The following is a 461,373-nucleotide window of genomic DNA, read 5'->3' as shown; positions in this document are numbered from 1 at the left end:
TCCAAGCCGATTACGCTGGTCGTCCCTTATGCTGCCGGCGGCGGCACGGATATTACGGCACGTGCACTGGTCGAAGCTGCTCAGCCGTATCTCAGCCAGCCCGTGACGGTCATGAACCGTACCGGTGGCGGCGGCTCGATCGGCCTGATGGAAGGCGCCAATGCACGGGCAGACGGCTATACGGTCACCTATCTGGTCGCCGAGCTGACGACCCTGCCGCATATGGGTCTGCTGCCGATCACGTATGAGCAGTTCAAGCCGATTATCCAGACCAATTACGATCCGTCTGCCATCACCGTGCGGGCGGATGCACCGTGGAAGACCGCCGAAGAGTTTCTCGGCTACGCCCGTACCCATCCCGGTGAAGTGAAAATGGGCAATGCCGGTACAGGCAGCATCTGGCATCTCGCTGCGGCTTCGCTGGAGCAGGCCACCCATGTCACTTTCACCCATATTCCGTATGAAGGAGCAGGCCCCGCCGTATCCGCGTTGATGAGCGGATTTGTCGATGCTGTGCCGGTCAGTCCGGCTGAAGTAAAAACCTATGTCGATCAGGGCAAGCTGCGCGTTCTCGCCATCAATGGCAGCGAACGTTCACAGGCGCTGCCGGATGTGCCTACCCTGCAGGAAGCAACCGGTTATACGATGAATTTCAGCGGTACATGGCGGGGACTCGCCGTACCGGAAGATACACCCGATGAGATTGTCCAAATACTTGCCGATGCCTTCACCCGGGGCGCCGAGCAGCAGGAATTCAGACAGACGATGGCCGAACACGGACTCGGACTGCGTATCCGTGACAGCGAAGGCTTCCGCCAGCAGCTGCAGCAGAGTCATGATCTGTATGCTGAACTGATTCCCGAACTCGGGCTTAGCCGAAAATGAAAACGCTTCAGTGACAGGTCGGTAATCAGGAGAGGATTGGATTCTTATGAACATCAAGAAAACGATTGATAAAATACCGGGCGGCATGATGCTGGTGCCGCTGTTCATCGGTGCGCTGGTACACACCTTTACCCCTGGAGCAGGAGAGTATTTCGGTTCCTTCACCAAAGGACTGATGACCGGCACCGTGCCGATTCTCGCGGTATGGTTCTTCTGTATGGGCGCTTCAATTGACATACGCGCTACCGGTACCGTCCTTCGCAAGTCCGGTACCCTCGTACTTACCAAAATTGCCGTCGCCTGGGTCGTAGCGATGATCGCAGCCCAATTCCTGCCTGCCGGCGGCGTACAGACCGGATTCTTTGCGGGACTATCCGTGCTCGCGCTGATCGCGGCGATGGATATGACCAATGGCGGTCTGTATGCCTCGATTATGCAGCAGTACGGCACCAAGGAAGAAGCCGGTGCATTCGTGCTGATGTCGCTGGAATCCGGTCCGCTCGTCACGATGCTGATTCTTGGCAGTACCGGTCTGGCGGTATTCGAGCCGCATGCTTTTATCGGTGCAGTGCTTCCGTTCCTGGTAGGGTTCCTGCTCGGTAACCTGGATCATGATCTGCGCAGCTACTTTGGCAAAGCGACCCAGACGCTGATTCCCTTTTTCGGCTTTGCCCTTGGCTGTACGATTGACCTGAGTGTCATCGTTCAGACTGGTATGCTCGGCATCCTGCTCGGCGTTGCAGTAATCATCGTTACCGGTATTCCGCTCATCCTTGCCGACCGGTTTATCGGTGGCGGCAACGGTACCGCCGGTCTCGCTGCTTCCAGTACGGCAGGTGCAGCCGTCGCCAACCCGGTCATCGTCGCCAGCATGAAGCCCGAGTTCCTGCCGGCAGCACAGTCGGCTACCGCACTCGTCGCCGCTTCCGTAATCGTCACATCCATCCTCGTGCCAATCCTAACCGCCTATTGGGCCAAACATATGAACAAGAAACGGCAGGACATACAGCCGTCACCCAACCCGGAGACGGATGGCGAGATGAAGCTGCGGAGTGCGAAGGGGAACCTGTAAAATATTCTTATAACAACGTATTAATAGCGTTAAGATTTGAGGATCATCGATCCGCTGGTTACTTCTATCTGCCAATCGGTCCGATATGGACCCGGATCGCCGTCTTCTTTCTGTTATCCAGAGAGCCTGCCTATCCAGCAGGCTCTTTTTGATGCATTGCCTCTGCTATCACCCTATTATTATCGTCATTCATGTTTTGCGTAAACTTCTGTAAACAACCTTAATTTGATACTTTCACATCCACATATTCATATAGACAGTTATTCTCCCAAACAGGATAATAATCCCTGAAAATAGAAATGGAGGGAATACATATGAAAAAAACATTTGGCAAAATTATCGTCACCGCTGCACTGACAGCCTCCGCTTTCTCGGCAGTTATGCCAGCACCATCAGCTCATGCAGCTGTGATCAATCATGATGCCGTCATCGGCTTCAGCGAAGTAACTCCGGTAAACGATTCCCAAAAAGCGGCCAAAACTTTTCAGCCCTATCTGAAAGTATATAATGGCAGCGTGCCTTTCCCGGCTGTTGACGCCCAGGGCAATACCGGCGGCGGACTGGAGCCAACCGGATCTCCCAACGGACAGAGCAGCAAAAGCCCCGGACAGGTGTATGTACGATCGGCCTGGTATAACGGCTCCTGGGCAGTGATGTACTCCTGGTACTTCCCCAAGGATGAATCGTCGCCTGGTCTCGGACATCGGCATGACTGGGAATGCATCGTCGTCTGGCTGGATAATCCGGCTGTCGCCACTCCCAAAATCCAGTCCATCGCCTATTCCCAGCATGGTGATTTCAAGCAGGCCGCACCGAGCAGCAGCAATACCAGCGGCACCCATCCGCTGATCGGCTACCGGAGCGTCTGGCCGCTGAACCATGCGCTGTACAGCGTCAGCGATGTGGGCGGCACACAGCCTCTGATCAGCTGGGAAGATATGACCCAGGCGGCACGTAATGCATTGAATACGACCGACTTTGGCAAAGCGAACGTTCCTTTCAAAGATGCCAACTTTACCAGCAACCTGCAGAAGGCATGGTATAAATAATTTCCTATCTCCCCGCAATACAAAAAGAGTCTTTGCATATCGCAAAGACTCTTTTCTTCGTGGTTGGTATCCAACTTTTGCAGTTCTTCTTGTCACAGTGTGCTCTGACCCGTTATGAATCAAGGCTGTACCGGAATGGTAAAGTTCAACTCCGGCAGATAGACTTTTTTCCCGGTTTTGCTGTTGCCGTAGTATGGCTTGAACTTCACCGTGCTGGCTCCCTGGGAGATTTCGCCACTCAGCAGGGACACACGGTAATGAATCGTCTTGCCGTCTGCGCCCAGTTCGCCGCCGCCGATACTTTTCCATGTCTTGCCTTTGCTGTCGACTGCTTCAAAGCCCAGCCATTGATCATTGCTGCCCTTTGGCTGGTAGGCGGATGTCCATTCGGTACCGATCAGCATTGGAGAGTAATTGACCTGCTCCAGAGTAAGATTGTGCTGCTTGGTTGATTTGGTCTTGCCGTACTCCTTGACCGTTCCCTGACCCAGCTGCTCGGCAGTGATGGTATAGTCAAATGCCTGCGGCTTCTCCATGCTGCCCGTAATCAGGCGGATCTTCAATTCTTCGCCCGCAGGCAGAGAAGCTAGCTGGATCGCACCGGTCTCAAATACGCCTGTTTTCAGTGAAGGAGTGCCCATAGTCATTACGTCATTCAGCAGATTGCTGCCCTGATACGTCACGCTGTACAGTGCAGCCTGTTCCAGCGTCTTCAGTGAATCTCCTTTGTATTCGATATGCAGATGACCATCCACGAGAACGACACGGGTGAGGGTCAATGTCTGCTTGCCGTGGGTGACGCTCTGGTTGATTACCGGCGCTGCGGCGAGTGTATGAGCCTTGTCACTCTGGCTGGAGGAGGATTGTACCTTGGCCACGACAGGATGCTGTACGGGTGCTGCCTGTGCCTGCATGATATAACCGGAACTGAGCGTCACGCCTCCTACCATGGCTGCAGCTGCCAATCCCCATGCGCTGCGTTTCAGAATGTCTTTCATTGTATTTTTGTTGGATGTATTCATTAGTATTGCCTCCTGTATCGTTGTTTTTGTGATGTTACAACCGTTAGAGCAATCTCCCTCGGCAAAGGTTACCGGATACAGAATAAACTTTTCCTATCATCTCCATTTATTCTCTATATCGTCTGCATATGCATAAAAAAAAGCCGACCCATCGGGGTCGGCCTGGCAGCTTACTGGGTAGCCGGAATCGTGAAATTCAGCTCCGTCAAATATTTGTTCTGTCCGGTTGTCGCATCTTGATAATACGGCTTGATCGTAATGGTACGGGCAGAAGGTGTAATCTCTCCATCCATAAAGGCTACCTGATAATGGAGCCGATTATCGGCAGCATCCAGTTCGCCGCCGCCGATACTTTTCCATACATGTCCCTGATCATCTTCCGCTTCAAAACTAATCCACGGATCATTGATGCCAGCCGAAGACAATTCCACACTGACCATCAGCGGCGTATAAAGCACTTTATCCAGCTTCAGGGAGTGTCCGGTTTTGGATGCAGAGCGGGTATCCCCTACATTCAGCACTTTGCCCCGGCCGATCTGCTCGGCAGGAATCCGGAAATCAAATACAGGATTATTGGAAGTATGGTCAGCATCGGCTGCAGTATTACTTCCAGGCGATCCGGTAGTAAGGCGGATCTCCACAGCGGTCTGAGCAGGAAGAGAATCCGGCAGATCCACTGCTTTGGCTTCAAACACACCGGTCTGTTTGACCGGGTTGCCAAACGTCATGACACTGTTGACGTGCCCCCTGCCTTCGTACCGGATCGAATCCAGCGATACCTTTTCCAGTACTTCCAGGCTGTTCGCCCGGTATTCAATCTGCATATCTCCATCGATGAGCGAAGCTCTCGTAATGGTGATCGTCTCATCGCCATGGGTCACACTCTGATTAATTTCCGGTGCGACCGCTGCCGGATTGGGCGCCGGGACATTCTCGGCCGGACTCTTCGGTGCAGATTCAGGCTGTATCCAGCTGCCCAGTACCGGCACATTGCCGAGTGACCAGCCGGAGCTGCCACCGAGTCCGGCGGCAAAGATCATCACTGCTGCTGCGGTTCCGATACCTGCATACCACCAGCGGCGGGCAGCAGTACGCCTGCGTGAATGCTGTCGGTTATGACGTTTGCCTTTGCCATGTGTACCTGCTGCCGAATATTCTGTGCTTGGCTCCAGCTCAGCCGACGTATGGCTCATGATCTCCACAGCAGCAGGTTGATCCACATTCTCTTCTGCAGACTGCTCCGGCTGTGCAGCTGGCATCTCCATCCCCTGTATGCGGGCATAGGTCTGTTCCAGACGGGCACGGGATTGCTCGTTCAGCGGACGGTCCTGCTTTTGCTTTTCCTTATTCAGCATACGATCCAGCTCATCTGGTCTCATAATGTTGTCCCCTTCCCGGCTCATCGCTGAGCCAGTCCATTAATGTCTTGCGTGCCCGGTGCAGCCGGGTCTTCACGGCTTCCACCGACAATTCCAGTACGTCCGCAATCTGCTGTACCGGCATATCCTGAAAATAATGCATGGCGATCACCAGCCGCTGTGGTTCCGGCAGCTGGTGCACCGCCTGCTGTACGTCGATTCGCTCGTATTCATCAGTCTTCGCAGGCAGGCTGCTCCATTCATCCGTGACGACGACACGGGCGCCTTTGCGGGCGATATTATGACATTCATTGATCAGAATCCGGAAGATCCATGTCTCGAAATAATCCGGTTCACGCAAAGTGTGTATATTGCGAAATGCCTTGAGCATCGTCTCCTGTACCGCATCATCGCATTCATCGTCACTTCTCAGCATAGAGCGGGCCATCCGGTACAGCGGCCTCTCCATCTCACGCATCAGCTGGATAAACGCATCCTTCTCCCCGTTACGGGCAGCGAGTACGTCTTCCTTACGGGCATATTTCATATGGGCTATCCTCTCTCGATCCGCCGCGAACCGGTATCACCTGGGATAGTCGGTTGTGGCAGGATTTTCTGTACGGTAGTCTGCTCGAATGGCAGCTTGAATACCGGTTAGACTGCCCACCCCGGCGAAAGGTTACCGGGAGCAGGTAAATAATTAAGCTAAAAATGGGTTACTTCTATAATAAGAACTGCAGCTGCTCCTGCACTACATGTCATTCTTTCAGGAGGTTATATGGATTATGTTGAAATGACTCTGCTCGTTGTCTTTATTGTTGGTATTCTCATCATGGCATTCCAACGCATACGGCCAATATATTATTTCGTGTTCTTTCTGGCAATTTCAGCAGGTTTATTCATTTATCGTCTGTTCACTTATGATAATGTCTGGTCTGCTTTTTCGGATTCATTTGGCATGGTTTCCCTTATATTAGGAATAGCTGGTATTGCCTTCTGGGTACAGCATCGCCGGACAACTCGCCATAAAGGTTAATACAAAAAGGATGCTCCTGCACAGGTGCACCCTTTTGTGTATTTATATTCATATTATTACATAATCTCATATTCATTCCACTGCCATTTTAGGATAAAAAATATCAGACCATCTCTGCTTGTACCCCTACCTATCTGCCTCGTCCTCTACCTGGTCTCCATCATCTCTCTTGTAAACCGCAGCCACTCCCTCGCTGCAAACGACAAATAACGCTCACGATGCCAGATCACGCCCAGATGCCAGGGAATCACCGGCTGGACATTCGAGATAATGTGTATATTCCGTGGATTGATCTGATTGCAGATCGTCTCCGGCAGCAGCGCAACACCCAGTCCGGCGCCGACCATTTCGCTGATCAGATCCCACTGGGAACTCTCATAGATGATACGCGGCTGGAATCCCACCCGGATACACGCCTCAATAATCCGCCCGTGCAGCGTAAAGTCCTCACGGAAAATAACAAAGAAATCCTCGGCTAGCTCACTCATCTGTACTTCGGTCGCTCCAGCCAGACGGTGGTTGTTCGGCACAATCAGATTCAGCTTCTCCTCGGTAAACGAGAAATATTCCAGTATATTCTCTGTCACCGGCAGCACGGTCACCCCGATATCGAGCGATCCGTTCACCACATCACTCTCTACCTTTTTGCCGCCATCTTCGAACAGCTGGATCGTCACATTGGGATACATCTGGTGAAACCGGCCGATAATCTGCGGGAAAAAGCGCGACCCGATCATCGGCGGCAGTCCGATGCGCAGATGACCGCTTTTGAGATTGCGCAGATCATCCAGCTGGGAAGACAGGCTGTGAAAGGACTTGACGATATTCTGCGCCTGCTGCTCAATGACCTTGCCTGCATCGGTCAGTTCAACCGAACGCCCGACCCGGTTAAACAGCGGTGCCCCCAGCTCTTCCTCCAGAGAACGAATCGTCTTGCTGATCGTCGGCTGGGTGATGAATAAGGCCTCCGCCGCCCGGGTGAAGCTTCCAAGCCGGGCCACTTCAATAAAATACTGCAAATGACGAATATCCATGCACACACGCCTCCTATAGCCAAATGGAATACATTTCATGCCATATATGAATTTTACCTATGAAAGAAAGAGATGTAAACTTTCATATATAAGAAAAAGTTGCAAATGAAAGAAGGATCTCTTCTATGAAAAATATAGGGAAAGGCATTTTGCAGGTCGCTGTTCTGATGGCTTTCTCCGAACTGCTCAACTGGTTTGCGGACTGGCTGCATCTGCCGGTTCCCGGCAGTATTATCGGCATTGCACTGCTGTTCATCCTGCTGCAATCCGGAGTGATCAAGGTGGAATGGATTGACCTCGGAGCCAGCTGGCTGCTCGCCGAGCTGCTGCTGTTCTTTATCCCGTCTGCAGTCGGTGTGATGAATTACATCCCGATGCTGGAGCAGGACGGTGTCCGGATTATCGCTATTGTTATCTGCAGTACCATTCTCGTTATGGTCAGCTCGGGACTGCTGGCCGCCATTATGTCCAGACGAAAGGAGCGTCACGCCAAATGAATTCCATCCTGTTTTTGCTTGCTACACTGATCGTCTATATGGGAGCCAAAAAGCTGTACCGGCGTTTTCCGCGGGTCTATCTGTCCCCGCTGCTGACGACTCCGCTCGTACTGGTCATTGTTTTGCTGAGTATGCATGTACCATATACCCACTACAACGAAGGCGGACAATGGCTGTCCCGTCTGCTGCAGCCGGCGACGATCGCTTTTGCCGTACCGCTGTACAAAAATCTCAAAACCCTGCGCAAGCATGCGGTCGAGATTGTAGCGAGCGTACTGTTCGGTTCGATCGTTGCGGTCAGCTCGTCTGCACTGCTGGCCCATTTGATGCACCTGAATCATGACCTGATGGGCAGCATTATTCCGCGCTCCATCACTACGCCAATTGCGATGAACGTATCTCAGGCGATTGGCGGCGTACCGACCATTACCGCCATCTTCGTAATCATTACCGGATTGATCGGCAGTATAATCGGACCTTACATTGTCAAATGGCTGCGGATTGACGGTGAGATTGCGCGCGGTATTCTGTTCGGTACCGCCGCACATGGAACCGGTACTTCCAAAGCGTTTGAGCTAAGTTCACTCACCGGTACCATTTCCAGCATTTCGATGATATTATCTGCGTTATTCACACTGGCTGCCACACCGATTCTTGCATTGATTATGCTGCCCTGAGCAAGGGCGGCTTTTTTTGTATACAACATACAGAATGTATTGCCCAATCGGTTGATTCCTAAGATTTATTCTTCTTATTATACGTAATTATGTATATTTATTCTAAAACATAAAATATAAGCTTCTAAGGTACAACTGCTATTTATGACCAAAATTAACAAATCGCGTTTGAAATTATTAGGAGATATTGCCGAAAACATCGTAAATCCCTCATTTTCCCTCTTTCTTTATGCGCATATATTTGGACTTTTTCGGTTATATTTATACATAGTCATTTGCCAAAGATGAATTCGGTGCTAATATTGTTGTATATTTATATAAAGGATCTTACAGACTGATTCTATCACATCCAAACTGAACAAGCGGAGGACCTTTATTATGAAGAAAACCGGCATGGTACGTCAATTAGATAGCCTGGGACGAATTGTGATTCCCAAAGAAATTCGGGATACGATGGAGATTGGCATTAGCGATCCGATGGAATTTTTTATTACGGAAAAAGAAATCATTTTCCGCAAGCACAAAGGCATCCAGTGCATTTTCTGCGGCAGCTTCGATGATCTTGTGTATTACAAGGACCAATTCATCTGCGGCGGCTGTGCAGGCCAAATGGGTGACGAGTCTATGCATACACCGCTGGACGAGATGACCGAGCCGCCTGCTTCCCAGCGTAATCTCCATTCATCTCTGCGCAAATCGCGCAACAAACGGGGGGAAATGATGAACAAGGTGGAAGCCGCCATGCAGGAAAACCCTGGCGCCACCCAGAATGAACTGGCCCGTATTCTCGGTATCTCCCAGAGCCGGGTCTGCCAGATTCAAAAAGAACTGCGTGCCGGCCATCATCAAGAACACTGATGATCCGGCTCATGTCGGCAGCTCCACTTCGTCAATAAACGGATTGAAAAGCGTCAATCCTCTTTTATTTGTATAAAAGAGGGTTGACGCTTTTGCATGAATATGAGAATCGGATTCGGCATTACCGGTCCTCTCGCCGTTATTATGGACAGATACAGCATACTGCCGCAGTGCTGATCTTACTGCTTGACCCAGTATTCGCTGCCGTCTTCCTTGCGGTCCATGTATCCGTATTCGATCAGATAGCGGCGCAAGGTGACATAGTCGGAGTAAGCCTGCTCCAGCAGCTCGTTTACTTGCTTTTCCGTATAGGTACGGCCGGGTTCGAACCTTTTCATCAGATGGCGCAGAATGACAATTTTCCGTTTTTCCCGGCGCGGGAAATCGATGAGCGGTCCATCCGGTCCTTCCGGAAAATACTGCTGAAGCAGCGAGTCATTCTCCTGCTCGGTAATCGCATACCGTTCATCCAGCATCGTCGCTGTCCGGTGAATCGGTATAAAAGGCGACGGGTCCTGCTGCTGCTGTTCCATCAGCTCCATGATCGCCAGGAAGATTCTCGCCTGCTTGGCTTTCTCCCGCAGCGCGAAACGATGATTGCGGATCGTCGACTTGCTGCTGCCTGCCTCTGCGACAATCTCCGTATCACTCTGACCTTCGTAAAAAGCCTCCACCAGACTGCTCTGCAGCTCGGTCAGACCGGTCCATTTCTTGTCCAGTGTCAGCAAATAGTGGAACATGGACCCATGCTGGCGACGGATATGCATCTGCATATACCGCTCCGCTTCGTAAAAGCAGCCGTCCTCGGCATAGATCTGCCCTTTCTCAAATACTTGACCGTCGATCAGGCACACAAAGCCGCCAAACGGCCCGGCCTGCACATCTTCCACATACCCTCTTTTCAATTCGTCCAACGAAGCTTCCCAGAAGCGCTCCGATAATTCCTTGTCCTTTTTCACTTTGTTCATCTGTTTGTTCCTTTCTGCTGCCCTCTATTACCTATCCATGATATCCAACAAATGGAGAATTCATCTATTCATTTCTTAGACATTATATAAATACACATGATTATATTCAATCCCCATCCATGCCGGTCTCTGCCGATGGGAGATTCGGACGCCTCCTCAGGCTGCTCTCTTAGGCTGCTCTCTTCTCCTCATCCGGTTGTGTAGTGCGAAGAACGAACGGCAGCAGCACGAGTGCTCCTATAACAATCAGACCGCCGCTGAACAAATATACCGAAAAAAGAGAGAACGATTCCTTGAAATAGCCAGAGATCAGCATCCCTGTGACCATCATACCCATAAAGACCGGCATCATCGTACCGGTTACGCGCCCGATAAAAGCAGTCTCTGTATTCCGTATCATCAGCGTCTGAATGCCACCCTGGATGCATGGATAAAAGAAACCGCTGATCGCCAGCAGCGCAAATGTCAGAATCATTTGCCGGGAAGCTCCAATCCCTGCTGTACAGACTGCACTCACCAGCAGGCCGACGATCAGCATCAGGTGCGGCTGCATCTTCCGGGCCAGGCCGGTAATAATAATGCCGCCCGCCAGCATGGCTGCTCCATTGACCATCAGAAACCATTGCAAAAAGGATTTGTCCAATCCAAGCTGCTCAATAACCAGAAAAATCTGCAGCGGCTGCGTGAGTCCCGAAGCCAGACCAACCGCTGCAAAAGTCAGACTCAGCGTACGGAGCGAACGACTGGAGCGGATATAATGCAGTCCGTCTCTCAGTTCATGCCTGAATCCCTGCCTGTCTGACTGCTCTACCTGCTGCTGATCTCGCGGAAGCCCCAGCAGAATACAGGAGGAGCCAAGAAACAGCAGCGCGGTTACAATCAGCGTTACATCAATTCCAAACCGGATAAAAATAAATGTACCGACAGCCGGTCCCAGAATGGTAAATATGGCAATCAGCGACTGGGACAGCGACATCACCGCCTGCAGCTGTGCTTCGGGCACATGCCGCTTGTACAGCTTCATCGCGGAAGGCTGGGATAACTGGGACAGGCTCGCAGAGATGAATGATCCGACGAGCAGCATGACCCATCCGCCTTGGAGTACGAGCAGCCATACAGCGACTACGGATAAGGCAGATAGCAGATCGCTCCATACCATGGTACGTCTCGGCTGCCAGCGATCCGCCAGCGTCCCGCCAATCAGGGCAAACAGAAAAATCGGTGCAAATTCAGCGACCGAAATCAAAGAGACATCTATCGGATTGTTGCCGGTCGTCTCTGTGACATACAGCAGTACTCCATAATTGCGAATCCAGATCCCCAGCTGCAGCAGCAGCCGGGACAAAATAATGGTGCGGACATAGCGATTGGCTAACATATCAATACCCCATCTCTTCAAGAAGCCGGGCGAGAATCCGCAAACGCTCCCCGATGAGATATCCGTTTTCTTCCAGAGCACGCTGGAAATCCTGTATGTCCCCGTCAATCCCGCTGTTATCCGTACAGATCCCTACCGACAGTGCCGCTCCCTGCAAAGGAATACGGTCGAACACCGGATGCTCCGGGTCATACAACTGCTCCTGTCTGTACGCTTCCTGAAAATAATCAAGCGACCGGCAGATCAGAATGGATGCATCCAGAATCCGGTGAATCGGCCACTCCGATAAAAGCCCCTCCTTCTGAGCTGTGGCATCACGCCATAGCTGCGCCACAATATCCGCCCTGCCGTCCATGCGTCCTGTCTGCAGACCAAGCGACAGCTGCTCTACCTCCTGCTGACCAGCCTGCTGTCCATCCACCTGGTCATAATTAGCCGACAAGATGACCGGTCTGTGCCTTGAATCCTTCATCTCATTGATATCCTTCATATTGTTCTCCTCCCTAACGCTGCATACGACAATACATCCAAACACAATTGTCATTCGTCTATTTATTGTATAGATTAATTTATAATAATCTACATTTATATTAGACATTATATTCAATGATCTACCAATTTACAAGACAAAACAAAAAAATACCCAACCACAGCGTTTACGTCTGTGATCGGGTATTGGGAGGTGTGAAAATTTATAAAGAAACGATAGGAAGATTCGCAAAGCTTAGTCCTTCCGGATATAAAGGTCTACATTATGCTTGCAAATGTTTTGGACAGCGTCCAGCTTCATGCTGCCAATCAGGAAGTATGCACCGAGCGGTTCGATACGCCTTTGGATGCGCCGGAAGGTCTGGACAGTGAATATAGTGCACAGCAGAATGACAATACGACAATCGCCGCGCCTACCCAGGCATTCATGGTAACCGAACCGGTATTTTTGATTACGATACCGCCAAAGGCTGAACCGATCGCAATCCCGATCTGCAGTGCCGAGAAATTAAAGCTCTGCTGGATATCCGCCGTCTCCGGCGCATGCTGGATCAGATAGCTCTGCTGTGCAGGCGACAGCGCCCAGCTGAGGGCGCCCCAGATGAACAGAACAACCGGGAATACCCAGATCAGCTTGGCCGACATCGGCAGGACGAACATCGCCAGGGCGAAGACGCCAATTACGATCAGTATACTCTTGGTACTGCCCAGACGGTCGGACATTACGCCGCCGATCATACCGCCGCTAACCGCAGCCAGACCGAAGACAAAGTAGACCACGCTGATCCAGTACGCATTCAGATGCATCGTTGTCTGCAGGAACGGCGTCAGATACGCATACATCGTATAGTGACCAGCCAGCATCAGCAGGGTCACCAGATGGGCACTGATGACTTTGCTGTTTTTGAGAGAAGCGAACTGTGCCTTGAGCGGCATGATCTCCTCGACCGGGATATGATCCAGGAACATGTAGATCACGACCATCGCTACCAGCGTCAGCAGGGCGATCACGAGGAACAAAATGCGCCAGCCGAGCGCTTCTTCGACCAGTACGCCGATCGGTACGCCCAGCACGATCGAGGAGCTGATCCCCATCGAAATAATACCGATGACTCGTGCGCGGAACTCCGGTGCGACGATTTTCACGGCAATCGTCAGCGACAGGGTCACGATCAGCGAACCGCTGGCTGCGGTCAGCATCCGTGAGAAGAACAATACTTCATAGTTGGGACTCCAGCAGGCGATCAGACTGCCTACGGTAAAGATCAGCATCGACCAGAGATACAGCGATTTGCGCTCCACTTTGGAAGTGAATGCGAGCAGAGTCGGTCCGGCAATCGCGTACACCAGCGCATAGATCGTAATTAGCTGGCCCGCTGTGCCGATCGACACGTTCAGGTCACTCGCAATCTCCGGCAGCACACCGCCGATGATCAGTTCAATCAGGCCGACCGTAAAGGTGGCAATTGTGAGGATAAATACTTTGAAATTCAAGCCGTCTCTCTCCTTTGTGTAATAGTAGGTTGGCTGTCCGGCAGGTGAGCGCCAGCGCAGCGGCAACGAACGAGAACACTGGAACAGTGCGAGCCACAACAAAAAAATCCTGATTACAACAGGACACGCGGGCTGCGCATCATCTTGTAATCAGGATTGTTCGGTTCCTGGTAGAGACCCTCAAACCATATTATTGAGGTTATACAATGATGTATCATCATTTATTCCAGTCGTCATTCAGTTGGTGGTACATGATGCACGTGGGCATCAACGTTATATACATTAACAGATTGAAAATGGTATTTCAACAGGGTTTTCGGTATTATTGAAAATAATACATGGTGAGGGCGTTATCGTGCTGCGAGTTATGGATTGAAGTGATGGTATTGCTGGGCATCATCCACTCCGGCAAGGAATAAGGACACGTCCTCCGGTGGAGCCCGGAAATCTACGAACGGGGAGAAAAACTAGATTCCCGGGCTCCAATGTCGTCCTTTGCCCTTATTTCCTTGCCTGCGTTCCGTACATATTGCGTCATATTTTTTATTCGTAAGCTATACATATTATGCAAACAGAATGTGGTAAATTTTTTCTTCATTTTGATTTATGAAAATATTCATTTAGCATATGGATAACGACACATTTCCAATGGAAACAAGCATTTTGATTCATTCATCCAGCAAGTTCTGTTTTGGAGTGCATATATTGAATATACATCTTATTGCCGATACAGCGTATTTTATCCTGCTGCTTCTCTTTATCGTTCGTCCAGGACCGAAAATTCCCGTTTGAGTCAAGCTTGTGACCTGTGGAATACTCTTTCTTTTGTTCCGGTATGGTTCGACAACCATGAAAAAGAGCTTTAAATCCTTATACCTATAGACTCCTAGTATTTTCATCATGAAAATGCTCAATTCGTCTTGACGATGACTGGCTTACGTTATATGCTACGTTATGAAACCGCAACCAATATATAAACGACCGTACATCGGCGTGTTACCAGTAATGGGCATGAGCCAAGCAACGGACGATATCAGGATACGTCTATCGTATGCCCGTGTCTCCTTGTCTTGGCTCTTTTTTGCGTTATTGTGAACGACCGAGGTCCATTGTAGCGGTTACATGCAAAAAAGTCGGGCCGCAGTGCCCTTTCTGTCTTTTCGGATGACACCTGCCGTGTTATTCTGCAAGCAAGAGGTGATTATCGGAATGAACAGAGACCATCGGATTTTACATGTGGAGCGCGTAGTCGGCAACAATATCGTCATGGCCTGCGATCAAGTGACCGGCACCGAATATGTGCTGCTCGGCAAAGGGCTCGGCTTCGCCGCCAAAAATGTGCAGGAGTTGAGTACGGCAGACGAACGGATTGAAAAGCGGTTTAGGCTGGAAGACCGGGAGCAGATGATGAACCATCCGACCTTTTTTGAAGATATGGATGCGCCGGTGATGGAAGTCTCCGATCGGATTATCCAGCTGATCGGACAGACGTTTCCCGAGCGATTGAATGACAAGATCTATCTCGCGCTGCCCAGTCATATCCAGTTTACGGTCTACCGGGTGCGGCATCGGATCGAGATCGTCAATCCGTTTTTGCAGGAGACCCAGATCTGCTTTCCCCAGGAGTATGAAGTGGCGCTGCATGCGCTGAATATGATTCGGGAGACATTCGGGCTGGAGATCCCCGAGGATGAAGCCGGGTTTCTGACGTATCATATTCATTCGGCCATTACCCACGTCCCTGTCGGACAGCTGGTGAAAATGTCTTCCCTGCTCGGCAAGCTGCAGCAGATGATTGAGGACGAGCGGCAAATGACGTTCAAACAGGGCAGCATGAGTCAGGTTCGCCTGATGATTCATCTGCGGTTTGCCCTGGAACGGATCGTACAGGGATCGATGGTCGACAATCCGCTGATCCAGCATATTCGCGACCAGTACGCCGATGAGTACCAACTGGCTTCACGGATGAAGCTGGTCATGGAACAGGAGCTGCAGCTGTCGGTACCCGAAGATGAGGTCTGTTTTTTGACCATGCATCTGTACCGGCTGTTCCGCACCCACAGGCCGGACAGCTGAACCCGCTGCCTGATTCATTCCTGCCGATAATCGCATGTACCCGGACAGCAGACCGCCTCTGGCACAGCTGTCCGGCTCGTACAGGCTGCACACTTTTCGATCTTTCTCATGAAAATAATTTTCATGATTTGGATAAACAGCTGAAATAAATGCTGCATAGAGTACAATACGAAAACGGATAATTTATTTACCAAATGAATGATCCAAAGGGGGATTACCATGCTACAATTTTTGCAAAAAATCGGACGCTCACTGATGCTTCCGGTAGCCACACTGCCTGCAGCCGCCATTCTGCGCGGATTCGGCCTGATCAACTATGAGACGGATATTCCGCTCGGCTCTGCGGTAGGCGGCTTTATGAACCATTATATCGGTCCGCTGCTTACAGCCGGCGCCGGTGCCATTTTCGATAATCTGGCATTGATCTTCGCCGTAGGTATCGCAATCGGGATGGCCCGTGACGCGGTTGCCGCTCTGTCTGCTGTACTCGGTTATATGATCCTGACAGCGATCCTCAAGGAAATCCCGGGGATTATGGGTTACATACCGGATGATGTAAAACTGAATATGGGTGTACTCGGCGGTATTCTCGTCGGTCTGTGGGCAGCCTACATGTATAACCGTTTCCACAATATCAAGATGCCGGACTGGCTGGGATTCTTCTCCGGCAAGCGTTTTGTTCCAATGATCACGGCGGCCACAACGATTATTCTGGCGTCCCTGATCGGGATGATCTGGAGTCCGATCCAGGATGCCATCTCCGCATTTGGCATGTGGGTCGTTAGTCTGGGCGGATTCGGTGCCTTCGTATTCGGTACCGCCAACCGTCTGCTCGTTCCAATTGGTCTGCACCATGTACTGAACTCGATCGCTTGGTTCCAGATTGGGGATTATACCAATGCAGCCGGCGAAGTTGTTCACGGTGACTTGACCCGTTTCTTTGCCGGGGATAAATCGGCAGGCATGTTCATGTCCGGCTTCTTCCCAATTATGATGTTCGCGCTGCCCGGTGCGGCGTTTGCCATTATTCATACGGCACGTCCGGATAAACGCAAAGCGGTCGCTTCGATCTTTATCAGTGCGGCGGTCGCTTCCTTCCTGACTGGTATTACCGAACCATTGGAATTTGCCTTTATGTTTACAGCACCGCTGCTGTACGTCGTTCATGCGCTGCTGACCGGTCTGTCGGGACTGATCATGTATATGCTGAATGTGAAGCTGGGCTTTGGCTTCTCCGCCGGTCTGATCGACTATCTGATCAACATGAAGCTGGCGACCAATCCGCTGCTTATGATCCCTGTCGGGCTGGTATTTGCTCTCGTGTATTATGTACTGTTCCGCTTCCTGATCGTGAAGATGAACCTCAAGACACCGGGACGCGAAGACGATGACAGCATCAATAGTTCATCGAACGTACCGGATAAAAACAGCCCTGCTCCAACTGCTGCAGCCATTACAGCTGACAATGGTGACAGCAAAGCGGCTCTCGTGCTCAGCCAGCTCGGCGGATCGTCCAATATCGACAGTATCGATGCCTGCATCACCCGCCTGCGTCTCGTCGTCAAAGACGATCGTCAGGTCAATGATGGCGAACTGCGCAAGCTCGGTGCTGCCGGAGTCATGCGGCTGGGCAGTGGAGCGGTACAGGTCATTTTCGGTACCCAATCCGAAGCGCTCAAGGATGATATCAAGGATATTATGGATCACAAAGCGTAAATAACAGTTCTTCCGGAACTGTGGTATTAGTGAACCGATCGGTTATCCTGCAAGCAGATCAAAGCGTACAGTTGTCCTTCATGGCAGCTGTACGTTTTTTATTTTGCGTAATATTTATCTATGCTCTGGTACCGGAGCTCTCTGCATCTTCTGCATGTTTCGCATATAATTATGGTAGAACGACTCATTTCTTCCCGGAGTTGGGTAAATACATATCGTATCTTATACGGAACGGAGGCTGTACATGCATCACTTTAATGAAGTATTTATTGAAATTCTGATTCTGCTCGCAGTGTCCCTGGCCGTTATTGCTGTCGCCCGCAAGCTGCGCCAGCCGGAATCCATTGCGCTCGTACTGGTCGGGCTGCTGCTCGGTACGGTAAATATTCCGGTACTGGAAGCGGCCGAGACGTATATTACCCAGTCTAATGTATTCCAGGCGATCATCATCTCGTTGTTCCTTCCTGTACTGCTCGGAGATGCTACGCTGAAGATGCCTTTTTCGCATTTGCGTGCACAATCACGACCGGTTATCGCTCTCGCACTCGGCGGGACCCTGCTGTCCTTCCTGTTCGTTATGCTCGGTTCCTATTATCTGATCGGCCTGCCGCTGGTAATCGCGGTTACCTTTGCTGCCCTGATGAGCGCGACCGATCCAATCAGCGTAATTTCCATTTTCAAATCGCTGGGTGTGTCGGAGAAAATGGTAACCACGATGGAAGGCGAATCGCTGCTGAATGACGGTATTGCTGTTGTGCTGTTCCAGATTTCCACCGTTTATCTGCTGACGTATATCAGTATGGGCTGGCTGGGATTTGGCAGTGGAATCCTGCTGTTCCTGCAGTTTGCTGTAGGTGGTCTAGCTGTAGGAGGTATTCTCGGCTTCCTGTTCTCACGGTTGATCAGATATTATGACGACTATCCGCTCGAGATCGCTTTCTCGATGCTGCTGTTCTTCAGCTGTTACTTTATCGGAGAGCATCTGCAGGTATCCGGCGTGATCGCTGTCGTTACCGGTGGACTCGTATTCGGTAACTATGGTAAAAAGATTGGCATGTCCGCGGTTACCAGTCAAAATATCAATACATTCTGGGATGTTATCACCTTGATCGCCAACTCGCTGATCTTCCTGATGATCGGGCTGGAGATCCGCAATATCAGTTTTGCCGATAAATGGGGCATTATTGTACTCGCTATCGCAATTGTGCTGGTCGCACGTACTCTGGCGCTATTCATCAGTCTGTTCCGGTCCAAAGATTTCTCCACTCCAGCCAAATGGGTGCTGAACTGGGGCGGTCTGAAAGGCAGTCTCTCCATCGCACTGGCACTCAGCCTGCCGCTGGAATTTGAAGGCCGGGAGACCATACTGGTGCTGACATTCAGCGTTGTCCTATTTTCCCTGATCATCCAGGGGCTGACGATCAAGCCGCTGATTATGAAGCTGGGACTGATTCCCGCTCCTTCGCCTGCTTCAGATTCTGCCGGACAGCAGAACGGACAGCATTGATCTGGTACAGATAACAGACATTGTCGGCAAAATGGAGTTTACAGAAACAAACAGCCTCGGTACTCCCAATGGAGCGCCGAGGCTGTTTGTTATCTGATCAGTATGATCTGGTGGTATATCAGTATTCCGATTTCCATTCCGGTGAGTGCGGGCTGGTCCTGCTTATTAGAACTCATTATGATATAGCCCCAACTGCATAGAATGACACTTGCAATCTCTATCGTCAAGGCTTGCATAACTTTCCAGCTCCATCATATCAGATAACGGTTAATAAGCTGTAGAGCTATTATGCAAAGGAGCGATAATTATGCCAGAAAAATTCGACTACGATATCGACTATTCCACACTCAATCTGCGTGAACATCCCAAATTGTACCGCGTCGGCAAAGGGGAACAAGGTGTGCTGATGGTCGAACCTTACAAAGGCGAGATTCTCCCTCACTGGCGCTTCAAGACGCCGGAAATTGCTGCGGAATCCTCGGAGAAAATCTATGCCATGTTTCTGGAATACAAGGAAAAGGGCGACTTTGTCGGCATGGATATGGCGCGCAAATTTTTGCAGATGGGCTATACCCGCGCCCGCCGATACACCAACCACAAAGGCGGCCGCAAGTATGATGAGAATGGTGAGGTTCTTCCTTATACGAGCGACCCGGTCAAAGCGGAATCGGCCCGTATTTTCAAGTTAAAATGGGATGAAGCCAAGCAGGACCCCGATTACATCCGCATGAAAAAGGAGCATCAGCAGAAGTATGGCTAAGCTCCACACCGTTTTTATTGCTTGTCCAGATGGAATCGCTTATATCACTAATTGATCATTACTTACGATAAAGCTGCTATAGATTACTGCTTTGTCCATAAAAGAATTATGATTCCAAATGCTTGGTTCCTGTTCCACTACGGCCGAACTGCTGCACATAACAAAAAGCCGGCACGACTGGTACTATGATTCCAGCCTTGCCGGTCCTGTTATTATATAGTCATTATGATGCGGCACACCATCAGGAGGACGCTTTTTCTTCATAAATAACGACCGTTTCGCTCACAGGCTCCCACTTCACCGTAGCGCCCAGCGCTTCACTGACCACGCGTACCGGTACCTGAATGGTACCCTTTTTCATCACGGGGGCGGCCTGCAGACTTACCTTTTTCCCGTTAACTTTGGCAGCCTTTTGGTTTACATATAGTGTAATTGTTTTTCCGTCCTTTACTACGGTAACGGACTTGTCCTTGGCATTCCATGTTACATCGGCAGACAGTGCTTCGGAGACGACGCGGAAAGGAACCAGTGTGGTACCGCTCTGTACAACCGGAGCAGCACCGGTCACCTGCTCGCCGTTAACGAACAGATTCAGTTCATCCGATTTGTCTGCTGTCCGGTTTGTCAGCTCATCCAGACGCTGGTAGCTGTCCAGATCGGCTGGATCAGCCTGGATCACCTGTTCCTGCAGACCGGCTGCCTCTTCTACATTGCCGTCTGCTTCCAGCAGGTCAGCAGCTTTGGCCAATGCTTCCTTGGGCTCGCGGATCTGTTCCAGCTCGCTCTGCATCTCCGGGGTAAGCTGTGCCTCATAGCGGGTCAGCAGCAGATTCGCCAGCACCTGACCGGCCGGTTTATCCTTTACATTATTCATGGCGTTCAGCAGTCCTTTGTAGCCCTGCTTTCCTTTGGAACTGTCATATACATCATCGGTTACACCTGCGGCTTTTGCGGATGTGTTATCTTTATCATGACCGTTGGCATGACCATTTCCGTTATTCGTTTTTTCCTTTTTCTCTTTTTCCTGCTTGTCTTTGTCCGGCTTATCTTGCTCTACAGCTTCGGCATTGTCCGCAGCGGGTTGGTCCGCTGCTGGAGATGATATTACCGTCGGTTCAGTCGTAGGAACTGCAGGTACCTCTGTTACAGCTGGTGCTGTAGTCTCTGCCTGTGTACCGGTTACGCTGCTGTTGCTGTCCTTCTGCTTTTCGCTGGACTTGTTCTGTTTGCTCTCCGATTTGGAGCTGGACTTGCTGCCCTGGTCGGACTTCGCCAGTACCGGGCCTGCCGTCATGCCGGTGAGCAGCAGACAGGTGAGCAGCAGGATGGATATTTTTTTCATGCCTGTATCCCCTTTTGTTTATAATCAGGCTTGGTGTATAACTTAGATGCCTATAACATATAACGGCAGCACACATCCATTTATTAAGGTGGTGAGACATTTGATGAAAATTAATGAACTGGCCCGCAAGCTGGGGGTCTCTGCGCGGACGATCCGCTTTTATGAGCAAAATGGGCTGTTGGAACCTGCACGGGAGGAAGACAATCGGTATCGCGTATTTCATGAAGAGGATATCTGGCGGCTGCAGACGATTATTGCTCTGCGGGAAGCCGGTATGCCGGTCAAGGAAATACGGGCTGTACTGGAACCGGAAGGCATGCCCGACAGCGCACGGCTGCGCTATTATCTGGAGCTGCAGCATTCGATTCTGACGACCCAGTGGCTGGAGATGAAGCGCATGACCGAGACGACCGCCCAGATGATTGAACTGCTGCGCAGCCGTCAGGAGCTGCCGATCAGGGAAATCTACCAGCTGGCCGAGCATTCCCGGAATCTGCGGGAGATTCGTCAGAACTGGCAGGATCACTGGAACTTTGACCAGCGGGCACAGGATCATGATGATTACGTCAGGCAGAGTACCGCGGAATACCCTGATTATGAAAAAGCCCTGGACAGCACAGTGCGTGCCGTCCAGGCGATTGAGGGGGAATATGGACTGGATCTTGGTACGGGTACCGGCAATCTGGCCGGTCGGCTGCTGCTCCAGGGCGTCCGGATGTCCGGTGTGGATCAGTCCCAGGAGATGCTCAAGCAGTGCCGGGCCAAATTCCCGGATATGGATCTGCGTGCCGGAAATCTGCTCGCTATTCCGTACCCGGATCAGAGCTTTAACTTTGTCGTCTCCAGCTTTGCCTTTCGGCATCTGAATGCAGAGCAGCAGCTGCTGGCTCTGCTGGAGATCCGGCGTGTACTCAAGCCGCATGGACGGATCTGCATCACCGACCGCAGCAGCGTCATTTCCGAGGAAGGCGTATCCCATGCGGATCTGCTGCTGCATTGGCTGAATGAGCACGGCTGTATTGCCAGCCACCTGAATCCTCAGGCCGACTGGTTTACCCTGCTCGCCGTCTCAATCCGCTGAGACAGCACTTTCTTTACTTGTTCATGCCGGTTTGGACCGCTTTCCAGAAGGATGCATCTTCCATACCAAGCGCCCAGACCGAAGCGCCGCCCAGCTGATACGCAGGAACCAGATGTGCTTTTTCTTCTATACTTCTGGCATTTTCATACCAGACGACATGCTTGCTGCCCTGGCTGTCCGTATAGTTAAAGTATGGTGAAGAAGTGGCTGCATCCCATTTCACCGTTGCGCCGGTCTTCTGCAGCAGAGCTGCGATATTTTTGCCGGCGATCTGGTGGTGATCTTCTTCACGATTCGTTGTCAGGTTCCAGTCATACCCATAATCCGGCAGACCGATCAGCACTTTGGAGGCAGCGACCTGGGAGACGGAGAATTTCAGTGAATCCTCGATCCAGCCTTTGCTTGCTACAGAGCCCGGTTCGGACCATGGACCATGTTCGTCGTAGGTCATCACCTGGAGGAAATCCACATACCCGCCAAGAGCCGCATAATTGTACGCACCGGACCAACCGTTAGACGGATCATCCTCGGTCTTGGCCGGAACGGATATGATCACCTTATAGCCCGCCGGACGCAGTGCATCCGAGACGGATTTGACGAAGCTGGTCAGCGCATTGCGATCACTGGCCATTACACTTTCAAAATCAATATTCACGCCGGTATATCCGTTCTTTTTGACGGTATTAACGATATTTTGCACGGCTTTTTGACGTACGGATGAGTTCGTCAGAATGACATGTGCCAGATCGGGATCAAAATCACTTGTACCAAAATTCGAAAAACAGGCATAGGTCGCCAGCGCATGCGATTTGGCGTACGACAGTGCCTGCGTTGGCACATCCCCGACTACCCCGCCTGCGGTAGTCATGTTGAATGAATCCGTTGATACACCGGTCAGATAGTCATGATAAGTCGTGAGTGCCTGATAGGAAGCATCATCCGGCGTATAATACCCGAGTACGCTGGCTGCCTCTGCTCGTGCCTGGTCCCCTGCAAATCCAACCGTTCCTGTCAGCAGCAGCGCCAATGCCCCGGCTGCTGCCCATTTTCCAAATGCCATGTGTATTCCTCCATTCTGCGAATGATGAAGCGGATAAAAAGAAAACCGCCCTTTCGGCGATCCTGTGATAAGGATACCTTAAAAAGGCGGTATTGTAAAAATATAGATATCTTATATGAATAATTGGAATATGATTGTTCAGCAGGATCAGACTGGTGCAGCCATCGGCACATTGTCCGGCGTTTCCGGCTCTTCGTGCTGTACGAGTGCATGTTTCTCCCAGGCTCTGCTCTTCCAGCGGAAGTACATAATGACGGCACGCACCCATTCATCGGCGGCAATCGCCAGCCAGATACCGGCCAGTCCGAGGTTCATTTTGAACACGAACAGATAACCGAGCGGCAGGCTCATGCATACCATGGAGATCAGTCCCATATACACCGGGAACTTGGCATCGCCCGAAGCACGCAGCGAGTTGATAATGACAATATTGCAGGTTCGTCCGGTCTCCAGCAGGAAGCTGAGCAGAATGACCTGTGAGGCCATTCGGATAATCTCCGGATTGTCGGTGAACATGCCGATCAGCGGTTCGCGCAGCAGAATAATGAGCACGTCCATGACCAGTGTTGCACCCATCGCCCATTTTACACTGTTCCATACGCGGTGGTAGGCTTCTTCCTTGCGGTTCGCACCGACCAGACGACCGACGATGATCGCTGTACCCATACCGATCGCAATACTGAACAGATAGATAAAGGTCGAGATATTATTGGCATACTGGCGGGAAGCCATCGCTTCACTGCCCAGATACGTTACATAGAAGACGAAGACCAGCTGGCACATCTGGTAGGTAACCTGCTCTACTGCAGAAGGCACGCCGATTTTCAGAATTTTGAGAATGTATTCCTTGGACATGCGGAAGTAGTCAGCGATCTGAATACGTACTTCCATCACTCGGTACATCAGCCAGAAGAAGATGACTACGCAGACCAGGCGGCTGATAATCGTGGAGACAGCTGCGCCCTGTACGCCCATTTGTGGCAGACCCCAGTGACCGAAGATCAGCAGGTAGTTCAGCCCCACGTGCAATACGTTCATGAAAACAGAGACAAACATCGTTTCTTTGGTAAATCCGTACGTACGGATAACCGCCGCCAGTGTGTTGATGAGAGCCTGCAGGAAGATGGCTCCGCCGACGATGGCGATATAACTCTCGGCCAGCGCCAGAATCTCACCCTGCAAATGCATGGCTTCCATCAGATGTCCACCGAAGAACAGGAAGGTGGTACTCAGGAGCAGGCCAACCGACAGGTTCAGCGTAATCGCCAGTGCCGTGATCCGGCTCGCCTCCAGTACTTTGCGTGATCCAAGGTACTGGGCTACGACGATAGCGGCCCCGTTGCCGATTACCTCCAGGATCAGTATAGCGATTGAAATAACCTGATTGGACGTGCCGACAGCTGCTACCGCATTATCGGATACGTCGCTCAACATTAATGTGTCGACGATTCCCATTAACATAAACAGGAATACTTCGAGGAAAATCGGCCAGGTCAGACGGAACAGGTTGAATTGTTTGTCGGCTGCCGGGCTGTTATCGTGTGTAGGGTTCATAGCGCTCATGATGTCACCTTCCTTTGTGTTCATAGTGGGTGTAATTATGGCAGTTCGTGACTGCAAAATCTTCACGTTTTTACATGAAGATAAAAGACAATGTACGACGGGTATCTGTAAAACTCTACGTATCTTAGCATATCCATTTTCCGATTGCACTACTAAAATTGAAATTTTCTGAAAAATTTACATAGTTTTTGTTTCGTTCTTATCAAATACGGGTATGTAAGGGTTTTAACGCAAAATTTATGATACTTTTTACATGGAGTTTATACATACTTTCATAAGCAAGCAATATAGCAAAAAAGCGCAACCTGTATTTTCCTGACGGAAAACGGTGCGCTTTTTTTGGAATTGTAGGCTGTCTGCTTATTAATGTTCTGCCAGTGTAATTACAACTGCATTGTATCCGGGCTTTAGTGACATGGGATTTCCCTGGATCGATACACCAAACTTGTCATCCAGTGTGCCTGCAATACTCAATGCGGTCTCCTCGACCTGATTGTTGAACAAATCCAGCTTATGCGGAGCATAATAGGTCAGATAGGCATTGCCTACCTCTTTCAGGCTGGCCTGGGTCGTGTAGGTGAGGAACAGCTGCTTTTTGTTGCCTGCCAGCTGCTCACTGACTTTGCCTTTGACTGCGTCTGACGGAAATGGGAAGTCTGCCGGCAGGTACTTGCTCGTAATGATGCCTGTCGTCATACCAATCGATGGAACTGCCGCTTTCTCTTCCACAACGGGACCGATCGGACCATTCGTTACATTGCTTGCGGCAATCTCGGCTGCATTCTTGGCAGCTGCAATATACTGGGAAGCTGCAGATGGTTTACTGCTTGGAGCTGGTGCTGCCGCTGAGCTGGATGTATCTGCTGCGGTACCGGAAGCGGCTGCTGCGCTTTTGTCCGTGCTGCCTGATTTGGTTGTGGTCTGAGTGGTGCCGCTGTCGGATACTTTGCTGCTGCTTTTGGTTGAAGCCGCTTCGCTGCCTGGCTTGATCAGTATTTTATTATTAACCGGATCAAACAGAATGCTCGTATTCAGCGTCTCTCCAATGGAGCGGACCGGCAGATAGGTGGTACCCTGGTACGTAATCGGTGCCAGCTTGTCGCCGTTGGAATTGACCGGCGTATAGGCCTTACCATCCATCTCGATACTGATCCCGTGGTTTTTGAAAGCAGAGATTTTCTCCATGTTCGCACCTGCATATACACCTGCCGAGCCGGTGAGCAGCATACCTGCAACGGCGGCGACTACAACCCATTTCTTTTTACTCATCGTCATCATTCTCCTGTCTGTTCTTAGGTTCGTCGGCATCTATGGGAGGCGAATCCACTCTGATCCTGGACTCGCTATTCTGGTCAAACCCTTGCATCCCTGCGCGTAATGGCTCAGGTGCTTTGTTATATTATCGGTTAAAAGAAGGCGGACAATTATATTCTATAAATGGATAATATTACTTTTGTTATTCTTTTTTCGACCATTGGGATGGATGTGATGTGAATGCTGGGTTAGATGCAAAAAAACGCCTGCTGGGGGTGGCAGGCGGTCATTATGTAGTTGGATTTGGATAGGGACGTAAGGATAGCAGTGATAGCTCTTGCTGCAGCCACTCCAGAAAGGAATAAGGGCCTGTCCTCCGGTTAAGCCTGGAGATCTTTTATTAATGGGTGGGAATGAAGATCTCCAGGCTTAAAGGTCGTCCAGATCCCTTATTTCCTTTCTTCCGTTCTGTGCGTAAAGTTTGGTTTACTGCTTCTCTCGTTAAAATCTAAGATCTAGCCACGGGTATGCTGCCAGTGTTTCGTCAGGCTTTTTTGAGTAAAATGGAGTGGATGATCTGCAGGGTGATGCAGCCCATATATAATAGCAGCATCAGTACCTGATTGGCTGTCAGGGGTAGGAATGCCAACAGGGTCAGCGTATACATGACTGCGATGTAGCCAAGCATGAAGTAAAAGGTCAAATAAATGGCTCTATGCCGGATGGCATCGAGGCGCTCATCGCCACGAATAAAAAATTGCTCATTGATAAAGGCCCAGATAAGTAAAATGAGTGCTAGCCCGATATTGGGGATATAGCTCAGCCAATCAATAGGTCTGCCGAGCTCCCGATTAACATGAATACTATCGATCATTACGTAAATCTGAAACAAAGCCACCAATATAAACAGAATTCTTATGACCAAGGGATGCTTCCGCTGCTGTGACACTTGCGTTTTGCTCATAAAGGTTCCTCCTCCAAAAAGAAAATATGCTCTACTGTCGTCCGGAATACCCGGGCCATATGCAGGGCAAGCGGCAGGGACGGATTGTATTTGCCGCGCTCGATCGCATTGATAGTCTGACGGGATACACCCAGCATGTTTCCCAGCTGTTCCTGCGAGTAACCGTTCAGTTCGCGCAGCAGTTTGACTTCATTTCTCAGATGATGCTCACTTCTCATGCTTACCCCTCCACACTTCCATTTTTATGGAAAACAGATCCGATGTCAAGTTTACTTTACACAGATCAACTGCTTAATGCTCTCTATATGAGTACTTTTCGGTATATCCAGCGATTATTATGTACAAAAAAAGCAGCTGATCCACTCGGGAACAACTGCTTTCTTCTATTAATAAGTGTAATAATCATATAGGCAATTATTATATCGATGCCATCTTTGGGTCAGATGTTCGTCTATCCGGCAGTTCTCTCCTGCTGTTACCTACGTATTTGTTCCTGCCAATGCAGCTGTTCGCACCTCAATCTTCCGGATCGGAGCGATAGCGCTCGGTCTGTTCACGGATATGACGATCATAGCTGTTCTGGTGCAGCCAGACATTATTGTTGATGCTTGCTACTTGTCCAAGACCGAACAATACGGCAACAATCAGGAAAATCATTCCGTACGCGTACATAAAGTAACCGAGATAAAAACAGGCTATAATCCCCAGCAGCAGGGCCAGAGACAGGATGATCAGCAGACGGATCATGACTTTTTTCATAGGTTTCTCCTTTATAATTAACTATGATTCGATAGGGAATCTCAGGACATGACAGCAGTTGACTTACTTATGACTTAATTTTAACAAATTTTCGTAAAATATAGCATGACTTTTTGCAAAGCAGGAGTATAATGAAATACGCTTGCCCGTATGTCCATATGGGCACAGCCCCGACAAAGTACTGCTTGAGATATGCTGAATAGGTGTATATAAAATTTAACATTTATCCTATTGCTGTATCTACGTATCCATCCGCTGTATATACTCTATGGCAGTCCACTCGGCAGGCAATGATTTGTGGTAACCAACTAAAATCCATTTAATTGATGAAACGAGGGTGTAAGATGTTTGGCAAGGTAAAGCGTGTATTAATCGGAAGACCGATGAAGTCAGCAGAATTGGAAGCCGAAAAGCTGGGTAAGCTTAAAGCGCTCGCGATCCTGTCTTCCGATGCGCTATCATCGGTGGCTTACGGTACAGAGCAGATTTTGCTCGTACTGATGGTCGCCGGATTTGCAGCATTATGGTATTCCGTCCCGATCTCCATTGCAGTATTGGGACTGCTCGTTATTCTGGTAATTTCGTATCGCCAGACGATTTTTGCCTATCCGACAGGCGGTGGAGCGTATATTGTCGCCAAGGATAATCTGGGGCAGGCGCCCAGTCTGATCGCCGGCGGCTCGCTGCTGGTCGACTATGTACTGACGGTAGCAGTTAGCTCGTCGGCGGGAACGGATGCGATTACGTCCGCATTTCCGATCCTGCATGATCACCGGGTAATGATTGCCCTGATCATGATCGTCTTCCTGACGCTGATGAATCTGCGCGGGGTGACCGAATCGGCCTCTGTGCTGGCGATTCCGATCTATCTGTTTGTTATTTCGATTTTCTTCCTGATCATCAGCGGGGTGATCAAGTACATGACCGGAGGCATCGAAGCGGCAGCGCCGGAGTTCGGTACAACGGTCTCCAATGTGAGTCTGTTCCTGCTGCTCAAGGCATTCAGCTCGGGCTGTTCGGCACTGACCGGGGTTGAGGCGGTATCCAATGCCATCCCGAACTTCCGCCAGCCGGCAGAACGCAATGCGGCAGCAACCCTGCTCATGATGGGTCTGATCCTCGGCAGTATGTTTATCGGAATTACCCTGCTCGCGTACTGGTACGGTATTCGTCCATCCGGTACCGAGACGGTCATCTCGCAGATTGCCCGGATGACCTTTGGCAGCGGGATCATTTATTTCATCATACAGGGTGTGACCGCACTGATCCTGTTCCTGGCCGCCAATACAGCCTACTCGGCTTTCCCGCTGCTGGCCTTTATGCTCGCCAAGGATAAATACATGCCGCATATGTTCATGGTACGCGGCGATCGTCTGGGCTTCTCCAACGGTATTATTTTCCTCAGTCTGGCTTCGGCTCTGCTCGTTATCGTGTTCCATGGAGAGACCGACAGTCTGATTCCGCTCTATGCGGTCGGTGTATTTATCCCGTTCACGCTGTCCCAGCTCGGTATGATGGTTCGCTGGATCAAGCACAAACCTGCCAACTGGGTACTGAAGTTTGTCATTAATACGATCGGTATGCTGACGACGCTGTCGATCACACTGATCTTTATTTTCACCAAGTTCGCCCAGGTGTGGATTATCTTCATCTTCCTGCCAATTGTGGTGTACGTGTTCTACAAAATCTACATTCACTACCAGAACACGGCCGAACAGCTCCGAATTGATATTACTACGGACAAGCCGCAGATCAAAGGCAATACGATCATCATTCCGGTCGCCGGCATTACCCGTGTCGTGATGAATACGATCAGTTATGCCAAGACGCTGTCGCCAAATGTGGTCGCTGTCTATGTCGGCTTTGACGATGAAGCGATTCGCAAAATGGAAGACAAATGGGAACAGTGGGACCCGGGTGTACGCCTGATCGTGCTCAAGTCCCGTTACCGCAGTATTCTGGGACCGCTGCGCCGGTTCATTGATACGGTGGAATGGAAGACTTCCGCTACCGATCATATTACGGTCCTGATTCCGCAGTTTGTCACCAAGCACTGGTGGGAGAGCATTCTGCATAACCAGACGAGTCTGCTGATGCGTGCTTATCTGATTAATTACAAGGATGTTGTCGTTGCCACTGTGCCTTATCATCTCAAAAGCTGATCCTTGATCGGCCGCAGTACGTTTCCATCTGGAGCCCCTCGATAATAGAGGGGCTTTTTTGCTGTGCTGAGGCGCTCATGATAGCGTTTAAATTCCTGTTTTACATTTCCAGTATTTTGTTGGATAATGCAATTGTACTGGGTATTATATCCATAAGAATCAACCTATCGCCTGGAGGGATATTAATGAATATGAAAAAGAGCACAGCGGTCATTGCTGCCGCCATGCTGGCTTCGACTCTGGCTTCATCCGCTCATGCTGCATCCGATCTGACGGTACCGGCAGCCGAACCTTCCACTATAGCGACTCCTTCTGTACCGACAGTTCCATCTGTACCCAAGACACCATCGACATCACAGAACAGTTCGTCCGGTGGTACAAGCTCGGGGACGCAGGGCAGTTCTACCAATCTGGCGACTTCGCTGGTGAACACGGCAGGATTCAGCTCCGCCAAGCAGTTCACGGGATACTTTGCCAATCTGAAGCGTGCTGTCGCCAACGGCAACCGCGAATCTGTCGCCAAACGGATCTCCTATCCGCTGGTCGTGAATGCGGCGAATGGAACGAAGCGATCCATCTTGAACCAGAAGCAGTTTCTGAATGAGTATACTTCCATTATGACGTACAATGTCCGCCGGGCACTATCTAATCAGAATGTAAACAACGTCATGGTAAGTTCCCGCGGGGTCATGATCGGCAACGGCCAGATCTGGATCGGCGCGATTGATAACAAACCGGGCATCTACGCGATCAATCTGTAATCATATCGCACTCAAAGCGTAGTCCTGTTGAATACAACGCTCTGGCATACCGCTGCATATGCAGCGCAAAGGCGGCCTATCGCCCTCGGAAGAGGAGAATAGGCCGCCTTTTTGTCATGCTGTGATGGTATGGAATCTATATGAATCATTCGGATAGACTGCCGTAGAACCGGGATTATTTCTGGACAGCAGGCTTCATGCTGCGTGAGCGGCCGGTTGTACGGATACGCCGGGATTGCCACAGCCCCTGCAGAGCTTCCAGATTGGTCAAAATGACGCCGATCAGTACCACCGCTGCCCCTCCAGCCATGATCCAGCTCAGTGGTTCGCTGTACAGCAGCCAGCCCAGCAGCAGGGCCAGCACCGGTGAGATATAGAGCCATGTTGAAGGAAACACCGGATTCGTGCGGGAAATTAGCCAGTAGAACAGCGTATGTCCAGCCATCGAGCCGATAACGATCAGATACGCCAGTGAACCGAGCGCTTCCGGAGACAGCACTGCGTCCAGGTGTACCTGTCCTCGCTCAGTGATCAGCGACAGCACGAGCAGCATCCATCCGCCATGGATCAGCTGTGCAGCATTCTGGGAGACCGGCGAGATATCATGCAGTGCTGTTGATACCTGCTTGGAATAGACGGCTCCGCCCGCATAACCGATCTGTCCGACCACGACGACGATACAGGCCATGATCCATAATCCGTGATAATCCCCTGCTCCCGACAGTCCGGGCAGCATGAGCAATCCCACGCCAGCCAGACCGATCGCAGCTCCGGCAAAAGCCAGCACAGGCACCTTTACCTTTAACACCAGTGCGCGGATCAGCAGCACCATCGCCGGACCGGTTGCGGAGAGCAGTGCACTCACTCCGGAGGTTACATATTGTTCCGCCCAGTACAGGCAGGCAAACATTACAAAAGTCATACTGGCACCCGTGATCAGCGTCTCCCGCCGCCACAGCACCGAGAAACTCGCCTTGCCGCGTGCACGCATAATGAGCATCAGCAGCAGACCTGCCAGCACGAAGCGCATCCCTCCACTCCAGAATGGCGGCAGCCCCGCATCTACACCTATCTTGATGGCCAGAAAGGTTGTGCCGAAAATAACACACATCATGGCATAGCCAAGCATAATCATCTGTCACTCCTCCTCTTTGTTCTGTTATTGTAAAAGAAACACAACAGAACAGATGGACATGGACAGAACAGATTTACACAAGCAGTCGTTCGCAAAAGGTATGATAAGTCCAGCAAGAAGTTCACGACCCATGATTCACCAATAGGAAAGGAGCCCGGCGAACCATGTCCCATTCCCCTTTGAAGCCCAATATTTCACTATCCGATCTGCACCCTTATGAGCCGATCGATAATTCCATAAATTTCCATAAAGAAAAGAACTCATTTCAGCAGATCAGCGATTATATGGAAGCACGCATTCGGCGCGGAGACTGGCAGGCTCACGAGAAGCTCCCTTCCGTACGCCAGCTGTCCCAGGAGAGCGGCATGCATAGACTGACGGTACTCAAAGCCTATCAGCAGCTCAAAGAGTCCGGCATCCTCTATTCACGTCACAAATCCGGCTATTATGTGAGCCCACCCGCAGCCGGCACACTGACCCATGACAGCGAACTGGAGCCATCCCTCTTTCAGGGAAATATGGGCGAGCTTCGTCATCTGCCGGCACGCTATCAGTTCTCTCATGCGCTCATCGATCCGAACCTGCTGCCCAATCATTATTTTGCCGAATATATGAAAAAGGTATTCGATCTGTATCCCAAGCTGCTCGGCACCTATGCCCATATCCAGGGAGATATGGAGCTGCGGGAGATGCTGGCCCGTTACTTTGGGCGGACGGCTTCCTTTCATATCGATCCCGAGGAACTGCTGATCACAAGCGGTGCCCAGCAGGGCATCTATATCGTCGCCGAGACCTGGATACGACCGGGCGATCATGTGCTGATCGAGTCTCCCACCTATGCCACCGCACTGGATGTATTCCGGCAAAAAGGGGCCCGGCTGCTGCCGGTTGGCATCCACAGTGGAGGCTATGATATGCAGGATATCGAGCAGAAAATGCAGCAGTACCGGCCGCGGATTTTCTATCTGAATCCGACTTTTCACAATCCGACCGGGCTCTGCATTCCGGCTGAGCAGCGTAAGCAGCTGGTCGATCTGGCCGTGGAGTATCAGTGCCTGCTGATCGAGGACGATACATGCAGCGATATTTATTTTGACCGCAAACCGCCTGCTCCGATCTTCGCTTATGATACGGAAGGATATACCATCCATATTCGCAGCTTCAGCAAATACATCTCGCCCGGTCTGCGCATCGCCTGTATCGCGGCTCGCAAACCGTGGATGTCCCGACTGCTGACAGCCAAGTCGCTGGCCGACGGCGGTACTCCGCTGCTGAACCAGAAGCTGTTCCTGCACTACTTTATGTCCGATCGGCTGCATCGTCATCTGGATAAGCTGCGCATCGCTCTGCGGATTCGCATGGAGATTATGCAGGAAGAGCTGGACCGGGCAGGCTGGCAATATGAGCAGCCGCAGGGCGGGCTCAGTCTGTGGGTGAGAGTGCCGGAGCATCTGTCTGTCCCGCATCTGCTGCGGGAATGTCTGGCCCGCCAAATCAGCTTTGTACCGGGCTCGCTGTTCGATGCGGCAGAGCAGTCCGGCCAGTATATCCGGCTCAGCTTTTCCTTTGCCAGCGAGACACAGATCCGCGATGGGATGCGCGAACTGCTGAGTATTTCCCGGGACATAAATGTGCAGCGAAGCTCCATAAAACGATGAATAAGTTTGTGTTATGGAATACCCATAGCCAGCTGGCCGTTCTCAATTGAAGCTTATTTATCGTCCTGCCGGTCTATCATTGGTGCTGATCAAGATGCATTTTCAGCACTAAATAGCATTAGCAGACAGCACAAAAAACCTGATATTTTGCATTTTTTGAAAAATCAGGCTTCATGTGCTCTCCAGGCGGTCTTCCGTGGACCGCCTTTTGCTGTGCAATTGTGCAGTTATATATGGTAATGAAGATAAATTATTGGAACTATTTATACATTACAATAGGGCATTATAACAGGTTTTATTGGGCTTTGGGTGCTTCACGATAAGGGTCATCCAGCTGCAGAGTTAGCGGCTGGAGACGCAGCATTCCTTTGTCATAACGATAGACAGCGTCGAGCTCACCAATGAACTCGCTCGTACCTGCCTGCAGCGAGTAGGCGGCATGGATCTGATTATCCTCTACCGTATACTGCTGAACATCTCCGCCATGAATATAATTCTGCTCATTCGCTGCCGGCGGCTGGGTAAATCGTTCCAGCGGAATGGTGGTCACCCGATCATTCACATGCAGCTGAATCGAAGAAGCCTCCAGCTCGGTCGTAAACTGGCGCTGTACCGAATTGCTGAGCGGCTCGACCGGTATCGATTCGCCGTTCTGGCGGAATACCTGAATCGCATTCAGATACGCACCGGTGCCATAGCCATACGTCAGGTTAACGATAATCTCCTGCTGTCCGTCTCCATCCAGATCCGCCTCACTGATCAGCGGCGCGTAGGAAGGGTTGCTTACCTGCGTTCCTGGCAGAGTACACTGGAACATTGGCGTATGCAGGGACAGGTTATGATAATTGCCGTCTTTGCCAAGAGCACCTTCAATCGTAATGCCGAGCTGGTCATCGGTCATGATGGTCTCCAGCAGTCCTTCCGGTTCTCCGGGATCGACAGGTGCCACTTCCTGGCCTTCCGCATGGATAGTACTTACGAGTACTGGCGAACTGGTGGCGGCGGTCTGACAGGAATGCAGACGGGCTGCAGATACTGTCTCAATACAAATGGCGCTCAAAATGACAGTCAGAAATACCCATTTTTTAATATTCTTTTTTATATTCAAAGGAGTGCCTCCCGGTATAATATGCTTTAGGTTGATATTCAGATGATACATGTCAGTGTTACAGGCTCCGCTTCGGAAAAATCAGATACAGCGGAGCCGGTATCTGACTGGATTATTCGTGTTCTCTCTTTATGCTACGCGTTGAAGCACAGAATTACCAGCGAAAATTGAATTTTTCCGAACATCATATTCAAATCATTGGAAATAGCAAGAAGCAGTACATAAATATTACCTGTACAAGAGGACAAATAAACATCATTAAGCCTCCTAAACGAAAAATAGATGCTGTTCATAGCACAGTAAAAATCAGCTGTCATTTATCTGTCATGGAACAGAGCAGGATATACGCTCTATAGAAAACAACCAGCTGTTAATATGTAATGATAACCATATAAACAACAAAAAGCCTGTTCGATCTGCATTCTCTTCCTTTGCAGACCAGACAGGCTTGGGGATGATACGGATGCTTCACTTCCAAATTAGCGGCGGCTGCGCATCATACGAACCATCAGCACAACGAGCAAAACCAGAAAGACCAGTGCCACCAAGATAATGGAACCGGTGATGAACAGGCTGGACCAAACAATATGCATTTCTTTCCCTCTTTTCCAAACTGCTGTTATGTAAAAAAACCATCTTCATTTATTTACCATGCTAACTTTTTATGAAACAATTGGTCTGCTGCTCGCTCTTCCGCTCTATGGAAAAATTTACTTTTACGGGATGGTCATTTACGATATGATAATTGCTAAAAAGCAGTACATAAGGGGGAAGCGATTATGGTAGATCAGGCGATTACAGAGAATGTAATCCGTGCACGTACCAAGCTGCGCAGAGACACGTTGGTATCGGTACTGGATGAATTTGATGCGAATATTATGAATCTGAGTCCACACAAACGGGCCGAGAAATACAGCAAGATGAGCCAGACGGCCTTTTCCTTTTTCCGGGGAAGTGCGTATCTGTTCTATTTTGATGCGACAAGGCATTATTTCCCGTATCATACACCGGCAGAGCGGCCGACATGGATTCAGGGGGACCTGCATTTTGAGAACTTTGGCGCGTTCCGTAATGAATCCGGTGATATCGTCTACGATGTGAATGACTTTGATGAAGGGTACGTCGGCTCGTATCTGTACGATATCCTGCGCATGTCCGTCAGTATCGCCCTCGTCTGCCGTCAGCTCGGTTATGATACCCAGCAGCAGTTGAACATGCTGGAACATTATATTTTGTCTTACTACAAGCAGATCCGCTGCTATGCCGAAGGCAAGGAGAATCCCGCCAAGTTCATCATGGATGAAGGCAATGCCAAAGGCCCGGTCCGCAAACTGCTGCGCAAGCTGGAGAAGCGCCGTCAGGGACATTTCCTCGAAAAGGTAACGGCCGTGATGCAGAGCGACCGTGTCTTTCTGGAAAATAGTGAGCTGGTCATTCCTTCTGCCCGCGAGCAGGAGCTGCTCGAACAATCATGGGAATCGTATCAGCAGACACTGCTCTGCTGTGAAGACGATGTGAATCACTACAAGATCAAGGATATCGCCATCAAGCACGGCTCCGGTACCGCCTCGATCGGACTGGATCGCTATTATGTGCTGATCGAAGGCGGCGCGACCCAGGAAGGCGAAGATGATCTGATCCTGGAGGTCAAGGAAGTCCGTGCGCCGGTACCGGCGTATTTCCTGCCGTATACGGAATCGTTCTGGAACACTTTTGGTCACCAGGGCAAGCGTGTCACTACGACCCAGCAGGCGATGCACCACAAGGCCGATCCGTATCTCGGCTACCTGACCCTGGATGAGCGGGACTTCTACGTGCGTGAGCGTTCTCCGTACAAAAAGCGGCTGAAGCTGGAAAATATCCAGAGTACCGACGATATGCAAAAAATCCTGTCCACGATGGCCAAACTGACCGCCAAAATGCACTCCCGTGCCGATCAGGACGTCAGCGAAGGCATTCTTCCCTACCACAGCGAACGTGAAATCAACAAAGCGATGGGCAGCAAACCGGAACCATTTGTCCATCATATCTCCCGCTGGGCGTATGCGTATACGGACCAGGTGGAGCGGGATTACCAGCTGTTCTGCGAGTGGGCAGCTTCCTTTTCTATCCAGGCAGACGATCCGGCCGCCAATGAAGTCGAAGCAGACCGTTAAGCGCCAGCTGCTCTGATCGACCCATTCGGATGATATAATATGCGCTTGTACCCTCATTTTGTACATCCATTCCGTACATCATCAGTACGCAGCATACCAACCATTACAGATAACTTTTGTTCCATAATAAAGAGACCGTACTTCCTGTTGGAAATACGGTCTCTTCTCTATTTCACTTCATTATTTACTTCATTCTTCCGGTTATCTCATTCACCCGTCTTTATTTTACCGAGCCGCGTGTTACCCCGCTAATGATCCACTTCTGTGCAAACAGATAAATGATGATCATCGGCAGCATCGCCAGCAGATACGAGGCGAAGGCCAGATTATAATCCGTATTGAACTGTCCCTGGAAAATATACTGCACCAGCGGCAGCGTGTACATATCCTGGTCACTGATAATAATGAGCGGCAGCAGAAAGTCGTTGTACGTGGACAGGCAGACGAGAATACCGACTGTCGCATTGATCGGAGCCATCAGCGGGAAAATGATCCGCCAGAATGTCCCCCAAGTAGTCGCTCCATCCACGGTTGCTGCTTCTTCCAGCGCTACCGGAATCGAGCGAATATAGCCGACATACACAAATACGTTAAACGCCAGCGCATATACCGTATGCAGAATCGTCAGACCGACCAGATTGGTCATATGCAGCGATGCGGTCAGCTTGACGATCGGCAGCATGATGATCGGGAACGGAATGAACATCGCGCTGACAAAGTAGAAATACAGTCCTTTGAAAAACTTGCTGCGCTCCATATTGCGTCCGATTGCATAGGCGACCATCGAGTTGGTCAGCAGCGTCAGCACGACCGTCGCTGTCGTTACCAGTGCACTGTTGCGGAATGCCTGGAAAAAGTTCGTGACCTCAATCGCATTGGCAAAGTTATCAAACCGCCACTGTTTCGGCAGGCCGAACAGCGACTGGGCCATCTGCTGCGGGTCTTTGAGTGCAATCGTGAGTGCCATGTAAAGCGGGAACAGAATGATCAGCGTCCCGATGGCAACCAGTATATTAATCGGCCAGTTGATGCGTGCATTTTCCTTCATTACATGTCCATCTCCCTTCTTTGCAGGAAGCGAATCTGCAGAATCGAGATCACGGCGATAACGATAAAGTAGATAACCGAGTTCGCCGACTGATACGCGAACTCTCCACCTTCAAATCCGCCGGTATAGATCAGGAAAGAGATCGACTGGGTCGCCCGTCCGGGTCCGCCATTCGTCAGAGCGACGATCTGGTCGAACACCATCAGTGCATTTTTCATCGCCAGTACCATATTGATCGTGAAGAACGGAGCGATCAGCGGGAACGTAATGCTCCAGAATTCACGCCATTTACCGGCCCCATCCAGACTGGATGCTTCGTACATATCCTTGGAGATCGTCTGCAGACCGGCCAGATACAGAATCGTATTCAGCGCGATACTCTGCCAGACCGCTACGATCACGACGCCGATCCAGGCCAGATTTTCATTACCGAGTATGTTCGTGGACAATGCGTTGATGCCTAGAGACTGTCCCCATACGGTAAATACGTTGGAGAACAGATAGTTGAATATGTAACCCACGATCAGTACGCTCAGAATATTCGGCAGGAAATAAATACCTCGGAAAAAGTTCCGGAATTTGATGCTCGCATTCAGCCCCAGTGCGATCAGGAGGCTGAATACGTTAACGAGAATGGTGACCACAACCGCGAACTTGATCGTAAACCAGTACGCATCACCGACCACATTATCCGTGAACAGGTTGATATAGTTGCGCAAGCCGATAAAATCATACGTTTTACCGAATCCGTTGTAGTTCGTAAATGAATAATAGACCCCCTGAATCGCCGGCAGCGTCAGGAATAGAAAGAATAGCAATACGGCCGGAATCGTCATCCAGTAATAGGTGGACATCCGTTTGGACATGTGTCTTCCTCTCCCTTCTTGGCTTCCCATCATTACATTGCATCATATGGCAGCAGATCAGCTCGCCCTGCGCGCAGCTACCTTGTCCCATTCCTTGTCCAGCGTACCGAGGAATGCATCGATATCCTTGTTCTGCAGGAACGCCTGCACATTCGGGTTCAGCTGTACGGCACTCGGGATATAGTGATCGACAAAGTCGACAATTTTACCCTGTTCAAAATACGGCAGCAGTCCGGTTACGCTCTCATCCTTTTGCTGTACACCGTCTACCGCAGAGAACAGATTCTGTTCATTAATATATTGCTGGCTGTTCTCCGGCTGCAGCAGGAACGCGATAAACTGCTTGGCTTCTTCGGGATGCTCGGTCTGATTGGAGATAGCGAGCAATGTATCCACACCGGCGGTCAGCTTATTCTGTGCTTCATCGTTGCTGGCAGGCAGCGGGAAAAATCCCAGATCGATATCCGGATTGACTTTGCGGATCTCGGAGATCGCCCAGCTTCCCTGGATATACATGGCCGCTTCCCCGTTACCAAAAGCACGGTTACCATCGGCATAACTTTTACCAAAATTGTCGCTGTGTCCGTAATTGAGCAGCTCCAGCTGCTTTTTGGCCACTTCCTGATAGGCCGATAGGAAAGTCGTCTTGTTCTCGCGGCGTTCCTTGTAGAAATCAATACCGACCAGGGTACCGCCCATATCGTTGAACGGCAGGTTGGTCTGCCAGTCATCCTTGTAGGTAAAATAAAACGGAATGACATCGGCTTCCTTGGCTTTTTTGGCTGTCGCGATCAGTTCATCCCATGTCTTGGGTACGGACAGGCCGAGCTTCTGGAAGATTTCCTTGTTGTAGATGACGCCGCTGGCATTAAGGGCAAACGGAACACCTGTCACTTCCTGCATGCCGGTCACATCGGTCAGCATCTGTACATATTTGGGATCAATATTCTGGAGTAGAGGGTCGTTGGTGAGGTTAAGGAAAATTTCGCTTTGGGCCAGAAGAGAGTATGTATCGGTCGCGCCCAGTCCGATAATGTCGGGAATATCATCTTTGACGACACGTGTCTTAAGTACGGTCTCGGCATCCGGCGGATTCACCTGGGAGACATGGATATTCGGATGCTCTTCGTTAAACTTGGCTACCAGCTTGTCAAAAGTACCTTTGGCTTCGGGCTTGTTCTGGAAAAACTCCAGTTCCACTACGCCGCTGGCATTGTTGCCGCCGCCACTGCAGGCTGCAAGGGTCAGAATGATCAATAAGCCTGCAAGACATGCACTTCCCCATTTTCTCATGCTAACATCCCCTTCAAGATAGATACCTACTGTCTGATCGCCATCGTCCGCAGGACCGGAACACACAGCTTATCAGTGCTTTGCATAATATACAGTTCTGTCGGATAATAGAATAGCTCTATCATAAAGCGCTTACAATATGCTTAAAGTTGGAAAAACCAATTTGCTTATTGCAAGAGCTGACAGTTTTGCATATTTCAAGCAAAGCCATTTATCATAATTAAGGATACCCTTTCCATCCAAAAAGTAAACGTTTTCTTTTATAGACTCTAAACAAAGTATAATAATAACGAAGTGAGTTGCTAACTAATACTCATTGGTGAAACCTATCAAAAAGGCATTTTCTGGAATTCAGAAGAATAGAATGCGATTATACAGATATGTCCTTATAAAATATTCACAAATATATTAACTATGTAACAGGCAACCTATTTTCCTTTTCCCTGGTGGGCGATTTATCCTTTCCAATTCATTATGTATACTGTGATATACTCAGGGAAACATATTATGCATTTTTTTACATTTTATTATGTATCTACAAACGCAAAGGAGGATAATCATGCAACCGATCCATCAACTCGTATACGCAGGTATCGGAGCAGGCGTGCTGGTCTATCTGATCGGACTGCTGCTCACGAGAATTGCTCCACAGCCGCGCTTTTTCCGCTTTTGTCCGGGACTGCTCGCGCTGGTTGCCAGCATGATTCTGTTATGGATGATCGTTCCTGCCGGCAATGATGAGAGCTGGACAGGTATGCTTGCCTTTTGCCTGGCGCTGATCAGCACATCGCTGATCGGACTGGTGGTGCTGCTGTTCCAGCTGTTCTATCGTCTATCCAAAGGTTATGCCCGCCCGTAAGCAGTGGCATGAATGATCAGCGTGGTACGGCATAAGCCGACTAGGCAGTATGGATAATCTGAAATGAATGGAGGTGTCACTATTGATACAGCTTGTCTATATGGGAGCAGGTCTGGCATTGGTGCTGTTGATTATCAGCATTATACTGATTCGCCGTCGGCCCTCTTCTGCAGGTGCCCGTTATATCCCCGGCCTGATTGGCGTGCTGATCGGCGCTTTGCTGATGCTGTTCAGCCTGTTCCAATACGGCTGGGATGCACTTGGCTACCTGGTTCTGTCACTCATTATTATTATTTCTTCATTGATTGTATTGTTTATTATGCTGGTGATCGGCAGACGGATCGCCGGTCAGCGCCGTCATTAACGTGCAGCAGATGGTAAATGTACGATTGTACATTATTCCACCCCTTTTGGTCAGGATATGCCATATTATTATATCTTTTTTCAAATGCTCTATATGCTGGAGCATACATATTAATAAGATAACAACAAAAAAAGAGCCCCTGAGAGGGCTCTTTTCTATTACCAATCTATTCGTCTACCCAGTTCATTGCTGCCATTCCCCCGTCTGCCTTAATCATTACATCGCAGACTGCGGAAAAGATTCATCGTTGTAAAAAGTAATCCGGTTTTTGCCGGCACGCTTGGACTGGTACAGCGCCTGATCGGCCATGCGCACAATCTCGATCGGATTGTCGCTGTCGATCGTGTAGATCGCACCGCCGATACTGCAGCCGATATTAATTTTCTGGTATTCCAGCACAAAGGGCTTGTTCAGCAGGCTGATGATCTGCTCTCCATACGCCCGGGCTTCATCGTATGGATGTTCCGAGGAGGCGTGCAGTACCACGAGGAATTCATCTCCACCCAGACGAACAGTAATATCATTTTCACGAGAAAGGCTGCTGAGACGCTGGGCGACTTTTTGCAGAAGTACATCTCCAGCCTGGTGACCCAGACTATCGTTAACTTTTTTGAATCCGTCCAGATCGATATACAGGAAGCAGAGCTGCTGTTCCTCGTTGCCCTCATGCACCGCCAACGTATGCTCCAGATACGTCTCCAGCGCATTACGGTTCGGTAGTCCGGTCAGATGATCATAATGAGCGATCGCCTGCATATTATCCAGCTCGACATCCTTTTGCACAAGCGAACTCACCATCGTCCGCAGCGAGCGGGACAGGATCTCGATCTCATGGAAGCTGCGGCGGACCGGAATGTCCACCATCTCCCGTTTGCTCAGACGATCTGCCCGTCCGGTCAGTTCACGAATCGGCAGCGAAATTTTGTTCGCCAGGAACCAGCCAATCAGAGCAAATACAGCGGCAGCTATCACGCCTGCAATAATTGTAAATGTATTGATATCCGCGACGGCTGCCAGCGCTGTTGATTCCGGCTGACGCACCAGCACAGTCCAGCCAAGTCCCGGATAATCCATATAACCATCGCCATACGCATAGCCGGTCAGATAGTTATTGCCATCCGGCCACTGCTCCAGCTGCCAGCCGGATTTTCCGGACTGGGCTTTTTGCACACTGCTGAGCGACAGCTTCTGGCCGACCAGACCATCGGGTCCTAGCAGTACCACCTGATCTTTCTGGCTGACGATCAGCACCTCAATATCCTTGTCCGATTGGCGGAAAGATTCCATGACCGACTGCTTGACTTCACGCGCCCAATCCCAGCTCATATGAGCAGCGAGAACGCCGATCTTCTGGCCTTGATTATTCATAACCGGAAGACTGATATCCACGAACTGCAGCGGTTCACCGCTCGGATTGGGCAGCAGCTTGGCCAGCAGTACTGCATCATGTACGTCTCCGATAAATTTCTTCTTGATCCCTTCCTTGTAGACCGGACGCTCGGACAGATCCGCACCGAGCAGAATATTATCCGTGGAAGCGAGTACCTTGCCGTGAATATCGGTATAACCGATCCAGGAAAAGGATGGAAAGCTCGATTGCAGTTGATCCAGCATCTCATGCACTTCGTTCGTGTTGTTCGAATCGCGGAGTACCGGAAGTCTGGCCAGTAAGTCCATTTCCCCTGATCGCGACCACATGAAGTTGTCCAGCTTGTCTGCCGTATTATGCGCAGTACTGAATAAAGAATCCCCTATTTCTTCTTTTATACTGTTGACGGCATAACGGTTCATCACCCAACCGAGCGTACCAGACAGCACTAACGATAATACGATAAATACGACAACCAGTATGGTCCTCAGTTTGAAACTCATTGACGGCTCCCCCAGACAATTCGACTTGATGTTTAAGTTATCGGTTATATGATCACTCAGCTAAACGTATCCAAAGTCCTATTTTATCGAATTATGAATTAATTTGTCGAATTTTAGGATATTTTCTTGTATTAACTAATTAATATTACGTCAATTAGTTACTTACGGATCACATTTAATTGCTACTCAGACACTTTTATAGAGGAAATCTGCATCCGATAATCATTTCACCCCAAAACAGGTCGAATCGTCCAGCCAAACACGGTCAAATCACTCTCAAGCATGGAAATAAAAATACTATCCTACGGGCTCAACGAATCGCTGTCAGCACGTCGATCAGCATCTGCTTGAATGTATCGCGGTCGATCGATTCGCAAACACGCACATTCGGCTGCTGCCCGAGACGTCCGTTGATATCCACCACACTGTATCCGCGTGTCCATTCGCCCTTCGTCTCCACATCGACAAAGTACTCATGCGCTTCCGTCATGACCGCTTCATTCGCAGCCACCGCCATCAGCAGCGTATCCGGGTGGGTCGTGCCATTCAGCCGGTGCACTTCTTTGTTGAACTTCATGACGACCTTGTTCACATCGGCAAAAAATTGCGTACCCGCTGTGCCAAGCGCCTGAATCTCCGCATGATCGTTATCATCCATCAGGGAATAGCGCGTACACATCTCCCAGCCAACCATCGTCGTCGGAATGCCGGAGCGCAGCACGATATGAGCCGCTTCCGGGTCTACATAGAAGTTGTATTCCGCAGCAGGCGTAATATTGCCAAGCGCATTATTCGTACCGCCCATTACATACAGATGCGGAATCTTTGGTACGATGGTCGGGTCCTTTTGGATCGCCATCGCGATATTGGTCAGCGGCGCGATCGCCAGCAGATGAATCTCGCCCGGATAACGATGCACCGTCTCAATCAGAAAATCCACCGCATGGCCGTCTGCCGGACGCTGCAGTGCTTTGGGGAAATTAGCCCCGCCCATACCGTCGCTGCCGTGCACATCCTCGACCGTCCGGTGGGACTCCGCATTCCATGTCATCATCAGCGGACGCTCGCAGCCTTTGTAGACAGGGATGCTGCCGTTTGCTCCACCTTTGCCGGCTACCTGAATCGTATAAAGCGCATTCTCCACCTGCTGGTCAAACTGTACATTGCCACCGGTCATCATAATGCCCTGCACATCAAAATGATGCAAGGCTGTCAAAATGGCGATCGTATCGTCGCCTGCCGTATCCGTATCAATAATCGCTTTGCGTAGAGTTGTCATCAAATCGTCTCCTGTCATTGAACATTTGGAATTTGGAATATAGCATATGGATTGCTTGATCAGGCATATTGCTGGTTATGGACTACCCAGCCAGACACGGACAGCATCGCGGGCTGAGCCGCATCCCCATTTCGTGCTGCTTGCTAAAAGGGCAATGCTCTCCCTGTCCGCAGAGCAACCGCCCAGTCGGGACGCTGTCTCTGCTCGGCCTGCCGGGCAGCGGATTCCCAGTCATAGGGAACGAGGTGATGGGTGATTTTCCATTGTCCCTGATCCTTTTCCAGCGTAGCATACCGGGCATACGGAGTATGGGATTCCATCACATGGGGATACGGCAGATCATCTTCGTAAGCAGGCAGTCCGACACTGCCGGGATTCAGAATGAGGCGCCCGTCCTGCAGATAGCGGGTACGCGGCACATGGGTGTGGGCGCACACAATCATGTGCTGCTCGATGCCCTGCACCATCTCCATCAGCTGTTCGTCCGAACGCATATGTACACCTGCATCCGTAATCTGTTCCAGCAAAGGCACATCGTCTGCCTGCGGTGTACCATGACAGGCATAGATCTCTTCACCTATCACCATATGTTCCGGCAGACTCATCAGCCACTCCATATGAGCAGGCTGCAGATCCTCCAGCACGTCGTCAAAGGTGGAATGCGGCGATGGCTGCCGGGGTTCCAGCATGACCCGGTCCTGATTGCCGCGAATGGACACAATGCCGCGCTCAATCAGACGCTGCGCTGTCTGTGCAGGTTCCATCGGGCCATATACACTGTCTCCCAGATTATAGATGTGCCGAATCCCTTGTCTATCGATATCACGCAGTACCGCATCCAGTGCCAGAATATTGCTGTGTACATCGGCAATGACGGCAATTCGCTGCTGCTCTGTCATCCTTTTCCCCCTTGTGATCATGGATACATGCTTATTTCAGCCACTCCGAGTAAAAATTGCGATATCCTTCTTTCATGATGCTGCCCGAGAACGTCTCAAAGGCATAATCCCGGTTGTCCTGGGAATAGCGGCGCGGCGACGCCACCGCCATATTGACCAGTTCGAACCAGTTGCGCTCATTCCCGGCAAAGGAATGCGCCGAGCTGATATGGTCATAGCACGGATGCTCGGGCTTCACGACAATTTTGCCCATTGCCAGCGCTTCGGTCAGCGGCATCGCAAACGTATCGAACCGCGAGCTGCTCCAGTACACTTTGGCTGAATTCATCAACTGGAATACCTCATCCTGGGACAGAGCAAACTGCAGCTTGACGTTGGCGGGAATATCATATTTCTTCATGCTCTCCCGGTAGCGCTCGCCCCCGAATACCATGAACACTTCCTTATCCGGGTTACGGCGTGCATATTCAATCGGCAGGTCCGGGCGGCGATTCTCTTCATCCCGTCCGATCCACAGCACCCGGTTGTCCACCACTGCATCCGGGTTAAAGTGCTTCCGGGCCAGCTCCTCACTGAATCCAATCGGGATCACATCCACATCGGTAATGCCGAACTGGGCAGCCATCTGTCTTTTGAGAAACGGCGTCTGTACGACCGCTTTGTCCACCATCGTGTAGAATGGCTTCATCATCTCGTAGCCGGTCAGCGCCGGATCGGGGAAGCTGTGCGGGAACAGCACACTGTTCGGCAGGAACATTTTGAGGAAAGTAAAGCCGGATACCGTGTAGATCACATGGTCGATGTTGTGGCTGTGAATCTGGTCGAGCACGATATCGTAATTGATCAGGTCGCCTTTCTCGTGTTCATAGCCAGGCAGCCAGTCATATCCGCTGACATGGCGCTCCGGGGATATAAAGACGATCTCCACCCCCAGCTCCGCGCTGAGCGCCTTGAGCCGCTCTGCAAATACGCGGGGTCCCTGATTCTCGGTGAATTGAATTTTACGCATGATGAGTCCGATTTTGGTCATGGCTATTGCTCCTTTTTCCTATGGAAACGAGCCGGCTTATCGCTGCTCCGGCTGTCTATAATGGTCAGGGAGATGATTGGGTCACCCTGGATAAACGAAAATAAATCTTTATCCATTGTAGACCTTTTTGCAGAGATTGTCCTGACATGAACCGACAGAAAGAGACAATCTGGATGCATAGATACAGTCCCGTCTACATGCGCACAGACTGCCTGATGCCTGCTTCGACCCTATTCCATCGGGATCAGCTTGCGCTGGAATACCGTTTCTGACTGTGCCCGGTAACCGGCCGATTCGTATGTGCGCCAGGCCGGTTCATTGTAAGAACCGGTAAGAATGGTAACTGTCTTCACCCCAGCAGCACGAAGCTCCTCCTCCACTCGTCTGACCAGTCGACCCGCCACTCCCTGCTGGCGTGCGGCTTCACGTACATACAGCTCGGTGATCTCCGCATTCGGCCGCTCGTAGCAGAAAGAATGAAATACCTGCGCACAGGCAAAACCGACCGCCTCATTCTGATCCAGCGCCACTAGAATGATCTCCCTGCGGTTCTCCAGGTAATGGCGCAGCGGCTCCTCTTCCATAGTGACGCCATTAAATTCCAGATTCATCTCGGCCAGTGCCTTCGCATGATCCGCTGCAGCATGTACAATCTGCCAATCATTTATCATCTTATCGCCCTCCGGGTATTGCAGGATGTATGTATTTTAGACTTATCATAATATAGTGCTGGATCGCTATCCAGTGCAGCTGGTCTATGCGAAGGATGATCGCCTTTACTGCGGTCTGCCGGAATATACAGACTGATCTCCACTGACACAAAAGAACGCCAAAATGCACACTAAAAAGGAGCGGATGTACTTATGCACCATCCGCTCCTTTTTATATAACCGATATTGTTCCGTCATCAGGTCATTAAGCCACCAGATCAGAGCTGACGACCGGACAGTCCTTCATCCAGCAGTTTGTAATACAGGTTCGTCGCATCCAGCGAGCCTGTCTCCGAGCGGGCGAAAAAGGGAATCTGTCCACCCTGAATATAACCGAGCGATTGATACAGCAGATTGGACGGATCGCCATCACGTGTATCCAGTACGAGCAGCGAGCGATTCGCAAGGCGCGCTTCATGCTCCGCTTCCAGCATCAGCTGACGGGCGATGCCATGGCGGCGGTAATCCGGGTGCACCATCAGCTTGGCAATCTCGGCGCGGTGGCTTCCGTTGGGCTTGGTACACAGATGCACCTGCACCGTTCCGGCTATCCGTTCACCGGAGCGGGCTGCCCGCAGAATCACCTCCGGGCTGTTCACGCTCTGCCAGTAGGCTCTGGCTTCTTCCCTGCCAAGCGGCGGCAGGAATCCGATGGATGCGCCAGCATCCACCACAGCTACCAGCAAGTCCGCAAAATGATCCAGTTCTCCCTCCAGTGTATCCAGCTTTTCCATATTTACCTGATCCAGCATAACGATCTCCTCCTGCACTATGGCTGCAATTCTTTTAAGATCAGTATAGCTGTACCCCATTTCACGAAAAAGGGTAAATCGGACAGCGTATGTTTCCACTTTTCGCTCTCTTTTCGCGGCTCTTCCCTGTCCTTCTTCTGTCTTTCTTCCGATGTCATTCATGATCCCGTCTATTCGGCAAATACTGTACGATACATCCCGCTTATTAATTGCCGCAAAACCACAGCTGCTGGAAGTTCGTCCAGCCCCGTTCATTGATCCTGACGCCGCGCAGGGAAGGGTGATGCAGCAGGATGGCCGAGCGCTCCACCAGCGGGACAATACTGCAGTCACCCAGCAGGATCGTCTCGATCTGCTGCAGCCATGCTGCCATCTGCCGGATCTCCTGCTCTCTGGATGATTCGCTGATCGTACCGGCATCTGTACGGGAAGTGCGGGAACATAGCCACTTCCTGCTGATCACGTCGATCCGCTCTACGGCATTGTCCGAAAGTCGGCTGCGGAGCAGGCTCTGGACGGAATGTACATATTCCAGCTGACGCAGCATGCCGCCGCTCAGCACCGCTTCGAACAGGATCAGATCGGCCTGCTCCCGGATATGCGGCTGACTCAGCTCGGCCCACGGCACAATATGTACTTCGATCCGAATCCCCAGTTTCCCGTACGACGCCTGCAGCCAGCAGGCATCCCGTTCATGCCGCTGAAAGGTATACAAATGCAGCAGCTCACCCTCATAACCAGAATATCGAAGAGACTGAAGCGCCTGCTGAGGATCATACAGACCATCTGCATCCATGTTCGCTTCTCCCTGCCTATCCTCGTATGTATGCAGATTATGCTGTCTGCTCGTTAGATGCAGACCCGAGGCGGCAGCAACCCGTGTATCGCCCAGTTCATGGATCATGCGGGTGCGATCAATTCCATGCACCAGTGCCTGCCGCAGCCAGCGGTCCTGCAGTATGCCCGGCTTGCGCCTGTTTACGGACAGCAGGGATACACCGGTAACATTTTGCTGGCGCAGCAGGTCTGAAGGTGGCTGAATACTTACTTCTCCGGTGATGACCGTCAGTGTTCCCGGGGCCGGACCCATCGCGTATTCCGCTTCCTGCTCCGGGACGATCATAATCTCGATCCGGTCGATCAAGGCGCTCCGGCCATAATAGCCGGAGAATCGTTCCAGCACGCATCTCCCCGGCTGGCGGCTGGTGATCCGGTAAGCCCCCGAACCGACAGGAAGCTCTGCTACCGGATGGCCGCCTGTCGGCACAATCGAGGCGCCGGTATGGCTCATATAGAGATCAAAATACATATTTGGACGATGCAGCACTATCTGCACGGCATAACGGTTCACCACGCGCACTTCATCGACCTGTTCCACCAGCCAGCTGTGTGCATGGGCATCGGTACGCAGGCGCTCCAGACTGACAGCTACATCCTCCGCCGTCAGTTCCTGTCCGCTGTGAAAGCTTGTATTTTTGAGCAGGTAAAAGGTCCATACGGTCCCTTCCCCGCTGCATTCCCAGTGATGCGCCAGCCCTGCGGTTACACGTTCTGCAGCGGTATCGTAGCCGGTCAATCGGCTGTACAGCTGCTCTATCATTTCCGTATCAAAGGCAAATACCGCATCCGCCGGGTCCAGACAGACAATCGGCCGGTAAATGGGCAGGCGCAGCGTCTCCACCATCTGCTCCGAATCGCTGCGTTCTGCCGAATATCCAAAATACGACGTCAGCCACGGCAAAAAGGCTTCCCGTACAGCAGCGACTGACTCATATTCATGCACCCAGTCAAAGGCAGCCTGCACATCACCTGCGGTCACCCGCGCCCTGGCTTCCTCCAGCATCACATCGGCTGCAGGACGGAGGAAACTCAGCACAGACCGGTTGCCCCGGCCTCGGCCCGGCTGGAAAGCAATCCATCCTGCCTCGGTCATTCGCGACAGGATCAGCCGGGCATTGCGCGGTGTACAGAACAGCGCTCCGGCCAATTGCTCCATCGTAACGCTGAACATCTGCTCGTCCCCGTGCGCTGTAAATGACCGACGCAGCCTCATATAATCCTCTGCCATACGCACTGCATCCTCCCCCTCTCCTGTTGATCAATACCGTGGATACCGTTACCTCGTAACTGCTATTCGTACCACGCCTCCATGCACTGCAGTACATGTTCCATCGTCTCCCGGCGCTGGGCCAGCAGCTGCGGATGCGGCCAGATTGCCTGGGGTTGATGCAGATCCCGCTCGATCAGCATCAACATCCACAGCGAGTACACAATGGCGTACAGGTAATAGTCCCGGATGAAGCTGGAACGATCCCATTCCATTGCAGCTGTATGTTCCTGCCCTGGATGCTGCCATCTATTCGACCAGTATCGGTGCAGCAGTTGCTCCCGCAGTGTGCGGTTCATTCTTCGCGGGAACAATGGATGCGACAGATCGAGCAGATGATACAGCTCCCAGTAAGGCGAAGCGCTGTGCGCATGTTCCCAGTCCAGAATAATCAGCCGGCCGGCCGGATTAAGACCATAATTGCCTGCATGCAGATCGCCATGAGCAAGCACTGTCGATTCGGAAATAGTGAAATGACGTATTTGTTCCTGCAATAGGTTCAGCTGATGTTCATCCGGTGTACGATGCTCTGCCATCCCGTTATCCCTGTTGGTACATCGTACATTGCATTCGCTCTGAACCGAGATGAGCAGTTGCACCACCTGTGCCCACTCCCGCAGCACTTCATCTCGGACGACAGACAGCGGCGGCTTTTGTCCCTGATCGGGCAGTTCCCGGATCTTCCCTGTCGGGATGCTATGCCACTGTGCCATCAGGTCCACGACGTCCAGCAGTACCTGATCCGTATGGCGATGATTCAGCTCACCAATATCCTCCAGGATGAGCCAGCAGCTGGGCTGCGAGACTGTACTGACCAGCTGCAGTCCGGATAGCTGCTCTCCTTCTTTTGGCCCGGCGTCCACTGCTGCACCTGCCGAATATGCAATCAGCTGCGGGTACACTTCCGGCAGCAAAGGCATGATCCGCTCATAGACGCCGACTTCCCGCATCACATCATCTGCTGTGGCGAACGGCTTGTAGATGTAGTGCTGCCCGTCTTCCTTCAGCCTGAAGCGCTGTACCGACAATCCATGCAGACCGGTATACAGCACCTCGATATCACTCGTCCACTGCCTGTGCAGCTGCCCCTGCCGGGTAAAAATCAATTCCCATTTCATGATATATCACCTGACTTCCACTTAATCCCCGTTTGTTATAGATCCCACTATATCATGCGTGATCAGCAGCGGCGAGCCATCCTACCGGAGAGCGGCGACGACAGGGTGATAGAATAAATGCACAAAAAAGCAGCCCGCGTCCATGATAAGAGGAAGCGCGGGCTGCTTTTGGTTATAGGAGATATAGAGTAGTATCCTTCAGTGCAGGTACAGTTATCATTGATCAAAAAGCTTACTTGGATTGCAGAGGTCTGCCAGCACGGATATCATCAGTCATACCCGGATATGGAGCGACCGAGATCAGCTTTTCGTTATCTGCGCCTGCATTCTCGATAAACGTAATATCGGCAAATTCCGGTACGACGTATTTTGGATACGTTTCGTATTTGAGGCGGGACTCTTCCATTAGAGCGATATGATCATTCTGGTAGCAGACGGTAATCTCCGGATGTTCATGCACCCATTTCGGGAAGAAAATAATACCATGCATTCTTTTCTCATCTGGCATAAAATTAAGGGATACGTCTGTGCCGGTAGGCTCGGTCCAGGATACTTTGTAGACACCTTCAGTCAGTTTCACCAGATCCACTTCCTGATCGCGCACCCAGCGTCCTGCGACCATACCGGAGTGAATACGATAATCGATCGTATGGTCATTCTTGATATAAATCTCGTATTCCCAGCCGTTCTCATACGTATAAATCATGTGACTGCCAACAAATTGGTCCATGTTCAAAGCACCTTCCTCAAGTTAGTATATACTGTCCAGACGCCAGCTGACCTCTCCATGAACGTGCAGGTTCGGATATTCAGCGGCCAATATGCAGTTGTTCAAAACATGTAATTGTTTACATGTTTATATTAACATTATAGATAGACACAGTCAAACCGATCAAGGGGGATTATTGCCTTATGCGAGTATTAAAATATGCCATTCTCGGCCTGCTGAATCGTCACGAATGCAGCGGCTATGATATTACCAGCCAGTTCAAGGAAGAGATCGGACAGTTCTGGAGCGCCAAGCACAGCCAGATCTATCCCGAGCTCAAAAAGCTGGTCGATGAAGGACTCGTCCAGTTCCGTACCATCATCCAGGGCGAAAAGCTGGAGAAAAAAATGTACACCATCACGGCAGAAGGACAACGCGAATTGCTGGAATGGGTGAGCGCCTCCTCCCCGCTGCCAGAGACGGAAAAAGATACGTTTATGCTAAAAATGTACTTTATCGGCAATCTGCCCAAGGAAGATGCCCGTGCACTGTTCGCCGATCAGCTGCGGCTGCGACGGGAGAAATTGACAGATCTGCAGCAGCGGTATGAGGGGTTGAAGCCGACATTCGGGGCAGAAGGCGCGGAAATGACATTTGCCAATCCCCAGCTGGGGCATTATCTGGTACTGACCAAAGCGCTGGTTCGTGAGCAGAGCTATGTGGACTGGCTGGAGCAGCATCTGAACCTATTCGGGTAAAGAGATATCTGTTTTTCCAAAGTGCTGTTAACACCAAAAGGCATCCTGATATTGGGATGCCTTTTTTTGCATATACCCGATATTGGCGGAAGCTGATATCGCTCATTCCACAAAGGGCAAGCACAAAGAAACCCGTCTTCCTATGGAAAAGACGGGTTGTACAATTAGAATATCCGGCAGCAGCTGGCCTGTCCGGTATAGATTGAATGTAGGCGATTGCCCGATAACACAGTACCTGATACGTGATATGCCGGTTAGCGCTTGATCGCTTTGGTCCAGAATCCGCCGTGAAATTCGCGCGGTTCGACCATAATGACAAATGCTTTTGGATCGACCGCCAGAATACTTTTGTACAGATTATCCTGGTTTTTGCGTTTGGCCAGAATCTCCATCATGATTCGGTCGCCATCGCGGCCCTGTCCGATCCATGAAGTGACGCCGTACCCTTTGTCCCGCAGCACTTCGGCCAGACGGTAATTCGGTGCATCGCTGATCACCTTGACGGTAATATAACCGAGTGCAATCTTCTCCTCGATCCATGAACCGAGCAGAATCCCCATACCGTAACCGATCGCGTACACGATCAGGCTGACGACCTGGTCCAGGTAGCTGAGCACCATGTTGAGTCCCATGACATAAATAACGACCTCAATCGTCCCGATGCTGGCGGCTACATATTTTTGCCCTTTCAGCGTCAGAATCGTTCGCAGTGTATACGCCGTAACATACACAATCTGAATCAGAAAAATAAACAGCAAAATTTTAAGCATAATGAGGTAAAACACCTTTCCGGGAGGATCCCTTCGACTTCGAACTCTTTACTGCCAACCTGAACGTCGTAGCAACATGATGCAGCCCAAAATCGTCTCTTTTTCCGCTGCATATCCGGTGTATGACCTCCGCCGGTGCTCACGCTTATTGGTAAAATGAGAACATAAGTTTCCTTAATTGGAAAATATACCACAAAGGAGTTGAGCTTCATGTCTGTCATTTTACCACTGAGCGAACAGTACCGGCAGCGGCTGCGGCAAGCGTCCTGGCGGATGCAGTACCGCGCCAAAACCAGATTATATCATGAAAAATCCCCTCTGAACGAGCAAATCGGCTCTTTTTCGGTACAATCTGATGACATCAACACGATTCTGCTGCAAGAATGGATCCATACTCTTCCTTCCGAACAGGGCCGCATCATCATCACCGGACTGTATCTGGAAGGACAAAGTGAGCAGGAACTGGCAGCCCGGCTGCAAATCAGCCAGCAGGCGGTGAACCGATGGAAACGCAAAAGCCTGCAGTACCTCTCCCGGACGAGCAATTTATAACCCTGCTGGAAAAGGCCCGCAGCCCGCATGGACAGCAGTATATGCTGGAACTGCTGTCCTACTACGAACCGGAGATGCAGCAGCTCAGCCGCTATATGCCAATGGATCGTGAAGATGCGATGCAGGCGCTGCGGCTGGAACTGATCGAGCTGCTGAAAGAAACCCCTTAATACTGCAAACCGGACAGCGATAATTTGGAGTTTTGGCTGCAAGCCAACCTCCTGCGCAAAGGGGATAGAGTATAATGGATATATTTACAAATTCCAGAATACGCGGAGGCTTAAAACACATATGCGACTGAACAAATCGGGTTTCTTCTCGTTGACCCTTCTGCTGGCAATATGGATCGTGCTGGTGATACTGTTCGGACTGTTCACCCACTTTTCGCTGGCGGGATTATGTCTATTGGCTCAAACAGCATGTATCCTGCTGCATAATGAGATCCAAATCAGATATCCGGAGAAATGGACCACTCGCTTGCTGCTCGACTGCCTGGCCCTCGGTATTACCGGGGTCGGCCTGTTCAATGCGTGGTATCTGGAGGATATAGGTGCATGGTTCAAAATATATGTTTTTCTGTCTTCTCTTGTCGTTGCTTATGTGTGTATCAAAATGCTGCGGGAGACGATTCGGCAGCATTCTGCTCGATAATGGCATATATCCGCAGCAGCATATCCGTCGTTTTGTCCTTTTCCGTGGGATGCTCGGGCAGATGCAGGTCCCATATCGCATAACCTTCTTCAGTATTCATATAACCGGACACAGGGGCACCGTGTTTTCCAACAACATCATTCAGCTCAAAATTATTGTCTGTAAATAGGGGAACCATCAACTTCTCCGCACCAAAAAAGAAAACCGGCGTCCTGGTATGGATAAAGAAATACCTGTATTTTTTCTGGGCAGCATCTGCCAAATGATCCGCTGTCACGATAATGCCGTCAAACGTCTGGCTATCCTGGACCGACAGACGACCCAGATCACTCTGGTGTAGGTCACGTTATTGATGGGTTCCGGCGTATCTTGTCCGATAACGGCGATCGAAAGGTGACGGGACGGCGTTCTGTATTTCTCTCCATCGGGATCATATTCAGTGATCCTTGTACTGCTGCACCCGACCAGAAATACTAACATCAGCAGAATCCAATACTTCATCGCATTCCCTCCTTAGTAAGTGATACCGAATCATCCTCTGGAGATATGAGCTATATGAGCCGCAATGTATAACAGGGATTACAGACTAGGCCATGATTACAGGCCGAATAGTGAAAAGAGGACATTCACCGAATGCCCTCTTTTCCTGATCCTCATACAATAACCTGCTGCTTATTCATTTCGCTGCCATGCCGGAACTTCTCCGTACCATCCGATCCATAGACTGTTTTTACTTTTGCGGCTGCAATACTTCCTTTTCCACTTCTTCCGGCCAGTGCAGCTGCACACCGCCATCGGTCAGCATCTCCTGGTAGCGGCTCACATGTTCACTGGATTCATATACTTCGCGCGGCGTCAGATCATGCTGGATTGCGTAGGCGGCCAGATAACCGGCAGCTTCCCCGATATTCCATTCCACCGGATGCAGACGGTAGCAGCCGCCGGCGATCTGGGTCATGCTGATATTTTTGCAGGCGGGCAGCAGGTTTTTCATCCGTACCGGAATCAGCGAACCAAGCGGAATCTCGAACGGATAGTTCGGAATATAAAAGGTCCGATGCGTCTTGACGGTCGGATGCAGATCGAGCGAGTAGCTGCCGATACCGACGCTGTCCTCATAGCGCTTGATCCCCTGCTCTCCGCGCAGTTCCTTGCTGACATCGTGTTCGGTAATGGTGTACATGCCCTTGATACGGCGCGATTCACGGATATATGGCGCTTTGGCTAGTCCATCCGCTGTACCGAGAATATCGCCTCTCAGCCGGATGCCCGGATAGCCTTTGCCGCCATCCAGACGGGGCGCCTCGGTCTGCAGCCAGTACACGAGCGACAGGGTGAGCTGACGGGCACTTTCCAGATTCGGAATGCGCTCCTGCAGCGGTACTCCGGTGATCGGTCCGGCATAATAATCGTTCATCGCCCAGTTAAGCAGAGATACCTCGGCGCTCAGCTTCTCGGTCCAGATCGACGGATCGACGATGCGGCGGTAATCCCACAGCGACGTCACGCCCTGTTCATTGGGCAGCAGGGTGAATTCCTTGAGCTTGGTCGTATCGTTCGCATCGGTCGCATACCAGCTCAGGATCGGGTACTCGGAAAAAGATGGCGTATACTGCCGCCAGAACTCGTACTCCTCCGGCTTGTCAATCGTAAAGTCGCCGCCTTCGATATAATCGACAGCCGCTACATGAGTAATCGACTGCATATCCAGCGGATCGGCTTCTTCCAGTGCATGCGGTTCGTCGGTCTGGGATCTGGCTTCGGCGCCGCTCACGTACTCGGTACCGGACAACGGCAGCAGATCTCCTTCGTCGGTGCCATCGAGATAGTATGTACCGATCAGTGTCGTGTACTTGGGACGATAATGTCCGAGCCGGTTCACGGTCACCGAGCGGATCATATCATGCTCCACATTGACCTCGACCGGTACGGTCTGGTACAGCACTTCGATACGCTGCGTATTGATATATACGGCGAGCATATCTTCGAGCACCTGCAGCGCTACCTTTGGTTCATGAGCCAGCCGACTTACCCAGCCGTTGCCGGGATTGAGGATCGGATTGGTCAACGCTTCTTCGGTCAGCGGATAGTTGTTGCGATAATATTCCCGCACCCGCTCCCGGAACTCGATAAAGGTACCCGGGGCACCGATGCCCTGCTCAATCCAACGATGCTCATCAGGGGGAACCGCCTGGGAAGTGAGCTGTCCGCCGAGCCAATCTGTCGGTTCGGTCAGAATAACATGCAGTCCCTGCTTGGCGGCTGCGAGTGCGGCAAGTGTTCCTCCGAGGCTTCCTCCGATGACGATGACGTCGGCTTGCAGTGTATGTTGGTTCATGGCTGAAATCTCCTTTGGGTGCGAATTTGGCACGACGATGATGTAGGTAGGTGCATTTACGGCTTCGTTGATGCAGCCATCTGGCAATGGAATGCAGCGGATAATAACATCAACAGCCACAAGCTGCTGGTATACGCTGGTTCATTATGCAGGCTCCGCTACGGATAGGGATTATGCCGGCGGCCTCCGGTTAAGAATGGATATTTTGAAATACCGCCTGCAGCGGTAAATATCCATTCTTAAATGTCGGCCTCTGGCATAATTCCCTTTCCTTCGCTTGGATGCGTGCAGGTCATTGGGTACTTGGTGTTACTTTCAACTTCTGCTTCTGCTTTAGCTTTTGGGATTCCATTTGGATTTTGGATTTCCTTTGGGATGGAATAAGGATAGGCATCGCTTGTTTGCTTTTTCTCGCGCCCATCCCTCATCATCTCACTTCCATCTTTGTATCATTTATACCAGTTAAAGGATGGTCGATTCAAGTTTACTGCTTTTCGGAGCTGATGCGGCATCTCAATCGGCGTGTACGGTCAGACCGACTTCGAACATTCGGTTCCATGGCATGTAGCAGTCCATGATGCGGATCGAGTGTCCTTCCTGCTGCAGATGATCGTGGATAAATTGTTCCAGTCCCTGGCGGACCATCCGGGATACCTGGCCGCGCGGACCGTCGAGCAGGAATTTGTCCAGACCGAGTTCCTGGATCGGGCCGCTGCTGAGTGCTTTGCGGACGACAGAGTCGTAGCCGAAGTCCTCCACATACCGCAGGGCCAGGAAATTCAGATGATCCGGGGTCATGCCATAGTGTACATGGATCATCGACTGGGCGATCACGGTGCCAAGCGTGTTGGAGCTCGTATTCCAGCCAGCATATCCGGCGAGACGGTACAGGATCCCCCGCTGACGGAGCAGGCTGAGCAGCTCCAGATCTCCGCCATTGGCGTAGGCGATATCTGCGATCGCTACAACAGGCCGGCGATTCCGTGCCGGGGAAGTAGCGGAATCGTTATGCCGCGAAGCAGCAGGGGGATACTCTGGAGCCTGTTTGTCCGAAGAGATCTTGTCCAGCAGATAACCGGCATATTCGACCAACTCGACAAGCGTACGCTCGGTATCATAATTGGCGGATGGCTTGCCCTGGTTGACGGCTTCGCCCATTTTCTCGCCCGGTGTATTCAGCAGCAGCACCAGATCAGCTTCGGACTCGGAAGAGACGATCATGCCGCCAGCCGCAATAATCTGGTACTTGAGCGTCTCGTATAGACGACGGTCTTCATAAGCCGGGATAATATGCGGTCCTTCGACCGAGCCGAAGCGTACATACACCGACGGTACTGCCGACTGCAGATGGTTCACCATCCGGGCGAGCAGCGTACAGCCAACCTCATCTGCACCCGGGTACATGTAGACGCGCAGCCCCAGGTTTTTCTCACGGATCGCTTCGCGGACCAGCCGCTGGTCTCTCGCTGTATATCCATATGGAGCCGAGTCATCCTGCGGAAAAATAAGAAAATCGATAATCCCCTCTTCGACATACCGGAGAGCGAGTCGGTTCGCTTCGCGATTCACCGCGCGCCGTCCCAGATAATCGTCCAGCACTTCCTGCGGAAGACGGGCATTGATATCGCTTAATTCCTCTTGTTCGGCAGGGTCCAGACTCTGTTCCTCATCCAGATGTTCCAGATAACCTTTACGGAAAATCTCCCTGCCCCAATCGGCGTAATAGTCCGGTTCCTCATCCGAGGAAGAATACTGTGGACAGCGCATGATCAGCTGAAAGGCATACAGCGTCAATCCCGGATTCTGCTCCTTGAGTTGACGCAGCTGGTCCATCCGCCGGGCAATCTCGGCCTGATCCAGTTCATGCAGGCGGGAAGGCACAATGCCTCCATATAGCAGCGTATCCAGCGACAGGACCGCTCCCTGGGCACGCAGGCATTCCAGTTCTGTCCATGTCCAAAGACGCGCCGTATCGGCAGGCTGCTTTTTGTGACCCATCCATTCGAGCGGCGGACGGACGACTTTGCAATCGGTGCTTTTGCCCAGTTCATATGGAAAGTTATAATTGCAGGGCCGTTCGTCCAGCGGCATAATTACGATTTTGCCATCTTTTCCATGCGAAGAATTCATGATGATCAATGCTCCTTTGAACTATGTATTGATCCGTAAACCGCAGCGGTTCATACCGCCACAGCATACAGATCGGTTAATGATTTCATCCAGACTTACCTTTGCCGGGTCCTATCAGACTTTGCAAGATGTATTGACTTGTTCCTTACTGTATATACGTATTCCCGGATACTGTAGCAGCACCATACGTATCATCGATTACACTGTTTCCATTAACATCATTGTTCGGTCCGTATACCAATTTAATGTCGCCGATTTCAAAATTAAGAAGAAAAAATCCATCTATCACTTCTTCTGTTGTAATCATTAATCCTTCATATTTGCCGGGTGTAACAGCAATCGGATCTTCAAGCAAAAGATCTTTGTTCATTACTGTGTAGCCGAACTGCTGAGTCACATTTATAGGTTGCAGCTTGTCGCTGCCGATACGAATCCATTGTTTCCCCTGCAGTCCATAAATCGTAAATTTCTGTTCGTTATAACCATAAGATTCGTGAAGATAACTCGTTATTTGTACCGCTGTAAGATCCACAGCTTTTGGAAATAATAATCCCATGGAATGTCCGGAGTGCATCTGATAAGCGGAACTCATATTGCCATCAGTTGCGTATCCGATATCCCAATCATACTTCCCTGTACCACTCAGAATCGTCCCGGCGGGAACAGGCTGACCAATCGCAGGTGCGGATACAGCTGCGACTGCCGTATCCGACGGGTTGGTCATGCTTCCATTTACATGGGCGCTTACTGTCACATTATACTTTTGCCCGTTCAAAAGCTCTGACAGGACATAACCGGCAGAAGCGTCAACCGGAACCTGGATGGAACCTTTGTCCGGGAAGAAAAGTGACTCGTAATCAATCACATAGTAGTCGGCATTCTCCAACGGATTCCAGCGGACTGATATTTGTCCATCGCCGCCTACAGCCTGTATTCCCTGAACTCCTTGATTCGTAGAACGCCATAGAATTTCATACAGCTCATTACCATCTGCCGATTCTGCCAAAATCGAAATCCGATCATACCAGCCCGGTTTAACCTGAAGCGGCTCAAGAACAGTGGGACCGGGCTTTTTTGCAAGCTCATAGGATTGTTGTCCGATCATAGACTTCTTGCCATCTTTCCAGCCATGCACCGTATAGTTTACTGATGTACTTCTCGGTACCGCTGCCAGCATCTGCAGTGAAGTAATGTACAGAGGAGCCGAGAAATCCAGAAGGTATGTCAGCTTTTTTTGTTTGTAATAAGTGGACGATCCCCAGGTATTATTAATATTGCCGTCGCCTATACTGGAAGCAAAACTTCTACCTCCCCCATCATAATCCAAACTGAAGCGGGTTCCTTGAGGAAAAGTCAGGGCATCGGTGATCAGTACGGACCGGTCTGCCGAATAGTTGCCGATCTGTCCATTCACTACAGGTGCAACCAGTACGTGCATAACCTGCTCTTTGGACACATTGGGAATAATCCAGCGGTTGCCGGGCTGTAGATCTCCAGGCATTAATTCCACTGTATTCGTATAGTTACGCAATTCCGGGCCATAGCGGACAATATACTTTTCTGCACCCGGTACCGGATCCCACCGAAGTGCAGCATTATTCGCATTTACAGGCTCAGCAGTCAGATCGGTAATATAAGGACGATCGGAAAACATATGGATTGTAGAGATCTCGATCGTTCTATAAGGCGGATCTTCTACATTCATCGCAGAATAGACGAGCCGAATGGCATCATAGCTGCCTGGTGTGACTGCACGATAATGACCTTTCTCGCTGCGCTGCGGCTGCATGGCGTCGATATTTTTCTATTTGCCGCCATCCTGTCCTTCCACCCGGTAATCCACATTGTCATTGGCCGCTTTGCTGAAATATTGGGTAGTCACGGCCTGAAGATGTGTTTTTTGTGGAAAGCGCAGCGTAATAATGGCGTTCTGTTCATTGGTGACCCAGCCGCCACCGGTTGCGAGGCGGGTCCATGCTTCACCGCTCAGTTCCCCCTGCGGCTCGGTGGTGATACGTGTACCGGTCAGAATCGGCATTTCGACCAGACTGGCTGCGGCTGCAGTTGTATCCGCTGCCGCCTGGGCATTGGCTACTGGTGCCATGCTGCACAGCAGCAGCACAATCATCATCATGGATAAATAATACGATAACCCCTTGTTTCTGTTCATGTTCAGCCTCCTGAGTTTCAAATAGAGTACAATATTGATGTGGCAGGGCATATACTGCATTCCGCTAATTGTGAAGATGATGGTACTGCGATACATCACCATGCGGATTCACGATAAATGAACATGAGCCTACTGAATATACGTATCTCCGATAACGGTATCCTGTGCCCCGTACGTATCACCTGTAACACTTGTTGGAGCCTGGCTGTCGCCATAGATCAATTTGATATCATTCAGATCAATACTGCCCCAGAATCCATCCTGATCGACCTCACCGACTACCAGAATCCCTTCATATTTGCCGGGTTTGACTGCGATCGGGTCCTGCAGCAGATCATACGGATCACTTTTGAATCGGTACATCGGAGTCAATTTCCCCTGACCGATTTTGGTCCAGCGCTTGCCCTGCAGTCCGTAGATAATGTAGTTATGCATGGATGGAGACATCGAAAAACTGGAGATCTGCACACCTTTCAGGCTCACCGGGGACGGGAATGAAAGACCAAATGTCCCTCCGGACCATAATGAATAACCGGTGGTCATGTAACTGTCGATGACCTTATACGGATCGTAGGCCGGTATGGGCTCTGCGCTGCCGCTCGCAATCGTTCCGGCAGGAACTGCTCTACTGATATTGGGTGCAGTCGCACTGCCAATAACCTTTCCTGTCGGATTGACCATCTGGCCGTTTACGCTGGCATTCACCCGGAACGTATACTCCTGTCCATTGACGAGTCCGGTGACCGGATATCCCTTGTACGCTTCCGCGCTCACCTGCATCGTTCCGTTAACCGGATAGATGACCGATTCATAGGTGACTGTATAATAGTCCGCATTTGGTACCGGATTCCAGTGGAGCGTCACCTTGCGGTCTCCTCGCTCGGTCCACAATCCTTCTACAGTAGACATACTGGAATCCCATAGAATCTCGTACGTCTCTACCGCCGTATTGGTCGAATTCACATGAATGGAGATACGGTCATACCAGCCTGGTGTAATGGGGATCGGGTCCAGTACATACGGACCAATCCGCGCAGCCAGCTCATACGATTTGTGCCCGATCTCGGTCGCTACCCCATCTTTCCATCCATAGGCGGTATACGTAAGGGTGGTATCCGCCGGCACGGCAGGCAGCACCTGCAGGGAGGTCATATAGGTGGTAGACGGCATCTGGATATAATAGTTGAGATCTTGTACATATCCGTAAGCCATCGAGCCCCATGTGCTGTTCATATTGCCGTCACCCATTTTGTTGTACAGCCAGCTGTTGTCCCATTCGTTAATGCCGAAGCCCGTTCCGCCCGGGAAAAAGCGTGACCTTGGGATAATAATGGACATATCGACCGACCGATTGCCTTCACGACCGTTTACGATCGGTACAACGATCGCATGGTAGACCCTGTCCTTTTCCAGGCCCGGAATAATAAAATAATTGCCCGGCTGCCGGTCGGACGGCTTGAGCTCGATCTGGTCGGTATACTGCCCGAACTCCGGTCCGTATTTAACGATATACTTCTCGGCACCCGGCACTTCATCCCACTGCAGGGCAGCCTGCGTATTCTGTCCTGGCAGCACATTGGCGCCGGTTACCCGCGGCAGCTCCGACATCAGATAGATGGTCGTCACATCGACAACCTTATTCGGATCTTTATTGAAAAAGTTGATCCGGATGCTCTTGTACCATCCCGGCGTCATCGCCCGCATATAGTAGGCATAGCCCCAGGGATCTTCCCAGGCAGACTGCATTTCATCGATATCACGCCACTCTCCGTCTACCAGCCCTTCCAGCCTGAAATCCGTCGTGTTGTTCTTACTGTTCAGCAGCGCCTTGAATCCATTCAGATAAATGGGATAAGGAAACTCCAGTGTCATCGTGGCCTTGTTGGTATACACATCCCAACCGCCGCCTGCTGTGATCCGTTCCCAGTCATCACCGTGCAATTCGCCTGTCGGTGTAATGATCCGGGTAACTGCCGGAATCGGCATCACGTCCATTTTGCCAAAGTCCTGCTGCCGCTCCGCTGCGTGGATGGCTCCGGCAGGAATCAGACTGCCCAGCATCGCCCAGATCATCAACATGGATATAGAGCGCCATAACCCCTTGTTACGCTTCATTTGATAGCCTCCTGGCTCATATGGTATAGGTTTGTTATTGCTTGCCTTACACAGATGCAAAAAAACGGTACATCTTGCGATACGCGCTACAACCCTGTTCTGCCATTTTTCTTTTTTTGGCTAGAGTACCTACCGGAGATATGTTTGCCGTGATGCTGCCTGGAGTGCCGGACAGACTCTGTATGAATTCCCCCCTTTCCTGATTTCAGTGTGGTTCGTCCCTGCCCGGCCGCTTGCAGGAGGACGGATAGAGAGCTTTTGAGGCAGTTGGTTGAAGGTGTAGTCATATGTAAATGGCAGCACAGAAAAGGATAAGCGAAGCGCTTATCCTTTAACTGCACCGGCCAGACCTTCCATGTAATACCGCTGGGTGAACAGGAATACCAGAATAATCGGAATGACCGAAATGATGGTACCTGCTGCAATCCAGCCAAAATTATACGAAAACTGACCATTCAAATATGTGAGCGCCGAAGCGAGCGGGTATTTCTCCGGATCATCGAGGACGACGATCGGCCAGAGGAAATTGTTCCAAAAAGCCATCACTTCCAGCAGCATAATAACGGCGATGCCCGGTTTGACCAGCGGCAGGACGAGCTGCCACCAGATCCGCAGCTCGGATGCGCCGTCCATTTTACCGGAATCCCGGATCTCGGCCGGAATGCCCTGGAACGTTTGGCGCATCAGGAAAATATTAAATACCGACACGGCAGCCGGCAGGACAACACCCAGATAGGAATTGCCCAGATTCAGCCACTGGATCGTCAGATAATGCACGATCATTGCTGTCGAAGACGGGATGATCATCGTCGTAATCAGCAGCGCGAACACCATATCCCGGCCTTTGAAACGGAACAGGGCCAGCGGATAGGCGGTCATGCAGGACAGAACAATATTGAATACGACCCCGAGCACCGTAATAATGAGCGTGTTCATAATATATTTGGGGAAGTTCATGTAGTTCCACACCTGCACATAATTGCCAAAATCGATAAACGTCGGCCAGATCGCCGGCGGGTTGGAGAATACGTTCCGGCCCGGCATGAGCGAGACGCTCAGCAACCATAGGAACGGCCCTGTCATGAGCAGAGCGAGCAGCAGCAGCAGGATATAGGTAACGGTGTAGCGCACGGTCTTTTTGAGACGGCGGGCGATTACCCCGGATGACATGGCATTACTTCTGGAATGTTCCATCGCTTTGTTCATCAGTAGCTCACACCGCCTCTCCGGTTCAGACGGAACACGAATATGCTGAGCGCGCCTACAATGACGCTTACAATCAGCCCCAGAGCAGAAGCATAACCAAAGTTAAACTGCTCCAGACCTTTCTGGTAAATATACAGACTCGACGTCAGCGTGGCATTGCCCGGCCCGCCCTGGGTCAGTACAAACATCTCGTCAAAGACGCGAATCGCCCCCATGAGCGAGATCAGTGTACAGAACAGGATATGCGGACGGAGCAGCGGCACGGTGATCCGCATGATTACCTGCCAGCGGCTGGCCCCATCGATCATCGCCGCTTCATACAGCTCGGACGGAATGCCCTGCAGCCCGGCCAGGTACAATACCATATAATAGCCAAGGCCTTTCCACATCGTAATGAACATCAGCGCATACAGCGCGGTACTGCTGCTGGACAGCCAGCCGACCTGCTCCTGGATAATGCCCAGCTGGATCAGAATATAATTGACGACCCCATTGTTGCTGAACAGCCAGCTCCACATGAGCGCAACCGCGACCATGGAGGTGACAACAGGGATATAATAGGCTGCCCGGAACGCCTTGATCAGCGGCAGCCGGGTATTGACCAGAATCGCCATCAGAATCGAGAACACCTGAATAAAAGGGACAATCAGTACATAGACCAGCGAGTTCCACAGCGAGGTCAGGAAGCTTTTGTCCTGAACCGCTGTTACATAATTTTCGAATCCTACATAGTGAGTCTCGCCAATTACGGAGTAATCGGTCAGGGACAATGGAATTCCGTAGATGATCGGCCATAATACAAACACAGCGACAATCAGCAGTCCGGGAGCCATGAAGGCCCACGCGGCAAACGTCTCGGTTCTCATCCATCTCATATGCTCGTCCACCGCCTTTGGAGGGTCAGTATCTTGCCTTCACCGCAGGATGCTATCCTGCACATGCGACCGGGATTTAACGAAAATGACTTCACCTATATATGTTTCTGTTATATGTTTCTGCCTATGTTCCTGTCGTTATTTTATTGTTTGAGTACCTGATTGACTTCCTGCTCTGCCGCATCCAGTCCCTGCTGCGGATCTTTGCCGTTGAGGAAAATCTCCTGCAGCTGCAGCGCAATGGCGGAGTTCACGTCGCCGGCATTCGGTACGCCGACCATGTAATCCACCGCTTTGTCCAGGCTTTCGGCCGAGGCCACTTTGGCTTCGGATTCCAGCTTGTTGTCATTCTGGGTGAAGAACGGGTCCTTGATCGATTCCTTGGTGCTTGGCAGCGTATTGGCCGCTTTGGCAAAGGAAGTCTGGTTCGTCGCATTGGTCAGGAACTTGGCGAATTCCGCCGCCTGCTCCGGTGCTGCTGATTTGCCCGGCACGACCAGGTTCATCGTATTGGACAGGCGTACATCCGCTTTGCCTGTCGGCAGCGGTACAGCTACCGTATTCTCATATACATCCGGCGCGGCTGTTTTGATAAAGTTAATAAAGGTAGGCCCGGCAATCTCAAAAGCCGTTTGTTCACTGGAATAATATTGGATCTGCTTGTCAAAGTTGGCATCTTCGCCAACCAGTACACCTTCCTGGATCAGCTGCTGCATACGCTGGATCATCGACAGGCCTTCCGGTGTATTGAACGCGGCTGCCGTTTTGTCTTCATTCAGGATCGAGATGCCTTCAACCGGGAACAACCGGGCGGCAAAAGTCAGCGCATAGCCGTTCGCTCCTGTTTTTGCTTTGACCTGGCGGGCCCATTCGTTCAGCTCGTCCCGTGTCTTGGGCGGATTCTTGGGGTCCAGACCGGCCTGTTTGACCAGGCGGGTATTCATGTACAGCACTTCAGTACCGGTATACCATGGCAGGGCATACGGCTTGCCATCCAATACAGTGGAATTGAAGATGCCTTCAAAATAAGAACTTTTCTCTTCATCGCTCAAATAAGGGGTCAGATCGGCAAGCGCTCCCTTGGATGCCATCTGATTGGCAAATTCGGTGTTCAAATTTACCACATCCGGTACGTTACCGCTGGCAATTCCGGTTAATAACTTATTAGATATGGCATCGTATGGATAATCGCTCCATTCGATCGTGACGCCGGGGTGACTTTTTTGATATTCTGAAATCAGGGTATTAAAGTATTCATTAAATGTGGGCTGAAGCGCAATTGTCCAGAATTTAATGGTTACCTTTCCTTTTTCCTCTTCCTTACTCCCGGTATCCGATCCGCACGAACTGAGCACAGAAGCGACCAACACAACGAGCAGACACAGTATCGTAAAGCTTTTGATCTTCTTGTTCACTGTCTTCATTCCTTTCATATGTTATCCAGCTTCCTTGGCTCCACCGTCTCCATACTCTCGATATGTAACACATAACGGCAAAAAATAATTCTATACTTTTTTTCTACCCTTGACACGCATTATAGCAAATTAGGCAGTAACAAAAAAGGGATGTACAGGAATTAAAAGGTAATATAATAAGGAGTATCTCTATCCACCATGTCCAATACTCAGCAAAGAAGGTGAATCGCATGCAACCTGCATGGATTATCGTAATGGGGATTGTCATTGTTATTCTGGCAGTGATCAGCTGGATCGTTCACTCCTCCAAAAAGAGAGCCAACCCGACAGCCGGAGAGAAGCTGTCACCACCTTTCACGGCCAATGCGCCTGAATCCCATAACGGCAGTCAGCCGCCGGCCAAATCGCATAATGTTGTTGATCTGGCAGCCTTTCGCGAGCGTCGGCCCGGTACGCGCAGCAAGTCCGACACTGCCGCCAAGCCGGCAGAGACGTCCGGGCGTCCGGCTGTCGTACGCCCGCTGCCGCTGTCCCGAACCGGCCATCCGCCATCCAAGCTGCGTATGCAGAAGTGCTCCTACTGCAAAAAAGAGGTCAATCATCTCACCTTTTACGCCAATGATGACGGCAGTCTGGTCGGAGTATGCAAAGATTGTGAACCAATTGCCAAACGGCGCGACCTTTTACCGTTATAATAGAAGGAATCAACCATGACACTGATACGATCCGAATTTATTGGAAATAGGTGAAATCTATGCAGCAATCTCATCCGGAATATTTGCCGGAGACTACCATCGCACCAACTATAGAAGCCGATCCGCCCGCTGAAGGAACAGACGGTCCCGGCTCCAAAATCTGTTCCCGCTGCGGAGAGCTTCATCCGCTGTCCCATTATGCCCGGCGAACCGGCCGCAAATCCGGAAGAAGCCAGCGGCGCGGCACCTGCCGAAACTGCCGCAAACAGCTCAAAAACCAGACCAATCCGACAGAGGCAGCAGATACAGCCAACACCGTTCATGTACAGCCGGTGTCTGCCCATGCCTCTCATACGATTCCTGCTGCCATCCAGCCTTCACCGGCTCCGGAGCTGACGACAAGAACGACGCAAATTACAGCAGTGCGGCCGAATCGCCAGCTGCCCTCGATTGACCAGAAAGACATTCGCGGACAGGGACTGGATCTGTCGATACTGCGCCCGACTCGCAAAGGGATCGTCTATATGCGCGGACGTACCGACAAAGGCCGACGCTGGCATCAGGAGAGCGATCTGGAGACGGCGATTGTACTCGTCCGGGAATATGCGGCCGTCGTCGTGAACAGGCATACGATCCGCCGCCTGTACAGCAATCGTTCTTTCCGACGTTATATTCTGGAGCGTGACCAGTATACATGCTATTTCTGCGGCGGCTATGGCGATACGATCGATCATCTGCTGCCACGGGCACGCGGTGGACATACGACGCCGCTGAACTGTGTATGTGCATGCAATCTGTGCAACCAGGCCAAGGCCGATCATGATCTGTCCCATTTCATCCAGCCGGAGAATGCAGAGCTCTAAACGTCACCTTTTCTGGCAGCCGAACCTGGCTTAGCTACCAACAAGAAAGCAGCCCGACTCCGTACCGCCGATACGAAGCTGGGCTGCTTTTTGCTGTTTCTGTACAGTTATTCCCATGAGTTTATTCCCACGGATTGATCGGATGCAGAAAGTCTACCGAATCGGTAGAACCAGTGACCGTATCGACCCCAATTAATGGTTGTCATCCGGAGGATTTTTGAAAAGCCTCATCGGCTCTGTACGCGGACGCTCTGCCGGCGAATCCGGTTCTCCCATCTGCGCCTGCGCCGGGTCTGTTATTCCGGTCAGCTCCTGCACTTCCTGCAGGAACACATCCAGTCGCGCTGCAGCCAGGTTCATCGCTTCCTCCAGCTCCGGCAGATGGAATGGAGCATTCATCAATCGGCGGTGAACCTGCTCCAGCATATGAAAGCTCTCATTCTGGGATTGCTGGGCAGCCATTCCATCCTCATGAAAGGCAGTCAGCAGCTGTACCCCTTCGCGGTGGCGGGCGCTCATCATTTCCCAGCGCTCCATCAGCTGCTTTTTGTATAGATCCAGTTCATCCCTGTAACCGAGAATGGCACTGCGCTGCTGCTGCATCTGCTCCAGCACCGTTCTTACCTCGGTGCTGAGCGCATTCGCCTGACGATACTGCTGGTAATTCTCATCCAGCGCAGCGGCGATTTGCGGCAGCAGCCGTTCAACCTGCAAATGCAGTTCCTGCTGCTTCGCATACCGATCACGCTGTTGCTGCACATGCACTCTGGCATACTGCTCCCGCAGCAGCTGTACTTCCTTTTCATACCGATCGGGCAGCAGCTGCAGTTCATCCAGCTGCTGCGGAGCCAGAGCCAATAGCTCGCTGGATTGTTCCCGGAAGCGGATCAGATCGTCGACCAGACCGCGCGCCTCCCGGATGTCCTCTTCGATCCTCCGAATACTGTCTGTGATAGCCTCTGCGTCTCCCTGAACCGGCAGTTCCTGCAGACGCATCGCTTCCTCGCGGGCATGACCAAGCAGGGCAAAAGGATTGTCGTTATTCACCATCAGCCGCTCCTGCTCTACAATCAGGCGGAGCTCCCGATCGGTCCGTTCGATCGCATCCAGCAGATGCCGGCTCTGCTGCTCGGGAAGCTGACCGGACAATGTGGGTATGGATGCAATAGCATTGGATACAGCGGATTCTGCCTGGCTGCGGGACAGATTGGAGATTCCACCGGCATGCTCATGCTGATGCAGCAGTTCCTCGATCTGGCCGATCTGTGCATTCAGCTGCTGCTCCAGCCCGGACAGCTCCCTCGCCGGCTTTGCTGTGGAGAACAGTGAGATCTGCCGGGAATCAATATGCCCTCGCAGCGTGTGCAGCTGGCTGGACTGGCGCTGTATTTGCTGTACCCACGCATTTACCCTGGCGGGTGTTGATCCATCAATGGAACCATTCTCCGGCAAATTGGACGAATCAGCGACTGCTATGCTGTTCAGCCGTTCATTCCATTCATCCACCTGCGCAGAGAGTCTGGCCTGACGGCGATGCAGCTTCTCGGAAGCAACAGCACGGACAATGAGCAGGGTCAGCAGAGCTGCCGCAAGACCACTTCCCAGTACATAGAATGTCACCTGACGCAGGGAATGACTGATCCGGTCAGACAGAGCGGGCTGCTCATAACCGGGAGCCGGTAAATTGTTGTTGTCGTTGGAGAGATCGCCCAGTCCGTTGATGTAATCATTAACTGCGAGCACCCCGCCCGCCAGATCGCCCTTTTTGGCATAGGGGACAAACTGGCTGTCGGTTATACCTTCGATACTGCCTGCATTGCTGCGTCCAATCCGCTCCCTCAGCTCCTCGTTATCGAATACCAGATGCACATAATTGGGATCGGTTGTAATGAACAGCAGCAGCTGGTTGCCCGAGAAACCGAACTGTTCATACATCTGGTTGGCCAGCTTCATTCCTTCGGATTGATTCATGCCTGTACCGGTGATTACGTACAGATCATATGTATGATGATCCAGTCTTGCATTCATCCGGCTAATATCCTTTTCGGAAAACAAGCCGGCATTATCCATAATATGGCCCTGCTGTTCCGCAGCCTGTACGCTGCCTGCATGAAGATACAGGTTTACAGCAAGCAGCAGAACCAGAGTGACCAGTATATACCGGTTCCTTTGTAGCTTGTTGTTATTCATGATCGTTCCTTTCTTCTCAGAAGCGTCCCACAGGGAAGACTTTCACGGGAAGAACCGGCTTCCGAATTGTCTGTATACGTTATTATGATACAATTATCGGTATTAATGAAGAAAATCGTTTGTGAGGAGGACTGTATTTCCAATGTCGATGGAGACTACTGCTATTTTACCAGAATTATTATTCCTGAATGTCGGACTGCCGGTCAATGTGGAATGGGACGGCAAAACCGTCTTTACCGGATTCATCAAAAAGCCTGTGCCTCATTCGGTCGGTATCTCGGCAGATGGATTGGAGCAGGACGGACAGGGCGATCTCAAAAATCACGGTGGCCCGGACAAAGCAGCCTGCGTCTACTCGGCCGATCACTATCCATGGTGGAGCGAGCAGATGAATCGCCCGTTCGAAGCGGGTGCGTTCGGGGAGAACTTTACCGTCAGCGGACTGCGGGAAGATCAGGTTCGGATCGGCGATGTGTACCGGATTGGGACAGCGGTCGTGCAGGTCAGCCAGCCGCGTCAGCCATGCTTCAAGCTGTCTGCCCATCTGGAGCGCAAGGAGATGATTCTGCGGGTGCGGGATACCGGGTTTTCCGGCTTTTACTTCCGCGTTCTGGAACCGGGTCAGGTCACAGCGGGTGACCGGTTTGCCTTTGTACGCCATGAAGGCAATGGCTCGACGATTGCCGACTGCAACCAGGTGCTGTACCATGAGCGCGGAGATACGCCGCTGCTGCGCCAGCTGCTGGATGAACCGGCGCTTGCTTCATCGCTGCACAAGCACCTCAGCAAGCGGATCGGTTAAATGGGCTGTTCACATGCAGGTGTGACTGCTGAACTGCTGGCTGTCTGCCCTCGAATGCTGCTGATCATCACCTGTACAGTCTGCCGGCGGTGAACGAGCACCGAACGCAGACAGCATCTGCCCGGATGGAAGGAGAGCAATCATGATTATTCACAAAGGCGAGACCCTTTTCCGCCAGGGAGAGAGCGGACCGCTGTACCGGATCAAAAGCGGGCTGTTCAAGATCGTACGGCTGCATGAGGACGGGAGCATGTTTTTATTTAATATTATTGTACCCGGGGAGATGATTCCGCATCATTCCCTGATCAGCCCGATGAACTATCATGGCACGGCGATTGCGCTCGTGACCGGAGAAGTCGAGATTATTCATGCGGCAGATTGGTATGATCAGCTGAGCCGCGATCCGGCCCGCTATCATGAGGTGGCTGCCCAGCTGCAGGACAAGCTGCGGATGATGCAGCAGCGCATCGACCAGCTCACCCGGGTTACTCCCGCCGACAAACTGGAGCAGCTGCAGCACTGGTTCTCCACCTATCTCAAGGACATTCCAATCACCGAGATTCTCACCCAGGACGAGATCGGTCAGCTGATCGGACTCCGCCGCGAGACGGTGAACCGCCTGCTGCGCGCCCAGGCCAAACAGCAGGATTCTTCCTTTTCGTAGGATAGAGAAATGTAATCGTATATAACCAGACAGAGCCGGAACCCGCATCACATAGGGTTCCGGCTCTTTGCCTATCATTCAGTTTCTTCTATGTCTATTACGCCAGCCTGCTTACTTCCCGCTCGCCACCAGACTCGCCGCCGGGCCAAAGAATTCATAATGCCGCTGTTCCACCGGCACCTCCAGCTGATCCAGCGCCGTATTCACCGCCTGCATGAACGGCAGTGGACCGCAGAAGTAGTAGTCGGCGTTCAGATCGGGCACCATGTCCTTCAGCCAATCCGGCTGCAGATAGCCTTCGTAATGAAAAGCCGAACTCTGCCGGTCGAGATCGGTCGGTGTGCTGTAACAATAATACACCGATAATCCCGGGCACTCGCTGGCGATCTCTTCCACCTGGCGGCGCATCGCGTGCATATCACTGTTGGCTGCCGCATGGATAAAGGTAATGCCTGCCCCTGGCTGCTCGGCTGCCAGTGAACGCAGCATGCTCATCATCGGCGTCAGCCCCACTCCCCCGCTGATCAGTACCACCGGACGACCCTGCTGGCGCTGCAGCTGGAAATCGCCTGCCGGAGCGGACAGATACAGCACATCCCCCTCCTGCACCTGCTCATGCAGATAGACCGACACCTGTCCGGCCGGATGGGCATCGTCGCCGTCCTCGCGCTTGACGCTGATCCGGTAATATGGCTGTCCCGGCGCATCCGACAGGCTGTACTGGCGAATCTGCTCATACTGCTGTCCCGGTACGTGCACCTTGACGCTGATATACTGCCCCGGTTCGAATGAAGCCAACTCCCCGCCATCCTGCGGCACCAGATAAAAGGAAGTAATAACAGCACTCTCCCGCTCTTTGCGCTGCACGGTAAAGGCGCGGAAATCCTTCCAGCCGCCCGGCTGCTGCTCCGCTTCCCGGTACATCTCCTGCTCCACTCCGATAAAGGCATCTGCAATCACCCCGTATGCACGGGACCAGGCTTCCAGAATCTCCGGTGTTGCCGCTTCACCCAGCACCTCCTGAATCGCCTGCAGCAGATATTTGCCGACAATCGGATACTGGTCCGGGCGAATCCCCAGACTGCGGTGCTTGTGGGCAATCTGCTTGACCACGGGCAGAATCTCTTCCAGCCGGTCGATGTGCAGGGCGGCCATATAGACCGCATTGGCCAGCGCCGTCTGCTGACGCCCCTGCTTCTGATTGGCATGGTTAAAAATGTTCAACAGCTCCGGATGAGCTTCGAACATCATCTGGTAGAATCGTTTGGTAATATGTACCCCTTCGGTCTCCAATACAGGTACAGTCGATTTGATCACTTCAATGGTATGAGCATCCAGCATCTTGATCTCTCCCTTTGTTTCCGGTGATTACGCTGATCCCGGCCATCTGTCTACAGCAGATGCTGCCGGTTTGCAGCTGCCCGGATAATAGTTGCAAATTAATATTAATTTTAGATATCTCAAATTCTATTCCCATTTTTCAGGGAAATGAGTGATTGAGATCACAGTAAACGTTAACGTTTGTTCACAATTTCGAATCATCCCGCATCCCGGAATGCACAAAAAAGCCGTCCCCAAGGTGGACGACTGATCGCTGCACACTCCAAATTCGGCATCTTGCACAACATCTGTGCATAGCTGCGAATCTATTGCGATAACTTCAATGCAGACTCGAACGGGCGGCCATTCTACCGTTTCGCTTAGATACTCCTATCGAAGCGGCTGCCGATTCCCATATCTGCCAGGCTGCGCCGTGCTTGTTCCTGCTGCTTCTCCTGGGCTTTCTGGTTCTCTTCCTGCGTCTTCTTCAGTGCGTCGAGTGAGGCCTGCTGGGCAGACCGTGCAGAATCGGTCGACGATGTGGAAGAGGAACTGCCGCCGGATGAACTGGAGCTTTGGCTGATCTGGCGTTCGAGCTGCTGGATTTGCTGCTGAATCTGCTTGATCTGCTGTTCGCTGTCTGTGCTGTCTTTGTCTGTACTGGATTGCAATTTGGTGAGCTGTGCTTCCAGCGCTGTTTTCTGTTTTTCCAGCGCGGATGTATTACTGGTGGATTGGGTTGACGTATAGGCCACTAAAGAAGTGGATGAGATTTGCATGGATAAACACCTCTGGTCCGTAGATTACCCCTCTCCTTGTACCAGTATTCCCTTTTCATTTATCGGAAGAATATGTTGATTTGTGTATATGGTCTACAGAAAATGACCATACGGTCCAGAGCAATGTCCAGACGGTATGGTCACTTTTAATTTAAGCCGGTCTCTGCAAATGGATTACGGATACTGTAGAGATGTATTTTGTGCACCTGCATAGCTTAATGCATATTGTTTGGCAGCAGCAGGACTCAGTACAGAATACGCGTAGTTGCTGGATGGCTTCCAGGTAGTCACCGGCAGATTGGAGTTAATAGCCGGCGAAGAACCCGTATCCTTGAATTGTCCACTCCGTTTGGTACTCGGATCGACATTGATGATTGCGCTGTTGCCATCTCCATTAAATGCATTGCCTTCGGAATAGATTTTGGCGTTGGTTGCTACAGTAAAGCCCAGTTTATAGTTCTGAATCAGATTGTTTTTGACATGGAAGTAACCATAGCGCATCAGGCCGGGTGCGCGTGTATAGACATTATTAAAATAGTTATTGGTCAACGTCAGATGCGGCAGGCCGGTATATTGTTTTACACTTGCATCGTCATCATTGGGCCATCCCAGAATCAGACCATAACGATGATCCGTGAATTTGCTGTTGGAAATGGTAATATAATCTGCTCCACTGCCTACGTACATCAATTTATCAAGGTCATGACCGTTGGGATCGTATCCATGGCCTTCAAGTGTAACATGATCGACCCAGTAATTCTGCCCATTGTTAATGTAAAGTGGAATATCGTTATTCTCATTAATGTTTGCGGTATGGGCGATGACCAGATTCTTGATGATCACATTGTTGGAACTGCCGGTCGTTGTCAAATATACATTGGTCAGCTTGTTATTATTATAAGCGCCAACAATCGTTTTATTGGCTCCCAGATTAACAATGGCTTTGCTGGAAGAACTGATATTTCTGCCTACAACAACCGTCTTTCTCTGGGTGTCCCCTACCTGCCGTTTCAGCTCGTCCAGTGTATTTACCGTAACAACAGCGCCACCGTTACCACCTGTAACGGATGACTTGGATTGTCCGTATTCATTTTTGGCAGCACCTGCAAATCCGGTCAGGCCTTGCATAGGGTCCGGATAATTGCTTGCAGCCTGGGTCGCAGGTGCGCTGAATGCGCTTCCCAAACCGATACAAAGAGCGGCAGCAAGAATCCACCGGGGAGTATGTAGAGATTTAACGCTTGATTTTTGTACCATCGAATTTCCTCCTTAGGTATGATGCATAACAGATTAATTTTTTGTAGTAGTAAATTTATGCATCCATTGAATTTTAAAGGAAATACTACATATTGTGAATGTCAGAATACCGAATATTCTCTGCCCGATTGTATAGTTAAAAATCAAGGCGCAAATTTGAGTACCAAAGGATTTAAATTTGTTTATTATTAACATTGATATAAATATTACGAAGTGAAGGATGAAAAAAAGACACTCTGTATGTATCAGAGTGTCTTTTCCTGTGTGTCTGCCAATTATTATTCTGTGCAGAATATTGAAATAAACAGATCATTGTAATGATTAATCGGCCTCATTCACCGATCAGAACTTGAACTGGCCTACCAGCGCACCGAGACGTTCGGCGCTTTCGCTCGTTTTGATTGCTTCGACGGATACTTCATTGGCTTTGTCGAGTACAGCCTGCGTAGCGTCGGCAATCTCTTCGGTGCCGTCGGCGGATTCGTTGTTGGAAATGGAAATCTCGTTAATCGCCTGTGCCAGATTCTGCACGGATGCGCTCAGTTCTTCGCTGGTTGCGCTGAATTCGCTAACCATGCGGTCGATATAACCGGCATCCTGGAGATAGGATTCACTTGTTTCCCGCATCATCTGATAATCCGCCCCAATGTCGGTGGCCAAGAATTCCATCAGACGTGCAGTATATTTCTGCAGGTTGTTGACCGAATTGACGACCTGCTCGGTAATGCCCTGAATCTGGCCAACCGTATCCTTCGAAGCATCCGCCAGATTACGAATCTCATTGGCTACGACGGAGAATCCTCTGCCTGCTTCGCCTGCCCGTGCCGCTTCGATCGATGCATTGAGCGCCAGCAGATTGGTCTGCTTGGTAATCTGCAAAATGGAATCACTGAGCGACTTGATCATCTCGACGGATTGAGACTGGGCCAGCGCTTCGTCCAGACCGGCTTTGACATCGTTGTAGACGACTGTGGTCGCTGCGATGGATTCATCCAGCTTGCTCTTCAGCGAGCCGGCACGTTCATTGATCACGCCTGCCTGTTCCGCACCTTCCTGGGCGCCGACAGCGATCGACTCGATCGCTTTTTCAAACTCGGTTGTCGAGGCGCTGATCTCCTGTGACGAAGCTGCGGTCTCTTCCATCCCGGCAGACATGTTCTGTGTCGTGGCCGATACATCCTGCAGCTTCTGGTTCATATCCATAAAGCCTATACGCGCCTGCTCGCTCGCCTGACGCAGCTGGTCAATCTCGGCAGTGACGGCATTGATCATACGGTGGGTGGACTGCTGCATCGCATCCATGGAGCGGATCAGCACGCCGGTCTCGCCGGAACCCTGCTTGTATTTATCCGGCAGGGTATGGGAATAGTCGCCCCGGGACATGCGTTCCAGCTGCTGGGAAGCCAGCTGCACCGGACGGACGATCGTGCGTACGACCAGGAACAGTACGATGGCTGCCAGGATCAGACTGATCACGGTGATCATAATCATGGTCGTAATCATGGAATGCACACGATCCATATAGATGCTCACCGGCTGCATGGAGACGATGTTAACATTCAGGTTTTTATCCTTTACAAATGAAGCCATATACCGTTCACCGTTGATGGTGATAAATCCGGTACCCCGGTCCTGCGACTGGATCTGCTGGTACAGCGTACCGGCATCCAGCTTGCTCAGGTCTGTTTTCATAATCTGGTCCTTGTTCGAAGAAGCGATGATCAGACCGGCCTGGTTGGTGACCACCGTATTGAGCTGATGATCTCCATCCTGCTGTACTACATCCTGCAGCAGTGTATTCACATTCAGCGGTGCGCCGAAAATAGTAAGCGCGTTGGTGTCAGCTGCTGCATTTGCCTCCTCTGCATCATCGCCGCCAAGCACATTGCCGACAACGATCACCATGCTGCCCGATACCGGCGACAGCATAATATCACTCATGAAAGGACCCGGCTGCTGCTGTACTTTGGGATACCATGGGTCGGTCTCGGCAGTCAGTACATGACCAACCGAAGCGCCGTTGATGCCATCCATATAGATTTTGCCATTATGGGAGAAGAAAATATTCTCATACAAACCATTCGATTCTTTCAGCTTCTCGGTAATGTTATCCTGGATACGCTCGAACTGCTCCGGGCTTCCTTGGCCAGTCGTATCCAGGCTGTTGAAGAAATCCATATTGTACGGATCTTCCACGATCGCATCAGCGACCGCCACTTGGGACTTAACCGCCATATTCAGTTCTTTTGATTTTTCTTGGGCGATCGCAGCGATAGACTGGGCATTTGCCTGTTCATAAGAGCGGGTCACCGTGTAACCCACCACTACCATTGATAGCACCATCGGGACAATAATACACAGCGCGGCAATGCCCAGAATGCGGGCGGACAAGCTTTCCATACCTTTTTTGATAGCGTTCATACAGTCAAGTAACTCCTTATTCAGTAATAGTATTTGAAAAGATTACGACATCCTGGATAACAGTCATCTCTATCTTTATGGGATTTACGTTAGATCAATACTCACAAATAAATGAACATCCACATCCTTTTATGCAACTTATGAACCAGTAACTTATACCTATCTAAGTAAGTATATCCTATTTTTCGACATTTGAATCATCTAAATCTTAATTTTAAATAATATTTTTTCAAATTAAATTGCCAGCGAAGTAGCCGAACGTTTTCATGTTATTTTTTGCGTAAAATCGAAACCGGCGAACAATCCGGCGCGTATGTAGAAGATAAGAAAACGGAAGGAGGTTACTCCGATGGGTCTTATCAAAAGTATTCTTAATCAGGTACTCAAGTCCAAATCAAGTTCAGGCCACCGCCGTCACCGTTCGTATAGCAGCAGCGACAGGTCGTACAGTCGCAGAGGACACTCACATAATCAATATGGTCATGGACACTACAGGCGCAAGCGCGGCAGCAGCTCCTACAGCAGCAGCTGATATAGAACAGCCTGCCATGGACATAACGTATACAATAAAGCAGCACAAACAGCCCTTTCACATCCGTGAAGGGGCTGTTTGTTGTAGATGGAATAGGCGGTTCAGGCTTACTGTCTGCTCACAGCTCGGCCAGAATTGCCTCGAGCTCGGTGATGATCTCAGCTGCATCGGTGTAGGGCGGATCGATCAATAGCAGTCTGCGCAGCATCCGCCGGGTCCGGGGATGGATCTGCAGTTCCTGTTCCCAGCTGCGTTCCTGCTGGCCGTCCAGATCGTCATACGTGCTGTAGAGCAGATACAGCAGCAGATGACCGATCCCGTAAAAGTCGCTGCTCACATCAAGGCTGCGGCGGATCTTCTTCTCCTGCTCGTCGCCGCTGACCAGCTCATCCAGCTCATGGACAAGCTCAGGCGGCTCCTCCTCCCGCCAGGTCAGCCCAAAGTCGATCAGATGCGCCGTGCCGTCATACCATAGCACATTGGACAGGCTGATATCCCGGTGGATCAGTCCCTGATGATGCATCGTCTGCACAATATCCAGCAGCTGGTGCATCAGCTGCAGCGATTCCTGCTCGGTAAACGTACGCTCTTCTTCAAACAGCAGCTGCCCGATGTTCATTCCCTGCATATATTCCATCGCCAGACACCGCTGGCCTTTGTAAATAAATGAATCCAGCAGCGTCGGCACCTGCTTGTGCCGGAGCCGGCTCATCGCCTGCAATTCCCGGTCATAGATCAGCTCTGCTCGCTGGCGGCCGCCGCGCAGGGGGTGAACCCTTTTCAATACACAGAGCTCGCCGGTGACCCGATCATCACACCGGTAGGCGACGCCGTAGCTGCCTGTTCCCAGACGCTCAATTATCCGGTAGCGCTCCCGAATGACCTGTCCGGGTCTAAAGTTCCGCTCCTGCAGCCAGCGCTGGATATGCCCGTTCATTCGCTGTAATGCTCTCAATCCCTAAACCAGCCTTTCGCCATACATGATCAGAATGCTAATTAGTATACTGCCCCGGAGCGGCACAGGTTTCAACCGAATGGCATACAGGTGCTTTCAGCGAATAAACAGGCTGATTACCTGCGCTTGCCTTGGTCTTCCTCAATCGCAGGCAGATCGTCCTTTTTCTTGACTTTGTCGCGGAACTTGCGGTAGAGACGGCTGATGCTGTCCGGAGTAACATCAATGCCGCGCTCATACGCATATTTCACCGAATAGCCCAGTGCGAGCGTCACTGAACCGGCGACGCCTGCACCGACGACCGAACCTGCACCCGGGAAAATTTTGCTGATCTGAGCGAACAGGCTTTTGCCCATATTGCCGACAATCGAAGCGATGACGATCTCCTTGGCGGTCTCCCGGCTGAGCGGGCGCTCGTACAGTGCTGCCAGGCGGGTCAGCAGACCGATCTGGATCGCGGTCAGCGGAATGATGTCCGCTCCCGGGATCGGCGCTGCTCCGATCGCTCCGGCAGAAGTGGCTGCGCCGATAATCCATTTGTTCGCGGTAGAGGACTTTTCCTTGATCGTACGGGCGAACAAAATGTCCTTACTTTTTTTTTTGAGCATGTCGAGGATGCTTCCTCGCAGCTTGTCGATATTCTGTCCGGTGCGCGACGAGATCGGAATGACCTCGTATCGGTCCCCGGTCTCCTGACGGATGCGGCGTACGAGCCGGTCGATCTCATCAGCGGCATCAATCTTGTTCAGTACGATCAGGATATTGGTATTTATCTTCTCCAGCGCTTCCAGTGACTTGTTCTCCGCTTCGGAGAACACGGTACCGGCCGCATTGAGGAAAAACAGCACCACATCGGTCTGGCGGTAATAGTCACGGGTGACGCTGGAATTATTGACATTAACATCATTCAGTCCCGGTGTGTCGATCAGTACGATCTTCTCCCGGTAAGGATATGGCCGGATCTCGGTCGTCTCCCCCGGCTCGGCACCAACACCGGCCACCTCGTCTCCGATAATCTGGTTAATGGTGGACGATTTGCCGGCATTAACGTCACCGACCAGTGCAATCATTACCTCTTCTTCCATCTGACGGTTGATCTCATCCATTTCCTGGTCAAACGCCTGATCGGCGGCTTTGCGGATCGTTGCTTTGAGCTGCTGGTCTTTGCTGTTCATTTCAGTCCTCCTTATTTGAATTGATAGATCAGTACACTGCGGTCATGATCAAACTGCCAGTCCAGATACAGCGCTTCGACTTCAAGGCCGAGAATCTCGGGAATACGGCTGTGGTACAGAAATTCATTGCGTTCCAGTACACGCTTTGTTTTGCGCAGCATCTCCTTGGCCCCCTGCCGCAGCAATTCCTGCTCCAGCGGAATCAGCAGACCGTCACGGACGATCACCAGCAGGCGTTCATCCATCCAGAAGCTGTATATGCGGTCCGGAACCCGCTCGACACCATTTGTAATCTCACTGGTCCGTTCATTCACTTCATACTGATGGGGGAAACTCTCCGCCGTCTCTGCAAAAGCATCCCCTTCCAGCAGACCCACGATCATCCCGGAGAAATCCCGTTCTTCCCAGTCGTAATACATATCCTTGATCCGGATACCAAACTGCTCCTTCATATCCCGAGTAAAGTTTTGCAGCGTGTATTCCATCATCAGCTCCCGCAGGGTGCGAAAAACATCGGGATCTTCCTTTTGCCGCACGATATTTTCCATACGGGTCCCGATAAAATTCTTTAAATGAAGAATAATACAGCGTTCGTCCAGCCAAATGCCGACTTCCGGGCACTTGCTCTCATAATATTCATTAATTCGCTTGGTCATATATACAGCAACAGGATGATCTGTAGACATCCTTTTCATAAAAAAGGCTCCCCCTCTATCTATTCGTATGCTTTACCGGACGAATCAGGCTTTCTATTCCCAGCCTGCCAGCACCAGCTTGCCAATCGTGCTGCCGGACCCGGACGAGTCACACTGCCAGCATAATACACTTGATCGCCGGGTTTGAATCCCTGGACCTGCTCGCCGACCGCTTCGAACATGCCGGCGACATCCCAGCCGTGAATCACAGGCTCCGGTTCTATCCTGTCTTTGGGGGCACGGAGCTTGGTATCGACCGGGTTCACAGAGATCGCCTGTACATGGACGAGCAGATCATGTCCGCTCGCCTGTGGCCGGGGAAGCCGCAAATCCTGCAGACTGTCCGGCTGTTCAATTGGAAGATAGCGTGTGAGTCCTACTGCTTTCATTTCTGCCATTAAGGGTTCCTCCTCTGCATCGGTTTATCCGGGTAAGGACGTATCCGCTACTCTGTCTATTACTTTTAACTTTTAATATAGTACCCCTTTTCGGCAGCATTGATGTGCCGGGGTGAAGGTCATCCCTAATTTATTCGCATTTTCTGTCCTGTTCCGCATATTTATCTGGTATTTATCTGACAGTATGGCATTGAGCCTGTTATTTATCTGCCGTTCTACTGTTGATGAGATTCCCTGTCCGCCCGCATAGCGCCATGCTACAATGCGCTTGTATGAAAGCGATTGCATATTTGAAGATTATAAATTCTTCATATAACAAACGATAACAAATGCATGCTGAACGAATAGCAAGTGAGCAGCAAATGAGCAGCGACCAAGCCATGGACGAGCTGCGGCTGAACGGCTGGTTTCCAGCCGAAAGATGGATACCAGGGAGAGGATGACAGGTGATGAGACTATCTGTATTTACCGTATGTACACCCGATCTGACGCCGGAACAGCTTATTGCTGCTGCGGCAGACGCCGGAATTGAAGGAATCGAGTGGCGCTATGCCGGTATCCCGGCCGATGCTGTCCAGGAAGCACCTTCCTACTGGCGGCACAACCGCTGCTCCATTGATCCGAAGACTTCTGCAGAGCAGCTGCAGACGATCCGCTCGGCTGCCAAGCAGCGGGGACTGCGCTCGATTGCACTTGTTCCCTATCTGAAATGCGGTGATCTGGACAGTGCCCATCAGGCATTTGATACGGCGCAGCAGCTGGGCGCGTCGATGATGCGTGTCGGTATTCCGCGTTATGACAGGCAGCGGCATTATGAAGATCTGGAGACCGAAGCGATCCGTTATCTGTCCAGCATCCAGGAGCTGGCCAGCCAGTATGGCATCAAGGCACTGGTCGAGACCCATCACGAGACGATTGCGCCCAGCGCTTCCATGGCGATGCGGCTGGTCGGGCATCTCAATCCGGCTCATGTCGGCGTACTGTATGATCCCGGCAATATGGTGCATGAAGGATATGAGAATTATCGCATGGGTATTCAGCTGCTCGGTTCGTACCTCGCGCATGTGCATGTCAAAAATGCCGGCTGGCTGCGCAGTGAAGAACGCTGGCAGTGCCAGTGGCTCCCCCTGCTGGAAGGCAGCGTACCATGGGAGCAGATTATCGCCGATCTGGCAGCTGCAGGATATGACGGTTATCTGGGCATTGAAGACTTTAGCGGACAGTTCGGTTCGGCCGGGATGCTGAACCATTTTGCCGGAGTATTCCGTGAGCAGCTCCAGCAGCATGGAGAGGAGGCACAATCGTTATGACCTCATCCATACGTGTGGCCGTGATCGGCATTGGCAATATGGGCAGTACCCATGCACGCACCCTGCTGTCCGGCACGATTCCCGGAGCGGAGCTGACAGCCGTATCCGATGTACGGGCATCCATGAAAGCTTGGAGCCGGGAAAATCTGCCGGAGTCTGTCACGTTCTGGGATGATCCGGAGCAGCTCATGCAGTCAGGCACGATCGACGCTGTGCTGCTGGCTACACCGCACAAGGATCATCCCGGCCAGGCGATCACCGCTCTGCGCCATGGTCTGCATGTGCTGGTGGAGAAGCCTGCCGGGGTGAGCACCCGTGAAGTGCAGCAGATGAATGATGCTGCGGCTGCCGCGCCCGGCAGCGTATTTGCGATTATGTACAACCAGCGGACCAATCCGGTCTATCGCAAGCTGCGTGATCTGATTGCTGCCGGAGAACTGGGAGAGATCCGCCGGCTGAACTGGATCATCACCAACTGGTATCGGGCGCAGAGCTACTATGATTCCAGCGGCTGGCGGGCGACCTGGAGCGGTGAAGGCGGAGGTGTGCTGATCAACCAGTGTCCGCATCAGCTCGATCTGCTGCAGTGGACGACCGGGATGATGCCGTCGCGCATCCGTGCCTTTTGCCGGTTCGGTCGTTACCGGAATATCGAGGTGGAAGATGATGTGACCGCATATGCCGAATACGATAATGGGGCCAGTGCCGTATTCATTACGACTACCGGCGAATATCCGGGGACCAACCGTTTTGAAGTGACCGGGGACCGCGGGAAGATCGTGATCGAGCAGGACAAGCTGACCTTCTGGCGGCTGCGGGAACCCGAACCGGTGTTCAATGAGCGCTATGAAGGCGCGTTTGGACATCCGGAATGCTGGCAATGCGATATTCCGATCGAAGAGACCGAGACCGGGCATCCCGGCATTATCCGCAACTGGATCGAGGCGATTCTTCACGGCACACCGCTGATCGTGCCCGGTGAAGAAGGCATCCGCGGACTGACACTGTCCAATGCGATGCTGCTCTCCACCTGGGAAGATGACTGGGTCACTCTGCCGATAGATGAAAAACAATTTGAAGATCATTTGGCCCGGCGGCGTGAGGAATCGACCTTTTCCGGGTATATTACGGATAAAGAATCAATGCCAGCGGATATGAGCAAAACGTACAAATAACAACTAAATACCAACCTGCATAGCAGTGTGAAAGGAAGATCAGAATGAGCAAGGATGGAATGTTTTATGCGCCGACAACGGAGTATCAACGTGAACCGGTCTGTGGACCGGGTGAATTCCCGATTGCAGTCGCGGCAATGGATCACGGGCATATTTACGGGATGTGTGCCGGTCTGGTCGAAGCCGGAGCGACCGTCAAATGGATCTATGACCGCAATCCGAAGCGACTGGCTTCCTTTCACAAACATTATCCAGAGGCGCAGATCGCCTCGTCCATAGCGGAGATTCTGCAGGATGAGACAGTGAGGCTGGTCGCCGCCGCAGCAATCACTTCCGAACGCGGGCCGCTCGGCGTGCGGGTGATGCAGGCGGGCAAGGATTACTTTACCGATAAAGCGCCCTTCACAACGATGGAACAGCTGATCGAAGCACGGATCGAGACCGCCCGCACCGGACGCAAGTACATGGTCTATTACAGTGAACGGCTGCATGTGGAGAGTGCCATCTATGCCCAGCAGCTGATCAGCCAGGGAGCGATCGGAAGAGTCGTTCAGTTAATGGGCACCGGGCCGCATCAGCTGGTCGCGAACAAGCGGCCGGACTGGTTTTTCCGCCGGGAGCAGTATGGTGGCATTCTCTGTGATATCGGCAGTCACCAGATCGAGCAGTTTCTGACCTTTACCGGCTCTGCCGATGCGATGATCAATCACAGCCGGGTCGCCAATTTCAATCATCCGCAGTATCCGGAGCTGGAGGACTTTGGTGAGATCTCCCTCACCGGGGACAGCGGGGCTTCCGGTTATATGCGGGTCGACTGGTTCACACCGGACGGACTCGGCACCTGGGGAGACGGACGGACCGTGCTGCTCGGAACAGACGGTTATATCGAACTGCGCAAATACATCGATATCGCCCGCGATCCCATGCGGGATCATGTGTATCTGGTCAATCACGAGGGAGAGTATCATTTTAATGTATCTGGCAAAGTGGGCTTCCCGTTCTTCGGTCAGCTGATCCGCGATGTACTGGATCGGACCGAGACCGCGATGACACAGGATCATGCCTTCAAGGCTGCCGAGCTGTGTCTGCTTGCCCAGCAGCGTGCCTGGGATCAGCCGGATGGTCTGCTCGGATTTGGCACACCGCAGGGAATCACAGGCAGATTGCATTATAACCGATAGTATCCGGCGCCGGATGGTCTGCAGAGGCAGGTCAGCCGGCGCTTTGTTTATTGGCATCACAGGCCCGGCATCGGCAGTCAGGCTGCAATCAACGTAATTTCCGTTTCCCCTGCCTGCTACCTCCTCTATTATGTATCTTCGGACTCTTTATAATTTCTTTCCGGTAAAAAAGCAATTCTGCTGATTCCCTTTTCAAAGTAGTGATACAATGGGATCAATGATGTAAGCGCTACCGAAAAGGAGAAGATTGCCCATGCCGGAGACGATGCAGATGGATCATGCGATTACTTATGGATACCGCTCTGCCGAACCTTTTCACCCGCCGGCGGTCGACGGGTTTCATTCTCATCTGCAGTATGAGATCTATTACTTTCATGAAGGCATCTGTACCTATATTATTGGCGAACACAGTTACCATCTGCGTCCGGGAGATGTGCTGCTGATGCATGGACGGACACTGCATCGGCCGCATCCGCAGCCGGATCATCCGTATGTGCGTTCGACGCTTCATTTCGATCCGACCCTGCTGCATGAATATATCCGGCAGGAGCATGTCAGCGGACTGCTGCTGCCTTTTGAGCAGTCCGGCAACCGGCGCATTTCTCTGACCCGGGAAGAACAGCCGGAATTCGAGCAGATGCTGGCCCAGCTGGCCGCGCTGCCGCTGGCAGAGCAGGGCAAGGTATCCTTTCGCTTTATCCTTAAGCTGTGTGAGCTGCTCTCCATGCTCGCCAGCCGCTGCCGGGAAGAGCAGACCGACAGCAGCCGGGCCGGCAAAGAGCTGTATGTGCAGCATATTCTCGATTATATCGAGACCGGCTATATGCATGAGATTACCCTGGAGCAGATCGCGGATCATCTTCATTTATCCCGTGCCTATATTGCGGCTCTGTTCAAGGAATGGACCGGCATGACCATTTTTAAATACCTGTATCATCGCCGAATCAGCCAGGCTCGGCTGCTGCTCCATTATCAGCGCGAACTGTCGATCACCGAGATCAGCCGGTTGTCCGGCTTCAAGCAGCCGGCTCACTTCAGCCGGATGTTCAAGCAGATGGTCGGCTGTTCGCCGGAGAGTTATCGCTCCCGGCCGGATTACGATTCGTGGTAATCTGTGCTGCATGAACCTCCCGCTTCCGCCTCCAATCTCTCGCCGCTGCAGAGAAACCATTCTCTGTACGCCTGCCTGTACTTCATCTAAAAACGCATTTTGGAACTTCATTACGCTGAAGGTGCTTTGGCAGGCCGGCGAAATGGGTATGTGATATAGAGAGAATACTGTATTACCATTCCCATCACTACTGAGGAGGCCAATTTATGAAAGCCATCGTCATTGAACAATATGGAGATAAAGATCAGCTCAAACAAATGGAAGTTCCCGATCCCGTTCCCGGTGAACATCAGGTTGTCGTCAAACTCAAAGCGACCTCCATCAATCCGATCGACTGGAAGCTGCGCGCCGGATATCTGAAAGGCATGATGGACTGGGAGTTCCCGATTATTCTTGGCTGGGATGCCGCCGGTATCATTACCGAAGTCGGCTCGGCCGTCACCGAGTGGAAAATCGGCGACAAAGTATTCGCCCGTCCGGAAACGACACGATTCGGCACATATGCCGAATACACACTTGTCGATGATCATCTGCTCGCTCCACTGCCGCCGGCTATCAGCTATCAGGAAGCAGCTTCGGTACCGCTGGCCGGTCTGACCGCATGGCAGGCACTGTTCGATCACGGACAGCTCAAAGCCGGGGAAAAAGTGTTGATTCACGCCGGTGCAGGCGGCGTCGGCAGCCTGGCGATCCAGCTCGCCAAAAATGCACAGGCTCATGTCATTACAACCGCGAGCGCGCAAAATGCCGAATTCCTCAAATCGCTCGGTGCGGATGAAGTGATCGATTACAAATCGACCAACTTTGCCGAAGTACTGTCCGATATCGATCTGGTATTCGATACTATGGGTGAACAGATTCAAAAGGACAGCTTCAAAGTGCTCAAGCGCGATACCGGTCGCCTGATCTCCATTGTGGGTCAGCCGGATGAGGACATCGCCCGTGAGATGAACGTTACCGCCAAGTCGATCTGGCTGCAGCCGGATGGCAAGCAGCTGCAGGAGTTCGGCCAACTGATGGAACAGCGCAAAGTCAATGCGATCGTCGGCACCGAGATTCCCTTCTCCGAAGAAGGACTGCGCAAGGCGCATGAGCTCAGCGAGACGCACCACGCCAAAGGCAAAATCGTCATTACATTCGAAGATTAATATTGCTGCCGTTCACCATCCTGCTGGCGATTGGGTCGTTATCCTGTTATCCGGCGGTTCATGACAGAGCCACTGCCAATATATGCTGCTAATATAATGAACGGTAACATCATCCCCATCCCGCAAGGAGGTGCAGCCTGTGTGGCTCATTAATCCATCGACTGCGTTCCCTGATCCGCTGTTCCGTATCATCTGGCTGCTGGAGCTGATCGTGCTGCTGGTGCTTGTATTGGCTGCATTCCGGTGGTCACGCCGTGCCTGGGTCGGCAGTATCGTCCTGTTCGTCATCGGTCTGGCTGCCACCCTGCCCGGCTGGATTCACCAGCTGATCTACCCGGACCCGATCGGCGCCATGATCGATATTCCGCTGCTGCTGATGTTTCCGCTGATGGCGGTCAGCCTGGTCTGGGCAATCATCGCGTGGATCATGCGCCTGACCTCTGGTCGCCGCAAGGCCGGCTCCATATCCTAATGGAAAGCAGCTGCGGTCTGTACGAATACAGCGGGCTGAAGGGAAATATAAATTGATCTGTATCCAAAACAAAACAGCCGCTTCGCATGACCGGTAAGAACATAACCGGTGATACGGAGCGGCTGTTTGTTGTGCTGCTTTATATTGCGCTTGCTGTACTGCTATATATCGTGCTTGATACGCTGTGATTCACTGTATTTTTTTCGGCTGCTTTTATAAAAAAGACAGTCCGTTACATACAGTGCATCCCAGGCTTATTGTCCAATAATCTGACGAATTCCTTCCGTGATCGGTGTCAGCGGACGACCGAGCAGCTTTTCAAAATCACTGTGGTCGATCTCCAGATGGCCTTCGCGGATACCCTGCTGAATGCCCACCAGCATCGGCAGGATAAATTCAGGCAGACCGGCGGCTTTCATAATCTCTGCATACGTCTGATCATCCACATGCTGTACGGTAACTTCCTTGCCGAGAACCGTACCGACAGCAGCAGCCAGTTCATCCTGGGTGAGCAGCGGCCCGGACAGTTCATACGTCGTATTCTCATGTCCGGCTGGCAGTATCGCTGCAGCTGCTGCTGCGTAATCGTCCTGGGTCGCCCAGCCGACTTTGCCGGAACCGGCGGAAGTGACCCATGGCGCCCCTGCCTGAACCGCCTGGATGGTGGACAGTTCATTTTCCAAATACCAGTTGTTGCGCAGGAAGGAATACGGGATACCAGCAGCCAGAATTGCCTGTTCTGTTTCTTTGTGGACAGGGGCCAGCATCAGCTTGCTCTCCTGGGCATTGGTTACGCTCGTGTAGGCGATAAAGCCGACATTGGCGCGCGCTGCCGCAGCGACTGCGTCTTTGTGCTGACGGATGCGTGTCTCGTTATCGCCGTCGGCAGAGATGATCAGCAGACGATCCACTCCGGCAAAAGCCTGATCCAGCGTATCCGGCTGGTCGAAATCACCGTGACGCACATCGACGCCCAATACGCGCAGATGCTCGGCTTTGGCCGGATTGCGCACGCTGACAGCCAGCTCGCTGGCAGGTACGGTCTGCAGCAGTTTCTCAACGATTTTGGAGCCCAATTTACCGGTTGCACCTGTTACTAAAATAGTCATTTGTATTCCTCCTGATATGTTGTAATAGTTTTTGTTATAACATATATAGTTACAACAAATGTATAAAATAAAAGCTCTGTGAAGAGCCTTTATTGTTCCCTGGTTTATATCTCGGCAAGCTGCTTGTTCAGCTGGTCCAGTGTGGTTCGTGCCAGTCTCTGTTCCATTGCATTCTGCGCATCACGCAGCTCCTGCTGCAATACCTGCTCGATATTGCGGCCAACCTGACAGGCAATATTCGAATTATCATGAATGCCGAACAGCTGGTTCTCATCAGCGGCATGTACTGCACGGTAAATATCCAGCAGCGTGATCTGTCCGGGCTCCTTGAGCAGATAGGCACCACCTACACCTGCACGAACCTCGATCAAGCCTGCCTTTTTGAGCATACCCATAATGCGGCGGATTACCACCGGATTGGTATTTACACTCGCTGCGATAAAGTCACCGGTACATTCCAGCGGACACATATCGATCAGCGACAGGGTGTGCACCGCCATGGAAAAGCGTGTACTGATCTGTTTCATTTGTATCACCACCGTTGTAACCAGTATAGTTACTACCCGGCAGACTGTCAACATGTAAAAAGGCAGTACCGTGTTCCAAAAAGAATGTCTGCCTCTTCTATACGGAAGCGGCGTCCGCCTGCAGCTGCTCGGCGGTCGTGCGGACGATTAGCTGCAGCGCACGGGACATGAGGCTGATCGGCAGTGACGGCAACGACGGCTTGTGCAGCGCCATCTCGGTCGATGCCGGGAAATGAACGAATCCGGCCAGCACTTCCGGCCGCTGCTGCTGCAAGTAGTCGAGAATGCCATACATCGTATTGTTGCAAATAAACGTACCGGCGGTGTTGGAGATCTCGGCCGGAATGCCATTTTCCACGAGTCGGTCGGTAATCCGGCGAATCGGCAGGGTTGCAAACATTCCATCCGGACCGCCTTCATGAATCGGCACGTCGATCGGTCTGGCATTGCGATTGTCCGCATAGCCGGCACTTGGCTCTACACTTTTGATATTGACAGCGATCCGCTCCACGCTGACGGCAGTCCGTCCGGCAGCAAGTCCGCAGGCGATGACTGCATCCGGTCGGAATTCCTCCACCGCCTGGATCAGCAGCTCTACACATTCGTCATAATGCACCGGCAGCAGCAGCGTGCGCAATTCCAGCGTCAGATCGGACCATTTGTGATCCGCGATCACTTCCAGCAGATATTCGGTCGGGTTGATTGTATGTCCACCAAACGGTTCAAATCCGGATATCAATATTCTCATCAGTGCATCCTCCTTGGTCATAGGTACGGGTACATCACTAATTCGCAGCGGAGCATCTGTATTCCTCTTTTTACCAGTAAACTTCTGCTAACATACAGATCCGGATTTCTGCCAAATATTGTTGATCTTCTATTTGACTTTGAAGGAGATTGCGTTATAATTATAATATGTTTGATAAAATATAATTTTGCAAAATAAAAGATGCGGGGAGATGGAATAATGTCTGTTTACGATTATTCTGCTGCAACGATTGATAAGGAAGAGAAATCTCTATCCGATTACCAGGGCAAGGCGCTGCTGATCGTCAATACAGCGAGCGGTTGCGGTCTGACTCCTCAATACGAAGGATTGCAAAAGTTATACGATACGTACAAAGATTCCGGATTGGAAGTGCTGGGCTTCCCGTGCAACCAGTTTATGGGCCAGGAGCCGGGCACCGAAGAAGAGATCAAGGATTTCTGCCAGGTGAACTACAGCGTTAGCTTCCCCTTGTTCGCCAAGGTCGATGTAAAGGGCGAGAACGCACATCCGCTGTACCGTTATCTGGTCGATGCTGCACCTGAGCCGTCCCGTACCGGTGATATCGAGTGGAACTTTGCCAAATTCCTGGTGGATGCCAAAGGGAATGTAGTCAAACAGTACCCATCCCGTCTGGACCCGGCCGAGATTGAAGCCGATATTCAAAAAGTACTTGCTGGAGAAGCCGTTTCCTGACTTCTCTCTCCCATTTCTGGGTAAATATACTTGGTTCCACGTCACTGTCACATAGTCAGGCAACTTATACTTATATTCCATTTCAGGAGGATGATGAATTATGGCATTAACATTTACAGACATGGTCACACAGGCAAGAAACAACGTTCCGGGTGTTACTTCCCAGGAAGCACGCGAGAAAATCAACAGCAACCCCAACACACTCGTTATCGACGTACAGGATGCGGCTGATGCCGGTGCCTGCGGTCTGATCCCAAGCGGCGTGAACATCTCACTGGGCATGCTGCCGATCCGTGCGGATCTGGGTGTACCTGCCGAGCTGCGCGACGAGCGTCTGAGCGATCGCAGCCGTCCGGTACTGGTAACCTGCGGTGCAGGCGGCCAGGCAGCTCTGGGCGCATACGCACTGAAGATGATGGGCTTCACCGATGTGGCTTACATCGATGGCGGTACAGCAGCATGGAAACAAGCCGGCTTTGAAGTAGAAGAAGCGTAAACCCCTTACGCTCTGCATAAAGGCATCCCCTTTTACCCCTTATATAACCATAACGAATCCCCCTGCAGAACACGACTGCAGGGGGATTTTTTGATAGATATCTTTTTGAGAGCAGCCTTTTTGATATATACAATCCATTTCCCTCTGTGCCTGGGGCAAAATGCACATTATTAAGGAGTACGGCGACACTACCGATGTGCTCGAAGATACGTATCTCAATACGAAGATCTGAACCCCCAAAACCAATGGATGCGTGAATACGTGATATTGACGTTTTAATTGCATTTTCTCCCCGTTAGCAGAATCTCATATCAAAATACTGCTATATGTTTAGCCATGATAACTAAATGGGTAATGTTTCTCACAGCCGTACGCCATCTACGACAGATCTGCGCTATGAGAGTAATCCGCTCTCTATCTCTTGCCTGGTCGGCAGATCGTCCGCTTGAATAGAGGAAAAAAGGGGATGTATACATGAATCGCAATGTAACAATGATGCAATTTTTTGAGTGGCATGTCGAAGCGGATGGTTCACATTGGAAGAGGCTGCAGGATATCGCTCCCGAGCTGAAGCAGGCCGGAATCGGCACACTCTGGATTCCTCCTGTTACCAAAGGACACACGCCGCAGGATACCGGTTACGGCGTTTACGATTTGTATGATCTCGGCGAATTTGATCAAAAAGGCGCTGTCGGCACAAAGTACGGTACCAAAAAGGAACTGCTTGACGCGATTGCCGTCTGTCATCGGCTTGGCATGAACGTGTATATCGACCTGGTAATGAACCACAAAGCAGGTGCGGATGAGACGGAAGTCTTTCAAGTGGTCGAGGTCGATCCTAACAATCGGACAGAGGTCATCTCTGAACCTTTTGAGATTGAAGGCTGGACCAAGTTCACTTTTCCCGGACGCGGTGATACGTACTCTGCAATGAAGTGGGATTACCGACATTTTAACGGAACCGACTATGATAACCGTGAGGGACGGACAGGCATCTTCCGTATCGCTGACGGGGACAAGCAGTGGAATGAAAATGTCGATAACGAGTTCGGCAACTATGATTACCTCATGTTCGCCAATATCGATTACAACATGCCGGAAGTGCGCGACGAGATGATCAACTGGGGCAAATGGATGATCGACACAACCCGCTGTGACGGCTTCCGCCTGGATGCCATCAAGCATATTAACTATGAGTTCATCCGCAACTTTGTCGGTGAGATGATCAGCAAGCGCGGACAGGACTTCTACATCGTCGGTGAGTTCTGGAATCCGGAGCTGGCGGCCTGCCAGGAGTTCCTCGATACGGTCGATTACCAGATTGACCTGTTCGACGTCTCCCTGCACTACAAGCTGCATGCAGCTTCCATATCCGGCAACTCATTCGATCTGTCGACCATCTTCAACGATACGCTCGTACAGACGCATCCGACGCATGCGGTCACCTTTGTCGACAACCACGATTCCCAGCCCAATGAAGCGCTGGAATCCTGGATCGAAGACTGGTTCAAGCCGCTCGCCTACTCGCTGATTTTGCTGCGCCAGGAAGGCTATCCATGTGTATTCTATGGCGATTACTTTGGGATCGGCGGCGAGAATCCGATTCCGGGCAAAAAGGAAATGCTGGACTGCCTGCTGTATGCCCGTTACCACAAATCCTATGGCGAGCAGGATGATTACTTTGACCATCCGAACACCATCGGCTGGGTGCGCCGAGGCAGCAGCGAGATCGAGCGTTCCGGCTGTGCGGTCGTTATGACCAATGGCGAAGAAGGCGAAAAACGGATGTTCGTCGGTGAAGAACGTGCCGGCGAGATCTGGATCGACCTGACCCGCAACCGTCAGCACCATGTACAGATCGAGGAAGACGGCTGGGCCAACTTCCCGGTCAATGGCGGCAGCGTATCCGTCTGGACACTGCCGGAGACCGATCTGACCGAGGATGAAGTGGAGAGCTATTATGCGTCGCAGCCATGCCTCGCGATTCCGGAAAGCGGCGTACTGGAAGAAGGCTCCGACCTGCTGAACATCGAGCCCTCCGAGCATGATCCTGCTTCCAACGCGGAAGAATCTGCTGCGGACACGTCCGATACACAAGAGGACGAGCCAGGAGAAGATGATCCGGCCGAGGCGAACCCGAGTCCGTCCTGATCACCCCTGAATTCGTAAATCTGTATTATCAAAAGCGTTCCCCTTATACAGCCAAACAGCCGGAAGTCTTCCCTCCTATCAGGACAAGACTTCCGGCTGTTTGGCGTAATAGAACCGCAAGATTTCTGCATGGCAATTATGGTATGTTGGTAAGGAAGAGATACGATGCCTACATACGATTATGGAAAATGGGGTGACCTTGTTGGAAACGTTCAAAGAGCTTTATAACGATACCTTTTTGCAGGAGTTCTCGGCAAGAATGCAGCGGTATGCAACGGATTTCCGGGAGCAGGAATTTTACGATCATGTCCATGCCGCCGGATGGGAACAGCTGGCGTTCAAGCAGCGCATCCGGCGGATCAGCGAAGCGCTGACCGCGGCGCTGTCTCTTCCCTATGAGCAGGTTATTCCGATTCTGCTGGAGGTGGCGCCCGAGTGCACGGGAGTCCAGTATTTATTTCTCCCGGACTATGTGGAGCTGAACGGGCTGGATCATCATGAGCTGTCCATGCATGCACTGGAGCAGCTCACCTGCTACTCCAGTGCAGAGTTCGCGGTGCGTCCTTTTATCCTGCAGGACCCCGAGCGGATGCTGGAGCAGATGAATCGGTGGGCGGATCATGAGAATGAGCATATTCGCCGGCTCGCCAGTGAAGGATTCCGTCCGCGGCTGCCGTGGTCGTTTCAGCTCAAGATGTTCATCATCGACCCGGAGCCAACACTGCGAATACTGGACAAGCTAAAACAGGACCCTTCCCTGTATGTACGCAAAAGCGTCGCCAATCATCTGAATGATATCGCCAAGGATCATCCGGACCGGATAGCCGCTATTGCACGGGAATGGTACGGCAAGCATCCCCATACCGACTGGATTGTTCGCCACGGCTGCCGCACCCTGCTCAAGCAGGATCATCCCGAGGTAATGGACCTGTTCGGTTACCTGCCGAATGAACAGGTTCGGGTGAGTGATCTGGTGGTGAGCACGCCGGAGGTGGAGATTGGCGGAGAGATCGAGCTTACCTTTACCCTGTTCAATGAGACCTCATCTGCCCAGAATCTGCGGATCGATTATGAGGTCGACCTGATGAAAGCCAACGGACGCCACGCCGCCAAGCGTTTTCGCTGGGTATCCCGCGAGTTCGCTCCCGGAGAGCACCCTATGCGCAAAAAACATTCGTTCAAGCTGATCACGACGCGTGTGTATTACCCTGGCGTTCATCATATCCGGCTGTATGTCAATGGCGCGAACCAGGGCGATGTTTCTTTTGTACTGACGGCACCGGGCGGTTAATGACAGGAACTGGTGGATGAGATCCGAAAGTGTTACACTCTTATCGGTCCGGCGTAGGATCATGCAGCTGAAAAGGACAGGCATCCGCATATCGAGGATACGGCTTGTACTCTATATGGCACCTGCTGTCAGGCTTTTGAATACGAGGAGGTACGGGATATGAAAGCACAGGTGGAATTGGTCAAAGCGGATGCAGCAGATGCTGCTGCCATTAGGGACTTGATGATTACAGTGGAAGAAGAGGAACGACGCAGATGGTATACCGATGGAGCAGGTCCTTACATTCCCGGCTTTGACTCTGTCGAAATGCAAAAATACCATCTATGGAATAACACCTATTTCAAAATCATGGTTCAACATAGGCTCGTGGGTGTGCTTCTTATTTCTTATACCGGCAGAGAGCATGCTCGCATAGACCGACTGTATATTGACCCTTCTCAGCAGAATATGGGCATCGGGTCCGCTGCCATTTCCAGTATGGAGGCCCTGTATCCCCAGGTCCGGTTATGGACGCTGGATACAGATCAGAATAGTCCACGCAATCATCACTTTTATGAAAAGATGGGCTATCAGCTGGCAGGACAGAACGATAAGGAGCGGTATTATTTCAAAAATATACCGGGAGAAGAGGAAGAGGCTGCCCACTATACACGCAGCAGGAATCTCGATAATCACAATTTCCGCGATTGCAACTTACATAATACCGATTTCCACGATGTAAACCTGCGGGAGGCCAAATTTACAAACCTGAATATGAGTCATACCTTATTTCAGAACAGCAATTCCAGCTATAACCGATTCACCAATGTTAATTTAAGCCATTCCGTGTTCGGAGACTCCAATATGAGCCAGGCTGAAATCTGCCATGTCAATCTCGCGGGCGCCTATATTCATGACACCAGTCTGGGGACGGACCATCCCTTATTACCAGTGGTTATGGAAAGATGTGATCTTGCCAACAGTACAATATCAGATTCCAATCTGCACAATTTAGCGATCGTTAACAGCAATATCGAGGGAATGACCATCGATGGTATCTCTGTTAGCGAACTGCTGGCAGCATACCAAAAACAGCAGGCATCCGCTACATCCCGACTCGAATAGGTTCCCTCATACCAAAAAGCAGGCACCCTCTCCTACAGGTGCCTGCTTTTTAAATCTATATTCATATGCGGTTATTCGTTATTTCAGTACTTTGATCCGTTCTTCCAGCGGCTTGAATTCCTTGTCTCCTGCCGGAGCGGTCGGTTTGCCGAACGGCATCTGTGCGATCAGTTTCCAGTTCTCCGGAATGTCCCACTCGGCTTTGATTTTCTCGTCGATCAGCGGGTTGTAATGCTGCAGCGATGCGCCGTAGCCTTCCGCTTCCAGCAGGGTCCAGACCAGATACTGGTGCATCCCGGAGGACTGCTGTGACCAGATCGGGAAGTTATCCTGATATGCTTTGAACTGTTCCTGCATCCCGCGGATCACAGACTCATCCTCGAAGAACAGGATCGTACCGTAACCGGCTTTGAAGCTGTCCATTTTTTGCTGGGTCGGTGCAAAGTTCTCGGCAGGTACGATTTCCTTGAGAATATTCGTGGTGAACTCCCACAGCTGGTCATGCTTCTCGCCCAGCAGGATCATCACCCGGGCGCTCTGGGAGTTAAACGCAGAAGGCGTGTGCAGCACAACCTGCTCCACAATCTCCTGAATCCGCTCGTCAGAGGTAACCGCCTCTTTGCTGATTCCATAAATACTTCTGCGGTTCTTCATTGCGCTAAGTATATCAGTCATGAAAATCATCCTCCTTCATATGTGGGTGGATATCATTCCCACTTCATACTTAACCAGTCCGGTAGAAGAAATATCAGCGGCTTACCAAATTAAAGAATTATTGCACAAACAGACATATACCGGTAGATGGCATATGTCTGCTGCTTGTAAGAACGAATCTGCAATCCTAGCTGCTTCGCATGGCTCTGATCATCATGATGACTTTGACCGCTTCGGCCCGTGTCGTCTGACCGGCAGGATCGAAGGTATTGGCCGATTTGCCGTTAATGATTCCGGTCTGCTGCATGGCCGCTACTGCCCCACGTGCCCATGCAGGAATCTTTTTGTCATCCGTAAAGGTAGTCTTCGGCTGGGACATAACATCACTATGCAGCGCTGCGGCTGCCATCACAGCCATTTCGGCGCGGGTTATCCGATCATTCGGACGGAAGGAACCATCCGCATTGCCTTGAACCCAGCCCTGTCGTACCGCCTCGGCAATCGCCGGACGGGCCCAGCTGCCGATGGTCTCTTTATCGGTAAAGGCAAGCGGCGTCTCGCTTCCCGGCAATCCCATGGCCTGAAGCAGCATGACCGCAAATTCGGCGCGGGTCACCGCCTGCCCCGGTTTGAAGGACCCATCGGCATAACCTCTGACAATACCGGCATCTACCGCCTGACGAATGCTCTTTTCGGCCCAGTGTCCGCCAATATCGCTGAGTGTCACCGGTGCAGCATCCGCTGCTGTATCGCTACCTGTAGTCGGCTGTGGTGTGACAGTACTAGTATTCGTATCCGCTGCGAGCACAGCGAATTTGGTGAAATGGTCCACTTGCGCCGTAATCTGATTGCCACTCATCCGACTGCCTTCGACCAGCGTCCAGACGCCTGTACTTTCGTTCAGATAATAGATGCCGGGGGTCTGGCTGCCAGTTAATCCCGATGGATCAAATGTCAGAGTGAGTGTCACCGGAACGTTAAAATTTCGGGAGACATTCTTGAGCAGCTCATACACCGGGCTGACCGGCTTGATTCCACTCGTCCATAATCCCTGTGTATCGCTGTCGGCAAGACGATTGATCGATATCTTCAGTTCTTCCGCTGCCGCATGGGCAGGAATCTGCAGCCGGATACCGGAGCCAATGCTGACTTCCCCCGCACGTCCGATCGGAAGGGTCAGCTGTCCGTTCGTGGAGCTTGCTGTGATCGGTGAACCGGCTGGACGATCATCATCGTCATCGTCTGTTACCGGATTGAGCTGCCATCCGGCATACAGCGTCAGATTGCCGGTGAGTGGTGTCACGCCAAAGCGAAAGCGCTCCGACAGCGCGCCATCGGTATACCAGCCATCGAACCGGTAGCCATTTTTCACCGGCTGTGCAGGTTCTGCGAGCGTACCGCCATATTCCACAAATACATCCTGTACATCCGTGCCACCATAGGTGTTAAATGTTACGGTATAAGCTTCGGTCACCCATTTGGCATACAGCATCAGATCGCCGGTGATCGGTGTAAGATTGAAATCAAATGGCTGAGTACGCGCACTATCCGTATACCAGCCGGCGAACAGATAACCGGTGCGGGATGGCGCAGTTGGCTGCATTGCCTTTTCGCCAGAGATAACAGCCATATCCGCTACTGCCGAACCGCCATACGTATCAAAGCGAACGGTATGACTGTTCACGGTCCAGCGAGCATAGACGGTCAGATTGCCGGTTACTGCCGTATGGTTAAATTCAAATGGTACGGTGAAGGAGGTATCGACATACCAACCGCCAAAGGTATAGCCTGTTTTGGTCGGTGCCGGAGGCTGAACAGCATAGGCTCCATAGTTCACTGTCTGCTCGGCTGCCGGCGACCCGCCCTGGCTGTCAAAAGTAACCGTTCGCGGCAAATACATGCTAAAAGCCACCGTGCTGACATTGCCTGCCGGATCGGTAACAACAAGCAGATGCGAACCTTCCGCATTCACCGCGCTGCCGCTGACAAATGGATGGCCATCCAACACCGCTGTACCTTCATTAAAGGTAATCACCGGTCCGGTCGTATACATCTGTCCATACGTGACGCCCGTCACTACAGGCGGCGTGCGATCAATCGTAAATCGGACACTGGTTGTACCGATATTGTTGGTAACGTTCAGCGTATACGTGCCTTCTGCCGTAATTGCCGTGCCACTTGTATACGGCTGGCCGTTCAATACCGCTGTGCCGCTTGTAAATGAAGGCGTAACTGCCGTATTGTAAATCCCATCATTCTGCACTCCGCTGACAACCGGCGGAGCAGTCTCATTGACAGTGATCGTCACCGTGGCAAGCGAGCTGCCGTAGCTATTGGAGGCTCCGTACGTAAAGCTGTCTGTCCCTACATAATCGGTATGGGGCACATAGCGAAAAGCTCCGCTATTGGACAGCATTACAGTTCCATGCGTGGTGGAATTCACCAAAAACGCACCGGCAGCATTGGAATCATTGCCCAGCACGCCGCTTTCGCTAACGGTAAGCACCTGATTTTTGGACGTGGAATAATTGTCATTTTGCGCAGCTGGCGAGATTCCTTCAAAAGAAGGATAGATCCCTCCAAGAGATACATAATAGATTAATTCCGCCTGGCTGCCATTCGGATTGGGCAGCCCAAAGTTATTCGTGCCATCGCCTCCAAAGTGGTTCCCCAGCAGACTGTATAATGCCTGATTGTCTGCAATGGAAAGCAGCGATCCATTGGCTTGAACAAGAGAATCCACAGTTACGGGAACAGCAAAAGGAAGAAGTCCTCCCAAATATTCCATCCCGGTCACATGATTGTAGTAAGTAGGATCGGTGGAGATCAGATAATGCACATTATCCTGAGGATCGGGCAGATTGGGCAGCTGAAAAGTATTCTTTCCGTCTCCGCCAAACGTAAGGCCGATCCTGGCGTACAGCTCGGGGTAACTGGATATGCTCAGCAGCTGTCCTTTCGCAGGAATCCATCCCGTCGGTGCAAAGTTATACGGGAACAGTCTCACTTCACTCAGCAGGGCATTGCCGATTCCGTGCATTCCTTCATCACGACTCGGAAAAGCTCCCTGCATCGCTATGTAATAACCCATTCCTGCGGGTGCCTTGGCGCGCAGATCAGGCAGTGCAAACGTCGTCTGCCCATTGCCGCCAAAATTGGTACCGATCAATGCAAACAATGCTGTATTGGTCTGAATAGAAAGGTTCTGCCCAGCGGCATAGGTCCACCCTTCCGGAGCAGATGGATAAGGAAACAGCCGAATCTCTCCCAGATATGGTTCTGCTCCCCCTGCAGACGCCTGCTGGATCAGTGTAGACGGGTTAAGCAATCCTCCTGAACAGAACAGAAGCATCATTACTATGCATACTTTGCTCAGCAACCCAAGCTTTTGTTTAATCATTTATTCATCCCCTGTTTCTCTAATATAATCCATCATTTCATAAATACCGGTGCGCCGCTTCGTCTGATGCCGGACAGGTAAGACTATTATGATGATCTAAGTGTAAACGATGCTTTACCGAAAGAAAATCTATTTTAATTTTAATATGAAAATGGATCGAATCCCTTGCTGTCAGGGGCTTGGCGCATATATAGCCCTGTATCTGTTTAGGCGCTGTAAGCATTCGTTTAATAAGCTGTATTGAATGAAGATCCGCGCGCCGGATCAACCTGCTCCAGCAGCAAAGGAGGCGAACCGCCATGATTGAAGTCGGATTAACTGGGTTCGGGGATCATCCCGAACTATATGGAAAAATAAAAGCGCCCGAGCGGCTGCCTGCCTATAGCCAGCATTTCCCGATTGTGGAGATCGATAGTTCCTTTTATGCGGTACAACCGGTCAAAAATGTGACCAAATGGGTCGAACAGACACCGGAGCATTTTGGCTTTATTTTCAAGGCGTATCAGGGCATGACCGGGCATCTGCGCGGCAAAAAGAACTACTTTGATACCAAGGAAGAGATGTTCGAGGCGTTCCATGTATCGCTCAAACCGGCGATTGATGCGGGCAAGCTGAGGATGGCACTGTTCCAGTATCCGCCATGGTTTGACTGCAACCGGGACAATGTGGAGACACTGCGCGAGACGCGTGAACTGATGAAAGACGTCCCATGTGCGCTGGAGTTCCGCAACCAGACATGGTACATGCCGGAGTTCCGTGAGCGTACGCTGGAATTCATGCGTAAGGAAGGCTGGATTCATACGATTGTGGATGAGCCGCAGGCCGGAATGGGCTCAATCCCGATCATTACGGCTGCCACATCCCGGCAGGCGACCTATGTGCGCATGCACGGCCGCAATGTGGATGGCTGGCACAAGAGCAGCCACCCGGACTGGCGCAAGCTGCGGTACTTGTACAACTACAATACCGAGGAACTGACCGAGTGGCGTGACCGCCTGCTGCAGCTGCAGGAACAGACGGATCATATCTACATCGTGTTCAACAACAACTCGGCAGGCGATGCCACACCTAATGCCCAGGAGCTGATCCGGATGCTGGCGGAAAAGGAAGCCTTGTCGGAGAAGCATAATATCAGCAGCAGCAGCTGAGCGAGGAATCTGCGTCACTGTCTGGCAGACAGTGGATAAAGGGTTCATTCGTTGCAAGTATAATTGGATTACAGATTATCCAGGCACATCAAACAGCCGATCCTTTGGGAGATCGGCTGTTTTTGCTGTATTCTGTACTGCTGCAAGGATTATTCGCTTATACATACACAATATTATTCATTTATGTATAATTATTCATCCTTGCATGAATATTCATTTATTCTCGCGGGCTTATGCATCCGCATAACTTGACCGAATGCCTGGGGATAGGCTGTGGATAATTTTATCCAGAATAGCTTAAATAAGTATATACTTCAATTGATCAACAATTACTTTATTACGTGTTATTTGTTTATTACTGCTATTTGTTCTTTTATGCGTCTATGGGCAGTTCCCGGTTGCGGCGGATGCTGTAGCCCACCGGTCCACCAGGCACACCTTTTATTTCAAGCACGCCGTTGTAGACCAGTTCCCGAAGACGATATTCCCAAAAGGCATCACCTGTAAACTGTTCATTATAGGCCATCGCCTCAGCAATCAGCCGGGCAGCAATAAGGAAATCGTTATTGCCGGAAGTCGGCGGCCGAAGTTTATCCAGCTTGTCCAGCAAATAGGCATCATGGTAATCCACCGGAACTTCCTGCACCTGGTGGTTGTTCCATATGCGCAAGACACCGTTCTGCTGCGTAAGTGTCTGCCATTCAGCAGATAGCTGCCCACGCTGCCCGGCATCGAGATAATGTGTATCGTTCCCGGTCATTTGCAGTACCTGCTGCAGCTTGGCGGAAGGAATCTCGCCGGAATGATGATAATGCTGGGCGGCATCCTCACTGTTGTACAGCTGCTCGCAGATAGCACATGGATTATATACCGCTATTTGTTGAGGCAGGCTGCGCAGCAGATAAAGGGCATGCCGCAGCCCCATTTGCTCACAGGCATTATCATCGGCCCAGATGATAATACGGGCCTGCTCCGGAATCCGGGCTATATCGTCCAGCAGCTCGGTGTACTGCTCCTCGGCCGGCTCCCTTTCATTCGCGCAGCCGGCGATATGGTTCCTGAACCATTCACTTCGCGCAGCCCTTCCCGCTGCCGAATCCAGATGCTGCACCGGTCCAATCGCATAATTCTCGGTCAGTACAATCAGCTTGTGGGAGCCCGATGGGTCTTCTTTGGCCAGCGCGACCTTCATACTGCCGGCTATGGAAGTGCCGCAAACGATATGGACATGAGTGCAGTGATCATCCGGTCTCCATGTTTCCTGCCTGTTCAAATGGAATCGCCTCCTGATGCGCTGTACAGCGCGTATTTATTTCCATTGTAACAGGCTGCATCCCATCAGGACAAAATGCGCTTCTGACCGCTCAGTTCCTGGATCGGCTTGATATTCTGTGTAAATTCCAGCGTGCCCATATACGTGCCTTCCGCATCACGAACAGCAAAGTAGCGGATATAGACAAACTTGTCCTTGAGCGGAATCCAGAAATCCTCGGCATCCTTGCGGCCTGCCTTGAAGTCAGCCAGCAGCTCATTCACCACATGTACACTTTGCGGCGGATGGCAGTTCTGCACGGTCCGTCCGATCACGGCTTTGGTGCGGGCGAAGATCCGCTCCTTACCATGGGAAAAGTAGCGTACCACATCATTCTCATCGATAAAGGTCAGATCGACCGGCAGATGATTGAGCATCGTCTCCAGCTGATGAATGGACAGTATCCCGGTGCCCATACGAACCAGACCATCCTGCAGCGGCGATAGATTCCCCTCTGCTCCACCCGGCTGGGCACCTGCTTCCGTAGAGGCTCCGTCTGCATTCTGCTGTAATGTCGGCTCGGGTGCACGCTCTGGAATCCACTCCTGCTCGGGAGGGACGAGACAGTAACCGATCTCGGCACTTTCCCGGGCGATCTGCAGCCATTCATCTTCGGTCAGCGTCTCCAGCGCCATCGGCAGCAGAATATGCTCTTCCTTGAAGATCATATCGGTCACTTCCTGCAGCACCCGCTCCATCAGACCGAGCAGATCCTCGGCAGAGACCGGCTCCATCTGATCCACCGCCGCATAGCCGGTCAGCAGTCCCTTGATCTCTTTGAGCCCCAGCCGGATGCCGTCATCTACGCCCCACATTACCTGAGTCGGTCCGTGAATCCCGTACTTCTCCAGAAACGGAAACAGCAGATTTTCCTTGCGGCTGTAGTGCTTGTCCACGTCATACAGCAGGTTCATATCCTCCAGCAGCTGGATGCGGTGGGACTCACTTTGCTCCCGGCGGAAGCGATCCATATGCAGGGACAGGGTAAACTGTACCAGCCGTTCAATCGCCCGGTTCTCCATTTTAAAAGTATGCACCGGGTGTCCCGGCTGCTCTTCCGGTGCACCCGCTGCCGGGCGGTGAATATCGTCGATAGAGCCTTTGAACATCTCGGCGTGTACACTGCACAGCCGCTGGACTTCGCTGACCGGAATGCCTTCCTCTTCCATCAGCGCCTGCTCCAACCGGGAGATCTCGGCGACAGAGATATGGCCGACTGCCTCGCGGAAACGTTCTTTGACATCATTTACACTTTGACCGTCATGCAGTTCCTTGATCAGCTGCTTGAGTATATCCTGACGCTGCGCATTTACGGTATGGGAATCAGGCTGTTCACCTGTATAGGGTCCTCTTGCTTCACGGTTGTTAATCAGCTCGCTCATTGTTCATTTCCTCCCTGGTGGTCATGAGTACGGTATATCCATGCTGTGCAAATGCCTGGCGGATCTGTTCGGGATGGATCCGTCTCAGAGCGGCACCTTTTTCCAGTGTCATAAAGCGTCCGGCGGTCTGCAGCATGCCGGGACGTGTAATATCGGTAAAGCCAATTTCCTGCATAATCGTAATAATATGCGGGTCTCTGGCGGCCAGTTCAGCAACGGGAAGATTCATGGCAATCACTTTGCTCATTATGCTGTCCCTTTCGTTAGAACATATGCGTTTTGAAGCGTAATATGCTTATAACTGTACGATAGCATGCCGGGAAAACCGACTTAGTGATTGTAATCACTACCTGCAGCAGCAGACATTTTATAATGAAACTATAGCCGCCTGTATGAGGTGTGCTGCCTGCCTATGCTGTAATCATAATGAGGTTAATGAAGGGATAGATGAATTATGGAACATACATCATTAAGCCAATTTCAACCGTACGAGAATGAGCGCTTCACCAAGCGCATTATATTCAAGCAGCCGGAAAGCACCGTGTTTACACTGAACTTTGAACCCGGCCAGCAGCTGCCTGCCCACCGCCACCCCGGAGCCGATGTGTATATTCTGGTGAGCGAAGGAACAGGGATGATCGATTGTGATGGAACCGAGACTCCGGTAGCCGCAGGGGATGTAGTGCATGTACAGGGCAAGGAACTGATGTCGTATCGCAGCGGGGATCATGATCGGTCGAGCCTGTATGTTACGCTGGTGAATATTCCTGATCCGGGGTATGCACAGGATCTGGGGTAATCGGTAGTTCATCCATATATAGGCAAACAAACGGCTTGAACCAAAGCTTTCCATTCATTTGGAAAAGGCTGGGGTCCAAGCCGTTTGCTATGTAGAAGTACAGTAATCTAGCTAGTGTTTACATATAATGCAGGCTGCATATTTTAAATTGAAATCACTTCTTTTCATTCACTTATTCAAATACAAACCTATCCATCCAGCTGCTCTGCACCTTGCGTCGGACACTGTAATATCGCATCCCCGCAGGTATTCCCTGCACTTCCAATACGCCGCTGTAAATCATTTCCCGGAGACGATATTCATAATACGCATCCCCGATAAAACGATCTGAGCATCCATACACCTCACCAATCACACGTGCTGCCCGGCAAAATTCGTATTGCCCATCTTCAGAATGATTGCTCACTGTATCCAGCCGCTGGAGGATGTCCTGATCGAAATAGTCAGGCGCCACCTGCCGGATCTGTCCCTCGTCCAGAATACGCAGTACGCTCTGCTGGCTGGAAAGTTCTCTCCACTCTGCTGCCAGCTGCTGCTTATATTGACTGCTGAGTACGGCAGATTCATTCCTATGCTGCAGTGCATATTCCATTTGTTGTAATCCCAGTTCACCCGAATAACGGTATTCACATTGGGCTCCCGGATGATCCAGAGCATACTTTTCCTCAGCGAGCGCGCACGGATTGCATAGAACTATCGGATTGGGCAATTTCTGTAATAAGGAGACGGCATGGCGAAGGCCTATCTCCTCCACCTCATTGTCGTCTGCCCAGATAATTATTTGGGACTGCGGTGGAATACTGCCGATCTGATCCAGCAGCCTGCTGTATTCCTGCTCCAGATCGGATTGCTCGCTGTAATAATCCCGGTGCTCTGCGATATTGTTTTCCAACCAGGTACTACGTAACGCTCTGCCTTCTTCCGTATCCAGATCAAGCGGACCTATCGCATAGTTCTCAGGCAGAACGATTATTTTCTGCCATTCCGATACACCGGTCGATTCCAGTACCATTTGCATAATGCCTCCCTGGGAATCGCCGAAGACCATATGAATATGCGTGCAAGCCGGATGGATCTGCCGGAGCTGACGCCTTTCAGTACGATGCAGCAGATTTTCATAGAGGTTCACATAACCGTTAAGCAGATCTGCTGCAGGTACCTCTCCATCAGCCGTTTGCAGGCGGTTCGTCTGGGCGAGAAACTGGTGCAGATAATAATCCCGCTCCGAAGCACTTAATTGTGCCACCATCCCTTTAATCCGCAGTATATCTTCTACCTCCATCTTTTCTACTTCCTTTCCACAAAAATAAGCTGTTCTCCGCTAAGCATACCCTAGCGGAGAACAGCCTGTAAAACAATCCCATCTCACATCGTTCTAACAACTATCCAGCTTATTACATCAGGTCAATTGCCTGCTGCGGTACAAAGGCTTTTTCCCCATTGAAGATCACATTGCCTTCCAGGCGTACCGTCTCGCCGTTCAGTTGGGCTGTGTTTTTGTAGACAGGCAGACGCAGTGTGTCTGTGCCTTTGGTAACGACGATGACCGGATTCTTCTCGTCGCTCTTATCCCATGTCACGGTAGCGCCGCGAGCTTCAAATCCTTCTTCTGCAGGAACGAACAGACGGTTCGTCACCGCTGCCAGATCCAGTCCCATCGCGGATTCCATATAGCGGGCGATATCCGTATTTTCCACCAGACCAGTCAACTGCTTGCCGCCTGGTGCATAGGAGTACAATACGACGTCACCGCCGGTATGTCCGCCGCTCGTCCAGCCGATATGGGCGCGCTTGCTGATCATCGGGCCGACGACAGCGTTCATGCCGCCTGCTTTGGCTGCACGGATCGCTGCCGTTTCTTCAGCTGTCAGGTCGGTAATGCCAAAGAATTCGCTCATCACCTGCTCGATATTGCTGCGGTCGCTGTTCAGCTTTTTCTCCAGGCCTTCACCGGTTACTTTGGCCTTTTTGAGCGGATCGATAAAGGTGGACAAAGGCAGTTCATCGTACGTGCTCGTCGTCTCACGGTCACCGATGGTCAGACCGCCGTTACCATGGTCTGTCGTCGCGATGACGAGTGTATTCTGGTCTTCCTTGGCAAATTTTAGCGCTTCCGCTACTGCAGCGTCAAATGCATTCACATCGCTGATAATACCCATTGGATCGTTGGCATGTGCTGCCCAGTCCACTTTGCTGCCTTCGACCATCAGGAAGAATCCGTCTTCGTCCTTGGACAGTACTTCAATCGCTTTGGACGTCATTTCGGCGAGGCTTGGCTGTTCGACCGGGTTGCGGTCCATATCGTAATCCATCGCTTTGTCTGCGAACATGCCCCATACTTTTCCGGAGTGGGAAGCTTGCAGTTCGGCGGTGTTGGTCACCACGTCATACCCCTGGGAATGGATCACATTCAGCAGGTTTTCACCGTCTTTGCGGCCTGCAGGGGTAAAGTACTGCGCGCCGCCGCCGAGTACCACGTCGATGCCTGCATATACCTGCTGCTCGCTCAGTGCATCATAGTTGCTGCGGTCCGGATAGTGGGCGCTAAAGTCGGCCGGTGTCGCGTGCATAATTTCGGAAGTGGCGATAATGCCTGTCGATTTTTTGGCCAGTTTGGCCGCTTCCAGCACATTCGCGATCGGTTTCTTGGCATCACCCGGTGCCAGTGCAGGCAGACCCGGCATGGTGTTCTGGTCCGGCAGTACGCCGACATAGCCGGTATGGGATTTGTATCCTGTTGCAAAGGCAGTGCCGGCCGGTGCGGAATCCGCAATCGCTGCATCTGCCGAATATGTACGTACCAGTCCGCTCGCCATCTCGTCCAGTGCCAGCGCTTCGCCGCCATTATACCAGCGTGCCAGCGTGGTACCGTCCATGCTCATGCCATCGGGGATCAGCATGATCACATTTTTGGCTTTGATCTCCGGCTGCTCCTTGGCTGCCGCTTCTCCTGTGCCTGCCGGCAGTGCGCCCAGCAGCATTGCCGCTGTCAGTACGCCTGCACTTACAGGGGACACCATCTTGCGCAGACCGTTTTCCCGGATCTTGTTTAACATTAATGATCATCTCCTCATGATTCGCGGTCATTATCCAATGCCGTCGTATGTATTCAACGAGTTGATTGTAACAATCAATAATCAGCACAATGTACGCGGTAAACCCTGCGAAATGTAAAAAAAGAAGCGAATTGTTAACCAGAAGTTAACAAAATCGCCTCTTTATAGCATATATTTCATATGAATTACGTTTATTTTTACAAAGACTGAACAATTCCCTTGTACGTCTCAATCGCGGCGGCCCGTGAACGCTTCAGATCCACGATGGCATCCGGACGGGGCTGATGAATCTCCTTGATCGACAGATCTTTTAGCTTCGGCAGCCAGTAACGGAGATAATCGCCTTCCGGATCGTATTTGGCCGACTGGGTGACCGGATTCACGACCCGGAAGTACGGTGCCGAATTGGCGCCCAGTGAAGCACACCACATCCAGTTGCCCCGGTTGATAATATTGTCGTAATCCAGCAGCTTGCGGCGGAAATACTGCTCCCCGAGCGTAAACGGACACTGCAGATTTTTGGTCAGGAACATCGCCGACAGAATACGCAGACGGTTATGCATCCGCCCCGTCTCGTTCAGCTGACGCATCGAAGCATCGATCACCGGAATGCCGGTCTGCCCTGTATACCAGGCTTCAAAATAACGATCATCCAGCGCAGACAGATCATACCGGTGCTCATACCGGAAATAATCCTCATCATAAATCGCCTGATACAGATAAAAGTCCCGAAAAGCGATCTGGCGAATCCATTCTTCGCTCCCCTGCTGCCGTGACGCCCGGTCGTACAGCTCCCGTACCGAGACAGCCCCCAGCACGACATGCGGGTTCAGTCCGCTCGAAGGATCGATCGCATAATAATCCCTCTCTTCACCGTAGTCCGCGATCAGCTCTGCCAGAAAATGCGCAAGCAGCGGCTCCGGTTCACCGGCAGGTTCATACCCCTCCAGCTGAAAAGGCGGCCGAAAACGCTCCGGCCAATCCATTCTCTGATCGGACAGCTTCAATTCCCCCAGACTGGTGGAAGAGACCGGGTTCGGGTGCTGACTGAGAAAATCCAGCCATTTCCGGTGAAAAGGGGCAAATATTTTATAATATCCGTCTTTTCCCGTAAATTCGGCAAAATGTTCCACGTGAATCATCATATGATCCACCAGCAGGGTAAAAGCTACTCCCCGCTGCGTGGCTGCCTGACGCAGCTTGCGGTCACGCTCTCTCGCATATGGCGTAAAGTCGCGGTGGACCACCACTTCGTCGATCTGCTGCTGCTCCAGTACATAATCCAGCACCTGCTCCGGCTCACCATAGGCGATATGCAGTGTCTGACCATGCTGTTCATACAGATTCACGAGGCGGCGGACATGCTGCAGGAAATTCAGCCCGCTGTGTTCCTTCTCCCTGCCCCCGCGCAGCAGAAATGGGTCCAGAATCAGCAGATGCATGCTCTCGGCCTGTGCCTCATGCAGGTAATCGAAACCGGCGAGATCATGGATACGCAGGTCTTTACGATGAATAAATAATTTCAAAATAACATTCCTCCCGGATATTAACCATCAAATGATGCAGTCTATATCGATGGATCTGCCTGTCTATGGATATCGGGCATCCCTGCTCACCCGTATTATTTCTTCTCTGCTGCCAGTCTCTCCAGCACGGCTGAAAGCGGCATCTCGGCCATCGAATCCAGCCTCAGATCATAATGTTCAAACGGCAGCAGCGAAGTGACTGGATTGGGTACAATCACACAATGCAGTCCGGCTGCCTTGGCAGCGCGCAGGCCGTTCAATGAATCTTCAAAAGCGAGCGCCTCCTCCGGCTTCACTCCGAGCTCGTCCGTCGCACGCAAATACAGCTCCGGATCGGGCTTCACCGCGGATACATCATCACTTGTCTTGATGACTTCGAAATATTCACGCAATTCCAGTCTTCCGAGAAAATGCTCAATCCAATCACGATTCGAGCTGGTGGCAAGTCCAATCCTCAGGCCCATCTCCCGGGCAGTATGCAGATAGTCGGCTACCCCTTCACGCGCCTGAATCAGCTCCATCTTCTGCTGGTGCAGCTTGTATACTTCCCGGTCGATGATACTGCCGATTCCCGGTTGACCGATCGTCTCTTCCACATAATCGAGGAACTCGGTGCCATGTGTACCGATACTTGGAGCGAACCGATCCAGCGTCAGCTCCATCTCATACCCGCTCAGCACTTCACGATAGCACTCGAACCATACACTTTCCGTATCCAGAATCAATCCGTCAAAATCAAAGATGACTGCTTTAATTGCCATTTACCTTCCTCCTGCTCTGCTAGGATGCTGGCTTTTATTGTGGCGACAAGCCCGACGAATGTCAACTCACTGTGCTGCTTGTTTAAAGCAGGAGACTGAAGGGTAATAAATGACATAGCCGGTTGCTTTCAAACGATGTTACCGGAATGGATGCACAATCGAATTATACAATCAGAACAGGAGATGTTAACTATGGATAATCATAAAGATAACGGTCTGGGCGATAAGGTCAAAGGTGCAGTTTCCAAAGTAAAAGGCGAAGCCAAAGATCAATACGGTAACGCTACAGATAATGCCTCCCTGCAAGCTGAAGGCAAACTGGATAAAGCCAAAGGCGAAATCCAGCAGCGTGTCGGCGAAGCCAAAGACCATCACTAATTTTTTCTGACTCGTATATACTGCAAATCAAAGAGGAGAACGCCGACACAATCGGCGTTCTCCTCTTTTTGAATATTGTGCCATACAAACCATATGCACGAAGCGGTTCGTTCCCTAGTATGCAGACAGACAAAAGAGATACTCCATTTACAAGAGTATCTCTTTTGGTCATGCAGTTTTGGATCGTTCCATCCACAGAGTCGGATCAGTTAATCCACTGTACCACTTGTTCTGCGGTTCTTCTTGCTTTTGGACGAAGCTCTTTGTCTGTACGGTAGCCAAAGGCAGCCATGACACTTACGCCAAACTCGCCATTTTCCAGCAGGCCTTCGTCATTCAGGATTTTCTCTACCGATTCCATATGGAATCCTTCGATTGGGCAGGAGTCGATACCGATCTCTGCAGCTGCGGTCATCATGTTGCCGAGTGCGATATACGTCTGCTTGGACGCCCAGTCGAACAGCGCGCGTTCGCTTTCCAGCAGTTTCAGATCATTTTCCTGGAACTCTCTGTAGCGACCCAGTACCTGGTTGAATACTTCTTCCGGCATCTGTTTCACTTCGATCATCTGCTCACGCAGGTAAGCGGAGTCGTAACGTACATTTTTGCGGGCCAGAATAACGACAAAGTGGCTCGCTGTAGGCAGCTGCCCCTGTGCACCCCATGTCACTTCACGCAGTTTGTTGCGCAGGTCCATATTCTGAATCACGAGGAATTTCCAAGGCTCGGAACCGACAGAGCTTGGTGACAGGCGGCCTGTCTCCAGAATGAATTCAAAATCGTCCTCGGAAATTTTTTGTTCCGGATCAAATGCTTTGGTCGCATGTCTGGCTTCGTAAGCGGCCAGGATTTCCTGTTTTCGTTGTTCTTTATTCATCTATTTCATCCTCCGAATTAACACTATTAATAATATACTTACTTTTAATAACAATGATTAGTATAGACGCTTATGCGGCTCCAGTCAACTGCTGTTTATCATTTTCATTACTACTCTATAGAGACAACCTTGTGAGTAGCATGGTCTTTCATATCAATCGGTTCATCTATTCTCCATCTTCCTAAGTGAACTTTTGTATGTGGAAATTTACAAAATGACAATCTTTAGTTCCCAAAAAGGTAGAGCATAATGCCCTTTTGTACGATGCTGCAGAATTCCTCAAACTATACAATAATTTTATATCATACAGTGGGAGAGGAAAATTAATATGAAAAAAAACAGGATTAAGACGTTTGCGATGAGTATGACAGCTATGGCCATTCTCATATCTGGTGTGGGATGTGAAGCAAAAACGAACACACCCTCGAGCACTACGAAGGAAGTAGCAACCACCAACTCGACTGAATCTGTGGTAAATGTCTCTGATTCCTACGATAACACGGAAGAATTAGCGGCTCGTTTCCCGATCGTCAATCCTACCCCGATCGAAACTGAAATGGAAAAAAACATCCAGAATAGACTGCTTAACGGATTTGAAAATTGGAACAAAGGATATGATACTTGGGAAGCATGGGGCGACATTCTTTACACCCCAGATTCTCTTTATAATGTTCATGGTGTTAAACTCACTTTGAAGGAATATCAGTCTTCCATGAACGCATTGCTGAAAGCCAGTGATATACAGATGGGGAAATTTAATAATATGATTATTTCGGGCGACTGGGCCGCCATTCGATATGACATCTCAACGACCGACAGACAGAAGCAAAAGTCATCGGATGGAAGTGTAATGGAATTTGTCCACTTCAAAGACTATGGAGATAAGCTGGGCACTCGAGTTGTGGAAGGCTGGGCTGGAACGAAGGGCGAAGATTTTGAGGCTTTGACAAGTTTCCAGAATGACGATGAGAAAGCAGCACAGCAGGCTTCGTTAGATGCCACTGTCAATGCAAAGATCCCTGATACAACGGATCTTGAAGTCAAATATCCCGTTACCAATCCTACGCCAATTCAGACCGATATGGGCAAGAAGATTAAGAACGTTATATTGAACGATTTCGAAAAATGGAACCAGGGTTTCGATTCCTGGGAGAAATGGGCAGATACCTATTATGACAGCAACCTGCAGTATCATACGAATAACGACACATTGAGCCTCTCCGAATACAAAGCTTCTATGAAGGACGTTGCCGATTCGACCGATACAAAGCGTATTCATTTTGATAATATGCTGATCAGCGGAGATTGGGCGGCCATTCATTACAGAATTACCAATGAAGACAAAACGACAGGAGAAAAAACTGCCGGTGATGTTATGCAGTTCCTGCACTTCGCGCAGGATGGCGATAACTTAAAAGTGATTGAAAGTTGGACAAAATAAGTCAAGTGTGTGAAATTCCCGAATAACGATTTGCTTGGTGAGTACAGAAACATATCAGGGGAAGTATCCGGCGCCGGATACTTCCCCTGATTTTGTTCCGTGTAACCAAGGTCCTTCTGTTCTCCCAGCTGGAAAGTGGATTGGCATCTGTACACAGAACGTCATTGGATAGAATGTTTCTTCAACAAACTGAAGCATTTTCGCCGTATGGTCACGTGTTATGACAAATTAGCAAAGTTGTTCTTACCTTTTATTTATGCAGCCTCCATTTTCAAACTCACTCAGTAATTAGCTTTCAGACACATCCTGGCTGATAGAAGTTCATTTTGGATTATATTTTTTTGAAATTATTGTTAAAAAAGTTTGGGTGTATGCGCAGACGGGTAAAGACAAAGGAACTCTCTTTGAGGAGGTACTGCAATGGGATTTATGGAAAATTGGAAAGCACTTCAGAAGTACTCTGCCCAATCGGCAGAACGTTTCCTGACGATCTATCTGAACACTGAGCCAACTGCCAACACCCAGCCGGAATGGAAGATACGCCTCAAGAACGGTTTCAAAAAGCTCGCCGAGTATACGCAAGCCGGAGAAGATCCGAGATATCTGGACATGCTGCTGGAGCTTCAGGCCAAAGTCGAGGAAAAGGTGGAAAACAGCCGAACCGAGATGAAAAAGGGCCTGATCATCGTAGCCGATTCGTCCGGAGGATTATTCTTCTGCGAAAAGATACAGACCGGTGTGCCCAATGCCTTTTACTTTGAGTCCGAGCCGCATCTGGAAGAACTGCAAGCCCTGATGTCACGCTGTCCGGCTGCCGGAATTCTGCAGCTTAGCAACGATACGGTTACCGTACTCGACAGCCTGTTATGCGAGATTCACAAGGAATATTACTATGAATGGGATATGGTCAATGATGATTGGCGGGAACGTGCCAGTCAGAATATCAGCGACCTCAAATCCACTGTGAACAAGCAGCGCGAAAATTACACGGAACAATGGGATGTTATCCGTCCCCGCTGGATCAAGCGTTTGACACCGATTATCGAGAAATTGGCCCGTGAGCATCAGTGGGATGAGATTATTCTCAGCGGTGAAAAGCAGATCGCTTCGCAGGTCAAGGAAGCACTGAACAGCCGGATCTCCGTTCACGTTGTGCCGAAGAATCTGAGCAATATGAAGCCGCAGGAAGTACTGCAGGAAGCATACGCAGTGCTGCAATCCTGATGTCACTGTCCTTGTCATTTCCATAAGAATACAACAGCCCTCCACAGAGTCGCAGTCGATTTTGTGGGAGGGCTTTTTTGGTGTTTTCTATGTGTTATTCCCCTCCGCATACTCAAAAACAGAACGTTTGTTCCTATAAAAGGATTGTGATATGCTAAGGTTATTGGTGTATCATAAAAGTATATTTTCATGAAGGAGGACGGCCATGCTGATTTACGTAACGGTCAAAAGTTTGGGACGCCGCAAAAATTGGCTCACCCGGCAGCCGCTGGAGCTTGCTGCGACTCCTGCTACGCTGCGGGAATTGATTACCTTTATCGTACAGGAAAATGTACGGCAGTTCAGGGAGAAGCAGACCGATGCTTCGTTTATCCCTTATCTGACAAGCCATGATATCGAGCAGCAGGCACAGGTCGGCAAAGTCGGCTTTCAGGAGATTCATGATGATCGTCTGCCGGAAGAACAGCAGGCTGTAGATACGGCACTGCTCGCTTTTGAAGATGGATTATATAAAGTATTTCTGCGGGAGCAGGAAGTCACCGGTCTGGACGAGAACGTACAGTTGGCTCCAGGAGATGAAGCGGCCTTTATTCGCCTGACCATGCTGGCAGGCAGCATGTGGTAAGACCAAGTATGGAGAGGAGAATGAATAATGAGCACCATGGATGAACTGTATCAGCAGTCGATCAGCCGGATCGAGGAACGTGCAGCAGCGATGACCGGGCCGTGGAAAGAAATCGCGGACAGCTGTGTCAAACTGTATCAGAGCAGATATGTTCACAACCAGCAGGAGGAGATTGCCCGGCTGATGCAGCGCCTGGAGCTGCTGGCACAAGACAGCGGAGAAGCACTGTACGAACCGCTGGTCAGGGTGATAGCGGCACTGACCGATGAACAGACGGCAGCAGTTTTCCGCTATATTACCGCCCATGCGACCAAGTATCCATACAGCAGTGGCTATTACCGCCGCCCCTATCGCACCCAGGATCTCACATTACATAAGGAACAAATTTTGAGCAAAATGATCTCCCTGCTGTCCTTGCATGGTTTTGGATTTGATCTGATGACCCTGCTGGCTGATCGCAGCTACCCACTGATCTCAGACTACCGGGTAAATCAGGAAGCCATTCCCGATCTGATCGCCTATGAGCTGGACCGGGATAACGAACAGGTGCGGCAGGCACTGCACGAGATCATTTACGGAGATAATCAGACTGCACTGCTGTCCTATCCGGTCATTCAGGGTATGCTCATGTCCCACCGCTCCGACGCTCACCGGATGATCAACGAGCTGCTCGTGGCTGCCAGACTGCAGGAAGGACTGCGTCAGTCGATCGCCGAGATGCTGGATCAGGGTACGCTGGAAGCTTCCATGATGCTGATCGATACGATTTTGCAGCATGATCTGATCCGTTACAGCGCTATCGTCAGGGCGCTGGGTACGTGGACAGGACTGCCGCTCGAGGCAGCGAATACACGTGTAGCCGGACAGCTGATCCGCCAGGCGTACGAAGCGCTGGCAGACCATTCCCTTCGCCGGGAATGGCTTGGCGACGAAAATGCCAACAAAATCTACATCAGCCTGTGGGCGACCGCTGTACATGAAGAACAGGAGCTGTATGACCATATCCAGTACCTGATGGATACCGGAGTGCGCTATCAGCAAATCGTCGCCCTGTATGTGCTCAGCAACAGCCAGAACAAGGAACTGCGTCTGCGCATTGCCCGTCCCCATCTGCAGGAGCATGATGGAGAGCTGCTGTACTGGGTGCTGAACAACTACAGCTATCAATGCGAATATACGTGGGATTTCATCAGCGGCATGAGCGACTCGCAGCGTGTGATGCGGGTTCCCCGTACTCCTCTGCTGGAAGCCAAATCTGACCGGGTGCAGGATTTCGAACGGATCAGGGAGATTTACCTGGGACTGAACGAGCGCGAGATCAGCTTCTCCTCGAGCGTGCTGGATGGCGTTACGATCCAGTACTCTTCCGACCTGCTCCTCCATAAGCTGATCTATCTCGCCGCTTATGATATGGATGCACAGATGATCGGGGAGATTCTGCAGCTCAGGGATCGGATGAGTCCGGATATGCGCGGCACCCTGCTTGATTATGTAGTCAGCAGGGATGGCCATGATCCCGAGCAGCGCCAGTTTGTATTCGCAGCCCTGACCGATAAAAGCATGTCCAACCGGGATAAGGCGCTGCAGCTGACCAAAACATTCGTATGGAACGAATCCGAGCTGGGACTGATCGAGGATCTGCTCAAGCTGAAGACCGGATCACTGCGTCAGAGTGCCATCCAGCTGCTGCTGGTTCAGCCGGGAGAACTGCTGGAACCGGTCATTGCACGGCTGCTGGGCAGCAAAAGTGAGCTGCAGCGGCTCGCTGCGCTGGAGACGATCACCGAGCTGCAGGGCAAACCGGAGCGTCAGCAGCAGTATGACCGGCTGGCTGCAATGACTGAGTCGCTCACCAGCCCGACTCCCAAGGAGAAGACACTGCTGGCGAAGCTTAACCAGACGGCCGAATACACGGCAGCTAACGGCTACGGCCTGTGCCATCCGAATCTGGTCGAAGACTGGCTGAACATCCCGCCGGACACACGCCATTTCGATATGAATACACAGGTGTTCACACTGAAGCAGGACAAGATCATGTCGTTTCTGCAGGGATTGAATGATCTGATTCATGAACACCGTGACCATGAATACGAGGTCGAATATTACAGCAACTACAAGGATACACTGCTGCTTGGCAACAAACTGCAGCCGCTGTTTTACCGGAACCGGATCGTGGAAGACGATGATCTGTCCAAAGAACTGGAACGCTATCCACTGACCGGGGTATGGCAGGAATATCTGGATCAGAGCGGTCTGGATAATCTGGGGTTGCTGCAGCTGCTGCTCTATACACAGACGGATCGCCTGGATCAGAACTTGAACCAGCTGTACCGATACTTCTCCGATGCCATGGAATATAACGAGCTGAAGAACCATATCCTGCTGGAAGGCTGGCGGGGCGAATTCATCCGTTCCTTTTATCCGGTAGAGCAGATGATCGAGATCCGTGACTGGTATGATCGTCTGCCTTACAACGAGCAGATCGATTCGCTGCTCGTTGCCTACCTGGAAGATAGCGATAAGCAGGACGTATTCGATATCGCCCATCTGGCTCTGAACCGACTGATGCAGGACTTCCCGGCCGAGCATCTGGAACCGGATGGCGGTGTGCTCATGCTGCTGGCAGATCCGTGGGTCAATCTGCTGCGCAGCCGTTCATATAATGAAGATTCTGCCCGGCGGCGCTTCCATACGCTCTACAACTTGCGGCCGCTGGATATTCATCATATCTCCTATACCCATCTGGGAGTCGATGATTACGCCAGAATGTACGAGATGGGCATCATCCAGACCAATGAACTGTACAAGCAAATGCTGGTGGGTGAACGTGCGCAGGACTTTATCCGGCTCATGACCAGTCCGTCCACCCAGTATAATTTGCTGGAACAATTCCCGAGCATCCGCCCGCTTGCTGAACAGGCTGTTGCCCGCATTATGGATATCGAATTGCAGCGCGGGGAACTGCCAACCGAAGTCACACGGTTGGCGATGGCGATCCAGCGGATCGATGGTATGGAGTATTTCCTCTCCATCCTGTCCCATCTGCAAAAGGAAACTTTTGTGCGGGGCTATATTTACAGCTATAACAATACCACCAAGAAAGAAACATTCAGCCAGCTGCTGAAAAACAGCTATCCGCTGAAAGAAGAAAACGAGCAGACACTCGCCGAACTGCTGAAGACCTACCCGGTTAACGAGAAGCGCCTGCTGGAAGCGGCCATGTATGCGCCGCAGTGGATCGAGATTATCGCTGCCCATCTGAACTGGCAGGGACTGCGCAGTGCAGCCTGGTATTTCCACGCTCATATCAACGAGACCTTCTCGGCCGAAAAGGAAACGATCGTCGCTCACTATTCGCCGATCACACCGCAGGAGTTCAATGATGGTGCCTTTGACCTGAACTGGTTCCAGCAGGCTTATCAGGAACTCGGTGCAGAGCGGTTCAAGCTGCTGTATGACGCAGCCAAATATATCTCGGCCGGCTCCAATCACCGGCGCAGCCAGCTGTTTGCGGATGCGGCGCGGGGGCAGCTGGATCTGGAGCAGACCCGGCAGAGTGTAGCGGCCAAGCGCAACAAAGACCAGCTGCTGGCCTACACGCTGATTCCGCTGGCACAGAAGCAGCGGGAGCAGGATATCCGCGGACGCTACGAATTCGTACAGCAGTTCCTCAAGGAAAGCAAAAGCTTCGGCGCCCAGCGCCGGGCAAGTGAAGCGGCCGCCTCTGCCATCGCTCTGGACAATCTGGCACGCAACGCCGGTTATGCCGATGTCACACGCCTGACCTGGGATATGGAAGCACGCAAAGTCGATGAGCTGCTCGCTTATTTCAATCCGCATGAAATAGAAGACGGACTGTATGCCCGGCTGGAGATTGATCCGGAAGGCAAGACCAGCATGACAGCAGTCAAAGGCGGCAAGCCGCTCAAATCCGTCCCGTCCCGGCTGAACAAACACGAATACATCATCCGGCTCAAGGAGCTGAAGACCGAACTGACCGACCAGTACCGGCGTGCGCGCAGTGAACTGGAACGCTCCATGGTGAATCAGACGGTCTTCACTACCGAAGAAGTCAGACGACTCCAGCAGAATCCGGTGCTGGCGCCGCTCTTCCGCTCTCTCGTCTTCCGCAGCGGACAGACACTGGGCTATATTAACAGCGAAGCCTCCTGCCTGCTTACGCCGCAGGCAGCCGGGGAGAACCCTGTCGGTACAGCTATGGATGGGGAGAGCAGCGAGTCTGCACCTACGCTTTCCGGCTCCGGCACTTCCCCGGCAGCAGTGGCAGGTTATACCGAACACAGACTACAGCCGGGAGATGAAGTCATTATCGCCCATCCGCTTCATCTATACCAAAGCGGACACTGGCATCTGTTCCAGCGTGACCTGATACAGCACCAGTTCCATGCCAAGCAGATTGACCGTCCGGATCAGCGCAATCGGGAACCTTTCAAACAGGTATTCCGCGAGCTGTATCTGCTCAATGACGATGAAAAAGCCAGCGGTACGGTATCCCGGCGTTATGCCGGTCATCAGGTGCAACCGAACAAAACGGTCGCCCTGCTGCGCGGACGCGGCTGGACCGTCAGCTATGAGGACGGACTGCAGAAGGTGGACTATCGTAACAATCTGATCGCCAGCATCTATGCCATGGCTGACTGGTTCTCTCCGGCCGATACGGAAGCTCCGACACTGGAGACCGTACAGTTCCATGACCGGACGACGTACAAGCCGGTTCCGCTGGAGCAGGTTCCAGCCGTCCTGTTCTCCGAGGTGATGCGGGATATCGATCTGGCGGTCAGTGTCGCCCATGTCGGCGGCGTTGATCCGGAAGCCAGCCTGTCCACCATCGAGATGCGCCGGGCGATTGTGGAAGAATCGCTGCGTCTGATGAAGATTAGCAATGTGCAGATCAAGAATAATCACGCGCTTATTCAGGGCAGTCTTGGTCATTACAGCATTCATCTGGGCAGCGCGATCGTGTACAAGCAGGCTGCCGGTGCGCTGAATATTATCCCGGTACATTCCCAGCATCGCGGCCGGATCTTCCTGCCTTTTATGGATGAAGACCCGCGTACCGCCGAGATCCTGTCCAAGATCGTCATGCTGGCCCAGGATACCAAGATCAAGGACCCGCTGATCCTGAAGCAGCTTCAAAGCTAAAGCGATCCTGCTTTTCTTTATAACCAATCAGGGTAGTCATACGATTTTGTATATAATAACAAAGCACCATCATCTGCCCTTACATTCAAAGAGCAGACGATGGTGCTTTATTTGGTAGAGCTATTACATATCCATCTTGCTTTATTTCGTTTCCTATCCTTACATATCCATCTCGTTCCACACCATAACCGCCGCTCCGGTCGATACAGCGGTCTCCTGCAGAATCCCGCGCGAGAATTCCGGCTGATAGCTGTCCGAGTAATAGATGTTCTGCTCTGCCACCGCGATTGCCGTATGGTAAAACAGATCGCTCGCACTGATCATCACACCGCCGAGAATAATGCGCTCGGGATGAAGTGTATTGATCAGATTGGCGAGCCCGATACCCATATAGGCCGCCGACTGGGTGAAAATCTCCCGTACATACTCATTGCCTTCCTCCAGCGCCTGAGCGATGGTGGCAAAGTTAATCGCCTCCGGCTTGATCGCCAGATTGCCTCCGCTCCACTGCGCCCGGCTCATCTTGCTGCGTGCGCGGACCTGCTGCTCTACCGCCTGCACCGAAGCAAAAGCCTCCAGCGCCCCATAATTACCTGTACCATGCAGCCGGGGGCCATCGGTCTGGATGATCATCTGTCCGATCGAGCCTTCCATATCGATCGCTCCGTGAACGATACGACCGTTGGAGATCATCGCAGAGCGCAGACCGGTGCCCACATGCACGTACAGCATATGGCGGATATCTTCTCCGCGCACCATCCAGTGTTCACCGGTGAGTGCGGTATTGGCTCCATTTTCCAGAATAACGGGCAGACCGGTCGCTTCGGCCAGCCAGCTGCGCAGCGGCACATTGTACCAGCCCGGCGCTGCAAAATAAAGCGGATTCAGTATCAATCCCTGCTCCCGGCTGAGCGGTCCGACCGCGCCGACACCCAGACCCAGCACCATCTCATGGGGAATACGATGATGGGCAAGCAGCTCACGGACCTGTCTGCCCACATGCTCCACGAGGCGCTGCGGAGTCATCTGCTCATCCATATTCCAGCGTACCAGTTCCAGCGGCTTCATCTCCATATCGTACAGACCAAGCACCGAATAGATTCGCGAAATATCCAGCCCCAGTATATACCGGAAGCCTGCATTTACCTGATACAGAATCGGCCGCCGACCGCCTGTGGATTGTCCGAAGCCGGACTCCATAATCCAGCCTTCCCGGGTCATCTCATCCAGCAGACGGGTCAGGCTGCTGCTCGTCAGCTGAAAATGCTCCATGATCTCTGCTTTGGAAATAGGGCGCCGGGAGGCGATAAGATCATATACCGCTTTTTTGACAGAAGGTATCCCTTTGATGTGCTTTACCATATCGATTCACCATTCCCTATAATTCTGATCGGAATTGTTTTTCAATCATTATATATGGTTTTTTGTGGGAATGCTATGTATTTGTGAGAATTTTACAGTTGAACTATTTTTCCAGATGTCTCAGGGGTCCACTGTTCGCAGGCCTGCTGATTTCTCCATCGGTGGGCCATACATCTGTCTGGATAACCGGTCTGTGCGCATAGTAGATATAGGTCGCATACGGCTCGTCCCGGAAAATGACTTTGACGTAAAAGTCCGGCATCTTCATCCCCCATACTCCCTGCACGGAGGCGATATCCTGCTCGCGATAATGCTTCTGCTGGATCAGATACTCCTTGACCCGGTCGGCGTAGATGAGTTTGTTTGCCTGTACATAAGTAACAGGTACAAGAATCACGAGCAGCACCAGCATGAGCGCGATGATATTTTGCAGCTTCCGTTTATTCATGATTCCTCCTTTGGATTAAATGGTGTGACATAGCTTCGGATAGCAGGAGATGTGCAGCAGGAACCTCCTTCTCCCTACCATCATTTGGTAATTATAGAGGGTGATGATTCCGTTCAGCAAGTATTGCCTTGAAGGCAGCTGTATACATCAAAAAGCCCTGTTTCCCGAGGCGGAATATCCTCAATCGGGAGACAGGGCGGTCTATATTAATGCTTATTTGGCTTCGGTCACTACGCTGATGCGTTCGTTCACATGGGCTGCTTTTTCCGCTTCGTCCACGATAGCGATCGCATAGTCGGCATAGCTGGAATAGCTGTTGCCTTCGCTGTTGGCGATCATTTTCTCGCCACCCAGTGTATAAGAACCGGTACGTGGCCCCTCGACATCAAAGAAAGCGCCCGGGCTCACATATGTCCAGCGAATGCCGGAAGACTGCTTGAGCGCTTCCAGATTGCGGCCCATATTGGTCGCGGTAGGCTTGTATGCATCCGGGAAATCCGGTGTATGGTACAGCTGTGTCATCAATTCGTCATCCACATACAGACTGCCTGCGCCGCCGACAACGATCAGGCGGGTATCCGGAGCGCCGCTCAGAATATCGATCAGATGACGACCCAGGGTGACATGCAGCTCTTCCTGTCCCTGCGGTGCAGCAAAGCCATTAACGACTACATCATACCCTTTGATATCTTCTGTAGTCAGTTCGGTAGCATCCTTTTCTACGACATTCAGCTTGTCGTTCTGTACTTTGCCGGCGCTGCGCACCAATGCGGTTACTTCATGTCCTCTGCGCAGTGCTTCCTCTGCGATCAGTGATCCTGCTTTGCCTGTAGCTCCGATAACTGCAATTTTCATTGTGGTTTCCTCCTGGAAATGGATTATTTATCATGCAACAGCAGATGAGTCTGTTCATGCTCTACATGTAACAATTATAGTTACATGTAGATGGATTGTCAATCCGATTCTTTTCATAACCTGTTGTCATCGGAAAAAGACAACTTCATATCTCGCAGCAATGAGACCCTGCACCGATCTTCTGACTGTTCCGGCAGAAACGATATGATACAATCAAGCAGGATAAGCGCTGGTCTTTAGTGGTTATTAACCTATATAGAGCATGACTCAAGCGTGCCGCCTTCAATAGCAATTGCACTGGCAAAATGGGCAGCTGTTATGCTTTGTTGTACATGATTGATGACCACAATGGAGCTGGCGGCTGCAGATGATGCCATGCTCCAGACATACTATTTTGATACAGGTAAAGGAGTGTACTCACATGAACAATCTGGCATGGATCGGTACAGGACATATGGGACTGCCGATGGCCCTCAATTTGGTAAAGGCAGGTCACACCGTTCACGTATATAACCGGACTGCGGACAAAGCAGCTCCGCTGCAGGCAGAAGGCGCAGTACTGCATCCCTCTCCGGGAGCCGCTGCTGCGGAAGCGGATGCGGTATTCATCATGCTGACCAAGGGCGATGCAGTTACCGAAGTGCTCAGCGGCGATGAAGGGATTCTGGCGAACATCCGCCCCGGAACGGCTGTTATCAACATGAGCACGATCAGTCCGGTCGAAGCGCGTGAGCTGGCTGAACAGACCCGGCAGGCAGGAGGCATCTATGTCGATGCCCCGGTATCCGGTTCAGTCGCACCTGCACAGCAGGGACAGCTCGTGATTCTCGCAGGCGGCCCAACCGAGGCAGTGCAGCAGAGCCAGCCTTATTTTGATATTCTGGGCAAGCATACGATTCATTTTGGGGATGTCGGTGCAGGCAGCTCCGCCAAGCTGGCGATTAACCTGATGCTGGGTGTATCCATGCAGGGGATTGCCGAAGCGCTGGTGGTCGGTGAACAGGCTGGATTGCAGCGGGAACAGATTCTGGAGATGATCGGCCAGTCGGCTGTAGCGACACCGATGCTGAATGCCAAAAAGGACATGCTGCTGAATGAGCAGTTCCCGGCAGCCTTTATGATCAGCCTGCTGTCCAAAGACCTCGGTCTGCTGATGGACGAAGCCCGCCGTGACGGCATCGATCTGCCACTGGCTGCTGCGGCGGACAAGACTTTTAGTGAAGCGAATCATCATGGCAAAGCCGATATGGACATGGCAGCAATCTGGCTGGAACTGCAGGAACGGAATCGCAAGTAAGCAGAGCCATCGATATTCATGGGCTGAGATGAACTCATGAAAATGGCAGCATCGTCATCGACCGATCTAACCGGAATACACCAAAAAAACGGCACTCTATTATAGAGATGCCGTTTTTCATCCGTCTTGTCTGGTATCCTGCGGCTGTTATGCGCCGGATGGATTTTTCTGAATGCCTTCACGGATGTAATCGATAATCGTCTCCGCGGTTCGCAGCTGACCATCGCCGTTGCGGATAATCAGATCACACTGCGAGAGCGCTGCCATTTCCTCGTCAAAGGAAGCCATCCGCAGCTCCTGCTCTTCGATACTCACCTTGCGTTCAAACAGTCGGCGTGCCAGCTGCTCGCGGCTGGCCGAGACACCGATCAGCAGCGCCCGTTCACCGAGCAGCTCCTTGACCAAACGGGCTCCCCGGGCGTCCATTACACTGGATCGTACCTGGCTATGATGGCCGTCTTCCTCCAGTGAACGGATCGACGTGCCGTACAGATTGCCCCGGTATTCGCTGATCTCCAGCATCAGTCCCTGCCGGTGCATCAGCTCCATCTGCTCTCTTGTGGCAAAATGATACTCTCGTCCATCCTGCTCGCCCGGTCTGGGCGAACGCGATGTCCAGGTCACGACGCGCGGCAGACCAAGACGCGCCTGCAGGGTACTTTTGCCCGATGCGCTCGGTCCCTGGAATATAACGATGCTAAATGACATATGCGTTCCTCCTGATCTATCGAACACAGCAAGCAGCTGAAGCGCTGTATCCTGTCTATTCCTTTTGATCATTTCTGTACAATATGCTGTATTATACAAATGAGCCATCAGTTGTACAAGCGGGCTGGCTATTTTCGCTTCTGTCCGCTCCGCTTAAGACGTACCTGTATGGATTCGTATTTTATTTTATTATTTCGGAAAGGTGCTCCTTCCTATGAATTCAGTGACTCCCGCGCCCCCTGCGGTGCAATTTCAAAATGTCAACAAAAGCTTCCCCGGACCCGATCAATCCGCACCTGTACCGGTACTGCGACAGATCAGCGGCACGATTCCGGCAGGCAGCATCACCACCCTGATCGGTCCTTCCGGTTCCGGCAAAAGCACCCTGCTCTCGCTCTGCAATCTGCTGCTGACGCCGGATGAAGGCAGCATTCGCATTCAGGGCCAAGACATACATAGCTGGCCGATCACCCGGCTGCGGCGGACGGTCGGCATGGTCTTCCAGGATTCCCTGATGCTGCCGGGCACCGTACAGGACAATCTGCTGACCGCCAGCCGGCTGCATGGAACAGACAGCGGCGATCCCGCCCGCTGGCTGGAACAGGCCGAACTGCCATCCAGTCTGCTTTCCCGGCCGGCCCAGGAACTGTCGGGCGGTCAGCGGCAGCGTCTCGCTCTGCTGCGTACACTGGTCGGCCAGCCGGATATTCTGCTGCTGGACGAGATTACTTCGGCGCTCGATCCATCTTCGGTCAAAGTGATCGAACGGTTGCTGCTGCAGCTGAACGAAGTCCGGGGAACGACGCTGATCTGGGTAACGCACCAGATGGAGCAGGCCCGCCAGGTCAGTCAGTATACGTGGTTTTTACAGGATGGACGGCTGGTCGAGTCCGGTCCGGCGGCAGCCTTTTTCGCACAGCCGCAGACGACGGAAGCGCAGCGCTTTTTGCAGGGGGAATCCTCATGAGCATACTCGCATTAAGCCTGTCGCTCTGCTTTGTACTGCTGGCTGTGGTGCTGTCCCGCTCGTTCAAGCTCGGACTGGAAAAGGATGTGCTCATCGCCATGATCCGGGCGGCAGTGCAGCTGCTGATCATCGGCTATGTGCTGAATGCCATCTTTGGCCTGGAGAATCTGTGGGTCGTCGGATTGTTCGTCATACTCATGATCACCGTCGCCGCACTGAATGTATCCAAAAAAGGCAAAAATATTCCGCATATTACCCTCAAAATCTTCGCCACGCTGGTCGTCGTGGAGATTATTACACAGGCGATTATGCTGGGACTGGGGATCATTCCGGCCCATGCCCGCTATATTATCCCGATCAGCGGCATGATTATCGGCAATTCCATGGTGCTCAGCAGCCTGCTCGTTACCCGGCTCAAATCCGAAGTGCAGCTGCGCCAGCGTGAGATTATCGTGATTCTGTCGATGGGCGGCACGCCAAGGCAGGCGATCCTGCCCGTACTCAAAAGCGCCGTCCGCTCCAGTATGATCCCGACGATCGATGGCCAGAAGACAATCGGACTCGTCCAGCTGCCCGGTATGATGACCGGCCAGATCATCGCCGGTGCGGACCCGATTACCGCGGTAAGATTTCAGCTGCTGATTGTCTTCACCTTGATGACTTCGGCGATTATTACGAGTATTCTGCTCGGTCTGCTGATCGCGCCGAGCCTGTTTAACAAGCAGCAGCAGCTTCTGTTGAAGCCGCTGGAGTAGGATTATTTGCAGGTTCACTCCTAACTACAGCTGTGCAGCATCATATGAAAAAGGCCCGGAGTGATTGCATAAATATCACCCCGAGCCTTTTCTGTTTATTAATTATTCAATTCCAATGATCCGTTTACTTCTTTGGTTTTGGGCGTCCGGTTCACGAGCAGAATGCTCACGACGATCAGCACCAGACCGATCACCAGATTCACGGTCACAGATTCACCCATGAACAGTACGCTCAGGATGATCGATACGAGTGGAATCAGGAACGTGTACGAACCAACCGTACTCGCTTCGCCCGACCCAACGAGCCGGAAAAAGCAGAGCCAGCTGAGTGCAATTGCGAAAATCGAGATAAACAGCAGCACCCCGATAAATGTCGCATTCCATGTAATATCCGCCCAGCTCTCTGTCCCGCTGCCGACTGCAGTCATGACGACGCCACCGATTAGCAGCTGGATCGTGACGAGCCAGATCGGATCGACGCGTTCACCGACTTTTTTGACATAGACGGTACCAACACCCCAGCTCACTGCTGAAGCCAGTGCCAGTACGATCCCCAGCACCGAGATACTGCCGGTAAATCCGCCTGCACTGATCGTGGCTACGCCTGCGCAGCCGAGCACGAGGCCGATCGCTTTGAGCGGATTCATGGACTCACCGAGCCACAGCCAGGACATGATACCGACCAGTACCGGCTGCAGGAATACAATCGCCGAGAACAATCCGGCTGGCATGTAGGCGATACCGATCGTCTGACAGCCATAGAACAGAATAATATTGAGCACTGCCGAGATCACATAGATCGGCCATGTCTGCCGCCAGCGCAGTTCACGCAGCTTGGGCAAAGCGACAACCAGCAGCAGCACCCCGGCGATCAGCGTCCGAATACCCGAAAATAAAATAGGCGGAGCGTACTGCAGGCCGTATTTGGACAGCGGCCAGTTCACACCCCACATCAAAATAAGAAACGTCAAAAAGAGGGCAGTTTGCCCTTTGGACAGTGCTTTCAAAATAATCTTTTCTCCTTTAAGCGTCTGCTTCATTTCTTCCCAAATGAAGCGCTTTAATGATGTAAGTAATGAGTATACATCCGTTTTAACAATTGTTCAAGAAGCATTGCACCTATGTTCATTTAATGAAATGGATTTTGTGAATTCTGTAAGGGTCTATATCAGACGGAATCACACTATTTTTATCAACTATCTGTATTTTGCTGTCCGCCGTATCTGGTTGATTTCAAAGTCAGGTCGTCAATTGTTTGGATTTTCTAATGTCTTGCACTCTACACAAAAAGCACCGATAGGGAAATCGGCGCTTCATCATCTTATTCTTCGCTTATGGTTTCCCTGTCTTTAAGGTTACAGATAACGTTTCCGTATTCACGCTGTTCTACTGACTTCAAGCGCCGCCAGGCTCCGAAGCGTGAATATCATGTTATCTAAAGGAATCCGACCTCGCGAGACACTTATAAAGTCATCATTAGTTCCAAATTGGAAAAGCTAGATTCCGAGTAAATCGAATCACCATAAATTCCATTCACTTCACTAAATCCGGATTTAATCCAATATCTTAACGCTGGCCAGTTCTTCGTAGAGACATTAATTCGAATTTCTTTATATCCTAATTCAGCAACGACTGAAGAGAATTCCTTTATGATCTCTTGTCCAAATCCTTGCTTTTGGATGTCTCCATGGATATATAGAAATTCAAGATACAGGGAGTGTTCTACTGGATATCCATGATATAGACTGATTAGACCAATGGGTTGCTGATTTTCCGTTATTCTTATCGTTTGTATTCTATAGTTCTCCAGTAAACCTTCTGGCGGAAGATTTCCATTGATTAAACATTTTCTGATATGATCCGGATCATAATCACGACCATCCCATGCATTCATATATGTACTTGTTTGGTATATCTCCTGAATGATTGGAACTTCCTGCTTGGTTAAATCAGAAATGCTAAGTCTATTTGTATTCCAACTCTTTGGGATTTGATTCAATATAATCACTCCATTTTTTTGCTATTCAGATTCTTTCAGATAACGTTGTTGTATTAACGACCTGACACATGTCGGGTGTCTGACGAATGTCGGATCAAAAGACGAACCCACTCTTCATGCGAAGAGCGGTGGGTTCTTTTGTAGGTTTTTACGCTGGTTTACCGGTATAAACAATCAATTCAATTCTCGTCCCACCGTAATCACGTAGTCAACATCTTTTGTAATGTTACCTCTTATTTTCTTGCTCACCGTATCTCCCTTTCTTACTGCCTTCAGTGGTGGCTCAGGAGATCGCGAATAGGGATCCATACCAAACTGTCCGTTACTGTAATGAAACAGAGGATTAATATCCGCTTTACCCGCCGGAATCGTATGACCCGAAACATTCAGAGCCGTTATTGTCATATACTTGCCTTTGATCGAATACGACTGAATGACCAGCGCATTTTCATTTTTCACGCTCGTGACATCCATTCCCATGAAGTCTTCAAAAGGCTCTCCTTTGACCACCCGATCATCCGAAAGGATGAGCTGCTGTGAGGCTTGGTCCCAGCGCCACTTCACATCAGTTGCATCGAGAAAGAAGCGGAGCGGAAGAAACATGGCTTGATTCTTTAAAACGGGAGTTGTGTCCATCTGTACGGTCTTCCCGTCGATTTGAGCGATTTTGGAGTTGACCATGAATTGGAAGGTATGACCCATCCACTCGACATCTGCCGTTTTGGACGATAGGTTATACTTCACCTTACCGCCCAGCAGGTCTTCGATCGACCGAAGCGGAACCTGCACCCTATGCGCTTGGTCGGCAAAAGGCGGAGCAGGCTGCGTGTAAAGGATCGAATACTTTCCGACTTTCAAATGAACCGGTACAACATTGGCAGCCTCGGCAGTGGACGTTACAGTACTGAAGGCGCTAAGTACCATAGCCCCTAGGAGACCGACAATCATCGATTTGATTTTCATAAGCATCCTAACCTTTCGATATTTTATTATTTATATTTTCAGTGATTTAATTAGAACAACATTGTATTGACTTTATTCTTTTGTGCTTTTTAGAGATTGTCGTATAACGTTCATCGCATTTACGAACTCCCGTAGGGAGTTGTCGCAGCAACCACTTCCTCGAACCCACGTCTGCGACCGAGGGCGTCATCCTGATGCTTGAATACGTTGTTATGTGATGTTCTTTCCTTCCTCGAGCAGATTATAAGCAATCTATGTTTGTTCAATTATTTCAGTAATATCTCTATAATCTAAATAGACAGGTTGCCGACCAATATCAATCCATACTGAGTGTATTATTTCACCTATCTTTTTTAGTTCAATGAATTCACCAGTTATTGAAGACCCATTGTCCAGAATAAATTTGTAAATCTTGCCTACAGTTAAATCAGACAATTTAGCTGAAATAATTTCTTCATCACTTATTAAATAATCTTCATTATGATCATACACATAAATAAAGAAAAAAACCTTTCCGCTGTCTGCATCTTTCCAAAATATATCCATAACTTTTGAACGAAGTAAATGAAAAGAGGTCTCTTCAGGATCTTTGAATTCAAAATAATAGTTATTACCAACTAATAATAACTGCTCTCTTCCTTTTATCCGTATGGCAAACTTATGATCCATGCTTTTTCCGCCTTTAAGGTTTTTGCGAGAATTTCACATAACGTTCCTGTATTCACGACCCGACGCATGTCGGGTGTCTGGCGTATGCCAGACCAAGGACGTATGTCCGCAGCGTGAATATTATGTTATGCGATGCCCTTGTCTTCCTCGAATCTTCTATTCTAAAAATAGAGTTGCTTTCTCGATCTCGCCTTGTTCATCTAAGTGTTTTAAAGTTTGTTCAATATCTCTATCATTCATTGTTCTTACAATGATTAAGTGCTGAATATTAAACCCGGGTGGATCTAAATGAGGTTGTTTAAAATGTTCGACCAATCTTTCCGGTGTTGTGATTAGACACCATCTTTTCATTCCGTTATTAAAGGTTATCGTTACTTCAATTAAATCAAAGTCTTCTAATCGATCATCAAACTTCCAGCTAGTTAAAAGAGGAACTTCAACTTCTCCCTCAGCAAAATAATATTTATCTATCCATATTCTCTTATTATGGTTTCCAAAGATTCTATATCGATCGGCTTCTTCAGCCACTGCTTGATAAACTGTCCCTTTAGTAAGGGCGTGTCCATACACGCCTATACTTGTGCACGTTACAAGTTTACTATCCACTTCTTCACATCCATTATTAAGCTTTAATTAGGGTTTGCTTTTACAAGGGTTTCACTTAACGTTCCCGTATTCACGACCCGACGCATGTCGGGTGTCCAGCGTATGCCGGGCCAAGGGCGTATGCCCGCAGCGTGAATATTATGTTATACGTAATACCGGTCTTCTTTGAATATTCAAAAAGATATAGAATAAGACACCGAGCTTCATTCTCGATGCCTTATTATCCATTCCTCAATATCTTGTTCATCTAATTTTCCTTCTGCTGTTCCCAATCCTAATTGAACGAGTTCATCTTGACTATATCGAATAGAATACCCATTTAATCGAAGCAAAAGTAGCATAACCGCTACTCCAACACGTTTATTTCCATCCACGAATCCATGGTTTTTGATTAAGGAGAAAGTCACGACAGAAACTTTCCTTGTTAGCCCTAGATACAATTCTTTACCATCAAAGGTCTGTTCAGCTTTACCCAATGCGCTTTCTAACAATCCTTGATCTCTGACTCCATTCGCCCCACCCGTTACCTTCATGATCTTTTGATGATAGATCAGCAATTGGTCAATCGTAATCGATTTCATTTGGCGAGTTCTTTAAGAGCTTCTAAATTCTCATTAATAATGTCGTCCATCATAGATTCTGTTTGAGACGCATTTTTGATCTTTAAAAACTCTACAAAATCAATAACTTCCATTTGTTTTTCTTGGGGTAAAGACAAAAAATCGTTAATCAATTTTTGCTCCAGGCTCATGATAAATCGCCTCCTATTCTTACTTCATAGTATAACGCAAAACGTTAAATCAATTAACTCTTTGTCTGGTCTAGTTTTTAAATATGTTTTTCCGGTATTACGTATAACGTTCCTGTATTCACGACCCAGCGTATGCTGGGTGTCCGGCGAATGCCGGACCCAGGACGTATGTCCGCAGCGTGAATGTTATGTTATATGCTGCCTGTGACCTTCCAAATTCTCTTAATCTTATTCGATTATTTCCTTCTTCAATTCTATGCTTTCTTTCTGTCTTTCACCAATGATTTTTTAGTTCTTCCTCAATCTTTTTCAAATTCCCTTTGGTTTAAAATGCTTTGCAAACTTCCTTTTTTCCTTTGTCTGATCGGAAGCGACTCCGTGCTTTCGATTTGGATTCTTTTCTCATACCTTAATCGTTCTTATCTCTATAAATCGCTTTGCTTTTTAAATGGTTTTAACCCTAAACAAAAAACGCCGATAAGGAACTCGGCGCTTCTTCATGTTATTCTTTCCCTAATGGGTTCCCAGTCTTTCAGGTTGCATATAACGTAATATTTACGAACTTCATACAACTTAAACTTTTCAAGGTATTTACGAACTTCTTTTTTATTGTAATTATATGCCAAGTCACGCTCAAAGTTCCATCCTTATGTAATTCCTAATCACATGCCTTTTCGAACATAGCAAAGCTATACGGCAGTACCCATCACACTCAGAATTTTTACGAATATGGAATATATTTCTCCATCCTTCCTACTCTTCTATAAACGCTTCATTCCCCATTTACAAGCATGATATAATAAATCTGGCGCGGTATTGTGCCCATACTCACTACTTTATAATTAAGCGCACCAATCGATGCGCAGGAGGTATACATTTAATGGAAATTACAAGTTATCAGGTGGAGTGGATTCGCGATCCATTTCAGATTCTAACCGGCAAGCGTTATGAGTTTATGCTGGATCTGAATATCGATGAAGAAGACGATCTGTACACACCTAACGGTGTCTATATCCGTGCGGTGTATAGCGTAGACGGTGAACAGGGCAAGCTGGTAACCTACGACCTGCTCGAAAAAGGAACCGATCGTCTGCTGGAGTTCGATCTTGAGGATGAGGAAGAGCAGGAACTCGCCGAATTCTGCAGCCAGCACTGGAATGAAGCTGAAGAATAATCCATGGAGCAGGAGTGATTATTCATGAGAATTCTGCTATTGGGAGCAACCGGCCGGACAGGGCGTCTGATTTTGCAGCATGCACTGCGAAATGGACATGAAGTGCATACACTTGTACGCTCGCCGGAGAAGCTGCAGGAACAATTGCTTCAGACGATACAGGAACCGGATTTTGCTAGGCGGTACCATCTGCCAGCAGGGGAAGACACTGCCCGGTGGGAGGAACAGCTGCATATCTGCACGGGGAGTGTATTGGAGCCAAATGATCTGCTTACTGCACTTCACGGAGTGGATGCCGTTATCAGCGCGATCGGCACCGATGGGTCGGATACTCTCTCTGCGAGCACTCGGATACTGATTCCGCTGCTGGAGCAGCAGGGCATCCAGCGGCTGATTACCATAGGCACTGCCGGTATTTTGCAGAGCCGGACCCAGCCGGAGCTGTTCCGCTATCAGTCCTTCGAGTCCAAGCGGCGCAGTACCCGTGCTGCCGAGGAGCATCGCAGTGTGTATGAACAGCTGCTGCAATCCTCACTGGACTGGACGATAATCTGTCCTACCTATTTGCCAGATGGAGACTATACCGGGCAATACCGTGTAGAAAAGGATATTCTGCCGGAAGATGGATCGCGCATCTCGACGGGAGATACGGCGCATTTTGCCTATCGGCAGTTGCAGGATCGGCAGTATCTTCGTTCACGCGTAGGCATTGCTGATTAATTAAGTAGCGATGTAGTAATCAGGAAAACAAAAAACAGGGCTATGGCAAAGAATTCTCTTTTGCCACAGCCCTGTTTTTGTATATAGCAGCTACCTTGTTGTTACTTCACGATCTGAAAAGTTTTACCGATCCCGGCAACCTGATTGGACATCTGATTGTACTGTTTTGTCTGTTCGGAATCGGAAGGATCATACTGCACGTCGGTAGGTTTGAAAAGTAGATACACCTGATCCTTGTATTCTCCCAGCTTCTGAACAGGAACCTGCTCCTCCACTTCCTTTTGCTGGTCCTTCCATTGCTTGGCTGGCCAGATCGACACGGTAAAGACTACACCGCCCCATTCTTTCGCCTGCTTATCCACAAAGTCCACAGCCAAAGTCCGGTTTCTTTTAACCGGAACTGCTTCATATTGACCAGACCAGCTATCCGGCAGGTTTACCGAAAAATGATAGTCTGAATTTGTATATTTAACTGTCTTGCCTGTTCCTGTACCTGTGTTATCTTCTTTTTGGCTGGAAGTGTACGCTTGCTCTGCTGCCGGACTGGCTTCAAGCTTCGTTATTTTCTGATGCATACGCTGGATCATGGTAACAGCTTCAGCACGTGTAACTGGATCATTCCGGTGGAAGCCTTTTACAGTAGCTGACGTTTTCCCTGTCACCAGATTCTGGTCGAGCAGATAACGGATCGAATCTGTTTCGCTGTAATTTTTCCCGACTGCATTTGTCATATAAATAGCCGCTTGCCCTCTTGTGAGTACCTCTTTGCCACTTGCTGATGATGGAACCCCTTTCCATCCCAATTTGCTGGCATAATCGAGATAGGGAGCTGCCCAGCCGCCTGATTCTTTTGTCGTATCCAGGTCGGATGGCTGATAAGCACGCAGCAGCATCGTCAAGTATTCCTGCTTGTTAACCTTCCCGGCAGGATGAAAAGTCTGATCCGGATAGCCCTGAATGATCTGTTCCTGCACGCCCCACTGAATTGCCGTGTATCCCCAGTACTGACTTGGAACATCCTTGAATGCAGTTATTTTCGCTTCAGCCAGGCTGCTGCAAAGCGACCAGCTCAAACCAGCTGTCAAAGCAATACAAAGTCCTTTTTTTATGTAACTATTCATACTTTCACTCCTCAAATAAAATTGAAAAAATGACGGCTAAGCTGTGAACTTAACCGTCATTATATAACTATTTGTATAATTTTTACAGGTGTACCGTATTCGTTCTATACTAGGCGTATTCATTATCTTTCCATCCTGCAAAGAGGACTTTAACCGGTGAGCAGCTGTAGCATTGCTGCCTTTCTCTTTCTCTTTCTTCTATTTCCTTTTTAGTGATCCGCCACATTCCGCTGCAACCGATATTCGGTCGGAGTCAGCGTAAACTTCTTGCGGAACACCTGGGTAAAGTGTCTTACACTGCCGTACCCGATCTGCTCGGCGATATCGACCAGCCGCAGGTTCGGGTTGAGCAGCAGCTGCTTGGCCTGCTCCATGCGCAGGGAGATGACATACTCCTTGTACCCCTGGCCTGTCTTCTGCTTGAACAGCTGGCTGAAATAGATCGGATTGAGGAAGACGACAGCTGCGACCTTTTCCAGTGACAGTTCTTCATTAAAATGGGTCTTGATATACTGAAGCGCCACATGGATCGCCGTCTCGCTGCCGCGCGGCTCGCTCTGCTCCTGTACACCGGCATCCGGGCGTTGGCGCAGCTGACGCACTTCCTCGGCAATCCGTTCAAAGTCCCGATGCGGACCGGAGTGGACGCTGCGGAAAGGCTGAGTTTTCAGGCATTTATGCAGATGGGAGCGAATCTGTTCCTGCAGTGCTCCGATCTCCACGCCGCTGTTCGGACGGATCAGACCGAGCAGGCTATTTCGGTCAAAGCTGGTCACGAATCCGCGGCCGTACCGGTCGATCAGCTCGGTCAGTACATTTTCGATAATAAAATGTTCCAGCGGACCATGCTGCTGCTCGTTCTCCAATTCGACCAGCAGCAGATAATATTCCGGGTATTCCTCCACCAGCGGCTCCAGGCTGAGCTTACCTACACTGAGCCCGGCTGCCAGGCGCTGGAAGGCCGCTTCCCGTAAATATTTCAGTCCTTCCCGCAGCGTCTCTTCCCCGCGGGAATGAATCTGTTCCTGGCGGATCTCCTGGGTAAGCGATTCCATAAGTTCATTCAGCTTGGTCTTGCCAATCGGCTTGAGCAGGTAATCCCGTGCACCGAGATGGACCGCCTGCTGGGCATAGCTGAACTCCGAGTGGGCCGAGATGACGACCCATTTGGCCTGAGGCTGCTTGTGCCGAGAGATGCGCATCAGCTCCAGCCCGTTGATGCCGGGCATCAGGATATCGGTCAGCACAATGTCCATCCGGTGCTCGCTCATCAGCTGTACGGCTTCTTCAGCAGATGCCGCCAGATGCACATGATATTCAGGATAGGCCGTCATGATCGTACGCTTGATGCCTTCCCGGATAAAATTCTCATCGTCTGTGATCAGAATATGCATATCAGGTTCCCCTTTCAAATTCATTCCGCCCTGTCTGTCCATGATCGAAATCGCTGTCCGGATGATTCGGATGTTGCAGCTGTCCCGGGACCGGCTTGGCTCCGGCAGGCTGAACGGGCAGCGGCAGCCGCAGAGTAACGATTGTTCCTTCATCCTGTGTGCTCTCGATCCCAATTCCATATTCTTCGCCAAACATGTACTTCAGCCGCTGGTGCAGATTCTGCATGCCAATGCCCTGGCGAACACCGGATGCCTCTCCTTCACCTGCCGGTTCGACCGTATACGCATCCAGTGAACGACGCAGCCGCTCCAGCGTCTCGGCTGGCATCCCGGCTCCGTTATCCTGCACATGGATATTGAGATAATGCTCATCCGGTACGGCACGGACGGTGAGCAGTCCGGACTTTTGCGCTTCCAGTCCATGCTTGACCGCATTCTCGATCACCGGCTGCAGCAGCATTTTGGGTACCGGCAGATTCATCCACTGTTCATCGATGGCAATCTCAACGGTCAGCCGGTCTTCCAGCCGCATCTGGATAATATTGAGGTAATGGCGGATCTGCTCCACCTCTTCACGCAGCGTGACTTCGGCATTGCCTTCCCAGTGGCTGCTGTAGCGGAACATATGCGACAGGGACAGCACCACTTCACCGAGCCGATCATTGCCTTTCTCATCCAGCATCCAGTAGATCATATCCAGTGTATTGTACAGAAAGTGCGGATTGACCTGCGACTGAAGCGCATGCAGTTCGGCGTTCTTTTCACTGACCGAGGAGATTTTGACACGCTCGATCAGTTCCTCCACCCGCTTGACCATATGGTTAAAGGAGGCGACAACAACATTGATCTCCTGATACGAAGTCACCCGGACCATCCCGTGAAAATTGCCGTTCTCCACCTGCTTCATCTGGCGGACCAGCCGCTGAAGCGGCAGTGAAATCGTACGGGAGACGAGCAGCGCCACCAATGCGGAGACGAGAATCAGAATCGTAACCATGATGAACAGATAGCGCTTGGTCTGGGTCAGCTCCACATTCAGATCCCGGGAAGGTGTCGAGCTGACGACGGTCCAATCGGTTGTTCCCAGCTTGGAGGCAGCGATCAGGCGGTCGCCCAGCTGATCCACGATGACTTCTCCCGGATCGCTCGGCGTCTTCATATGCTCCGGCAGCAGGGTAGTCACAGGACTCGCTTCCAGTGAGGTCGGTACGGTCTTGCCTTCACCGGTAATAATATCCACATCACTGTTTGGTCCCAGCTTGAGATTGTTCATCGCCGCCAGCACCGTATCTGCTTTGGCCTCGAACAGGACGATGCCGATCTGGTGCTGTTCATTCAGATCGAAGATCGGCCGGCCAAAAGCAAAAACGGCATCATCTTCGGTCTTATCGATCAACGAATGCGGAAACACACCGAGCCAGACCATTTTGCCGGAAGAACTGTTGATCCGCCGGTACCAGTCCGAGCTGTCGTAGCGGGGGTCCACGACCGTCGTATAGTTGCCGTAATTATAGATTTTGCCGTTCTCTCCGATAATGTGAATCCCGACCAGATCATCACGGGAAAAGTAAATCGCTCCCATCATCGTCGTAATGGCGTGCTGATTGATATATTCGATCTGCGGCGGGAGTTTCTTTTTCTCTCCTACCAGCCGAACGATATCGGCGTTGGTGCTGATCGACTTGGACAGGCTGTCATAGCTGGCAAGCAGCAGATCGAGCAGCCCTGCGGTCTGGGAGACGTTTTTCTGGGCGATCTCCCCCAGCTTTTCATGAAACTGTGTAGTGGTGCGGTTGTAGAACAGCGCGCTAACGATCAGCAGAATGGCCGTCATACAGAACAGAAACAGAATAAACAGCCGATGATGGATGGAACGGAACCTGCGCGGCAAGGCAGCTCCTCCTTTCTGCATGTTCTTCAAAAAAAGCCAAAGGGCGACAGCGGCAGAAGGCTTTTTGCACCTCCTGCCCAGCTGCCGCCAGGCTCCTATATCTTGGATAATACCAGCTAAGGGATCTTTTTACAAAACAAACCGAAGTGGAACGCAACGCCCGTCAGCCAGCATCATGCAGCTGCCCGATTCGGCATCAAGGTATCTGATACAGGGCATCTCCATACTGTGATCGGATCGTCTTCGGTACACCGGCGTACCTGGGCGTCTAACCTTTGACTGCACCGGCAACCATGCCTTTGGTAATACGCTCGGACAGCAGGAAGTAAATGATGATTACCGGCAGGGCGCCCATGATCAGGAACGCGCCGATGTTGCCGTAATTGACCGAATACTGACTGACAAACGTATACACCCCGAACGGCAGTGTTTTGAGATTCTCGGACGAGATAAATGTCGCTGCCACGATGTACTCATTCCAGATGTTGATAAAGGTCAGGATACATACCGTCATGACCGGCGGCATGGAGATCGGCAGGATAATACTGCGGAAGATCCGGTACACGCTCGCTCCATCCATAAAGGCGGACTCTTCAATATCCGTCGGAATCGAGCGCATGAATCCGCTCAGGATAAATACGGCAATCGGCAGAGCAAACGCCGTATACGGAATAATGATCGACCAGCGGGTATCCAGCAGGTCCAGGTTTTTGAAAATGATCATCAGCGGCAGCAGCGTCGCCTGCATCGGAATCATCATTCCGAGCAGGAACAGCAGCAGCACATACGGTCCGTATTTCCACTTGAACCGGGAGATCGCATAGGCGGTCATCGCGCTGAGAATAATGACAGCCACCAGCGTCACGCCGGTGACGAGCACGCTGTTGCCCAGATACTTGAGATAGCTGCCGGAGGTGTACGCCTCCGAATAGTTATGCCACTGCGGTATAGTCGGTAGGGAGAAAAAGCTGCCGCTCAGAATCTCTTCGTTCGTCTTCAGGGAATACATGAGCAGCCAGAACAGCGGGTACAGCTGGGTAACAACCAGGATCGCGAAGAGAAGATACACGAATCCTTTTTTTGCTTTTAGCATCTCGCTCTCCTCCTTTAGGTTACCTTGCGTTCGACTTTGTTGAAGATAAAGTTAATCACAACCGTGACGATCAGACAGAACACCACGAGGAACGTAGCCACCGCACTGCCGTATCCGTATTTCTGGGACAGGAAGGACATATTGTACATATGGGTCGCGATCGTATCGGTCGCATGTGCCGGTCCGCCGCCGGTCATAACCATAACCAGCTCGAACGCCTGCAGGGACCCGATAAATGCCAGTACAATCGATATTTTGAAGATCGGTACGATCATCGGGAACGTAATATATCGGTCTGCCTTAAAACCATCTGCGCCATCGATCTTGGCCGCTTCGTAGATTTCATCCGGAATATTCTGCACGCCGGTGAACTGGATCAGCAGATGGTAGCCAAAATACTGCCACAGCGAGACAAAGTACAGTGCATACATCGCGGTCGCCGGTTCGGTCAGCCAGCTATGCGTCCAGTTCTCCAGTCCGAGCTGGATAAGGATACCATTCAGCATACCGCCCATCGAAGTCGGATTGTAGATCGTTTTCCACAGCTGTCCGAGAATAACGTTGGACAGGATAACCGGGACAAAATAAATCGTAACGAGCCGGCTGCCCTTGCGAACATAGCGGTTCAGCAAGATGGCGAACAGCAGACAGAACGGAATCTCAATCATGGAGAACACCGAATACATCAGCGTCCGCTTGACCGACGGCCAGAAGTTGTTATCTTCAAACAACAGCGTATGGAAATTGGCCAGCCCAACGAACTTGGCATCCCCGATTCCATTCCAGTCCAGTGTAGCCGTATAAAAGGAAACCAGAATCGGCACAAATACGGTGCCTATGTACAGGAGCAGACAAGGAAGTACAAAAATGGCGATCGTGCGGGCAGGTACTTTTAATACATTCATGGTTTCTCCCTCCTCTCCAGTGGTGGAGCCTCTTTTTGTATGGTGCAGCATTGTTGCAAAGTTACTGGGCAGATTGTGCATCAACCGCTCCGGCAAGAGATTCTGCCACGACCTCCGGTTAAGAATAGAGATCCTGAATGACCGCCTCGCGGTCGATCTCTATTCTTAAAGGTCGGTATTTGGCAGAATTCTCTTGCCTTCGCTAAGTGCCTAAAAGTCCATACATGAATAAAGAGGCGCTGGTGGGCGCCCCCCTGTTAGAACTTGCGCCTGTATGGTTGTCGAGTTGTTAGCTGGCAGAATTCCTTGCCGGAGCGCTGCTGCATTCCAGCGACCATTCGCTTAAGGATTCGCTTCGAATGCTGCCTGGTGCTCTGCCGCTACCTGCTTCGGATCAACCTGCTGTACGAACAGGTTCTGGATGCTGCTCAGATGGACCTGGGATACGGCCGGGTTCATCGTGTTATCGAAGGACAGGTCGCCGCCTTTGATGTTTTTAAACATATCGAGTACTTCAATCGCGAGTGGAGAGTACCCAGCTGCCGAGAAGTCGCCTTCCACTTTCTGGCCCAGACCGACTGCATTTTTCAGTTCAAAGGATACTTTTGGATAATTGGTTGCAAAGTACTTGAGGAAATCTTTGGTTTCCGCCAGATGTTCGCTGTTGGCGGATACGGCAAACGCGCTGCCTGGTGCCAGCATGAACTCATCCGGGTTGCCTTTGCCATTGACGGTCGGGAACTTGAATACGCCAACGTCCTTGCCTACTGTAGAAGAGTCGTTCGCGCCGGTCTCCCATGTACCGATAAAGAACATCGCTGCCTGGCCGGTACGGAACATGTTACCGCCTGCTGTAGCGTCGATGGATGTTGCACCTTCAGGGAAAGCGCCAGCTTGTACGAGCTGCTGGAACGCATCTACCGCTTCGACAAATGCCGGATCGTTAAATGTTTTCTTGCCGTCTGCCACGTCCTGCAGGAAGCCAGGTCCACCGTTGGTGCGGAGCAGGATATTCATGAACAGGAACGAACCGGTCCAGGAATCCTTTTCGCCGATCGCGATTGGCGTAATGCCTGCGGCTTTAAGCTTTTTCACATCTGCCAGCAGTTCTTCGAAAGTGGCTGGTGGAGCGTCGATGCCCGCTTTGGCGAACAGGGCTTTGTTGTAATAGCCGACTTCGATGTTATTGCCGTCCGGCAGTGCATAGACTTTATTGTCTTTGCTGTAGTAATCGAGCAGGCCTTCCTGGTATGTATCACGGAGGCCATCTTGATCCAGAATGTCATCCAGTGGTGCGAGCAAGCCTGCATCCACATAAGGCTTCATCTGTGCGGAAGGATTCACGATCGTAATATCCGGGATTTCGCGGGAAGCTGCCTGCGTTTTCAGCTTCAATTTTTGCTGGTCGGTATTCAGGGTATCGAGGGCGATCTCTACGTTTGGATGTTCTTTCTGGTAGGAATCGACGATCTGGCGGATCATTTTGTATGTCGGTGTCGTCGGGTCCGGATAGATGTTCTGGAAAGTGATCGTGACCTTGTCGCCGCTGCTGCCACCGCTTGCACCTTCACTGCCTGTACCCGAGTCACTGTTGCCGCACGCCGTCAGGCCCAGCGCCAGCGCGCCGGTCAGCAATAACGAAAGGACTTTGCCTGTTTTTCTCATATTGTGTATTATCCCCCTTGGTTGAATGATCAATATTATTATTAACATTACATCCACATTATGCTGTAAACGCTTACTTACAGCAATACAGAAATTCAAGGTTTGAGGTTCGTGTTTTCAAGGTGTTGTAAAAATAAGGAACTTGATGAAAAAAAGCCTGATCATAATGCACATGAAGATCATGGCATGGCGATCAGGCCCGATAGCTGATTGGCAATGAGTTTGTTATTTTCATTCTCGATGTTAGTTGCTGTTGGTCTGTCATTTTTTTGATGCTTCCGGTGGTCAGCCTCATCCTTCGTAAAAGAGCATTCCGTCATAAAGAATGAGCTACTGGCGTATGCCGACAGCGCGTACATATACTTTGCGTGTGGAAGAATCTTTGGTAAAGGCACGAACAGTGTATTCATTATCGCTACTAATGAGCAGTGGTCTGCTGACTTTCTCGTATACGAATTGACCTGCACCAAGAGTCTTTGTATTAACGATGGTATGTTCATTGATAGTGATCCGGTAATATACCGGTCTGGAAGAATAATTTTTGATCAGAATCTTCGTCGGTTTGAAGGCTGCACTGAACACAGCGTAGCCTTGTCCGTTATCCCAGGACAGTATATGACCTTGAAATACAGCTACATTGGATATAGAGGCTGCTTCAGATCCGCTGCTTGCACCCGCAGATGCATTTGTTAAATATGTATTATCTAATCCGAGAAAAACAGCAAATACAGCTAGTATAATTCTTTTATACATATGGTTATTCTCCTATTCGAATGATTGAATAGTATCTGCTGTACCGATGTTGTGCCTGTTAATCCATTAAGTTTGTGTGCAGGTATTATTTCATTCAACAAAACAGCTTCATGATGGTTCTTGTAATTATTTAGATGTTGTAATATTTACAGTTAGATTGCCTTTGTCAAAACTCACTTTAGCGTCCATAGCTTCACTGATAAATCGCAGATTCACAAGTGATGTATTTCTAGCCATATACGGTGTCTGAGTCAATTTGATTTTTTTATTATTTACATAAGCATCAAAGCTATCCAGTGTTAATTTGATAGTTGTATCTTCTTTTACAGCGGTAATCGTTTTGGTCTTCTGATCCCATTTTACTTGAGCTCCATAAGCTTCAAAAAGCTGACGAAACGGAACCATCGTATTACCGTTTTGAATAATAGCGTTTGGATCAAAATCCAGTTCAGAACCATTAAGCACTACTTTTACCTTTGAATCATCAAATACATCTGCACTTGTAATGGATGACACCGAGAAAAAAAGAGTTACAGCAAGCATTAGCATAAAGAATTTTTTCATCCTTTTACATCCTTTCAATGTAATATAAGTTATTTTTAACCATATTATATTGACGCATTGATATTATAAAAGTTGCGCACACCTTCTGGCAGGTGGCCTCACCAATACGATTACACACTTTCCAGCAGCACTTCTCCTGTGGCTGTCACTTCAATCCTCTTGTCCTCATCGACGATAACGATTACCGGATGTACTTCCGCATGCTTGTCCGAAGAAAACCATATTCTCCCTGGTCGACCCAGCAGCAGAAATGAATCCCCCTCACCCATAAAATTGAGCCCTTCGCCCAATTCTTCGTCATGGCGAGAGTGAATGCCGAATTGGATCAGCCGCTCACCCGTCTCTATCAATAACGGAGTCGTCACATTGATCTCGCTAATATTCAGTATCTGTGCTGTACCAAACGGCTCTTCCACCACTGGAGATGCCGACTGTCTGGAGATCAACTCCACAATATTGCCGGAAGGATCAGTAAAGTAATAGGAATAGGCATCGAAATTTTCAAAAAAGACTTCATCCGACCCTTCTTCCATATGCAGAGTTACCCGTTCCTGGAGCCATTCTCTTGCTTCACGGAATCGGTTGGCAGGAATGTTAAAGGCAACATGGTAGAACGGGTGGCTGTCATCCGTTGTCTGCACGAACTGCAGAACGCTGCTGCCAATCTGCAGGCTGAACCGCTCCTTTTGCTTGTCCAGAGCGGGCAAGCCGAGAATCAGTCTGTAGTTAAAAAAAGAGCAGCCCTGACAACAGGCTGCTCTTGGATCATGTGCGTCTATTTGTTCATCTTGAACTGCAGGAACAGCTCGTTATAATGCACGAGCATCTTCTTGCCCAGGTTGTCGTACACTTCCAGGCGATCAGTAAGATCCGCGGGCGGGTAGAATCGCTCGTCACCGGAAATATCTTCAGGCAGCAGCTTCAGTGCCGCATCGTTCGGCGTGGAATAGCCCACATACTCGGCATTCTGCGCCGCCACCTCAGGGTCCATCATAAAGTTGATGAATTTATGGGCGCCATCGATATTGGCTGCCGTCTTGGGAATGACCATGTTATCGAACCACAGGTTCGTGCCTTCCTCCGGAACGACAAAGTCCAGATCTTCATTCTCGCTCATAATCTCCGACGCATCGCCGGAGAAGACGAGTCCGGCTGCCGCTTCATTGTTGGCGAGCAGCATTTTGATCTCGTCACCTACGATTGCTTTGACATTCGGCGTTAGCAGCTTGAGCTTGGCCAGCGCTTCCTGCAGATGGGCTTCCTTGGTGTCATTCAGCGAGTAATGCAGGCTGTTCAGCGACATACCCATGACCTCGCGTGCCCCATCGGTCAGCAGCACATTATTGCGCAGCGATGGGTCCCACAGGTCGTCCCAGCTGTGGAACTTGAGGTTGGTCAGCTTGGGATTGTAGACCACGCCGACCGTTCCCCAAAAGTAGGGCGCCGAATATTTGTTATCCGGGTCAAATGACAGGTTCAGGAACGACGGATCAATATTTTGGAGATTGGGCAGCTTGCTGTGATCGATTGGCAGCAGCAGATTGTCCTCGCGCATCTTGGAGATGGCGTAATCGGACGGAATCGCTACGTCGAATGTCGTGCCGCCCTGCTCGATCTTGGTCAGCATGGCTTCGTTGGAATCAAATGTCTGATAGATGACCGTGATGCCGGTTTCCTTTTGGAACTGGTCCAGCAGATCGGGATCGATATAGTCACCCCAGTTATAGATGGTCAGCGTGTTACTGCCCGAGTAGCCCTGGCTGACATTCAGCCGTGCAGCCAGATACATGAGCAGCAGAGCAGCGACGATGATTACGATAAACATACGGCTAATCGTCTTCATTTATCTCGGCACCCCCATTTCGGCAGCCATCTCGGTCCGGCGCGTCCGGGTCTGAGCCCGGCGGTTGATCATGTAATAACCGACTACAAGCGCAGTGGTGAACAGGAAGATCAGCGTGGACAGCGCATTGATTGACAGCGCCACACCCTGTCTTGCCCGGGAATAAATCTCTACCGACAGCGTAGAGTATCCGTTACCGGTTACGAAGAACGTCACCGCGAAATCATCCAAAGAATACGTAAATGCCATAAAGAATCCGGCAAAAATCCCCTGTTTGATAAATGGCAGAATGACCCGTGTCAGCACATCTCGGCGGCTGGCGCCCAGATCGCGGGCCGCATCGACCAGCGTCGGGCTCATCTCCTGCAGCCGCGGCAGAATCATCAGCACGGTAATCGGAATACTGAACGCGATATGCGAGATCAGCACCGAAGCAAAGCCCAGCTTGATGCCCACAATCGTGAATAGAATCAGGAACGATGCACCAATAATAACATCCGGGCTGACGATCAGTACGTTATTGAGCGACAGCACAGCATCCTTGAGCCGGCGGCGCTGAATCCGGTCAATCGCCAGCGCACCGATAATGCCGATAATCGTCGCAATCGCCGAAGACAGCAGCGCGATCACCAGCGTATTGATCAGGATAATCATCAGGCGGGTATCCTGGAATACCTCGCCATACCACTGCCAGGTGAATCCTTCGAATTCGTGCATATTGCCTGCACTGTTGAACGAGTAATACATCAGATACAGAATCGGTGCGTACAGGACAGCGAAGACGAGCACCAGATACAGATTACCCCATTTATTCTTATTTACCATGACGCACCTCCTGACCGAAGCCGCCGGTCAGCAGCATCAGTACCGCCATGGCGATAATCAGCACAACAGCGACTGTTGAGCCCATGCCCCAGTCCTGAGTGACCAGGAAATGCTGCTCAATCGCCGTACCGAGTGTAATCACCTTGTTGCCGGCAATCAGACGGGTAATCATGAACAGCGACAGAGACGGAATAAAGACAGCCATACAGCCGGATTTGACCCCGGACAGTGTCAGCGGGAAAATAACCCGCCGGAACGTGGTCCAGCCGGATGCCCCCAGATCACGGGCGGCGGAGATGAGCGTTGGATTCATTTCCTCGAGCGCATTATAGATCGGCAAAATCATGAACGGCACGAAAATATACACCGATACAAATACAAAGCTGAACGCATTGAACAGCAACTGCTGCTCACCGATCCCGATCGCGCCCAATAGCGCATTGACCGGACCATACGTACCGAAGATTCCGATAAATGCATACGTTTTGAGCAGCAGGTTGATCCATGTCGGCAGGATAATCAGCAGAATCCACAGCTGCCGGTGCTTGGTCCGGGTCAGCAGATACGCTGCCGGATAAGCGATCAGCAGCGAGAACAGCGTCACCAGAAAGGCATACCAGAATGAGCTGAGCGTCATCTGCATATACACAGGGGTGAAGAACGTCCGGTAATTCTGCAGCGTCAGATTGCCATCCACATCAAAAAAGGAATAATAAGCGACCAGCACGACCGGTGCCACGACAAACAGGACGATCCATACGTAATAAGGCAGCATATAGACCGCGCGAGTATTAGCCTGCATGGACACCGCCTTCTCCGTATCCTTCCAGACGGCGGTCGAAATCTTCTTCACTTTCCCCGAATCGCATAACATGGATCGCTTCCGGTTCGAAATCGAGACCGATCTGGCTGCCCGGCTCGGCCTTGCGGGTCGAGTGTACAAGCCATTCGTGACCGGAATCGTCATAGCAGCTGATCTCATAGTGAACCCCGCGGAACAATTGGCTGTCCACGCGCACTTTGAGCTTGCCGCGATCTTCGGTCGTCAGCTCCAGATCCTCGGGACGAATCACCACTTCGATCGGTTCGTTCGGACGCAGTCCGGCATCGACGCACTGGAACTGCTTGCCGTTGAACTCCACCAGATAATCCTCGATCATTCGGCCCGGTACGATATTGGATTCCCCGATGAAGTCCGCCACGAACCGGTTAATCGGCTCGTCATAGATATCGTTCGGCGTACCGCTCTGTTCGATCTTGCCTTTGTTCATAACGAAGATCTCGTCCGACATCGCCAGCGCTTCCTCCTGGTCATGTGTAACGAAGATAAAGGTAATGCCCAGACGCTGCTGAATCTCGCGCAGCTCGTACTGCATCTCTGTACGCAGCTTCAGATCGAGCGCAGACAGCGGCTCATCCAGCAGCAGCACTTCCGGTTCGTTGACCAGTGCACGCGCAATCGCCACCCGCTGGCGCTGACCGCCGGACATTTCCGAGATCGCCCGCTGGCCATAGCCTTCCAGATTGACGAACTTGAGCGCTTCGAGCACTTTGGTCTGGATCTGGTCTTTTTTCATCTTTTTGACACGCAGGCCAAAGGCCACATTCTCGAACACATTCAGGTGCGGGAACAGCGCATAATCCTGGAAGACCGTGTTCACCTGACGCTTGTTGGCCGGCACCTTGTTGATGACTTTGCCGTTAAAATAAATCGATCCTCCGCTCGGCTCCGTAAAGCCTGCAATCATGCGCAGGATGGTCGTTTTGCCGCAGCCGGATGGACCGAGCAGCGTGTAGAATTTACCCCGTTCGATCTCAAAATCTATATGCTCCAGTACCAGCGTTCCATCCTCATAACGCTTGGTCACCCCATCAAACCGGATAATGGTATTTTCGCTCATAACAGCCTCCTTGTTTGCATCCGCCTGTATCGCCCGGCGGTGCTCCGTTTCGTTTACCTTCAGCCCGTACGATCCGGATAGAGATCATTCTGCAGCTGACGTTTCCATTTATATGACTAAATAACATTTTATGTGATGAAACTGCATCATTTTATTATTTAACCACTTCAATCTTACGCAAAAGGCACCATTGCTATTATAACGACTGAATTGCAATAGAAATAGTGCATTTTATAAAGAATATAAAAAAGTTTGTACATGCCCCCTGCTTCGGCTGCCGGATGCGTCTATTCCCTGTTTGATCGCTTCGGCATATCCATCGTAGAAATGCACATACAGTGCGTAGCATAGCGCATTTACGAAAGCGCTATCATCATCCACTATAGACTTGACTTACCTGCTACATACCATTCTGAGGGAGGAACTGTATGAAAAAGAAATGGACCAACATGTTACTGTCTGCCGTACTGCTCGTCGGAGGTACCCTGAGCGCCGCCGGACCGGTGCGTGCCGATGCAGCCAGCGACGCTTCCAACAAGGCGCTGATCTGGCTGGAGACCCAGCAGGATGCCACAGCCGGATTGGCTTTTGACGGGCTGGTGGACAGCTTTGAGGACTTCTGGGGACCGAACAATCCCAAGCAGATCGTCTATACGTATGATCAGGCTGTCGCCGCGATCGCCTTTATCGTCAAAGGGGAACGCGGACGCGCCGAGAAAGTGCTGAACAAGATGCGCGATATCCAGGACCCGCAGGGCTTCTGGCTGAATTCTTACTGGTACAATAACGGCGCTGGTGAAGAGATTCGCAAACATGTCGGTCCGGTCGTCTGGATGGCGATGGCAGCGATGGCGTACGAGAAGCAGTATAATGACACCCGCTACCGTCCGATGGCGCTCAAGGCGCTGGACTGGTCGCTGCAGTATCAGCAGGCCAATGGCGGCGTAGCCGGTGGCTGGAGCGGTTGGACCAACTCCAATGAGCCATGGAGCTCCACTGAACACAACATCGACATTTACCGTGTACTGCAATATTATGCATCAGTTGACTCCTCCAAAGCCGCTTCCTACAACGCGGCTGCCGCCAAAGTCAAAAGCTTCCTCGACAACTATGTATGGGATGAAGCCCACAAGCGCTTCACCGGCGGCTGGAAAAATGATACCGGTCTGATCGATCCGAAGATTCCGCTCGATGTGAATCCATGGGGTGTGCTGGCACTGGGTACAGGCGGCACGCATAACTACGGCGCCAGTCTGGCCTACGTGGAAAATGCCAACGGATCACCGGGCACGATGGACAATCCGCGCTACAAGCAGACGCTGACGTATAACGATGCAGGCAATACGCTGACCGGTTATGACTTTGACTGGACCGATCAGGTGATGCCGGCTCATGACGATAATGGCAACCAGATCGGCAGCACCGGAGCGGATGTATGGTTTGAAGGAAGTGCCTTTATGTCCCTGGCCTACTATCTGCAAGGCAACACCGCCAAAGCTGACGCCATCAATAATGAAATTATCAAAAAGCAGGGAACTTCAGGCGCATCGCTCGGCGGTATCCCTTACTCGCTCAAAGGCACCAGCAACAGCTACTGGGTGATGGCCCAGCAGAACTGCGTCTCCAGCACCGGCTGGCTGATCATGTCCCTGCACCGGTTCAATCCGTTCACCGGACAGTATCTCACCGGCGGCACCACACCTCCGCCTACGACAGAGCCTCCGGTGACGCCACCAACGACCGGTACCGGCAGTGAACACACCACAGCCGACTATACAGCCCGTCTCAGCAGCGTATCCGGTACGGAAGTGCGCATTACATTCAAACCGGTAACGACTGCCAAGTACGTGGATCTGCACTACAAGATCAACAGCGGCGACCAGCAAAATCTGCGCATGACCGACAGTTCCGGCACCTGGAGCAAAAATATTACCGGACTGCGCTCGGGCAGCAAGATCGAATACTGGTTCACTTATGAAAAGTCCGGCCCGCAGTATGATTCACCGCATTACAGCTATACGGTGAAATAAGCCACCGGGCAACAAACCCATCATGCATCCATGCATTTATGCATTCGCCTGTTTGGATGTTGGATGCTTTACAGCGAGTATTCCTTTGGTAGCATTGGCAAAAGACCTCCCTTGTGGAGGTCTTTTTGTGTAGGTACGGATGAAATGGTGACCATTCCGGACCTCCTGACAGCGATTGTTATGGATGGGAGGGTGATGCCGCCACACAGACCACCGGAAGATCTGTCTGTCCTCCCCCGGCAGACTTTGATATACTTTGTAAAATGATTCTTGCACAGCGAACAGGCGGATATACCCGGATACGGTATCCGCTATCTTTTACATATTTCTCCATCCAGAAAGGAAGACACACATGGAACATCTGGTTAATTCATCGGTCAAGGATATTCAGATCAGCGGCATTCGCAAAATCGCCAACGCAGCGGCACAGTACCCGGAAGCGCTGGCCCTCACGCTCGGACAACCGGACTTCCCGACACCATCGCATATTATGGAGGCGGCAGCACGCGCGATGCAGGAAGGGCGCACTGTCTATACCCCCAATGCAGGTATTCCGGCGCTGCGTCAGGCAGCTGCGGACTTTGTGCGCATCAAATACGGCCAGCAGTACGACGGCCCTACCGAAGTGATTATTACCGTGGGCGCCAGTGAAGCGCTGGACGTAACCCTGCGAACGATTATTACGCCCGGTGATGAAGTGATCCTGCCGGATCCTATCTATCCCGGATACGAGCCGCTGATCCGGCTGGCGGGCGGTGTACCGGTCTATGTCGATACCCGCAGCACCGGCTTCAAGCTGACAGCCGAACTGGTGGAGCCGCATCTGTCGCCGCGCACCAAAGCGATAGTAATCGGCTACCCTTCCAACCCGACCGGCCGCGTCATGAACCGCAGCGAGCTGGAGGATATGGCTGCTCTGCTGAGAGAGCGGGACATCTTTGTCATTTCGGACGAGATCTACAGTGAGCTGATCTACGACACGCCGCATGAATCGATCGCCCTGCTGCCGGGCATGCGGGACAAGACGATCATTATTAACGGCGTCTCCAAATCCCACTCCATGACCGGCTGGCGGATCGGCTATACGCTCGCACCGGCCTGGCTGACGGCCCATATGCTCAAGGTCCACCAGTACAATGTGTCCTGTGCCAGCTCCATCAGCCAGTATGCGGCGCTGGAAGCACTGACTCATGGTATTGATGATGCTCTGCCGATGCGTGACGCCTACCGGGAGCGCCGGGATTATGTATATGATCGGCTGATGCACATGGGATTAACACTGGAAAAGCCGGAAGGCGCCTTTTACCTGTTCCCTTCCATCGCCCATCTCGGTCTGCCTTCTATGGAATTCGCGCTGCGTCTGCTCGATGAGGACGGCGTCGCTGTCGTGCCCGGGGATGCCTTTTCCCGATATGGTGAAGGGTATATCCGGCTGTCCTATGCCTATGCACGTCCGGTGCTGGAACAGGCGCTGGATCGACTGGAACAGTTTGTCCAGCGCCTGAGTTAGGCATTCGAGTAATTGTATACCTATACTATTTAAAGCATATTTATGGATGTGAACGGCATTTTGGTGCTGGTCATAGATCCGTAAATATGATTTTTTCGCATATATACTAAGTTTCTTGCTTATTTTTATATTTTAAGCAAATTTCCTAGCATTTCCATCTTTAATCATCGTCGTTTTCTGTCGATAACATATTCATTCAGATAATTAACGGGGGGATCCAATGAATATGATGAAATCTTTATTGCTCAACCAATCTCTAGGCCGCAAGCTGATGTTTTCCTTCTGTGCTGTACTCGTAACAGCACTGGTAGCCTCCAGTCTTGTTTCTTATTTCACTGCCCAGCGCTCGCTCAGCTCGGAACTCATTGACAGCACCACGATCAATGCAGGCACACTGAGTGCAGTCGTTGATAACGATATGCAGCAAAATGTCGATACAGTCAACTATTTCGCCGGCCAGGTTACGCAGAGCGACTATACCAGCGCCAATAGTGCCACGCTGCTGGAACGCTTGGATACGTTTGACAAGGCCACCAGCAAAGTCGAAGGTATCTATGTAGGTACTACTACAGGCGCATTTTTCACTTCCTCGGACTCACCAACCGCTGCCGACTATGATCCAAGACAGCGCCCATGGTACCAGCAAGCTGAAGCCAGTCCCGGCAAGACAATTATTACCAGCCCTTATATTTCTTCCACCACACAGGAGATGACCGTGACTGTCGCCCGGCAGACGGAAGACAAGAGCGGCGTGGTTGGTCTGGATATCAGCATTGCCGCACTGCTTAATATCACATCCACAATCAAGATCGGTGAACAGGGCTACGCATTTATCCTTGCACCGGATGGTACGTATATTTCCCATCCAACAATTAAGATAGGCGAGACCGATACTATTGCCAAGCGAATCATTGGAGAAAACAAACCACAAGGCCATTTCAGTTACGTATTCAACAATATCGACAAGCAGTTGAGCTATACGACCAGCCCGCTGACCGGCTGGAAGCTCGTCGGCAACTTCTCCCAAAGCGAGATTGATGCAAAAGTAAAGCCTATGCTTCACCAGACACTGCTCGTGATGGTTATCGCCCTCGTCGTTGGCAGCACCGTGATCTGGCTGATCACACGCTCCATCAGCAAGCGGATGAACAAACTTGTGCATGTCGCCAATGCAATCAGCGGCGGAGACTTGACCCAGTCGGTTGAAGACAAGAGCAAGGATGAGCTGGGTCGCCTGTCCGAAGCCTTTAACCATATGAACCAGTCACTCGGCTCCCTCGTCGGCTCCATTCAGGATACGGTGAGCGATGTAGTCTCCTCTTCCGAGCAGCTGAATGCCAGCTCCGAGCAGACCAGCCAGGCGACCGAACAAATCACGTCCGCGATCGAACTGTTCTCCTCCGGTGCGGAAAAGCAAAGCCAGAACATGAGCAGCAGTGCCGCCCAGCTGAACGATGTCGCCCGCTGGCTGCAGGAAGTACAGCAGAATTCCCAGTCCCTGCTTGGCCTGTCGCGCACATCCAATACAATGGCAGAGGAAGGCGACCAGCTGATCCGTAAAACCGTTGGTCAGATGGAGCATATTGATCATTCGGTGAATCAGGCCAATGAAGTCGTTAACGGGCTGTCCCAAAAGTCCAACGAAATCTCGAATATCCTGAAAACGATCAATACGATCGCCGAACAGACCAACCTGCTCTCGCTCAATGCCGCGATTGAAGCTGCACGCGCCGGCGAAGCCGGTAAAGGATTCAGCGTCGTCGCCGGTGAAGTCAAAAAGCTGGCGGAGCAATCCCGTCTGTCCGCCCAGCATATCGAAGGACTGCTGCAGGATATCATTCGCGAGATTCACGAATCCCTGTCCACCTTCAAGCAGATTCACCATTCCGTAACCGACGGCCTGACCTCGGTTCAGCAATCTGCGGAGCAGTTCCAGCAGCTCAAATCCAATTCCCACCAGATCTCGTCGAGCCTGCAGGAAATGAATGCACGGGTCGAGGAAGTCAATTCCAACGCTGGTCAGGTCGCCCGTTCTGTCGAAGAAGTAACCGGCATCTCCACCCGCAACACCGAGAGCATGCACGATATCGCTTCTTCTGCCGAAGAGCAGCTGGCTTCCATGCAGGAAATCACCTCTTCCGCCCAGTCGCTCGCTGCCCGCGCAGATGATCTGCAAAAGGAAATCGAGCATTTCAAAATCAAGTAATCGTATAACCGCATAACTATATTCAATCCTTATGTACAGTAAAAAGTCTCCTTTGATACAGGAGGCTTTTTGCTGTTTGCCTGTCAACAACGTTTTCCTATTCCTAATAGAAGACCATCCACCCTCCTTTTGTGACAGTTTATATGACAATAAAGGAATATCGAATCTCCATGCTGGTCTCCATCATATTTCCTCACTGGACAAGCTTTCCATTTTCCCTGATACAAACCGAACGAACCGGTTTATATACAGAGAGAAAGCTTGTTAAATACTGGTTGCAAAGGAGATGTCATCATGGCCAAACAATTAGCGACTCATGAAATGCTCGAAGTACACGAGCTGCTCACTTTTAAAACATCCTGTGTCACCAAAGCGGTAGCGATGCGTGAACTTGTGAAGGATGAAAAATTGAGACAGATCATGGACGAAGATGTACAGGACTCCACCAAAGCAATTGAAGACCTCAAGTCCATCCTGGAAAAACAAAAATAAGGAGGAATTCATTATGGCTTCCAACAGTATGACCAAAGAAATGCTCATGAATGCAACTGCACCACTCGATGATCTGGCGATTGCCACCGATCTGCTGATGTCTGCCAAAGCCGGTGTCCGCAACTATGCGGTAGCCCTGACCGAGACAGCCAGCCCGGGTGTACGCCGTACCCTCAAAGCCCAAATGCAAAAAGCGATCGATCTGCATGAGAAAATCGCCAACTATATGATCGAAAATGAAATGTACCATGCGTACAATATCGAAGAGCAGGTTGAACATGATCTGCAAAAAGCCGATATGGCACTGGAACTTATAAAAAGCAAATCCTAAATCATCTACTGGTAAATGATCGTCCGGAAGCTTGACTGCCTCTGCATTATGCTCTGTATCCAATATGCAGGTATATGCTCAGGCTGCTGCCTTCCATACCAAAAGCCGCACCATCTCCTGTACGGGTACTCCCGGGGAGATGATGCGGCTTTTGACTGTATTTTTCATTTATTCATAAAAGGAGAGCCGGATCACAGTTACTTGGACAGCTCCAGGAAGCCTTCACCGAACACATCACGCACATCATGAATGGTAATAAACGCATTCGGATCTTCCGTGCGTACAATTTTCTTGAGCACGGATACCTCCTGCTTGCTGATCACAATATACAGGATTTCCTTCGGATTCTTGGTGTAATAACCATGACCGGATAATACCGTTACGCCTCGATCCATCACCGTAATGACCTTCTCCGCGATCGCTTCCTGATGGGAAGAAATGATCATGACCGCCTTTTTCGGATTCAGACCCTCGATAATAAAGTCCATCACCTTGGTACCGATATACAGCGCGATAATCGTCAGCATCAGCCGCTCTGCTCCGATAATGAACAGCGAAGAGAACGCCACAATCAGATCGAAGAACAGCAGACCGTAGCTGATATTCCAGTCCAGGTATTTATGTGTAATCCGTGCCAGAATGGCCGTACCTGCCGTCGTACCGCCTGCACGGATAATCAGCCCGATGCCGACACCGACCATCACCCCGGCAAAGACCGCATTGACCACGATCTCATCCGACTCGATACGCCAGCCTTCCGTCAGATGCAGGAATAGCGAATTCAGCGCTACAGCGATAATAGTATAAATCGTACTTGTCTTATCCAGAAACTTGTAACCGATCAGGATCAGGAAAGCGTTAATGATCAGATTGACCAGTCCGGGAGACCATTCAAACAGATAATACAGAATAATCGTTACCCCGGTCACGCCGCCTTCACCCAGATTGTTCGGGATGATAAACAGATTGACCGCCAGTGCAAACAGAAAGGCACCTATCGTGATCAGTACCATATCATAAATACGTTTTTTTATGCTCATGCTTCCATGCTCCTTTAATCATCCGTATCTGTTGGATTAGTGCTGGAACTTGCTCATGCGGAATCCAACCCAAAAAGGATTATGCCGCATAATCCGGGTATCTAACCATTCTTACCCGACAAATGAGTATTGTAAGCCACCGGAGATCAGCAAGTCAAAGCTTTTTTGCGATACTTTGCCTATTCATTTCTGTACCTGATTAACGTTAAAAAGCAGGTTGTTACATGAAAATACATACGGTTTCATGAATATAAGCGACCGAGCCAGCTCGCCTCCTCCCTATGGTCTGTTAGTCTTTCCATTTACCCTCCTGATATCAACCGGGTATCCACCTTCAAAATAATTTTAGACTATTTAGTCCGAATATTATTGACTAAATAGTCTGGAATAGATATAGTGGTCTTATAAGCCTTTGTCCGAGCTGCCCTGCAGCCCCGGCAGAGACCCATTCTATTCCATTTTGGACAGAAAGCGAGGAATTGATTATGACTACCCCATTTATTGCTTCCCCTTCCCAGATGAACCTGCTGAATGAACGTGCGGAACAGGCGCTGACCCTGATGAACAGCTTTGGCTCTCTCCTGCTGGATAACGATATCGAGAGCTGGCTGGACCTGTTTGACGAGCAGATCCGTTTTGAATTCCCTTATGCGGATGAAGGCTACACTCGTCTGCTGGAAGGCAAGCAGGCACTCGCCGCATATATGGCCAGCTTTGACGGCATGATCCGGATGAGCCACTTCAGCACACCGGTCATTCATCAGACGCTGGACCCGGATCTATTCATCGCCCGGTTCGAAGGCACAGGCATCATGCAGGCGACAGGCAAGAGCTATGTACAGGATTATATCTCGCTGGTCGAAGTGAAAAACGGCAAAATCTCGCGTTATCTGGACTACTGGAACCCGCTCGCTGTAGCACGGGCCGCTACGCCGGATGCCGGTCAAGGGGAGGGATGATTATGCAGAGCAACCGTATATTACTGACTGCAGGCAGCGGCAAAACATCTACCCGCATAGCGGAAATGCTGACAGCTCAAGGCTACCATGTACGCAAAGCGATGCGTTCACCGCGTTCCGGTCATCCGGCTGTGCCCGAAGTCCGGTTTGACTGGTATCAGCCGGAGACATTCGCCGCTGCAAGTGCAGGAATGGATACCATCTATCTGGTCGCTCCCGTGATGGATATGCAGCCCGAGAAAGTTATGGTTCCATTTATCCAGCAGGCACTGGCCGGCGGAACGAGACGTCTGGTACTGCTATCGAGCGCTTCGATCGAGGCGGACGGACCGGTATTCGGAACCGTACAGCAGTTTATTATGGAAAATGCGCCGGAATGGACGATTTTGCGGCCATCTTATTTTATGCAGAACTTCACCGAGGCGGCACACGGACATGCCATTCGAACAGGCGCCGGAATTACGACAGCCACCGGCGACGGCAGACTCGGCTTTGTCGATGCGGAGGATATCGCCCGGGTAGCTGTACATGCACTGACCGATAAGCAGCCGCATAATACCGATCATATCATCACCGGACCGGAGTCTCTTAGCTATGGTGAAGCTGCTGCAATTATCAGCCGTCTGTCGGGACTGGATGTACAACATCACCATGTGAGCGAGGAGCATCTGCAGGATCTGCTGCTGACTGCCGGTATGCAGCCGGATTATGCACGCTTCTTTGCCGGACTGGATACACGTATCCGCACGGAAGGGATCGAAGATCAGGTGACCGACACCGTTCTGCGAGTGACTGGACAACCTCCCCGTTCACTGGAAGACTTCATCCGTAACAATCTGCACTGGTATGCGCCTGTTCCCCAGTAAGATAGCATTAGACAGAAAAGAAACAGAGGGCAAATAACCGAATGAAAAAATACTTTGAGTATAAAAATCGTTCAAACCAAAAAGGTCTCCAAAGCTGCTACGCTTTGGAGACCTTTGTTATATTGCTCATCAGGCACGATGACTTCGTAACACCGACAAAGCAATCTTTGTTATGCTGCGTAGCTGCTGCTCATTCGCTCCCGCCTTGGCCGAGAAAATAAGACCCATTCGCTCATGAGCGAGATAGCGCGCCAGCTCCTGCAGATCAAATGCCGTAGACAATTCACCTTCATCTGCCGAACGCTGCAGCAGTTGATACAACCCCTGTTCGATCTGCTCCGTGTTGCTCTGCAAATACTGCCGCAGCTCTTCATCCTGGGGTGCCTGCTCGACCGCACTGCTAATAATGAAGCACTGCTGTGCCAATTCCGGATCGACCAGCGCCCGGATCATCACATCAAAAACATGCTCCAGCTGCTCGATCGCACTGCCAGGCTGGTTCAGCAGCTCTGCCATATCCTCAGTCTTGCCATCCATATAGTGCTTGACCGCCATGATGAACAGATCGCGCTTGGTGCCATACGTATCATACAGACTCTGCCGGGCAATCCCCAGCTCCTGCAGCAGATCCGGCAAAGTAGTGCCTTCATAGCCGGTACGTCCAAAAGTTTTCATGGCCCGCTGAAGCACCGCCGTTTTGTCAAAAGCTTTGGTTCTCGCCATATCTGTGTCCTCCTTCCGCTCGCTCTGTTTTTCCATCGATCATTTTAGCGGCTAGTCTTACTCTGCCGCTGCCGATTTCCAGCTAAAATAGTCCGTAACCGTCCGTACCGCCACGTCAATCGCATCCTCGCTCGGCTCCAGCTTGCTGTGGTGCAGTCCATACGGCGTATCCACGCCGAGCCAGAACATGAAGCCCGGAATCTGCTCCAGAAAATACCCGAAGTCCTCGCCGGTCATCGCTTCGGTGCACTCCACGAGCTGCACATCCGATCGTCCGGAAAGCCACTGCATAAATTCGCCCGTCAGTCCGGCTTCATTATATACCTGCATATAATTGGAGCCCCAGTCGATCTCCGCCCGGCATTCGAATCCCGCTTCGATCCCGCGCACCAGTGCCTGAATACGCGATTTGACCAGTACCATGGTCTCGGCAGACAGAGTGCGGATCGTGCCTTCCAGCCGGGCACGTTCGGCGATGATATTTTGCTTGGTTCCGCCCTCGACCTTGCCGATCGTCACTACCGCCGAATCCAGCGGATTCACATTGCGGGCGACGATGCTCTGCAGCTGCCCGACCAGCTGACAGCCGGCGACCACCATATCATTGGCCCGGTGCGGATAGGCCGCATGTCCGCCCATACCGATCAGGTCGATGAACAGCTCGGACGTATTGGCGAACAGAATGCCCGGTCTCGTCGCAATCGTACCTACCGGATACTCCGGCGCCACATGCAGTCCAACGATCTGCTCTGGCATCCAGTCAGCCAGCTCTGCACTTTCCAGCATCGGCTTGGCCCCGCCCGGTCCTTCCTCGGCCGGTTGGAAGATCATGACCAGATCATCCTGCATCCGCTGCCCGGTGAAATGTGTCAGGATGCCCAGCCCAATCGTCATATGCAGATCATGTCCGCAGGCATGCATATAGCCGGGATGCTCGCTCTGGAAATCATAGTTCGTCTCCTCGGCGATCGGCAGCCCGTCCATATCGGCACGGTAACCAAACCGGCGCCTTGGCGATGTACCGTGCACATAGACCAGTATGCCGGTTTTCCAGGTGCGTACCTCGATATGCTCCTGCGGCAGTGTCGCTATGTAATCCAGCAGGTAGCGCTGGGTTTTGAATTCCTGAAAGCCCGCTTCCGGCATCCGGTGCAGGTCGCGGCGGATCGTAATCAGTGATTGAGTGGTCATTCGATGCGGCTCCTTTGTAAATAGGGTCATAATCCATATTGATATGACAGATCCGGCCGCTGCCGGAACCATTGCCATGTTAAAAGTCTACCTCTTTTGCACACTGTCTTCCAGCGATTGCAGCACTGTACGGCAACTTTTCGTTTTGTAGTTTCTATATATATATTTTCTATATAATATGCAAAGAAGGCTGTCACAGATTACCATGACAGCCTTCTTAGTATATATCGGTTCACTGCTGTAAGGCTGCGACCGCTGGCACATCTGTGCCGCTCTGTCATCCATCATGTGACGGCATGAGCCAGTTTATGATGCCGTACCAACAGCGAGAGTATCCGGATTACAGAGTACGCAGATCCTGCAGAATCTCTGTTTTGGATTTCGTTTTGTCGTCGACCTGTTTGATCACGCGTGCAGGCGTTCCTGCAACTACGGAGAATGCAGGCACATCCTGGGTTACGACCGCGCCAGCTGCGACAACTGCGCCTTCACCGATGCGTACGCCTTCCAGTACGACTACATTTGCACCGATCAGTACATCGTCTTCCACAACAACCGGCTGTGCACTTGGCGGCTCGATCACGCCGGCCAGGACGGAACCTGCACCAATGTGACACATTTTACCGACCTGAACGCGTCCGCCGAGGACAGCGCCCATATCGATCATCGTACCTTCACCGATTACGACGCCGATGTTGATAACCGCGCCCATCATGATAACTGCATTGTCGCCAATGGATACCATTTCACGGATAAATGCGCCCGGCTCAATGCGTGCGTTGATGTTCTTCATGTCCAGCAGCGGGATCGCGGAGTTACGACGGTCGCTCTCGATGACGTGGTCTTCGATCTGTGCACTGTTCTCGCTCAGTACACCCTGGATATCGGCCCAGTCTCCGAAAATAACACCGGTGTTACCGGTAATGAATGTCTGTACGCCTTCCGGGAAAGTCAGTCCTTCCAGTTGACCTTTGAGGTAGACTTTGACAGGAGTTTTCTTTTTGCTTGTTTTGATCAGGTTAATAATTTCGTGCGTGTTCATCTCGGTAGACATGTGCAGATGACAGCTCCTTTTTCTCAAATAATCGTGCTCCCGTATGTAGATCCATGACGGTGCCTGTATTCATATCCGATGGCCTCAGCCTTATGTGAATATGTGGGTCTAAAGCAGTTCCTTGCCGGAACTACATCATTTATAGCATACATCAAGGATCGCCCGCAATTGATCCATGATATTTACACCAAATGTTTATACAGATAGTACATAATCTTGTTTCATTTATATAACAAAAGTCCGGAAACGGCGAACTCCCAGCTGATCCGCTTGAGCTGCAGTGTACCAAAATGCATAGGTTTAATATGGGATTGGGACATATAGTAGTGAAAAATGAATAAGGAGAATAGACATGAAGCTGCCAACCATCAAACCCGGATTTTTCAGATTGCTGCTGCTTTTGCTCACTCTCGTACTTATCACCATTCTGATACCTTACCTGCACTGGCAGCAGCGTTGGAAAGAAGACCTGACCACACTGCGGGAGCAGTATGTCCATAAAGATATCCACCTAAATCATCATCCCGATCAAGCAGATCTATTCGATCGGCGAATCGATGCGCTGATGAAGCGACTGCCTTACTATTATCCCGATAATGATCGGGTAAAAGTCAGTCTTCTGCAGACGCTGACAGAGGTAGGCCATCTGCATAACTCAATGGGTTTCAGTCAGACAACCATACTGCCCTTCCGTCTATACTGGCAAAATGAAAAACTGTATGTTACAGCCGCTTCTGCTCCCTATCGGCAGGTCATGTACAGGGAGTTAATTGAGATCAATGGTCGCCCGTTGGCTCCCTTAATCAGACAGCTGCGGACGGTTATCCCCCATGATCAGGAGCAGGATTTACGAGCGCTTATTCCTTTGTACATACTAATACCGGATATTCTGCACGGCTTGCAGTGGATCGACGATGGGTCTGCAATTTCGCTCACCTTTTCCGGTGTGAACGGCTCCAGGATTCCCCTTACCGTTCGCCCCATACCGGTATCCGCTGCTGCCCGTAATCTGGAGCCGGCTGCACAATCAACCTCTGTCTTACCGGAGAAAAAATCTCCCAATTACAGCCTTGCTTCATTTGCCGGGAAACATGCCCTTTATCTGGATTACAACACCTGCACAGAAGACCTGAATTATCCTGTAAATCAGCTGATGCTTGACATGCAGGACAGTATTCACAATCTGGATGTCAATAGACTGATAATCGATCTAAGAGGCAATTCCGGCGGAGATGAAAGCCTGTTTAATCCTTTGTTCGCCACCCTGCAGAGCATTCCGCAGCTCCATCATCGGGTAATCGTTCTGGTCGATCGCCAGACTGCCTCATCCGCTCTGCTGCACGCCGTCACACTGCATGACGAACTTCATGCTGTCACAATGGGAGAACCGGCTATGGGCAGCCCTAATTCACCTGGAGATATATTGCCTTTTACCCTGCCCAACAGCCAGATCACCGTGTATTACTGCACACAGGAGTTCCGGCGTGCCGCCTATTCCGTATTGAAGCCCGATATTCCGGTACAGTATACGATTGAGGATATGCAGCAGGGGAACGATCCTGTACTCAACGCTGCTCTGCACTATACCTTCCTTTCCAGGAGTTGAATAATTAAGCAGATTTCAGCATAAAAGAAGCCGAAGCCAGCAGATGTAACTGCCAGCTCCGGCTTGCTGTTGTTCTTCCTGCAATATGAGTGAAGATGCTGCCTTATTGCTGCCTATCACTCATTTGGACACACCATATACATCTCCGGTTACACGACTGGCCAGGTCACCGTACACGCTGTCCGTCACCGAAGTCCTCGGATCACCGCTGAGGGATACTTCATTAATACTGACGTACGTGCCTGTCGTATGCACTTCAATCTCGATATATTTGTAATAACCCGGTTTGATGGCGATCGGCTCCAATACCACGATACCGTCTCCGCCTGGTGCATGGACGGTTGCTTTGTAATAACCGATGTCTTCCCATCCATGCTCCCAGCCACTCCATCCTCTGATAATATACTCGTCCTCACGGACATCGGATCGATCGCGGGCTACCGGGGAGAACTGGGTGATCAGCTGCATCGTATCCACAAAAAAGTCACTTCGGTTAAGAGAAATCTCGAGAGTACCATCGTCATTTGGCGGATAGTTGGGGTTGGTGTAATACCAAGATGAGTAGATGTCACTATCCAGTGCAGCACCCGGGGTGAGATTCAGATCCTTGTAATACGGACCTGTATAGGCGCCCACGCCATCCGGTATGGTCCTGGGAATGAGGCGGGACTTGGGTACGGTCGTCAGCTCCGGGGAGTAATAGATGGTGCCATTGATGTTTACCGCTATTTTAAAATAATAGGGCTGGTCATTGGTCAGATTGTAGATTCTCGTACCAAGATGACCTCGCCAGGAGGCGACGACCTTATTCGTGTAGGACCCAGGCTTGGTGCCGTAATATATAAGCGTCTCTCCATACCCGAGGTGCTCCCATGTCAGCAGCGCCGCTCCGCTCAACTGGGAGACGGTCGCATTCTCGAATGTCTTGAACGTTCCTGTCGTCAGATACAGCTCGTTGATCGATACCCAGGAAGCGCTGGAATCGATGGAAATGAGTACTCCACTGTAGTTGCCTTCTGTTACCGGAATTCTGTCCAGCATCGTGACCGTTCCATCTTCCCGGTGTTCGATCGTGCGTGATGCGCGGCCAATCTCTTTCCAGCGGTCTCCCTCGAGACCGTAGATCAGGTACTTTTCCGTGCTGGTAGGTGAGGCGGCAGCCGCGATCTCAATCCCATTCATCTTCACACTCTGATTGAATACGACGCTGATGACCCCGCTGTTTCTGCCTGCATTCCAGGCTGTTTTCAGATCCCCGTCTGCCACCCGCTCCGGTATGTTGCTCCGGTGCGAAGTATGGGCGGTAATCAGACTCCCACTCGGTACATCGATCCGGTTAAACTCCTGCTCCTCTGCCTGCACCGGTAAAGCCGGTACACACCATGCCATCACACAAACCATGCACAAAGCAGCACACATCACACGCCAGTTCATGAATACCCTCCTTTATAGTTGAAGATTCAACTCATTATACTGCCGTGTCAGCCGAATTTAATACATTTATTTGTAAATTTTCCATAACTATTTAAGGTGAGGATATATCCATCTGGATGATGAACGCATGACAGGAGCCTTTATAAAACGAGTAAGAAATCAGTGAGATGGATGATAGTTGCAGACGCCAAAAAGAACTCCGAATCTCATGAAGAGAAACGGAGTCTCTATCAATTCATTTCAATAGCCGTGCCCTGTTCCACATCCACCAGGAAATGTATCGGTTTCAAAGGATCTTCTCTGGATGGCATGATCTGGTCTGTTGTGCTTACTATGTATTGATTGCTCTGGTCTGTCGACTTCATCGTAATCCAGCCTATTTCTTCTCCTGCGGTATATGCAACCGAATAGGCGGAGCCCATCCCGATCGGCACCTTAATCGTCTGTTCTTCACCGGTTGCCCTATTTTTGAGATAAATCCGTTCAGAGGAATTGCGCTGTGTACCATTCACAATCTCCAGATGATATTCATACTTTCCATCAGCGGTTATCCTTGTCTCATCTGCACTGACCTTCTCTGTTAGCCACCCTACTGTACTTGTACTGATATATCCAACAAAAGAAAACAGCAATATCCCGACTGATATCATTACCGGAACTATCGTACGGAGCCGGTCTACAAACACTATTATTTTGAGCAAATCATACAGAGCTATAATAATCAGTCCTGTCAGAGGAATCCCGACTCCTACCAGTATGATGGTCTCCACCAGATCCACTGCCCCTTGAAAAGCAGCTGTTGCTCCCAGCACCATCCACAATAGCGCAACAATGCCTGCAGCAATGACCATACCATACAACATCTTCAACACCTTCTGCATAAGCGCCTCCCTTCATAAGTGATATCTATATCATATGTTTTGCTACTGCCAGTATCAAGCCTATCTAACTATTAGCCATTTGATACTGATATTCTTGATACTGTGCCTGAACAACCACCATACCACAACCTGTTAAAAACCCTTTAACAGCAGGGTTTTCCAGCATTTTAATGAGTATTATTTTTCTTTTTATATCATCTTTTTTGATACTTCATGACAGTATTAATACTTTTGATACTATGTGTTAATACTACTTGATACAGTATTAATACTATGTTAATATATCAAAAAGAATGATTTTTAACATCCGACTTCTCCCTGGGGGCTTCGCTATGTATCAGAAAAATTCTAACGCTGAGAGTATACGTAATCACGTGCTTCAATATTTGCAAAAAGAAGGCAAAACCGGGTTCGCAGTGATCCGCAAATATCTGGAACAGCTGCCGAAGAATTATAGTGAAGGATCGATCATTGGTGCACTGCGCACAATTGCAGACCGTGAACCTCGTATCGTAAAGATCAAGGAAGGCACAGCCGCTTACTACGATCTGGCTGAGAATCAGCTGCACAATCAGGCGCCAACACCCTCTTCCTCCAGCCGGGAAATAAACATACCGATTCCACGTGTAGAGCAGGAACCCCATATAATGCTGATCAAGGATATTGAACAGCTGATTATCGATCTGAATATGAAGACCCAGGAACTGAACATCCTGATGATGGAAGGCAAAGTCAAAGACCGGGATGCCTACTATATGGGCCTGGCGATCAAGGCCAATGAACTGCAGACACTGGTGCTCCAGAACAAGATCACCAAGGCATAACAAGACGAGACCTGGAAATCTTCCATATGAACAATACAGCCTGATGATCCCGGCCAGCCTTTTGATGTTCGGAGCGTCCTTATCTTTTTGGCAGCATCATGCTTCGCCTTCCCTTCTCCCCTTTCGCTTCTATGTATTCTTTTGCCGACTCTGCCTTGGCAGATCGTTAATCATAAAAAAAGAGCTGTGCATTCCACGATGATGTGGAGTGCACAGCTCTTTGACTATTCACTTTATGATTTGCAGGTGTTATTTTACTTCCAGCGTCCAGCCAAATGGATCTTCGACTGCGCCTTTCTGGATGCCGGTCAGTGTCTCGTACAGCTTGGCCGACAGTTCGCCGGTTTTACCTTCGTTGATGATCAGTTTCTCGCCCTGCCAATTCAGTTCACCGATCGGAGAGATAACCGCTGCGGTACCTGTACCGAACGCTTCTTCCAATTTGCCGGAACGGGAAGCTTCTTCCAGCTCGTCGATGGACAGCAGGCGCTCTTCAACCGGAATATTCCAGTGCTTGAGCAGCTGGATGATCGAATCGCGGGTAATGCCGTGCAGGATGCTGCCGTTCAGCGCCGGAGTTACCACGGTGCCGTCGATTTTGAAGAAGACGTTCATGCTGCCGACTTCCTCGATATATTTGCGGTGTACACCGTCCAGCCACATGACCTGGGAATAACCCAGCTCGGTTGCGCCTTCCTGTGCTTTGAGACCCGCTGCGTAGTTGCCGGCTGTTTTGGCCATGCCGACGCCGCCGGGAACCGCACGTACGTACTTGGATTCCACATAGATTTTGACCGGGTTGATGCCTTCGGCGTAATAGGCGGCAACCGGGGACAGGATGATCATAAATTTGTACTGATGGGATGGCGCTACACCAAGTGCCGCTTCTGTAGCAATGACAAACGGACGGATATACAGGGAAGTGCCTTCGCCTTCCGGAATCCAGTCCTTGTCGATCAGAACCAGCTGACGCAGTGCTTCGAGAGCGATTTCCGGATCGATCTCGGGAATGCTCAGACGCTCATTGGACAGGTTCAGACGCTCGATATTTTTGGTCGGGCGGAACATGAGGACGCGTCCGTCTTCGGTCAGGTACGCTTTCAGACCTTCAAAGATCGTCTGGCCGTAGTGGAATACTTTGGCTGCCGGGTCCATGCTGATATTTTGATAAGGAACGATGCGCGGATCGTGCCATCCTTGTCCATGATCATAATCCAGAATGAACATATGATCTGTAAATTTACTACCGAATACCAGACCTTCTGTTGCAGGTTTGGCTTTCGGGCTTGTTGTCTTTTCGATTTTGATATCGATCGTCATGGTCATGTCTCCTTAACAGGCGTTACTTGGGATTGGTTTCATTAAATCATATCACTTTTTACAGAGCAGCGAAAATAGCTAAATCCAATAACTTGATAGCTGCCTGGTTTTTCCGTATAGTTTCTATCCGCCTCGCAGCTATTTTATGCATCATGGTCGTCGGTATTCAGACCATCCCTTATGCAAAAATAGTGTATATTCATACAATTTCTTATGGCAAAATAGCAAACGAACGCACCGGGAATCCGGAAGCTTTTTCAGCTTTGGGTACGATGTTAAAAATTACTGCACCTTTGGGTGGAACTAGATCCAGATTTTTCAGCAGTTCTACCTGATATGTATCCTGATCGAGCACATAATACTCTCCGAGCAGCGCACCATTGTGGGTATAATCGGTAGCGGCATCGGTATCAAATGTCTCGTGACCGACTGCCTTAATCTGGCGCTGCTCAAATAACAGCTGCAATGCTTCCATCGACCAGCCGGGCGCATGGTTGTTGCCCTGCTCATCCTTGTTTTCAAATCGCTCCTGGCTCGGCCAGCGCTTGCTCCAATCGGTACGCAGTGCCACAAAGCTGCCGGGTTCAATCCGTCCATGCTCATGTTCAAACGATTCAATATCTGCAGCAGTCAGCCTGTAATCCGCATCCGCCGCCGCTTCGGCCGATTTGTCGATAACGACCAGCGGCAGGACCAGCTCCTTGAGATCCAGCTCCTCCAGGTAACGGGCATCCCGGACAAAATGAATCGGTGCATCCAAATGCGTCCCGTATTGTCCGGCAAAGCTGAACTGCTGGGCGAAAAATCCATCATTGTGATCGAACATCGTTCGGAACTCTGCCGCTGGAAAGGCAGCGAAGTGCGGTGAATCCGGGCCAAAGGTATGAGTCAAATCCACCCATGTTTTGCTTTTGATCAGTTGGAATGCTTGCAGTAATTCGTTGGACATTACCGTCACCTCTTTCCTGATTTCGGGATGCTGTCATTGACACCGTCATGCCTATCGATCTGCCGAAGAAGCAGATTGGAATCCACTTCTGCTGCTGCCTATCGCTCAGGCAGCAGCAGACTTTGTCCAAGTATATCGCCGATATTTTACAAACGTCAATCTGCTGCATGTTGATGATGCCAGGCTGTATTCGCTGTCCTCTCCATATCACACGGGCATTTCCACATCTCGCCGGCCAAACGTTGTCAGCGATATGTCCGGCTTATTGCGCATTATTTCAGGGCGGTACACCGGATCTGCAGATGTTCCCTTTACACAGGTATGGTATACTCGTCTCAATTTGAATACACCACCTGCCATTTGGTGAAGGAGGAATGTTTATGAATATCCCGGAACATAATTCGAGGAACAATATTGAGCGGTTTAACGGCTTTCAGGAATTGTATGACCAGCATCGTCCCCAGACTCCCCAGATGGTCGTGGATCTTCTGACCAATTATTTGCAAAGGCGACCCGGGCTGGTCGTCGATGTGGGATGCGGCACCGGCTTGTCCACGATGATCTGGCAGGGACGGGCAGCACGTGTGCTCGGTGTCGAGCCGAATGAGGATATGATCACCGTCGCCCGGCGCAAGCTAACCCAGCAGACAGATACGGACCGTATTACTTTTGAACAGGGGTATTCCAACCAGCTGCCTGTCGACAATGGCGCAGCCGATATTATTACCTGTTCGCAGTCCTTTCACTGGATGGAGCCGGTTAGTACCCTCCAGGAAGCAGCGCGTGCGCTCAGCACAGGAGGGGTCTTTGCCGCCTATGACTGTGACTGGCCGCCGACGATTAACTGGCAGTTGGAACGGGAATATGAGCATCTGATCCGTTTGTCTGACCGGCTGATCGAGCAGCATGGCGATCCGGACACCGCAGCGAGCAAGCGGGACAAGAATTCCCATCTGCAAGCGCTGCAGGACAGCGGCCATTTCCGCTTCACCCGTGAGATTGTATTCCATCATACAGAGCCGTGCAGTTCGGAGCGCTATACCGGTCTGCTGCTCAGCCAGGGCGGCATTCAGGCTGCACTTCGGCTCGGTTCGGCGGCGCAGCATCTGGAATCGGAGATCGGTATTTTTCAGGCGATGACGGATGACTTTTTCCGCGGGGGCGTAATTAACGTATTGTTCAGCTACCGAATGCGGCTGGGGATCAAATAAATCGATCTGAACCGGTGACAACACGCACAGCCGGGAAGCGGCTGCCAGCTGTGCAGGAGCACTGGCAACCGGACTACGTATTATCCTGATATGCGCCAGAAAAGCCTGTAGGCAGATTCGTTCTGCTTACAGGCTCTTGGTCGTTCCATTTTCTTTTTCATCATAGTGCCAACTCGTAGTATCAGCTTATATTTTCCGTGTTCTTGCCAACATATTTCCCACTATTTTGCCCGATTTATTCTTTCCATCATGCTGCAGCTTTCTGATCCGCACAGCTGGAAGGTGCCATTCTACCAAAGATAGCCGATCAGGCACGGACCAGATTGATATGATCCAGATCGGTGCTGCTGTTGAAAATGAACTCCAGCTTGTAGTCACCACGGATATAAGTCATCTTGGTCTGCTTGCCTGCTCCACTGCCAATCGTGGTCGTCGAAGATGGCGCATACCACTGCTGTCGCAGCAGCTTCATCGTTATTCCGCCGATATTGGTCTGGCGCTCCACATTGGTGCCAAAGTAGCGCAGCTCGGTCAGCACGTTATTTTGATAATGAAAAGCATATCCCGGATGCCCCATATTGGCGGTGTACTGATCATATCCGCTGGCACTCTTGCGCGGCACTTCGGCAGCACCGAAGCGGTCGATCACTTCATCTCTCGTCGTCTTGCCTACTGTAAATGAACTTACATCTCCGGGGAACTGCCCCCGAAGTGCAGGCTTGTAAAAGCTGTTCAGGTTCTTCAGCACGAGCTTCTGCGCATAGCTGCTCTCTGCGGCTTCGGCGTGAGGCACCGGTGTGAGCACACCATAGCCGGCTCCTGCTGTGCCCAGCACGGTCGCTCCGGCAATCGCCGCAGCGAGCATTCCTTTTCGTATGGATGGTTGACGTAGCATATTGCATTCCTCCTTGATCCTGCCTAATAAGACGAGCCCTGATTAGTAAAAGTTACCCTGTCTGCGCCAAAACGTAACAAAGTTATATTCCTTTTTTGACATATCCGAAACTGCTGCTGACCCATGAGGAAACTGTATATATAGGCAGCTGCAAGGCTCTCTTTTTTCTTTCATTCAACCGGATAGCGATCTGCAACCAGGAACGGTTAGCACTGCCTCAAACAGGGTATTGAGAAGCAATATGCTTTTCGTGCGGAGCGCAGTCCAGCAGGTCTGCCTGCGCCCTAGCCCAAGCGACTTTGAGAAACCGAGGTGTCCTTATGAATTCTTCCGACAATCGTCCGGGCTCGACTGCAGAGCCGTCCTTTACCACACATCGTCCGAGAATCGTACTGACCGGCGCGACCGGTTATATCGGTCATAATATGCTGAATCAGCTGGTGCGTGATTACGATGTAATCGCCCTGTCCCGCCACAATCGGGAAGAACATAACAGTGAGCATGTGGAGTGGCGAGCCTGTGATCTGTTCTCCATGTCTGCGGCAGACGAATGTCTGGAAGGTGCGGATTATGCGATCTATCTCGTGCACTCGATGATGCCGACGGCCAAGCTGACTCAGGCCAAATTCGAAGATATGGATATTATCCTCGCCGATCATTTTGCCAGGGCTGCCCGTAAAAATGGAATCAAGCAGATCATCTACCTGAGCGGAATCATCCCGGAACATGTGCCGCGCGAGCAGCTGTCCCGCCATCTGCGCAGCCGCCTCGAAGTGGAGCAGGTGCTCGGTTCCTACGGTGTGCCGGTGACCACAATTCGTGCCGGACTAATCGTGGGTCCGCAGGGTTCATCCTTTCCGATTCTGGCCCGTCTCGTGCGTAGACTGCCGGTCATGACGCTGCCGGAGTGGACACGGACGATGACACATCCAATCGCCCTGTCGGATGTGCTGAATGCCATTCAGCAGAGTATCGGCAGCCCGCAGCTGTACAGCCGGGCGATCGATGTCGGCGGACCGGATGTTATGACGTATAAGCAAATGATGGAAAAGACCGCGGAAGTCATGCACAAGCGACGGACATTTATCGATATACCGCTGCTGACAATCGGGCTGTCCCGGCTGTGGGTAACGCTCGTTACCCAAATGCCCCGGGAAATGGTCTATCCGCTGGTCGAGAGTCTGGCCCACCCGATGGTCGCCCATGCGGATCATCATGTGCCAGGCATCAGCGATGGCAAAGTCACGTTCGAAGATGCGGCCCGGATCGCCCTGGAACAGGAATCCCAGCAGCAGCACAAACAGAAACAGCGTCAGCACAGCAAGCCCAAAAAGTCCTCTGCCACGGCAGCAGCAGCCGTATCGGATGTACGCTCTATCCAGCGCGTGCTGATGCCCAAGGGCAAAAACGCCCGCTGGGCCGGCAGTTATTATATGGACTGGCTCGGACGCTTCCTGCCAGGCATCGTGCGAACGGAGCAGGATCAGCCGGGGCGCTACCGCCTGTACGTCCGCTTCCTGCGCAAGCCGATTCTGGAGCTGACCTTTTGCCCGAAACGCAGCGATGCTGAGAGAGCTGTCTACTATATTACTGGCGGGGCATTCGCCCGGACCAAGGAAGCGCATGAGGGACGTCTGGAGTTCCAGCAGATTTCCGGCACCCGGGAATGCGTGATCGCGATCCATGACTATCTGCCGTCCCTGCCCTGGATTCTGTACAAATTTACGCAGGCCCAGGTGCATCTCTTGGTCATGCATGCGTTTCGCAGACATCTGCTGCGCCTGATTGCTGCCGACGGGCAGGATCATCCATCGTCTGCGTCCCAGCCTTCCCATTCGCAGTAACGATATATCCATCCTTACAGGATAGCACCCGCCGGTGTTATCCTTTTTGGCATGGTCTTCCGTTAAGACGGTATTGCACCACAGCTGGCTGTTTTTGCGGTCCCCATACGGAGCAGACAGCGAACTTATCCGTTATCTCCTACCAACTTATGCTAAAATGACAAAATAAGATGCATATACCGCCACCCACCGAGAGGAGTCTGAATAGCCTTGAAGAACGAACTGATTGAACGCCTGACCTCCTATGTACAAATCGATACCCAGTCCAATGAAGAGAGCGATACCTGTCCTTCCACACCCGGCCAGTGGGATCTGCTGCGCCAGCTGGTGCAGGAACTGAATGCCATCGGCATGGAGGATGTGACGCTTGACGATAACGGTTATGTGATGGCAACCCTGCCGTCCAACACCGACAAGGATGTTCCTGTCATCGGCTTCATGGCTCACGTCGATACAGCGACTGACTTTACCGGCAAAAATGTAAAACCGCAGCTGGTCGAATACCACGGCGGCGATATCCTGCTGAACCAACAGTTCGGCATCGTACTGTCCCCACGGGATTTCCCAGAGCTGGAGACCTATCATGGTCATACCCTGATGACGACAGACGGCACCACCCTGCTCGGCGCGGACAACAAAGCCGGCATCGCCGAGATCATGACGGCCATGCACCATCTGATCCGCAATCCGGAGATCAAGCACGGCAAGATCCGCGTCGCCTTTACCCCGGATGAGGAAATCGGGCGCGGTCCGCACAAGTTCGATGTGGCTGCCTATGGCGCACAGTATGCCTACACTGTAGACGGCGGTCCGCTCGGTGAACTGGAATATGAGACATTCAACGCAGCGGCAGCCAAAGTGATCTGCAAAGGCACCAATGTGCATCCCGGCACGGCCAAAGGCAAAATGATCAATGCCGCCAAGATCGCCATGGAGCTGCACCGCCGCCTGCCGGTGGAGGAAGCGCCCGAATTTACGGAAGGCTACGAAGGATTCTATCATCTGACCTCCATCCATGGTGATGTGGAGCAGACACAGCTCTCCTACATTATCCGTGACTTTGACCGCGAAGCGTTTGAACACAAGAAAAATACGCTGACCAGCATTGTGCACGAGTTCCGTCAGACCTACGGCGAAGACAGCATCCTGCTCGAAATCAACGATCAGTACTACAATATGCGCGAGAAGATCGAACCGGTGATGCATATCGTCGATACAGCCGAACAGGCGATGAAAAATCTCGGCATTACGCCGCTGATCAAGCCGGTACGCGGCGGTACGGATGGAGCCCAGCTGTCCTACATGGGACTGCCTACACCGAATATCTTTACCGGAGGCGAGAACTACCACGGCAGATACGAATACGTCTCTGTCGATAATATGGTCAAATCCACTGAAGTGATCGTCGAGATCAGTCGTCTGTTCGAAGAGCAGGCTTAATCGGCTTCGATTCATCTGACCGTTTACATCACCTGCAATCTCTGCTACGATGCAATATAATATTATTCCCATCCAGAAAGTAGGTTATAATCCATGACTTCTTCTCCATCTTCCCTGCTGCGTACGACTGCACCTTTTCGTGCAGATCACGTAGGCAGCCTGCTTCGTACTGACAAAATCAAACAAGCTCGTCTTCAGCAGTCTTCCGGCGCAATCACCGCCGAACAGCTGCGCCAGATCGAAGACGAAGAGATTCGCCGTATCGTCGCCAAGCAGGAGGAAATCGGCCTGCAGTCGATCAGTGACGGTGAATTCCGCCGGGCATGGTGGCATTTTGACTTCCTGGAAAATCTGGATGGCGTCGAAGCCTTTGAGGCAGAGCAGGGTATCCAGTTCCACGGCGTAACGACCAAGGCACGCGGGATCAAAGTCGTCGACAAAATCGACTTTACCGGTCATCCGCACCTGGACGATTACCGCTTCCTGCACAGTGTAGTCAGCCCGGATCGTACCGCCAAAATGACAATCCCAAGCCCAAATATGCTGCAGTTCCGCGGCAAAATCGAATCCGATCTGTACGCAGACAGCGATGTGCTGCTGAATGATCTTGGTCTCGCTTACCAGAAAGCGCTGCGCGCCTTTTACGATGCGGGCTGCCGTTATCTGCAGCTGGATGATACGTCCTGGGCAGCCTTCTTCTCTGACGAAGCCAAAGCCAAGCTGCGTGCGGAGGGCAAAGACCCGGATCGTATGCTCGCCGATTCCGTCAAGCTGGTGAATCTGGCTGTTGCGAACCGTCCGGACGATATGGTTATTACAATGCATATTTGCCGTGGTAACTTCCGCTCCACCTGGACCGCTTCCGGCGGTTATGATGGTGCGGCGGATGCGATTATGGATCAGCTGAACCTGAATGGACTGTTCATGGAATTTGACGATGAGCGTTCCGGTTCGCTCGATGTACTGCGCCATGTGAAGCGTCGTGATCTGCAGATCGTACTCGGTCTAATCACTTCCAAGCATGGGGAGCTGGAGAGTACGGATGATATCAAGCGCCGGATCGATGAAGCGGCCAAGTATGTCAATCTGGATCAGCTCTGCCTGAGTCCGCAGTGCGGATTCGCTTCCACCGAGGAAGGCAATCTGCTGACCGAAGAGCAACAATGGGAGAAGCTGCGCCATGTCATCCAGATCGCCGAGGATGTATGGAAGTAAGACAGCTCCGGCTGGCAGCCCATCCCGCATCATGAACCCGACAGGAGAGATTACGATGGAATGCCGTCCTGGCTGTGCAGCATGCTGTATCGCCATATCCATATCATCCCCTATTCCCGGTATGCCGGAAGGCAAGCCTGCCGGTGTCCCCTGTATCCATCTGACCTCCGAACGCCGCTGCGGTCTGTTCGGCCGGCCGGAACGCCCGGATGTATGCGGTGGATTGGCAGCTTCACTGGAAATGTGCGGCACGTCGGACGAACATGCTTTTGCCTATCTGGAAGAGTTGGAGCGACTGACTGCACCGGATGTACATCAGTAATAGGCAGCTGTGGATGGTGGAATATATTGCTTCACCAGCTATACTTTATACCGGAATCCTGTAATTACAGGAGCGGCTGACTGCGGTCGGCCGCTCTTTTTGTATTCGAATTGCAGCATCACGAAATATTTTGACTTCCTTTATTAAGGGATATAGCCTATCATCTATGAAAATGAGACAATTACAGCGCATTATGACTGTATGGCTCATTTATCTTTTCATATTATGGATAGATTATACTATTATCCATAATATTACTAATTGTAAGTTGCTAAATATTATTCCGTCCCCCGCCGATAAATAGGTAATGTACTGCAATTGACCGAAAAGGAAGGGATAAAATGAGTGTAGTTGATGCTCTGATTAGCGTAATTCCATACTTCACCAAAGGTCTGCGTGAAAAAGCCGCCGTCTCCGTATATGATCACGAGAAGATCCTGTTCTACGAACAGCTGGGAGATTTCAACCTGGGTTATTCGACAGGCAGTGCGCTTGACCCCAGCTTTCATAATTTTAATGGTGTAAAAGATAAAAAGAACCCATCTATCTCCTTCTTCCCGGCCGAGGTATTCGGCTATCCGCTGGAAGGCATTTCCGTACCGATCATCGAAAACAACAAACTGGTAGCGATGTTCAACGTATTTTATGAGCAGACGACCGCTTTGAATCTGGATAAAATTGTGGATGAGAGCCGCTCTATCTCCAACAGCCTCGTCGATATGGTTCAGCATGTGGCTGCCCATGCCGAAGAGCTGCAGGCGACCAGCGAGCAAATTCTGCAAAACAGCAAAACAACCGTGCAAAAGTCGTCCAAAATCAATGAAGTGGCAACGCTGATCAAGGAAATCTCCGAACAGACCAACCTGCTCGGTCTGAATGCAGCGATTGAAGCTGCCCGTGTCGGCGAACTGGGTGCAGGCTTTGGCGTTGTGGCGACCGAAGTGCGCAAGCTGTCCGTCAATGCCAAGCAGGCGACCGGCGATATCGAGACGGCACTGCGCGATGTACAGGAGTCGATCCGCAACATGGAGCGGGAGATCGAACAGATCACCTCTTCCTCCAAGGAACAGGCGACGCTGGTCAGTTCCTTTACCGATGTGATTGAACGTCTGCAGAATACCAGTGCGACCATGCAATCACTGGCTGACAATCTGTACCATTACAGCACACCGAAAACCAAGTAAGTCGCTGTCTCTCTGATTGTATATTTGTTCTGCGAAACGACAAAAAAGACGCTCTGTCCATCAGAGCGTCTTTTTGCTGTGTCACCAGTGTTGTCGGTGTGATCTATTTCGGTACAGGAACGTTGTATCACCCTATCCTGCTGCCGATTTTTTCATTTATTTGCCTGTCTATTTGTGTGACATATGTACTGTCTCTATGCGATCCGGCTGCAGCATATGCACAGCCACCTGGTTGCGGCCGGCACGCTTAGCCTGGTACAGAGCCTGATCGCTCAGCACATACAGGGTATTCATCTGAATATCGGCGGTTGCCGGCACGGTCACTACGCCAAGACTGATCGTATACGCGATCGGCAGGACGTCCGGTGGATGATCCGCTATGGCCCGGCGCAGCGCTTCAGCGCATGCTGCTGCCTGCTGTTCATCCGTATCCGGCAGCAGTACAGCAAATTCATCGCCGCCATATCTGCCGAACAAATAATCTTCTGTCGTCAGCTCGGACAGACATTGTCGGATCCGGTCTGTCATATCTGTCAGCACACGGTCGCCGGTAAAATGACCGTATGTATCATTGATCGTCTTATAGGCATCAATATCAAACAGGATAAACGATACCTGCTTGCCCTGCCGCGCCAGCTTGTGGATGGTGTTGCGGCTCTCCACAATAAACGTCCTACGATTGAGCACATCGGTCATCTCATCATAGCTGGCCATCCGCAGCAGATCCATATCGGCCTGCTCTTTGGATAACAAGACAAAGCCGACATTTCCCAGAATCATAATCAGATAGAGCGCAATAAAGGATACGGTCTGGGACAATCCGACCGAGAACAGTCCGGCCTGTGACCCCAGCTGCAGCGTGGCCAGTGCCCGGTATAGCATACTGATCAGGACGACGCCATACAGATAACCGACCAACCTTTTTAGTGAAGAGGCGTGCGGATCACGGGTCAGCCGATAGACCGGGTACACCAGGAACAGTGCGGTTCCAATGGATGCGTAGATAATACGGGTCCCCTCGGAGACGTTCATCATATAAATGGCTGCAAATCCTGCAATACAGACGATCGTATACAGCAGATGCCATATGCGGACCCTGCGTGAATACGACTGCTGCAAAATCAGCAGCGCCGCTGTCTCCAGCGCAGCACCGGTGAACAACAGGGTATTCGCCAGTACAATCGAGAAGATCCCCGGCAGTATCCCGCGGAAGATCAGCATCGCCCAGGCAACTGCCTGAAACCATTTTGCCAGAATAAAAGTATTCACCGCACGATCCTTCACCGAGGAGCGCCGGTATGCACTAATGAGAATTACCGTAAAAATATGACCAAGCACCAGGGACATGAATACGGTCTTCATATCCAGATTGATATTCACGCTACCATCACAACCTCACTGTTGTCTGACAACTACAAACGTCCTGCGTCCGATAATTGCTGTTTGACTCAGTATACCATTTTCAGATGGTATGGTTGCTACGGAATACATCTTTCTTTGTAAAATTTTAGGCCTCTGCCATACGGTTCTGGAATTCGGCTATAGCGCTGTACTGCTGCTCCAGACTGCGGAAGATGGAGATATAGATTGGCAGCAGCTGGTGATAAACAGAGGTCGCTTCCGGCTGCGGCTGATGACTGTGGGTAGAACCGATCATCCCGGACACGATATCCAGCGAATCGATCCGGCCGGTGCCATACAGTCCAAGCACTACCGCACCCAGACAGGAGCTCTCGATACTCTCCGGCACTATCACTTCCTGGTCAAAAATATCCGCCATCATCTGGCGCCACAACGAAGAACGGGCGAATCCGCCGGTCGCATGAATACGGGCCGGACGTCCGATCTGCTCTTCCATTGCCAGCATGACGGTATACAGGTTGAAAATCACCCCTTCCAGCACCGAGCGGATCATATGCTCTTTGCGGTGCTTCATCGTCAGCCCGATAAAGGAACCCCGTGCATCGGGATTCCACAGCGGCGCCCGTTCTCCGGTCAGATACGGATGGAACAGCAGTCCGTCCGAGCCAGGTCGCACCTGCTCGGCGATCCGTGTCAGCACGTCATACGAGTCGATGCCCAGACGCTTGGCCGTCTCCACTTCCGAAGCGGCGAACTCATCCCGCACCCAGCGGAACAGCATCCCGCCATTATTAACCGGTCCGCCGATGACCCATTTGTCCTCGGTCAGTGCATAGCAGAAGATGCGTCCCTTCGGATCGGTCACCGGCTCATCCACCACGGTGCGGATCGCACCGCTCGTCCCGATCGTCACCGCGACGACACCCGGCTCAATCGCGCCTACACCCAGATTGGACAGCACCCCATCACTGGCACCCACGATAAATGGCGTCGACAGCGCCAGCTTCATCTCTGCAGCGGCTTCGGCATTCAATCCTTCGATCAGATGTGTGGTCGGTACCAGCGTCGACAGGCGATCCGGCGTAATACCTGCCAGACGAAGTGCTTCCGCATCCCAGTCCAGCTGCTTGAGGTTGAGCATACCGGTACAGGAAGCGATCGAATGATCGACAATATACTGACCGAACAGACGGGCAAATACATACTCCTTAATCGAGATAAATTTGGCAGTCTGGCTGAAAATCTCCGGATGCTCTTCACGCAGCCAGATCAGCTTGGTGATCGGGGACATTGGGTGAATCGGCGTACCGGTGCGCAGATACAGCTCATGTCCGTTCCATTCTTCCTTGAGCTTGCGGGCATACGGCGCACTGCGGTTATCCGCCCAGGTAATGCAGCGGGTCAGCGGCACTCCGTGCGAATCAACAGCGATCACACTGTGCATGGCCGAACTGAACGAGACAAACAGAATGTCATCTGCCTTCGTACCGCTCTGCTCCATTACGCCCGCAATCGTGTGCAGCACGGCGCGGTAAATTTCTTCCGGGTCCTGTTCGGCGGTGGCGGTGGTCGGGGTATGCAGCGGGTAGCCGATATTGGCCGAAGTGACGACGGTACCGTCCTGCTCGAACAGGACGGACTTGGTGCTGGTCGTTCCGATATCTACGCCGATCATTCGTTTCATGGTGGAGTCTGTCATTGGTATCAACCTGCTTTCATTGTAATGTGGTTCAGATGGGGCGAATACGCAGTAAAGCAGAACGGGTAAGGTGTATCTTCCCGCTCTGCTTTCCGGTTGGTGTGCTGCATGTGATTTCGATAGGATAATCCAGGTTTGTATTAGACGAATACGCTCAGGATCATAATGAAGATCAAGCCGACGACGGACAGGATGGTCTCCATGGCTGTCCAGGATTTCAGGGTTTGACCGACGGTCATGCCGAAGAATTCCTTGATCATCCAGAAGCCTGCATCGTTGACGTGGGACAGGATCAGTGAACCTGCACCGGTGGCGAGTACGACCAGCTCAATATTGACGCCGGTGCTGACGGCCAGTACCGGAGCAACAATACCTGCTGCGGTTGTCATCGCGACGGTAGCCGAACCGGTAGCGATACGGATCAGTGCCGCTACGAGCCATGCGAACAGGATGACGTTGATATGGGTCTGGCTGGCGATATCGGCGATCGCGCCGCCGACGCCGCTGTCGATCAGTACCTGCTTGAAGGCACCGCCGCCGCCGATGATCAGGATGATGCTGGCGGTAGGAGCCAGACATTCACTGGTGAAGCGGGATACATCTTCTTTGCTGAATCCGCGGGCGAATCCCAGTGAGAAGAAAGCAAACACAGCCGAGATCAGCAGTGCTATCACTTCATGTCCGATAAATGCCGCGACATGGGTAAATCCGTTAACGCCCTGCGGGTCCACGATGTCGGCAATCGATCCGATCAGCATCAGGATCACCGGCAACAAAATGGTGAACAGGGTAATACCGAAGCCCGGCAGCTGGCGGTCTTCCTTGGAAGCGAACTGATCTGCCAGTTCCTGCGGCGGATGTACAATGATGCGGTTACCGATAAATTTACCGAAGATCGGGCCGGCGATAATCGCTGTCGGCAGTCCGACGATCAGGGAATATAGAATGGTGCGGCCCAGATTGGCATTGTACGCTTCGATCGCAATCATCGGTGCCGGATGCGGAGGCACCAGTCCGTGTACCGTCGACAAACCAGCCAGAATCGGAATCCCGATCTTGAGCAGGGACATGCCGGTCTTGCGGGCGACCAGGAAAATAATCGGGATCAGCAGGATGACACCGACCTCAAAAAATACCGGAATGCCGACGATAAAGCCGACGATCATCATCGCCCAGTGGACGCGTTTGACACCAAAACGGTCGATCAGTGTAGTGGCAATTCGCTCGGCACCGCCGGATTCGGCCATCATTTTACCGAGCATTGTACCCAGACCGATAACGATCGCTATCGTTCCGAGCGTTCCGCCCAGACCGCCGGTGACGGACTTGATCAGATCCTGCGGATCCATGCCTGCCAGCAGTCCAAGCATCAGTGCAGACAGCAGCAGTGTGACAAATGGGTTCCATTTAAACTTCGCAATCAATACGATCAGAAATACGATCGCAATCAGTGTCCAGATAAGCAGTGTTGCATTATGACTGAGTCCAAATAATTGATCCAACGCGAAAACCTCCCTGTTTTCCTGCCTGAAGCCGGATGACTTCGGCTCTGTTTATGATGCCATGAAAAATTTTCAATCCTCTTTATGAAAATTTGAAATATTTTACGTAAAATTATAGAGCGCTTTCAATGCGAATGAATAATCCATATAAAATCTACATAAAATTCAATTGTATACTTGTCGACAAGTTGAACGTAAATATTCTGTTTTATCGCAGACATGGATTAGCCGACTCACGATTTGGCAGTTCATCCTCTGGTGTATCTGCTGCCGTTTCTTGATCTCCCCTTGTCCACTCCGTCCAGCCTGCCAATCAGGGCAGGCTGCGTTTGAGCGTCTGGGCGGAATCCGCAAAGTAGTTATTGACTACTTTATGAATAACTTCGGGGTCATGGGAACGCAGGCCATCGAGAATCATATAATGCTTGTCTGCGACCCAGTTCATTCGTTCCTCACCGGTCTGGAATCCCTTCTCGGTCGTGATCAGGATAACCGTCATCACAATCTGGCGAATGCTGTTCCACAGGTGGATCATCCGCTTGTGCTGTGCCTGCAGAACCAGCGTCTCATGAAACGTAAAATCCTGATACGCAAAGTCCACATAATCCCCATGCTTCACAGCGAGTTTCATTTTATCAATGATCCGGTCTAACTGTATTACCAGCGCTGCATTATCCTGCTCTGCCAGCCGCTGCTGGGCAAAGCTCTCGATCAGATAACGCACATCATACAGTTCTTTGACGTCTTCCAGATTGAGTCCCAGCACAACCGCACCCATTCGCTCCAGCCGGATCAGTCCTTCACCCGACAGCGTCTTGAGAGCATCTCGTACCGGCGAGCGGCTCGTACCGAAGTCGGCAGCGACCCGGTTCTCGGAGATGATCTCCCCCGGCTTGATCTGTTCATTTATAATTTGCAGCCTGAGCTGGCAGGCGATCGCTTCCCCGCGGGAAGCTCCCTGCATCCAGGCAGATGGATATTGCATGATCCAACGTCTCCTCTTATGCATAATAGGCACTGGCCGAACCGGTAAGCTGCGATATGTAGATGTTCCATCCGGCTCTGACGGCTGCTGCCGTTTCTTATTAATTCTAGCATAGATTCATGCGTGGGATGCATCCTCTTGCGTATTCCCAATTCCGGGTACAGGCCTCACTTCCTTACCTCGATTGATAACAGGACAAAAACGGCAAGCTGCCATTTTCAAATATCAGTATACTTGTATACAACTTTAAATATAATCTTACTACTCCCGATTTGCATTTGTAAAGAATAAATTGTAAGCGTTTCATAATCGGAAGTATTGCGGACTTTAATCTATACCCTTTTTTCTACCTTATAAACCCGGCTGCCGGTACGATAGATATAAATACGTGTCCGGTGCACATCCTGGCACGTAATCACTTGCTCCGGTTCCCAGTCCGGCAGGGCAAAATAAACGCTGATAATATACGTGCCCGGACGGGTCCGTTCGCGGAGGATAGGATTCAGCCGGGTCATCGCACCGGGAAATAAATAACAGACGATCAGATCCCCCTGCTCGTAGGCATACTCATACATATCACCTCGGATCAGACGGATGGGAGCACGCCCCGGCAGCAGGGCAAGCAGCCGTGAGACCACTAGCGGTACGAGCGAATTCTCAATACCCACTACACGGCAGGGCTGACAATAACGTGCCAGATGCAGCGCCATTGTTCCCCAGCCGGAACCGGCTTCGATGATCAATGGACCTTGAACCGGCACCTTATCCTCTGCAACAGTTGTCGATGAGGAAGTTCGCTGCTGTATGCCAATATGTACTGGATCATATACCGGGGCAGCCAATGGACTGGCTGTAGATCTGCTTTCTTTTCCGGCAGCGGCATACCGGCCGATAGCCTGCTGAACAGCCGCCAGCCGTTTCACTTCCTGCTCTACCTGACGGCGCAGAATGAGTGACGACGGTAGCGGCGAGATGCCGTTACGCCAGCTGTAATAGACGATCGACAGTAACACAAATAGAGCCATGATGAGCAGCAGTATTGATATTGCAGCAGAGAGCATATCCATATCTCCTTCATTACCGTGCAGGGTGCAGGTCATTATGTATTTTTCGTATGGTATCCCATCCATTGTACTCCACATCTTCCCGACAAATAAAATCCGCCTCCCGGTAAGGAAGGCGGACAACTACTGCATCCAAATACGATATAGCCGGATAGTCGGCTATACGCTGTTCCAATCATCTTGCAGACGTTACCTTATGAAGCGATCCAGCCGCTGCTTGCACAGCAACGGGATCATCGCTTTGCTCTTATCCTTTGACCGATCCGCCCAGCAGTCCGCGTACAAAGTACTTTTGCAGAGCGAAGAATACAGCCAGCGGTGTCAGCATGGAGACAAATGCAGCTGCGGTCAGCAGATGCCAGTCACTGCCACGCGATCCGACCAGGTTGGCGATACTCATCGACAGTACCTGTACTTCCGGCTGGGAACCGAGGAAGATAAGCGATACCAGATAGTCGTTCCATACCCACAGGAACTGGAAGATACAGATCGAGGCAAGCGCCGGTACAGACAATGGCAGAATCAACTTAGAGAAGATCGTAAAGTTGCTCGCGCCGTCCATAAAGGCCGATTCGAACAAATCCTTGGGCAGCTGGCTGATCGAATTATACATAAAGTACGTAATCAGCGGCAGACCGAAGGCGGTATGCGCCATCCATATCCCAAAGTACGTCCCGTTCAGTCCGAGTGCCGTATAGTCACGCAGGATCGGGATCAGTGCAACCTGCAGCGGAACGACGAGCAGTGCAATAACGACGATAAAGAATGCTTTGCGTCCCTTGAACTTCAGCCAGGCAAATGCATAGGCGGCAAAGGAAGCGATAAAGATCGGTATAACGGTCGACGGTACCACGACAGCAATGGTATTCCAGAAGGAACGTCCCATCCCGCTGCCCTGCTCCGTCTGCACCGTACCGTCCGGCTGGGTGATTTTGTACTCTTTACCACCGAGCACGGTCTCATAGTTCTGCAGGGTAAAGTTGGTCGAGGAACCCCATTTCTTTTCCTGCACGTCTACCGTACGAGAGCGTCGATTTTCCCAGATCAGGCGCTGATCGCCCACTTCTACCCCTGCTTTGAGCTGATCATCCTGAAACGTCTGTCCGTTCACCTGAATCGGCTTGCGCAGATCGGTCTCACGGTCCAGCTTGATCTGGCTGACGCTCTCCCACTGACGATGCGGAATCACGGTCCACCAGCCGGTCTGCAAAATATCTGCGGCCGGACGTACGGAGGAGATGAGCAGCCCCAATGTCGGGATGAACCAGACAACGCAGATAATGCCCAGAATCAGATTGACCAGCCAGTGACCTTTGCGGCGTGGAGCTTTGGCTTTTTTGCGCATTAGAGGTTGCCTCCCTTCTGAAGCTGACGAACGTTCAGGATGATGACCGGAATAACGGCGATCAGCAGCACGATCGCGAGCGTGGAACCGTAACCGGCATTCTGGTACATGAACAGCTGACGATAGAACTCGGTCGCAACAACCTCGGTACCGTACTGTCCACCGGTCATGATCATGACCACATCAAATATTTTCAGTGTAAATACAATAATGGTTGTTGTTACCGCGAGCACAGTGCCCGAGATCACCGGCAGCATGATTTTGAAGAAGATGCGGATCTCGCCCGCGCCGTCCATCCGTGCCGCTTCCAGCATATCTTCGGGAATCCCCTTGATCGCTGCCGAGAAAATAACCATCGCAAACCCGGTCTGCATCCAGACGAGAATGACGATCAGGAACAGGTTATTCCACGGCTGCACCATACTGAGCCAGCCCTGCGGCTGGAAGCCAAACTGGATAATAATCGCATTCAGCAGACCGATCTGCTCGTCGCCCGGTTGGTAGTAGTAGATAAACTTCCAGATAACCCCGGCAGCGACAAAGGAAATCGCCATCGGCATAAATACAATCGCTTTGGCCAGCCGCTCAAAACTGCTGCGATCCGCCAGTACAGCAACCAGCAGTCCCAGAATAACGCAGGCCAGCGTACCGATGACGACCCACATCAGATTGTTGCGAAGCGCGGTCAGCAGCAGTCTGTCGGTAAAGACTGCCCCAAAGTTAGCCAGTCCGACAAACTTGGTGGAATCCGCGTTAAAAAAGCTTAGATACAATGTACGCAGCGTCGGCAGGAACAGCAGCCAACCGAGCAATAGCACGGCAGGTCCGACGAATACATACGGGGTGACCCTTTCTTTCCATTTATCCGGATACTGCTCAACAACCCAGTTCAGACTAAAGTAAATGGAGTAGATGCCGAAGATCCCCCAGATGACGGCCAGCAGTGCATTAAACATCGGAGGAAGACCGGAGTCACGGAAGAATAGGAATATTAGCGTATGCACTCCCAAATTCAGTAAAGGAACGAGGATGGATAACAGAATCAGGCGCGGTGTGAAGCGCTGTTTGCCCCTTACATTGATTTCATTGCCTGCGTCCATTTGCTTTCCCCCTTTGGCATTTGCAAAAATGCTCCCTTAATCACACCAAACGGACCGATCAATGCCGGTCCGTCTGACGTGTTGATCTCATGTTGTATAAAGGCCGGTTTATTTCTTCCAGCCGGATTGGATTTCCTGCATGGCCTCATCCAGATTGGCTGTACCGCTCACATAGTCGGTCATGCCTTTCCAGAACGTACCTGCGCCGACAGAACCTGGCATCAGGTCAGAGCCATCAAAGCGGATGGTGTCTGCAGTCTGTACAAATTCGGACATCCGGCGTTCCTGGTCATTCGCGAACCAGTCGTCCGGTGTACCGTTCATCGGAGGCGTTACGCCACCGGATTTGACCCAGCTTTGCAGTGATTCGGCAGTTGTAAAGAATTCCATAACCGCACGCACTTCCGGACGGTCGTTGAACATGGCATAGATGTCACCGGAGATCAAAGCCGGTGTACCGTATTTCTCATCAATGGATGGGAACGGGAACCAGTCATACTGGTCAGCAGGCAGTCCTTCAGGGAAGAACGATACGATAAATCCGGCCTGGCGATGCAGCCATGCTTTTGGAGGATCGGTGAACAGAGGTTTTACCGCATCCCCGAAGTTCGTTGTTACGATGGAACTGCGTCCGCCGTATACATAATCTTCGTTAAACCAGATATCGGACATTTTGGTTACTGCATTTTTAACGATAGGGTCGGTGAAAGGCAGTTCGCCGCTTACCCATTTATCGTAGTTTTCCGGAGTAGTGGTACGCAGCATAATATCTTCCAGCCAGTCAGTAGCCGGCCAGCCGGTTGCTGCGCCGCTCTCAATCCCTACGCTCCAGGCAGGATCGCCATCAGCAGCGATCTGGTCGGTCAGTTTCATCATTTCGTCCCATGTTTTTGGAACAGTGTAGCCTGCTTCTTCAAAAGCCGCTTTGTTGTACCAGACCAGACTCTTCACACTGCTGCGTGCCCACACGCCTGCAGTGATGTCCTTGTTGTCCGGACCGGCCATTTTCGCCATATCCAGCCAGCTTTGCTGGTACTGCTGCTTCATATAGTCATCCGGCATAAAGGAAGCTACGTCAATAACCTTGCCGGACTTCACGAAGCCTTCCAGCAGACCCGGCTGCGGGAAATCGGCGATATCCGGTGCATTGCCGCCGTTGACGCGTACATTGATTGTAGCTTCAAATTCTTTGGAGCCTTCATAAGCGATATCGATGCCTGTGGCTTCTTCAAATGCCTTGATACTGGCATTGAACTTCTGCTCATCCGCGTCTACGAAAGGGCCGTACATCGTTACCTTTTTACCTTTATATTCACCGTTTAGCGCCTTTTCCAGTTCAGAGCCTGCCGGTACTTTGGCAGTCTTGATCAGGTCAGCGCCTGAAGTCGTCGTTGCGGCCGGATTTCCTGTTCCCTCGGTGCCAGTCTGCGAACTGTTTGTTGTGCCGGTGTTCCCGGAACATGCACTCATTACTACGGAGAACAACAATACCATCATCAAAGTCATAGAACCGTTTTTCTTCCACTTGCGTTTCATAGACTCAACCCTCTCATTTGGTATACTGGTTTTGCAAAATAACGGCTACAAATAGATAAATTTTACTTTTATACCATTCTCTTATTTTTGGCACAAAAAGTAAACAAGATTTTGTTAGCGGTTTCAATTTATTTATCAAATTCTCGCCGCTATCTCTGTCTGTTCTTCCCCTTCTTTGAAAGTAAGTTAATTATCTATTTGAAAGCGTTTACAGATGGCTGCAAGAACATTTTATTCCATCGCTTCCTGATTAGCAATCCTTTTTTTGTACATTTCCCACAAAATTTTTATCCATATCTTTTCTTAATAGAAATATTGAATATTAATATTTCCAAAGATTATTTTGATTAGGGCATTCGTTTGCACAATAACAAGGATTTTTGTCAATATATTATGATACTGGCTTATATCGAATACAGGATTTTAACAGGGAATGTGAGTTTTCTAAATAATGAGCCTGTATTTCTCAAAATGAGATAGTTCAAATTAAAAAACATTGCTAAGTGCCTATATGGTACAGCTAGCGTATGCTGTTATATTAGGTTGGTGGCAACAGATTTACCAATAAAAAGGAGGTTTATAATGAAAAAGTTTATTTCAACCTGTCTGGCACTTTCTCTGGTACTGCCGGGGGTGACAGGGAATGCTGCTTTTGCAGCAGAAACTAGCTCGGGAGAAGCATCTGTAGCGGTGGATGTATCTTCCAGCGAATTGCCTGTTTCTTCATCCAACGATGTACAATCCAGTGTATACGAATTGCCGGTGATCAGCCCGCTGCCAAGCTCCCCAACTGTATCCGATATTGTGTACAAGCCAGATCAGCTATACTTTCCACGCGTGCTTGATATGACCTACCGCAATGGAGAGGTATACTTTTTACAAGTTGCAAATGGAATATCTAAGATATCCCTTACGACAGGTCAGACTACAACTATTTTGAAAAGCAATTATTACTCTATTCAGAGTATTGCTGTAGATTCACAGGATAACCTGTATTACATTCCGCTTGGGAGTTCTTACATAAAGAAAGTCAATCTTCACTCCCTTCAACTTCCACTTACTTTCGAGCAGCTATTGGATGCAAGCACTGACTATGCCAAGTATGCCTCTGCCTCAAGTGATGTGGAGATTACAGGTATGGCTTTTGACTCCAAAGACCAGCTTTACGTTGCGATTTCCGGTGACAACTCTGAAAATCTCTCGGGCGTAATGAAATGGAACAGCGATTCACAAAGCCTTGAGCCTGTTCTCTCCAATACAAGCAGCAAGATCAAGAAAATTGCTTTTGACTCCCAGGATAATCTGTACATAGATACCTACGGATACTCCACAACTGATGGAACAACCATCCGATCAGGTATCCAGAAAATCGAAGCCAGCTCGCTGCATTCTTTGCCCGTCAATGATAAGATGCTAACGCCTTACAAGACTTATCCTGATCTGAAGTATCTTATTAGTGGAATGATATTTTTACCGGATGGAACCTCCTACTCTACAGATGGTACAAAAATTCGCCGTATCTTTATGGATGGGCGTCCTCTGATCACTCTGAATGGCGAATCTTCCATCACTCTTATCAATGGAGAAACCTATCAGGAAGCCTCAGCTTATGCTGAAGACGAAAAGTATCATGATCTCAAAACACAGATCACCTACTCTCTGAATGGAAAACCCGTAGAAGCCATTGATACTCATATTGTTGGAACATACAGTGTGCACTATAACGTAACTACACCAGATCAGCGCTCTGCTTATGAAGTTACACGTACTGTTGTTGTAAAAGAAAAACCTAAAGACCTGACAGAAGTCGACTTCACTAATCCTGTCAGTATGGATTATGCCAATAACGCCGTCTATATTGCCAATCCATCGACTATAGATAATCCAGATGGCGGTATCTACAAAGTATCTTTGAAAGACTACAGCCGCAAGCTTGTCGTCAAGTTGTCCGATGTACAAGGCGTCGCTGTTAGCAATTCAGGTGATCTTTACTTCTCAGCTGCCAGGGATCATGGCTGCTTCTTCAAATTGGAAAGCCGCTATCTGAATGAGAATCAGCCTTTGACAAGTTCAGCATTATGGGCAGCTGCCGAGGAAATAAAGCCTTTCTCTGCAGAAGAGAGTGAAAAAGAACGTATTGAAATCATAGGTCTGGACTTTGACAGCCAGGGTCGTTTGTACATTTCGGCAATACAACCACTCAACGGTCGTTATGAACATGCAATCATTATCCGCTCAATGGATGACACACTTTCTTCGTTCCAGCAATTTGGCGAAGGAGATGACATTATCCGCAAAAATCTGAGTGACATTGCAGATATTGAAATTAGCCCTGGCGGTAATCTGTATGCCAATTTTACAGGCTTTGATTATCATGGCACATACAAAATCCCTGCCAGTGTACTGCAAGAAAATCAGCCCGTGTTGACTTCCAACATATTGGATAAAGGTGTAGGCGATTCCACCCGCCAGTATCATGGAATAACCTTCCTCCCGAACGGAGAAGGTTACGTTACCAATCCGGATTATTCTAAGGGAAATATTTATAAACTTCCATTTTACGATGAAGCTCCTACTAGCCCAGGAGTAGCAGATCCTTATCGGCTGGAGACTCTGAATATTCCTACACCTTACGGCATGGCATATTATAAAGATCACGCCTACATCGCCCAGGGGAATAATGGATTGTCCAAAGTTTCCCTGTCTACCCGTACGGTTACACAGCTGGTATACGGCTCTAATACGCTGAATCTGCAGGCTGTGACTGTCGATTCCAAGGGCGGCTTATACTACACCGTACCGAATGCCAAAAATCCGGAATATACGTATATCAAAAAAATCGATGCCGCTTCTCTGAATCAACCATTGACTGTCGACCAGCTGCTGGCGAAAAGTATTAACTATGCGTATATCCCTGAAAGCAAAATTAGCGGACTGGCTATGGATATAAACAATCAGTTGTATATCTCTCTGGATAAAGGATGGGATATGGACCCTGGCTTGCTGCGTTGGAACAACGCCTCCAAAACATTGATTCCTGTTTCGGAAGAAGCTTCCATGATTACAGCGATCGCTTTTGATAACCAAGGTAATCTTTATTTTAAAACTCCAAGCCCGCAGTCGTATTATACTTATGCTGCCGGTATCGTCAAAATCAGTGCTGCTGATCTAAAGGGAACACTGCCTGTTGCAGACGAAAAGCTCATTTCGTATAAACAAGATGTGATTCGAAATGAACCTTATAATGGATTATTGTTCCTTCCTAATGGAACATCCTATTTTAGTAATGGGCAAAGTCTGAAACGTGTATACCCTGAAGCTCGTCCAATCCTTACTTTAGAAGGTTACTCGGACACTGTTGTACAGGGTGATATTTATACCGATCCAGGAATTCGGGTTATTGAAGATCAGCAATATTCCAAGTTTGATGTTAAAACAACGTATTCCTTTAACGGTGAATTCGTCCCTAAACTCGATACTACCAAGGTAGGCGTCTACACGATTCATTACGTAGCCGTGAATCCAGCCGGTATCGCTTCTCTGGAAAAAACGCGTGAAGTAACTGTCAAACCGACTCCCGGCCAACTGACAGACTGGTATATTACCGGCATTAACAGTATGGATGCCGATAGCCAGAATCTGTACCTTTCCAATTATGCTTACAAAGACAATCCTAATCATGGCCTATACAAGATCTCTTTGCAGACCATGCAAAAAACGAGATTGGCAGCGATCGAGGATACAGCCGCTGTAGCTGTGAATGCATCGGGCGATTTGTTTTTCACACGTAATAATATGGATAACATGATTTTCAAAATTGAAGCCAAATATCTTCAAAGTGGCAAAACTCTTACAGCGGATCAACTGATGAAACTCAGCCGTACGTACATGCCTTTCACAGCCAAAGAAACCGGTACGGCTCCGCATAAAATCAACGGCCTTGAGTTTGATAAACAGGGCAGATTGTATGCCGCTGTAAATGTGTACGGCAAAACAGGCGTCACTTCCAAAATCGTTCGTTTATCAGGTAACGATTGGAACAAGTCCACGTTGATCACCGAACTGCCTGTCAGCTCTGATGATCTGGATTTCTCTCCTGCCGGTGATCTGTATATTTCTACACTGGAACTGTACACCACCTGGAGACGTGACACTTACAAAATCAGTTCACAGCAGCTGAATACGCTGCCGATCCAGACAAATAACCTAACAAAAATCCCTTATACAGGGGGAGATGATGGTATTGTATTTTTGACGGACGGTACAGCATATGTAAGTAGAACAGATGATTTCGAAAAGCGCAAACAGACGATTTTGAAGTTTAATTATTAGAATTTATTCATCTTCATATATGTCAATTCCGATCATAAGCAGCACTCCTCTGTATGGTATATGCAGAGGAGTATTTGCTGTCTGCATATACATTTGACAATAGTTTAATATCACTATAGAACGTTCATCTGTGCTAACAATAAATAACAAACAACCTTCTGTATACATATGCAGAAGGTTGTTTGCTATTTAAGAGGATACGACAGGTATAGGGCTGGCAGCAATATCCGACGCAGGGAACAGCTGTTGATCGAACCACGATAAAACGGAGCTTTACCCGCTACCGCCTAATCCAGTATGATTTCAATCTCCGATCCGGTTAGCTCTTCCCACAGCTGAGGGTTCCGGTTCAGATACTTCTCAAACCAGGCCACCATGTATTTCTGGGAAGCGACATAGGCTCTTGGCTTGGAACGGATGGCATGCTGTTCATTTGCAAAAATCATCATCTCTGCCGTCTTGTCCTGCATGCGCAGCGCAGTGAACAGCTGCTCGGATTCGCCGACCGGTACATTACGATCCTGCTCTCCATGCAGCATCAGAACCGGTGCCTGAATATGCTGACTGTAGAATAAAGGCGACTGCTGCACATACAGCTCGGGATGAGACCAGGGATAACTGCCGGACAGTGCAGACAGACCATACAAATACCCCACCTGGCTGCTGCCCCAGTAGCTCGTAATATTGCTGATGCCGCCTATGGTGCATACCGCACTGAACGACGACGTCCGGGCTGCCAGCAGATAACTCAGAAAACCGCCATAACTGCCTCCGTAAATGCCTACAGCCCGCCGATTCAGTACCGGATACCGTTCCAGCACCTCTTCCAGCATCTCGCTGATTTCTCCAACTGCCTCCCGTCCCCAGTCGTTGACATGCCGATCCGCGGAGGATGCTCCATAACCTGCTGCGCCCAGCGGATTCAGCACCAGTACCGCCATGCCGTGGGTTACCAGACACTGGTGCAGCGGATCGAATCCCTGCAGCAGTGGAGAAGCCCCACCGTACAGATAGACGACCAGCGGGATGGACGATTGCTCTGCGGCAGCGGACTGCTCCGGCCAGGCGATCCACATCCTCGCTTTCTCTATACCACCTTCATTCTCCCTTTCGGAGGATTGCCGGGCAATCGGCTGATAGCCCACCCAGCGATAGGCGAGCGATCCTTCCGCCAGCAGGGAGGAATCGGCCTGGAGAGCAAGCGTATTCCACTTTCCCTCCGTATCTGCACCCGGTTGGATCGGATTCTGTGCATACCATGCAGGCCGGTAGGGGTGTCCATATTCGGATTGTACTGCCAGCACTTCGCCGGCAGCAGTAAAGCTGTGCAGCCGGGACGATCCGGTATCCAGCCGAATTCCATATTGAAGCTGACCTTCAGCGATACCGTGGCAATCGGCTATTCCGGTAAGCGAGCCTGCTGTAATCACATAGCGCAGATGATCTTCGCCTACCCATACCAATTCCTGATTCAGCCGGGCTATGCCGACCGGAGTGCCGGATTGCGCCGGAGACGGATGATCCAGCTGCTGAATAGAGCCATCGGTTAACTGCAGAATATGAGTACGCAGGTCATAAATATTGATGCCGTATCCGTATGCTGTCTCTGAGCTGGCGGCAGCTGAAGCGGCAGTGGATGCAGCTGCCTGTACAGCCGCGTCCGCTGGTGAAGCGGCATAATTCCGGTCTGTTCTTTTCGGCTGTTCCAGTTTCTCTTTCTCTTCCCCCTGCCAGCGGGAACCGATATAGGCCAGCATCTGACCGGAAGGAGACAGCTGCATACCGGTAATGATCGCATTTGGCAGCCGCTGTACCTTGTCCGTACCCGATAACAGGTTCAGCCGATGGAGCAGCAGTGCCGGATGAATCGAGCTGCCGCGCTGTTCCTCCACATAATACAAATATTCACCATGCACATGCAGATGCTGGATATCGTACATTTTGGGAGATATACGCTGGAGCAGCACTTCTCCACCTGGCATAGGCTGATTCAGCAGCAATCTTCCGATCACCTTTTGCGGTCGCCACCAGGACAGTCGCTGCGGCAGTTCCCGGATGTGCAGCACCCGGTACTCTTCCGGACCATCATAATCATCACATACAAAAAATAGCTCATCCCGCTGTGGATGCCAGGCTAATTGTCCGGCATGATGGAGCCCGGAGAGCAGAATGCGCTCCCGACCGTTCGCCAGTTCCAGACAAATAATCATATCCCAGTATCCTTCGCTGGCAACAGCGACAAAGGCCAGACGCCGACTATCCGCAGAGAAACGCAGAGTATGCGGTTCCCGGACAGACAGGCTCCGATCAAGCTTCAGTCCAGCGGATGTCACCCGGTATATCCCGATTGGATAATTGTACTGATCCTGCTCCAGATCGGTATGACGGGTAATGCTCGCTGCCCATTTTCCATCCGGAGAAACGGTAGCTTCTATGTATTCACTCAGCGTATCCATGTCATGCAGGCTGAATCGTAGATTGGCTGCATCAGGATCAAGCGGTAGCGGGCCTTCCTCATCCTGCAGCAGGAAAGGCAATCCACCTTCGCCTGGGTCGTGATCTGCATCCTCCAGCTGGAAGGATAATTTCCCTTCACCTGGATTATGGTCTATGGATTCCTGCTCTTCCTCCGGCTTCGGGCTGTACAGCAGCAGAGAAAGCTCATGCGAACCCGGACACAGGGTTAAGGGTTGGGTACTTCCTTCCATATACTGACTATTCCAGTACAGCCGTGCAGTCTCCGGCAGCTCATTATCGTCCGGCCCGATTATTTGAATATGTATGGCTGCCGGTACAAACACCCTCGTTCTCCACAGACAGATCGTGCCATACTGTGCCTGTCTTCCCTGCCTGCTTTCCAACGATGAATGCGAAGTACCGGTCGGTGACAGCATCACTGCATACCGATCCATCATCTCTTCCAATTGCTCCTCATCATAATGAAAAGGCAGCGCCATCTCCGCTTCCAGAATCCAGCCGCTCCAGCAGGCGCGGGCATCCATCAGAGATTCTCCTGCTTCATTTCCGTAAATACGGTTGCCGCTTCCTCCCGCTCAAAGCACAAATTCACGGTCCGCACCTCTGCACGCGTACGATGCACTACCCCGGCAGGCACTTTGAATACTTCTCCCGGTCCGATTGCCAGCGTAATGCCATCCGGCAGATCCATGAGCAGTTCCCCTTCCAGCACCATGAAAATCTCATCCGAATCGGGATGATAATGCCACTGATATTCCCCTGTAAAGACAGCGATCCGTACACAATGGTCATTCGCCTGCTCCAGTACAAAATTGCTGTATTCGCCCTGTACCTGATCGGCTATCGCCGACAGGCTCAGCTTTTTCCATTCCGTCATGCATACACCCCATTTTCTTCAATGTACATACTTACCGTATACCTACCTGCCGTTTACGTCTGCTTAACCGGATCGGCTGTGACGGCCTGCTCCCTTTTCTCCGCCTGCGACTTGAGCAGCACATAGATCAGCAGCAATACCGCCGAGACCCCCGCGGATACTGCGCAAAGAGTAAGAAACAGGGATAGCACCCCAACCGATGCCGAAGATAATAAAGTCGCGAATAATATAGCATTTAACGCTACTCCTGAGAAGGTCGCGTACATAAATAGCCCGGTAATGCGTCCTGTCTGGCTGACCGGATTATTTTTCAGCAAATAGGAATGGACCCCGACGCCGAACAACTGGCCAAACAATAACATGAGCGAGGATGCCACAATGGACACCACAAACTGATTCAACAGCCCCATCAAGAACAGCGATAGCGCGATACACAATGAAGCCACACCCACGATATGCAGCAGCTGGAACTTCTTGCGCAGCTGTGCAATCAGCAGTGCACCCAGCAGCCCTCCCAGCCCGTTGGCAAGATACACATAACTCAGACCGATCTCGCCCACCCCGTATACATTGCGTGCAATGACGTTCGGATAGAGATTGATCACGCCAGCACCCAGATTCAAAAAGAAAATGGACAGCACAGCCAGATTGATCAGCTTGCCGGCTGGAGCTGCTTCCGGCTGAGCGGAGGCAGCTGTCTGAGGCGCCTGCTTGCCTCCGGTATTTTTCTGCAATAATGCGTAGAATATCAGGATAGATGCGATGAAGGTCAGCAGGTCGATCATTACGATTTTCTGAAAATCCAGATAAATCAGCAGCAGTGGGCCGCACATCGTACCGATCAGCGTACACAGCCAGTCCAGATTCGAGATGACTGCCAGCGCCGGTGTAATATGCTCCTCATCGATCTGCTTGCGGATATAGACCGACTGGGCAGAAGAGAATACCGGTGTAAACAGGCTGAGGATCATGACCACGACCAGACTCATTACTACCACACCCGTATTGGCAAAGTCATGAATAAACAGCAGCGGCAGCAGCAATACCGCCCGCGAGATATCGATCCAGATCAGCGTGCGGCGACTGTCAAACCGGTCGGTCCAGGGAGACAGCAGCTTCCCGCCGAGCAGCACCGGTACATAGACGAGTACAATTGTCCAGCCCAGCACCGAGTTGGAACCATTCTGCTGATCGTACAGCGCATAGACAAAGCCCGCGCGAAACGCCCAGTTACCAAACTGACTGAGCGCATAGGCCAGATATACCGGCCATAATCGAACCAGAACCATATTCATTACGACCTACCTCCTCAAAAACATTCATATGAAATACCGGTATCGACACAGGTGAGGACATTACGACAACCGGAATCTCCAGGTCATAATGTCCTCAGACCAGCCGGCAAAAGTACTCAGGAGACAGTCGTCGTCTCCCGGATCAATTGATCCACATAATCATCAGACTGCTTGTGCTGACGGGCATATTCAAATTCCGCCAGTGCCTGCTCGGTATCCTGGAGCGCCCGATAGACAATTCCGCGGTTGATCCGGTAATCCGGATCGGCATCCAGTTCAATCGCCTGGTTGATCAGCGCCAGACTCTGCTCATACTGTTCCTGCTCGAATGCCAGCACTGCTGCATTGCTGTAAGCTTCCGACAGACGCGGATTGCGGCGAATCGATTCTTCAAAGCACTGCTTCGCTTCGTCATGACGCTGCTGCTCCTGCAGGATCAACCCTTTATTGTTGTAAAACAGAGCTTCGCCTGCCTGATAATAGATCGCCTGGTTGATCCATTCCTCCGCCTCATCATATTGCTCCTGCTGGTAGCACAGCGTACTGAGCTGGCTGTAGGCATGAGCGGTATCCGGCTTCAGTTCAATCACGCGCAGATAATCCTGATAGGCCTGTTCGGACTGTCCCAGCTTCTCATACACGCCTGCCCGGTTCATATGGGCTTCATAGTATGGCGGACAAAGGTCAATCGCCCGTTGATAATAGTCCAGCGCCTGCTCCAGACGGCCATGATTTTGCAGCAGATTGGCCATATCGTTGTAATACTCTCCGTAATAGGGGTCAAGGCGGATCGCATGGTCATACATCTCGTACGCCTTATCAAAGTCTTTGAGAATTTCGTAGATCTGGCCGGTATTGTAGACGAGGATAGACTGATGCAGCGCATATTTGTCTTCCCCGTAAATGTCTTTCATTTTGTGAATGCCTGCCGTGCACAGCTCGATCGCTTCATCGAACCGGCCCTGCTTGGCCCGGATATACGCCAGCGCATTCTCGGCAAATACTTTGACATACACATGCTTGGGATGATCCTTGAACATGGAATCGATCTTCTCCAGATTCATCATGGCAAAATGCTCGGCCTTGTCCAGCTGGACCGGTACCTGATACCGTCCATAGGTCATGCTCTGGGAATAGAGAATCATCGGGATCAGCTTGCTCTCCGGAAAGTTCTCATAAAAGAACTCCAGATAGGGGATCGACATTTTGGCGATGCCGAGCGAATACAGAATGAATGACATCCGGACAAACACAGCATTGTGCAGCTCATCCCCATCCGGCAGCATGCGCAGATCCGAACTGATGAAATAGCGGGAGAACAGGTCAAACCAGGTGTTATACACCCCGATCTCCTGCAGCTTGATCGCCACCGGAGCCAGCAAGGTCAACTGTTCCACTTCGAAGCTCAGCGAGACATAATGAACAGGATGCATAATCCGCTCTTCCATCGGCTGCTGTTCCATCTCGCGTATACGCTGACGGTGCAGCTGGTCTTTCAGTTCAACCGAGCTGATCGCATAGTTGCGGACAGCCGCCGGATGATCGTCGATACCATCCTGCTGGATATACTGCTTTAGCAATGCATAACGGAAAGCCTGCCCTTTGCGGCTCAGATAAAAATCAGTGTATGTATCCAGGGTCAGGTAATTGAACACGGGCAGGGAATCATTCATGCATTCGGTCAGCAGCAGCAGACCTGCCGTATTACCGGAAGCGATATGCAGCATCTCATCCAGCACACGCGCCGGAACGGCAGGAATATCATGGGCAGCGAGAATCTCTTTCGCCTCGGTATGATCCAGCGGCTCAATGTGTACCTGCTCACAGTGACGCTGCAGTTCGTAATTCATATCTCCATCGAATAAGAGGACAATCCGGATCGTCTCCTGCCATTCCTGACGGTAGCTCATAATGCGGAGCAGCATCTGAATCGTCGGTGAGAGCTGATCCGCATTATCAATGACCAGCACGAATTGCTCCCGGGTATGCTCGCAATAATCAATGAAAAATTCATAGATCCCATGCAGCAGCTTTTCCTGAAATTCATGATGATAAAAACGTGTCCGCTCTTCCTGCAGAGCCAGGTTGGTCAGATCTGCAGGCACCTGATAGGACGCCGACGGAATAAATGGAAACAGGCGCTTGATCGACTGTTCGTGCCGGGCAATAATCTCGGGATACTCGGCCTCACAGGCAGCCATCATATACATAAAGAGCGGGTAAAAGCCGGCAAAATAGCCGTTAGCCAGCTGACTGCCATTTGTGTAAAATGCCTGATGCGGCAAATGCTGTGCTTCGGCAAATGTCCGGAAAGTATCCAGCTTCCCGCTGCCACCGGCACCGGTGATCGCCAGAAAGGAAACCTCTGATTCCGATGCCATACGCTGCCACGCCTGCTCAATCAGCGGAATATAGCGGCTGCGATACCGCGTTGGGGAAGTAACAGTGGAACTTGTCATCTCTCATCTCTCCTTGGATTAGGATAAAAGCCAGTAAAAGAAAGAATGGGTCCAAGTACAGACTTGGACCCATTCCCTTACTCATTATGAAGCTGTGTACGGAGTTGTTGTACGCAATGTACCTTTCTTTTTGGAAGACTTTTTAATCATGATAAATTCCTCCTTTCTCCGTATGATTGTAATTAATTTACTTTTATTCAAAATATATTAATTACTGCAATCAATATAATTTAAATAATTTGAATTTACAATGATATTTTCGGGCATTTGAGTAACCTAATTTGACATATAAGTATTTAGAAATCTATATTAGCTCTTTCATGTAAATTAAACTCACATAATAAAAACAATAAAAGCTTAATTAATAAGGTTTTTTCGACGCTAACCTGAAGTGCGAATTTCATGTCATATCAGTCATCATTTCTTAATCCTTATACAGGGTTTGAGCATTTTGAAGTGGTTATAGTTGTCGCTGACAAGTTTCAATCTATGCCGGTTTGGTCCAATATGTACGTAATGTCTTATTATTCCGATGATTTCACTTTACTATTATTTCTGTTAGACTATACAGCACATTATGCAAAAGGAGATGAATGAATATGACCAACCATACACGTCTGGGCAAAAGCGACCTGCAGGTGAATCCGATCGGGCTGGGTGCCAACGCTGTCGGCGGGCACAATTTGTATCCGAATCTGGATGAGGAAGCAGGCAAGGATGTCGTCCGTACTGCTATTGCCAATGGGATAAACTTTATCGATACCGCATTCATCTATGGGCCGAAGCGCTCGGAAGAGCTGATCGGCGAAGTACTCAAGGAAACCGGCAAACGAAATGAGGTTGTGATCGCGACCAAAGGAGCACATAAGTTTACCGAACAGGGTGAAGTCGTCTTCGACAACTCCCCGGCATTTCTGCGTGCAAGCGTGGAAGGTAGCCTGAAGCGGCTGCAGACCGATTATATCGACCTGTACTATATTCATTTCCCGGATGAGCATACGCCCAAAGATGAAGCAGTCGGCGAGCTGAAAAAGCTCAAGGACGAAGGCAAAATCCGTGCAATCGGCGTATCCAACTTCTCGCTCGAACAGCTGCAGACAGCGAACAAGGACGGCTATGTCGATGTGCTGCAATCCGAATATAATCTGTTCAAACGCGGCGCCGAACAGGATCTGCTGCCGTACACTGCCCAGAACCAGATCAGCTTTATTCCTTATTTCCCGCTGGCTTCCGGTCTGCTGGCTGGTAAATATGATGCAAATACCAGCTTCGATGACCTGCGTGCACGCGATCCGCTGTTCACGGGCGAGGCATTTACCCATAACCTTCAGAAAGTGGAAATGCTGCGTCCGATCGCCCAGGCCAAAGGTGTGGAAATCGCCCATCTGGTGCTGGCATGGTATCTGACACGTGATTCCATCGATGCGATTATTCCGGGCGCCAAACGTGCCGATCAGGTGCTCGATAATCTCAAAACACTGGAGATCCAGCTGACGCCGCAGGAGATCGAGCAAATCAGCCATATTTTCGTTTAAACGAATACAAGAGGCGATTTTCGTCCGGCGATCTTTTGTACTTTAATTTATGCTCCATCGTTCAGTTCATGGTCTATCACAGGATAAATCATATAGAGCATACAGCAAAACACGCAGGCTTCCGGGATCATCCGGGAGAACCTGCGTGTTTTTGTTATTCCATGTATTCACGTGTTATCTATACTGCCCTATCAGGCGGGATAGCCTCCGCCAGGTGGCGGCCATTTGCCTGCCAATCTGCGCAGCACTACGATCTCACCGAGATGGTACGTATTATGGGAGGCGATATTACGCAGCAGTCCGGCTGCCGTCTCCCCGGGGAAATGCTTGAGTGCAGCGGACAGATCGACCGTTCTTGCCAATTCACAGGCTGTATCGATTCCATGCAGGAAGTCGTCCAGCAGCTGCTGCCAGGTAATTTCATCTATCGCCTGAGACTCCTGCGGCCAGCTCTCGCTCATGTCCTGTGGACGCTCCGGCTGTTCGCCGCGCAGATGAGCCAGCATATACTCCTGCCAGTAATTCATATGACTGACCAACTGATAGATACTGTAAGGCACGCCCTGCACGGTCCGCCCGGACAATTCCAGATCAATATCCGACAAAGCCTTGGCAATAGGCAAATGCCCGCGCTCGCCAATCAGCGACTGGACCAGCGATCTGGCAAAATACTGCTGTTCTGACATCATCGTTCCACTCCCTCCCGTTTCTAGTGTAAAGTATACCAGATCGGGAACCGCTTTCGCATCGGACGGTCTATTCGTCGCCGAGATTCAGCAGTCCAACAGAATAAAGGAAGATCAGAATGATCAGAATCGGGGCAATATAACGGATCAGGAACATCCATACCCGGTACCACCAGCCAGTCAGTCCCACTTCGTCCCCTACCCGTTTCCATGCATAACCGGTAAAGAGCGTGACGATCAGACCGCCCACCGGCATCAGAATATAGGAGGTAACAAAGTCAAACAGATCGAAAATGCTCTTATCGGTCACCGTAATGAAGCTCAGCACGCCACCTACGGAGAGTGCTGCCGGTACACCAATAACGAAGGAAGCGATCGATACGATAACCGCCGCTTTTTTACGGCTCCATTTCCACTCGCCCATCGCGTAGGCGACCGGTACTTCCAGAATGGATACACAGGAAGTCAGTGCTGCAATCGCCAGCAGCAGGAAGAACAGACCGCCGAACAGGAACCCGAGCGGCATCTGGGCAAACGCAGCCGGCAGCGCCATAAATGCCAGACCTACACCCGCTTCCGGCTTCATACCGTAGGAGAAAATCGTCGGGAAAATGATCATGCCGGCAATAAAGGCATAGATCAGGTCACCGGCACCAATCGCCAGTGTCGCCTTACCGAGCGATTGATTCTTTTGTACATAAGAACCATAAGTCAACATACATCCCATTCCCAGTGACAGGGAGAAAAAGGCGTGTCCCAAGGCGGTCAATGCAGAAGCAGCCGTCAGCTTGGAGAAATCCGGTGCCAGGAAGAATTCCACACCTGCAGCCGCACCAGGCAGGGTCAGTGCACGAACCATCAGCACCAGCAGGATAATCAGAAAGCCGGGAATCAGTATCTTGTTGAACTTCTCGATACCGCCGGAGATTCCTTTGGCAATGATAATTCCGGTTATAAGCATAACGATCGCCTGCCAGAACAGCGGCATATAGCCTCCGGCAAAGCTGGTAAATGTCGCCGCATAATCAGTACCCGGCTGATACAGTCCGCCACTAAATGAGTTAACTGTATAATGCAGTGTCCATCCGGCGACTACGCCATAGTACGACATGATCAGAAAAGCCGTAATAACCGAGATGACGCCGACCCATTTCCACTGCTTCTTCCCTGTAATGTTGAAAAGCGATGAAGCAGCATTACCCCGTCCACCGCGGCCAATAGCCATCTCCGCTAGCAGAATTGGCAGACCAACTACGATCAGACAGATGATAAACAGCAGGAAAAAGGCTGCTCCACCATACTTACCGGTAATATACGGGAATTTCCACATATTCCCGAGACCGACCGAGCTGCCGATCGCCGCCAGGATAAAGCCCGACTTGGTGAAGCCGTCCATTGGGGGTGCCGAAGAGGCCGGACCCGGATTTGAAGACTTTTTATTCATACACACACTCCTGTTCATGGATGCAGCGGTCAGCTGCCGGGCACTGTCACTATAGACATAGGACCCGGGCATCAGCCGGCAAAATTAATTATGCTTATGTTACACAAAATGCACCCGCCTGTCCATGAAAAAGAAATAGAGCATGAAAAATGTCATAATTTGCGATTATCAAAGCGAAACGACAATAATTGTTCATCGTCCGGATTCTGAATCAGCTGGCTGCTATATTCATTGCCGGTATAGTCCGTCAGCACCTGCTGCCAAAAGCGGCGAGCATGTCCATTTCGCTCTGTCGGGTTGGTATGCAGCCCCCAGGAACCCTGGAACTGCGCGAATATCTGCCGGGCAGCCTGCTGGGCCAGCCCCTGTCCACGAAATGGACGCATAATGAAAAATTCATGCATAAAATAGTCAATAGTTTCATAGGAAGGAATATAAGGAGGGGTTGCCACCAGGGCAAAGCCGGCCGGAACCTCCCCGGCGCGGATCAGATACGGAAAAAGAATACCCGGATGCTGCCACCAGATCCGGAATACTTCACTCTGCTGGGCAAGGGTATGGTAGCTGTCTTCTTCTTCGAAAATGCCATGCCGGTTCGGCTGGCGATCCCAGATCTCCGACAGATCATACAGATAGAGCGGATACAGATTCAATATCGTATGGGACTCTTCCGCCGAACAGAGGGAAATATGCAGCGGCTGGACCGCGGACGGGATATTGTCGGGCTGGTTCATAATGCTCCACCTCAATCAGCATTTCATCTATTTTTGGAGAAAGCCTGCGGCAAACTGAAGCGCAGCCATTGACTCTTTGACAAATGCACGGTTCTCCGGCTCCCATTCATTCTGATCATCCATAAAGGAATCCTCGATAAATTCCTCCAGTGCAGCAGCGACCTTTTTGCGCTCTGCCGGGGCTGTTGGTCCCTTGCCGCGCAGCGCCTGAATCGCTGTGCGCATCTGACGGCAGGATGTCTGGATAAATGGATAGTCATCCTTGTCCCAGGCTTTGGCATTATCCATATCGTAAAAAGAAATCCAGCGTTCGATCATTGACGCCGCTTGTTTGGCATCCAGTTGAGGCATGTGATTGTACTCCTTCTATAGTTAAAATTCGCATCCGCTTCAGATCGCGGACCTGCTTTTACATTATACTTGCTTCTGTCGATATTACCATGCCGATCCGTTATGCAGCATAATGAATTGCTCCCTTAAGGGGTTGCGGGACGAGCAGCAATATGCAGCTGGTTGGACAGATAGACGACCGTTCCCTGCGGCTTGCGGCAGGCAATCCGGTACATGCCTTGGGCAACAATATCCGCGGAGATCGCCTTGTATTTGTTCATTGGACCGATAAACAGCGGGGATAGTACCCGCGCCAGTATTGCACCGGTACGCTCACCCAGCCGGAATTCCTTGCGCTTGCCCAGCAGCAGGGACGGGCGGACGATGGACAACGACTCATATCCGATCTGTGCCAGCTGCTGCTCCTTCTTCATGGGCAATACGGGCCAGTTCCAGTGGATAGATCACATCGACCCGGTACATGTTCTCCTGCGTCCTGGCTTTGCGGATGGTCGTACCCAGACAGCAGTATATATCATCTGCCTGCAGGTCATGACGCTGCTCTTCCAGCTTTTCATAATCAATAATGACCTGACGGAGTTTTGCATGCTGCTGCCATTGTTCCACCGGTCGGCGTACCAGCACAATGACTTCCCGGTACTCGGGAGCCTGGAGCAGCAGCTCGGTTAATGCCCGACCCACCAATCCGGTCGCGCCTGCAATCAATGCCGTTTTTTGTTCCACTTCAATCACTCCGCCTCTATGGGATAGGCCAGCTTCTAATGCAGCGGCTTAGCAACCTATTACCCATTTGGGGACCTGCAAAAGCGGCTTTTCCAGCGCACCAACTATTTCTTTATAGGTATAATTGTATAAATAGACGCTCACAGTAAAAAAGCGGCACTGCCGCCATTGGTATGGATAATATAATTTGCCCCCAGACCTTTGTAAATCATGCGCGAATTGCTGCCTTCAGTGATCACATAGATCGGCTCACTTGTCCAGGAACGGCAGATCTGAATATACCGGCAGCAGAGCGGCAGGCTGCGTTCGAACAGATAGACTTTGCCGATATTCAGTTCGGGAGTCATCCACAATTCCTGACGCTGCGTATCCAATAGCAGCACATAATCGATGCCCATCGCTTCAAACCGCACTTTCTCCGCATAGCTGTTCACAATAACGGCAAAAGGGACTTTTTTTACTTTTAACAACTGGACAAACTGTTCTCCAGCCCGGGTCGCCGGCGATACGAGTATATATTCTGCCGGCAAATGATGTTCCTGTTCCAATTCCATCTCTCTTTTCCTCCAGTAGTATGAAGGCAACAAAAAAAGAAGCTGCGGAAGAGGTGGTCTTCGTCAGCTTCTCAGACATCCGCGCAGAATGGTCCCTGGCGGATGGCATGACAATTGTCGCCTCTCTTAATTTCAGCTTACGAGGTTAGCTGCCGGATTCGGAAGTAAGAGTCTCCCTACAGACAGGCAGGATTCCATAACATCCTGCACATCCGATTCACCCCTGAAAAGACACCTGTACGGCTCTCTTCGATGGTTCCCCCGCTCTCTGCATACGGCCATGCCGCATCGCAAAAACTCAGCTGGTATAGGTGCGCTGCGATCAGCGCTGTCTTATGAACTTGAGACGAATCATACTCCCGCTATGGAACGTTGTAAAGAGCATTCAAACAGCATGGCAAGCTCTTATCATGATTTATTGGCAGACAATGGATATAATGCGCCGTTTTACTCTCGTATACTCCTATTTTCTTTGCTTTATTTACGAGAAATGAAAACGTGAGCATACGCCTGATTTTGGTAGATTGAGATAAGATTAGCCATGATGAATGCGATTACATGAAGCTTCCATGACAAATATGAGCTTCCACGATGCCAGATGTCATTTTACCTTCAGCCAGATCCCCCTCTATGATAGCTGACAATGAACCAATCACCCCAAGGAGCGTGTCTTGCATGCGAAATGTATCATCTGTCTCTGTACGACCTGTTGTTCCACCTGCTGTCTCTGTCACCTGTGTCGGATCGCTGGAAATCTATCTGTATGATCATCAGCGGCTGGCGCTGCCGGACAGCTGCCGGATGCTGCACTGCGGACTGCTGCGCATCTCGATGACAGACGGATCGGGCTGGGCGGAATATGAATTCTCCGATGGTCAGCGGCGGCTGGATCTGGTGCGCTGGGCTTCCGTATTTCGGCGGCTCAAAGGAATGTCTGTACTGCAGACGCTGGCATTCATCGAGGATCACCGGCAGGCTTGGGGCGATACCCGGGCACAGCTGGCAGCCGAAGCGCTGCACAATTATATCGATCGCCAGACAGCCGCTCCGGAGCTGCCTGTTCAGCCACACCTGCTGACTGAACGGCAATTTCTCGGCGATTATGCAGAAGCCTATTATTCTTTCTGAACGAAGCTGGTTAAGAGTCCTTATAGATATAATCCACACATAGTGAGCAAAGGAGACTAGGGCAATGAACGAAGAGAAAATTATGGTTGGGGTCTATTACGGCCCTAATGGTGAGCGGCTGATCAGGCGGGGAATCCGGCTGGCCCATCTGCTTCAATCTCCGCTGTATGTCATTACGGTGCTGAACGAACCGATTAGCGAACTGGATATGCAGCAGGAGAACTATCTGAACTCATGGAAAAAAATGACCGAGGAGGCAGGCGGTACGTTTATCATCAAGGTCGATGAGAACGATGAGCCTGCCGCTGTAATCGCAGACGTAGCACGCCAGCAGCAGATTACCCAGCTCATTATTGGCCAGTCGGCGCAATCCCGCTGGCAGGAAATTACCCGCGGCTCCATCGTCAACGATCTGCTGGAGGAGCTGGGAGCGGTCGATATCCATATTGTGGCCGTGCAGCGGATGAAGGCTCGGCTGGAGGAGACACATGAAGATGGTGTCGAGGTCGATGTGATTCGTACGCCTTCCGGGTACCAGATCCGCTACGAGACCGATCAACCGATCGTGACCCAGGGAGTCTTTTTCAAGGATCAGCATACCGACTTCGATAACGGGCTGCTGAAGCTGCGAATGAATGACGAGTATAGATACCTGAAAGTATTCAAAGGCCGGGTAATCGATCTGCTCGAAGAAGAGATTCAGCATACAGGCTCGTAGCGGAATCGTTACGAATAAAGAAAGGGCACTGCCAGCGAAGCGCAGCGTCCTTTTTGGCTTGCCCGGGTGGCTGTCCCCGTATTGAACTCCTGTATAAAAAGGCGTATGATCAGAACTGCTGCTCTGGCAGCATTTATGAGCGATCCGCGCAGCCGGAGCAGCCGGATGCGGATGTGACTGCCGCAATATCGCTCGATTCACATACAGAAGGGAAGAACAACATGAACACCCTGACACCACTCAAACGGGCGGGTCTGATCGCTGCACTGGTATTCCTGTGGGGCATCTCCTGGTCCATTTATAAATTGGCGCTTGATTATACCCCGCCCCTGCTGTTCGCTGGCCTGCGTACACTGGGCGGCGGCGTGCTGCTGATGCTGATCCTATTGCCGCGAAGACGACTAATCCGCTGGAAGGACAACTGGAAAGCCTACACCATTTCCGCGATCCTGAACGTGGTTCTCTTTTATGGACTGCAGACGCTCGGTCTGCTCTACATGCCATCCGGCCTGTTCTCCGTACTCGTCTATTTGCAGCCGGTACTGGTCGGGCTGTTTGCCTGGATGTGGCTGGGCGAATCCATGTCACCGCTGAAGATTATCGGGCTGGTGCTTGGCTTTGCCGGAGTCATCTCTGTCAGTGCGGGCGGATTCTCCGGCCATGTCGCCGTGATCGGCGTCGTGCTGGCTCTTGTCACTGCACTCAGCTGGGCGCTCGGTACCGTCTATATCAAAAAGGCCAACCAGAAAGTCGACGCCCTGTGGATGGTGGCCTTTCAATGTACACTCGGTGGGCTGGTGCTGACCGCTTCCGGCTCGGTGACCGAGAGCTGGGCAGATATTACATGGAATGCGCCTTATCTGATCGGGCTGATTTTTGGCATTATTTTCGGAATTGCCCTGTCGTGGATCATTTACTTTACACTTGTCGGTGCCGGAGATGCGAGCAAAATCGCCTCCTATACATTCCTCGTGCCGCTGCTGTCCGTATTCATCGGTACCCTGCTGCTGCATGAGCCATTCACCTGGTTCCTGCTGCTCGGTCTGGTACTGATCGGGGTCAGCATCTATCTGGTCAACCGCAAGCCGAGAATAGTGAATATACGATCCTGAGGAGAACACCAATACAGCATAAGGAGGCTGCCTATGAGAGCACGTCGATATTATGTACTGGCATGTATCCTTATCCTGGTAGGTGCAGGGATATGGATTTTCAACATGAATCCGGACAAAACGTCACTGGACGCGGTTATTTGGCAGAAGTTTAATACGGGTCAGGTACGTTCCATTAACATCGTGAATGATCAGGGCAAAGGAAAACAGGTAAACCTTACTGATCCGGATGACATCCAGATGTTCATACAAAAGACGTCCGGCATGGAGATCCGCAAAACATCCGATGCCAACTTGCCGTTTGACGATTCATATACGATTATTGTGAAGGACGATCAGGCAAGAAGATTCGGAATGATTCTGTATAATAATCGGTATATCGATATTTATGATTATGATCAGCATGGCAAAAAGAATGCTTCCCAGCTGTACAGCATCTCAAATGATTGGGATGCGAACTTTATTCGAGATCTACTGAAATAAATGATCTTATCTACGAAGTCTATAAGTTTAAAAACCCGTACTATACAACCAACAAAAGAAGCCGTGATGCGAAGTCACGGCTTCTTTGCTGTCTATTTTCCTTCTTGCTGTCTATTTTCGTTGAACGTTAATAAGGCTGCATATGCCGGTACGGCTGCCAGCCATGCATCTCATCGCCGTGGTATTCGATCTGTTCCTGCAGATACCGGTACGGACGAAGCGGCAGACGCGGACTCTCCAGCAGCATCACTTCCCCGAGATCGCCATGATCCCACAGTGTGAATACATCGCCTGCCTGCAGGCCGGATTCCGGCAGCGCATGTGCGGGTATCCGTACCTGTCCATACGTATTCCATGAATCAGGGATGCAGCTGACGATACGAATCTCCAGCCCCTCCCTGTCCATGTCTGTAGTCCAGTCGGTCTGCTGCGGGCAGCCTTCCTGCGGATCATTGAGATGCTTCAGCCATTCTCCCACCGGCAGATGAGCCGGGTCACTGTTCCAACGAATCATTGCCTGTAACGTAAACATGCGTTCATTCCCCTTTCCTGTACTGGTTATGATGTCATCGAATGATTCAGTTATTGCTGACTGTCCTGGCGCAGTGCCCGGATGGCCAGATAGTCGCTCAGATTGATCGACTGCCAGTCGGTATTTTCATCAAACAGATATGCCCAGCGCTCATGCAGCGCACCTGCAAGGCCATACACTTCATGCTCACGGCTGAACTTGAGCAGAGCTGGCACAGCCTCGGTGGACAATCCAGTCAGATAATCCATATCCAGCTCGCCGGACTGCTCGTAACGTTCCATATTGCGAACCGCAATCTGGCGGTCCATTCCTGCATAGTTCACCAGCACATAAGCGGCCAGCGCCAGAATAATATAACAGCGTGCCAGCGGCAGACGACGGAAATGAATCCGCAGCCCTGCCACGATCAGCAGCACACCGAGGAACAGCATAAATGCATGAACGAGAAAGCGCACGGTCGTATATCCATACGCCTGCTCATATAATAAAAGACGGGTAAATGCCGAATATAACATCACACCGGAGCATAACACGAGCACATACAGCAGCCCGTTATTCAGGCACTGCAGCCCTTTGCCTGCCGGTCCTGCATAGAGCAGTCCGCACAGCATGATCACAAAGTTGAGTGCTGTTACCATGACCAGCTCCATAAATCCGCTGCGGGCATACTCTGCATAGGTACTGCCATCCGGCAGATTGCCCTGCGGCGCTCCGAACAGATAGGAGAACTGCAGGAAAACGAACAATACATAGACGATATTGATCAGCACGAGCACCGTGCCGAGAATAACCGGATCGATCCGTACCGGATGATGCGGCTGCACCTGCGCCGGAACCTGCTGGGCTGGGTGCGGACGGGGCTGTATGTCCACTGCAGCCGGGGATGCGGGAAATGCCGCTGTCTGACCTGGTATCTGAACGGGTGTAGTAGCCTGTCCGTTCTCGCTATTGGGCAGCTGCGGCTGGGTATTCAACGCTTCCCCAGTTACAGCATTGGGACCCGGCGGACGATTCGCTGCTGCCTGCGCATTGGATGGAGGCTGTACGCCGGGCGCCGCCCCTGTTCCCGGCGGTGGTGTCTGCCAGACCGGTGGTGCATAGACGAGCGGTTTGACGAATCCCCACAGATAACCGAACAGGATAAATCCCATGATGATCACCCAGACGAGCCGGAACGTGCCTTCTCCCGGCGACAGGTTCAGAATCCAGCGCGGCATCGTGCCAAGCAGCTCATTAAACATGCGATCCGCCGATGTTAGCAGCGCAATAATGATGAACAGCAGCGGCAGAGCAGCCAGTACACCGAGCATGATTTTACGAAATGTCGCCCGCTGCCCTTCCTGCATGCGCTGGGAAGCCTTGTGCTTGAGCATCGCAAATGGGGTGATAAAATGACGAAATGTCTGCGGAAACAGATGATCCAGTGCATCGATGATCAGCTCCGGACGATTCCAGTCCAGCCGTCTGCGGCTCAGCATATACGCCAGATGCAGTGAAATCAGACAGGGAATAAACAGCGCATTCAGTGCACGGAAAAATTCATTTGCAAACAATCCGTACGTGCAGGACAGCAGTATAATCGCGACCATCACCAGCCTGCTGAACCATGACCCCTGCCGGAGCCGGTCGCCCGCATAAGTATACATATAGAGGTAAAACAAAATCACGAATACCGGATATGAAATACCAAAACTGTGCCCGTAAAATAAATATTGATGAACGACCGCCAGAATAAAGGCGCTGATCAGGGCAATCCATCCCCGCTGGGGTACTACAATTAACTTATCGTACAAAGCTCTCTCCTCCGGTCAAAATTTAATTTTCATAATAAGCTGTTGGTATAGGTTAAATACGATGTGCAGCAGACTTCAGGCGGATGGCCGATCGGTACAGCCTGCTGCCGGGTAGGTTCAATGTGGTTATTTTTATTGTAGATGATAAAATAAGAAAATAAATAGAAGAAATAAACTGGAAAATTTCCTATTTTAAATTCACTGGATTTTGAAGGGACTATTATGCGGAGAAGACTGACTTTCCGTATGACCAAGGCATTGATAACCATGTCCTTTTCAGCATAAATATACATTTGCAATTGATGGATACTGATAGATACCAATGCCATTACAGGAGGTTATGTAATGAAGTTACACCGACAATTTCTGCTGCTGCATTCCCAGTATGGCAGTCAGACCGAGCTGGATGTGACGCTGGATGAGCTTGCTGCCGTACTGGAATGTACACACCGCAACGCGCTTAACATTATCAACCGCATGAGTGAACAGGGCTGGATTACCTGGCAGTCCCAGCGCGGACGGGGGCGCCGTTCCCTGCTGACCTTTACCGCTTCGCCCGAGCAGATCGCCATGGAGTCGATGATGCATACGATCCAGCGCAGGGATATCCGGGACAGTATTGAGCAGATCCGGCTGCATGCACGCTCGCCGGTACTGGATGAACAGCTGCAGGACTGGCTGCTCAGCTATTTCGGTCCTCATTCGGAAATACAGCGTGACCGGCAGATTGACCAGCTGCGGCTGCCGATTCGCCAGCGTATTCATACAGTGGACCCGCTGTATATGAATCTGCTGGCCGAATCCTTTGTCTCCAGTCATATTTTCGATGGACTCGTTCGCAAATCCGGCGATAGCGGCAAGATCGTACCGCATCTGGCTCATGCCTGGGAGACGGATGCACAGCGGACCGGCTGGACCTTTTACCTGCGCAAGGATGTGCTGTTCCACCATGGGCAGATCCTGACCGCCGAAGATGTGGTCTATACATTTGAGCGGCTGATCCGTACGTCGCGGCGGGCCTTGTACCGGTTTGTGTTCAAACAGATCCAGTCCGTCCGTGCGCTGAATTCGACGACCGTGCATATTCAGCTTCAGGAACCGAGCGAGCTGTTTTTGCCCTTTCTGTGCACCAGCCGGGCGGCGATTGTGCCGAGAGGACTGAACCGGCGCAGTGAGCAGGAATTCGGGCTCAAGCCGAGCGGTACCGGTCCTTTTCGAATGGTCGAACAGAGTGAGGAACGCTGCGTGCTGGAAGTGTTCAAACCGTATTTTCAGGGACGGCCCCATCTGGACCGGGTCGAGATTATCCATATTCCCTGGTCGGTCAGCGGCGAAAGGGCAGAGCCTGCCGATCCGGTCTCTCCTTTTCACCTGATTCCCAATCCGTCGGTGCCGGATGACCATTCCTGGAGTCAGCTGCCGTCGCCGGTATCGGTGCGCAAGTTCATTACGTTCAATACGCAAAAGGAAGGACCGCTGCGTGATCCCGCTGTTCGTGCTCATATCTGTACCTGCCTGCAGGGAGAGCAGGAATCCTCTCCTGCATCCGGCATAGAGCAGACAGGGACATCGCTGCAAATTTTAACGATTCCGCAGTACCGCCGGGATGCTCGCCAGATCGCACAGACGCTGCGGCAGCATGGATATGCCTGTGAAGTGCTGTCCACACCGATTGAGCAGTTCCAGGGTCCTGTGCGAATGGAGTCTGATCTGATCGTCTTTTCTCTGACTCGTGATCAGGATGAGCAGCTGCGGCTGTATGATCTGTATCTGACCCTGTCCCAGCACGTCGATACCCATACCCGTATCGATATCGAGCACGCATTGGACGAGATTCGACGGCAGGCCGATCCCCAGCTGCGGGATGCCCTTTTCCAGCGGATCGGAGACCGGCTGGCTGCAGAGCACCAGCTGTATGTACTGTATGAAAAGCCGGTTCAGACCGCCTATCTGCCAACGGTGCGTGGCATTACCTTTAACAGTCAGGGCTGGGTCGATCTGAGGCATATCTGGTTCCCTGCCCGGCTGCCCGAACATGAATCCAGCGCCGGGCAATGATCAAAAAATTCCAAAAAAAATCAACTTCGAAATTGCTGACTGACTGAAATGCCACAAGCCCAATGCTGACAAGGCTTGTGGCATTTTAGAGTTCTTTTTCTCAAGCAGGACAGCAATTTAGCACTTTGGAAATATTGCTTTTTGGGGTGTTTATTCTATTTTTGGCCGGGTAATACAATATCGTGGCGCTGATCATACAGCGTACTACCAACTAGAAAATTCAGAGGAGTGAATAGAAAATGGCAAACAACAACAGCAATAACAACAACGGCAAAATGAGCAGAGAAGAAGCAGGTCGTCTGGGTGGGGAAGCCACTTCTAAAAATCACGACAAAGAATTTTATCAAGAGATTGGTCAAAAAGGCGGCGAATCCACCGCAGATTCTCATGGTAAAGAATTCTACCAGGAAATCGGTCAAAAAGGCGGACAAGCCACTTCCGATTCCCATGACAAAGAATTCTATCAGGAAATTGGCAGCGAAGGCGGCAAAGCACGCAGCGACTCCGACGGTATGAGCCGCGAAGAAGCAGGCCGCAAGGGCGGACAAGCACGCTCCAAAAACAACGACTAAGCACAATTGAATTTCCCGCGGAGTATGCGGGTCAAAAGCTGCTAACAGCGAATATGAACGCCTAAAAAGGCAAAAAAAGAGCAGTCCGATTAGGGACTGCTCTTTTTTCCATGCCCAGAAAAAACAAAATTATAAAATATGCCGATCAACAGTCTGGCAAATGGCACCGTAACCGGAAGCAATACAAAAGCGTAAATCGTGCCCCATGTGAGCGTACCCTCAACATTAATGGTCTCACTCTCGCCCCGCGCAATGTACTCACCAAAGATCGCGCCGATCGTTCCGCTGTACAAAGTCACTGCAAAGGCAACAATCAGACTAAGCAGCCACAGCTTTTTATTGGAGACTTCATTTCTGTTGTAAAAATAGCCTCCCAGCAGCATAAATACCACCGCAAACGGGATGATAACAGAGAAATATAGCCAGCTTTCTCCCCATAATGAGGTGATACCACCTGCTGTAATTTGACCGACCAGCATAAACAAAAAAGCGATAATCACAGCCAGCAGCATGCCAAAAATCAAACCTTTAAGCACAAAGGTACTTTTCATTATATGACCGGCATCGTAATCTCATCCACATAATTGGTTGCCATCATACGGGCGACTTCAGCCGGGCTGTTCGCCTGTCCAAGCACCCACATCATTTTGGTCGTCAGCGCTTCGGTCGTCATGTCATAGCACGGGATAACGCCTTTCTCCAGTGCACGCTGTCCGACCTCATAGATCGTCAAATCGCCGCCTTCGTACAGACACTGGGTGGTCACGACGATGCTGATCCCATCCTGTACCAGCTCTTCGATCTTGTCGATCAGATTAATCTCTTTGAAAGGAACCCCGCCAAGACCGAATCCTTCAACGATGATGCCCTTGTAGCCCAGATTACGAACGGCATCGAAAATATCCGGGCGCATCCCCGGAATCAGCTTGAGCAGGAACACATCGGGCGAATACTGATCATTATACACATGTCCTTCTGGATAGACAGACGGCGCAATCTCGTTGTAGACAATGTGATCCTCATCCAGATAACCGATGTACGGATGATTGATGCTCTCGAACGCATCATAGCTTTTGGTTTTCACTTTGGATGCCCGGGCACCGTTGATGATTTTGCCGTTGAATACAACGAATACGCCAGCCAGCTCGCTGGAGGCTGTCCGGAAAGCGTCCTTGATATTTTTGCGGGAATCGCTGTATTCCGCCAGTACCGATACCTGGGAACCGGTAATCACGACCGGCTTGTCGAGCGCTCCCAGCATAAAGCTGAGCGCAGAGGCCGTGTAGGCCATCGTATCCGTACCATGGGCGATAACGATGCCATCGTATTTTGGCAGCTGCTCATGCACCGTGCGTGCGATGGTCACCCATTCTTCCGGCTGGATATTCGTACTGTCCACGCTCATCAGCGTCATTGCTTCGATATTGCAGATCTCTCTGACCTCGGGTACCGCTGAGATGATATCCGCTGCCGATTGTGTCGGGGTCAGCCCCTGTCCTTCTGCTGAAGAGGAGATCGTGCCTCCGGTATTGATAAACAAAATATGCTGCATGAATCCTTTTCCCTCCGCCCGTTAATTCCTGTAATTGGACACCTCTGCTGCTGCCGGCTCCGGGACTCGCTGTCTCCGGCACATCTCCATGCTGCATGGTTCGGCGGGTATCCCTGATAAGTACTAAATTTAACACTTTTCCATAGTCGTGTACATGAACGTTAATATATTGATTATAAAGGAAATAGCCGGACCGTACTATGTAGGATTATGGAGTGGCAACAGAATCCCTGCGCATGCGAAAAGCCCTGTATCCTATGCAGAATACTGCAGGACACAGGGCTTTTCGCGAAGCCTTTCGCAGGAGGGTATGCTGGTGCAGTTTTCTCTCCGCTTTTACTTTACAGTCCTATTCAGAAACTCATCCAGCCGGCGCTTCTGGTGCAGGTGATGACGATAATGCATCTCGATCAGCATCATCCACTCGGCTGCATTGAGATCGCCAAACCTTGGGTGTCGCTCTGTATAGCGGGCCGGAACCGCTGCTGCCTGCGGTGCCAGCTCGCGGGCGCGAATGCGTACCTGTTCCAGACCTTTCAGCAGCTGTTCTCGGTTCTCCGGCTGTGCTGGCTCCGGAACGCCCGGCACCTTGACCCGCACGGGAGGGAAACTTCCATTTTCAAAAATACTCTCTCCCATCTCTGTCTTTCCCTCTGCAGCTGACTGTGCGGACGGATTCTCAGGTTGGGCATTGTGCTGCTGCAGATCATGCTCATACTGCATGATGCATTTATCGATATTCCCCATCTGCATGTACAGTGCAGCAGCGATCAGGTGCTGGTACATCTGTCCGAGCGACCACTCTTGTGCGCTCGGCTGCCGGGTGAGCTGTTCCAGTGTATAGCGGTGCAGCTCCTGCCCGTATTGATCCAGCTGCTGCTCCAGACGCTGCAGGGTTATTTGCATATGTGCGGCTTTGTCGGTAGAGGTATCGGTATCTCTGCTTTCGCTCCTGTTCATGCCTGTCTGGGGGAAGGTAGTCACCGTGCTGCTTGTGTTCATACTTGTCTTGGTGTTCATGTCTGCGCCTGCCTTGGTACTCATATCCATGCTCGCGTGTCTGTCCATTTTATTGTTCATCATTGTGCCTCCAGGTAAGTTGATAGTAGTCCCGCTTGCGGCGGCTGCTCATGCAGATATCCGCAGCGGAATCAATAACTGTACCCAGTATAACCAACCGCTGCTGACAGCATAGTGTCAGTAGCTTTCCAGCATATTTTGCAATTCCTCACGTATTCGTATTCGCAGCTCGTCCGGCTCCAGCACTACAGCTCCCCGTCCCCAGCCCAGAATGGTATGAATAATCTCTTCCAATCGACGCACCCGCAGTACCGCGATAATACGGCCGCTCTCTTCTTCCAGACGCTCCAGATAAAAGCTGCCATCCTCCCGCAGCCGCGCTGCAATCTGCTCACTGATCTTTACTTTTACCAGTGTATTCCGGTCATCTTCCGGTCGGTAGCCGCTGAGCTGGAAATGCTCCGGCCATGTAAATTCCTCATCGGTCACCGTCAATTCCGATATGCGCGACAGACGGAAGTGCCGGATCTGCTGCCTCCTCATGCAGTAGGCGACCAGCATCCAGCGGCTGCCCGTCAGCACAACTCCATACGGGCAGACTGCTCGCACACCGGCATCCTTATCCGGTGTATCCGACGGCTTGCTGTAACGAAATGTGATCCGGTGCCTCGTCGCAACCGCTTCGCAGATCTGCTGCAAATGAGTCGTTTCATCCATTTTCTCCACGTTGCGGCCTGCAATGAGCAGGAGTGAGTCGCGTACCGCTGCCGACTGAATATGAATGGACTCCGGTAGAATGGACTGGATTTTACGGCGAGCCGATGCAGCGTCATATTGATATTTGGGACTCAGATATTTCCCCACAAAGTCGGTTCCGAGCCACATCGCCACCGCTTCGTCCGCTGTCAGACTGACCGGCGGCAGAAAATATCCTTCCATCAGCGAATACCCCTGACCCGGCGAACCCAGCAGCGGCACTCCCGATTCACTGAGTGCCTGCATATCCCTGTAGATCGTACGCACACTCGTCTCAAATATATCCGCCAGATCCTGTGCACGCAGACTGCGGTGACGCTGCAGCTCCAGCACAATCGCCATCAGCCGTTCGGTTTTGTTCATTCCATCTCCCCGTTTCCATACGATTCGTTCTCTTCAATATAACAAAAAAGACCCTGCAGCATACACAGGGTCTTGCATCAGAGTATTTAGGCCAATCGGTCAGGCATCCGAAGCCTTTTTCATTCACGCGCTCCACCAGTATGAAGCGCTGGTGTGACATCAGAGAATACATAAGATTGCCCGGATAACCAGACCGATCCGCCAGAGCCGCTTATTACAGACCCGTGGAAGCTTTAGCGCTGGCGCCAGCGTCTACGCCCAATCCGGCAACCGGCTCTTCATTGTCTTCTTCCGCATCGACGGTACGCTTGTCCGAGAGAATCAGGTTCAGCATCACAGCTGCGACCGAGCCGGTCACGATGCCGTTTTGCAGCAGCGGCTGCAGGAAGTTCGGCATCTTGGCGAAAATGTCCGGCAGAACGGCCGAGCCTACGCCGATCGCAATACTGCAGGCGACGATCATCAGGTTGCGGTCATTGCGCAGATTGATTTCACCCAGGATAGACATACCCGAAGCCGCCACCGAACCGAACATGACGACCATCGCGCCGCCCAGTACCGCACTCGGAATGACTGTAGTCAGTGCCGCCAGCTTGGGCAGCAGACCGAGCACGACCATAATCCCGCCAGCGGCAAAGATAACATTGCGCGTCTTGACCTTGGTCAGCGAGATCAGACCGACATTTTGCGAGAAAGCGGTATACGGGAATGCGTTGAACACGCCGCCCAGCACGATCGCCAGACCTTCCGAACGCAGTCCGTTGACGATCTGCTTTTGTTCTACTTTTTGCTCGGTAGCTTTGCCGACCGCGATGTAGACACCGGTCGATTCCACCATGCTGACGATGTTCACGATAATCATCGTCGCAATCGCAATCCAGCTGAACTGCGGTGTGCCAAAGTAAAATGGCTGCGCCACCCGGAACCAGGATGCATCCGCTACCGAGGCAAAATTCACCATTCCCATCGCATAGGCCAGCACCGTACCAGCGACCAGACCAACCAGTACGGAGATCGAGCGCAGGAATCCTGTCGCCAGACGGCTTACGATCAGGATCACCAGCAGGGTAACACCCGCCAGCAGCAGATTATGCGGTGCACCAAAGTCCGGACTGCCCTGTCCACCGGCGACATTGTTCATCGCTACCGGAATGAGCGACAGACCGATAATGGTCACGACCGAACCGGTTACGATTTTCGGGAAGAAACGCAGCAGCTTGCCGTATAACGGGGCTGCCAGCACGACGAATACCCCGGAAATGATAATCGCCCCATAGGCGGTCGGCAGATTGGTCGTCGAAGCAATTGCGATAATCGGCCCGACTGCTGTAAACGTACAACCCAGTACAACCGGCAGCCCGCTGCCGAAATAGCGTGTGCCCAGTACCTGCAGCAGCGTAGCCAGACCGCAGGTGAACATATCCGCTGCGATCAGATAGGCCATCTGTTCCGGCGACAGATTCAGCGCGTTTCCGATAATGAGCGGTACGGCAATCGCACCGGCATACATCGCCATCACATGCTGGAGTCCCAGCGTAAATACTTTACGTTTACTCAGCATCAGATCCCCGCCCCGATTCTGTTAGGTTCTGCAGTCGTCTGTTTGGACGGCTGGTTGGCTTCCTTTACACGATCCGCAGCATGAGCGGTCTGTGCAGATACTTCTGTTTTTCCGGACAGCGGCTGTTCAGGAATGAATTCTACCTGTCCCGGCGACATGGATAGGATGCGTGCCAGCGATTGTACCGGAATCCGGCGCTGTTCCAGCAGTCCGCGTCCTTCCTGGAACGTCTTCTCGATCACGCAGCCTACACCGACCAGCGTCGCACCGGACTCTGCCACAATATCCGCCAGTCCGACCAGCGCCGCTCCTGTAGCGAGAAAATCATCCACGATCAGCACCCGGTCTTCCGGCTTGAGGTAATCTTTGACGATGCTCACCTGGTATGTCTCGCCGCGGGTAAAGGAATGCACCGATGCCGCATATACCTGATCTCCCTGGGTCACGGCCTTTTTCTTTTTGGCGTAGACAAAAGGCACATTCAGCGCAATCCCTGTCGCCATTGCGAACTGGATGCCGCTCGCTTCAATCGTCAGCACCTTGGTAATGTGTTCATGGGCGAATAAGCGGGCCAACTCCCGGCCGATCTCCACCGCCAGCATTGTATCCACCTGATGATTCAGAAAAGCATCCACCTTGAGCACTTTGTCCGACAGAATCTGTCCTTCCGCCCGTATCCGTTCCTCCAGCAATTTCATGTTGTTTCTCCCCTTTGATTATCTGTTTGTCTGAATGTCTGTTAAGCCTATTGGCTCCAATCTTCATGTATAAAACAAAAAAGGCAGGCCACCCGAGTTGGTACACTCAAGTGAAGCCTGCCTGTATGCATGTTCATATACAGAATGCGCAAAAAGCCGCATCCTGATCCCTTTTACCGTTCAGCAAAAAAGGATCAGCACGTTCTTCACTCATAGTCGGACAATTACAGTGGTTGTCCGGTAGAAACTCCTGGGCCTTATTCCCAATATTATATGAGTGGTCGCGGTGAAGAAGTGTATCTGCAGCAAACCCTCCATAACAGAGTGATTGCGCCGCCTTCTGCACTGCCTGTATCAAATTATATATGTATACTACACGCATTCATGTTATGTTTCAAGGATATTTTTCATGCTTTCAGTAAGTTTCATAAGTCATTGTTTCCATAAAAGGTAATCGTCTTGTTTGGCTGGAAAAGCCTGTATATTCTCACTATGCAGCCGTCCTGTACAATACTTATTTACGTAATTTATAGCCAACTATTTAAAAAGCCACGTTTCATTTCGAATGCAGGTTGTGTATACTGTAGATAAAGAAAGCCTGCAGTGTTGGTCCACTGCAGGCCGGATCGACAAGATCGGCGGAATCATACGGCGATCGCTTGAAATACAATTTTTCCCGAGACCGCCAGGAGGGTCCTAACCTTTATCCCGGCGGTTTTTGTTGTCTTTTTCCCGCTTCCAGATATCATGCAGCTTGTCGGCTCCTACTATCAAGCCGATACATTTTGCCGAGATATCGAGGATTTGAAGCAGCAGATCAACCAGTGATATGGCATCACCCCCTTCCGGGTTGCGATGCCATGATACGTTCCGCCGGTACTTATCTTTCCGCTGATGATTATAGCACACAAATAACTTTTATAAGTAATTTTATCCGATTATCCAAGAATCCCGCGAATCTCAGCCAGGGATTCCACTCCCTGCTGCTCCATCCATAGCTGCAATCCATCCACCAGCTCGGTCCCTGCGCGCAGATTAACAAAGTTATACGTACCTACCTGCACCGCCTCTGCGCCGGCCATAATGAACTCAATCATATCCTCCACACTGCTGATTCCGCCCATGCCGATGACCGGGATGGACACTGCTGAGGCGACCTGATGCACCATCCGCAGGGCGATCGGCTTGATCGCCGGGCCGGACAAGCCTGCATACAGGTTGCCAAAAGCACTGCGCCGCCGGTAAATATCAATCTTCATCGCTGAAAATGTATTGACCAGCGATACTGCATCCGCGCCCTCCTGCTCACACATCAGGGCCATCTCCACTATATCCTGTGCACCCGGTGACAGTTTGACCAGCAGGGGCAGCTCCGTTACGCTCCGGACCTGCCGCACGATGCTGCGCGCCGTCTCCGTATGAATGCCGAACTGAATGCCGCCTTCGCGGACATTCGGACAGGAGATATTCAGCTCCAGCATATCGATTCCGCGGCTGCCCTGCTGTCGCAGTCGATGTGTATGCTCGGTCAACAGACGTGCGCCTTCGATATATTCCTCGGCATTGGAACCGCCCAGATTGGCGATCACTGCCGTACCCAGTGTAGTCATATAGCCCAGTTCATGATCCAGAAATCCCTGCACTCCCGGATTCTCCAGACCGACGCTGTTCATCATGCCGGAAGCGGTCTCCTGCACACGGCAGCCAGGATTGCCCGGACGGGGATGCAGAGTCAGTCCCTTGCAGGATATCCCGCCGAGAATGCCAGTATCCACATAGGATGCATATTCGCGGCCAAATCCATACGTGCCGGACGCCATAATGACCGGATTGCGCAGTTCCACGCCGCCGATATTACACTGTAGTGAGGTCATCCCAGTTCACCTCCTCTGCTGCGAATACCGGCCCTTCCACACAGGTTCTGCGATTGCCACCATTCGTCTGCACCGTACAGGTCAGACAGGCTCCAATGCCGCAGGCCATATGCTTTTCGGTGGAAATATACAGCCGGATATCTCCCCGGCTGCCGCCAGTCTGCTCCATGGAATGCCTATTCGCCGCTGCTGTACATTCCGCCAGCGCTCTCAGCATTCCGGCCGGTCCGCAGGCCAGAATGGTATCGTACCGAGATGGATCGAGCAGCTCCAGCACGCTCTGCTGCCTGCTGTTCATCACCTGCACCTGCTCTGCTGAATCCACAGCCTGACGGAAAGCGTTCACCGCGAACATTTCCCCGGAGAAGCCCAGGTAGATATCTGCCTCCGTATAATGCCTGGCCGTCAGCAGCAGCGGCGCGCAGCCCATCCCGCCGCCGACCAGAGCGACCCGGCCACACTCCTTCAGCAAAGGGAATCCATTGCCAAAAGGCCCTTCCAGCAGCACCTGCTGCCCTGCCGCCAGACGAGACAGAATTGCCGTCCCCCGTCCATGCACCCTGTACAAAAAGGCGATGTAGTCATCGCCTCTGTCATGGATACTGAGCGGGCGTGACAGCAGAGGATAGCTGTCTCCCCGGTATCCGTCATCTCCGCGCAGCATATAAAATTGTCCCATCCCACCTGCATGCTGCCCGGCCACTCTCATTACAAAAACATCCGCAGCCACCTGTTCATTGGAAATAATATAAGCCATACATCCGCCTCCTTTGTGCCGCTATATATCATACCAGCGGCTCGCGGATACGGTTGTAACTCTTCTCACAATATCAGACCGATTCAGACAATCATCAATACGAGCACGGCCATCAGCGCCAGAATCAATCCGGCTGCAATAATCCGCAGATGAATGCGGCGATGCATCACGATAATGGCGATATACTCACGGATAAAGGCATTGGGCAAATAATACAGCGCTGTACGCGAACCGATACCATCGCCCTGAATACCTGCCTTGCGCGCGTAGATACCGGCGCGGAACAGGTGAAAATTATTCGTAACAAAAATGCAGGAGTACGGCTTGCCTGCCATCAGATCATCCATCTTCTGCTTGGATAGACGCATATTTTGCAGCGTATTAGCCGATTCATTTTCAATAATGATATGCTCGGCCGGAATACCCTTTTCCAGTAGATATTGACCCATCGCTTCGCCCTCGGCAGTCTGTTCATCGCTGCCCTGTCCACCGGAAACGACGATCCGCGGCGGCTCTCCATCCTGATAGCGGAGATAGATGGCGATTCCCTGATCCAGACGGCTCGCCAGCAGCGGCGGCACTTTGTTGCGGATCAATCCGCTGCCCAGCACGATGATAAAGTCCGGCCGGTAACGCGGTCGATGAAAATTATACAGCAGGGAAGACACCAGATAGCAGATAAATAGAAATCCAAAATAAGCGAGACAAAGCTGCACCACGATAACCAGCGGAGCCAGTACGCTGTTGTACGGAGCCAGCAGCACGAGCAGCGGCAGCACCAGAATACCGACTCCGGTCAGCATGGACAGCAGATTGGGCAGCTTCCACCCTTCCCTGTGCAGCAAAATCCGGCCATTGTAGACCAGTGCCACACCTATGCCAAGTACGACAACCGGTGCCAGCAGCAGCATAATCAGCACGAGCAGAACAGCAATATACGGTATATTGCCCTGCAGATGGTTCATTACATAGACGATCAGACCAAACAGCAGCAGAATAATGCCGACGGTCAAAAATACACCGTTCTGCAGACGCCTGCGGTCTTTTGTGTAGCTGATCACAAACATGGCTATACATAATCCAGCCACACCCAGTATGTACATCAATTTCTCTCCTCTTTTCCAGTTATGAACATGATACCATGACTCCACTCTATTTTTACCCTTATTTTAAACTTACAAAAGTGTAAGAAAAGCGTAAGGAAAGATTAAGACAATTCGATATTATCCGAATATTTGCTGTGTTAGGATAAAAGTATTATCCATCCAAGGAGGAATCAATGATGGGAAAATGGCTGTTCAAAACGATAATGGCTGTCCTGTTTACCGGTGTCATTGTATATATCGGCCTGCATCATAAATGGCCCGAGCTGGATCAGATCGTACTGCTGGCCAAGCAATATTCGCATCAGCTTATCGATACCCTGCCGGTCTCCGGCGGAGTTTCCTAATTCCAATAATCCGGCTGCAAGCATGAGCCGGATACTTTGCAGTGAACATAGTATAATAACGATAACATCCCACCGAATCTGCGGATACGTGTGGGATCATGCCGTTTATTCCAAGGAGTTCATAACTATGCAGAAAATCATGATCGTTGAAGATGATCCCAAAATTGCCGGTCTGTTGCAAAATCATATTACCCGGTACGGTTACGACGTGATCCTGACCCGGGATTTCAGCAAAGTACTGGAAGAGTTCCGCGAGGTGCAGCCGGATCTGGTGCTGCTGGATGTGAACCTGCCCAGCTTTGACGGTTACTATTGGTGCCGCCAGATTCGCAATCATTCCATCTGTCCGGTACTGTTCATCTCGGCACGCTCCGGGGAAATGGACCAGATTATGGCACTGGAAAATGGTGCTGACGACTATATCACCAAGCCGTTTGACTATGGCATCATGATGGCCAAAATCCGCAGCCAGCTGCGTCGTGCGTATGGCGAATATGCCGTACGGACGGAAGAGAGCGTGATCGAAGCAGCCGGTCTTCGGCTCTATCCCGAGCGGCTGGAACTAATGTATAACGGCCGCAGTATCCCCCTTACCCGCAAGGAGTGCGACATTATCGGCAGTCTGATGGAGCGTCATCCGCGCGTAGCGAGCCGGGAAGCACTGCTGGAGAAGCTGTGGGATGACCAGAACTTTGTCGATGAGAATACGCTGAATGTCAATATCACTCGTGTACGCAAGAAATTTCAGGAGCTGGGACTGGAGGATGCGGTGGAGACGGTACGCGGCATCGGCTATCGCCTGCACGCTTCCTGGGCAGAGGAGGATGGACGTTGAAATTGTTTTTGCGGGAACATGCGCTGCTGATTGTGCTGCATGTGGTTCAGTTTTTTGCGGTGCTGGGCATCTACTGGCTGGACGGATATCACCGCCTGGCTCCGGCACTGTATTCTGTTTTTCTCGGGCTGTTCCTGCTGGGCAGCTACCTGACCTATCACTATATCACCCGGCGCCGCTATTTTGGATTGCTCAGTCATCCGCCTGCGACTATGGAGGAATCGGTACAGCGGCTGGATCAGACACCGGTCGGGGAAGCGCTGGAAGAACTGCTGCGTCTGCAGTACCGCTCCTATCATGAGCAGTTGGCTGCCATACAGCGTGAGCAAAAGCAGCACCTGACCTTTATGGATCAATGGGTGCATCAGATGAAGACTCCTTTGTCCGTTATCGAGCTTACCGTGCAGCAGGTGGATGAACCGGAATATGCCAGCATCCGTGAAGAGACCGAGCGCATGCGTTCCGGTCTGAATACCATTCTCTATATGGCCCGGCTGCGTACCTTCCAGCAGGATTTCCATCCCAAATCCGTCTCGCTGTCACAGATCATGCATGAGGTTATTCATGAGCACAAGCGATCTTTTATCCGCAATAATGTCTATCCCGACGTACAGGATCAAGATGGCGTACTGATGGTAGAATCGGACGAGAAATGGCTGTTCTTCATGCTGTCCCAGCTGGTGATGAACGCGGTCAAATATTCCTCCGGCACCGGAAGAAAGATCCATATTCATTCCTTTATCCGTAACCGTCAGGCAGTACTGGAAGTGCGGGATCATGGCATCGGTATCCCGGCTTCGGATCTCAAGCGGGTGTTCGATCCTTTCTTTACCGGCGAGAACGGCCGTCACTTCCGTGAATCGACCGGGATGGGACTGTATCTGACGAGAGAGGCTGCCGAGCATCTGGACCATACGCTGGAGCTGGAATCCGCTCTGGGCGAGGGAACGACTGTCCGTATTATTTTCCAGTCCTGGCAGCAGTCCTGATCCCTTCTACTGTTCACCCGGTTTCTTTTCAGGCTTTACAGGTTGGTATGACTCTATATCCTGGTCGCTCCCTGCGCCACCTTACATACATGTAAGCCGGATGAAAGGAAAATCGATAGCAGGCTCCCCGGCCCCGGACTATACTGGGCACATGAGAACAACCATGAAGCCCATGGACCAAGGAGGATCAGACATGCTTAACGTTAACCAGATCAGCAAAACCTACGCTGGCAAGATTGCCTACAAAGCGCTGACCGATATCCAGTTTACGATTGAAGACGGGGAATTTGTCGGCATTATGGGACCATCCGGCAGCGGCAAGACCACGCTGCTCAATCTGATTGCTACCATTGATGAACCGACCAGCGGACAGATTCTGATCAATGGAGAGAATATCAACCGGATGAAGAAAAATGAACTGGCCCGCTTTCGGCGTCGGGAGCTGGGATTCATTTTCCAGGACTTCAACCTGCTGCATACGCTGACTGTACAGGAGAACATCGTGCTGCCGCTGACACTCGACGGCAGCAAAGTCAGTGAAATGAAGCAAAAAGCTGCTGCTATCGCCGACAAACTCGGCATTACTTCCATCATGAACAAGCGCACCTACGAGATCTCCGGCGGACAGGCCCAGCGGACAGCCATTGCCCGGGCGATGATCCATTCCCCCAAAATGCTGCTCGCCGATGAGCCGACCGGGAATCTGGATTCCAAATCAGCCCGCGATGTGATGGAGATGCTCGAAAATATCAACCGGGAACAGCAGACAACCATGATGCTGGTCACCCATGATCCGGTCGCTGCCAGCTACTGCAGCCGGGTTATCTTTATCCGTGATGGTCATCTGTACAGCGAGATTCATCGCGGAGACAACCGACAGGCCTTTTTCCAGAAAATTATTGATACCCTGTCGCTGTTGGGAGGGCATACGAATGACATTTCGTCAATTCGCCTATAATAATGTCGTCCGAAACAAGCGTCTGTATGCCGCCTATTTTCTGAGCAGCATGTTTACGGTCATGGTGTTTTTTACCTTTGCGATTTTCGCTTATCATCCACTGCTCGCTGACGGGCAGATCAACCATAATGTGCAGGGCGGAATGTCTACCGCCAAATGGATGATCTATGCATTTTCCTTTTTCTTTGTGCTGTATTCGATGAGTTCTTTTCTGAAGACACGCAAAAAGGAATTCGGCCTGCTGATGATGCAGGGCATGTCTCCCGGGCAGCTGCGCCAGATGGTATTTCTGGAAAATATCATTATCGGCTTTGCCGCGACACTGGGCGGGATTGTGCTTGGACTTGTATTTGCCAAGGCGATCCTGCTGGCCGGTGAACATATTCTGGTCATTGAGGGCGGATTGAACTTTTATTTCCCGGCGCGGGCGATAGGGATCACCTGCTTCTCCTTTTTCATCCTGTTTCTGCTGATTTCGCTATTCATCTCTTCCGTACTGCGAAGCGGCAAACTGATCGACTTAATCAAAGGCAGCCAGAAAGCCCGCAGCGAACCGAGAGCTTCCATGCTGCTGTCGCTGCTCGTGCTGGTGCTGATCGGCACCGGGTATACGCTATCCCTGCTGGCGCGTGGAGGAGATGCTTTTATCCTGCTGCTGCCTGTCAGCATCATTGTCACTATTGGGAGCTATCTGCTGTTCACCCAGCTCAGCGTCTATATCATCCGCCGGCTCAAAAGCAGGGAGTCCTTTTTCTGGAAACGGACCAATATGCTGCTGCTGTCCGATCTGTCCTACCGGATGAAGGATAATGCGCGTACTTTCTTTCTCGTCTGTATCGTCTCTACGGTATCCTTCTGCGCCATAGGCTCTCTGTATGGGCTGCAAAGTGTCGTGTCGAAGAATGTAGCGCTCAGCAATCCGTATGTGATCAGCTATCTGGCCAAAGGTAGTGGAGCGGATGCACAGCGTCATGCAGAGGTGATTGATCAGACGTTCCGCAAGCATGGCATTCAGGCGACCCGGATCGATGAGGTATTGACGGAATATAATATGAAGGATGATGCGTTCACCCAGATGATTGTCAGCGAGTCCATGTTCAACCGGTTGGCAGCCCGGGTTGACCAGCCGCCGATTCAGCTGGCGGCGGGAGAGACGGTTGCCGTCACGCCATTTCAATTGCAGCTGGATCGGCTGGATGTGCCTTCCACTACCGCCAGCGGTGTTCATGTACGACCGGACCGGCTGATCCAAACAGGTGTGCTGGCTGTCGAAGGCATACCGTTTGTCGTCCCGGATGAGATGTATGCGCGTCTCGGCAAGCCAGCTGCGCAGCGTTCTCTTCATGTGTGGACAGGCGACCAGGAGCAGCAGGGCGTCCTTGCGGCAGGCAAGGAAATATACACCGAGCTGGACCCATCTACCGAATCGCACCGGATTGCGGTTCCTGCCTATGATGTCAATCAGGAACTGGGCTCCTATGGAATGATTCTGTTTATCGGGCTGTTTATCGGCATTGTCTTTTTCGTCTCGGCCGGCAGCTTCCTGTATTTCCGGCTGTACAGCGATCTGGACGAAGACAAACAGAAATTCAGATCCATTGCCAAGCTGGGACTGACCATTCCCGAGCTGAATCGAGTGCTCAATCGACAGATTGTACTGCTGTTCTTTGCCCCGATCATCGTCGCCATGCTGCACGGCGCAGTAGCGCTGACGACGCTTGCGAATATGTTCCAGACTTCCCTGCTCAGGGAATCGTTGATCGTACTGGGTATCTTTTTCCTGATCCAGCTTGTCTACTTCCTGATCGTGCGTTTCTTCTATATCAAGCAGGTACGGGCAGCGATTCGCTGATCTGTACAACACAGTCCTGCTGGTTGATTCATCAGACGGCCGGATTCTATGCATCATACAGTTCTTTGCATAATAAAAAGCCCGCAGGATTCAATCCCATGATGGTATTGAATCCTGCGGGCTTTTCGAATAGTAAAAGTTATGCCGATTGCAGGAACAGCCGAAGCTGCTCGGGTCAGCATGGCTTGTATGCTGCCGTCCTATTTTATAAATGACAGCCGGGACGATCCAAACTCTTTATTCCGGCTGGAACTTCACATGAATCTGTACAATCTCGGAACGTGTACCGATCCGCAGCGGACTGCCCCAGAAGCCAAATCCGGAGGAGACGATTGAGTGCAGCTGGCCTTTTTGCAGATAACCCCAGTCATTTTCAAAAAGGCGCTTGGTAATCAGATGGAACGGTGCCATCTGACCGCGGTGAGTATGACCGGATACCATCAGGTCAACACCGAGCTTCTGCTCGGCATCCAGCTCATAAGGCTGGTGATCCATCACGATAATCGGCCGGGAATGATCGACCGACTCCAGCAGCTTGCTCAGCTCCGCACGCGGACGGTCGCTGTAATCCTGACGACCGACCAGTGTAATGCCGTTATCCAGCACGACCGATTCGTCGTACAGTACGTGCAGATTGCTTTTGTTCAGGGAATCAATCAGATCAATTCCCTGCTCAAACCGGTCATGGTTACCGAGTGAGGAATAGACTGGCGCTTTGAGCCCTTTGAGAATCTCGGGGATGTCTGTCTTGACGTAATACGGCAGGTTATCGTCGATCACATCACCGGGCATCAGAATCAGATCCGGCTGCAGGGCATTCACCCGTTCCACCAGGCGGCGGGCATGGGACTCATTGGACAATACGCCAAAGTGCATGTCCGAGGCCATAACGATGTTCATTTCCTTTTTGCCTTCGACAGGCTTGTTGATCGTAATATCGTAGCTGCGTACGACCGGGCTGTAGGCGTTGTACATGCCGAATGACACTACCACCGCAAAAGCCGCGACCGTGATCCAGCCGGCCCATACGATAACCGAATGCTGGGACAGCGACGAGAAGCGGGTCAGACCGACCACAATGTTCATCACCGGCATCCACAGCACCGAGAAATACAGCAGGGCAATCCAGCCTGCACCAATCATTTTAAAAATAACGAGTTCCCGCTGCCAGAATCCAAGGAACAGCGCATACGCCAGTATTAACAATACGACAATCCAAATATAACGCGGATAGGCATGATGCGGAGACAGCTCCGCCAGCCACACCCATCCGTTCCATCCGATATAGAACATAATCAGATGGTACAGTACCAAAATTGCAATTCCCATCCACACAGTGACAATCTCCTATCCGGTTATCTTATTCCTATGCCGCATATATCTTTGATTACGATAGAAAATTCTTAATTTTGAAGTATCGGCAGGTCATACAATAGTATATAAGATTGCACGCCCAGGAACAAATGAAAAGTACAAATTCAGCATAAAGAACTTTACTTATACATTGCATATATATTTCCTATTTATCGATTAGGTGGGACGTGTTTCTATTCTATTTTTTAAATACATTTAAAAGTCATTACATATCTTAAAAACATTTATTTTTTTCTCTTTTATACGTTAAAATATACTCATATACGCTATTATACATACTATAATCCGCAGATGATAAGGAGGCACTACCATTGACCAAGTTACTAGACCCCAAAAACGACTGCCGAAGATTCCGGTGGACTGATCAACTGGCTGTTATTTCTGAAATACACAGATTCAGCAAATTGGGAGGTATTGTCCATGAATGAGCCCAAACTCAAAAAGGCAATGAACACGCTGGAATTCCTGAGTCATGATGAAAAAGCACGTATGGAGTACGAGTCCCGTCAGAAAGCTTTACGTGATGAAGCTTCCTGGAGAGAACGTTTGCTTGAAATGGGTTTAGAACAAGGAATAGAACAAGGCAAGAAGCAAGGTGAAAAGCAAGCTATACAGAAAACTGCGCAGAATCTGCTGCAGCTGGGACTGGACATAGAGACAATTATGCAGGCTACCGGCCTCACCGAGCAGGAAATTCATGCCCTTCAGCAGCCTTGATGCATACGATCAAACAATAAACAGCCCGCCTTTTACGGTTAACTGTAAAAGGCGGGCTGTCTTCTGTATTTATCACCCGATCTGCCAGTGATCCCGAACAGCGGGACAGCACATACGGTGCTTATCCTGCGCTCTTGATCTCCAGCAGCTCGTAATGGAAGGTTCCCATCGGAGCTTCAAAGGTAATCTTGTCTCCTGCCTGATGACCCATCAGCGCTTTGCCGAGCGGGCTCTCGTAGGACAGTTTGTTATTGGCCAGATCCGCTTCTGCCGGACCTACCAGCTGATACTCGATAATTTCATCAAATTCGATATCCTTCAGTACGGCGATCGAGCCGAGACTGACTTTGGATACATCGAGATTGGATGCGCTGATTACACGCGAATTGCGCAGCATGCGCTCCAGGGTCAGGATGCGTGTCTCCATAAACGCCTGATCTTCCTTGGCGGAATGGTATTCACTATTTTCCTTCAGGTCGCCGTAGCTGATTGCTGTCTTCAGGCGGGCAGCCAGTTCCTGGCGCCGTGGGCCCTTCAATTCCTTGAGTTCTTCTTCCAGCTTGGCCAGACCGTCAGGGGTCAGGATTACTTCTTCATTCTCGTTTGCCATCTACTCTCAACTCCTTACATTCTATTATACCTTATCTGCGGCGATTTTCCTTGCATTGTTATAAATCGTCTGCCAGATGCACGTTCCTCTCTATCTTTTTACCTTCATTTGCCCAGTCATTAACGCAATTCTGCTGCTTTCTGCTAACTTTTGTTATTGATGAACCCGCACAGGTATTGTATTCTAATGGTTCGAGTGTGTATCACGGTGTGCAAGTAATTTCGACAGACATGATTCAATATCTGGGAGATCCCTTGGCAGCTGACGGCACTCGGTCAACTGCCTGTATGTATATTAAGTCATCAAGGAGGTTCATTGTGTCCGATATCACCAAAGAAAAGATTGTAGAAAGTGTGCCGCAGCGCGGATTCTTCGGCCATCCCCGCGGACTGTTCACACTATTCTTCACTGAATTCTGGGAACGTTTCTCGTATTATGGCATGAGAGCAATTCTGATCTATTACATGTACTATGAAGTCAGCCGCGGCGGACTCGGTATGGATCAGAATACGGCTACAGCTATCATGTCCATCTATGGCTCGCTGGTGTACATGTCCGGTATTATTGGCGGATGGCTCGCCGACCGGGTATTTGGCACGTCACGGGCTGTATTTTATGGCGGTATATTCATTATGCTCGGTCATATCGTCCTGGCGATTCCGGGCGGAGCCGGATTGCTGTTCGTCTCGATGGCACTGATCGTACTCGGTACGGGTCTGCTCAAGCCAAATGCGTCCACTCTCGTCGGTGAGCTGTACAGTGCCAATGATGCACGTCGCGACGGCGGCTTCAGCATTTACTACATGGGTGTGAACCTCGGGGCATTTATCGCACCGCTGACTGTAGGTACGATCGGTACGGAGTATAACTTCCATATGGGCTTCGGTCTGGCGGCTGTCGGCATGTTCTTCGGTCTGCTCGTATTCGTATTTACACGCAAAGGCAGCCTCGGTCTGGCCGGCACGAATGTAGCCAACCCGCTGACCGGCGGAGAGAAGAAAAAAGCACTGACACGCATCGGAATCGGTCTGGTTGTCATTGCCGTTGTGGGTATTGTGGCTGTCTTAATGGGCTGGCTGACACTGAAGTCCTTTGTACTTGTAGTCGCCTGTCTGGGTATACTGATCCCGATTTGCTACTTTACTGTCATGTATCGCAGTGAAAAGACGACAGATGTGGAGCGTTCCCGTCTGCTCGCCTATATCCCGCTGTTCATCGCTTCGGTTATGTTCTGGTCCATTCAGGAGCAGGGGTCGACCATTCTCGCCCGTTTCGCGGATCAGCGTACACAGCTGAACTTCATGGGGATCGATGTCTCGCCAGCCTGGTTCCAATCCCTGAATCCGCTGTTCATTATCATTCTGGCACCGGTATTCGCATGGCTCTGGACCAAAATGGGAGATCGCCAGCCGATCATCCCGCACAAGTTCTCGATCGGTATCCTGTTCGCCGGTCTGTCCTTCCTGGTTATTCTGCTGCCGGCATACTTTGGTGGCGATAACGCACTGGTGAGCCCGCTGTGGCTGGTACTCAGCTACTTCCTCGTCGTGATCGGGGAGCTGTGCCTGTCACCGGTTGGATTGTCTGCGACCACCAAGCTCGCACCGGCAGCATTCTCGGCGCAGACGATGAGCCTGTGGTTCCTGTCCAATGCGGCTGCCCAGGCGATCAATGCACTGCTGACCAACTTCTACAGCGAAGAGACCGAGATGGTCTACTTTGGTGTTATCGGTGGCGTGTCCATTGTCCTGAGTGTGATCCTGTTCCTCTTTGCACCGAAGATTCAGAGCTATATGAAAGGGATTCGTTAATCCCCTGCTCCGGAAAAAGTAATTATGTATGTCTACAGGTTCATGCGGCTTCATAAGCGTGCTTCTGATCCTGTACATTAATAAAAGGCTGCTTTCCCCTGTAATATTCAGGGAAAAGCAGCCTTTTTGTATGAATACGATGCTGCAGCGGAATTAACCGGTCACTGCTTCGCTTTTGGATGATTCGGCTTTGCGGGATTGGGAGTCTTTGCGGATCTGCTTGCTGCGCAGCTGGCCGCAGGCGGCATCGATATCGGTACCATGTTCCATACGGATCGTGCAGTTGATGCCATTTTTCTTGAGAATATCGTAAAAGGCCAGGATATCCTCCTGCTTGCTGCGCTGGTACTGGCTGTGCTCGTCAACCGGGTTGTACGGGATCAGATTGACACTGGTTACCTGCTTTTTGTCTGCCAATAGATCGGCCAGTTCCTGGGCCTGTTCCTTCTGATCATTGACGCCCTGCAGCAGGATGTATTCCATCATAATCCGGCGGTTGCTCTTCTTCAGATAGTAATCCACTGCATCCATCAGCTGCTCCAGCGGATAGGCGCGGTTGATTTTCATAATGCGTGTACGCAGTTCGTTATTCGGCGCATGCAGGGACAGTGCCAGATTCACGAGCAGATCGCTGTCTGCGAATTCACGGATCTTGTCCGGCAGACCACTGGTGGAGACAGTAATGCGCTTCGGTGCGATGACGAGACCTTTTTGGTCTTTGACGATATTGATAAAGTCGACCATGTTCTCAAAGTTATCGAACGGCTCGCCGATTCCCATCACGACGATATGAGTCACCAGCTGATCCTGGCCGGCAGCATCCAGATGGAACTGTACCTTCATGATCTGCTCGACAATCTCGCCGGCAGTCAGATCGCGGCTTTTCTTGATCAGGCCGCTGGCGCAGAAGCTGCAGCCGATATTGCAGCCGACCTGTGTGGTGACACAGACGGATTGGCCGTACTTTTGCTTCATCAGTACAGTCTCGATCAGGTTGCCGTCCTGCAGACGCAGTAGGAACTTCACAGTGCCATCTGCCGACTCCTGCTTGACGAACTCTTCCAGTGTCTGAATGGCAAAATGCTCTTCCAGCAGTGCACGGCACTCCGGACGTACATCGGTCATTTCCTCAAATGTCGTAACCCGCTGACGATACAGATAGTTCCATACCTGTACAGCTCGCGAGCGCTTGTGTCCGTGTTCTTCCAGCCATGTACCCAGCTGTTCTAATGTAAATCCATATATGGATGGTTTATTCATTGGTTACCCTCTTTTCCTATACCCTGTTCTGTCATCCTGTGCCTATGGAGAACCGATGGTATATACCTGTATATCCGGTCAAATTGTCTATCCGACTGCGTTATATGCCAGTGTGATTCTATCTTCAGCTCGTCTTCTGTTGAAGCTGAAGATAGAATCACACATCCTGTACACCATAAAATGCAGTACAGGCCCAGCCAACCGTCAGCCAGACCCATACTGCTCATGCCTCCTATTGTCCCAAAATTCACACGTGAAAACAATAGAAAATACACAGTTATTACAGCAAATTTGATAAATCCGCTTTTCCTTTTACCAAAATTCACTCTTTCGCTTTACCAGAGAAAAGTGTATAGTAGGATACTGTCATGATATTTATATGACCGCAAACGTCAGCGATAGCTGCGGATCAGCCTCGATGCATGAAGCAGATCCCCGTTGAGACTGACGCTAAATCATCAAATCCTAATGATGCAGCCTGCTGTATGTCCGGCTAACGGCCATCCGGCAAGCTCTCGATACGTTCTGGTCATGGAAGGAGTCTTCAATGTGAGCAACAATAAAGTAGGCTTTTGGATTCTGACCGCCCTCGTCGTGGGCAATATGGTCGGGTCCGGAATATTTATGCTTCCCCGCTCGCTGGCGGAAGTATCCAGCCCGGCAGGTTCGGTGCTTGCGTGGAGCATTACCGGATTCGGAGTGCTGATGCTGGCACTCGTATTCGGTAATCTGGCACTGCGCAAGCCAGAACTGAACGGCGGTCCGCAAATCTATGCCAAAGAGCTGTTCCCCAATAATCCGGTACTGTCCGTACTGTCCGGATTCATGTCCTCCTGGGGCTACTGGGTCGGAAATGTGGCCGGATTCGTCGCGGTCATCACGACATTCTCCAGCTATCTGTCCACCTTTATCCCGGCGATGAAGAGTGACGCGGTCTGGTTCAGCATCGGTGCGCTCGATATCAAGACAGGCAACGCGCTGAACTTTATCGTCTGCTCGCTGCTGCTGTGGGCGACCCATGCGCTGGCGCTGCGCGGTATCGAAGGTGCCGGCAAAATGAACCTGATTGCTACGGCGACCAAGGTGATCGGCTTTACGCTGTTTATTATTATCGCCCTGTTCGCTTTTCAGGAAGCGAATATCGGACCTTTTGCTGCACCACATGTAAATGAAGAAGGTCAGACGATGGGCCTGCTGTCACAGGTGAACAGCGCGGCTGTCGTGACGCTATGGGCATTTATCGGGGTCGAGTCGGCAATGGTCTTCGCTGCCCGTGCCCGCCGCAAGCAGGATGTGAAGCGAGCGACGATCGTCGGTCTGCTGATGGCGCTGGTGCTGTACGTCGGTATCAGTATCCTGACGATGGGATTGCTGCCGGGTGAGCAGCTGATCCACTCGCAGAATCCGCTCGTCGATGCAATGACTGCCGTACTCGGTCCGGTCGGCGGCTATCTGCTCGCTGCACTGGGACTGATCAGCCTGATCGGTTCCACCATCGGCTGGGTGCTGCTGAGCGCCGAGGTGCCGTATGAAGCGGCCAAGCAGGGCGTGTTCCTGCGTCCTTTCCGCCAGGAGAACAGCAAAGGCATGCCTAAGCTGTCTCTCTGGGTATCCAATGCCCTCGGACAGCTGCTGATTTTCTCCACCATCTCCGGCTCGATCTCGCAGGCGTTTGACTTTATTATCGCGATTGCGACGCTGGCGTACCTGGTGCCTTATCTGATCTCTGCGCTGTATCAGCTGCGTCTGGTCATTACCGGCGATGGCTATCGTCCGGGTGAGCGCCGTCACTGGGATGGATTGATCGCTGTACTGGCGACCATTTACTCGGTGTGGGTGATCTATGCGGGTACCGCGGACTGGAGAACGTTCTGGTTCGGCGTGCTGATGATTGCGAGCGGGATTATTTTCTATCCGCTGCTGCTGCGTCAGCTGCGCAGCAAAGCGTAGGCCGTAGATGCCACTATATATGATAGCGATCTATGGATAGACCACTTACGACTCTATACGAAAAGATAGCCACAGCCGCTCTGCATCTATTTCGATCATGGATAGGACTATGGCTTGGGTTGTCATCTCAAATATTGGAATAATGACAGACCTTCTGTCCAGCAGCGAATTATCGCTCGTTGGGCAGAAGGTTTTTTTGATATGTGCTCGTCTTGAAACTGTCTCCGGATACGTTTAATCTCTAACAAAACAAGGCTGTATCAAAAGGAGGCCGTCGCTCTGAATCAGGATCAATCCAATCTCCAATGGCCCATAAAGTCGGAAGTCAAAGATTGTTCGCTCCAGCAGATTAATTTCACCCGAACCCATCTGAACCATCCCATTTTCACGAATGTTGTATTCGAGAATTGTCTGTTCGATCGTACGATCTTGGACGATGCCCGTTTTTACGGATGTGATTTTATGAATTGTACCTTTAGAAAAGTAAAGTTTGAAGCCTCGACGATAGGCGCTCATGGCGGTGCCTACCGAAACTGTATATTCGAGCAATGCAGATTCGGGCGGGCTTCTTTTTACAATCCCGAGTTCATTGACTGCCTGTTTGAGCAGTGCTGCTGGAATGGAGCCGATCTGAACGCCAGCTTTTTCGAGAACTGCCGGTTTACGGGGAAGCTGGATGATGTGAGATTTCGCGGACGGTACGAGAGCGATCTATACCCGAATGCCAGACCGAATCCGATGAGAAATGTCGATTTCTCCGAAGCACAGCTGGGCAAATACGTCGATTTTACCGATTGTGATCTATCCTCGGCGATTCCACCAACAGGACGAACATTTGCAGAAATCCGGCAGGCTGCGATAAAAGGAGAAGAATAATTATTTATGTATACCAACGAACTGAATTATCTGCTGAAAAAAGCCTACACAGCATGCAGTGATCCTATCGCCGTACCTGAGTCCGGAGAAAAATTGGCTGCCTTCCAGCAGCGCCACAAAATGATTTTTCCTGAAGAGCATCGCCAACTGCCTGTACAGCGTGTGTTGGGGATAGTCGGACTTTGAGCGAACATACAATCATAGCTATTCCCTGTCTATCCGATGTAGGAATACATACTCAAAAAGCCAGTCTCTTTATACAGGAAAGAGAGCTGGCTTTTTGGTGTTTTGATCCGTAGCGCGTGGTTATTGGTTCTTCACTGCACCCGTCTGTGCAGCATAATTGCGATGGATCATGCCTGTGGCCGGATGTAGTCTCTGCTTGCTGTAATAAGGCTGCAGCTCCGGATCGCACATTAAATCGATCATATAAATACCTTCCAGTTCGACCATCATCCGGCGGATCAGCTCGCTGCCGATCCCCTGGTTCCGGTATTCAGGCAGTACCTCCAGCAGCGGGATATACGCAGATAATACGCCGTCACTGATCGCAGTAATAAAGCCCGCTACCCGTTCCGCCGGTACATCTAGCGCCAGTACTATCCGGTAGCTGCTTTCCAGCAGCCTCAGATGTGTGTCCTCGTCCGGATGGTTCGGCCAATCGACGAAAAACCCTTTTAGCATATAGGCCTGAATCTCTTTGCTATCTGTTATATACTTCAACATTATCTCTCCTTATCATGTACTGTGCACAAGAAGAGTCCAACTCAATAGTAAAGCAGCATCCATTTCACCTCATATGTACTATAGATAGTAGTGGAACTACCCTACTACAATTATTCTCGACAAAAGATCAAATTCCTTTTTTTGGAATAATTTCTTTGACTATGAAATGTTTTATGATCCGGGCGGTGAGTGAAGTACAGCGACCGGCCGTGCCCAACCTGCAGAAGCCTTCTCGATTTTCACCGGGAAGGAAATCACCTGAAATCCATGCGCAGGCAGCAGCTCCAGATTGGCCAGCTTCTCGATCTGGCAGTACGGAATCGTGCTGCCTGCATAGTGTCCTTCCCAGATCATCGAAGGGTCCTGCTCCTCCGCATAACGAAGGGCTGTATGGCTGAATGGGGCATCCCAGCTCCATGCATCCGTGCCGACGAGCCGTACGCCACGCTCGGTCAGATACAGCGTAGCTTCACGCCCCATACCGCAGCCTTTCGCCAGAAAATCGGCTTCACCGTATCGCTCACCGGCAGAGGTGTTCACCAGCACAATATCACCTGGCTGCAGCCGATGACCGATCCGGTTCAGCTCCTCTTCAACCTCCTGTGCAGTGACGATATGACCGTCCGGCAGATGGCGAAAATCCAGCTTCACCCCCGGTCCGTAAAACCAGTCCAGTGGAATCTCATCAATCGTCGGCATCGGCTGACCGTCATCCGTGGTGGAACGGTAATGATACGGGGCATCCACATGCGTACCGACATGGGTCGTCACCCGCAGCTGCTCGATCGCCCAGCCTTCCTGCCCCGGCAGATCCTCTACATTCAGCCCGGGAAAGCTAGCCACCAGCTGCTGTGCTCCCTGCTGATGGTTGATGTAATCGATCTCCGGCAGGCCACCCGGCGGATCGGATGCAATACCTGTTTTGAGCGTGACGGACAGATCGATCAGTTGACGCTGGTTCATGATTCATTCCTCCACTTTCGTTATCTCGATTCATATATAAACTGATTGTAGCGTCTTTGGAGAGTAGGAACAACTTTGGCGGTCGATCGATAAGCTATGAGAACCGGAGGGGATTTGCTTTCAAAAGCGAGCATAATTTGTTTTGACGGAGTTCATTTATCCGAGCAAGATTGGTGGAAACCTGTATGTAAGACAGTCTTCAAAAGACGGCCCTTTGAGCTGATCCGCATTTATGAGATGCGCGTTTATCGTCAGCCTCTTTTATTCCTATCCATTTTAAAAAGAAACTACTTCCTCAATCAACCTGTCTGCACATAATAAAACCTGCCACTACAAAGCGGCAGGCCAGAGCTTCCATATTCATTTACATCTTTCCAGTACAACCTTCCAGCCTCAAATTCCTTCATCACCAAGGCAGCAGCCAGGCAATACATCCGGCTGCAAGCAGCAGCGACGCGGCATAGATCCAGTCTTTTCCCGTCATCACCGGTGTCAGATAATACGTCCGGTCCCGCGTTCCCGTGAATCCTCTCGCCTCCATCGCCACCGCGATACGTTCGGACTTGCGGATACCCTGCGTGAACAGCGGCAGGGCGTAGCGGGCAAAGGCTTTCCAGCTGTTTTTCTGTTTGTAGCCGCGAATCTTGTGGGCGGACTTCATCTGCTGCAGCTCGCTCTGAAACAGCGGGATAAAGCGGAATCCGGCCAGCATGCCGTACGCCCACTTGGGCGACAAGCGCAGCTGGTGGATCAGGCTCATCATAAGCGCCGTCAGATCGGTCGTCGAAGTGAACAGCAGCCCGTACGTGACAAAGCCCAGCATCCGCAGCCCGATCGTCAGTCCGTTGTTCATGCTCTCCTCGGTAATACGGAACCAGGCCCACTGCCAGAGAACATGTTCGCCTTTGCCGAATGCCGCCAGCATCCAGAAGATCAGCACGAAGAAGAGCGTGTACGGCAGCAGACGGCGGAGCAGATAGGATAACCGCCAGCCGCCCAGCGTAATGCCGATCACAACAGCGAGCAGCCAGAGGCACAGCGTGATTACCGGATCGGAGATGCCCATCAGCAGGAACATGACGAGCAGATGAGCGATCAGCTTGCACGATGGATTGAGCGTGGACAGCCAGGAGCCGTTACTTTTCATATGATACCGCGCTCCTCTCGTTGATGGTTCAGCCGGTAATGCAGCGGCGCGATAATGGCGCTGTCCTGCAGCAGCTTCTGATCGGTGAAGAGGCGATACGGTGTGCCATCGTAAGCAACCTCGCCCTGTCGGAACAGGATCAACCGGTCGGCATGCTCATCGACCAGATCCATATCATGCGTTACCATGATAATCGTCGTGCCCTGCTGCTGACGCTGCTTGAGCCGGCGGATCAGCTCTGCCGCTGTCCGGGCATCCTGGCCAAATGTCGGCTCATCGAGCAGCAATAGCTCCTGGTCGAACAGCAGCATCGTGGCGACGCTGAGCCGACGCTTTTGCCCGAGACTGAGAGTAAAGGGATGCTGATCCTGGTAATCCTCCAGTCCGAACTCCTGCAGCAGCTGTACCGTCTTCTCCCGCAGCAGCTCTTCCGGCCATCCCCGCTGTCTGCCGCCAAAGGCAATCTCGTCATACACCGTATCGGTCACAAACTGCAGCTCCGGATTCTGAAAAACAAAACCGGCCTGCGCATACAGGTCACGATCCGGCCATTTGCGCAGCTCCTTGCCCTGCAGCATAATCCGTCCGGACAGCAGCGGCTCCAATCGCAGCAAGCTTTTGAGAAATGTGCTTTTGCCGCTGCCATTCTGCCCGGTGATGGCGATCCACTCCCCGGCAGGCAGCGACAGATTGATCTGCTGCATGACCGGACGCTTGCGGTAACCGATGCTGAGCTGGTCGGTCTGTATGATCACAGCGGCGTTCGCAGCGGATACATTGGCGGATAAGGTATGGATTGACGATGCTGCTGAGGACGAAAGTGAAGCCTGACGGTCCCGCTCCATCCGCTCACCTAGCTCACGGCGCAGCACGTCTGCCAGCGGATGCGATGGATCATTCACCACCTCCTGCCAGCTGTACGGAAACAGCCGTGGCAGCCAGATACCTGCCTCTTCCATCTGCTGCCGGTAATGGGTCACGATATGTGCCGGCTCCCCATCTGCGATAATCTGCCCATGGCGATCCAACAGAATAACCCGGTCCATCCACTCGATACACCCGTCCAGTACATGCTCGACGAATACCATCGTCTGACCCGTTTTCCCCGCAACCTCGCGGAGCAGCCGAAATACATCCCGGCGGCTGACCGGGTCCAGCTGGGCAGTTGGTTCGTCGAAGAACAATACGTCCGGCTCCAGCGCCAGCAGACAGGCGAGTGCGAGCCGCTGCTTCATGCCGCCGGACAACGTGTCGATCGGCGTATGTGGCTCCAGCTGCAGGCCGACCATCTGCATCACCTGCCGGATGATGCCATCCATCTCGCCGCGCGGCACACGCCGATTCTCCAGGCTAAAGGCGATCTCTTCGTCCACATGCAGCATGCAGAACTGGGTGTCCGGGTCCTGGAACATCACGCCGCAGGCTTCCTGCCGGTAAATCTCTCCTTCTACTTCGGCTTCGACATGATCGGGGATAATGCCGGACAGTGCCGACAGCAGCGTTGATTTGCCGCTGCCGCTCGGTCCGAGGATCAGTACCTTTTCCCCGCGGGTGATGGACAGGGTGATCCGATCCAGCACCTGCACCGTCTCTTCCTGATGATCAAAGCCGACCGACAGTTCCTTACATCCGAGTTGCCACTGCATGCGGTTTCCCCTGTTTGCGGCGTGACTTCATAATTTCATACGGATTCAGCACACCGGTACGGGCCAGTGCTTCGACGATCACTTTGGCCAGCAGTCCGCCCAATACGATACCGCTGATCACATGAATACCCAGCGTCAGGAAGAACATCTGGGTCGTATAATAGCCGAGTCCGTTCGCTACCAGATTGTAGGCTATGCTGCCCACCGCAGCCAGTGCACCGGAGAGCATCAATGTGAATACGTTGTACCGCTTGTAACCAAAGATGGCAAAAGCAATCTCCGCGCCCAATCCCTGAAATACCCCGATCAGCAGCGCAGACAGTCCAAAATGGCTACCGGTCAGCATCTCTACTGCCGCCGCCGCGACTTCGGCGATCAGCGCGGCGCCCGGCTTGCGAATAATATAGGCGACGATTGGACTGGCAATAATCCAGATGCCAAACATAAATCCCGCTCCGACCGGTCCGACCAGCGCCGAGATCGGAATCCACAGCGTTGACCAGCCCAGATAGAGCACCCCGCAGGCTACCGCGAGAATAACGGTCAGTACGACCTCTTTCATTTTCCAGTTCATACGGAGGTCACCTCCAGCTGCACCGGCCAATCTTCCAGCGTATAGGCCATCTCCCAGAACATATATTCAAACTGGCAGCTGAGAATAAAATGCTGCTTCATCCGTTCACGATGCGCCGGCGTGGATGCCGCAGCGATCTCATCAAGACGCGTACAGAACCGGCTCGTAATCGTATCGGTACGATTGCCGTAGAAATCGATCCAGTCATAGAACGGATGGGACACATCCGGCTTCACGTCTTCCAGCAGCCGCTTGCCGATCTCCCAGTATGTCCATGGACATGGCAGCAGTACGGCGAGAATATCGCCCAGATCGCCTTCCTGTGCAGCGGTCAACATATGACGGATATAGTTATGGGCGGACGGCGCTACCGGATAACCCTGCAGCTGCTCATACGGTACACCGGCGACATGGCAGAAGTTGTTGTGCGGATGGACTTCACTGTTCAGTACAAAGGAGATCTGCTGATTGAACATGTCCATATCTTCGCGGCTAGTACATTTGGAGATCGCGGTACCATAGATCCGCATAAACGAGTTCAGGTATTCAAAATCCTGCTTTACATAATGGACCAGCTGTTCCGGCTTGAGGTCTCCCCTCGCAATACCCTGCACGAACGGATGGTGATAAATCGCCTCAAATACCGGATCGGCCGCCTGTCTGATTTCTGCTGAAAAACTCATACTGTCATCTCTCCCTTTGCTGAATTGTTCGGAAAGAACCTCCCCTGGGAAAATGGATGCTCACCGGCGGCCCGCTTCAGAAGCAGCGCCGGATTACGTTCGCTGATGCTGCATATCCACGCAAAAAAGCCGCTCCATATGGAGCGGCAGAATAATGGCATAGTTAGCCCTGCTCGGTCTCCACTTTCCTACGCTAGTACGAACTAGATCAGGTTCCAAGGGTCCGAGGCAATCTCGTCTCAGCCAGTGAATGGCTCCCCTAGTGGTCTTTCACAATATAAGATTGCTGTCGCAGCATTCCTGTACAGGCTGTACAAAATACATGTGACAGAAGTCTCTTTGATTGCCTCTTACTCTACACAGCATCCGGCCGGCTGTCAAGATCATCGATGGCGATCACAGACCGGATGCCTGCGGCGGTATGCCACCTTGCTCTGCACTTTGCCAGCCAGCCAGTTTCATGCATGACTTTATGAAAGAACTATGGAAATTGGTGCAACAACGAGTAAACGCCGGTTTGATCGGGTATGTGTATTACATTGGAATGCAGGAAATAACAGGAAATCCATGACTCGTCGCCCAATCTGTGCCCGTATCGGCAAGGGGCATGACGAGAATATGTGCAAACGATATCCCAACGACCGTATATTCAGACATCAGCTTTATCCTGGGAGGGAACATAAATGCCACGAAATATACCGCACGACCAGCTAAATGTAGTCATTACCGGAGCTTCCAGCGGCACAGGACTTGGACTTGCACAGCGGCTCGCCGCCGAAGGCGCAAGCGTCGTTATCGCCGCCCGCCGTACTCATTTGCTCAAGCAAATGGAGCAGCAGTACGCGCCCAAAATGATCGCTGTCACCGCCGATGTGAGCCGTGAAGAAGGCATTGCCGCCGTGTATGAAGCAGCGATGTCCCGGCTTGGCCGGATCGATGTATGGGTGAACAACGCAGGCGCGATTGCGATCGGCCCTTTTACCGAATCGCCGTTATCGTCACTCGTACAGATGACCCGGATCAATCTGCTTGGCAATATGTATGGCAGCCATTATGCGCTGCGTCAGTTCAAGCAGCAGGGCTACGGGACGCTGATCAATGTCTCTTCCTTTGCCGGCAAGGTCGCCTTTCCGTATCTGGCTGCCTACAGTGGCAGCAAAGCGGCAGTCTCCGGCCTCAGCTATGCGCTGAATCAGGAGATGCAGCTCGAAGGACACCAGGATATTCATGTCTGCGCCGTCCATCCATGGGTGATGAATACGCCGTGGACCGGTCATGCTGCCAACTACAGTGGTCACGAGATCAATATGAAGCCGCTCGATGATCCGGATGATATTATCGATGCCATGTACCGGCTGATCGACCATCCGCAGGAAAGCGTAGAGGTTGGTTTCAAAGTCAAAGGTACTGCCCTGTCCAGCAATCTGCTGCCGCGAATGACCGAGAAGATCAGCGGCCAGTTTGTCCAGAATATGATCTACGAAGCACCACCCGCCGAGTTCACCGCAGGCAGTCTGTATGATCCGGTATTTGAAGGCACCGGGGTTCACGGAGACGGGCATGGTCATCCACGGCCCGATGATGGGAAATAATCCACTGTCTTCTAAACATGGACAGCATGAGGATTCCACTTGTCGATATGCAGCCGATCCGATTGGCCCCGGGAACACACGGGTATTGATGTACAAATCCATTTATCCAGAACAGGAGGAATGAATATGGTTCAGAAAATTCCGCATGACCAATTAACTGTCGTCATCACCGGTGCATCCAGTGGCATCGGCAAAGGGGTAGCCCAGCAGCTCGCTGCTGAAGGCGCCAATGTGGTGCTCGCTGCCCGCCGTACCGAATTGATTGAGCAGATGGCTGCCGAGATCGGTCCCAATGCGCTAGCCGTAACGACCGATGTCGGCCGGGAAGAAGATATTGCCCGCCTGTTTGACGCGGCCATGTCGTCCTTTGGCAAAATCGATGTATGGATCAACAATGCCGGTGTCGGCGCGATCGGTCCGTATACCGAGATTCCGACAGCCGACCTGACCCGTCTGGTCGAGACCAATGTGCTGGGTACGATGTATGGTAGTCATTATGCGCTGCGCCAGTTCAAGCAGCAGGGACATGGCACACTGATCAACCTCGGTTCGATCGTCAGCAAGGTTCCTTTCCCGTATTACACCGCTTATGGAGCGACCAAGTTTGCTATAGCCGGATTGAGCGCTGCACTGTATCAGGAGATGCAGCTGGAGGATCAGCAGGATATTCACGTCTGTACCGTGCATCCGTGGGCGACCGATACGCCATGGTTTGAGCATACCGGCAACTATACCGGTCACCGGGCCGAGATGAAGCCGATGGACGATCCGCAAAATGTGATCGATGCCATCATTGATCTGATCGACAATCCGCAGGAAAATGTGGAGGTCGGCGCCAAGAGTAAGGGAACGACCATTTCCAGCAATCTGATGCCTGGTCTGACCGAGAGCCTCAATGCCAAATATCTGCAAAAAGTCATCCAGAGTGCACCACCCGCCGGTTCCACTTCCGGCAGTCTGCATCAGCCGATGCTGAGCGGGCAGGGCGTGGACGGCGGCATCCGTGAACGCATGAAGCACGAACCGAACCAGCTACCCGACTAGAGTTATGGATGATGACAGATGATCAGTTCGTTTCCTATACAGCTGAGTCAAAATAGTATAAAAGAAGCGCGGTTTCTGTATTGGCTGCCGCTTCTGTCATACAGGGCGATCCCCTAACTGTCCATCGCTTTGCAGCTGTCCTTTTCCACTACGGGAAAGGGCAGCTGTTTTGCGGTCTGCGGTCTGCGGTCTGCGGTTTGTCGCAGTATTGCACCGATAGAATTGCATTACAACATCGTCATCTTCTGATAAATCCATCGCTAAGTGCATGACAAAGTTTACTTATACCTATAGAATAATATGGTGGAAATAACATTAAACAGTAGATACATAATAGTGATCGATCGATATTTTCCTCTTCCGCATTCATTCGGGCAAAATCATCTGACAGCAGCAGCCTGGTATCGGCGGCTGTTTGCTATATCGGGCAGCGAGCCAAATAGTGATCCAAATCCGTTTTATTTTACGAATCACCTTTCGTAGCCTGCTTCCGTGGTTTATTAATATAGTGAACAGTTGTTCCGTTTATTCGTGTTTTAGTTCAATTTTGAATTATTTCCCTCTGCTGGATCTGCGAATAACCGGGGAATTCACTATATCTCACGAAATGGGCTGGTGCTATGTCTGGTAAAATTGTGCTCGCTGGCGGCACAGGATTTATTGGCCAGTATTTTGAAGCCGAATTTCGGAAAATGGGTTATGACGTCATTATTATTTCCAGACAGCCGGGTCATGTATCCTGGGATCAACAGTCTGAAATTGTAGATGCGCTGGAAAATGCAGCAATGGTCATCAATCTGGCCGGCAAATCGGTAAACTGCCGCTACACCGAGCGTAACAAGCGGGAGATCCTGAATTCCAGGCTGGAGACGACGCGGATTCTTGGGAACGCTATCCTTTCCTGCCAATCGCCGCCGACCATCTGGTTTAACTCCAGCACGGCTACGATCTACAGGCATTCTGAGGATCGTCCGATGACCGAGTCGACAGGCGAGATTGGTACCGGTTTCTCGGTCGAAGTCGCCAAAGCGTGGGAGCAGGCTTTTTTTGAATTTGAGCTGCCACAGACCCGGCAGATTGCCCTGCGGATCTCGATTGTGCTCGGTCGGGGCGGAGGAGTCATGGTTCCGTATCAGAATCTGGTTCGTTATGGTCTTGGCGGCAGGCAAGGCTCCGGACATCAGCGGTTCAGCTGGATTCATGTGGATGATCTGTTTCATATCGTGCTGTTTCTGCAGGAACGTGCCCATCTGAATGGCGTATTCAACTGCTCTGCACCGTCGCCTGTCACCAATGCTGAATTGATGGCTACCCTGCGGCAGGTAATGAGACGCAGAATCGGTCTGCCGTCACCACGCTGGATGCTGGAGCTGGGCGCACGGATAATCCGCACAGAGACCGAACTCATACTCAAAAGCCGCTGGGTCGTACCCAACCGGCTCGTCAAAGAAGGCTATATGTTCCGTTATGGCAGGCTGGAGAAAACGCTGCGTGATGTTCTTCAATGAGATAAATAAGCGCCAAATCTCCTCGTTAGCCGCAGTTATGTTTGTTGACTCACCTATACGACTATGCTATATTCCACATTAACTTTATGGCCCTGAACTTGTCGGATCCATTCTACTGGCCGTTTGGCAAGCAGGATCAAATTTAACTACTAACGGGAGATCTACAATGAACCAATCTTACTTGGATGCCAACAATATGGGGAAAACGACACGTTTCCTGAACGGTCTGAGCGACCCGATGAGACTGCAGATTCTGTCTATTCTCGGTAAGAAAGGCAGAATGAATGTCGGTGAGATTTCCTCCAATTTCAAAATCAGCCGGCCAGCCATTTCGCATCATCTCCGCATTCTGAAAGATGCCGGAATCGTACAATTCGAGAAGATTGGTCAAGAAGTGTACTATTGGATGGATCAGGATTATATCGTGTATCATCTACGCAATCTGGCTAATGAAATGAGCTCTTTTTCCAAGTGACCCGGGAATCGGTGATCATTTCCGAATCTCTGCTGACAATAATCGTTAATCTGCAAAAGAACCTGCATCAAGACGCGGGTTTTTTTGTATGTGTAATTCCCTCTCCTCTATGGCCCGGTCAATCAATTGCTTGATTCTGGTTAATAACATATTAAACAACCAAGGTAGGTGAATGATCGTGCTACATACTAACCAGGAAACATCGCAGGAAACATCGGAAAAACCCACTATTATTATTGGATCAGGATTGGCCGGTTTGAGCTGTGCATTTGAGCTGGCGGATAAAGGCAAAAAGGTAATCGTACTGGAGGCCGCTCCTTATATTGGCGGACGTACAGCCAACTGGAATGAACATGGAATGGGTGTTGAATCCGGCTTTCACAAATTCATTGGCTACTATGTCGCGCTGCCGGAGCTGCTGAAGCGTGCGGGAATCGTGCTGGATGAGATTGTGCACTGGGAGACAACGACCAATATCCGTCACCCTGAGGCGGAAGGAACATTTGGACTCGATCTGCTCAAGGCTCCGCTCAAAACGCTGGCCGGCGCCCTGGGCAATAATGATCTGCTTTCTCCACTGGACAAAGCTTCGCTCGGTCCCTTCTTTGCCGCAGGTTTCAAGGACTATCTGGCTCACCCGGAAGAGCTCGACCAGATGCCGATCAAGGAATATGCCAAAAAGCACGGCGTAACCGACAAAGCGTTGGAGCGTCTGATTGAGCCGCTGTCCTCCGGCATATTCTTCCTGCCGGTGGAAGAATACTCCTCCTATGCGTTCTTCGGGCTGTTCGCGCCGGCGATTCCAAGACCGCATCTGATCCGGATCGGTGCCTTCAAGGGCGGTATGACCCAGGTGATGACCGAGCCGCTCAGCAGAGCGATTGAAGAGCGCGGCGGACAGGTCATGACCGGCAAGCCTGTCGCTCATCTGCTCGTGGAAGAAGGCTCTGTTACCGGTGTCCAGCTGGAAGACGGCACACAGATGCATGCCGAGCAGGTCGTTGTCGCTGCCAATGTGCGCCGCTCCCAGATGTTGGTCGGCGAGCATTTTGCAGACCAGGAATGGTGCAAGAATTTTCTCGCGCTGGAGATTATGCCTTATGTCACTGCCCAGTTCGAGGCGACCGAGAAGCTCGCCGGAGCCGATCATACGACATTCGGGCCAGGCACGCAGCTCGGTTCGTTCAGTGAGCAGTCGCGTACGACGTTCCAGCGGCCAACAGGCCGCGCCTCCATCATCCTCGTAGACCCGGACAAGCTGATCGATCTGCCGGATGAGGAAGTGTGGGAGCTGACCCGCAACTCCCTGCATGCGGTCGATCTGGATAACGTCGATACGATGACCCAGTACCGTATCATCCGGGGCAAGGAGAATTTCTACCGGTTATCCGCTGGCAATGAGCAGCATCGTCCGCAGCAGGTCACCCCTGTACCCGGACTGTTCCTCGCAGGCGATTATACCAAGCAGCCGCTGCTGGCTACCATGGAAGGAGCCGTTATCTCCGGTCAGCGGGCTGCGCGCGGTGTGCTGCAGGGGCATATCTAAGCAGCTTCGAATGAATGGATCGAATAAAAATAAAATAAGCCCCGCAGATCTTCCTCCTAAGAGGAGGCTGCGGGGCTGTTTGTGCGGCATGCCGGGAATAATTTATGTTCTTCTTCCAGCCGGACAGCAGCGGTGAAGCACTTCCTGCTGATTTGCGGATAGGCTGTCTGGCACTGCAATTGTCACAACGATTATTCTGCCGAAGAAGTCTGCAACGCCTCTGCGGTATTCAGCCGATGGACACGTACCCGGTTGATCCGCTGTCTGCCGACTTCCTCCACCTTGTAGCGGAACTGCTCGTATTCGAATTCCGGCTTCTCGCTGCGCGTCGGTATCCGTCCGAGTGTACCGATCACGAATCCGCTCAGTGTATCGTAATCCTCCAGCGGCAATTCGGCAGGAACAACCCGGCGCACTTCATCCAGCCGCGCCGATCCGGGGAAAATATAGGTGCTCTCATCGATCTGCTCATAATCGGTCTCATCCAGATCATATTCGTCATAGATGTTACCAATAACCTCCTCAATCAGATCCTCGATCGTCACGATACCGGCTGTACCGCCGTACTCATCCACCACGATCGCCATATGCACCCGGTTCTGCTGCAGCTCCTCCAGCAGAGTATCCCCTCGCTGATGCTCGGATACAAAATAGGCCGGCCGCATAAATGCCCGTATATCCCACGGCTCCGATCCGTCACGAATCAGGTGACCGATCATATCCTTGACGTGCAGCATGCCGATTACATTATCGATATGGCCTTCATACACCGGGTAACGGGTATACTTTTCCACAGTAGCCAGAGCAATGGCATCCTCCCGGCTGATATTGACAGGTATCGCCGCCAGATCGGTCCGTGGGGTCATGACGTCAGCTGCATCCTTGTTATCCAGTTCAAATACATTATTGATAATAATGCGCTCATTCGGCTGAATCGTGCCGCGTTCCAGTCCGGTGTCAATCATCATCCGGATCTCTTCCTCGGATGCTTCTTCATCCTCTGCATTCGGATCGACGCCGAACAGACGCACCGTCACATTGGTCGAGAATGTCAGCAGTTTGACAAACGGCGCCACCACTTTGGACAGAATATGCAGTGGACTGGCCGCCAGCATGGCGATCGACTCCGCCTTTTTCATCGCCAGCCGCTTGGGTACCAGTTCACCGAATACCAGGGTAAAGTAGGACAGCACCAGCGTAATCACAATGACCGAGCCGGTAGACAGTATATTGCGCGGAACCGGAACGCCCTGGGCGACCAGATAATCCACCAGTACCGTCGCAAATGTATCCGCAGCAAAAGCACTCGCCAAAAATCCGGCCAGCGTAATCCCGATCTGGATTGTCGCCAGAAATCCGCTCGGCTCCGAAGTTAACCTATGAATAATGGCTGCCTTTTTGTTGCCATTCTCCGCCATGATCCGGATCCGGTTATCATTGACCGTAATCAGCGCAATCTCGGATGCCGCAAAAAAAGCATTGATCAGAATCAGTACAATTAGCACCATAATCTCAAAGCCCAAAAAATGTGCACCTCCTGTGAAATGAGAAAGGCCAGCCATTGTATCCGGTCATGCCGTATCCGAGTGCGGACCTTTACTGGTATAGTAACCGATTTCAGCAATCCAGAAGCTCTGAATCTTTCACAGTAGTGACAACTTGGCGAAAAGTAGTACATACAGGAATCATGAACAGCATACAAAAGACAGGCTTTCCCTGGAAAGGAAGCCTGCCTTGTTATGACAAATACAGATCATGCACTGCTTTTTCAGCGATTCAGAGGCTGTCAAAATACCGCGCACTCTCCACCATTGGCGTACAGTCGATATGCCCGCCGTTCAGATTGATTTCAAAAATATAGTCTTTGCCATTCACGATCCGTTTGACCATTCGCCAGTCGATCAATCCCTGACCGAGCGGCAGCGAATCATGATATTCGCCCATGCTGTCGACCAGATGGTAATACTGCGCATACGGTGCCGTCCGCTCCAGCACTTCACGCAGACGATCATTGTCGCCATGGAAGCTGATAAAGGTATGGCTGACATCCACATTAACCGGCAGCTCCAGCGGGACGATCACTTCATCGATCAAATACGGATTGGCGTAACAGAACAGCCCGTCCGTCGAATCTTCCCACAGCAGCACATCTCGTCCATAAGTCAGTATCTTCTCGATCTCTGCCTTCATGAGCAGGGTGCGCTCCAGCGAAATCTCGCTGTGCTCGCTGCGGATATAATTGGCGTGAATGACACACTTGGCGCCTTCCTCGTGGCAGATCTTCACCAATAGTTCCGTCGATTCCTGATAATACCGGTAACGATCCGGATCCGGGCTCAGAATATCCAGGAACTGGCCGTTATACCGGGTCGGATGATGCAGATAGACCCGGATACCGCGCTCCCGCAGTTCACGAATCCGCGCACGTATATGGTCGCTCTGCTGCAGATCCTCCGTACTGAGGAAAAATTCGATAATCTCCGGATTATACTGCAGACGATCGTCCAGACTCTCCCGGTCCAGACTGCTTTTCAGACGTATATTATTCATAACTGCCACTCCTCTGTATCTTTCTCTGATCAATCGAAATCAGCAGGCCTCTACTAATCATATAATACACATTCGACGATTCCCAATCTCTGCCGCCAGCCAGATACCAAATCATCATTTAACCCGCTTACCTATTCAGTTACTTAGCTTTAATTCCGTTATATAGAATAAGGACTTTTTGACTATATAGAAGTAGTATGCAAGTCATGCATCGCTTTGGGTTGGAAAGCCGAACGTAATGATTAAGGGGTTATGAAAATGAGAAGACAGAGCAAGCCGCTTGCTGCCTTTCTGCTTATAATTGTATATATGGTACTGTATTATGCCTGGATTCTAGTCTGGCGCGACAATACTACGATGCTGAACTGGGGCGGCGATGTTTTGACCATACTGGCTGGACTGATTGCCATGGTTTGGCTGCTGAGCGCTTATCGGCATGGTGAAAAAGTCTGTCGTCCGTTATGGCTGCTGATGGCCCTCGGCTGTCTGAGCAGCGTGATCGCGAACAGCATCTGGTTTTATCATGAGTCGATTCTGCAGATGGAATTTCCTTTTCCCAGTATTGCCGATGTTTTTTATGTACTTCAGCCATTACTCTATTTATCGGCATTCTTTTATCAAATTTCACGCAAATTAAAAACCTATGGCACCGTCCGCTTCGTATTTGATATCGCTATTGTCATGACGGTAGCGATCAGCCTGAGCTGGCAGTATGTGCTGCAGCCGATTGTGAATACACCGGGCATTCCTCATCTGACCATGGGGATTGCGCTGGCCTATCCGATTGGCGATCTGATCCTGCTGCTGGCAGCACTGGGCATTTATTTTGGATTTCGCACGATTTGGCCGGAGCACCTGCTGGCCCTTTTGTTTGCCGGACTGCTTACCCAGATTATCGGCGACTGCCTGTTCTCGGTTGCCATCTACGAGCAGGATATAGACTGGATGACCTGGTCCAATCCCTGCTTTGGCCTCAGTCTGATGCTGATTGGACTGACCGGCATTGTCTATAACAAATCTTTGCAAAAATCACAGACCGAACCGGAGATCAACCTGCCGGTCGAAGTATTGAAAAAGCCGGACTGGATACGCATTTTGCTGCCGTATATTACGGTCATCACACTGTTTCTCATTATGGTCACCGATAAGAGCAGCAGTAATATCATTACGCTTGGTTCCGGGATCTCCATTCTGCTCGTCATTATCCGGCAGCTGCTCATCATTCTGGAGAACCGCAGGTTGATTCGTAATCTGTCCGAGAAAACGGCAGCACTGGAAAACAGTGAAGAACGCTACCGCTCGCTGTTCCGGTATCATCCGGATGCAGTCTGCTCGCTGGATCTGTACGGCAATATTCTGAGTATCAATGAGTCGGCTTCCCGTATGCTTGGTTACCAGGAAAGTGAACTGGAACAGCTGACCAATACCACGTTTCTCCCCGAACAGTACCGGGAGATGGCACTTGCTCATTTCAAGCGATCCTGGGAAGGGCAGCCGCAGAGTTATGAGCTTTGTCTGCAGGACAGGGCAGGCCGGCTGATTCAGGTGCAGATGACCAATATTCCGATTATGGTCCAGGATCATACGGTTGGCGCGTTTGCCATTGCCAAGGACATTACGGAGAAAAAGAACAACGCAGAGCGCATCCACTATCTCGCGTATCATGATCCACTGACAGGCGTCTACAACCGGGCTGCCTATGATGAGAAACTCAAACGGATGGCAGCGCAGTCCCCGGTTGCCCGATTTGCCGTATTCTTCATCGATCTGGATCGCTTCAAGCATATCAATGATACACTCGGCCACGATGTCGGCGATCAGCTGCTGCTCTCTGTGGCCGGACGACTGACTGCCCATGTACCGGAAGGCAGCATTGTCGCACGCAGAGGCGGGGATGAATTTACCCTGATCCTGCCGATGATGGAAGAGAGCCCGCCAATTACCGATACAGCGCAGTGCATGCTTGGCTCCCTGCAGCAGCCGCATTATATCGGTCCGCACAAAATCGTATGCTCACCAAGTATCGGCATCGCCATCTATCCCGATCACTCCTCCGATATCGGTACATTGATCCAAAAAGCTGACCGGGCCATGTATCAAGTCAAAGCGAGCGGAAAAGCCCATTACCAGATCTATGATGATAACGATGAGAAAATCGCGCGCAAGCTGCTGCTCGAGCAGAGTATCGGTACCGCGCTGGATAACAATGAACTGCTGCTGCATTATCAGTCCCAGGTCGATGCCTCTACAGGTAAAGTCATTGGTGTCGAAGCCCTGCTGCGCTGGCATCATCCGCAGCTCGGCTGGATTGCGCCGCTGGAATTTATTCCTGTCGCCGAAGATACCGGCAGCATCCTCTCCATCGGACGCTGGGTACTGCTGGAAGCGTGCAGGCAGGCCAAAATCTGGTCCGATCAGGGACACGCTATCAAAATGGGGGTCAATCTGTCGCCGCGCCAATTCCAGCAGGGCAATCTGGCAGACACGGTAGCCGAGGTGCTGCAGGAGACTGGCCTCGCCCCTCAATATCTGGATCTGGAGATTACCGAATCGATTGCGATGAGCCATATTCACAATGTGATCCCGCAGCTGCATGCCCTGAAAAATCTCGGTGTCTCTATCTCCATCGATGATTTTGGAACAGGGTATTCCTCCCTCTCCTATCTGGCCAGCTTCCCGATCGACAAGCTCAAGATCGCCCGTGAATTCATCAGCAAGATCAATGAACGGGACAGCCACTCCATTATCGCTTCCATCATCAATCTGGCTTACGGACTGAATCTCAATATCATCGCCGAAGGTGTCGAAGACAGACAGCAGGCCGAGATTCTTCAGGGAATCGACTGTTATGAAATGCAGGGCTTTCTGTTCAGCAAGCCGGTCATCGCTGCGGAAATCGAGAAAACATTTCTCCATAACCATCTGCCGCAGGATTCCGATTGAATCGCCAACAAACAGCACCATTCGTTCACAGCCAAAAAGGCTGGCCTTCTCTGTACAGCAGAGCAGGCCAGCCTTTTATTTTTTATGCAAAATGCTTCATGCAGTCAGCAGTACTATTCCTTATCTGCTCTCACAGATTGGCGTCATTTACGCTGAATGTATCGCCGCCCTGAATCGTTCCGGACTCAAAGCCTTTGTAGAACCAGCGCTTGCGCTGCTCGGAAGTACCGTGGGTAAAGCTATCCGGCACCACATAACCCTGGGCACGCTGCTGGATCGTATCATCGCCGACGGCACTGGCTGCGGTCAGCGCTTCGTCCAGATCGCCCTGCTCCAGCAGATTCTTGCCCTGCTCATAGTGAGCCCATACACCGGCATAATAATCGGCCTGCAGCTCAATGCGAACCTGATATTTGGTATTGAACTCCTTTTCGCTGAGGCGCTGGCGGTACGGTTCCACCTTGTCCATCGTCCCCAGCAGGGTCTGTACGTGATGCCCCACTTCATGAGCGACGACATAAGCCATGGCAAAATCGCCCGGCGCCTGGAACTGCTGCTTCAGCTCATCATAGAAGCTCAGGTCGATGTACAGCTTCTGATCGCCCGGACAGTAAAAGGGGCCGACGGCCGAACTCGCCGTTCCGCAGGCGGACTGCACGCTCCCGCTGTAGATGACCAGCTCCGGATTTTTGTAGGTCATTCCCTGTTGGCGGAACACATCGCCCCAGACATCCTCCGTATCCGCCAGTACAACCGATACAAAGTCCACCAGTTCTTCTTCCTCGGCAGTACCTTGATAATTGCCAACGGTCTGCGTGCCGCTGGATGTCATATTGTTGATCAGACTGGAAGGATTACCGCCCAGCAGCATCACGATAATAATAACGATAATACCGCCGATACCGCCGCCCACGATCGTCTTGCCACCTCTGCCACGGCGATCCTCCACATTAGTGCTTGCTCTTCTGCCCTGCCATTTCATAATACAACCCCCTGCTGTCTCATTCTCCGTCCTGTTTTACACATTTCCCTGCAGGGATCAGCCTGTTCCTATATGGTAATAAGCCATGTGTACGTATGACGCTAATATCTTGTACCCATAATCGGGAAAATCGCCTACATTTACGAATCATCCGGGGTAAATGGATGCTTTTCTACTCTATACAGTCTGCTTTGCGGGTTCTTTGGTCGATGAATTTCCCTTATGGCGGAAATACACAAAATTTAATTTTTTTATATTCAAAAATCAGTTTAAATTCTGCGCAAAAGCCTTAATGAATATTACAGTATTTCATTCACTGCACAATCACCCCACTCATCGAACCCATGATCATACCACTTGCCGCAGTACTCACTGATCCATTTACTGCTCCACTTATCGAACTATTCTTTGCCATATTCCAGACTTCCCATATCCTCAAATTTCATATAAAGACAAGAAGGTGCATAGATGCCGACGCCAGAAAAATGATGCGCAGAGTATACCTTTTTCATATCCTCAAAAGTGTTTGTCAGCAAGACTGAATACGCTATCAAAAAAGGTACTGGCGGGGCAAATGGTAATGATGTATAATGAGTCTCAAATCCAGCTTGATGGCCAGGGCTTTTTTTTCGCCGCTTTAGGCAAACGTTTGCACAATAGTCACCAGCTGTACCCAACTCCCCAAGAAATGAGTGATTTCTCATGAAACGATTGTTTGATGTCCACCCGTGGAAAATTGTTGAACACCAACTGCATGAAGAAGACTTCCGCCTCGCGGAAAGCATGATGAGCCTGGGCAACGGCCATATGGGCATGCGCGGTAATTTCGAAGAGAGCTACAGCGGTGATATGCACCGTGGCTCCTATATTGCTGGCGTCTGGTTCCCGGACAAGACCCGTGTCGGCTGGTGGAAGAACGGCTATCCACACTATTTTGGCAAAGTAATCAATTCCATTAACTATATCGGTATCCGCCTGCTGCTGGACGGCGAGGAAGTCGACCTCAGCCAGTCCCGAATCAAGGACTACTACCGTGAACTTGATATGCGCCAGGGCGTGCTGTCCCGTCAATTTACGGTACTTCACGGTGAAAAGGAAACCCGTATCGAGACGTCCCGCTTTCTCTCTGTCGCAGAACATGAGCTGGCGGTCATCAAATACGAAGTGACTCCTGTCAACTACACCGGCGAAGTGACCCTGATCCCTTATCTGGACGGCGATATCCGCAATGAAGATTCCAACTATGACGAAGACTTCTGGGTTGAGATCGATCAGGCTGCTGCCGAGCTGAGCGGTCATCTGGTGATGCAGACCAAGGATAACTCCTTTGGCACGCCAACGTTCCAGGTCGCTGCTTCGATGCGCCTTGAAGTGACCGGCGGTACACCGGCAGTATCATTCTCCTCCAGAGAAGAGTATGTGGAGAATACACTGACATTTAACGCAGAACAGGGACAATCGGTTACCCTGTACAAATATGTCGCTCTCACAACCGACCGTGATTATCCGCGCGGTACACTGCCGGAGCAGGGACAGACCGTACTGGACCGCGCTGCCGAACAGGGATATGAAGCACTGCTCGCCGCTCATGCCCAAGGCTGGATCAAGCGCTGGGAGATGGCCGATGTAACGATCGAAGGCGACGATGAAGCCCAGCAGGGGATTCGTTTCAACCTTTTCCAGCTGTTCTCGACTTACTATGGCGAGGATGCACGCCTGAATATCGGACCGAAAGGATTCACTGGCGAGAAATACGGCGGCGCTACTTACTGGGATACGGAAGCGTATGCACTGCCTCTCTATCTGTCCACCGCCAAGCCGGAGGTTGCCCGCAATCTGTGCATTTACCGTCACAACCAGCTGGACGGCGCGTATCATAATGCCCAGCAGCAGGGTCTGCAGGGCGCGCTGTATCCGATGGTTACCTTTACCGGGGTGGAATGCCATAACGAATGGGAGATTACCTTCGAAGAGATTCACCGTAACAGCGCCATTGCCTATGCGGTATACAACTACGTGAACTATACCGGCGACCGCGATTATCTGCACCAGTACGGCCTGGATGTGCTGACAGGCATCTCCCGCTTCTGGGCAGACCGCGTGCACTACAGCAAGCGTCAGGGGCAGTATATGATCCATGGCGTCACCGGCCCAAATGAATACGAGAACAACGTCAACAATAACTGGTACACCAACCGCATCTCGGCATGGACGCTGGAATATACGATTCAGGTGGTGCGTGAACTGCAGACTGCCGGTCATACCGAAGCCATCTCCAAGCTGGATATTACCGATGAAGAACTGGCCAAATGGCAGCACATCATCGATCATATGTATCTGCCGTATGATGAAGAACTCGGTATCTTCGTGCAGCACGATACGTTCCTGGACAAAGACCTGATGAGCGCCGACGATCTCGATCCGGCCGACCGTCCGATCAACCAGAAATGGTCATGGGACAAAATCCTGCGCAGCTGCTTTATCAAGCAGGCGGATGTACTGCAGGGACTGTATTTCCTGAACGATCAATATACAGCGGAAGAGAAACGCCGCAACTTCGAATTCTACGAGCCAATGACCGTTCATGAGTCCTCGCTCTCCCCTTGTATCCACAGCATCCTCGCTGCGGAACTGGGTATGGAAGAGAAAGCGTACGAGATGTACAACCGTACAGCCCGTCTGGATCTGGACAACTATAACAACGATACCGAAGACGGCCTGCACATTACGAGCATGACCGGATCATGGCTCGGGATTGTACAGGGATTTGCCGGTATGCGTACAGCCAACGAGACGCTCAGCTTTGCTCCATTTATCCCGCAGGCGTGGGATCGTTACAGCTTCAACATCGTGTACCGCGATCACTTCATCAAAGTGGAAGTATCCCGTGAGCTGGTGCAGTTGAGCCAGGAAGGCCCGGAACTGTCGCTGCAGCTGTATGGTGAGACCGTGACCCTGCCGGCAGACGGCAAGCACACCGTGCCTGTCCTCAAAACCGGCACAGCCCCAGAAATGCTCGTAGGAGGAGAAGCCTGATGCGTCCGGAACTGCAAGCCGTTATCTTCGACCTCGACGGTGTCGTAACAGACACCGCCGAATATCATTACCTCGCCTGGAAAGCTCTCGGCGAAAGTATCGGTGTTCCTTTTACCCGTGAGTTCAACGAGGAACTAAAAGGCGTATCCCGCATGGATTCACTGAACAAGATCCTCGCGCTGGGCGGCAAGGAACACAGCTACTCAGACGAGGAAAAGCTGGCACTCGCCACGCAAAAGAACGACCATTACGTTGAGCTGATCAAGCAGGTGACGCCGGATGACGTACTGCCCGGCATCCGTGAGCTGATCGCGGATATTCATGCAAGAGGACTCAAGATCGGACTCGCATCGGTCAGCAAAAATGCATTCTCTGTCATGGATTCCCTGCAGCTGCGCGATTCGTTCGATACTATCGTCGACGCTGCCAAGATCCGCAATTCCAAGCCAGACCCGGAGATCTTCCTCAAAGCTGCCGAGCAGCTCGGAGTTGATCCGGCTGCCTGTATCGGGATTGAGGATGCAGCGGCAGGTGTAACGTCGATTAAGGGCGCGGGTATGTTCGCGGTTGGTGTTGGTGATAGTACGACGCTGGCTGAAGCCGATATTGTGTATGCGAGTACAGCTGAGCTGTCGCTGGATCAGCTGCTGGTGCAGTATCAGGGTGCGTCTGTAGAGCAAGCATAGATGCAGATATGAACTTAAATCATTCTTCTATGTAATAACATTTCATAATAAAAACCTCCATCGTTAAAGTATTAACAATGGAGGTTTTTATTATAGGTATTGATTAATAATTTATGAGGTAGAACATACATAACGTATATTTTAGGATTCAGACTTTACTCTTATGACAAACGGCCCTAATATAATGTCGAAAATCCAGCCTATTTGTAAATAAACAAATCTTTTTAACCGGGACTAATGAATGAAAATGGGTAAATTTCTAAATTTTATTGCATCCATTTATTGGATTATGTTAGTTTGATGACAGTACCGGTACTAAAAAAGAATAGCTACAAGTAATCTACCTTGTCTTTTAGGTTCGTAGTTTTCAAAATAAAAATCAGTAAGAAAAGGAGACTTATAATGCTCATTGAAAAAAGAAAATACATCAAGCAATTTATACTTTTTCTTTCTTTATGCACATTTATGGCGACAAGCTTTTCAGGTTCCGCTATTGCAGCAACAGAAGTTAATGATAATGAACGTGCAAAATTTCATAGTACCTCTCAGGAATCCATTGAAGATGTATTACAGGATATTAGCAATATCCCTGATGAAATATTGAATACTAACGACGCAGATACGATTAACAACTACTTAATAAATTCAGGCAGTCCGATCCGTGTAACTAATTCTGAACAGACCCCAGTTTTGCCTGACAATTCAGGCTCCATTAGCACAAATGGTGCTTGGGATTGTGGACTCTCTATTGCAGGCGTTTTGGTAACAACAGCAGTACCTGTAACTAAAATTGTAAAGATTGCAAAATTGGTAAAAGCTCTTGGTGGATCTGCAGAAGCTGCAAAGATTATATGGGGGGCTTCATTCACTAGTGAAAAATGGGCAGCCTTAGGCGGAGTAGCTAAAGATCTGGTAGCAGAATTAGCAGGTATTACTGCTGTCAAAAAAGCATGTGGATTATAAATAAACACACCAATCTATCTTTAAGTAAGGAGGAAGAGAAATGGACAATACGACAATTGTAAGTTTATTTTTATTGATTGCTCTTGTCTTCTCGGTTATGACAAACTTCCTTAACTCCAGGAAGATGAGTACTATGGAAAAAAATCTTTATGAAGCTTATAAGGATAATTCAGAGCTAAAGACATATATCCAGCAAGATTTAAAACAGGAATCAAAAATTGATTCCATCAAAAAGGTGCGCGGCAGATATGGTCTTTCGATTGAACATGCTCAAAAGATTGTAGATATGTATAAATAATTGCTGTATCTATTATCAAGCAATGGCCCTTCTCTAATTTTATGAGGAGGGTCATTTAGCTTTATTCGATTAACAGATGCACCTTGGGAAAGATAGACCTAAGATCTCATAGCCCGTTATCTGAACCTGGACAGTCCTTACTGGTCGGATACATCATTTCTGTTACACACTTTGCCTAAATATATAAAAAGCCAGCCATTATACATCACGGCTGGCTTTTTATATATTTTACTCATTTGGTATATTTCTCTACAACCATTTCACTCAAAAATATTATAAAATCTCGATCCATCCGCAAATGTCACCGCAAAGCTCACTACAGCGACCAGGATCACCAGCGTCAGTGCCACATAATCCCCTGTTTGAAAAGGACGGCTCTTGTACCAGGTCCGTTTGTTTTTGCGTCCGAATCCGCGCAGTTCCATCGCGGTGCTAATCTTCTCGATCCGCTCTACACTTGTCAGGATAAGCGGCATCAGGATGGAGATTACATTTTTCAGCCGTTTGCCAATTTTCTCTTTGCGCGAGATGTCGATGCCGCGTGCCTGGGCGGAGAAGGCAATATTCTGAAAATCCTGCTGCACATCCGGGATATACCGCAGTGCAATCGCGACCGAGTAGGCGATCTTGTAGCTGACGCCGATCCGGTTCAGCGACGAAGCGAATTCGCTCGGGTCCGTCACCAGCAGGAACAGCAGCGCAATCGGGATCACGACCGCATACTTGAGCGCCACATTGAACTGGTAAAACAGCTGCTCCCAGGTCAGCGTATACCGCCCGGCAATATGCACAATATCATGCTGCGATCCATACAGTTCCACTCCGTACAGCGGAGAGAACAGGAAGATCGCCACCTGGTTGAGCAGAAAGAAGACCAATATCAGATACAGGACAAACGAATACTGCTGAAACGGCACCCGGGCCATCCCGAAAATGACCAGACCGAGTACCAGCATGACCAGCAGACAGCGGGTATCGTAAATAATCATCGCCGTCAGTGCCCATACCATAAAGAAGACCAGCTTGGTCACACCGGTCAGCCGATGAACCGGCGTGTTGAGATTGGTGTAGGATAACATAGGTGTACTCATGACTGCCGCATCCCCCTGTCATACGCGATAAACCGGCTGACCAGCTCGGACGGTTCGCCCACCCCGGAGCGCACCGCCAGCTCATGCAGCGAAGTCGTCTTGAGATGCGCTGCCGCTACGATCGCTTCATCACTCAGTACGCGTGCAGGCACATCATCCGCAATCTTTTTCCCTTCGGACAGCACAATCGTACGCTGACCGTATTCCATCATCAGGTACATATCATGGGTAATCATGATGATCGTGATCCCCTGTGCATTCAGCTCCATCAGGAACTCCATCATTTCATTGTAGTGGCGGTAGTCCTGTCCGGCGGTCGGTTCATCGAGAATCAGAATCTCCGGACGCAGCACGAGGATCGACGCGATGGTGACGCGCTTTTTCTGACCATAGCTGAGTGCGGACACCGGCCAGCTGCGAAACGGATACAGTCCGCATACCTGCAGCACATCATGCACCCGCTGCTGGATCTCTTCTTCCGGTACGCCGCGTGTTCGCAGTCCCAGTGCCACTTCGTCATAGATCAGCGGCTTGGACAGCATATGATTCGGATTCTGCATCACAAAGCCGATTTGGTCCGCCCGTTCCTTGATCGTATCCCCGGCCAGATCACGCCCGCCGAGCAGAATCTGCCCGGAGGTCGGACGGTAGAATCCGCAGATCAGCTTGGAAATGGTCGACTTGCCGGCACCGTTGCGTCCGGCGATACAGACCATCTCGCCGCGGCGGACTGTGAGAGACACATCGTGCAGTACCGGATTGCTTTTGCTGTAGCCAAAGGATACATGCTGCAGCTCCAATATTGGCTCTGCTGCAGATACAGCCGTATCGCCCTGCTGCCCATGGTACCAGTCATTCAGTACAGGAATGCAATCATCCAGCCGGATCGTGTCGATGTGCTGGGGCTGCATATCCGGTGTAATGATGCAGCCGGCATAGCGGAGCGCATTCAGATACAACGGCTCCCGGATACCCGTCTCGCGCAGCATTCCGGAGCAGAGCAGCTCGGCAGGCGTCATATCCGCTGCGATCTGCCCGTCATTTACGACGATGATCCGGTCCACATGACGATGCAGCATATCTTCCAGTCGGTGCTCAATAATGACCACCGTGCGGCCGGTCTCCCGGTGAATCCGGTCGATCAGATCGACGGTCATGCGGCCGGTGTACGGGTCCAGACTCGCCAGCGGCTCGTCGAACAGCAGCACATCCGCTTCGCTCACCAGTACGCCGGCGAGCGTCGTTTTCTGCTTTTGCCCTCCGGAGAGAGATTGCGGCGAAGCTTCCAGAAATGTGGCGAATTTCACCGTCTCCGCCGCTCCGGTCACGCGCCGGATCATCTCGGCCTGTGGTACCCGGTCATTCTCCAGCTTGAAGGCGATATCCTCGGCGACCGTCAGCCCGACGAACTGCCCGTCCGGGTCCTGCAGCACCGTACCGACCCGGTCCGACAACTCAGCGATACTGAGCTCGCGCGACTCCTGTCCCCCGATCTGCAGCGATCCGCTCATCTCCCCCTGGTAAAAGAACGGAATCAACCCGTTCATGCAGTGGGACAATGTACTCTTACCCGAACCGGATGGGCCCACGATGAGCACTTTCTCCCCTGCATAGATGGTCAGGTTAATATGATGAAGTGTAGGCTCGGATTGCGCCCTGTATTGAAAGCTGAAGTCCTGAAACTGTATTACAGGTTTTCTCATGCTTGCCCTTCCTTCCTGTCCCTGTTCAATAGAAAAAGCCGGTGAGACTCACCGGCCTGAACTTGTGTAATTCGTATATGCGATTAGGCTTCGCGTGAAAGACTGCCGCGCTTGGTGCGGGTCTTGGAATAAGCGATTGCCAGCAGTGTGCCAAGAATGGCTACTGTAATAATATTGGAGATTGCAGCTACAATTCCCTGAGTAAATACCTTATTCGCTGGCTCTGAATAAATCAGAATGTCCAATACAGGAGCAACTACGATCCATGCGATAATATTGGCTAAGATCTGGGCGATATTAAAACGCAGAATTCCACCTTTACCGAATTCTCCATCATGAATGGCAATACGTCTTGTCATCAGACCAATCAGGAGACCTACAACAGCGGATGCGATAACCCAGCTGAACCAGGGCTGTCCGTAGAAAATAGCATCCTTGAGCGTATGTCCGATCAGTCCGATTAACAGACCCGCTACTGGTCCGTATAACAACGCAAACAAAGCCAGCAGCGCATAAGTCGTCTCAATATTTGTATTGGGTATGCCTGTTGGAATAGAGCCAAAACGTCCCAAAATAATAAACAACGCAGAACCGATCCCGATGGCCACGATCGTTTTTACGGATAGTCCGTTTGTTTTTGCCATCTTCTAACCCCACTTTCAATTGTAAAATAACATAATGACTGAATAATATGTACGTTCTGTACGATTATACAATCGAATGTTAGGAAATACTATAGTTTTGTAAGGGAAATCAGGCTGATTTAGCTATTTTTTCGTTATTTTCACTTTGGTATTTAGCTGAAGGAAGTTTGTAATTACATTAATTGGAGGATCATCCGTTATCCAGAAATTGATTCGTTCCACTGCTTTTCCTAACGTCTTCTTTTATGGAAAAAGGGTGAGCGTCAAATCTGTTCCCTGTTCATTAAGTGCTGCTTCAAGACTACCTCCGTCATCACTGGTAATGACGAGACTGTTAGTAGGTCCTTCCTTCAAAAGCTGATTTGCCGAATACTGTTGATTATAAAAGACCGCTTCATTGTCTGTTATATCCATAACCCATTCACTGTAAGAAGGTAAATGGGAATGCAGATCCTGCTTTTTCCATTCTCCGGAATCCAGCTGCCATAAAGCCGCAAATGCAGGCTCCGGCGAATACAATGATACGTAGCCACCCAGAAGAAGAGAGGTTGTTGTACCAGCATTTTGCACAATCCCTTCTCTGAGCCGCTCTGCTCCGCCATCGATCAGCAGCTGTGCATGCAGCTGTTGATGGTTGTCACTCCACTGCACATATACATATTCGGTTTCCAGCTCTCCGTTTATTTCCGCAGGCGCATGATAGCTTATCAGTCGTATATTCTGTACATTGCTGTCTGTCGTTGAAGGAATGGTCAGGGTAAGATGGGCTGCCAGTAGAGGATCCAGCTTGTCCTCGCTCCGAATCGTACCATCAGCATTTTGCAGCCAATCCAGAAACAAAGACAAGAATTCTTCCAGTGCCGCAGCTCTGGTGTCCTGATCATTCTGGGAGTCATCAATTATCTTCAGCTTTTGCTTCAGATCGGATACCGTTGTAACTTCTACAGCCGGTCTGGCTGTAGACATGGTCTGTCCTGACCGTGTGACTTCGCTCTTATCGGTATGTATATTCGGGTTTGCCGGCTGTGTACACTGCTGCCACACACTCGCCTGGGTTCGCCACTGTACCGGAATATCGCATAGCTGGATTTCATACTCTGCATGATCGCCAAGTGCGTGAATAACAGGAATACTGAGACCAAGCTTGTCTTCGTGAATATATAAGGAGAGAGCGGCTTCTTGCTGCTCCCGGGCATTGGCGGAATCGGAATCAGTGAGCATATGTGTCAGCTCCTCTCGATCTACGATTTCCTTCAGCGCTGGCTGTTCTGCCTGAAGTGCCTTGATATTTTGGGCCAGCAGCCAGTCTGTCAGTGAATCGTCTGCATGCAGTATGTCCGATGGGCCCATCGTTGCTGCTTTATTCATATCCACATTGGCTGTATAAAATAAGTTGTTCGGGTAGGCATCCTGATTTCTGGTCAGGATACCCTGATATTGTATGCTGAGAAAACCCGTTTTCGCCCGGCTGCTGAATGTGTAATCCACATCCATATGGACGGTGCGGATATCATCGCTAGTGTATTGAAGAATAGAAAGGGCTTGTTCCTTGAGCAGAGTATTCAGCTGCTGCTCTTTGTTTGTATCTGCCATCTGCTGGATTTGGGGATAGTGAATCGTAATATCCCCCTGATGATACGTGTGACGGGACATTTGATATGCCTCGGCTTGTGCATGGACAGCTGTTTTTGTATGTTCGATATTGTTGGGCTGTTTATTTTCGGTTTCGCTGGCTATAGAGCTGCAGCCGGTAATACAGCTTATGATTAATAGAGAGATTGTTAATTTTCGATACATGAATTGACCTGACCATTTCTGCATATGCATTATTTAGTGTACTTTTATATGCTGTTGACCGGCATATTGGATGATTTCATTCAGATTATGATTATATCCACGACGGTTCATTTCCTGATCCAGCCATGGAACAAAGGTAAACGTCCCGTCCTGTCTTTGAAAATAAACACTGGCAATCGGCAAAATATCCGTACTCGCATTCTTGTCTTTATAACTTGCAAGAATAATAATATCCTGACTGCCATCTCCATTGATATCGCCAAAGCTCACTGCCCGGATGCGGTCCAGCCTCCCGAATAGATTCCCATAGAAATCCTCCAGTCTGTACTTTACACGCTTTTCCTGTTTATCTGTAATAAAGAAGGCTGCCTGTTCTTTGCCTTCTACCGTATATTGGGCAGACACAAATCTGGAATCCTGCCAGCCAGACATCGACAGATCAAAAGACTGATTGGCAACAAGCGTATAATCATTCCTGTCGCTCCACGGCTCTCCTGCCCTCCGAATATCCCGCTCCTCCGGATCAACCAGAGAGTCACCTATATAATCAATAAAAATATTGCTTACCTTTTCCCGCTGTTCATCCAGGCCAACGCTCATATATAGCTGTCTCCATGAATAGACTTGGCGAGCATTATTATAGTTGGTGGGTTTTCCGTACAACTCGTACAATCGATCCACCGAATCACCCAATTTAAGTCCTCGTTTTGTCCGAATATCCGGAGACTCTATACTAACGGCTGCAAGCTGCTCTTTTTCTGTATTCATATTTGTTCTTACGATCAGACGGATCCTGGGCTGTTGATAATCAGGATACGACAGATTCCATCTTCGATAGTCGTCCTCGCTGCTTATATAGCCGTTATTGTTATCCTCATAGCCTTCTCCATACCCCAAATGCGCAATAATCGTTTGAATATTGGTTTCTTTATGAATGGCTTCCTGCTTGTATGTAATATCGAAATCGTTTTGCTGTAGTTTGGGCAGATTTTTTACCTGCTCAGTTGGTATCTTTTGTATTTTTAATGGTGCTACTTCTTTGATTTCAGATAGAGCACACGATGTTAAGAATATGGATACGATAAAAGAAAGTAAAATCAAACCTCTTTTTTGTCTGGACAATATATATCCTCTTTTCTCGGTCAAGTAATTACTATATACAATGGTTTCTGGCTGCTTTCTTTCATAAGTATGTATTGCTGAAAATGCTTATTACAATCCTGTTTATACCTATTACTTCCTTTTATATTATAAATTGCATTACTGATATGTCATTAGTCACTTCGATCTTCTATTAAAATTTCTACAAAATGAACCTTATTCTTATCCCGTTTGTTATACATATAAATTCACCAAATCAAGGAGGACCTACAGTGACGAACAAGGAGCTGTTTGAGACCTATAACAGGGACGTATATCGTACCTGCTACTATCTGGTTCATCATGCTTCCGATGCGGAAGATCTGTGTCAGGATGTATTTATTACTATTTTCCGCAGCGACTGGCAGCAGATTCAGCAGCTGCGTGCCTGGATCATCCAGGTGGCTGTGAATCGGTGTCTAAATCATCTTCGGCGCAAGCAAAGCCTGCGAAACAAGCTGCTGTCTTATCCCCATTTCTGGGCTCGTCTGGCTCCGGATACACCAGATATGCTGGCTGTCCGTCGGGAGTCTTCCGCCGAATGGGCTGTTCATTTTAGCCGATTACCCATCAAAATCAGAACCGTGATTTCTCTGCGTTATGTGCATGATCTGAGTCTGAATGAAATTGCCGGCATTCTGGAGATTCCAGTTGGTACAGTCAAGTCCAGACAGCATAAAGGCCTGCGACTGCTACGGCATATACTACAGCAGCAAGAACAGCAGGGCAGCATGAAAGGAGGACACTATGAAACCTATTGAAGACGTACTGAAGCAGCAAGTTGCAAAAGAAGAACTGACCTATCCTGATTTTGATCATATGTGGACCCGTATGGAAGCGAACCAACCGCCTGCCGCAGGCTCCCGACCTGTACAGGATATATCCCTTCCTTCTTTGCCAAAAGAAAAAGCACCTTGGGAAAAGGCGTTATTCATCGCTTCCCTTAGTCTTCTTGTTGCAGCTGTTCCTGTATATGCAGCCATACAGATAGATTGGAGCCGCGTACTTCATTACCGCAGCGGCATACAGTCTGCATTGACACAACAGCTGGGACAGCCTGTAGAGCAATCGGTTACGCAGAGTGGCGTAACTATGACGATCCATACCGCTATTGTAGATGACAACCGTACGGTCTTTTTATACAGTCTTGATCCCGGCAGAAAAACAGCACAGCATTTTGGTTTTTTACAAATGAAGTTAACAGATGCCCAGGGCAAGGATATTCCGGGGCTTACTATGCAGCAGCAGTGGGATGAGGCCAGCCAACGTTTTACCGGTTATCTGGAAACCGGATGGACACCGCCTTCCAACACGTTATCTGTGCATCTTTCGCTGGAGAATCTACAGTTTCTTCAATCCGACAAGCAGACGCTCGATCTGGATTCGCAGACGGAGCAGCTCCAGCGCTTTGATATTCAGCAGAATGGCCTTGATCAAATGGAAGTGCAGATTATTCCGCAGGGACAAGAACAGACGCTTGTTCGTTCCGCTCTTTCTTTTACAAATGAAGAAGCCAGAGCATGGAGTTATCCGCAACTTCACCTCTACACAGCCGAAGGCACACCGGTGCAGCCTTCCCACAGCGGAACCTATGGAGTACCCGATGAGCAGGGACGTTATACGGCTCAGGATTATTATCTGCCTGACGATCTGGAACAAACGGGGCTGTTATACCAGCTTGAATATACCAAGGAAGTACAGCGTTTTGCAGACCACTGGGATTTTGATATCGCATTGGATAAAAGGCAGATGGGGAGCAGTACGATCCAGCAGCCGCTATCTATCCCATTGGGATCAGACAATACCGATATTCAGCTGACTCATATAGTTATCTCTCCTACGCAGATTCGTATTCGGCTCAGCGAATCCAATCCGGATTCTGTACTTCCTTTTACCAAATACGATTTGCTGGCAGATGGTAAAGCTCTGCCTGGATACGCAGAGATATCACCGGATACCCATAGGCATGCTTCCGGAACATTCACTTTAATTTTTGAACGTCCGCAGGGAATCAACATTAACAATGATACAGCGCTGATCCTGAGAGCCCAGCACCAGATTATTGCCCATCATGGCGATCATCTATCAGTGAACCTGCCCGATATTACGGAACAGCGGAAATCCCTGCAGACTAGAATCAACGGCTTTGCAGTTAACTGGACCTATTATCGGCAGGATGGACACTTATATATTCAGACAGAGAGTAATGATGTTCATTTTGGTGGAATCAGTCAGACTTCCATCTTCCATAATGGTGAGCAAATGTTCGGCCAGCCGCTAACGGTTAACGCCCTGGGGGATGGTAACAACAAGAACATCGAAGTATACAGACATTTTACCGGTTCCAGTGCGAAAGTTAATATTCTCTTTTATACGGAAGAGAATCCAGAACAGATAACAGAAGCAGCTATTCCCTTGGCAGCCTCTGCTTTCAGACAACCGTAATTTATTTGCCCGGAAATCACAGTATTGTGAATTTTATAGTTCTCAGCTTATTTCTTTGTCAGCTTCTTGATCCATACTCTGCGGGTTTATATGCAGATACGGATCAAGAAGCTTTTTATTTTCATCCATTTTCAAACCTAATTTTCCATTTACATCCATTAGGCATTTATCAAATGATCTTCTTCCTTATATTTCCTCTCAAATCCCATGATATGTCGATATTTACCGTAATTTTTTTCCCAAAATTCTCATTTATGTATTTCTTTTATGTTTCAAATCCTTTAATATTAACTACCTAAGCTATTTACCTTTAGACCTATATTTATTACTAATTTTTCTAGGTACAAAATTCTATATATTGGGTAATATAGACTAAAATATTGCAAATTAGAGGGATTATAATGCACAAATGGCCGCGGTATAAACCTATTTTGACCTTTTTATTTATTGTGAGCTTCACACTTATTTACTACTTTTGGATTACTTACTGGAACGAGAATGAATCGATCCAGACCTGGGGCGGTAATATTTTATCTACCAGTGGAAGTCTACTCGCTGCATTCTGGCTGACTTCTGCTTGGAAAAAAAGAAACAACGATCAGCGTCTCTTCTGGCTGCTGGCGGCACTGGGCTGCTACAGCTACTTTGTCGCGGAAGTGATCTGGCTGTTTTATGAGAATATTCTGGGAGTTGAAGTCCCTTTTCCCGGCCCCTCTGATATCTTTTACATTCTGCAAGTGACCTTCTATATGTCTGCCTTTATCTATAAGTTAACCCGTGAGAAAAGAGGCTATCCGGTCATCCGGCTGCTGCTGGATATTTCCATCGTTATGACCGTCATCTCGACGTTCAGCTGGGAATTCCTGATTGGGCCGATTATCTCGACTATGGGATCTGATCCATTATCTCCTTCCATTATGCTGTCCATTGGTTATGCGCTGGGTGATCTGGCGCTATTGTTCGGTGCGATGAGCATCTATTTTGATATCCGGTACACCATGTCCAACATTGTTATCCTTACCCTGTTTACGGGTCTGCTCTCCCAGGTCATTGGAGATTCCATCTTCCTGTACATGATCGTTGATGAGACATACTCTTCGGGCAGCTGGTCGGACCCTCTGTTCATTCTTGGGCTCCTGCTGGTCGGATTCGCCGGCTTCCTCCACAAAAATGAAATACGTACACCCCGGCTTCGAACCACCAAGTGTATGCTGCAGCAGCTGTCTACACCCGATGTGTTCCGCCTGATGCTGCCTTATATCGGTCTGGCCGGATTGTTCGCCTTTATGGTGTTCTTTCCGCAGGGAAGCTCGGCGATAACGATCGGAGCCAGTATTGCGATTCTGCTCGTGGTTGCACGGCAGCTGATGATTATTCTGGAGAATCAGCGGCTCGTACGCAGCCTGTACGAGAAAACCCAGCAGCTGGAGATCAGCGAGCAGCGGTACCGTTCGATTTTTGAATATCATCCGGATGCCGTGTTCTCGTTCGGTCTGGATGGTACGATCGACAGTGTCAATGTGTCCGGTGCCCAGCTGCTTGGCGCCAGCGTCGAGGAACTGATCGGTGAGAACTGCTGTGATCTGGTGACCGAGAATTACGCCGAAGCGGTCGAGCAGCATCTGCTCTTGGTCGCCCAGGGAATTCCGCAGCAGTACGATCTGTCAATTCGCAATCTCAAAGGGGAATACTACCATATCCGTATGACCAATATTCCGATTGTCGTGATGGATGAACTGGTGGGTATCTACGGATTGGCCAAGGATATTACCGAGAACAAGATGAACGAGGAGAAAATCAAATACCTCGCCTACCATGATCCACTAACCGGGCTGTCCAACCGTTTGGCCTTTGAAGAGACGCTGAGTCAGTCCGTAGTGGACGCCCAGATGAATAACCATATGTTTGCCGTGATGTTCATTGATCTGGATCGGTTCAAAAATATTAACGATACGCTCGGTCATGATATCGGTGACCAGCTGCTGCGTTCGGTCGCCGAGCGTCTGCAGCACTGCGTCAGACAGCAGGATGTGATTGCACGTCAGGGTGGTGATGAATTCACCTTGATCATCCGCAAGATTACGAGCAGTGAAGAAGCGGCCAGCGTAGCGAACCGCATTCTGGAGAGTCTGAGCCAGCCGCATTATATCAAAGGGCACGAGATCATCGCAACACCAAGCATCGGGATTGCCCTTTATCCGCATGACGATTTGACACCGGTCACCCTGATGAAAAAGGCAGATATCGCCATGTATCAGGTCAAAGCCAATGGCAAAAGTCACTACCGGTTCTACCGGGATACGGATCGCATGTATTCCAAGCAGCTGCTGATGGAAAAGGAACTCAGCCAGGCGCTGTATCACAATGAGCTGTTCCTGCATTACCAGCCGCAGATTGATGCAAGACAGGGCAAAGTCATCGGTGTCGAAGCGCTGGTACGCTGGGAGCATCCGGAGATTGGACTCATTATGCCGGGGGATTTCATTCCGATTGCGGAGAAGACCGGGCTGATTGTGCCGATCGGGGAATGGGTGCTGCGGGAAGCCTGCAAGCAGGCCAAAAAGTGGCAGGATGAAGGCCGTTATATCACCATCGGGGTCAATCTGTCGCCGGAGCAGTTCCGCCAGGACAATATCGTCGAGCGAATCGCCCATATTCTCGCCGAGACTCAGGCCGATCCGCGCTATCTGGAGCTGGAGCTGACCGAATCGACCGCGATGACGAATATTCATAATGTGATCCAAAAGCTGCATGAACTGCGGCAGCTGGGGCTCTCGCTATCCATTGATGATTTTGGTACCGGCTATTCTTCCCTTTCCTATCTGGAGAATCTGCCGATTAACAAACTCAAGATCGCCCGTGAATTCACCAGCAAAATCGGCAGCAGCCAGGCCAATCAGATGATTATCAGCACCATCGTCAATCTGGCCCGCAATCTGAATATGGATGTGATCGCCGAAGGGGTAGAGAGCGAGCATCAGGTGGATATGCTCAAGGAGATTCACTGTAATGAAATGCAGGGCTATCTGTTCAGCAAGCCGGTCTCTTCCGAGGATCTGGAGCAGCTGCTGCTCTCCTATCCATCCTCCTCTTCCTCTGCCAGCAATCGCCGTTCGAACCGGATTTCCTCTCCCCGTTCACCCGAAGGAGACCGTTAAATCGGCAGGTGTGCAATCAATACGCGTTGACAGCTGTTGCAACGGGTAAATGTAGGTGAATCCCAATCTTTCGAATAGATGAGGTGATCCTGATGCATAACTCCCATTCTTCCTCCGATGCCGCCGGGCCATACCGCTCTACCGGCGAAGATCCGAGGGATCTGGATGTACAGGCTGTTGATGAAATCGAGAAATTGACCGGACGCCATCCCGGTTACCGGCGTGCCCATGCCAAAGGAACGTGTTACCATGCTGCTTTCCAGCCGAGCGGCGAAGCGGCTGCCTGGACGACTGCACCCCATTTGCAGGGGCCACAGGTCGAAGCACTGGTCCGTTTTTCCGAGAGTTCGACCGATCCGGCACTGGCCGATCTGCTGTCTCCGGCCAAAGGCATGGCTGTACAGTTTCGCCTGCCGGAAGGCAAGGTGAGCAATCTGGTTGCCGTAACCGTACCTGTTTTCTTTGCCCGTACACCGGAATCCTTTATGGATATGTTAAAAGCCGTCAACAAAGCCCGTGCCGGCAATCTGGGGATCAAGGAGATTATCCACCAGATCACCGGACATTTCGGTGAAGCCCGCGAGAGCCTGCTGTCTGTGCAGCGGCTGCGCCCACCGACCAGCTATGTGACCAATCTGTATTATTGTATCCACGCCTATCTGCTCGTCAACGAAGCAGGACAACGACAGCCCGTCAAATTTGAATGGCTGCCGGAGGCTGGTGTACATATGCTGTCCATCAAGGATACGACCTCCCAGCCGCCGGATTATCTGGAACGTGAACTAAATGAGCGTCTGCAGCAGCAGACAGCCGCCTTCCGGCTGAACATTATTATTGGCGAGGAAGGCGATCCCACAGACGACCCGACGACCGCCTGGCCCAAAAAGCGCCAGCGGATCGATGCCGGACGATTGGTGCTGACCGCTCCTGTTGCGGAACCGGAAGGCCTTGTTATGGACCCTACCGTCCTGCCGCCGCAGGGCATGGAGCTGTCCGATGATCCGATCCTGAATTTCCGGCGGGCTGCCTACGCAGAGTCATGGAAACGGCGGAGTGGTGAAGCCGCTTCCGGCGTGGACACGGAATAAAGCAGGATATACTGTTCTCCCTATCATCCAAAACCATCCAAAAAAGCTGCTGACTGTATGTCAGCAGCTTTTCTTGATTTATCGTGAATCCTTCGTATTCTTCGTCTATTAACAGCTAAGCCTTGTCGCCTGCCTACACGGTTATATCGCCGCTGCCTTTACTTCCTCAGGCACCGTAATCGCTGTGATTCGGTCATAATCGGAATATACCGCAGTAATCTTCATATCGGTGATCCGGCTCTTTGTCTCATCATCGGACAGCGGGCTGGCCAGCCGGATCGTCGCTTCGCTGGCGGTCGGCAGCTTGCTCTCGGCATCCAGCGTATAGCTAATTGTCATCTCTTCCACCGTAGACAGCTTTATGCTGCGCTGCATGCCCGGTGTGTACGAACTCGCTTGATTCAGCAGCATCTGGGTCAGCTGCCGCCTGGCGGTCTCGTCTTTTACCGAGCCGGTCAGTATGTAGCTGCTGCCCTGCCCGGTTACGGTCATGTCATTCACCGCCGCCTGGATCTGTTGGAGCTGTGCAGCAATATTGGTGAATTCCCTGAGATTGGCCTGAGTCTCGTACAGCTCCTTGTCGTCCCGGTACCATTGCTCACTTCGTGCAGAATAAATGGCCTCGCTGGTAATATACTTTTGGAGCTGATTGGAATCATTCATGGCTCCTGCCAGCTCCAGTTCAATCTTCTGATAGGCAGCCGGAGGCTCCATGGTAATCTGGCTGGTAATCGTATAGCGGGAATCCGGCGAATCGATAGTCTCCCCGCTGTGCGTCTCCTGCTGCTCGGTCTGCAGCGCATAACTCTTTACGCCGCTTCCGGCTTTGGCAGCCTGATCCAGCAGTTCTTTTGCCGCAGGCAGATCGGCCTGCGACTGCTGAGCCTGAGCCGAAGCTCCGCCAGCCGCCACTTCCGCATTGTTGTTGCTTCCACAAGCCGTCAGACCCGCAGACAAAGTCAGTACAAGCAGTACCGCTGCACCTTTCTTCATTCCGTTATTCCTCCTGTCCTGGTAAGACCATTCTCGGACACTCTGTAAAAGAGCACCCGCGTCCATTTTAGCGGACATTCCAGGCAATGAGGGGATTTTGGCGAAGAATTAACACCGTTTTTACATTATTTACAAATTCCGCTATTGCACACGCAGCAGAGGCTTGCCCTGTCACGTACAGACAGGAAGATGTACAGACCTGATTATCGCTCGGCTACAATGGTAAATGTTTTGGGGATGCCTTTATCAAATACATCGGAAGACAGGTTCGGCAGTTCTTCCAGCACCTTGATCACCAGACCGGTTGCAGCTACCGCTGTGACGATCTCGCCGAGTGTCCAGTTGCGCAGGTATACTTTTTGCTGCTGTTCGTCGGCAGGAGCGGATTCGGCGAACTTGGAATAGGAGACTTCCTTCTCCACCAGCGAGGTATCAAAATAATCGCCGTCGACCTTGTGCTTGCGGATCTTGGCGGTCGTGCCGCGTGAAGAGATCAGCTTGGTGGAGATCGGGTGGAAATCCTGCAGGATCAGTCTTCCGCCCGGCTGGAGAAGTCGGCGCACTACCTCAAACAGCGGATGCAGGTCGGTAAAATAGTGCAAAATCCCGAACTCCATAAAGACGATATCGTACGATCCATCCAGCTCTTCCTCCGGCATCTGCAGCACATCGGAGACGATGTACTTAAGCTCTATACCGGCAGCCTCTGCCAGCTCCAGCGCATACTGGCGATTCTCCTCGGAGAAGTCGGCAACGGTGAGCGAAGCGCCGAGCAGCGCCAGCGCGACCGCCTTGTTGCCATTGGAGCCCATCAGGTTAATGATTTTGCGTCCCTGCACATCGCCCATATGATCCAGTGCGATGCCGAGGCGCTTGCGAGGGTCAGACTTTATTTTCTCGGCCGCTTGGGCCGGTGTTCCAAACCGGTTCAGCCAGGACTCGTAAGCGCCGCTGTTCCAGGCATTTTTGTTTTGTTCTGAAGATTGCATGATTGTGCCTCCATGCGTGATCACACGCCGTATTCATCAAAATTGATCTTTCTATTCTACCATCAACTTCTGCGGAAGAGACAGATTTTGCTCAGGCAGGTTTATTTATCTTCTTTTTACGTTCTGTTCACACCGCTGGGTCATCACCAGATCGCCGGAAAATAGACAGGCTAACTTCTTTGCAAGCTTTTGGCAGTTAGGTTAAAGTTAAAAGCATACCTGAATATGCCCATTCTGCATCAGGCAGCATTCATAGGGTGTTATTCATTGCTTTATGATCCAGAACCTATTGATTGCAAACGTTCTGTTCATCTCTTATGTGACTGTCAACGATCCAGACCTGCGCCCCCGGGTACAGGTCCTGTTTATATTCGGGATGCCAATATCCCATTACAAAGGACGTGAGTATATGCCGGATGAAATGGCCCGTCCACTATCGGGCAGCAACCCCTGCTTTTGCGGCAGCGGCCGCAAGCTCCAGCACTGTCACAAAAGCGCCGCACCGGACAGCCGGGCCGCTCATGTACACCGATTGTATCAGGAGGTGGACCGGGCGATCGAGGATTACCACGCCCATCATGATGCCCATCCTCCCTGTGCGGCTGGCTGCAGCAGCTGCTGTTCGGATTACTTTCCCGTCTCCCAGGTGGAGTTTGAACTGCTGCTCACTTATATGGAGCGCCACTGGAGCAAAGCGGAGATTCAGGCGGTATTCGAGCAGTCGCTGATCAATCTGGACATTTTCCAGTCCGAGAATCCCCAGATGTATGCATCACTGACGAGCCGAACGAACCAGGAGCAGGAACTGGAACAGATTCGCCGGTATGCCGGACGCAACGGATTCGCCTGTCCGCTGCTGGACCCGGAAAAGGGCATCTGCCGTGTCTATCCGCTGCGCCCGTTTATTTGCCGCACTCACGGCAGCTCCCATACCTTTTACGGATCATGGCGGGAACGACTGCTGCCGGAAAAAGTATGCGAGCATATCCCCAGCAGCCGCGCACACCGCAAAGTCACGCCCAATATTGTCGACTACTGGCCGCAGTATGAGCAGCTCGCCGACGTACGGGTCGGAGCCAAGCAGACGCGGATGCGTCAGTATCCGATCTTTTACTGGTTCGTGCTGTATGCCAGGCACGGCGGCGGCATGACGGCCGAGATCGGCAACCGCGATCATTTTGACCTGCCGCTGGCAGAGCATAACGCCAGAATGGCAAGACACGAGGCGCGTTAGGCGGATACGGTCAGCATTATGTCTGTTTTATTGTACTGTACGCTGCACTTCCACCCGGATTATCGGTGGGATAGATAAGGATAGATACTAACGACCAAGACTACCACTGCGAAAGGTTCTGAGACGATGAGAAAGCCCAAAGAGAGCATATATAAACGATACCAGCCTGCTATGGCACCTGCCGAGCAGGAGAATAGCACGGGTTACTGGTTTATTTTCCGTGGTAATGAGCTGCTCGTGCACGAAAACGGGGAGCAGCCGACAATGCCTGTTACTGCCGGACCAGAGCCGTATGGATTGCAGCCTGTGCGCTCCCTTTATCTGGGCCATATCGAGCAGGCTTCCTGTTATACCGCCGAGCTGGACGCGGATACCGAAGCTCCGGCAGGCATGACCTTTCTGCCGCTGTTCGCGCTGTATGACCGGATCGACGAGGATCTGTTCCATCTTGCCGGACGCGGATTGCAGATGCTCGCATGGGACGCTACCTACCAGTTCTGCGGACGCTGCGGCAGCCCGCTCGGTCATGCCGATCATGAACGCAGCAAAGTATGCCCAAGCTGCGGACTGTCCCATTATCCGCGTCTGGCGCCGGCTGTGATTACCCTGATTCTCAAGGATAACCAGCTGCTGCTGGCCCGGGCCGGTCATTTCAAAAACAATATGTACGGCCTGATCGCCGGCTTCGTCGAACCGGGTGAGACGCTGGAAGACTGCGTCCAGCGGGAGACGATGGAAGAGATCGGTATCCGGATTAATAATATCCGCTACTTTGACAGCCAGCCGTGGCCGTTTCCCCATTCGCTGATGGTCGGATTTATCGCTGATTATGAGAGTGGCGAGATCCAGGTCGATGGCGAGGAAATTGTACATGCGGACTGGTTCGGAGTGGACAATCTGCCGAATATCCCGCCGCGTATCAGCATCGCGCGCAAGATGATTGACTGGTATGTCGAGGAGCACAGCTGATCCCTGGTTATGCTGCTTTTTCTGCACATATCCCGGCAGGTAGGCGCTGCGGCATCCCACAGATTTGCACTGTAACAAAGTAAAAAGCATTCTTTCCCTTTACTGTCTGTAGAGAGGAAGAATGCTTTTTGGGTTGGCTTGCTATTTTAGATAGAAATATTGGATAGGGACCTACTGCGATTATTACGGATGTGCGTAAAATTGGCATATCTCTGTTCGAAAAGATACTTCCAGGCTCAAATCATCATTCCGGTCAATGTATCGCCGGCTCCATACCACTTTGGAGATACTTTATATTATAGTTACTTTAGATCAACATGGTGTTATTAATACACTGCTCCATCCGGGAATGCGTACTTGTTCAGTCCCTTGATCGACAGCAGACGGAAGCCTTCCCGGCTGAAATCCTGACCGCCCCGGAAGCTCTCGTACTGCGGCTTGAGCGTGTAAAAGTCCATATAATTGCTCATATACGGGAATGTCCGTACGACATCCGAATTCGGTTTGGAGGAGCTGTAATGCACCGGTGAGACGCCATATCCATCCAGGGAGAACACGCCTGCAGCCGCTTCGTTCATTTTGAAAAACTGGTTCAGCACGCCGTCGGTGCTCGCCTGATAATCAATTGTGCTCACACTGAGCATACGCACACCCAGCACTCTGCGGTACATCATGCTCTTCTCCATTTTATCCTCAAAATAATCCCGGTAGGCGCTGAAGATACGACTGCCGTTCAGATTCGCCGGCAGCAGGAAGCTCTCCATCAGATACAGGTCGCTCGCGTTCATTTTGCTTTTCAGCCCGTCCGGGTTGAACTGCGCCTGCTTGGCACTGCTCATCACATCTTCCGGATGCCATGCATTGACAAAGGCGGCCATGCTGCCATCATGCACAGCCGTCACCGCTTCATTCAGCCGCTCACGGGATACGCCGTAATCATAACCGGCATCATCGAGGAAAATACCATACACACCAGCAGCTTTCCACAGCGTAATCCGCTGCTTGATCGTATCCATGCTCAGATTATCCGTCGAATCCGTCACCCCCAGATCGACATAGCCGAAGATCTGGATTTTCGGGTTGATTTGCTTGATCCGGGCAATAATCTGCAGTGTGCTCTCATGCTGCGCATGCTCCGGCAGTTCCAGTTTGTCCCCCAGTACAAGACAGTCGTATTTTGCAAAAATTTGTGCCGCTTCCTCAGGAGTCGATGCATTATTGACCGACTCCGGAATTCCATAATAGATTAACAGTTTGTAGCCCGAGTTATTATTTGCCAGCGCGGAAGCGCTCGTCGTCATAGACATCATCGCCATGAGGGCGAACAGACACAGTGCTATTCGGCCATACCTTTTCATCATTGCAGTCTCCTCTTCTATCCTACCGGTATTTGCTGCCTGAAGCCGCACCAGAGATTAGTTTAAAAAATAACATATTTCTCGCAAAAGTAAACGATTTTCTTTCACTTACATATCGCTTCAAACTCATCGTCAAACACGGTTTTAACACCTGTATTTCGGCGAATTATACCACTGATTTACTATTTTAAATATTTACATACTAAAATCGTGAGTAATATTACTGAAATGTAAGAAAATAGTTGTCAAATTTACTTAATTACCTTTAAAATAGTTAAATCCAGTTATACGTTACATGGACGGATTGGACAAATTATTTTAGGAGGAACATACGTGAATGTGCTGGTCACAGGAGGCTACGGTTTTATAGGTTCGTTCGTAGCCGAGCGGTTTCACAAGGAAGGTCATCAGGTCTATATTATCGACAATCTGACCTCCGGACGTAAAGAGAACGTGAACGTCCCCCACAAGTTTTATGAATTAAGTGTAGAAGATGAACGGTGCGAAGAGATTTTCCAGAGCATCAAACCGGATATCGTGATTCATCTGGCCGCCCAGGTCGATGTATCGGTCTCCATGCGTGAGCCTCGTCAGGACGCCCAGACCAACATCCTCGGTCTCGTCAACATGCTGGAATGCGCCAACAAGTACGGCGTATCCAAATTCCTGTTTGCTTCTTCAGCAGCTGTGTACGGCCCCAATGAACAGGTTCCCCTCAATGAACGAATGAAGACTGAACCGGTATCCCCTTATGGAATCAACAAACTGCTCGGTGAAGTATACTGCGGCAAGTGGAATGATATCTACAAACTGCCTACCCTTGCTTTCCGCTTTGCCAATGTGTATGGCCCGCGCCAGGGTACGATCGGTGAAGGTGGCGTTGTCTCCATCTATATGCAGCGCATGATGGAAGGACGCAGTCTGGATATTTTCGGTGACGGTGAGCAGACCCGTGATTTCATCTATGTGGAAGACATCGTGGACGGTATCTACCGCGGCGCGATCAGCGACGCAACCGGCATCTACAATCTGTCCACCAATACGGAGACAAGTCTGAATGAACTGATCGGCATTCTGGAACAGCTGGAACCGATCCAGGACGTCAACTATAAGGAATCACGTGCAGGTGATATTTACCGCTCGTCTCTCGACAACACCATGGTCAAAAAAGATCTCGACTGGCTGCCCCTGTATTCGGTACAGGAAGGCATGGAGAAAACCTACGCCTGGTTCCGTGAGCATCACAGCCGCAAACCTGCAATCAATGCACGAATAGGCGGCAAATCCGGTTACACCAACTGGTTCCCGATGATCCGGCCGTATGCGGAGAACCTGCTCGCTTTTGCCATTCTATTCATGATCTCCCAGTATGGCAGCAAATGGTCCATCTCCGCCGATATCGACTTCAAGCTGGTGTATATTATCCTGCTCGGTATCGTGTACGGTGCACGGCAGTCGATTCTGTCGTCTGTGCTCGCCTCCGGACTGTTCTTTTACGAAGCCCTTTCCAATGGACGTGATTGGCAGACTTTGTTGTATGACCCGGAAGCCCTGTTTATTTTCGCGATTTATCTGTTCTTCGGCATGGTGGTTGGCTTTGTATCCGACAAGCACAAGCGTGAATCGGTATCCATTCACAATGAACTCGCCGCCGAGAAAGAACGCTATGTGTTCCTCAGCCATATTTACAAGGATACACGCAAGATCAAGGAAGAACTGCAGCGCCAGCTGATCGGCAGCAAAGACAGCATCGGCCGGATCTATACCATCACCCGCAAGCTGGAAAGCTTCGAATCGGAAGAAGTCATCACTGCCTCGATAGATGTGCTGGAGAATCTGCTGGATACCCGCCATATCTCGATCTACTCCGTGAATGAAACGAACCACATGCGTCTGCTCGTTCAATCCAAAAATGCCGGCTTCAGCCTGCCCAAGACGATTCGTCTGGATGAACATCCCTATTTCCGTGAAGCGATTGAAAGCAAGACCATGTTCGTCAACAAGACGATGGCTGCCGAAGTGCCGATGTATATCGTGCCCGTTATCCACAATCAGCAGGTGATTGCGCTCGTCTCCCTGCATGAGCCTTCCTTTGAGAATCTGAATATGAATTACGAGAATATGCTCAAAGTCAGCGTGGACATGATCTCCTCTTCCCTCGCACGTGCGTTCCAGTACGAAGGAGCCACACGCCAGCACCGGTATATCGATGATCTGCCTGTACTGAATGAATCGGCGTTCCGCCAGATTCTGCGTGCCCGCGAAGAAGCGTACCGGATGCATGGCAGTGATTATACACTGCTGGCCCTGGCCGAACAAGGACGCAGTCTGTCCGATCTCGCTCATCTGGTCAATGGCGTCAAGCGGGATTCCGATCATCTCGGCATGATCGCGGGCCATCCTGTACTGCTGCTGTCCAATGCCAATCATGCGGAAGCACAGCTCGTGATCAATCGTCTGGATTATCATGGTGTGGAGGCCAGCGTGCTGCAGGAGGAGATCGCCTATGCTTAGTCTCCTGCTGCTGTATTACGTACTGGCAGCGGTATACAGCGTGCTGCGCTGGAAATACCGTGCCCGCTGCGGAGAAGATACAGCCGGAGCGATTACGCTGGTCGTGCTGCTGCCTCTGTTCGGTCTCTTCATCTCCCTGCTCCGGGACGGACTGCGCTCCGGCTATCTGCGCCTGTCCCGTTCCACCGGCCATCTGACCGATGAGACGCCGGATGAGCAGCCTATACGTGTATTCCGTAGTCTGGATGTGCGCAAGGAAAGCAATCTGGTGCCGCTCGAGGAAGCGCTGCTCGTGAACGACCATACGAGCCGCCGCCGACTGATGCTGGACTTTCTCAAAGACGATCCCGGCGCGATGATGCCGCTGCTCGAACAGGCCGTCAGCAATGAAGATACCGAGACCTCCCACTATGCGGTGACCGCTGTCGTGGAGATCAAGCGTAAGCTGACCCTGTCGATCCAGCATTATTCCGTTCGTCATGAACAGGGTGATCGTTCGGTAGAGATGCTGCGCGAATATGCGGAAGTGATCCGCCAGTATATGCACAGCGGATTCATGGACCGTGCCACACGTCATACCTACCTGTCCACCTATGCCCGCCTGCTCGGTGAGCTGATCGAGGCAGGCGGCGGGGACGAGCAGACATTTAACGCCAAAATCAACAGCGAGATGCAGCTGGATCGACCCGATACGGCGCTTCAGTATGAACAGAAGTTCCGCGAGGCACATCCGAACAGTGAACAGCCGTATCTGGCAGCACTGCAGCTGTATTATACCCTGCAGATGAAGGAAGCCTTTTTCCGGACGCTGCATTCCCTCAAGCAATCCAATATCAAAGTATCCAATACGGGCCTGAATGTCATTCGGTACTGGTCGGAAAAAGGTGCGTAACCCATGAAATTTTCATTTAAATTAACTACCCAGGTCTATGCCATGCTGGCGTTTATGCTGGTCATGGCGTTGATCATTCAGGCTTCACGTTCCGATGCCATTCTTCATATGAAAGGCAATCAGAACAATATCCAGGATATGTCCGGCATCAAACAGACGAATGCCCTGACACCGGAACAGACCGCAGCCCTGCAGGGAGAGCGGCAATTGCTGCTGCTCTTTAACCCCAAGGACAGCGCCAGTGTCAAAATCAAAAACAATGCACAGCATATGCTGAACTATATGAAAATCCGCTACGATGCGATCGATGCCAGCACCATGCCAGCGGATATCAGCGCCTATGATGGTGTCATCCTGACACTGTCCAGCCTGTCCCAGCTGCCTGACACCGGCTGGATCGAAGGTTATGTGCAAAATGGCGGCAGCCTGCTGTTCACCTCCATGCCGCAGATCGATCAGGCCCTGTACCAGAATTACCGCAAAATGGGCATTATCGAGCTGGGCGGCTATCTGACCTCTACCGGTCTCGAGCTGAAAAGCAATGTGCTGCTGAACGACCAGGATGCCAAGTATTCGCCGGAGCTGATCCAGAACGGCTCGATTCGTGTGCGTCTGGGCAGTGACAGCATCGTGCATGCCATCAGCGACGAGAAAGTGCCGCTGCTGTGGGAGACCCCTTATGGCAAAGGCAAATTCGTCGTATTCAACGGCTCGATGTTCCAGGAGAAGACGAGCCGGGGCGTACTGTCCGGCGCCATCAGCCTGATGCTGTCGGATACGATCTACCCGGTGCTGAATATCGAACTGATGTACATCGACGACTTCCCGGCGCCGATTCCGGCGGGGACCAACGACAAGGTATACGAGGAATATCACCGCAATACCGCACGCTTTTACAAAGATATCTGGTGGCCGGACATGCTGAAAATTGCTGCCGAGCATAACCTCAAATACACCGGCGTCGTGATCCAGACGTACAACAACCAGGTCAAGCCGCCATTTGGCGCGCCAACCGATGCCGACGGTCTCAACCTGACGCTGTTCGGACGCGAGCTGATCAAACAGGGCGGCGAGATTGGCGTGCACGGCTACAATCACCAATCGCTGACGACGAATGAACGGATTGCCGGCAGCTTTGGCTATACCGCCTGGCCGGACCGCAAAAGCATGTCGGAATCGGTCAGCAGTGTACTCAAATTTATCCATCAGTCTTTTGTAAACTATAAAGTCATGACCTATGTGCCACCATCCAATGCGCTTGATCAGGACGGACGGGCAGCGCTCAAAAGCAGCTGGCCGGATCTGAAAAGCATCTCTTCCGTCTACAGTGAAGACCCGGAGAACCGCTCCTATGTGCAGGAATTCGAGATTGCCGATGATGGCATCGCCGAGCTGCCGCGAATCTCGTCAGGCTTTATGAAAGACGAGTTCAACGACTGGGCGACCGCCAACGCGGTAACATCGCTCGGTGTCTTCTCCCACTTCGTGCATCCGGATGATATTCTCGATCCGGATCGCAGCCAGTCCTACAACTGGGAGCAGCTGCGCGATATGTTCGAGAAGTATATCAGCAAATCGGTGCAGCAGTACAGCTGGCTGCGTCCGATGACCGCTTCCCAGGCAGCGGTGGAGCTGCAGAAATATCAGATCAGCGAGCCGCACTTTGTGCACAAGGATAGCGAGATCGACGGCTATATCAATCATTTCCCGGAAGGTTCACTCTTCTACGTATTGCGTACAGACCGGCCGATCACGGCCCAGGAGAACTGCAAAGTGACCCGGATTGACAGCGGGTCGTATCTGGTGGAAGTGACCCGGGATCAATTCAAGATTGGTTTGGGGGACAAGACACAATGAGAATCTGTATTGTAGCGGAAGGATCGTATCCGTATGTGACCGGCGGGGTATCGAGCTGGATTCATTCCCTGGCCCGCAATATGCCGGAGCATGAGTTTGTAATCTATGCGATCGCCGCGGAGCGCAAGCAAAAAGGGCAGTTCAAATACACACTGCCCTCCAATATTGTCGAAGTACAGGAGATTTTCCTGGATGAATATATGCAGCTGGAAGGCGAATGGGGGCATCACCTGCGCCTCACGCCCGATCAGCGTCAATCGATCAAGGCACTGATTTCCGGCGAAGGGGATCTGGACTGGAGCCGCATCTTCAGCGTGCTGTGCGATCCCAAGCTGAGCAATGCCGCCAACTTCCTCATGAGCCGCGATTTCTTTGATATTATGAGCCAGCTGTGTGAGGAAAAGTACGAACAGCTTCCTTTTACCGAGATGTTCTGGACGGTACGCTCGATGGTACTGCCGCTGCTGCTGACGGTGCAAAAGCCGCTGCCGCAGGCAGATCTGTATCATGCGGTATCAACCGGTTATGCAGGCGTACTCGCCAGCCTCGCCAAGTATCTGTACGGCAAGCCGGTGCTGCTGACCGAGCACGGCATCTACTCGCGCGAACGGGAAGAAGAGATTATCAAAGCCGACTGGGTCGACGGGTATTTCAAGGATATCTGGATTCGCTATTTCTATACCCTCTCCACCTGTGCTTACCAGTATGCGGACGAAGTCATTACCCTGTTCAACCGCAACCGGGAAATCCAGATCGAACTGGGCTGCGAGCCGGACAAAATCCGCATTATCCCGAACGGCGTGACGGCGTCGGATTACGAGAATCTGTCGGCCAAAGCTCCCGGCGAGCCGATCTATATCGGCGGTGTCGTACGGGTCGTGCCGATCAAGGATATCAAGACGATGATCCAGAGCTTCAACATTATCAAACGTCAGGTTCCTGAAGCCAAGTTCTTCATTATGGGACCGTATGAGGAAGATCCGGAATACTACGAGGAATGCCGCCTGATGGTGGAGCTGCTGCAGGTCGAGGATGTAATCTTCACCGGCAGCATCAATGTCAAGGAATACATCGGACAGATGGATATCCTGCTGCTGACCAGTATCAGTGAAGGGCAGCCGCTTGCGGTACTGGAAGGCCTGGCAGCCGGCAAGCCGATGGTCACTACCGATGTCGGTAGCTGCAAGGAACTGATCTACGGCAACAATGATGAGTTCGGACCGGCTGGCAGCGTCGTGCCGGTCATGAGCTATGAACGGATCGGCGAAGAAGTCATCCAGCTGTGCCGGAGCGCAGAACTGCGCCAGCGGATGGGCGAGAACGGCCGGAATCGTGTGCGTTCGCTGTACACGAACCATAACTTTATTACCGGTTATCAGAATTTGTATCAAACATGTGGAGGGCTTAACGGATGGCCGGTATCGGTTTCGAACTAAAAAAATTATTTGATAAGAGCGGACTGGTCAACAAGGCCAAAGCCTACACCTATTCATCCCTGATTACGATTGGCCCGATGCTGCTCTGTATCGTGATGGTTGGCGTATTCAATCGGATGCTGCGCGGAGCGGGTACGGATTACCTGAATGTGGAGCTGTTTCAGAGCTGCGTTATTTATGCGTTTATCTTCTCCTATATTGTGAGCAGTCTGATGACGATGTATCTGACACGGGTCAGCTCGGACTTTCTCAATGAAGGCTATCATAATGCCCTGCTGCCGTCGCTGTATGGCAGCATCCAGATCAGTCTGGTGTTCGGCGGCATCCCGGCTCTGGTCTTCCTGGTGTTCGCAGAGCTGCCGCTGTCGATCAAAGTAGGACTGTTCCTGCTGTACATGCTGCTGATCGTGATCTGGAATCAGGTCGTCTATGTATCGGCGATGAAAAACTACAAGCGCATCGTACTGGCCTTTTCCAGCGGTGCGGCGGTATCGATCATTGTACTGGCTGTCATTCTCTATCTGACACCGCTGCGGACCGCTTCATCGGCGCTGTTCGCTTTTGATGGTGGATTTCTGGTGACCTGCATCATGCTGATGATCCAGATCGAACGTTATTTCAAACCCGGCAAGACGGTATCCAACTTTTCCTTTCTCGCCTTTTTGCGCCGCTATCCTTCGCTGCTCGCGATTGGACTACTGAACTCGGTCGGGCTGTTCGCCCATCAGTTTGTACAGTGGGCCGGTCCGGCGGGCGTACAGGTGAGCGGAGCGTTCCTGATGGCGCCGCAGTACGATGTGGCGGTATTTTGCGCGTTTCTGTCGGCGGTACCGACACTGATCGTATTCGTCGTATCGCTGGAGACCAGCTTTTATCCCAAGTTTCGCAGCTATTATGACTTTATTCTGTCCAAAGGCTCGATTCTGGACATTAACCGCGCCCGCAACGAGATGTATCAGGTGCTGGGACAGCAGTTTACGCTGATTATGGGCATTCAGATGATTTTCTCGATCATCTCGATCGCGATCGGTATTCGCTTCCTGCCCCTGATCGGCTTCACTTCAACCCAGGTGGATCTGTTCAACATTCTCGTCATCGGCTATTTTGCCTACATTATCTATAATGTGCTGGCGCTTGTACTGCTTTATTTTGATGATCGTAAAGGGGTGCTGTGGCTGGCGGTTGCTTTTCTGGCTATGAACACGCTCTTTACCGTGGTGTCCATCTGGATGAATGATCAGGGATTCTCGTTCTTTGCGGCTTCCTTTGTCACGCTGATCGCTGCACTCGGACGCATTGTGTATGTGCTTAACCATATTAATTATTATACGTTCAGTGCGCAGCCGCTGGTGGCGCGCAAGACGGATAACCGCTTCGGCCCGCTGCTGAAGCGCTGATGTCCGTTCCACCAACCTCGTCCCCAAGTGAAAGAAATACCATGATGCCGGACAGCGTCAGATCTGCTGAAGATCCTGTGCGGTCCGGCCCTGCAATGAAAAGATCGGAGGCAGTTATGAATATGTACCAGAAGGCCGCAGCCATGCTGGCCGTAATACTGGGTGTGCTGATTATGGCCGGATGTGAGGATCGGAAGGATACCTCCATCGCTGTCGCCAGCAGTCCGGCAGCCGGAGCCGTGGCAAACTACCATCCCCGGCTGGAAGATAACCGCAGCGTCTACAAGACCGACAGTCAGGACAGCGTCATCCATATGTACCTGACGATTACCAAGGACAATCTGACCGCTGTTCATCCGGAAAGCTGGAAGCAGCTCAACGAGATCAAGCTGCCGGATGACAATACGCCCGACAAAAGCGTCAATGCCATCCTGCAGCAGGGCGATGCCGCAGGACCGGTAGCCGGCAAGTTTGGTTATGACACCAAACAGCCGAATGCCATGGTCAAGCTGCGCGGTAAATCGACCCTCAGCTCCAACCAGAAGTCCTACAAGATCAGCCTGTACAAAGATGCCGGTCAGTGGCGCAGCCAGACGACGATCAACCTCGTCAAAAGCGCCTATGACTTTACCCGCATGCGCAATATGCTCAGCTACAATATGATGCAGCGTATACCGGATATGGTCAGCCTGCGTACCCAGTACGTACAGCTGCATGTGCGTGATCTGACCGTCGGCAGTGATGCCGGGTATCAAGATTATGGACTGTATACGCAGGTGGAGCAGCCGAACCGGACGTTCCTGCGTTCCCATGGACTCGACCCGAACGGTCAGCTGTACAAGGCGTCCAACTTTGAATTTTACCGTTATGAAAATGAACTCAAGCTGGAGAGCGATCCTGCCTTTGACCGGACCGCATTCGAATCAGTATTGGAGATCAAAGGCAATCACGATCATGCCAAGCTGCTCCAAATGCTGGACGATGTGAATGATTCGACCAAGGATTTTGATGAAGTGTTCAATACACATTTTGACCGGGATAACTTCCTGACCTGGATGGCTGTCAATATTCTGACCGACAACATCGATACCCAGACCCAGAACTTTATGCTCTATTCCCCCCTGAACTCCAATACCTGGTACTTCCTGCCGTGGGATTATGATGGCGCCTGGGGATTCTACGATGATGACGAGTCCCGCCGTGCACCATGGAAAGCCGGCATCGCCAACTACTGGGGCAGCGAGCTGCAGAACCGCTTTTTCAAAAATCCGGCCAATGTGACAGCCCTGCAGACCAAAATTCAGGAGCTTCAGAGCATCATCAACCGCGAAGAGACGCAAAAGCTGGTCGACAAGTACCGCCCGATTACGGAAAAATACGTCTACCAGCTGCCGGACCTGGGCAACCTGCCCGAGCCGATCGAAGAATACAGCGGCGAGGTCAACCATCTGATGGATATTCCGGAAGAGTCGGTAGCCCGCTTTGATAAAATGCTGCAGTATCCGATGCCGTTCTTCATGGGCGATGTACAGCAGCAGGGCAGCAATCTGTCCTTCCGCTGGGATAATTCCTATGATATGCAGGCTGACGATATTACGTACCACTTTACCCTGGCCCGCACGCCGGATATGACGAATCCGCTGCGTGATGAATCCGGGCTGACGGTCAATGAATTGAAGCTGGATGGACTGACTCAGGGGCGTTATTACTGGCGTGTACTCGCGGAAGACAGCCAGGGGCATTCGATGACTGCCTTTGATACCTACGAAGATCTGAATAACCAGAACCATTATGGAGTACGTGAATTCTATGTTAAATAAGCACTTCTCCCGTCTGCGCCCCTTCCGTGAGGATGACGCGGACCGCCGCCGAACCGGTCGCTGCCGGTCAGTATTCCTGCTGCTGGCTGCTATACTGCCCGTAACGCTGTCCGGCTGCAGTGTCCCGCAGGGTCTGCTGCCATGGGATGTGAATCCGGCAACCAGCGTACAGCAGGAGGCCTATGCCAGCGATACGCTCAGCGATAACAAGTCGCTGTATCAGGAGGAGACCTCTTCCGGCATTACCGACATTTACATTACGATCATGCATCAGAATCTGGACCGCAATCATCCGCTCAGCTGGGACCAGCTCAGCGAGGTATCTGATGCCGAGGATGAGAATAACCGCTCCATGGATGCCATTTTCCAGGAAGGCAATGCGGAAGGTCCAGTGCACGGCATGTTCGGCTACTCGGACTATCAGGCCAACAGCTCCATCTCCCTGCGGGGCAATGATTCCCTGCGCTCTGCGCAAAAGTCATACAAGATCAAGCTGAACGGTCAGGCGGGCGCATGGCGGGATCAGTCGACTGTGAATCTGGTCAAGTCGGTCAATGATCTGACCCGGTTTCGCAATCGGCTCAGCTTTGACTATATGACCCGGCTGCCGGATATGGTCAGCATGCAGACTTCCTTTGTCCGGCTGCATATCAAAGATCTGACCCGGGAAGATGCACAGAGTGATGAATTTGCCGATTACGGATTATATACGCAGATCGAACAGCCCAACAAGAAGTTCCTGCGGGCTCATGGACTCGACTCCAGCGGCGGATTGTACAAAGCGAACAATTTCAAATTCGACCGCAATGCCGATGCACTCAAGCTGGAGGACGATCCCACATTCGACAAGCACCGATTCCAGGATATCCTGCAGGTCAAAGGCAGCAAGGATCACCAGAAACTGCTGCAGATGCTGGATGATGTGAATGCCAGTACTACAGCGCAGTTTGACGATGTATTTGATCGCTACTTTGACCGGGATAATGTCCTCAGCTGGCTGGCCGTGAACATCCTGATGGATAACTATTCGACCTCGTCGGAGAACTATCTGTTGTACTCCCCGACCGAATCCCGCAAATGGTTTTTCATTCCATGGGATTACGACAGTGCCTGGGGCAAAGGACAGCTGCACAGCGCCGTGCTCAGTCAGCGTGCACCGTGGCAGCATGGCATCGCCAATTACTGGGATAACCAGCTGATCCGCCGTTATTTCCAAAATCCGGAGCATGTCCGGCTGCTGACAGCGAAAATCGAGGAATTCCGCAAAATCATCACCCCGGCACAGACCGCGCAGATGATCACGGACTACCGCCGGATCGCCGATGCCGCTGTACTGCAGTCCAGTGATCCCGGCTATCTGCCCGGCAGCATCAGCGACCGTGAACAGGAGCTGAAGCAGCTACCGACATGGAGCGAACAGAGCTATACGCGGTACCTAGAGAGCCTGCAGCGTCCGATGCCGTTCCGGCTGCTGGAGCCGCAGACCGTGCAGGATCAGCTGAAGTTCAGCTGGGAGCCTTCGTACGATCTGCAGGGCGAACCGCTGAATTACCATATCGTCGTCTCGCGGACGCCGGATATGACCGCTCCGCTGCTGGACGAGCAGGTCGGAGCTAACACAACTGCCGCCATGAAAGCTCTGTCCTCCGGTCAGTATTACTGGACCGTGACCGCACAAGATCCGAGCGGCCACCATATGACCGCCTATGATGAATACACCGATATCGACGGCCTGACCCATTTTGGCGTCAAAGCCCTGTATATTCCCTGAACACCAGTGAACAGAAAAGAGGTCAACCATGAAGTTCGCCAATAAACGGCTGCGGCATGAACTGAAATACTATATTGCTCCCAACGAATACGAGAGCCTGCGGCGGCGCGTCGCTACCGTGATGCGGCTGGATCGCAACTCGATTGGTAACGAAGGCTATCATATCCGCAGTCTGTACTTTGACAATATGAATGAGACAGCCTTGTTCGATAAAAATAACGGGACTTTCCAGCGCAAAAAATACCGCATCCGCATCTACAATCGCAGTGATGCCGTGATCAAGCTGGAGCGCAAAAGCAAGTTCAACGAATTCACCGCCAAGGAATCCGCGCCGCTCACCCGGGCGCAGTTCGACTCGCTGATGGCCGGGGAATCGCAGTTCCTGCTGGAATCCGGCGATCTGCTGATGCGTGAATTCTACTACGATATGCTGCACGGACAGCTCAAGCCATCCGTCGTCGTCGATTATATCCGGGAAGCGTATATTTACCCGGTCAGCGATGTACGGATCACGTTCGACAAGCAGCTGCAGGCGGGCGTGCAGTCTTTTGACATCTTCGATCCGAATCTGGTGACACTGGAGTCGATCGAGGGTCCGCGCCAGATTCTTGAGGTGAAATACAATCAGTTTCTGCCGGACTTTATCAAGCATCTGATCCAGCTGTCTTCACATAACCGCTCGACCATTTCCAAATATGTACTATGTAAAGAAAAACAAAAAGTGTTTACGGGCTGACCGCCTGGAAGGGGACAAATAGCAACATGAACGAAACGACCAATTTTAGTGATGTGATCAAAAAGAGCTTCCTGCAGCTGGATTCATTCAACCAGGTCTCTTTTATCGAAATGTTCTGGAGTCTGCTGATCGCTTTTGCGATCGGGATGCTCATCTACTGGGTATACCGCAAATGCTACCGTGGCGTCGTATACAGCCATAATTACAATGTATCTTTTGTACTGATGACCATTATTACCTCGCTGATCATTATGACGATTAGCAGCAATATCGTGCTGTCCCTGGGGATGGTCGGCGCGCTGAGTATCGTCCGTTTCCGGACCGCGGTCAAGGACCCGATGGATATCATGTTTATGTTCTGGGCGATTTCCGCCGGTATCGCGACCGGTGCGACGCTGTATGCTTTTGCCATCGTCGGTTCGATTGTCATTACGCTCGTCATCTTCTTCATGTCCCGCCGCCAGAACGGCGAGGCACCGTATCTGCTCGTGATTCACTACGACGAATCCGCAGCCGAGCCGGTCAAGATCGCCCTGCGCAAGCTGAAGTATGTACTCAAATCTAAAACGGTTCGCAAAAACATTACCGAGATGACCGTCGAGATTCGCCTGGCCGATCCGGATAATACGCAGTTTATTAATGAACTGTCCAATGTGAGTGGTGTGTCGGATGTGGTGCTGGTGAGTTATAACGGTGATTACGCGCAGTAAAGTACTAGAATATTGGGCGATACTCCTGTCAAACAAATAATTAAAATGTTTTTATTCAAACTCCGGCCTTTCCCAGATTACTTTTGGGAAAGGCCATTTATTTTATTTAAAGAATTTAGGAAGTAAATTACCTAGTCTTTATAGCTTAGCATATTCATCAATTCAAAATGGCTTTGCCAATGTCAATCATCCTCAAAAGGATAGGAGATTTTCCCCAGCAACATGCTCTCCTACCAGTAATCAACGATCGAGAAGTGAATATATAAGTATCGTACACCTACAACTAATTACGACAGGACGGTGGATATTGGCAAGCGGATGGTGAGGGGGTCGGCGAAAGTTGTGCGCATGATCGAACAATTCTGCTGAAAGAGTATTAGAGCGGTATGCCTGGTATTATCCTCTCAAGGTAGACAGTGAAAAAAGACCTCATGCTGCAATGAGATCAACACTGGAGACCGGAGCGGATTTTTCATGGCCAAAAAAGACAGACACGGACATGAATTTGCTTATTTATCTGTAGTGATGGACCTGTACAACAATGAAGTGAAGGCTTGGAAATTGGCCAAACGAAACGATTTCAAACTCGTCACCAACACGGTTGAACAGCTGGCTCCACAGCCGGGTTTGCTGCACTCGGACCAAGGATTTCAGTACACGACGAAAAGTTATGCGCATCTTCTACAAGCGAAAGGACTGACGGGCAGCCATTCCAGAACAAACTAAACGGCCTCTCCCCGAAAGAATTTCGAGAAAAGGCCGCTTTTTGAAACGTACTTTTTTAGTGTCTACTTGACGGAGGTATGACCACGGGTAAGGGCGTTTTCTGTTGGTAGCGACTTCGCTGTATAGCTTATCTTCAATCAATTTTTGTTAAAGGCTTACGAGAGAACAACGTTATCACAAACGCTATAAATAAAAACATGGAGGCCAACAAATAAACTATTTCTATAGAAAATGTTTCTCCAATGACACCCATCATCAAGGTGGACACTCCAAAAGTCCCCATGATTAAAATTGATTCAGCAGCATAAACTTTAGCAAGTAAGTTTTCTGAAACGACATTTTGAATGATAGTATGAACTGTGATAGTTTTTAACTCTTGAAATATTCCATATATACTTATGATTAACAATGCCATCCAAGGTGATGTATTTAAGCCAAAAAAGAAGGTAGCTAAAAATACAATGAAACTTCCTAAAATAATGGTAGGAAATTTATGTTTTTCTAACAATTCATATTTTTTGTAACCATAAAGACCTGCTAATAAAAAACCTAATAATAAAGCTGTGTTGATGTATCCCCACCAATCGATGCTTACTTCAAGTCTGTTTTTTATAAAAGGATACATTATCGCAGAAATCCATACAGTAGTAGCAAAAGTTTCGAATAACATAATCAAATGCAGCCTTAGTAATAAGGGATTGCGAAGGATTAGTTCCCATCCTTCGAACAACAGCTTTGTTTTCTTGATCTGTCTCTCTTCCGTTTTTTGTTTAATGTTCACTTCTATAAACAACATAACGATTACTGAAAATAAATAGAGAACAACAGTTAAAATAATTAGTCCATAACTTTTTAGATATACTGCTAGTATTCCTCCTAAAGCCCAACCAGAAAGTTGAATTATTTGATTAAGAGTAGAAATCAAACTATTGGCTTTTAGTAGTTCATCTTTAGAAACGAGGCTAGGCAGAATAGCACTACTAGCAGGCATAGCAAATCCGTCCATAAAATTAATTAAAATCACTAAAATTAAAATACAGGGTATAAATATACTTTGAGACCAAGAATAAATATAGAATAGTAAACAAAATAAAAATACCGTTTTTAAAAATTGTGAAACAACCAGGATTGATTTCAAATTATAACGATCAATAATCAAAGGTACACAAAAACCACTTATAACTCCAGCAACCATTGTAGATACGGGAATAAAAGATATTATTAAAGTCGAAGTTGTGATGCTATAAACAAAAGAAATCAGTGCAACAATGTAAAGAACGTCTCCCATGTTAGCTAAAGATTGTCCTATTAATAGAGCGTAAAATGATTTACTTTTCATTTTGATAACCCTTTCTAGTATAAAATGCGCTATGAATTAGAGTTATCACATATGTTGCACCTCTTTCTATAACTTCAATTTAGTTATAATTCAGTTCTTTACTTTTTTGCTCAATGAAAGATACACATTTATCACAATTAGAAGTGAAACTCCTATTAGAATTTATCCATTCATCATTATTTATACTGACATTTTATTCAGTCTGAACCACTCGTCAGCCGTACACCTGCACACAGTTCCGCCCCATCCGCTTGGCCGCGTACAATGCCTGATCCGCCTGCCGGATCAGCTGCTGTACCGAGGTCTCCCGGTCGCCGGGCGTTACCTGTACACTTGCCACGCCAAAGCTGGAGCTGATGCGCATCGTCTCGCCATCCACCAGCAGTTCACTGCCGGCAATTCGGCTGCGGATCAGTTCGGCCAGCTCGTATGCTTCCGTCACCGAGGCACCGGGCATACAGATAATAAACTCATCCCCGCCGTACCTGCCCGCAATGTCCTGCTCATTCAGAATCTCGCGCGCCGTGGCTGCCAGATGCATAAGAGCGATATCCCCCGCTTCATGTCCGTACGTATCGTTGACCTGCTTGAACTGGTCGATATCGAACATAATCACGGCCACCGGCCCGCCGTCCTGGCGGGACAGTCCCTCGATCACCTGCTCCGAGCGCTGCATCAGGGCGGTCTTGTTGAGTAGCTGGGTGAGCCCGTCGGTATTGGCGAGGTGCTTGAGCTGTTCCTCCAGCTGGGCCTGCTCGGTAATATTCGCAAAAATAATAATTCGGCCGACCGGTGTTCCTTTTCGGTCCCGTACGGGTGCAAAGCGGATTCGGAAGTATGTCTTCACCGCTCTGCGCTCACACTCATAATCGCATTCCTGCCCGCGCACCAGTACTTCACGCAGCACCGGATAGCTGTCCAGCAGACTCATCAGGGGCATCCCGATCGCCCGGGAATCCAACCCCTCCAGCAGATCGGTCATCGCATTGTTGTAGTCGACCAGCACGCCATTCTCATTGAGCACCACAACGCCGTCCTCCATGCTCTCGAAGACGATGTCACGCGCAATCGGTGCCACATCGAACATCTGGTACCGCAGCAGAGCAATACTGTGGAAGATAAACGATACGCTAATAAAGAAAGGTCCCAGATCGATCCCGTACGGACTCTTGCCGCCTACATAAAAAAAGCTCGCCACCACCGGAGCGATCAGCCCGGCTACCATCGTCAGAATCTGCATCCGGAAGCGCCATCTCACCCGGCGCATCTGCAGCAGCAGAATCAGAATACTGAGAGCAAGGCAGCCATACAAGTATACGGAGTGCACATAGAAATAAGGCCCATGCACCAACCGGGTGACCGGAAACGGCGTATCTGTGCTAAGGCTCATCGCGCTATAATACAGATGATGATATTCATTGGTATGCTGCATTAGAATCGTCGCCAGCGGAATCAGGAACAATACATAATAGACCCACCGGTGCAGCTTCTGTCCGACATAGTCACAGCACATCAGCAGGGTAAAGGCTGGAATAAACGGCAGCGGAATATATTCCATCCGCAGCCAGAACCAGGTCTGTTCCAGCGTCGGACTGGTCAGTTCAAATAAATAAGCAAAATTAAATACCGAAGCCAAAAAGGTAGTGACGATATAATACCTGCCGCCGGGTGCCTGTCTGAACCTGAACAGAGCGTATATGCACAGACAGAGACTCAGCGCACCGCCGCCAATAATGATCAGGATATAGGTTAATAGCTCTTGTTCCATCTTCACCTGCTCCATCGAACTAAGCTCGTCGGCCACATGGCCTGCAGAGCTTGCTGGTTTATCCAGTTCATTATATAGCAGGCTATAACTGTAAAATAGAATTGACTTTTATGAATTGCAGCTAATCGGTTTAACGCGCTGTTTTGAAATAACGATAGACTTTGTCCAGCTTTTGCTCATGCTTGCCTCTGGGACTTTCCATACTGCCAAATTCGAAAAACTTCACCTGACGGATGCCTACATAGCTGAACAGTGCGCGGCGCATCAGCACTTTGTGCGAATTGTTCAACCACAGCCGCAGGTAGCCGGTCGGTCCCTGCATGGTCGAGATGCACACGACCGATTTGCCTTTGAGCAGCCCTTCCGGGATCCAATCGCCGCTTTTGCGATATGCGTAGGCAAATCCCGAGGCCATCATGCGATCGATAAATCCCAGCAGCATCGCCGGCGGACGTCCCCACCAGATCGGATAGACGAATACAATGCGATCTGCCCATTTGATCTGCTCCCGGTAGGTATGCAGTTCAGGATCAATATGCATATCCCGGCGCCGCTTGTGTTCGTTGAAGACGAGCGCCGGATTGAATCCGTCCGCATACAGATCGACCACCTGAATCTCTTCATCGGCCGCATGGTCCTGGATACCGCGCACCACCTGCTGCATCATGGCATAGTTCAGGCTCTGGTGATTGGGATGGGTGTAGATAATTAGTGTTTTCATGACATCGCCCCTCGATTAGTTATCATTTGATAATCAAACAGTAACAGGATTCCATTTTAATTGTCAAATGATAATTGTAATATGATAAGTATTTTGCTATGTTGGAAGGCGAGGTGAAAATATGAAGACGAATGATCTGTTCCAGCAGTTTGTCGCTTTTACAGCGGCCGTGCATCAGGTGAGCAGCGAGATGACCCGAGACATCCCGACCGGCGAACTGACTCCGGCTCAATATAAAATCATGGAATACCTGATGGTCAGCCAACCGGTGACCCTGAGCGAAATCAGCGAATGTATCCATATGTCCATGCCCAACACCAGCCGCGAACTGCGCAAGCTGACCGACAAAGGGCTATGCGAAAAAGTCACTGACCCCCAGGATCGGCGCAAGCAGCTGATTCGCCTGTCGGATCAGGGCAGCACGCTGATGGACGAGATTTTTCGGACGGTCAAAGAGCGCTTTGCCCAGCGGACAGCTGCATTGTCCGATGCAGAGAAGGTACAGGTTGAGCAGGCGCTAACTCTGCTTCGCCAGAAAATACTGGATTGAGCCTGTCTACAGTCAGACTTGTTCTACAGTCAGCAGGCCCATTTCCTCCTAACATAAATGCAATTCTCTGACCTAAAGGAGAAGCGATGAACTCGAACCAACCCTTTCCTGATACCAGTCATGATGATATACTGCCTGTTTTAAGCCAGTATTCATTAGGCGTTATTCATTCCGTCAATCAGCCCGAACAAGGTAATACTTCACAAGCAAGGATTGTGCACTGCTCGACAGGCATATTTGTGGTGCGACGTCTGAAGAGCCGCAGCCAAGCTGAGATGGAAGCAACTTTATCCGGCATGATGGCTGATCACCGCATATGTCCACCTATTATACGTACTATACATGGGCAGTTTTTCACGGTTTATCAGCATAACTACTACAATGTGCAGCTGTATATCGAACCGCTGCCTATGGCACTCCATCTTGTAGATTACGAACAAATCGGTGCAAAAACAGCTTTATTCCATACGATGGCCCGCTCACTGAATTTACCGGTTCAGCCCGATCGTTTTTCATTAACTTCTGCAATAGATTTGCTGAATCTTAACCATCATTATCAGCAAATGGATGAAAAAGATCAGCAGATTATTCGTAAGCTGCAGTCCCGTATAGCCCAATGTCTTCCTTATGAAAATCCACCGCTTCCGCATACCGGCTATATTCATGGAGATCTGGGGAAATGGAATCTGGTCTTTGGCAAGGAAGAGACATTTCTGATCGATTGGGGAGAAGTGCGCCGCGGTAATCCTCACTTTGATATTGCCGCTCTGATCACCTCTATGCTTGATCTTACACAGGAGACTCGGATTAATGAGAAGTATATCCGCTTGTTCAGACAGGGTTATCAGCGATATGGACAGATCCATAATGCTGTGCTGTTCGAGCACATCCAACTATGGACCGTACGAGGGATTACAGCTTTATTGATACAGCGTGGTCTAAATAATGCTGCACTTCGTACTGCTGAGCGTTTGCTGCACACCTTGCCTATTTACCAGAAGCTGTTGAATATATAAACAGTGCATAACAAAAAGGCACAGAGGATAATTCTGCGCCTTTTTGCTGTATAAAGATCAAGCAGCTCGTACAGTGTACCTACCTTTTGGATACCGCCTCTTCGCTACTAGACAGCTGCACGACATCGACTACTTGGTAACTCGGGTAAGAGGAATCTCTTTCAGATAACGCATATTGCTCACGTAATAACACAATCGGTCACCCGGTTTTAATCTCGTTTTGTCATACGTGATGAGATATTGTCCTGCATGAGCAGGATCAGGGAAGATCTCAGCCGGGCGACCTCTTGCTTCATGCATCTTCTGATCGCCATACCACAAGCTATAAGCGACCATATAGGCCTGGTATGCTTCACCTGGCTGTATACGCAAAGTAATTTCATTATCTGTAGACGTTCTTTCCATGATTTTTACTTTTCCGGTTGTCCCCATATCCAGTTCGATAGGATGAGCATCACTTGGCTCTTTCTGAATCGGAACCGGATATTTCTTCATAATAGGTTCCAGATTAAATGTATATGGGACCAGTGTGAGATCGCCGGCATCATCAGGCAGACTGTTGTATTCCATATGTGGAGTGGCAGGGTCTCCTGAAGTAAGAAATGGATGGTACGGGCGATTCAAAGAGTCCATCAGAATAAAATAAACACCACTACCCTCATGTTTGCGACGCCAACTTTCGATCCGTTCTATATTCATATCGATATAGGTTGTCGCCGGAGTCACCTCAACTTCGACTGTTCTAACCACCAGCTTTTCGGGCAGAGAAGCTTTCTTTTTCAAAATATAACTTGCTGTCTGAGGCTGTTTTTGCACATTTACATTATAAACAAATGGAGAATTCGGAGCCTTTTTCAAACTGACTCTGATCTGCATATCCAATTGTGCAGGCATTTGAGAGAGCTGTATCTCTGACGGATCACTGGACACAATCCCATCGGGCAGACCAAACAGAACGCTAGGATTCAGATTCAAATGCAGACGGTATTGATCGGCATGTTCACTTTGATTTTGTGGTGGAACAGCGCTCTGTTGTTCTTTGGCAGAAGCGGCTGACTTGCCATTGATGTAGATTTCCACGTCCTGAATAGACTGTCTCTGCGCATCATGCTGCTGCTTCATTTCGAGATATACTTTTCTGCCATCATATACGATCTTTTCAATCGTCATCGTAACACCCTGCTGCTCTATACTCAGAGAATCAGACTCGCTCTCCTGTTCATCGGCTGTGGTCCATCCCAGATGCGAGGTCAGCTGATAGACAGCAGGCACGCCCGGTACCTGCTTTAGTATATGAGCCATATCGGCCGAGAAATAACCGGAACCGAGTATACCGCCCATACCAATCAGCATCGCGGCCGCTGTCATGCCATGACGCAGCATCCGGCGGGGCTTGCGCTTGGCGACAGGCTGTGCCGCCATCGTATCTGGAACGACTGCTGCTTGCTCCTCCTGTGGATCTCGGGACAGCTTTTCCCTGATCCCCTGTCCTGTCTGTCCCTGTTCGATAGCGTCATATACGAGCTGGAGACGGGACTGTATATCCGGTGGGATCAAATCATTCTCTTCCTGCTCTGCACCACTGCGAAGCCATTGATCCAGCTTATCGTTTTTCATGGGTATGCCCCCCTTCTTCCTGATCTTCGATCCAGCGGGATAATAGTTTGCGTGTCCGGTGGAGCCGGGTTTTGGCTGTGCTTTCCGAGATATCGAGAATCTCGGCAACCTGCTTGATGGGAATATCCTGAAAATAGTGCAGAATGATCAGCTGCCGCTTGTCCTCTTCCAGCTGATCCACCACCTGACGAATATCGACCGAATCATAGGCAGTGTGGGGCGGAGTCGACGTCCTGATCTCGGAGAACGGAATAATCTGCTTGCGCTTGCGCAGAATCAGATTGCATTGATTGATCAGAATGCGGATCATCCATGTCTCGAAAAAATGACTTTCCCGCAGCTGATGCAGCGACTCATACGCCCTGATCATCGTCTCCTGCATCACATCCACAATATCTTCCTGGCGTTTGACCATAGCGTGTGCGATCCGGTACAGTCGCACTTCCATATGCTTCATTAATTGGAGAAACGCACGGTGGTCACCATTTCTGGCATTTTCGACTTGCTGCTGTATATCCAATATGGAATTCACCTTCTTTGCCCTCGACTTGGCTGCCTGTCATGCAGCAAAATTATTCAAAATCCGCACGATTAGATAACCGGAATCCCCAAAAGGTTACACCCCTGGTCAAAAAAATCCGACCCAATGGATGACAACGAAAAACACAGCAGCCCACCTCCAGGTGAACTGCTGTGCCGGTTTAGCCTTTTATTCTATAGTATTCAAGCTCTAGTTTCCATCCTTTACTCTGGCAGCTGCCTGATCCAGCGCCTCGATGACACGGTCGCACCAGGCATCGAACTCGGGATCTTCCTGCTGCAGCTCGGGATGATCCAGAATATGCTGTACGGTGCGGCGAATGCCCTGATCCATTCGGATCGTAGCTACAAATTCCGGTACCAGCCGCTTGAGCTTGGTATTGTCAAACACAACCGCATTGGCTTTGTCCCCGAGCAGACTGCCCCGGTAATCTTCCGTACTGCACGCGTCGAGGAATTCAGACGAGACATGTACCGCATTCAGCTTAACCCCAAGCGTACCGGCGATCACTTCATGAATCTGGTTCCAGGTGACCGACTCGTCGGACGTAATATGCACGGACTCGCCAAGTGCATGAATATTGCCCATCAGCCCGATGAATCCTTTGGCAAAATCTTCACTATGAGTCAGTGTCCACAGCGAGGTACCATCCCCATGTATAATCACCGGCTTGTTCTCCAGCATCCGGCGGGCGACCTGCCAGCTGCCCTTGCTGCCGTGTACACCAAGCGGAATGGAACGTTCGCTGTATGTATGGCTCGGACGCACGATGGTCACCGGGAACCCCTGCTCGCGGTACTGCTTCATCAGGTAATCTTCACAGTCAATTTTGTTCCGCGAGTATTCCCAATACGGATTGGCGAGCGGTGTTCCTTCTGTAATCCGATAATCCGACGGCGGTGTCTGATACGCCGAAGCGGAACTGATAAAAATAAACTGCCTGGTCTTGCCTGCGAACAGCCGATAATCCCGCTCCAGCTGCGCCGGTACAAAGGCGATAAAGTCTGCGACCACATCAAATTCCAGATCGGCGATCAGCTCGGCAACTTTGGCTTCATCGTTGATATCCGCCTGCAGAATGCGGGCATTGTCCGGCAGATCGTCATTTCGATTCCCCCGGTTGAGCAGATACAACTCCCATCCCTGTTCCAGCAGCTGCTGCGTAATCGCCTGACTGATCGTACCTGTACCTCCAATAAACAGCGCTTTCATAAATACACCTCCGCAGATAAAATTTGGATACTGCATCACTCTGTCCTCTACGATAGCACGACGATATCCCGTTTACAAATCAGGTCCAATCCCGTGAAATTTGATTTGTCCAAATCATGTCATGTACAGTATAGGGAGAAAAAGCATGCACCTGGATGGATTATTCCGTCTTCAGGCTGTAGCGCAACAGGAGAGGAGTTATTATGGACTTTCTATTAACCGTTCTAAAGTATCTATTTCTGGGGGCCCTGCAGGGCTTTACCGAGCCGATTCCGATTTCTTCCAGTGGACATGTCGTACTGGTGCAGAAGCTTCTGGGATTGGAAATTGAGGGACTTAGCTTTGAGACATTCGTCAATACTGCCTCACTACTTGCTGTACTGCTCGTTTTCCGCGAGGATATACGCCGCTTGTTCCAATCGACACTCGCCTATATTACCCGTCAGTCTGCTGCTGACAGTGAACAGGGCAAAGAGCAAAAAAACGACTTTCTGTTTGTGATCTATCTGGTGCTTGGCACGATCCCTGCCGGTGTAATCGGTGTACTGTTCAATGATTATATCAGTGAACATCTCAAGGGAGTACATATCGTAGGCTACAGTCTTGCCGTAACGGCTATTGCCCTTTTCGTCATACGCAATATGCGCGGCCGCAAAAATGATGCCCAGCTGTCCTGGAAAGATGCACTGATCGTAGGATTCGGGCAGGCTGTTGCTCTCATTCCCGGTATTAGCCGCTCGGGAGCCACCATCGTGACTGCAATGCTGATCGGGATGAAGCAGGAGACGGCTCTACGCTTTTCTTTTCTGTTATACATACCGATCAGTCTGGGCGGGGCCATTCTGGAGCTGCCGGATCTGCTGGCCATGGAATGGACGCCGGTATTGATCGTTTCTTATGCGGTCGCTTTTATCGCTTCTTTTGTGGCTTCTTTCTATGCGTTGAAATGGTTTATCAATATTATGAAAAATGGCAAGCTGGTCTATTTCTCCGCCTACTGTCTGCTGCTTGCTCTATGCATTCTGATTTTCCTGTAAGCACATATTAACAACTGCTTACAGCGTCTTCCTCTGCACGATATCATCAGCTGCTTTATCATATTGCCGCTCTTTTCACCTGAATTATGGGTAGAGAGTGGCTTTTTGTTTGGCTTTATATAGAATATTTCTCACTGAATCCAGAAAATAATTCTTCAGCTGTCATTATTTGTGGTTCAAAAACCTTATTTTTCGGTATTACATCTTGAAAGACATATTATGTCCAAAGGAGCGAATAGAATGAAAATGAAGTCCAGATTAACGGTTCTTCTCCTGCTCTGCCTGTCACTGGCAGTATCACCTGCAATCGCTTTCAAGACAGCGGATGCGGCACGCCCTACCACGGCGACACCAGCAGCAGATCTGCGTGCGACGATGGCCAAAGTCTACGGTGAACACAGTTACATGATGGTTATCGCCATGCAAAAACAGTTCAACCAGTCCAAGGACCTCCCACAGGCCATGGCTGCGCTGAATGCCAACACCAACAGTATCGCGTCACTGCTGTCCAGTACTTACACGGATGCCGCAGCATCCCAGATCAAGAATCAATGGAAAAGACATATTCAACACTTCATGGACTATGTGACTGCGACGCGCGACAACAATGCGGATGCCCGCAAAGCTGCCCAAGCTGGTATGACCAGCAGCACGACTGCCATGGTCAATGCGATGGAAAGCCAGAATCCGTATATCAATGAGACCAAGCTGCTCAAGAATCTGCGGGCTCATGATACGTATCTGCTGCAATCCTTCACTTCCTATGCGGAAGGCAAATACGGAACTGCCTACTCGGCTGCACACAGTGCCTATGCACGCGCTGCTCTGATCGGTGCTTCCATGGCGACAGCTACGGCAGAGCGCTATCCTTCCAAATACAAACGTACTACGACTCAGACCGAAGCAGCCTATTTCCGTCAGCAGATGGGTGAAGCTCTTGGTGAGCACACGATCCTGTCGATACTGATGCTGCAAAAAGGCAACGACAATGCGCCGGATCTGCCAAATGTCAAAGCTGCCCTCGACCGCAATACCCAGGCACTGACCAACACGCATCAGCGTCTGTTCGGCGCCAATGCGGCCGCTACATTCAACAGCCTGTGGAACCGTCATATCCGTGATTACCAGGCTTACATGACAGCTACACTGAATAATGACCAGGCCGGACGTGCCGCTGCGAAAAAAGACCTCGGTGCCTTTGTCGCTGACCTGACTGCTTTCCAGACCGGACGTCTGCCACTGAACAAAAAGAAAACGTATCAGGCGAACGCGATGCATGGTGCGCATGTCATCACTGCGTTTGATTCCTACCACAGCGGCGGATATGCCAAGTCGTATGAAGCGCTGCGTACGGGATACAATCATATGTGGATGACAGGCAATACGCTGTCTGAAGCGATTGTGAAGAAGTTCCCTTCCAAGTTCTAAATGTGTGGATGAATGAAGTCTGGTCCTCTTTTGAGGATCAGGCTTTTTTCGTTGGTGGGATGGGGCAGCAGCACACTTTTTATTGTACCCCGCGTTTTAATTGCCAAACGCTGATCTCGTCCGCTGCTCTTATTTCCTTTCTTGCGTTCCGTGCAGTTGCATCATGTGGTACTTGGGTAAAGATTCTACTGCTGTTCGGAGTGGAGATATTTCTGTGTAGTATGTACAGGTAAATTCCAATATAAAAGAATGGAATACACACAAAAAGGAACCCGGTGCTTGGTCCGCACGGGGTTCCTTTTGCATTTGCATATGACGTTACTGCTCGCCATTTTCCGCTTCCCAGCGGGCGATTTCTTCTTTTACTCTCGGTGCCACTTCGGTGCCCAGCAGTTCAACGGCGCGTAGTACGTCGTCGTGGTTCGACATGGTGCCGACCGGGGTGTGCAGCATGAAGCGGGTGATGCCTACATTTTTGCGCAGGTTGATGATCTTGGTAGCGACGGTCTCGGGATCACCGACATACAGGGCGCCTTCCATGCTGCGGGCGGCGTCAAAGCTGGCGCGGGTGTATGGGCCCCAGCCGCGTTCGCGTCCGAGTACATTCATGCTCGCCTGGGTGGATGGGAAGAATTTGTCCGCGGCCATCTCGGTCGTATCGGCGATGAAGCCGTGCGAGTGAGAGGCGACACTGAGCTTGGACGCATCGTGTCCGGCATGAGCGGCTGCTTTGTAATACAATTCCACCAGCGGGGCGAATTGTACCGGGCGTCCGCCGATAATGGCCAGTACGAGCGGCAGTCCGAGCAATCCGGCGCGTACGACCGATTCGGTGTTACCGCCGCTGCCGATCCAGACAGGCAGCGGACTTTGTACGGGACGCGGGTAGATGCCGAGGTTATCGATCGCCGGACGGTGGCCGCCTTCCCAGGTGACTTTTTCCGAATCACGGATCTTCAGCAGCAGTTCCAGCTTCTCATCGAACAGGGCGTCGTAATCATTCAGATCATAGCCGAACAGCGGGAATGACTCGATAAAGGAACCCCGTCCCGCCATAATCTCTGCCCGTCCGTTAGAGATAGCATCGAGTGTCGCAAACTCCTGAAATACACGTACCGGATCGGCCGAAGACAGTACGGTTACTGCGCTCGTCAGACGAATGCGCTCGGTCTGTGCAGCTGCTGCTGCGAGAATGACCGCTGGTGCAGACGCCGCATAATCGACCCGATGATGCTCGCCTACGCCGAAGATGTCCAGCCCTACTTTGTCCGCCAGCACGATCTCGTCCACCACCTGACGAATCCGTTCGGCGTGGCTGATCGTCTGACCTGTCTCGATATCCGGTGTGGTTTCCACAAAGGTACTGATTCCGATTTCCATTACAATATCCTCCTGATTTGGGCTTTGCCTGTCTGGCGAGCCGTTGTTTTCTTCTATTTTGTTGATGACGATAGGTGATTCCGCAGTGTTCCTATGCCTGATCAGGCGGTTATTTGTAGTGGGATGCATTGCTTTTCATTATTGCTTTTCATGGATAAATCAAAATATCTTTAAATCGAAATATTATATTATCTTTATTTAAAACTATTTTACTGTATATTGCAAGCCCTATCTATGAGGGCTGGACCGGTTTGCCTTTTAACGGATACCATGCTATCTCTGGCAGGTACCCTGGATGTCTTTGGATGATGCAAAAAAGACACAGGCTGCATAATCGCACTGTGTCTTGTGGGGTGAAGATCAGTTCTTTTTCACAAATTCCGATTTGAGCTTCATAGCGCCGAAGCCGTCGATTTTGCAGTCGATGTTATGATCACCATCGACGAGACGGATACTTTTGACCCGGGTGCCAATTTTGAGTACGGAAGAACTGCCTTTGACCTTGAGATCCTTGATCACGGTTACGGCATCGCCGTCCTGCAAAATGTTGCCGTTGGCATCGCGCACGACCAGCGTGTCTTCCGTGCTGTCTACATCTTCGCCCGGTGTCCATTCATGAGCACATTCCGGGCAGATCAGCAGGTTGCCATCCTCATAGGTATACGAGGAATTGCACTCCGGGCAATTCGGTAAATCCGTCATACGTTCACTTCTCCATTCGTTGTCAGATTCATCTATTTTCCCATAGTCCGGTGCCGCTGACAATGTTTTCACTGTCCTTTTCCCTATTCATGGTTCCTCGCGGGTCTGGCTGTGTAGTATATAGTAGCCTGCCCTGTCGGTGTACGATTACAGCAGTTCAGGGGTGACCCTGCTGTCTTTACATAACATGACCAATTTGTCCAAAGGAGTGAACAGGTTGAGCGATTCGATTTTACGCGCATTTACATGGAAAAACAGCCTCAAGCTGATGCGGCCTGCGGCGGTACTCTGTTCCAGTGTGGCGATTATTTTCTCGGGGGTCTTTCCGCTGGCTGCCTATTATGAGCTGTCTGCCTCTTCTCTCGTGATAACCGCTGTGCTGCTATTTGTCGGATGTGTACTCATTCATGGGGTGTTGACCCATGCGCTAAATGATCATGTGGATTATGTGTCCGGCACCGATCAGCTCAGTCCGGCGATGCTGTCCGGCGGCAGTCGGGTGATCCAGGAAGGACGCATCTCTCCGGCGGCGCTGTACCGATTTGGCATCGGGCTGACGATTGTGCTGGTATTGACTGCGGCGGTGATTGCCCTGTTCGGTCACTACGCACTCGCTGCCCTGCTGCTGATCGGCATCTGGGGAGCGGTGTCGTATTCGCTGCCTCCGCTGCGATTCAGCTATTATCCGCTGGCTGGCGAATGGCTGAGTACGTTTCCGTCCACCTTTTTCCTGGGGCTGGGCGGGGCATGGCTGCTGCTCGGTACTTTCCCGGAGTGGGCGGTGCAAAATGCAATGATCAATGCGCTGTACTGCGTCGCCTGGGTGATGGTTCATCATATCCCTGATCTGGAAGCCGACCGTCAGGCATCTCCGGTCAAGCGGACCAGTGTCGTCTGGGCAGCAGATCGCTGGGGCATCGGCTACAGCCGGCTGCCTGCGCTGCTGTATCTCGGTATGATCGCGCTCTGTGCCGTATGGCTGATCAGTTCGGGACGCTGGTGGGGTGCAGCGGGTATCGCTGTGATCGTAGCACTGTCAGTGTACTGGATTTTCCGAATGGATGTACAGAATCCGGAACAAGTTACGGCCTGTGAGAAAAAGCTGCTGCTGCTCGCTGTAGGCGGCGCGGTATGGCTGGGAATTTTTATCTGAAGATGGGTAGATGGATGCTATAGGGGCTTACCGCCTGATCAGGATACATGGTAAGCCCTTATTTGCTGTATACAGTGCTACTTTCCATCTTTTAACTAGCAATATATTTCTATTATGTAAATATTATTCTCTTCTGCTCTGTTACAATAAGCAGCATATCTATGGAAGGGAGTACATACTATTGAAGACAAAGATCGTCAGCCTGCTAGTCAGCGGGGCTATTTTACTGTCAGGATGCAGTGCCAATGAAACCAAAGTTGGCAGCCCAAATACAGAGACTCTTACCGGCAAACAGGTTACCACCTCGTCTGTGCACAAAGTAAAACACCGGCTCATCGGAACTTCTCCGAACAAGGAAGTGAAGCTGTTCGCGCTGCAGGAAAGCAAGGGTACCGTTACACGTATGCTGCTGGACATTAATGGCAGGCAAAAAGCATGGAACTGGGAAGCTATCGATACAGGAACGCCTCTGCAGGTGATGTATACAGACCTGACCGGTGATCAGCAGGAAGAAGCGGTTATTATGATCAATACCGGTCGGGGGACAGAGCTGGATACTTACGAAGTTCATGTGATCCGGACAGCTGATCTGACAGAAATTCTGGTGCCCGATGCCGTCCAGGTCGCCGAGCAGGAGACCAGCTCCACGATCCGGCGCCAGGGAGACCGGCTCAACATTACGGTGGATATTCATGGCAGGAAATATACAACTACCTATCCGGCGGAAGACAATGCTTACTTTGACCAGTTGAGATATGGAGCCATCAGCATCTACTCCATTCACAATCACCAATTAACTGCTACGGTGAGTGGTAATTTCCATATTGCTATGTTTGCCGGTGATGTGAAGATCACATACCGCTATGATCCTACGAGTCAACGATTTAAGCCTGGTCAATTGGAATTTATTACTCTTTCCCCAGATCCCTTTCCAGACAAAACTTAAAGGAAGTCCGGACATAGGGCGTGCTCTCCACCCGGATCTGCCCATGCTGCTTCTCCACCAGCTTCTTGGTAATTGCCAGCCCCAGTCCGCTTCCGGCAGGAGAGTGGCGGCTGGCGGCTGCCTGATATAACCGGTCGAACAGCAGGGGAAGCTCGTCTGCGGGGATGCCTTCTCCCCTGTCCCATACTTCCACCCAGGCTTGGTTCCCTTCTGTCCACAGCCGGATGCCGTGACGCCCTTCCCCTCCGTGCCCATACCGGATCGTATTGGAGATCAGATTGGACAGGATACGTTCCACACTGACCGGGTCAGCATGAACGAGAACGGGTGCAGCGGGTAATTCCAGCTCGGGCGGTATGCCCCATTTCTCGAATTGATCGATCACCTGTACGATACATTCCTCGATCTTGGCCGTCAGATTGACCTGCTGAAAATGAATCTGGATATCCCCGGATTCCAGCCGGGTCCATTCGAAGAAATTTCCGAGCAGCTGGGTCAGCGCCCTGGCTTTGTCAAAAATAATATCCCTGTATTTCCCCGACAGTTCCGGGTCCCGGATCACTCTCGGGTTTTTCAGCATCTCGGCATACCCGGATAGGGAAGTGAGCGGTGTCCTCAGATCATGCGCGATATGGGTCATGATCTGTCGCTGCGTCTTCTCCAGCTGCATCGCCTGATTATGGAACAGATAGATTCGGTCCCGCAGCTGATTGAGCTGTCCGGCGAGCTGATTGATCACCGGAATCCGGCTGCGGATATGCAAATAGGCAGGCTGCGGATCACGCTGCAGCCTGTCCAGCATCTGTACCATCTGCCGCAGCTGACGGTGAATGACTCCTATGTAAATAGCCAGCGCCACACCGACCACACTGACGATCACCAGCAGGATATCGATCATCATTCCTCCTCCTCATTCCCTCCGAGACGATAGCCTATTCCCCAGACAGTCTGAATATACACCGGGGAGGATGCCTTATCTTCGATCTTGGTACGCAGCCGCCGGATATGCACCATCACCGTATTCTCATCCACATCGGAAGAATACGGCTCCTCCCAGACCGATTCGAAGATCTGGGATTTGGTAAATACGCGCTGCGGCTGCGACATCAGCAGCTGCAAAATGGCAAATTCCTTGGCGGTCAGCGTCCGGTGCTCTCCCCGGATCCGTACCTGATACGTACTACCGTCAAGCTCCAGCTCCTTGTATTTCCATACTTTGTGGGCGGGCTGCTCGGATTCGCTGTAGTAAAAGTACCGGCGCAGCTGCGCTTTAACCCGGGCCAGCAGCTCACCAAGCAGAAAAGGCTTAGTCAGATAGTCATCCGCTCCCCCGGCTAATCCGGCAATTTTTTCGATCTCGGCATCCTTGGCAGACAGGAGCAGCACCGGGATTTTTTTCTTTTCCCGGATGCGCCGCAGCACTTCCAGTCCATCCAGACCCGGCAGCATAATATCCAGAATGACCAGATCGTAATCGCCCGCTTCAAATTCCCGGATCGCCTCCAACCCGTTATGTATTTGGATCACGCCATAATTTTCCACGATCAGCGTCTGGGCGATCAGATCACATATCTCGATATCATCCTCAACGATCATAATTCGGGCCAGTGTCATCGATCCATTCATCTCCTCTGTAATCTCCTGTACATCCATGCGCTCCATACCAGACACATCACTGCCAGCACCGTATAGATCACCAGCGGATGAGCCTGATCCGGCCATACCCCTTTTCCCGTCCTGTGCAGATAAATAGAAGGAACCAGCCACGGGTAGTATACGATCCGGTCCGGTATCCGGATAATCAGCACCAGTCCGAGCAGGAACTGCCCCAGCAGCACGATGGTCAGATAGAGCGATGTCCGGCTGATCAGAGCCAGTACGGCGCCATATGCCGAGAAGCCGGCATAGATCATCCAGGAGACGACCATATCATTGATGAACCAGCTGCCCAGCGCTGCTGCCGATACAGGAACATCCAGCGCCCACAGTCCAATCGCCAGCGTAATCAGCTCCGATCCGAATAACAGCATACCGATGAGCAGCAGACTGGTGAAGATTTTGGCGGTATACCATGCTCCCCAGTGAAAAGGATACGTCTTGTGCAGACTCAGCATTCCTCGATCCTGATCCCGCGTAAACAAATAACCGGCCAAAAAAGTAAAAAAAGTCGGCCGGAACCACAGATTCATATAGGTCTGATCCATCAGGTGCTGCCAGCTTCCGCTGTCTGCCTTGAGCAGCGTAATGAGCAGCTGCAGCACCAGCAGCAGGACCATCAGCCGCAGTACAACAGAGCGTCTAAATAAAAGAAGTTCCCTGTAAATGAGTGTCAGCATCAGCTTCCTCCAGCATGTGAGATCAGTCCGCCTTTACCGGAACCGTAGCTCAGCTCATATACTTCAATCTGTTCGGTAATAAGCATCCGGTTGATGGCGCCCGCCTGATCCAGCTGCTCATAGACAAGTATGACCGACGGCTCGGTTACCCGGTAATGGTAGATGCCCATCCGCTGTTCCAGCAGCAGGCTGGCTTTCTGGTCATCGCTCACTCTCAGAATCAGATGGTCTTTGATTTTGCTGTGATAGACAGTGCCCGGCAGTTCTTCGGTCAGTCGTCCCTCCGCCATCAGTCCGACTGTCGTCACACAGGCAGGTACATCCTGCAGCTGGGATGCTGTCATGATCACGGTCATATGGTAGATTTCACACCATTCCCGCAAAATATGTATCGTTCGTGCACGCACTTCAGGGGATAATCCGCTCAGCGGTTCATCCAACAGCAGCAGTTCCGGACGGTGCAGCAGTGCTCTCGCAATCGCACAACCGCGCGCCGCTTCTGCCGGAATCCGGCCGGCACGCTGATGGGCATACTTTTCCAACAGCAGCAGTTCGAGCATCGCCCGGGAAGCCCTTTTGTCCGGCACTCCCATCATCCGGCGGTGAAGTTCCAGATGCTCATACACCGTCAGATTCGGGACAAAGGATAATGGTTCGCACATGACGCCAATCCTGTTTTTCCAGACATAATCGGAATGAATATTGATGCCGCCAAACCATTCCAGTTTGCCGGATAGCGGCACCAGATCACCGGCCAGCCCGCGCAGCAGCGTTCGTTTGCCGCTGCCCTTTTCACCCAGAATGACATAAAATGCCCCGCGCTGCACGTCCATATTGAGCCGCTCCACCCGGACACCGGAGCCGCCGGCCGACAGGCAGAGATGATCTGCATGTATAAGCCTATCAGGATGATCTACCATCGTCTCTGTCTCCTTACAAACCATAGTCCTCCCCCCAACCAGAACAGCAGACCCACACCTGCCAGCAGGATGGCGGTCAGCAGCAGCTGCAGTCCGGTCGGGTCTATCACTCCATACCCGGTCAGCGTCCGCCAGGCGGTAGCTCCAATCATACCGACTACTCCCATAATGACGGTCAGGGTACGTCCCCAGGCTGCTGCCAGCAGCAGCAATGCCAGACTGTAGGGCACAAAAAACAGCGCAAGTCCTGCCCAGCTGCCCATCCAAAAGCCGGCGTCCGACCCGGCAGACGCAGGCAGCAGACTGAGCAGCAGCAGGCAGACCAGGAACAAGCCGTTGGTCAGTATCATCAGCACCAGCAGCGCCGCCCCTTTGAGTATATACAGGGAAAATACGGATAAGGGTCTGACCAGCAGACCCTTCCACTGCTCCATATGCATCATCGTGCCGGCAACAAGCGCGCAGAAAAACGGCAGCCACAGATTAAACCATATCAGCAGACCATTATCGATCATCATACCGGTCTGCAATCCACCCTGCGGCCTGCTATACGCCTGCCAGGCACAGAGCAGGGCGATCACTACCGGTGCACCGATGACCATCCACGGAATAAAGGTATGGCGATATTTCATCAATTCGGATCTGATGCGGTTGACCATCAGCCTGCCTCCCTTCGCTGAAACCAGAATGCAGCCAGAGCCGCCAGCAGGACCAGACTGCAGGCTGCCGCAGGCAGTACCATCTGCAGCGTCTGAACCGCATCCCCGCCAGGCAGGGAATGCTCCATCGCAAAGTAGGCCGAATAGGCTGCCCGTACTGCCCATGTCCACGGAAGAGCAATCCACATCCCGTTACCGATATGCGTCGTCCCAATAATCGCCGCAATCAGAATGCCGATGCTGCCAAAGCCTACCGCTACAGGCCAGTCGAACTTGACGGCCAGCCACAGGGAAGCAGCCAGAATCGGCAGCGAAGCGATCCATCCGATCAGGATCGCTCCGCACAAAGCCAGCGAACCTGCTAGAGAAAATGGGATATTCAGCAGCCCCATGCAGATATGCAGCAGAGCCAGCAGCCAGACCGTACTCAGCAGCGTCTGCATGATCAAAACGAGCAGCTTGCTCATATACAGCCGCCAGGGAGCTATCGCATGGGAGCGCAGTGCCCGCCAACGCTCAGCCTGAATATCCAGATGAGCGGCCAGCCCGGCGATCAATCCCCAGATCAATACAATCAATGCACCATACCATATATCTCCTACAGTATCAAAAAGATTTAAATAAATCCATTTATTAGCACCATCACGCAGCGGATAGCCATACATCAGGATAATACCCGCAATCGTACACGGGGTCAGCCAGAGAATCCATGGTATCGCTGTCCGCCGGTATTTTACCCATTCCGATCGGATACCCTGCCACACGTTACCCAACCTCTTTTCGGCTGAAAATAAAGGCGCCCAGTCCGGCAAAGATCGCACATTCTGCCAGACTGCCGAATACACTGCCCCAGACGAGTGTCACCTGGTTCGTGACGGCCTGCACATCCAGCGACATGCCGTTGGTCTGGAAGCCCAGCGTCATGCCCAGCGCCCGGATCGGCAGCATCCATGGATAATAGTCCATTCCGGTCACGCCGCTGCTCAGCATAATGGACAGGAACAGTCCGATCAGACCGGCGATCACTGTCCAGCCAAACGACAGCAGATGGGCGAGCAGCAGCATAATCGCCAGCTGTCCCAACGCACACAGCCAGGACAGTACCACTGCATAGAGCAGTGTACTCCACGGCAGCGTACCGTCCAGATTCCACCCGCAGAAGACCACCAGCCCGACTGCCAGCAGCAGACAGGCGACGAATACCTGCACAGACAGGACGGCCAGCTTGGACAGGTACAGACCTGCCTTGCGGACCGGATGAATCTGGAGCAGCTTCGGCGATCCCGATTTCCTTTCATAGGAGACGGACAGGGCTGTAATCAGAATAATGCCAAAAGGCAGACCGATCACCGACCACCAGTTATACACGTTCATCAGCGCCCGCGACCAGTCGGTGAACCCGGGGGCGATAAAGTTGAAAGCCAGCTGCATAATGGCAAAAATCAGCGGTCCGGCAGCGATCAGCCAGAGGGTCAGCGTTCTGCGGTACTTGATAAATTCGGAACCCAGATAAGAGGTCATATTCATCGGTACATCCCCTCCAGTGATCCGCTGCGGCCTGCGGCATAATGCATAAAGATTTCTTCCAGATCTTCCTGATTGCCATGCTGCTGCATCAGATCATCCAGCGTACCCTGATACTGCATCTCTCCCCGACTGATAATGCCCACATCATGCACAATCTGGGCAACTTCGCTCAGAATATGGCTGGACAGAATCACCGTAATCCCCTGCCCGGTAAAGGAATGAATCAACTCTCTCATCTCCCGGATGCCCATCGGATCGAGTCCATTGGTCGGCTCATCGAGAATAAGCAAATCCGGCTGATTGAGCAGCGCCGAAGCGATCCCCAGGCGCTGCTTCATGCCGAGCGAATACGCAGCGGCCTTTTTCTTGGGTAGGGTCTGGTGCAGGCCGACGGTCTCCAACACCTCATCGATCCGGCTCTCCGGCAGACCGAGCAGACGCTGATGAACCTGCAGATTCTCCCTGCCGGTCAAATGCCCATACAAAGCAGGAGCTTCAATCAAAGCCCCTACCCGTGCCAGTGATTGTCTGCTCCATGGCTCGTCAAATAAACGGATGCTGCCGGAAGACGGATGAAGCAATCCGACCAGCAGCTTCATCAATGTTGTCTTGCCGGCTCCGTTCGCGCCCAAAAGTCCATATACTCTTCCTTTGCTGACTTTGAGATTGACGTTGGAAAGTGCCGTTTGCTTGCCATAGGTTTTGGTCAAATTCTGCGTCTCTATAATCCATTCCATCATACAGCCTCCTTGTTCTATTCATCTTGTCTTCATGATATAGAACAAATCTTAACCGGCATTGAAGCAAGTCTTACGAATTCCTTACATCGCTGCATAAATGGTCACAGGATCAGGCAATGACAAAGACATGGTCCCATACCAGCTGGTCCATCGGCTGGTTGCTTGGCATATGCATTAACAGATAATCGGTAAATAACTACAGCAAAAAGCCGTTCCAACGATTCGGAACGGCCTGATTACTACATCATACTTATGGCATTATCCATATGTTATATATCCACTTCTGCACTTACCGGTTCAAATAAGCCCACGCATACTGCGCATACAGCTCCGCTCCGGTCGCCAGCGCATCCTCATCAATGTTGAATTTGCCGTGATGATGCGCCCACTGCGTATCCTTGGCCGCATTGCCGCTGCCTACGAGTGCAAAGCTGCCCGGCACCTCATCCAGATAAAAGCTGAAGTCCTCGCCGCCCATGGTCGGTTCCTCTTCATACAATACCTGCTCACCAAAAGCCGCCGCTGCGACCTGCTGAACCAGCCTTGCACTCTGTTCTTCATTGATCACAGCCTGGGTACCGCGCACATAATCGAGCTTGGCTGTCGCTCCATACAAAGCCGCCACCTGATCGGCATAATGCTGCAGCTGCTGCTCAATATGATCGCGGGTCGCCGGATCAAAGCAGCGCACCGTTCCTTCGATCACCGCATGTTCGGCGATGATATTGAACCGGGTACCAACGGTCATTTTTCCGACGGTCACTACCGCAGGCTGTCTCGGAGCCACCGTACGGGAGACAATCGACTGCACATTCATGACAAAGGAAGACGCAACGATCGCCGTATCGATACAATCCTGCGGCATCGCGCCATGTCCGCCCCGTCCCTGGAAGGTCACCGTGAACAGATCGGCTGAGGCAAAGGATGGACCCGGACTGCAGGCTACCGCATGAGTCGGCATCTGTGACCAGATATGAATGCCGAATACATTATCCACGCCATCCACTGCGCCCTGCTGCACCATCTCGCGCGCCCCCTGGGCGACCTCTTCGGCCGGTTGGAAAATAAGCCGTACCGTTCCCGACAGCTCTTCTTTGACTGCATTCAGCGCCCGCGCGGCGACGAGCAGCATGGACGTATGCGCATCATGGCCGCAGGCGTGCATTTTGCCTTCCTCCTGCGATGCATACGGCAGATGCTTATCGATCTGCTCGACCGACAGTGCATCCATATCGGCGCGCAGCGCTACCGTCTTGCCCGGTCGTCCGCCGTGGATATCCGCAATAACCCCGGTCGGCGTCGTTCTGCGATAGCCGATACCCAGCTTATCCAGATAGTCGCATACCAGGGTGGTGGTATTTACCTCTTCCCAGGACAGCTCGGGATGACTGTGCAGATGGCGGCGCAGCTGGAGCAGTTCTTCGCCGGAACCGGCGATACTTTCCCGAATCCGGGCGTTAAGGATATCTGTCTGTGCCGTCTGTACCTCACTCATGACCTTCCACCTCCGTCGTCAGGGATCGAATCGTCTCATAGAAAATGTGAACGGCTCTCGCCATATCCGCCGCATCCGACCATTCTTCCGGACAATGGCTCAGTCCGCTGCGGCTCGGGATGAACAGCATCCCCACATCCGTCACATCCGCGAATACCATCGCATCATGGCCGGCACCGCTGTTGATCGGGCAGTGGGCGATGCCGAGCTGCTCGCTCTTGTCCTGCAGCAGGGAGCGGATATGGGCATTCATCGCTTTGGGCTTCATGTACAGCTGCTGCTGTACGGATACCCGAATACCGCCCTGTTCATACGAGGCAGCCAGTTCCTCGGTGCGCCGGATCAGGGTCTGTACATGTTCTTCGCGCCCGGAGCGCAGATCGACGGTGAAGACTACTTTATCCGGGATCACATTGGCGCCGTTCGGCCATACATTCAGCCGCCCGGTCGTAATGACCGATCTGTCGCCTGTCTCTGTGGCAATGCCCGGCAGTCCGCTGATGATGCCGGCTGCCGCCACCAGTGCATCCGCCCGGCGGTCCATCGGGGTCGTACCGGCATGTCCTGCCTGGCCCTGCACAGTAATCTCCAGCTGGGCGAGCCCGACGATCGCTTCAACGATGCCGATCGGAATGCCCTGTTCCTCCAGAATCGGACCCTGTTCAATATGCAGTTCAAGAAAGGCGCGAATCGTCCGTGGATCTCTGATCCTTGGCAGGGAAGTGTCCAGCCCGGCCTGCTCCATCGCCTGGATCGTCGTGATGCCATCCTTGTCACGCAGCTCGCTGAATTCCTGCTCACTCAGAATGCCGAGCATCGCCCGCGAGCCCATCAGACCACCGGCGAACCGGGCGCCTTCTTCCTCGACCATAGCGATCACTTCGAGCGGATAGGTTGGCTGGATCTGATTTTCCTGAAATAAGGCCGCCACTTCCAGACCGGCCACTACGCCAGCCGGGCCATCGTAGCTGCCGCCATTTGGCACCGAGTCAAAGTGCGATCCGACCAGCACCGCCGGCGCATCCGGCTGCGTCCCTTCCAGCCTGCCGAAAATATTGCCGATCCCATCTTCACGCACGCTTAGGCCGTATTTCGTCATCTGCTCCTTGATATAATGCCGGGCCTGCACATCCTGCGGACTGTAGGTGAGCCGCGTCGTTCCCTGTCCCGGTGTAGCCGTAAAGGCACTCAGTGCCTCAATATGATCTTCGATCCGCTGCTGAAGCTGCTTCATGGTGATTCCCTCCCTGATTGATCTGATTGAACGATTTTATCCTATTTTACAAAAGCTCCACGAAAATGCCTGCCAGAACGACCGAGACGATCGTAACGGTGATAAATCCGCCAACCAGCATCGGGGGCAGCATCCGGCTGGTCAGCATTTCGCGTTCCTGCTCGTCTTCTGTCAGAGATTTTATCACTTCCGACGTGATGATGTAATCCGCCGGGAATCCGTATAGTGCGGTCAAGGAGACGGAAAAGGCCATTTCCTTGCTGACTTTGAGCAGCCTGCCCGCCAGCATGGAGAATACATACATGCCGATTACCCCGATAACAATTGTCCCGACAAGCTGCGGCAGAATCTGGAGCATCATCTGCGGCGTCGCCTGCTTGAGTCCGTCAAAGATAAACAGCATCAGACCGAGAATGGCAAAGCCAAATCCGTTGGCCTTTTGCAGCGCCTGCTTCTCCAGAAAGCCTGTGCTGGCCCCGATAATCCCGAACAGCAGACAGAGGACGAATGGGCTGATGCTCACCCACGGACCAAGCAGCGTCGAGACCAGATACGCTAGATACGCGACCAGTGCCAACCGGAAAAATTTGAAAAATTCCGTATTATACTTAGCCGGCAGCCAGCGGAACATCCGCAGTTCCGGCTGCGCCTCTGCCGAAGAGACTTTGGGATCGGCAGCGGCGTTGGTTTGTCCACCTTTTGTCGCTGTGTTCGCTCGCTGGCTCACTCCGTGATCCGCCTGTGTCAGCTGACCACTGCGGTGCAGCTGGAGCAGACGACGTCCTTCTTTTTTCAGCATGATCGAGGTCAGCGGATATCCGGCAAACCCCTGCATCACATAGATAACAATCGCGAATACTGACAGTGTAGCCAGTCCCGCTACCTTGGCCCCGTCCGACATAATGACGGCGGATACCACACCTCCGACGAGTGGCGGAATCGCTACCAGCATCGTCTGCATATCAAAAATAAAAGTACCGATCGCAAACAGGAAAATTACAATACCGAGTACACCCGACAGCGCGATGACGATTGTCTTCCACTGCTGCTTGAGCTCACGAATGGATAACAGCGTACCCATATTTGTGATCAGCAGATACATTAGCATCGTCGCAACTGTAGACGGTATGCCGGCAATCGCCACAATCTCTTTTGGGAAAAAGGTCCAATAGCCGATCAGGAACAGAATGGCGCTGATAAATACCGAAGGAATCCAGGCCTTCGTCCGCACCGACACCGCATCACCAACAAACAAAATGAAAACCACCAGTACCAGAGCCAATAACTGTGACATTCCATTCCCTCCTGTCTTCCTGTTAGGTTAAATCGTTATGTAATTCGAGAATTCCGTTATGTACGAATGAGCCCTGCCGCCTCCTTCACTCCATTTTGGGCAATATTAATTGTTGAATATAGTACAGTTCACTGGATCAGTCAACCGAATTAATGCTTTAAAAGGATAAAACAATAAAAAGCCGATGCCCTGGTTTCTCGCTCCGTTGCATCGGTCTGTTGTTAGGTGTTGGTATACGGATTATGCAGCCGAGTTCTATAACTGTCGCTTCCATGAGATACTTCTAACGAGGGCTTATCAGATCATTACTGATCTTTATTTACAATCTGCATTCCTGAAAAAGCTATAATTAGCTATACTTAACATATTGTAAGCGTATACAATAAATGTGTGACATTCACTCCCTACTCTCACCGACACCACAACTGTATCTCTATTCACCAATTCAGAGGAGGAATAATGATGAGAAATGTGCACGGTAACAAAACACGCTTTTTACCCAGGCTGGGGGCGTTATCATTGTCTGTGATGCTGTTCTCCGGCATGGCATCCGGCGCAGGAGCTGCCGCAGAGGACAGCAGCGACACGCTTGCCGCCAAAGGGAACCCGCAGACCGACGTACAGCAGATTACGATCAACGGTCAGCAGCGGTATCAGGAGATCGACGGCTTCGGTGCATCCGGTGCCTGGAGTATCGATCATATCGGCTCTGAATGGTCGGAAAAGAACAAAAACAAAGTCGCCGATCTGCTCTTCTCCCAGGATAAAGGGATCGGGCTGTCGATCTGGCGCTTCAATATCGGGGCAGGCAGCGTAGATACCGATCAGAATATTATCAGCGATCCATGGCGCCGCGCCGAGAGCTTCAAGTCCGGTGAAGACCAGCCATATGATTGGTCCAGACAGGCCGGTCAGCAGTGGTTCCTGCAGGCTGCCAAGAAGCGCGGCGTCGAGGAAACGGTCGCTTTTGTCAACAGTCCGCCGGTATGGATGACCAAGAACGGCCACGGCCAGCCGGACCCGTCGGTAGGCAGCACCAATCTCAAGGAAGACTATATTGACGATTACGCTGTGTTCCTCGCGGACGTGCTGGAGCATTTCCACAAGCAAAAGCTGGGCTTTGACTATATCAGCCCGATCAACGAACCGACCTGGGACTGGAACCGTGCCGGTCAGGAAGGGAATCGCTACAATATCGAAGATATCAAAAAAGTGCTGATCGCCCTTGACAGTGAGCTGCACAAACGCGGCATCGATACCGAAGTCGATGCGATCGAAGCGGTAGAATATCTGTCCCTGCTGGATAACGACATGTACGCTACATATACCGGCAAAGCAGGCAGTACGTATACGAGCGGCAACGCCGGCGGTGCCTTTGAAGGCAAATACAGTGAATATATCAAGGAGATGCTCGGAGATCCGCAGATTGCCGGCATCATCGGCAATAAAATGAGCGCCCACTCTTACTGGTCCGATGAAGCCAAACCGGGCGACGATCGTCTGGTTCGCCTGCGCGAACTGGTGCGGGATAATCTGGATCGCTACGTGCAGGACGCCAAGTTCTGGATGTCCGAATACTGTATCCTCGGCGACCGCGGACCGGGGCGTGACCTGACGATGGATACTGCCCTGGATGTCGCCAAAGTTATTCACTATGACATGGTAACGACCCAGGCATCCGCATGGCAGTGGTGGCTGGCCGTGTCCAAGGAAGATTACAAGGACGGCCTGGTCTACACCGATTACCAAAATCCCGGCGACACCCAATCCATCATCGAATCCAAAACGCTATGGGCCCTCGGCAACTACAGCAAATTCGTCCGTCCCGGCGCACAGCGAATCGACCTGCAGGGTGCAAACGATCCGAACGGTCTGATGGGCTCGGCGTATTATCATAACGAGGACAAGCAGCTATCCGTCGTCTTCGTTAACAGCAGCAACGAAGCCAAAACGATCCATCTCGACGTCACCAACCTGCCGGGCGGCAAGGAAATAAAGCAGTTCAAGCCCTATCTGACTTCTGAACACGCCGACCTGAAAAAGCAGTCCACCGTCTCGGTGAAAAAAGACATTATCATCCCGGCACGTTCCCTGATGACGCTGGTGGGGAAGAATTAAGTACCGGATTACAGACGTATAGGAATGTTTATAGTTAAAATAAAGCCAGTGATCTATTTAACATTCTCTGTTGGCGTATAGATTTACACTAAACAGACCTGATCCAGTCCAAAACAAGTAACAGATTGTTTTGATTATAGACAGTGACCTGCTGCGGCATTATCCTGGTTATTCAAAGTATGAAGTCCCATGATGCTTTTACACCTATGCCAGTTGCAGGTCACTTTCTTTTTTTGACTGGTTCAGCTAAAATCACGGCATGCCTATACGGCTATCGCCAGAATAACGATCAGGAGGGAATGATATGAAAAAGACAGGAGCTATCTTGTTACTGGTGCTCATCATATGTACAACAGTCAGCAACTTGGGAGCAGGAAGAACCGATGCCGCTTCTGTAATTCAAATTTATGGAAATCATGGACTTATTGCTCCTGCCGCTGCTCCCTATATCCACAATGGTACTGTCATGATACCTGTAGATGCGATTAGAAAACTGGATATTCCGGGAGTAACCCTAAGCTGGAATCCACAACAAAAAAAAGCCATAATAAAACAAGCAAACCAACAGATTTCAATCATTGTCACTCGCCCGTTCATTGAAGTTAATGGGCAACGTCTACAATCTGCAGAGAAAGCTACATTTCAAAATGGACGTATATTCGTGCCAGTACGTGTGATCGTCGAAGCACTGGGCGAGCCTGTCGTGTGGAATGCAGAGAATCGTATTGTAGCAATCGGGAGAGCAGTAAGCACCACCAACTAATAGAGTAATAAAAAATACTTATAGTTTAATCAACTACTCGAACAAAGGAGAATCCAGATCATGAACAAAAAGCATATTCCCACTGTCGTATTAGGCTCTATCCTGGCTGGCAGTCTGATTGTCGCTCCACTTGGCGATTCTGTCTATGCAGCCGATACATCGATCCAGATTAAAGGTGTATATGGCATCATTCCATCGGATGTTGCTCCATATATTCGGAATGGTGTGACGATGGTTCCAATCAATGTAGTAAGCAAACTCGGAAGCGATAATACGTATGTATCATGGAATAATACCAGTAAAACGGTAACCATAAATGCTGCTGGAACAAAAACTCTACTACAGCTTGATCAAAAATATGCTCTGCAAAATGGCGTCCGGATCGAATTGGCACAGCCTGCCACTTTAAAAGAAGGCGTCGTGATGGTTCCTTTGCGCTTTGTTGGAGAGTCTATTGGTGCGAAAGTAAATTGGGATGCAGCGAACCGAATCGTATATATAGGTGAAGCCAGCTCCTCAAAAAATGAGCCATCTCCAACCTCCACTGCATCAGCCATTCAGACCCTTTCCAAACAAAGAGAAAAAACGGTATATGATCTACCAAGAACCACATTAGCCACTGAATTGCCCACTGTAGGGATGCAGACGGTAACCCACTATTTCCCGGTAGGACAATCGGATGTATTTTTTGAAGCCATGCCTGACCGTATCAGCTATTATGAAGTGAAAAATAACAAAGCTACGGAAATTTGGTCAGCCAATTACAATGACAAACCATCTGCCAACGGCAAAGACTTACCTTTTTTGCCATACCAAATTACAAAAGAAATAGGAAAGAGACCTTCCATTACTGCTACAGTCGCCTACTACCAATATAGCGCATCCATATCCGATCTACGTTATGGCTTGATCGATATCAAAGGGAATGATACCGAACTGGGTCATACCGATCCTGCGCAGACCAAGGAAAGATTCCCTGTGGATCAAAAAGAACTTGCGCTGGTGAAATGATCTAATTAGCAGCCAAAAAGTCATGATTACTGCTTATGGCTTTTGGCTGTTTACAGTTAACCCTCCATCCATAACATTTATTCCAATAATTATTTACCATTTATCCCATATTTCCACTCTATTCATGAGGTAATCAGCCTTGGCAACTTCATATGTATCCAAATGAAAGCACGGACAGGTTATTGTAACCTGTCCGTGCTTTCTGCTTAATTTGTATCTGTTGTCGTTTCAGCGTTCTGTGTCGCTGTACTCTGGGCTGCACCGCGCTGCGGTCTGCCGCCTCCGCCGCCAAAGCCACCGCCGTTCGGGTTGCTGGCGGATACGCCGGATTCGGACAGCCAGGTGACACTGCTGGAGATATCAAAGTCGACGACTTTGGTGCCACCGCTGTACGTGCCGTCACTGTACAATCCATCTGTCGCTGTGCCGGTGGATGTACCGCCGGTATACAGGGTGTAGCTGCTGCCCTTGGCCAGATTCGGGGAGCTCACGACGACGTACTGGTAGTCTTTATCCGGGGCAAAGGTCAGAATGTTGGTACCGTCACTGTCCTGCAGGTGAACGAGCGTACCTGCTTTCTGCACAGTGGAGTAGCTCATCGCTACCGAGTACTGGGTGGACACATCTGATGGGGCCTGTGCCATACCGGAGCTGCCCGCTGCTACCAGATAGCCGCCTGTCATTTCAAAAGTACCATCATAATCGAGTGTCCCGTTTCCACTGCTGGTCGGGCCGTTCACAATAACCGTACCGCCGGACATGGTGATCGAACCGTTGGCATCCAGACCGTCGCCGCCTGCTTCGACATACAGTGTGCCGCCGCTGATATTCAGCAGCGCATTGCCTGTCGACTCCGGTCCACCGCCGTCAAAACCACCGCGTCCGCCTGCACCTGGAGCCGTCTCTGTACCTGATGCTGCGGTATCTGCAGCTGTTGCTGCTGCCGTAGTTGCCGCTATGGAGGTATCTGTACTTCCGGACAATACGGATGAGGATGCTGTCTTGGTCGAAGTTGAAGTCACTTCTGCTGCAGCTGTTTGGCTGCTGGCTGCCGACATATCCGCTGCGGATGCTGTAGTATCTGCAGCCGTGGTTGTCTCACCTTCCGAAGCATTTACACCGTCGTCGCTGGATACGACATGGGTATCGCCGCCTGCCACGTTGATTACTGCAGCTTCCAGCCCCTCATAGCTCTCGGTAATATTGACTTTGCCGCCGGTGATGTGCAGGTTGGTCTCTGCGTGGATACCGTCATCGCCGGTTGCGAGATTCAGTGTGCCACCGGTAATGGTCACGCTGGCATTGCTGTGTACGCTGTCGTCTTTGGCATTTACGTTGAATGTTCCGCCGTTAATGACGAGGTCGCTACCGGATTTCAGTGCTTTGGCGCTGTCGGATGTATCTTCTGTTGCGGCCGCTGCTGTAGTTGAAGTTTTTGTGGATGTTCCTGTAGTCGTAGAAACTGCTGTGCTCGTCGATGCAGCGGCTGTAGATACAGATGCTTCACCGTCTGCCCCTTGGGAAGCCGAAGTCGTTGTATTGGTTGTACTGGTTCCAGTCGGTACCGCTCCCTGCTCGCCATTCATCTGTGGAGGCGTACCGCCACCGCCGCCAAATCCGCCCGGAGGCATGTCTTCGGTATGGGCTTCCGCATTGGCACTTCCGCCGCCGGTGGTAATCGTATAGGTTCCGCCATCCGTTACCAGCTTGCTCTCTGCCTGGATACCGTCGTTTTCGGATTGAATGGTAAATGTACCATCTGTAATCGCGATGAATCCTTTTTCCGTATCTTCGTCATTGGTCGCTTTGATGCCATCCCCACCTGCAGTCACCGTAAAGGTACCCTGCTCGATCGCCACCATATCTTTGCCGACGATGCCGTCATCCTTGGCTTGAATATTAAATGTACCGGAAATGATCTTCAGATCGTCCTTGCTCGTAATACCGTCCTTGTAATTGGCATTTACATTCAGCGTGCCGGTGCCGTTGACCGTCAGATCCGCTTTGCTGAACAGGGCTGCGCTTGGCTCGTCGGTGGAACTGTCGGCGAATACATATTGTGCGCCATCGGTGATTGTATTCTCGGTGCCTTCCTGCAGCGTCAGGATTACATTATCTGCTTCCTGGATGTAGATGGGTGCGCTGTCTTTGCTTGTAATGCTCACGCCGTTCAGTACGATATGCACATCACCTTCGCCTGTACTGTTAACCACAATCTGTCCGTCGGTCAGCTTGCCGCTGATGACGTACGTGCCAGCCGCCGAAATCGTCACAGTACTGCCGGAAGCTTTGGCTCCGGAGCCGGTGACAGCTGCACTGCTCCCGTTCAGCTTGATCATGGTGGAACTGTCTGCGCTCCAGTCTGTGCTGCGCTCGGCGTCCTTGTACGTGACCAGGTCTGCGCTGGTCAGCTTGACCGGTGTGGTGACTGTTGATGTGGAGATCGACTGGGTCGTGGCTGCTGTCGAACTGGTCGTGGCTGCGCCCGTCGATGGGCTGCAGGCTGCCAGCAATGAGACGGACAGGAGCAGTGCGCTCAGGGTGGTGGCTGCTTTTTGGGCAAGGTTTTTTCTTCCCGGGTTGCTCCATATACCAGATGTGCTGTCCGTTTGTTTTTGGTTTACTTTTCTCATGGTTCATCGTTCCCTTCCATAAATGGACTGTAGTGGTGAAGTGACTTCGGTAGTCTATATTTATTTATGCATTTGCTTAATATTCGTTAGCTGGAGTGGGGCTCATCGTTAGCGACAAATCCAGATTGCCGTTCCGACACCGGATGGAGTCGAGGAATTCTTTTTGGTTGGTTTCCTGCTTCATGGTGACGAGGTAGATCAGCTCATACAGGCTGCCCAGCTCGGTGGTTCTGATTTTTTTGAGATCATATTGTACGCCGAACTTGTGGAATACTTCGTTAAAGGCTTCTTCGTAGCCCAGGTTTTCGGGAATGGTCACTTTCAGGGTGCGCTGCATCGTTTTGCGTGTGCCAAAGTTAAAGCGGTTTAGCAGGAACATCAGCAGGCAGAGGATCAGGGTGAACAGGACGGCATAGCCAAAGTAACCGGTACCGACGGCCAGACCGGCTGCCATGGTGAACAGAACGTAGGCGATGTCTTTCGGGTCGCCGGGTGCACTGCGGAAACGGATGATCGAGAATGCACCGGCGAGACTGAAGGCGCGGGCGATATTGCTGCCGATCAGCAGGATGATAATGGCTACGATCACCGGCAGCAGTACCATCGTCAGGGTGAAGCTCTGGGAAAAGCCATTTTGGTTCGTTTTCATATAAGTCAGGCTGATAATGCCGCCCAGAATAATGGATACCAGTATGGTTAGCAGCGCGCCGCTCAGGGTAAGTTCGGTCGTGCTGGCGCTCACTGTACTGCTAAATAAGGTTTCAAGCATAGCGGATAGTCTCCTTCTCGGTAGGGATTTGAATCATCGCGGCAGCCGGAATCTCAATCGTCGGCAGCTGCGGTTGGATCGTTGGAACCGTCTGGTTTTTCAGCATTTTCTTGTACTCGTTGCCGTATTTGGAAAAGCTCGTCCGGTACAGCTGGTGTTTGGACAGCAGCCTGGACAGCCATAGCGGCACAGTGTTCTCCGCCTTGACCTCCATCAGCCACTGATCCGGCTCCAGCAGCTGCTCGCCGTAGTCGCCCTGCTCCAGCTTCAGATCGTAGCGGCGGCAGCGGATATTGGTGTCAAAGGTAATCCGCAGATCGCGGCTCTCCTTGCTGAACAGTGCTTTGCGGTCGTAGGACAGGTACAGCTTGGGAGCCAGATCATACAGGCGAAGGAAGTAGCTAATCTCGTTCAGCACCTGCTTGTTCATGTACTCCTGATATTCCGGCTCCTGTCCGGTGCGGACGAATTCGTAGGCTTCATTCAGCTTGAGGGCAGTGCGGCGTTTGTTGACGAGACCGGTAAATTTCTTTTTGATCTCCATATATACTTTGGCATCGGCCCGGGGTACACCGTATGCGCGAAGGCGCAGCTTTTCTTTGTATTTGGGCTTGGCCAAGCTCGCCCGGATCAGCGAATCATGCGGTGTGTCGTAATAGATATTGCTGATAGAGTAAAAGTCGTGCTGCTTGTTGTAGGCATCCAGCTCCATGTATTCCAGCAGGTCGTTGTAGAATGCATGGAACTTGGCGGTGTTCATCAGATACTTGCTCTCATAGCGGTTAAAAACCTCGATAGCCATGGGGATCATTCCTTTGCGTTATGGTGTGCATGCTTGTGCAGCCGTGCGGATAAGCTGTATGGGGCGGGTCATTTTGTCATTGGTTGGTGCGGCGTCGCTTGCTTATGTTTGTATATTAGAATGCCAACCTTTAGTGAATCTTAAATGTTTTACATGGCGTTGATAAATTTACAAACTTCTTGAATTTGTGTGAGTCTGCTGTGTTATGGAGCACGTTATCGAAGGGAATTGTGTTTATGGCTGCTCGGTCTGGGCATTTTTTGGAAATGCAAAAAACCCTTTTGTGATGGCATGGATAGCGGCATCACAAAAGGGGCTGTATTGGGAGCTGTTCTTTTTATAATATTGGGTTTGGCATCCTGCTGGGGCTAGTAGAGAATACAGCGTTATGGTAGGACAGCTTATTGTTCTTCTCCATTGATGAACAGGATGAAGTCTTGTTCGTAGTTGATAAAGTAATGACCTTCGACGAATACCGTTGTTTTGTGATCGGTATGCAGGTAGATGGTATTGTCTTCATTGTCCAATCGCATATCGGTAGTGAGGACGCCCTGCTCGCATAAAGCAATAATCTGCTGGGGCTCGGCAATGTCGAAGACTATGCTACCTGTCTGTAGATCATAGAGGATGTTGGATTGCTCCATCTGTTCTCTCGCGTATAATCTCCCCTGTTTATGATAGATTCTGTTGTAGATACGGGGCTGGGCGATTCGGTCTGTGGTCTGCTGCCGGATATCATGGATGAGAAGAGCGGAATCTTTGGAATCGAACTGTTCGATTAATACAATGATTTTCCCGTCGACAGTGATATAGTCTGTAAATGCTTCGTTGGGTTGAGAAGAATGCAGCACGAACGGGGTGAGATCGATTCGATGATGAAGCACCATGGCAATAAACTGCTCCACTTCAGCAAGTATGATTTCTTCGGGCTCCTGTTCTCCTTTGATCCAATCTTGCTTCCGCTCATGCACCATATGCTCGCCGGTTTTGATCCAGAGATAATCTTGCCCGGCATAGTCATAAGGCTGCATACACTCCATATAGCGCAGCATCTCATTGGCAGTGAAATAAACAAGCTCTCCGGTCAGGGAATCGAGCAGGGCATCATATCGTTCATATCTGGTCTTCCTGCCCGGGGCCATATACGATATCAGCGCATACCGCTCATTTAATGTATAGAAGTCATGCAGCGCTAATGGGGCAGTTAGTGGATCTATATCCAGCAGACGAGTGTCGAGAGTATGAACAAGATTGCTAATTCCTGTAATGAGATCCCTTTTATAAAAGTAGACGAGCCGGTAGTCTTCGCTGCAGGATGCATAAAAAACTACCGGGGCACGGCTGCAGCTCTCGCTCAGACTGAATACCCGCTTTTGTTCAAAATAATAAATAGCTGCTGTGTTTGTGCGGGTATTGTAAGTGAGCATTCCTTTATCAAATAGCAGATCGTCCATATGTGCATCGAAATTAAAGTCGTCATCCGACATATCCACTCTGGTTCTCATAGAGAACAGACAGATATCACCTGATAGAGATACCGATGGCAGCAGTTGATATTCATCGGGGATCGTTATGTAGTAACGTTGCATCATTGTAATCCTTTCTGATTGACTATCTTTTGTTTTCATTGGAAAAGAGGCCATTAATGAAGCGATCTTTATGTTTTGGATCTTTTTTGCCGAATGTAAATATAATATACGGTTCAGCCGAATTCAAATTCCCCCCCTTAATACCGGCCGCTGATACATTCAGTTAAGGTTAATTAAAGGTACAGCTCTTACAATATTGATATGAACAATACATGACCATGCCCAAACGATACCTGCTGCCTACCCACAGTGATCGGCAGACAGCGGACCAATTCATTTATAAAGGGTGACACCAACGATGCGAATATTAATAGTAGAAGATGAACTGCATCTGGCGGAAGCACTGATGCAGATTCTCAAAAAGCATAACTACTCCGTCGATGCCGTGCATGACGGGCGGACCGGGCTGGACTATGCGCAGAGTGGGATCTATGATCTGCTGCTGCTGGATATTATGATGCCGGAGATGGACGGGATCAGCGTGCTGAAGACGCTGCGCAGCCAGGGGGATGCGACACCGGTCATTCTGCTCACCGCCAAGGGAGAGATCTCGGATAAAGTGACCGGGCTCGATTACGGTGCGGATGACTATATTGCCAAGCCTTTTTCCTCCGAGGAACTGATGGCCCGTATCCGTGCAGCCCTGCGGCGCAAAGGGGAAGTGGTACCAGAGGACGGACTCAAGTACGGCGATCTGGAGCTGAATACCTCTACGCTCAAGCTGACTGTCCGCGGCAAGGAAATGAAGCTCAATCTTAAGGAAAGCGAGCTGCTGGAGCTGCTGATGATCCGCAAGCAGGGGGTAACGTCCAAGGAGCAGATTATCGAGAAGCTGTGGGGATTCGATTCGGATGTGGAGCATAACAATGTGGAGGTCTATATTTCCTTTCTGCGGAAAAAGCTGAACTTCCTGAATTCCACGGTGCGCATCACCACGATCCGCAATGTCGGTTATGTGCTTGAGGTGACGAACTAATGTTCAAGCAGCTCCGCAATCATTTTCTAATCCTCAATCTGGCGACGATCTCGATCCTCATGCTGGTCGCTTTTGCTTCGATTTATACGATTACGTACCGGAATGTACAGACCGATGTCCGTATGGATCTGATGCGGATATCCGACTCTTACCTCAAACCGTTTGACGGGGGCGGAGGCAGTCAGCCACCGCGCAGTGGTCAGGGAACAACAGCCAATGGCGGCGGATTTACCGGCGGTCAGAACCAGAATACGCCGCCGGAACGGGCGGTTGCCTTTATGATCGAGACCGACAGTGCCGGCAAGCAGACCAACACCAAGTCCCAGGTGGAGATTGAGAGCACCGTCTATACGAATGCCCTGCAGGAAGCGACAGCCATGAACACCGACCAGGGGCAGTTCTCGCTGGATGGCAGTGAGTGGGCATTTGTCCGGCAGCCGCTGAATGGCGGATATCTGTATACGTTCCTGGATATTACCGCCCAGCAGGGTATTCTGACGAATCTGATCTATACCTTTACCGCGGTTGGTATCGTGATGTTAGTGCTGCTGTTTTTCACCAGCCGCTACTTTGCCAACCGTTCGATTAGACCGGTACAGGACGCCTTTGACAAGCAAAAGCAGTTTATCGCGGACGCTTCTCATGAGCTGAAGACACCGCTCGCGGTGATTAACACCAATGCGGATGTGCTACTCGCGAATCCAGATGATACGATCCGCAATCAGTCCAAATGGCTGCATTATATCAAAGGCGAGACCGAGCGCATGTCCCGGCTGACCGGCGATCTGCTCTATCTGACCGAGATGGAGGATGCGCGTACCACGATGATGCACAGTACATTTGATCTGAGCGAGACGGCAGAGAATCTGATCCTGACGATGGAAGCTGTCATTTTCGAAAAGGAACTGTCGCTGGACTACGATATTACGCCGGGGCTGACGATCGAGGGCAGCAGCCAGCAGATGCAGCAGGTCATCATGATCCTGCTCGATAATGCGATCAAATACTGCAAGCCTCGTGGCAGCATTAGGCTGACATTGCACCGCTATAATCAGCAGACCATCCTGTCGGTCAGCAATACCGGCGAAGGCATCGCGCCCCAGCATCTGGACCGGATCTTTGACAGGTTCTACCGGACGGATGCTTCCCGGACGCGTTCGCAGGGGGGCCACGGGCTGGGTCTCGCGATTGCCAAGTCGATTGTGGAGCAGCATGGCGGACGAATCGAAGCGAAGAGTACAGCCGGTGAATCCACGACGTTCTCGGTGTATTTGTAATCATATCAGCCGGTTACTCAGCAAGCCTTTATTCTATATCAGAATATCGTTGTATCGTAAAGGAGCCGCTTAAATGCGGCTCTTTTTTGTTCAATCCGGTATATTAGACAGAGTGTATAATCCTTGGATGGATCTGTTACTCTCAGCAGATAACTTGTCCCTTGATTGCTCCTGAATTCTTTGTTATCCGCATCCTTGTACCTAATCAGAAATATTCCTGCACTTCTATTATCGAAAATTACAGCAAATATGAATTTTTGGGGTAAATAGTAATGATTCACACTTCTGCTCCATGCACTCCGCTGCTCTGCAGCGTAAACATACTACTGAACGATCAGAAAGGAACATGTCCGTGAAGCGAGCCATGATTATTATCAACCCTTCTTCCGGCAAGGAACTGGCGCTGGAATATTTGCAAAAAGTCGAACAGCTGCTGCGCGACGAAGCCGGATATGATGTTGTCGTCAACGAAACTGCCAAAGAGCTGGATGCGACGAATTTCTGCATTTCCGCCTGTGAAGACTACTTTGATCTGGTCGTCTCCATTGGAGGAGACGGTACCCTGCATGAGACGATCAATGGTCTGCTCGATCAGAAGCATCGTCCGCTGCTCGGTATTGTGCCTTTGGGAACGGTCAATGACTTTGCCCGGGCGCTGCAGATTCCGCTGAATCCGGATGAAGCAATCCGTACACTGACCTCTTCGCAGGTCAAAGATGTCGATATGGGACGGCTCAATGAGCAGCTGTTCGCCAATGTGGTGGCGGCCGGCTCACTCGCGGAATCGCTGTCTTCGGTATCTTCCGAGGATAAATCCAAGCTGGGAGCGTTCGCTTATTTCCGGGAAGGATTGCGCGAACTCGTCAACAATTCGGCGGCCCCCCTGCGCATTGAATATGATGGTGAAGTCTGGGAGGGCGATTCTCCGCTCTTTATTGCTACATTGACCAACTCGGTCGGCGGCTTTGAGAAAATCGCGCCGGATGCTTCTGTCGATGACGGTCTGCTGCACGGCTTTATTTTCAAGGATCTGAATCTGTTCAATACGCTGGCTGTCGGCGCTTCCCTGCTGTTCGGTCATCTCAAGGACCATCAGGATGTGATCTACTTTACAGCTCATCATATCAATGTCAGCTCCAATCAGCCGGTCCGTACCAATGTGGACGGCGAGGAAGGTCCGGCGCTGCCGGTGGATCTGCATATTCTGCCCGGTCATATTAAGGTCATTGTGCCCGAGCCGGTCTGATCTACAGCTCTAAAGCAATGGCGGCATCATCGATAAGAGGAATGTGACCTTGCCAAATAAAAAAGGATACCGCTTTTGCGACGGTATCCTTTTTGTCATGCCCGGTATTCTTATATCAGTTACAGCCGTAAAACAGCTTCCAGACAACTTCCAAAGCATGCGGCTCGAGAGACTGCTCCATCATTTGTCCGCCATGATCATAAAGCGCTTGGAATTGGTAACAATGCCCCGGTCGGTCCGGTACTCCTGTACAAACCGGTCCAGAATAACAAAGTCCTCGGCATCCCGGCCAAAATCGGGAATAATCGGCGCATGCTTGAGCAGAAATACCAGATCTTCAGCGGTGGCATAATATTCATCCGCATCATACTGCTCACACCGTACATTCCGAAATCCTGCCTGCTCCAACCCATCCAGATACCGGTTCATCAGCGTTCCATCCGGCTGTCGCTCCTGCTCTCGGCCAAACGCCTGGACCAGATTCCGTTTATCCCCTTCGCTGACCTGCTGGGTGAGAAATACGCCGCCATCCGCCAGCACCCGGAACGTCTCATACTCATCAAACGGCGCATGACGACAGGATACAATATTGAAAAATCCATCCGGAAACTGCAGCTCACGGGCGTCCATCTGCAATATTCGTACATTATGTTTGCCCGAGGCAGCCAGATTGGCCGCTGCTGTCTGCATCATGCCGGTAGACTGCTCCACTCCGACCAGCAGCCTCGCGGCATCTGCCAGCTCGAGCAGTGCTTCACCACCGCCGGTTCCGATATCCAGCAGCAGATCATCCGGTCTGCATCGCCGGGATATCTCTCCATAGAAGTCCCATGCGGCCCCTTCGGTCTCGCACTTCATCCTGCTGAAATCCCAGCCATTGTCCAATCCAACCCGATCATAAAATGCTTTATATTGTGATTCTCTCATCATCTGATATCATCCTTCTCCTGATTAATGGGTGCCATCGCTACCTTCGATTCGTCGCTGCCGGCAGGGTGCCTGAAGACAGACTGCTCCCTGTATAGCTGGTACGCGTTTTGATCCAGCCCGGCGTCTACTTACTTCGAATCATACGGATTAGCACCTGTTCACCCCATTATCTTGAGAATTATTTCCAGTATAGTCGGTTGGACTGCCCATGCCAAATGCATATCGGCTCAGGACATACTAACCACTCCCTGTATTTGACATCCAACGACCGCCGATTGTAGTTGGCACCAAAAGCCTGCTGCCTGTAGTCAACATCAAAAACGCCAACCGCTGACTGCACGGTTGGCGTTCCCAGGATGATCCTCCATTCTGCTCACAGCAGGTGATAAGTATATGGACGCCATCCTGTATATTCAATTAACGATTGACACGAGTTCCGTTCACGTCGCGGTGATCTTTGCGACGCAGCAGACCCAGCAGACCCAGCAGACCGAACAATCCGATCCAGCCCCAGTCGCTGTCATCATCATCTTCCATATCCGTTGTAGTGGTACCGGTCGTAGTGCCTGTCGTACCGGTCGTTCCTGTGGTGCCCGTCGTTCCGGTCATATCTGTACCGGTTGTACCCGTAGTTCCAGTCGTATCGGTTGTACCACCGGTTGTGCCGGCAGGATCAGTCGTTCCGGTTGTGCCTGTAGCATCTGTTCCGGTCGTTCCTGTAGTATCTGTGGTACCTGCTCCCGTGGTACCCGTTGTATCTGTCGTTCCACCTGTACTTGTACCTGTATCGGTACCCATTGTATCGGTGCTGTCTGTACCTGTAGTTCCCGTGGTCCCGCCAGCATCAGTACCGGTGCCTGTAGTGCCTGTTGTACCGGTCGTTCCTGTGGTACCCGTTGTACCGCCAGTCGTAGCAAAGGTAGGCGTTACCGCTGTCGCAGATATTACCAGTGAAGCGAGAAGTACCAGCTGAATTTTTTTGAACATGTTGTTATCTCTCCTCTTTTAATGGTGTAATGTTCCTGCTAGGCTAGTATTAACCCCTGACAGCTAATTCAAACTATTTATTCCGTATTATTTTGTAATTATTGGATATTTAGGCAGATCAAATAAAAAAAGAACCGACTTTCTTGCGGGAAAAGTCGGCTCTCTGCTGTAATCACCTGCCTGCTGCTAATACGGCATAGACAGCATAATCTATATACTTTCCATTTCCGGACGGTATTCACTCAGCTTGCCCTCATATACCAGCTGCAACCGCTCGCTTCGCCGCAGATCATCCGGGGTTACGAGTGCAGGCAGCTTGTTCCACAGGCGGATTCCCGACCGCTGCAGAATCTCGGCGACAAACTGGGAGCAGAAATAAGAATTGCTGAATTCCACCGGTTCCTTGATCGCCACCCCGATCACGCCGAGCAGATTGTACAGAAACTTCTGCTGGCTGCGGACAAAAATATGCAGCACCCGCTTCATCTTCTCCACCTCACGGCTGGAGACGCGCAGTTCATAGATAACGCAGGTCGTATTGGGGTATTTGCTGTAGGTGCCGGTCTGGATATCTTCCCGCACGAAGCCCCCATTCAGCGGATTGTTCGGATGCTTGCGGCCAAAGCTGTACAGCTCATGCAGATTCCGGTCAAAAGAAATGGATGCATGGTTATATGGTGCCTTGGTATACGTCTGAATCACCCGGGTGAACAGTGTGCCGGTATTGGTCAGCAGGATAAAGACGGACTGTTCGTCGGTCATGGTCAAAATGTCCCCTTATCAAGTTGGAATTATTCCTTCATAATAACATATGATTCCTGTATTGGGATTCGAATTCAAGACAGGTTGGTGATCGGTTGTGAGCGGTTCGTTATTTACGTTAATTCTGATTTTTGCAGCTTTATTCATTCTACAGATCGTCTATCTGATCGTCAGCAAGCTCCAGCCGGACAGGGATTACAAGGTGATCGGTACCCGGATCAAAACCTGGTGGGGCATGTTCTTTATTTTCTGCCTGGCGACATTGTTCAATCCGATCGTCTCGCTGCTCTCCCTGATGGCGCTGACCTTTTTTGCACTCAAAGAATACTTTTCTATGATTCGTACACGCAAAGCGGATCGTCGGCTGTTTCTGTGGGCGTACCTGGCGATTCCGCTGCAATTTTACTGGATCTATATTGGCTGGTACGGGATGTTTATCGTCTTCATCCCGATCTATGTATTCCTGCTGCTGCCGCTGCCGAGACTCATCAACAAAGGGACCGGCGGTTTCCTGCGCAGTGTCAGTTCGACCCAGTGGGGACTGATGCTGATGGTGTTCGGGCTTAGTCATCTGGCGTATTTCCCGTTTGCCACACCGGAGTATGGCGGCGGACTGGTGCTGTTCCTCGTCGTACTGACCCAGCTGAATGATGTGATTCACTACCTCGCTTCCATGTATATCGGCAAAAGGAAAATCGTACCGACTTCCAACCCGCATATTACGTGGGAAGGATTCATCTGTGCCTTTATCGTGACGACAGCGGTCTCCTATCTGGCTCATCCGTATCTGACGCCATTTGATCCGAAGTTCGCCCTGATCATTGGGATGCTGGTTAGCCTGGCCGGATTCTTTGGCAGTCTGACCATATCCGTATTGAAAAGGGACCTGCTGATCGGGGACAGCGACCGGGCGGAAGCGCTCAAAGAAAGCTATCTGAGCCGGGTCGACAGTCTGACCTATACGGCACCTGTATTTTTCCATGTGATCCGTTATGTATATGACTTTATGTAACCTTCTAACTTGGAGCTATAATGATATAACAATATGGATGACCTCTCTTTGTATTTGTTCATACAGAGAGGGGTTTTTATTTTATCCACTTGTCATTCTATGTGATATGCATAGAGGGATGTCTATTGTCAGTCTACTCTCTTTAAAAAGGACTAAAAACGGCCTTTAGAATAAAAATCAAAAAAACTTTTTAAATAGACTTGTAATTATCTTAATTTAGTAATATTATAAATATATAAACTTACCAAAACGTAATTACTTACAAAAAATAATTAAAAAAAGAGGAGATTGTTATCATGAAAAACACTATTCAAAAAGTAATGTTGTCCACTGCTTTAGCCGCCAGCCTGGGAGCTGTCGCTGTCGTTGCCCCAATCGGAGGCAATCATGCCTTTGCAGCATCCGACAATCAATCCAGTCATGAGAAAAATAAAAAACGTGCGGAAGATCGTGCCAACAACGCTGCGTTCCTCGCTGCACAGGCAGAACAGTTCAACGCTCTGTTCGGTACTCCCGAAGAAGTTACTGCTAACCAGCCGGAAAATAATGCCGTTCCTTCGACAGACACTGCTGCCAAACAGGATATTCTCGTTGTTGTTCCACAGGGTGCCAGCCTGACTGAAATCGCTGCTCAATACGGTGTAACTGTAGACGAGCTGGTTGCTGCCAACAACCTGCTGCCTGCCGGTTACCAGCTGACTGTTCCGCAAAAATAATAAATAAGCTCCTGCCAGAGCCAACTGTATATTACGCTTTTGTATAGAAGCAGTCTGAACCGTTTATTGCGGAGCAGGCTGCTTTTTCGTGTATACAGCCTCGATATGAGGAAATGTATTCCGGTCGCCGATGAATTTTTGCTAGAATACACTAAATACATTTTCCATGTCGGTTCGATCCTGGCCGGCATGGAACCAAAGGAGCTGATTCACATGGATATGCTGTCTATTCTTTCTTTTCTCGGTGCAGCCATCCTGCTGACGCTGATGCCGGGACCGGATAACATGTTTGTGCTGGCCCAGAGTATTGCCCAGGGGAAAAGGGCGGGTATTGCCACTACACTCGGTCTGTGCACCGGTCTGCTCGTACATATTACAGCCGCTACACTGGGCGTATCGGCAATCATTTACCAATCCGCGTTGGCGTTTAACATCGTCAAATATGCCGGGGCTGCCTATTTGCTCTATCTCGCCTGGAAATCGTTCCGTGCGCGGGATGAAGAATTGCTGGTCGGCGATGGACAGACACCGGCTCTTCGGTTTGGAACCCTGTACCGGCGCGGAATTGTGATGAGTTCGCTGAATCCCAAAGTATCGCTGTTCTTTCTTGCCCTGCTGCCGCCGTTTGTTAATCAGGAAGCAGGCTATATCCCCCTGCAGATGCTGGTACTGGGCTTTATTTTCCTGATCCAGGCATTGATTCTGTTCAGCATTGTTAGCGTATGCGCCGATCGGTTACGCGCCTGGCTGATGCGCCATCCGCGAATTTCGCGCAGGATCAATGTGATTCAGGGCAGTATCTTTGCACTGATCGGGCTCAAGGTCGCATTCAGCAGCCGCTAGGCATCCGCAGAACGGATAGGCAGTTACTGTACTTTGTACTTTGTACTTGTAATGTCCAATGTCTGTTCATCCTCACCTAATCGAGCAATCGGAGCGTTCTGGCGATATTCTCCATCGTGCGCTGCACATTGTACGGACCCTGTGCCAGCAGTTCATCCAGTCCGGCTGTACGCGGTATAATGCCAAAGATCGCATCGATACCCTCGTCATACAGTGTCTCTATGCCTTCGCCCATGTGCCCGGTGACCGCGATGACCGGCTTGCCGGCTGCTTTGGCGGCAACAGCAACACCGTGCGGAGTTTTGCCGAATTTGGTCTGGAAGTCCATGCCGCCCTCGCCGGTAAATACGATATCCGCCTCTGCCAGCTTGTCCCGTAGTCCGGTATACTCGATCACAATCTCAATCCCCCGCCGCAGCGTCGCTCGGGTAAAAGTCAGCAAGCCTGCACCCAGTCCCCCGGCAGCTCCGGCGCCCGGAATATCGCGCGCCGCCCTGCCCAGCTGGGACTGGATGATATCCGCATAATGACTCAGCGCGCCATCGAGCTGTACGACCATCTCCGGCGTCGCTCCCTTTTGCGGACCGAATACAGCCGAAGCTCCCTGCTGGCCGCAGAGCGGATTGGTCACATCGCAGGCGACGATCAGCTCTACCTCCTGCAGCCGTGCATCCATATGCGTAGTGTCGATCATCGCCAGACAGCTCAGCGCACCGCCGCCGCGCGGCAGTTCAGTGCCCGACTCATCCAGCAGCCGGGCGCCGAGTGCCTGAGCCATCCCGGCGCCGCCATCATTAGTGGCACTGCCGCCGATCCCGATAATAATTTTGCGAATCCCCTGATCGAGACAAGCCCGGATCAGCTCGCCGGTACCGTAGGTGGTGGTTAGCAGCGGATTGCGCTCTTCCCGGCGAACGAGCTGAATGCCGCTGGCGGAAGCCATCTCGATCGCTGCTGTCACTCCATCACCGAGAATGCCGTAGGCGGCTGTCACCGGCTGACCGAGCGGACCGGTCACCTCCAGCTGGTGAATCTGTCCGCCGGAAGCATCGATCAGCGACTGCACCGTGCCTTCCCCGCCATCCGCCATCGGTACATGAATATACCGGGCCGACGGGTAGACGCTGCGCAGCCCTTTTTCCATCGCTATGCAGACTTCCTTGGCAGTCATGCTTTCCTTGAATGAATCCGGTGCCAGTACAAATGTCTTCTCTCTCATCTCTCCACCCCGTTTGGAAATAATAGATTGCAGCAAGAAACTATACACAACTGTCGCCGGAACCACACCGATCGATGTAAAAGCCGCAGCCGCTGCCATCAGAATACCAAAGATCGGAGCAAGGGAGGAAGATATCCCAGCTGCCGAATGCCTCAATTTGAATTACGGTCTGAACAGGCCTATATTTAAATGTACAGGCCAATGTCCGATTGACCTGCAACAAACAGGCTGTACGAACGTGAAGCGACAATATAATGCCATGAATTTGAATATGTGGAGGATGCCTTCAGGTTCGAATGTTTTACTATATACGATAGATCAGCATGCGCTATACCGGACTTTTCGAAGGTAACCAATTATCAATGTCATCTAACCTGAAATGGAGTGATACCGATGAAAGAGCAGCAATTGGAAATGATCCGTCAGATTCGTGAGCAGCAGTTTACCCAGGTCGATGGTGGCACATTGACACCACCCGGCACACCGGCCGCCCAGCGCAAGGATATCCATATTCCCACATCCTACGGGGAAGCGCGCACTCATATGTATATTCCACTGAATGCAGACGAAGCTGCGCCGGTGTTTATTAATTTGCACGGCGGCGGATTTGTACTCGGCGCGCCGGAGATGGATGATCCGTGGTGCGCCTATGTCGCTGACCGTTCCGGCTGCATTGTGCTCAATGTCGAGTATGTACTGGCACCGGAGCACAAATTCCCGTCTGCCGTCTACCAGTGTTACGAAGTGGCCCAGTGGGTTCATCAGCATGCGTCCGAGTGGGGCGGAGACGGCTCCAGACTGGCGATCGGCGGACACAGCGCTGGAGGCAATCTGTCTGCCGCCGTATGCCTGCTCAATGTGCAAAAAGGCAGCGAACTGCCTATCGCCTATCAGATTCTCGACTATCCGCCGCTTGACCTGGATACCGATCCGGCGGCCAAGCCGGCTTTTGAAGAAGCGATTCCGGTAGATATGGCCCGGATGTTCAACGAGATGTATTTGGAGAATATGGAGGATGCCCGTAATCCGCTGGCTTCCCCTGTATTCGCCTCTTTCTCCGAGCTCGCCGCTCTGCCGCCTGCGCTTGTCATTACGGCAGGCCGGGATTCGCTGGCAGCCGAAGCCGAGAAATACGCTTCCATGCTCCAGGAAGCAGGCGTGCCGGTCACTCATCGCGATTATCCCGGCGAAGTCCACGGATTCACTCATAACGGCACCTATGCCAACGCCGAAGAGGCATGGCAGCTGATGGCCGACCAGTTAAAACAAATTTTGGCGTAGCGTTTAAATTTAGTCCTTATTACAAAGATTATTGAGATCAGGATGCAGCCCTTTTCCTTACGTGGATGACGGGCTGCATCCTTTTTTTGGCATAAACTGCTGCATGTCAGCATACCTGTATCCACTTGCATCATCCAGGCTCCTTTTAGATAAAGTATGAATTAGCGCGGATTAATATTGTACGGATTTACAAATAAAAACCCGCCCGTATTATACGGGCAGGCGCTGCTGCAGAATCTCCATAATATGCGAAGTCTGTCCCTGGTCGAACTCTTCCGGCGTCATAATGTAGAATCTGTCCTTCGGGATACCATTGAAATTGATAAATGTACTCACATAAGGGGAGATCAGTATAAAATCCGTCCCCTGCTCCAGCAGTTCGTCCAGAAACAAGTAATCCTGATCGATCTCCACCACATAGTCCAGCTGATGGGCACGAATCTCTTCGCTCAGATTCTCCTCCATGGTTCGTGATAGCGATTTTCGGAAAATTCCTCCTTTGTCATACTGATAAGACCGGGGTGTAGAACCCATGACTACTGCTTTTACAATCATAATTTTCTTCATATGTACCTTCTCCTTGCCCGGTAGTTTATGTTCTGAGTGCATATCATGCTACTTTAGTGCTCTTTCTATCCTTTTGTATATCGCGTCGTTATACTATTCTGGATTGTACGTTATGAGGATTCATAATCTCCCTACATTGTATATAAACCTGCCGCCAGCATCCAACTCATTCATACATTTATTCCATTAATATACAGATAATGACGTCTTTAAAGTATAATTTGTCGATTCCTTTGCTTTATTTTAACAAAACCAATTGACATACTTGGTTTTAGCTTCTATATTAAATTTTAATATTATCAAGCCGTTTAAAGCATTAAAGCAATCATGTACAGGGGGAAAAGAAAATGAAAAGACGTGTATGGTCCGTAGGCTTACTCTCCATTCTGCTTGTGTTCACGCTGGTACTAAGCGCATGCGGTAACAATTCAGCAGATAACAACGCATCCGGAAGCGCCGGTGCCGCATCTGACCAGCCATTGGCCGGTAAAAATATCGCTCTCATTATGCGTCTGAACAACGGAACTTTCTCCGCCCAGTACATCGACGGGGTCAAAAGCCAGGTCGCCAAATACGGCGGCAATGTCACCGTCATCTCCGCGGATAATGACCTCAGCAAAATGGCTTCCTCACTCGATGCAGCCGTGAACCAGGGACAATTTGACGGTATCCTGATCGACCACGGCGATGCCGGAGCACTGACAGCCGGTGTGCAAAAGGCCGTGCAGGCGAACATCCCGGTAGTCGCTTTTGACTCGGCACTGGATGGCATTCAGGGCGTGACCAGTCTCGCGCAAAATGACCAGCAGATGGCCGAACTGACACTTGAGCAGCTCGCCAAGGACGCTGGTGGCAAAGGCAATATCGTCAAAATCTGGGTGGCCGGCTTCCCGCCGATGGAATCCCGTCAGATCTCCTACAAGGCCTTCCAGGGCAAATACCCGGATATCAAGGAAATTGCCGCTTTTGGTACAGCGGATAATGCCCAGCTGGATGCACAGACCCAGATGGAAGCGATCCTCAAGCAGTACCCCAACAAAGGCGATATCGCGGCTGTCTGGGCATCCTGGGATGAATTTGCCAAAGGGGCTTCCAACGCGATCAAGCAGGCCGGTCGCGATGATATCAAAGTATACGGCATCGATCTCAGCGATGAAGATCTCAGCATGATTCAGGACCCGACCAGCCCATGGGTAGCCTCCGCAGCCGTGGATCCGACGACCATCGGTCGCGTGCAGGTACGGTATCTGTACCAAAAATTTGCCGGTAACCCATCCGACGAGCGGGTAGAACTGGAACCGGTCTATGTACACCGCGATGATCTGCCAAAAGACAAAAAAGTAACGACCGCCGATCTCGGCGAGTATGTCAAAGGCTGGGGAGACAGCGACCAGGGCAATACCGACGAACTCAAAGCCCTGGAAAAGGCAATTGCCGCAGGCAAATAAAATCGCTCTATCCCGTCTGACCTGCTGAATGTTCACAGTTGTTCAGGCGGAACCTCAGTATCCACCAGTGTGCCTCTGCATGCTGGTGGATACTGCTATACCCTCCTAGGTAATTCGATTACACTGCTGCCGGTTGTTCTGATCGCAGCCACAGAAAGGAGCATCCATATGACGACTCCCACAGCTTCCGCTGGCGGCCATCTGCATATGAAGGAAATCTACAAATCATTCGCCGGTGTTCCGGCCCTGCAGGAAGTAGACTTCAGCCTGCACGGCGGCGAGATCCACGCGCTGCTCGGTGCCAACGGCGCCGGCAAAAGCACATTGATGAAAATATTGTCCGGTGCCTACACAGCCGACCGGGGCAGCATCACCATCGACGGTCAGCCGGTACAGCTGAACTCTCCGGCAGCCGCCAAGCAGGCCGGTATCCAGTGCGTCTACCAGGAAGTCGATACGTCCCTGATTCCCCAGCTGTCTGTCGCCGAGAATATACTGCTGCACCAGCTGACCACTTCCAAGGGCAGCCCGATTCTGAACTGGAAATCCCTGTACCGGGAAGCGGAAGACATACTGAATACGCTTGGCTTTGCCATCTCCGCCCGCCGTCAGGTCAGTGAGCTGTCACTGGCGGAAAAGCAGCTCGTGCTGATTGCCCGTGTGATGGCGGAGAAAGCACGGTTCGTCATCCTCGATGAACCGACCGCCCCGCTCAGTATGGAAGAAGCGGAGCGGCTGTTTGGAATTATGCAGGGACTCAAATCCCAGGGCATCGGTGTTATTTTTATCTCCCACCGGCTGCCGGAGATTTTCCGGGTATGCGACCGCATTACCGTCATGCGTGACGGACGCCGGGTCAGCACGGTATCGGTAGAGGACACCAACCCGGGGGAAGTTGTACATAACATGCTGGGACGTGCCTTTGAAGAGGAATATCCCAAAGTATTCACCGAGATTGGCGAACCGCTGCTGACCGTACGCCAGCTGGCCGCCGGACGGCATGTGCAGGATGTGAGTCTGGACGTATGCCGCGGCGAGATTGTCGCTGTCGTCGGTCTGGTCGGCGCCGGCAAGACCGAGCTGTCCAAGCTGCTGTTCGGGGCAGAGCAGCCGGAGCGCGGCACGGTTGAACTAAATGGACATCCGGTACGTGCACGCAATCCGCATCAGGCGATTCGTTCCGGTATCGTGCTCGTCCCGGAAGAACGCCGCAAGGAAGGCATTCTCGTCAAGGAATCCGTGCTGCATAACCTGAGCCTGCCGCTGCTGCAGTCGATTACGTCGCTGGGCATCATTTCCGGCCGGGCCGAACGCAGACATGGTGAAGGATTGATCACTTCCCTTGGCATCAAGACGTCATCCGGGCAGCAGCTGACCGGGTACCTAAGCGGCGGCAACCAGCAGAAAGTCGCTATCGGCAAGTGGATGGAGACCGACGCCGATCTATTCATCCTCGATGAACCGACCAAGGGCGTCGATATCGGCGCCAAACGCGACATTTTTAAAGTAATCGGCAATCTGGCCCAACAGGGCAAAGGAATACTCTATCTGACCTGCGAATTTGACGAAGCGCTTGGTCTGGCGGATCGCATCCTCGTGATGTGTGATGGCCGGATCACCCGTTCTTTCGCCTATGGCGAAGCTTCACAGCAGGATCTGTTATATCACGCCAGCGCAGGCCGGGAGGAACTTGTATGAAACATCGGATCGCCCAATTCTCGTATCGTTATGGAGCCCTGATCTTTATCGGTCTGGTGCTTGTCTTCTTTTCCGTATACAACCAGCACTTTTTTACCTATAACAATATTACCGATATTTTGCGTTCGATCTCGATTGTTACCTTTGTTGCGATCGGCATTACGATCTCGCTGACGGTGGACGGATTCGACTTGTCTGCCGGCTCGACCGTCTCGCTCACGACCGTTGTCGTCGCGGCGATGATGGTCTGGTATGAGATGCCACTCATTCTCGTGCTGATCGTGCCGATTATGATCGGGGCACTCGTCGGACTGCTCAACTCGCTGCTGATTGTCAAGATTCGCATTCCCGATCTGCTGGCGACGCTGGCGGTCATGTACATTGTCAGCGGGATTCACCGCACCTATACCAAGGGCTACTCCATTTACAACAACATGCAGTTCCAGGACGGCACCAAGGCGCCCGGCGTGATGCTGGATTCCTTTCTCTGGATCGGTCAGGGGCGGCTGCTCGGCATTCCGTTTCCGGTGATTCTGATGCTGGTGGCCATTGTCGCTATGCATTTATTTTTCAAATATACACGCGGCGGACGCCAGATGATCATGACCGGCAGCAATGAAGAAGCGGCACGCCTGTCCGGACTGCGGGTCAATCGCATCCGCACGCTTGCCTATGTCGCTTCCGGTATCTTCGCTGCGATCGGCGGCATCCTGTTCGCTGCCCGCGTCGGCTCCGGCCAGATTGATGCGGGGTCGTCCATGCAGATGGATGCGCTCGCTGCTGTGTTTGTCGGTTACTCCGTCTTCGGAGCGGGACGTCCGAACATTATCGGGACCTTTTTCGGAGCTGTACTGATGGGGGTGCTGGTGAACGGCATGACCATGCTGCATGTGGAATATTACACAACGGATATTATCAAGGGCGCTGTGCTGGTACTGGCTCTGGCCGTTACCTTTATCCATCGTAAGCGGCAGAAGGTATAACGCGCAGAATCAACAGTGCAGGTGCTCTACCTGCCTATCCCTTGTATGCCGATTCATGCGTGCATCCCTGATAAAGTCCGCAGCCAAAATATATATCCATCCATTCTGATCTGCAAGGAGGCAAATGACCATGACTGCAACTGCTGATTCCATCTATGAACCATTGACCGAGGAGACGGCGATCCAGCTCGCCCGGCGACTGAAGCTGTTCGATACGGAAGCCGATCTGGTCTGCCGCGAAATCGGTGACGGCAATCTGAACCTGGTGTTCCATGTGACCGAACCTGCGGCAGGCAAAGGCATTATTATCAAGCAGGCGCTGCCCTATGTGCGTATTATCGGCGAAGGCTGGCCGCTGACGCTGGAGCGCGCCCGCATGGAGAGCGAAGCGCTGCGGGTCTTTGCCCGTTATGCACCGGAATACGTGCCGGAAGTGTATTACACGGATAATGATTATGCGATTACGATTATGGAAGATCTGTCCCATCTGACCATTGTGCGCACCGGTCTGGCCGAGGGCGCGTTCTATCCGCTGCTGTCGACTCATATCGGCCAGTATATGGCCCGCACGCTGTATGGCACTTCGGATTATGGTCTCGGCGCGGATGCACGGCGGGAACTGGCACTGCAATTTCACAATCCCGAGCTGTGCAAAATTACCGAGAACTTCGTCTTCACCTATCCACTGCAGGATCATGAAAGCAATGTAGTCGAAGATGGCCTGCGTGAACTGGCCGAGCAGCTGTGGCAGGATGAACAGCTGCTGCGCGAAGGTGCGCGGCTCAAGCGTCACTTTATGATATCGGCTGAAGCGCTGCTGCATGGCGATCTACATACCGGCAGTATCTTTGCCAGTGAGCAGGAGACCCGGGTGATCGATCCGGAGTTCGCCTTTTACGGACCGATGGGCTATGATGTCGGACTGTTCATCGCCAATACGCTGCTGTCGGCACTGGCCCGCAGCGAAGGCGGTCGGGAGGCGCTGCTGCATCATGTCACTGCGGTATGGGATGTATTCGCCGCCGAATTCACTGCACTCTGGCAGGCGGATAACCAGGAGCCGCTGGCCGGGGCAGCCGGTTATCTGGAAGATCAGCTGCTGAACATTTTCCAGGATGCGGTCGGCTATGCAGGCAGCGAGATGATGCGCCGGGTGATCGGACTCGCTCATGCCCGGGATATCGAGAATATTAGCGACGATATGCAGCGCCTGCATATCAAGTCCAGCGCTGCCCTGCTGGCACGCGACCTGATCGTGAACCGCAGCCATTACGTACGGGCAGAGCAGATATTACAGGCACTGCGGCAGGCAGATCGCAATGAACCGATTACGCATGAATAGAATGCTGCCCTTGATACAGGAATGACCAGAGAAATGCCCGGGTCCATAACGGAACCCGGGCATTTTCGATTGAACTCATTTACAATGTTTTTTACTCTGCTTATTCCAATTCATATTACTCAGATCAATTTGGCAAATGTCAGAATGCGATCTACCAGTGCGGCAGTCTCGGCACGATTCACCGGCGAATTCGTATTCAGCATACCGGCATTGCCCTGTACGATGCCCTGCTGGGCGGCGAACCGGACTGCATCTGCTGCCCAGGCGGATACCTGGTTGGCATCACGGTATGTCGACTGGAGTGAAGTGCTGCCTGATGCGCTCGTATCAATATTCGCCAGCTTGACCGCACGTACCAGAATGGCAATCGCTTCTTCCCGGCTGATATTGCGGTCAGGCTTAAATGTGCCGTCCGCATAACCGTTGAGCAGTCCATATTGCGCAGCGGCACCTACATACGACTGATACCAGCTGCCCCCAGCCACATCGCTGAAGGAGCGGCCTGTACCCTGCTGATCGGCAAGTCCAAAGGCGCGTACAGCGACAGCTGCGAATTCCGCACGGGTAATATTGCGATTAGGTTCAAATGCCGTCTGATTGACACCCTCGACAACCATCCGGGAAGCCATATCTTCGATCGCTGTCCGTCCCCAGTGATTGGCTACATCGGCAAAACTCTTCTCGTTTTCAACCAATGCGTACGTTCCGGTGCTGACGAGACTGTTGATCTGTGCGTAGTACTGATCTCCAATCTGGGTCACGCGGGTCGGTACATGCATAAAGGAAGACTGGTCTTCGTTATAGATGATTCCGGTGGTAATCCGGGATGGGTCATATCCTTCCGGCAGCGGAATCAGGCGCTGTCCGTATTGTTCAAAATTCGGTACCGTGATTTGCTCTCCACCATAACTTGCTGCTACGCCAAAATTGGTGGCCGTGGAGCCGACCAGCGTCACATTGCGTGTGGTCGCTGCATTTTGCATTCCCTCGGACTGTGCTGTTCCTGCCGGTGCAATCGTGATGATATACTGCAGATTCTGCAAATCGGAGGCTGCATTGTTCCGGGAGGCAATGGTAGTCACACCAAGCTGTCTGGCCGGTAGAATATACCGACCTCGTGCAGCCTGCAGTTCAATCGCACCGTTGCGATCATCCAGCCACTTGGCGATCGTTCCATCCAGCTCTGTACGTATAGTGCTTCCATCTGCCGGAGCCGGGATTACCAGGCGGTTGCGATCCGAATTGTCCAGCGACTGAATCGCCTGGCTGCTGTTTACCCGGATACGGGTAACCTGTGTTCCGTTCTCCTGCTCGCGAATCACGGTAGCGATCGTTGCATTTGTTACCGGGTCAGCCAGCGTGGTTCCTGTATCGGTGCCCGATCCAGGCGTAGTCGGTGTGGTTCCTCCATTCGTGCCCGGAGTGGTACCTGATCCACCGCCTCCACCTCCGCCGGAGTTATTGTTGTTATTATCATCGTCGTCATCGTCATCATCACGGGAAGTGACGGTAACGTTAATACGGACGGACAGACCCTGATATTCGGCTGTAATCACTGCAGTACCTGCATTAACCGCGGTGATCAGACCGTTGGCATCTACAGTAGCCACACCCGGGTTGGACGAAGTGTAAGTCAGCCTCTCGGTAATGGTCTTGACAGTGCCATCATCATAGACCGCCTGAATAACGGTCTGCTGGGTATTTCTCTCGGTAATCGCGTATTCTGTACGCTCTGCAGTCAGCTCCGTCACTACCGGATCGGTGGTGACCGTCACACTGATATCAATCGTCTTGCCCCCATACTCTACAGTAATAGTCGCTGTTCCTGCTTTTACTGCGGTAATGACGCCATTATTATTGGCGGAAGCTACAGTCGGGTCGGACGATGTATAGGTCGCATCTTCCGTAACCGTCTTGACGGTTCCGTCATCATATACAGCCTGGATTACTGTCTGCTGTGTGCTTCCCTGCTTTAATGTATACTCTGTACGGTCGGTGGACAGATTCGTAATGACCGGCGCCGTATACGTCACATTGACCGTAGCCTGGGCACTCGATCCCTTGTATACGGCTGTAATAACCGTATTCCCCTCGGCCACACCGGTTACCAGACCTGTTGCATTGACTGAAGCGATACTCGGATTGGCCGAACTGAATGTTACACCGCTTGTGACGGTATACAGCTCACCGGTCTCCTCATAGACAGCCTGCACTACCGTCTGATGGGTAGTACCCAGTTTCAGATTATATGCATTACTGTCCAGAACCAGAGGCGGAGTCTCCTTGGTCGTGAAGCTCTCTGTTCCGGATGCATAGGTTGTGCCATACGCATCTACCGCATAAGCCCGGTAGTTGTAGCTGGTAGAAGGCGCCAAATTGCCTGCCAGTACCGTAAATGCCCCTACACCGGTCTCTGTGCTGCCGTAACGTGTCACTGTACCGGTAGCTGTATTCGTAACGGCAATACCTTTTTCCACTACAGAAGTTTTGCCTTCTGCCTGTACTTCACCCGATAATTGTGCGGAATTGGAAGTAACCAGGGCAGATGCACCGGTTACAACAAGCGGCGCTGCCTGCAGGGTCCATGTCTGATTAATAATTGTACCTGTCGACCCAAATCCGCCAAAGGACAATACCTGATCGTGCGCCGGATCATAGAGCATGCCGATATGCCCGCGCGCTGTGGTTGTCAGATTGCGCTGGGTCCAGCCCGTGCCGGTCCAGAACCAGGTATCTCCGATCATCTGACCGGAACCCGGAATTTCACCGCCAAACAGAATAACATTGGCTCCATCATAGGCAAGTCCGTAAGCCATCCGTACAGGCGGGCTTGTAGCTGCATTTTGCTGGGTCCAGGTAGTACCGTTCCACGTCCATGTATCATTAAGGAAACCTTCTTCGGAATTCCCGCCGAACATCAGCAGATTGCCGCTGACCGGATCATAGGTCATCTGCCCAAAGTTACGGGCGGTGGGACTTGTCGCTGGTGCCTGAAGTGCCCAGTCGCTCCCTGTCCAGATCCATGTCTCGTTGGATTGTCCACCAGGGGTATAACCACCAAACAGAACGATATTATTGCGGGTCTGATCAGTCGCCATATAAGGCGTTCCCCGCGGAGTCGGCGTATGCGCTGGATTTAACTGCTGCCAGTTGCTGCCGGTCCATGCCCAGGTATCTCCGATGACTCCTGTCGGACTGTCTCCACCAAACATAATGATGCGCTGGGAGATCGGATCATATGCCATACCGCCGCCGCTCCGGCGACCCGGTACGGTAGCGGGAGATAGCTGCTGCCAGTTGGTACCATTCCACATCCATGTGTCATTCAACTGATTGACACTTCCACCTACGTAACCACCAAACATCAGAACATTGCCTGTAGTTGGATCATACGCCATTAGTGGAGCTGTCCGTCCAGAAGGTACGGTTGCCGGAAACTTTTGTGTCCATGCATAATTGCCATCGGTTGCTGCCGAAGCAGTGGATGCTCCGCCAAACCAGCCAGTAGGCAAAGTAACTACCAGAAGAAAAGATAACAACAGCAACATCGATTTTCTCAAAACCCGGGCACTCGACAATAGACTCTAACCTCCTATGTGTTTACCTATAATAGAAAAATATGTTTATAATGTATATTTAAAGCAAGATGAATCCAAACAAACAACCAAAATAGCCAATTTGCGTATATTTTTATTTTTTCTATCCAGCTGTTCGGCTATCGGTTTATTGCCAATATCATCAAGCAAAAAAAAGACTCCAAATCCGAAAATAAGGATCTGGAGTCTTGAATGATGTGGAGCTTAATGATTACTGGCGATCTGGACGGTTGTATTCTCATCCAGCAGCGCCGCATTATTGGAAATAACCTGATCCCCTGCATTCAGACCTTTAGTGATCAGAGACTGGGAACCGGCCGTAATACCTACCGTTACCGGCTTGCGTACCGCTCTGCCTTTGGCTGCTGTATAGACGTAAGACTGCTTGCCGTCCTGTTGAATCGCCTTGGTCGGAACAATAATTCCTTCTTTGGCATCGTCACCGACGAAGCTCACATCTGCCAGCATGCCGGTCTTGAGCTTGCCATCTGGGTTGCTGACCGCCACCTCTACCGGATATCCGTTACCGCTGGCATCCATGGGGTTGATGTTTTTCACTTTACCATTCGCTACAATACCGGAGGAAGCTACGCTCACCTGTACCCGGTCACCAGCCTGAATACCGTTGATCTCTTCTGCAGGGACGTAGATCAGAATGTTCACTTGATCCAGATTAGCGATGACCAGTGACGGAGCGGCCGAAGACACCATCTCACCGGCTTCCACATTTTTGGTAACGACAATGCCGTTAATTGGTGATTTGACGACCGCATTATCCAGCGCATCGCGGGCGATATCGATATTCACCTGTGCCTGCTCCACCTTTTGTCGGCTTGCTTCAACACCGGCTGTGCTCTGGGATACCTCCAGCTGACGCTGGGCATTATTGTATCCTTCGCTCGCATTGGTATAGCTGCTGTTCGCATTTTCATAAGCGGACTGTGCGGTAGCCAGTCCTTTCTGGGCCGTTACCTGTGAATTACGGGCGGCTTCCAGCTGCTCCTGTGCATTGGCACGCCCATTGACCGCATTGTCGTACGCGGTCTGGGCGCTGACGACGGCTGCCTGAGCCTGTTCCAGCTGCGCCTGCGTCGCCAGTCCGTTATCCGCCAGCGATTGGGTACGTGTTAGCGTAGACTTGGCAGTAGCCAGTGCTTCCTGGGTCTGTTTGATTGTATTACCGGCTGTAGAAATGGCTGTCTGCGCCTGCTTCACAGCTGTATTGGCCTGGTTGACTGCCGCCTGGGCCTGATTAATGCCACTCTGCGCCTGGGTGATGGCGCTCTTGGATGAGATGATTCCGTTCTTGGAGCTGACCAGACCCGATGAAGCGGAGACTACACCGGTCTCGCGGGAAGTCTCCGCCGTCTTGACGCCTGCCTGTGCTGCCTTGGCATCCGACTGGGCAATCTTCAGTTTGTTGCGCAGATCGTCGTCATCCAGTCGAAACAGTACCTGACCCGGCTTGACCTGTGCACCCACGTCTACAGTCACATTGTCCACCTTGCCGGCGATTTTGGGCATAATATTTACGGTAGCCGAAGGATTTACGGTACCCGTATAGATATTACCCTGACCGAGCATTCCCTTTTGGGCCTGGCTCACCTTAACGGTAACATTCATAGCCTGTGCCGCTTCATTGCCTGTCGAACATCCTGCCAGCAGGGTCGTGCTCAGGACAAGAGCGGCGGCCGTAACTTCCCATTTTCCTCTTTTCATTGCTCGCTTCCCTTTCTTTCTGTAATGGCTGATTTCTATTTCCATAACGATCATTCCGAATTATCCATTATGCCTGCGCTGTTGCTTCCTCGGTAATTATGATTTCTTTGGGCTTCTTTTTCCGGCTGATAAACAGGAACATCAGCGGCAGACAGCAGAACAGCGGGATCGAAGACAGCAGGAACGTATCCGCAATGCCCCGTGAATAAGCATCCAGCGAGATCAGACCCGTCGTACTGGACAGCCAGGAGCTGCCAAGTGCCGACTGCAGGTACTGCCCACCTTCTACAGTGACCGACTCGGCGATATGCTGCGTATGCAGGGCGGTACGGCTCTGCATGATAAAAGTAAAGATCGCGATCGCCATCGAACCTGCCAGCGTACGGATCAGATTGGATGCGGCCGAGGCACTGCTGACTTTGGCTGCGGACACTTCCTCCGCGATAGCATTCATTCCCACCGTGGACAACGGCATCAGACAGAGTCCGATCCCCATCCCGCGGACAACCATAACCGTCTCGAACCATAACCGGGATGTCTGCGGCGTCAGCGTGTGCAGATGATAGGTCATCACGCTGGTCAGCGTCAGACCGAACAGGCATAGCGGCACAATACCAATCTTGTCCACCAGTTTGCCGGCAATCGGCATCATCAGCGCCATCGCTACCGCCTGCGGCAGCAGGATCAGGCCGGTGTTGATTGCCGAGTACGACTGGATATTTTGCAGGAAAAGAGGCGCCAGAAAGGTTCCGCCCATCATACCCATCATGACAAAGCTGGAAGCAACCACACTGATCGTAAATTTGTAATTTTTAAATAATGAAATATCGATAACCGCGTTATCCTTGCCGCGTTCCACATAGATCAGGAACACCAGCGACCAAAACGCGATAAACAGCAGCCCGACAATCTTGAACGACGTCCAGCCGGACGAAGATCCGTTGGACAGGGCGTACAATAGTGTGCCTGCACATGTCGCGGACAGCAGGAAACCCAGCACATCGAACTTGATCGGCTGATTTTTGGGCGGTTCCTTGATCAGCAGGAAAATCATCAGGATCGCGAACAGGGCAATCGGTACACAGGCGATAAACAGGAACCGCCAGTTAAACCATTCTATCAGATAACCACTCAGTGTCGGCCCGATCGCTGGTGCCGCCATCGCTGCAATTCCCCACAGACCAACGGCAAAGCCGATCTGTTCGCGCAGCATAATTTTGTATACGATCGTCATACTGAGCGGCATAATCAACCCCCCACCCAGACCTGCGAGAATCCGGGCAGCGATCAGTGAAGTATCGTTCCAGGCAAACGCACAGATCAGCGTACCGATCGTGAAAACGGACAATGCCAGAAGCATGAACTTCTTGTAGCCGATCCGCTGCTCCATAAAGCCGGTAATCGGCACGATAATCCCGGAAGCCAGCGTGTAGCCGGTAATGACCCACTGGATACGGGTCGTGGTCGATCCCAGATCGGTCGTCAGCTGGGGAATCGCCACGTTGATCAGACTGTTGTTCAGTACAGCGACAAATGTGCCGAGTACGATTGACCAGAAGGCAAACCAGCGCTCTCTGGACGTTAGCGTCTCGGCGGTCGAAGGAGGAGCGGTTACAGTTGCAGCAGACACGTCGACTCCCCCTTTATGAAGTATGAATCTTGACTTCCACGTTCGTTCCCGGGATCAGCTTCATACCTTCCGGCACATTCAGTGCGATTTCCACCGGAATCCGCTGGGTGACTTTGTTAAAGTTACCGCTCGTGTTGGTCGCGGGAATAACGGAAAAGACCGAATTGGACGCCTGTCCCACTTTGCGGACTTTACCCTGAATGACCTGGTCGCCGGCAGCATCGAGCGTAATATCGACCAGTGCGCCCAGCTTGATACGGCTGATATCCGTCTCTTCGATATTGGTGGATACGTACAGACTGTTCATGTCTGCCATAATCGCTATCGTTGAACTCGGCGAGGCAATTTCATTCACTTTGGAATACAGTTTGATTACGGTGCCGCTGATCGGTGCACGCACCACAGACTTGCTGATGGAGCTGGATTCCAGACCGGATACATCCTGTTCGGCGATCGGCTCGTTCTTTTGCAGAGTGTCGCCTTCTTCAATATCAATATGGTTCAGACGTGCAGTCAGCTGCGGCATGACTTTGTACTGGTCCGCGGTAATTCGGGCATCGTCACTTTTCACAAAATAAGCGCCCTGGTACCAGTAGTAGTAGCCCAGTGCTCCGCCGCTCACGACGAGCAGCACAATCAGAACCCATAACGTGATTTTCTTTCTCACTTCTTCCACCTCAGACTCATATATTTGGCGATCCTGGTATGGATCAGGAGAGCTCTTCCTTCATTCGCTGGATAACTCCCAGCAGATCCTTCAGATTATCCAGCTCATGCTGACGGCCGGACTGTCCATACCTGATCAGAAAGGCGTAACACTCTTCATAGCCTGCCTCCACATTTTGCGGCTGCCAGGATGCGGTACGCTTTTTCATCTCATCCAGTTCCTGTTCCTTCTGCTCAATCGCTTCACTGAGCATATACAGGATACGGTCGATATCGACCAGCTTGACAAAGAAAAGAGGCGCCAGCAGAGAGCGAATATCCTTTGGATGTTTGAAGCTTTTGTAGATCATGTCCTTGAGCGCTTCCCGGCCGCTCTCTGTTATGGCGTAGTTGCTTTTGTCCGGGTGACCTTCGGACTGTACGGTTTCTACCTTTTCCAGGTATCCCTTTTTGTAGAGGGCATCGAAATTGTAGTACAGATTGCCATCGGTAATGCTGACGGTGTTGCTTGTGTTTTCCAGAATCCGTTTCTTGATGTCATAGGGATGCCGCTCTTCATGCCAGAGCGAACCCAGGATATAGATTTGTAAAGACAATACATTCCCCTTTCCGCTGTTCTTACTTGTCGTTGTTCCATTTGGAACATGCTATATATTTTGGCTTCGACTCTGTATAGGGTACTCTGTACAGAGTATGTCTGTTGATTAATATACGCACTTTTGCATTAGCTGTCAATCTATTAGGTAACCTATTAATTTGAAAATTGGATTTTTAGGGTACTAGCGTGTTATCTGTTCCTGATTTTGCAGTCTTGAAATTTACAATATTTTCTATATAGTAAGTGAAGGAAATCACCAAATAATTGAAACAGCCTGTCACAAATCGGGATTCCCGATTGTTATACAGCTGAATGAAATGAATAAAAGGGGCGGAAGATGATGCCTGGTGCTTCAGATCCAAGCGAGAATTACAAAGTACAAACCATCGTGGAACAGGTACAGCAGGGTAATACCGAAGCGTACAGTGAACTTATACATATTTTTCAGAGACGGATCTATGTCTATTGTCATTATCTGCTTGGCAACAATGAGGAGGCCGAAGATGCTGTGCAGGAAGTGCTGGTCAAGGGATATTACGAGATTCGCCGCTTCCGGCATGCAGTCTCTTATTCCGCCTGGCTCTACCGCATTGCCTACAATCACTGCATGAACGTGCTGAAAAAGAGAAAACGACAGCGCTCCATCCTGCAGGATTATATATTCAACTACAGCATCCGGATGAACGATGAGATTGATCACTCCGAGCAGCTCGACCAACTGCTGGAACAGCTCAAGCCGGAGGAAAAGCATATTCTCATTCTGAAAGTGGTTGAACAATACACCTTTGATGAGATGGAAGTCATTACCGGCATCCGCAATGCCACACTTCGCAAAAAGTACGAGCGCATACGCAAAAAGCTCAGTTCAACGAAGCGTAAAGGAGGAATACTGCATGCATGATCCGACAGAACGACCAAATGATGAACAACTCAAATTATGGGAAGCGAGTATCCGAACCATGCATAAAAGCGATGTAGATTTAACCGACCAGATTATGAACCGCATTCGTGAGCAATCCACCAGCAATCGTAACAACGAACGACCAGAGGTCAAGCTCGCCCGAACCGGCCTGATTGCCGTATCCGTAGCTGCTGTGCTATTTCTGGGATTGGCCAGCAGCGCCTATGTCTCACCATCCATGGCCAAAGCCCTCAAGGAAATTCCCGGTGCCAGTCACATTTTTGCCATGACCGGAGACGCCGGACTAAGGACAGCCGACGAACAGGAACTGCTTACCCGTACCGCACTGGCAGACAGCCATAACGGTCTGAGTATTCAGGCACCTGAATTTATGTATGATGGCACACGGTTGTCGATTGCCTTGAAGCGCCAGCCGGACAGTGGACAAACGCCGCAGCAGAGCCTGATCCAATCGATTCAGGATGTGCAGCTGCAGATTGATGGAGAACCGATCAGTACGTATGCCGGCGCCAATGGAGATAATACAGTCGATCCAATGATGATACCCGGCTACGATCCGGACACCCTCATTCTGGAACTATCCGACCTTCGTAATCAGCAGGGACGTCCATTTCCGGATCAGTTCCAGCTGACTCTGCAAATGAAAGTCAGTGAAGCCAAGCAGCCGTTTACCATGGATCTGCCGGTTCAGAAAAACACGCAGCATATGCTGGTTGCTACCCCCAATGTACAGCGTCAGGATAAGCATATTCAGTTTACTGTAGCCAACATGGAATTTACGCCGGTCACTACGAATATTACGACCAAGATCCAGCTGTCCGGCGGGCAGAAGATCGATTTGGACACCATAATGATTGAATATGACGTTGTGGATGACCAAGGTCATAAGCTGTCTCCACTTTCAGGAGGCAGCGGGTACTACGAACATGATGGCAGCATGATTACCGTGGACAGCCGCTTTGCACCGCTAACCGATCTGCCGAAGTCCATTACAATCAAGCCTTACCGCAAGCTGCTGGAGCCGAGCGATCCGAGCCAGTTCCAGAAAGAGCCGAATGGAGACATTAAAGTTGAATATTTGCCGGAACTGCAGGTCACTATCCCGCTGAACCGTTAAATTCAAAAAGCAAGGAAGCGTTCATCCGCTCCCTTGCTTCTTTATGTCTATACAGCTGTTATGCCTGCTATCTCTGTTTAACCAGGTATTACGGTGAATGTATATACGCCCAGCGGATGACCATTTGCTTTGTACGCCTGCACCTTTGCTGTGCCATAACCAATCATGACGGCATAGCTGCCGGAAAGGCTCACCACATTGCTGCCCTGCAGGATTCGCCAGCTGGAACCGCTCATCGGAAATCTTCCACCCAGTCCGCGATAAGTCTCAGACTGATCCATCGTATGCATTCCGCCGGAACCGGCATGGATATCTGGAGTAAATGTAACGGTCACTGCTGCATCCTGCAGTGCGGAAGCTTCAACCGCAGTTGGACTCGACTCTGCCGCTGCTGCGGATATACCTGTCGCTTCGCTCATGGATAAAGCCAGCACAGCCGCTGTATATACAATCATTCCTTTTTTCATTCTAATTTCTCCCTTTTATGTAAATTTAAGTACAAATAGAAATCTATTACATCCTGATCCCAAGGTCAACACTTTTAATTTTAGACAAAATAAATATGGAAATTCACAGAGAGTGTGTCCACAAATTGCCGCAAAATCCAAGTCTTATATTTGTCACTTTTTACATTTAAAATAGAAGGTGCAGCTTGTATCATACCGCTTCTTTCTGTGCCTATTTGCAGACGCTGCTCAATCATCACGTGATCTCACCAACCAAGAAGGAGTTGTATTATGTCTAACCCTATCCAACATGCAGTCGTGATCGGAGCCGGAATCGGAGGATTATCCGCTGCGATTTCCCTGCGAAAAATCGGGCTAAACGTTACCGTATGCGAAGCCAGTGCCGAAGATGCGCCTGCCGGAACCGGCATTACCCAGCCCCAGAATACATTCAAAGTACTGAAGGATCTGGGCATCTATGAACAGTGCCTTCAGCAGGGGATTCAGCTGGACAGTATGCAGATTCTGAACCGGGAAGACCGGGTACTGCTGGAAGTGAACCAGAAGTTCCTGAACGAAGACCTGCCCGGACGCAATTCGATCTGGCGCTCCAGCCTGAATGGGATTCTGCTGTCTACCGCGCTGTCCCTCGGCGTTACCGTCCAGTGGGACCGTAAACTCAAAGCTTACGAAGAAAGCGATGAAGGCGTAATTATCCATTTCGAGGATGACAGCATCCTGCATACCGATCTGCTGGTGGGCTTTGACGGGATTCGTTCCCGGGTACGCAATATTATGCTGGGACGTGAAGTGACTTCCAAATATCTCGGTATGGGCTCATGGCGTGTGCCGATTGAATTCCCGGCCGGCACGCTCACCACGACCAGCTATATGCTGCTGAATGGCAGCAACAAAGTGGGCATCTTCCCGCTGACATCCACTACCGGCTATCTGTTCATTCTGAAGCCGGTCGCAGAAGATTACTGGGACCCACGGGAGCACCGCTATGATACGGTCCGCTCCATGCTGGAGCCGTTCCAATGGAAGCCGGACTTCCTGCGCAGCTGCTTCCAGCCGGACAGCCCGATCTTGTTTAATATGATCCGGGAAGTCGTGCTGGAGGAGCCATGGTTCAGCAAGCGTGTTGTCATTGGCGGAGATGCGGCTCATGCCAGCGCACCGAATCTGGCACAGGGTGCAGCGATGGCAATGGAAGATGCCATTGTACTCGCCGAAGAGATTGGCCGGGGCGATTCTCTGCCGCAGGCGCTGGCGGCTTATTACAATAGAAGATATCCACGGGCGAGTGAAGTACAGCGCCTGTCCGCCGAGCTGCTGGAAGGTGAAATGTCCGGCAAGGATACCCAGCAGAAGATTATTCAGCAGTGTGATGCTTTGCTGGAAGAAGCGTATTAAGCATCTGCCTTGTCGGTTCAGCTCTCTGCTGGAAAAAGCATATTAATGATCTGTCCGGCAGGTTGATCGCTCTGCTCCATTCACTTTATTTATAAAAAAATTCCACAAAAAAGCACCTGTAAAGGTGCTTTTCTCATTTATCCTCGGATATCCTCAGAAATATATCTCCAAAGATGATAAGTTCCTGCTGGTTGTGATAGGCTGGATATAAGCGATTTTTGCTGCCACACCGGCATGATGATTTGCTTTCAGCTATACGTCGATGACAATGGCATAATTGACTGACTATATAACCGGAGGTACATGTATGAATTTGATTATTTTCGGTGCTACCGGCCGGACTGGACGTGAGCTGGTTACCCAGGCACTGGAACAGGGGCACTCTGTCACCGCTTTCGTACGTGATTCGACCCGGATGCATATGACGCATGACAATCTGAAACTCGTTCACGGCAATATCGACAGCTATCCGGACATCCTCAGCGTCGTACAGTCGACCCGTTATAATGCAGCTCTGTTCGCCCTGGGTTCCAAAAGTCCTTTCCGACGCAATCCCGTCCTGAACAAAGCGATGCAAAATATTATTCGCGCCATGGAAGACAGCGGCACCGAGCGGTTTATTCATATTTCCTTTGTCGGTACCCGCCCGGATGCGGGCAGACTCGGTATGATGTACCGGTTCGTTATTCCGGTATTTATGAGGAATCTGCTGGCCGATCACCGGGAAAAGGAACAGATGCTTCATAACAGCAGCCTCGACTGGATGATCGCCCAGCCGCCGATGCTGACCAACGGACCCCGTACCGGTGAGTACACATACAGCGCCGGTATCGATAAAGGCAAAGCCGGCAAGCTCAAGCTCTCCCGCGCCAATCTGGCGGATTTCATGCTCAAACAGCTCGAAGACCATGCCTACAGCCGCAAGGAAGTCTTTGTCACCGAATAGCAAAGCCGGACCACCGGAACAGACCAAACAGACCACTTCGCCATGAAGCGGCCTGTTTTTTTGTATTTACGCACCCGGGATAGACGGTCCGGTTCCTCGATGCAGACAGGTCATTTCGGCTGCTGCCTACCTATGCGTGCTTATAGAATTTGCATAAAAAAGCTGCCCCTTTCAGCGGAGCAGCTGCCTTTGTCGTATTTTCAAATGGTAAAATATCCTGCTGATCCGTCTGCTTACCAGTCAATCTACATCAAATGGCAGCCGGCTCTTGATCCGGTGGCTACAGCAGGTTATGCCGATCTTCAATAATGTTTTTCATGCTGACCTGCGATTTGGAAGGACCGAATTGTACGAGCCGCTCCTGGAAATTCGCCAGCTCCTGCATGGAAGAAGTCTGTACCTTGATCATATAGTTGTACTCGCCGCTGATCCGGTGCAGGTCGGTCACTTCCAGCGCCTGCTCGCAGAAATCGACGATCTCCTGGCAGCGCTCGGTTTTGACCATAATAAACGTCGTCATCGAACGATCCAGCTTGGCCCAGTTGAATATGGCGCTGTAGCCGGTAATTACACCGCTCTCCTCCAGCCGAATAATACGTTCACGAATGGATGGAGCCGACAGGTTCAGTTCCTTGCTCAATTGAGCCGCAGTGATCCGGCCGTTTTGCTGCAATTTTTGCATAATTTTAAGATCCATTTCGTCGATGGAAGATGTCATCATATCATTTCTCCTCTATACGGATCAGCCGAGTACCAGAAAAAAAGCAAACAAGGCTTATTTCCTTCTTTTCCAAATCCATACCCGCTGATTCCCTTGGTTTGCTCATATATCGTCAGGGCAGTCTTTTTTATACTAAAGCTATCATACCACGAAGGAGATCCAAGAATGGGAATTAACGGATTACCACATTTCGCCGTTCAGGCGAAGAACTATGAATAGACACTGACTTCTTACCGGTAGATGCTGGGATTTCAGAGGGGGGTATCACTGGAGTCTGCTATCGGTTGAATGACTTGTCACAGTTTATAATGAAGAACGTTGAGGACCTACTGCCAAGACGTTCTTTTTGCGTTTTAACCGAGGATGCGTAATGATAGATAGTGACAACTTGTATAATAAAAGCAATCCGATCGATCAACGATATGCTGGTCTTTCTGCTCGTTGGGAGGAGCCGGTCTCCTATAGATATTCATATCCTTATACGGAAAGGAAGCGATCACCGATGAAAAAGCAGCATTCTTCTCCGCTTGGAGAATTTATCAAATCACGTCGGGAGCGGCTGCAGCCGAATCAGGCCGGTATTCAGCCGCTCCCGGGAAGACGGCGTACGCCAGGGCTGCGAAGAGAGGAAGTCGCGTATCTCGCCAATATGAGCGTGACGTATTATACGTGGCTGGAGCAGGGACGGGAGACCCATCCGTCGCCTGAAGTACTCGGCAGCATCAGTGACGCGCTGCAGCTGAGTATGGATGAACATCGCCATCTGCTCGATCTCGCCAGAAACGAGTCTGCCCGTCATGCCAACCCCAATGAGAATACGCCATCCGATACCGGATTTTTGCAAAGTATTGTAGATCAGCTGCATTATCCTTCCTTTGTCACGGATGAAGGCACCGACATCATCGCATGGAATCGTGCATCCGAGCTGGTTATTGCGGATTTTGGCCGCCTGCCGGAGCAGGACCGTCATATGAGTCATGTGCTTTTTCTGGATGACGATTATCGGCGAAGACTGCTCAACTGGGAGGAATTTGCCCGTTACAGTGTGGCAATTATGCGCACACGGTTTGAATTTTTTCAGGATAACCCTGTCTATATGGACCGGTTCGCCCAGCTGCAGCGGGGGAGCGATGTCTTTGCCTCCCTGTGGGACAAATACGAAATCCAGCAAAAGCGGGTCACGACCGCCCAGTATCAGATGACAGATGGTTCGATCATGGAGTTCGCTATTCATTACACAGCCGTGATCGACAATGATCCGGGGTTGCACTGGTGTTTCTTTGTACCCGTACCGGGTTCGGGAACGGAAGAGAGACTGCGGCAAGTGCTGGAGCAGGACCGGCAGCGCGGATAAGCATGTGCTGTGTTGATTATGATCTTCAACAATCAATAGATGTAAAGACTTTGAGCTGCAAAATGTAACACCTATGGAGAAGCGTCTTGTTACAGGCGAACAATAATATGACGAATGGATAAGCTCGAATATCTTTCCAAGGCATAGGAGCGCTATTTACATTCTATGCAGATTATCCTCTTCATTATGACTATACACAGACAAAACAGCCCTTTCAGAAAATAAATTTCGAAAGGGCTGCCGTTTAGTCGTATAGGATAGACAGATAACCTGCAATTCCAGTGCAAACGACAGATTCACAGCCAAACGATATACCTGCTTCTGGATATATGCACTTACAAATTTACCAATATACAAACTTGTAGAGGCATAGCTCTGTACATTTACATACTTACTGGATGATCGCTACTTCACTGGCTCTCCAAACACTTCCGGCTCGGTAACCATTTTCAGGGAATCGATACTCGGATGCTTTTCTTCGCTCAGTTCGAGCGTCCTGGTCGTCGACTCGAAGATCTCGTGGAACATCTCCGGATGATCGGCCAGAGCGATCCCGTAGGAAGGAATCATTTCCTTGATCTTGGGCTCCCATTCATTCATCCGCTGCGGGAAGCATCTTTGCAGCACTTCCAGCATGACATGTACCGCAGTCGATGCACCCGGAGATGCGCCCAGCAGGGCAGCGACCGAGCCGTCGGCTGCGCTGACCACTTCGGTACCGAACTGCAGCGTCCCTTTGCCGCTTGGCGTGTCCTTGATGACCTGCACACGCTGTCCGGCGACCACGATCTCCCACTCGTCCAGCTTGGCATTGGGAATAAATTCACGCAGCTCTTCCAGCCGTTTGTCGTTGGACAGCATTACCTGCTGGATCAGGTACTTGGTCAGTCCCATTTCCTTGGCACCGGCTGCCAGCATCGTGAACAGGTTATTCGGCTTCACCGATCCGATCAGATCAAGGTTGGAGCCTGTTTTGAGGAATTTCGGCGAGAAGCCGGCGAACGGACCGAACAGCAGCGCCTTTTTGTTGCCGATATACCGGGTATCCAGATGGGGAACCGACATCGGCGGCGCGCCGACTTTGGCTTTGCCGTATACTTTGGCATGATGACGGGCGACGATGTCCGGATTGTTGCAGACCATGAACAGTCCGCTGACCGGGAAGCCGCCGATATAGCGAGATTCCGGAATGCCCGTCTTCTGCAGTAACGGCAGACTGCCGCCTCCGGCCCCGATAAAGATAAACTTGGTAATATGATGTTCCACTTTGCCATTATCGAGGTTCTGCACTTTGACAGACCACATGCCGTCGCTCGTACGCTTGATATCCTTGATGCTATGTTTATAATGAATCTCTACATTTTTACTTTTCAGATGGTCGAACAGCATGCGGGTCAGCGCCCCAAAGTTCACATCCGTGCCGGAATCGATCTTGGTCGCCGCAATCGGTTCACTGGATGTACGGCCTTCCATGATGAGCGGAATCCATTCTTTCAGCTTTTGCGGATCGTCCGAATATTCCATTCCTTCGAACAGAGGCAGCTTTGATAGCGCTTTAAATCTTTTGTTCAGAAAAGATACATTTTTCTCACCCATCACCAGGCTCATATGAGGGATCGGCTTGATAAAGTCCTGCGGATTGCGAATCAGATTGCTTTTGACCAGGAAAGACCAGAATTGACGGGACAGCTGAAACTGCTCATTGATCTGTACCGCCTTGCTGATGTCTACCGATCCGTCTTCTTTCTCGGTCGTATAGTTCAGCTCGCATAGGGCAGCATGGCCTGTACCCGCATTGTTCCATTCGTTGGAGCTTTCTTCTCCAGCGCTTGCGAGTTTCTCAAACACTTTAATTTCCCATTCCGGTGCTAACTCTTTCAGCAATGATCCCAGCGTCGCACTCATGACCCCGGCACCAATTAAGATAATGTCTGTTTTTTTCTGTATGCTGCTCATAAAAACCTTCCTTATCTCTTATATTTGCAAAAAAGAGCAGGCCCTCCTGCTTAGGTGATACAAGAAGCAAGGCTCCACTCAGGAACATCCCTTTTCTGTATACAGTATAACTAAAAATAAAGAGTCTGTTAAAATTTTATCGACATTGTTCTCCTAATTATAAACCATTTGCAGTTGGAAAAAAAAGTGAGAAGTTTACCCATATAGCATTAATAATACAAAACCGACGGTTTAACTCAGTTATTCGGAAATAAGTTCCCTATTCTTATCGGTATGCCGGAATAGTGCCCCTTTGCTTGCCGAAAGGCGGCTTGCTTTATTTTTCCCTGCCGAATGCAGCGGTAGGCCAGCTAACCTTTTACCAGGAAAAGGTTGCCGGTGTCCTCCATTTCATACAGGATACATCTCGAATCCGGCATTCGGAATAGATGATAGAAAGACAATATACGAACCTTTCTACTCCGACAGATCAATACTCTGTAGACAAAGATCCTGTAAAGATCCATAGCATTCCGCTCCGGCGGTCTACCAGTGTACAGATAACACATCTGATTTCTTTCATCCCTCAGCACAAACCGATCGTGGGCAGAAATATGCTCCAGACAGTGACCCTGCTGCGGATGGTATACATCCGAGGCTACGTTGTAAATAAGCATAGCGATCAGCTTATTTGGTTGCGTTTTCATTTTAAAAGTATATCACTATCTAGCATAGCAATACAGTCAGCTCACTGATAAAAATGCTGCTTCGTAACAAGACATTTATAAAGGCAGCAGATCAGTGGACGGCTGGCACATAAATATACTGTGCTGATCGGTCATTTTCTCTGAGAATTATACGCCCAGCTGCTGACCCTGCAGTTCCCTAAACAGATCACCGGATTCGGACTGCTCGAAGCCAGTCATCCGCAAGATATAAAGATTAACGACACCCAGCCAGCAGTGATACGTGCTTTGAATCACCTGCTGGACAGTGACTGAACAATCAGCAGAAGCTTGTACAGCTCAGCCGATACGACAAACAGATATTGGCGAAGCGGACACTTTCCCTAGTTTACCGAGTGGTACCTAGCGCTGCAGACGATCGTGAGTGCATCTCTTGCTGTGATAACAGAACATGAAATCGCGCCGAAATTTCGGTTGGCAGCTTTAACCAAATATATCACTATTTTAGGCGTTTACTAGTATCCATCAGCAGCAAAGGAACCTAAAACAAGGAGGACCTGTCATGCAAAATCTGCATACCAAACCTGTCATTTCCCTGCTCATTGTTATCTTTCTGCAGTGGATCATTTTACAGCTTGCTCTCGGCGTTCATCCATGGAAAGTACAATTGATTATTTATCTCAGATGATTTTATACCTGTCTAATTTGCTTTTTGATTTTTGAAATAACTTCTAAACAATGAGTAATTTAGCTCTATATAATTCGTTTATAAAAAATAAATTCTATAATTAATCTATTATTTATAGTGTCAATGATTACATAAGTTTATTTTTTCGACATTTATTTACAAAATAAAAATGATTTTTTAGTAGGGTATAAAATTAACCCCATAATAATTATACTAACTATTGCATTTAAATTTAACTTTATGAAGGAGTATCTAATTTGAAAAAATTTATTTCTACTACTTTATCATTAAGCCTACTATCTATAGTAAGTACGAGCTTAGCTTTTGCCCAGCCCAATGCTTCAATTCAGCTACAAGAGACACCTATATCAGAAAGATCTGCTATTACTGTTTTCAATGATACATATACTACTGTTAAAAGTGATACTTATGCTTTGGAAACAGAGACTACAGTTTCAAATCCAGAATCTATATTCAAAGAAAGAATAAAGGAATTAAATTTAGATTATAAAGTAGGTTCTTCTGAATACTCAAAATTTGTCAATAACTTTTTGTGGGATATGGATTCAAAATTAGCAAATTCACCTCAACATGAAGAACTAGTCGAATATGCTATAAATTATAATGAAACTCAAGCTCCTGTCGCTGATCCTCATGCAAGTAAGAGTCCAAACAACTTTTCTATCACTCATAATGGCCCTTCAATAGCAGCTTCAGCTACTGCCTCTTTGTCTTACAATAGACAGCAAGCTGTTAATTACGCATATAAGTGGGCAGCTAATGGCGCAGTAAAAAGAAATGGTGGTTTTAACGAATGGGGAAATGATTGTACTAATTTTATATCCCAAGTATGGTTGGCTGGTGGTCATTTTAAAAGGATACCTAAAGGCGGGCCATCAGGATATGAAGGTATGTTATATGTAACAACTAAATATTGGTATAGCCAATTATCTGGGGCAGGCGCTTCTAGATTCTCTGAAACTTCTTCTTGGACTGCGGTAGATGATTTTTATACTTTTTGGACTTCTCAAGGCTCAGCTGGTTCTTATTATCCTCATACTCAAGTTTCTTCTTTAATCAGTAAAGCTCAACCTGGAGACATAGTACAATTATCGTATACTTCAGGAAATAAAAATGATAGAACCCATTCGATGGTAGTTACGAAAAAAGTAGGTTCTACAGTCTACTTAACCTACCATTCTGGACCAAATAATAAAGATGTAGTAGATAAATCTATTAAAGATTCTGCTTTTGCTAATAGAGATTTCTGGCTAATCAAATTTGATTAATTAAATTGTAATAAAGTACATGAGTATACTCATGTACTTTATTACAATTTTAAGAGGTAACATATGAATAAAAAAATTATAACTTTAATTGTCTTAATTTACCTGATCGCAGAATCGGTTTTTGGCTTTACCACGTTTGCGATTTTTCCTCCCTCTATTCAAGTGACTTCAATAACAGATACAGCTTTAAAAAATGATGAAGACTCCCTAGCTTATTTACAAAAAGGGAAAAATGCTGAAGTGGCCGATGGGCATCATTGGTTAAGCAAAATACCCAATGATATTAATTATGCTGACTATAAGTTAGTTAACCTACCTATCCAAATCACTAATTCTAACTGGATAAGAAGTATGCGTGATGTGCGTATATATTTTATTCCTTCAAACAATGAAGGGTATATTTACTATACTAATGAAGCAGTAATGATAAATGTAGAGCGTTTTTCTGATCAACAGTATACTTTAACAGTTCTAATGAAAAATTCTTTATATAATGATTTTAAGAATAAAAAAGTTTTAGGTACATTAAATTTAAAATGGGGTCTCGGTTTGACTAAAAGTTTCGAACTTAATCAAGTTCTGAACTACTAAAAAAACCTTGAAGCAATACTTATAATAGTATTACTTCAAGGTTTTTTTGATACTGAACATACTACAAATCTTACTTCGCTTTATCTTTCTAATGAAAGTACTATCATTTTAAAAGTTAATTTAGAAATGATATCCATATTACTTCAAAATCAGCAGCCGGTCATCATTCGCTCCCGGATTGCCGTTGCCACCGGATGTATTGTTGGTCAGCACATAAATCTTGCCGTTATGCACGGCCACATCACGCACACGACCCACACCGGTCAGCACATTGGTCATTTTTTTGGTCTTCGGATCAAATTCCTTGAGGCTCTCGCCTGCCAGCGTAGCTACGAGAATCGTATCATCCGGCGTAACCGCAATACCGGATGGGGCGATTGCTTTGGAGCCTGCCACGTACAGCGGAGGCGTCATACCGGTAGCTGTCTCTTTGCCCATCACTTCCGGCCAGCCGTAGTTGGCGCCGGGTTTGATCAGGTTCATCTCGTCCAGACCTGTACGGTCGGTACCGCCGCCCGGGATCGGTGCGCCGCTCGGACCGTGATCGGAAGCGTACAGCTTGCCGTCAGAGGTCCAGGCGATACCCTGGGAATTGCGCAGTCCGTAGGCGTAGACATAGGAGTTTTTGATCGGATTGTCCTTTGGAATTTTGCCAGCTGTGGTCATTCGCAGGATTTTGCCGCCATAGCTGTCCAGATCCTGGGACAGTTCACGCCGATTGGTCTCGCCGGAGGTGCTGTACAGCATGCCGTCCGGTCCGATCGCCAGCCGTCCGCCTTCATGGATGCGGCCGCCAGGGATGCCTTTTAGCAGTTCGCTCTGCTCTTTCCATGTATTGCCGGTCAGCTTGACCTTGACGATCCGGTTGAAGCCCTCGCCTTTTTCTTCATAAGCATGATAGATATATGCCATTTTATTTTTGGCAAAATTCGGATCAAGCACAAAACCGGTCAGCCCCGCCTCGCCTACTACCCGGAGCGGTTTTTTGGTCTGGACTTTTTGCAGCGTCTGTTTGCCGTTTTTGACCTGTACAATACCGCCGACACGCTGCGTAATATAGACGGTATCTCCGGCAAACTGCATCGACCATGGCACCCTCATTTTGGTGGCTGCTGTGGTATAGCCACCTTTGAGTGAATCGGTAAGGCTGGCTTTGGTCTGGGCAGCGGATGAAGTGGCTTCCTGGCCGCTGGACGATGTAGTGGAAGAGTCACCTGATGCAGCCGGCGCCGTTTGTTCTGCTGCTGGCGCTGTCGCCTGTGGTTCCGCTGCGTAGGCAGAAGCCGGCAGGGCCAGCAGCAGAGCAAGTGTTACTATTTTTCCTTTTTCATGCATTTTGAACATTATATCCCTCCTTGTCCTTTTCCAATTTTTACCCATTACAGGCGGGACTAATCGAAATCGGACAAAGAAGTCTTTTTTATTTATAGATGACTCCAGTAAAAAGAGGGCAGCCTTGATTGGATACACGTATCATGGCTCTGCTAGGCTATGGAAAGCTGTCTATTTCTGTTCTTTATGGTCAGGCTGATCCGATTGTGCCAGCACCTGTTTGACTGCTGTCAGGGCAGCTGCTGCGCGAGGCCAACCTGTATAAAAGGCCAGATGGGTGATGGTCTCTACCAACTCGTAGGACTGCACTCCATTCTGCATAGCCAGACGCATATGATATGGCATCTGCTCCACCATTCCTCCAGCTGTAAGTGCCGCTACCGTAATCAGGCTGCGGTCCCGCAGGGAGAGCTCTTCACGTCTCCATACTTCTCCGAATAATACTTCTTCCGAATAACGGACAAATTCCGGCGCGATCTCTCCGTAAGCTTCTCTGGCACTGGATCGAATTGCTGGATGAGTCATTCAGACACCTCTTCTGAAACAGGGAGCATCTGGGCGATTCCATTACCAAATGACCAATCGGCAAACTCATTTTCATTAATAATGATAAATACATCTTCCTGACGCATCGGCACTCCTATACTCAGCTGATGTGCCAGCTGGCGATACAGACCTGTTTTTTGCCGGATCGATCGGCCGGATTTGCAGGTAATATGAATAAAGAGCAGTTCATCACTTCGCTCTACATTCAGGTAACGGGGATGATAGTAAAACTCTTCTTTCTGATGAGCATGAAAAACCTGAAAAAAATCATCCTCCGGTACATTAAAATGATCGATTAACGCTTGCATAATAACCTGACTGATACGCTGTAATTGAATGTCTCCATATTGCTGCTCCACATAACTCACACGAATAAAAGGCATCTCTGACCACTCCTTATTGGGAATGATTCCAGTGTACGTTATATCTCTTCATCTATATAATGGAATAAATATATGAAGTTAATCGATTTATCCGATAGAGGTGATCATCATGGATCTAAAGGAACTTGTTGCTTTTCAGACTATTGTGCAGGAAAAGACCTTTTCCCGTGCCGCCGAAAAACTTAACTATGCCCAGTCTACCATCACCAACCAGATTCAGCGGCTGGAAAAAGAACTGGGGATTCAGCTATTCAAGCGAGGTTGGGATGTTCAGCTCACGCCAGCTGGCCAGATTTTTGCAGCAGAGGTAGAGCATCTGATCCGGCACTGGAATAACACGGCCGAACTCGCCAGATCGCTGCAGCAGGATGAAATCGGTACTCTGCGTATTGGCGGAATCGAATCGGCGATCCACCGGATTCTGCCGGACGCTATACGCCAATTACAGCAGCACAAACCGCGAATCACCTCCCAGATCACAACCGGTAATACCGATAGGCTGATAGAGGAATTGTGGAGTGACCGGCTGGATTTTGCCATTTGCGGTTCTCCGGCGGATGCATCCGCTTTTTACTTTGATCCTCTGTATGAGGAGAAAATTATTCTTGTCACTGACCACAATCATCCGTTATGTCATTCTGCATCCGTTTCATTCGAAGATGTTCTTGATTATCCTCTTACTGCCGGGGGACCTACCTGCCTGTATCATCTTCAATTTTCGAAATATCTGTCACACCACCGCAAATCTCCGGCTCTGATCAATTCCGTTACTCCGATCTCCATGATTCCTCCTATGGTAAGACATACGACTGCTGTCGGTGTTGTTCTGGAATCTACACCGCTAATTCCGGGAATTCAGCAGCTTGATCTGGAACTGGAAATTTCTCTTATTCCGGTAGGGTTGCTGCAGCTGCGCCAGACCTATTATTCGCCGGAATCTGCTGCCGGCTTGCTGCACAAGATTATCCGGGAACAGATCACAAGCTGAGCACCTTCAGACTATTTGATCCGAGCATAACAAAAAGACCGGAGAATCTCTCCGGTCTCAAGTTCATGCCTGGTAGGGATACCTGCCCGCTTACAGACAAGTCTCTAAATCATCTTACTTAATCACAACGTAATCCAGGTTCACCAGCTTGGCATACGTAATGATCTGATCGGTAGTCAGGTTCAGGGATACAACCGTGTGGTGACCGCCGCCATTTTCGATCCATGCGCGTACGCCGTCCTGGAAGTTTGGTTTCACTTCCCACAGTACGCGTGCTACTGGCAGGTTCGGTGCTGGAACAGTAGGTTCGAATGCGGATACTTCGTTGATCAGCAGTTTGTAGTGAGTACCAAAGTCTGCCATCGATACAACCACGCCTTCGCCAGCTTTACCGTCGAATACGAGACGGGCAGGGTCTTCACGATCGCCAATACCCAGTGGGGACACGACTACTTTTGGCTTGCTGCTTGCCAGGGTAGGATCAACTTCCAGCATATGCGATTGCAGAATCGCTTCCTGTCCGGCTGCCATTTCGTAAGTGTAGTCTTCCATGAAGCCTGTGTTGAGGTTGTGGCTCATGATTTTCAGCTGGCGATCCAGGGCAGCTGTTTTCCAGTCGCCTTCACCGGCAAAGCCGTAGCCCTGTGCCATCAGGCGCTGAACTGCCAGACCCGGCAGCTGCTTCATGCCGTGCAGATCTTCAAAGTTCGTTGTAAACGCTGTGTATCCGCCGTTGTCCAGGAAGCGCTTGAGTGCGATCTCGTAGCTCGCCTGTACGCGTACACTGGCTTCCCAGTCTTCTTTGCTGTAAGAACCATATTCAAAGTCATACAATTCTGCATATTCTGCCATCAGCGCATCGATTTCCTGCTCGGTTACGGCATTAACGTATTCCACGAGGTCGCCGATACCGTAGTAGTCCACTGTCCAGCCGAACTGGATCTGTGCTTCCACTTTGTCGCCTTCGGTTACGCCAACGTTGCGCATGTTATCGCCGAAACGGGCTACTTTCAGGTTAAATCCTTCGTTGTAGGCAACCGCTACGTCCATCCAGTCAGCGATTTGTTTTTGTACCGCTTCACGTTCCCAGTAACCAACGACGATTTTGTTTTGCTTTTTGAGGCGGGCATTGATGAAGCCGTATTCGCGGTCACCGTGCGCTGCCTGGTTGAGGTTCATAAAGTCCATGTCGATCGTCGCCCATGGGATGCTTTCGTTGTACTGTGTCGCCAGATGAAGCAATGGTTTTTGCAGCAGTTTCGTACCACGAATCCACATTTTCGCCGGAGAGAAGGTGTGCATCCAAGTGATTACGCCTGCCACTTCATCACGGTAGTTGACTTCTTTCATGATGTTGGTGATTTTGTCTGCCGTTACTGCCAGATCCTGCAGTACGAGCGGATAAGGCAGTACGCCGCTTGCGTTCAGGGAGTCGGCGATTTTCTGTGCATTGGCTTTGACTTCACCGAGTGCTTCTTCTCCGTACAGATGCTGGGAACCTACGACAAACCAGAATTGTTTTTCTACTGCTGCTGACATGTAATCATCCTCTTTTCCATAATATATAATCGTTGAAAATATGCTGTTCATGGACGACATACTACAATTGCTGAATGACTGACGAATGATTGCTGAACGATCTGGTGGGATCGCTGCTGCTTACTTCTGACCGTAGTAAGCGTCTTTGCCGTGCTTGCGAAGATAGTGCTTGTCCAGAATATTCTGCGGCAGTTCCTTGGCAAAATGATTCAGTTCACGTGCGTACAGATTCATTTTGCACACTTCTTCCAGTACGACACTGTTCACGACAGCAGACTTGGCATCCTTGCCCCATGTGAATGGTGCATGGCCATGCAGCAGCACTGCCGGAATCGCCATTACATCCAGACCGCGCTGTTCGAACGTCTCGATAATGACGCGGCCGGTCTCGGCTTCGTAGCCGCGGTCGATCTCTTCCTGATTCAGGAAACGGGCACACGGAACCGCGCCGTAGAATGTATCCGCATGCGTTGTTCCCATAACCGGCACATCCAGACCTGCCTGCGCCCAGATCGTTGCCCAGGTGGAATGGGTATGCACGATACCGCCGATTTGCGGATAGTGCTTGTATAGAACGGCGTGGGTCGCTGTATCGGAAGAAGGTCTCATCTCGCCTTCCACCACGTTGCCGTCCAGATCGACCACGACCATATCACTTGGCTTCATTGTCTCGTAGCTGACGCCGCTTGGCTTGATAACGAACAGTCCGCTTTCACGATCGACGGCACTGGCGTTACCCCATGTGAATTTCACCAATCCATGCTTGGGCAGTTCCAGATTCGCCTGATATACCTCTTCTTTGAGTTGCTCCAACATATTAGTTTCCTCCGTTCTCTAACAGATGATCGATAGCTGCCTGCTCAATCGCAAGGCCCTGACGGTAGCGCTCCAGGAAGATCTCGAATCCGTGCACATCCGTATCATCCGGCGTCACTTCTTCTCCTTCTACATCGTGGAACACTTTTTGCTCCAGGAATACGTCCAGACTTTCTTCGGTATCCTTGTTGATCATGTAGGATGCCAACAGCGCCATACCCCATGCTCCGCCTTCTCCGGCGGTAGACATTACCGCTACAGGCACATTCAGTGCTGCCGATACGATGCGCTGTCCAACGAGCGGCGTCTTGAACAGACCGCCGTGTGCCAGAACGCTGTCGATCTGTACTTTTTCATTGGTCAGAATATCCATGCCGATTCGAAGTGCACCGAATGCCGTGAACAGATGCGTGCGCATGAAGTTCGCCAGGTTGAACTTGCTTTCCGGTGAGCGAACGAACAGCGGGCGTCCTTTTTCCATACCGGTGATGTTCTCGCCGGAGTAGTAGCCATAGCTCAGCAGGCCGCCGCCGTCCGGGTCTGCTTCGAGCGCCTTGTTGAACAGCACGCCGAACAATTTCTCTTTATCCGATCCGTAGCCCATCGCTTCGGAGAATTCGAGGAACAGTCCGAGCCATGCGTTGATATCGCTGGAGCAGTTGTTGGCATGTACCATACCGACAGGGCTGCCATCCGGCGTCGTTACCATATCGATCTCCGGATACACTTTGGACAATTCCTTCTCCAATACGATCATGGCAAATACGGACGTACCGACCGAGATGTTACCTGTGCGTTTGCGTACACTGTTCGTTGCGACCATACCAGTACCGGCATCGCCTTCCGGCGGACACAGTGGAATGCCTGTCTGCAGATCGCCATCCGGGTCAAGCAGTTTGGCACCTTCTGCGTTCAATGTGCCTGCCTGCTCGCCTGCACGGTATACCTTGGGCAGCAGATCTTCCACTTTCCATGGATAGCCTTTGCCTGCGATATGTTCATCGAACTGCTGGATCATGGATGGATGATAATTATGGGAAGTCTCTTCAATCGGGAACATACCGGATGCATCGCCAATCCCGATCGCATGGTTGCCGGTCATCCGCCAGTGAATATATCCTGCCAGCGTGGTAATGGAAGATAGCTGGGATACATGCGTCTCTTCATTCAGAATCGCCTGATACAGATGAGCAATGCTCCAGCGCTCCGGAATGTTGAACTGGAACAGTTTGGTCAGCTCTTTGGCTGCTGCTCCGGTTGTGGCATTACGCCATGTACGGAAAGGAACGAGCAGCTCCCCGCTGTTGTCCAGCGCCACATAGCCATGCATCATGGCTGAGAATCCGATTGAACCTACCGTTTGCAGTGTGATGCCGTACTGCTCCAGGACACTTTGCTTCATTTTGCGATAAGCAGTCTGCATACCGTCAATGATCGTCTCCTGATCATAAGTCCAGAACCCGCCTTTCAGCTGGTTCTCCCATTCATAACTGCCGGATGCGATCGTCTCAAAGTTCTGGTTGATCAGTACTGCCTTGATCCGTGTCGATCCAAATTCGATACCCAGCGATGTTGCTCCCGCAGTGATCGCTTCTTTCATGTCCACCTGACTCATGATCCTGTATCCCCTCTCTAATTGCCGTCTTCCTTTTAGAAAAGCGCTTTCCAAACTGCTCATATCTATTGGAATAACGTCTCCGAATGCCTGTATTGTCATGCCAATGTATAAATTCATGCTGCGGAATTCAGCAGCCTGCGCCGGACTGAATTCATGTATATGTTTTGTATGTGATATAGCAAAGCTGGGGCTGTCACATCTCTCTGAGGAATACATCGTGTATTCCACCAAAAAGAATGCGCTCTCTTTTTCAACAGTTTCAGTATATTTTTTGTACGTACATTTGTCAACATTATCTATAATTTATACTTACAATATAGCCATAACTGTCTCATATCATGCAATTTAACGATTGATTTAAATAAAAATATAGAGTACATTTCTTTAAAGAAAGCCAGATTTGTACGGTTTATTTGGATAAATAGGTCATTTCATTTCCATCCATACCTAATCATGATAAAATGTGTACGTACAACTATTTGAAATTGAACGGTGTATGGATGAACAACGATGAAAGAAGTGGTTACGTGAAGCCCAAATATCAGGTCATCATTGATGATATAAAAAGCCATATCCTGTCGGGAACCTACAGTGTCGGCATGCAGATTCCGACCGAATCCGCCCTGCAGGAGAGTTATAATGTGAGCCGCCAGACCGTGCGCAAAGCGATTCTGGAGCTGTCGAACGAAGGATTTTTGCGAAGTGAAAAAGGGTCCGGCACATATGTCAGCAACCAGTACCGCACCCGTTCCGGCGGCAGCACCACCAACAGAACAATCGGTGTTATCACCACCTACATCTCGGACTACATCTTCCCGTCCATTATTCGCGGCATCGAGAGCCGGCTGAATGAGGATAATTATTCGCTGCTGCTGGCCAGTACGAATAACGATGTTGCCCAGGAGAAAAAGGCGCTGGAGATGATGCTCTCCTACGGCGTGGACGGTCTGATCGTCGAGCCGACCAAGAGCAATCTGTACAATCCCAATATTGCCTATTACCTGTCGTTCAAAGAGCAGGATGTACCGTTTACGATGATTAATGCCTTTTACGAGGAACTGGAAGTGCCGTTTTTCCGGCTGGATGATGTGCAGTCGAGCTATCTCGCTACCCGGGAGCTGATATCCAAAGGTCATACCCAGATCGGCATTATCGCCAAAATGGACGATCTGCAGGGCAAGTACCGGATGAAGGGATATATCAAGGCACTCGGCGAAGCCAAGCTGCGCTTCCATCCGGAGCAGGTACTGTCCTTTGACACGAATTCCAAGCCGGATCTGGCCCAGCATCTGGATGCTTTCCTGAATGAGAATCGGGACATGATGACTGCGATCGTCTGTTATAACGATGAGGTGGGACTGGAAGTGGTGCATGCCTGCCGCCGACTGGATATTTCTATTCCGGACGATATGTCGATTATCGGGCAGGACAATTCGTATATCGCCAAAAATGCCAGCATCAAGCTGACGACGCTCACCCATCCACAGGAACAGATGGGACGCGATGCCGCCGAGTGGATTATCAAGAAGCTGCAGGGCAAAAAGGATCTGCCGGACAATACCTGTTATGAACCGGTACTGATCGAAGGCGAGACCGTGAAAGAGATGGAGATCGAATAATCTCGCTTTGCCAAACCTAGCCCTTTAATTTCAAAAAGGGACGCATGCGGTAAAAGCAAGATGGCCAGCATGTCATCACCATCGATCAACAAGAAAAAGACGCCGTTCCAAATCGGCGTCTTTTTCTTGTACTTATATATTATGGAATAGAAAGATCATAGGGACGACTATTCCATCGATTCAAAATGGCTGATCAGCGCCAGCGCTTCTTCATGATCCGGCTCGACTTCCAGCAGCTTGCGCAGGTACTCGGCGCCTTGTTCGATCTGCTCCAGTTCAAAGCAGCTGATCGCGAGGCAGTAATAGACAGTGGATACGACTTCTTCTTTCTCCTGGGCTACCGAGATTTCCAGATAGCGCTTGGACTGCTCGTACATATCCATTTCGAACAATACCAGACCGATGTCCAGCGCCAGGTCGTAGTGCTGGTGCTCCATCACATAATACGAGGACCACATAGCCTCGATCCCGCTCAGGATATCCTCCCGCTCGTCATCGGTCGCTTCCGCCATCAGGCTGGAGATCTGCTTGGTCGTCTGGATGAAGAATTCCGCATCATAGCCACCCAACCGCCAGAAGCTGAGAATCTGCTGCAACCCCAGGCTGTCCAGATGCTGATCCACCCACAGCTTCAGACTGAAAAATTCATCCGGACCAAAGCGTTCCACACAGCGGCGGTAAGCCAGTCGGGTGTTCGGATATCTCACCGGCTGCTCCAGACTGAGGATACAACCGATATTAATGCTGCTGTAATGCTGCGTCGGGAATAACACTTCGGCTCCCCGCTGTTCGTATACCTTTTGCATCGCATGATAATTGGCTGTAAAGGAGAAACTGCCGTGCAGCACCAGTTCCGGCGGATCGGCGAACTGCCATTTCTCCATCAGATGGTCTCCCTTGTCAGCGGTAATCAGCAGGAATCCGGCATCGGACAGAGCATTCAGCCGATCCAGACAGGTAAAGGCCGCTGCCGGGAACAGAATGTGCGAGTCTTCCAGATGTTCCTGGTACATGGCAATCACACTGCGGTACGGATAGTCGTCCTGCTCATATTCCGGCGCATGACGATACGTATAATCCAGCTGAATCTGGCTGATCCGCTCGGATGCTTTGAGTACGCCATCAGATGGCGGGTATTGAACCGCTACATCCACTTCATGCACTTTGCCATCTCCGATATAGATCAGATCCTGCGGAATGCCATCGAAAAAGTAATTGGCGATAATCAATATCGGCTGTTTGAGATCACCCGGCTGGATCGTTTTCCCGGATACGGCGAGCTGAAGCTCGGTATCCTCGACCGCGTTGAACCGTGCAAAATCCACGATCCCCTCCTGGATAAAGGATTGCAGCGCAGGGTGCTGCTGCCAGGCCGTTACATTATTCATCGCCAGATCTGTCATTACATAACAGAAATCCGGTATATCGATCCCGGCGTACTCGATCAGCTCGCGCAGCTCATGGATGACATGATACGCCAGACGCCCGGCACCCGCACCCAGTTCCACGATATATACGGGCTCCGAGCCAAATCCCTGATTCGCCCGGTCCTGCAGAAATCCGAAAATCATCTCCGCATAGGCATCCCCGATCATCGGATTGCTCGTTACATATTGAGGCACCTGGTCATTGCTCCAGGCTCTCAGTCCTTCTTCTTCATAATATTCCCACAGCAGATTCCATATGGGCGCCTCACTGAACCGGTAAATCGGGTTGTTGTTATCTGTCATTGATATAGTCCTGCTCTCTCAAATTTAATAAAGATGCTGCTCGTTTGGCATATCTGTACTATTTAAACGCTCCGTCAGCTGCATCCGTGCACAAAATGTCCGTTACTTGCGCTACAGCAACCAGTATACCATTACGCCTGCAGCCCAGACAGCCTTTTCCCGATAAACTGTTCAACAAACGAATCGTATGCATCTTGTATGATCTGTCAGACGACAATCATGCTTTTTTTGTATTCCTTTTGAATAAGTCCGTAATATTTGGCATCTTCGATCAACTGGCGTTCCACTTCCTTCCGCAGCTGCTTGCCCATTGTACAGCTAAGCCCCATATCCGTATAATTCGGCTTCATCCCGGCTACCCTCCATTGATATTTCTTGTATCTATATTTCTTATATCTATCATAGTACAGACCTTCCCCCAGAACATTATTTTCTGTATTTTCTATTCAGTTCATTACAACCCTATTGCAAATGGAACCGCGTTCCATATATAATTGGAACATGGTTCCGCTTAAAAAATATACATACTGCATCCAGACAGCGACAGCCATCATTCGATGTCCAAAAGGAGATTACCCTGACCATGAACATTCCAATGCGTGCCCCTGCTCCCATTCTCTCTTACAGTCCGCTCGTGCTTCCTGTTCCCGGCCGTCCTGTCGATTTGAATATGAAAGTAACTGCACCTGCAATCGGTGACAATCTGCCCATTATTCTGCTTTCGCACGGGCAGGGGCCTTCCAATCACCTGTCTTCCCTGAATGGATATGCGCCGCTTGTTAATTTCTGGGCAGCCCATGGCTTTGTTGTTATCCAGCCGACCCATCTCAGTTCCCGGACGCTGAATCTTGGTTCGAATCATCCCGAAGCACCGATGTACTGGCGTTCACGTGCCCAGGATATGACGCATATTCTCGACCATCTGGATGTGATCGAATCCACTGTTCCGCAGCTCTCCGGGCGTCTGGATCATAGCCGGGTCGCTGCAGCCGGACACTCCATGGGCGGGAATACGATCAGCCTGCTGCTCGGCGCCAGTCTCACCGATCCGATAGATGGAACCGACGTGAATCTGACCGAACCCCGGATCAAGGCAGGGATTCTGCTTGCGGCACCCGGCCGAGGCGGCGATGCACTCAGCGAATTTACGAAGAAAAATTATCCTTTTTTCTCCACCATGCATTTCTCCGGGATGAAGATACCGGCACTGGTCGTAGCCGGTGACCAGGATGATTCCCGCCATCTGACCGTTATAGGTCCCGACTGGCATACCGATCCATACTTCCTCGCTCCAGGACCCAAAGATCTGCTTACCCTGTTCGATGCCGGGCATGGACTTGGCGGTGTATCGGGCTATGATGTTGCCGAGACGACCGATGAGAGTCCGGAACGGGTGGCAGTGGTGCAGCAGCTCACCTGGGCGTATCTGCGCAGCCAGCTGTACGCAGGAGATCCAGCCTGGGAAGCCGCCAAGACGGATTTGGCCGAGAGCGACAGCCCGATGGGTCGCATTGAATCCAAGTAAGGCATTTATGATACAATTTGGTCTATTTCACTGCCTTATGAATGTAGTATGAATGCAGTAGTCAGCCGGAGAATCCTCGTGATCAGTAACTGAATGCTCTATGCAGCAGCTATAGCAGAAGTTCCACTTCGACCAGAGCAGAACTTTCAATTCATCTGCAGCAAAAAAGGAAGCCATGCGCATGGCTTCCTTTTCTATCTGATATGGAAATTAGAGCAGCAGGAACATGTGTGAGTCCTGCTGCTTTTTAATGGGTAAAATGGTGTTTCTTCTATAATAAACAAATCATTTATTAAACAAATCATTCATACACAACTACTCCGGTAGCAAACGGAATTCACCAGCTTACCGGTTTGCCCGGTAGCGCAGTCCGTCCACGAGCAGCGCGACCATTTGCCGTGCCTGCCTTGGATCGTCCTTGGGACCTGCTGCACAGAGACTCGCAACCGCTCGCAGCAGATCATTCGGCTCTGCATCTGCAGTCACTTCACCGGCCGCAGCCGCCTTGTCCAGCAGACTGACCAGCGCCGGCTTGAGCCGCTTGTCAAAATAGGCCGGCAGCATCTCATATGCCGGATCACCTGAATGCAGAGCTGCCGCCAGTCCGCGCTTGGCTGCGATAAAGTCCACATATCGCTGCATCCACCGTGACAATGCTTCACCCGGCTCATACTGTGCGGACAGCTCCTCTGCCGCATCGGCACAGGCATCGACCTCCTGACGAAAGACCGCTTCAATCAGATTCGAACGCTGGGGAAAATGGCGATACACCGTCCCCACACCGACACCGGCCTGCTCGGCAATCTCTCGTACCGGAGCATCCACTCCCGAATTCGCAAATACCGTCATCGCCGCCTGCAGCAGGGAATCGATATTGCGCTGAGCATCTGCCCGTACACGCCGCGGCTGGGGTGGATGGGATTCTGTGCTTTCTGCCGAATCTGCTGTGTTATCGTTCATCGTGATCTCCCTCCTTCCGCCAAATGAATGGTCACCTGTACTTTCATAACCGGTCCATCCCGCTCTGTATATCTGATCTATTATACTATTCCTGCTCCTGTGCCTCAATCTTATATTGCGGCAGCGATCCTCACGGATTGGTCACCTGGCTCTCTCTGCTGCGCTTTACTTTACGACTGCGCAGTGAATACAGCACGAGCAGCAGAATGAACCACAGCGGTGTACACAGCAGTGCCGGGCGTGTCTCGTCCGCGATCAGCATAATGACCAGAATCGCCGCGAACAGCGCCAGTACCACATAGTTGATAAAAGGGGTAAAAGGAGCTTTGAACTTGGACGCATTGTGCAGATCGCGGCGGCTTCTTTTGTACCGGATATGACAGACGAGAATAACGCCCCATACCCAGATAAAGCAGATCGCACTGATGGTCGTCACAATTTCAAAAGCCTGCCCCGGAATCAGCTTGCTCAGCAGTGCGCCGCCGGAGATCACGAGTGTGGATACGAACAGCGAGCTGCTCGGCACATGATTGCGGTTCAGCTGGCCGAAGCGTTCGGGAGCCTGTCCTTTGCGGCTCAGATTATACAGAATCCGGCTGGTCGAGAACATACCGCTGTTGCATGCGGATGCCGCCGACGTCAATACGACAAAGTTGATAATACCTGCCGCTACCGGAATCCCGACCAGAGTAAAGGTACGCACGAACGGACTTTCCGACGGGCTGAGCTGTGTCCATGGGTTAATGCACAGCAGCACGAACAGTGCGCCGACGTAGAAGAACAGAATGCGCAGCGGAATCTTGTTGATCGCCGAAGGGATACTTTTCTCCGGGTTGGCCGTCTCTGCTGCCGAGACACCGACCAGCTCCACGCCGACATAGGCGAAGACAACCATCTGGAACGAGAACAGGAAGCCGGTGACTCCGTTCGGGAAGATCCCGCCGTGCTCCCACAGATTACGAACCGTTACCGAGCCTGCGTCGGTCTGGAAGCCCATGATCAGCAGCACAATCCCGAGCCCGATCAGCGCCAGAATAGTAATGACCTTGATCAAGGCAAACCAGAATTCGAGCTCCCCAAAGTTCTTGACCGTCATCAGATTGAGCCCCAGCAGAATAATCAGGCAGATCACGGCCGGTATCCACTGCGGAATATCGAGCCAGTACTGCACATACACCCCCACCGCGATCACATCGGCCATCGCGGTCATAATCCAGCAGAACCAGTACGTCCAGCCGGTAATGAAGGCCGCCCGCGGTCCCAGATAATCTTCGGCAATATCCGTGAACGACTGGTAGCCCGCTTTGGAGAGCAGCAGCTCACCCAGTCCCCTCATCACGAAAAAGATAGCCATACCGACGATCAGATACGTGATAATAATCGATGGACCTGCCTTTTCAATCGCCTTGCCCGAACCGAGAAACAGCCCCGTTCCGATCGTTCCCCCGATCGCAATCAACTGGACATGCCGGTTGGCAAGTTCTCTTTTTAATTCTGTCTGTGCCATGTTAGTTTCCCCCTAGATCCCTGCAATACATGCATTCAAATTTATCAAACCGGCTCAAAAAGCCATAAAAAAAGAGACTGGATGTCATCCAATCTCCCGGTGCACAAGAATATCAAAATATAATACCTGCCCTGCCGATAACGATCATCTGCATGACAAATATATATTCGGTACTCTTCTGTCCTTTTGCCTGAGATTGTGAACCCTTCGGCGCCGCGGTCAATCCGCGATCTCTCCAGAAGCTGCTCCTGCTATAGTGTGATCCATAGCAATCATAGCCCTTGAATGTATGAAGTTAATAAAACGGTATTGCTATGCTACCATATTACCAGCCATGGAAGCAATCCATCCGTGAAAAAAGTTACACATGCCCTATATAATGATATGGGTGCTTATACCGCATTTATACCCTACTTATTCCAGCACCTGATTTTCTTCACCCCGCTGAGGTTCACGGTAAAACCGGATAAACATGACGCCCCCGACGACTGCCACAATAATACCCGACCAGAAAAACCAGGTCTGTACTCCAAACCGCTCCACGACCGGTCCCGCCAGCGCCATTCCGATCGGTGAGCACAGCAGAGCGATACTCGTAATGAGCGAGAGCACCCGTCCCAGCGTCTCGAGTTCGTACGCTTTCTGGATCATTGCCATATACGGCCCATTGAATAACGGAGCTGCAGCTCCCATCAAAAAGGACAGCACCGCAAATCCCCAGAATGCACTGCTCCCGAGCATGCCGCTCAGCATACAGGTAATGCCGATAATGCCCAGGCTGAGGCTGATATACGTGGAGTCTTTCCATTTGGAGGCGAGTACCGACAGCATCATACTGCCCAAAATCATGCCGATGCCAAATACTGCCTCAATCAAACTGGCACTGTATCCTCCGCGGCCAAAATGCGCAAGCGTCATCAGCGGAAACAGCATCGCCAGCGGCATGAAGACCACACTGAACACCGCCATGGCAATCGTGATCGTCACAATCGCTTTATTCGAGATCAATGTCCGCCAGCCCAGCACGAACTCCTGCCGAAAAGAAGGCGTCTCCCGGATCTCCAGCCTGGGCTGATCAATACGAACCATTAGCAGCAGCGCATTGGCGATCAGCGCCCCCACCACATCAAGCAATAGCAGCGTTCCGAGCGAAGATGCCGAGTAGACCGCAATGCCCAGCGCCGGACCGAGCACGCTGGAAGCGGAGAAGACCAGCTGATGCCAACCTGCCACCCGGGTCAGCTGGTCCTCCGGTGCGATCAGCGGAATAGCCGCCTGAAAGGAAGGCCCATGAAAAGAAGACGCTGCCGAGCGGATAAATAAAACGACATACACGACCCACAGGCTCGGTTCTCCCCATATATAATAGAGACCCAGCACCAGACTGGAGACCGCGATCATGCTGTCTGACACAATCATGGTCAGCTTGCGGTTCCACCGGTCCAGCCAGACCCCGATGAACGGACCGAGCAGCGCCTGCGGCATAAATCCGACCAATCCCGCTATCATCAGCACGGTAGCCGATCCCGTCTTTTCTGTCAGATGCCAGATAATAGCGAATTGAACCATGGACGAAGTCAGAATCGAGAAAATCTGCCCGCTAAAGATCAGTGCAAATTTCCTTTGCCAGTTGTCATACTTCAATGATACCCTCTCCTTTTCTGTACATTCCAAACAACAAAAAGCAGATCAAAGCCTACCAAGGGCCAGGATCTGCTCATATGACGTACAGGAACACAACAGGACAACACAGGGTACAGCCATCCGGATTGCGAGCAATCTCCATATACGTAAACATAAGCATCTCAAAAAAGCCCGCCTGAACAGGGAATTCTTTTTTTCGGGTGCTTATTGTAAACGCATGGAGTGAGTCATTGATCGCATCCTCCCTTCAATCCGATGGCTTCATACTAACATTAAAGTAATTATATGTAAATCGATTGAATACGCCGCTAATCGGCCTTGGCTGCCCATAAAAAAAGGACGGGAGGAGATGGATTCTCTCTTCCCGTCCTGCCTATAATCCCAGGTTAACGATTATCTATTTATTGGACTATGGTCCAGTTTATCTTGTCGCATACGTTTCCTTGATCGTAGCTACTGTAAATGCCCCGATCACCAGCAAAATACCCGAAATCAGAATCATCACCGGCATCGAGGAACCGAGCAGCGGGAACAGCGCAAAGCTCAGACAGGAAGCGATAATCTGCGGCAGACAGATACTGCCGTTGAACAGACCGAGATACGTACCCATATTTTCACCGGACAGTGCATTCGTCAGCATGGTGAATGGGAAGGTCATCATCGCCGCCCAGGCAATACCGATCAGCAGGAACGACACAATCAGCGCCCCCTGGTGATGAATGAAGAACACCGAGGCAAAGCCTGCGCCGCCCAGGATCAGGCTGAGTGCATACCAGCTTTTGCGCTTGTTGTTGGACATATTCGCGAGTACGAGTGACCAGAGTACCGCTGCGACAGATTGAACAGCCGACAGAATACCAAACCAGTTACCCGCTTCCTGATACGCCGCACTGGAAGGATCGGCTGTATTCCATACGTTGGCAGCGACAGCTCCCGTACCGTATGTCCACAGATACTGGAATCCCATCCAGCAGAACAGCTGCACCAGGGATACCGTCCAGAATACTCTTGGCGCGCTGCGCAGCAGACTCATCATGCCTGCTTTGTTTTTGCTGTCTTCCTCCGTGATACCGTGGTAGGCAGCATACTCGGCAGGTGTATACTCTCTTACTTTGAATACCGTGAACAGACTGCACACAATCAGAACAATCGCTCCGACATAGAAGGAGATAACAACAGACTGCGGAACGACACCCGGAGGTGCACTATTGGAGACGCCCAGCATCGTCAGCAGGAATGGGAAGATACAGGCGATTACCGCACCGCTGTTGGACAGAAAGCTCTGGATCGAATAAGCAAACCCTTTTTGCTCTTCATTGACCATGTCGCCGACCATCATCTTGAACGGCTGCATCGCTACATTGGACGATACATCCATAAACAAAATCGTGATCGCACCAAATGTCAGTGCCGCCATCGGACCAAATCCGAAGCTGCCCGAGTTCGGCAGCAGACACATCACGATAACCGCCACAATGGCGCCCATCAGCAGATAAGGTATACGACGTCCGAGCCTTGGCATCCAGGTCCGGTCCGAGAAGTACCCGACGAGCGGCTGTACAATCAACCCTGCCAGCGGCGGCAGAATAAAGAAGAAACCAAGACTATGCGGATCTGCACCAATCGTCTGAAAAATACGGCCCATATTGGAACTTTGCAAAGAGAACGCCATCTGCACACCCAAAAATCCAAAGCTGATCATCCAGATCATATGAAGGGGCAGCTTGGGCAAGTGCTGTCGGACACCATTGTTGTTACTTTTATTCATCTTTTCTGCTAACATAATATCCTCCTAATCCGATTCAATAGATTGTTGCTGTTCTTCATCGGTGATGGCCAAGACGCTGTTTTGCGCAATCGTTTGCTCAAAAGCCAAAGTAAGGGTTTTCAGTAAACTATGTAAGCTAAAGTGTAACTAATTGCGGTTTACCAGGCTTCCTGGGATAACAGTGTAGAAACAGGCAATGGAAAACATGAAGCATTGGCTATGAAATTATAAGTTATTATAGTATTATCTTGTGATTTATGCAACCGTTTGCATCAAAGAGTGCACGAAAATATTTATCCATTTTGTGAAAACTATACATAAATTAAAAAAGTGTATCTTATAATACTAGTTAAGTACTATAAGATACACTATAAAATTATATAAACTATACTCCTTTAAAAACTTCTACTCCAAAACTTAAAGACAAATTTCGAAAGAAAAGGAATAGAAATTAATAATGCTCCAATAAAGAGAAAAGTCGAACCATAAATCGATAGACTTCTATCTTGAGCTGGTATTAATATACCTACTCTATAAATCGATTCTCCACGAGCAGTTGTTGTAAGTATATCTATACCTTGAAATATTAAATAGACACCTACAAGTAACATTAAAATTTTAATACTTATTTTCATGCTCTCCCTCCCTTCTAAAAATAATACACACAACCTATGTTTAATATTAATAATTTAGAAATCATTAATTTACATATACATTTCCTGCACCATCAGCAGGGAAATTATTTGGTGTTTTTCCAGTGAATTTAATATGATAGTTACTTCCTGCAGGTATACCATTGAAACTTCTTGTATACCAATCAGAAGTACTATTTTGTGAAATATTTCCTGTAACGGTAACAGGGACGCTCCACGGTTTCCATCCATTCCATACATCTTGTACAACTTCATATTGGAATGAAGCTTTTGCACTTCCTATGCCAGAGTTTTGCCAACCTTTAATAGTGGCTGAGTTAGAAGCCCCTACAGAAAAAGCATTGTCACTGTAAAGAATTGTTCCATTCGTTAGACCTTTAAGCTCATAAAAATCAACTGCTGAAGTAATAGAAAATGTATCATTATTTAACGCTTGTGTTGTAGCCTGATCACCATCTCCAAGCATTAATTTCCACTCATTATCTTTTTTGATTACATTCAAATTTGTATTTCCTTCTTGCTCTTTGATTGTCACTATAACATCCTTATCTGTTAATTTTGTAGTATCAATTACTTTAATACCGCTAAAATCTGTTTCTTCGCTATAGTCTTCATATTTTTGTATTTGTTTATTTTGATCTGGATATCTTGAATCTTCTACTAATTTTATAGCCTCAGTAAAGTTTTTATTTTTCATATTGGTTAAGTAATCTTCAACAACTTCCTGTGCAATCTGTTCTGGTTCCAACTTAGTATTCGGGGCAGCATTTACTATTCCTACATTCAAACACAACATTAAACAAACACCAGCACTAGCAATAATTTTTTTCAAAAATCTCATCTCCTAGTTATGTATTATATTGCATTACAACTATAACACACTTTTAAAAAAATACATTTAAGTACTAAAATTACAATATAAGTATTTTAAAAAATCTATTTAGATATGGTAAAATAATTCTCAATATAAAAACCGCCACAAATAAAACGTCGCATACGATTCCCACAGCGACCAGCCGGCAGACAGTTCCAGAATATGCGCCTTGGTCGGCTTGGTCTCCAGGCCCAGCACGTGCTTGATCGAATTATGCAGTCCCACATCATCAATCGGAAAAGCCGACGGCATTCGCAGGCAGCGCATCAGTACATAATGCGCCGTCCACGGTCCGATACCGCGGATCTGCACCAGCATTTTCTCGGCCTGCTTCACACCGGCGGCCTGTAGCAGCTGTTCCTTGGACAACGTGCCTTCGGCAATGCGTCTGGCGGTGTCGATCAGGTACTCGCACTTTTTGACTGTCGTTATGCCTGCAGCCGACAGCTGTTCCGTAGTCAGACCAGCGATCCGCTCGGCTGTCGGGAACAGCCAGTAGGTCTGTCCTTGCCGCACCAGTGCCTGACCGAAATGCTCCACCAGTCTTCTTTTGAGCGTATAGGCGAATCCCAGATTGATCTGCTGCCCCAGAATCCCCCAGCAAATCGCTTCATACAGATCCGGGATACCCATATTGCGAAGTCCGTAAAAAGACACAATCGCTTCCTTGAGCAGTGGATCGTTTTTGGCCATTTCATAAAAAGGAGCCAGATCAGTCCCCAGATCGAACCAGTCGTACACATACTGCGCCACGCCGGCACGCAGTTCAGGCGAATTCCAATCCGGCTCATCTACAAATTGAATCCGGATATCCGTGCTTCCGTGAGCACTGATCCTGACCACTGCAGCCTGCTGATTAACAGCGATTGCTTTGTAGATCGCGCCATTCTGCAGGGTATACAGCGATTCATTGGTCGCAGTCGCCAGATGATTGTAATTTTCGGTAAAACTGAACTCCTGCGGTACCGGAATCAGGATATCGGGGCCATCATCATACCAGAATGTAGGCGTCTCGGAGTGGTTATGATCAAGTCGGTTATGCGGTTGGGATGGCTGGGAGTGCTCGGAATTAGAGTTAGACATAAGATGCAGGTACCTCCGTTCATATTCTCCGTGAAAAGAGATGAATTATTCACCTATTAACCGTCCACCGCGAATTACTAATCATGAAGAAAAACCCTGTCTGCTGATAAGCTTGATCTCGATCCACATCCAGCCAAAACGGCCGCACGGTGCAAAAGAAGCCGAATATCACCGATCACTATTGAGCTGATCTGGTTAAGTTAAGAACGTTCCACCGGAGGATAGATGGCAAAATGAACTTCCGGCAAATCAGCTGCCGCAGTCTCAATCAGCGGCTGCACATCGTGCCAGTCCAATCCGCCAAGACCGCACCCTAGTGGCGGAATAGCTACCGACTGGATACCATAAGTACGAATAGTCGCTATCAAATCCACCATTCCGGATTGAACATCTTCGATTTTGGATTTGCCTCGCCAGTGACGCTTGGTCGGGAAATTAATAATATACCGGGGGTTGGATGCGGTCTGCAGCGGTACCATCAACATTTTTCCCGGTATGACTTCATTGAGCTTGCACGCTTTTTGGTACTGTTCAAAGTTATCGGGAAAAGTCTGCTTGAACTGCAAAGCAATACCTTTGCCCATAACGCCTACGCAGTTAACCGCATTAATCAGTGCTTCTGTGTCCGCTTCCAGTAAATTTCCTGTTTTGTATTCTATCATTATCGCGCTCCTGCCTTTCTTTCGTTCCTGTATGTATCGGGGATTATACAAGGCTGTTGATTTTTGGTGAAAAGTATATACGTTGCTGTTATTTGTAGCGAAATACTCTCTTTGTATAATGCTTGAAATAAAGCCTCAGATTCATTCCATATCACAGGCTATACGTCATTGATTATAGCACAAATAAGAATATACGTTCCTACATTTCCCGCTCTTTCCACCCTTTTCACAGGTAAGCCTTTTATACTTTTATATGCTGCATATACAGTTGTCTTGATCAGCTCTTCCGCCAGACTGTACTTCCTTGCTATACTGGGTTCAAATGGAAATCAACTTTACCCGAAAGGATGTGTCATTTCATTTCACACAAAAAAGTCACCTGGCTGGAGCTGTTCTACGATCTGGTCTATGTCGCAGCCGTCTCGATCACCGCGCATGTGCTCGCTCACTCGCATCACGGTACGATCCCGCTGGATGTCATTTGGAAATACATACTGATTTTTGTTCCACTCTGGTGGGCCTGGACCGGCTTCACCGTATACGTTAACCGCTTTGGACAGGACGATAGCGTCCAGCGGATCGCTTACTTTGTGCAGATGGTATTCGTCATTATGATGGCGGCTAGTATTAATCTGGATTTTGGAGCGTATTATCTGTTCTTTATGCTCGGTTATGTGGGGATTCGGCTGTCCACCGTATTCATGTACATACGAGGCTGGATGCAGCGTGACGGTGAACCGCGACGGATCTCCCGCTATCTGGCAATCAGCTTCCTGATCGGGGCGCTGATCAGCTTTGCCTCGGTGCTGGTGCCGGGAGATGGCAAGTTTATCGTGCTGTATACCGGTATTTTCGTAGATATCCTGCTGCCGCTGCTGGGCCGCCGCCGGGTGCTGAGCAAGCTGCCTGTACACCATCCGCATCTGCTCGAACGATACGGGCTGGCGACGATCATACTGCTCGGTGAGTTGATTCTGGTCATTGTAAATGGCCTGCGCGAGGAGCATATGACCGGAGCAACCGTGCTGTCCGCTGTGCTGGGGTTTTTGATCGCCGTGTCGGTGTGGTGGCATTACTTTGAATCATCCGAGCATATCGCCGGGGAAGACCGCAAAAGCTCCGGGCAGTCTGTCATTTACGGACATCTGCTGACATTCATGTCGCTGGGGATTGTTGCCAATGTAGTGCATTACGGATTCCATCACGAACTGACCGCACGCAGCTTTGCCTGGCTGTCGGTAGCCGGGTTTGTGCTGTACGCGGTATCGGCAGCGATTATTTTCCTGCCGGGCAAGCATCGGGCGCAGATCGTCCGTAGTCTGATACGTACGGCTGTTTTTGTGGTGGTGGCAGTGGTGGTTTTACCTTTGCTGCCTTCGGTGGAGATAATTTATGCGGCACTGGCGGTTTGTTTTGCCGGGTATGCGCTGGCGGAAGGTATGATGCGCAAGTGTGGTAAACAGGCTGGTGGATGATACTGTCGGTAAAGGCTGGTTGTGCTACAGAACTAGCGAACAAAGGACTTTATACAGAATAACATTATGTTGTTTTAAAGAATGTAACTAAGTTATAAAGGGTTTATACAAATATACATCGTATAACATGCTGCTTCTGCCACTTTATGTGATTCATCATTTAAATTGGCTATTTAATAGAGTTATAGTCAGGTACTGAGTATATGTTCTAAAAATTATGTTGCAAAAAAGAAGAGTATAGAATATATTTATATTTGTTCCCGCTAAATAACCATATAAAGGGAATTGATCCACAAAAAAACTTTTTGTGGGAGGTGTTTAGTAAACTGTACATATCTCTATAGTTTGGCCAATTAGATTTTTGCTCTTAATCCACTTAAATTAAGGAGACTATTAACTAATGAAAAAGCAATTTATTACACTTGTAGCAGCTACAATGTTAGTTTTACCAATGTCAGGAGCAGTACATGCAGAGGAAATGAATGCTGATACTCCAACTAGTTTAGAATCTGTTCCTCCAACTCAAATGATCCCTCCTCTTCATTCTGGAAGTAGTGAAATTACGCCGCAAGCTCAAAGAGCGTATATTTCTAATTCGGCTATTACACAAAGAGTTATTCCTTTTAAGGTTGAAAATAATTTTGGATACCTAAGAGCTTCGATATATAATGGTACTAATGATACGATGACAGTTCGGATTACTAAAGGTGCAGATGGTACTGGAGAATTGTACGCTAGTATGAACATTGGAGCTAAGAGCCAAGCAGTCATACCTAATTATGGTAAAGTAGCTGCAGGATCAAATACTTACTCAATTAGTTTTTCTACTAGTAGTGGAGTTATTGCTGGTAAAGTTTCTGTATTAGGAGCAAGTATTTATGAGGAAAGCAATTAAGTTAGAGTTTCAAATAAAAATTTAATTTGAAATGTTCATTAAATATCGCGATCATAAAACAAAATACTGTTTTGTGATCGCGATATTTTTAAGGAGTGTCTATTTAATGTCTTCTTTTGTCTTAAAAAATAATGTACATACTGAACGTATAACAGCCCTTGACCAGCTTAGAGGCTTTGCCTTACTGACTATTTTTCTGGTTAATCTTGATCGACTTGGCGGCTTAAATCTGGATATTATGTTCTGGACGTTTTCTTCATTTTCTTTATCCGATCGATTGCATGAAATTATTTATATCCTTTTTGGTAATAGTTCGCGTCCTCTATTTGCCTTTATGTTTGGAATTACCATGGTTATCATGTACAATCATGCGATTCAGCGACAGCTCAATCCCTATTTCATCTTATTCAGAAGAATGTTTATTTTACTTTTAATTGGGACGGCCCATTACTTATGGATTTGGGATGGCGATATCTTATTCATGTATGCTCTGGATGGGATTTTACTTTTACTCTTTATATCAATGCCGGCTTGGCCACTTTTTATGTTTGGACTATTGGCAATGTCCCTATACCAGCCCGCACCTATACCTGTATTATTATTTATAAATGGAATGAATATGGATATTTCAAGTTATTCTTTATTTATGTCTTTAGGTAACCTGTGGTTTCTGAAACCATTAACGTGGTTGCATCCTAATTTGTCTGTTGAACTTAATCACGCTATGCAACATCTAAGCTTTTTCCTATTTGGTATGTCAGCCTACCGTGCAGGATTGTTTCATCTCAAGCATCAGGCTCTTAAAGGAATAATTGGCTTCATATTCTTGGCAATTGGATTATGGGGAAAATATCAAATTAACACTTCAATTGATTTCCAATGGTTAAATCTGACAATTATCTGGGACTTTTCTGTTTTTTTTGGATTCGCTTTAATCTTTCTGTTTCTTTCTTCATCTAGGTTCTCTTGGTTGGTTCATCCGTTTGCCTGGATTGGCCGTATGAGCTTAACCAATTACTTGCTGCAATCGTTAGTGTTTGGTTCTATTTTTATAGGAGGAAGCATGGCTGCTTTAGGTAAAATTGCTTTCGTTCCTCCGATCCCGTTTGCAGTGTTGCTTCCGATCGGAATCGTATTCTTTATACTTCAGATCTGGGTTAGCAAGTTATGGCTCCAGCATTTTATATATGGTCCTGTCGAATGGTTATGGCGCACTGGAACGTACTGGAGTATCTCACCAATCCGAAGAAAAGAAAGAACACCATCTCCTCTTCATAATACTGATCAAAGGCGGGCTTAGAAATCACCCTACTATTATTTTCTTATGGCCAGTGGTAAGCCCCTTTAGTGAAGAAGAAATATATTGAAAACTACCGGGACTCTTTCATGACTAACAGGAACAGATTTTTAAGCAATTAACGAATAAACCAAACGAGAAGCTGGACAATTACAAATAGTATATGCCTCTTTGTTACTATATATATTATTCAGATAGATACTATAATGCTCGTTCAATCTTCATATCAAAAAGTCACTCCATGTCAGGGAGTGACTTTTTGATTTTTGAATAGAAGTATAGATGAAATCTACAGTGTTATCTGGCTTCGATAGCTGAATTAATAGTATTCATAATCTGCGTGTAATTGGTGGTAAATAGTATGTAGTTATTCGTCTTGGTCTGGATAGCCACTCGATCGGTGGTTCCGTATGGAGTGCCAATGCGGATGGCATTCGCTTCTTTGCCGCCGTACGTATCATCCAGAGACACACTGATAATATCGGCAACCGGAATGACCAGCTTCGTAAACTGATGCTTGATAACGATATCATTATCCACCTTTTTCACATCAATCCCTAACATTGTTCAGTTCCTCCTTTGGTTAAAACGAGAATAACCTTATGATACCATATTTTACATCTTACTGGTTTATAGTCGTTCATCCCCACATTCTGATTGTCATTGCTGGATAGATCAGTATTGGCGTCTCTTTCTCCTGAAGAAACTGTACATACTCATCCTCGGCCAGTCCAAACGTGATGCAGCTCAGGTACCGTTCACCGATCCTTATTCTGCGCGCCCCACTCGCACAGCTGCTCCATCACCGGCAGCAGCGTTTGTGCCTTGGGTGTCAGCGAGTACTCCACCTTGGGCGGGATCTGCGGGTATTCCTTGCGTTCGACCAATCCGTCGGCTTCCAGTTCTTTGAGTTGAGCGCTCAGAATTTTATAGGTAATCGCTCCGATCTGCCTTTGCATCTCGTTGAAACGAACCGGCTGCTTGGCTACCAGCAGGTACAGGATTACCATCTTCCACTTGCCGCCGATGACGGACATGGTGTAGCCAAATGGCGTGTCCTGAATGACCGTCTCTTTGCCTTTTAAGTCGGATATGCCCATGTTTACACTATCCTTTCAGATAGTACCTATCCTCTTTGTGCGTACTATCGCTTTCATTTTGCCCAGTTTATACTAGCCTTAATTCAAAGTAAAGGGGCTAACACAATGACTACTATTCAGACGTACAACCACACTCTTTGGGACCATGGGATCTCCCAGGGCTACCGCGTCGACAATACCATTCATATCTCCGGCCAGTTCTCCCACAATGCTCAGGGCGAGTTCGTCGGAGCAGGCGATATCCGGGCACAAATGCTGCAGACGCTGGCGAATCTGGATGCCGTACTCGCCGAATTCGGCGCCGCCCGTTCGAATCTGGCCTATGTCGAGCTGTATTTGACCAATGCCCAGGAGCATGGAGAGATTGCGATCGAGCTGTTCAAAGAATACATCGGAGAGCACCGGCCTGCAGGCAGCATGATCGGAGTGACTTATCTGGCTCTACCGGAGCAATGGGTAGAGGCTCGGGCGGTTGCGCATATTGATTAATTGAAAAAAGGGAGGGACTTCGATAAAAGCGAAGTCTCCCTTTTTGAGATATGATATTAAAGAGATCTTTTTATAGCAGCTTGATCAGCTCTTCCAGCTCATCCACCAGCACTTTGGCAAGCTCAAAGTTGGTATCCTTCAAAGCCAATTCGATTTTCATTTCAACCGCTTTTTTGTTTTGTTCATTTTCCAGATAATCTTTGTCAAAATGACGTTTATAAATCATCTGTCTGAATTTGCGCATACTCATTTTGCGGATCGTCTTGTTGTCGATGATCAGCACATAATCCATACCGTTAACAACGGAATAGAAATCGTGGGAGATCATGAGGATCGCACCTTTGTACTCTTTGATCGCTTTCTCCAGGGCAATCTGTGTATAGATGTCCAGATGGCTCGTCGGTTCATCGAGCAGCAGCAGATTGGCATTGCTGGAAGCAATCTTCGCCAACTGCAGCATATTTTTCTCGCCGCCGGACAGCGATTGGATCTTCTGATTCAAGATTTCCCCTTCAAAGCCATAGCTGGACAGATATGCTCTAATATCATCATACGTACTGAATCCGGCTTCGATAAACTCATCCAGAATGCTGTTGGAATCGGTCAACGTCTCGCCTTGAAGCTGGGATAGATAACCGATCTTCACGTCGTCATGGATCGTAATCGACTCCTGTTGGTTTCGGAAAATGTCTCGTAGTAACGTTGTTTTCCCCGTTCCATTGGCGCCGATAATCGCCACTTTATCTGTCGATTTCATTTCAAAATCCACATGCTCCAGCAGCAGTTCGTCAAACGAAACACCATAATCATTTACCTGCACAATAACGGTATCTTCCAGTTCATGATCCAGGCCAAAATCCATACGCGGCTGCTTGATATCCACGAATGGCGCCTTGATCCGGCTCGCTTCCAATCGTTCCTGCACCTTCATTCTTGCTTTTAGCGCTCTGCCTCTGGATTCATCGGAATTGTACGTTGCGATAGTACGCAGATTATCGATAAGGGCCTCATTGCGCGCCACTTCTTCCGCTTCGGCAACAGCAATCTCCTGCATCTCCATCTTCATTTGCAGCAAGGAGAAGTTGTAATCGATATAGCGTCCATCAAACTCCTGAATCTCGGCATTTTCGAGATGGATGATTTTATTAAAACAATGATTCAGCAGATACCGGTTATGCGTAACGACCAGCAGCATGCCTTTGTGGGAATTGATCAGCTTCTTCAGTGCATTGAGGTTCTCAAAGTCCAGAAATACATCCGGTTCGTCCATAATCATCAGATCCGGGCGATTCAGCATTTCTTTCATGACCTGAATGAGTTTGAATTCTCCGCCGCTCAGGGAGGTGACGTTCACATCCTTGAGCTTCATGAGGTTGGCCAGATTCAGCTGCTTGTTGATGGTGTTTTCGAAGTTATCGCCATCCATGGCTTCAAAGGCGTCCAGCGCCAATTGATACTTTTCCATCAGCGCATCCATATCCGTTGTGGTCGCCATCTCCGCATAGATCGCGTTGATTTCATCCTGTATCTTGATAAAGGGTTCTCCGATATATTCAAAAACGGTGATTTCTTTTGTAGTGTCGACTTGGGAGAACTGGCTGACATACCCGATCGTGCAATCCGGATCGATCTCCAGCTTGCCATCGAACAAATGTCGCGACGGGTCCATCAGGATATCGATCAGCGTACTTTTCCCGCTGCCGCTCGTTCCGATAAACGCGCAGTGCTGGCCTTCTTCAAGCGTAAAGGAGATGTTGTTATACAGTTCTTTCTGGGGAAACGAGAAGGACAGGTTTTCAACTTTGATCATAGTGTTACCTTTCTTTATAGCTAAAATGGTGATTATTTTTAGTAGGGGTGGTACAGAACGTGGAATTTGAGTTTACCACTCCTCAGAGTAACACTGTTTGGGAGGAAGTACAATTGATTTGTGGCTTATTCTCGCTTCAAAATTTATTCGCTAATTAATTGGAATTACATCACTTTTTAATTATGTACTATAAATAAAAACTAATGATGAAAGCTCAAGCTACTTGTCGGCTTGAGCTTTATCAATTCTCTACTCAGACTTGGAACGATAACAGATTATTTATAGTCATTCATCGGTCCGTGATCCATTATCACTTCCACCATATTAGAAGGTCCCATCTTGAGCACAGGTCTAAACTCTGAACCTGGTCTACTATAGAGCTCCAGCGGACTGATAATTACGCCATCTGGCGTATTATGAAGTATGCCGGGTACACAGGTATAAATCGTATCATTATTATTGGCATGCTTGGCGGATATCGTGACGGACGTTCCTTTATGATTATCGATACTCATGGAAACTTTGTATCGGTAGAATGAACCGGTGCCGTTGGACTGCGCAGAATACACGACAGGCACGACAGCCAGAACATCATCTCGTAATCTTAATTTGATAACTTCTGTCTTCTCGGACTTGGTGCTTCTCCCTACGTCGCCCATATGCTCTACGGTCCCGTTACCAAAACTTCGAAGAGGCGGTACTCCCTCCGCACCAAACATCGCTACATCGATCTGCTCTCCATTTTTGGTATAGACCAAAGCATAGATATCATAATCCGTTCCCGTCTTCCAGGATACCGTAGCTGTAATTTCCGGCGTTTTCTCTATAATGACGGACTTCTGCCCTTTATCGAGATTGACCTTACCCGTTACCTTTACGAGGTTTATGGAGGAAGGGAGCTGCTGATTATTTGCAGGTTCTGGAACAGATACAGGCGCAGCAGGCTGTTGGGAGGTAGGATTAGACGTAGTTCCGGTTATGGCAGATGGATCGGACTCGTCCGCTTCAACCTCAACCCCGTAGTTTTTGCATAACCCTTCAAGCCCGGAATCAAATCCGCGCCAGATTGATTTTGCTTTAGTCTGACCGTTTCTTAAGTATAATTCCAGCACGATGATTCCATTTTCGCCCGTGAACGTGGATGGCGTTAACTGAATGGATGTATTTTCGGTATAGATCTCGGCTTGCAGATTCTTCACATTCGCAAATCCTGTGCTATTATCCTCTGTCAGCGTTACAGCTATTTTGGTTATATCGGCAGGGACTTTATCCATGTCGAAATGAAGCTTATGAACTTTGGTATTGCCTGCTGTCTCGGATGGGAGAAGAGTGGCTACACCGGTGGCGCTTGTTGGTTGATTGTAAAAGATGATCCCTCTATCTCCCTGCACTTTGTCGGCATCGGTTAACAGGAAGGCTGTTAATGAAATATCGATTGACGCAGAAATTTCGTGGCTAATCGTGATATGACCTTTGGCGGCATTTAAGGTTGTATTGGCTCCCATTTGCAGAAATTGATTCACCCAAAACCACTCCTATCCGTTACGTTAATGGCTTGTATTCAAGCAGGCTATCTAAACGCTAAAATTCAAAATATGTACTGACTCCTCTATATTAACACAGGGAGGAAATGCTCAGAATATATATAAATATACAAGCGGCAAGCTATTCTCGCGGTAACAGTGCTCTCCATAATCTTCTTTGCTCTCGCCTGGATCAATAGCTGCTCTTCCTCGCTTTGTCCCATGCCTGTAAGTATTCACCGATCGATGGATAACGATCCTTTTTTTTCATACTAACTGCTTTCAAAGCGATCTTAAATAACACTTCATTAGCCTGCCATGTATCCAAATTTCGTTCTTTTCCACCACCAAACAGCTGGAAGGCTGTTGCTCCCATCAGGAACACATTGGACCTCTCATCAATCTCTTCCCCCAGCTGAAATTCCTCAGGAGACATATAACGACTCGATCCCCACATACGCCCCATGGTATTGGTCACTGGCCGTTTGGCATAGAACTCAATATCGCAAATTCGGGTTTCCCCTGAAGCAAAATCATACATGATACAACCGTCATAAAAGTCCAAAGCAATATAGCCTTTTTGGTTGGCATGGATATGGAATAGCAATATTTCATGGTATACATCGAATTTCTTTTCTACCGGCAGCTCCAAGAATTTCTCGAAATCATCATATTGTCTGCCCATGCAATCTCCTTCAAACCATTCGAATACCGTTAGATAACCGCCTCTGATCTCTTTATGTTCGATGATTTCAATGAGAGTCGGGTAACTTAGATCCTGATAAATGGAAACCGTGGATTGAAGTCGGGTAATCGCTATATCTGCGCTTATATTGCTGAATACCGTTGCTGCACCTGCTACTTTTACAAAAAGCTTCTTATAATGGTTTTGGACACCAAAACAGATATATCCAGAATCTTGCTTGTCAAATACGGCAAAGACTTTGCCATACTCGGATAGAAAACTAAAATCGAACTCTTCTTGCAGCTCAAAGGTAATTCCATCTCTCATCTTCGTTATCATTATGTAATACCTCCATATCTCCTTTAGTCTTGTATGCTGACTATCACCTTGCCCTGCTACGGATACCATAGATAGCTATGATACCATTACACAAGACCAAAAACGTTGAGATATGGAAGTAACATTTGACGAAACTCCACGAAAATATTCATTCCAAATATTATTGCCTCAAATATCTTTACAGTCTAACTATAATTCGAAGTATACGCTCATCTATCATGTTCATCGCTTAGAGAGCTTTATAAAAAGCCGCTTCACTCAAAAATTGGATATCGCCGGTATGAGCGTTTCCCACTCTTCTCCATTCACCGTTCCACTGAAGCGATATACCGGTTGGTAGTATCCTTTGGAATCGTACATATAAGCAAGCTCATATTGCTTAACTCGCAGCAGATCGCCTTTTTTCATATTGTTATACACGGAGAAATTTCCTTCAAGAAATTGCGCATAGGCTTGTGCCGGACTTAGTACCTCCACTTGGCGCACATACTTATTCTGATTCATCATATAAAACAAATCACGAGGTGCCTTCTGGCCAATAGTAGAAGGTCTAATCATGACCATCCCGTTGGCAAAATCCTTTTCGCCCTTTGCAATAGCATCCACCGGTTTTCGGATATCCCATCTCAGCGTATCTTCGTTCTGTAGGCTGAATACGGTATCAGCGGGCAGAATATCGTTGTCCAGCATCCATTTCTCATAGAACCCTCTGTGCTTCGCTACTTCTTCTTTATTAAGCTTAATCTCTTCTCCGCTCTCGCTATATAACTGCCATCCACCGTCCTGTACGTTATAGGTGAACGTGTAGGAGGCTCCGCTACGATTTGTAAATTCCCAGGTTCGGTTCATTCCATCTACTCGTTTTCCTTGCTTTTGCTGAAGATCGAAAGACGGTTGAACCAGCGCAGCCATACGCTCGCCATACTCCACATTGTAAATCCTATCATTCACATACAGGGAGACCATCTCTGCTTTCTCCGGAAGCTTGGTATCCAGCTCAACCTTGACTCCGTCCATATTCTGCTTGATCGCCGGTCGGATCGAGAGATTCCCCAGCTCTTTTGCCTGATAGATAGCTAGTGCACTGGTGAACAATAGAACAAAAGCCATTGGAATACATAGCGCCAGTCCTGCCGATTTGAAGTCCAGCTTTCGCTTCTGCACACTGTCCAGAATCGCCTGCATGATCAAGTAGCCTGCTATACTGCCGAGCGTGTTGTGGAAAATATCGTCTAACTCAAAGATGCCTCTTCTGCTAATTATCTGGATCAGCTCAATTCCAATCGTTACAATTAGAGAAATGATGAGCACAGGAGTAAAGCGCCGTGTTCGTATGCCCAGCAGTGGCAGCAAAAAACCAAGCGGCATAAACATCATCATATTAAAAATAATGAGTTGAAATTCGCTGAGTGACCATTGATTCCAGGCACTCCAATAGCCGCTGAACAGTCGGAAATTCACCCATCCCTCAAAGTTTGCCCCTCTACTGAATGTGGTTAACATCATGACCAACCCAAACCACATGACAAGCAAACAACCTGCTGCAAATTGTGTCACCGAGAACTTTCTTTTCCCGCCTCTCTTGCGGTATAAAACGTATAAAAGGGAGATAACGCCTAAAAATAATAACGCGATAACTAATACCTTGGGTAGAAATGGTAATAGCGTGCTGAGTATCCCTTGAATATCCATGTTTGAACTCCCTTCCTATTAGCTGTATAAATCATAATGAGTTTTGCTAAAAGTTAGACGCCGCGTACTCGTATTAGGTGACATCCTATTTAAAAATGATTAGAAACTTTCATATTACCGTGATCGATCTATCGGCAAATAACTATGTTAAACTACTACAAAAGAACCGGCTATCCATGAGAACGAATGCTTCACCAACAGGGATAGGCACAGCTAACACGAAGTGCTATTAGAAAGGAGCCGTTATGTATCGTTTCCAGCAACAAATGGTGAAATCCTTATTCATACCTATAATTCCAGGTACAATCATCATCATTCTCCTATTTTCCCTTGATTATTTCCAATTGGAATTGGTTGAAAAATTTCTGTTGTTTGCGGCTTTCGTCATTGTACCTCTGGTCATTTTACTGTTGAAGTACGACGAGAAGAGTACCCATCAACAGACAATCTATACGGCTATGAAGTGGTTTCAACTTCCCGCAGCACTTCTTGCTCTAGCCTCTGTGATGAGTAATAAGGTTTGGGGATTCGAGGACACAGCTATACTGGGTATGCTATCTCTTGGTTGGCTATTGCTCACCTTGCTGCTTGGTATGTATGGAATAGCCAATATAGTGATACATAAGGGGAAAGTAGCGGAAATTGCGATTGGTGCAGGACTCGTTTATTTCTTCATTGGGGGCATTTGGTTCACCTTATATCAGTATCAATGGACTCTCTTCCAGGCTAATCCTGACACACATGCATTAAGTTCCGTCCACTTTCATTTTTCGTCTGCGATCGTTCCGATTTTTATTGGCATGCTGGGACGGATCATGACGAAGAAAAGCTGGTATCCGTGGGTCGTTGCCATCGATATTATCGGACCTGTTTTGATCGCGATCGGTATGATTTTCTCCAAGCCGATTGAGTATATTGGTGTCACATTGTTTGCTTGTAATATTGCGATTTACACTACGTATCTCCTTATGTACTTGAAGCGAAATCCATTATACAAGAAGGCAGCCGTCTTTTTAATTCTTTCTTGCCTGGCTTTCTACACCATTGTCGTCGTCTCCATGTTCTATCCACTCCTAAAAAGAAAGTTTGCCTTAACGATCCTTGATTTCATTCCCGTTTACGGAGCGCTGCATGCATTTGGGTTTGTTTTATGCGGATTGATCGGGTGGATCTACCTGTTAGATTCTCTTAAGCGAAAAAATCGTTACAACATTCTTGATGAGCGGAATGATAATCTGACGATAGGACGGTTCATATGAGAGGATTCATCACTACATTAACAGATCCAAAGCGATTAACCATTATGCTGGTCGGAAATATTTTTTTGGGTATGGGAATTAGTATTTTCAAATTGTCTGGTTTGGGGAACGACCCCTTCAGCGGTATGGTGATGGCACTTGCGGATACGAGCGGGATCGCGTATGCCCGCTTTCTGATCCTGTTGAACCTGTTCTTGTTTTTGGTGCAGCTTATCGCGGGACGCCGATTTATCGGAATCGGGACCATCGTAAATGCCGTATTTTTAGGTTACTTCGTTACATTCTTTTATGATATTTGGTTAGATGTACTGGGCGAGCCCCAACTGCTGTGGCAGCGCATGATTACGGTAGCAATCGGCGTCGTGGTATGCAGCTTCGGCGTATCCCTGTATCAGACTTCCAATGTCGGCATTGCCCCGTACGACTGCCTGTCCCTGCTGATGAGAGACCGTTTCCCGCGAGTCAGCTATTTCTGGCATCGTATGTTCACGGATGCTCTCTGCGCGCTGATCTGCTTGGTGTTCGGAGGCATTATCGGGCTCGGGACGCTGGTATCCATGTTCGGCTTGGGACCGATCATCCATTTCTTCAATGTGCATGTTGCGGAAAAGCTCTTGGGGGAAAGACGGTTGGAGGAAAAGGCGGAGTTGGAGATTTAACGATTCGCCTTTTCGCATACTGCGAAAAAGCAAAAAGGAAATCCCGGGCATCGCGGATCTCAGCACCGGGATTACATTCAGCATCCGCTGCATCAGCGTTTGCTGCAGATTGTTGGGCCATTCATTGAAGGAATTATAGTTGTGGACGATTCGTCTACCGATCTCTGAACCGCTGGATCGCGGCCTCGCTCACCGGTTCGAACAGATTAACCAGATTGCCGTCGGGGTCACGGAACAGCATCGAACGATTCCCCCACGGCATCAGGGTCGGCTCTTGTACCCATTGATCGACCCACAGCTTCAGACGCTCATGCTCCGCTTCGAGGTTCTTCACGCGAAGCTCGATGATCATTGTGCGATTCGATGCGGCTACCACGGAATCGACCCCGAATAGCTGCGCAGTCTGAGAGTGGCCGATGGCAAGCGTGCCCGACCGCATGACGATTTCGGCAAATACAGGCGCGGGCCGCTCCGCCACGATCCCCGTAACCTTTTCGTAAAACTCGACCAGACGATCTACATCGTCCGTGATGATGCGTACTGACGCGAAATTCATAAATAATCATCCTTTCTGCGATTCGAGGATAAGTTCGGCTGTTTAGCCTCACCGTTTTATAACCTGTTTGTATCGATGGGTTATCCGTTCGCATGTCTAATCATAAAGAATCGCTGCTGACAGCGTAATGTCAGTAGCGTGTTGAGGTTTTTATGATTTTTGCGAAAAAGATTCCCTTGTTCCGGCAATCCTTCATTCGGACATCCGGCCTGCCTTGAAGTTCGAGCACGGTGTCTAGTACGTCAACCGCTTAAACCTGAATTCGGCTTTCTTACAGCAAAAAGCCCTATCCGCCGATCCTTGAGGATCGGCAGATAGGGCTTTTAATTAGAGTCTGAACCCGCAGCAAACCGCAGGATTCCGGAACAACCTCTACCCTTTATTCGGGAATATAAGGAAGATCCAGCATCTTCGGTACATTGATCACATGCTGTTCCGTATACGTGCGGATGCCTTCTGTGCCGTATTCACGGCCGATTCCGGATTGCTTGAAGCCGCCGAACGGGAAACGAACGTCCAACCCCTGTACGGCAGCGGTATTGATCATCGTCGTTCCGGCTTCGAGCTGACGCGCCAGGAGAATCGCATCCTCTTCTTTTCCCCACACCGAACTCGTCAATCCGTAGATGCTTTCATTGTGGAGATGGATCACCTGCTCCTCATCGTCGAACGGCAGAACCGGAACCGTAGGGCCGAATTGTTCTTCCACGACGATCGGGTCATGCGCATTGCATCCCAACACAAGCGTAGGCTGCAGGTAGTACCCTTGGTCAAACAGCTTCTGATCCAAAATTGTGCCGAGCGGAATGACCTTCGCGCCGCGCTGCTTCGCGTCTTCGACCAAACTCTGCACGTACTCTTTTTGCTTCAAGTTATTGACCGGACCTACCGTCGTATTGTGATCGAACGGATCGCCGATGCGAATCCAGCGATTGGCGGCCTCGATATATTTTTCCACGAACGCATCGTAGATCGAACGGTGGACATACACGCGCTTGGCGATCATGCAAATTTGACCTGTTGTCAGGAAATTGGAAACGACAATCCGGCGCATCGCACGCTCATCTTCAACGTCAAAGCTGTCCAGGAAGATCGCCGCATCATTACCGCCAAGCTCAAGCGTCATATCTTTGATTGTGTCCGAAGCCGCTTTGATAATATGCTTGGCCGTCTCGGTTCCACCTGTAAAAGCAATTTTCGCTACATGCGGATTCGTAGTCAGTTCAACACCCACATCCGCAGCTCCATGAACGACATTGATGACGCCCGCCGGGAATTCACTTGCGATAATCTCTGCCACTTTTGCTGCCGCGAGCGGCGCATACGGACTTGGCTTCAGCACGATGGTATTGCCTGCCAGCAAGGCAGGAGCGATCTTGATTGTAGACAACGCAATCGGATAGTTCCATGGACTGATCGCAGCTACCACACCGATCGGGTCATACGACAGAATCGTCTTGCCGTGATCATGCTCTTGGATCTGTTCTTGAAGAGCCGCTGCCGCTTCATTGCAAACAAACTCCATCCACATCAACGCAACATAGATTTCGCCGTGCGCATCATACAGCGGCTTGCCGTGCTCTCTAGACAGCAAATGCACGATTTCGTTCTCGGCTGCTCTAATCTTCTCGATTGCTTTACGCATGCTCGCAACGCGCTGCTCGATGTCGGTTTTTTTCCATGTTCTGAAAGCGGCTGCGGCGGCTTCGATCGCTTCGACAGCTTGTTCTTTCGTCGTAACAGGGAAATAGCCCACGATCTCGGTCGGACTCGCCGGATTCTCTTTGGTGGATTGGGCAAGGGACTTTACATGTTGTCCATTGATCAACGCTTCAATGGTAACGATGTTCACGGCTTCTTGGTCTGCTTGAATTGTCATTGTATAACCCCTTTTTTTATCTAAATAAATGGATTACGCCCATACCTCGTCTGCAATTTCCTTCACGTAACGAAGCTTACGCCATTGCTCGTCTTCTGTTAAAATATTGCCTTCTTCTGTAGACGAAAATCCGCATTGCGGGCTTAGACAAAGCTGCTCCAACGGCACATACGTAGCCGCTTCGGCAATCCGGGCTTTGATGTGTTCTTTATCTTCTAATTCGCCAGTTTTGGATGTGAGCAGACCGAGCACGATTTTCAGATCTTTGCGATTCACATGTTTTAAGGAATCAAAGCTGCCGGAGCGCTCATCGTCAAACTCCAAAAATAATCCGTCTACGTCCAAGCCGCCGAAGATTACCTCAGAAGCATAATCATAGCCACCTGTTGAGAAATAATTCGATTTGTAATTGCCACGGCAAATATGCATTGTAACTACTAAATCTGCCGGTTTATGAGCCAATGATTCGTTAATCATGCGCTGCATCGTGTGCAACTCTTCCGCTGGCTCCAACCCTTTGGCGCGCAGCTTATCATGCCCTGCTTCCGAGAAAAGGTCTGCCCAGGCGGTATCGTCCAGTTGCAGATAGCGACATCCCGCGTCATAGAACGCTTGGATCGCTTTTTGATACGCTGCAATCGTATCCTGCAGGAACGCCTCGCGGTCCGTATACACATTGGCACCATTCTCCAGGCGATATAGCAGCATATTCGGACTCGGAATCGTCTGTTTCGCTATCGTCTCACCTGCATGCTGTTGGACGAACTTGAAATCCTCCAGGAAAGGGTGAGCCGAGAAATCCACTTTGCCTACAACACGAATTCCGCCCTTGCGCGTTTGCATATTATGAAATTGCGGTCCTTCGATCTGTTCATACAGCTCTACGCCATCCAAACCGCCCAGGAAATCAAAATGCCACCAGCTTCTACGCAGCTCACCATCTGTAACAGCGAGTACACCGTTTTCCTTCTGCTTTTCAATGATACGAATAATCTCTTGATCTTCTACAGCTCGTAATTGTTCATGGGTGATGCTGCCTGCTTTATATTGTTCGCGCGCCTGACTCAAGTTGCCAGGACGTAAAAAGCTACCTACATGATCGTGTCGAAAGGGAATCATATCACTTGCTCCTTCTGCCTTTTTGTTCTCATGAGTATACCATGAGGGAAGAGGAGTTCTGTCATATGAAAAAAGTATGTCTGGTCATATGTTTGGGCTATAGCTAGAGGGTTAGGTTTGAAGGTAGAAGGCAGTGAAAAGACAGCGGACGAGCTGACTGGAGCTTATATGGACGGCGGTATCAAAATTTTATGGAGAACGATCCGAAGTATCTGGAGTTTGGGAGAGGAGAATCAAGATGTGAGATGTAGAGCGGTAAAAATCGGCACGGAACGCCTGTGGAAACTGTGCTATAATGACGGCGTCGTTTGCGCTGGGCAGAATGATAATCTGACTATAGGACGGTTCATATGAAGGGATTCCTTAATACGTTAACAGATCCAAAGCGATTGATCGTTATGCTGGTCGGCAATGTTTTTTTGGGTATGGGAATTAGCATTTTCAAATTATCCGGCTTGGGGAACGATCCCTTCAGCGGCATGGTAATGGCACTTGCAGATACAAGCGGGATCGCGTATGCCCGTTTTCTGATCCTGCTCAACCTCTCCTTGTTCGTGATCCAGCTTATCGCGGGACGCCGGTTTATCGGAATCGGCACGATCGTAAACGCCGTATTTCTGGGTTATGTCGTTACATTTTTTTATAACATCTGGATCGACGTGCCGGGCGAGCCTCAACTGCTGTGGCAGCGCGTGATCACGGTAGCGATTGGCGTCGTGGTATGCAGCTTTGGCGTATCGCTGTATCAGACCTCCAACGTGGGCATCGCCCCTTATGACTGCCTGTCCCTGCTGATGAGGGATCGCTTCCCGCGAGTCAGCTATTTCTGGCACCGCATGTTTACGGATGCTCTCTGCGCGTTGATTTGCTTTATGTTTGGGGGCATTATCGGACTTGGGACGTTGGTGTCCATGTTCGGTCTCGGACCGATCATTCACTTTTTTAATGTGCATTTTGCGGAAAAGCTTTTGCGTGAAAGACGGCCGAGCGAACAGACGGCAAGCCGTTAAGGAGTTGGAGGTAGTCGGGTTTGGAATATGTTAAAAATCATTACTTGTGATACGGTTCACCGTATCAGTTGTAGAGCGAAAATAAGAGGACACCCAAAAAAGGTGCCCTCTTATTTGTTGCTTCATCAGATCACAAAATCGTAAACTGTGAGAGATCCATAGTCCATGGTAAGCAGGTTGAAATGAGCCAGAGCAATTATGGATAATGGAAATATAGTTGACCAACTACCACTTACTTGGTAGACGAGAAGTAATCTCGCCTATTTTTTATAAATAAGCAGGCTAGAAGTTGAAGATATACTTTTAGCTTCTACATCTTTATAAGAGTCTTCGAACCATTTGCTTGGGATCTTTGTTGTATTGCGAATAGTTATACTACCCACTAAATTTTTGTTTTCCACAAAATTTCTTAGTTCCTTGTAATCCTCAAATCCACAGCTTACTCTGTTAGTAGCTTTTTTATCCTCTTCAATAATACTTTCTAATTCTTTAAGCCCTGCAAAGGAAATAGTTCCTGACAACAGATACTTATCATCTCGAAACCCTACAACAAATTCGTCCCCAACCTTCGGCCATTGATCCTCTGGAACTTTACTAAAAGGGAAATACCCACCTGGCCATATAAACGTAGCATTGTTTGTAGTGGGTAACGCCTTTAAAACATTATCTTTCCAGCTTGATTTACCTTTTCCAAGATACTGCCTGTACAAAGTTGTTTCTTCTTTAGTAACGTTACTTAAAGGCATTATTTCCATTTCGCTAACCGACTTAGCAGAAATTTTATTTAACCAACTAGATATTTTCTGTTCTGCTGATATGCGCTTACCCAAATCGCAGTAAATAATACCATTTAGGTCGGAAGGAATTTTAGGATTTTCCTGACGACAAATTATTGTCTTTTGCATCCCAAGTTTTGCTGCAAACAATCCATACTCAATTAAAACATTATCTCGGGCCTGTGCGGTCATTCCTTTTGTAGTACTGATAACGTCGTCCTCGCTAAAAATTAGAATAGCTGCATCAACGTTTTCCGAAATATCAACTAACTCGTCAAAGATATGATTCCCAAGAAGAAATCGTTCATTATCAGTCCATCTTTCAGGAGTATGTCCAGCATTTTCCACCCATAAAGCTACATCATTTAAGGCCTTTTTTGCTTCTCCAGAACTACCTATAAACACTTTCAATCCCATTCGTCCTCACCTCATATATGTATGTAGCACTATTATAGTATTTATGGATATAAATGCATACCCTAAAAGTTACTTTCATAGAACTATCTTCATATTTGATTTCTTTTTGATTTACATTAATTTGCTTGCATTCTGAGTCGATTAATGAAGAAGCATAAGTGAAGCAACCTAAAAGACAACCAAATATTATACCTGTAGAGATACTTCCTAAAGTGGCTTATTTTATTTTCAGGAGGATTCACAAATGAGAATTTTTCAAACTCAACAGGATATTGTCACGCTCCGCTCCACCGACACCCTCTCCACCTTACTTTCTCACATCCAAGCCCGTTTCGAACACCTTCAATCCATTCACGACACCGAAAGCGATACTGAACAGGCGGAAGATAGCCAAGTGTTTCATGAATCGGGTGCTTGTTAAACCAGTTGGCATACTTATTACAATTTTCCCCTAGTCTTTATAACTTCAATTCCTTCTTTTTATTAATACATTTCTACCTTATACTTAAGAAATTACAACAGAGAAAAGAGATGACGATTTGGATAGAATTACAAAAAATTTGCTTGATGAGTTTATTTCCGAAAATGTTTTGAATCATCTACCACAAGAAACAGCTTTCGAGCATTTTACCGGTGCATTGGTAACAGCGAATCATTATTCCGAATCATTTTCAACATTCGATATTTCAGTTGGAGCAGGAAATGATTGTGGCATTGACTGTCTAGCAATCATTGTAAACGGTTGCTTGGTTTCCGAACCTGAAGAAATCGAAGACCTAGCAGAAACGAATGGGTACTTAGATATTTCTTTTGTTTTTATTCAGTCTGAAAGATCAAGCAACTTTGACACTCAAAAAATTGGGCAATTTGGTTTCGGAGTTCAGGATATTTTTTCTGATAACCCAGCTTTGCCTCAAAATGATCATATCAGAGCAAAATCCAAGATTTTAAATGTTATATTTGAGCAAAGTCGTCTGTTTAAAAAGGGGAATCCTCAATGCTTTCTTTATTATGCTACTACAGGTCAATGGGTTAATGATAGAAATCTTGTAGTTCGAAAAGAATCAGTTGTAGAAGATTTGAGACAGCTCGGACTTTTTAGAAAAGTTGTATTCGAGTGCATCGGGGCTGAACGTCTCCAAACACTATATAGAAATTTAAGAAACTCTATTACGCAAGAAATCACATTTATCAACAGAACCGTTTTTCCGGAGATGCAAGGAGTTGAACAATCATATCTTGGATTTGTTCCAGTCCCAGAATTTTTGAAGTTAATTGAAAATGATACTGGAGATATGAATACTTCAATATTCTATGATAATGTCCGTGATTGGCAGGAATGGAACCCTGTTAATACAGAAATAAAAGAAACGTTAGAGACTGTTGAAAAGAAAGTTCTTTTCCCTTTGCTAAACAATGGAGTAACTATTGTAGCTAAAAGGTTACACCCGACTGGTAATAAATTTGTAGTAGAGGATTATCAGATTGTTAACGGTTGCCAAACAAGCTACGTTTTACATGAGAGTAAAGCATTCATAGATGAAAGTATACTTGTTCCTATAAGATTAATTTCCACAAACGATCCGGAAGTAAAAAATCAGATCATTAAAGCAACGAACCGACAAACTGAAGTAACAGAAGATCAACTTTTTGCTTTGGCGGAATTCCCAAAAAAGTTAGAAGCTTATTTCCCTTCATTCGATGGATATAAGAAATTATATTATGAACGCAGATCCAGACAATACAATGCTGTTCCTAATATTGAAAAGGTTCGTGTTGTGAGCATGACAACACTTGTAAAATCATTTGCATCATTATTTTTGGATTTGCCTCACCGAACTTCGAGGAATTACAAACTTCTTCTAAAAAACATTGGAACTGAAATTCTAAATCCTGAACATAAGCTTGAAATGTATTACGTAGCAGCATATGCACAATACCGTCTAGAGTATCTTTTTAGAAGCCAAGCTATATCTTCTGAATTGAAAACAGCACGGTATCATTTGTTAATGGCTTTTAGAAAACTAGCCATTGAGACTCCAATGCCCAGATTTTTCAACTCAAACGAGATGGCACGCTACTGTAATCAACTGATGAATGTACTTTGGGACGAAACACAATATAAAGATGTATTTCGACAGGCAGCTGACATGGTTACTACTATTACGGAGGGTGAATATAACCGCGATAATATTAGAACGGAAGGATTTACTGAAAGATTGAATCAAGACATTAATGAGAGAAACGCAGAATAATAGTAAAACAAAACCCTTTCCACCACTACGGCGGAAAGGGTTTTGTTTTACATGAATGATGGTTTCTTTCAAACAAAGCATCATTCATAGCTTCGAAAAGTTTGTAGAAACTTGCTGAGACCTGCTTATCATTCAAAATAACCTATCTTCAATTATGTCTTAAAAATATTTCCTTGTTACTAAGCGATTGTCTAAAATTTCGCCCTACTTATGATAAGGCTCTCCCCGGTTAATCTTCACCGCCCGGTAAATCTGCTCCACCAGCACCAATCGCATCAACTGATGCGGCAGCGTCATCCGTCCAAAACACAGCTTCTGCTGCGCACGCTTCAGCACTTCATCCCCAATCCCATGACTGCCGCCAATCACAAACACCACATGACTGCTGCCATACGTCCCCAGCTTATCGATCTCGGCTGCCAGATCCTCGGAACTCCACAGCTTGCCGTCCAGCGTTAGTGTAATCACGTGTGCATCCGGCTTAATCTGCGCCAGAATTCGCTCGCCTTCCTTGTCCTTTACAATCCGTACCTCGGCATCGCTGAGTGTATCCGGTGCTTTCTCGTCACTAACTTCGATCACCTGAAACTTGATATACGGAGTCAGCCGCTTGGCGTACTCAGCGATTCCCTGTACGAGGTATTTTTCCTTAAGCTTGCCTACTCCAATAATCTGTATGAACATCGATATCCTCCTGAATTCTATTACCTCTGTATTGTCGTCCGTCACTGGAACTCACATGTTATTATCATACCAGATATCCGGCTAGTGTCTGCTACTATAGTCTTCCATCATCCCCAAAAATCATATCATACTTTATTTTCCAAATTTCATTTTGAACAGATACTTTCTTTTATGTAGACTATTTATACGACTCACCTACATAAGGAGGCTTAATATGATCATCGGAGCCATCATTTTATTCATCATAGCCATTTCTCCAATCTTATATCGGCAAAATCAGAGAATACGTGTACTGGAAGAACAAGTACGTGCGCTGAATGAACGGAACAAACCGTATTATTAAACTGCAGAATTCATATCCATCTTCTATGAAGTCAGGCTAAAGCAAAAAGAAAGAGACCTTTCCACCAACAGAAGGGTCTCTTTCTTCTTACTTACATACTATCCTGTGCTTCCTGCCCATTCTACCAAACGTTGGATCGCCTGGCAGTCAAGGCTGGATAGACATCGTTTAAATCAGTTCTGCAAATTTCAGAATACGCTCCATCAGGGAAGCTGTCTCTGCACGGGTCACAGCGCCTTTACTGTTCAGCATACCGGCTGCATCGCCCTGCATGATGCCCTGCTCTGTCGCATAGCTTACATCCTGCTTGGCCCATGCGGAGGTCTGGGCGCCGTCTTTGTAGCTGTTCAGTGTAGCTGTACTGCTGGCTGACGGATTGATGTCGGCCAGTCGGGCTGCACGGATCAGGATGGAGATGGCTTCCTGACGGGTGATGGTTTTGTCCGGCTTGAACGAGCCATCGGTATAGCCATTCAGCAGTCCGTAGGCAGATGCTGTGCCTACATATGGCGTATACCATGTACCGCTGGCAACATCAGTAAAGGATTTGCCTACTGCACGATCGTCCTGCAGTCCAAATGCACGCACTGCGATCGCAGAGAATTCGGCACGGGTAATCTTACGATTTGGATCAAAAGTCATCTCATTCATGCCTTCCACGACGAGGCGGGAAGCCATGCTATCGATTGCTGCTTTGCCCCAGTGATTGGTCACATCATCGAATGTCTTCTCGTTCCAGATCAGCGCATAGGTGCCGTTGCTCACCAGACTGTTGATCTGTGCATAATATTGACCATCGATGCGCACAACCTGAGTTGGTACGTGCATGAACGAGGTCTGGTTCTCATCGTAGATGATACCTGTCGTAATACGATTCGGATCATAGCCTGCCGGCAGCGGGATCAGACGCTGTGCATACTGGTCGAAGTTTGGAACTGATGTCTGTTCTCCATTGTACGTGGAGGTCACGCCAAAGTTCATTGCCGGTCCGACCATGCTTAGCTTTTTGAATGCAGCCGCATTTTGGATGCCCTGCTCGGCTGATGCCGAAGCTGCCGATACGGTTACGTTCAGATGCAGCTGGGACAGGCTGGCGGCTGCGTTATTTTTGGCGATGAGTTCATTCACACCGAGCTGCTTGGCCGGCAGAATGTATCTTCCGGACGGTGATTGCAGTTCGATCGCGCCATTTTTGTTATCCAGCCATTTGGCGATAGTGCCATCCAGTCGGGTATGGGTCTCATCCGCATTTTCGTCGGAGCGGATCACCAATGTGCTGCGGTTGGATTTCTCCAGTGCTTCAATCGCTTTGTCGCTGTCGACTGCGATGGTGGCTGTCTTCTTGCCGTCTTTGTCCTGTTTGATCAGGGTAGCGATCGGTTCGCTGGTAGACGGATCGGTGATGACCACTTCCGGATCGGTCCCTGGAGTAACCGTCGGCTCAGGGGTTGGTGCAGCTGGTGTGGAATCGCCGCTGGTAGTATTATTTTTGGAATTATGCTTTTCCGTTACATTGACTCGAATCACAAAAGTTTTGCCTGCGTATTCGATAGTGATGTCTGCACTGCCTTTGGATCTCGCGGTGATGACACCATTGCTATCGACCGTGGCGATGCTCTCGTCGGAAGACGTGTATTGCAGGTTGCCGGTGATTACTTCGCTCGTACCGTCATCGTATACGGCGCGCGTTACGGTTGGTTGGGTAGTGCCTTTGCGAAGCGTATAGGATTCACTGTCTGCGGACAGTCTGACCAGCGTCGGCGGCGTAAAGTACACATTGACCGTCACCTGTGCGCTCAGGCCATTGTATACCGCTGTCACGACAGTATTCCCTTCAGCCACGCCTTTGACCAAACCTTTGTCATCCACGGAGGCAATCTCCGGTGATTGGGAACTGAATGTCACACCATCTGTAATGGTGAACAGGCTGCCATCGCCTTCATAGACGGATTGGGCAACTGTCTGATGGGTCTCACCAATTTTCAGGCTGTAGTTATAGCTGTCGAGCAGTAATGGCGACTTTTTCTTGGTTATGAAACTGGCGTTGTCTCCATAGGCGACATTGCCATATACATCGACTGCATATGCCCGATACGTATAGCTGGTATCCGGCTTGAGGTCGGTAATATTCAGCATGTAGCTGCCCAGTGAATTGTCCGGTGCCGCATGGCGGGTCACTGCATTGCCATCATTGATCTCGATGCCTGCGTACTGCACTGGCGATTTGCCTTCAGACAGGAGCTCACCCGACAGGGAAACCGAAGTTGAAGTAATCTTGTCGGCGAGTCCTGTCTTTACTTTTGGCAGATTTTGCAGAATCCAGGTGTCTCGCGGGAGAGCGGATACACCGCTAGTGAAACCGCCAAATATAACGATTTTGCCGTTTTTGGCATCATAGGTCATGCCCATATGCGCGTGGGGGGTATAGCTGCTCTGCAAAGACTGTTTCTCCCACTGGCTGCCATCCCAGATCCATGTATCATTCAATGAAGTGCCGCTGCCGTCACCGCCCGCCATAATAATATGCGAGTCATCGAAGGCCATACCCGCTCCTGCTCTTGCCTGCGGTATATGGCTCGCTGACATGAGGTGCTGGGTCCATTGGGAACCATCCCATGTCCAGGTATCATTGTAGAAAACACCCTTGCTTACACCGCCAAACAAGACTGTTCTTTTGTGAATCGGATCATAGGCCATCTGACCAAATGATCTTGCGGAAGGTCCCGAGTTGATGGCTACCTGAGCCCAGTCTGTACCGTCCCAGATCCATGTGTCACCATACTCATTGCTATTACTGTCCAATCCGCCAAATAACAGGATATTCTGAGTAGTACCATTTGCGGATGGTGCAACAGACATATAAGGAATACGACGGACACCCGGATTATGAGCTGTCGGAAGCTGCTTCCAGTTGGTGCCTGTCCATGCCCATGTCCCCGTTCCTCCACCATCTCCACCATACATAATGACCTGCTGGCTATTTGGATCATAAGCCATACCGCCGCCGCTGCGAGCTGGCGGCTTGGTAGTTGGATTGAGCAGGGTCCAGTTTTGGCCGTCCCATTTCCATGTTTCTGATGACCATACGCCGGATACCAGGCCTCCGAACAGAATGACGTACTTGTTCACCGGGTCATATGTCATCAGCGGTGCTGTTCTGCCTGTTGGGTAGGTGGTTGGGTTCATCTGTACCCATGTATAATTTGAGGAATAATCCACACTTGATGATTCAGCCGATACGCTTGTCGTCAGGCCTACCGGTGTAGTACATACGACAGCAGCTGTTAAGAACATGATAGCGGATTTCTTTAGTACCCCTAATCCTTTCAATCCAAACCCTCCGTTTACTTACTTAGATAGTTACCAAGTAAATATCGGATAAATTGATGTAATTATTTAATATTTTTTTTAAATATACGCGGATAAAGTTTATGCTGTTTCTCTATAGCGAATAGCTCTCTGTTGCTTTTCGCTTACTTATAAATATATGTATGCAGCTTGGGTATACTGGCATATTTGCCATCATTCTTCGACTACAGAAACGTCTCACATCCTCGCGCTAAATTAAAAACTCCCTCCACGCTGACTGAATGGCAGTCGGCCCAGAGGGAGCACTTGTGAATCTTCCTTTAATACTATCGGAAGTCTGTTAAGGGAGTTGTATAGGACTTCCGTATGAATTGTAAAATATATCCTCTAAATCTAGTTATATACACTCACGACTGCATCATCTGTTACATTCAGCGCTGATTCGCCGCTTATTTACCGGCAATCGCGTTGGCGACCAGGGTGGCAAATACTTTGGCACCGGATGGATTCACGTGCACACCATCCGTCGCGAAGAAGCTGTCCTGCCCCTTGCTCGCCGAATACCAATCCACCACGGTAATGCGCGAATCTTCGGCAGCTACCGCGTTAATTGTATCATTCACCAGCGTCTCCCATGGACGCGGCACACGTGTATTGATCAGGATGATCTTCTTGGCATCGCCCAGTTCATCCAGCAGGTCTTCCAGCTGTTCGCGGGTGAAGGAACCGTTCGTTCCCAGTTCGATAATCACCTTGGAGCCGAGATGGCCGCTTCGGCGCAGCTGCTGGATCTCGGCCGGGGCTTCGGTCATCTGGCGGCCTACCCGTCCGTCGATGGTGATGCCCGGCATTACTTCGCTGAGGTGGCGGGCGACGTCCAGCATGACGGAGTCACCGATCGCGGTTACGCCTTCGCCGGAGACGATTTTATCCAGCACTTTCTTGTTCGTAGCTGCCATAGGATCGGAAGCGTTCTGCTGGGATGCCGAGGACAGCTTGCTCTGCTCACTGGAGGCGGAGCCTTTGCTGCTGCCTGCACTCAGACTGCCGGATTCTGTCGTTCTGCCGGAAGACGGTTTGCTGGTCGGCTCGTCGTCCTTGCTGCCTGCAGCCGCATTGTCAGACGGGCCGTTATCCTGCTGATCTTCGGTAGTCTGCTTGGTCGCGTCTGCTTTTTGCGGTTCCTTGCCCTGGGACTTCACGGAACTCGCTACATCCTTGGACATTTTGTCTGCGGCAGAAGCGGACTTGTCGTCTGTCGAGACCGGCTTGCCGACGATGAATACGGACTGCGGCTGCTGTGGATCGACCTTGGGTGCCGAATTGGAGACGACATGTCCCAGCACCAGCGCAGAGACGACGAACAGCATTGCTGCACTGCCTCCGTAGATCCAGGAACGGGAGTTCCGCCAGCGATTCCGCTGCGCATATGTGCGGCCAAGTGATTGACGGAAGCCGTTTCTGCGGATCGGCTCTTCTACATATCTCCAGCTCAGTTCCGCCAGCGCGAGGCTGACCGCCACCTGAATAATCGCTCTCCATACGGATGGATCTTCAGTGCTCACCTGCGGGGTGCTGAGCGTGATCACGGGGAAATGCCATAGATACAGTCCGTAGGAGCGTTTACCCAGCCAGCGCAGCCGCTTGCAGCCGACGAGAACAGCCAGGCGGCTCGCCGGGTGTGCCAGTACAGCGATCAGGATTGCGGTAAGGATCGCGATGAGCAGCATGCCTCCGCGGTACAGGAACGGCTGGTATTCATTCGTATGCCAGACCAGCCAGATCAGGATTAGCAGGGAGATGGTACCTGTCACATCGAGTACATTCCGTGCAGGCGCAGATACGCTGCTCTTGAGCTTCATGCTCGGCCAGACAATCGCCAGCGCTGCTCCGATCAGTAGAGCGAATATGCGTGTATCTGTTCCATAATATACACGGCTCGGGTCTTCACCCGGTACATAGATCACTGCCATTAGCAGCGCCGAGATAATGGACAGGCTGATAATCCAGCCGGCCAGATTGCCCCGCTTGGGCAGGAACTTCAGCCCGAGCAGCAGCAGGAACGGCCACAATAGATAGAACTGCTCCTCTACCGCCAGCGACCAGAGATGACCGAGCGGTGAAGCCGGACCGAAGCTCTCAAAGTACGATACTTTATGGAAAATAAACCACCAGTTGCTCACATACAGCAGGGCTGCCGGAATATCTCCAGCCAGCGCGGTGAGCCTCGAATGATCTCCGATCAGGCACCAGAGCGCCACGACAGCGATCATGACGAACATGGCCGGCAGCAGCCTGCGGGCACGCCGGAGCCAGAAGTCCTTCATTGCAAAACGGCGATTGCGCTCCCACTGTCCGGCGAGGATATCCGTGATCAGATAACCCGATAATACAAAGAAAATCCCGACACCAAGCAGTCCGCCGGGTGCCCAATCGGTATTCAGATGATAAATAATAACGACCAGTACGGCGAATGCCCGGAGGCCGTCGAGTCCTGGCATATAACGGTGCTGCTGGAGCGGCTTAGGCATATACCCACCGCCCTCTATGTATAGTCAAACCGGCTTTTCCGGTACACCTGTCTTGTCGTCGCTGTGGTTCCTTTTTCTTCGTTGTGAGCATTCCATACCTGATGATGTCTATCATTTTTCTTTTCCTTTCCCTGGGACAATCTGATCCTGCATGCTGAGGCACATAAGCCGACATGTCCCATTATAGCCAAGTATTCGACAGCAATCGTCTCAAAGCAGTTAAAATTGGTTTACAGCAAAGTCGCTAAATGAAAAAAAGCCTACGGCTCTGAAGGCAAAAGGAAACAAGGACCGTGATATCCGGCCCTTTCCCCTTTGTTCCGTCATGATCAGTACGCGCTAATGGAATGTCTGGCTGTTATATAGTAGTGTATCGCATTCTTTGTCTCTCTCTATCAGCTTGATCGGCATGCTGGTATTTCTGTTTTTGGGAAATGTCAGCATGCCGACTGTGTATCATCCGGAACCGGCCGCCAAGTCAGACGACCAGGAATTCGCCATGCTGATCGCAATAAATGCACTTGGCAGGCGGGTCCCAGTCCGAGAATTCGGTTTCCTTCAGATCTACGACATCCGGAGCATCCTCGAACTCATCCACGAACGCTTCCAGCGCCTCTTCCACATGATCTTTGCATACGACATACATCAATAGTTTCAAGCTTCCTTTCCGGTGTATCCTGGTTGATTATTTATGATTATCCGGCTGGGATTCCAACGTGACATTGACGGTCTTCTTGGTTCCGCTGCGGTAATACGTAATTTTGAGAGTGTCTCCGGCTTCTTTGTGATTATACAGATACTTGCGCAGCTCCAGCGTGGAGCTGATCTTCTCCCGGTCCAGCTGGACGATAACATCGTCTGCTGCCAGACCGGCCTGCTTGGCAGGACCGCTCGCTTCCACGACGACCGCTCCTTCTTCCACACCATCGGGAAGCTTTGGCTTGGTCGACTCCGACTCTTCCTCGTCATAGGAGCGGTAGGCATACTCATTATCCAGATCGATGCTGTACACACCGAGATACGGGCGGCTGATTTTGCCGCTTTTCATCAATTGTTCGGCGTTGTCCATCACTTCATTGATCGGAATCGCAAAGCCCAGCCCTTCGACGCCGGTATCGGCAATCTTCATCGTGTTGATACCGATCACCTGACCGCTCAGATTGACGAGCGCACCGCCGCTGTTGCCTTCATTGATCGCCGCATCGGTCTGGATGACGTTCTGCTCCCAGTCGTAATTGCCATCCTGGTTAAGCGATACGGGGATCAGCCGGTTGTCATAACTGACAATCCCTGATGTCATCGTACCATTAAACCCGAGCGGATTGCCAATAGCCAGCACAGTCTCGCCCAGCTGCAGATCATCCGAGTCGCCGATCGGGGCCACGGTATCAATATCTTTGGCACTTACGGACAGCACGGCGATATCGGTAATAAAGTCCGCGCCTACTACAGCAGCCTTGAGCACCGTACCATCGGTCAGCACCGCTTTCACTTCATCGGCATCGGAGATAACATGGTTATTGGTGACAATATAGGCTTTATCGCCTTCTTTGCGAAAAATTACGCCCGAGCCAAGCGCCGACTCATCCAGCGCAGGGGGAGTATCCAGTTCCTTTTCGCCATTCTGGTAATTGACGATACTGACGATGGCCGGACGCACCTGCTCCGCTACCATGGTCAGCTGCTCATACGGATTGCCTCCGGTCTGCTCAAGCGGCAGCAGGCTGCTGGCCGAAGCGGAGGAGGCATAGCTGTTGTGGTACCACATCAATGCTCCCAGAACGGCAAATACCGTTACTGCGCTCGTTAATGCACTGACCAGCACGATCCGCAGCATCGACGACCTGCGCGGCCGCACACCAAAGGAGCGGGGAACCGGATAGGAAGGTGGGAGCTGAGCCTGGCGCCGGGATTTCCGCGACACTTTGGTGGAATAAAAATCGTCATCAAACAATGCCATGCTCATCGCCCCTCTGCGTTCTTCTGCTTTGCCTTATCTATTACCTGCGGTTCCCCTCTGTTCAAACGCCGGATTATAACATTTTCTCCGATATATAGGTTTCACTGAGCATATCCCACGGTGTAGGCCGATCATAGTAGGTGGCGCACAGCTGGAATTCAGTGTCTTTGAAAAAGCAGCCCCTGCTCTCCATCGCGTCTCTTACCGTCATTTTGGCGATTTCCATCATATTATGATCACGGCTGAGATGAGCCAGATATGTGCGTTTCATTTTTTTGCAGAGCAGCTCACTGAGCGCTTCACCGGCCGCATCATTGGACAGGTGACCGACGTCGCTCAGGATGCGCCGCTTGGTGTTCCACGGATAGCGTCCCATGCGCAGCATCTCGATATCATGATTGGCTTCGAGCACGAGCACATCCGAATCGGAGATGCTCTGCATTACCTTGTCACTCACATAGCCGAGATCGGTCGCTACACTGAGCTTCTGGTCGCCATCCCGGAAAAAGTAACCGACCGGTTCGGCCGCATCATGCGAGATGCCGAACGACTCGATCCGCAGCGAGCCAAATGTCAGAAAGTCACCGGTCTGCATAATCTGCTTTTGCTCCGGGTTAATCTTGCCAACCGCCCGCTCGATCGCCATCCATGTCTTCTCGTTGGCATAGATCGGCAGCTGATACTTGCGTGCGACTGCGCCCAGTCCTTTGACATGATCAGAGTGCTCGTGGGTGACCAGAATGCCATCCAGCTCTTCCCCGGTCATCTCCCGCTCCCGCATCAGCTCATCGATCCGTCTCGCACTGAGCCCGGCATCGATCAGTATCGCTGCGTCCTTATTGCGGACGATGGTTGCATTGCCTGTCGAACCACTCGATAATACTGTAAATTGTATCCCATGTATGCCTATCATTATGTCTACTCCTCATTTTCTGACGCCGGGGATCTCATTACTTCCCCGCTTATTCCCTGTATATAATAAAATTCGCCGCTCTCCAGTACAATTCTCCAGACCGGCTCGGCTTTGAACCGGTTGCTGTCCAGCGGCTGACCATAGAAACCAAGCGCTATATCTTTAACTACCGCATTGTCCGGCAGTTCTTTTTCAATCAAAGTGCCCAGCGCGACGGAAGCCGACAGAATCTCCTGTCTTGGCTGTCCCTCATTCTCGCCATCGACGATCAGTTGTGGGGCCGTGTAGGAAATAATCTTCTGATTACTATAATACAGCTCCAGATTCGCATTAAACAGAGGTAAATCGTTATTTATGAGCGGATGCATCACAAAAATGCCTTCTTCCGCAATAAATGGATCATATTCATATTTGTTGATGTTCTGAATCTCATTATTCAGCTGGCTTTTCAGCTCATCTTCGTTAAAAATAAGCTGGCTGTCTACCGGACGCGACAGCTTCACCGACTGCTGTACAGCCGGCGCACTGCTGCGATATATCATCTCCGGCAAAATCGGAGTTTCCCTTGGAATCTGGGCGGTCACCTGTACATGCTTGTTTTCCAGTGCCCGCTGTGCATTTTCACTAAGGGAGGCAATATCCAGATTGGACTGGGCCTGATCGCGTACATCCATCCAGAGCTGGTAACCCAATATGATATTCAGCAGTAAAAAGGCGCTAATCAGCACGCTCTTGGCTCTTCCCCAATCCATTTTGGACCTCCCTTGTATTATAAGTTACGGTTCGACTGAATCAGCAGATGGCTGCCATCCTGCAGTTCGGCCATCCATACCGGCGTTAGAATGACTACGCCGTTGCCCAGTGTCGGACGATAGGCCGGCGACAGATGACTGACAGTCTGACCGGCAGGCACCTGATTATGCAGCAGATTAATCAACTGCTGGCCTCCCGGCAGTACCTGAATCTGCGAATTGGACGACAGCGGCTGATCTGCCAGCTGCTGGTCAGCCGTCAGATACAGCAGCGAACGTTCATAGGAAGAAATCGTGTTGTACTCCACCGTCAACCGCATATAGCCGAATCTTAGCTTGTCCGTATCCATAATCGGGTACGAACGATAATACTGGCGGAAAGTGAAGCCTTTCTGGTTCACTGCACTGTTCATGTTGAGCATATACGTTCCCGGCCAGCCGCCATGCTGGTTGACAAATTCTACCGCAGACAGCACATTATCGATCACATTGTTCGTACCGGTCGTTGACGCGGTCGGATCGGTATAAGTCATCCATCTCTGCCGGGTATCCACCTGCAGACTACGCTTGCTGTCCGTATAGATTTCTATTCCATTCTCTTCATTGATATTACGCGTCGCACCCGGATCGAAAAACAGATTGCGCTGCATCTGCTCGGTCGTCAGACTATCCAGCTTGAGCGTAACGCTTGGAATACTGAGACCGGTCTGCGGGATATAATACCCACCTGTGGCATATTGATAATTAATACCATTTTCACCAAGCAGCACATGCCGCAGAATATCCTGGCTCGTCCACTTCAGATCGGTCGCTTCATAGACCACATCTCCGCTCGCACTGAAAAAGAAAGCTCGCGGCGTGTTGTTTTCGGCAGCGTTATAGATCAGAATCCGGTTGACCGCATCCCCTTCAAACAAGGAATCCGGGTTCAGACTCATACTGCGTTCGAGCAGACTGACCGGGATGCCACTGTTAAAGGTCAGTTCGATGCCTGCCTCACTGCGGATAGCATTCCAGTTCATGCTCTGCAGCGGCAGACGGCGGAATTGACCGAAGCTGCTATTTTTGAGGTCGGTGTAGATCGAATTGTAATTGGGGGAAGACGGATAGAATATTGTATGCCGATTCCCCGATTTATGAATAATCATCTGGTCTGGAAACACCAGATTCTCAATGTTGGAGCGCGGCCCAATATCTTCTGCCTGCACATAGCCCGACTCCGAATTGGCGACCGAGTCGGCGCCAGGCATCCGGTAGATCAGGAAATAACTCTGCACCAGGCTGATCACAATTAGAAGTGTGAGCACACAAGATTTGATATTTTCTCTCAACTCACAACCTCTCCTTCCTCATGCAGCGGCAGCATGACCGTCACTGTCGTACCTGTACCCAGTTCGGAATCCAGTTCAATTGTACCGTCATGTGCACGTACCATTTCCCGGGCAATAGACAAACCGAGGCCAGTGCCGCCCATATTGCGGGAGCGGGCCTTGTCGACCCGGTAGAATCTTTCGAAGATCCGCCCCAGATCCTGTTTTGGAATACCAATCCCGGTATCCTCGACAGACAGGGCCAGCATCCCATCATCCGTACAGCGGGCAGCCAGCTTGATACTGCCGCCATCCGGCGTGTATTTGAGCGCATTGGAGACCAGATTATCGAGCACCTGATCCATCTGATCGCGATCGATCCATACGCTGCCCACTTCCGGCTGCATATCAATCGAAGAACGGATATCTTTTTGCTTCATCTGGACATAGAAACGATCAATCGTATCTTCCAATAGCTCCAGCACATCCGTACGCTGCTTGCGCATCATCGCTTCGCTCGAATCCAGACGGGACAGATGCAGCAGATCGCTGACGAGACGGATCATGCGCTGGGTCTCGTTACGGATAACACCGATAAAACGTTCTGCCAAAGCCCGCTCATCCAATGCGCCATCCTCCAGCGCTTCGGTATAACTCTTGATCGTCGTCAGCGGTGTGCGCAGCTCATGCGATACATTGGCGACGAACTCGCGCCGTGCGCCTTCCAGCTTTTCCTGATCGGTGACATCCTGCAGTACGGCGATCACACCGGCAATATTTTCTTTGCGCCGGTGAATCGGGCTGAAGGTGACACGGATGATCGAGGTATTCCCCTCATCTTCCTGTCCCAGCTTGAGGATCACATGACGAAGCGTACCGGCATGCAGCTTGCTGCGATCCTGCTCGGACAGCGGCAGCAGCTCAACCAGCGTTTTGCCGGTCATGTTCTGCTCGCTCGCATCCAGCATCGCCCCGGCTACCCGGTTCACCAGGATCACGCAGCCATGCTCATCTGTGGCGACGACACCATCGCTCATATTTTTGAGGATAGAGGCCAGCTTGTCCTTTTCCTCTTCATTCTGAGCCAGCGCATCCCGCAAGCGGCTGGTCATGTAGTTAAAAGCTTCACTCAGCTGTCCGATCTCATCGTTGCTGTATACGGTCATATGATGGTCAAAGTCTCCCTCGGCCACCTGTTTGGCCCGCCGGGTCATCTCCTTGATCGGCTGGGTAATCGTATGGGCCAGAATCACACCCAGCACTGCTGTAAGCGCCAGCGCAATCAGCAGCCCGGACAGAAAGATCCCGTTGATCCGCTTCATCGTGTCATACAGCTCGGCCATCGACGCGACAATATAGACGGCACCGACCGTACGGTTGCCGCTTATGATCGGTTCAGCCACGACCCGTTTGCGTTCACCGGTCTCATCAATAATATATTCCTCGTTGTCCCTGATGCCCTGCAGGGCCCGGCTGACCACCGTCTGCGTATTACGACGGGCTTCCGCATTGGAGTCGGAGTCTACCGACGAGATAACGATGCGTCCGCTCACATCCAGCACCTGAATCTCCTGAATCTCACTGCCGCTCATATTGTACAAATTGTTCACCATCAGTTTTAGATCGCTGACCGAACTGGAAGCGGTCTCTCCACTGGCGGACCATTTATCCGCAGCCAACACGGACAGCAGCTCTGCCCGTTCCTGCAGATCCTGGGTAAAGTTGCTCGTCAGGGAATTTTTCATGGAGCTTACAAAATACACGCCAATCAGCTGCATCGCAATCAAAATCAGCAGCACATAAATAATAATCAGCCGCGCCTGAATGGTACGGCTGAATTCTGGCAGCAGCCGAAGCCTGCGCTTCACCTTACCATCCTCCTGCTTTTGGACTGCGCATCATGTAACCGAGTCCCCGGCGGGTCAGGATATATTCCGGCTTGCTTGGATCATCCTCGATCTTCTCCCGCAGACGACGAATCGTTACATCCACCGTACGCACATCTCCAAAGTATTCAAATCCCCATACTGCCTGCAGCAGATGCTCTCGTGTCATCACCCTGCCGGCATTTTTGGCCATATAATAGACCAGTTCATATTCACGGTGAGTCAAATCGAGCGGCTCCCCGCTTTTATACACCAGATACATATCCGTATCGATAAATAATTCAAATAAAGCCAGTCCGTTCTTCTCCTCCGGCACTTCCGGGGCCGCAGCGACGGCAGCAGGCACTTTCTTCTGCTGGCGGCGTATATGGGCTTTGACCCGGGCGAGCAGTTCGCGGGTACTGAACGGCTTGGTCACATAATCGTCGGCTCCCAGCTCCAGTCCGAGCACCTTGTCGATTTCGGCGTCCTTGGCGGTAAGCATAATAATCGGCATATCCAGCCGGGTACGCACCTCGCGGCACACATCCATGCCATCTTTGCCGGGCAGCATCAGGTCAAGCAGAATGAGATCCGGTTCCTCGGCAAAAGCCTGTTCCACCGCACTGATCCCATCAAAAGCACATATGACTTCATAGCCTTCTTTTTCCAGGTTGAATTTCAAGATATCTGCAATTGGTTGTTCATCGTCTACGACCAGAATTTTTCCCTGCATTGGGTAGTCACCTCATACCTGCTTTGATTCTTTTATTTTACCATATTCAGGGCTATAAAAAATGCAGCTTCTGGATTGCTCCTCCGAAGCTGCATAATGTACAGATTAGATCTCATCGCTGAGATGGTTTTGTTCAGGCTTTATTTAGCGCAAATAGGAAAGAGGATTCTGCAGCGCACCGCCGCTATGAATCTCAAAATGCAGATGCGTACCGGTTGAATGACCGGTATTGCCCATGACGCCGATATGCTGCCCCTGCTCAATGACAGCGCCATTGCTGACATCAATCTGGCTCAAATGGCCGTACAGCGTCTCATAACCGTTGCGGTGATTAATGATAATCACATTGCCGTATCCGGTCATCGTACCGGCATAAGTGACTACGCCATCATCAGCCGCCATGACTGACGATCCGCCGACGATATCGATACCTTTGTGCATCCGTCCCCAGCGTTGTCCAAACGGACTGGTCACTGTGGCACCGCTGGTTGGCCAGATAAAGTTACCGCTGCCTTCACCGACGACCACTTTGGTTCCTTTGATAATAATCTTCGGTGAAGCTTCCTTGACGACTTCCTGACCGACCCATTCTTCACGTACCATCTGGCCGTTCTCTTTGGTGACGCGGTAGTCGATCCGCTTCAGACCTTTGCTGCCGGCAGAGATCACTTTGGATTCACCGGCACGCATGCTGTCGCTTTTACGAATCTCTACAGAAGGTTCGGTAACGACCTGTTCCGAATAGTCTTCGACTGTTGTTACCGTGATCGGCGGCTGAGGCACGGTCAGTGTCAGTTCATCGCCGATCTGCAGGGAAGTTTCCTTGATCCCCGGATTGTTGTCGAAAATCTCCTGCTGGGATACATCATATGCGGCTGCAATCGAGCTGATTGTATCGCCTTCCCGCACGGTATACGTAAGCGGCGACTCCACGCCGGTCAGCATGACTTTGGCCAGTTCCTTGCTGCTCAGCAGCTTTTGCGGATTGGCCTTGATCTCTTTGGAGGTGACCTGCTCATTGAGCTTGACCGATTCCAATTTATTTACTTTTTTGCTGTAGGCATAACTTTTGGTCAGCTTTTTGACGGAAGCTTTACTGAGGTTTTTGGCAGCTGCTTCCGCTTTACGGGTATAGTTGGTTTGTACCAGCTTGAGTGCCTGATCGATCGTCTTATGATCATCAACAACGCCGATCGTTTTGCCTTTGACAATGACCTGTGTACCTTTGGCATAAGCGGTTAGCATGCCGTCTAGCTGCTTGAGTGTAGTGGTAGAGTCCACCTTGGCTTTAAAAGCTTTTTCCTCGGTTGTCGTAATGCCGTTCGTATTCAGTACCATGGTGGCATCCGGATATTTTTTCTGATACTCGGCGCGCTTCTCGTTAAAAAGTTTGTCCAGTTCGGACTTTTGCAGAACGCTGCCGATCGCTTTATCTTTGACATAGACAACATAATACGATGTCGTATTGGCTGTGACATAATGAGTACCCGCCAAAACAAGCCCGCCTGCTACAGCCACACTGGCTGCTGCAATCATCAAACGACGGCGCACTTTGTTTTTCCCCTGGCGGATCGAATCGACTGTAAGAGTGTACCACTTTGGCGATTGTGACTCCTGCTGCTCGGCAGGCTGATCCGTATTCTGGTGTTCACTCCGGGAAGCCTGCTGCGCAGGTTCATTTCCCGTTCCCCGTTTACCTTTCAAACCTTTCATGACCGTCTCCTTTTGTGCTGCTGCATAGTTCATTTTCATTATTTAATGGTCTTGTTCCGATAAGGACACCTGCATAATTGCCTGCTGATCGGCGTCCTCGCGGGAAAAGCACCTCTAAGGTCAATATCACGTAAATTATGAAGAATTGTAATCAAAAAGTGTCAAAAAATTAACCTTTATAACTCCCTGTTTACTTTACCATAATCCCGCCAAAACTTTCAACTTTCGCACAATTGTATCACGCTCATCTGTAACCCTTCTTCCATGCAAAAAGGCACCCCATAGGGTGCCCTCTTGTAATCCGCGCTGTCTTGCTCTCTATCTATGGACAGGTAGCAGTTTATAGTGATCTGTTCTGATGAAATTAAGAATAAATGGGTGCGACCAGATTCGTCTGCTCACGGTTACGTCCAACCGAGAAGATCGCGATCGGAATACCGGTCAGCTCGGATACGCGGTTCACATAGTTGCGTGTGCTTTCCGGCAGTTCTTCCAGCGTCTTCACACCGGTGATATCCTCGCTCCAGCCTGGCATTTCTTCGTATACCGCTTCACATTCGGCCAGCATTTTCAGGCTTGCCGGGTAATGGGTGATGAACTCACCGCGATATTTGTAGCCGGTACAAATTTTCACAGTATCGAGGCCAGTCAGTACATCCAGAGAGTTCAGGGACAGACCGGTGATACCACTGACACGGCGCGCATGGCGTACGACAACCGTATCGAACCAGCCCACACGGCGCGGACGCCCGGTAACCGTACCATACTCATGACCGGTCTCACGGATCTGATCGCCTACCGCATCATGCAGCTCGGTAGGGAAAGGGCCGTCTCCGACACGGGTGGTGTATGCTTTGGCCACGCCGATTACCTGCTGAATCTTGGCTGGACCTACACCGGAACCGATGCAGACGCCGCCGGCAGACGGGTTGGACGAAGTGACAAACGGATACGTACCCTGATCGATATCGAGCATGACGCCCTGGGCGCCTTCGAACAGCACTTTTTTGCCTTCATCAATCGCATCGTTCAGTACCACGGAAGAATCGCGTACGTACGGACGCAGTGTCTCGGCATAACCGAGGTAATCCTGCAGGATCGATTCGACGTCGACAGGCTCGCCGCCGTATACCTGAGTGATCATCTGGTTTTTCTCCTGGACCAGATGACGCAGCTTCAGTTCGAACTCTTCCGGGTCCATCAGGTCAGCGATACGGATACCCGCACGAGCGGCTTTGTCCATATAACAAGGGCCGATCCCTTTGCCGGTTGTACCGATTTTGTTCGGGCCTTTGCGTTCTTCTTCGAGCTTGTCCAGTACCATATGGTAAGGCAGAATCACATGCGCACGATCGCTGATTGTCAGGTTCTTGGTGGAGAATCCGTTCTCGTGCACATAATTGATCTCTTCGATCAGTGCTGCCGGATTGATAACCATACCGTTACCAATGACGCAAGCCTTCTCTTCATAGAAAATACCGGATGGTACCATAGTCAATTTATATTTTTTCTCATTAATCAGAATCGTATGTCCTGCATTGTTACCACCCTGGTAACGTGCAACCACATCAGCTTTTTCTGACAGATAGTCGGTAATTTTACCTTTGCCTTCGTCTCCCCATTGCGTTCCCACAACGACTACAGTTGACATCGAATCATTCCTCCGTAGGTGTATGTACACCGTATATTTGGGCTGCCCGTTCCAACACATATAATAAATGGACAGCATGAAAACCTCCATGCGAGGAACGGTCAGGCGGACGCATTCTTGATTAACCGTTTCGCGGGCGGAAGTTCATCCCTTATTGGTGAGCTGAGTATTGCATATGACAGCATACTGACATAAAAAGGGCTGTCACGCTTTACCGCAGCATTAACAGTGTAACAGGAGCGTTTTACAAAGTCAAACAAAAAGCGAACAATACTATGCGCCAAAAATAACATTGTTCGGAATTAATTCATTCCTTTCGCCATACACCGCCATTCCCTGTTGTAAAGCCGCATTTTTGATAAAAGGACGTATGCTCGCTGGCAAAGGTCACCGTCACAATCTCCGGCCCATTTCGACTGGCCTGCTCCAGCAGAGTCTGCACCAGCCGTTGTCCAATCCCCTGTCCCTGTGCTTCCGGATGTACGATAATATCCTCCAGATAGCCATGCTGCAACCCCATCCCGCACATATAACCAAAAGCTATCAGCTCACCGGAATCGCTTCGGCAGCCTGCATGGAACAGACAGCGCTCCAGCAGTGCCGGATAATCCTGTTCACGCCGATCCCAGCCAATTGCCTGACGCAGATCGGGCACTTCATGCGTCTGCAGCGGCAGATTGATTATTATTTTCGCCGTCTTCAAAAGATAACCCTCCCTTGACTATAGATGACTTTTCTCCACGGATACGATCCGTTGTTTTCCGAATTCATTCCTGCCTGGATTGCCTGTCCAGCTAACTGCTCATCCTGCTCCGGGATGGAAAATGGACAGCGATTTGTATGAGAAATCAGGAATTATATGTTTAATTCTGCAATACAGGTTTATTTATAATTAACCACAATTCAAGAACACACAAGGAGGCATACCACATGGATAAAATTCTGACCAAACTTGTCGTCAATGGCGTAGTTGTCATTGCTTCTCTGATGCTGCTGAGTAATGCAGGATTCTGGGGCTCGCTGGTAACCGTCGTCGTTCTGGGAGCACTTGCCTATGTCATTGGGGATATGCTTGTTCTGCCTGCTACCAATAATACAATCGCTACAGTATGTGATGCTGTACTGGCTTATCTGGTACTTTGGGCCGCTTCGGCCATGGCAGGATGGACCATGTCGTTTGTAGACCTGCTGGTTCCAGTCGTTATTGTCGGTGTATTCGAATATGTATTCCATATGTGGCTGCTGCGTGACGGTATCCCGGGACGCACCAGAAACATCAGTTCGAATTCCAGCCTGTAATCATAGGTTATCATTCGTTTCCGATAATAAAATTATAGTTTATGAAATCATGAAAAGACCCTGAAATCTGCCACTGGCTGTGCTGCCTTGGCGGAATTCAGGGTCTTTGCTGTATCTTCTATCCTGCGAACATATCCGACTGGACACGTTCGTAATTGACGAATTTATTGAAGTTCTTGAGAAAGACCAGTTCGACAGTACCGACCGGACCATTACGCTGTTTGGCAATAATGATCTCGATGATATTCTTCTTCTCGGTCTCCTGGTTGTAGTAATCGTCACGATACAGGAACGAGACGATATCGGCATCCTGCTCAATCGAACCGGATTCCCGAAGGTCGGACATCATCGGACGTTTGTCCTGACGCTGCTCGACACCACGGCTGAGCTGAGACAGGGCGATTACCGGTACATGCAGCTCACGGGCGATCTGCTTCAGTGTACGGGAGATCTCGGAGACTTCCTGCTGACGGTTCTCGCCCGCTTTGCCGCGGCCGGAGATCAGCTGCAGGTAATCGATTACGATCATGCCCAGGCCTTTTTCCTTTTTGAGGCGACGGCACTTGGCACGAATCTCGGAGACCGTAATCCCCGGTGTATCATCGATGTAGATCTCCGCTTCGGACAATGAGGCAATACCCATCGTGAGTTTCATCCAGTCTTCTTCCTTGAAATCACCGGTACGCATCGCATTCGCGTCCAGATTGGCTTCCGCACAGATCATACGCTGTACGAGCTGTGCTGCTGACATCTCCAGACTGAAGATGGCGACGGTCTCTTTGGCACGAACCGCAACATTTTGTGCAATATTCAGTGCAAATGCCGTCTTACCTACCGATGGACGGGCTGCCACGATGATCAGGTCACTCCGCTGAAAGCCAGCCGTCATTTTATCCAGATCAATAAAGCCGGTCGGAATACCAGTCGTGTTACCGCTGTTCTCGCTGAGTGTCTCCATCTTCTCGAAGACTTCCATCAGTACGTCTCGAATAGCGATAAAGCCGCTGCCGGTTCGGCGGTTGGAGATCTCCAGAATCTTGCGTTCCGCATCGCCGAGCATATTGCCTACATCTTCGCCACCGGTATAGCCTTCGCTGACGATCTGGGTAGCGGTACGGATCAGACGGCGAAGCATGGATTTCTCTTCAATAATCTGTGCGTAATAGTCTACGTTGGCTGCGGTCGGCACAGCATTGGCCAGTTTGGCCAGATAGCTGACGCCGCCGATATCTTCCAGCTGCGAACGATCCTGCAGCAGGGAGGTCAGTGTGATCAGGTCAATCGGCTGATTCTCTTCCCCCAGATGAACCATTGCTTCATAGATCAGCTGGTGGGTTTTGTCGTAAAAGTCTTCGGTGTCTACTCGCTCCATGACGCTGATCAGTGCTTCGGACTGCAGTAAAATAGCGCCCAGAACCGCCTGCTCAGCCTCCAGATTCTGTGGGGGAACCCGGTCGTAAAATATCTCGCCGCCCATGCTTATTCCTCAGTCACTTGAACTTTAAGCGTTGCTTTTACTTCAGGATGCAGCTTCACGGTGACCTGGGTTACACCCAGTGTACGGATCGGCTCCTCCAGTTCAATTTTGCGCTTATCGATCTTGTGTCCCTGTTTGCCCAGTGCTTCGGCAATCTGCTTGCTGGTGATCGCGCCGAACAGACGGCCGCCTTCACCGGATTTGGCTTTCAGCTGAACCGTTACTTCTTCCAGCGTTTTGCCGAGTGCTTGAGCCGCTTCTTTTTCTTCCTGTTTCTGTCTTTCGACAGCAGCAGTCTGGTTCTCCAGAATCTTCACATTACCGCCTGTGGCCGGTTTGGCATGGCCGTTTTTGATCAGGAAATTCTGTGCGTAACCATCGGATACTTCCTTGATATCCCCTTTTTTACCTGTTCCCTTAACATCTTTTAGCAAAATAACTTTCATTCGAATAACCCCTCTTCCTCATTCATTTGATTCAATACTTCGAGCAGCCGGGCTTCCGCATCGGCGATCCCGCCTTCCAGCTGAACCGCCGCATTGGTCAGATGGCCGCCACCGCCCAGCCGCTCCATAACGACCTGTACATTCATCTTGCCAAATGAACGTGCGCTGATCCCGATCAGCCCGTCCATTCGCTCGCTGATGACAAAGGACGCATAAATATCATTCATGTTCAGCAGCGAATCCGCCACCTGCGCAATCAGCAGCTGCGGCACCTGTTTGCCCTGACCGGTTACAGCCAGTGCTACATGATCATGGATCACCCGTGCCCGCTTGATAATCTCTGCTTTGGCAATATATTCAGCCAGATCTTCCTTCATCATCTGCTGCACCATAACGGTATCCGCACCATTACGGCGCAGGAAGCCTGCAGCCTCAAAGGTCCGTGAACCGGTATGAAGCGCAAAGTGCTTGGTATCCACCGTTATCCCTGCCAGCAGGGATGTCGCTTCCAGCGTCGTAAACTGTACTTTATCATGAATATACTGCAGCAGCTCGGTGACCAGTTCGCAGGCAGACGAGGCATATGGCTCCAGATAGACCAGCACCGCATCATTGATAAATTCCTCGCCCCGGCGATGATGATCCACCACCACGACCCGGCGCGAACGATCCACCAGCTTGGGTTCAATGGTCATTGAAGCTTTATGCGTATCCACGACGACCGTAAGCGTACGCTCGGTCATTATGTTCAGCGCATCCTCCGGTGTAATAAACCGGTCTGACAATCGCTCATCCCGGGAAATGCGGTCCATCATTTTCTCAATCGATGGATTCACATTATCGAGCACAATATAGGCTTCCACCTCATACATATCGGCAGCCTTGAGCATACCGATCGCTGCCCCGATTACGTCCATATCCGGAATCTTGTGCCCCATGATCAGCACCTGATCACTGTCCAGCATCAGATCACGCAGTGCATGAGCGATAACCCGCGCCCGGACGCGTGTACGCTTCTCGATCGCATTGGACTTACCTCCATAAAAGGAAAGTCGCTGATCTGCCTTCACGGCTGCCTGATCACCACCGCGGCCAAGTGCCATATCCAGACTGGACTGGGCCAGCTCCCCGAGCTCACTGATCGTCTTCGTACCAAAACCAATACCGATACTGAGGGTCAGCGGTACTTTGAGGTCAGCCGTCATTTCACGAATCTCATCCAGAATCACGAACCGGCTCTGTTCCAGCTCACGCAGCGATTTCTGGTTCAGCAGCAGCAGATAACGCTCAGAAGACAGGCGGCGCACATAGATCCGGTAACCTTTGGCCCAATCCGTGATCCGGGTCGCTACACGGGCGATCAGGCTGGCACGCTGCTGATCGTCCATCCCCTGGGAAGCCTCGTCAAAGTTGTCCAGGAACACGATACCGACTGCCAGACGCTCTTCATCATAACGCGAGCGCATATCCGCATATTCGGTAATATCCTGAACATAAATGAGCCGCTCATCCGGCAGCACGATGCATTCGAGTGTCTTGGCTTCATGCTCCAGTTCAAAGCGTACTTCCTTGGTACCGTCCTTGCGCGCTTCCCTGGCAGCCTTGTAGTGATCCTGAAATTGTACGAAGCACTCTTCCAGCGGCGTGCCTACCAGCGTCTTGCGGCCGAATAAGCCGGCAATATAGCGGTTATGCCATTCGATGGAATACTTGTTGTCGTATAAAATAAGACCAAAAGGAAGCGTACTGACCGCTTCCTCCTCAACCCGCCTGATCCGAAAAGATAATCCGGCAATATACTCCTCCAGCTCCCGGCGAAAGGCAAGCTCTGAACGAAGCAGGACCGTAGCGAAAAGAATTACGCAGCAGAGCGCAACCAGTCCGATGATCCAGTTGAACCAGGACAGCACTATTACCAGCCCCAGCATAAGCAGAGATGCCCATACTGAACGGTAACCATGCCAGCGGTTTAACAAAAAATTAGGCATCATTCATCACCTTACCGTTTCGGTCTTGTAATATACTCGCGGAGCGGAAATGCCAGATCCAGAATACCAATGATACGCAGTGGTGGAATCAGCACAACGACAATGGACAACAGGAATGGCAGGAACGAATTCCATTTCCGGTGATTGGCCCAGAAGAACACAAAGCCAATCGTCTGGATCGTAAAGGCGATGTGAATCAGCGGCATAAAGTTCAGCACAACGGCAGCCAGTACACCGGTCATATTCGCACTTGCGATAAATTCCAGGAATACCGCAATCAGATAATACCAGATCATCGAGCTTGGCAGACGCCAGTCGCGTGCAGGCTTGAGACGCGGTACGGAATACCCCATGCTCTCCAGTAGCGGACGGGATACCGCATGTGTAATCACTGCCATGGTAAAAGAAGCAATGATCAGGGCACACGGAATCAGCATCAGCGTATAATTGCTCAGCCCGATAATATACTCCGGTGTCAGAATATCATTCAGTTCCGGATTCACATCAGCCATGGCTTTCATGGGCGCTACCGAAATCTCGATCACATCCCGAATATAAGCACCCAGACTAAAATCAAAAATAGCACGGGCCACCACCAGCAGTACGAGTAACTCGATCAGCGTCGTAATGCCGCCGGCAATAATAATACGCAGGGCAGGCGTGAACTTTTTGTACATTCTTCCCATGACAATACCGGGAATCATAAAGAACACGCCCAGTATGGGCAGAAATAATCCGGCCTGTCCGGCAATAATGAGCGCAACCAGCCAGACGGGAACCATGTGCATAATAAATTGGCGCAGGGTTAATGTCGAATACAGCACAACGACAGGCACGATCAGAAATAGCATACCGATGATTCTTACAGAAGTTATTAGAGATAGCAGCAGAAGCAGGTAAGCCATGCTCCATGCTATGGATGTCCAGCGCAGTTTCAAACGATTCACCTCTTACGCACAAGTTGTTCGGCGCCTCTAAAAAAGATTTACTCATAATTATAGCATAGACGCCGATAATCACGCACGGGTTTATACAGAAGAACTACGACATGTTCATGTCTTTGGACATTCTGTTTCGCTCAGGCGTGTACTCTCCACCGCGAACAAATTGCTCGCAGTACTCGATAATCTGACTGCGTCGAACGATACCGATAAATCGGTTCATATCGTCCACTACCGGTACAAAGTTCTGTACCTTGGCCAGATTGATCAGGTCTTCCATATTCGCATCAATGGATACCGGCTTGTCATCCCGCTGCAGCGGCACTTCGGACAGCTGGAATTTCGAAGCGTTCTCAAAAGTCGCTTTGCCATCCGAATTTTTCATAAACCACAGCAGGTCGCCTTCCGTAATTGTTCCTACATACTTGCCGTCCTTGTCCAGCATCGGGACCGATGTGTAACGGTGATATTCCATTCTTTCCAGCGTCTGACGCAGCGTCGAATTAAGGGTGACACAAACGACCTCCTGCTTGGGCAGCAGAAAAAACGCGATATTCATGCAAAAACCTTCCTCCTCGCAATCTGAAACATTGCAATTGTATATTCCACTCATGATGCCGTGAATCTATAGTTCTACGAAGTCCCCTGTGCAGGGGTACTCTTCTATTTTAAGCGATAAGTATGACACAATAAAGCGATTATGATATTACTGCACCTGAGATTGTGCTTCTGTATTTACCGGCGTGGCGTTTTCCCGCTGATCGGCTGCCGGCTCCGGTCCCTGCGGACTCATCCACTGATCAATCAGATGCTTGGCTTTTTCCAGTTCTTCCTCATTCGGCACATCATAATACACGCCGTCGATATACTCGCCCTCTCCCGAGATTGTAAAGGAAGTAATCTTGGGATCGCCGCCGCGCATAATTTGACTGGCCAGTCCGGTCAACATTTGTGGACGCATATCGGTCTTGAAATTATTGCCCATAATGTTCAGCAGCTCCGGAATCTGATCAATCTGGTTTAGCTGTACCGCCTGATCAGTAATCGCCTGCAAAAAGATCTGCTGACGCTTGGTGCGGTTAAAGTCACTGTCTTCCCGGTAGCGCACATAATACAACGCATCCTGACCGGAATAGATCGGTTTATTGGCCTTGATCGTGAACTTCTCATGATTCGGATCACGGTTTACAATATCTTTCTCAATCGGCAGCTTTACGCCGCCCAGTGCATCGACTGCGTTCACCAGCCCCTGGAAATTGACACTGGCGTAATAATCGAGATCTTCATCCAGAAAATGCTCTACCGTGTCCATCGTCATCTTGATCCCGCCAAAGGCATATGCATGGTTGATCTTGTCCATACGGTCTCTACCAATAATCTCCGTATACGTGTCTCTTGGAATGGATATCAGCAGGATTTCCGGTTCCATCGGACGTACAACAGCATAGATGAGCGTGTCCGAACGTGCTTTTTCATTCTCGCGCTGATCACTGCCGACCAACAGAATGGAAAATGGCTCTGTCATGACCACACTCGGTTCTTCCTGTTCCTGTTCGCCACCGGTCTGACGTACAGGCTGATAAGTCTGCTCCAGCTGACTCTCCAGAGTATCCGCTACGAACCAGTCAAACATCTTGGCCGAGATCGGCTTCCACCATAGGAGCAGGCTGCACGCGATAATTACTACAGCAGCAGCAACCCCGGACAGGATCTTTTGCTTTTTCGTCATTCTTCCATTCCTCATTTCGAGCAGACGTATATTCCTACTTCATTAAACGCCTCATACCAGCGATGACACAGATGAGAATATTTTGTTCCATTTCTTCAGTTTCGCTTAAAGCTGGATGAATTGCAAGCCTATGACAGCCCGGGTTATGGAAAAAGAATATCCTGCTCATCTATCTACTATTATATAGTAGAAACTGGTTTTGTCCGGGCTGCCTCTGCTGCCGGGAAGCCTCCCTATCTCCACTTTAATCACTGCACACAAAAAGCCTGCTGACTTTGTAGAATCAGCAGGCATTTTAGCAATCTTAATAGATCATAAAGATAAGGACAGGCATTCCAGAAAGATCATGGTTGTATTGAATTACATGGATTTGGTCAGGGTAATTGCACCGTTAGACTTGTTCCATTTTACATCCCAACCGAGCAGCTCGGTGATGGAGCGCAGAGGAACCAGCGTTCTGCCGTCACTGTTTACCATAGAAGTCGCTTCAAGCTGCTGCGTCTTGCCATTTACATTAACCGCCGTTTTGTTAATCCAGAACTTCATTGTGTCTTTACCAGCCATTACGGTAACTTCACCAGCGGATTTGTTCCATTTCACTTTGGCGCCAATGCCTTCTGCCAGATAGCGCAGCGGGATATAAGTCGTACCGTTTTTCACTACGGGCATCGTATCCATCATGGTTGTTTTGTCGCCAATTTTGAGCTGCTTGCTGTTCAGCTTCATCCATACGGTCATCATCGAAGCATTGGCTGGTTTGGCTGGTGCCGGAGCAGCTGCCGCTTTGAATTTATCAGGATACTGCTTGACGATTGCTCCGCCCAGCGCTTCACCGATACCGAACATCGTTTTGAATCCTTCACGATCCGCTTTGTAGGCAGCAGCATACTGTTTGGACGCATACTGGTCGATAACGGATTGTACCTGCTTCTCATGAGTCATTAGTGCTTTCGCAGCTGCGCTTGCTGGCAGATTGTTAGCTGTAGCAGCTCCGAGGAAGGTGGAGAATTCTTTTGTAAAATCGGTAATGCGGTCTTTGACAGCCTGCAGAGACGTTTTATCTCCTTTTTTCAGCGCTGTCACATAATCGCTCTGTGCTTTGATGTGATTGGTAACCCAGATTTGCTCAAACTGGTTGCCGCCTTCTGCTCCGTAGATGGAAGTGATCGCTTTCTTGAAGGCTGCCGTATTGGCTGCTTCAGCTTTGATCAATGCAGCGGACTCCTTGGCATTACCGTTATATTGTTTTTGCATTTGCAGTACGGACAAGGCAAAATGTTCTGCGGCGAGATGGTTCAGCGCCGAGCGCAGATCCGCTGCCGGTGTATCGACCGATCCATTATTGAACTTGGCAGGATTCTGGGCGACGATCGCGCCGGACAGAGCTTTACTTACCGTAAACATGGTCTCGAATCCTTCACGGTATTCCATGTATGCTCCGTTGTAGTCACCGGCTACATACTTCTCGAATACATCCTGTACCTGGTCTTCATGCATGCGCAGTGCCTGTGCAGCTGCTTTTTGCGGCAGTTTGCCTTCTGTAGCCGTTGCGAGGAATTTGGAGAACTCATCCACGAATCCCTGTACTTCAGCTTCGGCTTTTTTGATGGCTGCCTTGTTGTTCATTTTGGTCGCTTTCACGAGGTTATCTGTGTATTTGTTGTGGGCACGGAAGATTCTTTCGAATTCTGCTGCGCCTGCTTTTCCGTAGATCGCTTCAATGGCCGGCTGCATGTCCAGTGCGTTCTGATCCAGTGCATCATAAGCCTGCTTGGCATCAGGTGCGCCTTCATACGCTTTGGTCATGGCTACAACCGCCAGTGCGAAATGTTCGGATAGTAAGTAATCCAGGCCTGCACGAAGATCGGCTGCCTTGGTGCTAACCGTTGGTGCTGCAGTTACCGGTGTCGCTGCAAATGTGCCAGCTGCCGGAAGAAGTAGAGAAAGACTCAATGCGGGTACGATCAATTTTTGAATTTTCATAGTGTAGGCTCCCTATTGTAAGTGAATTTTGTTTTCTATTTCTGTTTTGCCGTCCATGATTGGATAAACGGGCGCTTTTCATTTTTGGATCACTTTGTTTATTTTTTATATTTATAATCCGGTATAATCCACCCGCAATCACCCTGCTTTGGGTTAGAAAATAGCTGGTTCCTTCGCTTGTTCTGCCTGGATTTGGGCAAAACAAAAAGCGCACAGATGAAGATCTTCAATAAAGAAGATTTCCTTCTGTGCGCTTTGGATCGGAGTACGGTCAAGCCGCTGCTCCGAATCGATATCTGCTACTATTCAGTAGTGTATGGCAGCAGTGCGATTTGACGGGAACGTTTAATCGCGATAGTCAGCATACGCTGATATTTTGCACTTGTACCAGTCACACGACGTGGCAAGATTTTACCACGCTCACTGATAAATTTACGAAGCAGGTCCGTATCTTTATAGTCGATGTGAGTGATTTTGTTTACAGTGAAGTAACATACTTTACGGCGCTTGTTACGGCCACGGCGTCCGCCTGGACGTCTGCCTTCTCCATCTCCGCTTTCACGTCTATTAAAGCTCATCTGATTCATTCCTTTCCGTTTTTAAAATGGCAAATCATCATCGGATATATCTATCGGTTTACCGTCATCGGAAAATGGATCCTGATTGTCACGTGAGTAGCTGTTTCCATTGCTGCTGCGGTTACTGTTATTGCTGTTACCGCCGCCGTAAGGTGCTTCCTCACGATTGCCTCCACCAGTACTGTTCCCTCCATCACGGTTGGACTCCAGGAAGCGTACATTATCAGCGATAACTTCAGTAACGTAGACACGTTTACCTTCGTTATTCTCATAGTTACGTACCTGAATGCGTCCTTCAACCGCTGTTAAGCGGCCTTTCCGCAAATAGTTGGCGCAGGTCTCTGCCAGTTGTCTCCATGTTACGACCGGAATAAAGTCCGCTTCGCGCTCTCCACCCTGGCTCGTAAAAGGACGATCCACCGCCAGCGTAAACTGCGTAACAGCCACACCCGCAGGTGTGTAGCGAAGTTCCGGGTCTTTGGTCAACCGTCCGATCAAAATGACACGGTTCAACAATCCAATCCCCTCCTCAAACGAGTTTACAATTCAATTTCTTATTTTGTTACATCAACAGTAATGAGATAACGAATAACATCGTCAGAAATTTTCATGATACGCTCAAGTTCTGCAACAACAGCTGGTGTAGCTGTGAAGTTAACAAGAACATAAATACCATCACGAATTTTCTTGATCTCATACGCAAGGCGACGCTTACCCATTACATCGTGCTTCGTAATTTCGCCGTCAGTTGTAATGATGCCTTTGAAACGCTCGTTGAGTGCTTCAACTGCTTCTTGCTCCATTTCTGGACGCAGGATGTACATTACTTCATAGTTGCGCATAGTTTTCACCTCCTCTTGGACTAAGGCCCCTGATCAATGCCAGGAGCAAGGATCGAGCACAAACTCGAACCCTATTAGTCTATCAGAGATAAAGTATAAACACAAGACATTTTTAATAAGAACTGCCATTAAATAGCCAGATAAAATAAAGAAGCTCCACCGCAGAAAACTGCAGCAGAGCTTAGTCACGATGTTTGCCGCGCTCCAGTGCTGAGCGCTATATATATGTAGCAAAATCAATATGGGATGGCGGAGAGAGAGGGATTCGAACCCTCGCACGCCCTAAGACGCCTAACTGATTTCGAGTCAGTCCCCTTATAACCGCTTGGGTACCTCTCCGTAATATAGACCGTTTCAAAATGTCCAATTTACGACAAAACTGATTATACTTGATTATTTCAGCATTGGCAATAGACGTATTCAACATTTTCTGAGGAGGATTGAAGTACTCTATCCGATCCCTCTCATGCTGCCCTTTGCCTTCAATACCGCACTCGGTTTTATACTGTTTTTCTGTATGTTTATTCCTTTTGCTGCTGGCTATTTTGGATACCATTTCGTAATTAAGTCGTTGCCAATTGGTTTCGTTACCTTTTGGCAACGACTTGCATTGTCAGGATTTCGTTATATGATAGGAAAGATTGTCTACAGCCGGATGCCTGCTATGATGATTGGAATGCCTCGACGCTTTCTGCTTTATCTTTTATGATCTATGCTAGGAGCACTCTTATATCCCTCACCATATATTCCTCAAAACAACAAAAAGTTATCCACTGTGGATAACTTTTAAATAATGAATCGTTCATGTCACATCTTAATTCTTTTGCATCTGTGCCTTTTCTTCTTGTTAAAGCGCATACATCATTTCGTCCGATCGCCAAGTTCGTTTACACTATCTGTCGAAAGGAGATCCAATGAGAAAATTACCTTCACGACTCCGCTACCGGCTCTTCAGCTCCGCATGGACCAGCAAAATAATAGTGGCCGCTATCTATGTGATTTTGTTGGTCATTATCATGGCTTACCGGGTTCCGCTCCAGGACAAACTAGAGTCTATTCAGCAGCATCCTTCTCTTTTCCTACTGTTTATTATTGGTTTGCTTGTTGGTTTTTTTCCGATTGTCCCCTATGGCATCGTGAGCGGTTTGTTCGGTTTTCTGTACGGATGGTTTGCCGGAGGACTGCTCTCCTTGTTATGCTCTACGCTCGCCTCTTTGCTGATGTACGGGGTTGTTAGAGTAACGATGTCTCCGGTTTCTCCAGAATCGAAGCGGTCGGCTCATCCTTTTATGCAGCAGCTGCAGAGACATGCTTTTGTAGCCATTGTTTTTGCGCGTATGCTGCCGATCGTTCCGTCTCAGCTAATCAATATCACCTGCTCGATGGCCCGCATCTCCTGGAAAACGTTCCTGCTGGCTACGATGATCGGCAAGCTGCCTGTCATGTTTTTATTTTCTTCCGTGGGCAGCCAGTTCATGAGTAATCCGAAGAGAACACTGCTTATCGTCGGTGTATATCTTTTGCTAATGATCATCCTGTATCGTCTTTATGTAAAATATAGATCCAGCCGTAATCTGGATTAAGCGCATTGCTGTGACAACCAGCCAATTGGCGCAGCGGTAGCGTCCATCAAGAGAAAAAACGGTTATCCACAGTGGATAACCGTTTTTGGTGCGTTATTATGCCTTGTAAGGCTGTTGATAACTTTTTTGAATCTATTTTTGCCGCTCTTTCTTTTTACTCTCCGGTCGGCATGATTTGTTCTGAATCTGCAGCCGATCGCAGCACTTTTTTCATATTTTTCTCAAACTTGGCTCTTGGTACAAGCACACTATGCTTGCAGCCTACACATTTAATCCGAATATCCATCCCCATCCGGATGACTTCCATTTCATTGCTGCCGCACGGATGCGGTTTTTTCATCTGCACGATATCTCCCAGTTGAAACTGCTTGCGCTCCATTCGGTACACCCTCTCTTTTCCTGAGCCGCGTTCTGTTTGCGGATGTGCATAACTTTCCCAATCTCTTGCGTAATGCCGCCGATTGTTTATTCACAATCATTTTACCAGATTTCTGGCTTTATTTATCATTCGATTCTTTGGGATCGCGCTTTTCGTTAACTTCCGTTTTTAATACACCTGTGACAGGCGCATCTGCCGCTTCTTTTTGCAGTTCCACAGCCGCTGGCTGTGCTTCGGCAGCGGCTTTGCGTTCCTCTTCCAGACGCTGACGCTCCTTATCCTGATCCAGCTGTATTTTGATAGCCGTATGGATGGCTCTCTCTACATCTGCACGGGAATTCGGTTGACATTTGGCGATAATCCGCAGGGAATATTCGCCTGTTGTCAGAGTCTGTATACCGAGAATTTCCGGCGCATCGAGCACTTCATCTTTGTCATTATTCATATGCTCCGTTGCTCTCGTAACAAGCAGGCGCGCTTCTTCCAGCGAACGATCCATGCTCATCGGAATATCGACCACAGCGAGCGAATTGGACAGTGAGAAGTTGGTTACGCTGATAATCGAGCCATTGGGAATAATATTCACTTCCCCGTTCCAGCTGATCAGGCGTGTCGTACGCAGGCCGACCATCTGCACGGTTCCCTTATACGTACCTGTCTGAATCACATCGCCTACCGCAAACTGATCTTCAAAAATAATAAAGAACCCGGTAATAATATCCTTGATAATACTCTGGGCCCCAAAGCTGATCGCCAGACCAGCCACTCCGGCCCCGGCCAGCAGTGGTGCCAGATTGAACCCGAATTCATTCAAGACCAGCATAATCATAATAAAGTTGAATACACTGGATACGACGTTTTTGGATAACTCACGAATTGTGATCAGCCGTCTCGGATTGGCAGCGATTCGCGTTTTGTCCTTGCCTGCCAGAGAGCGATCGATTACCTTGTTGATCAACTTGATCGCTATGCGGGTCAGGATGAAAATAATGACAATGCGCAGCGCTGAGAACGCAATATGCGACCACATCGATATATCGGTAAACCAATTCCAAAACTCGCTGGTAAAGCTGTTAATTTCCTTGGCTGCATTCTCGGTAATTCCGTCTCCCTCTGCAGCTTTTCCTGTTAAAAATAAATTCATTAATTCATCCTCCTTGCTTTTCCGGTTATGTCGGTTGTGCCAGCAGTTCATACCGGCCCTCGTTGTTCCGGAAAATTCCCCGGATCTCTACCTGCTCCTCGCGGACGATCTGTCTGACCTGCTCCAGGTCTGCTGCCGGAAACTGCAGCGACAGGGCGCACCCTGCTGTAATCTCCTTTGGCGTCGGAAACATATCATTTTCAATGTCCGCGTATTCCAGCAGCATCTCCGCCCGCAGTGCCTGCTGGGTAGAATCAAAGGCCATTACCAGACTGTGTTCCATCATTACCTTTACCCCCTTCAGTGCAGACTGTCTCGCCATCTGACGGATTTGTCTTATGTACCAGTTTAATAATAAATGTCCCTCTTCTTCAATCCCGGTCGCATTTTCTACAAAAAAAGCCGCCATTCTACAGCAGCCCCAGGGGCTTGATCTGTGTCATGACGGCGGCTTCAGGGAATATGTATGCCCCTGTCTGGAACTGCATCATTTTATGATCGCTCTACACGATTCACGCAAGATAAGGATATTCATTCCGTTCTTTCTATCAGGACGAAGCTCTCGCCAGACTGATGGCTTCCCGTTCTTCCGGAGACAGGTTGTAGGTCGATTCCCCTTTGACAATCGGTTTGGCGTACACGTAGGAGCTGTCCCGGTTGTGCAGTCCGGTCAATACGATTCCGTCCATTTCATCATTCAAAAGGGCTACCGAGAAGCTGAGATCACTGCCGTGCTCCGAGAACGCATTATACCGCTTGATACCGGTATAGGCCTGTACCCGGCGCAGACGATCCTCGATGGCCTGGAAACGAGCCTTTTTCTGGTTCTCTCCATCTTCCAGGGAATCCAGCTGCAGCTTCAGATCAAGCAGCAGGCTTTCCAGATCTTCCACTCCATTGCCGGACATCATCAGCTCATACCGTTTGCGCATTTTGCGCAGTCTGGATCCCTGTACCATGACCATGATCAACAAGATCAAGACCAGCAGGGCAAGGACTCCCACACATACAAATAACTGTTCTGCAATCAGACTATTCAATTCCGCCATCGTTGTCCGCTCTCCTCTTATTTCTTTCCGTACTGTAATGTTCTTTTTCTTTCAGCGTGTTTCTGGTAGCTATGGCGTCTGCAACGGGTTATCTGTTCAGGATAAATCTCCTGCTCCAGAATTTTACCACTTTCTACCTTATATTCACCAGATTATCCAGGAATATGACTGTATGATGATCATTCCGTTCCAAAAGCCGGTCCTGTCCCGGGTCTTAACTCTCCTGCTGCGAGATCCGGCGTACTGCCTCAATCAGCGCCTCTACATCATCCGCTGTCGATCCGTAGCCCACACTCGCTCTGACCGCGCCTGTACCGATGGTACCAGCAGAGCGATGAGCGAGCGGCGTACAATGCATACCTGCCCTGACAGCAATACCGAATTCGCGATCCAGCCGGAAAGCAATCTGTGCCGGGTCCTGATGCTCCATTATAAAAGATACAATACCGGTACGCTCTCTGCCAAGTTCCGGTCCCAGAATCTGCAAGCCCGGTATGGACAGCAGCCCTTCCATCATCTGTTGGGACAACTGCTGTTCCTGCTGTGCAATATGGACAACCGACTGTTCCATCACATGACGTACACCCGCTGCCAATCCAGCAATACCCGGTGTATTGAGTGTGCCGGCTTCATAGCGGTCCGGTCGTACATCCGGCTGTCCCGCTGTCTCCGACTGACTGCCGGTTCCACCGTATATCCATGGTTCCAGCTCCATATCCGGCGCAATATAGAGACCACCGGTTCCCTGCGGCCCCAGCAGTCCCTTATGTCCCGGAAAGGCAGCCATATCGATCTGCCATTCCTGCAGCCGGACCGGAATATGCCCGGCACTCTGAGCGATATCCAGCAGAATGCGGGCACCGTGGCGATGAGCCAGCTCAGCCAACTCCGCTGCGGGCAAAATGCTGCCCAGCAGATTGGAACTGTGATTGCAGATCAGCAGGCGGGTATTGGGCCGAAATGCTTCTTTTACTTTCTGCAAATCAATCTGCCCCTGATTATCTACAGGAATGTAGTCCACCTGCAGCTGCAATTGCCGTTTTAGAGCCTCCAGCGGCCGCCAGACGGAGTTATGTTCGGTCATGGTGGCAATGACATGGTCTCCCTGCTTCAGGAAGCCCTGAATAGCCATATTGAGCGCCATTGTCGTATTGCCTGTAAAAGCAATGTCTACCGGATTGCGTACATCCAGCAGTCTGCACAATACTTTTCGACAGTCAAATAATACCCGGCTGGCGCTGACAGCCATTTGATGACTGCCCCTGCCGGGATTGGCGGCGCTATGTTGAAGGGTATGCATTACCGCCTCATGAACAGCAGGCGGCTTGGGCCAGGAAGTAGCTGCATGATCCAGATAGATAAGCTTGCTTTCCGTATTCATTTCAGTATTCAACAGCGTATTCCTCCGCTACTGCATATTGTTCAGCATTTCCAGCAGCCGTTCCAGCTCCTGCCTGCTGTAGTAGTTCAACTCAATCTTGCCTTTGTCCTTACTGCTGTTGCGGATTTTGACCGTTGTCTGGAAACGATTCTGCAGCGTCTGCTCGACATCGACCAGATAGGGGTCGGCTTTTTTATCTTTGTCTTTCTCGTTGTCTTTGCGTTTGTTTTCCAGATTCTGCACCGCTTCTTCCAGCTGGCGTACACTCCAGCCTTCCTCGATCGCCCGCTGAGCGAGCAGCAGGATGATATCTTCTTTTTTGATACCGACCAGAGCGCGTGCATGTCCCATCGATAATGTTCCACGTGAAACATAATCCTTCACTGCTTCCGGCAGCGACAGCAGCCGCAGGAAATTGGCAATATGCGAACGTGACTTGCCTACACGGGCCGACAGATCTTCCTGGGTCAGCTTGAATTCTTCCATGAGTGCCTGATAGGCGGTGGCGATTTCCATCGCATTCAGGTTCTCGCGCTGCAGATTCTCGATCAGGGCAATCTCCATTACCTGCTGATCGGTAAAGCTGCGCACAACAGCCGGAATGCTCTTTTTGCCCGCTACCTGTGAAGCACGGAAGCGGCGCTCCCCGGCAATAATTTCGTAGCCTTTCAGTACTTTGCGTACGATGATCGGCTGAATCACACCATGCTGGGCAATCGAATCGGCCAGCTCCTGAATATTATCATCATCAAATGCCTTGCGCGGCTGAAATGGATTGGGACGCAGTTCTTTTAATGGTATTTCGATCACTTTATCATCCTCACTCACGGACAGGGAAGGGATCAATGCATCCAGCCCTTTACCGAGACGTTTACTCATAAGAAACCACTTCCTTTGCCAGCTCTAAGTAAACTTCCGCCCCTTTGGAACGCGGATCATACGTAATAATCGCCTTGCCATGAGAAGGGGCTTCGCTCAGCCGGACATTACGCGGAATAATCGTCCGGTACACTTTGTCCTGAAAATATTTTTTCACTTCTTCAATGACCTGCAGACCGAGATTGGTGCGCGCATCCAGCATCGTCAGCAGCACCCCTTCTATCTGCAAATCGGTGTTCAGATGCTTCTGCACCAGACGAACCGTATTGAGCAGCTGGCTGAGTCCTTCCAGTGCGTAGTATTCACACTGGATCGGAATGATCACCGAATCGGCTGCCGTTAATGAATTAATTGTCAAAATACCAAGCGAAGGCGGACAATCAATCAATATGTAATCATACGATTGCTTGACTTGGGCAATCGCGTTTTTGAGCCGGAGCTCACGCGAAATGGCCGGTACAAGCTCCACTTCCGCCCCGGCCAGCTGAATCGTTGCCGGAATAATGTCCAGCCCTTCAATAGCCGTGGATTGAATCGCTTCCCGGGGTCCTACATCATTAATAATGACATCGTAAATGCAATTTTCCACATCCGCCTTATTGATGCCCACTCCACTGGTCGTATTGCCCTGAGGATCAATATCGATCAAAAGAACGCGCTTTCCCAGCGTAGCCAGACAGGCCCCCAGATTCACGGATGTGGTCGTCTTCCCTACTCCACCTTTTTGATTCGCTATGGCAATGATCTTTGACAACTACTTCACCCCAATGTTATGAAAATCGTTCTGTGATCAGCGTCGGATTAAGACAGAAAAAGCGGCTTAATGCCGCCTCGCTGTCAGCGTTTTGGTATTTTGATAACAATCTCGTAGTGATCTTCATGATCCTGTTCAGAGGTGTCAATTGCAAGTCCCGAGCCGGAGACCATATCGATTGACTGACGAATCGTGTTCAGGGCCAGACGTACATCCTTGCTGTAGGATACACGCTTGGACTTTTTCGCCACTTTGCTTTTTTCTTTATAAAAAGCGACACGCGCTTCGGTTTGTTTGACATTCAGCTCTTTCTCGATCACTTCGTTCATGATCCGCAGCTGAACTTCCTCACTGTCGAGCGACAGCAGGGCTCTCGCATGTCTTTCGGTTAGCTGGCGGTTCATCAGTGCCTGCTTGATTCCTTCCGGAAGCTGCAGCAATCTGATCTTGTTGGCAATCGTAGACTGGCTTTTGCCAAGACGCTGTGCCAGACTTTCCTGGGTTAATGAATGCAGATCAATCAGCTTCTGATAGGCGATGGCTTCCTCGATGGAAGTCAGACCTTCCCGCTGCAGATTCTCGATCAAAGCGATTGACGCTGCCTGCGAGTCATTGAACTCACGTATAATGGCCGGAATGGTAGCCAATCCGAGTTTGGTTACGGCTCTCCAGCGTCGTTCCCCCGCAATAATCTCATATTTTCCATTTCGCATCCGCACGACAATCGGCTGAATTACTCCATGCGTCTTGATCGTCTGGCATAATTCATCGATCTTGGCATCATCGAAAATAGTACGGGGCTGATAAGGACTGGTTGTAATATTCGCAACCGGTATCTGTTTGACTTCATCCCCGTTAGCACGTTCAGACAAGCCAAACAATTTGGAAATTTGTTCTTTCATTCGGTATGAGACCACCTAATCTTATGATAGCAGCACCTGATCTACAGGTGTACTTTATACTGACTCTCTGGCTGCATAATCCGGACCTGTCATACTCCGGTATTTTCCATCTGCTCCGTCTACTCATTTTATCACTTTTCGCATTATAATCCTATGATTACCGTAGAATTTTCTATGAAAACTTCCGGTTGCAATTGTTCTGTAAATACTGTCGTATCGCTGTTTTTTGCTGATACAAACATGAAAAAGGCGCCCAGGGGCGCCTTTGACTTTTTACGTTAATGTTCCACGTGAAACATCCGGAGGGATTATAGAAGCGGCTCTTTGAGCGGAGTACCGGCTTTACGCGGGTACTTCACCGGTGTTGCGGCTTCCTTTTGAATCAGAATAATATGACGGTCCGATTGTTCAACCGGCAGCTGGAAATGATGCACATGCTGCACCTTGCCTCTCAGCAGTCCCAGACTGCGATATGCTTCCTGGATCTCTTCTGTCGGATCGCTGCCTTTCATCGCTGCGAAGGTGCCGCCTGTTTTGACAAACGGCAGACAGAATTCATTCAATACCGCCAGCTTGGCTACAGCGCGGGCTGTCACCAGATCATGGGCATCACGGTATCCGTCTTTGCGAGCAATTTCCTCGGCACGTCCGTGAATCAATTCCACCTGGTCCAGTTCAAGACGATCGACGACACTTTGCAGGAATTTGATCCGCTTGTTCAGCGAGTCAATAATCCGCAGCTGGATATGCGGGAACAGAATTTTCAGGGGAATCCCGGGGAATCCTGCTCCCGAACCAATATCCGCCAGCGACTGTACATTATTCAGATCGGTATAAAAGGCGAGTGTAACCGAATCGTAAAAGTGCTTATTGTATACCTGATCCCGCTCGGTAATGCCGGTCAGGTTCATTTTCTCATTCCATGTGATCAGTTCTTCGTAATAATCTTCGAACTGCTGCAGCTGCTGCTCATTCACCTGGATATTGTGTGCTGCGAGTGCTTCTGTAAATTGCTGCTGTACCTGATCCATGATTACCCCCGTGCCGCCGTTACCCGGTTATAGTGTTCCAGATAGACGAGCAGAATCGAAATATCTGCCGGCGTCACACCGGAAATACGGGAAGCCTGTCCGATCGACAGCGGACGGATTTTGGCCAGTTTCTGCTGGGCTTCAATCGCCAGTCCCTTCACTTCTTCGTAAACAATATCTTCAGGCAGCTTTTTCTTTTCCATTTTTTTGAGACGTTCCACATGTGCCTGCTGTTTCTCGATGTAACCGGCATATTTGGTCTGGATTTCGACTTGTTCCTTCATATCGGCAGTCAATTCCTCCGGTGATGGGGAAATGCTCTCGATATGGGAATAGTTTACTTCCGTACGGCGCAGCACAGTCAGCAGATCCGTACCATTTTGCAGTGGTGCAGATTCCAGACTGGCCAGCAGCTCGTCTACTTCCACCGGTTTCACTTTCACTTTGCGCAGACGCTCGATTTCACGCTCCACTTTGGACTTTTTGTCCAGGAATTTCCGGTAGCGCTCTTCGGTAACCAGACCAATTTCACGACCGATTTCAGTCAGACGCAGATCCGCATTGTCATGACGAAGCAGCAGACGATATTCGGCACGCGAAGTCAGCAGGCGGTACGGTTCATTGGTTCCTTTGGTAACCAGATCATCGATCAATACGCCGATATAGCCCTGCGAACGATCCAGTACGACGCCTTCCTTGCCCTGTGCTTTGCGAGCCGCATTGATACCGGCCATGATACCCTGTCCGGCAGCTTCCTCATATCCGGAAGTTCCGTTGATCTGTCCGGCAGTGAACAGACCTGGTAGACGTTTGGTTTCCAGTGTAGGCCAGAGCTGTGTCGGTACCATCGCATCGTATTCAATCGCATAGCCGTTACGCATCATTTTTACATTTTCCATGCCCGGGATAGAACGCAGCACCCGCAGCTGTACATCTTCCGGCAGACTGGTGGACAGCCCCTGTACATAGTACTCGGATGTGTTTTTGCCTTCTGGTTCGAGGAAAATTTGATGTTTCGGTTTATCATTGAAACGTACGACTTTATCTTCGATCGACGGGCAGTAGCGCGGTCCGGTTCCTTCGATAATACCGGAGAACATCGGCGCACGATGCAGGTTGTCGCTAATAATCTGATGGGTCTCGCCGGACGTATAGGTCAGCCAGCATGGCAGCTGTTCATTAGTCGATGATTCCGTATCATAGGAGAAAAATTTGGGCTGATCATCTCCCGGTTGAATCTCGGTTTTGGAAAAGTCGATCGTATCACGGTGTACACGCGGCGGTGTACCGGTTTTGAAGCGTACCAGTTCAAAGCCCAGCTCACGCAGGTGATCGGACAGCTTCAGCGACGGCTGCTGGTTGTTTGGTCCGCTTTCATAAGCCAGTTCGCCCATGATAACTTTGCCGCGCAGATACGTACCGGTTGTCAGGACGATCGATTTGCCTTTGTACGTTGTACCCGTCTGGGTAATTACACCTGTACATACGCCGTCTTCGACGATCAGACGATCCACCATCCCCTGACGCAGCGTCAGGTTTGGTTCATTTTCCATCGTTTCCTTCATGCTGTGCTGGTACAGAAATTTGTCCGCCTGTGCACGCAGTGCGTGTACAGCCGGTCCTTTACCGGTATTCAGCATACGCATCTGGATAAACGTTTTGTCGATATTGCGGCCCATTTCGCCGCCCAGTGCATCAATCTCACGCACGACATGACCTTTGGCCGGTCCGCCGATTGACGGATTGCACGGCATAAAAGCGATCATGTCCAGATTGATCGTTACCATCAGCGTGCTGCATCCCATCCGTGCTGCAGCAAGGGCTGCTTCACTGCCGGCATGGCCTGCGCCAATAACGATTACATCATATTCTCCACCCATATAGCTCATGGGTATTCCTCCTCTATAGCTCAAGCTGAATCTTCTCAGCTGACATGTAAATTAAAGGCTGCAAGCATAGACCTACAGCCATACTCAAGTAGTATATCGTAAAATGAACGGTCATATGAAAGAAAATGAAAATTAAAATAATTTTAAATAATGTGGGTAAATACTATTATATCCATATCCGCAGCCATAAAGTTAAACCACTCATGAATATCATCTGAAATTCATATTCCATCCTGAAGGAGGGTTCAACATGACAGACAACAACACAGACAATAACCATAAACCCGGTGAAAAGGTGCCGGATTCCGGTCAATATCAGGAACGCGGCCCTCATGAACAGAAAGTTACCGAGAATGAGACCACTGCTGTCGAAGGCAATACATTCCCGCCCACCGACAAGGCTGGCGATCACTGGACACTCGTCGACAAAACCAAGCACAAACGAGGCTGAGCAGCATGACTGACTCGACTTCATGACCGACTCTCCCGGCTGTCTGTTTGTTTATTTCCCCAGACAGAACTGGGAGAAGATCTGGTCAATCAGCGAATCCGGTGCAGAATCACCGATAATTTCACCCAACTGCTCCCAGGCGAGACGTACGTCAATCTGGATCATATCAATCGGGATCAATTGATCGGCAGCTTCATAGGCATCCACCAGCGATTGTCTGGCTTGTTTGAGCAGACCGATATGCCGCACATTGCTTACATAAGTCATATCTGCCGCTTCCAGTTTCCCGTTGAAGAACAGGGCCGAGATCGCCTGCTCCAGTCGGTCGATTCCCTCTTCATTGACGATCGACATCGGTACCAGACTTTCCTCCGGAAAATACTGCAGCAGCTGATCCATATCCAGCTGGCGCGGCAGATCGATTTTATTCATGATCACGATCACCTGGCGATCCTTGATCTGCTCGATCAGTTCCAGCTCGTCAGCATTGAGTGGTTCACTGCTGTTCAGCACGAGCAGCAATAGGTCCGCTTCATTAACCGCACTGCGTGAACGCTCGACACCAATTTTCTCAACAACATCCATCGTCTCCCGAATACCGGCGGTATCCAGCAGTTTTAACGGAATATTGTTAATACTGACAAACTCTTCGATCACGTCACGCGTCGTACCCGGAATATCCGTTACAATCGCCCGATTGTCCTGAGCCAGCGCATTGAGCAGTGAAGATTTACCGGCGTTTGGTCTACCTACGATTGCCGTCGTGATACCTTCACGCAGTATTTTACCTTCATTGGCGGTACGCAGCAGTTCATCAATCGCACGGATCACTTCGGTCGATTTGTCCTTGATCAATTCCGAAGTGAACGATTCCACATCATGCTCGGGGTAATCAATATTTACTTCGATATGAGCCAGTGTCTCGATCAGCGTCTGCTGCAGCGGCTTGATCTGGCGCGACAGCTTGCCTTCCACCTGCTTCAATGCGACAGAGAATGCACGATCCGATTTGGAACGGATCAGGTCAATTACGCCTTCTGCCTGGGACAGGTCGATCCGTCCATTCAAAAAGGCACGCTTGGTAAATTCCCCCGGTTCGGCAATACGTATACGCTGCTGCAGCAAAATATCCATCACCCGCCGCACCGCGACCACACCGCCATGGGAACTGATTTCCACGACATCTTCCATTGTAAAGGAGCGCGGGGCACGCATGATCGTTACCAGCACTTCCTCCGCTTTTTCACCGGTAACCGGGTCCGTAATAAAGCCATAATGCACGGTATGGCTGTCCGCCTGCTGCAGCGGAATCCGTCCTTTGAAAATGGCATCCACTTCCTGAACCGCTTCCGGACCACTTACCCGGATCACCGAGATACTCGCTTCTCCTACCGCTGTTGCAATTGCTGCAATTGTATCGCTAATCATTGTTCATTCCACCTTTCCCATTCCACTATATCTATGTGACAGAACACTGTTCTGCTGTTTGGCTAAATAAAAAGCAATGATCTTCTGCCAGCAGACAGAAAATCATTGCATCTAAGACTTAACGAAGAGTAATAACAACGCGGCGGTTCGGTTCTTCACCTTTGCTCACCGTTTTGACCCGGTTATGATTTTGCAGCCGGGCATGTATGACTTTACGTTCCTGCGAAGACATCGGTTCCAGCACGACTTCCTTGCCGGAGCGGATCACCCGGTTGGCTAGACGATCAGCCAATTCCTCCAGCGTCTTGCGGCGCCGATCGCGGAAGTTCTCCGCATCCAGCATGATCCGGATGTACTTATCGGAATAACGATTTGCTACGATGTTGACCAGATACTGCAGCGCATCCAGTGTCTGACCGCGGCGGCCGATCAGCAGCCCCAGATCATTGCCGGATATGCTCATCACATAACCGTCACGGGTCCGTTTCACATCCACTTCCAGTTCCATGCCGATACTGTCGCCGACATCTTTGACAAACTGTACCGCTTCTTCATAAGAAGAAGACAGTGCTTTAAAGTCGGCTTCTGTGTCCATTGGTTCAGTATCGTACTGAACCGGTACGGCTGACTGCGGCTGCTCCGGCGCGGGCCGGGGAGCACTTGTTGGGACAGAGACCTGTGAAGGGGCATCATGTACCAGAGTCAATTCTACCTGTGCCTGCTTTACACCGATCAAGCCCAGGAATCCTTTTGACGGCTGCTGTACGATTCTGATTTGAACATGTTCTTTACTCGTATTAAGACGGGCAAGTCCTTCGGCGATCGCATCATCAATTGTTTTTCCAGAAGCAATGACTGTGGTCATTCGATGTTCGGCCCTCCTTGCGGTGGTCGGAATAGTAGAAAGCAGTACGGCCATTATGGTATATTAACGGCGTTTCTTTTTGGTTTTTTTCTTGTTGCGGTTTTTGTTGGCACCGTTACCGGCAGCACCGCGTGTATCTACAGCTACACCGAGATCGGTAACGATCGGCTGGTTGTTGCGATACAGGAAATAGTTCTGAACGATTGTGTAGATATTACTGTATACCCAGTACAGCGGCAGCGCTGATGGGAACTGATAGGACATAATGAAGATAATGACCGGATATACGTACATCATCATTTTCATAGGGCCCTGCATGGAAGCCGGATTCATCTTCATCATCATCCAGGTCTGCAGGAATGTTGTAATCGCGGCAATAACAGGCAGAATAAACAGATGATCCGGTTTACCCAGCTGCAGCCACAGGAATGTATGCTCACGAAGAGCACTATTATAAATAATCGCGTTGTACAGAGCAATAAAGATTGGCATTTGAATCAGAAGCGGGAAACATCCGGCAGCCGGATTAATCTGATTCTCCTGGAACAATTTCATTGTTTCCGCCTGCTGCTTTTGCGGATCATCCTTGTGTTGTTCACGCAGCTTTTGCAATTGAGGCTGAATCGCCTGCATTGCTTTGGAGCTTCTTACCTGCTTGAGTGTTAACGGCAAAATCAGTGTACGTACAATTAGCACCAGGATCAGGACAGCCAGACCATATTCGCCATTGAACCATTCGGCAAATGTGTCCAGTGCATACGCAAACCAGTACACAACATACCGGTTCCACCAGCCATGGTTTAGTAAATCTGCTGTTGTGTGGGTCTGTACCGTACTTGGCGTACAACCTGCCAACAGGGCTACCATTGCTACGGCAGCCATAAGGAGAAACCATCGTCCTCCACGAGTCTTCAATTGCGACACTTCATAACCCCTCTCTTAACCATTGCATTTCCTTGCAAATCATATCATATTTGCCAGCACAAATAAACTGAAACCACTAGCGTTGTGAACGCTTAAGTAATGAAGATTTGCGCAGTACATGCAAGATACTTTTTTCGAGTTCCTTATATTGAAGGGACAGGGCTCCCTTGCGTACAATCAGCACCATATCGATATGTGGAACGATCTCTCCGGCATGATGACGCACGATTTCCTTGACCACACGGCGCATCCGATTACGAACAACCGCATTGCCTACCTTTTTGCTTACTGACACGCCCATCCGGAATTGCTCAATCTCTTTTTTGTGAAACCAGTACACCACAAATTGATGATTGGCAAATGAACGGCCATGACGGTAGACACGGCTGAAGTCGGCTCGATTCCGTAAACGCAGCTTTTTTTGCACCGTAAATTCTCCTTACTGTTTACTTGGGCATCGCTTGCTGAACAATCTATCTTTTCCATAACCCTGCATCCTGTCGGAATTGATAGGGATATCGGATTCATATTCATCAGAATAACAGCTTCCTTAACGACCGAACGGAGCCACAACTGACTCCAAATGTCCGGAATTAAGAAAAAAAGACCACCGCAGTGGTCTTTACGTACATATTAGGCACTGATGACTTTTCTGCCTTTAAGGCGACGAGCCGCCAGCACTTTACGGCCGTTTTTAGTACTCATTCTTTTACGGAATCCGTGTACTTTACTACGTTTTCTTACATTCGGTTTGAATGTCGGTCTCATATTGTGCACCTCCTTGCAGGTAATCTATATCCCATATTGATTCTATGTCTAATTCACATAAAAATACCATTTTATATTTAATCATGAATAGTACAGCGGCGTCAATGGATTTTCTGCAATTTGTTTAGAATAAATTATGGATCCTTCTGCAATATGGAACATACGCGTTCGGGATTCTCTTGAATATACCTGATAAAACCGCATTAAGCTATACATATTATCTATTGAAAGGCAAAAATGTTCATTATTCACTTCTAAAGTTCCCTTCTGGAGCTATTGGCTATTCTTAGGCTATGAATGCATTTATTCTATCGTCCTCCATTTACATCTTTTGAACTCGACTTGCTCCAGCCTGCTCCCATCTATCGATCCCCACATGACAAATATGAAAAACTTTGTGCCGAATCATCGGCTGAACGGATCTGCTTTGCCCGGCAGCTTGTACTTAGTTTTTTGAAGCTTCCTGGTTTTCACGGTCTAACATCGGCTTTTAATGACAGACAGGTGACAAGCAGGAGAACGTCCGCTTGTTCCATCCTCTTCTCACCCATTTCATGTTTATCCACAGCCAGTTAGCAGTCCATAATTATACACAGTTATCAACTTATTGACAGAAAGCCTGTGTATAATTATTTTTGGTTCTTCACATTCCCTCCTCATGTTCCGAACAATTTATAAACAATATCTAGTGGTGTGCATAACTTTTATACACAACAGATTGAATTTGTGGATAAATTAACGGTTTTCGTTGAAATAAAGGGTTCTTTTTGCTATTATGATATTGTTTTCGATGTGAATAGATAATTAAAACTTAAAAACTATCAACAGCCTGTGGATAACGTTGTGAACAATTTCTTCTTATCCATTTTTTATTTTATTCACCGTTCCGGTATTCTGGGGATAATTTAACGCCATTTACCATACCTACTATCTACATTTCCGATATCTGCACATGGCTTCAGCCACACATTGGAAGTTTAAAAGGAGTGACAGTCTGTGGACAGCCATACCTCCGAATTATGGCAGCAAATACTATCCATTATTCAAACAAAGCTGAGCAAACCGAGCTTTGACACCTGGTTCAAGGCAACCAAAGCGCTGACATTTACGGAAAACCTGATCGTTATTTCAGCACCGACCACCTTCGCTGTAGAATGGCTGGAAAGCCGGTACACCAAACTGGTTAGTTCCACCGTCTTTGAATTTTTGGGAAGACAGGTAGACGTCAAATTCGTCATTGAAGAAGCCGTTCCCGAGGAGAACCTTATCCCCCAGCAGGCACCGGTGCAGCCGGCAGTTGTGCAGTCGGAAGAGCCCCTCGCCAATATGCTCAATCCCAAATACACCTTTGACACTTTTGTTATTGGTGCGGGCAACCGTTTTGCCCACGCCGCTTCACTTGCTGTCGCAGAAGCACCGGCCAAAGCTTATAATCCGCTCTTTTTGTATGGCGGCGTTGGACTGGGCAAAACGCATCTGATGCATGCGATCGGACATTACATTTTGCAGCATAATCCGAACAGCAAGGTTGTCTACATTTCTTCAGAGAAATTCACGAACGAATTTATCAATTCGATCCGGGATAACCGCGGGGAGAGCTTCCGCAACAAGTACCGGAATATCGATATTTTGTTGATTGATGATATTCAGTTTCTGGCGGGAAAAGAGTCGACACAGGAGGAATTTTTCCATACGTTTAATGCGCTGCATGAGGAAAGCAAGCAGATCATTATTTCGAGTGACCGTCCTCCCAAAGAGATTCCAACGCTGGAAGAGCGGCTCCGCTCAAGGTTTGAGTGGGGATTAATAACGGATATTCAGCCTCCGGATCTGGAGACGCGGATTGCAATTTTGCGGAAAAAGGCCAAAGCGGAGAATCTGGATATTCCGAACGAAGCGATGATGTATATTGCCAACCAGATCGACACCAACATCCGTGAGTTGGAAGGTGCATTGATCCGGGTTGTCGCCTATTCCTCGCTGACCAATCAGGATGTCACTTCCCATCTCGCAGCCGAGGCCCTGAAGGATATTATTCCTTCCAGTCGTCCCAAAATTATTACCATTCAGGATATTCAGCAGCGGGTTGGCGAGTACTACAACCTCAAACTGGAAGATTTCAAAGCAAGAAAACGGACCAAAGCGGTCGCTTTCCCACGGCAGATTGCCATGTACCTGTCCAGAGAGCTGACAGACTACTCATTGCCGAAGATTGGCGAAGCTTTTGGCGGACGCGATCATACAACCGTCATCCATGCCCACGAGAAAATTTCCCAGTCACTCAAAGTGGACCAGGAATTGTTTAAGGTCGTTAACAGTCTGATGGATAAAATCAAAAATCCATCCTGAACAACTAACAAGCCTATACACACTTTATACACATGTGGATAGGCTTACTTTTATGCGGCTTTGAAGGGGTTATCCACATATTCAGTGCCCCTACTGCTATTACTATTAATTAAAAGATATATACTTCTTACATTTTGCGTCCGTCTGGACTCTTGAAATGCATGAAGCATATCCAAGCATGAACGATGCTGATTAGGAGTGAAAAAATGAAGATCCAAATATCCAAAACTTATCTCAACGATTCCATACAACAAGTATCCAAAGCCATTTCCAGCCGTACGACCATTCCGATCCTCGGCGGTATCAAATTTGATGTGAACTATGCGGGGGTAACTCTGACAGCAAGCGACACAGATATTTCAATCCAATCTTTCATACCCGCAGAAGATAACGATAAAACAGTCGTTCGCATCGATCGTCCGGGAAGCGTTGTTCTGCCTGCCAAGTTCTTTGTCGAAATTATCAAAAAGCTGCCTTCCCAGGAAATCGAGATGGAAGTCAGAGACGGTTTCCAGACCTTTATTCGTGCAGGTGCTACCGATATCCAGCTCGTTGGTCTGGACCCGGAAGAATTCCCGGTACTGCCAAGCATCGAAGAAAACCAACAAATCTCCGTTCCTGGCGATCTGCTCAAAAATATGATCAAGCAAACGGCGTTCTCCATTTCCACCCAGGAGACGACCCCCATTCTGACTGGTGTACTCTGGAATCTGTCCGAAGGCGAGCTCAAATTCGTCGCAACCGACCGTCACCGTCTGGCCAGCCGTACCGTAAACACGGGTGAAGATACAGGCGTTCGTTTCAGCAATGTGGTCATTGCCGGTAAAACGCTGAACGAATTAAGCAAAATTATTCCTGACCAAAATCAGCTGCTGGATATCGTTGTGGCCGATAATCAGGTATTATTTAAAATTGACCGTGTATTGTTCTATTCCCGCATTCTGGATGGAACTTACCCGGACACTTCCAAAATCATTCCAACCAGCTTCAAAACCGAGCTGGTGATCGACACCAAAAAACTGGCCGATTCGATCGACCGTGCCTACTTGCTGTCCCGTGAAGAGAAAACCAATATCGTGCGCATGCAGACGCTGGAAAACGGCGCCGTAGAAATCTCCTCCAGCTCTTCCGAGCTTGGACGTGTAACCGAGCAACTCGATATCGCCAGATTTGAAGGGGAACCGCTGCGCATTTCATTCAACTCCAAGTACATGCTCGACGTACTCAAAGTGATCGAAAGCGAACAGCTGTCCATCCAGTTCACAGGAATCATGAGTCCAATCATCATCAAGCCTCTGGATGAGAGCCGCAGTTTGTATATCATTCTGCCTTACCGTACCACCAACTAATTTCCGGATTTTTGCATCAGCATGCCGGACCCAATAATTCAGGCTGTCTGTCGGATCGTGACAACAGGTCATTCTCCGGCAGGCGGATCATGCATTCAGCCAAATAGCCGGGTACTTTGCATCCTGTCTGTAATAGTGCGACAATCACTAGTACAAGATAGATGCAGAGACCTGGCTATTCTATTCACTAGCTGCAGGCCGATTATGCCGCAGCCCTAATCTGTCATCGAAAGGACGGTTATTCATTCATGAAAAACATCTCGATTTCCACAGAATATATCAAGCTCGATCAGTTTCTGAAGCTGGCGGACTGCGTATCCACAGGAGGCAGTGCCAAAGCCCTTTTGCAGGAGCAGATGGTCAAAGTTAACGGAGAAACCGAAGAACGCCGCGGACGCAAACTGTATGCTGGCGACGAAGTAGAGGTACAGGGCGAGGGATCTTTCAAAGTTCAAAGTGGACAATAATCCGGAGGATCTTATCCATGTTTATTAATCAGATCAGTCTGCAGAATTACCGCAACTACGAGCATATCCAGCTGGATTCCTTTTCCCCCGTCAATCTATTCATCGGGCAAAATGCACAGGGCAAGACCAATCTGATCGAAGCTCTTTTTGTGCTGGCTCTGTCCAAATCCCACCGCACCAACAAAGACAAAGAACTGATTTCCTTTGGCGCCGACCATGCCAGGATTAGCTGCGAAGCCGAGAAAAAATACGGCAAGGTCAAGCTGGAGCTAAATTTTGCGCCGAGAGGCAAAAAGGCCAAAATCAATGGCCTGGAGCAGCGAAAGCTGAGTGACTTCATTGGCACCATCAATGTCGTGATGTTTGCTCCCGAAGACCTGGAAATTGTCAAAGGCTCTCCGGGAGTACGCCGCCGTTTTCTCGATATGGAGATCGGACAGGTACAGCCAAGCTATCTGTACCATCTGCAGCAGTACCAGAAAGTGCTCGTACAGCGTAACAACTACCTCAAGCAATCTTGGAGTGCAGGCAGCAAGGATGCGACCATGCTGGATATCTGGAACGAGCAGTTGGTGGAGCACGGTGTCAAAATCGTCCGCAAGCGCAAGCAGTTTATCCACAAGCTCCAGGGCTGGGCAGAAAGTATCCACATGGGGATAACCGGCGGCAAAGAAAAGCTGGTCCTGTCGTACGTTCCGTCCTTCGGCGGAGTGGAAGAAGAAGATGAAGCTGTCTTATTTGAGCAATTTATGATAAAATTATCACAAGTGAAGGAACAGGAATATCGGCGTGGCGCGACTTTGGCAGGTCCTCACCGCGATGATCTCACCTTTCATATCAACGGCAACGAAGCCGCCGTTTTTGGATCACAGGGCCAGCAGCGTACCACCGCTTTATCGCTGAAATTGGCTGAAATCGAATTGATACACGAAGAGATCGGAGAATATCCGATTCTTTTACTGGATGATGTCTTGTCCGAACTGGATCCTTATCGTCAGACCCAGCTGATCGAGACGTTCCAGGATAAAGTGCAGACGTTCATAACAGCTACCGGGATTGAGAGCATTAATGCCGGACGGCTCAAGGATGCTCAGATTTTTCATGTCCATCAGGGGCATGTTGAGAAATAAGGGAGGATTATTCCATGTACATTCACCTGGGCGGCGAGAAGATTATTCGCTTTTCGGAGCTTATTGCCATTTTTGATATATCGATTGAGAAGTCTTCCAAAATCTCCAAGCAGTTCGTCAGCTTTGCCCACGAGGACAAAAAAGTCGAGGCGATTGGCGAAGAAGAGCCCAAATCCATTGTCGTAACCAAAAACAAAGTGTATTACTCTCCCATTTCCTCAGCTACGCTCAAGAAACGGACCAACAACTTTTTTGTGAATGCATAGATACAGTCGGAGATGCCGGCTGTCTTAAAATATAGAAGTAGGTGAAAACAGCATGTCGACGAATCAACCGGCTTATGATGCCAGTCAGATACAGGTACTTGAAGGTTTGGAAGCGGTGCGTAAGCGTCCGGGTATGTACATCGGATCGACCAGCACCAAGGGCCTTCACCATCTGGTCTGGGAAATTGTAGATAACAGTATTGACGAGGCGCTGGCAGGGTACTGTGATCATATCGAAGTAACGATCCATGAAGATAACAGCGTTACCGTTGTCGACAACGGACGCGGTATTCCGGTAGGTGTGGAGGCCAAGACACAGCGCTCCGCACTTGAAGTCGTTATGACCGTACTTCATGCCGGCGGTAAATTTGGCGGCGGCGGATACAAGGTATCCGGCGGTCTGCACGGTGTAGGTGTATCGGTTGTAAATGCACTGTCCGAGCATGTACGTGTTGTCGTCAAGACCGAAGGCAAAGTACACCAGCAGGAATATACACGCGGCGCTCCAATGTATGATATCAAGGTGCTCCGTGACATGACGGATGAAGAAGGTACAGGAACTACGGTTACCTTCAAGCCCGATTCAGAGATTTTTACAGAAACAACCGTTTATGATTACGACACCCTGCTTGGCAGAATTCGCGAGCTTGCCTTCCTGAATAAAGGAATTGCAATGACGCTGACAGACGAGCGTACTGGTGTCTCCAATTATTTCAAATACGACGGCGGTATCATTGAGTATGTGCAGTATCTGAACCAGAATCGTGAAGTAATCAGCGAACAGCCGATCTACGTGGAAGGTACCCGTGATCAGATCCAGGTCGAGATCGCGCTGCAATACAACGAAGGCTATACCGAGAATATCTATTCCTTCGCCAATAACATCAACACCCATGAGGGCGGTACGCACGAATCCGGCTTTAAGAGTGCCCTGACACGGATCATTAATGACTATGCACGCCGTAATGGACTGCTCAAGGATAACAACAGCAATCTGACCGGTGAAGACGTACGTGAAGGTCTGACAGCCATCATTTCCGTTAAAATTCCTGAGCCTCAATTTGAAGGACAGACCAAGACCAAGCTGGGTAACAGCGAAGTTCGTGGTATTGTGGAATCCCTCTTCTCCGAGAAGCTGCAGGAGTTCCTGAATGAGAATCCTTCGGTAGCTCGTCGTGTACTCGACAAGGCACTTCAGGCGTCTCGTGCCCGTGAGGCTGCTCGTAAGGCACGTGAACTGACACGTCGTAAGAGTGTGCTCGAAGTCAGTGCCCTGCCGGGTAAACTGGCTGACTGCTCCTCCAAGGACGCATCGATCAGTGAATTGTACATTGTAGAAGGTGACTCTGCCGGCGGTTCGGCCAAGCAGGGGCGTGACCGTCACTTCCAGGCGATTTTACCGTTGCGTGGTAAGATCCTCAACGTAGAGAAAGCACGTTTGGACCGTATTCTGGGTAATGCAGAGATTCGTGCGATCATTACGGCGCTGGGAACAGGCATCGGCGATGAGTTCGATCTGTCCAAAGCCCGTTATCACAAAGTCATCATTATGACGGATGCCGATGTCGATGGTGCGCATATTCGTACGCTGCTGCTGACCTTCTTCTACCGTTATATGCGCCAGATCATCGAAGCGGGCTACGTATATATCGCTCAGCCGCCGCTGTTCAAAGTGGAACGCAACAAGACAGCTGTCTATGCGAATTCCGAAAAAGAACGCGACGAGATTATCGCTGGCTTTGGCGAAAATGCCAAGTTTAACGTACAGCGTTACAAAGGTCTTGGTGAGATGAACGCTACTCAGCTGTGGGAGACAACGATGGATCCGGAGAGTCGTATCATGCTGCAGGTTAGCATCCAGGATGCGATTCTGGCAGATGCCATCTTTGATACACTGATGGGTGATAACGTGGAACCACGTCGCGACTTTATTCAGGAAAACGCCAAATACGTTAAAAACCTGGATTTCTAAAACGTCCTTTCACAAATGAATGATCATTACCGCAATAGTGTAATTATGCAAATTACAGAGAGCATCCGCAGCTGTGCGGATGCTCTTTTCATTAGGTTTTATAGTTTCAGGAAAGTTAGCATCCCATTTATCATTTTTTACAGCAAATACATGCGAAATAACGTCAAAATACAGGACAGAAGTGCAGAAAAATGGTATAATAAAGTGATGTAGCCGTAGGCATCCATAGTGTATGTAACACCGCATCATGTAACGATTTTCAACCCCAATCTGGTGACAAGTAACTTAATTTTATACAAAGGCTGAAACATACCATATCAATCGGTATTCAGTCGATGGGCATCCATTTGTGCAAACGAAGGCTGCAATAAGGGAGGCTAAGCTTAGCATGGCGGAAGAGAATATTTCGCAAATTAAAGACCGGGATATTGGTACAGAGATGCGCGAGTCCTTTATGGACTATGCGATGAGCATCATCGTCAGCCGGGCTTTGCCTGACGTGCGTGACGGACTGAAGCCTGTACACCGGCGTATTTTATATGCAATGTCGGAACTCGGCATGGCACCGGACAAACCGTACAAGAAATCGGCGAGAATCGTCGGTGAAGTAATCGGTAAGTATCACCCGCACGGTGACTCTGCCGTATATGAGACCATGGTACGTATGGCGCAGGATTTCTCGATGCGCTATATGCTAGTAGACGGTCACGGAAACTTTGGCTCCATTGACGGAGATATGGCAGCAGCAATGCGTTATACTGAAGCCCGTATGTCCAAAATGGCTCTGGAAATGCTGCGGGATATCAACAAGGAGACAGTCGACTTTGCTCCCAACTATGATGGTGAAGAGAAAGAACCGATTGTTCTGCCGGCTCGTTATCCTAATTTGCTCGTAAATGGCGTATCCGGTATCGCTGTTGGTATGGCTACGAATATTCCTCCCCACAACCTGAGCGAGGTAATCGATGGCGTACAGGCGATGATTCAAAATCCGGAGATTACATCGATGGAGCTGATGGATTATATCCACGGCCCGGATTTCCCGACAGCGGGTTATATTCTGGGACGTTCAGGCATTCGTCAGGCTTATCAGACCGGACGTGGCGCGATTACGATGCGTGCCAAAGCCACAATCGAAGAAAACAACAACAAGGCCCGTATCGTGGTCAACGAACTTCCTTATCAGGTGAACAAAGCACGTCTGGTAGAGAAAATCGCTGAACTTGTGCGGGAAAAACGCATCGAAGGCATTACCGATCTGCGTGATGAGTCCGACCGTAACGGTATGCGGGTCGTTATCGAACTGCGCCGCGATGTGAATCCTAGTGTGGTATTGAACAATCTGTACAAGCATACGGCCATGCAGTCTACCTTTGGTGTGAATATGCTGGCTATCGTTAACAACGAACCGAAGCTGCTTGGTCTGCGTGAAGTGCTTCACCATTATATTCAGCACCAGATCGAAGTTATTCGTCGCCGTACACAGTATGAGCTCAAAAAAGCGGAAGCCCGCGCTCATATTCTGGAAGGTCTGCGAATTGCACTCGATAATCTGGATGCTGTAATTGCACTGATCCGTGCATCCCAGACTACAGAGGCAGCCCGCGAGGGACTGATCGAGCGCTTCTCGCTGAGTCCCGAACAGGCTCAGGCGATTCTCGATATGCGTCTGCAGCGTCTGACCGGTCTGGAGCGCGACAAGATCGAGAATGAATATAACGAGCTGCTGCGCATGATTGGGGAGTATCGTGATATTCTGGCGAATGAATCTCGTGTTCTGGAAATCATCAGTGAAGAACTGAATGAAATCAAGGAGCGTTTTGGAGACGAACGCCGTACCGAGATCACTATTGGGGAAGAAAGCATCCTGGACGAAGACCTGATTCCGCAGGAAGAGGTTGTCGTTACCGTAACGCATACAGGCTATATTAAGCGTTCACCGGTAACCACCTACCGCAGCCAGAGACGCGGCGGACGCGGTGTAATGGGCGTAGATATGAAGGATCAGGACTTTGTCCAGCATCTGTTCGTAACCAATTCTCACCACCATCTGCTGTTCTTTACGGATAAGGGTAAAGTATACCGGATCAAAGCATACGAGATTCCGGAGCTGGGCCGTACGGCACGTGGTACACCAGTCATCAACCTCATTCAGATCGAACAGGGCGAATCCGTTAACGCGGTAATCCCGGTTGAGAACTTTGAGGGTGACCAGTATCTGTTCTTCGCCACCAAACAGGGTGTTGTGAAGAAGACGCGTCTGGACGACTACACCAATATCCGTAAGGGCGGTCTGATTGCTATTAATATGCGTGAGGATGACGAACTGATCGAAGTGAAGCTGACAGATGGCCAGCAGGATATCGTCATGGGTACAGCCTATGGTATGTCGATTCGCTTCAATGAGAATAACGTACGCTCCATGGGACGCAGTGCGACCGGTGTCAAAGGGATTACCCTGGACGAAGGTGACTCCGTAGTCGGTATGGATCTGATCAACGATGATCTCAAAGTGCTCATCGTTACAGCCAAAGGATACGGTAAACGTACCCCAGGAGCAGAGTACCGTCTGCAGACACGTGGTGGTAAAGGGATCAAGACCATGAATGTCACCGACAAAAATGGTCAATTGTCCGGGTTGAAAGTGGTTGAGGATAATCAGGATCTAATGATCATCACAACCAGTGGTACCCTAATCCGTATGGATATGGAGAGCATCTCCACCATGGGGCGTAATACACAAGGTGTCCGTCTGATTCATATCCGTGAAGACGACTCTGTAGCAACCATTTGCCGTACCAACAAAAATGAAGAGCCGGAAGAGGAAGAATTGGAAGAAGCCGAGCAGGCAATGGAGAATGCCATTGTTGAGACGATTGAAGAAACCAATGATTTCCCTGAACCGGATGCTTCCGCAGCAGAAGATATCGAAGAATAAATTATAGACGCATACAGTGTTCAAAGCAGGTAAGCCCGTTTTTACTATATATAGAGCTGCAACAAAACACTGCTGCAATCTGTGCATACCATATAGTATGTCAGTATCCTCTCATTGTGATCCTTTATCTTTCCTTTCTATAGGAGTAGATAAAGGATTTTTTTATGTTTTACAGACAGAAGGGGAAGTCTGCTCTAAAAGACTAACAAACCTAATAACAAGATTATGAGCCAACAAAGTAAACACAATGAATGCGGTTAATCAAATGCTTAGAATGACACAGTCAAAATTTACTTCAAAGTAATATCAGCCGTTAAAATGATCTATTCTATAAATTTTATAAATAAGCGTTTTAATCCGTCCTTACAGAAAGCTGCCGAGCTACAAGCTGCACACATAATGAAAAAGAACCACTACTCTATGGACAGAAATACAATCTCCCACCTTATCTGCGGCTCAGTGTGAAAGATATCTAAGTAGTCAAAGCAACAACATTACTTTACTAAGTTGGTCCCTTTTCTTGTATATGCAAAATAGGAAGATCATTTCTGATCGTAATGTTTTCATAAGCCGTCTGCTTTCAAGTAAGAATCCAATTATAAATATTTAGTATTCAGTAAAAGTCTTTTAAAATGCCCAATTAAAGTAAAAAGAAAACTCACTAAGAGGGTATTGACTATACCTATTCGTGTATGATATAGTCTTATGTATAAGTCTTCAAACACTTTATATTTCAAAACCTTGCTAAAAGGCGTTGAAAATAAACATCAAAAAAAGATGTTGACGAGTGATTGAAAAGATGATAAGATATAAAAGTTGTCACCGAGAAACACAGCAACAACGAAACACGGCAACAACGAAAAAAGACTTTGATCTTTGAAAACTGAACAACGAGTGAGTGAAGAACTTCGGTTCTTCAAATATAGAGAACAGCAA

Annotated in this window: 404 protein-coding genes, 1 tRNA gene, 1 pseudogene and 5 riboswitches (1 of these 411 only partly in view); of the genes and pseudogenes, 161 read left to right on the top strand and 245 right to left on the bottom strand. The window is 50.2% G+C overall.

All coding sequences use genetic code 11. The annotated features are described in order from the left end of the window. The 3 genes from WH45_RS02030 to WH45_RS02020 form a co-directional block, all read left to right on the top strand. Positions 1–885, top strand: the 3' portion of a protein-coding gene (locus tag WH45_RS02030) for a tripartite tricarboxylate transporter substrate binding protein (RefSeq protein WP_046212711.1). It extends 147 nt beyond the left edge of the window; the window shows 885 of its 1,032 coding nt (coding positions 148–1,032); the start codon falls outside the window, past its left edge; the stop codon is at positions 883–885. A 46-nt stretch (positions 886–931) separates the two neighbouring features. Beyond that, entirely contained in the window at positions 932–1,957 is a 1,026-nt protein-coding gene (gene kdgT, locus WH45_RS02025; protein ID WP_046212710.1) for a 2-keto-3-deoxygluconate transporter, read from the top strand. Between the two features lie 380 nt (positions 1,958–2,337). Beyond that, the gene (locus WH45_RS02020) at positions 2,338–3,006 is read left to right on the top strand and encodes an NPP1 family protein (RefSeq protein WP_235338229.1); all 669 of its coding nucleotides are present in this window, start codon (positions 2,338–2,340) and stop codon (positions 3,004–3,006) included. Between the two features lie 119 nt (positions 3,007–3,125). Here WH45_RS02020 and WH45_RS02015 read toward each other — a convergent pair whose 3' ends face one another. The 3 genes from WH45_RS02015 to WH45_RS02005 all read right to left on the bottom strand — a co-directional run bounded on the left by WH45_RS02015 (position 3,126) and on the right by WH45_RS02005 (position 5,933). Then, entirely contained in the window at positions 3,126–4,028 is a 903-nt protein-coding gene (locus WH45_RS02015) for a DUF4179 domain-containing protein (protein ID WP_046212708.1), read from the bottom strand. Between the two features lie 170 nt (positions 4,029–4,198). Then, positions 4,199–5,407: a DUF5643 domain-containing protein gene (locus WH45_RS02010; RefSeq protein ID WP_046212707.1), complete on the bottom strand. Its 1,209-nt coding sequence runs from the start codon at positions 5,405–5,407 to the stop codon at positions 4,199–4,201. Further along, positions 5,394–5,933 carry an RNA polymerase sigma factor gene (locus tag WH45_RS02005; protein WP_046212706.1) on the bottom strand — a complete coding sequence of 180 codons (540 nt, stop codon included), beginning with the start codon at positions 5,931–5,933 and terminating at the stop codon, positions 5,394–5,396. Before WH45_RS02005 ends, WH45_RS02010 begins: the two co-directional genes overlap by 14 nt. A 231-nt stretch (positions 5,934–6,164) precedes the next feature. Here WH45_RS02005 and WH45_RS02000 point away from each other — a divergent pair, with 231 nt between their 5' ends. Continuing rightward, entirely contained in the window at positions 6,165–6,422 is a 258-nt protein-coding gene (locus tag WH45_RS02000) for a hypothetical protein (protein ID WP_046212705.1), read from the top strand. Positions 6,423–6,568: 146 nt separating this feature from the next. On the opposite strand, the gene cidR is transcribed toward WH45_RS02000, so the two are convergent. Beyond that, positions 6,569–7,456, bottom strand: a complete 888-nt coding sequence (gene cidR, locus WH45_RS01995) for a cidABC operon transcriptional activator CidR (RefSeq protein WP_046212704.1) — start codon at positions 7,454–7,456, stop codon at positions 6,569–6,571. A gap of 125 nt (positions 7,457–7,581) precedes the next feature. Here cidR and WH45_RS01990 point away from each other — a divergent pair, with 125 nt between their 5' ends. The 3 genes from WH45_RS01990 (at position 7,582) to WH45_RS01980 (ending at position 9,488) form a co-directional block, all read left to right on the top strand. Then, positions 7,582–7,953 (top strand): CidA/LrgA family protein, encoded by a 372-nt coding sequence (locus WH45_RS01990; protein WP_046212703.1) that lies wholly within the window; start codon positions 7,582–7,584, stop codon positions 7,951–7,953. Continuing rightward, on the top strand, positions 7,950–8,630 hold the full coding sequence (locus tag WH45_RS01985; RefSeq protein WP_046212702.1) for a CidB/LrgB family autolysis modulator: 681 nt from the start codon (positions 7,950–7,952) through the stop codon (positions 8,628–8,630). The genes WH45_RS01990 and WH45_RS01985 overlap by 4 nt, the downstream gene beginning before the upstream one ends. Before the next feature lie 378 nt (positions 8,631–9,008). Continuing rightward, positions 9,009–9,488 carry an AbrB/MazE/SpoVT family DNA-binding domain-containing protein gene (locus WH45_RS01980; protein WP_046212701.1) on the top strand — a complete coding sequence of 160 codons (480 nt, stop codon included), beginning with the start codon at positions 9,009–9,011 and terminating at the stop codon, positions 9,486–9,488. A gap of 179 nt (positions 9,489–9,667) precedes the next feature. On the opposite strand, the gene WH45_RS01975 is transcribed toward WH45_RS01980, so the two are convergent. The 4 genes from WH45_RS01975 to WH45_RS01960 form a co-directional block, all read right to left on the bottom strand. After that, entirely contained in the window at positions 9,668–10,456 is a 789-nt protein-coding gene (locus WH45_RS01975) for a DUF2087 domain-containing protein (RefSeq protein WP_046212700.1), read from the bottom strand. A gap of 169 nt (positions 10,457–10,625) precedes the next feature. Continuing rightward, positions 10,626–11,834, bottom strand: a complete 1,209-nt coding sequence (locus WH45_RS01970; RefSeq protein WP_046212699.1) for an MFS transporter — start codon at positions 11,832–11,834, stop codon at positions 10,626–10,628. A 1-nt stretch (position 11,835) separates the two neighbouring features. Then, a complete protein-coding gene (locus WH45_RS01965) occupies positions 11,836–12,324 on the bottom strand; it encodes a DUF6530 family protein (RefSeq protein WP_046212698.1) in 489 nt (162 codons plus the stop codon). Positions 12,325–12,632: 308 nt separating this feature from the next. Then, positions 12,633–13,817 carry an MFS transporter gene (locus WH45_RS01960; RefSeq protein WP_046212697.1) on the bottom strand — a complete coding sequence of 395 codons (1,185 nt, stop codon included), beginning with the start codon at positions 13,815–13,817 and terminating at the stop codon, positions 12,633–12,635. Positions 13,818–13,944: 127 nt separating this feature from the next. Next, positions 13,945–14,044: riboswitch (purine riboswitch) on the bottom strand. Positions 14,045–15,026: 982 nt separating this feature from the next. Here WH45_RS01960 and WH45_RS01955 point away from each other — a divergent pair. The 4 genes from WH45_RS01955 to WH45_RS01940 all read left to right on the top strand — a co-directional run bounded on the left by WH45_RS01955 (position 15,027) and on the right by WH45_RS01940 (position 19,876). Beyond that, positions 15,027–15,893, top strand: coding sequence for a PRD domain-containing protein (locus tag WH45_RS01955; protein WP_046212696.1), 867 nt, complete (start codon positions 15,027–15,029; stop codon positions 15,891–15,893). A 219-nt stretch (positions 15,894–16,112) separates the two neighbouring features. Continuing rightward, positions 16,113–17,609 (top strand): N-acetylglucosamine-specific PTS transporter subunit IIBC, encoded by a 1,497-nt coding sequence (gene nagE / locus WH45_RS01950; RefSeq protein ID WP_046212695.1) that lies wholly within the window; start codon positions 16,113–16,115, stop codon positions 17,607–17,609. 244 nt (positions 17,610–17,853) lie between these two features. Continuing rightward, a complete protein-coding gene (locus tag WH45_RS01945; protein WP_046212694.1) occupies positions 17,854–19,116 on the top strand; it encodes a cation:proton antiporter in 1,263 nt (420 codons plus the stop codon). Between the two features lie 307 nt (positions 19,117–19,423). Next, positions 19,424–19,876, top strand: coding sequence for a DUF4385 domain-containing protein (locus tag WH45_RS01940; RefSeq protein ID WP_046212693.1), 453 nt, complete (start codon positions 19,424–19,426; stop codon positions 19,874–19,876). 241 nt (positions 19,877–20,117) lie between these two features. On the opposite strand, the gene WH45_RS01935 is transcribed toward WH45_RS01940, so the two are convergent. Further along, entirely contained in the window at positions 20,118–21,218 is a 1,101-nt protein-coding gene (locus WH45_RS01935) for a copper amine oxidase N-terminal domain-containing protein (protein ID WP_052723573.1), read from the bottom strand. Between the two features lie 103 nt (positions 21,219–21,321). Here WH45_RS01935 and WH45_RS01930 point away from each other — a divergent pair, with 103 nt between their 5' ends. Then, entirely contained in the window at positions 21,322–22,299 is a 978-nt protein-coding gene (locus WH45_RS01930; protein WP_046212692.1) for a MerR family transcriptional regulator, read from the top strand. Between the two features lie 13 nt (positions 22,300–22,312). Here WH45_RS01930 and WH45_RS01925 read toward each other — a convergent pair whose 3' ends face one another. From WH45_RS01925 to WH45_RS01900, 6 genes are all read right to left on the bottom strand, one after another. Further along, entirely contained in the window at positions 22,313–23,359 is a 1,047-nt protein-coding gene (locus tag WH45_RS01925; RefSeq protein WP_046212691.1) for a glycosyl hydrolase family 18 protein, read from the bottom strand. Positions 23,360–23,506: 147 nt separating this feature from the next. Further along, the gene (locus tag WH45_RS01920; protein ID WP_046212690.1) at positions 23,507–24,922 is read right to left on the bottom strand and encodes an MATE family efflux transporter; all 1,416 of its coding nucleotides are present in this window, start codon (positions 24,920–24,922) and stop codon (positions 23,507–23,509) included. Positions 24,923–25,285: 363 nt separating this feature from the next. Further along, positions 25,286–26,191, bottom strand: a complete 906-nt coding sequence (locus WH45_RS22685; protein ID WP_052723572.1) for a hypothetical protein — start codon at positions 26,189–26,191, stop codon at positions 25,286–25,288. Between the two features lie 529 nt (positions 26,192–26,720). Next, positions 26,721–27,140, bottom strand: a complete 420-nt coding sequence (locus WH45_RS01910; RefSeq protein WP_046212689.1) for a hypothetical protein — start codon at positions 27,138–27,140, stop codon at positions 26,721–26,723. After that, entirely contained in the window at positions 27,137–27,358 is a 222-nt protein-coding gene (locus WH45_RS01905) for a helix-turn-helix transcriptional regulator (RefSeq protein ID WP_235338219.1), read from the bottom strand. Before WH45_RS01905 ends, WH45_RS01910 begins: the two co-directional genes overlap by 4 nt. Before the next feature lie 298 nt (positions 27,359–27,656). Next, positions 27,657–27,899, bottom strand: coding sequence for a hypothetical protein (locus WH45_RS01900; RefSeq protein WP_046212688.1), 243 nt, complete (start codon positions 27,897–27,899; stop codon positions 27,657–27,659). Positions 27,900–28,243: 344 nt separating this feature from the next. Between WH45_RS01900 and WH45_RS01895 the strand changes: the two genes are divergently transcribed. Next, entirely contained in the window at positions 28,244–30,061 is a 1,818-nt protein-coding gene (locus tag WH45_RS01895) for an APC family permease (RefSeq protein ID WP_046212687.1), read from the top strand. Positions 30,062–30,246: 185 nt separating this feature from the next. Beyond that, the gene (locus tag WH45_RS22680; RefSeq protein ID WP_052723571.1) at positions 30,247–30,822 is read left to right on the top strand and encodes a hypothetical protein; all 576 of its coding nucleotides are present in this window, start codon (positions 30,247–30,249) and stop codon (positions 30,820–30,822) included. 175 nt (positions 30,823–30,997) lie between these two features. Here WH45_RS22680 and WH45_RS01885 read toward each other — a convergent pair whose 3' ends face one another. Further along, a complete protein-coding gene (locus WH45_RS01885; protein ID WP_046212686.1) occupies positions 30,998–31,957 on the bottom strand; it encodes a DMT family transporter in 960 nt (319 codons plus the stop codon). A gap of 164 nt (positions 31,958–32,121) precedes the next feature. On the opposite strand from WH45_RS01885, the gene WH45_RS01880 reads away from it, so the two are divergent. After that, positions 32,122–33,615 carry an aminotransferase-like domain-containing protein gene (locus WH45_RS01880; protein WP_046212685.1) on the top strand — a complete coding sequence of 498 codons (1,494 nt, stop codon included), beginning with the start codon at positions 32,122–32,124 and terminating at the stop codon, positions 33,613–33,615. A 295-nt stretch (positions 33,616–33,910) separates the two neighbouring features. Here WH45_RS01880 and WH45_RS01875 read toward each other — a convergent pair whose 3' ends face one another. Further along, positions 33,911–34,723 carry a hypothetical protein gene (locus WH45_RS01875; RefSeq protein WP_046212684.1) on the bottom strand — a complete coding sequence of 271 codons (813 nt, stop codon included), beginning with the start codon at positions 34,721–34,723 and terminating at the stop codon, positions 33,911–33,913. Positions 34,724–35,502: 779 nt separating this feature from the next. Here WH45_RS01875 and WH45_RS01870 point away from each other — a divergent pair. Further along, positions 35,503–36,879, top strand: a complete 1,377-nt coding sequence (locus tag WH45_RS01870) for a DUF2252 domain-containing protein (protein ID WP_046212683.1) — start codon at positions 35,503–35,505, stop codon at positions 36,877–36,879. Between the two features lie 220 nt (positions 36,880–37,099). On the opposite strand, the gene WH45_RS01865 is transcribed toward WH45_RS01870, so the two are convergent. Genes WH45_RS01865 through WH45_RS01855 form a run of 3 tightly spaced genes read right to left on the bottom strand, consistent with a single transcriptional unit; the run spans position 37,100 to position 40,086 of the window. Beyond that, on the bottom strand, positions 37,100–37,927 hold the full coding sequence (locus WH45_RS01865; protein ID WP_046212682.1) for a carbohydrate ABC transporter permease: 828 nt from the start codon (positions 37,925–37,927) through the stop codon (positions 37,100–37,102). Next, positions 37,927–38,793: a carbohydrate ABC transporter permease gene (locus WH45_RS01860; RefSeq protein ID WP_046212681.1), complete on the bottom strand. Its 867-nt coding sequence runs from the start codon at positions 38,791–38,793 to the stop codon at positions 37,927–37,929. Before WH45_RS01860 ends, WH45_RS01865 begins: the two co-directional genes overlap by 1 nt. A gap of 57 nt (positions 38,794–38,850) precedes the next feature. Beyond that, on the bottom strand, positions 38,851–40,086 hold the full coding sequence (locus WH45_RS01855; RefSeq protein WP_046212680.1) for an ABC transporter substrate-binding protein: 1,236 nt from the start codon (positions 40,084–40,086) through the stop codon (positions 38,851–38,853). A 559-nt stretch (positions 40,087–40,645) separates the two neighbouring features. On the opposite strand from WH45_RS01855, the gene WH45_RS01850 reads away from it, so the two are divergent. After that, positions 40,646–40,945, top strand: coding sequence for a hypothetical protein (locus tag WH45_RS01850; RefSeq protein WP_046212679.1), 300 nt, complete (start codon positions 40,646–40,648; stop codon positions 40,943–40,945). 82 nt (positions 40,946–41,027) lie between these two features. Next, positions 41,028–41,309 (top strand): hypothetical protein, encoded by a 282-nt coding sequence (locus tag WH45_RS01845; RefSeq protein WP_046212678.1) that lies wholly within the window; start codon positions 41,028–41,030, stop codon positions 41,307–41,309. Between the two features lie 216 nt (positions 41,310–41,525). Here WH45_RS01845 and WH45_RS01840 read toward each other — a convergent pair whose 3' ends face one another. The 9 genes from WH45_RS01840 to WH45_RS01800 all read right to left on the bottom strand — a co-directional run bounded on the left by WH45_RS01840 (position 41,526) and on the right by WH45_RS01800 (position 51,806). Further along, positions 41,526–43,181, bottom strand: coding sequence for a sensor domain-containing diguanylate cyclase (locus WH45_RS01840; RefSeq protein WP_046212677.1), 1,656 nt, complete (start codon positions 43,179–43,181; stop codon positions 41,526–41,528). 310 nt (positions 43,182–43,491) lie between these two features. Continuing rightward, positions 43,492–44,460, bottom strand: a complete 969-nt coding sequence (locus WH45_RS01835; RefSeq protein WP_046212676.1) for a nucleoside hydrolase — start codon at positions 44,458–44,460, stop codon at positions 43,492–43,494. 143 nt (positions 44,461–44,603) lie between these two features. Beyond that, positions 44,604–45,359: a metallophosphoesterase family protein gene (locus tag WH45_RS01830; RefSeq protein ID WP_046212675.1), complete on the bottom strand. Its 756-nt coding sequence runs from the start codon at positions 45,357–45,359 to the stop codon at positions 44,604–44,606. Positions 45,360–45,390: 31 nt separating this feature from the next. Beyond that, positions 45,391–46,389 (bottom strand): glycosyltransferase, encoded by a 999-nt coding sequence (locus WH45_RS01825; RefSeq protein WP_046212674.1) that lies wholly within the window; start codon positions 46,387–46,389, stop codon positions 45,391–45,393. A gap of 230 nt (positions 46,390–46,619) precedes the next feature. After that, on the bottom strand, positions 46,620–47,060 hold the full coding sequence (locus WH45_RS01820) for a GNAT family N-acetyltransferase (protein WP_046212673.1): 441 nt from the start codon (positions 47,058–47,060) through the stop codon (positions 46,620–46,622). A gap of 257 nt (positions 47,061–47,317) precedes the next feature. Next, positions 47,318–47,851, bottom strand: coding sequence for a GNAT family N-acetyltransferase (locus WH45_RS01815; protein ID WP_046212672.1), 534 nt, complete (start codon positions 47,849–47,851; stop codon positions 47,318–47,320). A 205-nt stretch (positions 47,852–48,056) separates the two neighbouring features. Beyond that, on the bottom strand, positions 48,057–49,919 hold the full coding sequence (locus tag WH45_RS01810; RefSeq protein WP_046212671.1) for an ABC transporter substrate-binding protein: 1,863 nt from the start codon (positions 49,917–49,919) through the stop codon (positions 48,057–48,059). Between the two features lie 62 nt (positions 49,920–49,981). After that, the gene (locus tag WH45_RS01805) at positions 49,982–51,076 is read right to left on the bottom strand and encodes a phosphotransferase (RefSeq protein ID WP_046212670.1); all 1,095 of its coding nucleotides are present in this window, start codon (positions 51,074–51,076) and stop codon (positions 49,982–49,984) included. A gap of 232 nt (positions 51,077–51,308) precedes the next feature. Continuing rightward, positions 51,309–51,806 (bottom strand): phenolic acid decarboxylase, encoded by a 498-nt coding sequence (locus WH45_RS01800; RefSeq protein ID WP_046212669.1) that lies wholly within the window; start codon positions 51,804–51,806, stop codon positions 51,309–51,311. A 182-nt stretch (positions 51,807–51,988) separates the two neighbouring features. On the opposite strand from WH45_RS01800, the gene WH45_RS01795 reads away from it, so the two are divergent. After that, positions 51,989–52,543, top strand: coding sequence for a PadR family transcriptional regulator (locus WH45_RS01795; RefSeq protein ID WP_046212668.1), 555 nt, complete (start codon positions 51,989–51,991; stop codon positions 52,541–52,543). A gap of 254 nt (positions 52,544–52,797) precedes the next feature. Here WH45_RS01795 and WH45_RS01790 read toward each other — a convergent pair whose 3' ends face one another. Continuing rightward, positions 52,798–53,313, bottom strand: coding sequence for a DUF2179 domain-containing protein (locus tag WH45_RS01790; RefSeq protein WP_046212667.1), 516 nt, complete (start codon positions 53,311–53,313; stop codon positions 52,798–52,800). Positions 53,314–53,523: 210 nt separating this feature from the next. On the opposite strand from WH45_RS01790, the gene WH45_RS01785 reads away from it, so the two are divergent. From WH45_RS01785 to WH45_RS24060, 4 genes are all read left to right on the top strand, one after another. Next, positions 53,524–53,865, top strand: a complete 342-nt coding sequence (locus tag WH45_RS01785) for an RNA polymerase sigma factor (protein ID WP_046212666.1) — start codon at positions 53,524–53,526, stop codon at positions 53,863–53,865. Continuing rightward, positions 53,817–54,035: a hypothetical protein gene (locus WH45_RS01780; RefSeq protein WP_046212665.1), complete on the top strand. Its 219-nt coding sequence runs from the start codon at positions 53,817–53,819 to the stop codon at positions 54,033–54,035. Before WH45_RS01785 ends, WH45_RS01780 begins: the two co-directional genes overlap by 49 nt. Positions 54,036–54,156: 121 nt before the next feature. Beyond that, on the top strand, positions 54,157–54,516 hold the full coding sequence (locus tag WH45_RS01775) for a hypothetical protein (protein WP_046212664.1): 360 nt from the start codon (positions 54,157–54,159) through the stop codon (positions 54,514–54,516). A gap of 217 nt (positions 54,517–54,733) precedes the next feature. Beyond that, entirely contained in the window at positions 54,734–54,856 is a 123-nt protein-coding gene (locus tag WH45_RS24060) for a hypothetical protein (protein WP_268748557.1), read from the top strand. Between the two features lie 390 nt (positions 54,857–55,246). Here WH45_RS24060 and WH45_RS01760 read toward each other — a convergent pair whose 3' ends face one another. From WH45_RS01760 to WH45_RS01720, 9 genes are all read right to left on the bottom strand, one after another. Continuing rightward, the gene (locus WH45_RS01760; protein WP_046212661.1) at positions 55,247–56,854 is read right to left on the bottom strand and encodes an FAD-dependent oxidoreductase; all 1,608 of its coding nucleotides are present in this window, start codon (positions 56,852–56,854) and stop codon (positions 55,247–55,249) included. A 239-nt stretch (positions 56,855–57,093) separates the two neighbouring features. After that, positions 57,094–57,285, bottom strand: coding sequence for a hypothetical protein (locus WH45_RS01755; RefSeq protein WP_152663462.1), 192 nt, complete (start codon positions 57,283–57,285; stop codon positions 57,094–57,096). Between the two features lie 82 nt (positions 57,286–57,367). Next, positions 57,368–58,984, bottom strand: coding sequence for a DUF4127 family protein (locus WH45_RS01750; RefSeq protein ID WP_046212659.1), 1,617 nt, complete (start codon positions 58,982–58,984; stop codon positions 57,368–57,370). A gap of 145 nt (positions 58,985–59,129) precedes the next feature. Next, on the bottom strand, positions 59,130–60,773 hold the full coding sequence (locus tag WH45_RS01745) for a fibronectin type III domain-containing protein (RefSeq protein WP_046212658.1): 1,644 nt from the start codon (positions 60,771–60,773) through the stop codon (positions 59,130–59,132). 15 nt (positions 60,774–60,788) lie between these two features. Beyond that, complete coding sequence (locus WH45_RS01740; RefSeq protein ID WP_046212657.1) at positions 60,789–61,154, bottom strand: hypothetical protein; 366 nt, start codon at positions 61,152–61,154, stop codon at positions 60,789–60,791. 129 nt (positions 61,155–61,283) lie between these two features. After that, positions 61,284–63,269: a fibronectin type III domain-containing protein gene (locus WH45_RS01735; RefSeq protein ID WP_046212656.1), complete on the bottom strand. Its 1,986-nt coding sequence runs from the start codon at positions 63,267–63,269 to the stop codon at positions 61,284–61,286. Positions 63,270–63,593: 324 nt separating this feature from the next. Next, positions 63,594–64,475 carry a carbohydrate ABC transporter permease gene (locus WH45_RS01730; protein WP_046212655.1) on the bottom strand — a complete coding sequence of 294 codons (882 nt, stop codon included), beginning with the start codon at positions 64,473–64,475 and terminating at the stop codon, positions 63,594–63,596. Beyond that, entirely contained in the window at positions 64,475–65,350 is an 876-nt protein-coding gene (locus WH45_RS01725) for a carbohydrate ABC transporter permease (protein WP_046212654.1), read from the bottom strand. The genes WH45_RS01730 and WH45_RS01725 overlap by 1 nt, the downstream gene beginning before the upstream one ends. 143 nt (positions 65,351–65,493) lie before the next feature. Beyond that, positions 65,494–66,783, bottom strand: a complete 1,290-nt coding sequence (locus WH45_RS01720; RefSeq protein ID WP_152663461.1) for an ABC transporter substrate-binding protein — start codon at positions 66,781–66,783, stop codon at positions 65,494–65,496. A 212-nt stretch (positions 66,784–66,995) separates the two neighbouring features. Between WH45_RS01720 and WH45_RS22675 the strand changes: the two genes are divergently transcribed. Both WH45_RS22675 and WH45_RS01710 read left to right on the top strand, forming a co-directional pair. Then, positions 66,996–67,460, top strand: coding sequence for a hypothetical protein (locus tag WH45_RS22675; protein WP_052723570.1), 465 nt, complete (start codon positions 66,996–66,998; stop codon positions 67,458–67,460). Positions 67,461–67,519: 59 nt separating this feature from the next. Next, entirely contained in the window at positions 67,520–68,323 is an 804-nt protein-coding gene (locus tag WH45_RS01710) for an HNH endonuclease (protein ID WP_052723569.1), read from the top strand. A 192-nt stretch (positions 68,324–68,515) separates the two neighbouring features. Here the strand turns inward: WH45_RS01710 and WH45_RS01705 are convergent, their stop codons facing one another. Then, positions 68,516–70,513, bottom strand: coding sequence for a TPM domain-containing protein (locus WH45_RS01705; RefSeq protein ID WP_046212653.1), 1,998 nt, complete (start codon positions 70,511–70,513; stop codon positions 68,516–68,518). Between the two features lie 142 nt (positions 70,514–70,655). On the opposite strand from WH45_RS01705, the gene WH45_RS01700 reads away from it, so the two are divergent. Then, a complete protein-coding gene (locus WH45_RS01700) occupies positions 70,656–71,315 on the top strand; it encodes an MOSC domain-containing protein (protein ID WP_046212652.1) in 660 nt (219 codons plus the stop codon). A gap of 142 nt (positions 71,316–71,457) precedes the next feature. Continuing rightward, complete coding sequence (locus WH45_RS01695; protein WP_046212651.1) at positions 71,458–71,979, top strand: Crp/Fnr family transcriptional regulator; 522 nt, start codon at positions 71,458–71,460, stop codon at positions 71,977–71,979. Between the two features lie 111 nt (positions 71,980–72,090). On the opposite strand, the gene hmpA is transcribed toward WH45_RS01695, so the two are convergent. The 4 genes from hmpA to WH45_RS01675 all read right to left on the bottom strand — a co-directional run bounded on the left by hmpA (position 72,091) and on the right by WH45_RS01675 (position 77,756). After that, positions 72,091–73,320 (bottom strand): NO-inducible flavohemoprotein, encoded by a 1,230-nt coding sequence (gene hmpA, locus WH45_RS01690; protein ID WP_046212650.1) that lies wholly within the window; start codon positions 73,318–73,320, stop codon positions 72,091–72,093. 359 nt (positions 73,321–73,679) lie between these two features. Then, positions 73,680–74,078 (bottom strand): FlxA-like family protein, encoded by a 399-nt coding sequence (locus WH45_RS01685; RefSeq protein ID WP_046212649.1) that lies wholly within the window; start codon positions 74,076–74,078, stop codon positions 73,680–73,682. A 174-nt stretch (positions 74,079–74,252) separates the two neighbouring features. Further along, positions 74,253–75,335: a pectate lyase family protein gene (locus tag WH45_RS01680; RefSeq protein WP_046212648.1), complete on the bottom strand. Its 1,083-nt coding sequence runs from the start codon at positions 75,333–75,335 to the stop codon at positions 74,253–74,255. Between the two features lie 342 nt (positions 75,336–75,677). Continuing rightward, positions 75,678–77,756 (bottom strand): methyl-accepting chemotaxis protein, encoded by a 2,079-nt coding sequence (locus tag WH45_RS01675; protein WP_046212647.1) that lies wholly within the window; start codon positions 77,754–77,756, stop codon positions 75,678–75,680. A gap of 349 nt (positions 77,757–78,105) precedes the next feature. On the opposite strand from WH45_RS01675, the gene WH45_RS01670 reads away from it, so the two are divergent. Further along, complete coding sequence (locus tag WH45_RS01670) at positions 78,106–78,288, top strand: hypothetical protein (RefSeq protein WP_046212646.1); 183 nt, start codon at positions 78,106–78,108, stop codon at positions 78,286–78,288. A 118-nt stretch (positions 78,289–78,406) separates the two neighbouring features. On the opposite strand, the gene WH45_RS01665 is transcribed toward WH45_RS01670, so the two are convergent. The 4 genes from WH45_RS01665 to WH45_RS01650 all read right to left on the bottom strand — a co-directional run bounded on the left by WH45_RS01665 (position 78,407) and on the right by WH45_RS01650 (position 81,511). Then, entirely contained in the window at positions 78,407–79,243 is an 837-nt protein-coding gene (locus WH45_RS01665; RefSeq protein ID WP_152663460.1) for a serine/threonine protein kinase, read from the bottom strand. 116 nt (positions 79,244–79,359) lie between these two features. Then, complete coding sequence (locus WH45_RS01660) at positions 79,360–80,418, bottom strand: YcjF family protein (RefSeq protein WP_046212644.1); 1,059 nt, start codon at positions 80,416–80,418, stop codon at positions 79,360–79,362. 11 nt (positions 80,419–80,429) lie between these two features. Beyond that, positions 80,430–81,113 carry a Na-translocating system protein MpsC family protein gene (locus tag WH45_RS01655; protein WP_046212643.1) on the bottom strand — a complete coding sequence of 228 codons (684 nt, stop codon included), beginning with the start codon at positions 81,111–81,113 and terminating at the stop codon, positions 80,430–80,432. A 20-nt stretch (positions 81,114–81,133) separates the two neighbouring features. Continuing rightward, the gene (locus WH45_RS01650; RefSeq protein WP_046212642.1) at positions 81,134–81,511 is read right to left on the bottom strand and encodes an alcohol dehydrogenase catalytic domain-containing protein; all 378 of its coding nucleotides are present in this window, start codon (positions 81,509–81,511) and stop codon (positions 81,134–81,136) included. 449 nt (positions 81,512–81,960) lie between these two features. Here WH45_RS01650 and WH45_RS01645 point away from each other — a divergent pair, with 449 nt between their 5' ends. From WH45_RS01645 to WH45_RS01620, 6 genes are all read left to right on the top strand, one after another. After that, the gene (locus tag WH45_RS01645; RefSeq protein WP_046212641.1) at positions 81,961–82,821 is read left to right on the top strand and encodes a sugar phosphate isomerase/epimerase family protein; all 861 of its coding nucleotides are present in this window, start codon (positions 81,961–81,963) and stop codon (positions 82,819–82,821) included. Continuing rightward, on the top strand, positions 82,818–83,996 hold the full coding sequence (locus WH45_RS01640) for a Gfo/Idh/MocA family protein (protein ID WP_046212640.1): 1,179 nt from the start codon (positions 82,818–82,820) through the stop codon (positions 83,994–83,996). The genes WH45_RS01645 and WH45_RS01640 overlap by 4 nt, the downstream gene beginning before the upstream one ends. A gap of 44 nt (positions 83,997–84,040) precedes the next feature. Further along, entirely contained in the window at positions 84,041–85,177 is a 1,137-nt protein-coding gene (locus WH45_RS01635; protein ID WP_046212639.1) for a Gfo/Idh/MocA family protein, read from the top strand. Between the two features lie 253 nt (positions 85,178–85,430). Next, complete coding sequence (locus WH45_RS01630) at positions 85,431–86,288, top strand: AraC family transcriptional regulator (RefSeq protein ID WP_046212638.1); 858 nt, start codon at positions 85,431–85,433, stop codon at positions 86,286–86,288. Between the two features lie 206 nt (positions 86,289–86,494). Then, entirely contained in the window at positions 86,495–87,436 is a 942-nt protein-coding gene (locus tag WH45_RS01625) for an NADP-dependent oxidoreductase (RefSeq protein WP_046212637.1), read from the top strand. Between the two features lie 139 nt (positions 87,437–87,575). Beyond that, positions 87,576–87,908: a hypothetical protein gene (locus WH45_RS01620; RefSeq protein ID WP_046212636.1), complete on the top strand. Its 333-nt coding sequence runs from the start codon at positions 87,576–87,578 to the stop codon at positions 87,906–87,908. A 254-nt stretch (positions 87,909–88,162) separates the two neighbouring features. Here WH45_RS01620 and WH45_RS01615 read toward each other — a convergent pair whose 3' ends face one another. From WH45_RS01615 to WH45_RS01605, 3 genes are all read right to left on the bottom strand, one after another. Next, a complete protein-coding gene (locus tag WH45_RS01615; RefSeq protein ID WP_046212635.1) occupies positions 88,163–89,017 on the bottom strand; it encodes an SDR family oxidoreductase in 855 nt (284 codons plus the stop codon). 104 nt (positions 89,018–89,121) lie between these two features. Then, positions 89,122–89,544 carry an Rrf2 family transcriptional regulator gene (locus WH45_RS01610; RefSeq protein WP_046212634.1) on the bottom strand — a complete coding sequence of 141 codons (423 nt, stop codon included), beginning with the start codon at positions 89,542–89,544 and terminating at the stop codon, positions 89,122–89,124. 97 nt (positions 89,545–89,641) lie between these two features. Then, a complete protein-coding gene (locus WH45_RS01605; protein ID WP_046212633.1) occupies positions 89,642–90,292 on the bottom strand; it encodes a pyroglutamyl-peptidase I in 651 nt (216 codons plus the stop codon). A 219-nt stretch (positions 90,293–90,511) separates the two neighbouring features. On the opposite strand from WH45_RS01605, the gene WH45_RS01600 reads away from it, so the two are divergent. The 5 genes from WH45_RS01600 (at position 90,512) to WH45_RS01580 (ending at position 96,048) form a co-directional block, all read left to right on the top strand. Further along, positions 90,512–91,006, top strand: coding sequence for a glutathione peroxidase (locus tag WH45_RS01600; RefSeq protein ID WP_046212632.1), 495 nt, complete (start codon positions 90,512–90,514; stop codon positions 91,004–91,006). 100 nt (positions 91,007–91,106) lie between these two features. Beyond that, positions 91,107–91,502: a rhodanese-like domain-containing protein gene (locus tag WH45_RS01595; protein ID WP_046212631.1), complete on the top strand. Its 396-nt coding sequence runs from the start codon at positions 91,107–91,109 to the stop codon at positions 91,500–91,502. A 474-nt stretch (positions 91,503–91,976) separates the two neighbouring features. Then, positions 91,977–93,653 carry an alpha-amylase gene (locus WH45_RS01590; RefSeq protein WP_046212630.1) on the top strand — a complete coding sequence of 559 codons (1,677 nt, stop codon included), beginning with the start codon at positions 91,977–91,979 and terminating at the stop codon, positions 93,651–93,653. A 202-nt stretch (positions 93,654–93,855) separates the two neighbouring features. Beyond that, positions 93,856–94,944: a DNA alkylation repair protein gene (locus tag WH45_RS01585; RefSeq protein WP_407667994.1), complete on the top strand. Its 1,089-nt coding sequence runs from the start codon at positions 93,856–93,858 to the stop codon at positions 94,942–94,944. Between the two features lie 159 nt (positions 94,945–95,103). Next, a complete protein-coding gene (locus tag WH45_RS01580) occupies positions 95,104–96,048 on the top strand; it encodes a GNAT family N-acetyltransferase (protein ID WP_046212629.1) in 945 nt (314 codons plus the stop codon). A gap of 78 nt (positions 96,049–96,126) precedes the next feature. On the opposite strand, the gene WH45_RS01575 is transcribed toward WH45_RS01580, so the two are convergent. Next, positions 96,127–96,723, bottom strand: coding sequence for a nitroreductase family protein (locus tag WH45_RS01575; RefSeq protein WP_046212628.1), 597 nt, complete (start codon positions 96,721–96,723; stop codon positions 96,127–96,129). Positions 96,724–96,889: 166 nt separating this feature from the next. Beyond that, entirely contained in the window at positions 96,890–100,102 is a 3,213-nt protein-coding gene (locus tag WH45_RS22670) for a tail fiber protein (protein WP_052723567.1), read from the bottom strand. 299 nt (positions 100,103–100,401) lie between these two features. On the opposite strand from WH45_RS22670, the gene WH45_RS01565 reads away from it, so the two are divergent. Then, on the top strand, positions 100,402–101,250 hold the full coding sequence (locus WH45_RS01565) for a DUF72 domain-containing protein (RefSeq protein ID WP_046212627.1): 849 nt from the start codon (positions 100,402–100,404) through the stop codon (positions 101,248–101,250). A 373-nt stretch (positions 101,251–101,623) separates the two neighbouring features. On the opposite strand, the gene WH45_RS01560 is transcribed toward WH45_RS01565, so the two are convergent. The 3 genes from WH45_RS01560 to WH45_RS01550 all read right to left on the bottom strand — a co-directional run bounded on the left by WH45_RS01560 (position 101,624) and on the right by WH45_RS01550 (position 104,191). Continuing rightward, complete coding sequence (locus tag WH45_RS01560; protein WP_052723566.1) at positions 101,624–102,523, bottom strand: DUF1835 domain-containing protein; 900 nt, start codon at positions 102,521–102,523, stop codon at positions 101,624–101,626. Between the two features lie 65 nt (positions 102,524–102,588). Continuing rightward, complete coding sequence (locus WH45_RS01555; protein WP_046212625.1) at positions 102,589–103,944, bottom strand: DUF438 domain-containing protein; 1,356 nt, start codon at positions 103,942–103,944, stop codon at positions 102,589–102,591. Then, on the bottom strand, positions 103,928–104,191 hold the full coding sequence (locus WH45_RS01550) for a DUF1858 domain-containing protein (protein WP_046212624.1): 264 nt from the start codon (positions 104,189–104,191) through the stop codon (positions 103,928–103,930). Before WH45_RS01550 ends, WH45_RS01555 begins: the two co-directional genes overlap by 17 nt. A gap of 207 nt (positions 104,192–104,398) precedes the next feature. Between WH45_RS01550 and WH45_RS01545 the strand changes: the two genes are divergently transcribed. Further along, the gene (locus WH45_RS01545) at positions 104,399–104,743 is read left to right on the top strand and encodes a cupin domain-containing protein (RefSeq protein ID WP_046212623.1); all 345 of its coding nucleotides are present in this window, start codon (positions 104,399–104,401) and stop codon (positions 104,741–104,743) included. Between the two features lie 172 nt (positions 104,744–104,915). Here the strand turns inward: WH45_RS01545 and WH45_RS01540 are convergent, their stop codons facing one another. The 4 genes from WH45_RS01540 to WH45_RS01525 form a co-directional block, all read right to left on the bottom strand. Continuing rightward, positions 104,916–106,025 (bottom strand): DUF1835 domain-containing protein, encoded by a 1,110-nt coding sequence (locus tag WH45_RS01540; RefSeq protein ID WP_052723565.1) that lies wholly within the window; start codon positions 106,023–106,025, stop codon positions 104,916–104,918. A gap of 112 nt (positions 106,026–106,137) precedes the next feature. Continuing rightward, positions 106,138–107,799 carry an alkaline phosphatase gene (locus tag WH45_RS01535; RefSeq protein WP_152663459.1) on the bottom strand — a complete coding sequence of 554 codons (1,662 nt, stop codon included), beginning with the start codon at positions 107,797–107,799 and terminating at the stop codon, positions 106,138–106,140. Between the two features lie 197 nt (positions 107,800–107,996). Further along, positions 107,997–109,325: a cryptochrome/photolyase family protein gene (locus WH45_RS01530; RefSeq protein WP_046212622.1), complete on the bottom strand. Its 1,329-nt coding sequence runs from the start codon at positions 109,323–109,325 to the stop codon at positions 107,997–107,999. Between the two features lie 95 nt (positions 109,326–109,420). Beyond that, complete coding sequence (locus WH45_RS01525) at positions 109,421–110,086, bottom strand: HAD family hydrolase (protein WP_046212621.1); 666 nt, start codon at positions 110,084–110,086, stop codon at positions 109,421–109,423. A gap of 192 nt (positions 110,087–110,278) precedes the next feature. On the opposite strand from WH45_RS01525, the gene WH45_RS01520 reads away from it, so the two are divergent. Continuing rightward, complete coding sequence (locus WH45_RS01520; RefSeq protein ID WP_046212620.1) at positions 110,279–110,464, top strand: CsbD family protein; 186 nt, start codon at positions 110,279–110,281, stop codon at positions 110,462–110,464. A 205-nt stretch (positions 110,465–110,669) separates the two neighbouring features. Here WH45_RS01520 and WH45_RS01515 read toward each other — a convergent pair whose 3' ends face one another. Then, positions 110,670–111,341 carry an NAD(P)H-dependent oxidoreductase gene (locus WH45_RS01515; protein WP_046212619.1) on the bottom strand — a complete coding sequence of 224 codons (672 nt, stop codon included), beginning with the start codon at positions 111,339–111,341 and terminating at the stop codon, positions 110,670–110,672. Between the two features lie 328 nt (positions 111,342–111,669). Between WH45_RS01515 and WH45_RS01510 the strand changes: the two genes are divergently transcribed. The 4 genes from WH45_RS01510 (at position 111,670) to WH45_RS01495 (ending at position 119,794) form a co-directional block, all read left to right on the top strand. Then, a complete protein-coding gene (locus WH45_RS01510; protein ID WP_046212618.1) occupies positions 111,670–112,782 on the top strand; it encodes a nuclear transport factor 2 family protein in 1,113 nt (370 codons plus the stop codon). A gap of 420 nt (positions 112,783–113,202) precedes the next feature. Beyond that, complete coding sequence (locus WH45_RS01505) at positions 113,203–114,006, top strand: VLRF1 family aeRF1-type release factor (protein ID WP_046212617.1); 804 nt, start codon at positions 113,203–113,205, stop codon at positions 114,004–114,006. A 205-nt stretch (positions 114,007–114,211) separates the two neighbouring features. Continuing rightward, entirely contained in the window at positions 114,212–114,631 is a 420-nt protein-coding gene (locus tag WH45_RS01500; protein WP_046212616.1) for a hypothetical protein, read from the top strand. 27 nt (positions 114,632–114,658) lie between these two features. Next, positions 114,659–119,794 (top strand): DUF4132 domain-containing protein, encoded by a 5,136-nt coding sequence (locus WH45_RS01495; protein WP_052723564.1) that lies wholly within the window; start codon positions 114,659–114,661, stop codon positions 119,792–119,794. 159 nt (positions 119,795–119,953) lie between these two features. On the opposite strand, the gene WH45_RS01490 is transcribed toward WH45_RS01495, so the two are convergent. From WH45_RS01490 to WH45_RS01480, 3 genes are all read right to left on the bottom strand, one after another. Further along, positions 119,954–121,156, bottom strand: coding sequence for an ROK family transcriptional regulator (locus tag WH45_RS01490; protein ID WP_046212615.1), 1,203 nt, complete (start codon positions 121,154–121,156; stop codon positions 119,954–119,956). 103 nt (positions 121,157–121,259) lie between these two features. After that, complete coding sequence (locus WH45_RS01485) at positions 121,260–121,604, bottom strand: DUF3139 domain-containing protein (protein WP_046212614.1); 345 nt, start codon at positions 121,602–121,604, stop codon at positions 121,260–121,262. Positions 121,605–121,817: 213 nt separating this feature from the next. Next, positions 121,818–122,459 carry an NAD(P)-dependent oxidoreductase gene (locus WH45_RS01480; RefSeq protein WP_046212613.1) on the bottom strand — a complete coding sequence of 214 codons (642 nt, stop codon included), beginning with the start codon at positions 122,457–122,459 and terminating at the stop codon, positions 121,818–121,820. Positions 122,460–122,880: 421 nt separating this feature from the next. Between WH45_RS01480 and WH45_RS01475 the strand changes: the two genes are divergently transcribed. Beyond that, the gene (locus WH45_RS01475; protein WP_046212612.1) at positions 122,881–123,756 is read left to right on the top strand and encodes an NAD(P)-dependent oxidoreductase; all 876 of its coding nucleotides are present in this window, start codon (positions 122,881–122,883) and stop codon (positions 123,754–123,756) included. A 147-nt stretch (positions 123,757–123,903) separates the two neighbouring features. Here the strand turns inward: WH45_RS01475 and WH45_RS01470 are convergent, their stop codons facing one another. After that, a complete protein-coding gene (locus WH45_RS01470) occupies positions 123,904–124,464 on the bottom strand; it encodes a guanylate kinase (RefSeq protein WP_046212611.1) in 561 nt (186 codons plus the stop codon). A 214-nt stretch (positions 124,465–124,678) separates the two neighbouring features. Here WH45_RS01470 and WH45_RS01465 point away from each other — a divergent pair, with 214 nt between their 5' ends. Beyond that, entirely contained in the window at positions 124,679–125,431 is a 753-nt protein-coding gene (locus tag WH45_RS01465; protein ID WP_046212610.1) for an ABC transporter ATP-binding protein, read from the top strand. Then, complete coding sequence (locus WH45_RS01460) at positions 125,428–126,186, top strand: ABC transporter permease (protein WP_046212609.1); 759 nt, start codon at positions 125,428–125,430, stop codon at positions 126,184–126,186. The genes WH45_RS01465 and WH45_RS01460 overlap by 4 nt, the downstream gene beginning before the upstream one ends. A gap of 98 nt (positions 126,187–126,284) precedes the next feature. Here WH45_RS01460 and WH45_RS01455 read toward each other — a convergent pair whose 3' ends face one another. From WH45_RS01455 to WH45_RS23695, 7 genes are all read right to left on the bottom strand, one after another. Beyond that, positions 126,285–127,193, bottom strand: coding sequence for a DMT family transporter (locus WH45_RS01455; protein WP_046212608.1), 909 nt, complete (start codon positions 127,191–127,193; stop codon positions 126,285–126,287). 455 nt (positions 127,194–127,648) lie between these two features. Then, positions 127,649–128,194: a GNAT family N-acetyltransferase gene (locus tag WH45_RS01450; RefSeq protein ID WP_235338217.1), complete on the bottom strand. Its 546-nt coding sequence runs from the start codon at positions 128,192–128,194 to the stop codon at positions 127,649–127,651. A gap of 165 nt (positions 128,195–128,359) precedes the next feature. Beyond that, positions 128,360–129,148 carry a copper amine oxidase N-terminal domain-containing protein gene (locus WH45_RS01445; protein ID WP_046212606.1) on the bottom strand — a complete coding sequence of 263 codons (789 nt, stop codon included), beginning with the start codon at positions 129,146–129,148 and terminating at the stop codon, positions 128,360–128,362. Positions 129,149–129,400: 252 nt separating this feature from the next. Further along, the gene (locus WH45_RS01440) at positions 129,401–129,817 is read right to left on the bottom strand and encodes a hypothetical protein (protein WP_046212605.1); all 417 of its coding nucleotides are present in this window, start codon (positions 129,815–129,817) and stop codon (positions 129,401–129,403) included. A 156-nt stretch (positions 129,818–129,973) separates the two neighbouring features. Then, positions 129,974–130,423, bottom strand: coding sequence for a hypothetical protein (locus WH45_RS01435; protein WP_046212604.1), 450 nt, complete (start codon positions 130,421–130,423; stop codon positions 129,974–129,976). Positions 130,424–130,626: 203 nt separating this feature from the next. After that, positions 130,627–131,004, bottom strand: coding sequence for a type II toxin-antitoxin system death-on-curing family toxin (locus WH45_RS01430; RefSeq protein WP_046212603.1), 378 nt, complete (start codon positions 131,002–131,004; stop codon positions 130,627–130,629). Further along, positions 131,001–131,174, bottom strand: a complete 174-nt coding sequence (locus WH45_RS23695; RefSeq protein WP_200897646.1) for a hypothetical protein — start codon at positions 131,172–131,174, stop codon at positions 131,001–131,003. The genes WH45_RS01430 and WH45_RS23695 overlap by 4 nt, the downstream gene beginning before the upstream one ends. Before the next feature lie 880 nt (positions 131,175–132,054). Between WH45_RS23695 and WH45_RS01425 the strand changes: the two genes are divergently transcribed. Beyond that, positions 132,055–132,348 carry a DUF6509 family protein gene (locus WH45_RS01425; protein ID WP_046212602.1) on the top strand — a complete coding sequence of 98 codons (294 nt, stop codon included), beginning with the start codon at positions 132,055–132,057 and terminating at the stop codon, positions 132,346–132,348. 24 nt (positions 132,349–132,372) lie between these two features. After that, a complete protein-coding gene (locus WH45_RS01420; RefSeq protein ID WP_046212601.1) occupies positions 132,373–133,068 on the top strand; it encodes an NAD(P)-dependent oxidoreductase in 696 nt (231 codons plus the stop codon). Positions 133,069–133,169: 101 nt separating this feature from the next. Here the strand turns inward: WH45_RS01420 and WH45_RS22665 are convergent, their stop codons facing one another. The 13 genes from WH45_RS22665 to WH45_RS01355 form a co-directional block, all read right to left on the bottom strand. Then, entirely contained in the window at positions 133,170–134,189 is a 1,020-nt protein-coding gene (locus WH45_RS22665; RefSeq protein ID WP_052723563.1) for an S-layer homology domain-containing protein, read from the bottom strand. Between the two features lie 209 nt (positions 134,190–134,398). Further along, positions 134,399–135,583, bottom strand: a complete 1,185-nt coding sequence (locus tag WH45_RS01410; protein ID WP_046212600.1) for a response regulator — start codon at positions 135,581–135,583, stop codon at positions 134,399–134,401. A gap of 1 nt (position 135,584) precedes the next feature. Beyond that, positions 135,585–137,474, bottom strand: a complete 1,890-nt coding sequence (locus WH45_RS01405; RefSeq protein WP_235338216.1) for a sensor histidine kinase — start codon at positions 137,472–137,474, stop codon at positions 135,585–135,587. A 268-nt stretch (positions 137,475–137,742) separates the two neighbouring features. Next, entirely contained in the window at positions 137,743–138,567 is an 825-nt protein-coding gene (locus WH45_RS01400) for a carbohydrate ABC transporter permease (protein WP_046212599.1), read from the bottom strand. A gap of 14 nt (positions 138,568–138,581) precedes the next feature. Further along, positions 138,582–139,472 carry a carbohydrate ABC transporter permease gene (locus WH45_RS01395; RefSeq protein WP_046212598.1) on the bottom strand — a complete coding sequence of 297 codons (891 nt, stop codon included), beginning with the start codon at positions 139,470–139,472 and terminating at the stop codon, positions 138,582–138,584. A gap of 342 nt (positions 139,473–139,814) precedes the next feature. Next, positions 139,815–141,137 (bottom strand): extracellular solute-binding protein, encoded by a 1,323-nt coding sequence (locus WH45_RS01390; RefSeq protein ID WP_046212597.1) that lies wholly within the window; start codon positions 141,135–141,137, stop codon positions 139,815–139,817. 330 nt (positions 141,138–141,467) lie between these two features. After that, positions 141,468–141,890 (bottom strand): hypothetical protein, encoded by a 423-nt coding sequence (locus tag WH45_RS01385; RefSeq protein ID WP_046212596.1) that lies wholly within the window; start codon positions 141,888–141,890, stop codon positions 141,468–141,470. Between the two features lie 126 nt (positions 141,891–142,016). Beyond that, a complete protein-coding gene (locus WH45_RS01380; RefSeq protein WP_046212595.1) occupies positions 142,017–142,454 on the bottom strand; it encodes a copper amine oxidase N-terminal domain-containing protein in 438 nt (145 codons plus the stop codon). Positions 142,455–142,564: 110 nt separating this feature from the next. Then, on the bottom strand, positions 142,565–143,161 hold the full coding sequence (locus WH45_RS01375) for a glyoxalase (RefSeq protein ID WP_235338214.1): 597 nt from the start codon (positions 143,159–143,161) through the stop codon (positions 142,565–142,567). Positions 143,162–143,229: 68 nt separating this feature from the next. Continuing rightward, on the bottom strand, positions 143,230–144,297 hold the full coding sequence (locus tag WH45_RS01370) for an ABC transporter substrate-binding protein (protein ID WP_046212593.1): 1,068 nt from the start codon (positions 144,295–144,297) through the stop codon (positions 143,230–143,232). Beyond that, positions 144,298–145,122 (bottom strand): ABC transporter permease, encoded by an 825-nt coding sequence (locus WH45_RS01365; protein ID WP_046212592.1) that lies wholly within the window; start codon positions 145,120–145,122, stop codon positions 144,298–144,300. Continuing rightward, positions 145,112–145,924, bottom strand: coding sequence for an ABC transporter permease (locus tag WH45_RS01360; RefSeq protein WP_046212591.1), 813 nt, complete (start codon positions 145,922–145,924; stop codon positions 145,112–145,114). Before WH45_RS01360 ends, WH45_RS01365 begins: the two co-directional genes overlap by 11 nt. Beyond that, positions 145,914–147,023 carry an ABC transporter ATP-binding protein gene (locus tag WH45_RS01355; protein ID WP_046212590.1) on the bottom strand — a complete coding sequence of 370 codons (1,110 nt, stop codon included), beginning with the start codon at positions 147,021–147,023 and terminating at the stop codon, positions 145,914–145,916. The genes WH45_RS01360 and WH45_RS01355 overlap by 11 nt, the downstream gene beginning before the upstream one ends. 428 nt (positions 147,024–147,451) lie before the next feature. Here WH45_RS01355 and WH45_RS01350 point away from each other — a divergent pair, with 428 nt between their 5' ends. The 5 genes from WH45_RS01350 to WH45_RS01330 all read left to right on the top strand — a co-directional run bounded on the left by WH45_RS01350 (position 147,452) and on the right by WH45_RS01330 (position 153,592). Further along, complete coding sequence (locus tag WH45_RS01350; RefSeq protein WP_046212589.1) at positions 147,452–149,053, top strand: chitinase; 1,602 nt, start codon at positions 147,452–147,454, stop codon at positions 149,051–149,053. A gap of 352 nt (positions 149,054–149,405) precedes the next feature. Beyond that, entirely contained in the window at positions 149,406–150,563 is a 1,158-nt protein-coding gene (locus tag WH45_RS01345) for an aminotransferase A (protein ID WP_046212588.1), read from the top strand. Between the two features lie 226 nt (positions 150,564–150,789). Continuing rightward, on the top strand, positions 150,790–152,769 hold the full coding sequence (locus tag WH45_RS01340) for a methyl-accepting chemotaxis protein (RefSeq protein ID WP_162198434.1): 1,980 nt from the start codon (positions 150,790–150,792) through the stop codon (positions 152,767–152,769). 294 nt (positions 152,770–153,063) lie between these two features. Beyond that, positions 153,064–153,261 (top strand): hypothetical protein, encoded by a 198-nt coding sequence (locus WH45_RS01335; protein WP_046212586.1) that lies wholly within the window; start codon positions 153,064–153,066, stop codon positions 153,259–153,261. 13 nt (positions 153,262–153,274) lie between these two features. After that, positions 153,275–153,592: a spore coat protein gene (locus WH45_RS01330; protein WP_082096484.1), complete on the top strand. Its 318-nt coding sequence runs from the start codon at positions 153,275–153,277 to the stop codon at positions 153,590–153,592. Positions 153,593–153,789: 197 nt separating this feature from the next. Here WH45_RS01330 and WH45_RS01325 read toward each other — a convergent pair whose 3' ends face one another. Beyond that, entirely contained in the window at positions 153,790–154,626 is an 837-nt protein-coding gene (locus tag WH45_RS01325) for a YitT family protein (protein ID WP_046212909.1), read from the bottom strand. A gap of 491 nt (positions 154,627–155,117) precedes the next feature. Here WH45_RS01325 and WH45_RS01320 point away from each other — a divergent pair, with 491 nt between their 5' ends. After that, complete coding sequence (locus WH45_RS01320; RefSeq protein WP_052723562.1) at positions 155,118–155,591, top strand: nuclear transport factor 2 family protein; 474 nt, start codon at positions 155,118–155,120, stop codon at positions 155,589–155,591. A 2-nt stretch (positions 155,592–155,593) separates the two neighbouring features. Further along, positions 155,594–156,457 carry an NmrA family NAD(P)-binding protein gene (locus tag WH45_RS01315; RefSeq protein ID WP_046212585.1) on the top strand — a complete coding sequence of 288 codons (864 nt, stop codon included), beginning with the start codon at positions 155,594–155,596 and terminating at the stop codon, positions 156,455–156,457. 129 nt (positions 156,458–156,586) lie between these two features. Here the strand turns inward: WH45_RS01315 and WH45_RS01310 are convergent, their stop codons facing one another. The 3 genes from WH45_RS01310 to dapD all read right to left on the bottom strand — a co-directional run bounded on the left by WH45_RS01310 (position 156,587) and on the right by dapD (position 159,425). Continuing rightward, positions 156,587–157,180, bottom strand: coding sequence for a TetR/AcrR family transcriptional regulator (locus WH45_RS01310; protein ID WP_046212584.1), 594 nt, complete (start codon positions 157,178–157,180; stop codon positions 156,587–156,589). Positions 157,181–157,237: 57 nt separating this feature from the next. Continuing rightward, on the bottom strand, positions 157,238–158,371 hold the full coding sequence (locus WH45_RS01305) for an N-acetyldiaminopimelate deacetylase (RefSeq protein ID WP_046212583.1): 1,134 nt from the start codon (positions 158,369–158,371) through the stop codon (positions 157,238–157,240). Between the two features lie 340 nt (positions 158,372–158,711). Next, positions 158,712–159,425, bottom strand: coding sequence for a 2,3,4,5-tetrahydropyridine-2,6-dicarboxylate N-acetyltransferase (gene dapD, locus WH45_RS01300; protein ID WP_046212582.1), 714 nt, complete (start codon positions 159,423–159,425; stop codon positions 158,712–158,714). A 352-nt stretch (positions 159,426–159,777) separates the two neighbouring features. On the opposite strand from dapD, the gene WH45_RS01295 reads away from it, so the two are divergent. Continuing rightward, positions 159,778–161,031 carry a S41 family peptidase gene (locus tag WH45_RS01295; protein WP_046212581.1) on the top strand — a complete coding sequence of 418 codons (1,254 nt, stop codon included), beginning with the start codon at positions 159,778–159,780 and terminating at the stop codon, positions 161,029–161,031. A 120-nt stretch (positions 161,032–161,151) separates the two neighbouring features. Here WH45_RS01295 and WH45_RS01290 read toward each other — a convergent pair whose 3' ends face one another. Together WH45_RS01290 and WH45_RS01285 are read right to left on the bottom strand one after the other, a co-directional pair. Next, positions 161,152–162,465, bottom strand: a complete 1,314-nt coding sequence (locus WH45_RS01290; RefSeq protein ID WP_046212580.1) for a hypothetical protein — start codon at positions 162,463–162,465, stop codon at positions 161,152–161,154. A 230-nt stretch (positions 162,466–162,695) separates the two neighbouring features. After that, entirely contained in the window at positions 162,696–163,346 is a 651-nt protein-coding gene (locus tag WH45_RS01285) for a hypothetical protein (protein ID WP_046212579.1), read from the bottom strand. Between the two features lie 332 nt (positions 163,347–163,678). Here WH45_RS01285 and WH45_RS01280 point away from each other — a divergent pair, with 332 nt between their 5' ends. Next, a complete protein-coding gene (locus WH45_RS01280; protein WP_046212578.1) occupies positions 163,679–164,170 on the top strand; it encodes a hypothetical protein in 492 nt (163 codons plus the stop codon). Between the two features lie 249 nt (positions 164,171–164,419). On the opposite strand, the gene WH45_RS01275 is transcribed toward WH45_RS01280, so the two are convergent. Together WH45_RS01275 and WH45_RS01270 are read right to left on the bottom strand one after the other, a co-directional pair. After that, a complete protein-coding gene (locus tag WH45_RS01275; RefSeq protein WP_046212577.1) occupies positions 164,420–165,490 on the bottom strand; it encodes a branched-chain amino acid aminotransferase in 1,071 nt (356 codons plus the stop codon). Positions 165,491–165,701: 211 nt separating this feature from the next. Continuing rightward, positions 165,702–166,439 carry a cyclase family protein gene (locus WH45_RS01270; protein ID WP_046212576.1) on the bottom strand — a complete coding sequence of 246 codons (738 nt, stop codon included), beginning with the start codon at positions 166,437–166,439 and terminating at the stop codon, positions 165,702–165,704. Positions 166,440–166,819: 380 nt separating this feature from the next. On the opposite strand from WH45_RS01270, the gene WH45_RS01265 reads away from it, so the two are divergent. After that, a complete protein-coding gene (locus WH45_RS01265) occupies positions 166,820–167,650 on the top strand; it encodes a class I SAM-dependent methyltransferase (protein ID WP_046212575.1) in 831 nt (276 codons plus the stop codon). A 307-nt stretch (positions 167,651–167,957) separates the two neighbouring features. Here WH45_RS01265 and WH45_RS01260 read toward each other — a convergent pair whose 3' ends face one another. Continuing rightward, complete coding sequence (locus WH45_RS01260; RefSeq protein ID WP_046212574.1) at positions 167,958–168,545, bottom strand: YjgB family protein; 588 nt, start codon at positions 168,543–168,545, stop codon at positions 167,958–167,960. 320 nt (positions 168,546–168,865) lie between these two features. Between WH45_RS01260 and WH45_RS01255 the strand changes: the two genes are divergently transcribed. From WH45_RS01255 to WH45_RS01235, 5 genes are all read left to right on the top strand, one after another. Then, complete coding sequence (locus tag WH45_RS01255) at positions 168,866–170,389, top strand: NAD-dependent epimerase/dehydratase family protein (protein WP_046212573.1); 1,524 nt, start codon at positions 168,866–168,868, stop codon at positions 170,387–170,389. Between the two features lie 210 nt (positions 170,390–170,599). Further along, complete coding sequence (gene pepT / locus WH45_RS01250; protein WP_046212572.1) at positions 170,600–171,829, top strand: peptidase T; 1,230 nt, start codon at positions 170,600–170,602, stop codon at positions 171,827–171,829. Between the two features lie 93 nt (positions 171,830–171,922). After that, positions 171,923–173,044 carry a 5-methyltetrahydropteroyltriglutamate--homocysteine S-methyltransferase gene (locus WH45_RS01245; protein ID WP_046212571.1) on the top strand — a complete coding sequence of 374 codons (1,122 nt, stop codon included), beginning with the start codon at positions 171,923–171,925 and terminating at the stop codon, positions 173,042–173,044. A 55-nt stretch (positions 173,045–173,099) separates the two neighbouring features. Then, positions 173,100–173,366, top strand: coding sequence for a YkgJ family cysteine cluster protein (locus WH45_RS01240; RefSeq protein ID WP_046212907.1), 267 nt, complete (start codon positions 173,100–173,102; stop codon positions 173,364–173,366). Positions 173,367–173,707: 341 nt separating this feature from the next. Beyond that, entirely contained in the window at positions 173,708–174,550 is an 843-nt protein-coding gene (locus tag WH45_RS01235; protein WP_046212570.1) for a methyl-accepting chemotaxis protein, read from the top strand. Positions 174,551–174,718: 168 nt separating this feature from the next. Here WH45_RS01235 and WH45_RS01230 read toward each other — a convergent pair whose 3' ends face one another. From WH45_RS01230 to WH45_RS01195, 8 genes are all read right to left on the bottom strand, one after another. Next, the gene (locus WH45_RS01230; protein WP_052723561.1) at positions 174,719–175,930 is read right to left on the bottom strand and encodes a GGDEF domain-containing protein; all 1,212 of its coding nucleotides are present in this window, start codon (positions 175,928–175,930) and stop codon (positions 174,719–174,721) included. A gap of 127 nt (positions 175,931–176,057) precedes the next feature. Continuing rightward, positions 176,058–177,611, bottom strand: a complete 1,554-nt coding sequence (gene gntK / locus WH45_RS01225; protein WP_046212569.1) for a gluconokinase — start codon at positions 177,609–177,611, stop codon at positions 176,058–176,060. A gap of 140 nt (positions 177,612–177,751) precedes the next feature. After that, complete coding sequence (locus tag WH45_RS01220) at positions 177,752–179,113, bottom strand: GntP family permease (protein WP_046212568.1); 1,362 nt, start codon at positions 179,111–179,113, stop codon at positions 177,752–177,754. A gap of 313 nt (positions 179,114–179,426) precedes the next feature. Continuing rightward, positions 179,427–180,098: a GntR family transcriptional regulator gene (locus tag WH45_RS01215; RefSeq protein ID WP_046212567.1), complete on the bottom strand. Its 672-nt coding sequence runs from the start codon at positions 180,096–180,098 to the stop codon at positions 179,427–179,429. A 332-nt stretch (positions 180,099–180,430) separates the two neighbouring features. After that, a complete protein-coding gene (locus WH45_RS01210; protein WP_052723560.1) occupies positions 180,431–181,159 on the bottom strand; it encodes a class I SAM-dependent methyltransferase in 729 nt (242 codons plus the stop codon). A 250-nt stretch (positions 181,160–181,409) separates the two neighbouring features. Next, positions 181,410–182,507, bottom strand: a complete 1,098-nt coding sequence (locus WH45_RS01205; protein ID WP_046212566.1) for a carbohydrate ABC transporter permease — start codon at positions 182,505–182,507, stop codon at positions 181,410–181,412. Further along, positions 182,507–183,607, bottom strand: coding sequence for a carbohydrate ABC transporter permease (locus tag WH45_RS01200; protein ID WP_046212565.1), 1,101 nt, complete (start codon positions 183,605–183,607; stop codon positions 182,507–182,509). The genes WH45_RS01205 and WH45_RS01200 overlap by 1 nt, the downstream gene beginning before the upstream one ends. A 108-nt stretch (positions 183,608–183,715) precedes the next feature. Further along, a complete protein-coding gene (locus WH45_RS01195; RefSeq protein WP_046212564.1) occupies positions 183,716–185,143 on the bottom strand; it encodes an ABC transporter substrate-binding protein in 1,428 nt (475 codons plus the stop codon). A 546-nt stretch (positions 185,144–185,689) separates the two neighbouring features. Here WH45_RS01195 and WH45_RS01190 point away from each other — a divergent pair. Next, entirely contained in the window at positions 185,690–189,475 is a 3,786-nt protein-coding gene (locus tag WH45_RS01190) for an immunoglobulin-like domain-containing protein (protein ID WP_152663457.1), read from the top strand. A gap of 287 nt (positions 189,476–189,762) precedes the next feature. Here WH45_RS01190 and WH45_RS01185 read toward each other — a convergent pair whose 3' ends face one another. From WH45_RS01185 to WH45_RS01170, 4 genes are all read right to left on the bottom strand, one after another. After that, entirely contained in the window at positions 189,763–192,477 is a 2,715-nt protein-coding gene (locus WH45_RS01185; RefSeq protein ID WP_046212562.1) for a S9 family peptidase, read from the bottom strand. Further along, positions 192,477–192,830, bottom strand: a complete 354-nt coding sequence (locus WH45_RS01180; protein WP_046212561.1) for a cupin domain-containing protein — start codon at positions 192,828–192,830, stop codon at positions 192,477–192,479. Before WH45_RS01180 ends, WH45_RS01185 begins: the two co-directional genes overlap by 1 nt. 53 nt (positions 192,831–192,883) lie before the next feature. Next, a complete protein-coding gene (locus WH45_RS01175) occupies positions 192,884–194,125 on the bottom strand; it encodes an MFS transporter (RefSeq protein WP_046212560.1) in 1,242 nt (413 codons plus the stop codon). 116 nt (positions 194,126–194,241) lie between these two features. Continuing rightward, complete coding sequence (locus WH45_RS01170; protein WP_046212559.1) at positions 194,242–196,584, bottom strand: tetratricopeptide repeat protein; 2,343 nt, start codon at positions 196,582–196,584, stop codon at positions 194,242–194,244. A 599-nt stretch (positions 196,585–197,183) separates the two neighbouring features. Between WH45_RS01170 and WH45_RS01165 the strand changes: the two genes are divergently transcribed. Beyond that, positions 197,184–198,119 carry an aldo/keto reductase gene (locus WH45_RS01165; protein WP_046212558.1) on the top strand — a complete coding sequence of 312 codons (936 nt, stop codon included), beginning with the start codon at positions 197,184–197,186 and terminating at the stop codon, positions 198,117–198,119. Positions 198,120–198,310: 191 nt separating this feature from the next. Here WH45_RS01165 and WH45_RS01160 read toward each other — a convergent pair whose 3' ends face one another. The 7 genes from WH45_RS01160 to WH45_RS01135 form a co-directional block, all read right to left on the bottom strand. After that, positions 198,311–198,808: a DinB family protein gene (locus WH45_RS01160; protein ID WP_046212557.1), complete on the bottom strand. Its 498-nt coding sequence runs from the start codon at positions 198,806–198,808 to the stop codon at positions 198,311–198,313. A gap of 67 nt (positions 198,809–198,875) precedes the next feature. Beyond that, positions 198,876–200,249, bottom strand: a complete 1,374-nt coding sequence (locus WH45_RS01155) for a sodium-dependent transporter (protein ID WP_046212556.1) — start codon at positions 200,247–200,249, stop codon at positions 198,876–198,878. A 152-nt stretch (positions 200,250–200,401) separates the two neighbouring features. Continuing rightward, positions 200,402–200,983 (bottom strand): GNAT family N-acetyltransferase, encoded by a 582-nt coding sequence (locus tag WH45_RS01150; RefSeq protein ID WP_046212555.1) that lies wholly within the window; start codon positions 200,981–200,983, stop codon positions 200,402–200,404. 27 nt (positions 200,984–201,010) lie between these two features. Further along, positions 201,011–201,334, bottom strand: coding sequence for a hypothetical protein (locus WH45_RS01145; RefSeq protein ID WP_046212554.1), 324 nt, complete (start codon positions 201,332–201,334; stop codon positions 201,011–201,013). 125 nt (positions 201,335–201,459) lie between these two features. Further along, positions 201,460–201,753 carry a Rossmann-fold NAD(P)-binding domain-containing protein gene (locus tag WH45_RS23825; RefSeq protein WP_235338212.1) on the bottom strand — a complete coding sequence of 98 codons (294 nt, stop codon included), beginning with the start codon at positions 201,751–201,753 and terminating at the stop codon, positions 201,460–201,462. Next, positions 201,710–202,057 carry an NAD-dependent epimerase/dehydratase family protein gene (locus WH45_RS23820; protein WP_052723558.1) on the bottom strand — a complete coding sequence of 116 codons (348 nt, stop codon included), beginning with the start codon at positions 202,055–202,057 and terminating at the stop codon, positions 201,710–201,712. Before WH45_RS23820 ends, WH45_RS23825 begins: the two co-directional genes overlap by 44 nt. 140 nt (positions 202,058–202,197) lie before the next feature. Beyond that, positions 202,198–202,611 (bottom strand): hypothetical protein, encoded by a 414-nt coding sequence (locus WH45_RS01135; RefSeq protein WP_046212553.1) that lies wholly within the window; start codon positions 202,609–202,611, stop codon positions 202,198–202,200. A gap of 119 nt (positions 202,612–202,730) precedes the next feature. Continuing rightward, positions 202,731–202,925, bottom strand: a riboswitch (cyclic di-AMP (ydaO/yuaA leader). A 361-nt stretch (positions 202,926–203,286) separates the two neighbouring features. Here WH45_RS01135 and WH45_RS01130 point away from each other — a divergent pair. The 4 genes from WH45_RS01130 to WH45_RS01115 all read left to right on the top strand — a co-directional run bounded on the left by WH45_RS01130 (position 203,287) and on the right by WH45_RS01115 (position 206,052). Beyond that, positions 203,287–203,739, top strand: coding sequence for a hypothetical protein (locus WH45_RS01130; protein ID WP_046212552.1), 453 nt, complete (start codon positions 203,287–203,289; stop codon positions 203,737–203,739). A gap of 64 nt (positions 203,740–203,803) precedes the next feature. Next, positions 203,804–204,457: a universal stress protein gene (locus WH45_RS01125; protein ID WP_046212551.1), complete on the top strand. Its 654-nt coding sequence runs from the start codon at positions 203,804–203,806 to the stop codon at positions 204,455–204,457. Positions 204,458–204,678: 221 nt separating this feature from the next. Further along, entirely contained in the window at positions 204,679–205,569 is an 891-nt protein-coding gene (locus WH45_RS01120) for a DMT family transporter (protein ID WP_046212904.1), read from the top strand. A gap of 33 nt (positions 205,570–205,602) precedes the next feature. Then, the gene (locus tag WH45_RS01115) at positions 205,603–206,052 is read left to right on the top strand and encodes a hypothetical protein (RefSeq protein WP_046212550.1); all 450 of its coding nucleotides are present in this window, start codon (positions 205,603–205,605) and stop codon (positions 206,050–206,052) included. Positions 206,053–206,179: 127 nt separating this feature from the next. Here the strand turns inward: WH45_RS01115 and WH45_RS01110 are convergent, their stop codons facing one another. Both WH45_RS01110 and WH45_RS01105 read right to left on the bottom strand, forming a co-directional pair. After that, positions 206,180–206,584 (bottom strand): hypothetical protein, encoded by a 405-nt coding sequence (locus tag WH45_RS01110; RefSeq protein WP_046212549.1) that lies wholly within the window; start codon positions 206,582–206,584, stop codon positions 206,180–206,182. 50 nt (positions 206,585–206,634) lie between these two features. Continuing rightward, positions 206,635–208,377: a DUF4153 domain-containing protein gene (locus tag WH45_RS01105; RefSeq protein ID WP_046212548.1), complete on the bottom strand. Its 1,743-nt coding sequence runs from the start codon at positions 208,375–208,377 to the stop codon at positions 206,635–206,637. A gap of 345 nt (positions 208,378–208,722) precedes the next feature. On the opposite strand from WH45_RS01105, the gene WH45_RS01100 reads away from it, so the two are divergent. Both WH45_RS01100 and WH45_RS01095 read left to right on the top strand, forming a co-directional pair. Next, entirely contained in the window at positions 208,723–210,435 is a 1,713-nt protein-coding gene (locus WH45_RS01100) for an ABC transporter substrate-binding protein (protein ID WP_046212547.1), read from the top strand. A 239-nt stretch (positions 210,436–210,674) separates the two neighbouring features. Next, positions 210,675–211,007, top strand: a complete 333-nt coding sequence (locus tag WH45_RS01095) for a KGG domain-containing protein (RefSeq protein ID WP_046212546.1) — start codon at positions 210,675–210,677, stop codon at positions 211,005–211,007. A gap of 89 nt (positions 211,008–211,096) precedes the next feature. Here WH45_RS01095 and WH45_RS01090 read toward each other — a convergent pair whose 3' ends face one another. From WH45_RS01090 to WH45_RS01045, 9 genes are all read right to left on the bottom strand, one after another. Further along, positions 211,097–211,558, bottom strand: a complete 462-nt coding sequence (locus WH45_RS01090) for a hypothetical protein (RefSeq protein ID WP_046212545.1) — start codon at positions 211,556–211,558, stop codon at positions 211,097–211,099. Further along, positions 211,558–212,559 (bottom strand): asparaginase, encoded by a 1,002-nt coding sequence (locus WH45_RS01085; protein ID WP_046212544.1) that lies wholly within the window; start codon positions 212,557–212,559, stop codon positions 211,558–211,560. The genes WH45_RS01090 and WH45_RS01085 overlap by 1 nt, the downstream gene beginning before the upstream one ends. A 336-nt stretch (positions 212,560–212,895) precedes the next feature. Then, a complete protein-coding gene (locus WH45_RS01080) occupies positions 212,896–213,642 on the bottom strand; it encodes a DinB family protein (protein ID WP_235338211.1) in 747 nt (248 codons plus the stop codon). A gap of 114 nt (positions 213,643–213,756) precedes the next feature. Then, positions 213,757–214,698: a helix-turn-helix transcriptional regulator gene (locus WH45_RS01075; protein ID WP_046212543.1), complete on the bottom strand. Its 942-nt coding sequence runs from the start codon at positions 214,696–214,698 to the stop codon at positions 213,757–213,759. A gap of 214 nt (positions 214,699–214,912) precedes the next feature. Continuing rightward, the gene (locus WH45_RS01070) at positions 214,913–216,259 is read right to left on the bottom strand and encodes a nucleobase:cation symporter-2 family protein (RefSeq protein WP_046212542.1); all 1,347 of its coding nucleotides are present in this window, start codon (positions 216,257–216,259) and stop codon (positions 214,913–214,915) included. Continuing rightward, complete coding sequence (locus WH45_RS01065) at positions 216,259–216,957, bottom strand: xanthine phosphoribosyltransferase (protein WP_046212541.1); 699 nt, start codon at positions 216,955–216,957, stop codon at positions 216,259–216,261. Before WH45_RS01065 ends, WH45_RS01070 begins: the two co-directional genes overlap by 1 nt. 193 nt (positions 216,958–217,150) lie before the next feature. Further along, positions 217,151–217,254, bottom strand: a riboswitch (purine riboswitch). 641 nt (positions 217,255–217,895) lie between these two features. After that, a complete protein-coding gene (locus tag WH45_RS01055) occupies positions 217,896–218,831 on the bottom strand; it encodes a dihydroorotate dehydrogenase (protein WP_046212539.1) in 936 nt (311 codons plus the stop codon). Continuing rightward, the gene (locus WH45_RS01050; protein WP_046212538.1) at positions 218,812–219,588 is read right to left on the bottom strand and encodes a dihydroorotate dehydrogenase electron transfer subunit; all 777 of its coding nucleotides are present in this window, start codon (positions 219,586–219,588) and stop codon (positions 218,812–218,814) included. The genes WH45_RS01055 and WH45_RS01050 overlap by 20 nt, the downstream gene beginning before the upstream one ends. 83 nt (positions 219,589–219,671) lie before the next feature. Then, entirely contained in the window at positions 219,672–220,691 is a 1,020-nt protein-coding gene (locus WH45_RS01045; protein ID WP_046212537.1) for a YdcF family protein, read from the bottom strand. Positions 220,692–220,867: 176 nt separating this feature from the next. Between WH45_RS01045 and WH45_RS23515 the strand changes: the two genes are divergently transcribed. From WH45_RS23515 to WH45_RS01025, 5 genes are all read left to right on the top strand, one after another. Then, a complete protein-coding gene (locus tag WH45_RS23515) occupies positions 220,868–221,038 on the top strand; it encodes a hypothetical protein (RefSeq protein ID WP_156075143.1) in 171 nt (56 codons plus the stop codon). Positions 221,039–221,165: 127 nt separating this feature from the next. After that, entirely contained in the window at positions 221,166–221,873 is a 708-nt protein-coding gene (locus tag WH45_RS01040; RefSeq protein ID WP_046212536.1) for a response regulator transcription factor, read from the top strand. Continuing rightward, positions 221,870–222,862: a sensor histidine kinase gene (locus WH45_RS01035; RefSeq protein ID WP_046212535.1), complete on the top strand. Its 993-nt coding sequence runs from the start codon at positions 221,870–221,872 to the stop codon at positions 222,860–222,862. Before WH45_RS01040 ends, WH45_RS01035 begins: the two co-directional genes overlap by 4 nt. A gap of 193 nt (positions 222,863–223,055) precedes the next feature. Next, positions 223,056–223,820, top strand: coding sequence for an ABC transporter ATP-binding protein (locus WH45_RS01030; protein WP_046212534.1), 765 nt, complete (start codon positions 223,056–223,058; stop codon positions 223,818–223,820). Beyond that, positions 223,795–225,672, top strand: a complete 1,878-nt coding sequence (locus tag WH45_RS01025; protein ID WP_046212533.1) for an FtsX-like permease family protein — start codon at positions 223,795–223,797, stop codon at positions 225,670–225,672. The genes WH45_RS01030 and WH45_RS01025 overlap by 26 nt, the downstream gene beginning before the upstream one ends. A gap of 237 nt (positions 225,673–225,909) precedes the next feature. Here WH45_RS01025 and WH45_RS01020 read toward each other — a convergent pair whose 3' ends face one another. Beyond that, the gene (locus tag WH45_RS01020; RefSeq protein WP_046212902.1) at positions 225,910–227,001 is read right to left on the bottom strand and encodes a metallophosphoesterase; all 1,092 of its coding nucleotides are present in this window, start codon (positions 226,999–227,001) and stop codon (positions 225,910–225,912) included. Positions 227,002–227,406: 405 nt separating this feature from the next. Between WH45_RS01020 and WH45_RS01015 the strand changes: the two genes are divergently transcribed. After that, positions 227,407–227,763 carry an Rpn family recombination-promoting nuclease/putative transposase gene (locus WH45_RS01015; protein WP_082096480.1) on the top strand — a complete coding sequence of 119 codons (357 nt, stop codon included), beginning with the start codon at positions 227,407–227,409 and terminating at the stop codon, positions 227,761–227,763. Positions 227,764–227,884: 121 nt separating this feature from the next. Here the strand turns inward: WH45_RS01015 and greA are convergent, their stop codons facing one another. Beyond that, the gene (greA, locus tag WH45_RS01010) at positions 227,885–228,373 is read right to left on the bottom strand and encodes a transcription elongation factor GreA (RefSeq protein WP_046212531.1); all 489 of its coding nucleotides are present in this window, start codon (positions 228,371–228,373) and stop codon (positions 227,885–227,887) included. A 317-nt stretch (positions 228,374–228,690) separates the two neighbouring features. Here greA and WH45_RS01005 point away from each other — a divergent pair, with 317 nt between their 5' ends. Then, complete coding sequence (locus tag WH45_RS01005) at positions 228,691–230,184, top strand: peptide MFS transporter (protein ID WP_152663456.1); 1,494 nt, start codon at positions 228,691–228,693, stop codon at positions 230,182–230,184. A gap of 153 nt (positions 230,185–230,337) precedes the next feature. Here WH45_RS01005 and rlmN read toward each other — a convergent pair whose 3' ends face one another. Further along, entirely contained in the window at positions 230,338–231,444 is a 1,107-nt protein-coding gene (gene rlmN, locus WH45_RS01000; protein ID WP_046212530.1) for a dual-specificity RNA methyltransferase RlmN, read from the bottom strand. A 549-nt stretch (positions 231,445–231,993) separates the two neighbouring features. Here rlmN and WH45_RS00990 point away from each other — a divergent pair. From WH45_RS00990 to WH45_RS00975, 3 genes are all read left to right on the top strand, one after another. Then, positions 231,994–233,394, top strand: coding sequence for an amino acid permease (locus WH45_RS00990; protein ID WP_152663455.1), 1,401 nt, complete (start codon positions 231,994–231,996; stop codon positions 233,392–233,394). A 228-nt stretch (positions 233,395–233,622) separates the two neighbouring features. Continuing rightward, the gene (locus tag WH45_RS23815) at positions 233,623–234,270 is read left to right on the top strand and encodes a pentapeptide repeat-containing protein (RefSeq protein WP_082096478.1); all 648 of its coding nucleotides are present in this window, start codon (positions 233,623–233,625) and stop codon (positions 234,268–234,270) included. A 6-nt stretch (positions 234,271–234,276) separates the two neighbouring features. Continuing rightward, positions 234,277–234,456: a hypothetical protein gene (locus WH45_RS00975; protein ID WP_046212526.1), complete on the top strand. Its 180-nt coding sequence runs from the start codon at positions 234,277–234,279 to the stop codon at positions 234,454–234,456. A gap of 120 nt (positions 234,457–234,576) precedes the next feature. Here the strand turns inward: WH45_RS00975 and WH45_RS00970 are convergent, their stop codons facing one another. The 6 genes from WH45_RS00970 to tenA form a co-directional block, all read right to left on the bottom strand. Further along, positions 234,577–234,996, bottom strand: a complete 420-nt coding sequence (locus WH45_RS00970; protein WP_046212525.1) for a GNAT family N-acetyltransferase — start codon at positions 234,994–234,996, stop codon at positions 234,577–234,579. Between the two features lie 171 nt (positions 234,997–235,167). Continuing rightward, positions 235,168–235,959 (bottom strand): cyclase family protein, encoded by a 792-nt coding sequence (locus WH45_RS00965; RefSeq protein ID WP_046212524.1) that lies wholly within the window; start codon positions 235,957–235,959, stop codon positions 235,168–235,170. 406 nt (positions 235,960–236,365) lie between these two features. Beyond that, positions 236,366–237,106, bottom strand: coding sequence for an energy-coupling factor transporter transmembrane component T family protein (locus tag WH45_RS00960; RefSeq protein ID WP_046212523.1), 741 nt, complete (start codon positions 237,104–237,106; stop codon positions 236,366–236,368). After that, the gene (locus WH45_RS00955; protein ID WP_046212522.1) at positions 237,103–238,752 is read right to left on the bottom strand and encodes an ABC transporter ATP-binding protein; all 1,650 of its coding nucleotides are present in this window, start codon (positions 238,750–238,752) and stop codon (positions 237,103–237,105) included. Before WH45_RS00955 ends, WH45_RS00960 begins: the two co-directional genes overlap by 4 nt. Beyond that, positions 238,730–239,326: an ECF transporter S component gene (locus WH45_RS00950; protein ID WP_046212521.1), complete on the bottom strand. Its 597-nt coding sequence runs from the start codon at positions 239,324–239,326 to the stop codon at positions 238,730–238,732. Before WH45_RS00950 ends, WH45_RS00955 begins: the two co-directional genes overlap by 23 nt. After that, positions 239,323–240,009, bottom strand: coding sequence for a thiaminase II (tenA, locus tag WH45_RS00945; protein WP_046212520.1), 687 nt, complete (start codon positions 240,007–240,009; stop codon positions 239,323–239,325). Before tenA ends, WH45_RS00950 begins: the two co-directional genes overlap by 4 nt. Before the next feature lie 168 nt (positions 240,010–240,177). Next, positions 240,178–240,280, bottom strand: a riboswitch (TPP riboswitch). Positions 240,281–240,692: 412 nt separating this feature from the next. On the opposite strand from tenA, the gene WH45_RS00940 reads away from it, so the two are divergent. From WH45_RS00940 to WH45_RS00920, 5 genes are all read left to right on the top strand, one after another. Next, a complete protein-coding gene (locus tag WH45_RS00940) occupies positions 240,693–241,601 on the top strand; it encodes an SDR family NAD(P)-dependent oxidoreductase (protein WP_046212519.1) in 909 nt (302 codons plus the stop codon). 126 nt (positions 241,602–241,727) lie between these two features. Continuing rightward, positions 241,728–242,645, top strand: a complete 918-nt coding sequence (locus WH45_RS00935; protein ID WP_052723557.1) for an SDR family NAD(P)-dependent oxidoreductase — start codon at positions 241,728–241,730, stop codon at positions 242,643–242,645. A 620-nt stretch (positions 242,646–243,265) separates the two neighbouring features. Then, complete coding sequence (locus WH45_RS00930) at positions 243,266–244,153, top strand: TIGR01777 family oxidoreductase (protein ID WP_046212517.1); 888 nt, start codon at positions 243,266–243,268, stop codon at positions 244,151–244,153. Positions 244,154–244,319: 166 nt separating this feature from the next. Further along, positions 244,320–244,628: an ArsR/SmtB family transcription factor gene (locus tag WH45_RS00925; protein WP_052723556.1), complete on the top strand. Its 309-nt coding sequence runs from the start codon at positions 244,320–244,322 to the stop codon at positions 244,626–244,628. 172 nt (positions 244,629–244,800) lie between these two features. Then, positions 244,801–246,174: a hydroxysqualene dehydroxylase gene (locus tag WH45_RS00920; protein ID WP_046212516.1), complete on the top strand. Its 1,374-nt coding sequence runs from the start codon at positions 244,801–244,803 to the stop codon at positions 246,172–246,174. 191 nt (positions 246,175–246,365) lie between these two features. Here the strand turns inward: WH45_RS00920 and WH45_RS00915 are convergent, their stop codons facing one another. Together WH45_RS00915 and WH45_RS00910 are read right to left on the bottom strand one after the other, a co-directional pair. Beyond that, positions 246,366–247,697 carry a hemolysin family protein gene (locus WH45_RS00915; protein ID WP_200897645.1) on the bottom strand — a complete coding sequence of 444 codons (1,332 nt, stop codon included), beginning with the start codon at positions 247,695–247,697 and terminating at the stop codon, positions 246,366–246,368. Between the two features lie 253 nt (positions 247,698–247,950). Next, the gene (locus WH45_RS00910) at positions 247,951–248,724 is read right to left on the bottom strand and encodes a TIM barrel protein (protein ID WP_046212514.1); all 774 of its coding nucleotides are present in this window, start codon (positions 248,722–248,724) and stop codon (positions 247,951–247,953) included. A 258-nt stretch (positions 248,725–248,982) separates the two neighbouring features. On the opposite strand from WH45_RS00910, the gene WH45_RS00905 reads away from it, so the two are divergent. Beyond that, complete coding sequence (locus tag WH45_RS00905; RefSeq protein WP_052723555.1) at positions 248,983–251,667, top strand: EAL domain-containing protein; 2,685 nt, start codon at positions 248,983–248,985, stop codon at positions 251,665–251,667. A 130-nt stretch (positions 251,668–251,797) separates the two neighbouring features. On the opposite strand, the gene ypfJ is transcribed toward WH45_RS00905, so the two are convergent. Next, positions 251,798–252,649 carry a KPN_02809 family neutral zinc metallopeptidase gene (gene ypfJ / locus WH45_RS00900; protein ID WP_046212512.1) on the bottom strand — a complete coding sequence of 284 codons (852 nt, stop codon included), beginning with the start codon at positions 252,647–252,649 and terminating at the stop codon, positions 251,798–251,800. A gap of 702 nt (positions 252,650–253,351) precedes the next feature. On the opposite strand from ypfJ, the gene WH45_RS00895 reads away from it, so the two are divergent. The 4 genes from WH45_RS00895 to WH45_RS00880 all read left to right on the top strand — a co-directional run bounded on the left by WH45_RS00895 (position 253,352) and on the right by WH45_RS00880 (position 257,632). Beyond that, entirely contained in the window at positions 253,352–255,685 is a 2,334-nt protein-coding gene (locus tag WH45_RS00895; protein ID WP_046212511.1) for a glycoside hydrolase family 65 protein, read from the top strand. Continuing rightward, complete coding sequence (gene pgmB / locus WH45_RS00890) at positions 255,685–256,371, top strand: beta-phosphoglucomutase (protein WP_046212510.1); 687 nt, start codon at positions 255,685–255,687, stop codon at positions 256,369–256,371. Before WH45_RS00895 ends, pgmB begins: the two co-directional genes overlap by 1 nt. A gap of 402 nt (positions 256,372–256,773) precedes the next feature. Then, positions 256,774–257,334, top strand: coding sequence for a hypothetical protein (locus tag WH45_RS00885; protein WP_152663454.1), 561 nt, complete (start codon positions 256,774–256,776; stop codon positions 257,332–257,334). Between the two features lie 40 nt (positions 257,335–257,374). Further along, entirely contained in the window at positions 257,375–257,632 is a 258-nt protein-coding gene (locus tag WH45_RS00880) for a hypothetical protein (RefSeq protein WP_046212509.1), read from the top strand. Positions 257,633–257,892: 260 nt separating this feature from the next. Here WH45_RS00880 and WH45_RS00875 read toward each other — a convergent pair whose 3' ends face one another. From WH45_RS00875 to WH45_RS23325, 5 genes are all read right to left on the bottom strand, one after another. Further along, positions 257,893–258,723: an energy-coupling factor transporter transmembrane component T family protein gene (locus WH45_RS00875; RefSeq protein ID WP_046212508.1), complete on the bottom strand. Its 831-nt coding sequence runs from the start codon at positions 258,721–258,723 to the stop codon at positions 257,893–257,895. After that, on the bottom strand, positions 258,720–260,426 hold the full coding sequence (locus WH45_RS00870; protein WP_046212507.1) for an ABC transporter ATP-binding protein: 1,707 nt from the start codon (positions 260,424–260,426) through the stop codon (positions 258,720–258,722). The genes WH45_RS00875 and WH45_RS00870 overlap by 4 nt, the downstream gene beginning before the upstream one ends. Before the next feature lie 83 nt (positions 260,427–260,509). Further along, positions 260,510–261,070 (bottom strand): ECF-type riboflavin transporter substrate-binding protein, encoded by a 561-nt coding sequence (locus WH45_RS00865; RefSeq protein ID WP_046212506.1) that lies wholly within the window; start codon positions 261,068–261,070, stop codon positions 260,510–260,512. A gap of 243 nt (positions 261,071–261,313) precedes the next feature. Continuing rightward, positions 261,314–262,723: a hypothetical protein gene (locus WH45_RS00860; protein ID WP_152663453.1), complete on the bottom strand. Its 1,410-nt coding sequence runs from the start codon at positions 262,721–262,723 to the stop codon at positions 261,314–261,316. A 177-nt stretch (positions 262,724–262,900) separates the two neighbouring features. Continuing rightward, entirely contained in the window at positions 262,901–263,989 is a 1,089-nt protein-coding gene (locus tag WH45_RS23325; protein ID WP_152663452.1) for an FG-GAP repeat protein, read from the bottom strand. A 251-nt stretch (positions 263,990–264,240) separates the two neighbouring features. On the opposite strand from WH45_RS23325, the gene WH45_RS00850 reads away from it, so the two are divergent. The 4 genes from WH45_RS00850 (at position 264,241) to WH45_RS00835 (ending at position 270,698) form a co-directional block, all read left to right on the top strand. Continuing rightward, positions 264,241–264,768, top strand: coding sequence for an RNA polymerase sigma factor (locus WH45_RS00850; RefSeq protein WP_046212504.1), 528 nt, complete (start codon positions 264,241–264,243; stop codon positions 264,766–264,768). Further along, positions 264,755–266,452: a DUF4179 domain-containing protein gene (locus tag WH45_RS00845; RefSeq protein ID WP_046212503.1), complete on the top strand. Its 1,698-nt coding sequence runs from the start codon at positions 264,755–264,757 to the stop codon at positions 266,450–266,452. Before WH45_RS00850 ends, WH45_RS00845 begins: the two co-directional genes overlap by 14 nt. Before the next feature lie 401 nt (positions 266,453–266,853). After that, positions 266,854–269,610: a DUF4084 domain-containing protein gene (locus WH45_RS00840; protein ID WP_046212502.1), complete on the top strand. Its 2,757-nt coding sequence runs from the start codon at positions 266,854–266,856 to the stop codon at positions 269,608–269,610. Positions 269,611–269,702: 92 nt separating this feature from the next. After that, positions 269,703–270,698 carry a catalase family peroxidase gene (locus WH45_RS00835; RefSeq protein ID WP_046212501.1) on the top strand — a complete coding sequence of 332 codons (996 nt, stop codon included), beginning with the start codon at positions 269,703–269,705 and terminating at the stop codon, positions 270,696–270,698. Between the two features lie 141 nt (positions 270,699–270,839). On the opposite strand, the gene WH45_RS00830 is transcribed toward WH45_RS00835, so the two are convergent. Further along, the gene (locus tag WH45_RS00830; protein WP_046212500.1) at positions 270,840–271,691 is read right to left on the bottom strand and encodes a DUF6612 family protein; all 852 of its coding nucleotides are present in this window, start codon (positions 271,689–271,691) and stop codon (positions 270,840–270,842) included. A 203-nt stretch (positions 271,692–271,894) separates the two neighbouring features. Then, complete coding sequence (locus WH45_RS00825; RefSeq protein ID WP_046212499.1) at positions 271,895–272,680, bottom strand: class I SAM-dependent methyltransferase; 786 nt, start codon at positions 272,678–272,680, stop codon at positions 271,895–271,897. A 274-nt stretch (positions 272,681–272,954) separates the two neighbouring features. Between WH45_RS00825 and WH45_RS00820 the strand changes: the two genes are divergently transcribed. Next, a complete protein-coding gene (locus WH45_RS00820; RefSeq protein ID WP_235338209.1) occupies positions 272,955–273,914 on the top strand; it encodes a YkgJ family cysteine cluster protein in 960 nt (319 codons plus the stop codon). Positions 273,915–274,040: 126 nt separating this feature from the next. Then, entirely contained in the window at positions 274,041–274,883 is an 843-nt protein-coding gene (nudC, locus tag WH45_RS00815; protein WP_046212498.1) for an NAD(+) diphosphatase, read from the top strand. A 326-nt stretch (positions 274,884–275,209) separates the two neighbouring features. Here nudC and WH45_RS22645 read toward each other — a convergent pair whose 3' ends face one another. Next, positions 275,210–276,244, bottom strand: coding sequence for a hypothetical protein (locus tag WH45_RS22645; protein ID WP_152663451.1), 1,035 nt, complete (start codon positions 276,242–276,244; stop codon positions 275,210–275,212). Positions 276,245–276,574: 330 nt separating this feature from the next. Here WH45_RS22645 and WH45_RS00805 point away from each other — a divergent pair, with 330 nt between their 5' ends. The 10 genes and pseudogenes from WH45_RS00805 to WH45_RS00760 form a co-directional block, all read left to right on the top strand. After that, a complete protein-coding gene (locus WH45_RS00805; protein WP_046212497.1) occupies positions 276,575–278,755 on the top strand; it encodes an NAD-dependent epimerase/dehydratase family protein in 2,181 nt (726 codons plus the stop codon). Then, on the top strand, positions 278,748–279,647 hold the full coding sequence (locus WH45_RS00800) for a hypothetical protein (RefSeq protein WP_046212496.1): 900 nt from the start codon (positions 278,748–278,750) through the stop codon (positions 279,645–279,647). The genes WH45_RS00805 and WH45_RS00800 overlap by 8 nt, the downstream gene beginning before the upstream one ends. Positions 279,648–279,650: 3 nt before the next feature. Beyond that, on the top strand, positions 279,651–281,504 hold the full coding sequence (locus WH45_RS00795; RefSeq protein ID WP_046212495.1) for a DUF2194 domain-containing protein: 1,854 nt from the start codon (positions 279,651–279,653) through the stop codon (positions 281,502–281,504). Continuing rightward, positions 281,501–282,940 (top strand): GT4 family glycosyltransferase PelF, encoded by a 1,440-nt coding sequence (gene pelF, locus WH45_RS00790; protein WP_046212494.1) that lies wholly within the window; start codon positions 281,501–281,503, stop codon positions 282,938–282,940. The genes WH45_RS00795 and pelF overlap by 4 nt, the downstream gene beginning before the upstream one ends. Further along, on the top strand, positions 282,916–284,337 hold the full coding sequence (pelG, locus tag WH45_RS00785) for an exopolysaccharide Pel transporter PelG (protein WP_046212493.1): 1,422 nt from the start codon (positions 282,916–282,918) through the stop codon (positions 284,335–284,337). The genes pelF and pelG overlap by 25 nt, the downstream gene beginning before the upstream one ends. A gap of 116 nt (positions 284,338–284,453) precedes the next feature. Next, positions 284,454–286,157, top strand: a complete 1,704-nt coding sequence (locus WH45_RS00780; protein WP_046212894.1) for a CotH kinase family protein — start codon at positions 284,454–284,456, stop codon at positions 286,155–286,157. Then, complete coding sequence (locus tag WH45_RS00775) at positions 286,147–287,928, top strand: CotH kinase family protein (RefSeq protein ID WP_052723552.1); 1,782 nt, start codon at positions 286,147–286,149, stop codon at positions 287,926–287,928. Before WH45_RS00780 ends, WH45_RS00775 begins: the two co-directional genes overlap by 11 nt. Positions 287,929–287,956: 28 nt before the next feature. Beyond that, positions 287,957–288,664 (top strand): polyphosphate polymerase domain-containing protein, encoded by a 708-nt coding sequence (locus WH45_RS00770; protein WP_046212492.1) that lies wholly within the window; start codon positions 287,957–287,959, stop codon positions 288,662–288,664. Positions 288,665–288,690: 26 nt separating this feature from the next. After that, positions 288,691–289,374, top strand: coding sequence for a DUF4956 domain-containing protein (locus tag WH45_RS00765; RefSeq protein WP_017813361.1), 684 nt, complete (start codon positions 288,691–288,693; stop codon positions 289,372–289,374). 489 nt (positions 289,375–289,863) lie between these two features. Next, positions 289,864–290,091, top strand: a pseudogene (locus WH45_RS00760) (DDE-type integrase/transposase/recombinase); the annotation flags it as partial. 142 nt (positions 290,092–290,233) lie between these two features. Here the strand turns inward: WH45_RS00760 and WH45_RS00755 are convergent. The 3 genes from WH45_RS00755 to WH45_RS00745 all read right to left on the bottom strand — a co-directional run bounded on the left by WH45_RS00755 (position 290,234) and on the right by WH45_RS00745 (position 293,928). Continuing rightward, positions 290,234–291,439: an MFS transporter gene (locus WH45_RS00755; RefSeq protein ID WP_046212490.1), complete on the bottom strand. Its 1,206-nt coding sequence runs from the start codon at positions 291,437–291,439 to the stop codon at positions 290,234–290,236. Positions 291,440–291,653: 214 nt separating this feature from the next. Beyond that, positions 291,654–293,207 (bottom strand): histidine kinase N-terminal 7TM domain-containing diguanylate cyclase, encoded by a 1,554-nt coding sequence (locus WH45_RS00750; RefSeq protein ID WP_046212489.1) that lies wholly within the window; start codon positions 293,205–293,207, stop codon positions 291,654–291,656. 130 nt (positions 293,208–293,337) lie between these two features. Beyond that, the gene (locus WH45_RS00745) at positions 293,338–293,928 is read right to left on the bottom strand and encodes an NAD(P)H-dependent oxidoreductase (RefSeq protein ID WP_046212488.1); all 591 of its coding nucleotides are present in this window, start codon (positions 293,926–293,928) and stop codon (positions 293,338–293,340) included. Between the two features lie 121 nt (positions 293,929–294,049). On the opposite strand from WH45_RS00745, the gene WH45_RS00740 reads away from it, so the two are divergent. Both WH45_RS00740 and WH45_RS00735 read left to right on the top strand, forming a co-directional pair. Beyond that, entirely contained in the window at positions 294,050–294,478 is a 429-nt protein-coding gene (locus WH45_RS00740) for a MarR family winged helix-turn-helix transcriptional regulator (protein ID WP_046212487.1), read from the top strand. Positions 294,479–294,564: 86 nt separating this feature from the next. Continuing rightward, entirely contained in the window at positions 294,565–295,494 is a 930-nt protein-coding gene (locus WH45_RS00735; protein ID WP_046212486.1) for a phosphotransferase enzyme family protein, read from the top strand. A 129-nt stretch (positions 295,495–295,623) separates the two neighbouring features. On the opposite strand, the gene WH45_RS00730 is transcribed toward WH45_RS00735, so the two are convergent. The 3 genes from WH45_RS00730 to WH45_RS00720 all read right to left on the bottom strand — a co-directional run bounded on the left by WH45_RS00730 (position 295,624) and on the right by WH45_RS00720 (position 298,864). Then, positions 295,624–297,111, bottom strand: coding sequence for a DUF4179 domain-containing protein (locus tag WH45_RS00730; protein ID WP_046212485.1), 1,488 nt, complete (start codon positions 297,109–297,111; stop codon positions 295,624–295,626). Beyond that, the gene (locus WH45_RS00725) at positions 297,098–297,631 is read right to left on the bottom strand and encodes a sigma-70 family RNA polymerase sigma factor (RefSeq protein ID WP_046212484.1); all 534 of its coding nucleotides are present in this window, start codon (positions 297,629–297,631) and stop codon (positions 297,098–297,100) included. Before WH45_RS00725 ends, WH45_RS00730 begins: the two co-directional genes overlap by 14 nt. A 210-nt stretch (positions 297,632–297,841) precedes the next feature. Next, positions 297,842–298,864, bottom strand: a complete 1,023-nt coding sequence (locus WH45_RS00720) for an SDR family oxidoreductase (RefSeq protein ID WP_046212892.1) — start codon at positions 298,862–298,864, stop codon at positions 297,842–297,844. Between the two features lie 203 nt (positions 298,865–299,067). Here WH45_RS00720 and WH45_RS00715 point away from each other — a divergent pair, with 203 nt between their 5' ends. Together WH45_RS00715 and WH45_RS00710 are read left to right on the top strand one after the other, a co-directional pair. Beyond that, a complete protein-coding gene (locus WH45_RS00715) occupies positions 299,068–299,901 on the top strand; it encodes an undecaprenyl-diphosphate phosphatase (RefSeq protein WP_046212483.1) in 834 nt (277 codons plus the stop codon). 240 nt (positions 299,902–300,141) lie between these two features. Then, entirely contained in the window at positions 300,142–301,329 is a 1,188-nt protein-coding gene (locus tag WH45_RS00710; protein ID WP_046212482.1) for a hypothetical protein, read from the top strand. A 318-nt stretch (positions 301,330–301,647) separates the two neighbouring features. Here the strand turns inward: WH45_RS00710 and WH45_RS00705 are convergent, their stop codons facing one another. Both WH45_RS00705 and WH45_RS00700 read right to left on the bottom strand, forming a co-directional pair. Continuing rightward, positions 301,648–302,709: an LLM class flavin-dependent oxidoreductase gene (locus tag WH45_RS00705; RefSeq protein WP_046212481.1), complete on the bottom strand. Its 1,062-nt coding sequence runs from the start codon at positions 302,707–302,709 to the stop codon at positions 301,648–301,650. A gap of 360 nt (positions 302,710–303,069) precedes the next feature. Continuing rightward, positions 303,070–303,411 (bottom strand): zinc ribbon domain-containing protein YjdM, encoded by a 342-nt coding sequence (locus tag WH45_RS00700; RefSeq protein WP_046212480.1) that lies wholly within the window; start codon positions 303,409–303,411, stop codon positions 303,070–303,072. Between the two features lie 217 nt (positions 303,412–303,628). On the opposite strand from WH45_RS00700, the gene WH45_RS00695 reads away from it, so the two are divergent. Together WH45_RS00695 and WH45_RS00690 are read left to right on the top strand one after the other, a co-directional pair. Further along, entirely contained in the window at positions 303,629–304,564 is a 936-nt protein-coding gene (locus tag WH45_RS00695; protein WP_082096470.1) for a prenyltransferase, read from the top strand. Between the two features lie 181 nt (positions 304,565–304,745). Beyond that, a complete protein-coding gene (locus WH45_RS00690) occupies positions 304,746–305,510 on the top strand; it encodes a hypothetical protein (RefSeq protein WP_046212479.1) in 765 nt (254 codons plus the stop codon). Here the strand turns inward: WH45_RS00690 and WH45_RS00685 are convergent. The 11 genes from WH45_RS00685 to WH45_RS00635 form a co-directional block, all read right to left on the bottom strand. Then, positions 305,473–306,411: a sensor histidine kinase gene (locus tag WH45_RS00685; RefSeq protein WP_082096468.1), complete on the bottom strand. Its 939-nt coding sequence runs from the start codon at positions 306,409–306,411 to the stop codon at positions 305,473–305,475. The two genes, WH45_RS00690 and WH45_RS00685, sit on opposite strands and share 38 nt — an antisense overlap. Further along, a complete protein-coding gene (locus tag WH45_RS00680) occupies positions 306,408–307,118 on the bottom strand; it encodes a response regulator transcription factor (RefSeq protein WP_324292913.1) in 711 nt (236 codons plus the stop codon). Before WH45_RS00680 ends, WH45_RS00685 begins: the two co-directional genes overlap by 4 nt. 14 nt (positions 307,119–307,132) lie before the next feature. Further along, a complete protein-coding gene (locus tag WH45_RS00675) occupies positions 307,133–307,846 on the bottom strand; it encodes an ABC transporter permease (RefSeq protein WP_046212478.1) in 714 nt (237 codons plus the stop codon). Then, the gene (locus WH45_RS00670; protein ID WP_046212477.1) at positions 307,846–308,766 is read right to left on the bottom strand and encodes an ATP-binding cassette domain-containing protein; all 921 of its coding nucleotides are present in this window, start codon (positions 308,764–308,766) and stop codon (positions 307,846–307,848) included. Before WH45_RS00670 ends, WH45_RS00675 begins: the two co-directional genes overlap by 1 nt. Next, a complete protein-coding gene (locus tag WH45_RS00665; protein ID WP_046212476.1) occupies positions 308,760–309,425 on the bottom strand; it encodes an ABC transporter permease in 666 nt (221 codons plus the stop codon). The genes WH45_RS00670 and WH45_RS00665 overlap by 7 nt, the downstream gene beginning before the upstream one ends. Further along, positions 309,425–310,189, bottom strand: coding sequence for a lantibiotic immunity ABC transporter MutE/EpiE family permease subunit (locus tag WH45_RS00660; RefSeq protein ID WP_046212475.1), 765 nt, complete (start codon positions 310,187–310,189; stop codon positions 309,425–309,427). The genes WH45_RS00665 and WH45_RS00660 overlap by 1 nt, the downstream gene beginning before the upstream one ends. Before the next feature lies 1 nt (position 310,190). Next, a complete protein-coding gene (locus tag WH45_RS00655; protein WP_046212474.1) occupies positions 310,191–310,952 on the bottom strand; it encodes a lantibiotic immunity ABC transporter MutE/EpiE family permease subunit in 762 nt (253 codons plus the stop codon). Then, positions 310,949–311,692, bottom strand: a complete 744-nt coding sequence (locus WH45_RS00650) for a lantibiotic protection ABC transporter ATP-binding subunit (protein ID WP_200897644.1) — start codon at positions 311,690–311,692, stop codon at positions 310,949–310,951. The genes WH45_RS00655 and WH45_RS00650 overlap by 4 nt, the downstream gene beginning before the upstream one ends. A 289-nt stretch (positions 311,693–311,981) precedes the next feature. Further along, a complete protein-coding gene (locus WH45_RS00645) occupies positions 311,982–313,187 on the bottom strand; it encodes an amidohydrolase (RefSeq protein WP_235338208.1) in 1,206 nt (401 codons plus the stop codon). Beyond that, the gene (locus WH45_RS00640) at positions 313,180–314,421 is read right to left on the bottom strand and encodes a Zn-dependent hydrolase (protein WP_046212472.1); all 1,242 of its coding nucleotides are present in this window, start codon (positions 314,419–314,421) and stop codon (positions 313,180–313,182) included. Before WH45_RS00640 ends, WH45_RS00645 begins: the two co-directional genes overlap by 8 nt. A gap of 46 nt (positions 314,422–314,467) precedes the next feature. After that, the gene (locus WH45_RS00635) at positions 314,468–315,715 is read right to left on the bottom strand and encodes a hypothetical protein (RefSeq protein WP_046212471.1); all 1,248 of its coding nucleotides are present in this window, start codon (positions 315,713–315,715) and stop codon (positions 314,468–314,470) included. 459 nt (positions 315,716–316,174) lie between these two features. Here WH45_RS00635 and WH45_RS00630 point away from each other — a divergent pair, with 459 nt between their 5' ends. The 3 genes from WH45_RS00630 (at position 316,175) to WH45_RS00620 (ending at position 319,607) form a co-directional block, all read left to right on the top strand. After that, positions 316,175–317,833, top strand: a complete 1,659-nt coding sequence (locus WH45_RS00630) for a glycoside hydrolase (RefSeq protein WP_235338206.1) — start codon at positions 316,175–316,177, stop codon at positions 317,831–317,833. Between the two features lie 304 nt (positions 317,834–318,137). Further along, a complete protein-coding gene (locus WH45_RS00625; protein ID WP_046212469.1) occupies positions 318,138–318,596 on the top strand; it encodes a copper amine oxidase N-terminal domain-containing protein in 459 nt (152 codons plus the stop codon). A gap of 60 nt (positions 318,597–318,656) precedes the next feature. Next, positions 318,657–319,607, top strand: coding sequence for a copper amine oxidase N-terminal domain-containing protein (locus WH45_RS00620; protein ID WP_046212468.1), 951 nt, complete (start codon positions 318,657–318,659; stop codon positions 319,605–319,607). Positions 319,608–319,813: 206 nt separating this feature from the next. Here WH45_RS00620 and WH45_RS00615 read toward each other — a convergent pair whose 3' ends face one another. From WH45_RS00615 to WH45_RS00600, 4 genes are all read right to left on the bottom strand, one after another. Then, a complete protein-coding gene (locus WH45_RS00615; RefSeq protein ID WP_052723549.1) occupies positions 319,814–322,240 on the bottom strand; it encodes a carbohydrate-binding domain-containing protein in 2,427 nt (808 codons plus the stop codon). Positions 322,241–322,316: 76 nt separating this feature from the next. Then, complete coding sequence (locus WH45_RS00610) at positions 322,317–323,009, bottom strand: DUF4956 domain-containing protein (RefSeq protein WP_046212467.1); 693 nt, start codon at positions 323,007–323,009, stop codon at positions 322,317–322,319. Further along, positions 323,002–323,811 (bottom strand): polyphosphate polymerase domain-containing protein, encoded by an 810-nt coding sequence (locus tag WH45_RS00605; protein WP_046212466.1) that lies wholly within the window; start codon positions 323,809–323,811, stop codon positions 323,002–323,004. The genes WH45_RS00610 and WH45_RS00605 overlap by 8 nt, the downstream gene beginning before the upstream one ends. 401 nt (positions 323,812–324,212) lie before the next feature. Continuing rightward, positions 324,213–325,403: a hypothetical protein gene (locus WH45_RS00600; protein ID WP_046212465.1), complete on the bottom strand. Its 1,191-nt coding sequence runs from the start codon at positions 325,401–325,403 to the stop codon at positions 324,213–324,215. Positions 325,404–325,698: 295 nt separating this feature from the next. Here WH45_RS00600 and WH45_RS00595 point away from each other — a divergent pair, with 295 nt between their 5' ends. The 3 genes from WH45_RS00595 (at position 325,699) to WH45_RS00580 (ending at position 328,899) form a co-directional block, all read left to right on the top strand. Then, positions 325,699–326,376 (top strand): response regulator transcription factor, encoded by a 678-nt coding sequence (locus tag WH45_RS00595; RefSeq protein WP_046212464.1) that lies wholly within the window; start codon positions 325,699–325,701, stop codon positions 326,374–326,376. Then, a complete protein-coding gene (locus WH45_RS00590) occupies positions 326,376–327,653 on the top strand; it encodes a sensor histidine kinase (RefSeq protein WP_046212463.1) in 1,278 nt (425 codons plus the stop codon). Before WH45_RS00595 ends, WH45_RS00590 begins: the two co-directional genes overlap by 1 nt. A gap of 352 nt (positions 327,654–328,005) precedes the next feature. Beyond that, positions 328,006–328,899, top strand: a complete 894-nt coding sequence (locus tag WH45_RS00580; protein ID WP_046212461.1) for a diacylglycerol/lipid kinase family protein — start codon at positions 328,006–328,008, stop codon at positions 328,897–328,899. Positions 328,900–329,079: 180 nt separating this feature from the next. On the opposite strand, the gene WH45_RS00575 is transcribed toward WH45_RS00580, so the two are convergent. The 3 genes from WH45_RS00575 to WH45_RS00565 form a co-directional block, all read right to left on the bottom strand. Beyond that, positions 329,080–329,826, bottom strand: coding sequence for a class I SAM-dependent methyltransferase (locus tag WH45_RS00575; RefSeq protein ID WP_046212886.1), 747 nt, complete (start codon positions 329,824–329,826; stop codon positions 329,080–329,082). 420 nt (positions 329,827–330,246) lie between these two features. Further along, on the bottom strand, positions 330,247–330,816 hold the full coding sequence (locus tag WH45_RS23810; protein WP_052723548.1) for a hypothetical protein: 570 nt from the start codon (positions 330,814–330,816) through the stop codon (positions 330,247–330,249). A gap of 210 nt (positions 330,817–331,026) precedes the next feature. Further along, positions 331,027–331,578, bottom strand: a complete 552-nt coding sequence (locus WH45_RS00565) for a C40 family peptidase (protein WP_046212460.1) — start codon at positions 331,576–331,578, stop codon at positions 331,027–331,029. A gap of 97 nt (positions 331,579–331,675) precedes the next feature. On the opposite strand from WH45_RS00565, the gene WH45_RS00560 reads away from it, so the two are divergent. From WH45_RS00560 to WH45_RS00550, 3 genes are all read left to right on the top strand, one after another. Then, a complete protein-coding gene (locus tag WH45_RS00560; protein WP_046212459.1) occupies positions 331,676–332,590 on the top strand; it encodes a phosphatidate cytidylyltransferase in 915 nt (304 codons plus the stop codon). A gap of 296 nt (positions 332,591–332,886) precedes the next feature. After that, positions 332,887–333,306, top strand: coding sequence for a LysM peptidoglycan-binding domain-containing protein (locus WH45_RS00555; protein ID WP_046212458.1), 420 nt, complete (start codon positions 332,887–332,889; stop codon positions 333,304–333,306). 213 nt (positions 333,307–333,519) lie between these two features. After that, positions 333,520–334,149, top strand: a complete 630-nt coding sequence (locus WH45_RS00550) for a LysE family translocator (RefSeq protein WP_046212457.1) — start codon at positions 333,520–333,522, stop codon at positions 334,147–334,149. A 76-nt stretch (positions 334,150–334,225) separates the two neighbouring features. On the opposite strand, the gene WH45_RS00545 is transcribed toward WH45_RS00550, so the two are convergent. Then, positions 334,226–335,368: a glycerate kinase family protein gene (locus WH45_RS00545; RefSeq protein ID WP_046212884.1), complete on the bottom strand. Its 1,143-nt coding sequence runs from the start codon at positions 335,366–335,368 to the stop codon at positions 334,226–334,228. Between the two features lie 393 nt (positions 335,369–335,761). Here WH45_RS00545 and WH45_RS00540 point away from each other — a divergent pair, with 393 nt between their 5' ends. Further along, complete coding sequence (locus tag WH45_RS00540; protein WP_046212456.1) at positions 335,762–336,649, top strand: alpha/beta hydrolase; 888 nt, start codon at positions 335,762–335,764, stop codon at positions 336,647–336,649. Between the two features lie 210 nt (positions 336,650–336,859). On the opposite strand, the gene WH45_RS00535 is transcribed toward WH45_RS00540, so the two are convergent. Then, entirely contained in the window at positions 336,860–337,216 is a 357-nt protein-coding gene (locus tag WH45_RS00535; RefSeq protein ID WP_046212455.1) for a hypothetical protein, read from the bottom strand. Between the two features lie 347 nt (positions 337,217–337,563). Here WH45_RS00535 and WH45_RS00530 point away from each other — a divergent pair, with 347 nt between their 5' ends. The 4 genes from WH45_RS00530 to mtnK all read left to right on the top strand — a co-directional run bounded on the left by WH45_RS00530 (position 337,564) and on the right by mtnK (position 342,687). Beyond that, positions 337,564–338,664 (top strand): sugar ABC transporter substrate-binding protein, encoded by a 1,101-nt coding sequence (locus WH45_RS00530; RefSeq protein ID WP_046212454.1) that lies wholly within the window; start codon positions 337,564–337,566, stop codon positions 338,662–338,664. 168 nt (positions 338,665–338,832) lie between these two features. Then, entirely contained in the window at positions 338,833–340,362 is a 1,530-nt protein-coding gene (locus tag WH45_RS00525; protein WP_046212453.1) for a sugar ABC transporter ATP-binding protein, read from the top strand. Further along, on the top strand, positions 340,359–341,345 hold the full coding sequence (locus WH45_RS00520; protein ID WP_046212452.1) for an ABC transporter permease: 987 nt from the start codon (positions 340,359–340,361) through the stop codon (positions 341,343–341,345). The genes WH45_RS00525 and WH45_RS00520 overlap by 4 nt, the downstream gene beginning before the upstream one ends. A gap of 130 nt (positions 341,346–341,475) precedes the next feature. After that, positions 341,476–342,687: an S-methyl-5-thioribose kinase gene (gene mtnK, locus WH45_RS00515; protein WP_046212451.1), complete on the top strand. Its 1,212-nt coding sequence runs from the start codon at positions 341,476–341,478 to the stop codon at positions 342,685–342,687. Between the two features lie 119 nt (positions 342,688–342,806). Here mtnK and WH45_RS00510 read toward each other — a convergent pair whose 3' ends face one another. The 5 genes from WH45_RS00510 to WH45_RS00490 all read right to left on the bottom strand — a co-directional run bounded on the left by WH45_RS00510 (position 342,807) and on the right by WH45_RS00490 (position 350,894). Then, a complete protein-coding gene (locus WH45_RS00510) occupies positions 342,807–346,247 on the bottom strand; it encodes an S-layer homology domain-containing protein (RefSeq protein WP_235338205.1) in 3,441 nt (1,146 codons plus the stop codon). A 240-nt stretch (positions 346,248–346,487) separates the two neighbouring features. Further along, positions 346,488–348,002: an efflux RND transporter periplasmic adaptor subunit gene (locus tag WH45_RS00505; RefSeq protein WP_046212449.1), complete on the bottom strand. Its 1,515-nt coding sequence runs from the start codon at positions 348,000–348,002 to the stop codon at positions 346,488–346,490. Positions 348,003–348,069: 67 nt separating this feature from the next. Next, entirely contained in the window at positions 348,070–349,632 is a 1,563-nt protein-coding gene (locus tag WH45_RS00500; RefSeq protein ID WP_046212448.1) for a DHA2 family efflux MFS transporter permease subunit, read from the bottom strand. 13 nt (positions 349,633–349,645) lie between these two features. Beyond that, positions 349,646–350,299 (bottom strand): HlyD family secretion protein, encoded by a 654-nt coding sequence (locus tag WH45_RS00495; protein WP_046212447.1) that lies wholly within the window; start codon positions 350,297–350,299, stop codon positions 349,646–349,648. A 43-nt stretch (positions 350,300–350,342) separates the two neighbouring features. Beyond that, positions 350,343–350,894 carry a PadR family transcriptional regulator gene (locus WH45_RS00490; protein ID WP_052723547.1) on the bottom strand — a complete coding sequence of 184 codons (552 nt, stop codon included), beginning with the start codon at positions 350,892–350,894 and terminating at the stop codon, positions 350,343–350,345. A gap of 339 nt (positions 350,895–351,233) precedes the next feature. Between WH45_RS00490 and WH45_RS00485 the strand changes: the two genes are divergently transcribed. Together WH45_RS00485 and WH45_RS00480 are read left to right on the top strand one after the other, a co-directional pair. After that, positions 351,234–351,797 carry an RNA polymerase sigma factor gene (locus tag WH45_RS00485; protein ID WP_052723546.1) on the top strand — a complete coding sequence of 188 codons (564 nt, stop codon included), beginning with the start codon at positions 351,234–351,236 and terminating at the stop codon, positions 351,795–351,797. After that, a complete protein-coding gene (locus WH45_RS00480; RefSeq protein WP_046212445.1) occupies positions 351,790–352,935 on the top strand; it encodes a DUF4179 domain-containing protein in 1,146 nt (381 codons plus the stop codon). Before WH45_RS00485 ends, WH45_RS00480 begins: the two co-directional genes overlap by 8 nt. Before the next feature lie 77 nt (positions 352,936–353,012). On the opposite strand, the gene WH45_RS00475 is transcribed toward WH45_RS00480, so the two are convergent. Beyond that, on the bottom strand, positions 353,013–353,402 hold the full coding sequence (locus tag WH45_RS00475) for a BLB8/JUQZ-1 family protein (protein ID WP_046212444.1): 390 nt from the start codon (positions 353,400–353,402) through the stop codon (positions 353,013–353,015). 270 nt (positions 353,403–353,672) lie between these two features. Between WH45_RS00475 and WH45_RS00470 the strand changes: the two genes are divergently transcribed. Both WH45_RS00470 and WH45_RS00465 read left to right on the top strand, forming a co-directional pair. After that, a complete protein-coding gene (locus WH45_RS00470) occupies positions 353,673–354,797 on the top strand; it encodes an FAD-dependent monooxygenase (protein ID WP_046212443.1) in 1,125 nt (374 codons plus the stop codon). A 307-nt stretch (positions 354,798–355,104) separates the two neighbouring features. Further along, on the top strand, positions 355,105–355,743 hold the full coding sequence (locus tag WH45_RS00465) for an NAD(P)-dependent oxidoreductase (protein ID WP_046212442.1): 639 nt from the start codon (positions 355,105–355,107) through the stop codon (positions 355,741–355,743). 280 nt (positions 355,744–356,023) lie between these two features. On the opposite strand, the gene WH45_RS00460 is transcribed toward WH45_RS00465, so the two are convergent. Then, positions 356,024–356,464, bottom strand: a complete 441-nt coding sequence (locus WH45_RS00460; protein ID WP_235338204.1) for an Lrp/AsnC family transcriptional regulator — start codon at positions 356,462–356,464, stop codon at positions 356,024–356,026. A gap of 502 nt (positions 356,465–356,966) precedes the next feature. On the opposite strand from WH45_RS00460, the gene WH45_RS00455 reads away from it, so the two are divergent. Next, positions 356,967–357,818, top strand: coding sequence for a helix-turn-helix transcriptional regulator (locus WH45_RS00455; protein WP_046212441.1), 852 nt, complete (start codon positions 356,967–356,969; stop codon positions 357,816–357,818). Between the two features lie 405 nt (positions 357,819–358,223). On the opposite strand, the gene WH45_RS00450 is transcribed toward WH45_RS00455, so the two are convergent. Next, the gene (locus tag WH45_RS00450) at positions 358,224–359,774 is read right to left on the bottom strand and encodes a malate:quinone oxidoreductase (protein WP_046212440.1); all 1,551 of its coding nucleotides are present in this window, start codon (positions 359,772–359,774) and stop codon (positions 358,224–358,226) included. A 1,227-nt stretch (positions 359,775–361,001) separates the two neighbouring features. Between WH45_RS00450 and WH45_RS24055 the strand changes: the two genes are divergently transcribed. The 3 genes from WH45_RS24055 to WH45_RS00440 all read left to right on the top strand — a co-directional run bounded on the left by WH45_RS24055 (position 361,002) and on the right by WH45_RS00440 (position 363,007). Then, positions 361,002–361,127, top strand: coding sequence for a hypothetical protein (locus tag WH45_RS24055; RefSeq protein WP_268748556.1), 126 nt, complete (start codon positions 361,002–361,004; stop codon positions 361,125–361,127). Positions 361,128–361,384: 257 nt separating this feature from the next. Next, a complete protein-coding gene (locus WH45_RS00445) occupies positions 361,385–362,416 on the top strand; it encodes an amidase domain-containing protein (protein WP_046212439.1) in 1,032 nt (343 codons plus the stop codon). A gap of 63 nt (positions 362,417–362,479) precedes the next feature. Continuing rightward, entirely contained in the window at positions 362,480–363,007 is a 528-nt protein-coding gene (locus tag WH45_RS00440; protein ID WP_046212438.1) for a hypothetical protein, read from the top strand. 138 nt (positions 363,008–363,145) lie between these two features. On the opposite strand, the gene WH45_RS00435 is transcribed toward WH45_RS00440, so the two are convergent. The 3 genes from WH45_RS00435 to WH45_RS00425 form a co-directional block, all read right to left on the bottom strand. Further along, a complete protein-coding gene (locus tag WH45_RS00435) occupies positions 363,146–364,351 on the bottom strand; it encodes a PQQ-dependent sugar dehydrogenase (RefSeq protein ID WP_046212437.1) in 1,206 nt (401 codons plus the stop codon). A gap of 159 nt (positions 364,352–364,510) precedes the next feature. Continuing rightward, entirely contained in the window at positions 364,511–364,864 is a 354-nt protein-coding gene (locus WH45_RS00430) for a carboxymuconolactone decarboxylase family protein (protein WP_046212436.1), read from the bottom strand. Next, the gene (locus WH45_RS00425) at positions 364,861–365,268 is read right to left on the bottom strand and encodes a tautomerase family protein (RefSeq protein WP_046212435.1); all 408 of its coding nucleotides are present in this window, start codon (positions 365,266–365,268) and stop codon (positions 364,861–364,863) included. The genes WH45_RS00430 and WH45_RS00425 overlap by 4 nt, the downstream gene beginning before the upstream one ends. A gap of 109 nt (positions 365,269–365,377) precedes the next feature. Between WH45_RS00425 and WH45_RS00420 the strand changes: the two genes are divergently transcribed. Then, a complete protein-coding gene (locus WH45_RS00420) occupies positions 365,378–366,256 on the top strand; it encodes a LysR family transcriptional regulator (protein WP_046212434.1) in 879 nt (292 codons plus the stop codon). 114 nt (positions 366,257–366,370) lie between these two features. Here WH45_RS00420 and araA read toward each other — a convergent pair whose 3' ends face one another. From araA to WH45_RS00405, 3 genes are all read right to left on the bottom strand, one after another. Further along, positions 366,371–367,795 carry an L-arabinose isomerase gene (gene araA, locus WH45_RS00415; protein ID WP_046212433.1) on the bottom strand — a complete coding sequence of 475 codons (1,425 nt, stop codon included), beginning with the start codon at positions 367,793–367,795 and terminating at the stop codon, positions 366,371–366,373. Positions 367,796–367,915: 120 nt separating this feature from the next. Next, complete coding sequence (locus WH45_RS00410; protein ID WP_046212432.1) at positions 367,916–368,611, bottom strand: L-ribulose-5-phosphate 4-epimerase; 696 nt, start codon at positions 368,609–368,611, stop codon at positions 367,916–367,918. 1 nt (position 368,612) lies between these two features. Then, complete coding sequence (locus tag WH45_RS00405; protein WP_046212431.1) at positions 368,613–370,226, bottom strand: xylulokinase; 1,614 nt, start codon at positions 370,224–370,226, stop codon at positions 368,613–368,615. Between the two features lie 530 nt (positions 370,227–370,756). Here WH45_RS00405 and WH45_RS00400 point away from each other — a divergent pair. Next, a complete protein-coding gene (locus WH45_RS00400) occupies positions 370,757–371,848 on the top strand; it encodes a GntR family transcriptional regulator (RefSeq protein WP_046212430.1) in 1,092 nt (363 codons plus the stop codon). A gap of 167 nt (positions 371,849–372,015) precedes the next feature. Here WH45_RS00400 and WH45_RS00395 read toward each other — a convergent pair whose 3' ends face one another. Beyond that, positions 372,016–373,578, bottom strand: coding sequence for an SAM-dependent methyltransferase (locus tag WH45_RS00395; protein WP_046212429.1), 1,563 nt, complete (start codon positions 373,576–373,578; stop codon positions 372,016–372,018). A 206-nt stretch (positions 373,579–373,784) separates the two neighbouring features. Continuing rightward, positions 373,785–373,928: a hypothetical protein gene (locus WH45_RS23510; protein WP_156075142.1), complete on the bottom strand. Its 144-nt coding sequence runs from the start codon at positions 373,926–373,928 to the stop codon at positions 373,785–373,787. A gap of 233 nt (positions 373,929–374,161) precedes the next feature. On the opposite strand from WH45_RS23510, the gene WH45_RS00390 reads away from it, so the two are divergent. After that, positions 374,162–375,103 (top strand): alpha/beta hydrolase family protein, encoded by a 942-nt coding sequence (locus WH45_RS00390; protein WP_046212428.1) that lies wholly within the window; start codon positions 374,162–374,164, stop codon positions 375,101–375,103. Positions 375,104–375,448: 345 nt separating this feature from the next. On the opposite strand, the gene WH45_RS00385 is transcribed toward WH45_RS00390, so the two are convergent. The 8 genes from WH45_RS00385 to darG all read right to left on the bottom strand — a co-directional run bounded on the left by WH45_RS00385 (position 375,449) and on the right by darG (position 384,254). Next, positions 375,449–376,063, bottom strand: a complete 615-nt coding sequence (locus WH45_RS00385; RefSeq protein ID WP_046212427.1) for a TetR/AcrR family transcriptional regulator — start codon at positions 376,061–376,063, stop codon at positions 375,449–375,451. A gap of 130 nt (positions 376,064–376,193) precedes the next feature. Next, complete coding sequence (locus tag WH45_RS00380; RefSeq protein WP_046212426.1) at positions 376,194–377,570, bottom strand: amino acid permease; 1,377 nt, start codon at positions 377,568–377,570, stop codon at positions 376,194–376,196. A 168-nt stretch (positions 377,571–377,738) separates the two neighbouring features. Then, a riboswitch (glycine riboswitch) is annotated at positions 377,739–377,819 on the bottom strand. A 165-nt stretch (positions 377,820–377,984) separates the two neighbouring features. Then, a complete protein-coding gene (locus WH45_RS00375; protein WP_046212425.1) occupies positions 377,985–379,214 on the bottom strand; it encodes an MFS transporter in 1,230 nt (409 codons plus the stop codon). Positions 379,215–379,635: 421 nt separating this feature from the next. Continuing rightward, entirely contained in the window at positions 379,636–380,997 is a 1,362-nt protein-coding gene (locus WH45_RS00370) for an SLC45 family MFS transporter (protein ID WP_152663447.1), read from the bottom strand. Between the two features lie 380 nt (positions 380,998–381,377). After that, positions 381,378–381,617: a hypothetical protein gene (locus WH45_RS00365; protein WP_046212424.1), complete on the bottom strand. Its 240-nt coding sequence runs from the start codon at positions 381,615–381,617 to the stop codon at positions 381,378–381,380. Between the two features lie 64 nt (positions 381,618–381,681). Continuing rightward, positions 381,682–382,467 (bottom strand): nuclear transport factor 2 family protein, encoded by a 786-nt coding sequence (locus WH45_RS23805; protein ID WP_235338203.1) that lies wholly within the window; start codon positions 382,465–382,467, stop codon positions 381,682–381,684. A gap of 129 nt (positions 382,468–382,596) precedes the next feature. Then, complete coding sequence (locus WH45_RS00350) at positions 382,597–383,592, bottom strand: DNA-3-methyladenine glycosylase family protein (RefSeq protein WP_082096460.1); 996 nt, start codon at positions 383,590–383,592, stop codon at positions 382,597–382,599. Positions 383,593–383,792: 200 nt separating this feature from the next. Continuing rightward, complete coding sequence (darG, locus tag WH45_RS00345) at positions 383,793–384,254, bottom strand: type II toxin-antitoxin system antitoxin DNA ADP-ribosyl glycohydrolase DarG (RefSeq protein ID WP_046212423.1); 462 nt, start codon at positions 384,252–384,254, stop codon at positions 383,793–383,795. Positions 384,255–384,601: 347 nt separating this feature from the next. Between darG and WH45_RS00340 the strand changes: the two genes are divergently transcribed. The 3 genes from WH45_RS00340 to WH45_RS00330 all read left to right on the top strand — a co-directional run bounded on the left by WH45_RS00340 (position 384,602) and on the right by WH45_RS00330 (position 387,924). Next, positions 384,602–385,729 carry a low temperature requirement protein A gene (locus WH45_RS00340; RefSeq protein ID WP_052723545.1) on the top strand — a complete coding sequence of 376 codons (1,128 nt, stop codon included), beginning with the start codon at positions 384,602–384,604 and terminating at the stop codon, positions 385,727–385,729. Between the two features lie 400 nt (positions 385,730–386,129). Then, positions 386,130–386,624, top strand: a complete 495-nt coding sequence (locus tag WH45_RS00335; protein WP_046212422.1) for a hypothetical protein — start codon at positions 386,130–386,132, stop codon at positions 386,622–386,624. 106 nt (positions 386,625–386,730) lie between these two features. Next, a complete protein-coding gene (locus WH45_RS00330; protein ID WP_046212421.1) occupies positions 386,731–387,924 on the top strand; it encodes a DUF418 domain-containing protein in 1,194 nt (397 codons plus the stop codon). Positions 387,925–388,218: 294 nt separating this feature from the next. Here the strand turns inward: WH45_RS00330 and WH45_RS00325 are convergent, their stop codons facing one another. Together WH45_RS00325 and WH45_RS00320 are read right to left on the bottom strand one after the other, a co-directional pair. After that, complete coding sequence (locus WH45_RS00325; protein ID WP_046212420.1) at positions 388,219–388,485, bottom strand: SunI/YnzG family protein; 267 nt, start codon at positions 388,483–388,485, stop codon at positions 388,219–388,221. Positions 388,486–388,679: 194 nt separating this feature from the next. Continuing rightward, positions 388,680–389,021 carry a winged helix-turn-helix transcriptional regulator gene (locus tag WH45_RS00320; protein ID WP_046212419.1) on the bottom strand — a complete coding sequence of 114 codons (342 nt, stop codon included), beginning with the start codon at positions 389,019–389,021 and terminating at the stop codon, positions 388,680–388,682. A gap of 105 nt (positions 389,022–389,126) precedes the next feature. On the opposite strand from WH45_RS00320, the gene WH45_RS00315 reads away from it, so the two are divergent. After that, positions 389,127–389,510 carry a RidA family protein gene (locus WH45_RS00315; protein ID WP_046212418.1) on the top strand — a complete coding sequence of 128 codons (384 nt, stop codon included), beginning with the start codon at positions 389,127–389,129 and terminating at the stop codon, positions 389,508–389,510. Between the two features lie 70 nt (positions 389,511–389,580). On the opposite strand, the gene WH45_RS00310 is transcribed toward WH45_RS00315, so the two are convergent. From WH45_RS00310 to WH45_RS00295, 4 genes are all read right to left on the bottom strand, one after another. Further along, a complete protein-coding gene (locus WH45_RS00310; RefSeq protein WP_046212417.1) occupies positions 389,581–391,320 on the bottom strand; it encodes an ABC-F family ATP-binding cassette domain-containing protein in 1,740 nt (579 codons plus the stop codon). 275 nt (positions 391,321–391,595) lie between these two features. Continuing rightward, complete coding sequence (locus WH45_RS00305; protein ID WP_046212416.1) at positions 391,596–392,843, bottom strand: TerD family protein; 1,248 nt, start codon at positions 392,841–392,843, stop codon at positions 391,596–391,598. 193 nt (positions 392,844–393,036) lie between these two features. Continuing rightward, positions 393,037–393,867 carry a protein kinase family protein gene (locus tag WH45_RS00300; protein ID WP_046212415.1) on the bottom strand — a complete coding sequence of 277 codons (831 nt, stop codon included), beginning with the start codon at positions 393,865–393,867 and terminating at the stop codon, positions 393,037–393,039. Positions 393,868–394,125: 258 nt separating this feature from the next. Then, positions 394,126–395,559 (bottom strand): VanZ family protein, encoded by a 1,434-nt coding sequence (locus tag WH45_RS00295; protein WP_046212414.1) that lies wholly within the window; start codon positions 395,557–395,559, stop codon positions 394,126–394,128. 245 nt (positions 395,560–395,804) lie between these two features. On the opposite strand from WH45_RS00295, the gene WH45_RS00290 reads away from it, so the two are divergent. Next, a complete protein-coding gene (locus tag WH45_RS00290) occupies positions 395,805–396,818 on the top strand; it encodes a YndJ family transporter (RefSeq protein ID WP_046212413.1) in 1,014 nt (337 codons plus the stop codon). After that, the gene (locus WH45_RS00285) at positions 396,815–397,477 is read left to right on the top strand and encodes a YczE/YyaS/YitT family protein (RefSeq protein WP_046212412.1); all 663 of its coding nucleotides are present in this window, start codon (positions 396,815–396,817) and stop codon (positions 397,475–397,477) included. The genes WH45_RS00290 and WH45_RS00285 overlap by 4 nt, the downstream gene beginning before the upstream one ends. Positions 397,478–397,631: 154 nt before the next feature. Here WH45_RS00285 and WH45_RS00280 read toward each other — a convergent pair whose 3' ends face one another. The 3 genes from WH45_RS00280 to WH45_RS00270 all read right to left on the bottom strand — a co-directional run bounded on the left by WH45_RS00280 (position 397,632) and on the right by WH45_RS00270 (position 401,031). Further along, the gene (locus WH45_RS00280; RefSeq protein WP_046212411.1) at positions 397,632–398,033 is read right to left on the bottom strand and encodes a VOC family protein; all 402 of its coding nucleotides are present in this window, start codon (positions 398,031–398,033) and stop codon (positions 397,632–397,634) included. Between the two features lie 379 nt (positions 398,034–398,412). After that, on the bottom strand, positions 398,413–399,912 hold the full coding sequence (locus WH45_RS00275) for an aldehyde dehydrogenase family protein (RefSeq protein WP_046212410.1): 1,500 nt from the start codon (positions 399,910–399,912) through the stop codon (positions 398,413–398,415). Between the two features lie 33 nt (positions 399,913–399,945). After that, positions 399,946–401,031, bottom strand: a complete 1,086-nt coding sequence (locus WH45_RS00270; protein WP_046212409.1) for a 5-methyltetrahydropteroyltriglutamate--homocysteine S-methyltransferase — start codon at positions 401,029–401,031, stop codon at positions 399,946–399,948. 350 nt (positions 401,032–401,381) lie between these two features. On the opposite strand from WH45_RS00270, the gene WH45_RS00260 reads away from it, so the two are divergent. Beyond that, positions 401,382–402,041 (top strand): YczE/YyaS/YitT family protein, encoded by a 660-nt coding sequence (locus WH45_RS00260; RefSeq protein ID WP_046212407.1) that lies wholly within the window; start codon positions 401,382–401,384, stop codon positions 402,039–402,041. A 260-nt stretch (positions 402,042–402,301) separates the two neighbouring features. Here the strand turns inward: WH45_RS00260 and WH45_RS22635 are convergent, their stop codons facing one another. Then, positions 402,302–403,234, bottom strand: coding sequence for a nucleotide-binding protein (locus WH45_RS22635; RefSeq protein ID WP_052723544.1), 933 nt, complete (start codon positions 403,232–403,234; stop codon positions 402,302–402,304). Positions 403,235–403,478: 244 nt separating this feature from the next. Here WH45_RS22635 and WH45_RS23505 point away from each other — a divergent pair, with 244 nt between their 5' ends. Together WH45_RS23505 and WH45_RS00250 are read left to right on the top strand one after the other, a co-directional pair. Continuing rightward, positions 403,479–403,655, top strand: a complete 177-nt coding sequence (locus tag WH45_RS23505) for a hypothetical protein (protein ID WP_156075141.1) — start codon at positions 403,479–403,481, stop codon at positions 403,653–403,655. 118 nt (positions 403,656–403,773) lie between these two features. Continuing rightward, a complete protein-coding gene (locus WH45_RS00250; RefSeq protein WP_046212406.1) occupies positions 403,774–405,489 on the top strand; it encodes an AIPR family protein in 1,716 nt (571 codons plus the stop codon). A gap of 204 nt (positions 405,490–405,693) precedes the next feature. Here the strand turns inward: WH45_RS00250 and rlmH are convergent, their stop codons facing one another. Next, on the bottom strand, positions 405,694–406,173 hold the full coding sequence (gene rlmH / locus WH45_RS00245) for a 23S rRNA (pseudouridine(1915)-N(3))-methyltransferase RlmH (RefSeq protein WP_046212405.1): 480 nt from the start codon (positions 406,171–406,173) through the stop codon (positions 405,694–405,696). Between the two features lie 214 nt (positions 406,174–406,387). On the opposite strand from rlmH, the gene WH45_RS24050 reads away from it, so the two are divergent. Continuing rightward, entirely contained in the window at positions 406,388–406,516 is a 129-nt protein-coding gene (locus tag WH45_RS24050; protein ID WP_268748555.1) for a hypothetical protein, read from the top strand. A 168-nt stretch (positions 406,517–406,684) separates the two neighbouring features. Here WH45_RS24050 and WH45_RS00240 read toward each other — a convergent pair whose 3' ends face one another. From WH45_RS00240 to WH45_RS00190, 12 genes are all read right to left on the bottom strand, one after another. Continuing rightward, the gene (locus WH45_RS00240; protein WP_235338202.1) at positions 406,685–409,846 is read right to left on the bottom strand and encodes an S-layer homology domain-containing protein; all 3,162 of its coding nucleotides are present in this window, start codon (positions 409,844–409,846) and stop codon (positions 406,685–406,687) included. Between the two features lie 428 nt (positions 409,847–410,274). Further along, entirely contained in the window at positions 410,275–412,356 is a 2,082-nt protein-coding gene (locus WH45_RS00235; protein WP_046212403.1) for an acyltransferase family protein, read from the bottom strand. A gap of 478 nt (positions 412,357–412,834) precedes the next feature. Then, positions 412,835–413,002 (bottom strand): CxxH/CxxC protein, encoded by a 168-nt coding sequence (locus tag WH45_RS23045; RefSeq protein ID WP_017815415.1) that lies wholly within the window; start codon positions 413,000–413,002, stop codon positions 412,835–412,837. 39 nt (positions 413,003–413,041) lie between these two features. Then, positions 413,042–414,316, bottom strand: a complete 1,275-nt coding sequence (locus WH45_RS00230) for a S1C family serine protease (protein ID WP_046212402.1) — start codon at positions 414,314–414,316, stop codon at positions 413,042–413,044. A gap of 73 nt (positions 414,317–414,389) precedes the next feature. Then, entirely contained in the window at positions 414,390–415,229 is an 840-nt protein-coding gene (locus tag WH45_RS00225; RefSeq protein ID WP_046212401.1) for an MBL fold metallo-hydrolase, read from the bottom strand. Between the two features lie 5 nt (positions 415,230–415,234). Beyond that, positions 415,235–415,981 carry a two-component system regulatory protein YycI gene (yycI, locus tag WH45_RS00220; RefSeq protein WP_046212400.1) on the bottom strand — a complete coding sequence of 249 codons (747 nt, stop codon included), beginning with the start codon at positions 415,979–415,981 and terminating at the stop codon, positions 415,235–415,237. Between the two features lie 17 nt (positions 415,982–415,998). Further along, positions 415,999–417,312, bottom strand: coding sequence for a YycH family regulatory protein (locus tag WH45_RS00215; protein ID WP_046212399.1), 1,314 nt, complete (start codon positions 417,310–417,312; stop codon positions 415,999–416,001). Beyond that, complete coding sequence (gene walK / locus WH45_RS00210) at positions 417,309–419,159, bottom strand: cell wall metabolism sensor histidine kinase WalK (RefSeq protein ID WP_046212398.1); 1,851 nt, start codon at positions 419,157–419,159, stop codon at positions 417,309–417,311. The genes WH45_RS00215 and walK overlap by 4 nt, the downstream gene beginning before the upstream one ends. A gap of 1 nt (position 419,160) precedes the next feature. Then, positions 419,161–419,892, bottom strand: a complete 732-nt coding sequence (yycF, locus tag WH45_RS00205; protein WP_046212397.1) for a response regulator YycF — start codon at positions 419,890–419,892, stop codon at positions 419,161–419,163. Between the two features lie 144 nt (positions 419,893–420,036). Continuing rightward, positions 420,037–421,605, bottom strand: a complete 1,569-nt coding sequence (locus WH45_RS00200) for a peptidoglycan DD-metalloendopeptidase family protein (protein ID WP_046212396.1) — start codon at positions 421,603–421,605, stop codon at positions 420,037–420,039. Positions 421,606–421,969: 364 nt separating this feature from the next. Beyond that, positions 421,970–423,256 (bottom strand): adenylosuccinate synthase, encoded by a 1,287-nt coding sequence (locus WH45_RS00195; RefSeq protein WP_046212395.1) that lies wholly within the window; start codon positions 423,254–423,256, stop codon positions 421,970–421,972. A 307-nt stretch (positions 423,257–423,563) separates the two neighbouring features. Continuing rightward, a complete protein-coding gene (locus tag WH45_RS00190) occupies positions 423,564–423,959 on the bottom strand; it encodes a GNAT family N-acetyltransferase (protein ID WP_046212394.1) in 396 nt (131 codons plus the stop codon). 227 nt (positions 423,960–424,186) lie between these two features. Between WH45_RS00190 and WH45_RS00185 the strand changes: the two genes are divergently transcribed. Then, on the top strand, positions 424,187–424,555 hold the full coding sequence (locus tag WH45_RS00185) for a DUF2512 family protein (RefSeq protein ID WP_046212393.1): 369 nt from the start codon (positions 424,187–424,189) through the stop codon (positions 424,553–424,555). Between the two features lie 118 nt (positions 424,556–424,673). Here WH45_RS00185 and dnaB read toward each other — a convergent pair whose 3' ends face one another. The 11 genes from dnaB to WH45_RS00130 form a co-directional block, all read right to left on the bottom strand. Next, on the bottom strand, positions 424,674–426,032 hold the full coding sequence (gene dnaB / locus WH45_RS00180; RefSeq protein WP_046212392.1) for a replicative DNA helicase: 1,359 nt from the start codon (positions 426,030–426,032) through the stop codon (positions 424,674–424,676). Positions 426,033–426,034: 2 nt separating this feature from the next. Then, entirely contained in the window at positions 426,035–426,478 is a 444-nt protein-coding gene (gene rplI / locus WH45_RS00175; protein WP_046212391.1) for a 50S ribosomal protein L9, read from the bottom strand. Further along, the gene (locus WH45_RS00170) at positions 426,475–428,466 is read right to left on the bottom strand and encodes a DHH family phosphoesterase (protein WP_046212390.1); all 1,992 of its coding nucleotides are present in this window, start codon (positions 428,464–428,466) and stop codon (positions 426,475–426,477) included. Before WH45_RS00170 ends, rplI begins: the two co-directional genes overlap by 4 nt. Before the next feature lie 11 nt (positions 428,467–428,477). Continuing rightward, on the bottom strand, positions 428,478–429,371 hold the full coding sequence (locus WH45_RS00165) for a DUF2232 domain-containing protein (protein ID WP_268748559.1): 894 nt from the start codon (positions 429,369–429,371) through the stop codon (positions 428,478–428,480). A 136-nt stretch (positions 429,372–429,507) separates the two neighbouring features. Next, positions 429,508–429,966 (bottom strand): CBS domain-containing protein, encoded by a 459-nt coding sequence (locus tag WH45_RS00160; protein WP_046212388.1) that lies wholly within the window; start codon positions 429,964–429,966, stop codon positions 429,508–429,510. Between the two features lie 147 nt (positions 429,967–430,113). After that, positions 430,114–431,136, bottom strand: a complete 1,023-nt coding sequence (locus tag WH45_RS00155; protein ID WP_046212387.1) for an LCP family protein — start codon at positions 431,134–431,136, stop codon at positions 430,114–430,116. Positions 431,137–431,496: 360 nt separating this feature from the next. Further along, positions 431,497–433,119 carry a copper amine oxidase N-terminal domain-containing protein gene (locus tag WH45_RS00150; protein WP_046212386.1) on the bottom strand — a complete coding sequence of 541 codons (1,623 nt, stop codon included), beginning with the start codon at positions 433,117–433,119 and terminating at the stop codon, positions 431,497–431,499. A gap of 302 nt (positions 433,120–433,421) precedes the next feature. Beyond that, entirely contained in the window at positions 433,422–433,697 is a 276-nt protein-coding gene (gene rpsR, locus WH45_RS00145; protein WP_017815433.1) for a 30S ribosomal protein S18, read from the bottom strand. 21 nt (positions 433,698–433,718) lie between these two features. Beyond that, complete coding sequence (gene ssb, locus WH45_RS00140) at positions 433,719–434,213, bottom strand: single-stranded DNA-binding protein (RefSeq protein WP_046212385.1); 495 nt, start codon at positions 434,211–434,213, stop codon at positions 433,719–433,721. A 38-nt stretch (positions 434,214–434,251) separates the two neighbouring features. Beyond that, a complete protein-coding gene (rpsF, locus tag WH45_RS00135) occupies positions 434,252–434,539 on the bottom strand; it encodes a 30S ribosomal protein S6 (RefSeq protein ID WP_017815435.1) in 288 nt (95 codons plus the stop codon). 247 nt (positions 434,540–434,786) lie between these two features. Further along, positions 434,787–434,878 (bottom strand) — tRNA-Ser (locus WH45_RS00130). Between the two features lie 575 nt (positions 434,879–435,453). On the opposite strand from WH45_RS00130, the gene WH45_RS00120 reads away from it, so the two are divergent. Then, positions 435,454–436,122, top strand: coding sequence for a TVP38/TMEM64 family protein (locus tag WH45_RS00120; RefSeq protein WP_046212383.1), 669 nt, complete (start codon positions 435,454–435,456; stop codon positions 436,120–436,122). Positions 436,123–436,276: 154 nt separating this feature from the next. Here the strand turns inward: WH45_RS00120 and WH45_RS00115 are convergent, their stop codons facing one another. The 10 genes from WH45_RS00115 to mnmG form a co-directional block, all read right to left on the bottom strand. Then, complete coding sequence (locus tag WH45_RS00115) at positions 436,277–436,501, bottom strand: DUF951 domain-containing protein (protein ID WP_046212382.1); 225 nt, start codon at positions 436,499–436,501, stop codon at positions 436,277–436,279. A 118-nt stretch (positions 436,502–436,619) separates the two neighbouring features. After that, a complete protein-coding gene (locus tag WH45_RS00110; RefSeq protein WP_052723543.1) occupies positions 436,620–437,645 on the bottom strand; it encodes a mechanosensitive ion channel family protein in 1,026 nt (341 codons plus the stop codon). A gap of 25 nt (positions 437,646–437,670) precedes the next feature. Further along, on the bottom strand, positions 437,671–437,928 hold the full coding sequence (locus WH45_RS00105) for a putative Se/S carrier protein (protein ID WP_046212874.1): 258 nt from the start codon (positions 437,926–437,928) through the stop codon (positions 437,671–437,673). Positions 437,929–438,193: 265 nt separating this feature from the next. Next, positions 438,194–438,694: a DUF4446 family protein gene (locus WH45_RS00100; RefSeq protein ID WP_046212381.1), complete on the bottom strand. Its 501-nt coding sequence runs from the start codon at positions 438,692–438,694 to the stop codon at positions 438,194–438,196. Positions 438,695–438,908: 214 nt separating this feature from the next. After that, on the bottom strand, positions 438,909–440,075 hold the full coding sequence (locus WH45_RS00095; protein ID WP_046212873.1) for an aminotransferase class V-fold PLP-dependent enzyme: 1,167 nt from the start codon (positions 440,073–440,075) through the stop codon (positions 438,909–438,911). Positions 440,076–440,102: 27 nt separating this feature from the next. Beyond that, on the bottom strand, positions 440,103–440,954 hold the full coding sequence (locus tag WH45_RS00090; protein WP_046212380.1) for a ParB/RepB/Spo0J family partition protein: 852 nt from the start codon (positions 440,952–440,954) through the stop codon (positions 440,103–440,105). After that, positions 440,947–441,708, bottom strand: coding sequence for a ParA family protein (locus WH45_RS00085; RefSeq protein ID WP_046212379.1), 762 nt, complete (start codon positions 441,706–441,708; stop codon positions 440,947–440,949). Before WH45_RS00085 ends, WH45_RS00090 begins: the two co-directional genes overlap by 8 nt. Positions 441,709–441,791: 83 nt before the next feature. After that, positions 441,792–442,610 (bottom strand): nucleoid occlusion protein, encoded by an 819-nt coding sequence (gene noc, locus WH45_RS00080; RefSeq protein ID WP_046212378.1) that lies wholly within the window; start codon positions 442,608–442,610, stop codon positions 441,792–441,794. Positions 442,611–442,918: 308 nt separating this feature from the next. Further along, on the bottom strand, positions 442,919–443,641 hold the full coding sequence (rsmG, locus tag WH45_RS00075; protein ID WP_046212377.1) for a 16S rRNA (guanine(527)-N(7))-methyltransferase RsmG: 723 nt from the start codon (positions 443,639–443,641) through the stop codon (positions 442,919–442,921). A 2-nt stretch (positions 443,642–443,643) separates the two neighbouring features. Then, positions 443,644–445,530: a tRNA uridine-5-carboxymethylaminomethyl(34) synthesis enzyme MnmG gene (gene mnmG, locus WH45_RS00070; protein ID WP_046212376.1), complete on the bottom strand. Its 1,887-nt coding sequence runs from the start codon at positions 445,528–445,530 to the stop codon at positions 443,644–443,646. Positions 445,531–445,780: 250 nt separating this feature from the next. Here mnmG and WH45_RS00065 point away from each other — a divergent pair, with 250 nt between their 5' ends. After that, the gene (locus tag WH45_RS00065; protein WP_046212375.1) at positions 445,781–445,981 is read left to right on the top strand and encodes a YjzC family protein; all 201 of its coding nucleotides are present in this window, start codon (positions 445,781–445,783) and stop codon (positions 445,979–445,981) included. 51 nt (positions 445,982–446,032) lie between these two features. Here the strand turns inward: WH45_RS00065 and mnmE are convergent, their stop codons facing one another. From mnmE to rpmH, 5 genes are all read right to left on the bottom strand, one after another. Beyond that, entirely contained in the window at positions 446,033–447,409 is a 1,377-nt protein-coding gene (gene mnmE / locus WH45_RS00060) for a tRNA uridine-5-carboxymethylaminomethyl(34) synthesis GTPase MnmE (RefSeq protein WP_046212374.1), read from the bottom strand. Positions 447,410–447,527: 118 nt separating this feature from the next. After that, positions 447,528–448,274, bottom strand: coding sequence for an RNA-binding cell elongation regulator Jag/EloR (gene jag, locus WH45_RS00055; RefSeq protein ID WP_046212373.1), 747 nt, complete (start codon positions 448,272–448,274; stop codon positions 447,528–447,530). A gap of 63 nt (positions 448,275–448,337) precedes the next feature. Beyond that, positions 448,338–449,198 carry a YidC/Oxa1 family membrane protein insertase gene (locus WH45_RS00050; RefSeq protein ID WP_046212372.1) on the bottom strand — a complete coding sequence of 287 codons (861 nt, stop codon included), beginning with the start codon at positions 449,196–449,198 and terminating at the stop codon, positions 448,338–448,340. A 76-nt stretch (positions 449,199–449,274) separates the two neighbouring features. Further along, the gene (gene rnpA, locus WH45_RS00045; protein ID WP_017815450.1) at positions 449,275–449,625 is read right to left on the bottom strand and encodes a ribonuclease P protein component; all 351 of its coding nucleotides are present in this window, start codon (positions 449,623–449,625) and stop codon (positions 449,275–449,277) included. A gap of 206 nt (positions 449,626–449,831) precedes the next feature. Beyond that, positions 449,832–449,966 carry a 50S ribosomal protein L34 gene (rpmH, locus tag WH45_RS00040; RefSeq protein ID WP_017815451.1) on the bottom strand — a complete coding sequence of 45 codons (135 nt, stop codon included), beginning with the start codon at positions 449,964–449,966 and terminating at the stop codon, positions 449,832–449,834. Positions 449,967–450,962: 996 nt separating this feature from the next. On the opposite strand from rpmH, the gene dnaA reads away from it, so the two are divergent. From dnaA to gyrA, 7 genes are all read left to right on the top strand, one after another. Continuing rightward, positions 450,963–452,315, top strand: a complete 1,353-nt coding sequence (gene dnaA, locus WH45_RS00035; protein WP_046212371.1) for a chromosomal replication initiator protein DnaA — start codon at positions 450,963–450,965, stop codon at positions 452,313–452,315. A 206-nt stretch (positions 452,316–452,521) separates the two neighbouring features. Next, entirely contained in the window at positions 452,522–453,664 is a 1,143-nt protein-coding gene (gene dnaN, locus WH45_RS00030) for a DNA polymerase III subunit beta (RefSeq protein WP_046212370.1), read from the top strand. 248 nt (positions 453,665–453,912) lie between these two features. Beyond that, a complete protein-coding gene (yaaA, locus tag WH45_RS00025) occupies positions 453,913–454,131 on the top strand; it encodes a S4 domain-containing protein YaaA (RefSeq protein WP_046212369.1) in 219 nt (72 codons plus the stop codon). A gap of 17 nt (positions 454,132–454,148) precedes the next feature. Beyond that, on the top strand, positions 454,149–455,261 hold the full coding sequence (recF, locus tag WH45_RS00020; RefSeq protein WP_046212368.1) for a DNA replication/repair protein RecF: 1,113 nt from the start codon (positions 454,149–454,151) through the stop codon (positions 455,259–455,261). Positions 455,262–455,275: 14 nt separating this feature from the next. Then, positions 455,276–455,527, top strand: a complete 252-nt coding sequence (remB, locus tag WH45_RS00015) for an extracellular matrix regulator RemB (RefSeq protein WP_046212367.1) — start codon at positions 455,276–455,278, stop codon at positions 455,525–455,527. 52 nt (positions 455,528–455,579) lie between these two features. Continuing rightward, complete coding sequence (gene gyrB, locus WH45_RS00010) at positions 455,580–457,499, top strand: DNA topoisomerase (ATP-hydrolyzing) subunit B (protein WP_046212366.1); 1,920 nt, start codon at positions 455,580–455,582, stop codon at positions 457,497–457,499. A 388-nt stretch (positions 457,500–457,887) separates the two neighbouring features. After that, positions 457,888–460,437 (top strand): DNA gyrase subunit A, encoded by a 2,550-nt coding sequence (gyrA, locus tag WH45_RS00005; protein ID WP_046212365.1) that lies wholly within the window; start codon positions 457,888–457,890, stop codon positions 460,435–460,437. Positions 460,438–461,373: the final 936 nt, after the last annotated feature.

It is taken from the genome of Paenibacillus wulumuqiensis (assembly GCF_000971965.1).
In the GTDB taxonomy this organism is placed as follows: Bacteria; Bacillota; Bacilli; order Paenibacillales; family Paenibacillaceae; genus Saccharibacillus; species Saccharibacillus wulumuqiensis.
Note: the sequence above shows the minus strand (reverse complement) of the source record. Positions and strands in the feature narration are given on the sequence as shown.

Bases quoted from the DNA above. Each gene is read 5' to 3' on its own strand.
- kdgT (WP_046212710.1), top strand. From the start codon at position 932: ATGAACATCAAGAAAACGATTGATAAAATACCGGGCGGCATGATGCTG.
- WH45_RS02020 (WP_235338229.1), top strand. From the start codon at position 2,338: ATGCCAGCACCATCAGCTCATGCAGCTGTGATCAATCATGATGCCGTC.
- WH45_RS02015 (WP_046212708.1), bottom strand. From the start codon at position 4,028: ATGAATACATCCAACAAAAATACAATGAAAGACATTCTGAAACGCAGC.
- WH45_RS02010 (WP_046212707.1), bottom strand. From the start codon at position 5,407: ATGAGACCAGATGAGCTGGATCGTATGCTGAATAAGGAAAAGCAAAAG.
- WH45_RS02005 (WP_046212706.1), bottom strand. From the start codon at position 5,933: ATGAAATATGCCCGTAAGGAAGACGTACTCGCTGCCCGTAACGGGGAG.
- WH45_RS02000 (WP_046212705.1), top strand. From the start codon at position 6,165: ATGGATTATGTTGAAATGACTCTGCTCGTTGTCTTTATTGTTGGTATT.
- cidR (WP_046212704.1), bottom strand. From the start codon at position 7,456: ATGGATATTCGTCATTTGCAGTATTTTATTGAAGTGGCCCGGCTTGGA.
- WH45_RS01990 (WP_046212703.1), top strand. From the start codon at position 7,582: ATGAAAAATATAGGGAAAGGCATTTTGCAGGTCGCTGTTCTGATGGCT.
- WH45_RS01985 (WP_046212702.1), top strand. From the start codon at position 7,950: ATGAATTCCATCCTGTTTTTGCTTGCTACACTGATCGTCTATATGGGA.
- WH45_RS01980 (WP_046212701.1), top strand. From the start codon at position 9,009: ATGAAGAAAACCGGCATGGTACGTCAATTAGATAGCCTGGGACGAATT.
- WH45_RS01975 (WP_046212700.1), bottom strand. From the start codon at position 10,456: ATGAACAAAGTGAAAAAGGACAAGGAATTATCGGAGCGCTTCTGGGAA.
- WH45_RS01970 (WP_046212699.1), bottom strand. From the start codon at position 11,834: ATGTTAGCCAATCGCTATGTCCGCACCATTATTTTGTCCCGGCTGCTG.
- WH45_RS01965 (WP_046212698.1), bottom strand. From the start codon at position 12,324: ATGAAGGATATCAATGAGATGAAGGATTCAAGGCACAGACCGGTCATC.
- WH45_RS01955 (WP_046212696.1), top strand. From the start codon at position 15,027: ATGAACAGAGACCATCGGATTTTACATGTGGAGCGCGTAGTCGGCAAC.
- nagE (WP_046212695.1), top strand. From the start codon at position 16,113: ATGCTACAATTTTTGCAAAAAATCGGACGCTCACTGATGCTTCCGGTA.
- WH45_RS01945 (WP_046212694.1), top strand. From the start codon at position 17,854: ATGCATCACTTTAATGAAGTATTTATTGAAATTCTGATTCTGCTCGCA.
- WH45_RS01940 (WP_046212693.1), top strand. From the start codon at position 19,424: ATGCCAGAAAAATTCGACTACGATATCGACTATTCCACACTCAATCTG.
- WH45_RS01935 (WP_052723573.1), bottom strand. From the start codon at position 21,218: ATGAAAAAAATATCCATCCTGCTGCTCACCTGTCTGCTGCTCACCGGC.
- WH45_RS01930 (WP_046212692.1), top strand. From the start codon at position 21,322: ATGAAAATTAATGAACTGGCCCGCAAGCTGGGGGTCTCTGCGCGGACG.
- WH45_RS01925 (WP_046212691.1), bottom strand. From the start codon at position 23,359: ATGGCATTTGGAAAATGGGCAGCAGCCGGGGCATTGGCGCTGCTGCTG.
- WH45_RS01920 (WP_046212690.1), bottom strand. From the start codon at position 24,922: ATGAGCGCTATGAACCCTACACACGATAACAGCCCGGCAGCCGACAAA.
- WH45_RS22685 (WP_052723572.1), bottom strand. From the start codon at position 26,191: ATGAGTAAAAAGAAATGGGTTGTAGTCGCCGCCGTTGCAGGTATGCTG.
- WH45_RS01910 (WP_046212689.1), bottom strand. From the start codon at position 27,140: ATGAGCAAAACGCAAGTGTCACAGCAGCGGAAGCATCCCTTGGTCATA.
- WH45_RS01905 (WP_235338219.1), bottom strand. From the start codon at position 27,358: ATGAGAAGTGAGCATCATCTGAGAAATGAAGTCAAACTGCTGCGCGAA.
- WH45_RS01900 (WP_046212688.1), bottom strand. From the start codon at position 27,899: ATGAAAAAAGTCATGATCCGTCTGCTGATCATCCTGTCTCTGGCCCTG.
- WH45_RS01895 (WP_046212687.1), top strand. From the start codon at position 28,244: ATGTTTGGCAAGGTAAAGCGTGTATTAATCGGAAGACCGATGAAGTCA.
- WH45_RS22680 (WP_052723571.1), top strand. From the start codon at position 30,247: ATGAATATGAAAAAGAGCACAGCGGTCATTGCTGCCGCCATGCTGGCT.
- WH45_RS01885 (WP_046212686.1), bottom strand. From the start codon at position 31,957: ATGATTATGCTTGGCTATGCCATGATGTGTGTTATTTTCGGCACAACC.
- WH45_RS01880 (WP_046212685.1), top strand. From the start codon at position 32,122: ATGTCCCATTCCCCTTTGAAGCCCAATATTTCACTATCCGATCTGCAC.
- WH45_RS01870 (WP_046212683.1), top strand. From the start codon at position 35,503: ATGGTAGATCAGGCGATTACAGAGAATGTAATCCGTGCACGTACCAAG.
- WH45_RS01865 (WP_046212682.1), bottom strand. From the start codon at position 37,927: ATGAAGGAAAATGCACGCATCAACTGGCCGATTAATATACTGGTTGCC.
- WH45_RS01860 (WP_046212681.1), bottom strand. From the start codon at position 38,793: ATGTCCAAACGGATGTCCACCTATTACTGGATGACGATTCCGGCCGTA.
- WH45_RS01855 (WP_046212680.1), bottom strand. From the start codon at position 40,086: ATGAGAAAATGGGGAAGTGCATGTCTTGCAGGCTTATTGATCATTCTG.
- WH45_RS01850 (WP_046212679.1), top strand. From the start codon at position 40,646: ATGCAACCGATCCATCAACTCGTATACGCAGGTATCGGAGCAGGCGTG.
- WH45_RS01840 (WP_046212677.1), bottom strand. From the start codon at position 43,181: ATGAGTTTCAAACTGAGGACCATACTGGTTGTCGTATTTATCGTATTA.
- WH45_RS01835 (WP_046212676.1), bottom strand. From the start codon at position 44,460: ATGACAACTCTACGCAAAGCGATTATTGATACGGATACGGCAGGCGAC.
- WH45_RS01830 (WP_046212675.1), bottom strand. From the start codon at position 45,359: ATGACAGAGCAGCAGCGAATTGCCGTCATTGCCGATGTACACAGCAAT.
- WH45_RS01825 (WP_046212674.1), bottom strand. From the start codon at position 46,389: ATGACCAAAATCGGACTCATCATGCGTAAAATTCAATTCACCGAGAAT.
- WH45_RS01820 (WP_046212673.1), bottom strand. From the start codon at position 47,060: ATGATAAATGATTGGCAGATTGTACATGCTGCAGCGGATCATGCGAAG.
- WH45_RS01815 (WP_046212672.1), bottom strand. From the start codon at position 47,851: ATGCTGGATCAGGTAAATATGGAAAAGCTGGATACACTGGAGGGAGAA.
- WH45_RS01810 (WP_046212671.1), bottom strand. From the start codon at position 49,919: ATGGCAGAGGATTATATGAGGCTGCGTCGGTCATTTACAGCGCACGGG.
- WH45_RS01805 (WP_046212670.1), bottom strand. From the start codon at position 51,076: ATGAAATGGGAATTGATTTTTACCCGGCAGGGGCAGCTGCACAGGCAG.
- WH45_RS01800 (WP_046212669.1), bottom strand. From the start codon at position 51,806: ATGGACCAATTTGTTGGCAGTCACATGATTTATACGTATGAGAACGGC.
- WH45_RS01795 (WP_046212668.1), top strand. From the start codon at position 51,989: ATGCGAGTATTAAAATATGCCATTCTCGGCCTGCTGAATCGTCACGAA.
- WH45_RS01790 (WP_046212667.1), bottom strand. From the start codon at position 53,313: ATGCTTAAAATTTTGCTGTTTATTTTTCTGATTCAGATTGTGTATGTT.
- WH45_RS01785 (WP_046212666.1), top strand. From the start codon at position 53,524: ATGTCTGTCATTTTACCACTGAGCGAACAGTACCGGCAGCGGCTGCGG.
- WH45_RS01780 (WP_046212665.1), top strand. From the start codon at position 53,817: ATGGAAACGCAAAAGCCTGCAGTACCTCTCCCGGACGAGCAATTTATA.
- WH45_RS01775 (WP_046212664.1), top strand. From the start codon at position 54,157: ATGCGACTGAACAAATCGGGTTTCTTCTCGTTGACCCTTCTGCTGGCA.
- WH45_RS24060 (WP_268748557.1), top strand. From the start codon at position 54,734: ATGGATAAAGAAATACCTGTATTTTTTCTGGGCAGCATCTGCCAAATG.
- WH45_RS01760 (WP_046212661.1), bottom strand. From the start codon at position 56,854: ATGAACCAACATACACTGCAAGCCGACGTCATCGTCATCGGAGGAAGC.
- WH45_RS01755 (WP_152663462.1), bottom strand. From the start codon at position 57,285: ATGATGAGGGATGGGCGCGAGAAAAAGCAAACAAGCGATGCCTATCCT.
- WH45_RS01750 (WP_046212659.1), bottom strand. From the start codon at position 58,984: ATGAATTCTTCGCATGGAAAAGATGGCAAAATCGTAATTATGCCGCTG.
- WH45_RS01745 (WP_046212658.1), bottom strand. From the start codon at position 60,773: ATGCAGCCGCAGCGCAGCGAGAAAGGTCATTATCGTGCAGTCACACCA.
- WH45_RS01740 (WP_046212657.1), bottom strand. From the start codon at position 61,154: ATGAACAGAAACAAGGGGTTATCGTATTATTTATCCATGATGATGATT.
- WH45_RS01735 (WP_046212656.1), bottom strand. From the start codon at position 63,269: ATGAAGCGTAACAAGGGGTTATGGCGCTCTATATCCATGTTGATGATC.
- WH45_RS01730 (WP_046212655.1), bottom strand. From the start codon at position 64,475: ATGAACAAAGCGATGGAACATTCCAGAAGTAATGCCATGTCATCCGGG.
- WH45_RS01725 (WP_046212654.1), bottom strand. From the start codon at position 65,350: ATGAGATGGATGAGAACCGAGACGTTTGCCGCGTGGGCCTTCATGGCT.
- WH45_RS01720 (WP_152663461.1), bottom strand. From the start codon at position 66,783: ATGAAAGGAATGAAGACAGTGAACAAGAAGATCAAAAGCTTTACGATA.
- WH45_RS22675 (WP_052723570.1), top strand. From the start codon at position 66,996: ATGCAACCTGCATGGATTATCGTAATGGGGATTGTCATTGTTATTCTG.
- WH45_RS01710 (WP_052723569.1), top strand. From the start codon at position 67,520: ATGCAGCAATCTCATCCGGAATATTTGCCGGAGACTACCATCGCACCA.
- WH45_RS01705 (WP_046212653.1), bottom strand. From the start codon at position 70,513: ATGAATAACAACAAGCTACAAAGGAACCGGTATATACTGGTCACTCTG.
- WH45_RS01700 (WP_046212652.1), top strand. From the start codon at position 70,656: ATGTCGATGGAGACTACTGCTATTTTACCAGAATTATTATTCCTGAAT.
- WH45_RS01695 (WP_046212651.1), top strand. From the start codon at position 71,458: ATGATTATTCACAAAGGCGAGACCCTTTTCCGCCAGGGAGAGAGCGGA.
- hmpA (WP_046212650.1), bottom strand. From the start codon at position 73,320: ATGCTGGATGCTCATACCATTGAAGTGATCAAATCGACTGTACCTGTA.
- WH45_RS01685 (WP_046212649.1), bottom strand. From the start codon at position 74,078: ATGCAAATCTCATCCACTTCTTTAGTGGCCTATACGTCAACCCAATCC.
- WH45_RS01680 (WP_046212648.1), bottom strand. From the start codon at position 75,335: ATGGTACAAAAATCAAGCGTTAAATCTCTACATACTCCCCGGTGGATT.
- WH45_RS01675 (WP_046212647.1), bottom strand. From the start codon at position 77,756: ATGAACGCTATCAAAAAAGGTATGGAAAGCTTGTCCGCCCGCATTCTG.
- WH45_RS01670 (WP_046212646.1), top strand. From the start codon at position 78,106: ATGGGTCTTATCAAAAGTATTCTTAATCAGGTACTCAAGTCCAAATCA.
- WH45_RS01660 (WP_046212644.1), bottom strand. From the start codon at position 80,418: ATGAACAGCAAAGACCAGCAGCTCAAAGCAACGATCCGCAAAGCCGCC.
- WH45_RS01655 (WP_046212643.1), bottom strand. From the start codon at position 81,113: ATGAAAAGGATGTCTACAGATCATCCTGTTGCTGTATATATGACCAAG.
- WH45_RS01650 (WP_046212642.1), bottom strand. From the start codon at position 81,511: ATGGCAGAAATGAAAGCAGTAGGACTCACACGCTATCTTCCAATTGAA.
- WH45_RS01645 (WP_046212641.1), top strand. From the start codon at position 81,961: ATGAGACTATCTGTATTTACCGTATGTACACCCGATCTGACGCCGGAA.
- WH45_RS01640 (WP_046212640.1), top strand. From the start codon at position 82,818: ATGACCTCATCCATACGTGTGGCCGTGATCGGCATTGGCAATATGGGC.
- WH45_RS01635 (WP_046212639.1), top strand. From the start codon at position 84,041: ATGAGCAAGGATGGAATGTTTTATGCGCCGACAACGGAGTATCAACGT.
- WH45_RS01630 (WP_046212638.1), top strand. From the start codon at position 85,431: ATGCCGGAGACGATGCAGATGGATCATGCGATTACTTATGGATACCGC.
- WH45_RS01625 (WP_046212637.1), top strand. From the start codon at position 86,495: ATGAAAGCCATCGTCATTGAACAATATGGAGATAAAGATCAGCTCAAA.
- WH45_RS01615 (WP_046212635.1), bottom strand. From the start codon at position 89,017: ATGACTATTTTAGTAACAGGTGCAACCGGTAAATTGGGCTCCAAAATC.
- WH45_RS01610 (WP_046212634.1), bottom strand. From the start codon at position 89,544: ATGAAACAGATCAGTACACGCTTTTCCATGGCGGTGCACACCCTGTCG.
- WH45_RS01605 (WP_046212633.1), bottom strand. From the start codon at position 90,292: ATGAGAATATTGATATCCGGATTTGAACCGTTTGGTGGACATACAATC.
- WH45_RS01600 (WP_046212632.1), top strand. From the start codon at position 90,512: ATGTCTGTTTACGATTATTCTGCTGCAACGATTGATAAGGAAGAGAAA.
- WH45_RS01595 (WP_046212631.1), top strand. From the start codon at position 91,107: ATGGCATTAACATTTACAGACATGGTCACACAGGCAAGAAACAACGTT.
- WH45_RS01590 (WP_046212630.1), top strand. From the start codon at position 91,977: ATGAATCGCAATGTAACAATGATGCAATTTTTTGAGTGGCATGTCGAA.
- WH45_RS01580 (WP_046212629.1), top strand. From the start codon at position 95,104: ATGAAAGCACAGGTGGAATTGGTCAAAGCGGATGCAGCAGATGCTGCT.
- WH45_RS01575 (WP_046212628.1), bottom strand. From the start codon at position 96,723: ATGACTGATATACTTAGCGCAATGAAGAACCGCAGAAGTATTTATGGA.
- WH45_RS22670 (WP_052723567.1), bottom strand. From the start codon at position 100,102: ATGATTAAACAAAAGCTTGGGTTGCTGAGCAAAGTATGCATAGTAATG.
- WH45_RS01565 (WP_046212627.1), top strand. From the start codon at position 100,402: ATGATTGAAGTCGGATTAACTGGGTTCGGGGATCATCCCGAACTATAT.
- WH45_RS01555 (WP_046212625.1), bottom strand. From the start codon at position 103,944: ATGAGCGAGCTGATTAACAACCGTGAAGCAAGAGGACCCTATACAGGT.
- WH45_RS01550 (WP_046212624.1), bottom strand. From the start codon at position 104,191: ATGAGCAAAGTGATTGCCATGAATCTTCCCGTTGCTGAACTGGCCGCC.
- WH45_RS01545 (WP_046212623.1), top strand. From the start codon at position 104,399: ATGGAACATACATCATTAAGCCAATTTCAACCGTACGAGAATGAGCGC.
- WH45_RS01540 (WP_052723565.1), bottom strand. From the start codon at position 106,025: ATGGAGGTAGAAGATATACTGCGGATTAAAGGGATGGTGGCACAATTA.
- WH45_RS01535 (WP_152663459.1), bottom strand. From the start codon at position 107,799: ATGTTAAACAAGATCCGGGAAAACGGTCTGCGCAAGATGGTGTCCCCT.
- WH45_RS01525 (WP_046212621.1), bottom strand. From the start codon at position 110,086: ATGGCAATTAAAGCAGTCATCTTTGATTTTGACGGATTGATTCTGGAT.
- WH45_RS01520 (WP_046212620.1), top strand. From the start codon at position 110,279: ATGGATAATCATAAAGATAACGGTCTGGGCGATAAGGTCAAAGGTGCA.
- WH45_RS01515 (WP_046212619.1), bottom strand. From the start codon at position 111,341: ATGAATAAAGAACAACGAAAACAGGAAATCCTGGCCGCTTACGAAGCC.
- WH45_RS01510 (WP_046212618.1), top strand. From the start codon at position 111,670: ATGAAAAAAAACAGGATTAAGACGTTTGCGATGAGTATGACAGCTATG.
- WH45_RS01505 (WP_046212617.1), top strand. From the start codon at position 113,203: ATGGGATTTATGGAAAATTGGAAAGCACTTCAGAAGTACTCTGCCCAA.
- WH45_RS01500 (WP_046212616.1), top strand. From the start codon at position 114,212: ATGCTGATTTACGTAACGGTCAAAAGTTTGGGACGCCGCAAAAATTGG.
- WH45_RS01495 (WP_052723564.1), top strand. From the start codon at position 114,659: ATGAGCACCATGGATGAACTGTATCAGCAGTCGATCAGCCGGATCGAG.
- WH45_RS01490 (WP_046212615.1), bottom strand. From the start codon at position 121,156: ATGGTAAAGCACATCAAAGGGATACCTTCTGTCAAAAAAGCGGTATAT.
- WH45_RS01485 (WP_046212614.1), bottom strand. From the start codon at position 121,604: ATGAATAAACGGAAGCTGCAAAATATCATCGCGCTCATGCTGGTGCTG.
- WH45_RS01480 (WP_046212613.1), bottom strand. From the start codon at position 122,459: ATGAAAATTGCAGTTATCGGAGCTACAGGCAAAGCAGGATCACTGATC.
- WH45_RS01475 (WP_046212612.1), top strand. From the start codon at position 122,881: ATGAACAATCTGGCATGGATCGGTACAGGACATATGGGACTGCCGATG.
- WH45_RS01470 (WP_046212611.1), bottom strand. From the start codon at position 124,464: ATGTCATTTAGCATCGTTATATTCCAGGGACCGAGCGCATCGGGCAAA.
- WH45_RS01465 (WP_046212610.1), top strand. From the start codon at position 124,679: ATGAATTCAGTGACTCCCGCGCCCCCTGCGGTGCAATTTCAAAATGTC.
- WH45_RS01460 (WP_046212609.1), top strand. From the start codon at position 125,428: ATGAGCATACTCGCATTAAGCCTGTCGCTCTGCTTTGTACTGCTGGCT.
- WH45_RS01445 (WP_046212606.1), bottom strand. From the start codon at position 129,148: ATGAAAATCAAATCGATGATTGTCGGTCTCCTAGGGGCTATGGTACTT.
- WH45_RS01440 (WP_046212605.1), bottom strand. From the start codon at position 129,817: ATGGATCATAAGTTTGCCATACGGATAAAAGGAAGAGAGCAGTTATTA.
- WH45_RS01430 (WP_046212603.1), bottom strand. From the start codon at position 131,004: ATGAAATCGATTACGATTGACCAATTGCTGATCTATCATCAAAAGATC.
- WH45_RS23695 (WP_200897646.1), bottom strand. From the start codon at position 131,174: ATGAGCCTGGAGCAAAAATTGATTAACGATTTTTTGTCTTTACCCCAA.
- WH45_RS01425 (WP_046212602.1), top strand. From the start codon at position 132,055: ATGGAAATTACAAGTTATCAGGTGGAGTGGATTCGCGATCCATTTCAG.
- WH45_RS01420 (WP_046212601.1), top strand. From the start codon at position 132,373: ATGAGAATTCTGCTATTGGGAGCAACCGGCCGGACAGGGCGTCTGATT.
- WH45_RS22665 (WP_052723563.1), bottom strand. From the start codon at position 134,189: ATGAATAGTTACATAAAAAAAGGACTTTGTATTGCTTTGACAGCTGGT.
- WH45_RS01410 (WP_046212600.1), bottom strand. From the start codon at position 135,583: ATGCATATTCTGATCACAGACGATGAGAATTTTATCCGGGAAGGCATC.
- WH45_RS01400 (WP_046212599.1), bottom strand. From the start codon at position 138,567: ATGCTAAAAGCAAAAAAAGGATTCGTGTATCTTCTCTTCGCGATCCTG.
- WH45_RS01395 (WP_046212598.1), bottom strand. From the start codon at position 139,472: ATGAATGTATTAAAAGTACCTGCCCGCACGATCGCCATTTTTGTACTT.
- WH45_RS01390 (WP_046212597.1), bottom strand. From the start codon at position 141,137: ATGAGAAAAACAGGCAAAGTCCTTTCGTTATTGCTGACCGGCGCGCTG.
- WH45_RS01385 (WP_046212596.1), bottom strand. From the start codon at position 141,890: ATGTATAAAAGAATTATACTAGCTGTATTTGCTGTTTTTCTCGGATTA.
- WH45_RS01380 (WP_046212595.1), bottom strand. From the start codon at position 142,454: ATGAAAAAATTCTTTATGCTAATGCTTGCTGTAACTCTTTTTTTCTCG.
- WH45_RS01370 (WP_046212593.1), bottom strand. From the start codon at position 144,297: ATGAAGACGATTAGCCGTATGTTTATCGTAATCATCGTCGCTGCTCTG.
- WH45_RS01365 (WP_046212592.1), bottom strand. From the start codon at position 145,122: ATGGTAAATAAGAATAAATGGGGTAATCTGTATCTGGTGCTCGTCTTC.
- WH45_RS01360 (WP_046212591.1), bottom strand. From the start codon at position 145,924: ATGCAGGCTAATACTCGCGCGGTCTATATGCTGCCTTATTACGTATGG.
- WH45_RS01355 (WP_046212590.1), bottom strand. From the start codon at position 147,023: ATGAGCGAAAATACCATTATCCGGTTTGATGGGGTGACCAAGCGTTAT.
- WH45_RS01350 (WP_046212589.1), top strand. From the start codon at position 147,452: ATGAAAAAGAAATGGACCAACATGTTACTGTCTGCCGTACTGCTCGTC.
- WH45_RS01345 (WP_046212588.1), top strand. From the start codon at position 149,406: ATGGAACATCTGGTTAATTCATCGGTCAAGGATATTCAGATCAGCGGC.
- WH45_RS01340 (WP_162198434.1), top strand. From the start codon at position 150,790: ATGATGAAATCTTTATTGCTCAACCAATCTCTAGGCCGCAAGCTGATG.
- WH45_RS01335 (WP_046212586.1), top strand. From the start codon at position 153,064: ATGGCCAAACAATTAGCGACTCATGAAATGCTCGAAGTACACGAGCTG.
- WH45_RS01330 (WP_082096484.1), top strand. From the start codon at position 153,275: ATGGCTTCCAACAGTATGACCAAAGAAATGCTCATGAATGCAACTGCA.
- WH45_RS01320 (WP_052723562.1), top strand. From the start codon at position 155,118: ATGACTACCCCATTTATTGCTTCCCCTTCCCAGATGAACCTGCTGAAT.
- WH45_RS01315 (WP_046212585.1), top strand. From the start codon at position 155,594: ATGCAGAGCAACCGTATATTACTGACTGCAGGCAGCGGCAAAACATCT.
- WH45_RS01310 (WP_046212584.1), bottom strand. From the start codon at position 157,180: ATGGCGAGAACCAAAGCTTTTGACAAAACGGCGGTGCTTCAGCGGGCC.
- WH45_RS01305 (WP_046212583.1), bottom strand. From the start codon at position 158,371: ATGACCACTCAATCACTGATTACGATCCGCCGCGACCTGCACCGGATG.
- dapD (WP_046212582.1), bottom strand. From the start codon at position 159,425: ATGTCTACCGAGATGAACACGCACGAAATTATTAACCTGATCAAAACA.
- WH45_RS01295 (WP_046212581.1), top strand. From the start codon at position 159,778: ATGAAGCTGCCAACCATCAAACCCGGATTTTTCAGATTGCTGCTGCTT.
- WH45_RS01290 (WP_046212580.1), bottom strand. From the start codon at position 162,465: ATGAACTGGCGTGTGATGTGTGCTGCTTTGTGCATGGTTTGTGTGATG.
- WH45_RS01285 (WP_046212579.1), bottom strand. From the start codon at position 163,346: ATGCAGAAGGTGTTGAAGATGTTGTATGGTATGGTCATTGCTGCAGGC.
- WH45_RS01280 (WP_046212578.1), top strand. From the start codon at position 163,679: ATGTATCAGAAAAATTCTAACGCTGAGAGTATACGTAATCACGTGCTT.
- WH45_RS01275 (WP_046212577.1), bottom strand. From the start codon at position 165,490: ATGACGATCGATATCAAAATCGAAAAGACAACAAGCCCGAAAGCCAAA.
- WH45_RS01270 (WP_046212576.1), bottom strand. From the start codon at position 166,439: ATGTCCAACGAATTACTGCAAGCATTCCAACTGATCAAAAGCAAAACA.
- WH45_RS01265 (WP_046212575.1), top strand. From the start codon at position 166,820: ATGAATATCCCGGAACATAATTCGAGGAACAATATTGAGCGGTTTAAC.
- WH45_RS01260 (WP_046212574.1), bottom strand. From the start codon at position 168,545: ATGCTACGTCAACCATCCATACGAAAAGGAATGCTCGCTGCGGCGATT.
- WH45_RS01255 (WP_046212573.1), top strand. From the start codon at position 168,866: ATGAATTCTTCCGACAATCGTCCGGGCTCGACTGCAGAGCCGTCCTTT.
- WH45_RS01245 (WP_046212571.1), top strand. From the start codon at position 171,923: ATGACTTCTTCTCCATCTTCCCTGCTGCGTACGACTGCACCTTTTCGT.
- WH45_RS01240 (WP_046212907.1), top strand. From the start codon at position 173,100: ATGGAATGCCGTCCTGGCTGTGCAGCATGCTGTATCGCCATATCCATA.
- WH45_RS01235 (WP_046212570.1), top strand. From the start codon at position 173,708: ATGAGTGTAGTTGATGCTCTGATTAGCGTAATTCCATACTTCACCAAA.
- gntK (WP_046212569.1), bottom strand. From the start codon at position 177,611: ATGACAGACTCCACCATGAAACGAATGATCGGCGTAGATATCGGAACG.
- WH45_RS01215 (WP_046212567.1), bottom strand. From the start codon at position 180,098: ATGCAATATCCATCTGCCTGGATGCAGGGAGCTTCCCGCGGGGAAGCG.
- WH45_RS01210 (WP_052723560.1), bottom strand. From the start codon at position 181,159: ATGCTCTCTGCTGCAATATCAATACTGCTGCTCATCATGGCTCTATTT.
- WH45_RS01205 (WP_046212566.1), bottom strand. From the start codon at position 182,507: ATGCGCAAAAAAGCCAAAGCTCCACGCCGCAAAGGTCACTGGCTGGTC.
- WH45_RS01200 (WP_046212565.1), bottom strand. From the start codon at position 183,607: ATGGACGCAGGCAATGAAATCAATGTAAGGGGCAAACAGCGCTTCACA.
- WH45_RS01195 (WP_046212564.1), bottom strand. From the start codon at position 185,143: ATGAAACGCAAGTGGAAGAAAAACGGTTCTATGACTTTGATGATGGTA.
- WH45_RS01185 (WP_046212562.1), bottom strand. From the start codon at position 192,477: ATGGATGCCCGCGCCTGCTGGAGCGGCTGGATTCTGGAAGCGGAGATG.
- WH45_RS01180 (WP_046212561.1), bottom strand. From the start codon at position 192,830: ATGACGGAATGGAAAAAGCTGAGCCTGTCGGCGATAGCCGATCAGGTA.
- WH45_RS01175 (WP_046212560.1), bottom strand. From the start codon at position 194,125: ATGAATATGGTTCTGGTTCGATTATGGCCGGTATATCTGGCCTATGCG.
- WH45_RS01170 (WP_046212559.1), bottom strand. From the start codon at position 196,584: ATGACAAGTTCCACTGTTACTTCCCCAACGCGGTATCGCAGCCGCTAT.
- WH45_RS01165 (WP_046212558.1), top strand. From the start codon at position 197,184: ATGACCAACCATACACGTCTGGGCAAAAGCGACCTGCAGGTGAATCCG.
- WH45_RS01160 (WP_046212557.1), bottom strand. From the start codon at position 198,808: ATGATGTCAGAACAGCAGTATTTTGCCAGATCGCTGGTCCAGTCGCTG.
- WH45_RS01155 (WP_046212556.1), bottom strand. From the start codon at position 200,249: ATGAATAAAAAGTCTTCAAATCCGGGTCCGGCCTCTTCGGCACCCCCA.
- WH45_RS01150 (WP_046212555.1), bottom strand. From the start codon at position 200,983: ATGAACCAGCCCGACAATATCCCGTCCGCGGTCCAGCCGCTGCATATT.
- WH45_RS01145 (WP_046212554.1), bottom strand. From the start codon at position 201,334: ATGCCTCAACTGGATGCCAAACAAGCGGCGTCAATGATCGAACGCTGG.
- WH45_RS01135 (WP_046212553.1), bottom strand. From the start codon at position 202,611: ATGGAATTGGAACAGGAACATCATTTGCCGGCAGAATATATACTCGTA.
- WH45_RS01130 (WP_046212552.1), top strand. From the start codon at position 203,287: ATGCGAAATGTATCATCTGTCTCTGTACGACCTGTTGTTCCACCTGCT.
- WH45_RS01125 (WP_046212551.1), top strand. From the start codon at position 203,804: ATGAACGAAGAGAAAATTATGGTTGGGGTCTATTACGGCCCTAATGGT.
- WH45_RS01120 (WP_046212904.1), top strand. From the start codon at position 204,679: ATGAACACCCTGACACCACTCAAACGGGCGGGTCTGATCGCTGCACTG.
- WH45_RS01115 (WP_046212550.1), top strand. From the start codon at position 205,603: ATGAGAGCACGTCGATATTATGTACTGGCATGTATCCTTATCCTGGTA.
- WH45_RS01110 (WP_046212549.1), bottom strand. From the start codon at position 206,584: ATGTTTACGTTACAGGCAATGATTCGTTGGAACAGTGACCCGGCTCAT.
- WH45_RS01100 (WP_046212547.1), top strand. From the start codon at position 208,723: ATGAAGTTACACCGACAATTTCTGCTGCTGCATTCCCAGTATGGCAGT.
- WH45_RS01095 (WP_046212546.1), top strand. From the start codon at position 210,675: ATGGCAAACAACAACAGCAATAACAACAACGGCAAAATGAGCAGAGAA.
- WH45_RS01090 (WP_046212545.1), bottom strand. From the start codon at position 211,558: ATGAAAAGTACCTTTGTGCTTAAAGGTTTGATTTTTGGCATGCTGCTG.
- WH45_RS01085 (WP_046212544.1), bottom strand. From the start codon at position 212,559: ATGCAGCATATTTTGTTTATCAATACCGGAGGCACGATCTCCTCTTCA.
- WH45_RS01080 (WP_235338211.1), bottom strand. From the start codon at position 213,642: ATGATGAACAATAAAATGGACAGACACGCGAGCATGGATATGAGTACC.
- WH45_RS01075 (WP_046212543.1), bottom strand. From the start codon at position 214,698: ATGAACAAAACCGAACGGCTGATGGCGATTGTGCTGGAGCTGCAGCGT.
- WH45_RS01070 (WP_046212542.1), bottom strand. From the start codon at position 216,259: ATGCTGAGTAAACGTAAAGTATTTACGCTGGGACTCCAGCATGTGATG.
- WH45_RS01065 (WP_046212541.1), bottom strand. From the start codon at position 216,957: ATGAAATTGCTGGAGGAACGGATACGGGCGGAAGGACAGATTCTGTCG.
- WH45_RS01055 (WP_046212539.1), bottom strand. From the start codon at position 218,831: ATGACCTCACTACAGTGTAATATCGGCGGCGTGGAACTGCGCAATCCG.
- WH45_RS01050 (WP_046212538.1), bottom strand. From the start codon at position 219,588: ATGGCTTATATTATTTCCAATGAACAGGTGGCTGCGGATGTTTTTGTA.
- WH45_RS01045 (WP_046212537.1), bottom strand. From the start codon at position 220,691: ATGTACATACTGGGTGTGGCTGGATTATGTATAGCCATGTTTGTGATC.
- WH45_RS23515 (WP_156075143.1), top strand. From the start codon at position 220,868: ATGATGGGAAAATGGCTGTTCAAAACGATAATGGCTGTCCTGTTTACC.
- WH45_RS01040 (WP_046212536.1), top strand. From the start codon at position 221,166: ATGCAGAAAATCATGATCGTTGAAGATGATCCCAAAATTGCCGGTCTG.
- WH45_RS01030 (WP_046212534.1), top strand. From the start codon at position 223,056: ATGCTTAACGTTAACCAGATCAGCAAAACCTACGCTGGCAAGATTGCC.
- WH45_RS01025 (WP_046212533.1), top strand. From the start codon at position 223,795: ATGACATTTCGTCAATTCGCCTATAATAATGTCGTCCGAAACAAGCGT.
- WH45_RS01020 (WP_046212902.1), bottom strand. From the start codon at position 227,001: ATGGGAATTGCAATTTTGGTACTGTACCATCTGATTATGTTCTATATC.
- greA (WP_046212531.1), bottom strand. From the start codon at position 228,373: ATGGCAAACGAGAATGAAGAAGTAATCCTGACCCCTGACGGTCTGGCC.
- rlmN (WP_046212530.1), bottom strand. From the start codon at position 231,444: ATGAATAAACCATCCATATATGGATTTACATTAGAACAGCTGGGTACA.
- WH45_RS00975 (WP_046212526.1), top strand. From the start codon at position 234,277: ATGTATACCAACGAACTGAATTATCTGCTGAAAAAAGCCTACACAGCA.
- WH45_RS00970 (WP_046212525.1), bottom strand. From the start codon at position 234,996: ATGTTGAAGTATATAACAGATAGCAAAGAGATTCAGGCCTATATGCTA.
- WH45_RS00965 (WP_046212524.1), bottom strand. From the start codon at position 235,959: ATGAACCAGCGTCAACTGATCGATCTGTCCGTCACGCTCAAAACAGGT.
- WH45_RS00960 (WP_046212523.1), bottom strand. From the start codon at position 237,106: ATGAAAAGTAACGGCTCCTGGCTGTCCACGCTCAATCCATCGTGCAAG.
- WH45_RS00955 (WP_046212522.1), bottom strand. From the start codon at position 238,752: ATGCAGTGGCAACTCGGATGTAAGGAACTGTCGGTCGGCTTTGATCAT.
- WH45_RS00950 (WP_046212521.1), bottom strand. From the start codon at position 239,326: ATGAACTGGAAAATGAAAGAGGTCGTACTGACCGTTATTCTCGCGGTA.
- tenA (WP_046212520.1), bottom strand. From the start codon at position 240,009: ATGAGTTTTTCAGCAGAAATCAGACAGGCGGCCGATCCGGTATTTGAG.
- WH45_RS00940 (WP_046212519.1), top strand. From the start codon at position 240,693: ATGCCACGAAATATACCGCACGACCAGCTAAATGTAGTCATTACCGGA.
- WH45_RS00935 (WP_052723557.1), top strand. From the start codon at position 241,728: ATGGTTCAGAAAATTCCGCATGACCAATTAACTGTCGTCATCACCGGT.
- WH45_RS00930 (WP_046212517.1), top strand. From the start codon at position 243,266: ATGTCTGGTAAAATTGTGCTCGCTGGCGGCACAGGATTTATTGGCCAG.
- WH45_RS00925 (WP_052723556.1), top strand. From the start codon at position 244,320: ATGAACCAATCTTACTTGGATGCCAACAATATGGGGAAAACGACACGT.
- WH45_RS00920 (WP_046212516.1), top strand. From the start codon at position 244,801: ATGATCGTGCTACATACTAACCAGGAAACATCGCAGGAAACATCGGAA.
- WH45_RS00910 (WP_046212514.1), bottom strand. From the start codon at position 248,724: ATGAATAATATACGTCTGAAAAGCAGTCTGGACCGGGAGAGTCTGGAC.
- WH45_RS00905 (WP_052723555.1), top strand. From the start codon at position 248,983: ATGAGAAGACAGAGCAAGCCGCTTGCTGCCTTTCTGCTTATAATTGTA.
- ypfJ (WP_046212512.1), bottom strand. From the start codon at position 252,649: ATGAAATGGCAGGGCAGAAGAGCAAGCACTAATGTGGAGGATCGCCGT.
- WH45_RS00895 (WP_046212511.1), top strand. From the start codon at position 253,352: ATGAAACGATTGTTTGATGTCCACCCGTGGAAAATTGTTGAACACCAA.
- pgmB (WP_046212510.1), top strand. From the start codon at position 255,685: ATGCGTCCGGAACTGCAAGCCGTTATCTTCGACCTCGACGGTGTCGTA.
- WH45_RS00885 (WP_152663454.1), top strand. From the start codon at position 256,774: ATGCTCATTGAAAAAAGAAAATACATCAAGCAATTTATACTTTTTCTT.
- WH45_RS00880 (WP_046212509.1), top strand. From the start codon at position 257,375: ATGGACAATACGACAATTGTAAGTTTATTTTTATTGATTGCTCTTGTC.
- WH45_RS00875 (WP_046212508.1), bottom strand. From the start codon at position 258,723: ATGAGTACACCTATGTTATCCTACACCAATCTCAACACGCCGGTTCAT.
- WH45_RS00870 (WP_046212507.1), bottom strand. From the start codon at position 260,426: ATGAGAAAACCTGTAATACAGTTTCAGGACTTCAGCTTTCAATACAGG.
- WH45_RS00865 (WP_046212506.1), bottom strand. From the start codon at position 261,070: ATGGCAAAAACAAACGGACTATCCGTAAAAACGATCGTGGCCATCGGG.
- WH45_RS00860 (WP_152663453.1), bottom strand. From the start codon at position 262,723: ATGTCCCGTCACACGTATCATCAGGGGGATATTACGATTCACTATCCC.
- WH45_RS00845 (WP_046212503.1), top strand. From the start codon at position 264,755: ATGAAACCTATTGAAGACGTACTGAAGCAGCAAGTTGCAAAAGAAGAA.
- WH45_RS00840 (WP_046212502.1), top strand. From the start codon at position 266,854: ATGCACAAATGGCCGCGGTATAAACCTATTTTGACCTTTTTATTTATT.
- WH45_RS00835 (WP_046212501.1), top strand. From the start codon at position 269,703: ATGCATAACTCCCATTCTTCCTCCGATGCCGCCGGGCCATACCGCTCT.
- WH45_RS00830 (WP_046212500.1), bottom strand. From the start codon at position 271,691: ATGAAGAAAGGTGCAGCGGTACTGCTTGTACTGACTTTGTCTGCGGGT.
- WH45_RS00825 (WP_046212499.1), bottom strand. From the start codon at position 272,680: ATGCAATCTTCAGAACAAAACAAAAATGCCTGGAACAGCGGCGCTTAC.
- WH45_RS00820 (WP_235338209.1), top strand. From the start codon at position 272,955: ATGATCCAGAACCTATTGATTGCAAACGTTCTGTTCATCTCTTATGTG.
- nudC (WP_046212498.1), top strand. From the start codon at position 274,041: ATGAGAAAGCCCAAAGAGAGCATATATAAACGATACCAGCCTGCTATG.
- WH45_RS22645 (WP_152663451.1), bottom strand. From the start codon at position 276,244: ATGATGAAAAGGTATGGCCGAATAGCACTGTGTCTGTTCGCCCTCATG.
- WH45_RS00800 (WP_046212496.1), top strand. From the start codon at position 278,748: ATGCTTAGTCTCCTGCTGCTGTATTACGTACTGGCAGCGGTATACAGC.
- WH45_RS00795 (WP_046212495.1), top strand. From the start codon at position 279,651: ATGAAATTTTCATTTAAATTAACTACCCAGGTCTATGCCATGCTGGCG.
- pelF (WP_046212494.1), top strand. From the start codon at position 281,501: ATGAGAATCTGTATTGTAGCGGAAGGATCGTATCCGTATGTGACCGGC.
- pelG (WP_046212493.1), top strand. From the start codon at position 282,916: ATGGCCGGTATCGGTTTCGAACTAAAAAAATTATTTGATAAGAGCGGA.
- WH45_RS00780 (WP_046212894.1), top strand. From the start codon at position 284,454: ATGAATATGTACCAGAAGGCCGCAGCCATGCTGGCCGTAATACTGGGT.
- WH45_RS00775 (WP_052723552.1), top strand. From the start codon at position 286,147: ATGTTAAATAAGCACTTCTCCCGTCTGCGCCCCTTCCGTGAGGATGAC.
- WH45_RS00770 (WP_046212492.1), top strand. From the start codon at position 287,957: ATGAAGTTCGCCAATAAACGGCTGCGGCATGAACTGAAATACTATATT.
- WH45_RS00765 (WP_017813361.1), top strand. From the start codon at position 288,691: ATGAACGAAACGACCAATTTTAGTGATGTGATCAAAAAGAGCTTCCTG.
- WH45_RS00755 (WP_046212490.1), bottom strand. From the start codon at position 291,439: ATGAAAAGTAAATCATTTTACGCTCTATTAATAGGACAATCTTTAGCT.
- WH45_RS00750 (WP_046212489.1), bottom strand. From the start codon at position 293,207: ATGGAACAAGAGCTATTAACCTATATCCTGATCATTATTGGCGGCGGT.
- WH45_RS00745 (WP_046212488.1), bottom strand. From the start codon at position 293,928: ATGAAAACACTAATTATCTACACCCATCCCAATCACCAGAGCCTGAAC.
- WH45_RS00740 (WP_046212487.1), top strand. From the start codon at position 294,050: ATGAAGACGAATGATCTGTTCCAGCAGTTTGTCGCTTTTACAGCGGCC.
- WH45_RS00735 (WP_046212486.1), top strand. From the start codon at position 294,565: ATGAACTCGAACCAACCCTTTCCTGATACCAGTCATGATGATATACTG.
- WH45_RS00730 (WP_046212485.1), bottom strand. From the start codon at position 297,111: ATGAAAAACGATAAGCTGGATCAATGGCTTCGCAGTGGTGCAGAGCAG.
- WH45_RS00720 (WP_046212892.1), bottom strand. From the start codon at position 298,864: ATGAAAGCGCTGTTTATTGGAGGTACAGGTACGATCAGTCAGGCGATT.
- WH45_RS00715 (WP_046212483.1), top strand. From the start codon at position 299,068: ATGGACTTTCTATTAACCGTTCTAAAGTATCTATTTCTGGGGGCCCTG.
- WH45_RS00710 (WP_046212482.1), top strand. From the start codon at position 300,142: ATGAAAATGAAGTCCAGATTAACGGTTCTTCTCCTGCTCTGCCTGTCA.
- WH45_RS00705 (WP_046212481.1), bottom strand. From the start codon at position 302,709: ATGGAAATCGGAATCAGTACCTTTGTGGAAACCACACCGGATATCGAG.
- WH45_RS00700 (WP_046212480.1), bottom strand. From the start codon at position 303,411: ATGACGGATTTACCGAATTGCCCGGAGTGCAATTCCTCGTATACCTAT.
- WH45_RS00685 (WP_082096468.1), bottom strand. From the start codon at position 306,411: ATGATGATCGATATCCTGCTGGTGATCGTCAGTGTGGTCGGTGTGGCG.
- WH45_RS00675 (WP_046212478.1), bottom strand. From the start codon at position 307,846: ATGCTGACACTCATTTACAGGGAACTTCTTTTATTTAGACGCTCTGTT.
- WH45_RS00670 (WP_046212477.1), bottom strand. From the start codon at position 308,766: ATGGTAGATCATCCTGATAGGCTTATACATGCAGATCATCTCTGCCTG.
- WH45_RS00665 (WP_046212476.1), bottom strand. From the start codon at position 309,425: ATGGTCAACCGCATCAGATCCGAATTGATGAAATATCGCCATACCTTT.
- WH45_RS00655 (WP_046212474.1), bottom strand. From the start codon at position 310,952: ATGAATATGACCTCTTATCTGGGTTCCGAATTTATCAAGTACCGCAGA.
- WH45_RS00650 (WP_200897644.1), bottom strand. From the start codon at position 311,692: ATGATGGAATGGATTATAGAGACGCAGAATTTGACCAAAACCTATGGC.
- WH45_RS00645 (WP_235338208.1), bottom strand. From the start codon at position 313,187: ATGAGTGAGGTACAGACGGCACAGACAGATATCCTTAACGCCCGGATT.
- WH45_RS00640 (WP_046212472.1), bottom strand. From the start codon at position 314,421: ATGAAGCAGCTTCAGCAGCGGATCGAAGATCATATTGAGGCACTGAGT.
- WH45_RS00635 (WP_046212471.1), bottom strand. From the start codon at position 315,715: ATGTCACAGTTATTGGCTCTGGTACTGGTGGTTTTCATTTTGTTTGTT.
- WH45_RS00630 (WP_235338206.1), top strand. From the start codon at position 316,175: ATGATGAGAAATGTGCACGGTAACAAAACACGCTTTTTACCCAGGCTG.
- WH45_RS00625 (WP_046212469.1), top strand. From the start codon at position 318,138: ATGAAAAAGACAGGAGCTATCTTGTTACTGGTGCTCATCATATGTACA.
- WH45_RS00620 (WP_046212468.1), top strand. From the start codon at position 318,657: ATGAACAAAAAGCATATTCCCACTGTCGTATTAGGCTCTATCCTGGCT.
- WH45_RS00615 (WP_052723549.1), bottom strand. From the start codon at position 322,240: ATGAGAAAAGTAAACCAAAAACAAACGGACAGCACATCTGGTATATGG.
- WH45_RS00610 (WP_046212467.1), bottom strand. From the start codon at position 323,009: ATGCTTGAAACCTTATTTAGCAGTACAGTGAGCGCCAGCACGACCGAA.
- WH45_RS00605 (WP_046212466.1), bottom strand. From the start codon at position 323,811: ATGGCTATCGAGGTTTTTAACCGCTATGAGAGCAAGTATCTGATGAAC.
- WH45_RS00600 (WP_046212465.1), bottom strand. From the start codon at position 325,403: ATGATGCAACGTTACTACATAACGATCCCCGATGAATATCAACTGCTG.
- WH45_RS00595 (WP_046212464.1), top strand. From the start codon at position 325,699: ATGCGAATATTAATAGTAGAAGATGAACTGCATCTGGCGGAAGCACTG.
- WH45_RS00590 (WP_046212463.1), top strand. From the start codon at position 326,376: ATGTTCAAGCAGCTCCGCAATCATTTTCTAATCCTCAATCTGGCGACG.
- WH45_RS00575 (WP_046212886.1), bottom strand. From the start codon at position 329,826: ATGAGAGAATCACAATATAAAGCATTTTATGATCGGGTTGGATTGGAC.
- WH45_RS23810 (WP_052723548.1), bottom strand. From the start codon at position 330,816: ATGTTCAAAAAAATTCAGCTGGTACTTCTCGCTTCACTGGTAATATCT.
- WH45_RS00565 (WP_046212460.1), bottom strand. From the start codon at position 331,578: ATGACCGACGAACAGTCCGTCTTTATCCTGCTGACCAATACCGGCACA.
- WH45_RS00555 (WP_046212458.1), top strand. From the start codon at position 332,887: ATGAAAAACACTATTCAAAAAGTAATGTTGTCCACTGCTTTAGCCGCC.
- WH45_RS00550 (WP_046212457.1), top strand. From the start codon at position 333,520: ATGGATATGCTGTCTATTCTTTCTTTTCTCGGTGCAGCCATCCTGCTG.
- WH45_RS00545 (WP_046212884.1), bottom strand. From the start codon at position 335,368: ATGAGAGAGAAGACATTTGTACTGGCACCGGATTCATTCAAGGAAAGC.
- WH45_RS00540 (WP_046212456.1), top strand. From the start codon at position 335,762: ATGAAAGAGCAGCAATTGGAAATGATCCGTCAGATTCGTGAGCAGCAG.
- WH45_RS00535 (WP_046212455.1), bottom strand. From the start codon at position 337,216: ATGAAGAAAATTATGATTGTAAAAGCAGTAGTCATGGGTTCTACACCC.
- WH45_RS00530 (WP_046212454.1), top strand. From the start codon at position 337,564: ATGAAAAGACGTGTATGGTCCGTAGGCTTACTCTCCATTCTGCTTGTG.
- WH45_RS00525 (WP_046212453.1), top strand. From the start codon at position 338,833: ATGACGACTCCCACAGCTTCCGCTGGCGGCCATCTGCATATGAAGGAA.
- WH45_RS00520 (WP_046212452.1), top strand. From the start codon at position 340,359: ATGAAACATCGGATCGCCCAATTCTCGTATCGTTATGGAGCCCTGATC.
- mtnK (WP_046212451.1), top strand. From the start codon at position 341,476: ATGACTGCAACTGCTGATTCCATCTATGAACCATTGACCGAGGAGACG.
- WH45_RS00505 (WP_046212449.1), bottom strand. From the start codon at position 348,002: ATGAAAAGAGGAAAATGGGAAGTTACGGCCGCCGCTCTTGTCCTGAGC.
- WH45_RS00485 (WP_052723546.1), top strand. From the start codon at position 351,234: ATGATGCCTGGTGCTTCAGATCCAAGCGAGAATTACAAAGTACAAACC.
- WH45_RS00480 (WP_046212445.1), top strand. From the start codon at position 351,790: ATGCATGATCCGACAGAACGACCAAATGATGAACAACTCAAATTATGG.
- WH45_RS00475 (WP_046212444.1), bottom strand. From the start codon at position 353,402: ATGAAAAAAGGAATGATTGTATATACAGCGGCTGTGCTGGCTTTATCC.
- WH45_RS00470 (WP_046212443.1), top strand. From the start codon at position 353,673: ATGTCTAACCCTATCCAACATGCAGTCGTGATCGGAGCCGGAATCGGA.
- WH45_RS00465 (WP_046212442.1), top strand. From the start codon at position 355,105: ATGAATTTGATTATTTTCGGTGCTACCGGCCGGACTGGACGTGAGCTG.
- WH45_RS00460 (WP_235338204.1), bottom strand. From the start codon at position 356,464: ATGATGACATCTTCCATCGACGAAATGGATCTTAAAATTATGCAAAAA.
- WH45_RS00455 (WP_046212441.1), top strand. From the start codon at position 356,967: ATGAAAAAGCAGCATTCTTCTCCGCTTGGAGAATTTATCAAATCACGT.
- WH45_RS00450 (WP_046212440.1), bottom strand. From the start codon at position 359,774: ATGAGCAGCATACAGAAAAAAACAGACATTATCTTAATTGGTGCCGGG.
- WH45_RS24055 (WP_268748556.1), top strand. From the start codon at position 361,002: ATGCAAAATCTGCATACCAAACCTGTCATTTCCCTGCTCATTGTTATC.
- WH45_RS00440 (WP_046212438.1), top strand. From the start codon at position 362,480: ATGAATAAAAAAATTATAACTTTAATTGTCTTAATTTACCTGATCGCA.
- WH45_RS00435 (WP_046212437.1), bottom strand. From the start codon at position 364,351: ATGTTCAAAATGCATGAAAAAGGAAAAATAGTAACACTTGCTCTGCTG.
- WH45_RS00430 (WP_046212436.1), bottom strand. From the start codon at position 364,864: ATGACTCATCCAGCAATTCGATCCAGTGCCAGAGAAGCTTACGGAGAG.
- WH45_RS00425 (WP_046212435.1), bottom strand. From the start codon at position 365,268: ATGCCTTTTATTCGTGTGAGTTATGTGGAGCAGCAATATGGAGACATT.
- WH45_RS00420 (WP_046212434.1), top strand. From the start codon at position 365,378: ATGGATCTAAAGGAACTTGTTGCTTTTCAGACTATTGTGCAGGAAAAG.
- araA (WP_046212433.1), bottom strand. From the start codon at position 367,795: ATGTCAGCAGCAGTAGAAAAACAATTCTGGTTTGTCGTAGGTTCCCAG.
- WH45_RS00410 (WP_046212432.1), bottom strand. From the start codon at position 368,611: ATGTTGGAGCAACTCAAAGAAGAGGTATATCAGGCGAATCTGGAACTG.
- WH45_RS00405 (WP_046212431.1), bottom strand. From the start codon at position 370,226: ATGAGTCAGGTGGACATGAAAGAAGCGATCACTGCGGGAGCAACATCG.
- WH45_RS00395 (WP_046212429.1), bottom strand. From the start codon at position 373,578: ATGACAGATAACAACAACCCGATTTACCGGTTCAGTGAGGCGCCCATA.
- WH45_RS23510 (WP_156075142.1), bottom strand. From the start codon at position 373,928: ATGAAGCCGAATTATACGGATATGGGGCTTAGCTGTACAATGGGCAAG.
- WH45_RS00390 (WP_046212428.1), top strand. From the start codon at position 374,162: ATGAACATTCCAATGCGTGCCCCTGCTCCCATTCTCTCTTACAGTCCG.
- WH45_RS00385 (WP_046212427.1), bottom strand. From the start codon at position 376,063: ATGAACGATAACACAGCAGATTCGGCAGAAAGCACAGAATCCCATCCA.
- WH45_RS00380 (WP_046212426.1), bottom strand. From the start codon at position 377,570: ATGGCACAGACAGAATTAAAAAGAGAACTTGCCAACCGGCATGTCCAG.
- WH45_RS00370 (WP_152663447.1), bottom strand. From the start codon at position 380,997: ATGTTAGCAGAAAAGATGAATAAAAGTAACAACAATGGTGTCCGACAG.
- WH45_RS00365 (WP_046212424.1), bottom strand. From the start codon at position 381,617: ATGAAAATAAGTATTAAAATTTTAATGTTACTTGTAGGTGTCTATTTA.
- WH45_RS00350 (WP_082096460.1), bottom strand. From the start codon at position 383,592: ATGTCTAACTCTAATTCCGAGCACTCCCAGCCATCCCAACCGCATAAC.
- darG (WP_046212423.1), bottom strand. From the start codon at position 384,254: ATGATAGAATACAAAACAGGAAATTTACTGGAAGCGGACACAGAAGCA.
- WH45_RS00340 (WP_052723545.1), top strand. From the start codon at position 384,602: ATGTGTCATTTCATTTCACACAAAAAAGTCACCTGGCTGGAGCTGTTC.
- WH45_RS00335 (WP_046212422.1), top strand. From the start codon at position 386,130: ATGAAAAAGCAATTTATTACACTTGTAGCAGCTACAATGTTAGTTTTA.
- WH45_RS00330 (WP_046212421.1), top strand. From the start codon at position 386,731: ATGTCTTCTTTTGTCTTAAAAAATAATGTACATACTGAACGTATAACA.
- WH45_RS00325 (WP_046212420.1), bottom strand. From the start codon at position 388,485: ATGTTAGGGATTGATGTGAAAAAGGTGGATAATGATATCGTTATCAAG.
- WH45_RS00320 (WP_046212419.1), bottom strand. From the start codon at position 389,021: ATGGGCATATCCGACTTAAAAGGCAAAGAGACGGTCATTCAGGACACG.
- WH45_RS00315 (WP_046212418.1), top strand. From the start codon at position 389,127: ATGACTACTATTCAGACGTACAACCACACTCTTTGGGACCATGGGATC.
- WH45_RS00310 (WP_046212417.1), bottom strand. From the start codon at position 391,320: ATGATCAAAGTTGAAAACCTGTCCTTCTCGTTTCCCCAGAAAGAACTG.
- WH45_RS00300 (WP_046212415.1), bottom strand. From the start codon at position 393,867: ATGATAACGAAGATGAGAGATGGAATTACCTTTGAGCTGCAAGAAGAG.
- WH45_RS00295 (WP_046212414.1), bottom strand. From the start codon at position 395,559: ATGGATATTCAAGGGATACTCAGCACGCTATTACCATTTCTACCCAAG.
- WH45_RS00290 (WP_046212413.1), top strand. From the start codon at position 395,805: ATGTATCGTTTCCAGCAACAAATGGTGAAATCCTTATTCATACCTATA.
- WH45_RS00285 (WP_046212412.1), top strand. From the start codon at position 396,815: ATGAGAGGATTCATCACTACATTAACAGATCCAAAGCGATTAACCATT.
- WH45_RS00280 (WP_046212411.1), bottom strand. From the start codon at position 398,033: ATGAATTTCGCGTCAGTACGCATCATCACGGACGATGTAGATCGTCTG.
- WH45_RS00275 (WP_046212410.1), bottom strand. From the start codon at position 399,912: ATGACAATTCAAGCAGACCAAGAAGCCGTGAACATCGTTACCATTGAA.
- WH45_RS00270 (WP_046212409.1), bottom strand. From the start codon at position 401,031: ATGATTCCCTTTCGACACGATCATGTAGGTAGCTTTTTACGTCCTGGC.
- WH45_RS00260 (WP_046212407.1), top strand. From the start codon at position 401,382: ATGAAGGGATTCCTTAATACGTTAACAGATCCAAAGCGATTGATCGTT.
- WH45_RS22635 (WP_052723544.1), bottom strand. From the start codon at position 403,234: ATGGGATTGAAAGTGTTTATAGGTAGTTCTGGAGAAGCAAAAAAGGCC.
- WH45_RS23505 (WP_156075141.1), top strand. From the start codon at position 403,479: ATGAGAATTTTTCAAACTCAACAGGATATTGTCACGCTCCGCTCCACC.
- rlmH (WP_046212405.1), bottom strand. From the start codon at position 406,173: ATGTTCATACAGATTATTGGAGTAGGCAAGCTTAAGGAAAAATACCTC.
- WH45_RS24050 (WP_268748555.1), top strand. From the start codon at position 406,388: ATGATCATCGGAGCCATCATTTTATTCATCATAGCCATTTCTCCAATC.
- WH45_RS00235 (WP_046212403.1), bottom strand. From the start codon at position 412,356: ATGCCTAAGCCGCTCCAGCAGCACCGTTATATGCCAGGACTCGACGGC.
- WH45_RS23045 (WP_017815415.1), bottom strand. From the start codon at position 413,002: ATGTATGTCGTATGCAAAGATCATGTGGAAGAGGCGCTGGAAGCGTTC.
- WH45_RS00230 (WP_046212402.1), bottom strand. From the start codon at position 414,316: ATGGCATTGTTTGATGACGATTTTTATTCCACCAAAGTGTCGCGGAAA.
- WH45_RS00225 (WP_046212401.1), bottom strand. From the start codon at position 415,229: ATGATAGGCATACATGGGATACAATTTACAGTATTATCGAGTGGTTCG.
- yycI (WP_046212400.1), bottom strand. From the start codon at position 415,981: ATGGATTGGGGAAGAGCCAAGAGCGTGCTGATTAGCGCCTTTTTACTG.
- yycF (WP_046212397.1), bottom strand. From the start codon at position 419,892: ATGCAGGGAAAAATTCTGGTCGTAGACGATGAACAACCAATTGCAGAT.
- WH45_RS00200 (WP_046212396.1), bottom strand. From the start codon at position 421,605: ATGAAAGGTTTGAAAGGTAAACGGGGAACGGGAAATGAACCTGCGCAG.
- WH45_RS00195 (WP_046212395.1), bottom strand. From the start codon at position 423,256: ATGTCAACTGTAGTCGTTGTGGGAACGCAATGGGGAGACGAAGGCAAA.
- WH45_RS00185 (WP_046212393.1), top strand. From the start codon at position 424,187: ATGGATAAAATTCTGACCAAACTTGTCGTCAATGGCGTAGTTGTCATT.
- dnaB (WP_046212392.1), bottom strand. From the start codon at position 426,032: ATGGGCGGCGAGATATTTTACGACCGGGTTCCCCCACAGAATCTGGAG.
- rplI (WP_046212391.1), bottom strand. From the start codon at position 426,478: ATGAAAGTTATTTTGCTAAAAGATGTTAAGGGAACAGGTAAAAAAGGG.
- WH45_RS00170 (WP_046212390.1), bottom strand. From the start codon at position 428,466: ATGCCTAATTTTTTGTTAAACCGCTGGCATGGTTACCGTTCAGTATGG.
- WH45_RS00165 (WP_268748559.1), bottom strand. From the start codon at position 429,371: ATGGCTTACCTGCTTCTGCTGCTATCTCTAATAACTTCTGTAAGAATC.
- WH45_RS00160 (WP_046212388.1), bottom strand. From the start codon at position 429,966: ATGAATATCGCGTTTTTTCTGCTGCCCAAGCAGGAGGTCGTTTGTGTC.
- WH45_RS00155 (WP_046212387.1), bottom strand. From the start codon at position 431,136: ATGACGAAAAAGCAAAAGATCCTGTCCGGGGTTGCTGCTGCTGTAGTA.
- WH45_RS00150 (WP_046212386.1), bottom strand. From the start codon at position 433,119: ATGAAAATTCAAAAATTGATCGTACCCGCATTGAGTCTTTCTCTACTT.
- rpsR (WP_017815433.1), bottom strand. From the start codon at position 433,697: ATGAGCTTTAATAGACGTGAAAGCGGAGATGGAGAAGGCAGACGTCCA.
- rpsF (WP_017815435.1), bottom strand. From the start codon at position 434,539: ATGCGCAACTATGAAGTAATGTACATCCTGCGTCCAGAAATGGAGCAA.
- WH45_RS00120 (WP_046212383.1), top strand. From the start codon at position 435,454: ATGAGAAAATTACCTTCACGACTCCGCTACCGGCTCTTCAGCTCCGCA.
- WH45_RS00115 (WP_046212382.1), bottom strand. From the start codon at position 436,501: ATGGAGCGCAAGCAGTTTCAACTGGGAGATATCGTGCAGATGAAAAAA.
- WH45_RS00110 (WP_052723543.1), bottom strand. From the start codon at position 437,645: ATGAATTTATTTTTAACAGGAAAAGCTGCAGAGGGAGACGGAATTACC.
- WH45_RS00105 (WP_046212874.1), bottom strand. From the start codon at position 437,928: ATGGAACACAGTCTGGTAATGGCCTTTGATTCTACCCAGCAGGCACTG.
- WH45_RS00100 (WP_046212381.1), bottom strand. From the start codon at position 438,694: ATGGCGGAATTGAATAGTCTGATTGCAGAACAGTTATTTGTATGTGTG.
- WH45_RS00095 (WP_046212873.1), bottom strand. From the start codon at position 440,075: ATGAATACGGAAAGCAAGCTTATCTATCTGGATCATGCAGCTACTTCC.
- WH45_RS00090 (WP_046212380.1), bottom strand. From the start codon at position 440,954: ATGAGTAAACGTCTCGGTAAAGGGCTGGATGCATTGATCCCTTCCCTG.
- noc (WP_046212378.1), bottom strand. From the start codon at position 442,610: ATGAAAGAACAAATTTCCAAATTGTTTGGCTTGTCTGAACGTGCTAAC.
- rsmG (WP_046212377.1), bottom strand. From the start codon at position 443,641: ATGGATCAGGTACAGCAGCAATTTACAGAAGCACTCGCAGCACACAAT.
- mnmG (WP_046212376.1), bottom strand. From the start codon at position 445,530: ATGAGCTATATGGGTGGAGAATATGATGTAATCGTTATTGGCGCAGGC.
- WH45_RS00065 (WP_046212375.1), top strand. From the start codon at position 445,781: ATGACAGACAACAACACAGACAATAACCATAAACCCGGTGAAAAGGTG.
- mnmE (WP_046212374.1), bottom strand. From the start codon at position 447,409: ATGATTAGCGATACAATTGCAGCAATTGCAACAGCGGTAGGAGAAGCG.
- jag (WP_046212373.1), bottom strand. From the start codon at position 448,274: ATGACCACAGTCATTGCTTCTGGAAAAACAATTGATGATGCGATCGCC.
- rpmH (WP_017815451.1), bottom strand. From the start codon at position 449,966: ATGAGACCGACATTCAAACCGAATGTAAGAAAACGTAGTAAAGTACAC.
- dnaN (WP_046212370.1), top strand. From the start codon at position 452,522: ATGAAGATCCAAATATCCAAAACTTATCTCAACGATTCCATACAACAA.
- yaaA (WP_046212369.1), top strand. From the start codon at position 453,913: ATGAAAAACATCTCGATTTCCACAGAATATATCAAGCTCGATCAGTTT.
- recF (WP_046212368.1), top strand. From the start codon at position 454,149: ATGTTTATTAATCAGATCAGTCTGCAGAATTACCGCAACTACGAGCAT.
- remB (WP_046212367.1), top strand. From the start codon at position 455,276: ATGTACATTCACCTGGGCGGCGAGAAGATTATTCGCTTTTCGGAGCTT.
- gyrB (WP_046212366.1), top strand. From the start codon at position 455,580: ATGTCGACGAATCAACCGGCTTATGATGCCAGTCAGATACAGGTACTT.
- gyrA (WP_046212365.1), top strand. From the start codon at position 457,888: ATGGCGGAAGAGAATATTTCGCAAATTAAAGACCGGGATATTGGTACA.